The 451,689-nt window shown below is 69.5% G+C and carries 417 protein-coding genes, 2 tRNA genes and 9 pseudogenes (2 of these 428 cut by a window edge); 202 read left to right on the top strand and 226 right to left on the bottom strand.

Translation table 11 applies throughout. The annotated features are described in order from the left end of the window. A protein-coding gene (fxsT, locus tag OG219_RS26445; RefSeq protein ID WP_266830442.1) for an FxSxx-COOH system tetratricopeptide repeat protein crosses the window boundary here: on the bottom strand, nucleotides 1–1,862 show its 5' portion. Its footprint begins 1,015 nt before the window's first position; 1,862 of the gene's 2,877 nt are visible here — the first part of the coding sequence; the start codon lies at nucleotides 1,860–1,862; the stop codon falls past the left edge of the window. A gap of 132 nt (nucleotides 1,863–1,994) precedes the next feature. On the opposite strand from fxsT (OG219_RS26445), the gene OG219_RS26440 reads away from it, so the two are divergent. Next, complete coding sequence (locus tag OG219_RS26440; RefSeq protein WP_266830440.1) at nucleotides 1,995–2,402, top strand: hypothetical protein; 408 nt, start codon at nucleotides 1,995–1,997, stop codon at nucleotides 2,400–2,402. A 58-nt stretch (nucleotides 2,403–2,460) separates the two neighbouring features. Here the strand turns inward: OG219_RS26440 and OG219_RS26435 are convergent, their stop codons facing one another. Next, entirely contained in the window at nucleotides 2,461–2,976 is a 516-nt protein-coding gene (locus OG219_RS26435; RefSeq protein WP_266830438.1) for a hypothetical protein, read from the bottom strand. A 618-nt stretch (nucleotides 2,977–3,594) separates the two neighbouring features. On the opposite strand from OG219_RS26435, the gene OG219_RS26430 reads away from it, so the two are divergent. Continuing rightward, the gene (locus OG219_RS26430) at nucleotides 3,595–4,461 is read left to right on the top strand and encodes a TIGR02391 family protein (protein WP_266830436.1); all 867 of its coding nucleotides are present in this window, start codon (nucleotides 3,595–3,597) and stop codon (nucleotides 4,459–4,461) included. 120 nt (nucleotides 4,462–4,581) lie between these two features. Here the strand turns inward: OG219_RS26430 and OG219_RS26425 are convergent, their stop codons facing one another. From OG219_RS26425 to OG219_RS26410, 4 genes are read right to left on the bottom strand one after another with little or no spacing between them, the layout of a single operon-like run. Further along, nucleotides 4,582–5,775 (bottom strand): TniB family NTP-binding protein, encoded by a 1,194-nt coding sequence (locus OG219_RS26425; RefSeq protein WP_266830434.1) that lies wholly within the window; start codon nucleotides 5,773–5,775, stop codon nucleotides 4,582–4,584. A gap of 14 nt (nucleotides 5,776–5,789) precedes the next feature. Further along, a complete protein-coding gene (locus OG219_RS26420; RefSeq protein ID WP_266830432.1) occupies nucleotides 5,790–7,925 on the bottom strand; it encodes a transposase in 2,136 nt (711 codons plus the stop codon). After that, the gene (locus tag OG219_RS26415) at nucleotides 7,925–8,692 is read right to left on the bottom strand and encodes a TnsA-like heteromeric transposase endonuclease subunit (RefSeq protein WP_266830430.1); all 768 of its coding nucleotides are present in this window, start codon (nucleotides 8,690–8,692) and stop codon (nucleotides 7,925–7,927) included. Before OG219_RS26415 ends, OG219_RS26420 begins: the two co-directional genes overlap by 1 nt. After that, entirely contained in the window at nucleotides 8,689–10,473 is a 1,785-nt protein-coding gene (locus tag OG219_RS26410) for a TniQ family protein (protein ID WP_266830428.1), read from the bottom strand. The genes OG219_RS26415 and OG219_RS26410 overlap by 4 nt, the downstream gene beginning before the upstream one ends. Nucleotides 10,474–10,548: 75 nt before the next feature. On the opposite strand from OG219_RS26410, the gene OG219_RS26405 reads away from it, so the two are divergent. The 4 genes from OG219_RS26405 to OG219_RS26390 all read left to right on the top strand — a co-directional run bounded on the left by OG219_RS26405 (nucleotide 10,549) and on the right by OG219_RS26390 (nucleotide 13,505). After that, the gene (locus tag OG219_RS26405) at nucleotides 10,549–10,797 is read left to right on the top strand and encodes a helix-turn-helix domain-containing protein (RefSeq protein ID WP_266830426.1); all 249 of its coding nucleotides are present in this window, start codon (nucleotides 10,549–10,551) and stop codon (nucleotides 10,795–10,797) included. Nucleotides 10,798–10,850: 53 nt separating this feature from the next. Further along, on the top strand, nucleotides 10,851–11,780 hold the full coding sequence (locus OG219_RS26400) for a TniQ family protein (RefSeq protein ID WP_266830424.1): 930 nt from the start codon (nucleotides 10,851–10,853) through the stop codon (nucleotides 11,778–11,780). Continuing rightward, nucleotides 11,777–11,989, top strand: a complete 213-nt coding sequence (locus tag OG219_RS26395; RefSeq protein ID WP_266830422.1) for a hypothetical protein — start codon at nucleotides 11,777–11,779, stop codon at nucleotides 11,987–11,989. The genes OG219_RS26400 and OG219_RS26395 overlap by 4 nt, the downstream gene beginning before the upstream one ends. A 331-nt stretch (nucleotides 11,990–12,320) precedes the next feature. Further along, nucleotides 12,321–13,505: a TniQ family protein gene (locus tag OG219_RS26390; RefSeq protein WP_266830420.1), complete on the top strand. Its 1,185-nt coding sequence runs from the start codon at nucleotides 12,321–12,323 to the stop codon at nucleotides 13,503–13,505. Between the two features lie 221 nt (nucleotides 13,506–13,726). Here the strand turns inward: OG219_RS26390 and OG219_RS26385 are convergent, their stop codons facing one another. The 3 genes from OG219_RS26385 to OG219_RS26375 are packed head-to-tail and all read right to left on the bottom strand — an operon-like array spanning nucleotide 13,727 to nucleotide 17,041. Then, nucleotides 13,727–15,568, bottom strand: coding sequence for a hypothetical protein (locus OG219_RS26385; protein WP_266830418.1), 1,842 nt, complete (start codon nucleotides 15,566–15,568; stop codon nucleotides 13,727–13,729). Beyond that, nucleotides 15,561–16,022: an ABC-three component system middle component 2 gene (locus tag OG219_RS26380; RefSeq protein ID WP_266830416.1), complete on the bottom strand. Its 462-nt coding sequence runs from the start codon at nucleotides 16,020–16,022 to the stop codon at nucleotides 15,561–15,563. Before OG219_RS26380 ends, OG219_RS26385 begins: the two co-directional genes overlap by 8 nt. Next, nucleotides 16,019–17,041, bottom strand: coding sequence for an ABC-three component system protein (locus tag OG219_RS26375; protein ID WP_266830414.1), 1,023 nt, complete (start codon nucleotides 17,039–17,041; stop codon nucleotides 16,019–16,021). The genes OG219_RS26380 and OG219_RS26375 overlap by 4 nt, the downstream gene beginning before the upstream one ends. A gap of 703 nt (nucleotides 17,042–17,744) precedes the next feature. Here OG219_RS26375 and OG219_RS26370 point away from each other — a divergent pair. The 4 genes and pseudogenes from OG219_RS26370 to OG219_RS26355 all read left to right on the top strand — a co-directional run bounded on the left by OG219_RS26370 (nucleotide 17,745) and on the right by OG219_RS26355 (nucleotide 20,829). Next, the gene (locus OG219_RS26370; protein WP_266830412.1) at nucleotides 17,745–17,924 is read left to right on the top strand and encodes a hypothetical protein; all 180 of its coding nucleotides are present in this window, start codon (nucleotides 17,745–17,747) and stop codon (nucleotides 17,922–17,924) included. Between the two features lie 9 nt (nucleotides 17,925–17,933). Continuing rightward, nucleotides 17,934–19,988: an NACHT domain-containing protein gene (locus tag OG219_RS26365; protein ID WP_266830410.1), complete on the top strand. Its 2,055-nt coding sequence runs from the start codon at nucleotides 17,934–17,936 to the stop codon at nucleotides 19,986–19,988. 157 nt (nucleotides 19,989–20,145) lie between these two features. Continuing rightward, a pseudogene (locus OG219_RS26360) lies at nucleotides 20,146–20,312 on the top strand (DUF475 domain-containing protein); the annotation flags it as partial. A gap of 151 nt (nucleotides 20,313–20,463) precedes the next feature. Then, nucleotides 20,464–20,829 carry a hypothetical protein gene (locus OG219_RS26355; protein ID WP_266830408.1) on the top strand — a complete coding sequence of 122 codons (366 nt, stop codon included), beginning with the start codon at nucleotides 20,464–20,466 and terminating at the stop codon, nucleotides 20,827–20,829. 272 nt (nucleotides 20,830–21,101) lie between these two features. On the opposite strand, the gene OG219_RS26350 is transcribed toward OG219_RS26355, so the two are convergent. Then, the gene (locus tag OG219_RS26350) at nucleotides 21,102–22,115 is read right to left on the bottom strand and encodes a hypothetical protein (protein ID WP_266830406.1); all 1,014 of its coding nucleotides are present in this window, start codon (nucleotides 22,113–22,115) and stop codon (nucleotides 21,102–21,104) included. Between the two features lie 167 nt (nucleotides 22,116–22,282). Here OG219_RS26350 and OG219_RS26345 point away from each other — a divergent pair, with 167 nt between their 5' ends. From OG219_RS26345 to OG219_RS26330, 4 genes are all read left to right on the top strand, one after another. Then, a complete protein-coding gene (locus OG219_RS26345) occupies nucleotides 22,283–22,546 on the top strand; it encodes a helix-turn-helix transcriptional regulator (protein ID WP_266830404.1) in 264 nt (87 codons plus the stop codon). A 241-nt stretch (nucleotides 22,547–22,787) separates the two neighbouring features. After that, nucleotides 22,788–23,600, top strand: coding sequence for a DUF6083 domain-containing protein (locus tag OG219_RS26340; protein ID WP_323183300.1), 813 nt, complete (start codon nucleotides 22,788–22,790; stop codon nucleotides 23,598–23,600). Continuing rightward, complete coding sequence (locus OG219_RS26335) at nucleotides 23,597–24,070, top strand: hypothetical protein (protein ID WP_266830400.1); 474 nt, start codon at nucleotides 23,597–23,599, stop codon at nucleotides 24,068–24,070. Before OG219_RS26340 ends, OG219_RS26335 begins: the two co-directional genes overlap by 4 nt. Before the next feature lie 75 nt (nucleotides 24,071–24,145). Further along, the gene (locus OG219_RS26330) at nucleotides 24,146–25,612 is read left to right on the top strand and encodes a UvrD-helicase domain-containing protein (protein WP_266830398.1); all 1,467 of its coding nucleotides are present in this window, start codon (nucleotides 24,146–24,148) and stop codon (nucleotides 25,610–25,612) included. A gap of 113 nt (nucleotides 25,613–25,725) precedes the next feature. Here OG219_RS26330 and OG219_RS26325 read toward each other — a convergent pair whose 3' ends face one another. The 5 genes from OG219_RS26325 to OG219_RS26305 form a co-directional block, all read right to left on the bottom strand. Continuing rightward, nucleotides 25,726–25,956, bottom strand: a complete 231-nt coding sequence (locus OG219_RS26325) for a hypothetical protein (protein WP_266830396.1) — start codon at nucleotides 25,954–25,956, stop codon at nucleotides 25,726–25,728. A gap of 639 nt (nucleotides 25,957–26,595) precedes the next feature. Then, entirely contained in the window at nucleotides 26,596–26,985 is a 390-nt protein-coding gene (locus tag OG219_RS26320) for an XRE family transcriptional regulator (RefSeq protein ID WP_266830394.1), read from the bottom strand. Between the two features lie 490 nt (nucleotides 26,986–27,475). Further along, nucleotides 27,476–28,144, bottom strand: a complete 669-nt coding sequence (locus OG219_RS26315) for an RES domain-containing protein (protein WP_266830392.1) — start codon at nucleotides 28,142–28,144, stop codon at nucleotides 27,476–27,478. Nucleotides 28,145–28,434: 290 nt separating this feature from the next. Further along, entirely contained in the window at nucleotides 28,435–30,726 is a 2,292-nt protein-coding gene (locus OG219_RS26310; RefSeq protein WP_266830390.1) for a WD40 repeat domain-containing protein, read from the bottom strand. Next, entirely contained in the window at nucleotides 30,719–32,824 is a 2,106-nt protein-coding gene (locus OG219_RS26305) for an ATP-binding protein (protein WP_266830388.1), read from the bottom strand. Before OG219_RS26305 ends, OG219_RS26310 begins: the two co-directional genes overlap by 8 nt. Before the next feature lie 42 nt (nucleotides 32,825–32,866). Here OG219_RS26305 and OG219_RS26300 point away from each other — a divergent pair, with 42 nt between their 5' ends. After that, entirely contained in the window at nucleotides 32,867–34,330 is a 1,464-nt protein-coding gene (locus tag OG219_RS26300) for a hypothetical protein (RefSeq protein ID WP_323183299.1), read from the top strand. Nucleotides 34,331–34,356: 26 nt separating this feature from the next. On the opposite strand, the gene OG219_RS26295 is transcribed toward OG219_RS26300, so the two are convergent. The 7 genes from OG219_RS26295 to OG219_RS26265 all read right to left on the bottom strand — a co-directional run bounded on the left by OG219_RS26295 (nucleotide 34,357) and on the right by OG219_RS26265 (nucleotide 39,917). Then, on the bottom strand, nucleotides 34,357–34,548 hold the full coding sequence (locus tag OG219_RS26295; protein ID WP_266830386.1) for a hypothetical protein: 192 nt from the start codon (nucleotides 34,546–34,548) through the stop codon (nucleotides 34,357–34,359). 168 nt (nucleotides 34,549–34,716) lie between these two features. Continuing rightward, the gene (locus tag OG219_RS26290; protein WP_266830384.1) at nucleotides 34,717–34,917 is read right to left on the bottom strand and encodes a hypothetical protein; all 201 of its coding nucleotides are present in this window, start codon (nucleotides 34,915–34,917) and stop codon (nucleotides 34,717–34,719) included. Nucleotides 34,918–35,276: 359 nt separating this feature from the next. Next, nucleotides 35,277–35,942, bottom strand: a complete 666-nt coding sequence (locus OG219_RS26285; protein WP_266830382.1) for a hypothetical protein — start codon at nucleotides 35,940–35,942, stop codon at nucleotides 35,277–35,279. Continuing rightward, the gene (locus OG219_RS26280; protein ID WP_266830380.1) at nucleotides 35,939–36,541 is read right to left on the bottom strand and encodes a sigma-70 family RNA polymerase sigma factor; all 603 of its coding nucleotides are present in this window, start codon (nucleotides 36,539–36,541) and stop codon (nucleotides 35,939–35,941) included. Before OG219_RS26280 ends, OG219_RS26285 begins: the two co-directional genes overlap by 4 nt. Before the next feature lie 1,419 nt (nucleotides 36,542–37,960). Next, nucleotides 37,961–38,629, bottom strand: coding sequence for an HNH endonuclease family protein (locus tag OG219_RS26275; RefSeq protein ID WP_266830378.1), 669 nt, complete (start codon nucleotides 38,627–38,629; stop codon nucleotides 37,961–37,963). A gap of 134 nt (nucleotides 38,630–38,763) precedes the next feature. Then, entirely contained in the window at nucleotides 38,764–39,375 is a 612-nt protein-coding gene (locus OG219_RS26270; protein WP_266830376.1) for a DUF6417 family protein, read from the bottom strand. Between the two features lie 182 nt (nucleotides 39,376–39,557). Beyond that, nucleotides 39,558–39,917 carry a hypothetical protein gene (locus OG219_RS26265; protein ID WP_266830374.1) on the bottom strand — a complete coding sequence of 120 codons (360 nt, stop codon included), beginning with the start codon at nucleotides 39,915–39,917 and terminating at the stop codon, nucleotides 39,558–39,560. A gap of 537 nt (nucleotides 39,918–40,454) precedes the next feature. Here OG219_RS26265 and OG219_RS26260 point away from each other — a divergent pair. The 3 genes from OG219_RS26260 to OG219_RS26250 all read left to right on the top strand — a co-directional run bounded on the left by OG219_RS26260 (nucleotide 40,455) and on the right by OG219_RS26250 (nucleotide 41,797). Further along, nucleotides 40,455–40,601, top strand: coding sequence for a hypothetical protein (locus tag OG219_RS26260; protein WP_266830372.1), 147 nt, complete (start codon nucleotides 40,455–40,457; stop codon nucleotides 40,599–40,601). A gap of 67 nt (nucleotides 40,602–40,668) precedes the next feature. Further along, nucleotides 40,669–40,860, top strand: a complete 192-nt coding sequence (locus OG219_RS26255; protein ID WP_266830370.1) for a hypothetical protein — start codon at nucleotides 40,669–40,671, stop codon at nucleotides 40,858–40,860. Between the two features lie 175 nt (nucleotides 40,861–41,035). Then, complete coding sequence (locus OG219_RS26250; RefSeq protein ID WP_266830368.1) at nucleotides 41,036–41,797, top strand: serine protease; 762 nt, start codon at nucleotides 41,036–41,038, stop codon at nucleotides 41,795–41,797. A gap of 31 nt (nucleotides 41,798–41,828) precedes the next feature. Here the strand turns inward: OG219_RS26250 and OG219_RS26245 are convergent, their stop codons facing one another. Beyond that, nucleotides 41,829–42,665, bottom strand: coding sequence for a hypothetical protein (locus OG219_RS26245; RefSeq protein WP_266836435.1), 837 nt, complete (start codon nucleotides 42,663–42,665; stop codon nucleotides 41,829–41,831). On the opposite strand from OG219_RS26245, the gene OG219_RS26240 reads away from it, so the two are divergent. From OG219_RS26240 to OG219_RS26225, 4 genes are all read left to right on the top strand, one after another. Further along, nucleotides 42,615–43,217, top strand: coding sequence for a transposase (locus tag OG219_RS26240; protein ID WP_266830366.1), 603 nt, complete (start codon nucleotides 42,615–42,617; stop codon nucleotides 43,215–43,217). The genes OG219_RS26245 and OG219_RS26240 overlap by 51 nt on opposite strands. Before the next feature lie 173 nt (nucleotides 43,218–43,390). After that, on the top strand, nucleotides 43,391–44,701 hold the full coding sequence (locus OG219_RS26235; protein WP_266830364.1) for a pentapeptide repeat-containing protein: 1,311 nt from the start codon (nucleotides 43,391–43,393) through the stop codon (nucleotides 44,699–44,701). 158 nt (nucleotides 44,702–44,859) lie between these two features. Beyond that, nucleotides 44,860–45,582: a peptidase E gene (locus OG219_RS26230; protein ID WP_266830362.1), complete on the top strand. Its 723-nt coding sequence runs from the start codon at nucleotides 44,860–44,862 to the stop codon at nucleotides 45,580–45,582. A 253-nt stretch (nucleotides 45,583–45,835) separates the two neighbouring features. Beyond that, entirely contained in the window at nucleotides 45,836–46,576 is a 741-nt protein-coding gene (locus tag OG219_RS26225; protein WP_266830360.1) for a peptidase E, read from the top strand. Between the two features lie 52 nt (nucleotides 46,577–46,628). Here the strand turns inward: OG219_RS26225 and OG219_RS26220 are convergent. The 6 genes and pseudogenes from OG219_RS26220 to OG219_RS26195 form a co-directional block, all read right to left on the bottom strand. Next, nucleotides 46,629–46,778, bottom strand: a pseudogene (locus OG219_RS26220) (IS5/IS1182 family transposase); the annotation flags it as partial. 7 nt (nucleotides 46,779–46,785) lie between these two features. Further along, nucleotides 46,786–47,517 carry a TIGR02391 family protein gene (locus tag OG219_RS26215; RefSeq protein ID WP_266830358.1) on the bottom strand — a complete coding sequence of 244 codons (732 nt, stop codon included), beginning with the start codon at nucleotides 47,515–47,517 and terminating at the stop codon, nucleotides 46,786–46,788. A gap of 122 nt (nucleotides 47,518–47,639) precedes the next feature. Next, nucleotides 47,640–47,837 (bottom strand): GPR1/FUN34/YaaH family transporter, encoded by a 198-nt coding sequence (locus tag OG219_RS26210; protein WP_266830336.1) that lies wholly within the window; start codon nucleotides 47,835–47,837, stop codon nucleotides 47,640–47,642. Beyond that, a complete protein-coding gene (locus tag OG219_RS26205; RefSeq protein WP_266830333.1) occupies nucleotides 47,834–49,261 on the bottom strand; it encodes a hypothetical protein in 1,428 nt (475 codons plus the stop codon). Before OG219_RS26205 ends, OG219_RS26210 begins: the two co-directional genes overlap by 4 nt. 99 nt (nucleotides 49,262–49,360) lie before the next feature. Beyond that, on the bottom strand, nucleotides 49,361–49,516 hold the full coding sequence (locus OG219_RS26200) for a hypothetical protein (RefSeq protein ID WP_266830331.1): 156 nt from the start codon (nucleotides 49,514–49,516) through the stop codon (nucleotides 49,361–49,363). Nucleotides 49,517–49,681: 165 nt separating this feature from the next. Continuing rightward, nucleotides 49,682–49,831, bottom strand: a complete 150-nt coding sequence (locus OG219_RS26195; RefSeq protein ID WP_266830329.1) for a hypothetical protein — start codon at nucleotides 49,829–49,831, stop codon at nucleotides 49,682–49,684. A gap of 206 nt (nucleotides 49,832–50,037) precedes the next feature. Here OG219_RS26195 and OG219_RS26190 point away from each other — a divergent pair, with 206 nt between their 5' ends. The 3 genes from OG219_RS26190 to OG219_RS26180 all read left to right on the top strand — a co-directional run bounded on the left by OG219_RS26190 (nucleotide 50,038) and on the right by OG219_RS26180 (nucleotide 52,930). Continuing rightward, entirely contained in the window at nucleotides 50,038–50,643 is a 606-nt protein-coding gene (locus OG219_RS26190; protein WP_266830327.1) for an RNA polymerase sigma factor, read from the top strand. Then, nucleotides 50,640–51,224, top strand: coding sequence for a hypothetical protein (locus OG219_RS26185; RefSeq protein WP_266830325.1), 585 nt, complete (start codon nucleotides 50,640–50,642; stop codon nucleotides 51,222–51,224). Before OG219_RS26190 ends, OG219_RS26185 begins: the two co-directional genes overlap by 4 nt. Before the next feature lie 527 nt (nucleotides 51,225–51,751). Beyond that, nucleotides 51,752–52,930 (top strand): acyltransferase, encoded by a 1,179-nt coding sequence (locus tag OG219_RS26180; protein WP_266830323.1) that lies wholly within the window; start codon nucleotides 51,752–51,754, stop codon nucleotides 52,928–52,930. Nucleotides 52,931–53,106: 176 nt separating this feature from the next. Here OG219_RS26180 and OG219_RS26175 read toward each other — a convergent pair whose 3' ends face one another. Together OG219_RS26175 and OG219_RS26170 are read right to left on the bottom strand one after the other, a co-directional pair. After that, nucleotides 53,107–53,688, bottom strand: coding sequence for an RICIN domain-containing protein (locus OG219_RS26175; RefSeq protein ID WP_266830320.1), 582 nt, complete (start codon nucleotides 53,686–53,688; stop codon nucleotides 53,107–53,109). 413 nt (nucleotides 53,689–54,101) lie between these two features. Continuing rightward, complete coding sequence (locus OG219_RS26170) at nucleotides 54,102–54,926, bottom strand: IS5 family transposase (protein ID WP_266821668.1); 825 nt, start codon at nucleotides 54,924–54,926, stop codon at nucleotides 54,102–54,104. 310 nt (nucleotides 54,927–55,236) lie between these two features. Here OG219_RS26170 and OG219_RS26165 point away from each other — a divergent pair, with 310 nt between their 5' ends. Next, nucleotides 55,237–55,719, top strand: a complete 483-nt coding sequence (locus tag OG219_RS26165) for a hypothetical protein (RefSeq protein ID WP_266830318.1) — start codon at nucleotides 55,237–55,239, stop codon at nucleotides 55,717–55,719. Here OG219_RS26165 and OG219_RS26160 read toward each other — a convergent pair. The 3 genes and pseudogenes from OG219_RS26160 to ssd form a co-directional block, all read right to left on the bottom strand. After that, nucleotides 55,711–56,543 (bottom strand): IS5 family transposase gene (locus OG219_RS26160; RefSeq protein ID WP_266830316.1). Its coding sequence is split into 2 segments (ribosomal slippage): nucleotides 55,711–56,196 and nucleotides 56,199–56,543, totalling 831 coding nucleotides; the frame shifts between segments, so codons are not numbered across the junction. The two genes, OG219_RS26165 and OG219_RS26160, sit on opposite strands and share 9 nt — an antisense overlap. A 390-nt stretch (nucleotides 56,544–56,933) precedes the next feature. Beyond that, nucleotides 56,934–57,836 (bottom strand): annotated as a pseudogene (locus OG219_RS26155) (TadA family conjugal transfer-associated ATPase); the annotation flags it as partial. Further along, the gene (gene ssd, locus OG219_RS26150) at nucleotides 57,833–58,927 is read right to left on the bottom strand and encodes a septum site-determining protein Ssd (RefSeq protein ID WP_266830313.1); all 1,095 of its coding nucleotides are present in this window, start codon (nucleotides 58,925–58,927) and stop codon (nucleotides 57,833–57,835) included. The pseudogene OG219_RS26155 and the gene ssd, both read right to left, overlap by 4 nt. A 574-nt stretch (nucleotides 58,928–59,501) precedes the next feature. Between ssd and OG219_RS26145 the strand changes: the two genes are divergently transcribed. Beyond that, a complete protein-coding gene (locus OG219_RS26145; RefSeq protein WP_266830311.1) occupies nucleotides 59,502–60,335 on the top strand; it encodes an HAD family phosphatase in 834 nt (277 codons plus the stop codon). A 420-nt stretch (nucleotides 60,336–60,755) separates the two neighbouring features. Here the strand turns inward: OG219_RS26145 and OG219_RS26140 are convergent, their stop codons facing one another. Beyond that, nucleotides 60,756–61,580 (bottom strand): Fic family protein, encoded by an 825-nt coding sequence (locus tag OG219_RS26140; protein WP_266830308.1) that lies wholly within the window; start codon nucleotides 61,578–61,580, stop codon nucleotides 60,756–60,758. 101 nt (nucleotides 61,581–61,681) lie between these two features. Here OG219_RS26140 and OG219_RS26135 point away from each other — a divergent pair, with 101 nt between their 5' ends. Further along, the gene (locus OG219_RS26135; protein ID WP_266830306.1) at nucleotides 61,682–62,662 is read left to right on the top strand and encodes an ATP-binding protein; all 981 of its coding nucleotides are present in this window, start codon (nucleotides 61,682–61,684) and stop codon (nucleotides 62,660–62,662) included. Here the strand turns inward: OG219_RS26135 and OG219_RS26130 are convergent. Then, nucleotides 62,652–63,923 (bottom strand): hypothetical protein, encoded by a 1,272-nt coding sequence (locus OG219_RS26130; protein ID WP_266830304.1) that lies wholly within the window; start codon nucleotides 63,921–63,923, stop codon nucleotides 62,652–62,654. The genes OG219_RS26135 and OG219_RS26130 overlap by 11 nt on opposite strands. A gap of 338 nt (nucleotides 63,924–64,261) precedes the next feature. Between OG219_RS26130 and OG219_RS26125 the strand changes: the two genes are divergently transcribed. The 6 genes from OG219_RS26125 (at nucleotide 64,262) to OG219_RS26100 (ending at nucleotide 72,938) form a co-directional block, all read left to right on the top strand. Then, entirely contained in the window at nucleotides 64,262–66,667 is a 2,406-nt protein-coding gene (locus OG219_RS26125; protein ID WP_266836235.1) for a bifunctional SulP family inorganic anion transporter/carbonic anhydrase, read from the top strand. Between the two features lie 484 nt (nucleotides 66,668–67,151). After that, nucleotides 67,152–69,152 carry an acetate--CoA ligase gene (gene acs, locus OG219_RS26120; RefSeq protein WP_266830302.1) on the top strand — a complete coding sequence of 667 codons (2,001 nt, stop codon included), beginning with the start codon at nucleotides 67,152–67,154 and terminating at the stop codon, nucleotides 69,150–69,152. Between the two features lie 580 nt (nucleotides 69,153–69,732). Further along, nucleotides 69,733–71,136, top strand: a complete 1,404-nt coding sequence (gene nhaA, locus OG219_RS26115; RefSeq protein WP_266830300.1) for a Na+/H+ antiporter NhaA — start codon at nucleotides 69,733–69,735, stop codon at nucleotides 71,134–71,136. Between the two features lie 43 nt (nucleotides 71,137–71,179). Then, nucleotides 71,180–71,668: a phage holin family protein gene (locus OG219_RS26110; protein WP_266830298.1), complete on the top strand. Its 489-nt coding sequence runs from the start codon at nucleotides 71,180–71,182 to the stop codon at nucleotides 71,666–71,668. Then, nucleotides 71,665–72,615 (top strand): alpha/beta fold hydrolase, encoded by a 951-nt coding sequence (locus OG219_RS26105; RefSeq protein WP_266457293.1) that lies wholly within the window; start codon nucleotides 71,665–71,667, stop codon nucleotides 72,613–72,615. The genes OG219_RS26110 and OG219_RS26105 overlap by 4 nt, the downstream gene beginning before the upstream one ends. 140 nt (nucleotides 72,616–72,755) lie before the next feature. Next, nucleotides 72,756–72,938, top strand: coding sequence for a hypothetical protein (locus OG219_RS26100; RefSeq protein ID WP_266457296.1), 183 nt, complete (start codon nucleotides 72,756–72,758; stop codon nucleotides 72,936–72,938). Between the two features lie 38 nt (nucleotides 72,939–72,976). On the opposite strand, the gene OG219_RS26095 is transcribed toward OG219_RS26100, so the two are convergent. The 3 genes from OG219_RS26095 to nth all read right to left on the bottom strand — a co-directional run bounded on the left by OG219_RS26095 (nucleotide 72,977) and on the right by nth (nucleotide 76,078). Then, on the bottom strand, nucleotides 72,977–74,176 hold the full coding sequence (locus OG219_RS26095) for a MarP family serine protease (RefSeq protein WP_266830295.1): 1,200 nt from the start codon (nucleotides 74,174–74,176) through the stop codon (nucleotides 72,977–72,979). A 119-nt stretch (nucleotides 74,177–74,295) separates the two neighbouring features. Next, nucleotides 74,296–75,018, bottom strand: coding sequence for a CoA pyrophosphatase (locus tag OG219_RS26090; RefSeq protein ID WP_266830294.1), 723 nt, complete (start codon nucleotides 75,016–75,018; stop codon nucleotides 74,296–74,298). 97 nt (nucleotides 75,019–75,115) lie between these two features. Further along, complete coding sequence (nth, locus tag OG219_RS26085) at nucleotides 75,116–76,078, bottom strand: endonuclease III (RefSeq protein ID WP_266830293.1); 963 nt, start codon at nucleotides 76,076–76,078, stop codon at nucleotides 75,116–75,118. 336 nt (nucleotides 76,079–76,414) lie between these two features. Between nth and OG219_RS26080 the strand changes: the two genes are divergently transcribed. From OG219_RS26080 to OG219_RS26070, 3 genes are all read left to right on the top strand, one after another. Then, the gene (locus tag OG219_RS26080) at nucleotides 76,415–77,089 is read left to right on the top strand and encodes a Crp/Fnr family transcriptional regulator (protein ID WP_016642758.1); all 675 of its coding nucleotides are present in this window, start codon (nucleotides 76,415–76,417) and stop codon (nucleotides 77,087–77,089) included. A 95-nt stretch (nucleotides 77,090–77,184) separates the two neighbouring features. Next, nucleotides 77,185–78,327 carry a PQQ-binding-like beta-propeller repeat protein gene (locus OG219_RS26075; RefSeq protein ID WP_266830292.1) on the top strand — a complete coding sequence of 381 codons (1,143 nt, stop codon included), beginning with the start codon at nucleotides 77,185–77,187 and terminating at the stop codon, nucleotides 78,325–78,327. Between the two features lie 36 nt (nucleotides 78,328–78,363). Continuing rightward, complete coding sequence (locus OG219_RS26070; protein WP_266830291.1) at nucleotides 78,364–79,182, top strand: nucleotidyltransferase domain-containing protein; 819 nt, start codon at nucleotides 78,364–78,366, stop codon at nucleotides 79,180–79,182. Between the two features lie 22 nt (nucleotides 79,183–79,204). Here the strand turns inward: OG219_RS26070 and OG219_RS26065 are convergent, their stop codons facing one another. From OG219_RS26065 to OG219_RS26050, 4 genes are all read right to left on the bottom strand, one after another. Then, on the bottom strand, nucleotides 79,205–80,035 hold the full coding sequence (locus tag OG219_RS26065) for an MBL fold metallo-hydrolase (protein WP_266830290.1): 831 nt from the start codon (nucleotides 80,033–80,035) through the stop codon (nucleotides 79,205–79,207). Continuing rightward, nucleotides 80,032–80,898, bottom strand: a complete 867-nt coding sequence (locus OG219_RS26060) for an NUDIX hydrolase (protein WP_266830289.1) — start codon at nucleotides 80,896–80,898, stop codon at nucleotides 80,032–80,034. Before OG219_RS26060 ends, OG219_RS26065 begins: the two co-directional genes overlap by 4 nt. A gap of 211 nt (nucleotides 80,899–81,109) precedes the next feature. Beyond that, nucleotides 81,110–81,580, bottom strand: a complete 471-nt coding sequence (locus tag OG219_RS26055) for a RidA family protein (protein WP_266830288.1) — start codon at nucleotides 81,578–81,580, stop codon at nucleotides 81,110–81,112. Continuing rightward, nucleotides 81,577–81,735, bottom strand: coding sequence for a DUF4177 domain-containing protein (locus OG219_RS26050; RefSeq protein WP_003967454.1), 159 nt, complete (start codon nucleotides 81,733–81,735; stop codon nucleotides 81,577–81,579). Before OG219_RS26050 ends, OG219_RS26055 begins: the two co-directional genes overlap by 4 nt. 118 nt (nucleotides 81,736–81,853) lie before the next feature. Here OG219_RS26050 and OG219_RS26045 point away from each other — a divergent pair, with 118 nt between their 5' ends. Both OG219_RS26045 and OG219_RS26040 read left to right on the top strand, forming a co-directional pair. After that, a complete protein-coding gene (locus tag OG219_RS26045; protein WP_266830287.1) occupies nucleotides 81,854–82,831 on the top strand; it encodes an ArsA-related P-loop ATPase in 978 nt (325 codons plus the stop codon). Further along, the gene (locus OG219_RS26040) at nucleotides 82,828–84,294 is read left to right on the top strand and encodes an ArsA family ATPase (RefSeq protein ID WP_266830286.1); all 1,467 of its coding nucleotides are present in this window, start codon (nucleotides 82,828–82,830) and stop codon (nucleotides 84,292–84,294) included. The genes OG219_RS26045 and OG219_RS26040 overlap by 4 nt, the downstream gene beginning before the upstream one ends. Nucleotides 84,295–84,384: 90 nt before the next feature. Here OG219_RS26040 and OG219_RS26035 read toward each other — a convergent pair whose 3' ends face one another. Next, nucleotides 84,385–84,723, bottom strand: a complete 339-nt coding sequence (locus tag OG219_RS26035; RefSeq protein WP_266463939.1) for a WhiB family transcriptional regulator — start codon at nucleotides 84,721–84,723, stop codon at nucleotides 84,385–84,387. A 407-nt stretch (nucleotides 84,724–85,130) separates the two neighbouring features. On the opposite strand from OG219_RS26035, the gene OG219_RS26030 reads away from it, so the two are divergent. Next, on the top strand, nucleotides 85,131–87,404 hold the full coding sequence (locus OG219_RS26030) for a transglycosylase domain-containing protein (protein WP_266830285.1): 2,274 nt from the start codon (nucleotides 85,131–85,133) through the stop codon (nucleotides 87,402–87,404). 146 nt (nucleotides 87,405–87,550) lie between these two features. Here the strand turns inward: OG219_RS26030 and OG219_RS26025 are convergent, their stop codons facing one another. After that, nucleotides 87,551–88,018, bottom strand: a complete 468-nt coding sequence (locus OG219_RS26025) for a GatB/YqeY domain-containing protein (RefSeq protein WP_266830284.1) — start codon at nucleotides 88,016–88,018, stop codon at nucleotides 87,551–87,553. A gap of 122 nt (nucleotides 88,019–88,140) precedes the next feature. Here OG219_RS26025 and OG219_RS26020 point away from each other — a divergent pair, with 122 nt between their 5' ends. The 3 genes and pseudogenes from OG219_RS26020 (at nucleotide 88,141) to OG219_RS26010 (ending at nucleotide 90,053) form a co-directional block, all read left to right on the top strand. Beyond that, nucleotides 88,141–89,067 (top strand): metallophosphoesterase, encoded by a 927-nt coding sequence (locus OG219_RS26020; protein ID WP_266830283.1) that lies wholly within the window; start codon nucleotides 88,141–88,143, stop codon nucleotides 89,065–89,067. Nucleotides 89,068–89,150: 83 nt separating this feature from the next. Beyond that, a pseudogene (locus OG219_RS26015) lies at nucleotides 89,151–89,946 on the top strand (Pr6Pr family membrane protein). A 33-nt stretch (nucleotides 89,947–89,979) separates the two neighbouring features. Beyond that, nucleotides 89,980–90,053 (top strand) — tRNA-Pro (locus OG219_RS26010). 121 nt (nucleotides 90,054–90,174) lie between these two features. On the opposite strand, the pseudogene OG219_RS26005 reads toward OG219_RS26010, so the two are convergent. Further along, nucleotides 90,175–90,717 (bottom strand): annotated as a pseudogene (locus OG219_RS26005) (LacI family DNA-binding transcriptional regulator); the annotation flags it as partial. Nucleotides 90,718–91,568: 851 nt separating this feature from the next. On the opposite strand from OG219_RS26005, the gene OG219_RS26000 reads away from it, so the two are divergent. From OG219_RS26000 to OG219_RS25965, 8 genes are all read left to right on the top strand, one after another. Next, nucleotides 91,569–92,057, top strand: coding sequence for a hypothetical protein (locus OG219_RS26000; RefSeq protein ID WP_266830282.1), 489 nt, complete (start codon nucleotides 91,569–91,571; stop codon nucleotides 92,055–92,057). Next, entirely contained in the window at nucleotides 92,050–92,457 is a 408-nt protein-coding gene (locus tag OG219_RS25995; protein ID WP_266830281.1) for a hypothetical protein, read from the top strand. The genes OG219_RS26000 and OG219_RS25995 overlap by 8 nt, the downstream gene beginning before the upstream one ends. A 715-nt stretch (nucleotides 92,458–93,172) precedes the next feature. Beyond that, nucleotides 93,173–93,580, top strand: coding sequence for a hypothetical protein (locus tag OG219_RS25990; RefSeq protein WP_266830280.1), 408 nt, complete (start codon nucleotides 93,173–93,175; stop codon nucleotides 93,578–93,580). A gap of 440 nt (nucleotides 93,581–94,020) precedes the next feature. Next, nucleotides 94,021–94,791 (top strand): transposase family protein, encoded by a 771-nt coding sequence (locus tag OG219_RS25985; RefSeq protein ID WP_266830279.1) that lies wholly within the window; start codon nucleotides 94,021–94,023, stop codon nucleotides 94,789–94,791. Nucleotides 94,792–95,436: 645 nt separating this feature from the next. Next, complete coding sequence (locus tag OG219_RS25980; protein ID WP_266830278.1) at nucleotides 95,437–95,880, top strand: hypothetical protein; 444 nt, start codon at nucleotides 95,437–95,439, stop codon at nucleotides 95,878–95,880. Nucleotides 95,881–96,761: 881 nt separating this feature from the next. Then, complete coding sequence (locus tag OG219_RS25975) at nucleotides 96,762–100,802, top strand: AAA family ATPase (protein WP_266830277.1); 4,041 nt, start codon at nucleotides 96,762–96,764, stop codon at nucleotides 100,800–100,802. A 316-nt stretch (nucleotides 100,803–101,118) separates the two neighbouring features. Then, nucleotides 101,119–101,907, top strand: coding sequence for a GntR family transcriptional regulator (locus OG219_RS25970; protein ID WP_266830276.1), 789 nt, complete (start codon nucleotides 101,119–101,121; stop codon nucleotides 101,905–101,907). An 8-nt stretch (nucleotides 101,908–101,915) separates the two neighbouring features. Continuing rightward, the gene (locus OG219_RS25965) at nucleotides 101,916–102,674 is read left to right on the top strand and encodes a glycosyltransferase family 2 protein (RefSeq protein ID WP_266830275.1); all 759 of its coding nucleotides are present in this window, start codon (nucleotides 101,916–101,918) and stop codon (nucleotides 102,672–102,674) included. Between the two features lie 23 nt (nucleotides 102,675–102,697). Here OG219_RS25965 and OG219_RS25960 read toward each other — a convergent pair whose 3' ends face one another. The 3 genes from OG219_RS25960 to OG219_RS25950 form a co-directional block, all read right to left on the bottom strand. Then, complete coding sequence (locus tag OG219_RS25960; protein WP_266830274.1) at nucleotides 102,698–103,633, bottom strand: FkbM family methyltransferase; 936 nt, start codon at nucleotides 103,631–103,633, stop codon at nucleotides 102,698–102,700. 114 nt (nucleotides 103,634–103,747) lie between these two features. Next, entirely contained in the window at nucleotides 103,748–103,939 is a 192-nt protein-coding gene (locus OG219_RS25955) for a ferredoxin (protein WP_266830273.1), read from the bottom strand. A gap of 131 nt (nucleotides 103,940–104,070) precedes the next feature. Beyond that, entirely contained in the window at nucleotides 104,071–105,291 is a 1,221-nt protein-coding gene (locus OG219_RS25950; protein WP_266830272.1) for an amidohydrolase family protein, read from the bottom strand. A 205-nt stretch (nucleotides 105,292–105,496) separates the two neighbouring features. Between OG219_RS25950 and OG219_RS25945 the strand changes: the two genes are divergently transcribed. The 3 genes from OG219_RS25945 (at nucleotide 105,497) to OG219_RS25935 (ending at nucleotide 107,314) form a co-directional block, all read left to right on the top strand. Further along, nucleotides 105,497–105,946, top strand: coding sequence for a DoxX family membrane protein (locus OG219_RS25945; protein WP_266830271.1), 450 nt, complete (start codon nucleotides 105,497–105,499; stop codon nucleotides 105,944–105,946). A gap of 252 nt (nucleotides 105,947–106,198) precedes the next feature. Then, complete coding sequence (locus tag OG219_RS25940) at nucleotides 106,199–106,609, top strand: hypothetical protein (RefSeq protein ID WP_323183298.1); 411 nt, start codon at nucleotides 106,199–106,201, stop codon at nucleotides 106,607–106,609. A gap of 93 nt (nucleotides 106,610–106,702) precedes the next feature. Next, nucleotides 106,703–107,314, top strand: a complete 612-nt coding sequence (locus OG219_RS25935) for a hypothetical protein (protein ID WP_266830270.1) — start codon at nucleotides 106,703–106,705, stop codon at nucleotides 107,312–107,314. 35 nt (nucleotides 107,315–107,349) lie between these two features. Here the strand turns inward: OG219_RS25935 and OG219_RS25930 are convergent, their stop codons facing one another. Next, nucleotides 107,350–108,579, bottom strand: a complete 1,230-nt coding sequence (locus tag OG219_RS25930; protein WP_266830269.1) for a transposase — start codon at nucleotides 108,577–108,579, stop codon at nucleotides 107,350–107,352. 425 nt (nucleotides 108,580–109,004) lie between these two features. Between OG219_RS25930 and OG219_RS25925 the strand changes: the two genes are divergently transcribed. After that, nucleotides 109,005–110,417, top strand: a complete 1,413-nt coding sequence (locus OG219_RS25925) for a condensation domain-containing protein (protein ID WP_266830268.1) — start codon at nucleotides 109,005–109,007, stop codon at nucleotides 110,415–110,417. A gap of 55 nt (nucleotides 110,418–110,472) precedes the next feature. Here OG219_RS25925 and OG219_RS25920 read toward each other — a convergent pair whose 3' ends face one another. After that, nucleotides 110,473–111,789 carry a phytase gene (locus OG219_RS25920; protein WP_266830267.1) on the bottom strand — a complete coding sequence of 439 codons (1,317 nt, stop codon included), beginning with the start codon at nucleotides 111,787–111,789 and terminating at the stop codon, nucleotides 110,473–110,475. Between the two features lie 272 nt (nucleotides 111,790–112,061). Here OG219_RS25920 and OG219_RS25915 point away from each other — a divergent pair, with 272 nt between their 5' ends. The 3 genes from OG219_RS25915 (at nucleotide 112,062) to OG219_RS25905 (ending at nucleotide 115,383) form a co-directional block, all read left to right on the top strand. Beyond that, nucleotides 112,062–112,496 (top strand): (2Fe-2S) ferredoxin domain-containing protein, encoded by a 435-nt coding sequence (locus tag OG219_RS25915; protein ID WP_266830266.1) that lies wholly within the window; start codon nucleotides 112,062–112,064, stop codon nucleotides 112,494–112,496. Between the two features lie 82 nt (nucleotides 112,497–112,578). Next, entirely contained in the window at nucleotides 112,579–113,340 is a 762-nt protein-coding gene (locus tag OG219_RS25910; protein ID WP_266830265.1) for a GNAT family N-acetyltransferase, read from the top strand. 138 nt (nucleotides 113,341–113,478) lie between these two features. After that, nucleotides 113,479–115,383, top strand: a complete 1,905-nt coding sequence (locus OG219_RS25905; RefSeq protein ID WP_266830264.1) for an NAD(P)-binding protein — start codon at nucleotides 113,479–113,481, stop codon at nucleotides 115,381–115,383. 213 nt (nucleotides 115,384–115,596) lie between these two features. Here OG219_RS25905 and OG219_RS25900 read toward each other — a convergent pair whose 3' ends face one another. Beyond that, nucleotides 115,597–117,414: a prolyl oligopeptidase family serine peptidase gene (locus OG219_RS25900; protein WP_266830263.1), complete on the bottom strand. Its 1,818-nt coding sequence runs from the start codon at nucleotides 117,412–117,414 to the stop codon at nucleotides 115,597–115,599. Between the two features lie 120 nt (nucleotides 117,415–117,534). Here OG219_RS25900 and OG219_RS25895 point away from each other — a divergent pair, with 120 nt between their 5' ends. Beyond that, on the top strand, nucleotides 117,535–117,909 hold the full coding sequence (locus OG219_RS25895; RefSeq protein ID WP_266830262.1) for a nuclear transport factor 2 family protein: 375 nt from the start codon (nucleotides 117,535–117,537) through the stop codon (nucleotides 117,907–117,909). Between the two features lie 44 nt (nucleotides 117,910–117,953). Then, entirely contained in the window at nucleotides 117,954–118,769 is an 816-nt protein-coding gene (locus OG219_RS25890) for an SURF1 family protein (protein ID WP_266830261.1), read from the top strand. 40 nt (nucleotides 118,770–118,809) lie between these two features. Here OG219_RS25890 and OG219_RS25885 read toward each other — a convergent pair whose 3' ends face one another. The 4 genes from OG219_RS25885 to OG219_RS25870 form a co-directional block, all read right to left on the bottom strand. Further along, nucleotides 118,810–119,985: a hypothetical protein gene (locus tag OG219_RS25885; protein ID WP_266830260.1), complete on the bottom strand. Its 1,176-nt coding sequence runs from the start codon at nucleotides 119,983–119,985 to the stop codon at nucleotides 118,810–118,812. Beyond that, nucleotides 119,982–120,557 carry a SigE family RNA polymerase sigma factor gene (locus OG219_RS25880; protein WP_323183360.1) on the bottom strand — a complete coding sequence of 192 codons (576 nt, stop codon included), beginning with the start codon at nucleotides 120,555–120,557 and terminating at the stop codon, nucleotides 119,982–119,984. Before OG219_RS25880 ends, OG219_RS25885 begins: the two co-directional genes overlap by 4 nt. Before the next feature lie 533 nt (nucleotides 120,558–121,090). Further along, on the bottom strand, nucleotides 121,091–122,170 hold the full coding sequence (locus tag OG219_RS25875) for an aspartate-semialdehyde dehydrogenase (RefSeq protein ID WP_266830258.1): 1,080 nt from the start codon (nucleotides 122,168–122,170) through the stop codon (nucleotides 121,091–121,093). Between the two features lie 31 nt (nucleotides 122,171–122,201). Then, nucleotides 122,202–123,494 carry an aspartate kinase gene (locus tag OG219_RS25870; RefSeq protein ID WP_266830257.1) on the bottom strand — a complete coding sequence of 431 codons (1,293 nt, stop codon included), beginning with the start codon at nucleotides 123,492–123,494 and terminating at the stop codon, nucleotides 122,202–122,204. Nucleotides 123,495–123,751: 257 nt separating this feature from the next. Here OG219_RS25870 and OG219_RS25865 point away from each other — a divergent pair, with 257 nt between their 5' ends. Both OG219_RS25865 and OG219_RS25860 read left to right on the top strand, forming a co-directional pair. Then, nucleotides 123,752–124,438: a response regulator transcription factor gene (locus OG219_RS25865; RefSeq protein WP_266830256.1), complete on the top strand. Its 687-nt coding sequence runs from the start codon at nucleotides 123,752–123,754 to the stop codon at nucleotides 124,436–124,438. After that, the gene (locus tag OG219_RS25860) at nucleotides 124,435–125,736 is read left to right on the top strand and encodes a HAMP domain-containing sensor histidine kinase (protein ID WP_266830255.1); all 1,302 of its coding nucleotides are present in this window, start codon (nucleotides 124,435–124,437) and stop codon (nucleotides 125,734–125,736) included. The genes OG219_RS25865 and OG219_RS25860 overlap by 4 nt, the downstream gene beginning before the upstream one ends. Here the strand turns inward: OG219_RS25860 and OG219_RS25855 are convergent. The 4 genes from OG219_RS25855 to OG219_RS25840 form a co-directional block, all read right to left on the bottom strand. Next, the gene (locus OG219_RS25855) at nucleotides 125,699–126,202 is read right to left on the bottom strand and encodes an SgcJ/EcaC family oxidoreductase (protein WP_266830254.1); all 504 of its coding nucleotides are present in this window, start codon (nucleotides 126,200–126,202) and stop codon (nucleotides 125,699–125,701) included. The genes OG219_RS25860 and OG219_RS25855 overlap by 38 nt on opposite strands. A gap of 141 nt (nucleotides 126,203–126,343) precedes the next feature. Beyond that, entirely contained in the window at nucleotides 126,344–126,847 is a 504-nt protein-coding gene (locus OG219_RS25850) for an SgcJ/EcaC family oxidoreductase (protein WP_266830253.1), read from the bottom strand. 120 nt (nucleotides 126,848–126,967) lie between these two features. Next, nucleotides 126,968–129,064 (bottom strand): tetratricopeptide repeat protein, encoded by a 2,097-nt coding sequence (locus OG219_RS25845; RefSeq protein ID WP_266830252.1) that lies wholly within the window; start codon nucleotides 129,062–129,064, stop codon nucleotides 126,968–126,970. Then, complete coding sequence (locus OG219_RS25840; RefSeq protein ID WP_266830251.1) at nucleotides 129,061–129,528, bottom strand: hypothetical protein; 468 nt, start codon at nucleotides 129,526–129,528, stop codon at nucleotides 129,061–129,063. Before OG219_RS25840 ends, OG219_RS25845 begins: the two co-directional genes overlap by 4 nt. 98 nt (nucleotides 129,529–129,626) lie before the next feature. On the opposite strand from OG219_RS25840, the gene OG219_RS25835 reads away from it, so the two are divergent. Continuing rightward, nucleotides 129,627–130,361 carry a sulfite exporter TauE/SafE family protein gene (locus OG219_RS25835; RefSeq protein WP_266830250.1) on the top strand — a complete coding sequence of 245 codons (735 nt, stop codon included), beginning with the start codon at nucleotides 129,627–129,629 and terminating at the stop codon, nucleotides 130,359–130,361. Here the strand turns inward: OG219_RS25835 and OG219_RS25830 are convergent. After that, nucleotides 130,330–130,539 carry a DUF397 domain-containing protein gene (locus tag OG219_RS25830; protein WP_266830249.1) on the bottom strand — a complete coding sequence of 70 codons (210 nt, stop codon included), beginning with the start codon at nucleotides 130,537–130,539 and terminating at the stop codon, nucleotides 130,330–130,332. The genes OG219_RS25835 and OG219_RS25830 overlap by 32 nt on opposite strands. Continuing rightward, nucleotides 130,536–131,348, bottom strand: a complete 813-nt coding sequence (locus tag OG219_RS25825) for a helix-turn-helix transcriptional regulator (protein ID WP_266830248.1) — start codon at nucleotides 131,346–131,348, stop codon at nucleotides 130,536–130,538. Before OG219_RS25825 ends, OG219_RS25830 begins: the two co-directional genes overlap by 4 nt. Before the next feature lie 78 nt (nucleotides 131,349–131,426). On the opposite strand from OG219_RS25825, the gene OG219_RS25820 reads away from it, so the two are divergent. Next, on the top strand, nucleotides 131,427–131,843 hold the full coding sequence (locus OG219_RS25820) for a hypothetical protein (protein WP_266830247.1): 417 nt from the start codon (nucleotides 131,427–131,429) through the stop codon (nucleotides 131,841–131,843). A 46-nt stretch (nucleotides 131,844–131,889) separates the two neighbouring features. Here the strand turns inward: OG219_RS25820 and OG219_RS25815 are convergent, their stop codons facing one another. Continuing rightward, nucleotides 131,890–132,303, bottom strand: coding sequence for an SsgA family sporulation/cell division regulator (locus OG219_RS25815; protein ID WP_266830246.1), 414 nt, complete (start codon nucleotides 132,301–132,303; stop codon nucleotides 131,890–131,892). A gap of 130 nt (nucleotides 132,304–132,433) precedes the next feature. Between OG219_RS25815 and OG219_RS25810 the strand changes: the two genes are divergently transcribed. Continuing rightward, nucleotides 132,434–133,954 (top strand): sigma-70 family RNA polymerase sigma factor, encoded by a 1,521-nt coding sequence (locus tag OG219_RS25810; protein WP_266830245.1) that lies wholly within the window; start codon nucleotides 132,434–132,436, stop codon nucleotides 133,952–133,954. Between the two features lie 208 nt (nucleotides 133,955–134,162). On the opposite strand, the gene OG219_RS25805 is transcribed toward OG219_RS25810, so the two are convergent. The 5 genes and pseudogenes from OG219_RS25805 to OG219_RS25785 form a co-directional block, all read right to left on the bottom strand. After that, the gene (locus OG219_RS25805; RefSeq protein ID WP_266830244.1) at nucleotides 134,163–134,495 is read right to left on the bottom strand and encodes a helix-turn-helix domain-containing protein; all 333 of its coding nucleotides are present in this window, start codon (nucleotides 134,493–134,495) and stop codon (nucleotides 134,163–134,165) included. Continuing rightward, nucleotides 134,492–134,776 (bottom strand): annotated as a pseudogene (locus OG219_RS25800) (type II toxin-antitoxin system RelE/ParE family toxin); the annotation flags it as partial. The gene OG219_RS25805 and the pseudogene OG219_RS25800, both read right to left, overlap by 4 nt. A 35-nt stretch (nucleotides 134,777–134,811) precedes the next feature. After that, complete coding sequence (locus OG219_RS25795) at nucleotides 134,812–135,471, bottom strand: DUF5063 domain-containing protein (protein ID WP_266457438.1); 660 nt, start codon at nucleotides 135,469–135,471, stop codon at nucleotides 134,812–134,814. Next, on the bottom strand, nucleotides 135,464–136,063 hold the full coding sequence (gene recR / locus OG219_RS25790; protein ID WP_266830243.1) for a recombination mediator RecR: 600 nt from the start codon (nucleotides 136,061–136,063) through the stop codon (nucleotides 135,464–135,466). The genes OG219_RS25795 and recR overlap by 8 nt, the downstream gene beginning before the upstream one ends. A gap of 116 nt (nucleotides 136,064–136,179) precedes the next feature. After that, nucleotides 136,180–136,524: a YbaB/EbfC family nucleoid-associated protein gene (locus OG219_RS25785; protein ID WP_266830242.1), complete on the bottom strand. Its 345-nt coding sequence runs from the start codon at nucleotides 136,522–136,524 to the stop codon at nucleotides 136,180–136,182. A 301-nt stretch (nucleotides 136,525–136,825) separates the two neighbouring features. Here OG219_RS25785 and OG219_RS25780 point away from each other — a divergent pair, with 301 nt between their 5' ends. Continuing rightward, entirely contained in the window at nucleotides 136,826–137,584 is a 759-nt protein-coding gene (locus OG219_RS25780; protein ID WP_266830241.1) for an SLATT domain-containing protein, read from the top strand. Nucleotides 137,585–137,720: 136 nt separating this feature from the next. Here OG219_RS25780 and OG219_RS25775 read toward each other — a convergent pair whose 3' ends face one another. From OG219_RS25775 to OG219_RS25750, 6 genes are all read right to left on the bottom strand, one after another. After that, nucleotides 137,721–138,290 carry a suppressor of fused domain protein gene (locus OG219_RS25775; protein ID WP_266830240.1) on the bottom strand — a complete coding sequence of 190 codons (570 nt, stop codon included), beginning with the start codon at nucleotides 138,288–138,290 and terminating at the stop codon, nucleotides 137,721–137,723. Nucleotides 138,291–138,325: 35 nt separating this feature from the next. Further along, nucleotides 138,326–139,729 (bottom strand): M20/M25/M40 family metallo-hydrolase, encoded by a 1,404-nt coding sequence (locus OG219_RS25770; RefSeq protein ID WP_266830239.1) that lies wholly within the window; start codon nucleotides 139,727–139,729, stop codon nucleotides 138,326–138,328. Nucleotides 139,730–139,835: 106 nt separating this feature from the next. Further along, the gene (locus tag OG219_RS25765; RefSeq protein WP_266830238.1) at nucleotides 139,836–141,365 is read right to left on the bottom strand and encodes a substrate-binding domain-containing protein; all 1,530 of its coding nucleotides are present in this window, start codon (nucleotides 141,363–141,365) and stop codon (nucleotides 139,836–139,838) included. Between the two features lie 116 nt (nucleotides 141,366–141,481). Next, on the bottom strand, nucleotides 141,482–143,425 hold the full coding sequence (locus tag OG219_RS25760; RefSeq protein ID WP_266830237.1) for a serine/threonine-protein kinase: 1,944 nt from the start codon (nucleotides 143,423–143,425) through the stop codon (nucleotides 141,482–141,484). 79 nt (nucleotides 143,426–143,504) lie between these two features. Continuing rightward, nucleotides 143,505–144,038, bottom strand: a complete 534-nt coding sequence (locus OG219_RS25755) for a MarR family winged helix-turn-helix transcriptional regulator (RefSeq protein WP_266830236.1) — start codon at nucleotides 144,036–144,038, stop codon at nucleotides 143,505–143,507. Continuing rightward, a complete protein-coding gene (locus OG219_RS25750) occupies nucleotides 144,035–144,652 on the bottom strand; it encodes a type 1 glutamine amidotransferase family protein (RefSeq protein ID WP_266830235.1) in 618 nt (205 codons plus the stop codon). Before OG219_RS25750 ends, OG219_RS25755 begins: the two co-directional genes overlap by 4 nt. A 190-nt stretch (nucleotides 144,653–144,842) precedes the next feature. On the opposite strand from OG219_RS25750, the gene OG219_RS25745 reads away from it, so the two are divergent. The 3 genes from OG219_RS25745 (at nucleotide 144,843) to OG219_RS25735 (ending at nucleotide 148,075) form a co-directional block, all read left to right on the top strand. Next, on the top strand, nucleotides 144,843–146,198 hold the full coding sequence (locus tag OG219_RS25745) for an aspartate aminotransferase family protein (RefSeq protein ID WP_266830234.1): 1,356 nt from the start codon (nucleotides 144,843–144,845) through the stop codon (nucleotides 146,196–146,198). 372 nt (nucleotides 146,199–146,570) lie between these two features. Next, the gene (locus OG219_RS25740; protein ID WP_266830233.1) at nucleotides 146,571–147,284 is read left to right on the top strand and encodes a GntR family transcriptional regulator; all 714 of its coding nucleotides are present in this window, start codon (nucleotides 146,571–146,573) and stop codon (nucleotides 147,282–147,284) included. Nucleotides 147,285–147,424: 140 nt separating this feature from the next. Continuing rightward, the gene (locus OG219_RS25735) at nucleotides 147,425–148,075 is read left to right on the top strand and encodes a hypothetical protein (RefSeq protein WP_266830232.1); all 651 of its coding nucleotides are present in this window, start codon (nucleotides 147,425–147,427) and stop codon (nucleotides 148,073–148,075) included. Between the two features lie 57 nt (nucleotides 148,076–148,132). On the opposite strand, the gene OG219_RS25730 is transcribed toward OG219_RS25735, so the two are convergent. From OG219_RS25730 to OG219_RS25715, 4 genes are all read right to left on the bottom strand, one after another. Next, nucleotides 148,133–148,585, bottom strand: a complete 453-nt coding sequence (locus OG219_RS25730) for a hypothetical protein (protein ID WP_266830231.1) — start codon at nucleotides 148,583–148,585, stop codon at nucleotides 148,133–148,135. Continuing rightward, nucleotides 148,582–148,848, bottom strand: coding sequence for a hypothetical protein (locus tag OG219_RS25725; protein ID WP_266830230.1), 267 nt, complete (start codon nucleotides 148,846–148,848; stop codon nucleotides 148,582–148,584). The genes OG219_RS25730 and OG219_RS25725 overlap by 4 nt, the downstream gene beginning before the upstream one ends. 117 nt (nucleotides 148,849–148,965) lie before the next feature. After that, nucleotides 148,966–149,799, bottom strand: coding sequence for a hypothetical protein (locus OG219_RS25720; protein ID WP_266830229.1), 834 nt, complete (start codon nucleotides 149,797–149,799; stop codon nucleotides 148,966–148,968). Nucleotides 149,800–149,970: 171 nt separating this feature from the next. Next, the gene (locus tag OG219_RS25715; RefSeq protein WP_266830228.1) at nucleotides 149,971–150,261 is read right to left on the bottom strand and encodes a hypothetical protein; all 291 of its coding nucleotides are present in this window, start codon (nucleotides 150,259–150,261) and stop codon (nucleotides 149,971–149,973) included. A gap of 323 nt (nucleotides 150,262–150,584) precedes the next feature. On the opposite strand from OG219_RS25715, the gene OG219_RS25710 reads away from it, so the two are divergent. Beyond that, the gene (locus tag OG219_RS25710) at nucleotides 150,585–151,754 is read left to right on the top strand and encodes an acyltransferase family protein (RefSeq protein WP_323183359.1); all 1,170 of its coding nucleotides are present in this window, start codon (nucleotides 150,585–150,587) and stop codon (nucleotides 151,752–151,754) included. Between the two features lie 3 nt (nucleotides 151,755–151,757). Here OG219_RS25710 and OG219_RS25705 read toward each other — a convergent pair whose 3' ends face one another. The 5 genes from OG219_RS25705 to OG219_RS25685 all read right to left on the bottom strand — a co-directional run bounded on the left by OG219_RS25705 (nucleotide 151,758) and on the right by OG219_RS25685 (nucleotide 157,460). Beyond that, nucleotides 151,758–153,566 (bottom strand): bifunctional UDP-sugar hydrolase/5'-nucleotidase, encoded by a 1,809-nt coding sequence (locus OG219_RS25705; RefSeq protein ID WP_266830226.1) that lies wholly within the window; start codon nucleotides 153,564–153,566, stop codon nucleotides 151,758–151,760. Between the two features lie 151 nt (nucleotides 153,567–153,717). Then, nucleotides 153,718–154,716, bottom strand: a complete 999-nt coding sequence (locus tag OG219_RS25700; protein WP_266830225.1) for a peptidoglycan-binding protein — start codon at nucleotides 154,714–154,716, stop codon at nucleotides 153,718–153,720. 1 nt (nucleotide 154,717) lies between these two features. Further along, on the bottom strand, nucleotides 154,718–154,894 hold the full coding sequence (locus OG219_RS25695; RefSeq protein ID WP_266830224.1) for a hypothetical protein: 177 nt from the start codon (nucleotides 154,892–154,894) through the stop codon (nucleotides 154,718–154,720). 45 nt (nucleotides 154,895–154,939) lie between these two features. Next, nucleotides 154,940–155,998: a helix-turn-helix domain-containing protein gene (locus OG219_RS25690; protein WP_266830223.1), complete on the bottom strand. Its 1,059-nt coding sequence runs from the start codon at nucleotides 155,996–155,998 to the stop codon at nucleotides 154,940–154,942. A 178-nt stretch (nucleotides 155,999–156,176) separates the two neighbouring features. Then, nucleotides 156,177–157,460, bottom strand: coding sequence for an adenylosuccinate synthase (locus OG219_RS25685; RefSeq protein ID WP_266830222.1), 1,284 nt, complete (start codon nucleotides 157,458–157,460; stop codon nucleotides 156,177–156,179). 190 nt (nucleotides 157,461–157,650) lie between these two features. Here OG219_RS25685 and OG219_RS25680 point away from each other — a divergent pair, with 190 nt between their 5' ends. Next, on the top strand, nucleotides 157,651–158,511 hold the full coding sequence (locus tag OG219_RS25680; RefSeq protein ID WP_266830221.1) for a diacylglycerol kinase: 861 nt from the start codon (nucleotides 157,651–157,653) through the stop codon (nucleotides 158,509–158,511). 104 nt (nucleotides 158,512–158,615) lie between these two features. Here OG219_RS25680 and eutC read toward each other — a convergent pair whose 3' ends face one another. Both eutC and OG219_RS25670 read right to left on the bottom strand, forming a co-directional pair. Next, complete coding sequence (gene eutC, locus OG219_RS25675) at nucleotides 158,616–159,380, bottom strand: ethanolamine ammonia-lyase subunit EutC (RefSeq protein WP_266836234.1); 765 nt, start codon at nucleotides 159,378–159,380, stop codon at nucleotides 158,616–158,618. 59 nt (nucleotides 159,381–159,439) lie between these two features. Then, complete coding sequence (locus OG219_RS25670) at nucleotides 159,440–160,834, bottom strand: ethanolamine ammonia-lyase subunit EutB (protein WP_266830220.1); 1,395 nt, start codon at nucleotides 160,832–160,834, stop codon at nucleotides 159,440–159,442. Between the two features lie 206 nt (nucleotides 160,835–161,040). Between OG219_RS25670 and OG219_RS25665 the strand changes: the two genes are divergently transcribed. Further along, nucleotides 161,041–162,558, top strand: coding sequence for an APC family permease (locus OG219_RS25665; RefSeq protein ID WP_266830219.1), 1,518 nt, complete (start codon nucleotides 161,041–161,043; stop codon nucleotides 162,556–162,558). A gap of 89 nt (nucleotides 162,559–162,647) precedes the next feature. On the opposite strand, the gene OG219_RS25660 is transcribed toward OG219_RS25665, so the two are convergent. Next, nucleotides 162,648–163,193: a GbsR/MarR family transcriptional regulator gene (locus OG219_RS25660; RefSeq protein ID WP_266830218.1), complete on the bottom strand. Its 546-nt coding sequence runs from the start codon at nucleotides 163,191–163,193 to the stop codon at nucleotides 162,648–162,650. Nucleotides 163,194–163,296: 103 nt separating this feature from the next. On the opposite strand from OG219_RS25660, the gene OG219_RS25655 reads away from it, so the two are divergent. From OG219_RS25655 to OG219_RS25640, 4 genes are all read left to right on the top strand, one after another. After that, complete coding sequence (locus tag OG219_RS25655; RefSeq protein WP_266830217.1) at nucleotides 163,297–164,211, top strand: ABC transporter ATP-binding protein; 915 nt, start codon at nucleotides 163,297–163,299, stop codon at nucleotides 164,209–164,211. Next, nucleotides 164,208–165,824, top strand: a complete 1,617-nt coding sequence (locus tag OG219_RS25650; protein WP_266830216.1) for an ABC transporter permease — start codon at nucleotides 164,208–164,210, stop codon at nucleotides 165,822–165,824. Before OG219_RS25655 ends, OG219_RS25650 begins: the two co-directional genes overlap by 4 nt. A 4-nt stretch (nucleotides 165,825–165,828) precedes the next feature. Further along, entirely contained in the window at nucleotides 165,829–166,140 is a 312-nt protein-coding gene (locus OG219_RS25645) for an NIPSNAP family protein (RefSeq protein ID WP_266830215.1), read from the top strand. Between the two features lie 84 nt (nucleotides 166,141–166,224). Continuing rightward, entirely contained in the window at nucleotides 166,225–166,827 is a 603-nt protein-coding gene (locus OG219_RS25640; protein WP_266830214.1) for a gamma carbonic anhydrase family protein, read from the top strand. Nucleotides 166,828–166,877: 50 nt separating this feature from the next. On the opposite strand, the gene OG219_RS25635 is transcribed toward OG219_RS25640, so the two are convergent. From OG219_RS25635 to OG219_RS25600, 8 genes are all read right to left on the bottom strand, one after another. Beyond that, nucleotides 166,878–168,098 carry a cytochrome P450 gene (locus tag OG219_RS25635; RefSeq protein ID WP_266830213.1) on the bottom strand — a complete coding sequence of 407 codons (1,221 nt, stop codon included), beginning with the start codon at nucleotides 168,096–168,098 and terminating at the stop codon, nucleotides 166,878–166,880. A gap of 86 nt (nucleotides 168,099–168,184) precedes the next feature. Beyond that, nucleotides 168,185–168,886 carry a response regulator transcription factor gene (locus tag OG219_RS25630; RefSeq protein WP_266830212.1) on the bottom strand — a complete coding sequence of 234 codons (702 nt, stop codon included), beginning with the start codon at nucleotides 168,884–168,886 and terminating at the stop codon, nucleotides 168,185–168,187. Further along, nucleotides 168,883–170,229, bottom strand: coding sequence for a sensor histidine kinase (locus OG219_RS25625; protein WP_266830211.1), 1,347 nt, complete (start codon nucleotides 170,227–170,229; stop codon nucleotides 168,883–168,885). Before OG219_RS25625 ends, OG219_RS25630 begins: the two co-directional genes overlap by 4 nt. A gap of 156 nt (nucleotides 170,230–170,385) precedes the next feature. After that, entirely contained in the window at nucleotides 170,386–171,069 is a 684-nt protein-coding gene (locus OG219_RS25620) for a response regulator transcription factor (protein WP_266830210.1), read from the bottom strand. Then, the gene (locus OG219_RS25615; RefSeq protein ID WP_266836233.1) at nucleotides 171,066–172,463 is read right to left on the bottom strand and encodes a sensor histidine kinase; all 1,398 of its coding nucleotides are present in this window, start codon (nucleotides 172,461–172,463) and stop codon (nucleotides 171,066–171,068) included. The genes OG219_RS25620 and OG219_RS25615 overlap by 4 nt, the downstream gene beginning before the upstream one ends. A gap of 151 nt (nucleotides 172,464–172,614) precedes the next feature. After that, entirely contained in the window at nucleotides 172,615–173,814 is a 1,200-nt protein-coding gene (locus OG219_RS25610; protein ID WP_266836232.1) for an acyltransferase, read from the bottom strand. A 130-nt stretch (nucleotides 173,815–173,944) separates the two neighbouring features. Continuing rightward, the gene (locus OG219_RS25605; RefSeq protein ID WP_266836231.1) at nucleotides 173,945–174,925 is read right to left on the bottom strand and encodes an alpha/beta hydrolase; all 981 of its coding nucleotides are present in this window, start codon (nucleotides 174,923–174,925) and stop codon (nucleotides 173,945–173,947) included. 287 nt (nucleotides 174,926–175,212) lie between these two features. After that, nucleotides 175,213–176,094 (bottom strand): alpha/beta hydrolase, encoded by an 882-nt coding sequence (locus OG219_RS25600; protein WP_266836230.1) that lies wholly within the window; start codon nucleotides 176,092–176,094, stop codon nucleotides 175,213–175,215. A gap of 235 nt (nucleotides 176,095–176,329) precedes the next feature. On the opposite strand from OG219_RS25600, the gene OG219_RS25595 reads away from it, so the two are divergent. Further along, nucleotides 176,330–176,938: a TetR/AcrR family transcriptional regulator gene (locus OG219_RS25595; protein ID WP_266836229.1), complete on the top strand. Its 609-nt coding sequence runs from the start codon at nucleotides 176,330–176,332 to the stop codon at nucleotides 176,936–176,938. A gap of 257 nt (nucleotides 176,939–177,195) precedes the next feature. On the opposite strand, the gene kynU is transcribed toward OG219_RS25595, so the two are convergent. The 11 genes from kynU to OG219_RS25540 all read right to left on the bottom strand — a co-directional run bounded on the left by kynU (nucleotide 177,196) and on the right by OG219_RS25540 (nucleotide 188,443). Then, complete coding sequence (gene kynU / locus OG219_RS25590; RefSeq protein WP_266830209.1) at nucleotides 177,196–178,383, bottom strand: kynureninase; 1,188 nt, start codon at nucleotides 178,381–178,383, stop codon at nucleotides 177,196–177,198. Continuing rightward, on the bottom strand, nucleotides 178,376–179,239 hold the full coding sequence (locus OG219_RS25585; protein WP_266830208.1) for a tryptophan 2,3-dioxygenase family protein: 864 nt from the start codon (nucleotides 179,237–179,239) through the stop codon (nucleotides 178,376–178,378). Before OG219_RS25585 ends, kynU begins: the two co-directional genes overlap by 8 nt. A 153-nt stretch (nucleotides 179,240–179,392) precedes the next feature. Beyond that, nucleotides 179,393–179,806 carry a DUF3151 domain-containing protein gene (locus tag OG219_RS25580; protein WP_266830207.1) on the bottom strand — a complete coding sequence of 138 codons (414 nt, stop codon included), beginning with the start codon at nucleotides 179,804–179,806 and terminating at the stop codon, nucleotides 179,393–179,395. A gap of 198 nt (nucleotides 179,807–180,004) precedes the next feature. Beyond that, complete coding sequence (locus tag OG219_RS25575) at nucleotides 180,005–181,543, bottom strand: MFS transporter (protein ID WP_266830206.1); 1,539 nt, start codon at nucleotides 181,541–181,543, stop codon at nucleotides 180,005–180,007. 62 nt (nucleotides 181,544–181,605) lie between these two features. Then, nucleotides 181,606–182,628, bottom strand: coding sequence for a class II fructose-bisphosphate aldolase (fbaA, locus tag OG219_RS25570; protein ID WP_266830205.1), 1,023 nt, complete (start codon nucleotides 182,626–182,628; stop codon nucleotides 181,606–181,608). Between the two features lie 198 nt (nucleotides 182,629–182,826). Beyond that, nucleotides 182,827–183,375, bottom strand: a complete 549-nt coding sequence (pyrE, locus tag OG219_RS25565) for an orotate phosphoribosyltransferase (protein ID WP_266830204.1) — start codon at nucleotides 183,373–183,375, stop codon at nucleotides 182,827–182,829. Nucleotides 183,376–183,385: 10 nt separating this feature from the next. Next, nucleotides 183,386–184,174 carry an aldose 1-epimerase gene (locus tag OG219_RS25560; protein ID WP_266830203.1) on the bottom strand — a complete coding sequence of 263 codons (789 nt, stop codon included), beginning with the start codon at nucleotides 184,172–184,174 and terminating at the stop codon, nucleotides 183,386–183,388. Between the two features lie 387 nt (nucleotides 184,175–184,561). Continuing rightward, the gene (locus OG219_RS25555; protein ID WP_266830202.1) at nucleotides 184,562–185,389 is read right to left on the bottom strand and encodes an SRPBCC family protein; all 828 of its coding nucleotides are present in this window, start codon (nucleotides 185,387–185,389) and stop codon (nucleotides 184,562–184,564) included. 78 nt (nucleotides 185,390–185,467) lie between these two features. Continuing rightward, entirely contained in the window at nucleotides 185,468–187,114 is a 1,647-nt protein-coding gene (locus tag OG219_RS25550) for a polyamine aminopropyltransferase (protein WP_266830201.1), read from the bottom strand. Nucleotides 187,115–187,231: 117 nt separating this feature from the next. Beyond that, entirely contained in the window at nucleotides 187,232–187,762 is a 531-nt protein-coding gene (locus OG219_RS25545; protein WP_266830200.1) for a DUF2617 family protein, read from the bottom strand. Between the two features lie 405 nt (nucleotides 187,763–188,167). Further along, nucleotides 188,168–188,443 carry a hypothetical protein gene (locus OG219_RS25540; protein ID WP_266830199.1) on the bottom strand — a complete coding sequence of 92 codons (276 nt, stop codon included), beginning with the start codon at nucleotides 188,441–188,443 and terminating at the stop codon, nucleotides 188,168–188,170. Nucleotides 188,444–188,571: 128 nt separating this feature from the next. On the opposite strand from OG219_RS25540, the gene OG219_RS25535 reads away from it, so the two are divergent. Both OG219_RS25535 and OG219_RS25530 read left to right on the top strand, forming a co-directional pair. Beyond that, on the top strand, nucleotides 188,572–189,762 hold the full coding sequence (locus OG219_RS25535; RefSeq protein ID WP_266830198.1) for a pyridoxal phosphate-dependent aminotransferase: 1,191 nt from the start codon (nucleotides 188,572–188,574) through the stop codon (nucleotides 189,760–189,762). Nucleotides 189,763–189,999: 237 nt separating this feature from the next. Further along, nucleotides 190,000–191,106 (top strand): hypothetical protein, encoded by a 1,107-nt coding sequence (locus OG219_RS25530; RefSeq protein ID WP_266836228.1) that lies wholly within the window; start codon nucleotides 190,000–190,002, stop codon nucleotides 191,104–191,106. Between the two features lie 23 nt (nucleotides 191,107–191,129). On the opposite strand, the gene OG219_RS25525 is transcribed toward OG219_RS25530, so the two are convergent. Together OG219_RS25525 and clpB are read right to left on the bottom strand one after the other, a co-directional pair. Continuing rightward, complete coding sequence (locus OG219_RS25525; RefSeq protein WP_266830197.1) at nucleotides 191,130–191,660, bottom strand: YbjN domain-containing protein; 531 nt, start codon at nucleotides 191,658–191,660, stop codon at nucleotides 191,130–191,132. A gap of 203 nt (nucleotides 191,661–191,863) precedes the next feature. Next, the gene (gene clpB, locus OG219_RS25520; protein WP_266830196.1) at nucleotides 191,864–194,461 is read right to left on the bottom strand and encodes an ATP-dependent chaperone ClpB; all 2,598 of its coding nucleotides are present in this window, start codon (nucleotides 194,459–194,461) and stop codon (nucleotides 191,864–191,866) included. 173 nt (nucleotides 194,462–194,634) lie between these two features. Between clpB and OG219_RS25515 the strand changes: the two genes are divergently transcribed. Further along, the gene (locus OG219_RS25515) at nucleotides 194,635–195,051 is read left to right on the top strand and encodes a pyridoxamine 5'-phosphate oxidase family protein (protein ID WP_266830195.1); all 417 of its coding nucleotides are present in this window, start codon (nucleotides 194,635–194,637) and stop codon (nucleotides 195,049–195,051) included. Nucleotides 195,052–195,184: 133 nt separating this feature from the next. Here OG219_RS25515 and OG219_RS25510 read toward each other — a convergent pair whose 3' ends face one another. Beyond that, complete coding sequence (locus tag OG219_RS25510) at nucleotides 195,185–195,520, bottom strand: hypothetical protein (RefSeq protein ID WP_266457609.1); 336 nt, start codon at nucleotides 195,518–195,520, stop codon at nucleotides 195,185–195,187. A 348-nt stretch (nucleotides 195,521–195,868) separates the two neighbouring features. Between OG219_RS25510 and OG219_RS25505 the strand changes: the two genes are divergently transcribed. Genes OG219_RS25505 through OG219_RS25495 form a run of 3 tightly spaced genes read left to right on the top strand, consistent with a single transcriptional unit; the run spans nucleotide 195,869 to nucleotide 198,863 of the window. Next, nucleotides 195,869–196,852: a helix-turn-helix transcriptional regulator gene (locus tag OG219_RS25505; RefSeq protein ID WP_266830194.1), complete on the top strand. Its 984-nt coding sequence runs from the start codon at nucleotides 195,869–195,871 to the stop codon at nucleotides 196,850–196,852. A gap of 23 nt (nucleotides 196,853–196,875) precedes the next feature. Continuing rightward, nucleotides 196,876–197,859 (top strand): helix-turn-helix transcriptional regulator, encoded by a 984-nt coding sequence (locus OG219_RS25500; protein ID WP_266830193.1) that lies wholly within the window; start codon nucleotides 196,876–196,878, stop codon nucleotides 197,857–197,859. Beyond that, nucleotides 197,856–198,863, top strand: coding sequence for a helix-turn-helix transcriptional regulator (locus OG219_RS25495; protein WP_266830192.1), 1,008 nt, complete (start codon nucleotides 197,856–197,858; stop codon nucleotides 198,861–198,863). The genes OG219_RS25500 and OG219_RS25495 overlap by 4 nt, the downstream gene beginning before the upstream one ends. Here the strand turns inward: OG219_RS25495 and OG219_RS25490 are convergent. Beyond that, nucleotides 198,820–199,860 carry a helix-turn-helix transcriptional regulator gene (locus OG219_RS25490; protein ID WP_266830191.1) on the bottom strand — a complete coding sequence of 347 codons (1,041 nt, stop codon included), beginning with the start codon at nucleotides 199,858–199,860 and terminating at the stop codon, nucleotides 198,820–198,822. The genes OG219_RS25495 and OG219_RS25490 overlap by 44 nt on opposite strands. Nucleotides 199,861–200,556: 696 nt before the next feature. Between OG219_RS25490 and OG219_RS25485 the strand changes: the two genes are divergently transcribed. The 5 genes from OG219_RS25485 to OG219_RS25465 all read left to right on the top strand — a co-directional run bounded on the left by OG219_RS25485 (nucleotide 200,557) and on the right by OG219_RS25465 (nucleotide 206,850). After that, on the top strand, nucleotides 200,557–202,101 hold the full coding sequence (locus OG219_RS25485; protein ID WP_266830190.1) for a circularly permuted type 2 ATP-grasp protein: 1,545 nt from the start codon (nucleotides 200,557–200,559) through the stop codon (nucleotides 202,099–202,101). 37 nt (nucleotides 202,102–202,138) lie between these two features. After that, nucleotides 202,139–203,071 (top strand): alpha-E domain-containing protein, encoded by a 933-nt coding sequence (locus OG219_RS25480; protein ID WP_266830188.1) that lies wholly within the window; start codon nucleotides 202,139–202,141, stop codon nucleotides 203,069–203,071. A 2-nt stretch (nucleotides 203,072–203,073) separates the two neighbouring features. Continuing rightward, nucleotides 203,074–203,937: a transglutaminase family protein gene (locus OG219_RS25475; RefSeq protein WP_266830186.1), complete on the top strand. Its 864-nt coding sequence runs from the start codon at nucleotides 203,074–203,076 to the stop codon at nucleotides 203,935–203,937. A 255-nt stretch (nucleotides 203,938–204,192) separates the two neighbouring features. Beyond that, the gene (locus OG219_RS25470; RefSeq protein WP_266830184.1) at nucleotides 204,193–206,028 is read left to right on the top strand and encodes a DUF4157 domain-containing protein; all 1,836 of its coding nucleotides are present in this window, start codon (nucleotides 204,193–204,195) and stop codon (nucleotides 206,026–206,028) included. A gap of 111 nt (nucleotides 206,029–206,139) precedes the next feature. Next, entirely contained in the window at nucleotides 206,140–206,850 is a 711-nt protein-coding gene (locus OG219_RS25465; protein ID WP_266830182.1) for a hypothetical protein, read from the top strand. 7 nt (nucleotides 206,851–206,857) lie between these two features. Here OG219_RS25465 and OG219_RS25460 read toward each other — a convergent pair whose 3' ends face one another. Together OG219_RS25460 and OG219_RS25455 are read right to left on the bottom strand one after the other, a co-directional pair. Then, complete coding sequence (locus OG219_RS25460) at nucleotides 206,858–207,514, bottom strand: M15 family metallopeptidase (protein WP_266830180.1); 657 nt, start codon at nucleotides 207,512–207,514, stop codon at nucleotides 206,858–206,860. 149 nt (nucleotides 207,515–207,663) lie between these two features. Beyond that, a complete protein-coding gene (locus tag OG219_RS25455; RefSeq protein WP_266830178.1) occupies nucleotides 207,664–208,791 on the bottom strand; it encodes a sugar ABC transporter substrate-binding protein in 1,128 nt (375 codons plus the stop codon). Between the two features lie 299 nt (nucleotides 208,792–209,090). On the opposite strand from OG219_RS25455, the gene OG219_RS25450 reads away from it, so the two are divergent. The 3 genes from OG219_RS25450 to OG219_RS25440 all read left to right on the top strand — a co-directional run bounded on the left by OG219_RS25450 (nucleotide 209,091) and on the right by OG219_RS25440 (nucleotide 214,646). Then, on the top strand, nucleotides 209,091–210,761 hold the full coding sequence (locus OG219_RS25450) for a fibronectin type III domain-containing protein (RefSeq protein WP_266830176.1): 1,671 nt from the start codon (nucleotides 209,091–209,093) through the stop codon (nucleotides 210,759–210,761). 134 nt (nucleotides 210,762–210,895) lie between these two features. Further along, entirely contained in the window at nucleotides 210,896–212,938 is a 2,043-nt protein-coding gene (locus OG219_RS25445; protein ID WP_266830174.1) for a fibronectin type III domain-containing protein, read from the top strand. Between the two features lies 1 nt (nucleotide 212,939). Then, nucleotides 212,940–214,646, top strand: a complete 1,707-nt coding sequence (locus OG219_RS25440; RefSeq protein WP_266830172.1) for a PA14 domain-containing protein — start codon at nucleotides 212,940–212,942, stop codon at nucleotides 214,644–214,646. An 88-nt stretch (nucleotides 214,647–214,734) separates the two neighbouring features. Here OG219_RS25440 and OG219_RS25435 read toward each other — a convergent pair whose 3' ends face one another. Both OG219_RS25435 and OG219_RS25430 read right to left on the bottom strand, forming a co-directional pair. Further along, complete coding sequence (locus OG219_RS25435) at nucleotides 214,735–215,283, bottom strand: Uma2 family endonuclease (protein ID WP_266830170.1); 549 nt, start codon at nucleotides 215,281–215,283, stop codon at nucleotides 214,735–214,737. Between the two features lie 258 nt (nucleotides 215,284–215,541). Further along, entirely contained in the window at nucleotides 215,542–215,973 is a 432-nt protein-coding gene (locus tag OG219_RS25430; RefSeq protein ID WP_266830168.1) for an ATP-binding protein, read from the bottom strand. A gap of 244 nt (nucleotides 215,974–216,217) precedes the next feature. Between OG219_RS25430 and OG219_RS25425 the strand changes: the two genes are divergently transcribed. Both OG219_RS25425 and OG219_RS25420 read left to right on the top strand, forming a co-directional pair. After that, nucleotides 216,218–217,105 (top strand): helix-turn-helix transcriptional regulator, encoded by an 888-nt coding sequence (locus OG219_RS25425; protein ID WP_266830166.1) that lies wholly within the window; start codon nucleotides 216,218–216,220, stop codon nucleotides 217,103–217,105. Between the two features lie 10 nt (nucleotides 217,106–217,115). Further along, nucleotides 217,116–217,310 (top strand): DUF397 domain-containing protein, encoded by a 195-nt coding sequence (locus tag OG219_RS25420; protein ID WP_266830164.1) that lies wholly within the window; start codon nucleotides 217,116–217,118, stop codon nucleotides 217,308–217,310. A 58-nt stretch (nucleotides 217,311–217,368) separates the two neighbouring features. Here the strand turns inward: OG219_RS25420 and OG219_RS25415 are convergent, their stop codons facing one another. Continuing rightward, nucleotides 217,369–217,953 (bottom strand): hypothetical protein, encoded by a 585-nt coding sequence (locus OG219_RS25415; protein WP_266830162.1) that lies wholly within the window; start codon nucleotides 217,951–217,953, stop codon nucleotides 217,369–217,371. A 345-nt stretch (nucleotides 217,954–218,298) separates the two neighbouring features. On the opposite strand from OG219_RS25415, the gene OG219_RS25410 reads away from it, so the two are divergent. Then, nucleotides 218,299–220,797 (top strand): PA14 domain-containing protein, encoded by a 2,499-nt coding sequence (locus OG219_RS25410; protein ID WP_266830160.1) that lies wholly within the window; start codon nucleotides 218,299–218,301, stop codon nucleotides 220,795–220,797. A gap of 70 nt (nucleotides 220,798–220,867) precedes the next feature. Here OG219_RS25410 and OG219_RS25405 read toward each other — a convergent pair whose 3' ends face one another. The 5 genes from OG219_RS25405 to OG219_RS25385 all read right to left on the bottom strand — a co-directional run bounded on the left by OG219_RS25405 (nucleotide 220,868) and on the right by OG219_RS25385 (nucleotide 226,238). Beyond that, nucleotides 220,868–221,320 (bottom strand): heat shock protein transcriptional repressor HspR, encoded by a 453-nt coding sequence (locus OG219_RS25405; protein ID WP_266830158.1) that lies wholly within the window; start codon nucleotides 221,318–221,320, stop codon nucleotides 220,868–220,870. Between the two features lie 7 nt (nucleotides 221,321–221,327). Further along, complete coding sequence (gene dnaJ, locus OG219_RS25400) at nucleotides 221,328–222,512, bottom strand: molecular chaperone DnaJ (protein ID WP_266830156.1); 1,185 nt, start codon at nucleotides 222,510–222,512, stop codon at nucleotides 221,328–221,330. Nucleotides 222,513–222,545: 33 nt separating this feature from the next. Next, entirely contained in the window at nucleotides 222,546–223,208 is a 663-nt protein-coding gene (grpE, locus tag OG219_RS25395) for a nucleotide exchange factor GrpE (RefSeq protein WP_266830154.1), read from the bottom strand. After that, a complete protein-coding gene (gene dnaK, locus OG219_RS25390; RefSeq protein ID WP_266830152.1) occupies nucleotides 223,205–225,052 on the bottom strand; it encodes a molecular chaperone DnaK in 1,848 nt (615 codons plus the stop codon). Before dnaK ends, grpE begins: the two co-directional genes overlap by 4 nt. 106 nt (nucleotides 225,053–225,158) lie before the next feature. After that, a complete protein-coding gene (locus OG219_RS25385; RefSeq protein ID WP_266830150.1) occupies nucleotides 225,159–226,238 on the bottom strand; it encodes an undecaprenyl/decaprenyl-phosphate alpha-N-acetylglucosaminyl 1-phosphate transferase in 1,080 nt (359 codons plus the stop codon). A 156-nt stretch (nucleotides 226,239–226,394) separates the two neighbouring features. Here OG219_RS25385 and OG219_RS25380 point away from each other — a divergent pair, with 156 nt between their 5' ends. Then, complete coding sequence (locus OG219_RS25380; RefSeq protein ID WP_266830148.1) at nucleotides 226,395–229,388, top strand: NACHT domain-containing NTPase; 2,994 nt, start codon at nucleotides 226,395–226,397, stop codon at nucleotides 229,386–229,388. Between the two features lie 176 nt (nucleotides 229,389–229,564). After that, on the top strand, nucleotides 229,565–231,832 hold the full coding sequence (locus OG219_RS25375; RefSeq protein ID WP_266830146.1) for a (Fe-S)-binding protein: 2,268 nt from the start codon (nucleotides 229,565–229,567) through the stop codon (nucleotides 231,830–231,832). 166 nt (nucleotides 231,833–231,998) lie between these two features. On the opposite strand, the gene OG219_RS25370 is transcribed toward OG219_RS25375, so the two are convergent. Continuing rightward, nucleotides 231,999–232,835, bottom strand: a complete 837-nt coding sequence (locus OG219_RS25370) for a helix-turn-helix transcriptional regulator (RefSeq protein WP_266830144.1) — start codon at nucleotides 232,833–232,835, stop codon at nucleotides 231,999–232,001. 107 nt (nucleotides 232,836–232,942) lie between these two features. On the opposite strand from OG219_RS25370, the gene OG219_RS25365 reads away from it, so the two are divergent. From OG219_RS25365 to OG219_RS25350, 4 genes are all read left to right on the top strand, one after another. Next, entirely contained in the window at nucleotides 232,943–233,662 is a 720-nt protein-coding gene (locus tag OG219_RS25365; protein WP_266836227.1) for an SDR family NAD(P)-dependent oxidoreductase, read from the top strand. Between the two features lie 194 nt (nucleotides 233,663–233,856). After that, complete coding sequence (locus tag OG219_RS25360; RefSeq protein WP_266836226.1) at nucleotides 233,857–235,125, top strand: VCBS repeat-containing protein; 1,269 nt, start codon at nucleotides 233,857–233,859, stop codon at nucleotides 235,123–235,125. A 144-nt stretch (nucleotides 235,126–235,269) separates the two neighbouring features. Next, nucleotides 235,270–236,196 carry a Yip1 family protein gene (locus OG219_RS25355; protein ID WP_266830142.1) on the top strand — a complete coding sequence of 309 codons (927 nt, stop codon included), beginning with the start codon at nucleotides 235,270–235,272 and terminating at the stop codon, nucleotides 236,194–236,196. A 418-nt stretch (nucleotides 236,197–236,614) separates the two neighbouring features. Then, complete coding sequence (locus OG219_RS25350) at nucleotides 236,615–237,313, top strand: hypothetical protein (RefSeq protein WP_266830140.1); 699 nt, start codon at nucleotides 236,615–236,617, stop codon at nucleotides 237,311–237,313. Nucleotides 237,314–237,440: 127 nt separating this feature from the next. On the opposite strand, the gene OG219_RS25345 is transcribed toward OG219_RS25350, so the two are convergent. After that, entirely contained in the window at nucleotides 237,441–237,782 is a 342-nt protein-coding gene (locus tag OG219_RS25345) for a hypothetical protein (RefSeq protein WP_266836434.1), read from the bottom strand. A gap of 346 nt (nucleotides 237,783–238,128) precedes the next feature. Then, a complete protein-coding gene (gene fxsT / locus OG219_RS25340; protein WP_266830138.1) occupies nucleotides 238,129–240,897 on the bottom strand; it encodes an FxSxx-COOH system tetratricopeptide repeat protein in 2,769 nt (922 codons plus the stop codon). A gap of 113 nt (nucleotides 240,898–241,010) precedes the next feature. Between fxsT (OG219_RS25340) and OG219_RS25335 the strand changes: the two genes are divergently transcribed. Together OG219_RS25335 and OG219_RS25330 are read left to right on the top strand one after the other, a co-directional pair. Further along, nucleotides 241,011–241,169, top strand: coding sequence for a hypothetical protein (locus tag OG219_RS25335; protein ID WP_266830136.1), 159 nt, complete (start codon nucleotides 241,011–241,013; stop codon nucleotides 241,167–241,169). A 421-nt stretch (nucleotides 241,170–241,590) separates the two neighbouring features. Next, entirely contained in the window at nucleotides 241,591–241,731 is a 141-nt protein-coding gene (locus OG219_RS25330) for a hypothetical protein (RefSeq protein ID WP_266830134.1), read from the top strand. A 643-nt stretch (nucleotides 241,732–242,374) separates the two neighbouring features. Here OG219_RS25330 and OG219_RS25325 read toward each other — a convergent pair. The 5 genes from OG219_RS25325 to dcd form a co-directional block, all read right to left on the bottom strand. Continuing rightward, nucleotides 242,375–242,770 carry a DUF6188 family protein gene (locus tag OG219_RS25325; RefSeq protein ID WP_266830133.1) on the bottom strand — a complete coding sequence of 132 codons (396 nt, stop codon included), beginning with the start codon at nucleotides 242,768–242,770 and terminating at the stop codon, nucleotides 242,375–242,377. After that, on the bottom strand, nucleotides 242,767–243,057 hold the full coding sequence (locus OG219_RS25320) for a hypothetical protein (RefSeq protein WP_266830131.1): 291 nt from the start codon (nucleotides 243,055–243,057) through the stop codon (nucleotides 242,767–242,769). Before OG219_RS25320 ends, OG219_RS25325 begins: the two co-directional genes overlap by 4 nt. Before the next feature lie 548 nt (nucleotides 243,058–243,605). Beyond that, a complete protein-coding gene (locus tag OG219_RS25315; protein ID WP_266830129.1) occupies nucleotides 243,606–243,818 on the bottom strand; it encodes a hypothetical protein in 213 nt (70 codons plus the stop codon). 75 nt (nucleotides 243,819–243,893) lie between these two features. Then, nucleotides 243,894–244,403 (bottom strand): phosphoribosyltransferase, encoded by a 510-nt coding sequence (locus OG219_RS25310; protein WP_266836225.1) that lies wholly within the window; start codon nucleotides 244,401–244,403, stop codon nucleotides 243,894–243,896. Between the two features lie 26 nt (nucleotides 244,404–244,429). Beyond that, nucleotides 244,430–245,005 carry a dCTP deaminase gene (dcd, locus tag OG219_RS25305; protein WP_266830127.1) on the bottom strand — a complete coding sequence of 192 codons (576 nt, stop codon included), beginning with the start codon at nucleotides 245,003–245,005 and terminating at the stop codon, nucleotides 244,430–244,432. A 528-nt stretch (nucleotides 245,006–245,533) separates the two neighbouring features. On the opposite strand from dcd, the gene OG219_RS25300 reads away from it, so the two are divergent. From OG219_RS25300 to OG219_RS25290, 3 genes are all read left to right on the top strand, one after another. Continuing rightward, nucleotides 245,534–245,607, top strand: a tRNA-Gly gene (locus tag OG219_RS25300). A gap of 474 nt (nucleotides 245,608–246,081) precedes the next feature. After that, on the top strand, nucleotides 246,082–246,516 hold the full coding sequence (locus tag OG219_RS25295; protein WP_266830125.1) for a hypothetical protein: 435 nt from the start codon (nucleotides 246,082–246,084) through the stop codon (nucleotides 246,514–246,516). A gap of 135 nt (nucleotides 246,517–246,651) precedes the next feature. Beyond that, nucleotides 246,652–247,131 carry a hypothetical protein gene (locus OG219_RS25290; protein WP_266830123.1) on the top strand — a complete coding sequence of 160 codons (480 nt, stop codon included), beginning with the start codon at nucleotides 246,652–246,654 and terminating at the stop codon, nucleotides 247,129–247,131. A gap of 36 nt (nucleotides 247,132–247,167) precedes the next feature. Here OG219_RS25290 and OG219_RS25285 read toward each other — a convergent pair whose 3' ends face one another. The 3 genes from OG219_RS25285 to OG219_RS25275 all read right to left on the bottom strand — a co-directional run bounded on the left by OG219_RS25285 (nucleotide 247,168) and on the right by OG219_RS25275 (nucleotide 249,478). Next, nucleotides 247,168–247,896, bottom strand: coding sequence for a GntR family transcriptional regulator (locus tag OG219_RS25285; protein ID WP_266830121.1), 729 nt, complete (start codon nucleotides 247,894–247,896; stop codon nucleotides 247,168–247,170). A 90-nt stretch (nucleotides 247,897–247,986) separates the two neighbouring features. After that, on the bottom strand, nucleotides 247,987–248,448 hold the full coding sequence (locus OG219_RS25280; protein WP_266830119.1) for an ATP-binding protein: 462 nt from the start codon (nucleotides 248,446–248,448) through the stop codon (nucleotides 247,987–247,989). 289 nt (nucleotides 248,449–248,737) lie between these two features. Then, nucleotides 248,738–249,478: a GntR family transcriptional regulator gene (locus OG219_RS25275; RefSeq protein ID WP_266830117.1), complete on the bottom strand. Its 741-nt coding sequence runs from the start codon at nucleotides 249,476–249,478 to the stop codon at nucleotides 248,738–248,740. An 89-nt stretch (nucleotides 249,479–249,567) separates the two neighbouring features. Here OG219_RS25275 and OG219_RS25270 point away from each other — a divergent pair, with 89 nt between their 5' ends. Beyond that, complete coding sequence (locus OG219_RS25270) at nucleotides 249,568–250,659, top strand: DUF1152 domain-containing protein (protein WP_266836224.1); 1,092 nt, start codon at nucleotides 249,568–249,570, stop codon at nucleotides 250,657–250,659. Nucleotides 250,660–251,061: 402 nt separating this feature from the next. Here the strand turns inward: OG219_RS25270 and OG219_RS25265 are convergent, their stop codons facing one another. The 6 genes from OG219_RS25265 to OG219_RS25240 form a co-directional block, all read right to left on the bottom strand. Next, entirely contained in the window at nucleotides 251,062–251,658 is a 597-nt protein-coding gene (locus OG219_RS25265; protein WP_266830115.1) for an RNA polymerase sigma factor, read from the bottom strand. A gap of 1,117 nt (nucleotides 251,659–252,775) precedes the next feature. After that, complete coding sequence (locus tag OG219_RS25260; protein ID WP_266830113.1) at nucleotides 252,776–253,531, bottom strand: hypothetical protein; 756 nt, start codon at nucleotides 253,529–253,531, stop codon at nucleotides 252,776–252,778. 8 nt (nucleotides 253,532–253,539) lie between these two features. After that, entirely contained in the window at nucleotides 253,540–254,064 is a 525-nt protein-coding gene (locus OG219_RS25255; RefSeq protein WP_266830111.1) for a hypothetical protein, read from the bottom strand. A gap of 1,356 nt (nucleotides 254,065–255,420) precedes the next feature. Then, complete coding sequence (locus OG219_RS25250; protein WP_266830110.1) at nucleotides 255,421–256,197, bottom strand: hypothetical protein; 777 nt, start codon at nucleotides 256,195–256,197, stop codon at nucleotides 255,421–255,423. A gap of 945 nt (nucleotides 256,198–257,142) precedes the next feature. Further along, nucleotides 257,143–257,586: a PIN domain-containing protein gene (locus tag OG219_RS25245; protein WP_266830109.1), complete on the bottom strand. Its 444-nt coding sequence runs from the start codon at nucleotides 257,584–257,586 to the stop codon at nucleotides 257,143–257,145. Continuing rightward, nucleotides 257,583–257,843, bottom strand: a complete 261-nt coding sequence (locus tag OG219_RS25240; RefSeq protein WP_266830107.1) for a CopG family transcriptional regulator — start codon at nucleotides 257,841–257,843, stop codon at nucleotides 257,583–257,585. Before OG219_RS25240 ends, OG219_RS25245 begins: the two co-directional genes overlap by 4 nt. Nucleotides 257,844–258,595: 752 nt before the next feature. Here OG219_RS25240 and OG219_RS25235 point away from each other — a divergent pair. Then, nucleotides 258,596–259,606: pseudogene (locus OG219_RS25235) on the top strand (carboxylesterase/lipase family protein); the annotation flags it as partial. Between the two features lie 19 nt (nucleotides 259,607–259,625). After that, nucleotides 259,626–260,234 (top strand): carboxylesterase family protein, encoded by a 609-nt coding sequence (locus OG219_RS25230; RefSeq protein ID WP_266836223.1) that lies wholly within the window; start codon nucleotides 259,626–259,628, stop codon nucleotides 260,232–260,234. Nucleotides 260,235–260,762: 528 nt separating this feature from the next. Here the strand turns inward: OG219_RS25230 and OG219_RS25225 are convergent. Then, nucleotides 260,763–261,092, bottom strand: coding sequence for a hypothetical protein (locus OG219_RS25225; protein ID WP_266830105.1), 330 nt, complete (start codon nucleotides 261,090–261,092; stop codon nucleotides 260,763–260,765). An 82-nt stretch (nucleotides 261,093–261,174) separates the two neighbouring features. Between OG219_RS25225 and OG219_RS25220 the strand changes: the two genes are divergently transcribed. Then, entirely contained in the window at nucleotides 261,175–264,495 is a 3,321-nt protein-coding gene (locus OG219_RS25220; RefSeq protein WP_266830103.1) for a BTAD domain-containing putative transcriptional regulator, read from the top strand. Nucleotides 264,496–264,789: 294 nt separating this feature from the next. Here OG219_RS25220 and OG219_RS25215 read toward each other — a convergent pair whose 3' ends face one another. Continuing rightward, on the bottom strand, nucleotides 264,790–265,230 hold the full coding sequence (locus OG219_RS25215; protein ID WP_266830101.1) for a VOC family protein: 441 nt from the start codon (nucleotides 265,228–265,230) through the stop codon (nucleotides 264,790–264,792). A 437-nt stretch (nucleotides 265,231–265,667) separates the two neighbouring features. Between OG219_RS25215 and OG219_RS25210 the strand changes: the two genes are divergently transcribed. Beyond that, nucleotides 265,668–267,212 (top strand): fused MFS/spermidine synthase, encoded by a 1,545-nt coding sequence (locus tag OG219_RS25210; protein WP_266830099.1) that lies wholly within the window; start codon nucleotides 265,668–265,670, stop codon nucleotides 267,210–267,212. A 188-nt stretch (nucleotides 267,213–267,400) separates the two neighbouring features. On the opposite strand, the gene OG219_RS25205 is transcribed toward OG219_RS25210, so the two are convergent. After that, nucleotides 267,401–268,276 carry a DUF1989 domain-containing protein gene (locus OG219_RS25205; RefSeq protein WP_266830097.1) on the bottom strand — a complete coding sequence of 292 codons (876 nt, stop codon included), beginning with the start codon at nucleotides 268,274–268,276 and terminating at the stop codon, nucleotides 267,401–267,403. After that, nucleotides 268,273–268,977, bottom strand: coding sequence for a GntR family transcriptional regulator (locus OG219_RS25200; RefSeq protein ID WP_266830095.1), 705 nt, complete (start codon nucleotides 268,975–268,977; stop codon nucleotides 268,273–268,275). The genes OG219_RS25205 and OG219_RS25200 overlap by 4 nt, the downstream gene beginning before the upstream one ends. Before the next feature lie 162 nt (nucleotides 268,978–269,139). Between OG219_RS25200 and OG219_RS25195 the strand changes: the two genes are divergently transcribed. The 5 genes and pseudogenes from OG219_RS25195 to OG219_RS25175 all read left to right on the top strand — a co-directional run bounded on the left by OG219_RS25195 (nucleotide 269,140) and on the right by OG219_RS25175 (nucleotide 272,787). Further along, nucleotides 269,140–269,961, top strand: a complete 822-nt coding sequence (locus tag OG219_RS25195) for an ABC transporter substrate-binding protein (protein WP_266830093.1) — start codon at nucleotides 269,140–269,142, stop codon at nucleotides 269,959–269,961. Nucleotides 269,962–269,964: 3 nt separating this feature from the next. After that, a pseudogene (locus tag OG219_RS25190) lies at nucleotides 269,965–270,621 on the top strand (amino acid ABC transporter permease); the annotation flags it as partial. 135 nt (nucleotides 270,622–270,756) lie between these two features. Beyond that, nucleotides 270,757–271,497, top strand: coding sequence for an amino acid ABC transporter ATP-binding protein (locus OG219_RS25185; RefSeq protein WP_323183358.1), 741 nt, complete (start codon nucleotides 270,757–270,759; stop codon nucleotides 271,495–271,497). 30 nt (nucleotides 271,498–271,527) lie between these two features. After that, nucleotides 271,528–271,857, top strand: a pseudogene (locus tag OG219_RS25180) (histidine kinase); the annotation flags it as partial. Between the two features lie 156 nt (nucleotides 271,858–272,013). Then, nucleotides 272,014–272,787 carry a polysaccharide deacetylase family protein gene (locus OG219_RS25175; protein ID WP_266830091.1) on the top strand — a complete coding sequence of 258 codons (774 nt, stop codon included), beginning with the start codon at nucleotides 272,014–272,016 and terminating at the stop codon, nucleotides 272,785–272,787. Nucleotides 272,788–272,827: 40 nt separating this feature from the next. Here OG219_RS25175 and OG219_RS25170 read toward each other — a convergent pair whose 3' ends face one another. From OG219_RS25170 to OG219_RS25145, 6 genes are all read right to left on the bottom strand, one after another. After that, a complete protein-coding gene (locus tag OG219_RS25170) occupies nucleotides 272,828–275,902 on the bottom strand; it encodes an FG-GAP-like repeat-containing protein (RefSeq protein WP_266830089.1) in 3,075 nt (1,024 codons plus the stop codon). A 188-nt stretch (nucleotides 275,903–276,090) separates the two neighbouring features. Then, on the bottom strand, nucleotides 276,091–276,729 hold the full coding sequence (locus OG219_RS25165) for a hypothetical protein (RefSeq protein WP_266830087.1): 639 nt from the start codon (nucleotides 276,727–276,729) through the stop codon (nucleotides 276,091–276,093). After that, a complete protein-coding gene (locus OG219_RS25160) occupies nucleotides 276,726–278,210 on the bottom strand; it encodes a HAMP domain-containing sensor histidine kinase (RefSeq protein WP_266830085.1) in 1,485 nt (494 codons plus the stop codon). Before OG219_RS25160 ends, OG219_RS25165 begins: the two co-directional genes overlap by 4 nt. Beyond that, the gene (locus OG219_RS25155) at nucleotides 278,207–278,890 is read right to left on the bottom strand and encodes a response regulator transcription factor (protein WP_266830083.1); all 684 of its coding nucleotides are present in this window, start codon (nucleotides 278,888–278,890) and stop codon (nucleotides 278,207–278,209) included. The genes OG219_RS25160 and OG219_RS25155 overlap by 4 nt, the downstream gene beginning before the upstream one ends. Nucleotides 278,891–278,925: 35 nt before the next feature. Continuing rightward, nucleotides 278,926–280,563: a murein biosynthesis integral membrane protein MurJ gene (gene murJ, locus OG219_RS25150; protein ID WP_266836221.1), complete on the bottom strand. Its 1,638-nt coding sequence runs from the start codon at nucleotides 280,561–280,563 to the stop codon at nucleotides 278,926–278,928. Between the two features lie 38 nt (nucleotides 280,564–280,601). Next, on the bottom strand, nucleotides 280,602–281,744 hold the full coding sequence (locus OG219_RS25145) for a peptidoglycan bridge formation glycyltransferase FemA/FemB family protein (RefSeq protein ID WP_266830081.1): 1,143 nt from the start codon (nucleotides 281,742–281,744) through the stop codon (nucleotides 280,602–280,604). A 283-nt stretch (nucleotides 281,745–282,027) separates the two neighbouring features. Here OG219_RS25145 and OG219_RS25140 point away from each other — a divergent pair, with 283 nt between their 5' ends. After that, complete coding sequence (locus OG219_RS25140) at nucleotides 282,028–283,245, top strand: Ig-like domain-containing protein (RefSeq protein WP_266836220.1); 1,218 nt, start codon at nucleotides 282,028–282,030, stop codon at nucleotides 283,243–283,245. 65 nt (nucleotides 283,246–283,310) lie between these two features. Here the strand turns inward: OG219_RS25140 and OG219_RS25135 are convergent, their stop codons facing one another. Together OG219_RS25135 and OG219_RS25130 are read right to left on the bottom strand one after the other, a co-directional pair. Next, entirely contained in the window at nucleotides 283,311–283,733 is a 423-nt protein-coding gene (locus tag OG219_RS25135) for a peptidase inhibitor family I36 protein (RefSeq protein ID WP_266830079.1), read from the bottom strand. A gap of 50 nt (nucleotides 283,734–283,783) precedes the next feature. Then, entirely contained in the window at nucleotides 283,784–284,701 is a 918-nt protein-coding gene (locus OG219_RS25130; RefSeq protein WP_266830077.1) for a hypothetical protein, read from the bottom strand. Nucleotides 284,702–285,467: 766 nt separating this feature from the next. Between OG219_RS25130 and OG219_RS25125 the strand changes: the two genes are divergently transcribed. The 3 genes from OG219_RS25125 (at nucleotide 285,468) to OG219_RS25115 (ending at nucleotide 289,344) form a co-directional block, all read left to right on the top strand. Then, on the top strand, nucleotides 285,468–286,589 hold the full coding sequence (locus OG219_RS25125; protein ID WP_266836219.1) for a hypothetical protein: 1,122 nt from the start codon (nucleotides 285,468–285,470) through the stop codon (nucleotides 286,587–286,589). Between the two features lie 215 nt (nucleotides 286,590–286,804). Next, on the top strand, nucleotides 286,805–287,611 hold the full coding sequence (locus tag OG219_RS25120; protein WP_266830075.1) for a serine/threonine protein kinase: 807 nt from the start codon (nucleotides 286,805–286,807) through the stop codon (nucleotides 287,609–287,611). Continuing rightward, nucleotides 287,608–289,344 carry a serine/threonine-protein kinase gene (locus OG219_RS25115; protein WP_323183297.1) on the top strand — a complete coding sequence of 579 codons (1,737 nt, stop codon included), beginning with the start codon at nucleotides 287,608–287,610 and terminating at the stop codon, nucleotides 289,342–289,344. Before OG219_RS25120 ends, OG219_RS25115 begins: the two co-directional genes overlap by 4 nt. A gap of 26 nt (nucleotides 289,345–289,370) precedes the next feature. Here OG219_RS25115 and OG219_RS25110 read toward each other — a convergent pair whose 3' ends face one another. After that, entirely contained in the window at nucleotides 289,371–290,171 is an 801-nt protein-coding gene (locus tag OG219_RS25110; RefSeq protein ID WP_266830073.1) for a M23 family metallopeptidase, read from the bottom strand. 223 nt (nucleotides 290,172–290,394) lie between these two features. Between OG219_RS25110 and OG219_RS25105 the strand changes: the two genes are divergently transcribed. After that, nucleotides 290,395–291,708 carry an SH3 domain-containing protein gene (locus tag OG219_RS25105; protein WP_266830071.1) on the top strand — a complete coding sequence of 438 codons (1,314 nt, stop codon included), beginning with the start codon at nucleotides 290,395–290,397 and terminating at the stop codon, nucleotides 291,706–291,708. A 90-nt stretch (nucleotides 291,709–291,798) separates the two neighbouring features. On the opposite strand, the gene OG219_RS25100 is transcribed toward OG219_RS25105, so the two are convergent. Next, nucleotides 291,799–291,963, bottom strand: a complete 165-nt coding sequence (locus tag OG219_RS25100) for a hypothetical protein (protein WP_266830069.1) — start codon at nucleotides 291,961–291,963, stop codon at nucleotides 291,799–291,801. Nucleotides 291,964–292,031: 68 nt separating this feature from the next. Beyond that, a complete protein-coding gene (locus OG219_RS25095; RefSeq protein ID WP_266830068.1) occupies nucleotides 292,032–292,799 on the bottom strand; it encodes an MBL fold metallo-hydrolase in 768 nt (255 codons plus the stop codon). A 79-nt stretch (nucleotides 292,800–292,878) separates the two neighbouring features. Here OG219_RS25095 and OG219_RS25090 point away from each other — a divergent pair, with 79 nt between their 5' ends. Continuing rightward, nucleotides 292,879–293,532: a TetR/AcrR family transcriptional regulator gene (locus OG219_RS25090; protein WP_266830066.1), complete on the top strand. Its 654-nt coding sequence runs from the start codon at nucleotides 292,879–292,881 to the stop codon at nucleotides 293,530–293,532. 423 nt (nucleotides 293,533–293,955) lie between these two features. On the opposite strand, the gene OG219_RS25085 is transcribed toward OG219_RS25090, so the two are convergent. The 3 genes from OG219_RS25085 to OG219_RS25075 all read right to left on the bottom strand — a co-directional run bounded on the left by OG219_RS25085 (nucleotide 293,956) and on the right by OG219_RS25075 (nucleotide 297,434). Further along, entirely contained in the window at nucleotides 293,956–294,900 is a 945-nt protein-coding gene (locus OG219_RS25085; RefSeq protein ID WP_266830064.1) for a fumarylacetoacetate hydrolase family protein, read from the bottom strand. Further along, nucleotides 294,897–296,501 (bottom strand): MFS transporter, encoded by a 1,605-nt coding sequence (locus tag OG219_RS25080; protein ID WP_266830062.1) that lies wholly within the window; start codon nucleotides 296,499–296,501, stop codon nucleotides 294,897–294,899. Before OG219_RS25080 ends, OG219_RS25085 begins: the two co-directional genes overlap by 4 nt. An 81-nt stretch (nucleotides 296,502–296,582) precedes the next feature. Continuing rightward, nucleotides 296,583–297,434: an MBL fold metallo-hydrolase gene (locus OG219_RS25075; RefSeq protein WP_266830060.1), complete on the bottom strand. Its 852-nt coding sequence runs from the start codon at nucleotides 297,432–297,434 to the stop codon at nucleotides 296,583–296,585. Nucleotides 297,435–297,638: 204 nt separating this feature from the next. On the opposite strand from OG219_RS25075, the gene OG219_RS25070 reads away from it, so the two are divergent. Together OG219_RS25070 and OG219_RS25065 are read left to right on the top strand one after the other, a co-directional pair. After that, nucleotides 297,639–298,295 (top strand): TetR/AcrR family transcriptional regulator, encoded by a 657-nt coding sequence (locus OG219_RS25070; RefSeq protein ID WP_266830058.1) that lies wholly within the window; start codon nucleotides 297,639–297,641, stop codon nucleotides 298,293–298,295. Between the two features lie 197 nt (nucleotides 298,296–298,492). Beyond that, nucleotides 298,493–299,410, top strand: a complete 918-nt coding sequence (locus OG219_RS25065) for a peptidoglycan-binding protein (protein ID WP_266830056.1) — start codon at nucleotides 298,493–298,495, stop codon at nucleotides 299,408–299,410. 41 nt (nucleotides 299,411–299,451) lie between these two features. Here the strand turns inward: OG219_RS25065 and OG219_RS25060 are convergent, their stop codons facing one another. From OG219_RS25060 to OG219_RS25040, 5 genes are all read right to left on the bottom strand, one after another. Continuing rightward, complete coding sequence (locus OG219_RS25060; RefSeq protein ID WP_266830054.1) at nucleotides 299,452–299,826, bottom strand: hypothetical protein; 375 nt, start codon at nucleotides 299,824–299,826, stop codon at nucleotides 299,452–299,454. A gap of 32 nt (nucleotides 299,827–299,858) precedes the next feature. Beyond that, nucleotides 299,859–300,551, bottom strand: coding sequence for a hypothetical protein (locus tag OG219_RS25055; protein ID WP_266830052.1), 693 nt, complete (start codon nucleotides 300,549–300,551; stop codon nucleotides 299,859–299,861). A 65-nt stretch (nucleotides 300,552–300,616) separates the two neighbouring features. Next, the gene (locus OG219_RS25050) at nucleotides 300,617–301,810 is read right to left on the bottom strand and encodes an NAD(P)/FAD-dependent oxidoreductase (RefSeq protein WP_266830051.1); all 1,194 of its coding nucleotides are present in this window, start codon (nucleotides 301,808–301,810) and stop codon (nucleotides 300,617–300,619) included. A 93-nt stretch (nucleotides 301,811–301,903) separates the two neighbouring features. After that, a complete protein-coding gene (gene sigJ, locus OG219_RS25045) occupies nucleotides 301,904–302,851 on the bottom strand; it encodes an RNA polymerase sigma factor SigJ (protein ID WP_266830049.1) in 948 nt (315 codons plus the stop codon). 121 nt (nucleotides 302,852–302,972) lie between these two features. Continuing rightward, nucleotides 302,973–304,049 (bottom strand): trans-acting enoyl reductase family protein, encoded by a 1,077-nt coding sequence (locus OG219_RS25040; protein ID WP_266830047.1) that lies wholly within the window; start codon nucleotides 304,047–304,049, stop codon nucleotides 302,973–302,975. 119 nt (nucleotides 304,050–304,168) lie between these two features. On the opposite strand from OG219_RS25040, the gene OG219_RS25035 reads away from it, so the two are divergent. The 5 genes from OG219_RS25035 (at nucleotide 304,169) to OG219_RS25015 (ending at nucleotide 309,336) form a co-directional block, all read left to right on the top strand. After that, on the top strand, nucleotides 304,169–305,158 hold the full coding sequence (locus OG219_RS25035; protein WP_266830045.1) for a helix-turn-helix domain-containing protein: 990 nt from the start codon (nucleotides 304,169–304,171) through the stop codon (nucleotides 305,156–305,158). A 68-nt stretch (nucleotides 305,159–305,226) separates the two neighbouring features. Next, nucleotides 305,227–305,805, top strand: a complete 579-nt coding sequence (locus tag OG219_RS25030) for a hypothetical protein (protein WP_266830043.1) — start codon at nucleotides 305,227–305,229, stop codon at nucleotides 305,803–305,805. Nucleotides 305,806–305,970: 165 nt separating this feature from the next. Beyond that, on the top strand, nucleotides 305,971–307,365 hold the full coding sequence (locus OG219_RS25025; RefSeq protein ID WP_266830041.1) for a YncE family protein: 1,395 nt from the start codon (nucleotides 305,971–305,973) through the stop codon (nucleotides 307,363–307,365). A 178-nt stretch (nucleotides 307,366–307,543) separates the two neighbouring features. Further along, nucleotides 307,544–308,242, top strand: a complete 699-nt coding sequence (locus OG219_RS25020; RefSeq protein ID WP_266830039.1) for an RNA polymerase sigma factor — start codon at nucleotides 307,544–307,546, stop codon at nucleotides 308,240–308,242. After that, entirely contained in the window at nucleotides 308,239–309,336 is a 1,098-nt protein-coding gene (locus tag OG219_RS25015) for a CU044_5270 family protein (protein WP_266830037.1), read from the top strand. The genes OG219_RS25020 and OG219_RS25015 overlap by 4 nt, the downstream gene beginning before the upstream one ends. Before the next feature lie 64 nt (nucleotides 309,337–309,400). On the opposite strand, the gene OG219_RS25010 is transcribed toward OG219_RS25015, so the two are convergent. The 3 genes from OG219_RS25010 to OG219_RS25000 are packed head-to-tail and all read right to left on the bottom strand — an operon-like array spanning nucleotide 309,401 to nucleotide 312,877. Further along, nucleotides 309,401–309,718 (bottom strand): SCO4225 family membrane protein, encoded by a 318-nt coding sequence (locus OG219_RS25010; protein WP_266830035.1) that lies wholly within the window; start codon nucleotides 309,716–309,718, stop codon nucleotides 309,401–309,403. Between the two features lie 31 nt (nucleotides 309,719–309,749). Continuing rightward, a complete protein-coding gene (locus OG219_RS25005; protein ID WP_266830033.1) occupies nucleotides 309,750–310,433 on the bottom strand; it encodes a response regulator transcription factor in 684 nt (227 codons plus the stop codon). Further along, nucleotides 310,430–312,877: a sensor histidine kinase gene (locus OG219_RS25000; protein ID WP_266830031.1), complete on the bottom strand. Its 2,448-nt coding sequence runs from the start codon at nucleotides 312,875–312,877 to the stop codon at nucleotides 310,430–310,432. Before OG219_RS25000 ends, OG219_RS25005 begins: the two co-directional genes overlap by 4 nt. Nucleotides 312,878–313,234: 357 nt before the next feature. Here OG219_RS25000 and OG219_RS24995 point away from each other — a divergent pair, with 357 nt between their 5' ends. Then, nucleotides 313,235–313,690: a DUF5707 domain-containing protein gene (locus tag OG219_RS24995; RefSeq protein ID WP_266830029.1), complete on the top strand. Its 456-nt coding sequence runs from the start codon at nucleotides 313,235–313,237 to the stop codon at nucleotides 313,688–313,690. 65 nt (nucleotides 313,691–313,755) lie between these two features. Here the strand turns inward: OG219_RS24995 and OG219_RS24990 are convergent, their stop codons facing one another. Together OG219_RS24990 and OG219_RS24985 are read right to left on the bottom strand one after the other, a co-directional pair. After that, the gene (locus tag OG219_RS24990) at nucleotides 313,756–314,436 is read right to left on the bottom strand and encodes a polysaccharide deacetylase family protein (protein WP_266830027.1); all 681 of its coding nucleotides are present in this window, start codon (nucleotides 314,434–314,436) and stop codon (nucleotides 313,756–313,758) included. Nucleotides 314,437–314,513: 77 nt separating this feature from the next. After that, nucleotides 314,514–314,753 carry a hypothetical protein gene (locus OG219_RS24985; protein WP_266830025.1) on the bottom strand — a complete coding sequence of 80 codons (240 nt, stop codon included), beginning with the start codon at nucleotides 314,751–314,753 and terminating at the stop codon, nucleotides 314,514–314,516. Nucleotides 314,754–314,901: 148 nt separating this feature from the next. Here OG219_RS24985 and OG219_RS24980 point away from each other — a divergent pair, with 148 nt between their 5' ends. Together OG219_RS24980 and OG219_RS24975 are read left to right on the top strand one after the other, a co-directional pair. Further along, nucleotides 314,902–316,101, top strand: coding sequence for a sensor histidine kinase (locus OG219_RS24980; protein ID WP_266830023.1), 1,200 nt, complete (start codon nucleotides 314,902–314,904; stop codon nucleotides 316,099–316,101). Then, nucleotides 316,089–316,814, top strand: coding sequence for a response regulator transcription factor (locus OG219_RS24975; protein ID WP_266830021.1), 726 nt, complete (start codon nucleotides 316,089–316,091; stop codon nucleotides 316,812–316,814). The genes OG219_RS24980 and OG219_RS24975 overlap by 13 nt, the downstream gene beginning before the upstream one ends. Here the strand turns inward: OG219_RS24975 and OG219_RS24970 are convergent. Next, nucleotides 316,793–317,311, bottom strand: a complete 519-nt coding sequence (locus OG219_RS24970) for a helix-turn-helix domain-containing protein (RefSeq protein ID WP_266830019.1) — start codon at nucleotides 317,309–317,311, stop codon at nucleotides 316,793–316,795. The genes OG219_RS24975 and OG219_RS24970 overlap by 22 nt on opposite strands. Before the next feature lie 68 nt (nucleotides 317,312–317,379). Here OG219_RS24970 and OG219_RS24965 point away from each other — a divergent pair, with 68 nt between their 5' ends. Then, the gene (locus tag OG219_RS24965) at nucleotides 317,380–317,739 is read left to right on the top strand and encodes a nuclear transport factor 2 family protein (protein WP_266830017.1); all 360 of its coding nucleotides are present in this window, start codon (nucleotides 317,380–317,382) and stop codon (nucleotides 317,737–317,739) included. Nucleotides 317,740–317,786: 47 nt separating this feature from the next. Here OG219_RS24965 and OG219_RS24960 read toward each other — a convergent pair whose 3' ends face one another. Further along, nucleotides 317,787–318,644 carry an FHA domain-containing protein gene (locus OG219_RS24960; RefSeq protein ID WP_266830015.1) on the bottom strand — a complete coding sequence of 286 codons (858 nt, stop codon included), beginning with the start codon at nucleotides 318,642–318,644 and terminating at the stop codon, nucleotides 317,787–317,789. A gap of 70 nt (nucleotides 318,645–318,714) precedes the next feature. Further along, the gene (locus OG219_RS24955; RefSeq protein WP_266830013.1) at nucleotides 318,715–320,613 is read right to left on the bottom strand and encodes a serine/threonine-protein kinase; all 1,899 of its coding nucleotides are present in this window, start codon (nucleotides 320,611–320,613) and stop codon (nucleotides 318,715–318,717) included. Nucleotides 320,614–320,916: 303 nt separating this feature from the next. On the opposite strand from OG219_RS24955, the gene OG219_RS24950 reads away from it, so the two are divergent. Together OG219_RS24950 and OG219_RS24945 are read left to right on the top strand one after the other, a co-directional pair. Further along, entirely contained in the window at nucleotides 320,917–322,617 is a 1,701-nt protein-coding gene (locus tag OG219_RS24950) for a lysyl oxidase family protein (RefSeq protein ID WP_266830011.1), read from the top strand. Between the two features lie 127 nt (nucleotides 322,618–322,744). Then, the gene (locus OG219_RS24945; protein WP_266830009.1) at nucleotides 322,745–324,121 is read left to right on the top strand and encodes a DUF3500 domain-containing protein; all 1,377 of its coding nucleotides are present in this window, start codon (nucleotides 322,745–322,747) and stop codon (nucleotides 324,119–324,121) included. Nucleotides 324,122–324,137: 16 nt separating this feature from the next. Here the strand turns inward: OG219_RS24945 and OG219_RS24940 are convergent, their stop codons facing one another. Continuing rightward, entirely contained in the window at nucleotides 324,138–324,638 is a 501-nt protein-coding gene (locus OG219_RS24940) for a hypothetical protein (protein WP_266830007.1), read from the bottom strand. Between the two features lie 306 nt (nucleotides 324,639–324,944). Here OG219_RS24940 and OG219_RS24935 point away from each other — a divergent pair, with 306 nt between their 5' ends. From OG219_RS24935 to OG219_RS24920, 4 genes are all read left to right on the top strand, one after another. After that, complete coding sequence (locus OG219_RS24935; RefSeq protein ID WP_266830005.1) at nucleotides 324,945–326,891, top strand: YncE family protein; 1,947 nt, start codon at nucleotides 324,945–324,947, stop codon at nucleotides 326,889–326,891. 274 nt (nucleotides 326,892–327,165) lie between these two features. Next, nucleotides 327,166–327,369 carry a cold-shock protein gene (locus OG219_RS24930; protein ID WP_055611897.1) on the top strand — a complete coding sequence of 68 codons (204 nt, stop codon included), beginning with the start codon at nucleotides 327,166–327,168 and terminating at the stop codon, nucleotides 327,367–327,369. A 288-nt stretch (nucleotides 327,370–327,657) separates the two neighbouring features. Further along, nucleotides 327,658–329,190 (top strand): DEAD/DEAH box helicase, encoded by a 1,533-nt coding sequence (locus OG219_RS24925; RefSeq protein ID WP_266830003.1) that lies wholly within the window; start codon nucleotides 327,658–327,660, stop codon nucleotides 329,188–329,190. 70 nt (nucleotides 329,191–329,260) lie between these two features. Next, on the top strand, nucleotides 329,261–329,587 hold the full coding sequence (locus tag OG219_RS24920; protein WP_266830001.1) for an SCO5918 family protein: 327 nt from the start codon (nucleotides 329,261–329,263) through the stop codon (nucleotides 329,585–329,587). A 141-nt stretch (nucleotides 329,588–329,728) separates the two neighbouring features. On the opposite strand, the gene OG219_RS24915 is transcribed toward OG219_RS24920, so the two are convergent. Beyond that, nucleotides 329,729–330,106 (bottom strand): hypothetical protein, encoded by a 378-nt coding sequence (locus OG219_RS24915; protein ID WP_266829999.1) that lies wholly within the window; start codon nucleotides 330,104–330,106, stop codon nucleotides 329,729–329,731. Between the two features lie 416 nt (nucleotides 330,107–330,522). Here OG219_RS24915 and OG219_RS24910 point away from each other — a divergent pair, with 416 nt between their 5' ends. Continuing rightward, nucleotides 330,523–330,861, top strand: coding sequence for a MerR family transcriptional regulator (locus OG219_RS24910; protein WP_266829997.1), 339 nt, complete (start codon nucleotides 330,523–330,525; stop codon nucleotides 330,859–330,861). 145 nt (nucleotides 330,862–331,006) lie between these two features. Then, nucleotides 331,007–331,393, top strand: a complete 387-nt coding sequence (locus OG219_RS24905) for a DUF2255 family protein (protein WP_266829995.1) — start codon at nucleotides 331,007–331,009, stop codon at nucleotides 331,391–331,393. A 22-nt stretch (nucleotides 331,394–331,415) separates the two neighbouring features. On the opposite strand, the gene OG219_RS24900 is transcribed toward OG219_RS24905, so the two are convergent. After that, a complete protein-coding gene (locus OG219_RS24900) occupies nucleotides 331,416–332,081 on the bottom strand; it encodes an SDR family NAD(P)-dependent oxidoreductase (RefSeq protein WP_266829993.1) in 666 nt (221 codons plus the stop codon). Nucleotides 332,082–332,360: 279 nt separating this feature from the next. On the opposite strand from OG219_RS24900, the gene OG219_RS24895 reads away from it, so the two are divergent. Beyond that, nucleotides 332,361–333,344: a TauD/TfdA family dioxygenase gene (locus tag OG219_RS24895; protein ID WP_266829991.1), complete on the top strand. Its 984-nt coding sequence runs from the start codon at nucleotides 332,361–332,363 to the stop codon at nucleotides 333,342–333,344. 65 nt (nucleotides 333,345–333,409) lie between these two features. Next, complete coding sequence (locus OG219_RS24890) at nucleotides 333,410–333,982, top strand: GNAT family N-acetyltransferase (protein ID WP_266829989.1); 573 nt, start codon at nucleotides 333,410–333,412, stop codon at nucleotides 333,980–333,982. A gap of 61 nt (nucleotides 333,983–334,043) precedes the next feature. Here the strand turns inward: OG219_RS24890 and OG219_RS24885 are convergent, their stop codons facing one another. Continuing rightward, the gene (locus tag OG219_RS24885) at nucleotides 334,044–334,463 is read right to left on the bottom strand and encodes a DUF5994 family protein (RefSeq protein WP_266829987.1); all 420 of its coding nucleotides are present in this window, start codon (nucleotides 334,461–334,463) and stop codon (nucleotides 334,044–334,046) included. Between the two features lie 83 nt (nucleotides 334,464–334,546). Beyond that, on the bottom strand, nucleotides 334,547–334,747 hold the full coding sequence (locus OG219_RS24880; RefSeq protein WP_266829985.1) for a hypothetical protein: 201 nt from the start codon (nucleotides 334,745–334,747) through the stop codon (nucleotides 334,547–334,549). A 290-nt stretch (nucleotides 334,748–335,037) separates the two neighbouring features. On the opposite strand from OG219_RS24880, the gene OG219_RS24875 reads away from it, so the two are divergent. From OG219_RS24875 to OG219_RS24865, 3 genes are all read left to right on the top strand, one after another. Continuing rightward, a complete protein-coding gene (locus OG219_RS24875) occupies nucleotides 335,038–335,448 on the top strand; it encodes an STAS domain-containing protein (RefSeq protein WP_266829983.1) in 411 nt (136 codons plus the stop codon). Between the two features lie 83 nt (nucleotides 335,449–335,531). Then, on the top strand, nucleotides 335,532–336,266 hold the full coding sequence (locus tag OG219_RS24870; RefSeq protein ID WP_266829981.1) for an ANTAR domain-containing protein: 735 nt from the start codon (nucleotides 335,532–335,534) through the stop codon (nucleotides 336,264–336,266). Beyond that, nucleotides 336,263–337,015 carry a GAF and ANTAR domain-containing protein gene (locus OG219_RS24865; protein ID WP_266829979.1) on the top strand — a complete coding sequence of 251 codons (753 nt, stop codon included), beginning with the start codon at nucleotides 336,263–336,265 and terminating at the stop codon, nucleotides 337,013–337,015. Before OG219_RS24870 ends, OG219_RS24865 begins: the two co-directional genes overlap by 4 nt. 6 nt (nucleotides 337,016–337,021) lie before the next feature. On the opposite strand, the gene OG219_RS24860 is transcribed toward OG219_RS24865, so the two are convergent. Together OG219_RS24860 and OG219_RS24855 are read right to left on the bottom strand one after the other, a co-directional pair. Beyond that, nucleotides 337,022–337,831, bottom strand: a complete 810-nt coding sequence (locus tag OG219_RS24860) for a metallophosphoesterase (RefSeq protein ID WP_266829976.1) — start codon at nucleotides 337,829–337,831, stop codon at nucleotides 337,022–337,024. A 28-nt stretch (nucleotides 337,832–337,859) separates the two neighbouring features. Further along, on the bottom strand, nucleotides 337,860–339,392 hold the full coding sequence (locus OG219_RS24855; RefSeq protein WP_266829974.1) for a serine/threonine-protein kinase: 1,533 nt from the start codon (nucleotides 339,390–339,392) through the stop codon (nucleotides 337,860–337,862). A 166-nt stretch (nucleotides 339,393–339,558) separates the two neighbouring features. Between OG219_RS24855 and OG219_RS24850 the strand changes: the two genes are divergently transcribed. Next, nucleotides 339,559–340,113, top strand: a complete 555-nt coding sequence (locus OG219_RS24850; protein WP_266829972.1) for a DUF4231 domain-containing protein — start codon at nucleotides 339,559–339,561, stop codon at nucleotides 340,111–340,113. A gap of 39 nt (nucleotides 340,114–340,152) precedes the next feature. Continuing rightward, complete coding sequence (locus OG219_RS24845) at nucleotides 340,153–340,548, top strand: molybdopterin-binding protein (protein ID WP_266829970.1); 396 nt, start codon at nucleotides 340,153–340,155, stop codon at nucleotides 340,546–340,548. Between the two features lie 16 nt (nucleotides 340,549–340,564). On the opposite strand, the gene OG219_RS24840 is transcribed toward OG219_RS24845, so the two are convergent. The 3 genes from OG219_RS24840 to OG219_RS24830 all read right to left on the bottom strand — a co-directional run bounded on the left by OG219_RS24840 (nucleotide 340,565) and on the right by OG219_RS24830 (nucleotide 343,435). Continuing rightward, entirely contained in the window at nucleotides 340,565–341,725 is a 1,161-nt protein-coding gene (locus tag OG219_RS24840; protein ID WP_266829968.1) for an NAD-dependent formate dehydrogenase, read from the bottom strand. Nucleotides 341,726–341,832: 107 nt separating this feature from the next. Beyond that, nucleotides 341,833–342,774, bottom strand: a complete 942-nt coding sequence (locus OG219_RS24835; RefSeq protein WP_266829965.1) for a LysR family transcriptional regulator — start codon at nucleotides 342,772–342,774, stop codon at nucleotides 341,833–341,835. A 166-nt stretch (nucleotides 342,775–342,940) separates the two neighbouring features. Further along, nucleotides 342,941–343,435 carry a molybdopterin-dependent oxidoreductase gene (locus OG219_RS24830; protein ID WP_266829963.1) on the bottom strand — a complete coding sequence of 165 codons (495 nt, stop codon included), beginning with the start codon at nucleotides 343,433–343,435 and terminating at the stop codon, nucleotides 342,941–342,943. A 192-nt stretch (nucleotides 343,436–343,627) separates the two neighbouring features. Between OG219_RS24830 and modA the strand changes: the two genes are divergently transcribed. From modA to OG219_RS24810, 4 genes are read left to right on the top strand one after another with little or no spacing between them, the layout of a single operon-like run. Continuing rightward, nucleotides 343,628–344,455, top strand: coding sequence for a molybdate ABC transporter substrate-binding protein (gene modA, locus OG219_RS24825; RefSeq protein ID WP_266829961.1), 828 nt, complete (start codon nucleotides 343,628–343,630; stop codon nucleotides 344,453–344,455). Further along, nucleotides 344,452–345,351, top strand: a complete 900-nt coding sequence (locus tag OG219_RS24820; protein ID WP_266829959.1) for an ABC transporter permease — start codon at nucleotides 344,452–344,454, stop codon at nucleotides 345,349–345,351. The genes modA and OG219_RS24820 overlap by 4 nt, the downstream gene beginning before the upstream one ends. Then, nucleotides 345,348–346,502, top strand: coding sequence for an ABC transporter ATP-binding protein (locus OG219_RS24815; protein WP_266829957.1), 1,155 nt, complete (start codon nucleotides 345,348–345,350; stop codon nucleotides 346,500–346,502). The genes OG219_RS24820 and OG219_RS24815 overlap by 4 nt, the downstream gene beginning before the upstream one ends. Before the next feature lie 56 nt (nucleotides 346,503–346,558). Then, entirely contained in the window at nucleotides 346,559–347,023 is a 465-nt protein-coding gene (locus tag OG219_RS24810) for a cupin domain-containing protein (protein ID WP_266829954.1), read from the top strand. A gap of 13 nt (nucleotides 347,024–347,036) precedes the next feature. Here OG219_RS24810 and OG219_RS24805 read toward each other — a convergent pair whose 3' ends face one another. Continuing rightward, nucleotides 347,037–349,187 carry a BTAD domain-containing putative transcriptional regulator gene (locus OG219_RS24805; protein WP_266829952.1) on the bottom strand — a complete coding sequence of 717 codons (2,151 nt, stop codon included), beginning with the start codon at nucleotides 349,185–349,187 and terminating at the stop codon, nucleotides 347,037–347,039. Between the two features lie 91 nt (nucleotides 349,188–349,278). Here OG219_RS24805 and OG219_RS24800 point away from each other — a divergent pair, with 91 nt between their 5' ends. The 3 genes from OG219_RS24800 to OG219_RS24790 all read left to right on the top strand — a co-directional run bounded on the left by OG219_RS24800 (nucleotide 349,279) and on the right by OG219_RS24790 (nucleotide 351,757). Further along, complete coding sequence (locus OG219_RS24800; RefSeq protein WP_266829950.1) at nucleotides 349,279–350,241, top strand: alpha/beta fold hydrolase; 963 nt, start codon at nucleotides 349,279–349,281, stop codon at nucleotides 350,239–350,241. Between the two features lie 181 nt (nucleotides 350,242–350,422). Then, a complete protein-coding gene (locus OG219_RS24795) occupies nucleotides 350,423–350,836 on the top strand; it encodes an ATP-binding protein (RefSeq protein ID WP_266829948.1) in 414 nt (137 codons plus the stop codon). Nucleotides 350,837–350,941: 105 nt separating this feature from the next. Then, nucleotides 350,942–351,757: a hypothetical protein gene (locus tag OG219_RS24790; RefSeq protein WP_266829946.1), complete on the top strand. Its 816-nt coding sequence runs from the start codon at nucleotides 350,942–350,944 to the stop codon at nucleotides 351,755–351,757. 265 nt (nucleotides 351,758–352,022) lie between these two features. Here the strand turns inward: OG219_RS24790 and OG219_RS24785 are convergent, their stop codons facing one another. After that, nucleotides 352,023–352,307 carry an SCO5918 family protein gene (locus OG219_RS24785; protein WP_266829944.1) on the bottom strand — a complete coding sequence of 95 codons (285 nt, stop codon included), beginning with the start codon at nucleotides 352,305–352,307 and terminating at the stop codon, nucleotides 352,023–352,025. 185 nt (nucleotides 352,308–352,492) lie between these two features. Further along, nucleotides 352,493–352,696, bottom strand: coding sequence for a cold-shock protein (locus OG219_RS24780; RefSeq protein ID WP_010986199.1), 204 nt, complete (start codon nucleotides 352,694–352,696; stop codon nucleotides 352,493–352,495). Between the two features lie 370 nt (nucleotides 352,697–353,066). Between OG219_RS24780 and OG219_RS24775 the strand changes: the two genes are divergently transcribed. After that, nucleotides 353,067–353,297, top strand: coding sequence for a hypothetical protein (locus tag OG219_RS24775; protein WP_266457946.1), 231 nt, complete (start codon nucleotides 353,067–353,069; stop codon nucleotides 353,295–353,297). A 157-nt stretch (nucleotides 353,298–353,454) separates the two neighbouring features. Continuing rightward, complete coding sequence (locus OG219_RS24770; protein WP_266829941.1) at nucleotides 353,455–354,387, top strand: hypothetical protein; 933 nt, start codon at nucleotides 353,455–353,457, stop codon at nucleotides 354,385–354,387. A 24-nt stretch (nucleotides 354,388–354,411) separates the two neighbouring features. On the opposite strand, the gene OG219_RS24765 is transcribed toward OG219_RS24770, so the two are convergent. The 3 genes from OG219_RS24765 to OG219_RS24755 are packed head-to-tail and all read right to left on the bottom strand — an operon-like array spanning nucleotide 354,412 to nucleotide 355,911. After that, complete coding sequence (locus tag OG219_RS24765) at nucleotides 354,412–354,690, bottom strand: ribosomal protein L7/L12 (RefSeq protein ID WP_266829939.1); 279 nt, start codon at nucleotides 354,688–354,690, stop codon at nucleotides 354,412–354,414. An 11-nt stretch (nucleotides 354,691–354,701) separates the two neighbouring features. Continuing rightward, entirely contained in the window at nucleotides 354,702–355,391 is a 690-nt protein-coding gene (locus tag OG219_RS24760; RefSeq protein WP_266829937.1) for a L,D-transpeptidase, read from the bottom strand. Further along, a complete protein-coding gene (locus tag OG219_RS24755; RefSeq protein ID WP_266829935.1) occupies nucleotides 355,381–355,911 on the bottom strand; it encodes a SigE family RNA polymerase sigma factor in 531 nt (176 codons plus the stop codon). The genes OG219_RS24760 and OG219_RS24755 overlap by 11 nt, the downstream gene beginning before the upstream one ends. 241 nt (nucleotides 355,912–356,152) lie before the next feature. On the opposite strand from OG219_RS24755, the gene OG219_RS24750 reads away from it, so the two are divergent. The 5 genes from OG219_RS24750 to OG219_RS24730 all read left to right on the top strand — a co-directional run bounded on the left by OG219_RS24750 (nucleotide 356,153) and on the right by OG219_RS24730 (nucleotide 360,261). Continuing rightward, on the top strand, nucleotides 356,153–356,704 hold the full coding sequence (locus tag OG219_RS24750; RefSeq protein ID WP_266829933.1) for a hypothetical protein: 552 nt from the start codon (nucleotides 356,153–356,155) through the stop codon (nucleotides 356,702–356,704). Nucleotides 356,705–356,880: 176 nt separating this feature from the next. Next, complete coding sequence (locus OG219_RS24745) at nucleotides 356,881–357,417, top strand: SigE family RNA polymerase sigma factor (protein ID WP_266836217.1); 537 nt, start codon at nucleotides 356,881–356,883, stop codon at nucleotides 357,415–357,417. After that, nucleotides 357,414–358,178 (top strand): hypothetical protein, encoded by a 765-nt coding sequence (locus OG219_RS24740; protein ID WP_266829931.1) that lies wholly within the window; start codon nucleotides 357,414–357,416, stop codon nucleotides 358,176–358,178. The genes OG219_RS24745 and OG219_RS24740 overlap by 4 nt, the downstream gene beginning before the upstream one ends. Beyond that, a complete protein-coding gene (locus OG219_RS24735) occupies nucleotides 358,175–359,908 on the top strand; it encodes a transglycosylase domain-containing protein (RefSeq protein ID WP_266829929.1) in 1,734 nt (577 codons plus the stop codon). The genes OG219_RS24740 and OG219_RS24735 overlap by 4 nt, the downstream gene beginning before the upstream one ends. Before the next feature lie 131 nt (nucleotides 359,909–360,039). Further along, nucleotides 360,040–360,261: a hypothetical protein gene (locus OG219_RS24730; RefSeq protein ID WP_266457980.1), complete on the top strand. Its 222-nt coding sequence runs from the start codon at nucleotides 360,040–360,042 to the stop codon at nucleotides 360,259–360,261. A 51-nt stretch (nucleotides 360,262–360,312) separates the two neighbouring features. On the opposite strand, the gene OG219_RS24725 is transcribed toward OG219_RS24730, so the two are convergent. Then, on the bottom strand, nucleotides 360,313–362,379 hold the full coding sequence (locus OG219_RS24725; protein ID WP_266829927.1) for a TerD family protein: 2,067 nt from the start codon (nucleotides 362,377–362,379) through the stop codon (nucleotides 360,313–360,315). 199 nt (nucleotides 362,380–362,578) lie between these two features. Between OG219_RS24725 and OG219_RS24720 the strand changes: the two genes are divergently transcribed. Beyond that, nucleotides 362,579–364,420: an alkyl/aryl-sulfatase gene (locus OG219_RS24720; RefSeq protein ID WP_266829925.1), complete on the top strand. Its 1,842-nt coding sequence runs from the start codon at nucleotides 362,579–362,581 to the stop codon at nucleotides 364,418–364,420. A gap of 19 nt (nucleotides 364,421–364,439) precedes the next feature. Here the strand turns inward: OG219_RS24720 and OG219_RS24715 are convergent, their stop codons facing one another. The 3 genes from OG219_RS24715 to OG219_RS24705 form a co-directional block, all read right to left on the bottom strand. Further along, entirely contained in the window at nucleotides 364,440–365,189 is a 750-nt protein-coding gene (locus tag OG219_RS24715) for a TIGR03943 family protein (RefSeq protein WP_266829923.1), read from the bottom strand. Next, nucleotides 365,186–366,175: a permease gene (locus tag OG219_RS24710; protein ID WP_266836216.1), complete on the bottom strand. Its 990-nt coding sequence runs from the start codon at nucleotides 366,173–366,175 to the stop codon at nucleotides 365,186–365,188. The genes OG219_RS24715 and OG219_RS24710 overlap by 4 nt, the downstream gene beginning before the upstream one ends. A gap of 508 nt (nucleotides 366,176–366,683) precedes the next feature. Then, a complete protein-coding gene (locus OG219_RS24705) occupies nucleotides 366,684–368,027 on the bottom strand; it encodes a helix-turn-helix transcriptional regulator (RefSeq protein ID WP_266829921.1) in 1,344 nt (447 codons plus the stop codon). Between the two features lie 152 nt (nucleotides 368,028–368,179). Here OG219_RS24705 and OG219_RS24700 point away from each other — a divergent pair, with 152 nt between their 5' ends. Further along, nucleotides 368,180–368,341: a hypothetical protein gene (locus tag OG219_RS24700; RefSeq protein ID WP_266829919.1), complete on the top strand. Its 162-nt coding sequence runs from the start codon at nucleotides 368,180–368,182 to the stop codon at nucleotides 368,339–368,341. Here the strand turns inward: OG219_RS24700 and OG219_RS24695 are convergent. Both OG219_RS24695 and OG219_RS24690 read right to left on the bottom strand, forming a co-directional pair. Next, on the bottom strand, nucleotides 368,338–368,940 hold the full coding sequence (locus OG219_RS24695) for a DNA-binding response regulator (protein WP_266829917.1): 603 nt from the start codon (nucleotides 368,938–368,940) through the stop codon (nucleotides 368,338–368,340). The two genes, OG219_RS24700 and OG219_RS24695, sit on opposite strands and share 4 nt — an antisense overlap. Further along, nucleotides 368,937–370,220: a sensor histidine kinase gene (locus OG219_RS24690; protein ID WP_266829915.1), complete on the bottom strand. Its 1,284-nt coding sequence runs from the start codon at nucleotides 370,218–370,220 to the stop codon at nucleotides 368,937–368,939. The genes OG219_RS24695 and OG219_RS24690 overlap by 4 nt, the downstream gene beginning before the upstream one ends. 160 nt (nucleotides 370,221–370,380) lie before the next feature. Between OG219_RS24690 and OG219_RS24685 the strand changes: the two genes are divergently transcribed. Together OG219_RS24685 and OG219_RS24680 are read left to right on the top strand one after the other, a co-directional pair. Beyond that, nucleotides 370,381–370,785 carry a hypothetical protein gene (locus tag OG219_RS24685; RefSeq protein ID WP_266829913.1) on the top strand — a complete coding sequence of 135 codons (405 nt, stop codon included), beginning with the start codon at nucleotides 370,381–370,383 and terminating at the stop codon, nucleotides 370,783–370,785. Further along, a complete protein-coding gene (locus OG219_RS24680) occupies nucleotides 370,778–371,338 on the top strand; it encodes a hypothetical protein (protein WP_266829911.1) in 561 nt (186 codons plus the stop codon). Before OG219_RS24685 ends, OG219_RS24680 begins: the two co-directional genes overlap by 8 nt. 29 nt (nucleotides 371,339–371,367) lie before the next feature. Here the strand turns inward: OG219_RS24680 and OG219_RS24675 are convergent, their stop codons facing one another. Together OG219_RS24675 and OG219_RS24670 are read right to left on the bottom strand one after the other, a co-directional pair. Further along, complete coding sequence (locus OG219_RS24675; RefSeq protein ID WP_266829909.1) at nucleotides 371,368–372,324, bottom strand: serine protein kinase RIO; 957 nt, start codon at nucleotides 372,322–372,324, stop codon at nucleotides 371,368–371,370. A gap of 335 nt (nucleotides 372,325–372,659) precedes the next feature. Further along, on the bottom strand, nucleotides 372,660–373,307 hold the full coding sequence (locus OG219_RS24670) for a Uma2 family endonuclease (protein ID WP_266829907.1): 648 nt from the start codon (nucleotides 373,305–373,307) through the stop codon (nucleotides 372,660–372,662). Nucleotides 373,308–373,575: 268 nt separating this feature from the next. Here OG219_RS24670 and OG219_RS24665 point away from each other — a divergent pair, with 268 nt between their 5' ends. Further along, nucleotides 373,576–374,541 carry a hypothetical protein gene (locus tag OG219_RS24665; RefSeq protein ID WP_266829905.1) on the top strand — a complete coding sequence of 322 codons (966 nt, stop codon included), beginning with the start codon at nucleotides 373,576–373,578 and terminating at the stop codon, nucleotides 374,539–374,541. On the opposite strand, the gene OG219_RS24660 is transcribed toward OG219_RS24665, so the two are convergent. Then, a complete protein-coding gene (locus OG219_RS24660) occupies nucleotides 374,526–374,792 on the bottom strand; it encodes a DUF397 domain-containing protein (RefSeq protein WP_266829903.1) in 267 nt (88 codons plus the stop codon). The two genes, OG219_RS24665 and OG219_RS24660, sit on opposite strands and share 16 nt — an antisense overlap. Beyond that, a complete protein-coding gene (locus tag OG219_RS24655) occupies nucleotides 374,752–375,600 on the bottom strand; it encodes a helix-turn-helix transcriptional regulator (protein ID WP_266829901.1) in 849 nt (282 codons plus the stop codon). Before OG219_RS24655 ends, OG219_RS24660 begins: the two co-directional genes overlap by 41 nt. 86 nt (nucleotides 375,601–375,686) lie before the next feature. Here OG219_RS24655 and OG219_RS24650 point away from each other — a divergent pair, with 86 nt between their 5' ends. Both OG219_RS24650 and OG219_RS24645 read left to right on the top strand, forming a co-directional pair. Further along, the gene (locus OG219_RS24650) at nucleotides 375,687–376,115 is read left to right on the top strand and encodes an ATP-binding protein (protein WP_266829899.1); all 429 of its coding nucleotides are present in this window, start codon (nucleotides 375,687–375,689) and stop codon (nucleotides 376,113–376,115) included. Nucleotides 376,116–376,195: 80 nt separating this feature from the next. Beyond that, nucleotides 376,196–376,516, top strand: a complete 321-nt coding sequence (locus tag OG219_RS24645) for a DUF6401 family natural product biosynthesis protein (protein ID WP_266829897.1) — start codon at nucleotides 376,196–376,198, stop codon at nucleotides 376,514–376,516. A gap of 9 nt (nucleotides 376,517–376,525) precedes the next feature. On the opposite strand, the gene OG219_RS24640 is transcribed toward OG219_RS24645, so the two are convergent. Beyond that, nucleotides 376,526–377,299, bottom strand: coding sequence for a hypothetical protein (locus OG219_RS24640; protein ID WP_266829895.1), 774 nt, complete (start codon nucleotides 377,297–377,299; stop codon nucleotides 376,526–376,528). Nucleotides 377,300–377,417: 118 nt separating this feature from the next. Between OG219_RS24640 and OG219_RS24635 the strand changes: the two genes are divergently transcribed. Further along, nucleotides 377,418–378,662 carry an amidohydrolase gene (locus OG219_RS24635; RefSeq protein WP_266829893.1) on the top strand — a complete coding sequence of 415 codons (1,245 nt, stop codon included), beginning with the start codon at nucleotides 377,418–377,420 and terminating at the stop codon, nucleotides 378,660–378,662. Here the strand turns inward: OG219_RS24635 and OG219_RS24630 are convergent. The 3 genes from OG219_RS24630 to OG219_RS24620 form a co-directional block, all read right to left on the bottom strand. Beyond that, the gene (locus OG219_RS24630; protein WP_266829891.1) at nucleotides 378,659–379,846 is read right to left on the bottom strand and encodes a hypothetical protein; all 1,188 of its coding nucleotides are present in this window, start codon (nucleotides 379,844–379,846) and stop codon (nucleotides 378,659–378,661) included. The two genes, OG219_RS24635 and OG219_RS24630, sit on opposite strands and share 4 nt — an antisense overlap. A gap of 83 nt (nucleotides 379,847–379,929) precedes the next feature. After that, nucleotides 379,930–381,363 (bottom strand): PP2C family protein-serine/threonine phosphatase, encoded by a 1,434-nt coding sequence (locus OG219_RS24625; protein ID WP_266829889.1) that lies wholly within the window; start codon nucleotides 381,361–381,363, stop codon nucleotides 379,930–379,932. A gap of 29 nt (nucleotides 381,364–381,392) precedes the next feature. Beyond that, on the bottom strand, nucleotides 381,393–382,031 hold the full coding sequence (locus tag OG219_RS24620) for an NAD(P)-dependent oxidoreductase (protein WP_266829887.1): 639 nt from the start codon (nucleotides 382,029–382,031) through the stop codon (nucleotides 381,393–381,395). A 103-nt stretch (nucleotides 382,032–382,134) separates the two neighbouring features. Between OG219_RS24620 and OG219_RS24615 the strand changes: the two genes are divergently transcribed. Then, entirely contained in the window at nucleotides 382,135–382,614 is a 480-nt protein-coding gene (locus OG219_RS24615; RefSeq protein WP_266829885.1) for a hypothetical protein, read from the top strand. A gap of 69 nt (nucleotides 382,615–382,683) precedes the next feature. Here OG219_RS24615 and OG219_RS24610 read toward each other — a convergent pair whose 3' ends face one another. Next, nucleotides 382,684–383,280, bottom strand: coding sequence for an SH3 domain-containing protein (locus tag OG219_RS24610; RefSeq protein ID WP_266829883.1), 597 nt, complete (start codon nucleotides 383,278–383,280; stop codon nucleotides 382,684–382,686). A gap of 212 nt (nucleotides 383,281–383,492) precedes the next feature. On the opposite strand from OG219_RS24610, the gene OG219_RS24605 reads away from it, so the two are divergent. The 5 genes from OG219_RS24605 to OG219_RS24585 all read left to right on the top strand — a co-directional run bounded on the left by OG219_RS24605 (nucleotide 383,493) and on the right by OG219_RS24585 (nucleotide 388,934). Then, nucleotides 383,493–384,401: a hypothetical protein gene (locus OG219_RS24605; protein WP_266829881.1), complete on the top strand. Its 909-nt coding sequence runs from the start codon at nucleotides 383,493–383,495 to the stop codon at nucleotides 384,399–384,401. A gap of 91 nt (nucleotides 384,402–384,492) precedes the next feature. After that, on the top strand, nucleotides 384,493–385,278 hold the full coding sequence (locus OG219_RS24600) for an alpha/beta fold hydrolase (RefSeq protein WP_266829879.1): 786 nt from the start codon (nucleotides 384,493–384,495) through the stop codon (nucleotides 385,276–385,278). A gap of 112 nt (nucleotides 385,279–385,390) precedes the next feature. Further along, nucleotides 385,391–385,831 (top strand): hypothetical protein, encoded by a 441-nt coding sequence (locus tag OG219_RS24595; RefSeq protein ID WP_266829877.1) that lies wholly within the window; start codon nucleotides 385,391–385,393, stop codon nucleotides 385,829–385,831. Nucleotides 385,832–385,946: 115 nt separating this feature from the next. Continuing rightward, nucleotides 385,947–386,951 carry an endonuclease/exonuclease/phosphatase family protein gene (locus OG219_RS24590; RefSeq protein ID WP_266829875.1) on the top strand — a complete coding sequence of 335 codons (1,005 nt, stop codon included), beginning with the start codon at nucleotides 385,947–385,949 and terminating at the stop codon, nucleotides 386,949–386,951. 45 nt (nucleotides 386,952–386,996) lie between these two features. Continuing rightward, complete coding sequence (locus OG219_RS24585; protein ID WP_266829873.1) at nucleotides 386,997–388,934, top strand: FUSC family protein; 1,938 nt, start codon at nucleotides 386,997–386,999, stop codon at nucleotides 388,932–388,934. Nucleotides 388,935–389,003: 69 nt separating this feature from the next. On the opposite strand, the gene OG219_RS24580 is transcribed toward OG219_RS24585, so the two are convergent. Then, nucleotides 389,004–391,067 carry a PhoX family phosphatase gene (locus OG219_RS24580; RefSeq protein ID WP_266829871.1) on the bottom strand — a complete coding sequence of 688 codons (2,064 nt, stop codon included), beginning with the start codon at nucleotides 391,065–391,067 and terminating at the stop codon, nucleotides 389,004–389,006. 348 nt (nucleotides 391,068–391,415) lie between these two features. On the opposite strand from OG219_RS24580, the gene OG219_RS24575 reads away from it, so the two are divergent. The 3 genes from OG219_RS24575 (at nucleotide 391,416) to OG219_RS24565 (ending at nucleotide 395,246) form a co-directional block, all read left to right on the top strand. Then, complete coding sequence (locus OG219_RS24575) at nucleotides 391,416–392,753, top strand: VWA domain-containing protein (RefSeq protein ID WP_266829869.1); 1,338 nt, start codon at nucleotides 391,416–391,418, stop codon at nucleotides 392,751–392,753. 161 nt (nucleotides 392,754–392,914) lie between these two features. Continuing rightward, nucleotides 392,915–394,639 carry a methionine--tRNA ligase gene (gene metG, locus OG219_RS24570; protein ID WP_266829867.1) on the top strand — a complete coding sequence of 575 codons (1,725 nt, stop codon included), beginning with the start codon at nucleotides 392,915–392,917 and terminating at the stop codon, nucleotides 394,637–394,639. A gap of 130 nt (nucleotides 394,640–394,769) precedes the next feature. Further along, nucleotides 394,770–395,246, top strand: a complete 477-nt coding sequence (locus OG219_RS24565; protein WP_266829865.1) for a hypothetical protein — start codon at nucleotides 394,770–394,772, stop codon at nucleotides 395,244–395,246. Nucleotides 395,247–395,262: 16 nt separating this feature from the next. Here the strand turns inward: OG219_RS24565 and OG219_RS24560 are convergent, their stop codons facing one another. From OG219_RS24560 to OG219_RS24550, 3 genes are read right to left on the bottom strand one after another with little or no spacing between them, the layout of a single operon-like run. Then, nucleotides 395,263–397,122 carry a carbohydrate-binding domain-containing protein gene (locus OG219_RS24560; protein WP_266829863.1) on the bottom strand — a complete coding sequence of 620 codons (1,860 nt, stop codon included), beginning with the start codon at nucleotides 397,120–397,122 and terminating at the stop codon, nucleotides 395,263–395,265. Beyond that, the gene (locus OG219_RS24555) at nucleotides 397,119–397,907 is read right to left on the bottom strand and encodes a VTC domain-containing protein (RefSeq protein ID WP_266829861.1); all 789 of its coding nucleotides are present in this window, start codon (nucleotides 397,905–397,907) and stop codon (nucleotides 397,119–397,121) included. Before OG219_RS24555 ends, OG219_RS24560 begins: the two co-directional genes overlap by 4 nt. Beyond that, entirely contained in the window at nucleotides 397,904–398,515 is a 612-nt protein-coding gene (locus tag OG219_RS24550; protein ID WP_266829859.1) for a DUF4956 domain-containing protein, read from the bottom strand. Before OG219_RS24550 ends, OG219_RS24555 begins: the two co-directional genes overlap by 4 nt. A gap of 241 nt (nucleotides 398,516–398,756) precedes the next feature. Here OG219_RS24550 and OG219_RS24545 point away from each other — a divergent pair, with 241 nt between their 5' ends. Further along, entirely contained in the window at nucleotides 398,757–401,876 is a 3,120-nt protein-coding gene (locus OG219_RS24545) for a VCBS repeat-containing protein (protein WP_266829857.1), read from the top strand. Between the two features lie 56 nt (nucleotides 401,877–401,932). Here OG219_RS24545 and OG219_RS24540 read toward each other — a convergent pair whose 3' ends face one another. The 3 genes from OG219_RS24540 to OG219_RS24530 form a co-directional block, all read right to left on the bottom strand. Beyond that, nucleotides 401,933–403,282 carry a polysaccharide lyase family 1 protein gene (locus OG219_RS24540; protein WP_323183296.1) on the bottom strand — a complete coding sequence of 450 codons (1,350 nt, stop codon included), beginning with the start codon at nucleotides 403,280–403,282 and terminating at the stop codon, nucleotides 401,933–401,935. Between the two features lie 149 nt (nucleotides 403,283–403,431). Further along, nucleotides 403,432–404,412, bottom strand: coding sequence for a hypothetical protein (locus OG219_RS24535; protein ID WP_266829855.1), 981 nt, complete (start codon nucleotides 404,410–404,412; stop codon nucleotides 403,432–403,434). 353 nt (nucleotides 404,413–404,765) lie between these two features. Next, entirely contained in the window at nucleotides 404,766–405,854 is a 1,089-nt protein-coding gene (locus OG219_RS24530) for a glycosyltransferase (RefSeq protein WP_266829853.1), read from the bottom strand. Between the two features lie 177 nt (nucleotides 405,855–406,031). Here OG219_RS24530 and OG219_RS24525 point away from each other — a divergent pair, with 177 nt between their 5' ends. After that, nucleotides 406,032–406,745, top strand: coding sequence for a peptidylprolyl isomerase (locus OG219_RS24525; protein ID WP_266829851.1), 714 nt, complete (start codon nucleotides 406,032–406,034; stop codon nucleotides 406,743–406,745). A 36-nt stretch (nucleotides 406,746–406,781) separates the two neighbouring features. Here OG219_RS24525 and OG219_RS24520 read toward each other — a convergent pair whose 3' ends face one another. Then, the gene (locus OG219_RS24520; protein WP_266829849.1) at nucleotides 406,782–408,254 is read right to left on the bottom strand and encodes a DUF2079 domain-containing protein; all 1,473 of its coding nucleotides are present in this window, start codon (nucleotides 408,252–408,254) and stop codon (nucleotides 406,782–406,784) included. 264 nt (nucleotides 408,255–408,518) lie between these two features. Next, nucleotides 408,519–408,884, bottom strand: coding sequence for a hypothetical protein (locus tag OG219_RS24515; protein WP_266829847.1), 366 nt, complete (start codon nucleotides 408,882–408,884; stop codon nucleotides 408,519–408,521). Nucleotides 408,885–409,089: 205 nt separating this feature from the next. Here OG219_RS24515 and OG219_RS24510 point away from each other — a divergent pair, with 205 nt between their 5' ends. From OG219_RS24510 to OG219_RS24500, 3 genes are all read left to right on the top strand, one after another. Continuing rightward, nucleotides 409,090–410,478 (top strand): rhodanese-like domain-containing protein, encoded by a 1,389-nt coding sequence (locus OG219_RS24510; protein WP_266829845.1) that lies wholly within the window; start codon nucleotides 409,090–409,092, stop codon nucleotides 410,476–410,478. A gap of 535 nt (nucleotides 410,479–411,013) precedes the next feature. Beyond that, nucleotides 411,014–411,373 (top strand): rhodanese-like domain-containing protein, encoded by a 360-nt coding sequence (locus OG219_RS24505; RefSeq protein WP_266836214.1) that lies wholly within the window; start codon nucleotides 411,014–411,016, stop codon nucleotides 411,371–411,373. Next, a complete protein-coding gene (locus tag OG219_RS24500; RefSeq protein ID WP_266829843.1) occupies nucleotides 411,370–412,116 on the top strand; it encodes a sulfite exporter TauE/SafE family protein in 747 nt (248 codons plus the stop codon). The genes OG219_RS24505 and OG219_RS24500 overlap by 4 nt, the downstream gene beginning before the upstream one ends. Nucleotides 412,117–412,218: 102 nt before the next feature. On the opposite strand, the gene OG219_RS24495 is transcribed toward OG219_RS24500, so the two are convergent. Beyond that, a complete protein-coding gene (locus OG219_RS24495) occupies nucleotides 412,219–412,497 on the bottom strand; it encodes a metal-sensitive transcriptional regulator (protein WP_266458107.1) in 279 nt (92 codons plus the stop codon). Nucleotides 412,498–412,581: 84 nt separating this feature from the next. Here OG219_RS24495 and OG219_RS24490 point away from each other — a divergent pair, with 84 nt between their 5' ends. After that, nucleotides 412,582–413,148: a rhodanese-like domain-containing protein gene (locus tag OG219_RS24490; RefSeq protein ID WP_266829841.1), complete on the top strand. Its 567-nt coding sequence runs from the start codon at nucleotides 412,582–412,584 to the stop codon at nucleotides 413,146–413,148. Nucleotides 413,149–413,152: 4 nt separating this feature from the next. Here the strand turns inward: OG219_RS24490 and OG219_RS24485 are convergent, their stop codons facing one another. Together OG219_RS24485 and OG219_RS24480 are read right to left on the bottom strand one after the other, a co-directional pair. Next, the gene (locus OG219_RS24485; RefSeq protein ID WP_266829839.1) at nucleotides 413,153–413,332 is read right to left on the bottom strand and encodes a DUF397 domain-containing protein; all 180 of its coding nucleotides are present in this window, start codon (nucleotides 413,330–413,332) and stop codon (nucleotides 413,153–413,155) included. A 3-nt stretch (nucleotides 413,333–413,335) separates the two neighbouring features. Next, nucleotides 413,336–414,187, bottom strand: a complete 852-nt coding sequence (locus OG219_RS24480; protein WP_266829837.1) for a helix-turn-helix transcriptional regulator — start codon at nucleotides 414,185–414,187, stop codon at nucleotides 413,336–413,338. Between the two features lie 247 nt (nucleotides 414,188–414,434). Here OG219_RS24480 and OG219_RS24475 point away from each other — a divergent pair, with 247 nt between their 5' ends. Next, the gene (locus OG219_RS24475) at nucleotides 414,435–414,869 is read left to right on the top strand and encodes an ATP-binding protein (protein WP_266829835.1); all 435 of its coding nucleotides are present in this window, start codon (nucleotides 414,435–414,437) and stop codon (nucleotides 414,867–414,869) included. Nucleotides 414,870–414,934: 65 nt separating this feature from the next. On the opposite strand, the gene OG219_RS24470 is transcribed toward OG219_RS24475, so the two are convergent. From OG219_RS24470 to aspS, 3 genes are all read right to left on the bottom strand, one after another. Further along, a complete protein-coding gene (locus OG219_RS24470) occupies nucleotides 414,935–415,864 on the bottom strand; it encodes an intradiol ring-cleavage dioxygenase (protein ID WP_266829833.1) in 930 nt (309 codons plus the stop codon). A 197-nt stretch (nucleotides 415,865–416,061) separates the two neighbouring features. Beyond that, nucleotides 416,062–416,967 carry an intradiol ring-cleavage dioxygenase gene (locus tag OG219_RS24465; RefSeq protein ID WP_266829831.1) on the bottom strand — a complete coding sequence of 302 codons (906 nt, stop codon included), beginning with the start codon at nucleotides 416,965–416,967 and terminating at the stop codon, nucleotides 416,062–416,064. A gap of 157 nt (nucleotides 416,968–417,124) precedes the next feature. Continuing rightward, entirely contained in the window at nucleotides 417,125–418,888 is a 1,764-nt protein-coding gene (aspS, locus tag OG219_RS24460) for an aspartate--tRNA ligase (RefSeq protein WP_266829829.1), read from the bottom strand. A gap of 209 nt (nucleotides 418,889–419,097) precedes the next feature. Here aspS and OG219_RS24455 point away from each other — a divergent pair, with 209 nt between their 5' ends. Further along, nucleotides 419,098–421,299 (top strand): SpoIIE family protein phosphatase, encoded by a 2,202-nt coding sequence (locus OG219_RS24455; RefSeq protein ID WP_266829827.1) that lies wholly within the window; start codon nucleotides 419,098–419,100, stop codon nucleotides 421,297–421,299. Here OG219_RS24455 and OG219_RS24450 read toward each other — a convergent pair. Then, the gene (locus OG219_RS24450) at nucleotides 421,227–422,315 is read right to left on the bottom strand and encodes an AI-2E family transporter (protein ID WP_266829825.1); all 1,089 of its coding nucleotides are present in this window, start codon (nucleotides 422,313–422,315) and stop codon (nucleotides 421,227–421,229) included. The genes OG219_RS24455 and OG219_RS24450 overlap by 73 nt on opposite strands. Before the next feature lie 94 nt (nucleotides 422,316–422,409). Between OG219_RS24450 and OG219_RS24445 the strand changes: the two genes are divergently transcribed. Both OG219_RS24445 and OG219_RS24440 read left to right on the top strand, forming a co-directional pair. Next, nucleotides 422,410–423,765 (top strand): cytochrome P450, encoded by a 1,356-nt coding sequence (locus OG219_RS24445; RefSeq protein WP_266829823.1) that lies wholly within the window; start codon nucleotides 422,410–422,412, stop codon nucleotides 423,763–423,765. Nucleotides 423,766–423,897: 132 nt separating this feature from the next. Continuing rightward, nucleotides 423,898–424,881 (top strand): BRO family protein, encoded by a 984-nt coding sequence (locus OG219_RS24440; RefSeq protein WP_266829821.1) that lies wholly within the window; start codon nucleotides 423,898–423,900, stop codon nucleotides 424,879–424,881. A gap of 83 nt (nucleotides 424,882–424,964) precedes the next feature. Here OG219_RS24440 and OG219_RS24435 read toward each other — a convergent pair whose 3' ends face one another. Together OG219_RS24435 and OG219_RS24430 are read right to left on the bottom strand one after the other, a co-directional pair. Continuing rightward, the gene (locus tag OG219_RS24435) at nucleotides 424,965–425,936 is read right to left on the bottom strand and encodes a pirin family protein (RefSeq protein WP_266829819.1); all 972 of its coding nucleotides are present in this window, start codon (nucleotides 425,934–425,936) and stop codon (nucleotides 424,965–424,967) included. 120 nt (nucleotides 425,937–426,056) lie between these two features. Beyond that, complete coding sequence (locus OG219_RS24430) at nucleotides 426,057–426,548, bottom strand: SseB family protein (RefSeq protein WP_266829818.1); 492 nt, start codon at nucleotides 426,546–426,548, stop codon at nucleotides 426,057–426,059. 226 nt (nucleotides 426,549–426,774) lie between these two features. Here OG219_RS24430 and OG219_RS24425 point away from each other — a divergent pair, with 226 nt between their 5' ends. The 4 genes from OG219_RS24425 to OG219_RS24410 all read left to right on the top strand — a co-directional run bounded on the left by OG219_RS24425 (nucleotide 426,775) and on the right by OG219_RS24410 (nucleotide 431,448). Next, nucleotides 426,775–427,626 carry an intradiol ring-cleavage dioxygenase gene (locus tag OG219_RS24425; RefSeq protein ID WP_266829816.1) on the top strand — a complete coding sequence of 284 codons (852 nt, stop codon included), beginning with the start codon at nucleotides 426,775–426,777 and terminating at the stop codon, nucleotides 427,624–427,626. Between the two features lie 176 nt (nucleotides 427,627–427,802). Continuing rightward, complete coding sequence (locus OG219_RS24420; protein ID WP_266829814.1) at nucleotides 427,803–429,629, top strand: acyl-CoA dehydrogenase; 1,827 nt, start codon at nucleotides 427,803–427,805, stop codon at nucleotides 429,627–429,629. A 175-nt stretch (nucleotides 429,630–429,804) separates the two neighbouring features. Further along, nucleotides 429,805–431,112: a M18 family aminopeptidase gene (locus OG219_RS24415; RefSeq protein WP_266829812.1), complete on the top strand. Its 1,308-nt coding sequence runs from the start codon at nucleotides 429,805–429,807 to the stop codon at nucleotides 431,110–431,112. Between the two features lie 90 nt (nucleotides 431,113–431,202). Then, nucleotides 431,203–431,448, top strand: coding sequence for a hypothetical protein (locus OG219_RS24410; protein WP_266829810.1), 246 nt, complete (start codon nucleotides 431,203–431,205; stop codon nucleotides 431,446–431,448). A 7-nt stretch (nucleotides 431,449–431,455) separates the two neighbouring features. Here OG219_RS24410 and OG219_RS24405 read toward each other — a convergent pair whose 3' ends face one another. Next, the gene (locus OG219_RS24405) at nucleotides 431,456–431,848 is read right to left on the bottom strand and encodes a cupin domain-containing protein (RefSeq protein ID WP_266829808.1); all 393 of its coding nucleotides are present in this window, start codon (nucleotides 431,846–431,848) and stop codon (nucleotides 431,456–431,458) included. 52 nt (nucleotides 431,849–431,900) lie between these two features. On the opposite strand from OG219_RS24405, the gene OG219_RS24400 reads away from it, so the two are divergent. Together OG219_RS24400 and OG219_RS24395 are read left to right on the top strand one after the other, a co-directional pair. Then, entirely contained in the window at nucleotides 431,901–432,917 is a 1,017-nt protein-coding gene (locus tag OG219_RS24400; RefSeq protein WP_266829806.1) for a GlxA family transcriptional regulator, read from the top strand. After that, complete coding sequence (locus OG219_RS24395) at nucleotides 432,914–433,408, top strand: LURP-one-related/scramblase family protein (RefSeq protein ID WP_266829804.1); 495 nt, start codon at nucleotides 432,914–432,916, stop codon at nucleotides 433,406–433,408. Before OG219_RS24400 ends, OG219_RS24395 begins: the two co-directional genes overlap by 4 nt. A 216-nt stretch (nucleotides 433,409–433,624) precedes the next feature. Here OG219_RS24395 and OG219_RS24390 read toward each other — a convergent pair whose 3' ends face one another. Continuing rightward, entirely contained in the window at nucleotides 433,625–434,419 is a 795-nt protein-coding gene (locus tag OG219_RS24390; protein ID WP_266829802.1) for a carbon-nitrogen family hydrolase, read from the bottom strand. A gap of 154 nt (nucleotides 434,420–434,573) precedes the next feature. Between OG219_RS24390 and OG219_RS24385 the strand changes: the two genes are divergently transcribed. Then, nucleotides 434,574–435,398 (top strand): maleylpyruvate isomerase family mycothiol-dependent enzyme, encoded by an 825-nt coding sequence (locus OG219_RS24385; RefSeq protein WP_266829800.1) that lies wholly within the window; start codon nucleotides 434,574–434,576, stop codon nucleotides 435,396–435,398. Nucleotides 435,399–435,500: 102 nt separating this feature from the next. On the opposite strand, the gene OG219_RS24380 is transcribed toward OG219_RS24385, so the two are convergent. Continuing rightward, nucleotides 435,501–436,799, bottom strand: a complete 1,299-nt coding sequence (locus OG219_RS24380) for a nitrate/nitrite transporter (protein WP_266829798.1) — start codon at nucleotides 436,797–436,799, stop codon at nucleotides 435,501–435,503. Further along, entirely contained in the window at nucleotides 436,796–437,476 is a 681-nt protein-coding gene (locus OG219_RS24375) for a GntR family transcriptional regulator (RefSeq protein ID WP_266829796.1), read from the bottom strand. The genes OG219_RS24380 and OG219_RS24375 overlap by 4 nt, the downstream gene beginning before the upstream one ends. A 185-nt stretch (nucleotides 437,477–437,661) precedes the next feature. Between OG219_RS24375 and OG219_RS24370 the strand changes: the two genes are divergently transcribed. Next, nucleotides 437,662–438,558 (top strand): D-alanyl-D-alanine carboxypeptidase family protein, encoded by an 897-nt coding sequence (locus tag OG219_RS24370; protein WP_266829794.1) that lies wholly within the window; start codon nucleotides 437,662–437,664, stop codon nucleotides 438,556–438,558. A 100-nt stretch (nucleotides 438,559–438,658) separates the two neighbouring features. Here the strand turns inward: OG219_RS24370 and OG219_RS24365 are convergent, their stop codons facing one another. The 3 genes from OG219_RS24365 to pdhA are packed head-to-tail and all read right to left on the bottom strand — an operon-like array spanning nucleotide 438,659 to nucleotide 442,300. After that, nucleotides 438,659–440,086, bottom strand: a complete 1,428-nt coding sequence (locus OG219_RS24365; RefSeq protein WP_266829792.1) for a dihydrolipoamide acetyltransferase family protein — start codon at nucleotides 440,084–440,086, stop codon at nucleotides 438,659–438,661. A 10-nt stretch (nucleotides 440,087–440,096) separates the two neighbouring features. Beyond that, nucleotides 440,097–441,077, bottom strand: a complete 981-nt coding sequence (locus tag OG219_RS24360; protein WP_266829790.1) for an alpha-ketoacid dehydrogenase subunit beta — start codon at nucleotides 441,075–441,077, stop codon at nucleotides 440,097–440,099. A gap of 2 nt (nucleotides 441,078–441,079) precedes the next feature. Beyond that, nucleotides 441,080–442,300 carry a pyruvate dehydrogenase (acetyl-transferring) E1 component subunit alpha gene (gene pdhA, locus OG219_RS24355; protein ID WP_266829788.1) on the bottom strand — a complete coding sequence of 407 codons (1,221 nt, stop codon included), beginning with the start codon at nucleotides 442,298–442,300 and terminating at the stop codon, nucleotides 441,080–441,082. Nucleotides 442,301–442,680: 380 nt separating this feature from the next. Here pdhA and OG219_RS24350 point away from each other — a divergent pair, with 380 nt between their 5' ends. The 3 genes from OG219_RS24350 to OG219_RS24340 all read left to right on the top strand — a co-directional run bounded on the left by OG219_RS24350 (nucleotide 442,681) and on the right by OG219_RS24340 (nucleotide 445,038). Further along, nucleotides 442,681–443,349, top strand: a complete 669-nt coding sequence (locus OG219_RS24350) for a response regulator transcription factor (protein ID WP_323183295.1) — start codon at nucleotides 442,681–442,683, stop codon at nucleotides 443,347–443,349. Between the two features lie 146 nt (nucleotides 443,350–443,495). Further along, complete coding sequence (locus OG219_RS24345; RefSeq protein WP_266829784.1) at nucleotides 443,496–443,930, top strand: pyridoxamine 5'-phosphate oxidase family protein; 435 nt, start codon at nucleotides 443,496–443,498, stop codon at nucleotides 443,928–443,930. Between the two features lie 103 nt (nucleotides 443,931–444,033). Further along, nucleotides 444,034–445,038, top strand: coding sequence for a phosphotransferase (locus tag OG219_RS24340; RefSeq protein ID WP_266836213.1), 1,005 nt, complete (start codon nucleotides 444,034–444,036; stop codon nucleotides 445,036–445,038). Nucleotides 445,039–445,134: 96 nt separating this feature from the next. Here OG219_RS24340 and OG219_RS24335 read toward each other — a convergent pair whose 3' ends face one another. Then, nucleotides 445,135–446,706 carry a protein kinase gene (locus OG219_RS24335; protein ID WP_266829782.1) on the bottom strand — a complete coding sequence of 524 codons (1,572 nt, stop codon included), beginning with the start codon at nucleotides 446,704–446,706 and terminating at the stop codon, nucleotides 445,135–445,137. 398 nt (nucleotides 446,707–447,104) lie between these two features. Between OG219_RS24335 and OG219_RS24330 the strand changes: the two genes are divergently transcribed. Then, complete coding sequence (locus tag OG219_RS24330; protein WP_266829780.1) at nucleotides 447,105–448,757, top strand: protein kinase; 1,653 nt, start codon at nucleotides 447,105–447,107, stop codon at nucleotides 448,755–448,757. Nucleotides 448,758–448,870: 113 nt separating this feature from the next. Here the strand turns inward: OG219_RS24330 and OG219_RS24325 are convergent, their stop codons facing one another. Next, nucleotides 448,871–449,413, bottom strand: a complete 543-nt coding sequence (locus OG219_RS24325; protein ID WP_266829778.1) for a bacterial proteasome activator family protein — start codon at nucleotides 449,411–449,413, stop codon at nucleotides 448,871–448,873. A gap of 108 nt (nucleotides 449,414–449,521) precedes the next feature. On the opposite strand from OG219_RS24325, the gene OG219_RS24320 reads away from it, so the two are divergent. Next, nucleotides 449,522–450,010, top strand: coding sequence for a hypothetical protein (locus OG219_RS24320; protein WP_266829776.1), 489 nt, complete (start codon nucleotides 449,522–449,524; stop codon nucleotides 450,008–450,010). Nucleotides 450,011–450,032: 22 nt separating this feature from the next. Here OG219_RS24320 and OG219_RS24315 read toward each other — a convergent pair whose 3' ends face one another. After that, entirely contained in the window at nucleotides 450,033–451,013 is a 981-nt protein-coding gene (locus tag OG219_RS24315; RefSeq protein ID WP_266829775.1) for an NAD(P)H-quinone oxidoreductase, read from the bottom strand. A 196-nt stretch (nucleotides 451,014–451,209) separates the two neighbouring features. Here OG219_RS24315 and OG219_RS24310 point away from each other — a divergent pair, with 196 nt between their 5' ends. Beyond that, nucleotides 451,210–451,689, top strand: partial view of an ATP-binding cassette domain-containing protein gene (locus OG219_RS24310; RefSeq protein ID WP_266829773.1) — the 5' portion only. Its footprint extends 555 nt past the window's final position; 480 of the gene's 1,035 nt are visible here — the first part of the coding sequence; it begins with the start codon at nucleotides 451,210–451,212; the stop codon falls past the right edge of the window.

Raw genomic sequence — 451,689 nt, 5'->3', positions numbered from 1 at the left:
ACGGCCGGTTGCAGGAGCTCATCCTCCGCATAGCCGACCAGGGCGATGGCACTGTTGCGCAGAGCGTGGTCGAGGGCGGTGTCGCTCTCCGTTTCGGGCCAGGCGGCGGCGAGGGCATCTGCGGCAGCACAGGCAGCCTCGGCATAGTCAAGTACAGGCAACGAGTCGCGGACCGCGCGCTGGACCAACGGGTGAACCAGCACAGGCGAGTTGGGAAGCTCGGGATCATGGTCGACGAGGCTGAGCCGGAGCAACGCCCGCACAACCCCTTCGGCTTCCGCCTGCTCCACTCCGAGCGAAGAAGCCTTTCTGTCCCGCCTGTGTCCTGGTCGCGGCGAGAGGTCGCGAGCCTGGGCGAGGTAGCCGCGGGCGGGTTGCGAGGTGAGTACGGCTTCAGGAATGACAGGGCCGAGGAAGGCAGCAAGCTCGAGCAGCGGTGCGGCCAGACCGGACGGGCGCAACTCGTTCGCGCGCTCGATGGACAAGGCCAAGGCAGAGGCCACGGTGGAGTGCTGGTCGTCGGGCAGGAATTGGGGGGCGACGTCAGAGAGCGAGACGTGGCGGTTAGCGAGCAGCCGACGGTAGTCCGCGGCGCTATAGGCGGAGTCGATGAGATAGGCGGCGGCCTGCGACAGCGCCAGCGGCAGGTTCCCAAGGTCTTCGGCGAGGCCCGCGAGTTCCTCAGCGGGTCCGTAGCGATTCACGTCGATGAGCGCGGCGGTGAGATAGCCGACAGATTCGTTCTGCGTGAACGGACCGACCCCGATGAGACGACGTCCCTGGCCTGCGAGCGCGGCGTCCCGGCGGCGGGAAGTCACCAGCGTGCGGCCGTGGGGGCTGTATGGCGGCCACAAAGGGCTCAGATCGTCGGATGCTGAAACGTCATCAAGCACGATCAACCAGCGGCATGGACGCTGCTCCCGCTTAGGTTCCAGCCAGGCCAGGAACGCCTCCGCTGACGCCCCCAAATCCTCCAGATCGGCGCCCAGGAGGTACGCGGCCGCCTGGGCATATCCGTCGAGCACCGCAGTGCGGTTGTCAGCATTGAGCCATAGCAGCAGGTCAAGCTTGCCGGTGGCCCAGGCGTTGCGGGCGTAGTCGGCGGCGATCTGAGTCTTTCCCGAGCCGGCCATGCCCCAGAGCACCGCCGTCCGGGTTCCTGCTTCGTTACTGTCCGCGAGTACTGAGGCAAGCTCATAGGCTTCGGCGCGCGTCTGGAAGCCGGCAGAACGGCGGGGCATGACTCCGATCTGGAGAGGCCAGGAGGGAAGCGCCCGGCCGCCGCCAGTGGCCTGGAAGAGGGCGGCGCGGACCGGTCCCTGCTGTTCCGGTGGCAGCTCCTCTATGAGGACCTCGGCGGTATGGATGCTCAGTTGGGGAGACAGGCTGGGGTTGCGGAGGGCACGGTCGACGCTCGACTTGCCCACATCGATGCCCCGCGACGCCATACGGTCTGCGATCTGCCGGACGCTGAGGCCCGAGTCGTCCTTCAGCGTGCCCAAGAGCACGGAGAGGCGGTCATCCTGCATGGCCGCGAGGTTGGTGGGCTCACGGCTTGCAGGAGTTGTCGCATCGCGCTCCGCCACGGCCGATTCGTGGAAGGCAACGAGCTGCTGCTTGTCGCTTTCCGTCGCCCTGACTGCATCGAGGAGGGCGAGTAGCTGCCCTGTGCTCGGCAGACGCGATCCGTTAAGGATCTTGGAGAGCTGTCCTGCGCTCAGGTGAGCGCGTTCGGCGACGTGGCGTAGCGACAGCCCGCTTGCCTCGCGGCAACGTCTGAGCGCGGTTGCGAAATCCTTCCAGGCTGGTGGGAGATCGGGCGGTAGAGGTCGTACGGGGCGGCCGGCACTGTGCGCGCTCACACCTTCTCGCCTCCTCTCATGCAGCATTGTTTCCATTGTTGCCGAGATTCTGGGACAGTAATGCTGTGGGGCGCATCACGCCACCCCGCGTCGCCTCGCCGTGCCCGTACCGAGCAACAACCGGGAGCCGCCGTGTCCATCGTCGTCGCCGTCCTTCTAGGGTGCACCGCTCTGGCGGCCGCGGTCTGTGCTCGCATCACATTCCGTCTCGCCGTCACCGACGGTGCCAGCCGCGCCAAAGCCTGGTGCGCGGCCGGAGCCGCCACCATGGCCCTCATCACCGACGTGTCCACCGTCGCGGCGTCACTCGAACTCGGCAACGGACACCCCCGAGCCCCACGCATCGCGATCACGGTCGTCACCGTCACCTTCGCGTTCGTCCTCGCATACGTGGCGTACGACGTCACCGGCCCGCGCCTCGCGCCGACCCCCCAAGCGCTGGGCCAAGGCCTCAGCCGACCGAAGCGCCTTGCCTCCGCGGCAACCGCCTTCACCAGCACCTTCATCGTCCTCGCGTTAGTCCTGCCCCTGCTGAAGTAGCGCCCGTCACACACCCATACCCACCTAGTGGAGAGACCGGCACGGCCGTGGACGATGCTCACCGGCTCTCCCTCCACGCACGGATCTCCAGATAGACGATCTCAGCCTCGGGGTGCATTCGGCCGGTCTCGACCAGCCAGCCCTTCACCGCGGCCGTGACGTCGCCGCCGGCCGCGTCCACCATCTGCTTGAACTCCACCGCATCGAAGCCCTGTTCACCGGATCCGGCGCCGCCGACGTTCGCGCCGTAGGCCCGTTCCTCGGTTCCGTCGCGGCGCTGGACGACGTTGCGGCGCACACCGGGGGAGTCGGCGAGGCAGCCAGCGTCGTGGATGAACATGGTGCGCAGCGCCCGCACCGTGAAGCCGATCTTCCCGCCGTTGGCGGCCGCCTCCGCGATCACGGAGTAGAGGCGGGAGGCGCCGGACGCGATGTGCTGCTTGCCCATGGCCGTGGCGAACTGAGCGAAAGAGTGCGAGCGCGCGGCGGCGAAGATGCGGCCTGAGCGAGGCCATTGGTCTGCACCGTGCCCGGAGACCAACTCCACCCGGATGGACAGCCAGGTACGTGCCACGATCACAAAGCCCCTTCATAGGCCAGGTCCCCGAGCCAGCACCAAGGCTACTGAGTGTGACTGCCAGTTGGGGAATCGAGCTGACCGTACGTGGGGATTTCTCCTGGCCGCCGACACCTGTGCACATGTGCGGGGTCAGGAGAGCGTTTCCGGCTGCTGGCGGTTTTGACCAGATCAAATTTCACGACGGTCCCGAGGAACCGCATCCAGGTCATCGCATGTAGCTCATCACCCGGGTGACCCGTTGCCTGTTCCACGCGAATAACATCCTCGTCGCTCAGGCCATACACGAGCGACGTCGACCCGGAGCCGGCGATGCGCGCCACGCTGCTCCCCGGGCGCAGGAGCCTGCACGCCGTGGCCATCGATGTGCGAGGGACCTCGTTGACCGTGCACGGGTGTTCAAGCCAACTGAGGAGAGACTCACGCGGAAGCGCCAGCGGGACGGCCAGCAGTCGTTGGATCCGGCTTGCAGTGCAGGGATCGGGCACACGTCACGATACGACGGCCCGCCTCGCCCACCGGTGGAAACCGCTTCCGCCCATGCATAAGGGGCTACTGCGCGGTGCTCTCCTAGGCTCTCGGTACAAAGGCAGACACGTTCAACAAGGGGAGCGCGTGGCGACGTACAGCACAGATTACCTGAAGCGGCTGCTTGCCGCCGTGGAGAGGTTCGAGCTGGCCTTCGAGCGCTGGATGGAGACTCAGGTCGAGTCGGATCTCCTCAGTTCCCGTGGCCTGTTTCCCACCGTCCACGCCAAGGACGGGCAGGATCAGAGGACGGTGCGGGAACTGGAGCTCGACGTGGCGGAGACCGCGGGTGCTGCTGCGCGGGCTGTCACCGTCACCGGGGCGCGTATCGGCGTCGCCGGACTCGGCCCGGTTGACCCGATTGCGAACTGGTCGCTCATGTCGGCGCCGAAGGCGCTCTTCTCTCCGCAGGACGTCCGCAACACAGCGGCGACGGTCCGGGGCCGGCTGGGCATGATGATCGATGAGGCCGAGGCCGCCAGCGAGACAGCCGTGCCAGGGTTCGCCCCGTCTGAACTGCATCCGGTCATCTGGACTGCAGCGGCCGCGCACTGGACAACCCATCAGTACCGGGTCGCGGTGCGGGAGGCGTCAGAGGCCCTGACCGTGCACTGGAAGACTCGTCTGGGCCGCAACGACGTGGACGACACCCCGTTCTGGCAGCAGACCCTCTCACCGGGCGACCCCGAGCCTGGCAGGCCGAAACTCGCGTGGCCTGGCGAGCCTACGGACAAGACGACCAGGAGCATGCGCGGTGGACTGGAGCCACTAGGCAAGGCGTTGAACGGTCTGGCGACCGGGCTGAATCTCACGGTCAGAAACGTCACGACGCACACCCGCGACGAGCTGTCCGAGCAGGAAGGCATGGAACGGCTCGCGGCGTACAGCTACTTCGCCCGCCTTCTGGAGAAGTGCGAAGTCCTCCACGCCAGTGAAGCAGGCGAGAGCACCTGAGCTGCACACATCCGCCGACCGCGTCACCCGACGGATGGTGCCAACCGGCTGTCGTTCGGGGCATGTTAGGGCCCGCTGCGTCTGCTTCCCTGCCCGTCGCTTCATGGCGCGCCCGGAGTTCTAGCTGGCTGCGGCCTCGCCGTCCTCGTCTGCGTCTTCGGGGTTGTGGCGTTGGTCCGGCGAGGGAGGCAGCGGGTCTTCGTGCCACATCGCGTCGTACGTGCTCTGCGCGTGTTCGTTGATCACGATGGTGTCGAGGAGTGGCCGGTCGATCCGCTCCGCGCCGGTGAGCAGCGTGTCGGCGGCCGCTTCGCGGATGAGTTCCGCCAGAGAGCTGATGTTGCCTCCGGTGCGGCGGTACAGGTACTTCCACTCGCCGACGAGGGTGCCGGGTCGGTGCTTGTACAGGACGAGGGCCTCTTCCATCGCGGTGATGACGGAGACCCAGTCGGCTTTCTCTTCCCTGGTCCGGATGTTGTAGGGGGTCATGTGGAGGAGGGTGTTGCGGCCGGCGGTCTGGGTGGCGCGCGCGTCGCCGGTGCCTTCGAGGAAGAGACCGGAGTGCTTGAGGTCGACGCCGGTGTAGATGAAGGTGGCCGCGGTGTGGTTCGCGATGTGCTTCAGATGGTCGTTGACGACCTTGCCCTCCTTGAGGGAGAGGTCCATGAAGTGGGCGTCGTCGATGATCACGAGTTCGACGCCGACGCGGCGCATGTTTTCGAGGACGAGACGGGTGATGTCGCTTTTGGTGGCGCCGGAGCGGTGGGGCTGGGCGAGGTACTGGGCGAGCGCGATGGACAGGTCTTTCGGGGTGGCCTGGGAGGGGATGTTGATGTAGACGACGGGCGTGTAGTCGATCAGCCGCCCGTCGACGATGTAGCGCTTGCCGAAGCGTTCGGGGTGGTTGCGCCGCAGTTCGTGCTCGAAGTCGTAGGCGAACGTCTTGACCAGGGTGGATTTGCCGAGGGTGGCGGGGCCGTCGAGGACGATGCTGCGCCGGGCGCCGGCGGGCTGGAAGGCGTTGGTCATCATCCGGCGACGGATTTGGTGGTGGATGGTCTTCATCTGGCTGGTGCGGACGATGACCAGGGCGCTGTGGTGGGCGGCTCGGGCCGTGTTGTGCGGTTGGCGTTCCTCGGGGCTGAGCTGTTCGTAAACGTCGAGGGGCAGCAGGACCGGCTTGGGCGGGAGGACATAGTCGAGGTATTCGCGCCATTCCTCCTTGGTGCGCGGTTCGGACAGGCCAGGGTGTCTGAAGTCGCCTGGTCCGTAGGCCTCTTCGGGCTGGTCGTCGGAAGGTTCTGGGGTGGGCATGGCGGTCAGCCCTCCTAGCTGGTGTGGGGGTTCCAGACCTCGGCGGGCTGGATGGAGAACGGGTCGAAGTCGTCGTCTTCGCCGGGCAGGTCGGGGACGGCGTGCAGTGCGGAGACGGTCGGCCTCGCGGTCTCCGCCACCGGGCGCGGCGGCGGTGCCGTGGCGGGGACGGCCGGATTGGAGCGTGCTTCGTCCTGGGCCTGCGCTTGGGCGCGGTGCCGGTCGCGGGTGTGGCGTTTGCGGTCGGTTTTGGTCCACGTCTCGGGGGCGTCGGTGCGGTTCTGCAGGTCCCACAGGGCTTCGGCGATCTGCTCCTGGTAGTCCTTGTCCTTCGGGTCGCCGCCGCGGAGTTCGACCAGGCGTTTGGCCTCGCGCAGGGTGATGTCGGTGAAGGGCTGCAGGTCGCTGAGTGCTTTGGTCCACCGCAGCGTGTACCAGGTGACGTCGCGGGGGTTGTGGAAGTAGGCGTGCAGCAGGTTGCGCGGGTCGTAGCGGATGGGCCACTGCCCGTTGTCGTAGGGGGACTTGGCCCGGCGGAACTGGTAGAGCACATCCTCGTTGTAGATCAGGTAGTTGAGTTCGACGCCGTAGGAGTGGATGGCGCGGCCGTTGTCGGCGATAGGCAGCAGTTCGTAGTACAGGTTGGGGTCGCGGGGGCAGTCGACGTAGCCGGCCGAGCCGAGTGCCATGGCGTACGCCTCGTTGGGTGAGACGTGCAGGTCGGGGAAGCCGTGCAAGTGCAGCCCGGAGTGGTGCTGGTTCTGGTAGACCGCGACTACGTATTCGGCGAAGAACTCGGCGATCTCGTCCAGGGTCCAGCGGGCTTGCTGCTCGACGTTCTTACCGCGGTGGGCGGTGTTGAAGCCCTTGTACCCGGCGACATGCATGGAGAACTGTTCCCGGATCGTCCCGAACAAGCGTTCCACGTGGGGCTTGTCGGTGGGCTTCAGTTTGCGGGCGTCCTGCAGGTCGATCCTCCATTTGCGGCAGGCGCGCTTGACGACGTCGGACTTGTAGGGCTTGCCGTGGTCGTAGAGCAAGGTCTCGGGATAGACGACGGGCCGGGCGGCGGCTTCGGCAAGGCGTTCGTCGACGCTGAGGTGGCGCTCGAACGGAACACGGAGCATCTGGTAGCGGAGGGCGTCGGCCCACTCGGGACGCATCGGCTCGGGCGTCATGACGTCCGCGAGCAGCAGGCCGATGTCGATGGCCTTGGTGCCCAGCGGGGTGAGGCGCCAGGCGAGGATGGAACGGGTGGCGACGTCGATGGCAATGGTGAGTTCGACGTTGTAGGTGTCGTTCATCGCGGGGTCGTAGGCCAGGACATCGAGGGGGGTGGTGTCGAGCATGACGACCTGGCCGGGCCGGTGGGCGATGACATTGCCGAAGGTGCGGTCGGGCTGGTTGGCGTCCGAGATCCGCTGATAGGCGGGGTCGGAGGGGCTGCGGTGGAGGAGGAGTTTGACCGCGCGGCGGAAGGTGTCCGGCTTGGGCAGGGGGACGGTGCCGGAACCGTAGTCCTCGTCCAGGCGGTTCTGGCAGCGGCGTCTGAAGCGGGTGGAGACGCTGGAGGAGCTGTCGAGGCGTTCGGCGGCGGCCTGCTCGCGGATCGCGGTGATGACCCGCTCGTCGATATTGCGCAGCGGGTTCTTCAGCCGGGCTTTGCGGCCGTCGACCAGGCCCCACAGGCCCTTCTCCTCCCATTCCTCGATCAGCTGCCAGACGCGGCGCTCGGTCAGGTCCAGTTCCGCCGCCTTGGCCGCGACGCGGTCCGTGAGCAGGAGGTCGGGGTGATATTGCGGGCGAGGCTCGCCGGGTTCGGCCTCGAAGGAGGAACCCGAGCGGTAGCCGGTGGTGGCCTCATACAGGTGGGCCTCGAGTTCCATGGCGTCGTCCCGGGCCTGTTTGTTCTTCAGGGTCGCCAGGACGCCGCCGGGGTCGAGACCCGCGGTGGCGTTGTCGGCTCGCTCCGGTGGCGCGGCCAGGGCGCGGAAGGAGGAGTCGGTCAGCAGGACGCTGAGCATGATCGTCTGGTGGTGCCCGGAGATCGAGCGCAGCCGGACCAGGGCGCCGGTGAGGCCGGTGACCTGGTGCTGCTCTTCCTCGAATTCGATCCAGTCCTCGACTGCGATGCGGTAGCGCTGGTCCATCAGGCATGCTCCACAACGGGCGCGGCCCACACCTGGGTGCGGTCGCGCAGCGGGCGGGTGAGGTCGAACAGCAGGCGGTGGTGCCACATGAGGTGGTAGGTGACGGCCCGTTCGATGTCCGGTTCGGGCCACAGGGAGAGCAGCTCGGCGATGCTGACGGGGTGCTGGGCGCGGAAGAGGAGGGTGTCCGCGAGGGGGGCCGCGGCGTTCAGGGGTCTGCGGTAGCCGGCGAGCCATTCGACGGTGGCCCACAGTTGCGGGTCCGGCTCACCCACCATCCGGTAGTCCCAGCCGAGTTGCAGACAGGCGGCGGCTGTCCGGGCGGCCTGGAGGCGGACTTTGGGTTTGTCGATCTGTTCGGGGTTCTTGACGTCCAGCAGCAGGACGGAGCCGTCGGTACGGCGGACGAACAGGTCCGGGTAGTGGGTCCAGGTTCCGTCGGCGTCGACGCCCTCGAAGATGAACGGCTGGGCGGCAAAGGAGGCGATCTTCCCGTCGAAGTCGAGGAGTTTCATCCAGCGGGCTTCCAGAAAGCTCTCGTACTCCAGGACGGTGTCGCTGCTGGCCGCCCAGTAGGAGCCGGGGGTGTGCTCCTGCCCTACGTAGGTGGAGAAGTCGCGGGCTGGCTGGCAGTCCTCGAAGCGCACTTCGCGGGCCTGCTCGGCCGGAAGGAGCCGTTCGGTGCTGCCGGCGTCGTAGTAGTGGATGTACAGCTGGTGCGACGCGCGCCGTACCGGCCGCAGGATCTGGGTTCGTTTCGGGCTCATGCCCCTCCTGTTGCGTCGGTCGCGTCGAAGTCGAGAAGGTTCCGCCCGAAGGCGGTCAGTTGGCGGGCCACGGGGACGGGGATCCAGGCGGCAAAGCGGCGCCATCCCTCCCGGAGCGATTCGGTGGTGGCCTGCGGCCACAGGGCGGGGGCGTAGGCGGGGGCTTCGCGGACGTCGCCGCCGGTGAAGTGCTGCCAGACCCAGGCTGCGGCGTGACGCCGGCGCTGAAGGGTGACGTCGTGCTCCAGCGGACGGCACACCGGGTACAGGACGGCGTGCGGAACCGTGGTGAGGCCGGCCAGCATCGATCTCCGGGCGGCGTAGTCGACCCGGCCGCGTGCCTGGAGCCGTGTGCCGAGTTTTTCGATGTCCGTCCAGAAGGCGTAGGGGTCGCTGATGCGCTGGACCAGGGTGTTGGTGACGCGGGCCGCCAGATGCAGGTTCATGTCCAGGTCGGCGGCGGCCCGCTGCCAGCTCGCCGCGCCTCCGAGCCGGACCAGCGCCAGGGCGGCGAGGCGTCGGCCGCTGGCCGGTGCGGTGCCGGGCAGGTGGCAGGCGATCAGGTCGGTGTAGTCAGTGGTGTCGACCAGATGCGGCAGGTGATCGGCGGTGATCCGCAGGTCGGGGGCGGGTCGCACGGACAGGGCGCCGACGACGCGCGACGCGGGCGGCTGGGCCGCCCGCACCAGCGCCTGCAGGCACGCGGGAGGGGCCAAGGGCCGCAGAGGGTCGCTCTTGCCGGGGGTGCGGCGCCAGGTGACCGCGCGCCGCGTCCAGGCGGCCAGCACCTGACCGGCACTCTGCCGGTCACGGGTGAAGAGCACGTTCGCGCTCAGCGCTAGCACACTCGCGGCATGGGCCGCGCTGGGCGGGCTGGCCCGCAGCTGGGTGCCCGCGCCTCCCTGCCGGGCCTGCTCCCGCTCGTGCTGATCAGCCAGGAAGGCATCCGCGATGTCGCCGGGCAGAGCGGCGCAGGAGGCGAGATCGTCCTCGGAGGCGACCAGGCGGACCACCGCCGTGGTGAACCGCAGCGCGGCGAAGAACTCGGCCGACTCCACCACACTGCCCGCGACACGGCCGCTCGCGCCGTCGGCGACGGCGAGGATCCGCTGCTGCAGGGCCGCGAGCGCGGCGGGCACCGGCACCGCGGGCAGCGTCTGAAGTTTCTGGTCGCACAGCCCGGCCTTGCGCCGCCGGCCTGCCGGGCGCCGGTTGTGGCACCGGGTCGGTTCGGCCACCGGGAGGCGAGTGATCAGACCCCGGGGGTGTCCGGCGTATCCGCGGCCCACCCGCAGCCCGCACCGGCGGCACACGTCCACCAGCAGCACCCGGTGCACCGGGCAGACCGCCGCAATCCCCAGGCGCCACCACAGTGGCCACACCGGCCGCTCGGCCAGGCACTTCGGGCAGGCGCGGCTGGCAGTGAACAAGGCCCACTCACGGTTCACGACGGGAGTGAGCGAGCTCTCCGCCGCCGGATCCAGCCCGGCGAAGTCCAGTACCGTCCCGCGGTACCGGGCCAGCTGCATCGCGTGCAGGCTCGGCGCGTCCAGACCCGTAGCTGCCTCGGCTCCCAGCAGACTGCGCTGTGTCAGCACGACGCCGAAGAACCGGGGCCACACCACCGAGCCCGGCCGGCACTCCAGCCCGATGGCCTGCGCGGCCTGCCCAGGGGAGAGCTCACAGTCCGCCGCCGCCCTCGTCAGCCAGGAGGCGAACGACTCACCATCCTCGGGAGCCAGCACCGCAGGCAATCGCCGCGGCAGCCCGCTGTCCTGCACCCGCCCCTCCCGGCACCCAGCCCACGATTGTAGGAGATCTCCTACAATCGTGGGACTGTACTACGGTTACCGCCTGTGGCGAACAGCGATTCCGACGGCGGTGTCCCGGCCCAGCGGCTGGCCTTCGGGCGGCGGCTGCGGGCCCTGCGTCGGCGCGCGGGGCTGACCCAGACTGCGGCGGCAGCCGCTGCGGGTATGGACCGGTCCTTCTATGCGGAGGTCGAGGCCGCGGTCCACAGCGTGTCCGTCGACCGGATCCCCGCCCTGGCCAAGGCCCTGGGCGTCGAACCGTACGAGCTGTTCCAGAACCACGGCGGAGGGTAGGGGTCCGCCCGTTGCCCTGGTGGCCAGACCGTTCGCTGAGCGTCCCCCCTTCCTTGCCCAGACGGCTGCCGACGATCCCCCAGCCCCTGGCCGAGGAGTCCTTCTTCAGCTGGGTCGACCACCTCGCCTTCTGCTACGAGGTGGACCGCATTGTGATGATGCACGCGCTGGGACTGGGACAGCGCAGGATGCCGACCGCCGCTCGGGACCTGATCCGGTACACGATGCGACTGCGCCCGGAAGCAATCCGCGTGGTGAGGGCCGCGACCGGCCTGACGGTCATCGAGCTCGGCCAGACGACGCTCGAGAGGACGGACCCCCGCTACGTCACCGTCAACGACTCCCGGATGCCAAAGGAGACCTGGGCGTACTGCCCGCCCTGTCTGGCTCCGGGAGGCAGCTGGCCGCTGTGGTGGTACCAGCCGTGGGCGGTGGCCTGTCCGGTGCACCGCTGCTACTTGGTCTCCTTCTGCCCTCACTGCGGCACCGCGTTCACCCCGGAGCGAACGAGCTCACGGTGGGGCGCGTCAAGGCAGTGCAGAGGGTTTCGCAATGCCTTCGCGCGCAGGCACCCGCCTGGCGCCCCGCGCAAGCACTGCAACAGGCATCTGTGGGATATCAGCACCGCGCCGGTCAGCGATCCGGTCGTGCTTGACGCCGTCGAGCGTCTGCGGCACGGGCTCTCACGCCGCGCCCTGCCCGACGTGTGGCTGCGCACCTTCCACGTGCTGAATGCGCTTTTCAACTATCACACGTTCGAGGTCCGTTCCTTCGACAGCCCGGACCCGGTTCTGCGGCGCCGCTTCTCCCCACAGCGCCTCCCTGAGCGGAGTTACAGCGTCGACTCCACCGGGTTCCTCGAGCCCGTCCGCACACACGTCGATGGCACCCCGCACCCCGTACCCCGTACCCCGTCCGCGATCCGATCACCACGGCCTGCCGACTCAGCATCATCGGCCAGATCCTCGGCTCCCACGACATGAGCACCACCGCACGCGCCCTCCTCCACATCCCCAGCCGCGTGAAGATGCGCCACTACACCAGATGGGGCCCCCTGTCCCCCGATCTGGCATCAGCCAGCCCCGCCCTCGACGACTTCCTCCACACCGTCTTCCTCCCGGGCGAGCTCAGCTCGCTCCAGCACTCCCGCCGGATGCAGTCATCGCACGCACAGACCGGGCCCTTCACCTAACAGCTCATGAAGGAGCAACGCCCCCTCCCTGTCGAGATGGGGCACCACCCAGACGTTCGCCGCCCTCACCCCCAGATGGCCGGTCTGACCTCGCTCATGGTCATGGGCGACGTCAGGGCCCGGGCCGCAGATCACCTCAATTACCCGCCGCCAGCGACCCCTGGACGCCTGCCCTTGCCTGGCGGCCGGCGACCGGTACGTGCGCTCGCGCCATCCGGGTCGGTCAAGCAGCGAGTTCCTGACGCAAAGACCGCACTCCTCCCGGCTCCCAGTCCACATATTGTCGTGATCACGCCGTCTCATCGGGACAGCCATCGTGAGGAGGACCCCGATGCCGCCACCACCCGCCCCGGACAGACCCACGGCGGATTCGGCCCGGACGACATCGCGCCGACTACCCGTCGTCCCGCTCCCGCAGCACGGCGAGTCGCTGTTCAGCTGGATTGACCACCTAGCCACCCACTACGAGGTGGACCGCACCCAGATCATGGACCGGCTCGGGCTGAAGCCCGCGACCGCGCACGCCGCCCGCCTCGCGCGCCACACCGCCGAACTCCCCCTCGCGTCAGCCGTGCCGCTGCACACCGCAACGGGCGTCGACCCGAAGCAGTTGCGCGACATGACCCTGTTCGGCATCGTCAGGACGAGCACCGGCAGGCTGGACCGCCATCCCGAATTCCGCTGGGCTCCCGAAGAAACCTGGGCGTTCTGCCCGCACTGCCTGCGGCCGCCCGCGCGATGGCCGCTGTGGTGGTACCAGTCATGGGCGGTGATGTGCCCGAAGCACCGCTGCTATACAGCGTCCTTCTGCCCGGACTGCGGCTCGCCGTTCTCCCCGTCCGCCCTTCGCGGCGACGCGCCAGGACGGTGCCCCGGATTCATGCCGCGCGCCGACGACCCCGTCACGCGACCCCCGCATACCAAGCGCCGCACCAAACGCCAACGCTGCGGCCGCCCCCTGTGGGAGATCGACACGCCGCCCGCCACCGATCCCGCCGCGTACGCCGTCTTCCACAGCCTGCTCGAGTTCCACGACGAGGAGACACCGAGCCCGGACCTCCAGCAGTGGTACGACGACCTGCGGACTCTGAGGATCCTCCTCAAGGACCCTCACGCCTTACGCGTTCAGGCCTTCACCAGCACCGACCTCGCCCTCCAGGAACGCTTCACCGCCGACGAAGGCCCCTCCCGCTGGGGCGAACCCGCTCCCGTGATCAGCTGGCGGCGCTCCGACTCCGGCTTCCTCTTTCCCATGCGGCGCACATCACCGAACACCTGGACCGGGCAACGCGATCCCGTCTCCGCCGCTGCCAAACTCACGGTCATCGCCGCGGTCCTCGACAGCCAAGATCCCGCCGCCTCGGCCCGGGACGTCTTCACCGTCCGCCACCCCGCCGGGCTCCGCGACTTCGACGACCAACTGCCCTCGTACATGAACCGGGCCAGCCCCGCACTGCGCGAACTCCTCAGCCAGGCCCTCGACGCGCAGGCTCTCGCCCGACTCCCCGCACCCTGACCGAACAGCACACCGCCACACGCCACGCGCCCGCTCAACTCCCGGGGTACGTCGGGTGTTGCCACGTACGCGGTCGCCGACTCACCATGCGGACGATCGCCTCGCTACCGGCGGCGAACTGTCCGAACCTCTGGGCGGCAGGCCAGGCGACGCGGTGCTGCTTCCGGTGGACTCGGTGCCGATTCAAGGCAGTTGCCCCAGGAAGGGCGCCGTTCTCCGCCTCAGTCGTCTACAGCTGCGGCGGGGAAGAAGCCGTGTCTGCCCGGCCCTGTGCCGGTGAACCGGTAGATGGAGGCTTCGGAGATCACGTCTGCCGGCGGGTCTCCGTTCTCGAGGATGACGGCTTGTCCGGGGAAGTCCAGCATGTCCCGGTAAAAGTGGTCCACCACGTTGGAGGTCAGGTCGACGTCGTCGCCGATGGGTTCGCTGATGGGGTCCCGATAGGTCACAACGGGCGAGTCGAGGACGATGAAGCCCGGGTGCGGCCTGGAGTTACTCAGGCAGAACTGGGCGAGTGCGGTAGTGAATGCCGAGTGCAGGACGGAGCGGACTCCCTTACCCCGGCTGACTCGGGGGCGGCCGCCCGCGCGGATGTCCATGGCGTATTGGTCGTACTCCGCGAACTCCACGGCGGGGACCTTCCACGCTTCCAGAGTGCGGCGGAGCGTCTCATCGAAGGTGGACAGGATCCGGTTGGGAACATACTCGGCGGGCCGCTGCCCAGGCCCGACGGTTTCGCCGTCCAGCCGTGAGCGCCGTTCCTCCAGTTCGTCGATACGCTCGTGGAGCTCCAGGCTCCGCTCGATCTCCGACCGGGCGTGCAGGTGCTCGTCCATACGTTCCCGCAGGGGAGCCAACAGGTCCTGGGCCTGGGCGATCTCCTCATCGCGGCGGGCGGCGTCCTGCTGCAAGGACGCCCGCCGGGCGCTGAGGGTGTCGAACTGGGTGCACAGGTCCTCGATCGTGGGAAGCAGATCGGCCAGCAGGGCGCTGGTCTTCGCGGTTTCGTTCTGGACCGCGAGGTGAAGCTGGGTCGTCTCGTGTTCCCCGTGGCCGGCGTTTTGGTGTTCGGGCTCGGCACCGCAGAAGACGCACGTGCCCACGCGGAAGTAACCCAGAAGACTGCCGGCCTCGGTCACCATCACCAGGCGCTCGAGATCCGACCGGTACTGCTCCTCTAACAGCTGGAACCGGGAGACCAGGTCGCCCGCTTCCGCGAGGCGGGTCTCCACCGTGGACAGTTCTTCGGCTGCCCGCATGCGGGCGGTCACCGCATCCAGATGGCGGTCGGTAATCACACGTAAGGTCGTGGAGTGTTCGTCGATGGACGCCTGGAGGCGCACCTTACGGTCACGCAGTTCCCTGACGTTCTCGGTTGTGGTCAGTTTGCTCTGCAGATCGAGGATGATCTGGTCGAGCAAGGTGATCTTTCCCTTGTTGACGCGGCGCTGCCCGGCATTGAGGCCGGTGTCGACGTCCGGGTCGCCGTCGCCGGTCAGCATCAGCCGGATGACCGAGGCCGCCGCGGTCTTGCCGCTGGCGGCGGATGAATGAAGGACCGGGGACAGAGGGTCGACCATGCGCGTCTCGGGGATGACCGAGAGATGCACGAGGTCGCGCAGAGCCATGCTCCGGCTGCCGCCCGCCTCGTTCTTGCGGATCCTCAGATCCGCAAGACCCAGCTCGCCCAGGAGGAACAGGGAAAGGCTGTTCTTGCTGCGGGCCGTGTGCATCGCGGTGACCTGGGTGTCGGCGAAGGCGGTGACCAGGCCCCTCAGATCTTGCCGGTGGATGTGGATGGTGTTGCTGTGCGGTGCGCGCAGCAGAGTCAGCGGCGTGCCGTCCGGCAGCCGCAATCCCAGCAGGATCTGGCTGTAGCCCTCGGCTTCGCGCACCTCGGGCGCTCGGGTACCGCCGAGCATGTACTCGATGGACTCGGCGATGAACGACTTGCCGGTGTCGGAGGCCCCGTAGATCACCGTCAGTGCCGGGTCGAACTCGACCGTGGCGGTGGGCTTGCCGGAGCCCGCATAGGTGAGGTGGACCAGGCGCAGATCACCCATGGCCGGCCTCGCCCCGTGCGAGGTGGGCGGCTGCGCGGGAGACGATCTCCTGAGTCGCAGCTCGGGCGTCCGCCCTCGCCGCGAAGTCGTGGACAACCCACTCGGCCCGCTCGCGCAGCGACTCGGCGTAGGGCGCCTCCAGGACGTCGACGAAGACCGGGCCCCGGTCGGTGGCCGCGTACATCAGGCCCTCGCTGCGGTCCACCACACCTGCCAGGCCGGCCCTGATCAGGACGAGGAGCGCTTCCTCCAGGACGGCCCGTTTCCTCCCGAGCTCTCCTGCGCGTGCCGGCAGGTCCGGGTGAAGGCTGGGAGGCCCGTCGAATTCACCGCTGTGGAGCAGCACATGGTCGAGCGCGACCAGCTGCGCCAGGTCCATGGGTTCGGGGTGGCTCTCGGCCAGGAGGACCAGGGCGCGTACGCCGACCTCGAGCGGGCTGTTGAGCGGGGTCACTTTCCTCCCTCCCGGCACCATGTCAGACGGTCCTCGTTCACCAAGTGGTGGCATACCCCTTTACGAGCCCTCGGTTGCACAAAGGGAACCAGGGCCGTCTGGGTGAGCTGGACGGTCCCGGCAGCCTCCATCACGGCGCCGTGCCGTTCCCAGCCGTCCGGGTACGAGCGGGCCGCCGTTTCTACGACGATGTCGAATACGTCTTGCTTCACCTGCTCGAAGTAAGCTGGCGTGGTGGCGTCGCGGGCGAAAAGGCGCAGTGCCTCGGCTGCGTAGAAGGCCACACGCTGCCGTTTGAGGTGCTCGTCCGCTTCCTCGACGTCGGGTACTTCCTCCAGGCTGTTGATCGTGCCGGGGTAACGCTCGCGGTAGACGTCGACGAGGCGTTGGACGTAGCGGGTTTCGTCCTCGCTGTGCTGCGGAGGCGGAACCAACACCGGCGGTCCCTCTTCGTACGGGGCATGCGGAAAGCGTTCGACCCAGTGCGGGGTCGTTTTGTGCAGCTGAAGCATCTCGTCCAGGTCGATGCACTCGAATATGGCGAAGTCCGTGGCCTCAGCCAGGTCCTCGACCGCTTTTCGCTGGTCACCCGTGAGGTCCACCACGATCTTGTCCTTCGTCGTGGACAGTTCCTGCAGGAACTTGCTCCGGCACTCGGTCGGCTTCGCGAACTGGCGGGGCAGGCTGCGCGAGAACCTCGGCGCGACGAACACGTATCGCGTGGGGACGGTGAATTCTCCGGCCGCGGCAGCGACGAACATCTTGCGCATCTCCTGGGCCACGGTCGACCAGGTCAGGGCGGCGGCGTACCGCTTGCACTGGTAGTTGTGCCACTCTCCCTCCAGCCTCATCTGCGACAGGTAGCCGGCCACGTCAATGCCGTGGTCCCCCGAGCCGCCATGCCGTTCGACCAGGACGTACTGCGGTTCCAGAGCCGGCACCCACTCCTTCACAAACTCCTCGAACTCGTCCGGATCGGAGAAGGAGACGATTTTCTTCGGTGACGGCATCGACGCCATACGCAGCGTAGGAGGCAGCACTGTCAACGGTGCCTGTCCTGCAGCCCCCGGCCCTGCACCCTGCGGATCGGACACCCCACCATCCCCCTGATCTACCAGGCGACATCACGAATATCGCTCCTGAGCAGACGCCTTTCATACCCGTGCAAGGTCCCACCAAACGGCCGGGACAGACGCTGTCTCATTGCCAACTCCGCTGGCTGGCAGGAGATGCGGCGCGTCGAGAGCCTGGCTCCGTCGAGAGATGACTCTTCCTCACGCGCCGCTCCGTGCTCCCGTCTCTGAGAGAGGGCCTGCTCGCCTCGGTGGACGTACTGCGGTTCGTGATGCCCAAGCGCACCATCAACGCAGGCCCGTCGCCGCCGCGTCCGGTCTTGGAAGCAAAGTCTGAACCGGACGTCCGGGGCCGGAGCGGCCAAGATCATGCCCATAGCGCTTACGGCTGTTCCATTGTTCCGAGCGCCGCCATTTGCATCCAAGGCGAACTCGCGGTGGTTGGCGATTAGATGGCGGTGGAGCACCGGTTTCTCCCTCGCGACAGGGCCCGTTGGGCTTGGGAGGAGGCGGTGACCGTAGCGACTTGCGGCATGTGATCGCCAGCCGGTGTCACTCGTAGGGCTGGTTGGCCTGCGGATCGTCCGCTGACTCGCATCCAGTGCGGTTTTCTCGCAGCCAAGGCGCGTGACGGAGGGTGGTGGATCGGGTGAGGCTCAGCGGCTCAGCTCCGGGGGCGGGGGCGGGGGCGGGGGCGGGGGCGGGGGCGGGGGCGGCGAAGCTTGACCTGCTGGAGGCGGTGGCGCTGCTGCGGCCGGAAGAGCAGATCTTGGGCGCCATGCTGTGGGGGGCCGCCAACCGATGGCTGGCACGGAACTCGATCCGCTAGATATCTCACATGGGGGCAGCGCGCACACGCCGGGTCACTGTTGTCTATCTCGTTCTGCAGGCCACCGCCGCGGCGGTGGCACTGGGGCTGTCCAAGCAGTTCCACGTGGCCCGTCTGGCCGCCACCACGGTCGCCCTGGCGCTCACCCTGCCCGGTGCCTACCTAGCTTGGGCGGCCTATCGCGCCGACCGCACCGAGTCCGCAGAGGACACCGACACCAAGGCCAAGACCCTGGCCGCCGCCGTGGCCGCTACCGAGGCCCAGCAGCGCGCCCAGTTGATCGGCCCCGGCGCCCATCGCATCAACCTGACCTTCACCCACCGGCTCGAACCCGCCAACAACGCCGGTGGCGCCCACCCCCAGGGCCGCCTCACCGACATCGTCGCCTACTACCAGAAGCTGCAACCGGCCCGTCTGGTGATCACCGGCGAACCCGGGGCGGGCAAGACCCTGCTGGCCCTCGAACTCATCCTCGGTCTGCTCACTCACTCCGACCGTAACCCGGCCGATCCGGTCCCGGTCCGCCTCTCCCTTGCCGGCTGGGACACCAAACGCCCGCTGCCCGACTGGCTCGCCGACCAGGTCCATGAGCAGTTCCGCGACCGCGGCATCAGCTTCGCGGACGCCCGGCGGCTGGTTCAGGAGCACCGCATCCTGCCGGTCCTCGACGGCTTGGACGAGATGGACACCGCCACCACCCCGGCCGCCCGCCGACGCGCCCCCCGCGCCCTGCATCAGCTCAACGCCTACCAGGACCCCACCGGCAACGCCCCTATCGTCCTGACCTGCCGCACTGCCCAGTACGCCGAGCTAGCCACCCTGGATGTGCGGATGCGCGAGGCCGCCCGCATCGAGCTCGACCCCGTTACCCACGCTCAGGCCACCGCCTACCTCACCGCTCGCAGCACCAACCCGGCCCGCTGGATCACCGTCCTGGACACGCTGACTACCGCTCCGGCTGGCACCTTGGCCCGCGCCCTTGGCACCCCCTGGCGGCTTAACCTGGCCGCCACCGCCTACGAAGAACGCCACCCAGACACTCTCGTCTACCTCCGCGACCCCGACCACCTGCTCGCCCTCTCTTCTCCCAGCGCGGTCCGTGACCACCTCCTCGCTCTGTACCTGCCCGCCGCCACCAGCCAGCACCGCACCCGCCCTGGCCGCTACCGACCCGACCAGACCCACCGCTGGCTTGCCATGCTCGCCACCCACCTCGCGACCACCACACCCACATCCACCGCGGCAGGCATCGACATCGTCCTGCATCAGTTGTGGCCGATGGCCCACCCCCGCCGCGTCCGCCTCACCGACGCGTTCCTCGCCCTCATCTTCACCACCCTGCTCCTGCCTCTGGCTCCTGCCGACAGTGATCCGCTGGGCGCCACATTTTGGGCGCTGTCCTGGGTCGCGGCCGTCTGGGCAGCCAGCCGCGCCACCGTTCCGTCGCCTCGGACAGTCCAGCTCCACCGGCTCCGGCTCCTTGCTCACCCCCGCCGGCTGGTCAGGAATCTCGCGTTCGTGCTGATGGTCGGACTTGCCGGCGGGCTCGCAATCGGGCTCCCATTTGGCCTCCTGGTCGGGCTTGCAGAAGGGCTCCCGTTCGGCCTTGCTATCGGACTTGCGTACGGGGTTGCGATTGGACTCGCGATCATGCTTACAGAACCACTGACCAGCGATGTTGCACCCACAGACCCTCGCCGTCCGGTGCGGGACGATTGCGTAGTCGGGATCGCGGCCGGGCTCGTAGTCGGGATCGCGATTGGGCTCCCAGGCGGGCTCATGGCCGGGATCGCAGATGGGCTCGCGATCGGGCTCCTGTACTGGCTTTTGTACGGGCTCTTGGTCGGGCTCCCGATCGGGATCGCATTCGGAATGTATTTCCTAACCGGGGCCAGTCGCCGCTACATGACCTTCCTCTGCTGCTCCCGCGGCCAGCTGCCCTGGCGGCTTGGTGCCTTCCTCCACTGGGCCTATGGCGCGGGGCTGCTGCGGATTTCCGGTGTGGCCTATCAGTTCCGCCACCGGGAACTCCAGGATTGGCTCGCTGCGCACCCGCACGGGTAGCGCCATCGCTGGTTCAAAGACACCCCACCCCCCTCGCTGGAAGGGACGTGCGTTCGGAGAGGCACGCCAGGTGGTCGCAGAAAGTCACTATCACGCTCCGCAGCAGCGACAACTCGCGACAGTCGAATAGGCGCGCTCACCGGTACCGAGGCCGACCTACCTGGAGCACGGCGCGCACTACGCGGTCGGCACTCTGGCCATGATCCTCATGGGCACCATCCAGTACCAGATCAATGAGGTCATCACCAGCCTTGTGGGTGTCGTCCTCATCGGCTGGTCCTTCTGTCCTCCCTCCGCCGCAACGAGGCGATCGTGGCCGCGGAGGGAGAATCACCGGGCGCAGACGAGAGCGTCTGCTGCTTCGCTGCTCTCCTGCCGTGCAGGTCAGAGGCACGTTCCGGGTGGCCAGACCGGGGAGCGGCAGATCCGCCAAAAAGCTGCGTCGAGTCAGTGCGACCTGGCGGATACTGAACGCGTGGACACGGGCACTCCCGCCGATCCGGCGGCTCCGGGCGACATACTCCGGGCGCGCTACCGCCGCCGCCTGCCCAAAAGACTCGAAGACCTGGCAGGCCCCACCCACGGTGTTGTGGCGCTTCCGCTGCATGTGGCCTGGTCCGGGCTGACGAGCTTCACCATGGACCGGCCGAAGGCTCGAATGAGCTTGTACCGGACCGTGCTCGCTGAAGGCCAGCGCAACGACCTGATCGCATTCCTCGATCGTGGGCTGTTGATCGAGCAGTGGCCCGTCCTTCGCAGGCTGATCAGCCGTCACATCCGCGACGTATGGGAAGAGACCTTCCCCGAACTCGCGCAGACCACCACAACTGCCAGCCCCTAAGCCGTCCGTGAACACAGGCGGCCGAGACGCTGAGCATGGAGGCGGAAGGTCGTCCACCCGCCGGCCCGCCAGCTCCCTGCCGAGGCCACGTCCCAGTTCCCGGGGGCTGTCCACTGCGGCGAGGGGATCACAGTGAAGGCGACACGGAGCAGCGAGGACGCCGCCACCGCCACACTGCGCGGCCCCGAGCATCCGGTGGGGCGCTTCAGGTTGCGCGGCAAGTCGATGCCTCAGGCGCCGTTCGCGGCCTCGGTCCGTACAGGCGGGGGCGCTCACCGTTGTCCCGGGGCGAGAGTCCAGTGCACGTCCCCCGAGTCCGGGCAGATCCGCCATCCCTGCAGAACACCGCTGTCCGTCAGACGGTCCAGAACACCGGGGAGCCCTTGATCGAGCATGCCGCAGTCACGCATGACCCGGTCGCATTCGCGCAGTCCGTCTCCTGAGGACAGATCGCTGTGGGCCATGAGGTAGATGCCCAGCAGCTGCAACGGGGACTCCGCCGCGCCTGTCCGCGCGGGGCGCCCGCTGCGCAGTGCCCAGTCGGCCGCGCGCTGTCGATCGGGACGTGCGGGCGCCTGGGCAAGCAGCGCCGTGTCGCGAAGTTCTGCGGCGACCCCGGCTGCTCCGGGGCCGTCGACAACGTTCAGCCACTGCGCCCGCTCCAGCTCGTGGCAGGCTTCAGCTGCGTCGATGCGAAGACTGCGCAGCATGCCTGCGGGGAATGCGACCCGCATGCAGGCGTTCATGCGCAGCGCGCACTGAAGGGCGAGAAGTCTCGCCTCGGCAGACGTATCCGCAGGCAGGGCGGCAGCCAGGTAGCTGAGGATGTCGCTCACGCGCACGCGCTCGCTCGGCCCTCTGGGCCGCCGGGTGCGGCGCGACCGCGTAGAGGGCGGGCAGAGCTGCCCGGCCAGCACGGTGTCGGGCACGAAGGCGGCCTCGGCCGTTGCCGCGGCGCAGGCGCTGCAGGCGTCGGCGAGGCGCCATACCCGGCCGCCGCGTTCGCAGGCCAGGAGCAGGCGGATGGGCCCGGCGCATCCGCGGTGGCGGGGGTGCCAGCGGCAGCCGCGCTCATGGCACTGGCAGGTCCGCAGGTGAGGGGCCCGAAGATCGCCACGGGCGTGGCGGGCGAGGTGGGCGAGGGCCGCCGAGCGCGCGGCCGCCGCGGTGACCTGTAGGCCGGCCTGGGGGCACTGCTGGCAGACGAGGACAAGCTCACCGGTCTGACGTCTGAGTTCCACCGTCCAGGCCCGGGGCGCCGCAGGACACAGTGTGCGCAGCCTCATGGGCGCGTGTGCCTCCTTCCTGATACCGCGGCGGATTCACCTCGCCGGACGGCGGGACGGCCGACACCGTAGTGCAGACCTCTGCCCTCTCATTACCGCGATCACCTCGAAAAATAGGGCAGATGTCTGCACTGACAGTGCAAGGGTCTGCACCGTCGGATGGTCGGGTGACGATCTTGCCGCCCGATCCGGACCTCAACGCGCTGCGGCTGAAGCTGGCGCGTCTGCGGGCCGCCCGCGGGTGGAGCTACGACGAGCTCGCGGCCCGCAGCGGCCTGGCCAGACGCACCCTGATCGAGATCGAGCAGGGGCGCACCATCGGCACACTGAGGACATGGCACGCCCTCGCCCACGCCCTGGACACGCGGTTCGATGAGCTCTTCAGCACGCTTTGCCGCGAGCACGATCTGCCCGGGGGCTCCGAGGGCTGATCCCGGGCCTGCGACAGCTGTCGTGAATCACCCGAACCGGCAACGCCGCTCGAATGTGTGATCCGTTGTTCGCACTGCTGTCGCCCTGGTATGGGCTGGCTGGGGGAACGTGCGGCCCGGATACCGCCCGGACGGCGTGTTGGCTGGCACCTTCGCGTGCATGCGCCCCTCACCTCATCCTTCTGCACGGCGCTGGGACGGCAGCTATGTGCGTGCCCCTCAGCGCCTTCAGCGACAGTCCATGCGCATCGACCCCGATGGCGTCAGCCGTCTTCTGCGCTGCGCCCAGAGTGGCTCCTGCCGCGAGTGCGGCAATCCGGTCGAGTGGTACGCGCGCAGCAGCGAGCGCCTGGTCCGGCTTCATCCGCAGGAGCTGCCCGTGGCCCTGGTGCCGGAAGCCTGCCGCTGGCACGTCAGTTCCGGCGTCGCTCATCCGGCAGGCGACGGCAGCAGCTGGTGCCGACTGCCGCACGCCGTGCTGTGCCCGGCCCGCCCGGCTCTGGCCTCGGCTCCCCAGTTGTCGGGGCTGCGCCGGTCCCTTGCCGTTCGCACGCGCCGGCTGCTGGATGCCGGAGTTCTTGCCCCGTCTGCCGCGCCGCCGGACCATCCACCGGCAAGCAAGGAGGCCTGCCGCCCGGCCAGACCCATCGTGCAACTGCTGTACGTCCGCTACCTGGCATCCCGTCCCGTCGACGAGATCCGGTGTGTCGCCCAGACCCGGCGCCGTCACCGCTGCACCGCCACGCTGCTCAGCCCGGACGCTCCGGGCGGCACCTGGACTTTGGCACCTGCCAGCGCGGCACACGGCCAACTGGCCCTACTCTCCGACGTCATGGCGGTCTACAGCCTGTCCGCGCTGCCGTATCAGGAGCAGCTGCGCTGGCGCGCTCAGCGGTGTCGGCAGCACACCGCCACCCCGGCCGGTGATCTCGCGATCGCCGACTGGGAGCCCTTCGACCCGCTCCGTCACCACGAGCACATCCACACCCGCCTGCCCACGCACGGACGCCGTCCCAGCCACGGCGGTCACGCAACACGGCGGGCCGGGTCGTGACACGTCAGTACGCCGTCGAGATCTCCTTGGCCCGGCCCGCCTCTGACCGCGAGCTCCACCAGGCCCGCCACCGCGTGAGATTCGCCGTGAATGCGGACCGCACGCGGCTGATGACGGTGCAGAGCGGCAAGGGCCCGGGCAGTGCCCTGCACCGGCTGCGGCGCCAGCTGGATGCGGTCCTGCCAGTCGACGTGCTGACCACGCACTACCCCGACCGCCAGGGCCACATCCTGCTCAATGTCGCCCTCAGCCGCCGCGCCGGTACGGAGATCCGCCGGGCGGCGACCGCCAGCGGCCGACGCCCCCGAGACGTCCTGGGCGAGCGGATCTCGACGAGCCTCGCGCAAGAGCAACGCGAACGGCGTCACCGCCTCGATGCGCAGCTGCAACACCTGCTCACCCACCACACGCCGGAAGAAGTGCTGACCTGCATGGCCAGCCGCCTTCTCCGGGGGCGTCCGCCCGGCTGAACGGACGTCGTTCCCCCGACAGCCGCAGGAGACAGCTGCACCTCCTTACGCCGTCCTCGTTCCACGGAGCTCTTCTTGCACACGCCCACCCACGAACAGACCCACGCGGCAGACACCTTCCGCTCCGGCCGCCACCTTGCTCTGCAGGCCGGAGCCGGAACCGGGAAGACCAGCACACTGTGCCTGCTCGCCGCCGGCACGTCACGCCGTGGCCGCTACCTGGCCTTCAACAAGGACATCGCGCGCGACGCCGCGGCCCGCTTCCCGTCCACGGTGCAGTGCCGCACCGCCCACGCCACGGCCTTCGCCGCAATCGGCCACCGGTACACCGGCCGCCTCAACAGCCCCCGCCAGCCGGCCTGGAGGACCGGCCAGGCCCTCGGCATCCTCCGTCCCGTGCGGCTCGCAGACCACGAGATCAGCCAAAGGACCCTGTCCCACAACGTACTGCGCACCGTCACACGCTTCTGCTACTCCGCCGACGGCGCTCTATCCCGCCACCACGTGCCGCGCCTGCGCGGCCTGGACTCGCCCGCCGATCACCGGCAGTTCGCCGACCTCGTACTCCCCTTCGCGGCCAAGGCCTGGGCAGACCTGCAATGCCCCGATCACGGCGTCGTCCGTTTCGAGCACGACCACTACCTCAAGATGTGGGCGCTGAGCGGACCACACATCGAAGCCGACTTCCTTTTCCTCGACGAGGCCCAGGACACCAACCCGGTTCTGGAGCAGGTGTTCACCGCCCAGCGGGACCACGCACAACTCGTCATGGTCGGTGACTCGGCCCAGGCCATCTACGGATGGCGGGGTGCGACGGACGTGATGACCGGTTTCGACGCCGAGCAGCTGACCCTCACCCGCTCGTTCCGGTTCGGCCCGCAGATCGCCGACGAGGCCAACCGGTGGCTCGCGCTCGCCGACGCCCCCATCCGCCTGACAGGAACCACCAGCATTCCCACGGAGGTTGGCAGCGTCGACCGCCCCGACGCAGTGCTGTGCCGGACCAACATCGGTGCGATGACGGAGGTCATGCGCCTGCTCGGCGACGGGCACCGTGTCGCCCTCACCCGGGGCGGACAGCAGCTGGCCCAACTCGCCCTTGCCGCCCGTGACCTCAAGGAAGGCCGCCGCACTCACCACCCCGAACTCGTGCTCTTCCCGTCCTGGGGCGCCCTGCAGGACTATGCCGCCTACGACCCGGGAGGTCGCGACTTGCAGCCCTTCGTCGATCTCGTCGACACGCACGGCCCCGACGCCATCCTCGCTGCCGTGGCGGAGCTCACCGACGAGACACACGCCGACGTCACCGTCTCCACCGCCCACAAGGCCAAAGGCCGCGAATGGCCGACTGTCAGGATCGGCAACGATTTTCCCCAGCCGGAAAAGACCACTTCCGACGCAGGCGGCGCCGACCCGGCACCAGAGCAGGTCAGCGACGCGGACGCCCGGCTCGCCTATGTCGCCGTTACCCGTGCCCGCCACCGGCTCGACCTCGGCACGCTGGCATGGAGCGTCCCCGCCCAACAGACGGCAAGCGAATGACCACCCCCCGATGTCCGCGGCCGACAACCTCGTGCCGAGACCGCCCGTGAACGGCGCGGCTGGCCCCGACGGACTGCGTCCGGGCCGGCCGCCCCACGGATCACCAGCCGTCGTCAGCCCGCCCACCCCACATCGATCACCTCAATGCCGCCGAGAAATGCGGTGAACGACACCCACGAGCGCGGCCCGAAGACAACCGCCGCGTGCCACCCACCAGGCTCCGGCCACGCGCACGGCCGCACGAGAGCTGCGGCAATCGTCTCCAGCACCTCCGTTCGCCCCTCCGGCGGCAGTTCAACCAGCGCGTCCTCCACCCGGACCGCCAGGTCGACCTCGTACGGCATCGCGCACCCCCGTGCTCGTGATCAGCGAAGCCAACACCGTACGGATCAATAGCCAGCCGTGCGCAGGCCTGTGGATAAATCCCTGTGCAGCAAGTCCCAGTACGTGACTCCGTGCGAGCCTGATGTCCGGGCCGCCTCGTGAAGTAACGACACCGTGGGAGGGCGCGCCCGGGGGCGAACTCTCCCATCGGGGCTGCGATTCAGCTTCGTCGCAGAAATTTGATCTTCTGCTGCGCGGTGATGACGGGCCGTGTCAGTTCGGCGCGGGCGGCCTCCGCGCGGGTGATCCAGCAGCCGGCCTGCGGTCGCCCTTCGCCGCAGAACGCGCCTCACCTGACCATTGGCGCGTGGCTCTCTTCCCTCCCGACCTGCTGGCACACAACGCAGCCGCCTCAGCCTTACGGGGAACGCTAGGAAAGAGATGTGAGCCCTACCCGCCCATAATCACACGCCGTCGCGCGCGGACATGCAACCCCACTTCACGAGGCCAGTCACGCACGACGGCGCAAACTGTGCTGCTTCAAGCGGCACCAAACCGATGAACCTACGCAGAGCCGCCAACTGTGGCGGCATGAACACCTCGATCAACTGCCCCAGAGCCTGAGCTACGAGACGGACACGGTGACGTTCTGTGTGCCCCTACAGGTCGCCGCGGCGGAAGGAGCGGGCGGCAGCCATCACGTCCTTGAAGCGTTCGTCGGCGATGGCTTCGATGGGTGAGTCGTCCTCGAGTTGAGGGTTCATCCCCATCATCCAGGCCCGGGCGGTGTGCTGGTTCTCGCAGTTAGCGATGTAAGTGAAGACCTGGTAGGCGGTGCGCAGGCGGAACTCAGAGTCGAATCGTGGGGCGTTCTGTCCCCTCGTCCACCGACCGACCTGTCGCGGGTCGTCTACGCCTGCGATGAGTGCGGCGACTCGCTGGCTGAAAGTCTCTTGCAGGAAGCGGGCGATCTCGGCGATGGACTGTCCGGCCGTGTCGCGATGTGCGCGGGCCTCGGCTTCTGCGGTGGTCTCTTCCTGAGTGTGCATGAACTCCTCGTTTCCTCGCCAGCCAGTGAGGCGGCAAAGGATCGGCGCTCAGAGCGCGAAGGCTGCGGGGGTGGTCGGGCTCGGCTGAAAGCCGCAGCGGCTGTGGTGAGCAGTGCCGCGGTCGCCGGTGTCCGGTTGGCTGCTGGAGGCAGCACACCACCTCGGCCTGGAGGAGACCCTGACGATGGGGGACGCGCTCGCGGTGCCTTGTTCGCACCGCTGTGCGCTTCTTGGTAAGTGGCGCGCTTTGAAGGTGCTGTTGGTCAACATGCTTACTCCTCAGTGGCGTTGACGAAAGAGTACCCGTTTAGGGTGTACTTACTCTACGGTTTTCCACCCTAAAAACACTCTTAAATTCCACCAGTTGTTGCCTGTGTGACGCCGTGAGCTGCGCTTTTGTGACGGTGCATCAAGTTGCAGAAGTGTGACGCCGGGGGCGCGCGACAACCTGATCGGGCGACGGTACGTACGGCCAAGCGACGCAATTTGCTCACCTGACGGTGAGTCCGTACTCGCTGGCCACCTCTTGAAGGGCAACGTCCTCCACCCGGATGGCGCAACGTTCCACCTCCGTGAGTCCTGTGTCACCGAGGATGGCCCAGCAGCGTCGTCCTCCATAGCCGGAACGGAAGGTGATTCCCTGGACCAGGTGGTGGCCGTCTGCATTGCGCTGGGCGACGGCCCATGCGGCGATCTGGCGTGTGATACGCCGGTCCGGGCCGTGCAGGACGTTGTCGGCCAGTTGCCCGGTGACACCGAAGGCACTGAGCTCTTCCTTGAGGTCAGAGGCCAGTACGGCCCGGGTTTCCTCTGTCTCGATGTCGAGGAACTGCGTCCGGCCAGCGGGAATGAGACGCACCAGGATGCGCTCCTCCCGCCAGCTTGAGGGGATGTGGCCCATGGCCATCAGATGCGGCTTGTTGAGGCCAGCGTTACCCATCAACTCCCGGATCTTGGGGCCGATTCGGTAGGTGGCGAGAGCTTCTGCGTAGCATCCCGCCGGGGTCGAAGCGCAGTAGAGCGTGCTGTAGGAGTACAGGCTGTACAGGCCAGCTGCCGAGCCCTCGAAAGTGTCCGGTTCCACGCGGTTGTACTCGACAGGATTGTGGGCCCAGCCAAGACGCCACACGCCCTCAGGCGGGGCGGCCGTCAGAGTCACGGGTGGGATGGTCATCGCTGGCGCCCCTCCTGTTTGCTGACTTGTCTCCCTTCCTGCTGCACTGCGTCCGTCGAAGGGCGCGCTGCAGCATCAACTCCCGGGGGCGGGCCGACTAACGCAACAGTCATGGATCCTCACTCGTGCCGCACTGGCAGGGGTGGTCAGGGCATGGATGTCTGACCAACGTGGCTGAAGATTCTCTCGTTACGCGATCCGGTGTGTCCGCCGCCAGGAGGGACGTTGGGCGGCGCACAGGCGGAGCGTTGGTGCAATGGGGCGGCGCACGGACCTCACAGCTGATCATGGTGGAGGCGGAAGGCCATGGTCCCTGCTTCGCCAGAAGCCAGCAGTATCGAGGACGCCGCACCATCGGGATCCTGCACCGTCTTCAGGGTGCGCAGCGGCGCGCCGGTCACGATCTGCAGCAAGTGGCGGTCGGCTGTTGCGTCCCAGAGGTGGATGCTCGTCCTGCCCGCTACTGCGAGAACAGTTCTCTCCAGCGGTAGGCGCAGGGCTGTAACAGCTCCGAGCTCACCGTCGTTGAGGGTGAGCTCGCTGGCGGCGCGCCCTGTTTCCACGTCCCACAGTTTTAAGGTGCCGTCCTGCCCCGCGCTGGCGATGAGCAGTCTCCCGTCGCGCCAGTGGACGAATGCGAGATCATTGATGATGTCCTGATCACACCTGATCGTTCGCCCGTACTGGCTGAGGCCGTCCATGTCCCACACGCGTAGGGCGCCATCGCTTCCGCCAGATGCGAGAAGGGTCCTGCCCGCAGAGCGTTGGGTGGCCAGGCAGCGCACGCTGAGCTTGTGGTGGCCGAAGTCTTTGAGCATGTCTCCTGTCTGCAGATCCCACACGCAGACCCGGCCATCAGCGCTGCCGCTGGCCAGCAATTCGCCCCGGCCAGTCGACAATGCCACCAGTGCATTGATCGGCAGGAAGTGGCCCCGCAGCACAGGCCCGGTCTGCCGCTTGGTGTCGAGGTCGGCACAGACGATGCTGTTGTCACTCAAGGCTGCAGCCAGCAGGAGACGGCCTTGCTGGCGGGGCCAGGCCAGGGCGCTAACTTTGCGGCCCTTCAGGAGGGTTCGGTGTCTGTTGGCCGCAAGATCCCAGACGACGATTCGCGACGCCCGTGCTGCGGCAAGGAGGCGTGCCGGAGCAGGTGACAGGGCGCTGGCGGTGACGTGATTCCAGGCTTTCGGTGCCAGGCTGAAGGTCTGGCGGTCAACTGACCAGCTGCGCACGATGCGGTCTGCGCCCGCCGTGAAGAGACGGTCCCGGCCCCCGTGCTCTAAGCGGGTCATCGCGGTGACTGGCGCCGTGTGCGCAGGCAAGGCTCCTTCAATGGGTTTTAGATTCGGGATCTCCCAGAGGCGCAGTGTGCCGTCGCCTGCTGCCGAGACAAGGGCTGGCCGCTGGTCAAGGGAGGTGACGAGCAGGGCCGTGACGGGGGCGGCGTGGCACGCGGTGGCGATGGGCGCCGACTCGCCTGCGGTGGCCGTCAGGTCGTACAGGGACACGTTGCCGTCTTCGTCGGCCACGGCGTACTGGCCGGCTTGGGGCATAGGCAGCAGGGCACGGACGCGGGCTGGGTGGCGGGAGTGCAGGGAGGCTGTGTGGCCATCGAAGCAGTTCACGGTGCCGCGCTGCGTGAAAAGCACGCATGCATGCCCATCAGGCATCTGGACGCTGCACATGACTGCGGAGGAGTCCTGGAGCTCAGGGAGCGCGAGGGTGTGGGTCTGGAACCGTCCCGGGTCGAAGGCTCGGATATGACCGTCGCTGAACGCGGCAAGCAGGAGCGGCAGGTGTCCACTGGGCTGGTAGGCAGTGAGGGAGCTGACCCAAGTACGCTCCCGGCACATGACGACCTTGCGGATGAGCTGGCCGTGGACCGCGTCCACGGCGGCGACGCAGCCGTCCGTGCCCCCGGTGATGATCAGGCCGCCTCTGAGTGGCATCAGGTGGCTAATGGCACCCCAGTGTACCTCGATGGGGGCATGGGCCAGACTCCCATTGAGTCGCAGGATGCGGAGAGTTCCGGCCTTGTCGCCGGCAGCGATGGCGGTGGCCTTTCCGCTTGCGCTCTCCACTGTGGCGAGCGACGTCACATCGCTGGACGTGGTGGTCCATGCCGGCACCGGGCTGGCGTAATGGCTCCACAACGGAGTCACAGGCGACGCGTTGAACGTCCGCGGCGGCACCACCGGTTCTGCCCCGGCTCGTGGCGGTGAGGCCGCAGCATAGTGGGACAACTGCAGACTGGTCAGACGGGACACCGGATCCGCGTGACGTGCGAACTGCTCCACCATGGCCCAAGCCTGCAGCCACTGCCGCCTATCTGACCTCTTGCCATCCGTCGCCAGCAGCCGGCGTACCTCGGAGCTGGTCTCCCAAGCGAGCAAGGCCGGCGGCACGTGCTCGTCATCCAGCACATGACCGTCTGCGGCATGCTCGGCTAGATGCCGGCGCAGATACGGGTGGGGGGGAATAGTCGGATCAGCAGGAACCAGCCCGGCAAGCGCGGCAGCAATCTCACGGTGAATTGCTGTATGGCGGCTGTCGGCACTCTCAGACATTTCGTCCCCCGGATGCCAGCAGGCCTGCATCCGGGTCGAGCAGCACGTCGACCAGTTCCTCGTGCGCGGGCCGGTAGACACGCCGGTCGTCCTCCACGGCATGCGCGAGATAGCCGCTGAGCCTTCCGCTGAGAAGTTTCTCGATCATGGTGTCCCACTCCTCAGCCGCTAGCCGCTTCGGCACCAGGAAGACACCGGCGATGGTCGGCCACACTTCCCCCCAGGGCACCCCCTGCCCTTTGGCATACGCCGCGGCCTGCAGCAGCGCCAGGGCAACGTCTGGGGGCAGGCCTTGGACCTGCTGCAGATCGTGCTGCAGCAACCCCCGGATACCGCGCCTGAGTTTTGTGTGCCAGCCCTCGCTGAGCGCCAGCGTCATCGGGTCCGTGGTGCTGCGGAGCTGATCTCCTGCCAGTCTTGCGTCGATGAACGAGGGCCAGACAGCTTTGACGACCGCGGGCACGACGTCCTGAACGGTGGCGGCGTCCATGGCATCACCGATCAGCGCTGCGATGTACTCCGCGATATCGTCCTTGCTGCTGTCGCTGTCAGTGCGCTGCACGCAAGCGGTTGGAAACGTGTCTTTCAGCGTCCTCAGCAGACCCAGCTCGTCACTGACTGCGCCACCCGAGCTGCTTCCTTCTGGCCGGCTGGAGCGCACACCGATCAGCAGCCGCACTGCCGGCGCAGTTGCTGCGGCGTCTTCTTCCTGGCGCTGCCCCGGCACGAGCGGACGGCAGAACGGCGCCAGCGGGGCGAGTACATCCCCGATGATCCGGAGCTGCTCTTCTGCCTCATCAAGTCCGTCGAGCACGATAGTCACGGTCTGTCCGCAGGCCCGAACGTACTCCTGGATCTGCCGCGACCACACCTCCGCTGGATCGCTGGTTGCCCCCACCGCCACCGGTCTCTCGCCCAGGCCGTGCAGCAGGTCGGCAGCGACCTGCGCAGCATCCAGATGGCGGGCAAGTACCGCGGCAGTCACCGATCCCTCCGGTGGAAGTGTGTCCTGCGGCGTCGAGTCCTGGGCCATTTTGTACAGAGGCTCTTTACGGAACACCGGATCGCTCAAGGTCACCGCCCTGGCGAGCACCGCCGACTTCCCGCTGCCCGCGCACCCGGTGATCAGTAATACGCCCCGCAGGGACTCTGGGCCAAGGAACGACGCGACGGCCCGGTTCAGCTTCTTGCGTCCCCGGAAGTACCAGCCCTGATCACTTTCCTGGGTCCGGCCCGTGGCCCGGTCCAGCCAGTACTCTGCGGCCAGCGGTTCATGCCGCTGCGCCGCACCGAGTACCTCTGGCAGGTGCACATAGCCGGGATTGGGCAGGCATGGTGATGGCTGGTAGTCGCCGCCGTCGACGAGGCGTTGCAGCTTGAACGTCCGTTCCTCATCCTCCCGCAGCCCACGGGCGTACTCGGCCATGAAATCCGGGACGCTCAAGTGCGGAGTGGTGATACCGGCGTTGCGGCGCAAGCGCTCCAAAGCGGCCCGTAGCAGCGTAGGGAACCGCAAAACCTGGATCTTGCTGTCGTGACCGCAGGTGACCAGGACATCGAGGTTGCACTTGCGCCGGCGGCTGTGCCGGATGTCCTTGTGCAATGCCGCGAGTTCGGCGTGCATGCTGCCCGCAAAGCAGGTGTTGACGATGACCAGCACATTGTCGACATGTGAGTCTAGGGCCGCAGCGATGATGTCCGAGGTCCGCACCGCCGTGGCAAGCGGCCGCTGTTCTACCGATGCAGGTAGCCGCAGAAAATGCGTATCCGACCTGCCCGGGATGCCGTGTCCCGTCACGAACAGCAGCAGCGCGCGACCACTCAGCTCTCTGACATCCTGCTCCCGCAGGAAGTTCTCAATGTCGTCCCGCGTCTTCAGTTCTGGGGGCGGAACCTGCCGGAATGCCGGCAGTGGGCCCGGCGTCTGCCACCACTCACGCACGATATCCAGCTGCTGGTCGATGCCTTCGGCAAACGCGTCGGCATCGTCATCATCGCCGTAGTCGCGCACCGCCAAAGCGAGCAGGACGCGCTGGGTCGACAGGTCCTCGCCCGCTAACGCAGGGTCCTGCAGAACTTCATCCCCCGTGTGTTGCATGTCACTAGTGTGACAGCCATGAACTCACCCTTGGGGGGAACCTTGCCAAATCCAGCACCGCACGCGGCACCCGGTCTGACCCCGGCAGTCACGCACGACGCGGTCGTCGTCGTCCCCGGCATCATGGGCAGCGAGCTCTATGACACCTCCACCGACAAGGTGATCTGGGGCTTAGCCAACACCGGTTGGCTCGCCAAAGCCTGGCTCACCCGCAGAGGGATCACTCCGCTCCAGCTCACCCCCGCCGAACTGGCCGGCGACTACAGCCGCATCCAGGCCCCCCGTCTGCTGCAGACCCCGGCCTGGAGCCCATTCCTCCGCGGCATCGAGCCCTACCACAAACTCCTGCGCACCATCGAAGACACCGTCGCCCATCGCGACGCGATCATGACATTCCCCTACGACTGGCGCCTGCCCGTCGCCGTCAACGCCCGGAGGCTCGCCCAGAAAGCCCGCGACCATCTCCAGCGCTGGCTCGCCCATCCCGCCCACATCGCCGCCCGCCATCAAGCCGTCGACGAACGCCCAGCCCGCTTGGTCTTCATCGCCCACTCCATGGGCGGCCTGGTCACCTATGCCGCCCTCACCCTCGGCGAAGACAGCGACTTGCCGGCCGACACCCGCGGAGTCATGACACTCGGCACCCCCTTCCAGGGCTCGGTCGTCGCCGCAAACATCCTCAACGCCATCCAGGGCGGACCCCTGCCACTGCCCCACGGCCGCCTCGCCACCGCAGCCGCCACCATGCCCGCCGTCCACGAGCTCCTCCCTCGTTTCCTCTGCCTGGAAGACACCCTTGATGTCCGCCGCCTCACCCCCTCAGATGTCGCCGACCTCGGAGGCGACAAGGACCTGGCCAAGGCCGCTGAGGACTTCTTCACCACCCTCTACACCCAGCCTCTGCCTCACCACCGCCCCGTCGTCGGCATCCGCCAGAACACCGTCCAGTCGATGAAGATCATCAACGGCCTCGTCATCGCCTCCGAGTACTGCTTCCGCACCGACTCCGACGACACCGTCAAACGCGATGTCAATGGAGCACCACGCCGCTACCAGGTGTGGGGAGATGGCACCGTCCACCGCGAATCAGCCTCCCTCACCCGCCGCGCCATCCCCGTCTTCGCCCAGCACGGCGCTATCGCCAACGGCCGCGAAGCATGCCGCGTCATCGCCGACTTCCTCCTTGAGGACGACCACCTCGGCCCCGACCAGGCCGAGGACGGCATCGGCCTCAACGTGCCCGATTACGCCCCCGCCGGTACCCCCTGGGACTGCATCGTCACCGGCACCGACGACCCCGCCCAAGTCGAATGCACTGTCGCCGCAACGGACACCGACTGGGAGACAGCAGTGCTATTCGAAGCCACCGACGACGACAAGCTCGGTGCCAAAGTCACATTGCCGAGCCCGGGCCTCTACCGCGTCACTGCCAAAGCTGACTACGGGCCTATCGTCACGCAGCTCGTCTTCTCAGGTCCCGACGGCCAGGACGCGCTCGACGACTGACGAGCCCAGCCAACCGGCGCCATCTCTCATCCGAGCAGCGCTCTCGTATGACAGTAGTTACTGATCTCTTCGGGGTGTTGTCGGTCGGCGTGTGCGTCCTGGTCGCTCTGCGGGACGCGGTTCGCCGCCGCGAGATCTATGTGGAGATCGGACACCTCGCGCTTGAGCGCCCCCACCTGCTTGCGAAACCGGGCCACCTCCTCCTCAAGGGCGGTCATCTTCCGCCCCACCGCCTCCTCAATGGCCGATGTCTTGCCCCGGAGGTCCCATCGAAGAGTGCTCGTCGCTTCTTGTCGACGATCACGTATTTGATCGTCGACACGACAGGGCGAGAGATGCGGCCTTACGGCGGGCCCACCACCTCTGGTGGACCCGCCGATGGGCCGTCAGCGGCGGGTCTCCCACCAGAGGATGAGCAGGGTCACTGCGCCGCTACCGAGCCTGGACGCGGCGCCCTGCACGAATTGGCGTTGGGCATCCTGTCCATGCAGGTCAGCCCATTTCTGCAGGTGACAGGTGGTGTTCTTGCGCCACCTGTCCACGCGGGCCAGGTTCCTCGCCCAGCGTTTCGCGTTACTCTCCTCCATACGGAGTTCCTCTCGTTGTACGCGTGCTGGAACACCGCGCAGGGAGCCCTCCCAACATCGTGGCCTGAGAAACCAGTTGGGGATGCAGGGCTCCTTCTGCGTGTGCGGGGAAGCCTATCGATGGCCACTGATCGGCCAGGCCGTCTATACCTCCAGCTAGCAGTAGCTGAAGAAGACCGCAGGTAGACGGCACGCTGGCCGCGATTGCATGAGATGCGCCACAGGTGCACTCGCACGGCTCGAAACCCTCTCACCGGTCCGAGGCAGTGGTGTCGGCGCCGCCAGCAGGCGTTCACAAGCTGCGAACCAGGGACCTCAAGGCCGTCCGATCGCACCGAGGGTTGCCTGACCTGCGGTCGTCAGCGGCGGGTGAAGTCGTACAGCTGGTCGGCCAGTCGCCGGTCGGGGCGGCGGACGATGATGCACGAGCCCGTCGCGTAGGTGGCCAGGCGGTCGACTTCCATCTCGAGGCCTCCGGTGGGAGGACTGGCGAGGCTGGAGCCGGTCCTGCGGACGTACATGGCGACGGCCTCCAGGGTGGCCAGGAAGGCGCTGTCGGGGGCCTCGGAGTCCAGGACGTCGTCGGTGACCTCGTGGAGCCAGTGCCGCGCTTCTCGCGTCTCACCGAGCGCCAGGTGGTGCAGGTGCAGGCAGTACGCGGCGGCACGGTGCCCGGCCCCGGCTGCGAGCTGCCACCAGAACTGCGCGCTCTCTCGGTGGTCGGTCAGATAGAGCAGGCAGGCGAAGACGAGGGCGCCGTCGACGTCCAGGTGGTCCTCGGTCGCAGGAGTGTCCGGCTCCTGCGCGAGTCGGTCGACGTGGTCGGCCGCGCTGGGCTTGTTGAGGATCCAGCGGCACACCACAGACAGCCGCTGGGCGGCCTGGGTGGCGCGCAGCATGTCCGGGTTCGGGATGGCCGCGGCGGCGTCCGAGGCGAGACGGCGCAGGGCTGCGCCAACGTCGAACCCGTCGCGGCCGGAGGTGGGTACCCGGGCGCCTGCCAGGAGTTCGTCGACGGTGGTCACTGCGCCGCCCCTTTCTTGTTCTTGCTCGGTGCGGCCGGCAGCCGCAGGTGCACGCGGAGCCGCTCGCGGCCCTTGCGGCCGTGGTAGTCGACGGTGCGTGAGTCCAGGCCCATGTAGCGGGCGATCTGCTTGGTCCGGTAGCCCAGCAGATAGCGCAGGACGATGACGGTGAACTGGCGGGTGGGCAGTTCGAGGATCGCCTCGTACAGGCCGTTGGAGCTGGTGGTGATCTCCAGCTGGTTGCGGACCGCCTGGAGGTTGTGGGCGATCGGCCCGTTGATGACGAACGCTGGCGGGCGGCCGTCTTCCTGCAGCCGGCCGGTGACGCAGCGGTGCAGGACCGCGAGCGTCTGCTGTTCGAGATCACCCTGCTGCAGCAGTCCGTCCCAGCCTCCGAGTATCTCCAGGAACACCTCGTGCACGACGTGCTCAGCGGCCCGGCGAGTGCCGAGGTGGATCTCCGCGAAGTCGTGGAAGAACTCCTGATGCCCCAGGTAGAAGGCCTCGTAGTCCAGGGGAAGATCAGGGGGCTCCTGGACGGGCTGGCCGTGGCCGCCGTCCTGGGGCGATACATCGGTGTCGACGTCCCCGTTGCTCACGCATCCTCCATGCGGGCGAGCACCGGGCCTCCTCATTGAGGCCGGTGGTGTCCAGCGCGGGGCAACTGTCCCCGGCAAGAACCCAGTTGGGCTCTCAGCACCACCCTGTCGATTTTCCGGGCCCGAAACTCATGCACCCCTCGAAAAACATCACTCAACGATCACCGGGACGAACGCAACGTGAGTGCGATGTGGGGTCATGTGTTCGTCACACACACTGCGAGCTGCGGCAACCGGGCTCTGCCCAACGGTTCACCGTTCAAGAATTGTCTGTCTCGTGGCACACGTCACACTCTGCACGCTTCTGTACAGACGTCCAGCGACGCGCTTCTGTCACCGCCGACCGTCCGTGCGCAGAACCGATCCACCGTCACCCCTGCGGGTGACCCAGCAACGGCAGGCTGATCCGGGCCCGCTTATGAGACTGACCGCGCCGACTGGAAGGCCGCCGCGACGGCCCGATCCACTCTTCACGGGGCCGAGCAGAGGATGGACAGACCAACAGTTCGACAGCAGTCGACCGGGAGACAGCTGGGCGTACCGTTGAGGTAGGGCCCGCGCGAGCCATGGCGGTTTGGCGCCTGGTACCTGTCGCGCTCCTCTTCGCGGGCGATGCGGGGTCTCCCGATAGCTTCGCCCGCGTGCACTGAAGGGCTCAGCAGTGCCGAGTGCGTGAGTGGAGTCAAATCATGGCAACCAAGAAGACGACGCCTGGGCGTCAACGGCGGCTCTCGCCACAAGAGGCCGATCGCGAAGTCCGTGACGCGATCAAGAAAATACTCGCCGAGGGCGGAGTTCCAGAGCGAATGTCCTACGCCATGTCGCTGCCACAGCCAGCACCTCGCGGTCCTGTCGCGCCTCTGCCAACTGGGCCTGGACATCAGACCGCGCAGGACATGGGTAAGGTTTTTGGCGACCTGCCAGGGGGTGACGCGTACACGCCCCAGCAGGGCTTCCGTCCCCCTCCTGGGGTGCATGTCAGCATTTGAGGGGGTCAGCCGATGCCGCACCCGACCGCGGCGAACAGCTGAGCGGCGCGGTGACGGTCCGCCTTTTTGCTGGGCTCAAGCAGACCCCCTGCCCCGGGATGAGCCAGTCTTTATGCGGCCGCCTTCTACTTCGCGGGCGGCTTATTGGCCGTGACCTTCTTCGTCGGCTTGGACATCTTGTGGACGGCGGCATGCTGGCCGGTCCCCGGCGCCAACGGCGGAACAAGCAGGGGAATTTGACCGTTCACCTATATGTGGCTGCGGAGGGGACAGTGTGCCCGGGCCTCACCTATAGCCCATGGGGACGATCGTCCGGCTGAAGCCCCATGGAGCCTTCCGCCGCGAGGCGACCGCCCTCCGCAGACCACCACGCACCGCCCTGGCTGGTCTCCCCCGTCCAGCCGGGGCTCTTCGCTGTCTGCGCCGGGAGTTACACGGCGGGCTCGTACGTCACGGACTCGAGCGGGCAGCCGAGGGCCAGGCCCCGCAGGGCGGATAGTTCGGCGTCGTCCGCGGCCAGGCCCCAGCGCAGTTTCGTGCCGACCCACTCCGCGGCGTACCGGCAGCGCACCGAGTCGTCGGCGGCGGAGGGCGGCATCCACTGCGCCGGGTCCTTGTCCGCCTTCGCCCGGTTGGAACGCGCCGTGACAGCGACCAGCGAAGTCAACGCCCTCTGGTCGTTCGCATACGCCTCGCGGCGCTGCGGCGTCCAGGCGGAGGCACCGCTGTCCCAGGCCTCCGCGAGCGGCACCATGTGGTCGATATCGAGACCGGACGCCGACGTGACCGACGTCGCGTCGTAGTACGACCACCAGCGGCCGCCGGACAGCAGGCAGCTGGCGCCGATCTCCGGCGCCTCGACAGCCTCCGAAATCAGCACCTCCGCACGGGTATTACAGCCGTCGGAGGGATTCGCGCCGGTGTTCCAGTGCTTGAAGGACGTGCGCTCGTACCCCTCCCTCGACTCGATGCCCAGGGGCAGACGGTCGACTGCGGCAGCGAGAGGGACAATCTCCGCCGCATGAGCAGGCGGGGCGGCGGCGAGGGGAAGGACGACCAGGGCGGCGGCCGCGAGGCCCCGCAGAGCAGTCTTGATCATGTGCTGTTGATAGCTGCTGACGGGTGGTGAGATATGACGGCTTACGGGCCGGTCACCCGACCGAGCGGAACAGTCATACCGGAGAAACGAACCTCCTCTGCGTGCAGCCATACGGCGGTCTGACCTCACACGGCTCACGGGGGAGTCGGCGGCTCGGGGCGGACATTCTCAGGCCTGGGGTGGAACGACATGACGCCGTATTCGCGGCCGAAGCGGTTGGCCTCCGCGGCGGAGCCCGTCATCCGGTGCAGCCAGAACCCGTAAGCCACCGACTCGATCTGCTCCTGTGTCAGGTACAGCCGCCACCGCTTGATCCCGTGATCACACAAGGCGGTCCGGGCCTCCTCGGCCAGCCCGTCGGCGGGCGGTACCCGGAGCTGGCCCGTGAGCTGGACGAAATGGCGCAGCGCAGTCATCTGCGACGGAATGAGTTCGACCAGCCGCCGGTCCGAGTCCGTCCCGCCGGGCGACGGCGCGGGCTGGAGACGGGGCTGGGCGTAGGCGAGGGTGTCGTGGCCGTAGAGGGTCAGGCGGGCTGCCCATCGCACCGCCCGGCCCTCCCGCGCCGACAGTTCCGCGCGGTCCTCCCGTCCGGCCAGCTCCACCAGGCCGTGCTTCTCAAGTGCGGTGACGTTCTCCCGCTGCGTGGGGAGGACCTCCGTGTCCAGCACCCAGCCGTGCCCGGCCGCCTGCCCCCGCTCACCCAGCGCTTCCAGGACGGACAGCGTCTTCTCCCAGGTCCTCATCCACTCCCCCGCGGTATCCCCGTCGCCTGTACGCGTACGCGCTGCCGACCGTAGACGCCGACACCCGCTCGTACAGCGCGAAGACGGGGAAGGCCAGCCCACCAGGGGAACACCACCGACCAGACGATCGCGATGTATGTGGCCGTGAGGAGTTCGCAGATGAGGAGGAAGAACAGCCCAGTTCAGGAGACCGGGAGCTGTCCCAACAACCGGCCCCGGTCGGCTTGTGCCGCCGCCACGGCCGCCAGTTCACCAGGGTCGGTGAAGCAGGGGCCATTCCAGGTGGCCGGGGCGGCAATTGCTTGTACCCGCACTTCGGTCCCGAACCGCTTCGCGGCCTCGTACAGGTGCTGCAGAACCTCGAGCGCCCGGGCATCGAGCGCGCCGATGCGCGCCCACCAGGTCTGCGAGGCGGTGTCGAACTGGGCGACGGAGCGAAGCAGTTGCCGCTGCGCTTCGAAGGCGGCAGGGTCTGCGGGCGCCGCGGCGGCGGTGACCTCCAGCAGCCACCGCACGGTGTTGAGGCGAGGGTTCGACGTCATACAGCGGACCGTATCGCCGGGCACTGACAACGGGTCTCCGCCGCCGGAGCGGGGCATGCTGATGACGCGGGCCTGCTCCAAGCGGACCTTCGGCGCCCATGCGTACGTCACCAGCACGTTATGAACACCTTGGGGTAAGACGTACACCAAGCTCGCCGTCTGGGCCTGCGGTTCACGGTCGCGGTCGCCAGGCTCCGGGAGCGGTGGGCGGCCCTCCCCGAGCTGGCCGGGCACGTCACCGCCGTCGCCTTCGCCCCGGGCTCCGGGCAGCTCACCGTGTGCCCGGAGTCGGCGGTCGCCGTGCGGCCGGCTCAATCCCGCTGGGACCAGCTCTTGAATGGTGGTCGCAGGGCTGGTCCACTCCTCTCAGCAAGCCCCCGTCCGGGTGTCCGGGCGGGGGCGTTGTCGTGCTCCGGTCCTGTCCCCTTGTCTTCAACTCGCTTGCAGACAAGGGGACAGGCTCCGGAGCCAACCTGCTGATCCGCCAGCGTCGGCTTGTCCGTCCGGGTGGACGACCTTTTCTGACCAGGAGGACTCGTGCAGAACGACCGCAGCACCATTGCTCTCGCGCTGATCGGCGCTGTGCTCGCCGGGCTGATCGCCGTGGCGTACCCGTCGCTGATACCGGCGATGACGATCGTTCTCGCCGCGTTCGTCGTCCTGGTCGCCTTCCTGAAGCTATGAGGGCGGCGCGGGAGGCGGCAAGGCCATCCCGCAAGGCCCTCGCCGACATCGCGGCCTCGAGGACCCCGTGGCCCGGGACAAGGCCGCCCGCGCGCTGCAGACAGCGCTGGCAGAGGCGATCGCCGAACCCCTCACCCGGACCAAGGCGGTGCGGCAGCAGGCCGTGCTCGAACTCCGCCTGGCCCTCACCCTGGCCAAGGTCGCCGAGCGGCTCGGGCTGTCCGTCCCGCGCGTCGACCAGCTCGCCAAGGGCAAGTAGCGCAACGATCCCTGCCGCGCGCGAAGCCGCCTCAGCCCTTGGGAGGCACTCCAGGGCGGCGGGGATCACGGTGCTCACCGGCGGATGAGGCTGCCTTGACCTGCCGGTCGATTGACGCGCGATGATGGTGATGGACCAGAGGACGACTGCAGAGTCCGGACCGAGGAGCTGCGCGTTGACAGGGGAACGGCTCAGGCAAGTAGGTCGTGAAATCAAAGCGGCGGCAGCAGTAGTCATCCTCGTGGCCGCCAGTGTCGTCTCCGCCGCCGCCTCGCTCGCCGGGCTCACGACCTCGGTGTCCGTCGCTGCGACAGTGGCCGCCGTCCTCAGCGGCTACCAAGTCATCTGGTGTCAGCTGATCCCTCCGCTGCGAGCAAAATCGGCCGAGAACAGCGTGCAGCCGGTCGCCGCCGGCGGGGACGGTCCGTGGAAAGCCGGAACGGCGTTCCAGATCGGGCCCGGAAGGTGGATTACAGCAGCGCGCATCGTTGCTGATGCCGCTGAGGTCGTTGTCCGGATTCAGGCCGACCATGTTCCGGCACAGGTCATCTACCAGGACGGGAATGTCGCGGTCCTGTCGACAAGCGCGGCGTGGCCGTGGACGGCACGCACTTCGCTTTCTACTCCCGATTCCGGAACCCAAGTGAAGATCATCGGATGCGCCGTCAGAGGCGAGGATCCCTACCGGGGATATGCCGTTTCTCGCTACGATCCGCTTCGTATCCGTGTCAGCCTCTACCAGACCGTGCTCGGCACAAGCGAGACCGACTTCTTCGTAGATGGCGACGTACAACCGGGACTCTCGGGTGCGCCGGTGCTCGACGTCCAGAGCGGCAAGGTGATCGGTGTGGTCCATGCAAACTCAAGCGTGGGCGATGAGCCCCTGCTGATCACAGTCGTGAGGCCGATCTCGTCCATTCCTACCGAGTACCTCTAACGTGACGGTCGGCCGCCCACACCGACCTCGCTCACTTCGTCGGCGGAGGCTTGTGTTGTCGGCTGTACTCCTTGGCCAGCTCGACTCGTGTGCGGTGCGGACCGGCCGGGCTCTCGCAGGGCGAGTTGTAGCCCACTCCGCAGTCCGGGCAGGTGAGATCATACACGCGCCACGGCCGCGGAGTCGCCGTCTGCCGGGCTTTCCGCTCATCCACGATCGGCTGCAACCGCTCATCGTGGGGGAACTGGCGCACCTTGCCGGCGCGGGTCCCCTCGGCAAGGACACAGTCCTTGCCGAGGCCTGCGTGACAGTGCGGACACGTCCTCTGGATCCAGTGTCGGCGTGCCACCTGCTTGTGCAGCGGACTCGGCGGCAACGGCGCACCATCGTCGAAGCGCTTCTTCCAGAGGGCGACTTCTCGTGTCTGCCCGGCAGTCAGACGGTCCTCCGCCGCGGCCGCCGCGCGAAGGAGTTCCTCCACACGAGAGCGGGTTTCGTGTGAGTAGGCGTCGTAGCGGCGCAGGATTCTGAGCAGACCACGCACCCGGCCGACCGTCTCTGTCGCCGCTCGCTCGGCAGACGCGGCCTCCTCCATCGCCTTCCGCGTGGGGTGGTCAAGGCTGTTGAAGTAGCCGGTCGCTCTGGCGACGATGCCGTCCTCTGCCTCCGTGCGATCGTGTGAGGCGATCGCGTTGACACGGACCAGGAGTCTGCGCATCTGTCCGGCCCTCTGGTCGGTCACTGCCTGGTCCAGGCGGGCGAACAGCCTGCGGCGGACCTCGTTTACGAAGGTGAACCCCTCGGCCCGGACGAGTACGTGATCTCCAGCGACGAGAAGACCTCGGTCCAGGCCCGCTGCCGATGTCACCCGACCCTCGCTCCAGGCCGGGCCAGGGCGATGCGCGTCAACCACGAGTATGGCCGCGGCGGCGCCGTGGCCTACCTGGCCGCCTACGACGTCCACCGGGCGAAAGTCTTCGGCCGCTGCGAGGCCACCATCGGCATCACGCCGTTCATGGCCCTGGTCGAACAGGTCATGACCACCGAGCCCTACGCCAGCGCCAGACGTGTCTTCTGGATCGTCGACAACGGCTCATCTCACCGCGGGACGAAGGCAATTGACCGTCTGGCCAAGGCGTTTCCGAACGCGGTCATGGTCCACACCCCCGTCCACGCCTCATGGACAAACCAGATCGAGATCTTCTTCTCGATCGTGCAGCGCAAGGTCATATCGCCCAACGACTTCACAGACCTGACCCAGGTCCGGAACCGGCTCCGAGCATTCGAAGACCGCTACAACGCCACGGCACAGCCGTTCCAGTGGAGGTTTACCACCTCCGACCTGGACGATCTGCTGGCCAGACTCGATCGGCACACCACCGATCACCAGGAAGAATCCTCCGTCGCGCTCGCAGCTTGATCAACCCCCGAAGGACTTCCGGAGCCGACCACTAAGTCGAAGTCAGGTCGGCAGTGTTGGTAGTGCATAACGTCGCACAGCTTCCGCAGGCAGCCACGTGACCCCATGCTCAGAAGGTGGCACTGACATACCGGCGGAGGCGCAAGTCTCCGCGCGGCCGGTACACCCCCGACATGTGGCCCTTCTGGCGCGTCGCCCCGCTGCTTCTCGCCGTTGTCGGCGCGCTCAGCTTCGGGCTCTATCACGGCGTCTATGCCCTGCTCTCGGACGCGGCCGCCAGCCAGAGGCCAAGCAAGCCGGTCAACATCAATGACGTCATCAAGACCAGCGTCACCGTCCTGACCCTGACCGGTGCCGTCCTCGCCGGTCTCTACGCCTACCGGAAGCAGCTCCTTGCCGAGGGCGACGCGCACCGCGCCGACGCCAGCCAGTTGGCCGACCGCTACACCACAGCTGCAGGACAGGTCGGCCATGACGAAGCGGCCGTGCGCCTAGCCGGCGTCTATGCCCTTGCCCGCCTCGCAGATGACTGGGAAGAACAACGGCAGGTCTGCATCGACGTCCTCTGCGCCTACCTGCGCATGCCCTACGAGCTCGACCCTTCAGCCCCCGGCCACATGAAGGGCGAACGCGAAGTCCGGCAGACCATCATCCGCGTCATCCGCGACCACCTCCGACAGCCAGGCACCCCCACCGCCTGGTGCGAGTGCGACTTTGATTTCACCGGCGCGACCTTTGACGGTGGAGACTTCTCACGAAGCCACTTCCGAGGCACAACCGACTTCAGCGGCGCAACGTTCAGCAACGGCACAGTCAGCTTCCGCGAGGCAACGTTCAGGAGCGGCAGCACGTATGTATCCATTGACTTCCACGGCGCGACGTTCAGCGGCGCCAGGGTCAGCTTTTACCACGCGATGTTCAGCGGCCTGGTCGAATTCGGCGACGTGATGGTCAGCGGCGGCACGGTCAACTTCGACGACGCGCGGTTCGACGGCGGCACGGTCAGCTTCGAGGGCGCGACGCTCAGCGGCGGCACGGTCAGCTTCTCCGGCCTGCCCCCCTCCCGCATGACGTTCGAGGGCACCATGGTCGACTTCAGCGGCGCGACGTTCAACGGCGGCACGGTCGACTTCGACGGGGCAACGTTCTACGACCCGGCGGAAGGCGTGCTTCCCCTGGTTAGCTTCGACGGCGCGACGTTCAGCAGCGGCAACCTCCAATTCGGCCGCGCAACGTTCAACGCATCGTTCAACATCGCTTCCGTGACCTTCGCCCTCGCGAAGTTCAACGGCGCCGCGGTCACGTTCTACAGCACAACCTTCAACGGCGGCACGGTCAGCTTCGGGGCCGCTATGTTCAACGGCGGCATGGTCAGCTTCGACGGCGCGACGTTCAGCAGGACCACGTTCGACTTCGGCGGAGCAAGGTTCAACGGAACCGCATTTGAGTGGGGCACTCTTCCAATCCCGACGGGCGCTGGCTGAGTAGGTGTTGTTGAAGCCATTGGTGGCCCAGCTGACCGGCTCCGCGTGACAGCGTGTGAGTGGAAAAGGCAGCGGACGTAACGGGGTTCAAATCGATTGCGGAGGCAGTCGATGGCCCGGCATTGTTCGGGGCATCGTCCTGCTGAGGAGGCACTTCCGTGGCTGTCGTTCCCGTGCATCGTCTGGCTCTCCTCGGGGGTGGCTTCTCCATGGACGACGATGGCCTGTTGGACGACTGGGTGCTTGGTCACGCACGCGCTTCTCGGCCCAAGGTGTGCTTTGTCCCCACGGCCAGCGGTGATGCCCCCGCCTACCTCGACCATTTTCTCTCTGCGTTCCAGTCACGCGCCTGTGAGCCCAGTGTCTTGCCACTGTTCCGGAGGGAGCTCGATGACGCCGCGTTGCGCAGGTTTCTGCTCTCTCAAGACGTCGTGTATGTAGGGGGCGGTAACACCGCGAACTTGCTGGCAGTCTGGCGTGCGCATGGCGTGGACCGGCTGCTGTGCGAGGCCTACGATCGCGGCGCGTTGCTGTGCGGTATCAGCGCTGGCGCGAACTGCTGGGCCGAAGGTTCGCATACCGACTCCTTCGGGCCGCTGACGTTTCTGCCGGACGGGCTGGGCCTGCTGTCCGGCTCGGTCTGCCCGCATTACGACAGTGAACCGGGCCGCCGCTCCTCCTACCAAGCAGCCGTAGCCACCGGCGCGCTCCCCGCGGGGTGGGCGCTGGAGGACGGCGTCGGTGCCCTCTTCACGGACGGCCTCCTGACGGAAACGGTGACCCGCACGCCGCGGGCCCACCTGTATCAGGTCGAGCCCGATGGGGAGAACGGAGCCACGGAGCGAGCCCTGCCGTGCCGCTTGCTTCCTGATGCAAGGTGATCCTCCTCAGCGCCTTCCAGCAGGCTGCGGAAAGTCGAGGGGGCGGGTAACCGGGTCCGCCGAGTAAGGCCGCCGTCAGCGGGCAGTCGGTCGCTTTTTCGTCCACTGGCTGGTGCGGGGGCTTTTGCGGGTCAGGCACCGGGTCATCATGGTGATGAGCGCCCAGTTCAGGTGTGCCTCGGAGTGCTGAGTAGGTGTTTTTCAACCGCGGGCTGCCCAGGTCCGTCAGCATGCCGCCGATACGATCATGGCCATGACGGCTTTGGAACCGACGATCCTCGCGACCTCCGGCGGACATCGAGTCGGAGGACGAACCAGGGTGATGTTTGATGCTCTGGTGCATCATGCGGTCGACCTCTCCGGCGTGCATGGTCGGCGCCCGCGCATCATGTACGTCGGCACCGCCATCGGGGATGCCGAGCACTTCACGACCCGCATGACCGAGGCTGCGCGGATAGCGGGATTCGACCTGACGCCTCTGCACCTGTTCCCCATGCCCAACCTTGAAGACGTCGAGGGCTCGATCCTCGACCACGATGTGGCCTGGGTCATGGGAGGCTCGGTGGTCAACTTGCTCGCGGTGTGGAGAGCACATGGCCTGGACCGCATCATGCACCGTGCCTGGCAGGCCGGTGTCGTGCTCAGCGGAGTCAGTGCGGGCTCCCTCTGCTGGTTCCAGGGAGGTGCGACCGACTCGTTCGGGCCGGAACTGCGCCCAGTCACGGACGCACTCGGTTTCCTGCCGTATGGCAACGGCGTGCACTACGACTCGGATGAGGGTCGACGCCCGTTGACTCACCAGCTCGTGGCGGACGGCACCATACCTACTGCTCACTGCACAGACGATGGAGTCGGCCTGGTGTACCGCGGAACGGAATTGGTGGAAGCCGTGACGGAAACTCCCGGTAAGGGCGCCTACATCGTCAAAAGCGGCGGAGCCAGGGCGGTGGAGGAGCGCATCGAACCTCGCAGGCTGACCGCATCCTGGCGATGACCAAGTCTTTCACTTCGCGAGGCGAGACGATTCACGTTGAAATCGTCCCAGCTCAGCGGGTCGCCGACGGCTTCTTGGTCCACTGGCTGGTCCGCGGCCCTTTTCGGGTCAGACGTCGGGTCATCACGGTGATGAGTGCCCAGTTCAGGTGTGCTTCGGAGTGCTGGGGCAGCCGTTCGTAATCGCGTGCGTTGCGGCGGGCGCCGGACTTACGGGCCCTGGCGGCGCTTGGCACGCTCGACCTGCCGCAGCAGCAGATCGGCGAACTGAATGATCTCGGCTGCCTCGATCGGGTCGTCGAAGTCGACGGTGCGATGGCTGGACGGGTTCTTGAACGCGCCCATGGCGCCGGCGAACAGCGCGGACGCTGCCTCCTGCTCCCCGCCCTCGGCTCCCGCGTCGGCGAGCGGTCCGGGCTTGCCGCTCCTGTGCGGCTGGAACGCCGCACGCATCAGCGCCACGCCGACCAGGGAGTTCTCGAGTCCGGACGCGTCTCGCACCGCGACCTCGACCGCCTTCATCGCGGCGAAGCACGCCGTCTCGTAGTCGCCCAGGTGGAAATTGGTGCGCACCGTGCCTTCGAGCGCCGGGTGTAGCGGGCCGGACAACCGCTCGCGGGCCTCGAACCTCGTGATGCCCTGCGGGTCCTTCGCCAACTCCATGCCGTCGCGCGAGAGCTGGCGGAAGGCTTCGGTCTGGCTGGGCACCCGGGAGAGCAGTGCATGCGCCTCCAGCCAGCACCAGGCGTCGGACAGCCCGTTCACGAGTACGGCCGTGTCCGGCTCTTCCTGGAACGCCTGGCGTGCCGAACCCATCGTTCCGACGTACTGCAGATAGTCGGTCCCGCTGGCGAGGTGCTGCAGAAGAAGGAGCGCGACATCCCGGGTGGGCAACTGCCGGATCTGTTCCGCCGGAACCGGCGGTACGAACGTGTACCTCATGGGCGCACGCTACGGCGCGATACCGGCAACCGGCGCCTCCTTTTTCTTCTCTCGAAGTACGGCTCACGCCGTGGTCCGCAGCGGAGCAGGCTGCTGGGCGCGCTGTTCGCTGGGCGCCCGGTTCAGCCGATCACTGACCGGGCGAAGGCGACGGTGCCGGCGAAGGCACCCCCAGCAGCCAGTACCGCAACAGCCCATGTGTTTCCTGCCAGCACGGTCAGCACGCCGGCGACCACAGCGACCTGCGTACCCAGCATCAAGATGACCGCAGCACGCACGGTCATCAGCGGCTCCTGCGACCGGTCGGCCGGCGTGCTCACGGAAGCTCCCGGCGGTTGTTCTCGCGCCTGCGCCACTCGTTGCCGGAGCGGATCAGCTTGCGTCGGGCCCGCTCTCCTTGCGCCTTATCCTGCTGCACCAGATCTGATGCCTTGGGCCACGGCATGGGGTGGTTCTCCGACCAGGCACGGACCAGGGCCTGTTCCTGCTCGTTGAGCTGGCCGGCCACGTACCGCACGGGGGCGGTCTCGAACTGCTGGGCCCAGGGAACGAGGCGCGAGATCACCAGATCCTCCGGCCCGGGCACGGTGTCCCGCTGCTCCCAACCGTCCGGGATGTAGCCGATCGAGGCACCGCGGATCTGGTGATCGCGCTCGGAGTCGCGGCCCTGGCGGGCGTACCGGATCAGGACCCTGCGCACCGACTGGTCGTCGGCGAGGTCGGCTTCCTGCTCCCAGGCCCGCTCGAACATCGCCACAGCCAGGGCCTGGCAGTGGTCCTCCAGCACCGGCCACAGGCGCAGGCAGCGGCGCAGGAACTCCTTCATCGGCTCCTTGTCGCCCTCCATGTACGCGTCGAAGGCGTAGCGGGCCTCGGCAAGGACGGACGGCTTCAGCCGCTTCGCCCAGTCGGCGACAGACCGGACTCCGGCGAAGAGGTCGGCCACGTGGCCGCCGATGAGGTCGGCCAGCGGTGCCAGGGTCCCGGCCATCTTCGCCAGGCTGGGAAGCGACGGGATCAGATGCGGAAGGCCTTCCAGCACCGGGACCAGGCCGACGTGCGACTGACGAACGAATTCACCGACACTGACCAGCGGCTGGAAGGTGACCGCGATCGACGACAGGTAGGCGGCCGATCCCAGCACACCCGCACAGCTGACGATCTGCGGTTCGACCACCGACAAGAGCGCCCTGGCCGGGCTGAGTCTGTCCAACAGCCCCGGCGTGTTCAGCACGGACGTCTGCAGTACCGAGCCCCATGTCTGGGACAGCGAAGAGACCTGCGGCTTCACTCCGGCGAATGCCGACAGCGTGGCACGGTGGGTGCCCAGCCCGTGCAGCAGCGACTGGCCAACCATCTCTCCGATGTCGGGAAGTCTCGGGATCAGCAGATTGAGGCCGGCGATGGCCGGGGCCAAACCGACGTTCGCCCGCTCGGTGAACTCGCTGAGCACCGTGCTGAGACCAACCAGCGGCTGGAGGGAGTCGCTGAGGCCCGACCACACGGATGCCGCGTCCATCAGGTCCGCCAGGCTCCCGGAGTCCAGGACGTCATCGTCAAGTGGTGGGAAGACATCGTCGTCCAGGTCGAGTCCGTCGACCGGTTCATCGAGAGCCGCACACTCGCGCCCGCCCCGTCCTTCCGCTGAGGGGACGAGCGGTGACTCCGCTCCTTCGGACCGTTCTGCGGCAGGCCGCTGAGCGGCTTCCTCCGGTGCCGAGTCCGGCGTTGAAACCGCAGGCATCTCGGGCCTCCTCTTTTGCTCGGGTAAGTCTGTTCACCTACCTGCCGCGGGAGAGGGCTGATCCGGCACTAAATTTGCCGACAGTTGCCGTGATGCGCATCACACCTCGGCGCGCAGCCCCGAAGGCTGGGCGTCGGTCGCCCCCGACCGGCGGCCCGGCGGTGAACTGGTGCCGCCCGTCCAGGTCGCGGTGAACTTCGCCTTCACCCCGATCGAGCCGCAGAAGCTCGCCTGGCGCCGGAGGCTGGACCGCATCTGGAGCGCCGGCTGGGCTTTCAGCTGAAGGAACGTCGCGCCGACTTCCGTGCCGAGCAGCTCGCGGTGTACTGCCAGGATTGGTCGTGAGCGAGTCGGTCACCAGGCTGTTGAGCCTTGTCCTCCCCATGGCGACAATCGTGTCCGGGTCGCCCGTCACGCCGATCACCCGGTCGCTGGCTGGAGCCGGCCTCGTGTGCGCGGGGCGAGCAGTGTGTCGACGGCGAGCGCGGCCGCGGGGTCGGAGCCGGGCAGCCGGTTGACGGCGGCCCCCTCGTCCTCGTTCAGCGAGTCCAACAGGCCAGTGCGCGTCAAGGTCCGCAGCAGGACGTCGGGGGCGAGGGCGGCGCGGCGGGCGGCTTCGGCCGGGACAACTCAAAGTCACGTCGGCGGCGGCAGTCGGGTTCACTCTGTAACGCTTTTCGCGCCTCGAGCCAAGAACAGGTGAAGTGCCTTTGAAGGACTCCGGGGAACCTCAGACGAGGAGGACCGGGAAGCCTGCGATGAGAAGGAGACCGCCAGTGGATGGCGCGGAACGGTTACGGGGTGGGCCCGCCGCGGCGGTACGCGACCCGCAGCTTTTCGAGGAGTTCTATCGGCGCCATGTGGATGCGGTGATGCGTTTCGTGGCCCGGCGTGTCGACGATCCGCACACCGCGGCTGACCTGACGGCCGAGATCTTCCTCGCCGTTCTCGACTCGGCCCACTCCTACCAGCCGCGCCTCGGCAGCGAGACTGCCTGGCTGTACGGCATCGCGCGCAACGTCGTGTCGTCGGAGCGCCGCCGGGTCGCCCGGGAAGCCGAACGCGATCTGCGCATCTCCGGGCGGCGGTTGCTGGAGGCCGACGACATCGTCCGACTTGAGGACAAGCTCGACGCGGAGAGCCCGGGGCGGCGCGTCCTTGCCGCGCTGGCGAGGCTCCCTGAGGGCGAGCGCGCCGTCATGGAACTGATCGCGGTGGACCAACTCACCGTCACGGAGGCGGCCGCTGCGTTGGGCATCCGCCAGGTCACGGCCCGGGTCCGACTGCACCGGGCGCGCAAGGCGCTGCGGGCGGAGACGGATCCCACGGGAGTGGAGACGCCGGACGCATCACTGGTGTACGTCAAAAGGGGAGCGGCATGAGCACGAGGACGACGTTCGAAGACCGACTGCTGGATGGCCTGAAGAGCGAGATCGAGCTGCGCGGGACCGGTACGGCTGAGGTGGGAACGGGCAAGGCGAATGCCTCCGTGCGCCGTCTGTTCACTCCGCGCCGGCTCGCCGTCGCCGCGGCGGCCTGTGCGGTGGCCGGACTCGCCGTGGTGGTCGTGCCCGGATCGCCGACCGACTCGGTGGCGTACGCGGTGGAGCGCCACGACGACGGCAGTGTCACCCTCACCGTCAAGGACCAGAACATCGGCATCGACGCCCAGCGCGAACTTGCAAAGCAATTGCGTCCGAACGGCATCCAGGTGACCGTGAACGTCCTCGCTCCCGGCTACGTCTGCGAGGACGACCCAGTGGCCTGGGCGATCGACGAGCAGGGCGACCGCGTACCCATCCTCACCTTTCAGTGGAACCGGGAGATCATCCTGCACAGGGGCAACGTACTGGTCTTCGAGAACTTCGAGGGCAACGCCCAGCCGCACAAGGTCAACGCCTATGCGGTCAAGGGCGATATCAAGCCCTGCGTTCCGGTCAAGGCTGCCTTGCCGGACGATTAGCCGACGGATTCGCTGTAGCGAGTCGGCGCCTGATAGGCCGAAGCCCACGCGGCCGACAGCACGACCTGTGCCCGGATTAGGCACGTTCCCCTGTCCCTGTGCGTGAAGAGCAGCACCGCTTGTAGGCGAGTCTCGACACCGCTTGGCCGCGCCACTGGCCCGGGAGGTCGGTGAGCTCCAGCACTGCCCCGGTCGCCGTGGCCCAGCCGAGGCCGCTTTTTCCGCAGGCCGGTGAGTATTCGGTGCCTCGCCGCGTCGGTTTGGGCAAGTGGTGTCAGAACTCGTCCGACGCAGTTCCCGCCGCGGGCGGGGTGATGTCGGCCGTCGTCGACATCTGCTGGCGAGTTCCGTCGGCCAAGCCACTCCCTCGTTCAAGATCACCCCCCTGCCATTTTGATGTGGGCCCGTCATGTCCCGATGCAAGGATGAGTATGGAATCCCAGCTTCCCACCCCTCCGCCGCTGGAGCGGTTACCCTCCTCACCGCCACGACTACCCGCATCCGGTGCAGCAGCCGGTCCATCGCGATTGGGCTGGCTGGACGCGTTGCGCGGCATTGCGGCACTCGTCGTGGTCTTCGAGCACTCGTCGTACGCCTTCATGGCGGAGTTTCGGCGGGAGTTGATGCCGGAGTTCAACACGAGCCGGTACGGCATCATGGTGTTTTTCCTGGTGAGCGGTTACATCATCCCCGCATCGCTTGAGCGCCGGGGCTGCATCCGGACCTTCTGGATCGGACGGGTATTCCGTGTGTACCCACTGTGCGTGGCTGCGGTCACCGCACTCCTGGTCCTCAACCTGGTGGGCATCGCGGAGATTCGCGCTGACTTCGGTCGGCAGAGCGCTGCCGCGGTGGCCGTCGCCCATGTCACATTGCTCCAAGAGCTGCTGGGGACACCCAGTCTCCTTATCGTCCTGTGGACGCTCTCGTATGAGATGGCCTTCTATCTGCTGGTCGTTGCTCTTTTCACGGTTCGCCTGCACCAGCGGTCGGCGGCGGTCGCCGTCTCCCTGTCCGTGCTCGCCGTCGTGAGCGCGGCGGCAGGGGTCATGCTGCCGGCCTCCGCCCTCTCTGACACGGTCGGCACCGGCCCACTCATCGCGCTCGCCTCGATCGCGATGGTGGTTGCCATCTTCTGTGCGAGTGCCGGGTCACCCGCGCTGCGCGTCTTCGGGGGCGTGCTGGGCGGGGTGCTGGCGCTCGTGCTGGTCGCTTTCAATGGCACGGTTTCCATGTGGGAGGGGCTGGTGATCCTGGCCGTGATGTTTCTCGGCACCGCCGTCTACCGGGCCGAGAACGGTCAGAGCACCTGGTTGTGCGCGGCCTGCACAGCCGTCGTGGTGGTTGCCTGTGCCGTGGGGAGTGCGTACGGGCACGACGACGGGGGCTATTTCACACGGCGCGGCTGGATCGTGGCATTCCTCCTGGCCGTGCTCACTTTCGGTGTCGGACTGGCGTTTCGCCGCCGACGGATACCGCGCTGGCTGACCGGCCTGGGAACGATCAGCTACTCGGTCTACCTGCTGCATCCGGTGCTGCTGGCGGTGACCGACGGCACGATCGGCCGCTCACGGCGGGACAATCTCGCGCTCGAAGTGGCTTTCTTCGCCGTGCTGCTGCCGCTGTGCGTGCTGGCCTACCGTTACATCGAAGCGCCGAGCCAGACATACGGCCGGAAGCTGGCACGCCGCGTTCAGTCGCCGTGACGAGCATCGCCGCACACGAGCCAAATCCTGCCTGGAGCAAGCCGAAACGCCCCGGACCAATCAAGGTCCGGGGCGTCGTGACGGCAGATACTGCGGGTTGAAACCTGCTGGCTCGCCCTCGGATCCGGACCGTGCCCTACAGGGGGTGCGGGCCAGGACCCCCGATGACCGCTAGGTCACTGGTTGAACAATCCCCAGCCCTGGTTAGGCGCCCCGCCCTCGCAGGCGAATTGAGCAGCCACCGCGCCGTTCGCGGTACTCCCGCCCGAAATACCCAGGCACAGGCCGCTCTTGCGGTTCCTCAGTTTGAAGGTGTTGGCGGGATACGCAGAGTCGACAGCGAGCACCCAGTCCTGATTGGTGCCGGAGGATCCATCCGCCTGGATGGCCACCGCGCCAGCCTCGGTGCTGGCGCCGTCGATACCGAGGTTTCTGCCTGAGGCGTCGTTCTCGAAGCTGTAGTAGTCGCCGTCCGGGACAAGTATCCAGTGCTGCGCTAACACGGCCTGGTTCCCGGTCTGCTGGACGATCGTGGCGCCGTTGGCGGTGCTACCGCCAGCGGGCTGCAGGAACTTCCCGGACTTGTAGTTCCCAAGCCCGTAGCCGGCTGCGGCCGCGGTCCGAAGGGTCGACAACGGCACGGGCGCCCACTCACTGTCCTGTGATGACTGAGCGTGAGCGACCGCTGGACTGGCCACTGCCATCAATGCTCCGGCCAGAACGGCTGCGACGGCACTCCTGATTTGGGTTGTACGCATGTTGCCTCTCCTCACGTTTGGTGCGCTCGCTGTTACCAGGAGTACTCAACCAGGCGGACCGGAGGGTCCGCTAGATCACTTGAACACTTAGACCGGAAGGGCTCACTTGACGGGTGCATGCCCGGCATGTGGCGGACACCTAGAGATCTTTTCCGAGGGCATTCCAGCAGGTCAGCGAACTCTGTGGGTTCCCTGTGACATGCCTTCAAAATATGCCGCATACATAGTGGCTTGATCCATGTCCGAGGCACCCTGGCGCACACACGCTGTGAAGACGAGCCCGGAGCATGGGTGGCGCAGCCAGAAGCGTGCAAGCGTGGCTGGTCAAGGCGCGCGGTCGGCACGGACATGACGGTGCAGGCCGAGAAGGGCTTAAGTGAGCGTTTGGTTCTCCGATGTCTGTTTCATTTGGCTTAGCTGTCGCGCCAGTTGGGGGTGGTTTCGTGGGTGAGGCGGCGGGTCATGAGGTTGATGGCGGCTAGTTGGATCATGGCGGCTGAGCGGTGCGGGTGGGTTTCGTAGTCGCGGGCGAGGCGGCGGTGGTGCATGAGCCAGCCGAGGGTGCGTTCGATGACCCAGCGGCGGGGTTGGACGTGGAAGCCGCGGGTGGCGGGGTCGCGTTGGACGATTTCCAGGTCGATGCCGAGGTGGGCGGCGTGTTCGATGGCTTTGGTCTTGTAGCCGTTGTCGGCCCAGGCTTTGGTGATGGTGGGGTGGCGTGCGGCGACGCCTGTGAGGAGTTGGGTGCCGGCGGCGGAGTCGTGCACGCTGGCGGCGGTGACGGTGACGGCGAGCAGGAGTCCGAGCGTGTCGGTGACGATGTGCCGTTTGCGGCCGATGATCTTCTTGGCTGGGTCGATGCCTTGGCTGGTCATGGGGACGGTGGCGGAGGTTTTGATGCTCTGGCTGTCGATCAGGCAGGCGCTGGGCTCGCTGGTGCGGCCTTCGGCCTGGCGGACTTTGCCGCGGAGCAGTCCGGTCAGCTGGTCGAAGATGCCGTCGGCTTCCCAGTGAGCGAAGTAGCCGTAGACGCTCTGATGGGGCGGGAAGTCGTGGGGCAGGTAGCGCCAGGGGATGCCGGTGCGGTCGACGTAGAGGATGGCGTTCATCAGCGTGCGCAGATCGTGGGTGGGTTTGCGGATGCCGTTGCGGTGCTGACGCCAGGCTTCGAGGGTGGGGCGGATGAGATCCCAGCGGGCGTCGGACAGGTCGCTGGGGTAGGGCCGTGAGGGCTGCATGATGCCTGGGTATGTGGCGGCGGCCGGCCTGGGCAGGGCGTGTGCGGGGGTGTTCGGGGCGCCGGGGCATGAGTTCGCAATCCAGCGTGAACCGGTGGGTTTCCAAATGAGACGGGAGCTTCAATGAGGAACCCGGCGCATTGTCGGCTGCTTCATTGCTGCATAAGCCGTTTTCCTCGCGGATCGCCAAACCGGCGCCTCGGATCGGCGGCTCAAAATCGTGATGGACTACCGGATAAGCTAACCAAACGCTCACTAAGACGTCGTTTCTTTTGGTGGTTCTCGGGTCGAGCTGTGCAGGGATACTGCTGTGGTGCTGTTGACGTGGATCGCTGAGGTGGCGGACGAGCCTCTGGTGCTGGAGCCGACGGACCGGCGGGTGGAGTGGGAGACCAACACTTGGTCGCTGGGTGCGGTGGACGAGGACAGGAGTTCGTTGTCCGTCGCCGAGGTGGTGGCTGCCTTCGAGCGGACTGCCGCTGCCATCCGGCAACGCATTCGCGATCTGGGCTTCTCCGGGGTGGCGACGTTCTACGTGTGGCACGACGAACAGACAGGGCAACTCCGGTGCTCGACCGGTTCTGTGCCCCTGGATGCGTTGCCGTTCAGCAGTACCTATGTTGCTTCGGACGACCTCGGTCCGGTCGTCGAGGGATTTCTGGCCGACAGCGAGCCAGGCTTCATCGCCTGGTCGGACCTGGACAACGCGCAGAGCCTCTCGGAGCAGACGGAGACCGAGCCGGAGATCACGCCCTTCAGTGTCTGGGTCAGCAGCGTCGGAGCCTCACGCTGATTGGTCCTGTCCGTCCACCTGGACGAGTCTGCGGTGGCAGATGAGGGCTGCGGCTATGCCGGCGAAGGCAAGGAAATGTTCTGCCTTGCGTTCGTAGCGGCGGTGGAGTCGGCGGCACCCGGCGAGCCAGGACACGGTCCTCTCAACGACCCATCGGTGGCGGCCGAGCCGCTGTGAGGACGCGATTCCCTTGCGGGCGACGCGGTGGCAGATGCCGCGTCTGCGGAGCCATCGGCGCAGGTGATCATAGTCGTGGCCCTTGTCGGCGTGCAGCTTCGCCGGGCGGCGACGACGGGGTCCGCGGGGAGAACGAATGGGTGGGATGCCACGCACGAGCGGCTGAAGGCCCTGGCTATCGTGCATGTTGGCAGCCGAGATGCCCCGCGACAGCGGGAGTCCGTTCCGGTCCGTGATCAGGTGGATCTTCGATCCCAACTTGCCGCGATCGGTCGGATTCGGTCCGGTCAGTGGCCCCTTTTTGCAGCCCGGAGGCTGAGGGAGTCGATCGCGCACCGCGACCAGTCGAGCTCGCCGCACGCGCCGAGTTCGTCGAGGACGACGCGGTGGAGCCTTGCCCAGACACGCACCCGACTCCACTGAGCGAACCGTCGGTAGACCGTCTGCCAGCTCGGACCGAACACCGATGGGAGTTGCCGCCAGGTGCAGCCCGAGGTGGCCACGAAGACGATCGCGGCCAGGGTCTCGCGGTCACCGGCCCGCCGCCGACCCCCGCCCTGTGGACGTATCACCTCCGTTGGCGGCACCACCCGCCGAAACAGCGCCCACAACTCGTCCGGCACCAGCCGCTCAACCAGATCCGTCATGCACGGTTCAACGAACGATCACGCCATAAGAAACGATGCCTAAGTCGCGCTGGAAGGGAAGCTTCCTCGCCCCGAACAGCATGTGGCGGCACTGCCGCACCCTGAAACGGAAGGGCAGGAAACGGTTCGGCCGAACCGTTTCCTGCCATATGCCTTACATGCCTGTATCGCTGATCGGTCATCTAACCTGCGCAAAGTGCAAGGAACCCTAGATAACCCGGGAGGGTGGCGACACGGACCAAGCTGCGTCCTCACTGAGTGTTTGGTCCGGTGAGCTGAGACAGGAATACATCAGTCACGCTCGGTGATCGCACTGAAATCTTCCGTGCGCTACTGAAATCTCTACTGAAATGAATCTTGCGCTACTGAAATCTTCACAGCCACCCGACAGCAGCCGCCCTCATGGCCGGTGTTCAGCGCGGCCAGCAAGGACACGACCTCCGGCCCGCGCACCTCGCCGACGACCAGCCGGTCCGGTCTCATTCGCAGGGCCTGCCGGACCAGGTCCTGGAGCGCGACGAGCCCGACGCCCTCCTGGTTGGCGGGCCGCCCCTCCAGGCGCACCACATGGGGATGGTCGGGCCGCAGCTCCGCCGAGTCCTCGGCGAGAACGATCCGCTCACCGGGACCGACAAGCCCCAGCAGCGCACTCAGCAAGGTCGTCTTGCCCGTCCCGGTCCCACCGCTGACCAGGAACGACAACCGCGCGTCCATCAGTGCTCGCAACACCCGGTCCCCGCCGGGTGGCACCGTGCCCGCCGCCATCAACTCGTCGAGCGTGAAGGCGCGTGGCCGTACGACCCGGAGGGACAGGCAGGTCGAGCCGACGGCCACCGGTGGCAGTACCGCGTGGAGGCGGGTGCCGTCCGGAAGCCGGGCGTCGACCCACGGCCGGGCGTCATCCAGCCTTCGCCCGGCGACGGCCGCGAGGCGCTGTGCGAGACGTCGTACCGCCGCCGCGTCCGCGAAGGAGACGGCCGTCAGCTCCAGGCCTCCGCCCCGGTCCACCCACACGCGGTCCGGCGCCGATACCAGTACGTCGGTGACCGTCGGATCGGCGAGCAACGGTTCCAGTGGACCGCTGCCGACCAGTTCGGAGCGCAACTGCTCGGCCGCACCAAGGACTTCGGCATCCCCCAGCACGCGGCCCTGTTCGCGCAGGGCCTGTGCCACGCGCGCGGGGGTGGGCTCGGAGCCGCTCTCCGCGAGCCACTGCCGTACGTCGTCCAGCAGCCCCGTACGCCCGCCGAGACCCGCGCCGCAGTCCATCCCCGTGACGGCGTCCCAGCTCATACGCCCCCGCCTTCCACCGGAACCCGCGCCCAGAAGGCCGAGCAGAACCGGGCGAGTGGCCCTCGCGGCGATGCCCCAGGTGGCACGCCACCGTCCAACAGCGGGGGTTCGACCGGCACTTCACCCACCAGCGGCAGCCCGAGCAGCCGGGCCACCTCGCGGTCGTCGAGGCCAGGGGCGTACGGTCCGCGCACCGCCACCCGGAGATCGCGCAGGACCATGCCGACCGAGGAGGCCACACGTCCGGCCGCCGCGATGGCGCGCAGGTCGGCGGGGACCACCAGCACCCCGAGGTCGAGCTGGGCGAGGGCCTCGGCGACGCCTTCGTCGATGCGACGTGGCAGGTCGACGACCACCGCACCGCCACGCCTTCTGGCGGCGGCCAGGACCGCCCGTACAGCCTGCGGCGGAATGGCGACGGAGTCGCCGCGATCCCAGCTCAGGACCCGCAGCGCGTGCAGTTCGGGCAGGGACTCCTCCAGTGCGCCACCGCCGACCCGGCCGCGCGAGGCCGCGAACGCGGGCCAGCGCAGGCCTTCGACCCCCTCTCCGCCCAGGAGTACATCGAGTCCGCCACCCAGCGGATCCGCGTCCACGAGCAGAGTGCGGCGCCCCTCGCGCGCCGAGGTGACGGCGAGCGCGCAGGCCAGCGTGGAAGCTCCGGCCCCGCCACGCCCGCCGAGGACGCCGACGGTGAGCGCGGGCCGGCCGACTCCTTCAGCCACGTCGGCGATGCGGTCGACCAGCCATTGCTCGCCATCGGGCAGCATCAGTACGTGGTCGGCGCCGATCTCGACAGCCCGCCGCCAGACTTCGGAATCGTCCTGATCCCGGCCGACCAGAACCACTCCGCGCCTGCGCGCGGCACCCCGCACCCGCCGTGCGGCGTCGTCGCCGACCAGCACGAGAGGCGCGGCCTCCCACCTGCCTCTGTGCTCCGGCACCCCGTGGTGAACCTCCGGCCTGGCGCCCGCCGCCGCGCACAGGCGCAGCAGGTCGTCCAGTAGCTCGGCGTCCTCCGTGACGATCAACGGTCCGCCCTGCCGCCCCTCGGCGGCGGGCGGCCGGTCGTGTGTGATGACTCCCGCCACGATCTCCAGCCCCCTTCGCTGCTTCCTGCGCGGGGCCCTCTGCGGCCCCGCTGATTCACGCTCATGTGAAGAGCCGGCAACCGGCCTCCATATGAGCGGCCGATACGAACCGGCCAAACGCGCCCGACAAACGGAACCGGCCATGAACTTGCCGTGAGCGGAGCGCGCTGGAATCACGGTGCAGCGATCCCGGAAATCGTGTGGATCTTGGTCGATTTCTGTGGACAACTCAGGGCCTGTGAATATCGCCTTCACCCATACCGGTGACCGCTGGGCAACTCCCGCAGAGCAGCCCCACAGCTACACACAGTGACGGATCACGCACAGACAAAAGCGCGGCCTCAAGGGGGACAACAGGGTCCCGAGGCCGCGCAAGTGGGGGAAGAAAATGCATCCGGACATGCGACGACCCCCGCCGGGGGGGAGAGCGGGGGTCGTCCCCACGGTCCGACTCGGGGGGGAGGAGCCAGACCGGGTTAGCACGGTCGCGAACGATCCGTGACTTCCATGGTGTACCCGAGAGCCCTCTCAGGCAAACCCACGCGCCTCACCTTACGCCGAATGGTGGGCGCCTATGCTCGTGCTCGTGGAAAACCACTCCTTGCCTCGCACAGCAGCCTTCTTTGATCTGGACAAGACGGTCATTGCGAAGTCGAGCACGCTCACGTTCAGCAAGTCGTTCTACCAAGGCGGCCTGATCAACCGCAGGGCCGCCTTGCGGACCGCATATGCCCAGTTCGTATTCCTGGCGGGCGGCGCCGACCACGACCAGATGGAGCGGATGCGGAAGTACCTCTCCTCGATGTGCCGCGGCTGGAACGTCCAGCAGGTCAAGGAGATCGTCGCCGAGACGCTGCACGACCTGATCGACCCGATCATCTACGACGAGGCCGCATCCCTCATCGAGGAGCACCACATCGCCGGCCGCGACGTCGTGATCGTGTCCACGTCCGGTGCGGAGGTGGTCGAGCCGATCGGCGAACTCCTCGGCGCGGACCGCGTGGTGGCGACCCGCATGGTCGTGGGCGATGACGGCTGCTTCACCGGGGAGGTGGAGTACTACGCGTACGGGCCGACGAAGGCCGAGGCGGTCAGGGAACTGGCCGAGTCCGAGGGGTACGACCTCTCGCGCTGCTACGCCTACAGCGACTCGGCCACCGACCTGCCGATGCTGAAGTCCGTAGGCCATCCGCACGCGGTGAATCCGGACCGCGCGCTGCGGCGCGAGGCCCTGGCCCGCTCATGGCCGATTCTGGACTTCCACCGTCCGGTCCGGCTGAAGCAGCGACTGCCCACGCTGTCCGTACCGCCCCGTCCGGCGCTCGTCGCGGCGGCGGCGATAGGAGCGGCGGCGGCCACGGCGGGACTCGTCTGGTACGCGAGCCGGAGGCGCGCGACGGTGGCGTGATCGCGTCACGCATCACGTCACGCGTGCGCGGGCAGCACACTCACGCCCGTTTCAAACCCATTTGAACCTAAAAGTAAAGAACTGCAGCCAGGGGTTCCGCTTCCTCTGGACCAGGAGTACAAAGGGGTTAACGGCCCGCGAGACCAAGGACATCCGAGAGGATCACCTTTAAACGCAACCAAGGCCCCACGGACCGCGCATGAACATCGAGCACCCACGCGACGTCGACCCGTCGATTACGGGCCAGCCGCACCAGGAAACGGGCCACAGTTCCCGGCCTGATGGGCAATATTCGAGGACGCTTGGTAACCCGGTGAACATGCCAGCGGCGGTACGAGAACTCGTACCGCCGCAACCCTGTTCAGGGAGTTTTTCGCCCTCCTAGTAGGGGCGCTTTCAAGACCTACGAACGTACGAGCCTTACGCCGCCCCGCGCTGAAGCGCCTCACAGACGGCCGTCGACTCCCTGGCCCCCAGCTCAACCGCCTTGCCGCAATGGGCGATCCAGGCCGCCATCCCCTCCGGAGTACCGGAGGCGTAGCCGTCCAGGGCTGCCGCATAGGCCGCGCGGCCGAGTTCGCCATGGCCGACCTCCGCAGGGCACACGGACTTCGGGTCGAGGCCGCTGCCGATCAGGACGATGCGTTCCGCCGCGCGCGCGACCAGGCCGTTGTGGGAGCCGAAGGGGCGCAGGGCGAGGAGTTCGCCGTGCACCACGGCCGCCGTCACCAGGGCGGGGGCCGAGCCGCCCGCGATGATCAGCTGGGAGAGGCCTTCGAGACGGCCGGCGACCTCGTGGGCGTCCGGCAGCGGCAGCTCGACGAGCGGCTCGTCCACCGGTTCTCCGTCCTGGCGCGGACGACCGACCTCGTCGCCCTTGTCCGCGGCCGCCACCAGGTGCAGCCGGGCCAGCACACGAAGCGGCGACTGCCGCCAGATGGAGAGCAGTTGGCCCGCCTCGGCGGTCAGCCGGAGGGCCGCGCCGACCGTACGGCCCTCTTCGTCCGCGCTGAAGTCGGTGCGGCGGCGCACCTCTTCGAGGGCCCAGTCGGCGCCGGACAGCGCCGCGGATCCGCGCGCGCCGCGCAGCGCCGCCTCGGACGTGATCTCGTTGCTGCGACGCCGCATGACCCGGTGCCCGTAGACCCGGTCCACGGCCTTGCGGACGGACTCCACGGATTCGGCCACCCCGGGCAGCGAGCCCAGGGCCGCGAGCGGATCGGCGGCCGCGCCTGTCGTACTCATGAGTACGACATTACGCACCCGCGCACGCCGCCCCACGATGGAGTGGTCTTCTCCACGCGAGCGATGCACCCAGAGCCATCATCCGACTACGCTTTGTGAACATGAAAATTGCTTTCGTTGGGAAGGGCGGCAGCGGCAAGACCACCCTGTCCTCGCTCTTCATCCGCCACCTCGCTGCCTCAGGGGCGCCTGTCGTCGCGGTGGACGCCGACATCAACCAGCATCTGGGGGCCGCGCTGGGCCTCGAAGAGACGGTCGCCGCCGGGCTGCCCGCGATGGGCGAGCGGCTGCCGCTGATCAAGGATTACCTGCGCGGTACCAACGCCCGCATCACGTCCGCCGAGACGATGATCAAGACAACCCCGCCCGGCGAGGGGTCGCGACTGCTGCGGGTGCGCGAGGAGAATCCGGTCTACGAAGCCTGCGCGCGGCCGGTGGAACTCGACGGCGGCGCCGTCCGTTTGATGGTCACCGGCCCGTTCACCGAGGCCGATTTGGGAGTGGCTTGCTACCACTCCAAGACCGGTGCAGTGGAGCTCTGCCTGAACCATCTCGTCGACGGGCGGAGCGAGTACATCGTCGTCGACATGACGGCGGGCTCGGACTCCTTCGCGTCCGGCATGTTCACCCGGTTCGACATCACGTTCCTGGTCGCCGAGCCGACCCGGAAGGGAATCTCCGTCTATCGCCAGTACAAGGAGTACGCCCGCGACTTCGGCGTCACCCTGAAGGTCGTCGGGAACAAGGTGCAGGGCCAGGACGACATCGACTTCCTCCGCACCGAAGTCGGAGACGACCTCCTGGTCACGGTCGGGCACTCGGACTGGGTGCGCTCCATGGAGAAGGGCCGCTCACCCCGGTTCGAGTTCCTGGAAGAGGGCAACCGCCGTTCCCTGCACACCCTGCAGAGCGCCGCCGACGCCACGTACGAACGGCGCGACTGGGAGCGCTACACGCGCCAGATGGTCCACTTCCACCTGAAGAACGCCGACAGCTGGGGCAACGAGAGGACCGGGGCGGACCTGGCGGCGCAGGTCGACCCCGGCTTCGTACTCGGTGAGGGACTGGTGGCTACGGCTTGACCGCCGGCGCCCCGGGGACGCCCTTCGGGGCCGGGGCGGGGCGGCCCGAGAGAAGGGACGCCCAGCCCTGCTTCGGGGTCTCGCCGACCTTGAGGCCGCGGAGCTTGTCCAGGGTGGCCGGGTCCTGGACGTCGAGCCAGTCGGCGAGTTGCCGGAAGGAGACACAGCGCACGTCGGACTTGGTGCAGACGCGCTCGATGACCTCTTCGATGGCGCGCATGTAGGTGCCGCCGTTCCAGGACTCGAAGTGGTTGCCGATGATCAGCGGCGCGCGGTTGCCGTCGTAGGCGCGATCGAAGCCCTTGAGGAGGCCGTCACGCATCTGGTCGCCCCAGTACTCGTGCTTGTCGGGGTCGCCCTGGGTCTTGGTACCCGACTGGTTGACCATGAAGTTGTAGTCCATGGTGAGCTGCTCGTAGGAATGCCCGGGGAACGGCACGAGCTGCATCGACAGGTCCCACAGGCCCTCCTTCTTCTTGGGCCAGACCTGGTTGTTGACGCCTGAGGTGTCGTATCGGAAGCCCAGTTGGCGGGCCGCCTTCATGAAGTTCTTCTGCCCCTCCAGGCAGGGCGTGCGGGCGCCGACGAGCTCCTTGTCGTAGTCGAAGGGCAGCGGGGACGCCTTCTTCATGCCCGTGTTGGTCTTCCAGGACTTCACGAACGACTTCGCCTGGGCGATCTCGTCCTTCCAGTCGGCGACCGACCAGTCACCGACCCCGCCTTCGGTGCCGCAGAAGTGGCCGTTGAAGTGCGTACCGATCTCGTTGCCCTCCAGCCACGCCCCGCGCAGCTGCTTCACGGTCTCCTCGATGCCCGCTTCGTCGTTGAAGCCGATCTCCGAGCTGCCCGGTGAGTGCTGCGGCGGCTTGTAGAGGTCACGCTTGTCCTCCGGCAGCATGTACACGCCGCTCAGGAAGTACGTCATCGTCGCCTTGTTGGCCTTGGAGACCTTCCGGAAGTGCGAGAACAGCTTCTGGCTGTCCTCGCCTGCGCCGTCCCACGAGAAGATCACGAACTGCGGGGGCTTCTGACCGGGCTTCAGCCGTTCCGGCCGGGGCAGATGCGGCTGCGCGCCGGTGTACGCGGTGGAGCCGTCGCCGATCAGGCGGACCGCGCTCTTGGGCGCCGGGGCCCCCGCCGCCTTCTTCGCGCCATGCGCGCCTTCCTTGGAACCGGTGGTGTCCAGCGCGCAACCGGCGAGCGCCGTGGCGCAGGCCGCGGCGAGTGCTACGCCCGCGGCGATCCTCTGGGTGACGGCCATCTTCCGCCCGCCTTCTTCCTTCAGTCTGGGCAACAGTGATTTGCGCGTTACGCGGTGATCCACGGCTATATGCCGGTAGTGCCGCCAAGGTCGCACGAGGCCGAGATTGAATAAGTACGACAAGCCGATCAATTGCTTGCTTCACTCCGAGGGGTGAATTAATGCCCCATTTGCTATGGTTTTCCGCACGAAGCCTTTACTCTGCATTACGATCCGTTTACCGAGCGTTGAAAATCCCGCCGCTGCACGCCGTGACCCACGGCCGCGATCCGCCCTCCGCCTCCCCGGCGGGGGACCACCTGTTCCGCGACCGCGCCGCCCCGGAGGAGACGGGAACCATGTCTGCCTGCGTCCCCACCCGCGCCGCCGACTCGACTCGGCCGAAGCGCATCCACCAGCCCCACAGCCCCCCGCCGACTCCGCCCCGCCGATTCCGTATCGCGGGCGCCGATCTGTCGGCCTCGATCGCGGTCTTCCTGATCGCTCTGCCCCTGTCACTCGGCATCGCCCTCGCCACCGGCGCGCCGCTCCAAGCGGGCCTCGTGGCCGCCGCCGTCGGCGGACTCGTCGCCGGACGCCTGGGCGGCTCCCCCCTCCAGGTGAGCGGGCCCGCCGCCGGACTCACGGTCGTCACCGCCGATTTGATCCACCTCTACGGATGGCGCACCACCTGCGCCATCACGGTCCTCGCCGGAATCACCCAACTGGGGCTGGCCTGCCTGCGAGTGGCCCGTACGGCGCTCGCCGTCAGCCCCGCGATCGTGCACGGCATGCTCGCCGGCATCGGCGTGACCATCGCCGTCGCCCAGCTCCACATCGTGCTGGGCGGCACCCCGCAGAGCGCCGTCCTCGACAACATCCGTGCCTTGCCCGACCAGTTGGCGAACGTCGACCCCGCAGCGGTGTCGATGAGCGCGCTGACCCTGCTGCTTCTCCTTGCCTGGCCGCGGATTCCCGGGCGCGTGGGCGAGCTGCTGCGCAAGGTCCCGGCCGCGCTCGTCGCCGTCGCCGGGGCCACCGCGACCGCCTCGCTCGCCGGGCTGACCCTGCCCAAGGTCGACCTGCCGTCCTGGAGCAGTCACGCGCTGGCCGGGCTGCCCGAGGGGCCGGTGCTCGGAATCGTGGCCGCCGTTCTCACCGTCACGCTCGTGTGCAGCGTGCAGTCCCTGCTCGGCGCCGTGGCCGTGGACAAGCTGGTGGCAGGACGGCCCGAGTTGCAGGCACGGGTGGGCCGCTCGGACCTCGACCGGGAACTGCTCGGGCAGGGCGCCGCCAACATCGCCTCCGGCGCGCTCGGCGGGCTGCCGGTCGCCGGGGTCGCCGTACGAAGCTCCGCGAATGTGCAAGCCGGTGCCGTGAGCCGGAACTCCACGATGCTGCACGGCGTTTTCGTAGTAGTTGCCGCGCTGCTGATGGTCCCCATCCTGGAGCTGATCCCGCTCGCATCGCTCGCCGCCCTGGTGATGGCCGTCGGCATCCAGATGGTGTCCCTGCACCACATCCGCACGGTCACCCGTCACCGCGAGGTGCTGGTGTACGCCGTCACCACGCTCGGCGTCGTCGTCCTCGGCGTTCTCGAGGGAGTGGTGCTGGGGGTCTCCGTGGCCGTCGGCGTCGCCCTGCACCGCCTCGCCCGCACCCGCATCACGCACGAAGAGAAGGGAGGAGTCCATTACGTACGCGTACGAGGGCAGTTGACGTTCCTCGCGGTGCCGCGGCTCAGCCGCACACTGCACCAGATGCCCCAGGGAGCCAGCGCCGTCGTGGAGTTGGACGGCTCGTTCATGGACCACGCGGCGTACGAGGCGCTGCATGACTGGCAGAACGCGCACTCCGCGCAAGGCGGCACGGTCGAACTCACCGGGCGGGCCGGAGCGCGGATCGCCGAGCCCGCGGGCTCCGCCCACTGCCGGTGCCGGCCCTGGACGCCCTGGCGCAACCACCACTGCGAGCCCTCCGCGAGCCCGCAGTTCGTACCCTCGGGCAGCCCTGCGGGAGAGCCCGGTGAGCCGGGTGAAGTGACGGCTTCCTCGGGGCGGCGCGCGCGGGACGGGGAGCGTGGGCAGAGCGGGCACCAACTGGCGCGCGGCATCAGCGCGTTCCAGCGCAACACCGCGCCCCTGGTGCGGGGTGAGCTGGCGCGGCTGGCACGGGAGGGGCAGCGGCCGTCCCAGTTGTTCCTGACCTGTGCCGACTCGCGGCTCGTCACGTCGATGATCACGTCCAGTGGTCCGGGTGACCTCTTCGTCGTACGGAATGTGGGCAACCTCGTGCCGTTGCCCGGGGAGGAGAGCGGGGACGACTCGGTGGCCGCGGCGATCGAGTACGCGGTGGACGTGCTGAAGGTGCGGTCCATCACGGTGTGCGGGCACTCCGGGTGCGGGGCGATGCAGGCCCTGATGAACGCGGAGCCCGGAGGGGCGATGACGCCGCTCAAGCGGTGGTTGCGGCACGGGCTGCCGAGCCTGGAGCGGATGGCTGCCAAGGACCGGCCGTGGGCGCGGTTGGCCGGGCGGGCGCCCGCCGACGCGGTGGAGCAGCTCTGTCTGACCAACGTGGTGCAGCAGTTGGAGCATCTGCGGGCGTACGAGTCCGTGGCGCGGGCCCTGCGGGAGGGTGTGCTCGAGCTGCACGGGATGTACTTCCACGTGGGCGAGGCGCAGGCGTATCTGCTGGCCGACCGCGAGGGGGCCGAACTGTTCGATCACGTGTGCGCGTCGGAGGATCTGCGGCATCCCGCGTGATCTGCCCCACTGCCTCACTGTCACGCGTGACGGCGTGACGGCGTGACGGCGTGACGGCGTGACGGCGTGACGGCGTGACGGCGTGACGGCGATAACGCGTGGCCTCGTACGCCGTGACGCGTGATCTCGTACGCCCGGACCGCACATGACCCTGTACACCGTCATGTGTGGTCCGGGCGTGGTGGTCCGGGCGTGGTGCGTGGTTCCAGTCGGTGGGGCCGCGCACCATGTTGGTGTGGGTCGCGTGCCGCGGCGGCGGGCTCGTCCCGTATCCGTTTTCCTCGGGGTTCCCCTCGCTTCAGGGGGATTTCGGCTGTCCTTGGTCGAAGCCCTGGAAGAGTTACCGGGTGAACCCGAACGCCGCGTCGTACGTGCCCCGGAGTGCGTCCCTCTGACGAGCTCCCAGCCGCTAGCATGCAGCTCCGATAGGTCTAAACCAATTTCGGATCGGCCCTTGTCACCAGCCCCCCGGGTCTGATGAGCTGTGGCCCGGGACACAACGGACACCCTGGGAAAGGGAGATGTCGTGAGCAACGAAAGCCTGGCCAACCTGCTGAAGGAAGAGCGCAGGTTCGCGCCGCCCGCCGACCTGGCGGCGAACGCCAATGTCACCGCGGAGGCGTATGAGCAGGCCAAGGCTGACAGGCTCGGCTTCTGGGCCGAGCAGGCCCGCCGGCTGACCTGGGCCACCGAGCCGACCGAGACGCTGGACTGGACGAATCCGCCGTTCGCCAAGTGGTTCAAGGACGGCAAGCTGAATGTCGCGTACAACTGCGTGGACCGGCATGTGGAGGCGGGGAATGGCGACCGGGTCGCCATTCACTTCGAGGGCGAGCCGGGCGACAGCCGGGCCATCACCTACGCCGAGCTGAAGGACGAGGTCAGCAAGGCCGCGAACGCGCTGACCGAGCTGGGAGTCGAGAAGGGCGACCGGGTCGCCGTATACCTGCCGATGATCCCCGAGGCCGTCGTCGCGATGCTGGCCTGCGCCCGGATCGGTGCCGCGCACTCGGTCGTGTTCGGCGGTTTCTCGGCGGACGCGATCGCCACCCGGATCCAGGACGCCGACGCCAAGCTGGTCATCACCTCCGACGGTGGTTACCGGCGCGGCAAGCCGTCCGCGCTCAAGCCCGCGGTCGACGAAGCGGTCAGCCGGGTCGACGGGGTCGACAAGGTGCTGGTGGTGCGGCGTACCGGGCAGGAGGTCGCCTGGACCGACGGCCGTGACGTGTGGTGGCACGAGATCGTCGAGCGGCAGTCCGCCGAGCACACGCCGGAGGCGTTCGAGGCCGAGCACCCGCTGTTCATCCTCTACACCTCCGGGACGACCGGGAAGCCGAAGGGCATCCTGCACACCTCGGGCGGCTACCTCACGCAGGCCTCGTACACCCACCACGCCGTCTTCGACCTCAAGCCGGAGACCGACGTGTACTGGTGCACGGCCGACATTGGCTGGGTCACCGGGCACTCGTACATCACGTATGGGCCGCTCTCGAACGGCGCGACGCAGGTGATGTACGAGGGGACGCCGGACACCCCGCACCAGGGGCGGTTCTGGGAGATCGTGCAGAAGTACGGGGTGACGATCCTGTACACGGCGCCGACCGCCATTCGTACGTTCATGAAGTGGGGCGACGACATCCCCGCGAAGTTCGATCTGTCGTCGTTGCGGGTGCTCGGGTCGGTCGGTGAACCGATCAACCCCGAGGCGTGGATCTGGTACCGGAAGCACATCGGGGCCGACCGGACGCCGATCGTGGACACCTGGTGGCAGACCGAGACCGGCGCGATGATGATCTCGCCGTTGCCGGGGGTGACGGAGACCAAGCCCGGCTCCGCGCAGCGGGCTCTGCCGGGGATCTCGGCGACCGTCGTGGACGACGAGGCCCGGGAGGTTCCCAACGGGGGTGGCGGCTACCTCGTACTCACCGAGCCGTGGCCTTCGATGCTGCGGACCATCTGGGGGGACGATCAGAGGTTCCTCGACACGTACTGGTCGCGGTTCGAGGGCAAGTACTTCGCCGGGGACGGGGCGAAGAAGGACGAGGACGGGGACATCTGGCTCCTCGGGCGGGTCGACGACGTGATGCTCGTGTCCGGGCACAACATCTCGACGACCGAGGTCGAGTCGGCGCTCGTCTCGCATCCGTCGGTCGCCGAGGCGGCGGTCGTGGGCGCGGCGGACGAGACGACCGGGCAGGCGATCGTGGCCTTCGTGATCCTGCGTGGGACGGCTTCCGCCGAGGATGAGGGGCTGGTGGCGGACCTGCGCAATCACGTGGGCACCGTGCTCGGGCCGATCGCCAAGCCCAAGCGGGTCCTGCCGGTGGCGGAGCTGCCGAAGACGCGCTCCGGCAAGATCATGCGGCGGCTGCTGCGTGACGTGGCGGAGAACCGGGAGCTTGGTGACGTCACGACGCTGACGGACTCCACGGTGATGGACCTGATCCAGTCGAAGCTGCCGGCGGCATCGAGCGAGGACTGAGGATTTCTCCCCGCCCACCCGCCCCTGATTGGTGTGGGGGCCCTGTGCTCCCCCACACCCCGGGGGCGCGGGGCTCCGCACGACGGGCATCACGGGGGTTTTCTTCGCCCCCTCCGCCCCTTCCCTTCCCGTTCCTGGGGGCTCCGCCCCCAGACCCCCGTATCGCGCTGACGCGCTCGTCCTCAAACGCCGGACGGGCTGAAAGATCTCCCGGGACTGAAAAGCTCTGAGGCCAGCGCTGGAAGATCTGCCGGCCGGAGCTGAGTGGTTCTCTGGCCGGGGCGAAAGAATTCAGCGCTGGCCGGGGAAAGATTCAGCCCCTCCGGCGTTTGAGGAGCGGGGTCTGGGGCGGAGCCCCAGAAGGATGGGACGGGTAGGGGCGGCGGGGGCGAAAAACCCTCACGCCCCCGCCAAACGCGCCAAGCACCCCATTTGCACATAACGTGAAGATCACCGGATAGGTCCGGGTGAACCTTCGGTAGGATGATGAGCGCGTCAGCGACGCGACAAGATCCTCAAGGTGCGCCGGGAAGTCTGGTCGGCATGTGATTCGTCCTGCCCGCCCGACCGGAGGTCTCCCGTGTCCGCCCCCGCGCCCCGCACCACCAACCGCAAGTTCCTCGGCCGTCTGTCCCTGCCGGAACGGAACTTCGTGGCGGACGCGCTGCGTGCCGAGACCGTTGGTGGCGTGCTGTTGCTCGTGGCCGCGATCGCGGCGCTGATCTGGGCGAACACTCCGATCAAGGAGAGTTACCAGACCGTCCTCGACTTCCACATCGGTCCCAGCTCGCTGGGTCTGAACCTCTCCCTCCAACACTGGGCGGCCGACGGACTGCTCGCCGTGTTCTTCTTCGTCGCCGGTATCGAGCTCAAGCGCGAACTGGTGGCCGGAGAGCTGCGGGACCCGAAGGCGGCGCTCCTGCCGGTCGCCGCCGCGTTGTGCGGAATGGTGGTTCCGGCGCTCGTCTACACCCTCACGAACGTGCTGGGTGGCGGCTCTCTCGACGGCTGGGCGGTGCCCACCGCGACCGACATCGCGTTCGCGCTCGCCGTCCTCGCGGTCATCGGTACGTCCCTGCCGTCGGCGTTGCGCGCCTTCCTGCTGACGCTCGCCGTCGTCGACGACCTCTTCGCGATCCTGATCATCGCGGTCTTCTTCACCGCCGACCTGAACTTCGCCGCCCTCGCCGGCGCGGTCGTCGGCCTCGGCGTCTTCTGGCTGCTGCTACGGAAGGGCGTACGCGGCTGGTACGTGTACGTTCCGCTCGCCCTAGTCATCTGGGGGCTGATGTACAACAGCGGCATCCACGCCACCATCGCCGGTGTCGCGATGGGCCTGATGCTGCGCTGCACCCGGCGCGAGGGCGAGGCGCACTCCCCCGGCGAGCACGTCGAACATCTCGTACGTCCGCTGTCGGCGGGCCTCGCCGTGCCGCTGTTCGCGCTGTTCAGCGCCGGGGTCGCGGTCTCGGGAGGCGTACTGGGGGATGTGTTCCAGCGGCCCGAGACGCTCGGCGTCGTCCTCGGGCTCGTCGTCGGCAAGGCGGTCGGCATCTTCGGCGGGACCTGGCTGACGGCCCGGTTCACCAGGGCCTCGCTCAGTGACGACCTGGCCTGGCCGGACGTCTTCGCCGTCGCCTCCCTCGCGGGCATCGGCTTCACCGTCTCGCTGCTGATCGGCGAACTCGCCTTCGACGGCGACCCGGCGCTCACCGACGAGGTCAAGGCCGCCGTCCTCGTCGGCTCCCTCATCGCGGCCGTGTGCGCCGGAACTCTGCTGAAGATACGCAACGCCAAGTACCGCGGACTGGTCGAGGCCGAGGAGCGCGACGACGACCTCGACGGCATCCCCGACATCTACGAGCAGGACAAGCCGGAGTACCACCTGCGGATGGCCGAGATCTACGAGCGCAAGGCCGCCGAGCACCGAAGGCTTGCCGAAGTGACGGGCGGGGCAAGCGACGGGGACGACGGTCCGGCATGATCTGACACGACCGTACAAAAACATGCAGGAGAGGGAGAATGCGATGAGTGCACCCGACGGCAGTCCGGTCGGAGCCGAACGCAGCATCGGCCAGCTGTTCGCCTCGGCGACGACCGAGATGTCCTCGCTGGTGCACGACGAGATCGCGCTGGCGAAAGCGCAGCTCAAGCAGGACGTCAAGCGCGGGGCGATCAGCGGTGGCGCGTTCGCGGGGGCCGGCGCGGTGCTGATCTTCTCCCTGCCGATGCTGAGCTTCGCCCTGGCGTACGGCATCCGGACCTGGAGCGACTGGAACCTCGCGATCTGCTTCCTGCTCTCCTTCGCGGCGAACGTACTGGTCGCCGCCGTGCTCGCGCTGATCGGCGTGGTCTTCGCGAAGAAGGCCAAGAAGAGCAAGGGCCCGCAGAAGGTCGCGGCCTCGGTGAAGGAGACGGCGGGGGTCCTGCAGAACGCCAAGCCGCACCCCCGGGAGCTGCCCGCACAGGATCGTGTGCCCGAGGCCATCGAGGCTGTGGCACGCTCGTCCTCATGACGGACCCCGCCACACCTTCGGCGCAACCCACTTCGGTCGTGAAGCTCGACATCCCCGGCGGAAAAGGCCTGATCCACCGGGACGTGGCGGCCAACGGCGCGCGCTTCCACATCGCCGAGATGGGCGACGGGCCGCTCGTCCTGCTGCTGCACGGCTTCCCGCAGTTCTGGTGGACGTGGCGCCATCAGCTGGTGGCGCTCGCCGACGCCGGTTTCCGCGCCGTCGCCATGGACCTGCGGGGAGTCGGCGGCAGCGACCGCACACCCCGCGGCTACGACCCCGCCAACCTCGCGCTCGACATCACCGGAGTCGTACGGTCCCTCGGCGAGCCCGACGCCGCGCTGGTCGGGCACGACCTGGGCGGATATCTGGCGTGGACGGCGGCCGTGATGCGCCCCAAGCTCGTACGCCGGCTCGTGGTCTCCTCGATGCCGCATCCCCGGCGCTGGCGCTACGCCATGCTCTCCGACGTCAAGCAGACGGCCGCGGGTTCATACATCTGGGGGTTCCAGCGGCCGTGGATCCCGGAGCGCCAACTCGTCGCGGACGACGGCGCGCTGGTGGGCCGTCTCGTACGGGACTGGTCGGGGCCGCGCCTTCCGGACGACGAGGCCGTGGAGACGTACCGCCGCGCCATGTGCATCCCCTCCACGGCGCACTGCGCGATCGAGCCGTACCGCTGGATGGTGCGGTCCATGGCCCGCCCGGACGGGATCCAGTTCAACCGGCGGATGAAGCGGCCGGTCCGAGTGCCGACGTTGCATCTGCACGGCTCGCTCGACCCGGTGATGCGGACGCGGAGTGCCGCGGGCTCCGGCGAGTACGTCGAAGCGCCGTACCGCTGGCGGCTGTTCGACGGGCTCGGACACTTCCCGCACGAAGAGGATCCGGTGGCGTTTTCGACCGAATTGGTCAACTGGCTGAAGGATCCCGAGCCTGATCGGTGAGGCCGTTCCCTCAGTAGGCTCGGGCGTCCGGTATCCGGACAGGAACGCCTGTCCTACGAACAGCCAAATGCCTTACGCATAGGCCAATTGGGGGGCCAGGGGGCGGTTATCGACCTTGGGGCGGGGGCAGACGTCGGGGTATGGGCTGGACGCACGACTACAGTGACGCAGCACGCACACGCCGCTCGGCCGCGGGCCTGAGCTCCCATCAGAGGGGCACCCCGCAGTTGCCGGGCACGGATCATCCCCTGGTGGGGATCCCGCGCATCCTGCGCCGTCGGGCCCGCTGGGTCTCGGTGCGGCTGCGCCATCCTCGAGGCTGAGCCGTCCTCACGGTTGGCCACCGACACACTGATCGGCGTCAGAGCGCGCAGCTGTCGCTGTCCACCTGCTGGTTCGCGGTACGGCCCTTGGTGATGTCCTCCTGGACCTCGTCCACGGTGAGCGCGTACCCGGTGTTGGCGTCGTCGAGCGACTTCGCGAAGACCACGCCGTACACCTTGCCGTCGGTGGTGAGCAGCGGGCCGCCGGAGTTGCCCTGGCGGACGGTCGCGTAGAGCGAGTAGACGTCGCGGCGCACCGTGCCCCGGTGGTAGATGTCCGGGCCGTTGGCCGTGATGCGGCCGCGTACGCGCGCGGGCTGGATGTTGTACGCGCCGTTCTCCGGGAAGCCGGCGACGATCGCGCTGTTGCCGCTGGTGGCGTCCTCGGTCGTGAACTGGAGGGCGGGCGCGTCCAGGCTCGGCACGTCGAGTACGGCGATGTCGCGCTCCCAGTCGTAGAGGACGACCGTGGCGTCGTACTTCTTGCCCTCGCCGCCTATCTGGACGGTGGGTTCGTCGACTCCGCCGACCACGTGGGCGTTGGTCATCACACGGCGGTCGCCGAAGACGAAGCCGGTGCCTTCGAGGACCTTGCCGCAACTCGGGGCGGTGCCCATGACCTTGACGATGGACCTCTGGGCGCGGATGGCGACCGCGCTGTTGGCGAGGGCCGGGTCGGGGGGCTGGACGTCGGTGATGGGCTCGTTGGCGAACGGGCTGAAGACCTGCGGGAAGCCGTTCTGCGCGAGGACCGAGGAGAAGTCGGCGAACCAGGTGTCGGCCTGGTTGGGCAGAGCCCGTGACACGCCGGTCAGCACCTTGGAGCTGCGGACCTCCTTGCCGAGCGTCGGCAGCGTAGTGCCGGCCAGGGCCGAGCCGATCAGCCAGGCGACCAGGAGCATCGCCACGACGTTGACGAGGGCGCCGCCCGTCGCGTCCAGGGCGCGGGCCGGGGACCAGGTGATGTACCGGCGCAGCTTGTTGCCGAGGTGTGTGGTGAGGGCCTGGCCCACGGAGGCGCAGACGATGACGACGACGACAGCGACGACGGCGGCGGTCGTGTTCACCTCGGCGTCGTCGGTGACCGCGCCCCAGATGACCGGGAGCAGGTAGACGGCGACGAGGCCGCCCCCCAGGAAGCCGATCACGGACAGGATGCCGACGACGAAGCCCTGGCGATAGCCCACGATCGCGAACCACACGGCGGCGACCAGCAACAGGATGTCCAGCACGTTCACTGCTTCGAGCCTCGCCTCATCACTCTTCGGTCACTCCGTCTCGGCTGGGGGTGCGACCCGCGGCACAGCCGCTGACGGGTGCGGCGTCCCCCAGGAAGACACAGCACGGGGCCACCCTGTCATGCGCGCCAGTCGAGCGGGACCTGGTTGTCGCGGTCCCAGGGCAGCTCCCAGCCCGCATAGTGCAGGATCCGGTCGATGATGCCCGCCGTGAAGCCCCAGACGAGGGCCGATTCGACCAGGAATGCCGGACCCTGGTGACCTCTGGGATGCACGGCGGTAGCACGGTTGGCGGGGTCCGTGAGATCCGCCACGGGGACGGTGAAGACCCGCGCCGTCTCGTTCGGATCAACCACACCCACCGGTGTCGGGCGGCGCCACCAGCCCAGGACCGGCGTGACCACGAAGCTGCTCACCGGGATGTAGAGCTTGGGCAGCACGCCGAAGAGCTGGACGCCGCTCGGGTCGAGCCCGGTCTCCTCCTCGGCCTCGCGGAGAGCGGCCCGCAGCGGCCCGTCGGCCTTCGGGTCGCCGTCCTCGGGGTCGAGGGCTCCGCCGGGGAAGGAGGGCTGTCCGGCGTGCGATCTCAGGGAGGTGGCGCGCTCCATGAGCAGCAGCTCGGGGCCTCGCTCGCCCTCGCCGAACAGGATGAGCACGGCGGACTGGCGCCCCGCGCCGTCACTCGGGGGCAGGAAGCGGCTCAGCTGGAGCGGCTCCACCGACTCGGCGGCGTGCACCACCGGATCGAGCCAGTCGGGCAGACCGTCCTTGCTCACGGCCACCGGGCCGCCCTGCGTGTTGCCGGCCAATCGACCGCCCTGCGTGTTGCCGGCGTGCGTCATCGCCACCCCCGTTCTGCTCTTCCCAACGCCTGCACGTGCCGTGTTCGTTCCGTGGTCCGGAGCCATGAGGCGTCTTGGGTGTTCCCGGCGGGGGCCGTCATCCAGCGCCCTGAGGTGTGCCCAGCGGGGGCGCCGGGATGCCGCCCGCGTCCAGGTAGGACTGCGGGGGGTTGAGGCGCTGGCCCGGGAAGCCGCCCTTCTCGTACTTCAGGAGCTTCTTCGCCTTCTCCGGATCCGTCTCACCCTCTCCGTACGCCGGGCAGAGCGGGGCGATGGGGCAGGCGCCGCAGGCGGGTTTGCGGGCGTGGCAGATGCGGCGGCCGTGGAAGATCACGTGGTGGGAGAGCATGGTCCAGTCGCTCTTCGGGAAGAGCGCACCGACGGCCGCCTCGATCTTGTCGGGCTCCGTCTCCGCGGTCCACTGCCAGCGGCGGACCAGCCGCTGGAAATGGGTGTCCACGGTGATTCCGGGGCGCCCGAAGGCGTTGCCGAGCACCACGAAGGCGGTCTTGCGGCCCACGCCGGGGAGCTTGACGAGGTCTTCGAGACGGCCGGGGACCTCGCCCCCGCAATCGTCCCGCAGCGCCCTGGAGAGCCCTATCACCGACTTGGTCTTGGCCCGGAAGAACCCCGTCGGGCGCAGGATCTCCTCGACCTCCTCCGGGTTGGCCGCGGCCAGGTCCTCGGGGGTCGGGTACTTGGCGAAGAGCGCCGGGGTCGTCTGATTGACCCTCAGGTCGGTCGTCTGCGCCGACAGGACGGTGGCGACGACCAGTTGGAAGGGGTTCTCGAAGTCGAGCTCCGGGTGGGCGTACGGGTACACCTCGGCGAGTTCGCGGTTGATGCGGCGGGCTCGGCGGACCAAGGCGGTGTCTGGCGCGGGGGCCTTCTGCGGGGGCTTGGCAGGGGTCGCCTTCTTGGCGGACTGCGGGAGCTTGGCGGAGGACGCCTTCTTGGCGGACTGCGAGGGCTTGACGGAAGGCACCTTCTTGGCGGAGGCCGGCTTCCCGGTCGTAGCCGTCACCTTCTTGGGGGCAGCTTTCGCGGGCGTCGCCTTCACCGGGGCCCGCTTTGCTCCCTTTGTCGTTTTCTTGGTACCGTCCGTGGGCTGTTCGCCCACAGCAGAATTGCGACGTACAACCACCCGCCCAGCCCCCTTGGCCTGTGCTCTCACCGGCGTTTTGGACACTCGGCCAGCCTAAAGCCCGGCACTGACATCCGCCCCGGACCCAGGAGATCAGCCCCCAATTGGCCCCCTGCCGCACTGCCCGGGACACCAGTGCGGCAGACTTGTGACTGATCACACTGTTTGGACCGTCCGGCAAGATGGGGAACACGGTCCCCTGGTACCAAGGGGGAGCAAGATCCCCTGAGCAGGTCGACAAGGAGAGAACTCGTGGACGACGTTCTGCGGCGCGCCCCGCTCTTCGCGGCGCTCGATGACGAGCAGGCCGCGGAGCTCCGCGCCTCCATGAGTGAGGTGACCCTCGCTCGCGGCGACGCTCTTTTCCATGAGGGCGACCCCGGGGACCGCCTCTACGTGGTCACCGAGGGCAAGGTGAAGCTCCACCGCACCTCACCCGACGGCCGCGAGAACATGCTGGCGGTCCTGGGCCCCGGTGAGCTCATCGGCGAGCTGTCGCTGTTCGACCCGGGTCCGCGCACGGCCACGGCCTCCGCGCTGACCGAGGTCAAGCTGCTCGGCCTCGGCCACGGCGACCTCCAGCCCTGGCTGAACGCGCGGCCCGAGGTGGCCGCCGCCCTGCTGCGCGCCGTCGCCCGGCGCCTGCGCAAGACCAACGACCAGATGTCCGACCTGGTCTTCTCGGACGTCCCTGGCCGCGTCGCCCGCGCCCTCCTGGACCTCTCCCGCCGCTTCGGCGTGCAGTCCGAAGAGGGCATCCACGTCGTGCACGACCTCACGCAGGAGGAGCTGGCCCAGCTGGTCGGCGCGTCCCGCGAGACGGTCAACAAGGCCCTCGCCGACTTCGCGGGCCGCGGCTGGCTCCGCCTGGAGGCGCGTGCCGTGATCCTGCTGGACGTGGAGCGGCTCGCGAAGCGTTCGCGCTAGCACCAGCACTGCTCGTACGACTTCTTCTTACTGAAGGGCCCTGCCTCACGGTGGGGCCCTTCAGGTATCACCGGGTGGGGATCCAAGGGGTGGGGATGTACGAGGACAGAGTGCTGGAGTCGTTCTGGGGCGGGGAGACGAAGGGACCCTGGTGGCGGCGGGGCCCGGCCACCGCGCCGAGGCTGTGGAAGTACCCGCGGGAGAAGGGGAACCCGGGCGCACCGCTGGGCACCTGGGCGGCGGAAGGGACCCTCGCCCTGGCCCGCTTAGACCGGGTGGAGGCGTACGGCCTGACGACAGGTGCCCGGCTGTGGACCTGGCAGCCGCCCGACGGCCAGGTGATCGCCCACGTCTCGCCGGACGCGCCGGACGGCGTAGGCGTCGTACTGCACCACGCCGCCGGGGACGACGCCACGGAGCACCCCCACCACGCCGTCGCGGACAGAACCACGGAGCACGTCCACCTCACCGGGCTGGACCTCGGCACGGGCGCGGTGGTCTGGACGCGTGCGCAGCGCGCCGACGAGCTGGGATCCGTCGGCGCGGACGCGCCCGAGGTGGCGCTCGGCGGCGGCCGCATCGCAACCGTCCGGACCCGCGGCGGGAACACGCCGCCCATGGTCCGCGTGCTCGACGCGCGCACCGGTGCTCTCCAATGGGAGCGACCGCTCCCCGAGGGCTGGGGCGACGCCTCCGTCCTGACGGCCGAGCCGGTCGTCGTGTCCACCGTCGGACACGGCGGACCCGCAACCCGTCCCGCTCCCCGCCGGCTCTACGTGGTGAGCGAGAACGCTGAGCTGGCGATCAGCCTTCGCCGGCTGTACAAGGAGCCGCCGCCGAACGAAGTACCCCCCTCGTACGAGGAGTTCGGGGCGCACCCGGCGATCGTCGGCGACACGATCGCCGTCGAACTCGTCTCGCCCCAGCCGGACGACCAGGAGCACTCGGGAAGCCGGATCCGGGCGTTCTCCACGACCACGGGCGACCTCCGCTGGGTCTGGCACAGCACGTACGGCCGCACGGTCTTCCCGCTCGCGCACCGGGGCTACCTCGTGGTCCTGAACGGCTACGGCGACCACGCGACGGTGCTCGACCCCGCCGACGGCCGGGTCGTGGCCGAACGCGCCCTGCCCGGCTACAGCTTCCAGGCGCACCTCGCCGCCTCCGGGGACAGCCTCGCCGTGATCTGCACAGCGCCGCGCACCCTCCAGCGCCTGCGGGTCTTCCGCTGGAAATGACCTGACGGCGTCGCGTCGCCGTTGCACAGTGGTGCCATGCAGAACAAGGGGCTCGACGCCCAGGGCTACATCGCGCCCGAGGGCGCCCTCGGGCGCGTCCCGCGGGAGTTCCGGCCCGTGGTGGCCATGGCGCGGGACCGGGTCCTCGACGTCTTCGGGGCGCGGCTCGACAGCGCGTACCTCTACGGGTCGATTCCGCGCGGCAACGCGCGCGTGGGGCGCAGCGATCTCGATCTGCTGCTCGTGCTGCGCGAGGAGCCCACCGAGGAGGACCGTGCGGACGCCCGCTCCCTCGACGAGGCGCTGGACAAGGAGTTCGCGCAGATCGACGGGGCCGGAACGCTCCTGGTCGGCCGTACGCGGCTGCTGAGCGAACTGGAGACGTACGACCTCGGCTGGTTCGTCGCCTGCCTCTGTACGCGCCTCCTGGGCGAGGATCTGGCCGAGTACCTGCCGCGCTACCGCCCCGACTCCCTCCTCGCCCGCGAGACGAACGGCGACCTCGCGCTGTTCCTGCCGCGCTGGCGCTCGCGGATCGCCGATGCCGCCGACACGGAGGAGGCCCGGCGCCCGCTGGTGCGCTTCATGTCACGCCATCTCGTACGGACCGGGTTCACGCTCGTCATGCCGCGCTGGAACGGCTGGACCAGCGACCTGCGGGAGATGGCCGAGGCGTTCGCCGCGTACTACCCGGAGCGGGGCGACCGGATGCGGGAGGCGGCCGCCCTCGGCTACGAGCCCAGCGGCGACCTCACCGTCCTGAGGTCGTACGTCGACGACCTCGGGCCGTGGCTCGCCGAGGAGTACGCGCGCGTGCATGGCGTCAAGGCTCCGAGGCCGGGCGAGGGAGCGTAGGGCCTGATCGACCGGACGGGCCCTAGATGAGCCCGTGCTCCCGCAGGTAGTCCAGCTGGGCGCGCACCGACAGCTCGGCCGCGGGCCACAGGGAGCGGTCCACGTCCGCGTACACGTGGACGACGACCTCGGACGGGGTCCGGTGACCGCTCTCGACCGCCGTCTCGATCTGGGCGAGGCGGTGGGCGCGGTGGGCGAGGTAGAACTCGACCGCGCCCTGGGCGTCTTCGAGGACGGGTCCGTGGCCCGGCAGGACGGTGTGGACACCGTCGTCGACCGTGAGGGACCTCAGGCGCCTCAGGGAGTCCAGATAGTCGCCCAGGCGGCCGTCGGGGTGGGCCACCAGGGTCGTACCGCGGCCGAGGACGGTGTCCCCGGTCAGGACCGCCTGATCGGCCGGGAGATGGAAGCACAGCGAGTCGGAGGTGTGGCCGGGGGTGGACACCACGCGCAGCTCCAGGCCACCGGTGGTGATCACCTCCCCCGCACCCAGCCCCTCGTCCCCGAGCCGCAGCGCCGGATCCAGCGCCCGCACCTTGGTGCCCGTCAGCGCGGCGAACCACGCGGCGCCCTCGGCGTGATCGGGGTGTCCGTGCGTGAGCAGGGTCAGCGCGATCCGCTTGCCGGCCTTCTCGGCCGTGTCCACGACATTCCGCAGATGTACGTCGTCCAGGGGCCCCGGGTCGATCACCACCGCGAGCTCGGAATCCGGCTCGGCCAGGATCCAGGTGTTCGTGCCGTCCAGGGTCATCGCGGACGCGTTGGGGGCCAGGACGTTGACGGCTCGCAGGGTGGCGGGGCCCGAGAGCACCCCGCCCCTCGGCTGGCCGGGGAGGGCTGCTGCGTCGGTCATGCGGAGGCTCCACCGGTCGGGATGTGCTTGGTGAACTCGTCGTGGCCGGGCCAGGAGAGCACCACTTCGCCGTTCTCCAGGCGGGCCTTGGCCAGGACGGGGGTCAGGTCGCGGTCGGGCGCTGCGGCGAGGGCGTCGGCGGCGGTGTCGTACGCGGTGAGCTGGCGCAGGGTCGCGATGGTCGGCGGCATCATCAGCAGCTCACCCTTGTCGTACGAGGCTGCCGCGTCCGCCGGGTTGATCCACACCGTGCGGTCGGCCTCAGTGGAGGCGTTGCGGGTGCGCTGGCCCTGAGGGAGGGCGGCCACGAAGAACCACGTGTCGTAGCGGCGGGTCTCGAACTCCGGGGTGATCCAGCGGGCCCAGGCGCCCAGGAGGTCCGACCTGAGGACGAGTCCCCGGCGGTCCAGGAACTCCGCGAAGGAGAAGTCGCGGGCGACCAGGGCGGCGCGGTCCGCCTCCCACTCCTCGCCCGTGGTGTCGCCGACGACCGTGTCAGGGGTGGGGCCGGCGAGGAGGACGCCTGCCTCCTCGTACGTCTCGCGGACCGCGGCGCAGACGACGGCCTGGGCGGAGGTCTCGTCGCCGCCGAGCCTTTTCGCCCACCACGCGCGCGTGGGGCCCGCCCAGCGGATGTGGTGCTCGTCGTCGCGCGGGTCTACGCCGCCGCCCGGATACGCGTACGCGCCTCCGGCGAAGGCCATGGAGGCGCGTCTGCGCAGCATGTGCACGGTGGGGGCGGGCCCGTCCTTGAGCAGCATCACCGTGGCCGCCCGCTTCGGGGTGACCGGGGTGAGGGTGCCCTCCGCGAGCGCGCGGATGCGGTCGGGCCACTCCGGGGGGAACCACTGCCCATTCGCCATGGGCGGAGGCTATCCCGAGCCGGGCGGATGTTCGAGGGGCCCGGATGGTTACCGCACCCTGCCCCGGACCAGGCTGGGAACAGTTTTCGCCCCCTCCGCCCCTACCCGTCCCATCCTCCGGGGCTTCGCCCCGGACCCCGCCGGGTCGCCCTTTGACTGCGGGTCGGTGGGGGCTGGTCGCGCAGTTCCCCGCGCTCCTGACGGGGCGCGCCTACGCGGCCGTCAGTTCCACCATGATCTCGACCTCCACCGGCGCGTCCAGTGGGAGGACCGCCACGCCGACCGCGCTTCGGGCGTGGACGCCCTTGTCGCCGAGGACGGCGCCGAGGAGTTCGCTGGCTCCGTTGAGGACGGCGGGCTGGCCGGTGAAGTCGGAGGCGGAGGCGACGAAGCCGGTGACCTTCACGACACGCGCGATGCGGTCCAGGTCACCCGCGACGGACTTGACCGCGGCGAGCGCGTTCAGGGCGCAGGTGCGGGCCAGGTCCCTGGCTTCCTCGGGCGTGACCTCCGCGCCCACCTTGCCGGTGAGCGGAAGCTTGCCTTCCACGATCGGGAGCTGGCCCGCGGTGTAGACGTACACGCCGGACTGCACGGCAGGCTGGTACGCGGCCAGCGGCGGGACGACCTCGGGCAGTGTCAGCCCGAGTTCCGCCAGTTTGGCCTCGATGGCGCCACTCATGCCTTCTCCCGCTTCAGGTAGGCCACCAGCTGCTCGGGGTTGTTCGGCCCGGGCACGACCTGGACGAGCTCCCAGCCGTCCTCGCCCCAGGTGTCCAGAATCTGCTTCGTGGCGTGGACGAGCAGAGGCACGGTTGCGTATTCCCACTTGGTCATGTCGCCGACTGTAGCCGTTGCCGGGCACGGCCTTTCGCGGGTGTCGTCCGAGGCCTCGCGCACACGTTGTCCACAGCCTCCTGCGTAGTACGGCGGCCGACTGGTTAGGCTCGAATACGTGAGCAGGCTCCAGGTCGTCAGCGGCAAGGGCGGTACCGGCAAGACCACGGTAGCCGCCGCCCTCGCGCTCGCCCTCGCGACGGAGGGCAAGCGCGCCCTCCTCGTCGAGGTCGAGGGCAGACAGGGCATCGCGCAGCTCTTCGAGACAGAAGCGCTGCCCTACGGGGAGCGGAAAATCGCCGTCGCTCCCGGGGGCGGGGAGGTGTACGCCCTCGCCATCGACCCCGAACTGGCCCTTCTGGACTACCTCCAGATGTTCTACAAGCTGGGCAGCGCCGGCCGCGCCCTGAAGAAGCTCGGTGCCATCGACTTCGCGACGACCATCGCGCCGGGTCTGCGGGACGTGCTCCTGACCGGCAAGGCGTGCGAGGCCGTACGCCGCAAGGACAAGAGCGGGCGGTTCGCGTACGACTACGTGGTCATGGACGCGCCGCCGACGGGGCGGATCACCCGCTTCCTGAACGTCAACGACGAGGTGGCGGGCCTCGCGAAGATCGGCCCGATACACAATCAGGCACAGGCCGTCATGCGCGTCCTCAAGTCCAAGGAGACGGCCGTTCACCTGGTGACGCTCCTGGAGGAGATGCCCGTACAGGAGACCGCGGACGGCATCGCCGAACTGCGGGCCGCGAAGCTGCCGGTGGGGCGGATCATCATGAACATGGTGCGGCCCGCGCTGCTCGACGACGCCGATCTGGAGCTCACGGCCGCCGCTCCCCGTACCGCCATCGCCAAGTCGCTCTCCGCGGCCGGACTGGGCGGCGCCCGCCGTGGCGGGCTCGCCGAGCGGCTGGTGGACCCGCTGCTCGAGCAGGCCGCCGAGTACGCCGAGCGGCACACCCTGGAGCGCGAGCAGCGGGCCGTGCTCACGGAGCAGGGCCTGCCGCTGCACGAACTCCCGTTGCTCGCCGAGGGAATGGATCTGGCGGGCCTGTACCAACTCGCCAAGGAACTGCGTCAGCAAGGGATCTCATGAGTTCGGACCCGGCCCGCGCACACGACTCCGCCCGCGCACAGGAATCCGCCCACGCGCAGGATTCCGCTCGCGGGCTGGACGCGGCGCGCCCCCTGGACGTCGATCCGCTGATCGACGACCCGAAGACCCGCATCGTGGTGTGCTGCGGCTCGGGCGGCGTCGGCAAGACGACCACGGCGGCGGCGCTGGGGCTGCGCGCCGCCGAACGCGGCCGCAAGGTCGTCGTGCTCACCATCGACCCGGCGCGCCGCCTCGCCCAGTCCATGGGCATCGACTCCCTGGACAACACCCCACGCCGGGTGAAGGGCGTCGAGGGGGACGGCGAACTGCACGCCATGATGCTCGACATGAAGCGCACCTTCGACGAGATCGTCGAGGCGCACGCGGACCGCGAGCGGGCGGCGGCGATCCTGAACAACCCCTTCTACCAGTCGCTTTCGGCGGGCTTCGCGGGCACGCAGGAGTACATGGCGATGGAGAAGCTCGGGCAGCTGCGGGCACGGGAGGAATGGGACCTGATCGTCGTCGACACGCCGCCGTCCCGCTCGGCCCTGGACTTCCTCGACGCGCCCAAGCGGCTCGGGTCCTTCCTGGACGGACGGCTGATCCGGCTGCTGACGGCGCCGGCGAAGCTGGGCGGCCGGGCGGGAATGAAGTTCCTGAACGTCGGGATGTCGCTGATGACCGGCACCCTGGGGAAGCTCCTCGGCGGGCAACTCCTCAAGGACGTACAGACCTTCGTCTCCGCGATGGACACGACCTTCGGCGGGTTCCGTACGCGCGCGGACGCCACGTACAAGCTGCTCCAGGCACCCGGCACGGCCTTCCTGGTGGTGGCGGCCCCGGAGCGGGACGCGCTGCGCGAGGCCGCGTACTTCGTGGAGCGGTTGGCAGCCGAGGACATGCCGTTCGCCGGTCTGGTGCTCAACCGGGTGCACGGCAGCGGCGCCGCTCAGCTGTCGGCCGAGCGGGCACTCGCCGCCGCGGAAAACCTCGGACTCGACGCCGCGGAGGACCGTGATCTGGAAGCCGCGGAAAATCTTGCCGAGGGTCGCATTGTGGATCAGGGGGACGGGAAGGCTGGACTTCGTAACTCTCCCGACACGTACGACAGTTCAGAATCTCCCGCTTCCGAGGCACCAGCTCCCGACACCTCCGACGATCCCGCCGAAGGCTCCCCCGCCGCCACGGACAGGACCGTTGCCACGAACGGGAACCGGACCACAGACACCGGCCGTACCGTCGAGCAACTCACCGCAGGCCTGCTGAGGTTGCACGCCGAGCGCATGCAGCTGCTCTCCCGCGAGCAGCGCACGCGTGACCGCTTCGCCGCCCTCCACCCCGAGGTGGCGGTGGCCGAAGTGGCGGCGCTGCCCGGCGACGTACACGACCTGGCAGGGCTGCGGGACATCGGGAACCGGCTCGCGGCCGGTCGACCGGAGCTGCCCGAAGCCGGCGCCTGACGCGGCGCCTTCGATCGCCTGCGGGGCCATGACCTGCACAGCCGTGGCCATGACCAACAGGGACTGCTGCGGGGACTGAGGGAAACGCCCTCAGCCCACCGCCAAGTAGCGCTCGTACACCTCTTCCTCATCAAGAGGCAGCAGGCCCGCACCGCGTTCGTACTCCGTACGCGCGGTCTCGAGCAGATGACGCCAAGAGGTGACGGTGGGCCGCCGGCGCAACAGTGCGCGGCGCTCCCGCTCGGTCATGCCACCCCACACGCCGAATTCGACGCGGTTGTCGAGCGCATCGGCGAGGCACTCCGTGCGCACCGGACATCCGGTGCACACTGCCTTCGCCCGGTTCTGCGCTGCTCCTTGAACGAACAGTTCATCCGGATCGGTAGTGCGGCAGGCCGCCTGCGCACTCCAGTCGGTTACCCAGCCCATACCGGCGCCGTCCTCTCCCGAATCGAGGCTCCCCCACGGCGGCAGCGGCATATTCACCGCCGCCAGTTGAGGACGTTACGGAAGGTGGGCACAGCGCAACACCCCCTTCGGGCCCAATCTTGAATGGCCCGAACGGACTATGCGTAAGCGGCAGATCACCCGGGGGAGTGACCTGAGGACATACGTGAGTATCCCGGCAAACCGGGACAGTTCAGTTGAGTCACAACGGACGCCGGGTGACACACAAGGCGGATTCGGACACGCCCCCAACAAAAATTTAGGGAACCTCCGGAACGATTCGGGGTCGCCGGACGTATTGATACGTAGCCGCACTGCTGTGACAGTTGAGAGCAGCTTAGGCCAAGGCCTATACGCGTGTCCGGCGATTGAGAACGTAGGCTGCCCTCATGCCAAAGAAGCGCTCGGGCGGTGGTCTGTCGCCATTCCAGCAGGCCGCCAAGTTCCTCGGTGTCAGCGTGCTCGCGGGAGCGGTCATGGCCGGAATCGCGCTGCCCGCGGCAGGCGCGCTCGGTCTCGCGGCCAAGGGTTCGGTCCAGAGTTTCGACGAGATTCCGGACAACCTGAAGAGCCCGCAGCTGAGTCAGCGGACCACGATCCTGGACAGCGAAGGCGGTCAGATCGCCACCGTCTACTCGCGTGACCGCACCGTGGTCGACCTCAAGGACATCTCGCCGTACATGCAGAAGGCGATCGTCGCGATCGAGGACTCACGCTTCTACGAGCACGGCGCGGTCGACCTGAAGGGCGTCCTGCGCGCCCTCAACCAGAACGCGCAGAGCGGCGGAGTGTCCCAGGGCGCCTCCACCCTCACCCAGCAGCTGGTGAAGAACTACTTCGTCGAAGAGGCCGGCGACGACCCGACGAAGGTCGCCCAGGCCACCCAGCAGACCCTCGGCCGCAAGATCCGCGAGCTCAAGTACGCGATCCAGCTCGAGGAGAAGCTCGGCAAGAAGAAGATCCTCGAGAACTACCTGAACATCACGTTCTTCGGCGAGCAGGCGTACGGCATCGAGGCCGCGGCCCAGCGCTACTTCTCCAAGCCCGCCAAGGAGCTGAACCTCCAGGAGTCGGCGCTGCTCGCGGGCATCGTCCAGTCGCCCAGCCGGTACGACCCGGTCAACGACGAGGCGGAGGCCACCAAGCGCCGCAACACCGTCCTGCAGCGCATGGCCGAGACGAACGACATCTCGCAGGCGGAAGCCAACAAGGCCATGAAGACGCCGCTCGGCCTGAAGGTCAGCAAGCCGAACAACGGCTGCATCACGGCGGTCGAGGGCGCGGCCTTCTTCTGCAAGTACGTGGAGAAGGTCTTCCTCAGCGACCCGGTCTTCGGCGAGACCAAGGAGGAGCGGGCGAAGATCTGGAACCAGGGCGGCCTGACGATCCGTACGACGCTCGACCCGCAGGCACAGGAATCGGTGCAGGCCTCGCTCAAGGACCACGTCAACCAGACGGACAAGGTCACCGCGGCGGCCACCCTGGTCGAACCGGGCACGGGCAAGATCGTCGGCATGGGCCAGGCGACGCCGTACGGCTACGGCAAGAACGAGACCGAGTACAACTACTCGGTCAACTACGCCATGGGCGGCTCGAACTTCGGCTTCCCGACCGGTTCCACCTTCAAGCCGTTCGTGGCCGCGGCCGCCCTGGAGGAGGGCAAGCCCGCGACCCAGGAGTACGCGTCGCCGTACGAGATGGACTACCCGAGCCCCGTTCAGCGGTGCGGCACCGATCCGTACGTCAACACGCAGGGCGACACGGTGGAGAACGAGGCCGAGTCCGAGGTCGGGCCGTACCAGCTGAAGGAGGCGATGGCCAAGTCGGTCAACACCTACTTCGTGCAGATGATCTCCGACATCGGCCTGTGCCCCGTGGTCGACATGACCGACAAGCTGCACGTCACACAGGGCAACGGCGAGAAGCTGCCGGAGAGCCCGTCCATCGCGCTGGGCGCCGTGGGCCTCTCGCCGCTGACGATGGCCACCGCGTACGCCTCCTTCGCCGCCCGGGGCATGTACTGCACCCCGGTCGCCATCGAGTCGATCACGCAGAAGGTCGGCAACGAGCAGAAGTCCCTCGACGTGCCGAAGTCCACGTGCTCGCGGGCGATGTCCGAGAAGACCGCGGACACCGTCAACACCCTCCTGAGCGGCGTGATCGACTCCGGTACGGGTCAGGCCGCCGGCCTCACCGACCGCGCCAACGCCGGTAAGACGGGTACGACCGACTCCCGCAAGAACGCCTGGTTCGTCGGCTACACGCCGAACCTCGCCGGCGCGGTCTGGGTCGGCAGCGCCACGCAGAAGGTCGAGATGGAGAACATCACGATCGGCGGCGTCTGGCACGAGAAGGTCTACGGCGGTCAGGTGCCGGGTCCCATCTGGAAGGACGCGATGACCGGCGCCCTCGACGGCAAGGACTCCCCGTCCTTCAACCTCGTCAACATCCCCGACCCCGAGAAGGACAAGGGCAAGGGCAACGACGACGGGGACAACGGGGACGACGGGAACGGCAACGGGAACAACGGCGGTCTGATCGACGGCGGCCTCACGACCGGCGGCACCACGACCGGCGGCACGCCGACGCCCACCATCTCCCTCCCGGAGGGCTTCATCCAGGGGCAGAGCGACGGTGGCAACGGGAACGGTGGGCGGGACTAGGGTCTGTCCGGCTCGTTCCTGCGGGAACCGGGTCCTGCTCGATGCTCGAAGTCCGATACGGCGGTGGGGGCGCCCCTTGTGACAAGGGGCGCCCCCACCGGCGTACGTGGTGGACGGGCCGTTCAGGCGTCCGTCCAGCTGCCCGTTCAGCCGCCCGCGAGCAGTTGCTTGACCACGGCGGCAACGCGGCCGCCCTCCGCCAGGCCGGCCACCTTCGGGTTCACGATCTTCATGACCTGGCCCATCGCACGCGGCCCCTCGGCGCCCGCCGACTTCGCCTCCTCGACGGCCTGGGCGACGATCTGCCGGAGCTCGTCGTCGGACAGCTGCTTGGGCAGGTACGTGGCGAGGATCTCGCCCTCCGCCTTCTCTCGCTCGGCCGACTCGGGCCGCCCGCCCTTCGCGAAGGCGTCCGCGGCCTCGCGGCGCTTCTTCGCCTCGCGGGTGATCACCTTCTGCACTTCGTCGTCGGAGAGTTCGCGCTTCGTCTTGCCCGCGACCTCCTCGTTGGTGATCGCGGAGAGGGTCAGCCGGAGCGTCGAGGAGCGGAGCTCGTCGCGCTCCTTGATGGCGGCGTTGAGGTCTTCCTTGAGCTTCGACTTAAGGGTGGTCATGCCGTCGATTGTCGCAGGTGTGGGGAGACCGCCGCCCGTTGATTTCAGGGGGCGTTCGTCGTGCGCCCGAGGTTGTCCACAGGCGGGCACGGCGGGTTGCCGGGGTCTGACACGATGGGCGTATGCGCGCGCGATACGGAGTACCCCTGGGAATCACGGCGGTCGGCGCCGCCGGTCTGTTGTACGCGGCGGGTTTCGAGACCCGTTCCTTCCGGCTGCGACGGGTGACGGTGCCGGTGCTGCCGCCCGGCATGCGGCCGTTGCGCGTTCTCCAGGTCTCCGACATCCACATGGTGAGCGGCCAGCGCAAGAAGCAGCGCTGGCTGCGCTCGCTGGCCGGCCTGCGCCCCGACTTCGTCATCAACACCGGGGACAATCTCTCCGACCCGGAGGGCGTGCCCGAGGTACTGGACGCGCTGGGTCCGCTGATGGAGTTCCCGGGGGCGTACGTCTTCGGGTCGAACGACTACTACGGCCCCACACTCCGCAACCCCGCCCGGTACCTGTTCGAGAAGGCCCAGGGCAAGCACGGTCTGAACGGCAACAAGCCAGTCGTCGGCGCCGTCCACAACCCGTGGGAGGAGCTGCGCGACGGCTTCGACACGGCGGGCTGGCTGAACCTGACGAACACCCGCGGTGAGCTGAAGATCGAGGGCGCCTCCGTGGAGCTGACCGGCCTCGACGATCCGCACATCAAGCGGGACCGGTACGCCCGTGTGGCCGGCGGTCCCTCGGAGTCGGCCGACTTCTCGATGGGCGTGGTCCACGCCCCGTACCTGCGCGCGCTCGACGCGTTCACCGCGGACGGCTACCCGCTGATACTGGCCGGCCACACCCACGGCGGGCAGCTCTGCCTCCCCTTCTACGGCGCCTTCGTCACCAACTGCGACCTGGACACGGACCGCGTGAAGGGCCTGTCCACGCATACGGCGGAGGGGCGGACGTCGTACATGCACGTGTCGGCGGGGTGTGGGGCCAGCCGGTACACACCGGTGCGGTTCGCTTGCCCGCCGGAGGCTTCGTTGCTGACGTTGGTGGGGCGGGGGTAGCGGGGCGGGACGGGTCAATTCCGGCGTAACCCGCCCGGGTGACCCGTATCGCCCGGTTTGTCGATCCGTCTTAGCGTGGGGCCATGATCGCCCCGATACCCAAGGACATACCCGACCTCCCCGCGATACCGGGTATCCCCCCGCCGCCTCCCTCCGTCGTCCCCGCGACGGCCGTGGTGGCCCGCGCACGCCGCCCGGTGGCGGCGGCCTTCCGCGTCCTCGTGGCCCTCGCGGCAGCGGCGGGCGTGGCCATCGACCTGATGCTGGGCAACCCGGCCCGCGTGCTCAGCTACTTCACGATCCAGAGCAGCCTGCTCGTGGCGTTGGTCTTCGCCGCCTCGGCCTGGCGGGCGTGGGCGGCTCGTCGGCCACTGCCCGGCGCGGTGACGGGCGGCACCCTGCTCTACATCTCGATCACGGGCCTCGTCTACCACCTGATCCTGGCGAAACAAGCCGGCGTCTTCTCCATGACGGGGGACGTCGCGCCGCCCACCGGCTGGCAGGCGGTGGCCAACAACCTCCTCCACACGGTGGTACCGATCGCGGTCGCGGCCGACTGGCTCCTGCTCACCCGCCCCGCCCCGCTGGCCCTCCGCCACGCGGCCCCCTGGCTCCTGTATCCCCTCGCCTACCTGGCCTTCTCCCTGGCCCGCGGTGCGATGCTGTCGCCGGGCACCCCGGCGCGCTACCTCTACCCCTTCATGGACGTCGACCAGCACGGCTACCCCGGCGTCCTCGCCAACGCACTGCTCCTCGGCCTCGCCTTCTACGCCCTCGCCCTCCTCCTCGTCGCCCTCGACCACATCCGCCCCGACCCGGTCCGCCGCCGCGTCAGACGCCCCGAAAACCGGATTTCGTCTCCGGCCACCGGTGGGCTAAAGTAAACGACGTCGCCGCCAAGGCAGCGACAATCGGGGTGTAGCGCAGCTTGGCAGCGCGCTTCGTTCGGGACGAAGAGGTCGTGGGTTCAAATCCCGCCACCCCGACAGCTAAATTGCAGGTCAGGCCCGGTGCTGATACTTCAGCGCCGGGCCTGCCTCGTTCTCCAGGGGCTCTCTGGAGAAATCCTGGAGAAGATCTTGGAATCTGTCTCCAGATTGGCGCCCGCTAGCGGGCTTTCAGCAACGCGTCCAGAGCGGTCACGGGCGAGCTGAGACTCACGGTCCGGCGCGCGTCCAACGCTTCCTCCCACATCCCGGTGAGCGCAGTCATCAGCGCCTGCCGCATCCCTGGCGTGATGTGGTCATAGCGCGACTGGACGGAGCCGTCCTCATGGCCCATGCGTTCGTCCATGAGCTTTGGCGGGGTCCCCACTTCCCTCATCAGGGTCTTGTGCGTGTGGCGCAAGCCGTGCGGAGTAAGCCCCGGGGCGATCGGCACCCAGCACGCCTCAGCCCGCTTCGAGGCCCCTCGCCCGGGATACCGCCCTGTCGCGGCAGGTCGAAGGAGCCACGTGGCGAAACCGGAGCGCCGCCAGTGAGCAGCCAACTCCCCCGATGCAGCGTTGCGGATGTACCCGAGATCGGTGACGGCTTCCAGCACCTTCAGGCGAGTCGGCTCTGCCACGGCATCCGGGCGGTTGAGGACGTTGGAGACGGTGCCGGTCGATACGCCGGAGCGGCGCGCCACGTCGACTAGCTTCGCCCCGGGGTTCTTGAGCACCTAGTGCTGGCCGATTCGCCGATCGTCTTCGACGGCCCCGAGGGCTACAACGTGATCAGTGACCTACGAGTGGAAGATGTATTGCCTGACCTGCGGGCCGAGGTCGAGAATCACCAGACTCACACCCCAGGGCACAGGGAGGCGCTACAGCGCTTCGTACTTGCTCAGCGGCAGCTCCGAAACACGCCAGGGGGCTACTGGGTGGCCGCTGCCCACCCAGACGCGGCACAACACGCCCTGACCGGCACTACACCGATGAAAGGCGTCCGGTCGGCTGCTGTGATGTCGGACGGTGTGTCGAGGCTGGTCACGGAATACGGCATGGCGACCTGGTCCGATGTCTTCGCCACGCTTCAGACCGGAGGGCCACGCAAGCTGATTGAGACCGTGCGGAAGGTCGAGGCCACAGATCCCACGGGTCTCCGATGGCCCCGCTACAAGTCTGGAGACGATGCAGCTGTGGCTTACTGCCAGTGGTGAACGTGAGGGGACCGCGTTGCGGCAAAACGGTTCCGGGCTGCGCTCACCACGCGTAGCCTCATTGTGAGAGTCTCAGAAGCTGATGCTTGAGGGGGGATGGCTGAGGCATGCTTGATTTTAATGCCCGCCGTCGCAACAGACTACGAATTCACTTACTGCTACGTAGGGAATTAGTAGGTAGGGCTATTCGGTTTACTCCCCTCCTGGTGGCCTTCTGTTTAGTTGTCGCCGCTGCGCCCTCCAGTATTTCGCTATCGGCACTCTTGGTTTTCATCCTATCTGAGGTGCTATTTAGCGTTAATAGATGGGACCTGAGTTTTCGGATATGGTATCGACCTCGCCATCCGTCAGGTCGGCACGTGACCCTTGCCTCTTTCCTGGATGAAGCCTTCCCGGAAGTGGATTATTCGAGCGGTTACACCATGCGGGACGTGGCTGTGGCCGAACTTTCATTGCGCCTGGAGCTTGATAAAAAGCTAGACCACCGATATCGCTTTCTCTCTTTGCGTGAAGTTCCCCAGGAGGGGCGAGTGGCGTACGCCCGCTTCGTGGCAGAGGACCCCGACGGCTATCGCCGGGCTTTCGCTGAGGCGGAGTTGCAGCTACAGGAGGAGGCGGTCATCGATGGGCTTGCCAGGTTTGCCGAGATCGTCAGAGCGGGTACTGCTGCCGATGGCATTCAGCCAACTGATGCCGTGCAGGCGGCGCGTTATGCCGCCGAAAGTGTGTACGAGGTCTTTCGTCTAATCGGTCCACCTCCTCCTGGAATTGGTAATCTGCCGGTGGGTGGAGGTGGGGGCGTACCCGATTCTGGAGCTGGCGTACCTTCGGGTGGGCGCCGTGGCTGAGCAGAGTGGTGATGGTCTTCTGGGTGACCGTGGGGGTGATGTCGCAGCCACGATGACTGCCTGGGCTGATTTGCCTGCGGCGCATCTAAAAGTTGCTCTCGACTTCTGGAGCGACCAGCTGAAACTTGATGACGGGCATCGGGCCGTTAGGGAGAAAAATCAAAATCGCCTCAACGTGATGGGGATGATTTCAGGGATCGTGCTGTCAGTTGCTTCTATCGGTAGCGCCATCGGTTTCGGGATAGTCCATGACTATTGGATGGCCGGAATTATGGTAAGTCCGAGCGTGTTCGCAACCCTAAAGCTTTTCGTGACGCGCAAGAGTGATAGGGCGGACGTGAGAGCGGCGGGGGCCGCGTTGGGGGCGATTACTCAACCGGGCGGCCCGCAACCTTTGTGATTAGGGCGCCCGCATCCAACAGGTGAGTCTGACGCTCCTCGGTATGTTGCAGGTCGCAATGGCAAGAGTGCATTCGCATGAGGCGCCCTCTATCCAAAAGGAGGGTATGGGTACGTCAGGTTGCCCGTTCTGTGGTGACTGCAAATCTGCTGCCTGCTCTTCTGGTCGGAGAGGAGCCGTACGCTGAGGACAGTCTCAGTTTTAGTCTCGATTGCTGCCCAATCCGTACAGCACACGCTCTTCCATGGACGTCCGGCACGTCGTCTGACCTGCAACGCGAGCTCATTGGCGGACGTCCATGCACTGCGGAACAAGATCGGACAGCTCGTAAAGCGTAGGAATCTGGCTAAGGGACTTGTGAATGGGCCCCGTTTATCTCTCGGTTCTGGCCCCACCTCCCGAGGGTGTGATGACGTATCGAGGTGGGTGATCCGCGGTCCGGTGGAAGGTTCGGTCCGTGTCTCGCTGGGACTGCCGGGCCCGTGCCTGGGTGAAGCGGTAGGAATCGGTGCCGGTCTCGCCACCATCGCCGCAGCGGTCGGCACGATGGCTGGCGCAGGCGTCGGAGTCCACACGCGTGACGCCAACGCCGAGTCAAAGGACTGAGCCGTAACATCAGCAAGCCTCCGGCGTCTGAATCGCCGGGGGTTCTGCCGTGCCCGTACCGTGCATGGGGACGGGACTATTCCTCCCTGGACACGGGCACACCTCCCGCATGTCGACCCCGGGCAACGACGAGCAGCGGCGAGACGAAGACGCCCGTCTGGTGCAGATCGCTATCCACGAAGAGAACATGCTCAATCAGCGGGGCAACCTGTGCCTGGTGGCCCAGTCCCTTCTTGTCGTGGCCTACAGCACCACCGCGACGACTAACAGCACGCATGCGGCGGCTCGCGTGATGGCTGTGTTCGGTATCGCCCTCGCAGTGATCTGGGCTTACTCCGGCTCTCGGCACTACTGGCACAACCGGGTCATTCAGCGGAGGCTCGTTGAACGGTTCCCAGACGTCGCGGAGATCCTGGCCGAGTTCCGTCGCCCCGGGCCCAGCTCAACACTGTTCATCGTCTACGGCATGCCGGCGCTGACCACGGTCATGTGGATCGTGATGCTCGTCATCACGTAGCCGAACTACCCGCGCACGACCGGGACTCGTCCGCCATCTCCGGTGTCCGGGGCCTTCGTTGCGGGTACGGCGCGTGCAACCCAGCCGCGGCCGACACCGGCATTGGGCAGCATCGTCGGCCGGGCGCCCAGGAGTTGGCACAGGCGGTCTAACTGAGCTTGGCAGGCCGCCCGGAACGCAGCCCGCACCATGAACACGACGTCGTCCATGAACGCAGTGTGGCGCGGCAGACGGGAGAGCAGGGCGGGAACCGGCGGATTAGGCGGCTGATCGTCGCTGACGTCGGCGCTCGGCAACGTTCCCCGCGTGGCGCGCGTGGAGCACCCGAACGAACCAGGTGTCAGCCATGTACTCGCGGACCGTCCGCCGGTGCACCTCCTACTTCCGGGACAAGGCCTAAAGCGTGTTGCAGAAGGCCGTGATTAGGGCATCTCCCGTGTATGCGTGGGGTGTTGAGGGCTGATCCGTTGTGGGTGGAGACGTTCACTGGACTGCGGATGAAGCAGTTCGAGCGGCTGCTGAAGGTGGTGCGGGAGCGGGGTGGCGACGGTCCGCGGATCGGGCGACCGTGGTGTCTGCCGCTGGCCGACCGGGTGCTGGTGGTAGCGGTCTACTACCGGACGAACCTGACCATGCGGCAGCTCGCGTCGCTGTTCGGGGTCTCGCCTGCCACGGTGTGCAGGGTCATCCAGCGGCTGCGGCCCCTCCTCGCGCTCGAGCCGGCCTCCCGTCCCGTCGATGCCGCGGACCGGCTGTGGATCGTGGACGGCACGCTCGTCCCGGTCCGCGACCGCAAGGTCGGTGCTTCGAGCCGCAACTACCGGTTCTCCGCAAACGTGCAGGTCATCATCGATGCCGACACCCGCCTGGTCGTGGCCGCCGCCCGCCCGGCCCCGGGCAACAAGGCCGACGCCCACGTGTGGCGCAACTCCGGCCTGCCGGACCGGTGCCAGGGCGTCACCGTGCTCGGCGACGGCGCCTATATCAACACCGGCCTGGTCGTCCCGCACCGCAAACGACCCGGCCGACCACTGCTGGCCGGAGAAGAAGCCGACAATGCGGAGCACCGCCGGGTCCGTGCGCGGGTCGAGCATGCGATCGGCCGGCTGAAGAACTACAAGATCCTCCGCGACTGTCGGCAGCACGGCGAAGGTCTTCACCACGCGGTCCAAGCCGTCGCGCACATGCACAACCTTGCCCTGGCCACGTGATCAGAACAGCCGCGATCGGGCCCTGACCTGCAAAATTACGGCCTTCTGCAACACACTTTAGCGGCGCCTGGCCGTGGCGCTCGATACCGCGCGTGCAGCGGGATCGGCGTGGGCACCATGGACGCCATGGCGAATGAAGAGGACCGGCAAGCAGCACTGCGCCTCAGCGGGCAACCTAGCGAGTTGGGGCGCTCCTACGGACTTGAGCCGCTACGTCCGTGTCTGTACCGCATCACCCGCGGGCGCCTGGGCCACCCCAAGGGCTGGCCCGACCCACCTCAGCTGAGCACTCCATGGCAGGACACGATTTCGCCTACTCGTTCCGGCTGGCGACAGCGAGCGGCCAACCTGCACGGCGAGACTGTGTTTGGGGTCGACTACAAGGTGTGCCGCCGCTGCAAGCTAGCTTGGGTCGAGGAGCCTCACACCGAGCCGGAGTACCAGCGTTGTGGACTCGCCACAGCGGGCCTGGCCGCGCTTCGGACCGACTTTCCGCAGATGGCCTGGCACACCCTCGGTGGGCATTTCAGCGACGCACATGGCTTCTGGAGCTCAGTGAGCGCCGGCGTTCGCGGCGGCTACGAACAGCGTGATCTGTGCCCGCACGTTGTGCGGTACTGAAACAGGTTGGCGGGGCTGGCTGCGATGGCCAGTGTTCGCCTGATTGGCGGCGTGAGCGCCTGCGACGATGTGAACATGCCGACGCCTGGAACGCCTCTCTCCGCTGCGCTCATCCCCGACTGCACCAAACCGGATGCTCACCGCACGGCCTACAGAAGCGCCAAGGCCAACGACGCGATCTTTGTCTGCATCGCTCGTCAGGGATCGCGCTGGAAGGTGGAGCTCGACGCTTTTGCCAGCAGCGGGCCCACCATCCCGGAACAGGCGGTGGCTGTCCTACAGTCCGCGATTGAAGTACTGGTCTCTGACGGCACCGTGACGCAGGCCAACATTGCACCTGACTACATCTCCATATGGGCGATCAAGAGCGAGCAGAGGGCACGCGAAATCGCGGCCGCGTTCCATGCCGCCATGCACGGACTCCGGCAGCTATACATCGCCGTTCCAGTCCCGCGCAGTAGGGCCTAGTCTCCGAGGCTCGCGCCGCGGTGGTCAGTGCCAGACAGCGGGCCACGGAACTGCGGACCACACGCCGACTCCTGCATCGCGCGCGGTGAGCCCGAGTGCTGTCCTGCGAGAAGTTCTGGAGATGATCTTGCGTCAGGGGACCTGAGGCGCCGACGGAGACCAATGCTCCCCAACGCCCTGACCTGCAAATTTGACCTAGCGCACAGGCAGACGATCTTCCAGGGCCTAATTCGGGACGAAGAGGTCGTGGGTTCAAATCCCGCCACCCCGACAGCTTTAGCACCAGGTCAGGCCTGGTTTCCGGAAACGGGAACCAGGCCTGATGTGTTTTCCGGGGGGCGGCTCGGGAGCGGGATGCGGTCTCTGCTCGGGGGCGGGAGCAGGCGGGCGTACGCCGGTCCGCGCGGCCTGAGCATGCCGCACCGTTCGGTACCGGTCCCTCCCCACGTGGGGACCGGTACCGAACGGTGCGGGCGGAGTCGGTCCGTGCCGTATGCCGTACCGGCACGGATCGAGTGGATCAGGGGCGGGTCGGGCGGATCGAGGAGAAGCCGGACCCTTGTCGGTGCGAGTCAGTGCGATGGCGGTCCCGGTCGGGGGCGGCTCCGCGGAGGTCTCAGGGCCTCGCGACGGGGGCTTCGCCGCCGTCTTGTCACTCCAGTGGAAGTTGACCGAAAACGTGCAGCGTCATGAGTTGGTCTCCGAGCGCTGAGCTGGTGGTTTGGCCGGGCGCCGCGCGGTTGGTTCGCTACTGGGGCGTGATCCTGCCAGTTGTGGGTCGCGCGGAGGAGGTTCCGGAGCCGGACGAGCGGCTTAGCCGCAGGTCAGCCGTATAAGGTGAGTTTTCCGGTCCGGATGTCCAGGTGCGGCGGAAGTAAGGGGTGGAGGCCTTGAGTTCCGACTCAGGGGCACGCATTGCCTTCGCGGAGCGTCTCGCGCTGCTCTACAAGGAGGCCGGCAATCCTCCCCTCAGTCGCGTGGCCGAGGCGGTCGTACGGCTGCATCGGGTCGATGAGCGCGGGCGGCCCGTGCGGGTGTCCGCTCAGCGGATCAGCGACTGGCGACGGGCCAAGAACGTGCCTGCCCAGTTCGCCGCGCTCGCGGCGGTGCTGCAGATCCTGATACCCGATGCGCGGCGCTCGCGGCCCGTGCCGGTGTCCCCGGGACTGTACGACCCGGTCCAGTGGCAGCGTCTGTGGGAGCGGGCGGTGGCCGTTCCCGTCGGGGACCGCGCCCCGGCATCCGCGGAAGTGGAGGAGCACGCCGCGGTCGAGGCCCCGGCCGTGTGCCCGTACCGGGGGCTGGCTTCCTACCGTCAGCAGGACGCCCGGTGGTTCTTCGGCCGTGAGCGGAGCACGGATGCTCTCATCGCTCAGCTCGACGCGGCGGAGAAGACCGGCGGCCTTGTCATGCTCGTGGGTGCCTCGGGGGCGGGCAAGTCGTCCCTGTTTAACGCCGGTCTGGTGCCCGCGCTGCGCGACGGGGCCCGGGGGGACGACGACAGCCGGGCACGGGTGGTTCTGCAGCTCGTGCCGGGAGGCGATCCGCTCGCCGAACTGACCCGGCGGATCCCTGAGCTCGCGCAGGTCCTCTCCGCCGCGAGGGATGGGGAGGAAGAGGGGGATCCTGCGGCCGAGGATCCCTGTACTCCCCGATTCGCGCACGACGTGCGGCTGGCCATCACCGCGTGGGCCCGGCGCGAGGCGTCCTCCGCCGACCCTCCGGTCATCATCGTGGACCAGTTCGAGGAGGCGTTCACCCTCTGCTCCGACGAGGCGCAGCGGCGCACCTTCGTCCAGCTCCTGCACGCCGCGTGCTCGCCCGCCGCCCCCGCGGGCGCCGCTGACCCCGTCGACCCGGCCCCCGTGCTCGTGGTCCTGGGCATACGCGCCGACTTCTACGAGCAGTGCCTCGGGTATCCCGAACTGGCCGACGCGCTCCAGCACCGGCACATGGTGCTCGGGCCGCTGGCCACCGCGGAGCTGCGCGAAGCGGTGACCGGCCCGGCCAAGGCCGTGGGCCTGGAACTGGAACCGGGCCTTGCGGAGCTGATCGTCCGGGAGCTGAGCGCCGACGGCCCGCGTGGGGCGCACGACGCGGGGGTGCTGCCGCTCCTGTCGCATGCTCTGCTCGCCACCTGGCAGCGACGGAAGGCGGGCAGGCTCACGCTGGCCGGCTACCGCGCGGCGGGCGGAATCCAGGGGGCGGTGGCGGCGACCGCCGAGCAGGCCTGGTCCGGCCTCGATCCGGCGGCGCGTACGGCGGCGCGACTGCTCCTCCTCCGGCTGGTCCGGCTGGGCGAGGACACGCAGGCCACCCGGAGGCGGGGGACGCGGCGCCAACTGGCGGAGGAGTCGACGGACCCAGGCAAGACGGAGGAATCGCTCGAGGCGCTGGTTCAGGCCCGGTTGGTGACGCTCGACGCGGAGACCGTGGAGATCACCCATGAAGCGCTGCTGCACGCCTGGCCGCGCCTGCGCGACTGGATCGGCGAGGACAAGAACAGCAACCTGCTGCGCCAGCAGTTGGAGGAGGACGGCAGGGCCTGGGAGGGCTCGAACCGCGACACCTCGCTGCTCTACCGGGGTTCCCGTCTGGAGCAGGCCCGTGGCTGGGCGAAATCCGCCGGGAACACCTTCCTGACCCGGAGCGCGGTGGAGTTCCTGGCCGCTTCGGTCAGGCTGCGCAAACGCACGGTCTGGATCGGCCGTGGCGCGGTGTCGGCCCTGGTCGTCCTGGCGATGCTGGCCGTCGGTTCGGCGGTGGTCGCGTGGCAGCAGCGGAACGACGCGGTGTTCGAGCAGGTGATCGCCGAAGCCGATCGCGTCCAGTACACGGACCCGTCGCTGTCGGCTCAACTCGACCTGGTGGCCCACCGCTTGCGGCCGGACGACGAGGGCGCGAACAACCGGCTGATCTCGATCGTGAACGCGCCGCTGGCCACACCGCTCCTCGGGCACACCGGCGCCGTGTACCTCACCTCGTTCAGCCCGAGCGGACTGATCCTGGCCACCGCGAGCTACGACCGGACCGTCCGGCTGTGGGACGTATCGGACCGGACTCGTCCCAAACCGCTGGGCAAACCCCTCACCGGCCACACGAGTTGGGTGAGCAGCGCGGTCTTCAGCCCCGACGGCAGCACGCTCGCCACCGCTGCCGACGACGGCACGATCCGGCTGTGGGACGTGCGGGAGCCCGACCACCCGCGCCCGCTCGGCGCGCCCCTGACCGGCCATGACGGCACGATCTACCTGATCACCTTCAGCCCGGACGGACACACTCTGGCGTCCGCGAGCGAAGATCACACCGTTGGTCTGTGGGACGTGCGCGACCCGGGCCGGCCGAAGAAGCTCGGTGCTCTGACCGGCCACACCGACGCCGTACGCTCCGTGGCGTTCAGCCCGGACGGACGGACGGTGGCGGCCGGTGGCGACGACAACACGGTCAGGTTGTGGAACACCGCAGATCCGCGTCATCCCGTGCGGATCGGCACGGTGCTGACCGGGCACACGAGCCTGGTGCACTCCGTGGCCTTCAGCCCCGACGGACGTACCCTCGCCAGCGGCAGCGCGGACAACACCGTCCGGCTGTGGAACGTCGCCGACCCCCGCCACGCGGAACCGCTCGGCGCACCGCTCACCGGCCACACCGGCCCGATCTGGTCGGTGGCCTTCAGCCCCGACGGAACCATGCTCGCCGCCGCCAGCCAGGACAGTACGGCGAGTCTGTGGAACGTCAGCGATCCGTCGTACCCCTCGCAGGTCGGCGAGCCGCTCGCGGGGAGCAGCGGCGAGATGTACGCCCTGGGCTTCAGCCCCGACGGACGGACCCTGGCCACCGGGAGCGGCGACAACACGGTCCGGCTGTGGTCGATACCGACCTCGGACATGATCGGCCGCATCGGAGCGTTCCGCCCGGACGGGAAGGTGCTCGCCACGGCCGCGCGCGACGAGAAGGTCCGGCTGTGGAACGTGGAGGATCCCGACCGGCCCGTGTCGCTGGGTGATCCGTTCATGCCCGGCGAGGGTGAGCTGCGTGAGCCGGTCTTCTCCCCCGACGGCCGCACACTCGCGGTGCTGACCGGAAACCGCGCGGTACAGCTGTGGAACGTCAGCGACCCGTCCCGGCCCGTCGCCTACGGAGAGCCCGTCGCCCTGCGGACCCGGTTCGCGGCCGCGCTGGCCTTCAGCCCGGACGGGCGCACGCTGGCGACCGCCTACGAGGACCGCACCATCCAGTTGTGGAACGTCAGCGACCTGTCCCACCCCGTCCGGCTCGGTGCGCCGCTCACCGGCCACAAGGGGTACGTCAACTCCCTCGTCTTCAGTCCGGACGGGCGTACGTTGGCCAGCGGCAGCGCGGACGTCACCATCCGGCTCTGGAACGTGGCCGACCCGCGCCACGCGACACCGCTCGGCGCGCCCCTCACGGGACATCTGGGGCCCATCAACGCGCTCGTCTACAGCCCGGACGGCCGTACGTTGGCCAGCGGCAGCGACGACAACACGGTCCGCCTCTGGGACGTCACCGACTCCTCCAAGGACAGGGCGCCCCGGCTGGAGTCCACGCTCACGGGCCACACCGAATCGGTGGTGTCGCTGACGTTCAGCCCGGACGGCACCAAGCTGGCGAGCGGCGGCAACGACAACACGGTCCGCCTCTGGGACGTCACCGTCCCGTCCAGGGCCACCCCGATCGGCCAGTCGATGAGCCCCAACGCCAAAACGGGCAATTTCCTTTCGTTCAGCTCCAAGAGCCACACGCTCGGTGTATCCAGCGGGGCCGATACCGTCCGGCTCTGGAACCTCGACGTCGACGAGGCCATTCGCCGTATCTGCTCGACCACCCGGGGTGTTCTGACACCGGAGAAATGGCACGAGTATCTTCCTCGCCTCTCGTACGAGTCTCCGTGCGACCAGTAGCGGAGCCGCGCAGCCAGTAGCGGAGCCCCGCGACCGGCGGCGGACCTGGGCGCCGACCACCGGTCCGGGAAGCTCACGACCGTGCGTGATCCCGATCACAACGCCTCGTCGCAGCTGAGCAGTCGGCTCCCGCTGCCCCGGCAGCCTTGTTACGCTTGGGACAGGCCCGATCGCTGGTGCATCCCCCGTCTCCAGCGGTCGGGTTCTTGCGTGCCCTGCGGCAGTCGCCGGTTCCGGAACCCGCGAGCCTCCCGACTCGTCAAGACCTCTTTAGGAGTCGTAGGCTGAGATCCCCGTGACGGATCGGTGAGCGGCTGTGCCGAAGGCGTACGAAGTGATCGCGGACGACCTGCGCCGGTCCATCCGTGAGGGCAGGCGCAAGCCCGGTGACAAGCTGCCGTCGGAGACGGATCTGGCGGGCCACTACCGGAGGAGCGTGCCGACCGTTCAGAACGCTCTCCGGGTTCTGAACGAGGAAGGCCTGATCGACAAGCGGCACGGCCGGGGCAACTTCGTCCGGTGCCCCCGGACGATGGCGCGGCGCGCGAACTCCCGCCACCAGTGGGAGAAGGGCCGGGTGCGCGAGCCGGTGGCGGAGCGGGCGCAGACCGGGGCGACCGAGCACGACACCGGGCTCGTACTGGACGACCTCGTCTTCCACGCGTCCTACCGCGAGATCGAGGCGCCCCAGGACATCGCCGAGGCCATGGGAGTCCCCGAGGGGACCGCGCTGCTCGAACGCACCTACCGGACGCGCTACGCCGCCGAGACCGCACCCTTCAACCTGGTGACCTCCTACCTGGTCCGCGACATGATCGCGGGGAATCCCGATCTCCTGGACGAGACCAAGGAGCCGTGGCCCGGGGGCTCGCAGAACCAGCTCTACACCGTCGGCATCGAGCTGGACCGCGTCGAGGAACGCGTCACGGCCCGGCCGCCGACACCGGAGGAGGCGGACGAACTGGAGCTGCCGCGCGGCACGTCCGTACTCGTCCTGCGCAAGACCTCGCACGACCTCGACAACCGCGTCGTGGACCTCTCCGACATCGTCCTGCCCGGCGATCGCACCGAGCTGCTCTTCACCACTCCACTGGAAAGGTGGTGAGTGCTGCCGTGAGCCGGCGCATCATCATCGTCACCGCCGTCCACGGGCCCTCGGCCCACTTCCTGACGGAGGCCTACAAGTCGCTGTGCGAGCAGGTACTTCCGGACGGCTGGGAGTGGCACTGGGTGATCCAGGAGGACGGGAGGACCGACACCGTCGCCCCGCACGTGCCTGAGGACGAGCGCGTGACCTTCCGCCAGGGCCGGCCCGGGGGTCCAGGGGTCGCCCGGACCATCGCGCTCGCCCGGGCCGACGGCGAGTACGTCAAGGTGCTGGACGCCGACGACCAGCTCGCTCCGGGTGCGCTCGCCCGCGACCTGGCCGCCCTCGAAGGAGACCGCACCATCGGCTGGGCGACCTCCCGGGTGCTGGACTTTCTGCCCGACGGCTCCACCGCCGGCTTTCCCGGCGACCCCGACAACGGGCCCGTCGAGCGCGGTGCCGTGCTCGACTTCTGGAAGGCGAACGGATTCCGCGCGCAGGTGCACCCCGCGACGCTCTTCGTACGGCGTGACCTGCTGCTCGCCCTCGGCGGTTGGATGGCGCTGCCCGCATCCGAGGACACCGGTCTCCTCCTCGCGCTGAACGCCGTCAGCCGGGGGTGGTTCTCGGCGGAGGTCGGGCTTCTCTACCGGAAGTGGGAAGGGCAGGCGACGGGGCAGACCTCGCACGTCGATCCGGCCGAACGGGAAGCCCGTATGGCCGTGGTGGAGGCCAGGGCAAGGGCGTTGGCCTCCTTCGGCTGGCGTTTCCCGGTCTCCGGCTGACCCGGATCCCGACGAAGGCTCCTTCAGACCAGCGCCTCGACATCCAGCCTGGAGAAGATCAAGTCGCTCTCGCCGAGCAGCGGGCCGCGCCAGCGCACCGGCGCGCGGGGCGCTCCCCTGAGTGCGGGCGGGTAGCTCCCGGGGGCGTAGCTGTTCTCCATCCGGTAGACGTGAAAGCCCGCGCCCGTCATCGTCTTCATCAACTCATCGGCGGAATCGCCGAGTTGGGCCATCCGGTCGGGCGTGACCTCGACGGAGATCTCGGCGTCCGGCCGGAGCTTGTCCAGCATGGGTGCCAGGCCGCGGACGACCTTTCCCTCCGCGCCTTCCACATCGATCTTGATCACCCGGGCGTTGGCGATCTCCGAGGGATCGAGCAGTTCGGGCAGCGGGAGCGCCTCGATCTCGAACGTGGACTCCGCCGGGCCGTCGTAGGGAACGATGCTGTTCGCGCCCATGTTGCGCGAGCTCGCCAGCACGAATGTCAGTGTCTGACGGCTGTCCGACACCGCGGAGTTGACCGCGCGAAGGTTGCCGCAGTCGTTGAGCCGGGCCTCCTGCAACAGCCGCTGATGGAACACCGGCGAGGCCTCGATCGCGACCACCTGGCCCGTATCGCCCACGAGTTGCGAGGCCAGCACGCTGAACACACCGATGTTGGCTCCGACGTCGACGAAACCGTCCCCCGGCCGCAACCGGCTCTGGAGGAAGTTCGTCATGTGCGGCTCCCACACTCCGAACAGGTACAGGTACCGCTGGATCAGGTCCTGGGTGTCGACGGCGAACCGGGCGCCGGATCGCGTCTCGACGACCCGCCGGCGCGGGTGCTCCCTCAGGTGGGCGTTCAGAAAGCGCGTGGCCAGCAGCGCCTTTCCGAAGGAGCCCGGGGCCCCACGGACGTACCGGCGCCCGAGGGTGACCAAAGCCTCCGAAACAGCCCCTGAAATGGGATCACGCATCCGCTCGCCTCTCCGCCGGGTCCGGTCCAGCGGAAACCGTAGCGCGCTGATCCCTCCGGGCCGCACTGGAGCCCGGAGCCTCCGGTACCACCCAGCGCCACCCGGCGATGGGCACTACCCGTCGATGACGATGGCCTGGGACGGACACCAGTCGGCCGCCTCCCGCACCTGTGGATCGTCTCCGCTGTCCTCCTGGCCCGGCAGGACGGTGCCGTATCCGGAGTCCGCCAGGGCGAAGACGGAGGGGACCCGGTGGGCGCAGTCACCGGAGCCGTAGCAGACGTCGCGGTCGACGGAGACCTTCATATCCACTCCAGTTGCAAGCGGGCGCCGTCCCTCGGAGCGGGCCGACGGGCCGGCCGGAATCCAGGAGACTTCCGACTTTCCCACTTGACTGCCCGCCGGGCGGCCAACTGAATCGATGGTCGCCCTGACGTCTACTTGCCCTGGTCGAAGGGGAGTTGCAGCATCCGGATGGCGTTGCCCCGCAACAGCTTGTACGTCACCTCCGGGGAGAGGCCGGCCACGTGGTCCGCCGCCACCTCCTTCGTGTGCGGCCAGGTCGAGTCGACGTGCGGGTAGTCCGTCTCGAAGGTCGCGTTGTCCACGCCGACGGTCTCGATCGCCGAGATCCCGTGCTTGTCCCGGAAGAAGCAGCAGAAGATCTGCCGGTAGTAGTACGTCGAGGGAGGCTCCGGGATCAGATCCTTCACTCCGCCCCACGCCCGGTGCTCCTCCCAGACGTCGTCGGCGCGCTCCAGGGCGTACGGGATCCAGCCCATCTGCCCTTCGCTGTACGCCAGTTTGAGGCGCGGGAACTTCACGAGGACCCCGGAGAAGAGGAAGTCCATCATCGACGCCATGGCGTTGTTGAAGCTCAGCGAGGCCTGTACGGCCGGTGGTGCGTCCGGCGAGGCCGCCGGCATCTGCGACGAGGAGCCGATGTGCATGTTGACCACGGTCCCGGTCTCCTCGCACACCGCGAAGAACGGGTCCCAGTAGCCGGAGTGGATGGACGGCAGCCCCAGGTACGTCGGGATCTCACTGAAGGTCACCGCACGCACGCCACGGGCCGCGTTGCGCCTGATCTCCGCGACGGCGAGGTCGATGTCCCACAGGGGGATCAGGCACAGCGGGATGAGCCGCCCTCGGCTGTCGCCGCACCACTCCTCGACCATCCAGTCGTTGTAGGCGCGGACGCACGCGAGCGCGACCTCCTTGTCCTTGGCCTCCGCGAAGGTCTGCCCGCAGAACCGCGGGAAGGTCGGGAAGCAGAGCGAGGCCTCCACATGGTTGAGATCCATGTCCTCCAGGCGCGCCTTCGGGTCCCAGCAGCCGCGCCGCATCTGCTCGCGTGTGATGCCGTCGAGGGTCATCTCGTCGCGCGAGAAGCCGACGGCCGCGATGATGCGTTTGTACGGGAAGACCTCGCCCTCGTACCTCCACCAGTCGGTGATCTGGCCCTTCGGGTCCGTGGTGAACCGGTACTTCCCGCCGATGTACTGGAGGTCACCGATACCGGCGGTGAAGGGCTGCGGCCCCTTGTCGCGGTACTTGCTCGGGAGCCATGTCTCGAAGAGGTGCGCGGGCTCGATCACGTGATCGTCCACGCTGATGACCCTGGGAAGATCCCCGGTGCCGCTCTCGGTACTGACCACGCCCAACCCCCTGCTGCCTGCCGGTTCTCCGGCTCACACCTGACGCCGAACCCGACGCCATATCTGACGATCCATCAGATTCAGGCTAGGGGACCACTCCCCCGACAGCAAGAGCAAGCACCCCTTCCACCCCTTGCGATCTCGAACCGAGTCCGCTCAACTGACGGTCCATCAGATAGAGAAATCCCAGGGAGGGACGTCGGAGATGCAGACGACATGGCTCAGCGGTGCCGAGTGGTTCGCGGTCCTCCGCATAGGCGTCGGCCTGTGGTGGCTGGAGAGCTGGCGCCACAAGGACAAGAAGGACTGGTTCACGGGCGGCGGCATCAGGTGGGCGGGGGGAATCGCCGCCAAGCACCGATGGCCCTTCGTGCGGCTCGGCTTCGACCGCGTGGTCGCGCCAAGGCCTCGCCTGATGGCGTACGTGGTCGCCTACGCGGAACTGGCCCTCGGCCTCGGCCTGATCGCCGGCTTCCTGACGCCGATCGCCCTCGTCGGCGGGCTCCTGCTCAACCTGATCTACCTCGTGCTAATGATCCACGACTGGGCCGAGCAGGGGCAGAACCTCATGATGGCCCTGATCTCCGCCGTCGCGCTCTTCGCCATGAGCTGGCAGGTGTGGTCCCTGGACAACGCGCTGGGGCTCTTCAACTAGGGCCTGCCAAGGGGCACTTCGGCGAACTCGCGAACCACCGGCTGCCCACCCTCGTAAGATCATCCAGTCGTTTTCGGAAGTGATGGCTGGGGGACGAGTTGGGCACCGGCGAGCAGTTCGTGACCATCGCCGCAGTACTGCTCGGTGCGTTGATGACACACGTCACCAACTACCTGATGGAGAGGGGCCGGAACCGCTACCAGCTCCTGACGCGGTGGGACGACAAGAAGATCGACGCGTACGGGGGACTACGTGGACGCCGTGAAGGCGAGGATCGCCACGTCCGTCCGGCTGTACGAGGTCCGGGAGGGCCTGGCCGAGAGCGAGAGGTCCGAGCACGATCTGCGTGAAGATCTCTCGGAGGCCAGCCGCGTATGGGGTGGCTCCTTCGAGCGCGTCATGCTTCTCGGCGGCGACGACGCCATCGAGGAGGGGCACGAACTCAACGCGCTGGTCGCGGAGATCGTCTGGCAGGCGACGGGGAAGGTCGACGGAACCCTCGACGACTGGCGCCGGCGGAACCGGGCCGCGTTCCGCGCCGTCAACGCCTTCCACGAGGCCGCTCGGCAGGACCTCGGGATCCGGGGAAGCGTCACCGGCGAGAAGCATCCCGAGCGGGACCTCCTGCTGCCGCCCTCACGTCAGGCGCCCGCGGACGACTGACGGCACGAGGGCACGACGCCCGCACGGCTCTGGTCACTTCGCGCCGTACCTGCCATCCTGCCGGGCACTGTCGTCCCGACGGAGGAGGCGGAGATGAGCGACCCGAACGGCAACGAGCCCGAGCAGAGGCTCAGGACGAGTCACGCCGCACGCACGCGAAGTGCGGCGACCCGGGCCGCCGCGATCTGCCACTACATCGAGCAGCACCGTTCTGAGAAGGTGGAGGAGTCTGAAGAGACTGAAGAGACGGGCGAAGACGGAACACCAGAGGACGGAACGCCAGAAGACGGAAAGACGGCGGCAAAAGAGATCACCTGGAAGTCCGCCCACGCCGCCCGCGTCGCCGCTCAGGCCTTCGCCGTCCTCTCCGAGAGCGCCCCCGCGCCCGCGGCGGACTCGCGCTGTGCCAGGAACGCCGCCGCATCCGCCGCTCAGGCCGCCCAGATGGGCCAACTCCACGACTGCTCCGGCGAGTTGTCCGTCGCCGCCTGCCGCGCCGCTGTCCAGGCATCCCGGGCCGCCGCGGAAGCCGCGGGAGCCGAAGGCCTGGGCGTGAACGAGACGTTGAACGCCAGGGCAGACGCGGCAGAGGCAGCCGCGGTCGCCGCCGCCGAGGAGGCGGGCTGGATGCGGCCGGGCCAGGAACTTCCCCAGGTGTCCACGGGTGTGCGCAGCCCCGAGATCATGTCGATGCTGCACCTTTGAATCCTCCCCTCCCTGAAGGGAAGGGGATTCCTGGCTCAGGCTGCCATCCGGGGCGGCGCCCCGGGTGGTCTTATGCCCTCGACACCAGCCGGGTTGAGACCAGCCCGGACGAGCATCACGCGTGCGGAGTTCTTGTCCCTGGGGGACACGGTTCCGCATGCGGTGCAGGTGTAAGTGTGCATCCCCAGCGGCAGTGTGTGCTTGGCTCTCGCTCCGCACTGCGCGCAGTCCATCGTGGTGTGCGCGGGGTGTACCAGGTGCACGATCCTGCCGTGCTTGCGGCCCATCTCGATCAGGGCCTGCTGGGTGGCGCCGATGGCGGCGTCGGCGGCCTTCCGGGCCATGGTGGTCCTGGCAAGGAACTTCGGCCTGAAGTCCTCTACGGCCAGGGCGTCGTGGTTGCGGACGACGGACTTGGCCCACTTGCGGGCCGTGTCCTGGCGCTGCCGGGCGACCTTCTGGTGCGCCTTGGCCCGGAGGTGCTTTGCCGTGCGGTAGCTCTTCGAGGCGGCCTGCCCCTTCTTCGGTCTGCGGCGGGCCATCATCCGGTCGTACCGGGTCAGCTTCTCCTTGGCCTTCCGCCCGTGCTGGGCGTGTGGGAGGTCATGGGCGTCGCTGGTGGTGGTCGCGGTCTCCCGCACACCCCAGTCGATGCCGATCACTCGGCCGGTGGCGGGGAGCGGCTGCACCTCGGTGCGGACGACGAAGCTGGCGTACCAGTGCCCCAGGCTGTCCTGATAGACGCGCACGCTGGAGGGGGCGGCAGGGAGAGCACGCGACCACGCCACGGTCAGGGCGATGCCGCCCGCCAGGTGCAGCCTGCCGTCCTTGAGACGGAAGCCGCGCCGGGTGTAGTTCAGCGTCGGCGCCGCCTCGCGCTTCTTCTTCCACCGCGGCATCCCGGCCCGGCGGTGCTGCGGAACCCGCTCGCGGATGTCCTTGTGCGCCTTGGACTTGGACTTGCCGAAGTCACGGATGAGCTGCTGCTGCGGGACCGAGCTGCCTTCCCGCAGCCAGGGCGTCACCTTGCGGGCGTCGGTCAGCATCTTGTCGAGCTGCGCTGGGCCGCACGTTTGCTTGTCGGTGCCCTCGGGCCGGTTCTTGTTCCAGGCGTGGACCTGCTTCGACTTGGCCACGCACTCGTTCCACACCCACCGGCACCGGTCCCACTCCGCCAGCAGCAGCGGGTGGGCGGTGGACGGTACGCGAAGCCGGAACGTGTACCGGGCATGACCCACTCCGTCGGCCCCCGCTGATTCCGCCACGCCCTCACCCCCGTCTGCGTTCCGGCTACCCCAGCCCTGTCGGACGACCGTACGTGCGAGATCCGCACACCCGCACCCCTGTCCCACCACGATCACCCTCATCGGCGAACGCGGGCACACGTGTTCGCCTGTACCCGGCTCCGCCGGGCAAGCCTCAGCGGCGCTCCGCGCCCGGGAAGCAGGATGCGGCGACGCTCCGCGCCGCCGTCACGGGATGCGATTCCTCCCCGGCGTGAACGCCGGGGCCTCCTCGTAAGAGGTGAGGTGACCAGTACCTCACCGGTGCGTGACGGGTACACCTGACCGGTGCCGCCTTCCCGCCACCGCGTTTCTTTCCGATCATCCGAATCGTTGGTCCGGTCGAATCCGCCCCTCAACTGCCCTACCCGCATCCCAGGGGCATGCGATCGGAGAGCTTCGTGCGAATGACCGACATCCAGCGTTGCGAGATCCGGCCCGGATGTCTCGTGGAGTGGACGCTGCATCCGAGGACCGTCGAGGCCGCGGCGGGCCTGCCGGAGGACTCCCGGCCACCGGCGTACGTGCAGGAGTCCCATTTGCGCACGGCCCGATCGGTGCGGGACGACGGGCTGTTCGTGCCCACCTGGCTGGGCACCGCGTTCGACATCCCGGGGCAGGTCGATCTCGACGTGCTGCAACACGCCTTGCGGGACTGGACACTTCGGCACGAGACGCTGCGCAGCGGTTTCCGGTGGAGCGGTGACGAGATGCGGCGGTTCACCCTGGACGCCGACGCGGTCGTACTGCACCGCGAGGACGTCGGCGACTTCGCCGAGGCGGCCACCCTGACCCGGTATCTGCAGGACCGTTTCGACGTCGCGGCGGACGCACTCAGCTGGCCGAACTTCATCTACACCGCGGTCGTCAGGGAGGACGGCGCAAGTGTCTACATGGCGTTCGACCACAGCAACGTCGACGCGTACTCGCTCCACCGCATCGCCGCCGAGATCCACGAACTCTACGAAGCGGGCCTCGAAGGCCGTTCCGTCGCCACCGCACCGGTCGCCAGCTACGTCGACTTCTGCGCGATCGAGCGCGCACAGGCCGACGAGATCGACGACACGCACGCGATCGTCGCCCGCTGGCGGGAGTTCATCGCCCAGTGCGACGGGAAACTGCCGGGCTTCCCGGTCGACCTCGGTCTCGAACCCGAAGGTCCGCTGCCCGCCCAGAGGTTGATGCACGAGATGCTCGTGGACGACGCGGACGCGGCGGCCTTCGAGGCGTACTGCCGGCCGTACGGCGGAAGCCTGGTCGGCATCCTCGCGGCCACCGCCCTCATCGTCCGCGAGATCGGCGGGCAGGAGGTGTACCGCACCGTCGTGCCCTTCCACACCAGGGCGAAGTCCAAGTGGTCGGACTCGATGGGCTGGTACGTGGGCGGCGCGCCGATCGAGATTCCGGTGGCCCGGGCGACGGATTTCGACAGCGCGCTGGGGATGGTCCGCTCCGCGCTGCGCGAGGGCCGGCCGCTGTCGCGGATGCCCATCGCCCGCGTACTGCGGCTGCTGGGCTCCGACTTCCGGCCCACCTCCCCCGACCTGTACTCGATCGTCTCGCTCGTCGACACGCGCGACACCCCGGGGTCGGAACGGTGGCAGGACCTGAAGGCGTACGGGCTGATCCGGATCTCGTACGGCGACCAGGTGTGCGCCTGGGTCACCAGGCTCCACGAGGGCCTGCAGTTCGCCAGCCGCTATCCGGACACGGACATCGCGTACAAGAACATGCGGTTGTACGCCCAGGGGCTGCGGGAGCGGATCCTGTCGGTCGCGCGAAGCCGGGAAGAGGCGCCGGCTGTGCCCGCCCGGGCCTGAGAGGCGGGGACGGGCAGCAGCCGCTCAGGCCCGAGGTGGCCGGCAGGTACCTACGTCACAGGCCCGCCGCGTCCACCACGGCCCCCAGGTCGACGAACTTGAAGCCCGTCGCCGTACGCGTGCCGCCCTCCCCGTCCGGCACCTCCGGGGTCTCCTGGCCGTCCTGCACGACGAGCAGGCCGCGCGGATAACGCTTGCCCAGCGGGGCGTTCAGGATGGCGGCGCCGTCGCACTCCTCGACGCTGTCGAGCGTCTCCGAGGCGGCACCGACGCGGAAGCCGCCTTCATAGGCGTTGCCCTTGCGGACGTCACGGTCGTACAGCGCGAAGGTGTTGTCGCCCTGGCTTGAGGCGAGCAAGTAACCCTCGCCGCCCCGCTGCTGAAGCAGGGTCAGGCCCTCGACGTCGGCCGACAGGCGCTTGCCGCCGTAGCCGGGGTCCGCGCCCGGCACGCACTCCTCGGTCGCTTCGTCGTAGGTGCCGGGGACGCCGTACTCCTTGGTTCTGTCGACCAGGACCGGCTTGCCGGTGAGGTCGGCGCGCAGCCGCCAGATGCCGATGTCCTCCTGGCCTGCGTAGAGGGTGCCTGTGGCCGGGTCGACGACCATGCCTTCGACCTGCGGGAGTTCGCCGGGCTCGGCGCACGCACTCCACGACGTGCCGTCGGGCAGCCGGAAGGAGGAGGGCAGGTCGAGGGTGCGCACCTTGCGGTAGCCGACCTTGCCGCCCGCCACCGGAACCAGTTCGAGCAGCGCGAGCCGGGTCCGCTCGCGCTGGCTGACCAGGGCGTACGTCCGTCCCGTGGCCTTGTTCGTCCAGGTGGCCAGGCCGTACGCGGTCCTCTGGTCGTTGATCTCGCTCTGGTCGGCGGAGAACACGGGCGCGGCCGCCGGGTCGGTGACGTCGGTCAGGGGGCCGCCGGGGTGGGACGGGTCGATGCGGTAGATCCGGAGGCGGTCGTTGCCCCGGTCGGTCACCACCGCCACGTCGGCCCGGCCGGCGGAGGTGCGCAGGCCGGAGACGAGGTCGACGTTGTTGAAGCGGCCCGGGGCGTCGTCCTCGGCGGGCGGCTTCGGGGCGGACAGCGACTGCACCAGGCGGGCGTCCAGGTCGTAGACCTTCAGTCCGCCTTCCTTGGCGGTGGCCACGACGAGGCTGCGCCCGGGGGCGGCGGCGTTCCGCCAGATCGCCGGGTCGTCCGCGTCGGAGTTGCCGCCCGCCTCGTCGTCGTACAGCGCGGCGGCCTCGCTGGTGGCGGTCACCACCGGCAGACCGGACGTGCCCGCCCCCGCGGGGGGCGTCGCGAGGAGGCTGACGAGTGCGGTGCCCAGGGCGAGGGCGGCGGCTCTCCGTGGGGTGCGGTGCGCTCTCACAAGCGTTTCCTTACTGTCGGGACGCATCCTGTCGGGACGCATCGACCACATGTCGAGGTCATGCCGATGGTGCGGGGAGAAGCTTGCGCCCAGAGGTCCGTCAACTGTCCATGCGGTCACGGGGAGTTCGGCAGTACGTCGGCGGAAGTTCGCCTGGACTTGTCGCGCCGGGTCGCCCGAGCCTGCGCCAACGGCCCCGCGGGGGCGGCCTGTCGGGTGGGCGAGCGGTCTCGTACGGTGATGATCGGCTCCCCTGCGAAAGGTCTCCCCCGGTGACAGTCAACGCCCCGCGCCAGCGGTCCCGTACGGTCGCCGTCGGGGCCGCCGCGTCCCGCCCCTGCACCCTGGTCGTCTGCCGGGGCTGCTGCTGCGGCAACCCGCGGAAGTACCCGGCCGACGACCACGTCTGGCAGCTGGAGCGGCTGCGCGCCGGGGCCGAGGCGTCCGGGGGGCGGTTCGCCGTGCGGACCTCGGACTGTCTCGGGCCGTGCGACCAGGCCAATGTCGTCGTCGTACAGCCCTCGGGGGCCGGGCGGCGCGGCGGTGGGCAGGTGACCTGGATCGGGTTCGCGATGGGGGACGACTGCACCGAGGAGCTCATCGAATGGGCGGCCGCCGGTGGACCGGGGATCGCGCAACCGCCGGCCACGCTGGAGTTGCAGTTCGTCCGGCCGCCGCGCGAGGCACGGGCGCGGGCGCGCCGGTGAAGTATGCGGACGGCCACCGGAGTCGGGCGGCGGTGTACGAAGATGCGTACCCCGCGCACCCCTCAGGCGACAGGAGACCGGCATGACCGCGAACCCCGACCGTCCCCTCCCCGCGGCGGACCGGCTGCCCGCGCCCGCCGCCAATCACCTCGCCTTCATGGCGGCACACCGCGGATCGGTGGCGATCACCGCCGATTCCCTTGCCCTGGAGGGCGATGAGGAGTTCTTCTCGTGGTGGGCCCCGCTCGGCGAGGACGTGTCGATTCCGGCGTGGGCGAAGACTGTCCGGGTGTTCCCCTTCAGCGGAAACGGATGGCAGGACCGCCTTGAGCCGGCCGGTTTCAAGCGGGCCGGGGAGCTCTCCTACCTGCGCGCTCCCGCCGCGCCCGGCGGACCGGAGCTGCCCGACGGTGTCACGCTGACCGTCGTCGAGGACGACGGACAGGCGCGGGAGTTCGCCCGGACCCAGGCGGCCGGATTCGCCGAGCCCGGCGACACCCCCGAGCAGACCGCCTGGTGGGAGAACGACTTCACCCGGAACGCCCTGCGCCACTACGCCCGTGCCGACCAGACCTTCTACCTCCTGCGGTCCGAGGGCGAGGGGGCCGCCGTCGCGCTGGCCCTGCACTCCCACGGCCTTGCGGGCATCTACGCCGTCGCCACGCGCCCCAGCCACCGGGGCCGCCGTTACGCCGGTCTGCTCCTCGCCGCCATCAGCGCCGAGGCCCACGAGCGCGGCGAACAGCTCGCCCTGCAGACCGAGGTCGGCTCCACCGCCGAACGCCTCTACCTCAAGTCGGGGTTCACCGAGGACTTCCGCACACCCCTCTACGTACGACACTGATCACGGTCGTACGGCGGCCGCCTCCTCGTGCCTGGTGGAACCACCGGTGCCGGTGAGGCAGTCTCCTCCCTCGTGGGCAACCTTCCGTCTCAGAGCGCGTCAGGCGCGCCGACCGCTTCAACTGACGCCGCCGCACACATGGTTGTCGCCGGGGACGACGCCCTTGCGCACCGGCTGGCCGCCGAACTGCGCGGGGTGTACGGGGAGCAGGTGACCCTGGTCGTGCCGCCCGCCCATCGGAGTGTGCGGCCGCCGGTGGTGGGACGGACGCGGGCCACCGCCCTGTTCGACCGGGTGTCCGCCGCGGTGAACCGGGCCGCCGGGAACGGTGATCCGGCGAGCGCCCGGACGTCCGAACCCCCCGGCACCGAACGGGTGTTGGAGGCCGCCGAACTCACCGAGGCCGTGCTCGCCGAGGCCAGTGTGGAGCGGGCCGCCGCGCTGGCGCTGGTGTACGACGACGACGAGACGAACATCCGGGCCGCGCTCACCGCCCGGCGGCTCAACCCGCGGATCCGGCTGGTCCTGCGCCTCTACAACCGGCGCCTCGGCCACCATATCGAGGCGCTCCTCGACCAGGCCTCGGCGCTGGCCGCCGCGGGAGCCGACGGCGATGGCGGCGAAGGGTTCGACGCGTCCACCACCGTCCTGTCCGACGCCGACACCGCCGCGCCCGCGCTCGCCGCGACCGCCGTGGCCGGCACCAGCAAGGTCGTCCAGACCGACGGGCTGATGCTGCGCGCGGTGGAACGGCCGCCGCCCGCTCCCGGAGAGGTCGCCGATCCCGGACTGTGCACGCTGGCACTGCTGTCCACCACGGCCAGCGACCCCGCGGGCGCCGACGGGTCCGAGAGCAGCGGTACGCAGGGGCCCCGGCTGCTGCCCGACGAAGAGGCGGTGGCCGCCGCCACCGGGCGCGGCACCGTCGTACTGGAGACCGTCTCCTACTCCGGCCCCTCCTCGCCCCCGGGGCGCAGCGTCGTGCCGTTCGGCTCGCTGATGTCGCGGCGGCTGCGGTGGTCGTTCGCGGGGCTCGTGGCGTGCGTGATCGGGCTCGCCGTCGCGTCGATGCTCGTCACCGGGGACCATCCGCTGCGTGCGACCTACCTGACGCTGCTCGACCTCTTCGGCATCAACGACCCCGCGATCGGGCGGCCGATGGGGGAACAGGTCCTTCAACTCTTCTCCGGGCTCATCGGGTTGCTGCTGCTTCCGGTGCTGCTTGCCGCCGTCCTTGAAGCACTCGGTACGTTCCGGAGCGGGTCCGCGCTGCGGCGGCCGCCCCGCGGGCTGTCCGGGCACGTGGTGCTGCTCGGTGTCGGCAAGATCGGTACGCGCGTGCTGGCGCGCCTGCGTGAGCTGCACATTCCCGTGGTCTGCGTCGAAGCCGATCCCGAGGCTCGGGGGCTGGCGCTGGCCCGGCGGCTGCGGGTGCCCGTCGTGCTCGGCGACGTGACGCAGGAAGGCGTGCTGGAAGCCGCGAAGATTCATCGGGCGCACGCGCTGCTCGCGCTGACCAGCGCGGACACGACGAATCTGGAGGCCGCGTTGTACGCGCGTACCGTGCGGCCCGATCTGCGGGTCGTGCTGCGGCTGTACGACGACGACTTCGCGACCGCCGTGTACCGGACCCTGCGGGCCGCGCACCCGGGTGCCCTCACCCGGAGCCGGAGTGTGTCCCATCTGGCCGCGCCCGCGTTCGCCGGGGCGATGATGGGGCGGCAGATTCTCGGGGCGATTCCTGTGGAGCGGCGGGTGTTGCTGTTCGCGGCGGTGGAAGTCGGCGGGCATGCGCAGTTGGAGGGGCGGACTGTGGGGGAGGCGTTTCGGGCGGGGGCGTGGCGGGTGCTCGCCCTGGACACCGACCCGAGGTCGGGGGCGTCCCCCAGGGCACCCAGGGCCCCCCGGTCCTCTTCGGGGCTGGTGTGGGACCTGCCCTCCACGTACGTGCTGCGGAGCGAGGATCGGGTGGTGCTGGCGGCGACTCGGCGGGGGCTGGCGGAGTTGCTGGGGCGGCGGGCTCGGGAGCGGGCGGGGGCGTAGGGGGGTGGGTGAGTTTTTTCGCCCCCTCCGCCCCTACCCGTCCCTTGTTTCTGGGGGCTGCCGCCCCCAGACCCCCGCTTCGGCCTGAACGGCCTCGTCCTCAAACGCCGGACGGGCTGGAGATAGCCCCTCCGGCGTTTGAGGAGCGGGGTCTGGGGCGGAGCCCCAGGGGCAAGGGACGGGTAGGGGCGGAGGGGGCGAAGAAACCACCCGCTATCCCCCGAGGTGTCGCTCCGCGAAGTCCAGTTCCAAGCGGACCTGCTTGATGCGTTCGTCGACCACCAGGGAGCCGTGGCCCGCGTCGTAGCGGTACACCTCGTGGACGGCGTCGCGGGCGGTGAGGCGGTCGACGTAGTTCTCGACCTGGCGGATCGGGCAGCGCGGGTCGTTGACGCCCGCCGAGATGTAGACCGGCGCCTTCACGGCGTCGACGTACGTCAGGGGCGACGACGCTTCGAACCGCTCCGGAACCTCCTCCGGAGTGCCCCCGAGCAACGTGCGGTCCATGGCCTTCAGCGCTTCCATCTCGTCGTGGTACGCCGTGACGTAGTCGGCGACCGGCACGGCGGCGATGCCGAGCGTCCAGGCGTCCGGCTGGGTGCCCAGGCCGAGAAGCGTGAGGTAACCGCCCCAGGAACCGCCGGTGAGGATCAGGCGGTCGGGGTCGGCGAGCCCGGACGTCACCGCCCATTCGCGGACCGCCGCGATGTCCTCCAGCTCGATGAGACCGACTCGGTGCTTGAGCGCGTCCGTCCACTCACGCCCGTACCCGGTGGAGCCCCGGTAGTTGACCCGCACCACCGCGTACCCGTGGTCCACCCACGCCGCCGGGCCCGCCGCGAACGAGTCGCTGTCGTGCCAGGTCGGACCGCCGTGGATGTCGAAGACCGTGGGAAGCGGGCCGGTCACGCCCGCCGGCTTCTGGACCAGGGCGTGGACGCGGCCGCCGGGGCCCTCCACCCAGACGTCCTCCACCGGGACGGATCCCGGGGACTTCATGCCCGGCGGGTCCAGGACCACCTCACCCGTGGTGGAGCGGACCACGGACGGCTCGGCCGCCGACGACCACAGGTACTCCACGTTCCCGTCGGGCCGCGCCGTTGCCCCGGACACCGAACCCGCGGGGGTCGGCACGGGGGTCAGCTCACGGGACACCAGGTCGTAGCGCCACAGGTCGCTGCGGGCCTCGAAGCTGTGCGCGACGAGCAGCGCGGAGCCGTCCGGATACCACTCGGCGCCCACATCACCGGGGAGGTCGAGGGCGAGGTCCGTCTCCTCGCCGGTGGCGACGTCCCACACCATCGGCTCCCAACGACCGCGCCGCTGGTGCCCGATGAGCAGCCGCGTGTCCCCGTCGACCGGGGCGAAGCCCAGCACCTCGAGGCCCAGCTCGACCGTGCCGCCCTTGGTGTCGTCGAGCTCCGTGACCGCCGAACCGTCCGGGCGCAGCACCCGCAGCGCCGAGTGCATCGCGTCGCCGTGCTCGGTGTGCTCGACGACGATCAGCGAGCCGTCGTGCGAGAGGTCACCGACGCCGGCGGACTCCCGGTGCCGGTAGATCTCCACGGGCTCCTCGCCGCTCCGCACCACATGGATCGTCGAACCGTCCTCGTCCGTGGACCGCCCCACGACGGCCGTACGTCCGTCCCGGCCGATCGCGAGTCCACTGGGGTACGAGGGCTCAAGACCCGGGGCCGCGGGCTCGTCGGAGCCGTCGGAGCCGTCAGAAGTGCCGGAACCCCCGAAGCTCTGCCGGCGCCAGATGCCGAACTCGTCCCCGTCCTTGTCGTCGAACCACCAGATCCACTCGCCGTCGGGCGAGAGCACCCCGTCCGTCGTACCGTTCGCCCGGTCCGTGACCTGGCGCTGCTCCCCCGTCTCCCGGTCCCACGCGTACAACTCGTACGTCCCCGTCGCGTTCGAGACGAACAGCGAGCGGTGCGGTGCGTCCTCCGCCCAGTCCGGCAGCGACACCCGCGGCGCCCGGAAGCGCTTCTCCCAGTCCGGCATGGACCCCTTGCTCTCAGTCATGGCCCCATAGTGCCTGGCCCGCCCGACAATCCGCTGCCGAGATCCCCAGCCTGTGGATAACTTCGCGGCGGGCGCGCAGGCCAAGGCCGGTTGTCAGTGGTCGGGTGCAGACTTCTTCGCATGACCGATCTGCGCAAAACAGTCGAGAGCTACTGGGCCACCGCCGACGCCCGGGATTGGACCGCGTTCGCGGACATGCTGGCCGAGGACGTCGTGTACACGCTGCCGCAGACGCGGGAGGTGATCCGCGGCAGGGAGCGGTACGTCCAGTTCAACCGCGAGTATCCGGGCGACTGGCACGTCCGGATCGAACGCGTCGTCGCCGAGCCGGGCCAGGCCGTCACCTGGACCCTCGTCACCGTGGGCCTGGAGGAGATGCACGCGATCACGTTCTTCACGGCGGACGACTCCGGTCGAATAGCCTCCGTCACCGACTTCTGGCCGGAGCCGTACGAGCCCCCGCCCGGGCGCGAGCACTTGGTCGAGCGCTACTGACCCCAAGGCCCGGCGCCGTCCATCGGCCCCGTACCTTTGAAGTCGTGTACCGGTTCCTGCTGACGCCCCGCTGGTGGGGGATCAACGTCTTCGTGCTGTTGGCCATCCCCTTCTGCGTCTTCATGGGGTCATGGCAGTTGGGACGGTTCGAGGACCGGGTGCAGACCAGCCGGGACGCCGGTGAGCAGGCCGAGGCGGCGAAGACCGAGGCGGCCCGGCCGCTCGCCGAGCTGCTGCCCGTGGACAAGAACACGTCCGGCAAGCAGGCCACCGCGACCGGCCGGTACGCCGAGCAGCTGCTCGTACCGGACCGCGAGGTCGACGACAAGCAGGGCTTCTACGTACTGACGCTGCTGCGGACCGACGACGGCAGGGCGCTGCCCGTCGTCCGGGGCTGGCTGCCCGGCGACGCGGACCCGGCGAAGGCCCCGGCCCCGCCCACCGGCGAGGTCACGGTGACGGGCGCGCTCCAGGCGTCCGAGAGCCCGGGGTCGAACGGGGTGAGTGCCGTCGGCGGGCTGCCCAAGGGCCAGACCGGCGCCATCAGCTCGGCGTCGCTGGTGAACCTGGTGCCGTACAAGGTGTACGACGCCTGGATCACCCTCGCCAAGGCCGACAGCGGGATGACGGCGGTTCCCGCGACCGCGGCGCAGGACACCGGCCTCGACCTGAAGGCGTTCCAGAACCTCGGCTACACCGGTGAGTGGTTCGTCTTCGCGGGCTTCGTGGTCTTCATGTGGTTCCGGCTGCTGCGCCGCGAGGTGGAGTTCGCCCGGGACGCGGAACTGGGCCTGATCCCGGACGAGGAGCCTGCGGACGAGGAGCCCGCACCGGACACCGCCGGTACGCCAGTCTCGTAGACCGTCAGGCGGCCTTCCAGGATCTACGGGATTACGGGATCTACGAGGCGTCGGCCGCCAGCATCCCGGTCCGGTACACCGTCCCCGCGCACGCGTTGGAGACCGTCGTCGACGCCGTGGCCGTACCCGTCTGGTCCGTGTGCGAGACGGTGATGCTGCCCTCGGCCACCCCGTCCTCCGTGACGAGCTGCGTCGAGGTGCCGCCGCTGTCGGAGGTGCCGCCCGAGACGGTGGCGTCGTCCGTGGTGGTCGGGTCGGGCGAGGGCTCGTTGGTGGTCGGACAGGTCTCCGAGGGCACCCAGGCGAACTTCACGACGTACGAGGCGCCCGGCTGAAGTACCAGGGAGGTGACCTCCGTGGAGGGGTCGGGCAGCCCGGTGGCCGCGTCGCCCGCCACATGGTTCACCACGCTGACCTTGGTGGCGTCCGCCGCGCCCTGCGTGACCGTGCTCACGGTGCCCGCGCCGGTGACCGCGCACACGGTGGTGGAGACGTTCGAGACGGCGAAGGAGCCGTAGACCGTGCCGGTGGAGTCCGGGTCGCCGAGGGCGCTGGTCGCCCCGCCGAGCTGGTCCGCGGTGCAGGTGGGCGCGGTCACCGATGAGGCCGTCGGAGCGACGCCGCCGGTGGCGGTCCCGTTGTCCGCTCCCGTGCTCGCCGAAGGCGTGGCCTTCTGGCCTTCCTTGCCCGGGTCCTTGGCCGTGCCGGAGGAGCCGCCCACCGCGTGCTCCCCGCCGTCCGTGGTCTTGCCCTGCCCCGAGCCGCCCTGTGTCTGCGAGGTGTTGCCCGCGATGGACGGATTGGCGTTCGGTCCCGAGGAGTTCGAGACGTGCAGCAGGGCCGGGACGGCCGTGCCGACGAAGAGCGCGGCGGCCGCCATCCCCACCGCGGCATGGCGCTTGCGGGCCCGTCTGGCCGGCACCGCGCGGCGCAGGTGCTCCAGGGTGCCGTCGGTGGGTTCGATCTCCTGGACGGCCTGGTGCAGCAGAAGCCGCAGCGCCCGCTCGTCCGAGCCGAGACCTTCGGAGCCCGGTCCGTCCGAGCCGGGATCTCCCGGGCCCGGCCCTGCCGAGCCGGTCCCGCCGGAGCCCTGTCCGTCAGGACCGTGTCCTTCGGGGCCGTGATTCACAATTCCGTTCCCAGCGTGCGATTGCTTGTGCTCGTGTTCGGGGCGCCCGGGTTTCTCGGGGCGCCACCGCTCGTCGTACTCGCTCATGCCGGAGCCTCCATGGCGACACGGAGCGCTGCTATGCCGCGCGAGCCGTACGCCTTGACCGACCCCAGCGACACCCCGAGTGTCTCAGCGACCTGCGCCTCGGTCATGTCCGCGAAGTAACGCAGCACCAGGACCTCGCGCTGGCGGCGCTGGAGTCCCTTCATCGCCTTGATCAGCGCGTCACGCTCCAACTGGTCGTAGGCGCCTTCCTCGGCGCTCGCCATGTCGGGCATCGGCTTCGACAGGAGCTTGAGGCCGAGGATGCGCCGGCGCAGGGCGGAGCGCGAGAGGTTCACGACGGTCTGGCGCAGATACGCGAGCGTCTTCTCCGGGTCGCGGACGCGCTTGCGCGCCGAGTGCACCCGGATGAAGGCCTCCTGGACGACGTCCTCGCAGGACGCGGTGTCGTCGAGCAGAAGCGCCGCGAGGCCCAGGAGCGACCGGTAGTGGGCGCGGTAGGTCTCGGTGAGATGGTCGACGGTCGTTCCGGCGGCCGCGCTGTCATCGGCGCCGTCGCGCTGGTTCGGTAGGCGGGCGGGCCGCGCTGCGGGCATGGGCGCGATCACCGGCATGCCGCCGGGCACGCCGGGGCTGCGGAGTCGGCGGGGTGGACGCAGGGCGCTACCCATTGTCTGTACCGCGGTGAATTCGAGTACCTCTGCCACGCCAGTTGGACACGCGTCCCCCCACCAGGGTTGTACGCATCAGGCATCGCGTTTGCGTCAGGCACCCCTTTTGACAGTGCGTCAAATGCCCTCATGCGTACCAGCTCATCCCCTATGTCCCGTTTTACCGCGACGCCCGGCCACCCCTGAATGGCGACCGCAAAGACGCTCCCCGCCCTCCGCACGGTTGCGGAGGACGGGGAGGAAAATCTTCGAACGACTGGTGACTCGTTTCAAGTGGTCCGGACCATTATTCGCACCACACACCGGACCGACCGCTCCGGCCACCTGAAGACCGGGACGCCCAACAGGACACACCGGTCACCTGAAGACCGGGACGCCCATCCAGATGCTCGCACCACACATCCAACACAGATCCTACAAACGAATCCCCTGAAAGCCACCAGGATTCCGGCCCCTGGTCACGCCGGACGCGAAACTTAAAGCCTCGTGATCTCCGCCGCCACGAGCTCCGCGATCTGCGCCGTGTTCAATGCAGCACCTTTGCGCAGGTTGTCCCCGCAGACAAACAGTTCGAGTGCCGTCGAATCGTCCAGCGAGCGGCGTACCCGTCCGACCCAGGTCGGATCGGTGCCCACCACATCGGCGGGGGTGGGAAATTCACCGGCGGCCGGGTTGTCGAACAGCACGACCCCGGGCGCTGTGGCGAGGATCTCCCGCGCCTTGGCCACGGTCACCTCGGCCTGGAAGCGTGCGTGCACGGTCAGGGAGTGCGTGGTGACGACGGGGACGCGTACGCACGTCACGGCCACCGGCAGCGTGGGGAGCCCGAGGATCTTGCGGGACTCGTTCCGTACCTTCATCTCCTCGGAGGAGAAACCGTCCTCGGCGAGGGTCCCGGACCACGGCACCACGTTCAGCGCGACCGGCTCCGGGAACGGCCCGGTGTTGTCGCCCACCGCCCGCCGTACGTCACCGGGCTTGGTCCCCAGTTCCGTACCGGCGACCAGCGACAGCTGCTGCCGCAGGGTGTCGATGCCCGCGCGGCCCGCCCCGCTCACCGCCTGATAGCTGGACACCACCAGCTCGCGGAGCCCGAACTCGGCGTGCAGCGCGCCGAGGGCCACGATCATGGAGAGGGTCGTGCAGTTCGGGTTGGAGATGATCCCGCGCGGGCGCACACGCGCCGCGTGGGGATTCACCTCCGGCACCACGAGGGGCACGTCCGGGTCCATCCGGAAGGCGCCGGAGTTGTCGACGACGACCACGCCCTTGGCGGCGGCGATCGGCGCCCACTGGGCGGCGACCTCGTCGGGTACGTCGAACATGGCGACGTCGACGCCGTCGAAGGCCTCCTCCGCCAGGGCCACGACCTCGACCTCCTCGCCACGCACGGTCAGCTTGCGGCCGGCCGAGCGCGGAGAGGCGATGAGACGGATCTCGCCCCAGATGTCCGCGTGCTGGGACAGGATCTGGAGCATGACCGTGCCGACGGCTCCGGTCGCACCCACGACGGCGAGCGTCGGTCCTGCGGGCGTTCGTCCCGCGGCCTTGGCCATCAGCGGCCCGTGCCCCCGTACGGGAGGACGGTCATCGGCCGGTGCCCCCGTAGACGACGGCCTCGTCGCTGTCGGAGTCGAGCCCGAAGGCGGAGTGCACGGCGCGCACCGCCTCGTTGACGTCATCGGCGCGGGTGACGACCGAGATGCGGATCTCGGAGGTCGAGATCAGCTCGATGTTCACGTTGGCGTCGGTCAGGGCCTCGAAGAAGCCGGCCGTGACACCCGGGTTCGTCTTCATGCCGGCGCCGACGAGCGAGATCTTGCCGATCTGGTCGTCGTAGCGCAGCGAGTCGAAGCCGATGACGCCCTTCGCCTTCTCCAGGGCGTCGATGGCCTTGCGGCCCTCGGTCTTGGGGAGGGTGAAGGAGATGTCGGTGAGGCCCGTGGTGGCCGCCGACACGTTCTGCACGATCATGTCGATGTTGATCTCGGCGTCGGCGATGGCGCGGAAGATCGAGGCGGCCTCACCGGGCTTGTCCGGGACGCCGACGACCGTGATCTTGGCCTCGGAGGTGTCGTGAGCGACACCCGAGATGATGGCCTGCTCCACCTTCTGGTCCCCTTGCTGCTGTGTCTTTCGAACGGGTGGTTCGCTGCTGACCCAGGTGCCCTGCAGTCCGCTGAAGGACGAGCGCACATGGATCGGGATGTTGTAGCGGCGCGCGTATTCCACACAGCGGTGGAGCAGCACCTTGGAGCCGGAGGCCGCCAGCTCCAGCATGTCCTCGAAGGCGATCCAGTCGATCTTCTGCGCCTTCTTGACCACCCGCGGATCGGCGGTGAACACGCCGTCCACGTCGGTGTAGATCTCGCAGACCTCGGCGTCGAGAGCCGCCGCCAGCGCGACGGCGGTCGTGTCCGAGCCGCCGCGGCCGAGCGTGGTGATGTCCTTCTTGTCCTGCGAGACGCCCTGGAACCCGGCGACGATGGCGATGTTGCCCTCGTCGAGGGCCGTACGGATACGGCCCGGCGTGACATCGATGATCCGCGCTTTGTTGTGGACCGAGTCGGTGATGACACCGGCCTGACTGCCCGTGAACGACTGGGCGCTGTGGCCCAGGTTTTTGATCGCCATGGCCAGCAGCGCCATGGAGATCCGCTCTCCGGCGGTCAGCAGCATGTCGAACTCTCGCCCGCTGGGCATCGGAGATACCTGCTCGGCGAGATCGATCAGCTCGTCCGTCGTGTCGCCCATCGCGGAAACGACCACGACCACCTGGTGGCCGTTCTTCTTCGCTTCCACGATCCGCTTGGCGACACGCTTGATGCCCTCGGCATCGGCTACGGAGGAACCTCCGTACTTCTGCACGACAAGGCCCACGTGCGCTCCTCGATCAATCCGTATCTGCACCGCACAACTGCGGTCGGCTCAGTCTAACGAGCGGCCGGAATTCCCCTCCGGGGTATCGCATCGTGAGATGTCCCGCCCACAAGGTGATCACCCGGTCCGTCAGGACAGCGAAGTCCTCCGGCCGCTCCGGAACGGCATCTGCCCGCCCCCGGGACCCACCACGCGGGAAAGTGCGCCGTGTCACACGAGAGAGTCGTGGCTCAACTTTCAAGTACTAGGGTTCGGACGTGCGCGTACTCCTGGTGGAAGACGACGAGCCCGTCGCCGAATCGCTCCGGCGCGGCCTGCTGCGCTACGGCTTCGAGGTCGAGTGGGTGACCACGGGCGGGGCGGCCCTGACGTACGAGGACCCCTACGACGTCGTCCTCCTCGACCTCGGACTGCCCGACACCGACGGCCTCGACGTCTGCAAGGCGCTGCGGGCGCGCGGCGACGTCCCGATCATCGTGATCAGCGCGCGCAGCGACGAGACGGACCGCGTGGTCGGGCTCGAACTCGGCGCGGACGACTACGTCACCAAGCCCTTCGGCGTACGTGAGGTCATCGCGCGGATAAGAGCGGTGATGCGGCGCGCACAGCCGCGCAACGACGCGTCTTCGCCGACGGGCCCCGATCAGTACGGCGAGCGCCTGACCATCGACCGCAAGGCCGCCCGCGTACGCCTGGACGGTGAGGAGGTCGCCCTCGCACCCAAGGAGTACGACCTGCTCGCGTTCCTCACCGAGGAGCCCGGCGCGCTGATGTCGCGCGAGCAGATCATGGAAGCGGTCTGGGACGCGAACTGGTTCGGCCCGACGAAGACCCTCGACGTCCATGTGGCGGCGCTGCGCCGCAAGCTCGCGGGCGCACTGACCATCGAAGCCGTACGAGGGGTCGGCTTCCGCCTGGAGATCGCCGGCGAGTCGCCCTCATGATCCGGCAACTGATCGTCAGTTACGTCCTGTTGGTCGCCGTCGCGCTGGCGGCCTTCACCGTGCCGGTGGCGTTCACGCTGACCGCGCAGCTGCGCGGGGACACCGAGGAGTCCGTACGGCGGGAGGCGCGGACCATGGCGCTGCTCCTCGCGGACGGGGACGCGGCGTCGCGGGCGGCGCTGACGCGGATGTCCGAGGCCTACGCTGCCGAGACGCCCGGCACGGTGGCTGTGCTCCCCGCCTCGGCCACCGAGGGGAAGACCACGGCGCGCTGGGGCGACGGCGCGCTGAAGGTGACGGTTCCGGCGGTCGCGGACGGCGGCCGGACGGTGGGGGCCATCCAAGTCAGCTATCCCACCTCGGACTTGACCTCCCGCCTGTGGCGGATCTGGGGCTTCCGGGCGGTCCTCGCGGTGGGCGTACTGGCGGTCGCCGCCGGCCTCGGTGCCCTCGTGGCCCGCCGACTCACCCGCCCGCTGCGCCAGTTGAACGAGATGGCGAGCCGTTTCGGCGACGGCGACCTGACCGCGCGCTCGCCGGTGACCGGCCCGCCGGAGACACAGCAGCTGGCCCGCACCCTCAACTCGGGCGCGGAGCGGCTCGACGTCCTGATCGACTCCCAGCGGATGTTCGTGGCGGACGCCTCGCACCAACTCCGTACACCTCTCACGGCGTTGCGCCTGTCGCTGGACAACATCGCGGACGGAGCCGACGACTTCTTCGTACGCGAGGACGTGGAGCAGGCCACGGCCGAAGTGGTGCGGATGAGCCGCCTGGTGAACGGTCTGCTGGTGCTCGCCCGGGCCGAGGCGAAGGTGTCCGCGGCGGAGGCGCTGCCGTTGCGGGAGCTGGTCGAGGAGCGGCTGAGCGTGTGGAGGCCGGCCGCCGAGGAGCGCGGGGTCACCATCGCGCTCGAAGGGGAGGCCGGCGGCCGGCCGGCTGTGCTCGCCAGTCCGGGGCACCTGGAGCAGGTCCTCGACAACGTGCTGTCCAACGCCCTGGAGGTGTCCCCCGACGGCACGACGATCACCGTACGGATGTCGGTGGGCGCCGACTCGGTGGAACTGTCGGTCCTCGACCAGGGTCCCGGCATGTCGGACGCCGAGAAGTCCCGCGCCTTCGACCGCTTCTGGCGCGGTCAGGGCCTGACCGGGCGCTCCGGCTCCGGGCTCGGCCTCGCCATCGTCAAGCAGCTGGTGACGGACGACGGCGGGACCGTGGCCCTGCGGGACGCACCCGGAGGCGGGCTGTGCGTATCGGTCAGTCTGCGTCCGGCAGCAGCGAGGAGTGGTGGTTGACGATCAGCCACTCACCGTCGCGCTTCTCGTACTCGTACGTGTAGCGGGCCTCGGCGGTGCTCTTCACGCCGGTCACCGGGTCGGTGAGCTGGAACTCGTACAGGCCAGTGTCGATGGCGGAGTTGCTGTCGAGAACGTTGATCACGGTCCGGACCTTCGAGGCCTCGGGCTTCTTCGCGAGGAAGCCCTCCATGTAGTCGACGATCCCGGCGTGGTCCGTACGGATCTCGTTCGAGAGGGTGGGCAGCAGCACCGCGTCGTCGGCGTATCTGTCGGCGACGACCTCCGGGTCACCCGTCCGCAACGCGGCGCTCCAGCCGTCGAAGAGGGCGGCGATCTCGGCCTTGGTGGGCTTGCCGCTCTGGTGCTCCGGGGTGGCCGCGCTGACGCCGGCGGTGATGGTGCCGGCGGCGATCAGGGCCGCGGCGGTGGCTATCGCGGCGCGGGTGCGTATGTGACGTTGCATCACAACTCCTGTGCATGGGGGGTTCGTTGCTCCGTCTTGGTGCCTTCCGGGAGCGGTTCCACCTTCCTCTCGCGCAGGTAAAGAGCCGCCCTGGAAACGATCAGCGCCTGGCCAAGGTTTGCCGAGGAATCGGGGGGAGGTTCAGCCCGCGGCCGGCAGCACGGAGGAGTGGTGGTTGACGATCAGCCACTTGCCGCCGCGCTTCTCGTACTCGTACGTGTAGCGGGCCTCGACCTCGCGCTTCTCACCGGTCTCCGGGTCGGTCAGCGTGAACTCGTACAGGCCCGCGTCGATGGCGGAGTTGCTGTCGAGAACGTTGACGACGGTGCGGATCTTCTTGCCCTGGGGCTTGTTCTGCAGGAAGTGCTCGAAGTAGTCGACGATCCCGGCGCGCGTGGTGCGGATCTCCGGGGAGACGGTGGGGAGGAGCACGGCGTCACTCGCGTACCGGTCGGCCACCGTCTCGGCGTCGCCGGTGGCGAGGGCCGCGTTCCACCCGTTGAAGAGGGCGGCGATCTGCGCCTTGGCGGGCTTGCCGCTCTTCGACTCCGGACCGGCCGCACTGACGCCGGCGGTGACGGTGCCCGCCGCGACGAGGACGGCTGCGGTGGCTATCGCGGCGCGGGTACGGGTCTGGCGCTTCATGACAACTCCAGTGCGGGTGAGGTGGGTTGCTCCTCTGCGGCGGGAGCAGTTCCACTTTCTCTTCGCACTGGTTAAGGGCCGTGCAGCGGACGTGCAGGGGACGGCCAGGGTCTTTCCAAATCAGTCGGAGTCCGCGACGGCGTCCAGGGCGAGACCATGCAGCAGTCGCAGGGCTTGCGGAGAGTCACCGTATGACTGCTCGATGTCCGCGGTGACCTGGGCTGCCAGGGCATCGGCGCGGGCCGGGTCACCTGCCCGCCGAAGAAGCACGGAGTGCATAACGCGGGTGTACAGAGTGACCATGTGAGTGTCGCCGAAGATCCTCCGGTGCACGGCGTCCGCCTCCTCGATCGCGCGGACGGCCTCGACGAAGTCACCGGCCTGCCACCACGCGTTGGCGAGCTCCACCCTGAGGGAGCCGACTGTCAGGTCCTCCTCCCCCAAGTCGGCGATCGCACGGGCGAGTCGGCCCTCGACGGCGCGAACGCGCTCTTCCCCGCCCCCTTCCGCGCCCGGCATCAGCTGGACGCTCTCCACCACCAGACGGGCATTATGTGTTTCGGGGTGCCCCTCGCCCAACACCCGCGCCGCGGCCTCGGCGTTCTCACGGGCGAGCGTCAGCCCGCGCTCCCGGTCGCCGCTCTCTGCCAGCATCCCGGCCGCGGTACCACGGACGTTGAATGTCTGCGGGTGATCCGGCCCCAGTACCCGCTCGGAGTCGGCCAGCACCTGGGTGATCAAGGTGAGAGCCCGAGCCGGCTCCCCCACGGTCTGGTAACAGTCGGCCAGCCAGGCCCGGAACGTGAGCGTCATCTCGTGGTCCGGGCCGTGGACGCGCAGGGCGGCGTTCACGGCCCGCTCGAGCAGCGACACCGCGCGTGCGCCGTAACCGGCCATCGCGCACTTCATCCCGGCCACGCTGAAGAGTTCCGCGGCGTCCTCCGTGTCCGCCTCCGGTGCGGACCGGGAGGCCAGCGCCTCGATGTGCGTCACACCGTCGAGGCTGGTGGCCTCCGCTATGCCGACGTCCACGGCCGCCTCCTGCACGCCCGCGAGTATTGATACGGCGATCCTGTGCCCCGTCTCGACGAGTTTCCGGCTCCTCACCAGACCATCCCGGTCGGGTGTGCGGGCGACGGCCTGTACGAGGCGGTGCACCGAGATCGTGTCCTCGTGCAGCGTGATCATGCTGTGCGCCGCCAGCCGCCGGATCGCCTCGGTGACCTTTGGCGGACTACCGAACGAGTCGAGGTACGCCCGGGGAATCCCGTCCGACGCCCACCAGGCCGTGACCAGAAGGACGGACATGGCGGCAGGGGTGTCGGCGAGCCGCTTCAGCGTCACACTCCAGACCCGGGCCACCGTCCGCTCCGCGTCGCCGCCTTCCGCCGTGGCCGCGTGCATGTCCGCCGGATAACTGGCCAGCAGGGTCAGGTACTTGCGCGGGCTGATCCCCGCTTCCCGGCAGTACGCGGCGGCCTGGTCGACCGCCAGCGGCAGGTACCCCAACTCGCGGCACAACTCCTCGACGCCGCCGCTCTGCCCCGGACAGACCTTCGTGAACAGCTCGACGGCCTCCGCCGGTTCGAGCACATCAAGGTCCAGCGGCTCCGCGATCCCCCGCCAACTCGTCGCGCCCCGGCGGGTGGTGATCAGGAAGCGGCCACCCGGCGCTCGCGCGAGGAGGTGCCGGATGTCGGCGGGGTCGGAGACGTTGTCGAGGACGAGCAGCCAGCCGTCGTTGGCGGCCAGCCACTGGAGCGTACGTTCGCGGAAGGCGTCCTCGGACAGGACGTCGACCAGGGCGGGCTGAAGCGCGCGGCCGAGGGCGGCGAGGCCCGCGTCCACGCCGGTCCGGGACTCGGCGGTGATCCACCAGACCGGGTTGAAGTCCGCCGCCCGGCCGATCGCCCAGTGCGCGGCCAGCGTCGACTTCCCGATCCCGCCCAGCCCGTGCACGGCGTGCACGACCACACCGCCCGGTTCGCCGAACGCCCCGTCCAGCAGCGCGAGTTCGCGCCCACGTCCGACGAACTGCGCGCTGCGGTCGGGGACGTTGCGCACCGGAAAGGTGCAGGGCCCCACCGCGAACGCCTCCGGCGGCAGCATCGTCGCGTGCTCGGCCAGCGTGGCGAAGTCCCCGGTCGCCACCTGCCGGATGTTCCCGCCTGCGGCGACCGAGCGGTTCCCGGAGGCCTCCACCGGGCCGCCGGTCATGAGTTGCCTGTCGATGGGTCGCCGGGCGACGCGTTGCCGGGCGACGCGTTGCCGGTCGACGCGTTGCCGGTCGACGCGTTGCCGGTCGACGCGTTGCCGGTCGACGCGTTGCCGATGTCACCGCCGGCGGCGATGGAGCGCTCGCCGGAGGCGGTGACGGTGCGGCTGGGGGGCGGCGGGGTCGAGGCGGGCATCGTCGGCGGAGCCGTGGCCGTGCTGCCGACGCCTGTCGCCACCGATCCGATGTGCCCGCCCGCGGCGACCGACCGTTCACCGCTCGCGGTCACCGAGGACGCGGCGGACACGGGTTCCGCAGGGGCCGACGACTGGGTGACCAGCACGTACAGCGTGAGCGCGAGCCCGATCAGCGCCGCGGCGCCTCCCGCCACGCTCGCCCACGGATCCGCCGCGTCGACGTCGAGCAGGCCGCCTACGACCAGCCCGACGGCCCCCGCCGCACACAACCCAATTCCTGTCCACAGAACCGCCTTTGACCCCATACGAACATCATGGCGTGCCAGGGTGTCGATCGCGTGGACCCAATGCGAGGAGGTTGTCGGCTGTGGCAGGTGCCGAGTGGGCGGACAGTCTGCTGCTGGGCGGAATCGTGCTGCTGGGCTCCTCCGTCCAGTGGCTCACGGGGATGGGCTTCGCCCTGGTCGCCGTACCGGCGCTGGTGTTGCTGCTCGGTCCCGCCCAGGGCGTCGTACTCGCCAACTGCGCGGCCGGGGCGATCAGCGTGGTCGGCCTCGCGGGCGGCTGGCGCCAGGTGCGCCTGCGCGCCATGGTGCCGCTGTGCGTGGCAGCGGCGTGCACCGTACCCGCCGGGACCTGGCTGGCCCGACGGCTCCCGGAACCCGCGCTGCTCGCCGCCATGGGAGCGCTGGTGACGGCCGCCGTGACGCTGGTGATGCGGGGCGCCCGGGTGCCTGCCCTGCGCGGGGGCGGGGGTGCGGTGGCCGCGGGAGCCGTCGGCGGGTTCATGAACTCGGCGGCGGGGGTCGGGGGTCCGCCGGTGTCGTTGTACGCGGTCAACGCGGGCTGGACGGTACGGGAGTTCGTGCCGAACGCGATGTTCTACGGGGTGGTGGTGAACGCGTTCTCGGTCGCCGCGAACGGGGTGCCCCGGCTCAGCGCGCCGGTGTGGGGGCTGGCGGTTACGGGGATGGTGGCGGGCGGCGTGATCGGCAGGGCGCTTGCCCAGCGGGTGCCGGAGGAACGGGCGCGGATGCTGGTGCTGGGGCTGGCGCTGGTCGGGGGGCTTACTACTTTGGGGAAGGGGTTGTGGGGGATGTAGGGACTGCGGAGGTGAAGGCGGACCAGGCGCCCACCGCTATGTGCAGTTCAGGGTTCCCGGGGGCCTTTGAGTCGCGTACGTGGACCGTCATCTTCGGTGCAGCGACGGCGACTTCGACGCAGGCACCGCCCTCGCCGTCGCTGTAGCTGGACTTGAACCACTTCAGCTCGTCGTTCATAGCTCATCCACCATCCGCTCGATGAAGCGGGCCGACTCGTCGGGGTCGAGGGCCATCATGCGGATCATGCTAAGCCGCTCGGTCTGCGCGCTGACGACTGCCGGGTCAGAGGTCAGCTGACTTGTCGACGGGGCCTCCGTATAGGCGAAGCGTTCGTGATCCCTGGTCTCCAAGAGCACCATCGGGCCGTGGAGCGCAGCGGTCATCGCCCTGCCGTAGGGCAACACCTGGATCGAGACGTTGCGCACCTTCGCCATCTCCAAGAGGTGCAGCAGTTGCTCCTTGTCCACGTACGGGCCGCGCAGTGCCGCCTCGTACAACGCATAGCTGCAGGCGGCCAACGGCTTGCGCGTGTGGATGCCCTGGCGCTCCAGCCTCGCCATGACCCGCTCCTCGACGGTCTCCTCGTCGAGGGGTGGAGTGTGGTTGCCGATCAGAGCCCGCGCGTAGGACTCGGTCTGCAACAGCCCTGGGATCAAGGCGACTTCGTACCACCAGAGGTTGATCGCCTCGCGCTCGTACTCCATGTAGTCCTGCGCTCGCGCCGGAAACTTCTCCCGCTTCAGGTACTCCTTCGCCGCACTGAGCAACCCCTCGGCATGGCACAACTCATCGGCCGCATCCAGCACGCGCGGCGTCGGCATGCGCACGCCCTGCTCCATGGACTTGATGGTGTCCGGCGAGTAATTGGAGGCGGCGGCCAGCTCTTCGCGGGTCACGTTCGCCTTCGTGCGCCAGCGTTTCAACTGGTTGCCGCTGTAGCGCCAGTTGATCGGCGCCGGTGAAGCGGAGTTGTACTGGACTGACACAGCGGCCACCTCCGACTGATACACCCCGGCGTGTATCTCCTCGGTCGCTACCGAGCGTAGCCTCGCGACCGCCACCGTGTGACCATGACGAACGCAATCCCCCACTACCGGCCGAACTGGGTCCCCCTCGCCGGTCACCAACTCCGCGTGTCCGGCGTCTGCTTCGACGCGGTCCGTATCCAGGGCGTACGCGGGGAACAGGTCGCCGCCAAGCTCATCGAGGCCGCCGACGGCGACGCGGGACCCGTCGTCTGCGAGGCGGTCGGCTTCCGGTGGATGTACTTTCTGCTGGCGCCGGGGACGGCGAGGACCCACGAATGGCCCCTGGGGGTGCAGCGGTTCGGCGGGGCCGGGAGTCGTACGGTCACGTACATCGGGATCCCGGCGCTGGACGGGAACACGTGGCCGTTGCGGTGGTACAGCGAGCCCACGGTTACGGCGCCGTTCGTGGAGGCGGGGCGGTTGCGGGCGGTGTTGGGGGTGTCGGGGCTGTAGGTCAGTGCTCTTGCGTTCCCCGGACTCGTCGTGGATACGCACAGGCTCAGACTCCACCGAACAGAGACGTGAGGCCCTGGTCGAGGACCGCCCCCACGGCTTCGCCGCCCGGCTCGACCACGGTGAACGAGCGCAGCAGGAAGCGGCGCAGGACGGGCGTGTCGAACCAGATCATCGCCACGCCCTGCGGCACGCGGAACTCCACGAACGTGCGGCGTGGTCCACAGGGCCAGATGTGCACGCTGCCGATCCCGGCGGGGGTGTCGAGGCCCTCCGCCAGGAGCGCGCGGGCGAAGGTCCAGGTCACTTCGGTGCCGTCGAGGGAGACATGGGCCGGGAAGTCGATGTGCACGGCGAGTGGGTCGACGGAGGTGTAGCGGAGGGTGGCGGGTACCGCGCGCTCCCGGTCGCCGGAAGTGACCAGGTGGGCGCCGATGGGCTGTTCCACAGTGATGTTCATGCTACTGAGAGCACACAGACGCCCATTGATTACGCGGTTTCGGGAGGCAATTGGGGTCGACTGGCGTGACGTACGGCACGTTTTGGCCATTAGTTGAGACATTGAGCATCTCGGATTGCAAACTCCTCGCATGAACGACGGTCCCACCGCCACGTACGCCCGGCTCTACGAGGAACAGCAACCGCGCCTCGTCGCGTACGCGCGCTCGCTCACCAGGAACTCCTGGACCGCCGAGGATCTTGTCGCCGAGGCGCACTTCCGTGTGTGGCGGCGGCTTTCCGCCGGGCACGAGATCGACAACGTACCGGCGTATCTGATGACGACGGTGCGGCACCTCGCGACCGCCGCCGGGGGCGCCGTACGCGAGACCCCTCGGGATCCGCAGGTGCCCGAACAGGCCGGGATCGGCGCGCAGCGGGAGAACGACTCGTCGGCCGACCCGGCCGAGCAGGTGTCCTCCGTCGATCTACTGGTGCGCGTGCTGGGGCAGTTGCCCGAGCGGTGGGTGAAGGCGCTGTGGCTGGCGGAGGCGGAGGGGCAGCCACTGGCGGCGGTCGGATCGCAGATCGGGTCCAACCAGGGCGCGACGGCGGTATTGCTGCACCGGGCCCGTGAGGGCATGCGGCAGGCCTTCCTGCAGGTGCAGACCGGCGCTCCCGACGACCCCGCGTGCCAGGTCCACTGGGCGCGCATGCCCGCCTACGTGCGCGGTACCGCGACCTCGCGGCAGTCCGAGCGGCTGCTCGGCCACGTGGACGCCTGCGACGACTGCCGCGAGCGGCTCTCGGTCCTGGTCCACGCCAACAACCGACTGCCCGCGCTCGTCGGTCCGGCCCTGCTCGTCTTCGTGCTGGGCGGCGCGGGCAAGTTCCTCCTGCCGTTCGCCGCCGGGACCGCCGGGACGGTGGTCGCGGCGGGCGCGCAGGGCGGCGGGAGCGGTCTTCTGCACGGCGTACGCGATGCCGTGACCGGCGGCTCGAAGGTCCCGGCCGTGATCGGGGCCGGGGCGACGGCGGCCGGTATCGCCGCCGCGCTCTTCCTCTCTCTCGGCCCGATCGACTCCTCTCCGGTCCCGCCGGAGCGGCTGCCGGTGGCCGAGGCGCCTGTGCAGCAAGTTCCGGTGGAGGAAGCGCCGGTGGTGCAGCCGCCGCCGCAGGGGCCGACCGAGGAGGCCGACAGCACTTCCGCCGGTGAGGCCGGCGTCGACGTCTCCGCGAGCCGTGCCGTCTCGGTCCTCGTGCGGGCCGCCGATGCGCCCACGGGGAGCGCCGATTCAGTTCCTGCCACGGCCGGACAGGAGGAAGAGCCGGGGGAAGTACGGGGGGATGAGGAGCCGCAGGAGACGCCCGAGGTCGAGACCCCGGTTACTGAAACTCCGGCCGCTGAAACCCCGGTTACTGAAGTCCCGCCCACCGACCCGCCGAAGACGGAAACCCCCGGGGCAGATCCCCCTGCCGCCGAACCCCCGACGCCCGAGCCCACCCCGGATCCGGAGCCGTACCCGGATCCCGTCACTCCAACTCCCGCAGATCCCATACCCGTTGAGGAGCCCCCCGCCCCTCCGGCGACGGACGAGCCAACCGAACCGACTCCGGCCGATCCCGACCCACAGCCGACACCCTCGGACCCCGGAGACGACTGCGGGCACTGACCGACGGTGACGTGATGGCGGGCCGGTCAAGGCTGTTGGGCACGCGCGTTGGACAGATTCACACGGACCGCCTTTGTCGTCGGGTGGTCCTCGCCCAGTACCCGGAGAAAGCCGGCCAACGCCTGTTCGCACGACCGGAGTACCCGCTCCACACCCCCGCTGTACGCCCAACTCATGGACGTACGAAGGAAGATGACATCCGCGACAGTCAGGCCGCCCCGACCGCCCGGTCCCCGTACTCGATCGTCACGGTGATCCTGGCTCCGAGCGCCTCCGCATACGTGCGCATCGTCTCCAGGTTGTGGATCTCCCCGCGCTCAATCTGCGAGACCCGGGCCTGGGAGATCCCCACCGACCCAGCCACCTGAGCCTGCGTCAGCCCCTGTTCCTCGCGGATCTCGCGGAGATGGTGACCCACCACGCGCGCCTCGGTCGCCGTACGCGCCGCCTGCTTACGGGACTCCCATTCGGCGTCGGGCACCTCGGGCTGGTTCTCCCGCATCCGGCGTTTGACCTCTGCCCAGCTGCTGTACTGGCTCATCGGGTCTTCCCGTCCTCTCCCGCCTCGTCCGCGGCGGCCAAGTACTCGTCGTAGCGGGCCTCGGCAAGGGGGACCGACTCGCGATACCAGTCCCTCCAGCGGCCGGACTTGTCTCCGGCCACCAGCAGAATCGCTTCCCGCTTGGGGTCGAAGACGAACAGAATCCGGACCTCGGTGCTCCCCGAGCTGCCTGGTCGCAGGTCTTTGAGGTTGTGGGTACGGCAGCCGGAAAGCCGGTCGACGAGCGGGCGCCCCAGGGCGGGGCCGCTCTCCGAAAGCATTCGGTGCACGGACGTGCGCCCCCGCCGACCTGCCGTTACTTGACCGTCCGCAACCCCAACGGCCCCGCGATCTCCTCCGCCATGACCTTGCCCGCTTCCTCCGCGAGGGCGTCCTCGCCGAGGTCCTGGTCGGTGTCGAGGCCGTCGAGTTCTTCCAGGGGCTGGTTGAGGCGGACGTGGGCCACCACGGACTGGAGGGCGCGGAGGGTTGCGGAGGCGGTGGAGCCCCAGTTGGAGAAGTAGGAGAACTGCCACCACCAGAGGGCTTCGGTGGTGCGGCCGGCGCGGTAGTGGGCCATGCCGTGGCGGAGGTCGGCGATGACGTCGGCGAGGTCGTCGGAGATGCGGGCGGGGACCGGGGCCTTGCGCGGCTCGTAGGGGTCGAAGACCTCGGAGTAGACGTCGATCGGCTCCAGCATCACCGCGAGGCGCTCGCGGATGTCGTCCACGTCGGGCTCCGGGCCCAGGTCGGGCTCGTAGCGCTCGTCGGGGAGGATGTCCTCGTGCGCGCCGAGGCGGCCGCCGGCCAGCAGCAGCTGGGAGACCTCCAGGAGGAGGAAGGGGACCGCCGAGTCCGGCTCGTCGCCCTTCGCCACCTCGGAGACGGCGACCAGGAAGCTCTCCACCTGGTCCGCGATCTGGACCACGAAGTCGTCCGGGTCCTGGCTGGTCGCGTGAAGCGTGGCGTCAGACATCTAGGAGTCGTCTCCCCTCGAAGGCGCGACCGAGCGTGACCTCGTCCGCGTATTCCAGGTCGCCGCCCACCGGGAGGCCGCTGGCCAGGCGGGTGACCTTGAGGCCCATGGGCTTGAGCATGCGGGCGAGGTACGTGGCCGTGGCCTCGCCCTCCAGGTTCGGGTCCGTGGCGATGATCAGCTCCGTGACCACACCGTCGGCGAGACGGGCCAGGAGTTCTCTTATGCGCAGGTCGTCCGGGCCGACGCCCTCGATCGGGCTGATCGCGCCGCCCAGGACGTGGTACTTGCCCCGGAACTCGCGGGTGCGCTCGACCGCCACGACGTCCTTCGGTTCCTCGACCACGCAGATGACCGACAGGTCGCGGCGCGGGTCTCGGCAGATGTTGCACAGCTCTTCCTGCGCGACGTTCCCGCAGGTCGCACAGAAGCGGACCTTCGCCTTGACCTCCATCAGGCACTGCGCGAGACGGCGGACGTCCGTCGGCTCGGCCTGGAGGATGTGGAAGGCGATCCGCTGCGCGCTCTTGGGACCGACGCCGGGCAACCGCCCCAACTCGTCGATGAGGTCCTGGACCACGCCTTCGTACAACGGACTGCCTTTCCTGGGTCCTCATGTCTCAGTGCTTCGGCGGTACGTACGTACCGTAGTTGGCCGTTGCCCCTCTTAGAAAGGCAGGCCACGTCTCAGAACGGCACGCCCGTGTCTCAGAACGGCAGGCCGGGGATACCGCTGCCGCCGCCGAGACCCTGGGCGAGCGGGCCGAGCTTCTGCTGCTGGAGTGCCTGCGCGTTCTCGTTCGCCGCCTGGACCGCCGCGACGACCAGGTCGGCGAGGGTCTCGGTGTCCTCCGGGTCCACCGCCTTCGGGTCGATGACCAGGGCACGCAGCTCACCCGAGCCCGTCACCGTCGCCTTCACCAGGCCGCCGCCTGCCTGGCCGTCGACCTCGGTGCGCGCGAGTTCCTCCTGCGCGTTCGCGAGGTCCTGCTGCATCTTCTGGGCCTGCTGGAGCAGCTGCTGCATGTTGGGCTGGCCACCACCGGGAATCACGATCAGCTCCTGGTTCGTACGGCTGTGAGTGCGGTTGTCAGTACCGCTTCGAGTACGGCTGTGAGAGCGGGATTTCCCCTCTCGGCACGAGCCTACGTGGTCGGCCGGTCCATCGCTCAAGCACTCTTTCGAGTGAGGCGGTCCGGAAGCCTATACCTGATCAAGCCCCACTTCCGGGCGTAAAAGCGTTGAAATCCGGGCCATCGCCACCCATTGGGCGGTAGGAAGGGCTTGGCGCTCCTGCATCATGCGTCACGGGACGTCACGCAACGTCATCACCGTCGTCAGTAGGGAGTGCCGGGTGAGCCAGCCGGAGATGCAGCCCGAAGGGCCGCCCCAGGACGGGCGGGGCGGGCCGGGCGGGCGCGACGACGGCGCCGCGGGGACCCGGCAGGGCGACCTGACCGGGCGGCCGTTTCCGCTCGGGGACTGGGGGGAGCCCGCGGAGCGGCTCGACGAGCTGTACCGGTGGGTGGAGCGTGGGGCGCTCGACACGGCTTCCTGGTATCTCGCGGACCGGGTACGGAAGCGGTGGGCGGCGCGGGTGCTGCGGGGCGGGGCGGCGCTGGGGGCCGTCGCCGGGGCCGCGCTTCCTCTCCTCGACCTCACGGGCGTGGTCGGCGGGGTTGCCCCCTGGGGGTATCTGGCGCTGCTGCTCGGGGGTGCGTGCGTCGCCTGTGACCGGTTCTTCGGGGTTACGTCCGGGTGGATAAGGGACGTGGCCACGGCTCAGGCGGTGCAGCGGCGGCTGCAGGTGCTCCAGTTCGACTGGGCGTCCGAGAGTGTGCGGGAGGTTCTGGGGCCTACTGAGGGGACGGCCAGTGAGGCCGCCGAGCGGTGTCTCGGGGTGCTGCGGCGGTTCTCGGACGATGTGACGGAGTTGGTGCGGGCGGAGACCGCGGACTGGATGGTGGAGTTCCGTACGGGGTCGGCGCCGATGGGGATCCAGTCGGCGGTGGGCGGTTCGCCTCGTTCCGAGGGGGGCTCGCCCGGGCGGTTGCCGTTGCCGCCGGGGACTCGGCCGAACATGCCTCGGCAGCGGCCGCCGGAGCCTCGATAACGGGGCTGGGGTGGAGTTTTTCGCCCCCTCCGCCCCTGCCCGTCCCTTGCTCCTGGGGGCTCCGCCCCCAGACCCCCGATCGCCCGAAGGGCTCGTCCTCAAACGCCGGACGGGCTGAAACTCCGCGGCCACCACGTCAGATCGCGGGGCGGCGCAACACGTCAGTGGGATCCCAATCACTCTTCCAGAAAGCCTCAAGTCCACGCTCGTCGATGAACTGCCGCTCCACTTCGTGGATGGGGTACATCCCCTGGATGTTGATCACGTCGTGACCTTCGTGTCCCGGAACGCCAACGTCGATGCCCAGGTAGTCGTCTCTGTCGAGAACGATCGGCGCGAACACGCAGAACGCCGTCATGTCCGACTCCGGCACGACACGCTCGCCGAAGTTGATGGTGCTGCTGTAGGTGAAGGGGCACGTGCCTCGGAGTTGCTCCGCCAGGAAGCCGACCGCGTGGGCCCAGATGACGTTGGTCGAGTTCACGCTGAGGCAGAGTTCCGGCGAGCCGTGCTGCCAGTCCGGGTGCTCCGCCAGCGACAAGCCGTACGTGAACGTCGTGAGAAGTCCGTCCGGCAGGTCGTCGTACACGATCTCCGTAACGCCACGCAGGCCCTGTTTGGTCGACTCGACAGGGAAGAACCGCGGCTCTCTTCCTCCGGAAAGCCGGTCAAGATGGGCAAGAAACTTCTCCACGCGACTGATCATGCGACCAGCCTGCACGATGCCCCTGGAACAGACCCTCACGCCCCCGGTGCCGGGAACGCCACCGGACTCCGCTCCCCCTCCCGGTTCACCGCCCGTACCCCGAAGAACACGTTGTCCTTGGACATGTCGACCTCGTACGTCGTCACGTCGCCCGCGGGGATTACGTGGGTCCACTCGGGGGCCGTCGTCTCGCGCCAGACCACCTCGTAGCCGGCGAGGTCCGGCTCGGTGCCGCGGGTCCAGGTCAGCTGGGTGGAGTTGGTCAGGTTGGACGTGATGATCTTTGTGTCGCGCGGGGTGCCGGGGGCCTGGGCCAGGGTCCACAGGGCTGCCGCGTTGACCTTCGCGACCCGGGCGACGTAGGGGAAGTCGCAGAACTCCGGCAGGTCTCCGTACTGCTTGCCGGTGTCGTCGACGCGTACGTCCTGGTGCTGGTGGGCGAAGTCCTCCGCCGGTTCCGTGAACCGGGCCGCCGGGTAGGCGCGTTCGAGGAAGGGGATCTGGTCGCCGCCCCGGAGATAACGGTCCCGGCGGTACACCACGCGTACGTGCATGCCCGTCGCCGCGTTGTCCGCCGTGTCGCGGACGAAGCGGGCCAGCTGGCGGGCCGGGGAGTCGTTCTCCCCGCCCACCGAGCGGCGGGTGGCCGCCTGCTGCGGGGTCTCCGACGTCGGCACGCCCTCCGCGAAGAGGCGGATCGCGTACGGGTCCACGGTGCCGTCGTCCGCCGTCGGACTGCCCACGATGTCGTTGGTGAACATGCCCTGCACATCCGCCCCGGCCGTCTTGAACTGCTGGGCCATGTAGGCCGATCCGTACAGCCCCTGCTCCTCCCCCGCGACCGCCGCGAAGACGATCGTGGCGGCGGGGCGGCGCCGGGCCATCACCCGCGCCAGTTCGAGGGCCACCGCCACGCCGGACGCGTCGTCGTCCGCGCCCGGAGCGTCGGACACGGCGTCCATCACGTCGGTCACCCGCGAGTCGTAGTGGCCCGACACCACGTACACCCGCTCCGGAGTCACCGATCCGCGCAGGGTCGCCACGACGTTCGTGATGCGCGTCGCGGTCGGAATGCGGCTCGCCGGCTCCTGGATGTACGACTGCGCCTCGACCGTCATTCGGCCGCCCGACTCGGCGGCGTACGAACGGAGTTCGGCGAGCAGCCAGTCGCGGGCCGCGCCTATCCCCCGTACCGGGTCGTCCTGCACGGAGAGCGTGTGGCGGGTCCCGAAGGAGACCAGTTTGCGGACGGTCGCCTCGATGCGGTCGGGGTCGATCTCCTTGAGGAGAGCGCGGAGTTCGCGGGTGGGGGGCTGGGCGGTCGCGGGCGGGCGGGAGCCGGATCCGGAGGAAGCCGCCTGCGCCGGAGGCGCCGTCACCCCCAGGGCCACCGCACTCGCCGCCGTCGCGGTCAGGACCGATCTCCTGCTGTGGCGCATGCGTCCTCCGGGGGCCGGGTCAACCACTGAGCTGCCACCGCAATGGTTGTGTACGCGACAACCTCGGGCAAGGGGGCATCCAGGCCGCCCTGAGGGAACCCCGGGGTCAGCCCGCGCCGCAGATCCTCATCCCCACCGGTGTCCCGCACGGCAGATGTCCGTGCGTACGGATCACGTCCTGGCCGCCGCCCCTGATGTAGGTGAGGAAACTGGAGACGAGGGAGTCGGCGGGCGGGGCGCCGTAGGTGTAGGCGTACTCGATCTCGCGGTACGGGTAGTCGCTGGTGCCGTGTTCGAGGTCCTCGACGGAGGCCTCGTGGCCGTCGAGGCCGAGGCCGTGCAGGCCGTCGTACCCGGTGGCGTTGTTGAGCTCGCTGTAGCCGACCGCGCCGGGGAGCTTGGCGACCGTGCTCAGCACCTGGTCGGTGGAGTCGAGTTCGCAGCGCACGACGGGGGCGGTCGGGTCGTCCTTGTGGACGCAGTCGAGGGAGGAGTTCGCGATCTCGCCGCGGCCCAGCACGCGCCGCTGGAAGACCTGCCGGGTACCGGAGTTGGCGTCCCGGCTGACCAGCAGGACGGGCAGGTCGGGGCCGTCGAGCTCCTTCCAGTTCTTGATCTCGCCGCGGTAGAGGCGGCGTACGTCCTCGGTGGAGAGGTTCGTGAGGGAGATCCTGTCGTTGACGACCAGCGTGAACACCGAGACGGCGACCCGGTTCTCCCGGAGTCTGTCGAGTCCGTTCGACTTGGGCCCGTCGGAGAGGGCGATGACGGGCGGGGCACCGCTCTTGGACTGCGCTCCCGCGGTGTCCAGTTCGCGCAGTCCCGCCTGGCTGCCGTGCGCGTCCACCGTGATGTCGGCGCCCTCGCAGTCGCCCTCGTACTTCTCGGCCAGCTCGCGCATCACGGGCGCGAAGGCGGTCGATCCTGTGACGGTCAGGCTGCCCGTCTCGCAGCCGATCGGGGGCCTGGCGTCGTCGCGCAGCACGACGATCAGGGCGAGCGTCACGACGCACACCGTCAGCAACGCGGTGATCAGCTGGGCCGCACGGCTGAACAGCGGCGGCCGGTCGTCCGGTGTCATGGCGCGGTTGGGCCGGACCTCGCCGTCCCTGATCCCGCCGCTGATCTGTATCGGACACCCCACGTCGCCGCCCGACAGCAGCACGAGGAGCTTGTAGTGCTCGCCCCGGTTGAGCGGCACGCGCGGGATGCGCAGGACGCCGTCCTCGTAGCCGAGGCCCGCGGACGGGGTGAAGTTGCCCATGAGGTTGTTGGCGCCGGGCGGCTGGGTGACGGACACGCCCCGGATGGTGCGGTCGGTGAACACCGCGGTCAGACCGTGCCGTGCGCCGCTCGTGTAGTCCTCGCGGGCGATGCTCTGCGACCCGTCGTTCTCCACCCGCAGCAGGACGAGCGTGGCGTCGGTCATGTCGGGCGTCTCGTCGAACAGCCCGAGCCGGACGTTCGCGATCCCCGAACGCACGTCGTCGCCTATCGGGTTGTCCATCTGCACCCGGTAGCCGATCCGCTTCCGCCGCGGCACCCTGCGCTCGTACCAGACCATCACGGCGGCGGCGACGATACCGATCAGTGCGGTACCGACGGCCACCACGTTCTCTGCGCTGAGCCACTCCACTTGAGCACTCCCCCGAGCCCGATGGTGCGGACACGGTACGGCGCGGAACGGGAACCTCCAGGAGACGCCAGGTGAATTTCCTGAGGTGTCGTCAGCAGCTGTTCAGGGCAGGTACGTCAGCCGCTCTTCGTGTACGTCAGCGACTCGCCCGACTGGGTGTTCACGCGGCGCAGGGTGCCGTCCGGGAGGAGGGTGACCTCGGAGGCGGCGCCCGGGGAGCAGGAAGAGGCCGGTTCACCGACGGTGACCTCGGAGGGGCCGATCTCCAGCGGCCCGTCCGCCGCCGGGGTCCCGGTCAGGGTGGCCTGGAAGACACAGTGGTACGTGCCGCTGCCGGCCGGGCCGTCCGCGGTGAGCGCGAGGACCGTGTCGCCCAACTCGCCCTGCTGGATGACCAGTTGGCGGGTGTTGTGGCCCGTGTCGTTGTCGATGGCGGCACTCCAGACGCCGAGGTACGCCTCCGGGATCACGCCGCCCTCGGGTGCCTGCGTCGTGGGCGACTCGGTCGCGGTGGGGTCGGAAGGCTCGGGTGTGGTCGGGCCGGGTGTCGCGGGCGCGCTGGAGGCCGAGGACGACTTCGCGTCGTCGTTCCCGTCACCGTCGTGGTCGCCGCTCATCAGCGCGTAGACCGAGCCGCCCGCGCCGAGCGCGACGACCAGGGCCACGGCGATGAGGACGGCGGTGGAGCGGCTGCTGCTGCGCGGGAGTTCCGGCTGCGGGAGATAGGGGCCGACTCCGGGGCCGTACGGGGGTGTTGGCCCGTACGGGGGTGTCGAACCGTAGGGAGAGGACTGCTGGCCGTCCCAGCCGGGCGGCGGCTGCGGATAGCCGTACGCGGGGTGCGGGGCGGCCGGCGGCGGAGGCGTCTGGCCCGAGCCCGCGATCATCGTGGGGAGGTGGTTCACCGGAGCCGGCTGTCCCGGCGGAGGCGGGGTGGCGCCTTCCTCGGCGGGGGCGGACGCGTGTTCCGGGGACGTCCGGGGAGGAGCAGCGGGCTCCGGCGGGGGCGCGTACGGCGGCTTGGACGGGTCCGGGGCGGACGGCGGCTTGGAGAGGTCCGGGGCCGGAACCGGAGTCGGGTCCGGGGCGGCCGGGACGCGTGCCAGCCGTGTCGTCGGGGCCCCCGACCCCGGCCCCTCGTCCGGGTTCTCCGTGTCCAGCAACTGCACGGCATGCCGCCCGAGTTGGGCCACCAGCGCACTCGGCAGCCAGGGGTCACGGGTCCGCCCGTCCGAGACGGTGTCCTCCGCGCCGGTCCGCTCCAGGATCTGGTCGAGGGTGAGCCGGGCGGCGGGATCCTTGCGCAGGCAGGCCCGCACGAGGTCGGCGAGGCCCTCCGGCATCCCGTCCAGGTCGGGTTCCTCCTGCGCGATGCGGAACATCATCGCGTGCACACCGGAGTTGGCCGCGCCGAACGGAAGGGCACCCGTTGCGGCGTACGCGAGAACCGAGCCCAGGCAGAACACGTCGCACGCGGGCGTGATGCGGTCACCGCGGACCTGCTCGGGGGCCATGAATCCGGGCGAGCCGACCAGCGCGCCGGTGCGCGTGAGGCCGCCGTCGGTCACGGTCTCCAGGGCGCGCGCGATCCCGAAGTCGATGACGCGGGGCCCGTCGATGGTGACGAGGACGTTCGAGGGCTTGAGGTCCCGGTGGATCAGCCCCGCGGCGTGGATGTCCCGCAGGGCGTACGCGAGCCCGGCGGCGAGGATGCGCACCGACCGCTCCGGGAGCGCCCCGTGCTCGCGGCCCACGACGGCCTGCAGGCTCGGCCCCGCGACATAGCCGGTGGCCAGCCAGGGGATCTCGGCCTCGGTGTCCGCGTCGAGCACGGGCGCCGTCCAGTACCCGCCGACCCGGCGCGCGGCCAGCACCTCCTGCCGGAACCGCGCCCGGAACTCCTCCTGCTCGGCGAGCTCCTGGCGCACCAGCTTGACCGCGACCGTGCGCCCCCGGTCGGACCGGGCGAGATACACATGCCCCATCCCGCCGGCACCGAGCCGCGCCAGCAGTCGGTACGCCCCGATCCGCTGCGGATCCCCCGGTCCCAGCTTCTCCATGGCTGCGCCCACCCTCCCCGTACGTGTGCAACAGCCCGAGGATAGTGCGGCCTTACGGGGAGGCGGGGCGGGGCGGTGTCTACGGTTCCGTAACAGGGTGTGCCGATTCCGTGACGCCCTCCGCACTCTCTGCCGCGATCGCCGGGCTTTCTGCCGCGCCCGCCGTGCTTTCTGCCGTGATCTCGTCGAGCACCGCGGACAGGCGTTCCAACACCCGTACGGTCTCGGCGAATTCGTCCGCCCCGAGGGACTGCGCCAGCCGGTCGGCCAGATCCGCGTGGCCGGGGTCGATCCTGGTGATGGCGGCGCGGCCGTCCTCGGTCGGGGTGAGGAGTTTGGCCCGGCGGTGGGCGGGGTTGGGGAGGTACTCGGCCAGCCCCTTCTCCACCAGCAGGTCGGCGATGCGCTGCACGCTCTGGCGCGTGATGCCCATCGCGCGGGCGATCCCGGAGACGGGCAACGGCTCAGGCAGCACCGCGCCGAGCACCTGCCACCAGGCCGCGGTGAGTCCGGAGGGGCGGGCCAACTCCTCGGCCACGGACAGGAACTGGCCGTTGAGCCGGAAGACGCCGAGGGCGCTGCGGCTCAGCAGGTCCTGGTGCGCACGGCTCACTGTCCGGCCTTTTCCAGTACGGCATAGGCCTCGGGGTCGGAGTCGTGGAACAGCCGGTACCAGGCGTCCAGTACCTCACCCTCGTACACACCGAGGAGCCCGAAGACCTCGCGGGCGAAGGCGACGGGTTCGGTGGGGCCCGCGGTGACCAGATTGCCGTCGGTGACGGCGTCCGTGTCGACGTACCGTTCGCCGCCCTTGTACCCGGTCGCGGCGAGGTAGAACGACACGGCGCTGGTGTGCGCGCGGTCGTCGAGCAGGCCTTCGCGGGCGAGACCGGCGGTGCCGCCGCAGATCGCCGCGACGGGGACGCCCGCGTCGAGGAACGCGCGGGCCTTGCGGGCGAAGGGGGCCAGATCGTCGCCCGTGTCCCACAGGTCCGCGCCGGTGAGGATCAGCAGCGAGCTGTCCTCGGGGCGGAGCTCGTCGAGGGCGAGGTCGGGCTGGATGCGGACGCCGCCGATCGTGGTCACCGGCTCCCGGGTGGGGCCGACGGTGCGGATCTCGCGGCCGGCGCGGGCGAGGTAGGCGGTGGTGTGACCCGTCTCCCAGTCGGCGAAGGTGTCGTAGACGGCGAGGTGTACGGGCTTGAACTCAGGCGTGCTGTGGTTCATCGCTCCTCCTTGACTGGACATGTAAGCATGCTGTCACTTCGACAGCATGCTGTCAATGTCACTACCTACCGCCGAGGGACGCCGCGAGAGCCTCCTCCCTGTGAAGCCCGACAGACTGTCGCGGAAAGCCTCCGACCACAGACAAGACGCCGATATCGCGTCCACCTCGTGGACATTTACGCTTCGGCGCATGACCCCTCAGCCCAATCCCCAGGTCGGCGCCGCCGTGAAGGCAGCGGACCGTGCGCACGTGTTCCACTCCTGGTCCGCGCAGGAGCTCATCGACCCGCTCGCCGTCGCCGGCGCGGAGGGGTCGTACTTCTGGGACTACGAAGGCAAGCGGTATCTGGACTTCACCAGTGGGCTCGTCTTCACCAACATCGGGTACCAGCACCCGAAGGTCGTCGCCGCGATCCAGGAGCAGGCCGCAACCCTGTCCACGTTCGCGCCCGCCTTCGCCGTCGAGGCGCGTTCGGAGGCCGCGCGGCTGATCGCCGAGCGGACGCCGGGCGACCTGGACAAGATCTTCTTCACCAACGGTGGCGCGGAGGCCGTGGAGAACGCGACCCGGATGGCCAAGCTGCACACCGGCCGTCCGAAGGTCCTCTCCGCGTACCGCTCGTACCACGGTGCCACCTCCGCCGCGATCAACCTCACCGGTGACCCGCGGCGCTGGCCGAACGACAGCGGTGCGGCGGGTGTCGTCCACTTCTGGGCGCCCTTCCTCTACCGCTCGCCCTTCCACTCCGAGAGCGAGCAGCAGGAGTCGGAGCGGGCGCTCCAGCACCTCGAGGACACGATCGCCTTCGAGGGTCCTGGCACCATCGCGGCCCTGATCCTGGAGACGATTCCGGGTACGGCGGGGATCATGACGCCGCCGCCGGGTTACCTCGCCGGGGTGCGTGCGCTCTGCGACCGGTACGGGATCGTCTTCATCCTGGACGAGGTCATGGCCGGGTTCGGGCGTACGGGGAAGTGGTTCGCCGCCGATCACTACGGCGTGACGCCGGACCTGATGACCTTCGCGAAGGGCGTGAACTCCGGGTACGTGCCGCTGGGCGGTGTCGCGATCTCCGGGGCCATCGCGGAGACCTTCGCGCGGCGGCCGTATCCCGGGGGGCTGACGTACTCCGGGCATCCGCTGGCCTGTGCCGCCGCCGTCGCGACGATCAACGTGATGGAGGAGGAGGGGATCGTCGACCAGGCCGCGCTGATCGGGTCGACAGTCATCGGGCCCGGGCTGCACGAGCTTGCCTCGCGGCATCCGAGTATCGGTGAGGTGCGGGGTACGGGGGTGTTCTGGGCCCTTGAGCTGGTGAAGAACCGGGAGACGCGGGAGCCGCTGGTGCCGTACAACGCCACCGGGGTGGACAACGCTCCCATGGCCGCGTTCGGCGCCGCCGCCAAGGCGGGTGGGCTGTGGCCCTTCATCAACATGAACCGCACCCATGTCGTGCCGCCGTGCAACATCACCGAGGGTGAGGCCAAGGAGGGGCTCGCGGTGCTGGACGAGGCGCTGGCTGTGGCGGACGAGTACGTGGCTTGAGGTGTGAGGTTTTTCGCCCCCTCCGCCCCTGCCCGTCCCTTGCTCCTGGGGGCTGCCGCCCCCAGACCCCCGCTATCGGCCTGAACGGCCTCGTCCTCAAACGCCGGACGGGCTGAAAGATCTCTCCCTGGCCGGGGCTGAAAAGATCCGCCCCCACGGGTGGGTGGGGGATCGGGACGGCGCCACATCGCCCTCGAACGCCGGACGGGCGGTAGAAGTTCAGCCCCTCCGGCGTTTGAGGAGCGGGGTCTGGGGCGGAGCCCCAGGAAGCAAGGGACGGGTAGGGGCGGAGGGGGCGAAAAACCCTCCCCCCGCCCCCACGGCGTATGGTGACTGGCTCCTAGACATACGCGACAAGGGGAGCCCGACCACATGCCCGGCACCGGCGGCAATGGCGCCGTAACCCGCAGCACCTTGCGCCAGCAGATCGCGGACGCGCTCCGCGACGAGGTGCTGGCCGGCCGCCTCCAGCCGGGCCAGGAGTTCACGGTGAAGGAGATCGCCGAGCAGTACGGCGTCTCCGCGACCCCGGTCCGCGAGGCCCTGGTCGACCTCTCGGCGCAGGGCCTCCTGGAGGCGGACCAGCACCGCGGCTTCCGCGTACGGGAGTACTCCGCCGCCGACTACCGAGGCATGATCGAGGCGCGGAGCCTCGTCACCGACGGCATCTTCCGCTCGATCACCGAAGGCGTCCTGAAGAAGCCCCAGGACCCCCGCACCACCGCCGCCCTCGCGGGCGTACGCCGCCGCGGCGAGGAGGCCCAGCGCGCCGCCGCCGCCGGCGAGCTGAACATCCTCATCGGCTACGACCTCCGCTTCTGGCGCGAGCTGAGCGGCCTCTTCGGCAACCCCTACCTCGCCGACTTCCTGAACCGCCTGCGCATCCAGTCCTGGGCCTGCGCGGTCCAGCACCTGCGCCAGGTGGCCGACCTCAAGGGCGATTTGTGGTCGGCCCACACGGAACTGGTGGACGCCCTCGTCCGCCGCGACGCGGTCGAGGCGCACGCGATCGTGACGGCGTACAACGCGCACTCGCTCGCGCTGATCGAGCGCCTGGCCTCGGGTTCGGGCACGTCCGGCGTTTGAGGGCGCCCGAACGTTTGAGGGCGGGCCCTTCTGGCGATCGGTGGAGAACCGGAGTTGTGCACCGGGACCTGACCAGGACCGCCGCTCGCACTACGCTTCCCTGACCATCGTGCACACCAAGGAGCTAGAGGAGCCGTCTGTTGGCCTGTGACCTGTGGCTGGTCCCGCTCGTCGACGTGTTGTGCCACACCCCCGACAATCCCTTCGCCGAGGAACTCGCGCTCTACGACAAGACGCTGGCCGAAGCGGGCCTCCCGCCGGTCCCCGTGTACGCGTACATGCCGGGCCTGTCCGGCGACGTGGCCCCTGTCGCGGGGTTCGACTACGACGCGCTGCACTTCCTGCGCCGCGCGTACCTCCTTCAGATGTGCGGCCTCGCGGTGACGCCGGTGGACGAACTCGGCGGTGACTACGAGCAGTTGCTGGAGATGTTCGAGACGAACGCCCAGCAGTCGCACCTGGTCTGGCACTACGACCACGCGGGCGCCTACGTCCCCGTCGACTTCCCGCACCCACTCGCCAACGACGAACTCCTCGCGGGCGGCGGCCCCCTGGGCTCCTCCCAGACCCTCCTGCGCGAACTCGAATTCGTCGCCCAGTCGATCGGCATCGACCCGGCCAACCCGCCGGCCACGCCACAACCCCCCATGGCCCCCACGGACCTGGAGGAACCGGCCGCCCCCGCCCCCTACGACGCCAGCCCCTTCGCCCGCGAACGCCACGTCTGGCTGGGCCTGCACGCGGCCGCGACGCGCAGCCTGGCACAGGGTTCGATGATCGTCTTCAGCTGAGGCGAGCCGCGACGGTGCGGGCCGGGATACACCCGGCCCGGCCCGCACCGTCCGTCGTCAGCGCTGTTCGACGATACGGATCGTCCGGATCCCTGTGCCCCGGTACCGGGTGGGCGTCCTGGTCAGGACGGGACGTCCGCGAGGCCATTCGACGGTGGGCAGAGCGAGGTGCAGTACATGCGCGCCGCTCCAGTCCGGCTCGTCCTTGCCGCCCGGCTCTTCGTCCGCAGAGGCCGCTGTCCTGAGGCGCTTGCCCACAGCGGTGGCCGCCGCGAAGTCGAGCCCTTCGATGTTCACGGACGGCAGGGCGCCGACGTGCTCGGCGACCCCTGCCCGTTCACGCTCGGCGGCGGCCAGGCTGAGCGCCGGGATGTAGACCCGCAGGGCCGGGTCCTTCTCGGCCTCGACGACGAGCCGGGAGGCCATGCTGTTCCCCGCGCCCAGCGCGAGCGCGGCGGTGTCGTCGAAGATGACGGCACGCGGCAGCGGGTACCTGTCCTCGTCCCTCACTGGACCTCCCCGATGCGCCCCGCCTCGAGGTCGGCCCACAGCTTCTCGCCGGCTCTCTCGTCCTCTTCCGTGTAAGGCCTGCCGAGGAAGTGCTCCTCGACGTACGCCTTGGTCTCCTCGTACCGCTTGCGCAGCTCTTCCTTGGTGGGCGTGGCCCCGGCCAGCTCCGCGACAAGGTCCCTCATGCTGATCCCGCGCTCCCGGGCCAGCTCCTGAAGGCGGTCTCGCACGGTCGGGTCGACCTTGATCGTGGTATCAGCCATGAGAAAAGTATACTCGCGGTATACCACCTCTGGGCGTACGAGTGTGACGGTCATGGACACTCCGTTCTTCTTGGGGGACCCGGCCGCACGAACGCACGGCCAGGAGTCGTCGTGGCCCTACGCAGGCGCCGCCCGCCCGCTCAGCAGCGCACGGGCCAGCGCTCCACCCCGGCGCGCGGCGTCCCGGTAGCCGGGCGCACCGGGTTTGCGGATCTCGGCGGTGCTGCGAATCTCAACGGTCGTGACGGGACCTGCTGTTGGCGCCGCCGGACGCTTGCGGCGCAGCCGGTCCTCGACGAGGGCCCGAGGCGAGTACACCCGCGACGGAAGCCCCTGTGTCAGCGCGGCGCGCACCGCCGCGCTGCTCGCCCCCCGCTCCCACCACTCCTCCACCAGCGGCGCGAGCCGCAACGCCTCCGCCGCGCCGAGCGCGAGCCGGGGTTCCGCGCGGCCGAGCGAGCCGAGCAGCTTCGCGGCGAGCGCCGTGCGCTCGCTCTGCGGCACCGACACCGACCCCGGCTCCGCCGTCGGCGGGGAGGGAGGTTCTTGTTCCCTGGTCTTTTCTCCCGAAGGGGGCGGGCCCGAGGCGGCGGATTCCAACTCGCCGGAGGCCAGGTTCTGGATTTTTTCGGGTTCACCCGCCGGTGGCTCCTCGTCGTACGGGGTGTCGAAAACCTCGTACACAGTGAAGAGTTGACCGCTCTCCCGGTCCTTGCGGACGACCCGCCGCAGGTACCTGGATTCCTCCAGCTCACGCAGGGCGGCGGCGATCCGCGCCCGCCCTTCCTTGCGCTGCTCGGCGAGCGTGCGGATGGTGGCGCGGGCGCCGTTCGGGAGGCTCAGGAGGTACGTCAGTACGCCGACCGCGCACCAGGAGATGCTCCGGTCACGGAGAAGGGCGTTGGCGAAGACTGAAAAGGCGCGCGTGGGCGTCGTACGATGAATACGCATCGGGAGGTCTTGCTCCTGGTGTCGAGCCCCCGGGTGTTGGCGCACCGCGGGGGCGTTTCCGTTGGCGTGACTCTATGGGCACGCACAGCGACAGAAGCAAGCCACAACTACCCTTTCCCAGGTGGAAGTTCGCATTCTTCATCCCTGGGAGTGAATCGGACGCCCCCGCCGTCAGCGCAGCTGGGACAGGCCCTTCTGGAGGTCCTCGGCGTTCATGATCGGGCATACCTCGACCTCGGCGTTGAACTGGGTGAGGAACGGCTCACCGACGGGAGGCAGCTCGGAGCTGTCCTTCATGTCGAAGAACAGCAGGCAGGTTCGGCGGCCGTCCAAGGGCGCGAAGTACGCCGCCTCCGGCTTGAGGTGGTCCAAGATCTCTTTGATCAGCTCCGGCATCTTGCCGCTGCGGATCGCTTCGTTCGACTTCTCCGTGTCCAGTGTCGCCCTGAGCATGACGCGCATCGCACTCACCTTCTTCTGGTAGACGCACGTGCGCTTGCGCTCGCGGTTACGCTCGCGATTGCAATTTCAGCGTATGCCCGTTATGCGAGGTACGCCCACTTCGGCGGCTGGGGCGGGGGGCGCGACAGCAGGGCCCGTACGAGGCGGCCGCCGGGCAGCGGCGGGCGAGGCCGGCCGGGATCACCGGGGGCCAGGGGCCCTGCGGCCCCGGCCCTCGACAACTGATGTCATTCGCGGCGGCGTTCACAGTATGCTCACAGCCACCCGGTCCGATCATCAGCACGGCGAGTTCCTGACCGGCGAGCCGCTGTCAGGAGCATGCCATCACGACGTCCAAGCCACCACTCCCAAGACCCGCCAGCGAGGCCGGCGCCGAGCGGACAGCGCGCGCCCGGGATCCGTGGTGGGACAACGCCCGGTTCACCTCCGCCGCGCTGATCGTGATCCTGCACTCCGTGGGCAGCATCATGAGCCGGGTGGAGGTGCTGCACGCCTTCAACATCGCCAGTTGGGCCTTCCGGGTGCCGGCCTTCGTCATGCTGGCCGGCGTGTTCAGCAGCGCGGGTCCGCTCGGATCCCGCACCCTGCGCTCCCTGTTGCAGAGCATCGTGGTGCCCGCGATGGTGTGCAGCCTGCTGTTCTCGCTGGAGAACTACTGGCTGGGCTCCAAGTTCGTCCTGCATGTCGCCCAACTGCCGTGGACCCTCTGGTTCCTGATGTCCCTCTTCTGCTGGCGGCTGCTGCTGCCGCTGGTGGTGCAGCTGCGTCACCCGCTGCTCATCACCACGGGAATCGCCCTGGCCGTGGGCTACATCGACGAGTTCGGGCTGCCCTTCTCCGCGAGCCGGACCCTCGTCTACATGCCGCTGTTCTACCTCGGCTGGCGAATCGGCCAGGGCCATCTGAACGCCTGGTTCGACAGCCGCTTGAGCCTGCCCGTGGCGGTCGCCGGAATCCTCGCCTCCTTCGTCGTGGCGTGGAGGTGGCACGGGGACATCAAGGGCAACTGGCTGTCGATGCGCCACCATTACACCGCCGCCGATCCGATGAGCCTGGAATGGGCGTGGGTCATCCGGCTGGTGGTGCTGGCCACGGCCGCGGCCCTTGTCCTCTGCCTGCTGCGGCTGATGCCCCGGCGGCGGCTGCCGCTGATATCAACGCTGGGCGCAGGCGGCTTCACCATCTATCTGCTGCATCCGCTGATCATTCTGCCGGTCCGGGAGCAGGACTGGATCTCCCGGGTGAACACCCGGGTCGAGATCGTCGGCCTGGTGCTGTGCGCGATCCTGCTGGCGATGGTGCTCGGCTCTCCGCCGGTCCGCCGACTGGTCCAGCCACTGACCCGGCCGCCCATCGGCTGGCTGTTCGCCCCCGACCCGCCACGCCAGCAGCCGACGCGCTCGGCGACGTCCGCGACCCCGGACACCACGACGGCGCTGGTCGCGGTTCCGGCTCCACGCGGCGCCGCCGAGCAGCAGGTCACGAGGACATAGGGGTTAGAAGACCGCCGTCCCGTCCTGCGTCAGCTTCCAGTTCGTGGCCGCGAAGTCGGCCGGGTCAAGCGAGCCCTTCGCCGTCACGTAGTCGATCATCAGCTGGCGGATCTCGTTGGTGGAGCTGTACGCGATGTCGGCGGCGGCGATGTGCGGGTAGCCGCTGCCGCCGTTGGCCCGGTAGTTGTTGACGGCGACGACGAAGACCTGGTCGTCGGTGACCGAAGTGCCCTTGTAGGCAAGGTTCTTGATACGGGAGCCCTCGGCCTGGGCGATGTCGATGTCGTACGAGACGCCCGCCGCCGTGTCGTACATGTAGTCCCAGAAGCTGTTGGCGTTGGTGAGGGTGGAGGTGTCCACCGTCGTGCCGGACGGCACCTTGGCGTAGTACTTCGCCGCGTACTCCAGGTAGTCCTTGAGCTGGGCGCCGGTGAGCTTTTTGCCGTAGAGGGTGTTGTCGTAGATGTAGAGCCCGGCGACGTCGCGGATGGTGACGTCGCCCTTGGGGATGTCGGCGGTGCGGCTGAAGGGGGCGGCGACGGAGATGAGCGGGAGGGCCGCGTCGGCGGTGGAGAGGCCGGTCGCGACGGCCGCCATCTGGACCTCGTGGATGAAGTCCATGACGGGGACGTCCTTCCAGCAGGCCTCGGCGGCGGAGAGGTCCTCCGTACACGTGCCCACCGGGGTGTTGACGTACTTCACGACCAAGTCGTGGTCAGCCTTGAGGAGTTCGGTGATCTCCTCGTCCTCCTCGACCGTGTTGCTGTTGAGCGTCTGCGCCTTGGTGCCGGTGACCTTCCACTGGCCGTGGGCGAGTTCGAGCTCGAAGTCGAAGACGGTCAGACGCATGCCGTAGCAGTACGGCTCGGAGAGGATCACGTCCTTGCCGGTCTCCGTGTTGGTGACCGTGTAGGACGAGACCTCGGTGTGGGTGTGGCCGACGAGGATCGCGTCGATGCCGGGGACCTGCTCGGCGACGAGGTTCGACGCGTTCTCGACGTACGGGAGTTCGCTGCCGTACGACGAACTGCCGTCCAGGCCCGAGTGGTCGGTGAGGAAGACGACGTCGCAGCCGAGGGCGCGGAGCCGGGGCACGTACTTCTTCGCCTGCTCGACCAGGCCCGTGAACTCCATCTTCCCGGAGACGTTGTCCTTGTCCCACAGGGCGATGCCGGGGTTGGTGAGGCCGAGGATGCCCACCTTGATGTCGGGGGCGCCCGGCACCCGGATGCGCTTCACCGTGTACGGGGCGAAGGCCGGCCGGAGTGTCTTCGCGTCCAGCGCGTTGGCGCCGAGCAGCGGGAAACGGCACTGCTTCTCGAACCTGCGCAGGACGTCGATGCCGTAGTTGAACTCGTGGTTGCCGAGGGCGGCGGCGTCGTAGCGCATGGCGTTCATGGCGATCGCCATCGGGTGCTTCGGGGCGTCCGGACCCGTGATGGGGTCCACGCGTGCGTAGTAGTACGCCAGCGAGGTGCCCTGGATGATGTCGCCCGCGTCGACGAGCAGCACATGGTCCTCGCCCTTCGCGGCGCGCTGCTGCTTGACGAGCGTGGCCACGCGGGCGACGCCCACGGAGTTGCCCTTGCTGTCCGTGTACGCCGCGTCCGTGTAGTAGTCCCAGTCGAAGACGTGGCTGTGCAGGTCGGTGGTGCCGAGGATGGAAAACGACCAGGTGCGCGGCTTCTTCCCGGGGTGCCGGTCCGCGGCCTGCGCGGGGGGCGCGGCGACCGTCCCCGCGACGGCCACGGCCGCTCCGGTGACGGCCGACTTCTGCATGAACTCCCGGCGGTTCAGGGGGTTGACGGGCATTCGGAGCTCCAGGGGGAGAATAGGGGAGAGGCACTACCCGCGTAGATAGTTGCCTCACCCCACTTCCCACCGGAACCAGGAACTGGCCATGAGCGGGTCAAGGATGGGCATGACACGGAGGGGCGCCCGACGGACGGACGCCCCTCACAGGTCAGAACTTGCCCGCGTTGAGGGCCAGTTGGAGATGGCGGGTGGTGTCGGAGCCCCACTTGCCGTCGACGCCCGAGCCCACCTTCTTCTGCAGGGCCTTGACCGTGTTCGGGCCGATCACGCCGTCCGCGGTCACCTTCAGATAGCTCTGCAGGGCCTTCTTGGTCAGCGTCCCGAAGGAGCCGTCGACGGACAGCTTCGCGCCGTGCTTGTTGAGCGAGCGCTGGAGCGCGGCGCAGGTCGCGGGGCCGAACTGGCCGTCGACCGTGAGCTTTCCGGCGGCGGGCGGCCGCGGGGTGGGCTTCTGCGGCTTGGTGCCGCCCTTGAGCGCGGACTTCATCATGGCCGCCGAGGCCGGCCCGTACACACCGTCGGGCGAGAGGCCGTACTTCTTCTGGAACGACTTCACCGCCGACTCGGTGGCGGCGCCGAAGTCCCCGTCGACCACCAGCTTCGACGCCATGACCGTGTTGAGGTTCTGCTGGAGGGTCTTGACGGCGGCGCCCTTCGAGCCGCGGCGCAGCATTCCGTCGGTGGAGGGCAGCGGCTGGGCGTTGCCGTAGGAGGGGCGGCCGTAGCCCACGATCTCGGAGGCGTAGCGGTCCCGGCGCATGCACTTGTCGCTGGTGTTGCCCTCGATGGTGGTGATCTTGCCGTTGGAGTGCACGGCCTCGACCACGCCGACGTGGTCGATGTTGTTGATGGACCGGGTGCCGCTCCAGTCGAAGAATATGATGTCGCCCGCGCGGATGCCGCCGACCCCGTAGTGCCAGCGGCCCTTGGACTGGAAGGCCTTCGCGTGCGCGACCGTCCACGCGAACTTGCCCATGACCGCGCTCAGGTTGTCCGAGTGCGCGGCGGCGTAGCTGACGGTCATGTCGCACCACGCGTCGTTGAAGCCGTACCACTTGGTGATGAGGTTGGTGTTCGAGCCGGGCGGGTTCTCACCGGTGCCGATCAGCTTGCGCATCTGCGCGAGCATGCCTTCGACGGATCCCATGTCACAGTCCCCCGTTCTCGGGGAAGACGGCGATGTCGCCCTTGACGACGACCTTCGGGTCCTGGCTCACCCCGGTCTGGTCGGGGTCGACGTCGAACAGTCCGGCGCCGCCGCGCGGCTCCACCGGCTTCTGCTCGCTCACCGCCACCGCCGTTGCCTTCGCTTCGCTCTCGGCCATGCTGTCCCCCATGTCTGGTGAAGGCGGCGACTTCCGCGCCTCCTCTTACCGGTGAGTCTGCTGAGGCGTCGCATGTCTGTCGTTGGCGCTGCGCGCACTGTTCCTTGGCAGTGAGCGCACCCGCACGGCGGGCACGCCCCGGCCCTCGCCCCCGCCCCCGCCCTCGCCTTCGCGGAAGCACGTGGGCGTGATGCCGTACGCGGTGCGGAACGCCCGGCTGAAGTCGGCCGCGTTGGCGAAGCCCCAGCGCGCTCCGATGGCGTAGACGGGCAGCCGGCGCAGGTGCGGGTCGGCCAGGTCGCGTCGGCACCGCTCCAGCCGCTGTGCCTTGATCCAGGCGGCGACCGTGAGCCCCTGCCGCTGGAAGAGGCGGTGCAGATAGCGGGTGGAGATGTGGTGCGCGGCGGCGACCCGGTCCGGCGTCAGCCCGCCGTCCCCGAGATGGCGCAGGACGTACGCCTGGATGCGCGGCAGCAGCACCGGCGGTTCCGGGTCCTCCTCGCCGAGCCATTGGTCGCGCAGGGCTCCGACCAGGTCGGTCACCACCGTGCCCAGCCGCAGTTCCTCGCACGGCCGGTACGGGGTCGCATCACGCGCCAGACCCGCCAGGAACCCGGCGACCAGCGCGGCCAGTCCTTCGCGGCCCGGTAACTCCCGCGCCGTCAGCCGCCCCGGGCCACCCGGCGACTGGGGCGGTAATGACAACGGGGCCGATGGGGTCGGCGGGGTCGGTGCCAGATGCGCGGTGACCACCGCGTTCCACGGCGCCGTCGGCCGCAGCCGGAACGGGCAGCCGGTGTCGAACAGCACCAGGTCACCCCGCCCGACCCTGGTCGTACGCCCCGCTTGGTCGAGTACGAGCTCACCGTCCAGCACCAGTGCGAGGTGGTGGCGGGCGCCACGTTCGTCGCACGGCACGGCGTCCGCCACCACCTCCACGGGCGGGCAGCGCACCGCGGACACCCGCACGGCACCCAGCTCCCTCACCCGCACTGCAGCGCGGAACCCCTCCCCCGGGTCGACGCGGGTGCTGACCGGTCCGTACAACCCGGTCAGCACCCGCGCCCACGCTTCCACGTCCAGAACCAGCCCGTCTGCGCCCACTGATCTCCCCCTGGATGAATGAGTACGCGTGGGGTCAGGGATAACAAGCGCGCATAAACGTCCGATGGACGTGGGGCCCCCGTGAACGCAGAGGTCCCGGTGGCCGGAAGGCCACCGGGACACTCATCGACGCACTGCACCAACACTGTCCGGGCTGACGGACTGCCGGACTGCCGGACTAGATGAACGAGTTGATCTCGATCGTCTCGTCGCGGCCCGGGCCGACGCCGATCGCGGAGATCGGGGCGCCGGACATGTCCTCGAGCGCCTTGACGTACGCCTGGGCGTTCTTGGGGAGGTCGGAGAAGGACTTCGCCTTGGTGATGTCCTCTGACCAGCCCGGGAGGGTCTCGTAGACCGGCTTCGCGTGGTGGAAGTCGGTCTGGGAGTACGGGAGTTCCTCGACGCGCTTGCCGTCGATCTCGTACGCCACGCAGACCGGGATCTCCTCCCAGCCGGTCAGCACGTCCAGCTTGGTGAGGAAGAAGTCGGTCAGGCCGTTGACGCGCGTCGCGTAGCGGGCGATGACGGCGTCGAACCAGCCGCAGCGGCGGTCGCGGCCCGTCGTGACGCCCCGCTCCCCGCCGATGCGGCGCAGCGCGTCGCCGTCCGCGTCGAAGAGCTCGGTCGGGAACGGGCCCGCGCCGACTCGGGTCGTGTACGCCTTGAGGATGCCGATGACCCGGCTGATCTTCGTCGGGCCGACGCCCGAGCCCGTGCACGCCCCGCCCGCGGTGGGGTTCGAGGACGTGACGAAGGGATACGTTCCGTGGTCGATGTCCAGGAGCGTGCCCTGACCGCCCTCGAAGAGCACGACCTTGTTGTCGTCGAGCGCCTTGTTGAGGAGCAGCACGGTATCCGCGACGTACGGCTTGAGCCGGTCCGCGTAGGTCAGCAGTTCCTCGACGACCTGCTCCGCCTCGATGGCGCGGCGGTTGAAGACCTTGGTGAGGAGCTGGTTCTTGCCGTCGAGGGCCGCTTCGACCTTCTGCGTCAGGATCGACTCGTCGTACAGGTCCTGGACGCGGATGCCCACGCGGTTGATCTTGTCCGCGTACGTCGGGCCGATACCGCGCCCGGTGGTGCCGATCTTCCGCTTCCCGAGGAAGCGTTCCGTCACCTTGTCCACCGTCACGTTGTAAGGCGTGATGATGTGCGCGTTTCCGCTGATGAGGAGCTTGGACGTGTCGACGCCTCGCTCGTTCAGTCCGTTCAGCTCGGAGAACAGGACCGACGGGTCGATGACGACTCCGTTTCCGATGACCGGAGTGCACTCCGGTGTGAGGATCCCGGAAGGGAGCAGGTGGAGGGCGTACTTCTGATCGCCCACGACTACCGTGTGGCCGGCGTTGTTGCCGCCCTGGTAGCGCACCACATAATCCACAGAACCGCCGAGCAGGTCCGTGGCCTTTCCCTTGCCTTCGTCACCCCACTGAGCACCGAGCAGCACAAGTGCGGGCACGCGCGTACACCCCTTCCGGGCGGGGCATGTCCAAGGTCGGGGACGTACGCGGCTGATTTGTGCACGGCTGCGTACGCCGGCGACCACCTTTGGCCGCGACCGTCGGACCGGATGCCCCGGAATAGACGAAGCCCCTGGCGCAATAGCGCAAGGGGCTCTTGCACAAAGATGCTACCCGAGGAAGCGAGGCATGACCGAGGTGGCGCCTTCCGACCAGCTCCTGGTGGTCATCGACCCGGTCGCCCGTCACAGTGACGGTGAGTCGGTACGGATCGCAAAAGACGTGCTCAGCGCGGGTGCGGCCACGAAAGTGTGCCTCCCCGACGGGCCTGAGGAATTTGCTCGCGCACTTGCCCGACGGGGGTCCCGGCGACCCGTTGTCGTCGGGGACGACCGGGCGCTGCTGCGCGCTGTGTCCCTTTTGCACCGGCAGCGGGCGCTGGGGGCGTGTGCGGTGTCCCTCGTGCCGGTGGGGGGTGTGCTGTCGCTCGCCCGGTCGCTCGGGGTGCCCATGGGGGCGGTGGCGGCGGCGCGGGCCGTCCTCGACGGGGTGGAGCGGCGGATGGATCTCCTGGTGGACGACAGTGACGGGGTGGTGGTGGGGGCGCTGCGGATTCCGTCCCTGCCGTCGCCCTCTCCGGCGCCGGTCCCGTTCTCCGGGGAGGGGTCCGACGGTCGGCTGCCGTGGCTGCGGACCTGCCAGTCGCTGGTCCGCACGCTGGCCTCGCGGCCGGGGCGTGTCGGGGCCTCCGTGGCCGCGCCCGGGCCGTTCCGGCTTCGGGTCGAGGTGGACGGGGTGCTCCTCGTCGACCTTGATCAGCCCGTGGAGGCGGTTTCCGTGACGCCGGGGGTGCTCGGGGGTGCGGAGGTGGAGGTGCGGCCGGTTTCCGTGGGGGCTGCGGTTGCTCCGCTGCGGGTTGTGGGGCGGCGGGTGACCGTGTCCGGGGCGGATTTCCGGTATCGGGCGGATGCGGTGGTCGGGGGGCCCGTGCGGACTCGGACGTGGGTGGTTCGGGAGGGGGCTTGGGGGCTTACGTTGCCGGTGGGGTGACGGGGGGGTTGGGGGTGGTTTTTTCGCCCCCTCCGCCCCTACCCGTCCCGCACTTCCGGGCTACGCCCGGTTTCAGCCCGTCCGGCGTTTGAGGACGAGGCCGTTCAGGCCGAACGGGGGTCTGGGGGCGGAGCCCCCAGGGACGGGACGGGAAGGGGCGGAGGGGGCGAAAACTCGTCCTTCAGCGCCACCCCCGTACCCCCCAGCTCCCGCGCCCTCCCCATCAACGCCGCCAGCTTGGCCGCAGCCGCCCCGTGGGACAGCCCCAGCGGCGGCCGGATGTTGGAGAGACAGTTGCGGTCGGCGTCCGTCGTGGTGCCCGGGACGGGCGCGTACGTCAGGTACGCGCCCAGGGAGTCCGCCGCGGACATGCCGGGGCGTTCGCCGATGAGGACGACGACCATCGTGGCGCCGAGCGCGTGGGCGATGTCGTCACCGAGGGCCACCCGCGCCTGCTCGGCGAGGACGACCGGAGCGACGCGCAAGTCACCCGGCAGCAGCGAGGTCGTCGCACGGATCACCGCCGCCGCATGCTCGTGCACGGCCCGGCTCGACAACCCGTCGGCGACGACGAACACCACGTCCCAGTCGCCGCGGGGCAGGTGCGCCCGGTCGAGGTCGTCGAGCCGACGCCCCAGATCCGGTCGCTGGAGATACGTGAGCCGGTCGGGCGCGGCACTCCGGACCCGTACCGTCGGAACTCCCGTCAGCGCGGCCGCCACCCGCTCCGGTTCGAACGGCGAGTGCACCGCGTCCCGCGCGGCGGCATGCGCGGCCTGGAGCTCAAGCCGGTGCCGCGTCGGCAGGGCCGAGCCCGCCCGCCCGAGCCCGATACGGGCCTGGGTGTGCGTGCGCAGGCTCGCCCACATCGCGGCATCCGACTCGGGCACCACCAAGGCCCGTACCAGGTCGGCCAATTGACGATCCGTCATGCGGCCAGCTCCTTGCCGATCGTCATCAGGGGATGCGCCGTACCGGCGACATCCCGTATCCCGCCCCCGTCGTCAAGGAGCCCGATCCGCTCAAGCCATGCCTCGAACTCCGGTGCCGGGCGCAGCCCGAGCACCTCGCGCAGGTACAACGCGTCGTGGTACGAGGCGGATTGGTAGTTGAGCATGATGTCGTCGCCGCCCGGGGTGCAGATCACGAAGGAGGCGCCCGCGACACCGAGCATGGTCAGCATCGTGGCGATGTCGTCGTCATCGGCGTCGGCGTGGTTCGTGTAGCAGATGTCCAGGCCCATGGGCAGGCCGAGGAGCTTGCCGCAGAAGTGGTCCTCCAGAGCCGCCCGCAGGATCTGGCGGCCGTCGTACAGGTACTCCGGGCCGATGAAGCCGACGACGGTGTTCACGAGGAGCGGGTCGTAGCGGCGGGCCACGGCGTAGGCGCGGGCCTCCACCGTCTGCTGGTCCACGCCGTGGTGCGCGTCGGCGGACAGCGCGCTGCCCTGGCCGGTCTCGAAGTAGAGGGCGTTGTGCCCGACGGTGCCGCGGCCCAGCGCCTTCGCCCCCTCGTGTGCCTCGTCGAGCAGGCCGAGGGTGACGCCGAAGGAGGCGTTCGCGGCCTGCGTACCGGCGATGGACTGGAAGACGAGGTCGACGGGGGCGCCGCGTTCCATCAGGTCGATGCTGGTGGTGACGTGGCACAGGACGCAGGACTGGGTGGGGATGTCGTAGCGGGCGATCACGCCGTCCAGGAGTTCCAGGAGATCCCGTACGGCCTTGGGGCTGTCGGTCGCCGGGTTGATGCCGATGACGGCGTCGCCGGAGCCGAGGAGGAGTCCGTCGAGGAGGGCCGCGGCCACGCCCGCCGGGTCGTCCGTGGGGTGGTTGGGCTGCAGGCGGGTGGCCAGCCGGCCGGGCAGGCCGATGGTGGAGCGGAAGGCGGTGACCACGCGCACCTTGCGGGCGACGGCGACCAGGTCCGCGTTGCCCATGAGTTTGGAGACGGCGGCGACCATTTCCGGTGTCAGACCGGGGGCCAGGGCGGCGAGGGCCTCCGCGTCCGCCGTCGGGGACAGCAGCCACTCCCGGAACTCGCCGACCGTGAGCCCGGCCACCGGCGCGAACGCCGCCGCGTCGTGCGTGTCCACGATCAGCCGGGTCACGTCGTCGTCCTCGTACGGGATCACCGGCTCGGCGAGAAACCGTGCGAGCGGCACCTCCGCCAGCGCCCACCGCGCCGCGACCCGCGCCTGCGCGGACTCGGCGGCGAGCCCGGCGAGACGGTCGCCGGACCGCTCGGGGCTCGCGGCGGCGAGCAGCGGGGCCAGTCCGTCGAACCGGTAGCTCCGGCCGCCGAGGGTCGCGGTGTAGGTGGTCATGTCGGCGACCGTACGAAGGGCCGGGACCCGGGGTCCATGGCCGGACGGAGAGTTAACGCAGACGTTCGATCCCCAGGCCTTCCAAAGGTCTAGTTGACACACATTTAACGCCCCGACCTGCGGGGCGAATTATTCGGCCAGCAGGATTCCGGCCCATCGAGCACAGACAGTGATCAACAGATGTGACTGAGGAGAGGGGCCACCCGATGGCGGTTCAAGAGGGCGTAGCCCCTGCTGAAGGGGCTGACACGGGGGCGGGCGAGGGCACCGTCCACCGGCTGAAGCCGAACGCGATCGGTCTGCTCGGCGTGGTCTTCATGGCCGTCGCCACGGCGGCCCCGATCACCGCGATGACGGGCAACGTCCCCTTCATGGTGTCGGCGGGCAACGGCATCGGAGCGCCGGCGAGCTACCTCGTCGCAATGGTCGTCCTGGCGATCTTTTCAGTCGGCTTCACCTCGATGGCCAAGCACATCACCTCCACGGGCGCCTTCTACGGCTTCATCTCCTACGGCCTCGGCCGCACCGTCGGCCTCGCCTCGGGACTCCTTGCGACCTTCGCGTACGCCGTCTTCGAGCCCGCGCTCATCGGCATCTTCTCGGTCTTCGCGACGACAACCCTTGAGGACCAGACGGGACTTGCCGTCCCGTGGTGGGCGTTCGCGATGCTGATGCTCGCCATCAACGCGACCGGCACCTGGTTCGGCGTCAGCGTCGCCGAGAAGCTGCTCATCGTGCTCCTGGCGACCGAGGTGACGATCCTCGCTGCGATGGCGATCTCGGTCGCTCTGCACGGTGGCGGCCCGGAGGGCTTCAGCCTCGACCCGGTCAACCCGGTCAACGCGTTCTCGGGGACCAGCGCCGGCCTCGGGCTGTTCTTCGCCTTCTGGTCGTGGGTCGGCTTCGAGTCGACGGCGATGTACGGCGAGGAGTCCCGCAACCCGAAGAAGATCATCCCCAAGGCGACGATGATCTCGGTACTGGGCGTCGGTATCTTCTACGTCTTCGTCTCCTGGATGGCCATCTCGGGCACGGGCACGTCGAAGGCCGTGGAGGTCGCCACCGCCAACCCGCTCGCCCTCTTCTTCACCCCCACCGAGCAGTACGTGGGCGCCTGGGCCGTCGACGTCATGCAGTGGCTGATGATCACCGGCTCGCTCGCCTGCGGCATGGCCTTCCACAACTGCGCCGCCCGCTACATGTACGCCCTGGGCCGCGAAGGCGCCATCCCCGGACTGAAGAACACCGTCGGCCGCACCCACGCCAAGCACGGCTCCCCGCACATCGCGGGCCTGGTGCAGACGATCGTGAGCGCCGTACTGATCGCCGCGTTCTGGATCGCGGGCAAGGACCCGTACAACGCCCTCTACGTCCTGCTGGCCATCCTCGGCACCATGGCGATCCTCGTCGTCCAGGCCGTGTGCTCCTTCGCGGTCCTCGCCTACTTCCGCAAGAACCACCCCGAGAGCCGCCACTGGTTCAAGACCTTCACCGCCCCGCTCGTCGGCGGCGTCGCGATGCTCGCGGTGGTCGTGCTCCTGGTGTCCAACATGGGCGTGGCGGCGGGTGCGGAGTCCGGTTCGCTGCTGCTGAAGGCGACGCCGTGGATCGTCACCCTGATCGCACTGGGCGGCGTCGGGTACGCGCAGTACCTCAAGCGCCGGTCGCCGGAACGGTACGCGCTGCTGGGCCGGACGGTCCTGGAGGAGACGAAGGAACGGTGACGAGCTGTCACCGGTGACGGGAGCGCCCCTTCAGGGGCGCGGGGAACTGCGCGACCAGCCACGGCCGGCCCGCAGTTCCCCACCCGCGATCAGCCCCCTGAACCGCGCCCCTCACCGAAAACCTGGTCCCGATGGGCGCGCCAACGCCCCATCATCAGGGCGATCTCCCCGTCGAAGAACTCGAAGAAGGCCTGAGTCTCAGCAAGCCGCCGCCCAGCAGGGGTATCGGCGCCGAGACTCTCGACGCCTTCACGCAGCGCGTACGCCCACCGCTTGAGAATCGCCTCGCGATTGGTCAGCGCCTCGTACCACTGGTCGCTGTGCACCCGGTACCGCTCGCGCCGCGAGCCGGGTTCACGCTCGCGCGAGACCATGTGCACCTGCGCGAGGTACCGCACCGCGCCGGAGACCGCGGCCGGGCTGATCTGCAGATTCTCGCCGAGTTCGGCGGAGGTCATGGTGCCGGTGTCGGAGGCGAGCAGGGCCGCGAAGACCCGGGCCGGCATACGCGTCATCCCGGCCTCGACGAGCTGCGCCGCGAAGCCCTCGACGAACTTCGAGACCGCTTCCGGGTCGCGTCCGGCTCCGTTCGGGACCGGCTCCGGTTCGCGTCCGGCCTCGCTGGATCTGGTCATCCGTGGATCATCTCCCCTGCTCACGCACCGCCACTAAGTGTATCCGTCGTTCATATGCTTCCTTAACTTCACAAATTTCTGAAAGAAGCGTACGTTCGGAAGCATGACGAAGGCAATCACCGTCTCCGGACTGCACAAGTCGTTCGGCAAGACGCACGCCCTTGACGGCCTCGACCTGGACGTCGAGACCGGTGAAGTGCACGGCTTCCTCGGCCCGAACGGCGCCGGGAAGTCCACCACCATCCGGGTCCTCCTCGGCCTGCTGCGCGCCGACTCGGGTGCGGCACAGCTCCTCGGCCGGGACCCCTGGGCGGACGCGGTCGAACTGCACCGGCGGATCGCGTACGTCCCCGGTGACGTGACCCTGTGGCGCAACCTCTCCGGCGGCGAGGTCATCGACCTGTACGGACGGCTGCGGGGAGGGCTCGACAAGACGCGACGGGCCGATCTCGTCGAGCGGTTCGAGCTCGACCCGACCAAGAAGGGCCGCACCTACTCCAAGGGCAACCGGCAGAAGGTGGCCCTCGTCGCCGCCTTCGCCTCGGACGTCGACCTGCTGATCCTCGACGAGCCGACCTCCGGCCTCGACCCGCTGATGGAGGAGGTCTTCCAGGGGTGCGTCGAGGAGGAGCGCGACCGCGGCCGGACGATCCTCCTCTCCTCGCACATCCTCAGCGAGGTCGAGGAACTCTGCGACCGGGTCAGCATCATCCGCAAGGGCCAGACCGTCGAGACCGGATCGCTCGCCGACCTGCGCCACCTCACCCGTACGAGCGTCACCGCCGAACTCGCGGGCCCGCCCAACGGGTTGGCGGCCCTGCCCGGCGTCCACGACCTGGACGTGGCGGGCAAGCGGGTCAAGCTCCAGGTCGACACCGACAAGCTGGACGCCGTACTGCGCTCCCTCACCGACTCGGGCGTGCGGTCGCTGACCTCGACCCCGCCGACCCTGGAGGAGCTGTTCCTGCGGCACTACCAGGAGGACGTGCGCGCTTCGGAAGGGGCGATGGCACGATGACCGCCACCACGACCGCCCCGGCCTTCGCGGTACGGGCCGGAGGCACCCGCCAACTGGCGGGCACAGGAACCCTGTTGAGGTTCGCACTGCGCCGCGACCGGGTGATGATCCCGCTCTGGGCCGGCGTGATCGGCCTGCTGGTGCTCTCCATGCCGAACTCGCTGGAGACCGTCTACAGCACCCCGGCCGAACGCGCCGACCTGGCACGGCAGATGCTCACCAACAGCTCCCTGCGCGCCATGTACGGACCGGTGTTCAGCGACTCGCTCGGCGGGCTCACCGCCTGGCGCATCGGCGGCTTCGCCGGGGTGTTCGCCGCGATCATGAGCCTGCTCATCGTCGTACGGCACACCCGCGACGAGGAGGAGAGCGGGCGGCAGGAGATGCTCTCGGCGGGAATGGTGGGGCGGCGTGCCCCGCTGACCGCGGCGCTCCTTGCGGCGTTCGTCGCCAACGGGGCGCTCGCGCTGCTCATCGCGGGCGGGCTGGCGGGCCAAGGCGGCGCCGGGGCACTGGCGTTGGGACTCGCGGTCGCGGGTGTCGGCATGGTCTTCGCGACCATGGCGGCGATCGTCGCGCAGTTCACCGAGAGCGCGCGGCTCGCCAAGGGACTGACGGGCGGGCTGCTCGGCGCGGCCTTCGTCCTCAAGGCCGCGGGTGACTCGGCCACGACCGACGGCTCCTCCGCCCTGACCTGGATCTCGCCGGTGGGGTGGCTGGAGGAGATCCGGGCCTTCGCGGACGAACGCTGGTGGGTGCTGCTCCTGTTCGTCGCGGCATGCGCCGTGCAGGGCGCGGTCGCCTACCAACTCGCCGGGCGGCGCGATGTCGGCATGAGCTTCCTGCCCACCCGGCCCGGACCCGCGTCGGGGCGCCTCCGTACGGCCGGGTCCCTTGCCTGGCGGCTCCAGCGGGGCGGTGTGCTGGGCTGGAGCCTCGGGTTCCTCGCGGCCGGGGCTGCCTTCGGCGGGATGACGAAGGGGGCGGCGGATCTGGTCGGGGACAACGACAAGACCCGCGAGATCATCGAGCGGATGGGCGGGCAGTCCGGGATCACGGACGCGTTCCTGGCGGCGATGGTGGGGCTGCTCGGTATGGTCGCCGCGCTGTACATCGTCTCCTCCGTGCTGCGGCTGCACGGCGAGGAGACCTCTCAGCGGGCGGAGCCCGTGCTCGCCGGGGCGGTCGGCCGACTGCGCTGGGCCTGTGGCCACTTGGCCATCGCGTTCGGCGGCACGGTCCTGATCATGCTCCTCGGCGGGCTGGGCCTCGGCCTCGGCTACGGCGCCGATCTCGGCCCCGTCCTCGGCGCCTGCCTCGTCCAGGTCCCGGCCATCTGGACCCTGGGCGGCCTCGCGGTCCTCCTCCACGGCCTCTCACCCCAACTGGCCCCCGGCGCCTGGGGCGCGGCCGGCCTCGCCCTCCTCCTCGGCTGGATCGGGCCCGCACTGAACGTGCCGCAGGCGGTCATGAACTTCTCGCCCTTCGGGCATCTTCCGAAGCTGCCGGGGGGCGAGATGGCGTGGACGCCGGTGGTTGTTCTGACGGGGGTCGCGGTGGGGTTGGTGGGAGTGGGGTTGGGGGCGTTGCGGCGGCGGGACTTGGCATCATGAAGGCGTGATCACCATTCATCTGAAGTACGAGGTCGACGCCGACAAGCTCGAGGATTTCGAGGAGTACGGTCGCCGCTGGGTCCGGCTCGTCAACCGTTTCGGCGGGACGCACCACGGCTACTTCCTGCCGAGCGAGGGCGACAGCGACATCGCCTACGCCCTCTTCTCCTTTCCCAGCCTGGCCGCGTACGAGCAGTACCGCACGGACAGCATGTCCGACGCGGAGTGCCAGGAGGCGATGGCACTGGCTCGTGACACCCGCTGCATCAAGCGGTACGAACGCCGCTTCCTGCGGCCGCTCGACGCCCTGTCCTAGACCGCCGCCGTCCTAGACCGCCGGGAGGCGCGTGGTGCGACCATTGCGCGCGTCGGCGCCGCAGGGTGCGGCATGATCGCGGCCATGCTGATCGCTCATGAGGGCTGTTCGCCGACGGTCCACCCCACGGCCTATGTCGCTCCGACCGCCACGCTGTGCGGGGACGTGCGAGTGGGGGCCGGGTGCCGGGTGCTGTTCGGTGCGGTGCTCACCGCCGAGGGCGGGCCGGTAGAGCTGGGCGAGGGCGGCATCGTGATGGAGAACGCGGTCCTGCGTGGCACCCGACGGGATCCGCTGGTCCTGGGACGGCAGGTCCTGGTGGGCCCCACCTCCTACCTGGCCGGCTGCCGGGTCGAGGACGAGGTCTTCCTGGCCACCGGCAGCCGCGTCTTCAACGGAGCACGGATCGGGACCCGCTCCGAGGTGCGGATCAACGGCATCGTGCATCTGCGCACCGTGCTGCCCGCCGACTCGGTGGTGCCGATCGGCTGGGTAGCCGTCGGCGACCCGGTGCGCATCCTTCCGCCGGAGGACCACGACGGGATCTGGGCGGTGCAGAAGAATCTGGACTTCCCCGGCTACGTCTTCGGCCTGGACCGCCCGGCCGACGGCGAGAGCCTGATGCCGGCCATCTCCGAACGCTTCGGCCGCAGCCTCGGCCGCCACAGCGACGACCGACAGATCTGAGAGCCCCACCGCAGGAGCGAACAAGGCCGGCAGGGTCCTCGGCGGGCTGATCAGAGCTCGACGCGCAGCCCCTCCAGCCCCCGGATCACAAAGGCCGGCTTGCGTACCGGCTCGGCGGCGAGGGTGAGTGTCGGCGCCTGGGAGAGCAACGCACGCAGGGACGCGGTGAGTTCGAGGCGGGCGAGTGGCGCGCCGATGCAGTAGTGGATGCCCGCGCTGAAGGAGATGTGCGGGTTGTCCGGGCGGGAGAGGTCCAGCTCCTCGGGGGCGGTGAAGACGGCCGGGTCATGGTTCGCGGAGCCGAAAAGCATGGCGATCTCGGAGCCGCGGGGGATGGTCGTACCGTCGATCTCGATGTCATCGAGTACCCAGCGCTCGAACAGCTGCAGCGGGGTGTCGTACCGCATCAGCTCCTCCACGGCGGTGGGCACCAGCGAGTGGTCGGCGCGGAGGGCGGCCAGCTGACCGGGGTTTCGGAAGAGCGCCCACCAGCCGTTCACCGTCGCGTTGACGGTCGCCTCGTGCCCGGCGTTGAGGAGCAGCACACAGGTCGAGATCATCTCCTGTTCCGTGAGCCGCTCCCCGTCGTCGTACGCGGCGATGAGGCCGGAGATCAGATCCTCGCCCGGCTCCTTGCGACGGGCCTCGATCAGCCCCAGCAGATAGGCGGTGAACTCCTCCGACGCCCGGACCGCCTTCGCCGCCGTCTCCTGGGACGGATTCATCTCGTACATCCCGCAGATGTCCGCGGACCACGGTCGCAGCGGCGCCCGGTCGGACTCCGGGATCCCCAGCATCTCGGCGATCACCGAGACCGGCAGCGGCTCGGCGACATCGGTGAGCAGATCACCGCCGCCCGCCGCGACAAGCCGGCCCACCAACTCACCGGCCAACTGGTCCACGTACGGCTTGAGCTGCTCCACCGTGCGCGGTGTGAACGCCTTCGACACCAGCCGCCGGATCCGCGTGTGGTCCGGCGGCTCCAGGTCGAGCATCCCGTGGTCGTTGAGGACGTGGAACGGCTCGTGCTCGGGCGAGGGCGCCGTACGTCCGAAGTCCTCGTGCGTGAACCTGTGCTGGTACGTCCGGCCGAGGCGGCGGTCCCGCAGCAGCGCCGACACGTCCGCGTGATGCGGGACCAGCCACTGCTTGGTGGGCTCGAAGTAGTGCACCCGGCCCCGGGCACGCAGCTCCTCGTACGCCGGGTAGGGGTCCGCCAAGAACGCCGGGTCCCACGGGTCGAAGGCCTGCGGAGTCTCCAAAGCTGCCATGGACGGACGCTAGCCCGACCCACCCCCCGCTGACCAGGGGCGTCTCGACGGACGGCCCCTATCGGACCACCGCGCCCATCCCTTGATCACCTGGGCGTGACCAACCGTGCCTCGTACGCGAACACCGCCGCCTGCGTACGGTCCCGCAGGCCCAGCTTCACCAGGATCCGGCTCACATGGGTCTTGATCGTCGACTCGGCGACGAACAGCCGGGTCGCGATCTCCGCGTTCGACAGGCCCTGCGCGATGAGGACCAGCACCTCCGTCTCCCGGTCGGTGAGGTCGCCGTACGCCGCCTGTGCCGTGGCCGAGAGCCGGGGCTCGTCCGCGAGCTTGGAGAACTCGGTGATCAACCGCCTGGTGACTGAGGGGGCGAGCAGCGCCTCCCCGGCCGCCACAATCCTCACCCCGTCGGCGAGCTGGCGCGCCGAGGCGTCCTTGAGGAGGAAGCCGGAGGCTCCCGCCCGCAGCGCCTGGTACACGTACTCGTCGAGGTCGAACGTCGTCAGGACCAGCACCTTCGCGGCGCCGTCCGCGGCGACGATCTCCCGGGTCGCCTCGATCCCGTTCATCTCCGGCATCCGGATGTCCATCAGTACGACGTCCGGGGCCAGCTCACGGACCCGCTCGACCGCCTCCCGGCCGTTGACCGCCTCCCCGACCACCTCGATGTCCGGCATCGCGCCGAGCAGCACGGAGAAGCCCTCGCGGACCATCACCTGGTCATCGGCTATCAGCACCCGGATGGTGTTGCTGCTGCCACCAGTACCGCTGGTGCCGCCCGTCATCCCGTCTCCTCCGCCGCCGCGGGCACCGGCAGGAACACCGCCACCTCGTATCCCCCGTCGTCCGTCCCGCCCGCCGTCATCTCGCCGTCCAGCATCGTGACGCGCTCGCGCATGCCGGTGATGCCGTGCCCCGCGCCGTGCGTGGACTTCGTCATGCTCGTCGTCGGCGCGGGGCCGTTGACTATGCGCAGGCCGAGCCCGCCGAGGACGTAGCCGATCTCGACGCGGGCCGACGCACCGGGCGCGTGCCGCAGAGCGTTGCTGAGTGCCTCCTGGACTATGCGGTACGCCGACAGTTCGACGCCCTGCGGGAGCTCGCGCACCGCGCCGGTGACCGCCTTGTCGACGGTCAGGCCCGCGTCGCGCACATTGGCGAGGAGCCCGTCGAGGTCGGCGAGGGTGGGCTGCGGGGCGTCCGGCGCCTCGTAGTCCTCCGCCCGTACGACGCCGAGCACGCGGCGCAGCTCGGTCAGGGCCGCCACCGCGTTCTCCCGGATCGTGATGAAGGCCTGCTCCAGCTCCGGCGGCGGGTTCTCCACCCGGTACGGGGCGGCCTCGGCCTGGATGGCGACCACCGACATGTGGTGGGCGACCACGTCGTGCAGCTCGCGGGCGATCGTGGTCCGTTCTTCGAGAAGGGTGCGCCTGGAACGCTCGTGCGCGGTCTCCGACTGGTGGGCGGTGACCTCCTGCTCCGCCTCGCGGCGCACCTGGAGGACGGTGACGACCAGGAGAGCCACGGCGGAGACGAAGAGCAGCGGCACGGTGTTGCTGCTGTAGTACCCCCCGTGGAAGAAGGTCTCGGCGCCGATCCCGTACACCGCGGTCAGCACCCACATCCAGGCGGCGGTGCGCGGCCTCGTCCGGAGCGCCACGACCGTCAGCACCACCAGGTGGGTGGCGAAGGCGCCCGGCGCCCACGGCCAGTCGGTCCAGCTGTCGCCGACGATGCCGACCACCGGAGTCGCCATGAAGGAGAACCAGAAGGCACCGACCGGCCGGACGAGCGTCAGCAGGACCGGGAGCAGGGCGAGGAGGGCGAACACCAGCGTGCTGACGCTGTTGGTGCCGCTGCTGTCCGCGTTCGCGATGGCCATCGCGAAGAGTCCGGCCACCGTCACCACGGCGTGCGGTGTCCAGACCGCGTACTTCCGTATGCCCTCGGACAGCCGCCGCGTCAGTGGGCCGTCCACCCGCATCCGCGGCAGCGGACGGTAGGCGAAAGCGTCATGGAACAGGTCCTGCCGCAGCCCGCGCAGGGCGTCCGCGGCCAGCCGGAACTCCGGGCTGCGCGGCTTTGCCCCGCCCGGCGGCGTCATCTGCGTCTGGGTCGTCTCGGTCACACTCAAAAAGGTAGGCCGCCGCCGGGGTCGCCGTCGTCACCAGGGAGGAGGGTCCTCCGGGATCCATCTCAGGTACTACGGGTATCGCTGTGGTCCTCCGATGGAGGGGTGGAGGAGGGAGGGGGTGGAGGGCAGAGCGGGCCGGATCGTCACCGCTCAATAGCCGGACGGGCGGACCAGTCCTGACTCGTAGGCGAAGACTGCCGCCTGGGTGCGGTCGCGCAGGCCGAGTTTCACCAGGATGCGGCCCACGTGGGTCTTCACGGTCTGTTCGGCGACGACGAGGCGCTCGGCGATCTCCGAGTTCGACAGGCCCTGGGCGATGTGGGCGAGGACCTCCGTCTCGCGCTCGGTCAGCTCCCCCACCCGCTGTTTGAGGGGGGAGCGTGGTGTGGAGTCGAGCCGGGAGAACTCGGCGATGAGACGGCGCGTGATCCCGGGCGCGAGCAGGGCATCGCCCGCCGCGACCACCCGTACCGCCTCGGCGAGCTGGTCCGCGGACGCGTCCTTGAGCAGGAACCCGGAGGCGCCGGCGCGCAGGGCGTCGTACACGTACTCGTCGAGGTCGAAGGTGGTGAGCACCAGCACCTTGATCTCGGGGGTGGCCTCGGTGATGCGTCTGGTGGCCTCGATACCGCTGAGTTCGGGCATGCGGATGTCCATCAGGACGACGTCCGGGGCGAGTTCGGCGACCTGGACGATCGCGTCCATGCCGTCGACCGCCTGGCCGACCACCTCGATGTCGGGCTGGGTGTTGAGCAGCACGGTGAAGCCCTGCCGGACCATCTGCTGGTCGTCGGCGATCAGTACGCGGATGGTGCCGATGGTGCCGCTCGTCATGGGTTCTCTTCTCCTGCGAAGCCAGTGGAGCTTGTGGAGCCAGTGGAGTTTGTGGAGTTCGCGATGGCCTTGGTGCCCGCGGGCTTCTCGATGGCCGTGGCGCCTGTGGAGTTGTCATCCGTTGAGCCGTCAAGGTCCGAGCCGTCGGCGTCAGAGGCGTCACCGCGGGGCAGGAAGGCCGCCACCACGAAGCCGCCGTGCGAGGTCTCCGAGGTCACGAGGGTGCCGCCGAGCATCGCGGCGCGCTCCCGCATGCCGAGCAGGCCGTGGCCCGCGCCCGGTGACGGCGGGGCCGGGCGCTCGGGTCTGGAGTTGATGACCCGTATCTGGAGGCCACGGGGGAAGTGACAGAGCTCGACGCGGACGATCGAACCGGGCGCGTGTCGCAGGGCGTTGCTGAGTGCCTCCTGGATGATCCGGTACGCGGACAGCTCCACACCGGGCGAGAGAGGGAGCTGTTCGCCGGTGATCTCGGTGGTCACATCCAGTCCGGCGGTGCGGGTGTTCTCGACGAGGGCGTCGAGGCGGTCGAGCGTGGGCTGCGGGGAGTCGGGGGTGGCGCCGGTGCCGGCCCCGAGGCCGTACGGGTCCTCCGGGTTCTCCGAGCGCAGGACGCCAAGAACGCGGCGCAGCTCGGTCAGTGCCTCCAGGGCGTTCTGTCTGATGCCCTCCAGGTTCTCCCGCAGCTCCTTCGGCGGGTTCTCGACGAGGTGCGGCGCGACCTGGGCCTGGATGGAGATCACCGACATGTGGTGGGCGACCACGTCGTGCAGCTCGCGCGCGATACGGCTGCGCTCCTCCAACAGCGTGCGGCGGGCCCGCTCCTCCGCCGTCAGCGAAGCCTGCTCGACGAGCTGACTGCGGGCCTCGCGGCGGCCCCGCAGGGCGGTACCGAGGAGGACGACGGCGGCGAAGACGATGACCGCCACCACACCCGTCGAGGAGTACGACACGGCGCCGAGGAGCCCCTGGAAGACGTACGTCAGCAACGCGGTGAGGGCCAGTGCCTCTATGGCCACCCGGGTGGGGACCCGCAGAGCCAGCAGGAACAGCACGATCGCATGCGCGACGATGCCCGGCGCGCCCCACGGCCAGGAGATTGCGCCGTCGACACGGCCGATCGCTGAGTCCGAGGTCAGGCCGGGGCGTGCGGCCTCGGCGGCCACGAACGTGGCGACCAGCGAGAGCCACCAGGCCGGTACGGGCCGCCACAGCACGAGCACCACGCCGATGCCCTGGGCCAGCGCGGTCAGCAGACCCAACTCCGCGCTCACGCCGGAGACCATGGTCATCTGCTCCGTGTTGGCAAGCGTCGCGACGACCGCGATCACGATGACCACGACATGCGGGAACCTCCGCAGCCACCGGGGCCGCGACAACGGCGGCAACGGCATGCGGGTGAAGTTCGCCCCGTCCTCCCACAAGGTCCGCAGCACTCGGCGGAGTCCCTGCCCGGCCGACTGCGCGACCGAGGGAAGCGACGGTGTGGCGGAGGCATCGCCACGCGTGATGCCGTTGTTGCTCGGGCCGCTCACGGGGCCAACCCTAGGCACGGGGCGCCGCCTTCACTCCGGCGGGGTCAGGACGGCGGTGGACGCGGACGACTCGGGAGGGCCGGCCGGTGCGGCGGCGGGGGCTCTGTTCATGGGTGCGAAAGGCGGACCAGCAGACGGCGAGGGCGAGGGCGAAGACGGGCAGCCAGGCGAGCCGGGCCGCCACCCAGCCGAGGCCGTCGGGGACGGTGTGCAGGCCGGGGAGCCGGCCCGCCAGGAGGCCCAGGGCGGTGACCGCCATCAGGGACGTCTGGTGCCACAGGAATATCGTCATCGCGGAGAGATTGGCGAGTGCTACCGCCGCCCAGACCGCGGGGCGCCTCGTCCGGCGGCGGAGCGGCCCGCGCAGCAGCAGGGCGAGACCGCACTGGGCCAGCCCGAAGGTGACGACGGCCAGCGATGGCGGGTTCAGGTTGGAGACCGTCGCCCCCGGGACGCCGACCATCGACGCCGGATAGCCCGCCCACGCCACCAGCACCGCGGTAGCCGCCGCCCCGCAGCCGAACAGCACCCAGCCCGCGCGACGACTGTCCAGCTCACCGCGCGTCCAGGCCGCGCCCAGCGTGTATGGCACCAACCAGCCCGCCGCGACGTTCACCCAGCCGAGCCAGGCCGGGCCGCCGAATCCGAAGCGAATGAGATCCACATGGAGAACGACGGCCAGCGGCCACATCGGGTTCATCCGCGTCAACAGGGGTGTCGCCGCGGTCAGTCCCGCGAAGACCAGGAGAAACCAGAGCGGGGACAGCGCCAGCTTCACCAGCGCGTGGACCGTCTCGAAGCCCGTGCCCGACGCAAGGAGACAGGCCGCGGCCACCGTCCAGAGGGCCAGCACCGCCGCCACCGGTTTGAAGAGCCGGGCCAGGCGGGTGCGCAGCCACTGCCCGTACGTCGTGCCGCGTGCCCGCGCCGACGCGTAGCCCTTGGTGGCCACATGGCCGCCCACCAGGAAGAACACGGCGAGCGTCTGGAAGACCCAGGAGATGGGAGCCAGCCAGGGCAGATGCCCCAACGGGCTCGCCACGCGCAGCGCTCCACCGTCCGCGACCAGGGCCGTCACCAGCCAGTGGCCGAGTACGACACCGAGGATCGCGAGGGCGCGCAGGGCGTCGACGGCGCGGTCCCGCGCCGCGGGGGTCGCCTCGTCGATACGACGGACGCCGCCCCTTATGCCTTGTGCCGCCGCCCGTATGCCACTGCCGGGCTTGACTGTTCCGGGCTTGGCCGTTCGCACGAAGCACGAGTGAGTCGGGTGAGACGTATGAGACGTATGAGACGTATGAGACGTATGAGATGGGTGAGATGGGCGAGACGGGTGGAACTCACGCACGGGTTACCTCCGAGGTGTCGCCGAGGACGATGCGGGCGAGGTTGTCCAGAGACACCGAGCCGGGTGTGAGGTAGTCGCTGTGGCCGACACCGCCCGCCGCGAAGACATGGGCGCCGAAGTCCGGGGAGACCGGGTCGGTGCCGAAGCCGACGGTCGTGCCGAAGAGGTCGGCGCGCGTGTGCGGGACGCCCGCTATCCAGTCGTCGGCGCCGCGGGCCGCCCAGACACGGGCGGACGTGTGCAGTGCCGCGACCGAGTCCGCGCCGGTGCCCGGGCTGCCGACGAGCACGATGTCGTGCACGTCCAGGTCCTGCGCCGCACGTCCGCAGACCACCGTGCCGTAGGAGTGGCAGAGCAGGGAGACGGGCGCCTTCTCGCCGACGACGCCCCGCAGTTCGCGTATGAACCCCTTCAGGCGCGGGGCCGCGGCGTCGGCCCGGTCCGTGGTCAGCACTGTGGTGCTCACCGTGCGGGGTGCCTCATAGCCGAGCCAGGCGACGACGGCCGTACGCGGGCCGAGGCGCTCGTGCAGGGAGAGGGCGCCGGCGCGGAACCGGTCGTACGTCTCCAGGTTGGTGTCGGAGCCGGGGACCAGGATCGCGACGCGGCCGGCCTCGGCGAGGTCGCCGAACACCTCGACGGCCTGGCCCGGTCCTCGGCCGTCGAAGGAGAGGAAGCGGCGGGAGGGGTCGGCCATGGCCCGGTCGGCGGCGGCGCGGGTGCTGTCGCCGCGGTCCGCGGCCATACGGGCCGCCTCCGCTGCGTTCGCACCGTTGGCGGCATACGCCTCGTCCAGCGTCGATACCGTCAAGGGGGCGAGCGTCGCGGGCGCCGGGGCGGGGATCCGGGGCCGAGCGGCTGCGGCGGCCACGGGGACGACGACGGCGCCCATGACCAGTACGGCGAGCAGGGTGCGGCGCAGCCGCCGGACCACGCGTCCGGCACGCCCACCCGACGTCGGCCCCGCAGCCATCGGCACCGACTCCGGTCCCAGCCCCAGCCCCAGCCCCGGCTCCGACTCCGACTCCGACTCCGCAGGCGATCTCCCGCTGCCCGCCGCGCTCGCCCTCGCCCCGAACCCCATGCCGACCTTCCCTCCCCGTGCTCCCGCTCATCGGGCGCCAATGGAAGGGAAGTTACGGATCGTCACGTGTCGTCGGCGTCCCGCCAGGGAGCTCACCTGGGAGGTAGCTCTCAGGTATTACGGGTATGACCGGGCGGCCGAACAAGGGCCACACGCCGGTCGCTCTCCGGCCGCCTTCACCAGGCCAGCTGGGCGATCTCCTCGGCCACCACCGCGCACGCGTCCGCCGCCGGGTCGATCAGCGGGAAGTGGCCGACGTCCTCCAGGAGCGTCAGGCCGACCACCTCGCCCGCCTTCGCCGCCGCGTCGGCATACGCCTCGGCGACCGCCTGCGGGACGACGATGTCGGTACGGCCCTGTACGAGGGTCGTGGCGATGCCGCTGGGGAGCAGGTGCGCCGGGTCGGCGTACGGCAGACGTTCCGCGAACTTGCCCTCCCCGCCGAGTAGTTGGCGCGCGGCCCCGCCGCACACGTCCAGTTTCTCGGCGACCCGGAAGTCCGCGATCGGGGCGAGGGCGACGACTCCGCGCAGGGGCGCCGGACGGGCCGTGTGCCAGGGCGCGTCGGTGGGCAGGAGGTGGCGTGCGGAGGCCCACAGGGCGAGATGGCCGCCCGCCGAATGGCCCGTGACCACGATGCGGCGGGGGTCGGCCGACGGAAGTTTCTCCCGTACGAGCGCGGGCAGCGCGTCGAGCGCGGCCGCGACGTCGTCGAAGGTGTCCGGCCAGCGGCCGGCGACCGGGGCGTCGCCGCCCTGCGCGGGGATCGCGGGGCCCCGGCGGTACTCGACGTTGGCCACGGCGAAACCGCGGCGCGCCAGGAAGTCCGCGAACGGCGTGATGTGACGGCGGTCGTACGGGGCGCGCCAGGCGCCGCCGTGCAGGACGACCACGAGGGGGGCGAGGACGACGGGGTCGGGCTCGCGCGGGGCGTAGAAGTCGATCACCTGGTCGGGGTGATCGCCGTACGCGACGGTGACGTCGGGGTCGACGGGCGGGTGCGAGAAGGCGGACGCCTCCTCGGCGTTGTCCCGTGCCTCGGCGGCGTCCCGTGCCATGGCGTCGTCCCTGGCTGCGGCGTCGTCCTGCATGCTCCAACCTCTCAGCTGTGAAACGGATTTGGCGGACCAGGAGAGAATTCGGCCGTTGGCGGGGACGCTACCAGGCCCGTGACGTGCGTCGACACCGGCATATCACTCTCGGTTAGGGTCAAACGGTTCTGCTGTTTCGTTACGCTGGCGGGGGACGTCCACGCCCGTGGTCCGGTTCTCGAAGGAGTGCGCCATGTCCGCCATGTCCGCCGAGCCCGGCACCGTACGACCCGGGGGACGCACCGCCCGCGTCCGTGCGGCCGTGCTCCGCGCCGCCGGGGACGTACTCGCCGAGCAGGGGTTCGCTCATCTCGATCTCGCCGACGTGGCGCGGCGGGCCGAGGTGGGGAAGACCACTGTGTACCGGCGGTGGGGGTCGGTGACCGGGCTGGTCGCCGACCTGCTGAGCGATATGGCGGAGCAGTCGCTGCCGCGGGTGGAGACCGGGTCGGTGCTGGGGGATCTGCGGGCCAATGCCGCGCTGGTGCGGCGGACGCTTGCGGATCCCCGGCAGGGGGCGCTGTTCCGGGCGGTCATCGCTGCGGCGGCGTGTGATGTGCGTACGGCTGAGGCGGTTCGGCGGTTCTACGACGTGCGGGTCGCGGAGTGGGTGCCTTGTGTCGAACAAGGGGTTGTCCGGGGGGAGTTGCCGGTGGGGACCGACGCCGCGCTGGTCGTTCGTGCGGTGTCGGCTCCGCTCTACTACTCGTTGCTCACCGTCGGGGTGGTGCCGGGGGACGACGACGCTGAGCGGGCCGCGTCAGCCGCGTTCGCTGCGGCGGCGGCCGGGGTGTACGTCGTCCCCCGGTGATCCGGGGGGAGGGGACAAGCGTTTTTCGCCCCCTCCGCCCCTACCCGTCCCTTGTTCCTGGGGGCTCCGCCCCCAGACCCCCGTTCGCCCGAAGGGCTCGTCCTCAAACGCCGGACGGGCTGATGGTGCCCACCTGGGCTGAAAAGTGGAGCCCCCACGGGTGGGTGGGGGATCGGGACGGCACCACCTCGCCCTCAAACGCCGGACAGGCTGAAAGATCTCCCCCGGCCGGGCTGACGAGTGCAGCCCCGGCCGGGCTACAAACCGATCTCCTCGCCCAACAGCCTCGCCGCCCGTTCCACGTCCGCGAAGCCGACGTACAAGGGAGTGAAGCCGAAGCGCAGGACGTCCGGGTGGCGGAAGTCGCCGACCACGCCCCGCTCGATCAGCCTCTTCATGACCTCGCCGGCGTCGGCGCACCGCAATGCGACCTGGCTCCCCCGCTCCGCGTGGGCGGACGGCGTCACCGGCTCGACCCTGCCCTCGGGGACGTACGCCGAGACGCATTCCAGGAAGAAGTCCGTGAGGGCGAGGGACTTGGTGCGGACGGACTCGATGGAGACGCCGTCCCACACCTCGAGGGCCGCCTCCAGGGCGAGCATCGACAGGATGTCCGGCGTGCCGACCCGGCCGCGCAGCGCGCCCGGCGCGGGTTCGTAGGCGGGGCTCATGCCGAAGGGGTCCGTGTGGGAGTTCCAGCCGGGGAGCGGGGAGTCGAAGCGGTCCTGGAGTTCGCGGCGCACGTAGAGGTACGCCGGTGAACCCGGGCCGCCGTTCAGGTACTTGTAGGTGCAGCCGACCGCCAGGTCGACACCGTGGGCGTCCAGGTCCACCGGCAGGGCGCCCGCGCTGTGGCACAGGTCCCAGACCGCGAGAGCACCCGCGGCGTGGATCGCGGAGGTCAGGGACGGGAGGTCGTGCAGGCGGCCGGTGCGGTAGTCGACGTGGTTCAGCAGGACCGCCGCCGTGCGGGGGCCGAGGGCGGCGGGCACGTCCGCGGGGTCCAGCGGCCGCAGCTCGCAGCCGGTCAGGCGGGCGGCCGACTGTGCGATGTAGCCGTCCGTGGGGAACGTCGTCGCGTCGACCAGGATCTCGTCCCGGCCCTCCCCGGCCAGCCGCACGGCACCCACAACCGCCTTGAAGACGTTGACACTTGTAGAGTCGCCCACCACTATCTGGCCGGGCGCCGCGCCGACCAGCGGCGCGATCCGGTCGCCGATCCGCTCCGGCGCCGTCCACCAGCCGCTCTCGTCCCAGGACCGGATCCGCAGCTCGCCCCACTGACGGCGTACGACATCCTCGACCCGGCCGGGTACGTTCGCGGGCAGCGCGCCGAGCGAGTTCCCGTCCAGATACACCACGTCGTCGAGAACGAACCGCTCGCGCAGTCCGGCCAGTTCGTCGGCCGAGTCCAGTTCCTCGGCCCTGCCGCGCAGCTCAGACATGGGACCTCGCCGTCCACAGCTCGGGGAACACGTTCTTCTGCGCCCGCTTCTCCAGCCAGGCCACCCCGGAGGAGCCGCCCGTGCCCGACTTCGCGCCCATCGCACGGCGCGTGGCGACGAGATGGTCGTTGCGCCATCGCCACACCAGTTCGGCGACGTCCGTCAACGCCTCGCCGAGACGGGCGAGTTCGGCGTTCTCGTCGCCCGCGTACAACGACGTCCACACCGCCTCCACCTCCGGCGAGGACTCGTAGCGCAACGACACGTCGCGCGAAAGGACCGCCGACGGGACCGCGTGCCCGCGCCGCGCCAGCAGCCTCAACACCTCGTCGTACAGGCTCGGTTCGTGCAGTGCCTTCTCCAGCTCCGCGTGGACGCGCGGGGCGCCCCGGTGCGGGACCAGCATGGACGCGGACTTCTCGCCGAGCAGGAACTCCATCCGGCGGTACATCGCGGACTGGAAGCCGGAGCCCTCGCCAAGGGCGCCGCGGTAGGAGTTGAACTGGGCCGGCGTGAGCCCCGCGAGGGGCCGCCAGGAGGCGTTCAGCGCCTCCAGCTCCCGTACGGACCGCTTCAGCGCGGCCACCGCGACCGGCACACTGTCCTCGCGGAGCGCGTTCGCCGCGGTCTCCCACTCGTGGACGATGACCGTGAACCACAGCTCCATGACCTGCGTGGTCACGAGGAAGACCATCTCGCCGGGGTCGTCGGAGCGGGTGTGCTGGAGGTGGGTGAGGACGTCCGCCTGTACGTAGTCCTCGTACGGCGTCGTGCCTTGGCTCCAGTCGATTTTGGGGGCGAGATCCGGTGTCTCGGGCTCCTGAGCCGCTACGGGCTGAGCCTGCTGGGACGACATCGCTGTCTCCTGATGCGTACTCCGGGTAGCGGTCCGCCCCTGCCGATTCCGACACGGGGGCCCCGGTCCCCACCGGGCATCCTCCACAATCGTCACCCGAAACCGCAAGGTCCGCCTGGTCACACCAGGCGGACCTGCATCAATACCCCGGAACTAGCCCAGCGTCTGTGCCGCCGCCGGCGAGGAGTCCTTCAGGAACTGGCTGCAGCGCTGGTACTCCTCCTGCTCGCCGATCGCCTGGGCGGCGCGGGCGAGGCCGTGCAGGGCGCGCAGGAAGCCGCGGTTCGGCTCGTGCTCCCAGGGGACCGGGCCGTGGCCCTTCCAGCCGTTGCGGCGCAGGGAGTCCAGGCCGCGGTGGTAGCCGGTACGGGCGTAGGCGTACGACTCGACGACACTGCCGCGCTCGTACGCCTCGTCGGCGAGCTGCGCCCAGGCGAGGGAGGAGGTCGGGTACTTGGCGGCGACGTCGGCGGGGGCCGTGCCGTTCGCGAGGAGCTCGCGGGGCTCCGGGTCATCGGGGAGGTGGGTCGGGGGCGGTCCCCCGAGGAGGTTCTCGTGAATCGTCATGGGTTCCAGTCTGCGGCATCCCGAGGAGGGAGGGTTCCCTGCGCCGGGGCTGGGGTCGGGGGTTTTTCGCCCCCTACGCCCAGGTTCAGCCCGTCCGGCGTTTGAGGACGAGCGCGTTCAGCGCGACACGGGGGTCTGGGGGCGGAGCCCCCAGGAACAAGGGACGGGTAGGGGCGGAGGGGGCGAAAAAACCCACCCTCACCCCCGCTTCCCCGCCTCCAACGGCGGAGCCGTAACCCACCCGTGCGTGCAGCACTCCGGCCGACGGCAATCCGGCGCCGGCCGGCGCACCGTAGTGAAGGCCACGACCGCCCCGAGGACGAGCACCCCCGCACACAACGGCATCGCCCGCCGGAACGCGGCGTCGAAGGCGTCGGCGGACCGGTACGCCTCCGACCCCATCCCCGCGAGCAGCGGCAACGCGGCAACCGCGATGAGCCCCGCCGCACGGGCCGCCGCGTTGTTGATCCCGCTGGCGAGCCCCGCCCGCCCGACGTCCACGGAGGCAAGGACGGTAGCGGTCAGCGGCGCGACCAGCGTCACCATGCCAAGGCCCATGACCAGCAGCGCCGGAAGGACGTCGGCGACGTACGAGGCGCCCTCCCCCACCCGAAGCATCAGCAGCATCCCCGCCGCACACAGCAGCGGCCCCACCGTGAGCGGAATCCGCGGCCCGATGCGCTGGGCGAGCTCACCCGAGCGGGCGGAGAACAGCAGCATGAGAACGGTCGTGGGCAGCAGCGCCGTACCGGCACCGAGGGCGGAGTAACCCGCCACGACCTGCAGCTGGAGCGCGGCCAGGAAGAAGAAGCCGCTGAAGGCCGCGTACACGCACAGCGTGACGGCGTTGACCGCCGTGAACTGGCGCGACGCGAAGATGTCGAGCGGCATCATCGGATCGCTGCGGCCCCGCTCGACGTACACGAAGGCCACCCCCGCGGCCACGCCCGCGACCGCCGTCACCCACACGAGCACGGAACCGGTACGGGCCTCGATCAGCGCATACGTCACGAACGCCAGCGACAGTGCGCCGAGGGCCGCGCCCAGCACGTCGAAGCCGCGGTGTGTACGGCTGTCCATGGACTCGGGGACATGCCGCAAGGCGATCGGCGCACACAGCAGCGCCACCGGGATGTTCAGCAGGAACACCCAGCGCCAGCCGGGGCCGTCCACCAGCCAGCCGCCCACGAACGGCCCGACCGCCGCGCCGACACCCCCGAACCCCGACCACAGCCCGACGGCCCTGGCCCGGTCGTCCGGATGGAAGGAGGCCTGGATGAGCGCGAGTGAACCGGGAGTGAGGAGCGCCCCGCCGACGCCCTGCAGCGCACGGGCCGCGATCAGCACTCCCCCACTGGGCGCCAGCCCGCACAGCAGCGAGGCGGCCGCGAACCACACCACCCCGATGACGAAGACCTTCCGCCGCCCGTAGCGGTCCCCGAGCGACCCGCCCAGCAGGATGAGCCCGGCCAGCGTCAGCGTGTACGCGTTCACGGTCCACTGGAGGGCCGCGAGGTCCGCGTCCAGGTCACGGCCGATGCGCGGCAGCGCGACGTTGACGACCGTCGAGTCCAGCATGGCCATGCTGGAACCGAGGACGGTGGTCAGCAGGACCCACTTGCCCGTGGCGCTGGAGATCCTGACGCCCGGTTCTGCCGGTTTCTCCTGCGGAGTCTGCGGAGACGGTGGCGACTGCGGATCCTGTGGAGACTGCGGATCCTGCGGAGTGGCAGCCATACATCGGAGCATACGGAAGGGCCCGGCACCGCGCGGGTGCCGAGCCCAAATCCGTACGCCGGTTACTTCAGCTTGGTGCCCGTGGAACGCAGCGCGGCGCACGCCTCGGTCACGCGCGCGGCCATGCCGGCCTCGGCGGCCTTGCCCCAGGTGCGCGGGTCGTACTTCGACTTGGTGCCGACCTCGCCGTCGACCTTCAGGACCGCGTCGTAGTTGCGGAACATGTGGTCCACGACGGGACGCGTGAAGGCGTACTGGGTGTCGGTGTCGAGGTTCATCTTCACGACGCCGTTCTCCAGCGCGGTGGCGATCTCCTCGGCCGTGGAGCCGGAGCCGCCGTGGAAGACGAAGTCGAAGGGGTTCGCCTTGCCGTACTTGGCGGAGACGCCCTCCTGGAGGTCCTTGAGGAGCTCGGGGCGCAGGACGACGTTGCCCGGCTTGTAGACACCGTGCACGTTGCCGAAGGACGCGGCGAGCAGGTAGCGGCCCTTCTCACCCAGGCCGAGGGCCTCGGCGGTGCGGAGCGCGTCGTCGACCGTGGTGTAGAGGGAGTCGTTGATCTCGTGGCTGACGCCGTCCTCCTCGCCACCGGTCGGGGTGATCTCGACCTCAAGGATGATCTTCGCGGCGGCGGCCTTCGCGAGCAGCTCCTGGCCGATGGCCAGGTTGTCGGCGAGGGTCTCGGCGGAGCCGTCCCACATGTGCGACTGGAACAGCGGGTTGAGGCCCTTGGCAACGCGCTCGGCGGAGACGTCGAGCAGCGGACGTACGTAGCCGTCCAGCTTGTCCTTGGGGCAGTGGTCCGTGTGCAGCGCGACCGTGATGTCGTACTTCGCGGCGACGATGTGCGCGAACTCGGCGAGCGCGACGGCGCCGGTCACCATGTCCTTGTTGTGCTGGCCGCCCAGGAACTCGGCGCCACCGGTGGACATCTGGATGATGCCGTCGCTCTCCGCCTCCGCGAAGCCGCGCAGCGCAGCGTGCAGGGTCTGCGACGAGGTCACGTTGATGGCCGGGTAGGCGAACTTGCCTGCCTTCGCCCGGTCGAGCATCTCGGCGTAGACCTCGGGGGTTGCGATCGGCATCTGTCCGCTCCTTGTGTATATGCGGGTGGCGTTCTGCTGCTTACGGCCCTGACCTAGGGGGTGACGTCATCGTCGGCCCCATCTTTCCAGACTTGCCCGGATGCTTCGCCCATGGTGTCCAGCCTGTGGATAACTCCGGATCCGGGCCGTCTGCGACGCCGTACGCAACGCCATACGCAAGGCCGTACGCAACAGGGCTCAGTCCAGGCCCAGCTCGTCCTTCGAGAACGCGAAGAAGTACGGCACCCCGGCGCCGGCCTCGATCTTCTCGGCGGCGCCCGTCGCGCGGTCCACGATCGTCGCGACGCCCACCACCTCGGCGCCGGCCTCGCGCACCGCCTCCACGGCGGTGAGCGGGGAGCCGCCCGTGGTGGAGGTGTCCTCGACGACGAGCACGCGCCGGCCCGCGATCTCCGGACCCTCGACGCGGCGCTGCATCCCGTGCTCCTTGGCGGCCTTGCGGACGACGAAGGCGTCCAGGCGCTTTCCGCGCGCGGCGGCGGCATGCAGCATGGCCGTGGCCACCGGGTCGGCGCCCATGGTGAGGCCGCCGACCGCGTCGAAGTCGAGCCCGTCGGTGAGGTCGAGCAGCACCTGGCCGACCAGCGGCGCGGCCTCGCCGTCCAGCGTGACGCGGCGCAGGTCCACGTAGTAGTCCGCCTCGAGACCCGAGGAGAGGGTCACCTTGCCGTGCACCACGGCCTTGTCCTTGATCTGCTGCAACAGCGCGTCGCGTACGTCAGTCATGTCCGCCAGCTTAGAGGCGCCGCCAGGTCCAGGTGGTGGCCGCCTCCAGGGGCTCGATGGGCGTGACCAGGCGGGGAAGGGTGTTCAGCCCGTTGGGCGGCCCCGTCTGCGGTTCGACGCACACGGCCGCCTCCTGCTCGTCGTACACGACGACCCATTCCTCACGGCTGGCGATCTTCAGCTCCAGCTGACCCGGCCAGGTGAGCGTGACGTCGACTCCGTCGGGCATGCCGAAGCAGTCGTCCCAGGGGCTGGGGCGCGGCTCGATCCTGCGCCCGGTGGGGAGGTGGTCCTCGCCGCGCTCCTCCTGCCAGGTGGGGGTGAAGTCGATGCTCACGTCGTCCTCGCCGAGGTTCCGGTTGAACCACGGGTGCCAGCCGATCTGGGCGGGGAAGGAGGAGTCGTACGTCTCCACGGACATGGTGAGCGTGAGGGCGTCCTCCGTCAGGGCGAACGCCTGGGTGACGCGGCCCGGGTGGGGCCAGGGAGCGACGAGGTCGTACGTGATCACGGCCTCGTTCTTGGTGGTGTGGGCGGTGTGCCAGGCGCCGTCGCGGGCGGTGCCGTGGATGGCGTGCGGTGGGGAGTTGAGCGGCATCTGCTGGACGTTGACGCCGTCCAGGAAACGGCCGTCGCGGATCCTTCCGCACCACGGCACCATCGGGAAGCACCCGAATTTCGCGCCCTGCCGCAGCAGTTCCACACCGCCGACCCGCACACTCCCGACCCGTCCGCCGTTCCCCGGCAGCACGGTCACCTCCGCGTCACCCGCGGTCAGCGTGATGTCTCCGTTACTCACGGAGTTGACCCTACTGGGACGGGGGCCGGGAATGGTTTTTCGCCCCCTCCGCCCCTACCCGACCCTTGCCCCTGGGGGCTGCCGCCCCCAGACCCCCGCATCGGCCTGAACGGCCTCGTCCTCAAACGCCGGACGGGCTGAAAGATCTCTCCCCGGCCGGGACCCAAAGATCTGCCACCCGGGGCTGAACGATTTCAGCGTCGGCCGGGCTGAAAGATCTCAGGCCGGGGCGAAAGATCTGCCGCCCGGGGCGAAAGACTCCAGCGCCGCCCGAGGAAAGATCCAGCCCCTCCGGCGTTTGAGGAGCGGGGGTTTGGGGGCGGAGCCCCCAAGGGACGGGAATGGGTAGGGGCGGAGGGGGCGAAAAACCACCCCCCAACCCACCCCTCACCGCCGCTTACGCAACACCCTCGTCAGCGCAATGGCCGACGCGAGGGCCAGAGCCGCCGCAGGTGCCGCCCAGCGCAGGGTGGCGCGGGCGGCGGTCGCCTCCGGCGCGGGGACGGGGGCGTAACGCCCGCGAGGCGGCGCGTGGTCGACCTCCTCCGCGCTGCGGCCGATCATCGTCCGCCGAGCGTGCGCCGCCTCGGCGATGGCGTCCTCCTCGTCGGGCACGAGCCCCGCGACGAGCTCCTCCTCGTCCACGAACTCCTCGCCGAACCCCTCCGCCACGAGTTCATCCTCGACAGACGGCTCAAGCGACGGCGCCGGCACATCGGCGTCGAAGACGGAGGGGGCGGGCTCGGGGTCGGGGTCGGGCTCGGCCCCCGCAGCCGCAGCCGAGGACGAAGCCTCATCCACAGCCCCCAGATTCCCCGCGAACCGCTCCAAGAGCCGCCCCACCGCGGCAGCCACCGCATCCGGCGCCAACTCCGCCACCCGCCCGTCGGCGGAAGCCGTACCGCCCACGACGACGGTCGTACCACCGTCGGCGGGCACCAGCCGCAGAGCCAGCGCGAGCTTCACGGAACCACTGCCGCGCGCCTCGGTCGCATCGCCCTCGACGGCGTAGGAACCGTCGTCCTGGGCGGTGACACTCAGCGTGCCGCGATAGGTGATCGTGTGGCCGCCGAAGCGGACTTTCAGGCGCCCGGAGACGGGCGGCGTCCCGGCGTCCTGCTGGAGTCCGGGGACCGCCCGGGCCACCCGCACGGGATCGCCCAGCGCCTCCCTGAGCCGCTCGGCCGGAACCGGAACGTACACCTCATGCTCCATGCCAGCCGAGCCTACCCAGCACGACCCGAACCGCACCCGCGTATGAAGGGATTCCGACGGGATTCCCACGGCACCGACTCAGTCGGCGTACCGCGGATGCACCAGCGTGGAGGGCGGGAGGCCGGGAATCCGGGTGCGGGAGGCGGCACGGGCGTCCGCGGTCAGAGCGGCGGGCGTGAGGGTGCGCGGGCTCGGCCCGTCCGGATCCAGGCTCAGGGCCGGAGCCGTACGGGAGGCCAGGAGGAAACCCCAGTCGTGCGGGGCGTGTGACGCACCGGCCGTGCGGTCGGGACCGGCCGCGAAGCCGGAGTCGCGCCCGCCCACGCGGTAGGGCGCGGTGCGCAGTCCGGCCGTCTGGATCGTCGTGTCGATCGTCCAGAAGACCCGGGGGCGGGTCTCCACGGGACCCGCGTGGACCGCGAGGCGGCCGTCGGGAGCCAGCACACGGCGTACCAGGCCGTAGAACTCCTGCGAGTACAGCTTCGTGCTCGCCGTGATGCCCGCGTCGGGGAGGTCGGAGATCACCACGTCGTACGTCGAGGGAGCGCCGCGCAGCCAGTCGAAGGCGTCCGCCGTCACCACACGCAGGCGTGAGTCGTCGTACGCGTGACCGTTGAGCCGGGACAGCGCCGGGTCCTGGCGTGCCAACCGCACGACCCCCGCGTCGAGTTCGACCTCGTCGACCTGGTGTACGCCCGGATACCGCAGCACCTCGCGGGCGGCGAGTCCGTCGCCACCGCCGAGGATGAGCACGCGCGCGTGGGGGCCGTTCATCGCGGGGTGGACGAGTGCCTCGTGGTAGCGGCGTTCCTCGCCGCCGCTGACCCGGAGGCGGCCGTCGAGGTAGAGGGCGAGCGGGCGGCCGTCCGTGCCGCCGGTGAGGACGACCTCCTGGACCCCGGTCCGGAGCGCGACCCGCACCTCGGCCCCGTACACCGCCTGCCGCGCCGCCCGTTCGAAGTCGTCGACCAGCACCGCCGCCGAGGCGAGGAGCCCGAGGACCAGGAGGTTGGCGACGGCCAGCGTCCAGCGTGCGCGCCGGGTCAAGTCCCCGCGGAACAGGCCGAGTACGAGTGCGCCGCCGGCCAGTGCGTTCACCCCTCCGGTGAGCAGTGCGCCGGTCAGCTGTCCGAGCCACGGCAGGAGGAGGAAGGGGAAGGCCAGGCCGCCGACCAGTGCGCCCACATAGTCCGCCGCGAAGAGGTCGGCCACCGCGCCGCCCGGGTCCTGGCGGCGGACGCGCTGTATCAGCTCCATGAGGAGGGGGACTTCGGCGCCGATCAGCAGGCCGATGGTGAGGGAGAAGGCGACCAGCAGATAGCGGGAGCCGTCCGCCCAGACGCCGCCCAGGTCGCCGGTCCACGCGAACACCGCGTACAGCGCCATCGCACTGCAGCCGCCGACCAGGGCGAGCGCCGCCTCGACCGCGCCGAAGCCGGCCGCGGCGCGGGGGCGCAGCCGCTTGGCGGCGAGGGAGCCGATGCCCATGGCGAAGACCATGACGGAGAGGACCACGGAAGCCTGGGTGACCGAGTCGCCGATCAAGTACGAGGCGAGGGCGACCAGTTCGAGTTCGTACACGAGTCCGCATGCCGCGCAGACGAACACACCCGCGAGGACGAAGAACCGGCCGGTGTCCGGGCGGACCGGCAGCCGCGCCTGGCCCTGGACGCCGCCCCACTGCGGGGGCGCGCCGGGAGGTGCGGGCGCGTGCGGTTCGATCACGTTGCGAACGGTACGTCACACCGGCGCTACGCCTCGTCACCCACACGTGTGGAAGTGACCCCGCGGTTTATGGCACTCGGCGTCGAGGTGACCGCCCAAAAGATCGCCGGCCGACACTCAACCGGCAAACCCCGCCCCCGCGGGGACCCTCACCCCCACCCGCGTCCGCGTCGCCACCAACTGCCCGTCCTGCGGATACGCGTGCCACGTACGCCAGTGCACCTGCCCCTCGTATCGCTGGGCCAGCATCGCGGTGAAGGCGTGGGGGCTGCCCGGGAAGACGCCGGCGAGGCCGTTGGGGTGGTCGGAGACGAGGGCCAGCAACTCCTGGGCGCGGCCTGCGAAGGAGCCGCGGGAGAGGGTCTCGACGCGTGCCGCGAACTCGTACTCCCAGTCGCCGACCCGCTTGGCCACGCCGAGCGGAAGGGGCGTACTGCTGCCGGGGATGCACGCGACGGTCTCCGAACAACTGCCCTGTTCCTCCTCCAGGAGTACCTGGTGGGACGCGCCGAGCAGTCTCAACTGCAGTTTCGCCCCGCCGAGTTCGAGGTCCAGGGTGGCGAGCGCGGGCAGCGGCTCGCGCCCCAGAGTCCAGGCGAGGTCGGCCGCGCACGTGTCGGTGTACGAGGTTTCGAGAGTCGTGAGCATGGGTCGGCTCCGCTAGCACGCAAAGGGAGGTGGGGGTCCGGCGCACCCGGTGGGTACCGGGGGATCGGCCCGATCAGCCCGGCCAGTAAGGACGATCCGAGGCCCTGAGGTCACCTTGGCGTCGTCCGCCGGAAGAGCGGTGCCAGGCGTCGCCCGGCAGACGTCATGGAGACGACAGGGCCTTGGGGCTGCGTTGGTGATTTAGAGGGAATCATGAACTGTGGCGCCACCACAGGCTTTTTACCCAACTTCGTGGGGTTTCCATCCCCCCGAGGGCTCCAACGCTCAACTGTTCAACCACGGCGTACGCCCCGCGCACGGAAGTGCCCGTCGGCAGCCGTTGCCCGACGGGCACTTCTTCGTGCTCCGGATGCGTCTCCCCCTGAGGAGCTCAGCTGCCCCGTGTCAGCTGCCTCCGCCGCATCCGCCCCCGCCGCCGCAGGACGACCCGCCCCCGCAGGAGGACCCGCCTCCGCAGGACGACGATCCCCCGCAGGACGTTCCACCGCCGCCGCCGGCTCCGCCGGCCCACCAGGAACCGCGGCGTGAGCGGCGCTTCCCCTTCGAGGCCTTGGCCGCCTTCGACGCCTTCGTCAGCGCGACCTTCTTGTCCTTGCGGCCGAATCCGAAGATTGCGACCAGCGAGCTGCCGACGACCGCCAGGATGATGCCGATGATCATGGCGCCACCCTCCTTTCGTTCCCCCGAAGCGACCCCCCGTGGGCGCTTCGCTTCTTGCGTGAGAGGGGGATGCCCCCGCGTCTCACGTGCCAAAGCAGAGTTGAGGAACTCCAGAGCTTGGGCGCAGGATGACCGGCATGACCTCCAACGCCCGCCGCCCCCTGCTCAACCGCCGACTCGCCGAGTTCGGCACGACGATCTTCGCCGAGATGTCGGCCCTGGCCCTCAGTACGGACTCGATCAACCTCGGCCAGGGCTTCCCCGACACCGACGGGCCCGAGGAGATCCGCGAGGCGGCGGTGCGGGCGCTGCGCGACGGGCGCGGCAACCAGTACCCGCCGGGTCCGGGCGTACCCGAGCTGCGTACGGCGATCGCGGCGCACCAGAAGCACCGGTACGGGCTGTCGTACGACCCCGACCGCGAGGTCCTCGTCACGGCGGGCGCCACGGAGGCCATCGCCGCGACCCTGCTAGCGCTGCTCGAACCGGGCGACGAGGTGATCGCCTTCGAGCCGTACTACGACTCGTACGCGGCCTGCATCGCGATGGCGGGCGGCACCCGCGTCCCGGTCACCCTGCGCCCGCACGAGGGCAGCTTCCGCCTGGACCTCGACGAGCTGCGCGACGCCGTCACCGACAACACCCGGCTGCTGCTGATCAACACCCCGCACAACCCCACCGGCACCGTCCTCACCCGCGAGGAGCTCACCGAGATCGCGCGGCTCGCCGTCGAGCGGGACCTCCTCGTGGTGACGGACGAGGTGTACGAGCACCTCGTCTTCGACGACGCCGAGCATCTGCCGCTGGCCTCCTTCCCGGGGATGCGGGAGCGGACGGTCACGATCGGCTCGGCGGGCAAGACCTTCTCCTTCACGGGCTGGAAGGTCGGCTGGATCACCTCGACCCCCGATCTCGTCACCGCCGTACGGTCGGCGAAGCAGTTCCTGACGTACGTGTCGTCGGGGCCGTTCCAGTACGCCGTCGCCGAGGCGCTCGCGCTGCCGGACTCGTACTTCGCGGACTTCCGGGCGGACATGCTCGCCAAGCGGGACCTGCTGGCGGCCGGGCTGACGGACGCGGGCTTCGAGGTCTACCGGCCCGCGGGCACGTACTTCATCACCACCGACATCCGGCCGCTCGGCGAGTCCGACGGCTTCGCCTTCTGCCGCGCCCTGCCGGAGCGCGCCGGTGTCGTCGCCATCCCGAACGCCGTCTTCTACGACCACCGGGAGGCGGGCGCGCCCTTCGTGCGGTTCGCGTTCTGCAAGAGGACCGAGGTGTTGGAGGAGGCGGTCAAGCGGCTCAAGGCGGCCTGGTAACGCGCCTGGTAGCACCGGGGCGGCCGCGGGCCCGGACGGCGCGCCGGGGCGGGAAGAACCGTACCGACACGGACGCGCAAAACTCCTAAATGCATCGAAAATCCCGCATAAGGGACGCAGAGTGCGAGGGTGACCCACCCGAGTACCCTCCTCCGCCCCGGCCGTCCCGCCCGAACGAACCCCGGGGATCGCGTCGGCTCCCGGCCGTCCCGCGCCGCGCGCGGGCTGCCGGCCGCCATGGTGACCGCGGTGGGGCTGTTCGCCGCCGCCCGGCTGACCGGTGTCCTCGTGCTCGCCGCGACCGCCTGGGCCACCGGCAGGAACCCGCTCCGCCTGCTCGGGCGGTCCTGGGACTCGGCCTGGTACCTGTGGATCGCCTCGCACGGCTACGGGCGGACGTTCCACTTCAGCCCCACCGTCGTCCACAGCGACCTCGCGTTCTTCCCGCTCTACCCGGCGCTCGTCCGCGCCGTCACCACGCTGACCCCGCTGAGCAGCGGCGCGGCCGGCCTGCTGGTCTCCTGGCTCGCGGCCGGCGCCGCCGCCTGCGGGATCTACGCCATCGGCGCCCGGCTGCACGGCCGTGCGGTCGGCACCACGCTCGTACTCCTGTGGGCCCTGCTGCCCCACTCGGTCGTACTGTCCATGGCGTACACCGAGCCCGTCCTCACCGCCTTCGCCGCCTGGTCGCTGTACGCGGTGCTCACCGAGCGCTGGCTGTGGGCGGGCACGCTGGCGGCCCTGGCGGGTCTGGCCCGGCCGAACGGGTTCGCGGTGGCGGCAGCAGTGGTGGCCGCGGCGGCCTGCGAGATCTGGCGGCTCCGTGCGCGAAAAGTTCCCCACAGGCTGTGGACGGGCGCCGCGCTCGCGCCGCTCGGCTGGGGCGGTTACGTGCTGTGGGTGGGCGTACGCAAGGGCGATCCGCTCGGCGGGTACTTCGAGGTGCAGCGGCTGTGGGGCTCCAGCTTCGACTTCGGCGCCGGCTCGCTGCGCTTCGCCAAGCACCTGCTGCTGGACGGGGACCGTTTCGTGTTCCCCATGACGATGGTGATCGTCGCGGCGGGCGTGCTGCTGTACGCGCTGCTGCTCGCGGACCGCGCCCCGCTCCCCCTGCTCGTCCACAGCGGCGTACTGCTGTTGATCACGCTCGGCGGCTCCGGCTTCTTCGAGTCGAAGCCGCGTTTCCTGCTGCCGGCCTTTCCCCTGCTGCTGCCGCTGGCGCGGGCCCTGGTACGGACGGCGAGAGCCCGGCCCTGGCACGCGACCGTGGTGGTCGGCGCCCTGGCCGGGCTCTCGTTCGCGTACGGCGCGTATCTGGTCGTGATCGCGCACACGCCGCTGTAAGTCGTCCCGCGAATACTCTTCGTCTACTCTTCGTCGCCCTCGGGCTTCTCCGCCTCGTTGACTTCCTGCTCCAGGCCGAGCTGCTCCACGAGCCACTTGTCGAACTCGATGGCGGCCCGCACCCAGCTGACCGTCGACGACACGAAGTGCTCCAGGCTGACGCCGGTGCCGATCAGCATCTGCGCCTCGCCGATCAGGCGGACGGTCCCGTCGTCGTGCGTGTGGCTGTACACCTTCGGCCACAGCGTGCGGCGGTTCCAGTCGTCGATGGACTCGAGCAGCGCGGGCTTCTCGTCGATCTGGTGCGGCCGGTCGTAGAAGGTCCGCACCGAGAAGACCTGCTGGTCACCCTCGCCGCGGAACATGAAGTACGTGCGGAACTGCTCCCACGGCGCCGCGAGGTCGCCCTCGTCGTCGACGACATACTTCAGCTCCATCTGTTCCAGGAGCTGCTTCACAAGGTCCTGATCCGGAACGACAGGGCCCGCCGGTCCGCCGCTCTGCGGCTCGGGCTGGCCCCCGAAGTTCGGAATCGAAGACGGGTCGATGGACATCTGTGACACTCCTGCAGTCGTCTGACTCGTCCGGCCGGATCTGAGACCAGACGTACGCACCCCACCCTCTCTCGCCTCGCACCCAACCTGCAACAGCCTCGCCCTCCGGCTGCCTCCAGGGGCGTACGGGCTGCAGCCCCAGAGGGGTACGGGCCAGGGCGTACGGGCTGCAGCCCAGAGGGGTACGGGCCAGGAGGTACGGGTTACAGCGTCTTGCCCGTCGCCGGGCCCACGATCAGCCCGTCGCCGAAGGCATCCACCCTGACCGTGTCGCCGTCCTTGACCTCGCCCGCGAGGATCTCCTTGGCGAGGCTGTCGCCGATGGCGGTCTGGATGAGGCGGCGCAGGGGGCGGGCGCCGTAGGCGGGGTCGTTGCCCTCCTCGGCGAGCCAGGCCAGGGCCGCGTCGGTGACCTGCAGGGTGAGGCGCCGCTGGGCGAGGCGCCCGGCGAGCCGGTCGATCTGGAGCCTTGCGATGCGCTCCAGCTCCTCCTTGTTCAGGGCGGAGAAGACCACCAGGTCGTCGAGCCGGTTCAGGAACTCCGGCTTGAAAGAGGCCCGTACGACCTCGAGGACCTGCTGCTTCTTCACCTCGTCGGAGGTCATCGGCTCGACCAGGTACTGGCTGCCCAGGTTCGACGTGAGGATCAGGATGGTGTTGCGGAAGTCGACCGTCCGACCCTGACCGTCCGTCAGGCGGCCGTCGTCCAGCACCTGGAGGAGGATGTCGAAGACCTCGGGGTGCGCCTTCTCGACCTCGTCCAACAGCACGACGCTGTACGGCCGCCTGCGCACTGCCTCCGTGAGCTGACCGCCCTCCTCGTACCCGATGTAGCCGGGCGGGGCGCCGACCAGGCGGGCGACGCTGTGCTTCTCGCCGTACTCGCTCATGTCGATACGGACCATGGCGCGTTCGTCGTCGAAGAGGAAGTCGGCGAGGGCCTTGGCGAGTTCGGTCTTGCCGACGCCGGTGGGGCCGAGGAAGAGGAAGGATCCGGTGGGCCGGTCGGGGTCGGCGATTCCGGCGCGTGTGCGTCGTACGGCGTCGGACACCGCCTGCACGGCCTCCGTCTGCCCGATGAGCCGGCGCCCCAACTCCTCCTCCATGCGCAGGAGTTTCTGCGTCTCGCCTTCGAGGAGACGTCCGGCCGGGATCCCGGTCCAGGCGCCGACCACGTCGGCGATCTCGTCGGGTCCGACCTCGTCCTTCACCATGGTGCCCTTGGAGACCTCCACCTCGGCCTCGGAGGCTTCCTCCAAGTCCCTTTCCAGGGAGGGGATCTCGCCGTACAGCAGCTTGGAGGCGGTGTCGAAGTCGCCGTCGCGCTGGGCGCGTTCGGCCTGGCCGCGGAGTTCGTCGAGCTTCTCCTTCAGCTCACCGACGCGGTTGAGGGACTGCTTCTCCTTCTCCCAGCGGGCGGTGAGGCCGCGCAGCTCCTCCTCCTTGTCGGCGAGGTCGCGGCGCAGCTTGTCGAGGCGCTCGCGCGAGGCCGGGTCGGTCTCCTTGTCGAGCGCCAGCTCCTCCATGCGGAGCCGGTCCACCTGGCGCTGCAGCTCGTCGATCTCCAGCGGGGACGAGTCGATCTCCATGCGCAGCCGGGACGCGGCCTCGTCGACCAGGTCGATGGCCTTGTCGGGGAGGAAGCGGGAGGTGATGTACCGGTCGGAGAGCGTGGCGGCGGCGACGAGCGCGCTGTCCGCGATCACGACCTTGTGGTGGGCCTCGTACCGCCCCTTGAGCCCGCGCAGGATCGCGATGGTGTCCTCGACGGACGGCTCCGCGACCAGCACCTGCTGGAAGCGGCGCTCCAGGGCGGGGTCCTTCTCGATCCGCTCCCGGTACTCGTCAAGAGTCGTGGCGCCGACCATGCGCAGCTCACCGCGCGCGAGCATGGGCTTGAGCATGTTGCCCGCGTCCATGGAGGAATCCCCGCCGGCACCGGCGCCCACGACCGTGTGCAGCTCGTCGATGAAGGTGATGATCTGCCCGTCGGAGTCCTTGATCTCGGCGAGCACGGTCTTGAGCCGCTCCTCGAACTCACCGCGGTACTTCGCCCCGGCGACCATCGCGCCCAGGTCGAGCGAGACGAGCCGCTTGTTCTTGAGCGACTCCGGGACGTCACCCTTCACGATCCGCTGGGCGAGCCCCTCCACGACGGCGGTCTTGCCGACGCCGGGCTCTCCGATGAGGACGGGGTTGTTCTTGGTGCGCCGGGACAGGACCTGCACCACCCGGCGGATTTCCTGGTCCCTGCCGATGACCGGGTCGAGCTTGCCCTCCCGCGCCGCGGCGGTGAAGTCGGTACCGAACTTTTCGAGCGCCTTGTACTGGCCCTCGGGATCCGGGGTGGTCACCCGGCGCCCTCCCCTGCTCTTCTGGAACGCGTCGAGGAGCTTCTTGGCGTTCGCCCCCTGCTGGGAGAGTACGTCGCCGGTCTGGCCGCCCTTCGCGGCGATTCCGATGAGCAGGTGCTCGGTGGAGATGAACTCGTCCCCGAGCTCCTTCGCCCGCTCGGCCGCGTCCGCGATGACGGCGAGCAGCTCACGGTTGGGCTGCGGGGGCGCAACGGTGGATCCGGTCACGCTGGGCAGACCGGCGAGCACGCGCTCGGCGCCGGCCCGCACGGAGGCCTGGTCGGCCTCGACGGCGGCCAGCAGGTCGATGATGTTCTCGTTGTCCTGCCCCTCGAGCAGCGCGAGCAGCAGGTGGGCGGGGGTGAGGTCCGGGTGACTCCCGGACACGGCCCGGGTACTGGCCGCGTTGATCGCGTCCCGGCTCCTGTTGGTCAGCTCGGCGTCCACGGTCGCGTTCTCCTCCTGGGTACTAGTTGCCTGAGTCCTGGATGTCTGAGCTCTAGATGCCTGCGTCCTACATCCTGAGTGATTCAACTTGCACAAAGTTGAGTCTATTCCACTCAAGGGTGGTCCGGGAGCGGATCCGGACCGGGAGGACGCCCGGAGTAGATTCAGGCCCCATGGCCTCCTCTTACCCGGTGGATCCGCGACAGCCGGACACCGCCTACCTCAGCTTCTGGCGGGAGCGGCACCTGTGCACGCTGACGACCCTGCGGCCCGACGGCAGCCCGCACGTGGTGCCCGTCGGGGTTACATACGATCCCGAGGCGGGTCTGGCTCGGGTGATCGCGAACAAGTCCAGCGCGAAGGTCGGCCATGTGCTGGCCGCGGGCCCCGGCGGGGTGCGGGTGGCCGCCTGTCAGGTCGACGGACGCCGCTGGGCGACGCTTGAGGGGCTCGCGACGGTGTCCGTCGACCCAGGGCGCATCGCGGAGGCGGAACGGCGGTACGCGGAGCGGTACGGGCGCACGCCCTCCCCCAACCCCTCCCGGGTGGTGATCGAGATCGAGCTGACCTCGGCGCTGGGCCGTGGCTGATTTCAGCCAGTCTCGCCATGGCCGATACCAGGAGGTTTCACGTAAAACTGCAGCGGCGTCACCGTGTTCAGGTCACGGTGACGCCGCTGCGGGGGGAAGTACCTGCGCGATTTACTACGACGGGGGAATCGCGTCAGGCACTGCGGGGGGTGGCTGAGATGGTCTGCACGTCCGGGGCTTCCGGCTCGACCAGCTGGTGATCACGCTGATCAAGGTTCACAAAGATCATTCCGTAACGAATGGCACACCGCACTGGCTGCGGCGCCCCCCGAGGCCGCCGCAGACACCGGTACGCCCGCAGATCCTCGTCGTCGTCCCGCGTGACGACGACCGGCTCTCCGAATACCGTCACCATCAACGAGTCACCACTGTGGGGGATGGCGGTGACCAGGTCGATGAAGTGCCAGCCGGAGCGGTAGGCGGTGGCCATTTCTCGGCGGAAGGAGCGGTCGTCGGGAGGGGTGGTCATACGCCTTCGCCCGCCGGGGTAAAGGTCCAACCAACGTCGCCCTGCTGAACGGCGACAACGTCAACAGGAGCGGAGGTCCAACCAACGTCCCCTTGCTGAGCGCCAACCTCAGCGGGAGCAGAAGTCCAGGCGACGTCGAGAGGACTTGCCGCACCAAGTGCCAGTGCGGCGGCCACGACGGCCGCGGCCAACACTGATCGAAGCATTCTCTTTCGCATAGTCGGCTTCGCCCTCACTCGATGACATCCTCTCCCCCGCAGAACAAGACGATGGCTCATTCAGGCACATTGATGCCACACACTCGATGCATCATGTTCCTGCACGTTCAGGACCCTGGGGGGTGGAGATTTGATCACAAAAGGCACAAACCCGACACATCCTCATTCCATCACCGATCTGTGCGACGAGGGTGCTCGCCTCTATGCCAGCGCACTGAGCGCCGGACGCATCGCCCGAGTCGAGGTGGAGCCTGCCCCCTGCCTGGTCGAATTCGCGCTGCTGCATCCCGACCCGGACGACGCGAACTGGCTCCGCCCGGTGCCGCCGTCGATCGCACTCTCCCAGCAGCTCCAGCCGATCGAACGGGAGATCCAGGACCGGCGGAGGCTTTCCGTCGACCTCGCCGACACCTTCGAGCCGTTTCTGACCATCAGTGCGCAGAAGCCCGCCATGACCCACGCCATCACCGTGCTGGAGGGATTCAGCAGGATCAACGCGGCCCTGGATGTGGCCATAGCGGAGAGCCGCGTCGAAGTCCTGACCGTGCAGCCCGGTGGCGGCCGGCCGGAGAACGCACTGAGTCAGGCCCTCGAACGGAGCAAGCCTCTCATCGAGCGCGGCATCTCGGTACGCACCCTCTACCAGCACACGGTCCGGCACAGCCAGAGCACCTTCGCCTACGTGGACCAGATGGCCGGCGCCAAGGTCGAGATCCGCACCCTTGAGGAACTCATCGAGCGACTCATCATCTGCGACGAGACAGTGGCCTTCATCCCCGCGCGCGACGACCGGCAGGTCGCGCTGGAACTCCGCCATCCCGGCCTGGTGAAGTACCTCATCAAGGTCTTCGAGCAACTGTGGCAGCGCGCGACGCCCCTCCTGGAGGAGGTGCCGTACGAGTCCACTCCGGACGGCATCAGCGGAGTCCAGCGCTCCATAGCCAAGCTCCTCGTCGAGGGCCATGTCGACGAGGCCATAGCCCGGCGTCTCGGCATGAACGTCCGCACCTGCCGCGCCCACATCGCGAAACTCGCCGTGTCGCTGGGCAGCGGGAGCCGGGCGCAACTCGGCTTTCTGATAGCGCAGTCGGGAATCCTGGACCAGGATCACTGAATGCCGAGGGAAGCGAGCCAAAGGTGACCGCGGGGGCGCATGGGCACAGCGCCGACGAGCTGTGCGAGGCGGGCCTGGACCTGTACGCCCGCGCGCTGCGCGAGCGCCGCGTCGCCCTGCAGGACGCGGAGCCCGTCCCCTGCCTGATCAACTCCGGCCTGCTCCAGCCGGACCTTGAGGACATGGACTGGCTGCGTCCCGTAGCCCCCGCCATTGCCCTGCCCCGGCTACTGCACGCCACCGCCGAGGACATCGCCCGTCAGCGACAGCGCGAAGCCCGCCTGGCGGAGGTCTTCGAGCCGCTCATGGCCCTGAACGCGGCGCAGGCATCGCCCACGGACGCACCCGCGAACACCGTCCTGACCGACATCGAGCGGATCAACGCCGCGATCGCCAGAGCCATGGCCAGTTCGTCGCGCGAGGTACTCACGATCCAGCCCGGCGGCAAACGTCCCGCTTCCCTCCTGGCAGGCGCGTTCCTGCTGGAGCAGGAGATGCTTTCGCGGGGCTGCCGGATGCGCACCCTCTACCAGCACACCTCCCGCCACGACCCGGTGGCTCTCGCCCACTACGAGCACCTGAGCGGCGATGTCGAGGTCCGCACCCTCGACGAGGTCACCGACCGCCTCATCGTCGTCGACCGCACCGTGGCCTTCATCCCCGTGAACACCGACCGCACGATGGCCGTCGAGGTCCGCAATCCCGCCATGGTCGCCTACCTGGCCACCGCCTTCGAGCGCTTCTGGCGCCTGGCCACGCCCATGTACCCCCAGGCCGTCCAGCAGCCCTCCCTGAACGGCATCACGGCCCGCCAACACGCCATCGCAAGCCTCCTCGTCGAGGGCCTCACCGACGCCGCGATAGCCGAACGCCTCGGCATGAACATCCGCACCGCCCGAGTCCACATAGCCAAACTCGCCACCACCCTCGGCAGCGAAAGCCGAGCCCAACTCGGCTACCTCATCGCCGAGTCGGGAATCCTCAAGCAGGAGGGAGCAGCAGAGTGACCACGGCACACCCGGATCACGGGGTGGAGGATCTCTGTGCGGCGGGGACGGAGGTGTACACCCGCGCCCTCCGCGAGGGCCGCGTGCACCGCAAGGAAGCCGTCGATGCCCCCTGTCTGGTCGACCTCGGGCTGCTGAACCCCGACGTCGAGGACATGCGCTGGCTGGAGCCCGTGGCCCCCGCAGTGGCCCTCCACCGGCTCCTGCGGAACGCGGCGGAACGTATCGCGGACGAGCGACGGCACGAGGCCCGGCTGGCCGAAGCGTTCGAGCCGCTCATGCGCATCGACGGGCGGCGCACAGCGGCGGACACCCCGACGATCAGCGTCATCAGTGGTATGGAGCGCATCAACAGGGCCATCACGCGCTCCATGGCCGATGCCTCCCACGAACTCTTCGCCATCCAGCCGCACAGCAGTCACATCGGTCCGCACCCCGGAGTCCACGTCGAAGCCATGCGCCGCGACCAGGACCTGCTCGACCGCGGTGGCCGGATCCGCACGCTGTACCAGCACACGCTCCGCCACGCGCCCACCGTCCAAGCCCGCTACGAACAACTGAAGGGCGACGTCGAGGCCCGCACCCTCGACGAAGTCACCGACCGGCTGATCGTCGTCGACCGGTCCGTCGCCTTCATCCCTGCGAGCAAGGACCGCACCCTCGCCCTGGAAGTCCGCCACCCAGCCCTGATCGAACACTTCGCCACCACCTTCGACCGCCTCTGGCACCTGGCCACCCCCATGTATCCCGAAGCAGCCCAGCGGCCGTCCCACAACGGCATAACCCCCCGCCAACAAGCCATCGCCGCCCTCCTCATCGAAGGCCACACCGACGCAACCATCGCGGAACGCCTAGGCCTGAACATCCGCACCGCCCGAGTCCACATAGCCAAACTCGCCGCCACCCTCAGCAGCGACAGCCGAGCCCAACTCGGCTACCTCATCGCCGAGTCGGGGATCCTCAAGCAGGCGGACCGGCAGGACCAGGGACAGCGGGAGCCGTGACGGCCTCCAGTTCCGGGGAGCGTGGTGGGTCGTCCAGGCCCGCCTGGGCGATGCGGACGCCCAACTGGGTGCGGCTCGCGGCGCCCAGGGTTTCCGAGAGGCGGGCGATGTGGGCCCGGCAGGTGCGGACGCTGATGCCCAGGCGTTCCGCGACCACCGCGTCCTGGTGGCCCTCGGCCAGGAGTGCCGCGATGGACCGCTCGCGGTGGGTGATGCCCTCGATGCCCGTCGAGGGGAGCGGGGAGGCGAGGGGGATCGCCAGGCGCCACAAGCGCTCGAAGACCGTCACCAGGTAGTCCACGAGGGCCGGGTGGCGCAGCTCCAGCGCTATCGTGCGGTCCGAGTTCGCGGGGATGAAGGCGACGGTGCGGTCGAAGAGGATGAGGCGTTCCACGACCTCGTCGAGCGTGCGGGCCTCCGCCGAATCCCCCATCAGCTCCATGTAGTTCAGCAGGCCCTGGCCGTGCCTCGCCACGTGGGTGTACAGGTCGCGCATGCGCACGCCGCGGCGGCGCAGGCCCAGGGCGCGGTGCAGCCCCTCGGAGAGTTCGTCCTCGCGGCGGATACCGCCCGGCTGCACGGTGAGCACCTCGGACGTACACGCCTCGGTCGCCGCGTCCATGGCGGCCCGGATGCGGGGCAGTCCGTCGAGGACGCGGATCGCCACACCCTCCGCCGGCGCCTGGACGCGCCCGCCGAGCCCGGCGTACCACTCGAACGCGGACACCGCGTCGCCCACCCGCGCCTGGCTCGCGCTGACTTCCTCGTACACCCCGCGCAGCAGCCGCGTCATGACCTCCTGCGGCGAGGTCGGCACCAGCCACCCCATGTCGTCGGGGTCGGGATGCAGCAGCGCCAACTCCAGCAGGCAGGGCACCGACTCCGCGTCCTCGCGGGGCACGCGGCCGCGCCGCACGGCCCGGGAGTACACCCGGTCGCCTGCCGCGCACAGCTGGTCAGCGCCGTGCGGATGTCTGTCCGTGCCTTGCCCGGCCATCTCCCCACTCCTGCCCGGCCATCTCCCCGCCGCCGACTCCAGCGTCTTGCACGCTTCCGCGCCTTCTACGCTTCCGCTCTTCCACGCTCCGCGTCGTCCCCGTGTTCCGCGACTCCCGCGCTTCCGGGACTCCCCTGCTCTTCCGAGGACCCCGCAGTTCCGGGACTCCCCTGCTTAGGGGACTCCCGCGTTTCCGGCCCGCGCGCTTCCACCTCTTCCACGTCCGCGACCGCCGCACACCACGACCGCCACGTCCACGACCGCCACGTCTGCAACCGCCGCACACCGCGACTTCCACAATCCGCGACTTCCGCGTTCCGCAGCGCAACTATGCGCGGCCCCGTCCGCCATCGCAACACGCCTGTGCCGCCCCGCCGCCCCCTATCGCCCGTATACGCCCATATATATCCCCGCCTCCGCCCGCGCACTTGCAACAAGCTGACGGTGGCGGCGCCCATCCGTCCGGTGCATCGTGGAATCGCTTCCCATGAGCGCCACGGAATCCACGGAGCCCACATGGGCTTCACAGGCTGCACGGATTCCACGGCGCTCCGAGCGGCCCTGGCCGGATTCCCCCTTCGGCCAGGGCCCCGGGAGCGGCGACCCGGCGACGACACGTCGACGGCGGCACGCCACGTGAGCTGCTGGAAATCGTCGAGTGATCAGCGTGTTACGTACCGCACTTAACGTCAGTCCATGGCGGACATATTTGACGCATACGCGTTGGCCGATGCGTGGGACGAGATGTTTGAGCGGCCGGGTGAGGTCAGGACCGCCTATGAGCCGGTGCTGGCGGCACTGCAGCCGATCGAACCGGTCGAACTGCGGTTCAGGGCCGACCAGATGGCGCGGTCGTTCACCGACCGCGGGGTCACCTACGCCTTCGCGGGCGAGGAACGGCCCTGGCCGCTCGACCTCGTGCCGCGCATCCTCGACGCGCTCGAATGGGATCTCATCCAGCGCGGGGTCTCCCAGCGGGTCAGGGCCCTGGAGGCCTATCTCAGCGATGCCTACGGGCCCTGCCGTGCCTTCGAGGACGGGGTCGTACCGTGGCGGCTGCTGCTCAATTCGCCGCATTTCCACAGAGCCGCGCACGGGATCGAGCCACCGGGCGGGGTACGGATCCACGTCGCCGGAATCGATCTCGTGCGGGACGAGGCGGGAGAGTTCCGGGTCCTCGAAGACAACGTTCGCGTGCCGTCCGGTGTTTCGTACGTCATCGAGAACCGGCGGGCGATGACCCGGATCTTCCCCTCCCTCTTCGCGGAGCAGCATGTGGTGCCCGTGGACGGGTATGCGCAGAAGCTGCTGGCCGCACTCCGGGCCGCGGCCCCCCACGGCGTCACCGACCCCCGCGTCGTCGTCCTCACCCCCGGCCCCAGCAACGCCGCCTACTTCGAACACGCCCTGCTGGCACGGCTGATGGGCGTGCAGCTGGTCGAGGGGCACGACCTCGTCTGCCGCAACAACCGGGTGTGGATGCGGACCACGCGCGGCGAGATGCCCGTCCATGTCGTATACCGGCGGCTCGACGACGACTTCCTCGATCCGCTGCAGTTCCGGCCCGACTCGGTGATCGGCTGCCCGGGGATCATGAACGCCGCGCAGGCGGGCACGGTGACCCTGGCGAACGCCGTCGGCAACGGCATCGCCGACGACAAGCTGCTCTACACGTACGTCCCCGACCTGATCCGCTACTACCTCTCAGAGGAACCGATTCTCCCCAACGTCGAGTCCTTCCGGCCCGACGAGCCCGGCCAGTTGGACGCCGTCCTCGACCAGATCGACCAGCTGGTCATCAAGCCCGTGGACGGCGCCGGCGGCCAGGGCATCGTCATCGGACCGAAGGCCGACCGGGAGACCCTGGAGCGTACGCGCGAGGCCGTCGCCGCCGATCCGCGTGGCTGGATCGCGCAGCGGCCGGTCGCCCTGTCCACCTCGCCCACCCTCGCGGGTGACCGTATGGCGCCGCGCCACATCGACCTGCGTCCGTTCGCCGTCAACGACGGCAGCGATGTGTGGGTGCTGCCCGGCGGGCTCACCCGGGTCGCGCTCCAGGAGGGCAACCTGATCGTCAACTCCAGCCAGGGCGGCGGCTCCAAGGACACCTGGGTACTGGCCGAAGGGCCCGCCGATCAGCCCACGCCCGAGATCAACAGCTCCGTGCCGGACGTCGTCCCGCGCCAGCTCGGACCCGACGGCGACCGCACCGTCGTACAGGAAGGGGCGCAGCAGCAGTGACCGCTTCACCGGTTCCTGAGGCCCAGGAGGTACGACCGTGAACGACGTGATCCTCTCCCGGATAGCCGAAGCCCTGATCTGGACCGGACGGTACGTCGAGCGGGCGGACGCCACCGGCCGTATCCTCGACGCCTATCTGCACCGGCTCCTCGAAGACCCCTGGCGCGACGAGGACGTGGCCTGCCGCTCGCTGTACGCGATCCTCGGCGTCGACGCGGGCGGCGAACGCGTCGACATGCAGCAGGTGTTGGACCAGCTCGCTTTCGACGCCCGTTCCACCTGCGCCATAGAGGGCGCGATCGGCGCCGCCCGCCTGAACGCCCGCAGCGCCCGCGAGGCGGTCTCCTCCGAGATGTGGGAGTGCCTCAACTCCACCTGGCACGCCCTGGCCGACCAGCGGCTGGCATCGCGACGGACGGGCCCGTACGCCTATCTGGAGCTCGTACGCCGCCGGGCCGCCCTCTTCTTCGGGCTCGCCGACTCGACGATGAGCCGGGACGACAGCTGGCGGTTCGTGGTCCTGGGGCGGAGCCTTGAGCGGGTGGACATGACCGTACGGCTGCTGTCCGTACGGGTGTTGGACGCCGCCCATGCTCCCGACTGGCCGACACTGCTCAGTGCGAGTGGCGCCGATGAGGCGTATGCCCGTGTCTACGGTGGTTTCGGCGACAGCCCGCGAGTGGCCGAATTCCTCCTCATGGACCGGGACTTCCCGCGCTCCGCGCTGCACGCGCTGACCACGGCGGAGGAGTGCCTCGCGGCGCTCGGGCGGCCGAGACAGGACCCGGCGCGCCGCCCGATAGGCCGCATGCGGACCCGCCTCGAATACCTGGACCTGTCCGCACTGGAGGAACAACTCCCGCTGCTGCTGAAGGACTTGCAGCAGGCCTGCATGGCGTCCGCCGAGGCGGTGGCGGAGAAGTTCTTCCCGAACCAGGGGCCCGTCGAGTGGGCCCAGGAAGGAGCGTGAGCATGAACGGGAACATCCCCACGGCGACCCGTCGGCTCCGGATCCGGCACACCACCCGCGTCTCCTACGCGCAGGCCGCGGTCTCCTCGCACAACGAGGTCCGTATGACCCCGCTGACGCTCCCCGGCCAGACCACCCTGGACGCGCGGGTGACGGTGAACCCCGCCACCGCCACCTGGTCCTACTGGGACTACTGGGGCACCCAGGTCACCGGCTTCGACCTCATGGACCCGCACGCGGACCTCACCATCACGGCGTCGAGCCTGGTGGAGACGGCACCGCCGGGTCCGCCGACCACCGCACCGACCTGGTCGGAGATCACCGAACTCACCGCCCACTCCCGCCTGTTGGAGTACGCGGCGCCGACCGGGCGTACGACCGTGTCGCCCGAGCTGATGGAGCGGGCGCGCGCGATCGCCACCGGCCTCGACCCGCACGAGACCGTCGTCGCCGTGTCGTCCCTGGTCACCGGTCAGGTCTCGTACATCCCCGGCGCCACGGGCGTGAACACCAGCGCCATGGAGGCCTGGGAACAGGGCGCGGGCGTCTGCCAGGACATCACCCACCTCACCACGGCCCTCCTCCGCGGCCTCGGCCTGCCCACCCGCTATGTCTCCGGCTATCTCCACCCCGAGCGCGAGGCCGAACTCCACCGCCCCGTCGAGGGCCAGAGCCACGCCTGGGTCGAGTACTGGGCGGGCGACTGGAACGGCTACGACCCCACCAACAGCACGCGCGCCAACGAGTCCCACGTGGTGGTGGGACGGGGACGCGACTACGACGACGTGACCCCTCACAAGGGGGTGTACCGGGGGGTGGCCGGGGGGCCGCCCGAGGTGACGGTGGAGTTCACTCGGGTGGCTTGAAATCACGCACGGGTGCGGCGGGTGGATTGAATTTCACGGACGGGCGTGACGGCGACGGCGGTGTCGCCGTCCGCTGCCACCCAGGCCGGACGCGTCGACGTTGACGTGACCGTGACGCGGCTTCGGCAGGATGAGGGCGTGAGCTTGCGCCGGCGGCAGAGCCGGTCTGCCGACACGGGCACGTGCGACGTGCGACGTGCGACGTGCGAATAGCCGAACGCCCGTGATCCGCCCCCTCGACCGGAGAGGACCGACATGCGATCGCATCCGTCCGCTCAGCCGAGCTCCGCCCGCGAGAGGGTGCCGCGACCGCAGCCGCCGAGGAGATCCGCGCTCCAGGACTCCGCCGGCCTGAACGAAGCCGCCCAGCAGCCCGCGTGGAGTCAGCACTCGCCGGCTCAGGTGAAGGTTCATTCCCCGGCCGCGTCACCCGGCCCCGCGACGGTGCCCGTCACATCCGCCGGGTCTCCGCTTGACGGAGCCGTGCGCAGAAACCTGGAAGCGGGGTTCGGTGCGGACCTCTCGTCGGTTCGGATCCACACCGACGATCAGGCGCAGGCTGAGACACGGGACCTGGATGCGCGAGCGTTCGCCAACGGCGAGCATCTGAACTTCGCCGCCGGTCGGTACGCACCCGGGCGCCCCGACGGCATCCGCCTGCTGGCCCACGAACTCGCGCATGTCCTGCAGGCCCGGGCGTCGCATGAATGGCCGACCGGACCACTGGCGAACCCGATTCCCCAAGTTTCCCGCACGGCGGCCGAAGCACAGGCCGACCGCATGGCGGACAGCGTGCTGGCAGGGGCTGTGATCAGTGAGGCACCCCTGCCGGTGACCGGGATCCGGCTGAACGACGCGCAGCCCGGCGAGTTCACCGTCGAGGACGAGATGCTCGCCGTGCTCGGGACTCCGGTCGGAGCGGAGGACCGTGACGCCCAGCAGCGGCGGATCCTCCGGCTCACGGAGATCATCGTGAAACTCCCGTTCTGGAAAGCCGGCCGGCTGGCCGATCGTCTGGAGAAGCCCGCCCCGTCCGACCGGCTTGCCCGGACGTTCCATCAGCGCCTGTCCAGAGCGACCCGTAACGCCCTGCTCGGCCGGCTCCGTGGGCAGGCGAATTCGTCCGTGGGGCTGACCCAGGTCGCTGATCCGCGCCGGGATCCGAAGTACATCGAGAACGTCCTCGCCCGAGTCGAGTGCATGCTCGTCCTTGCCGACCGCTACACGCTTGTCTGGGAGGGCGGCCGAGAGGTGGTCTTCAACGCCCAGATCGACTGGACGGGGGCCACGAAAGCTGTGCCGCTCATTGATGTCCACGACACCAAGTCCGAGGCGATGGCCGCCTCGGTGACGTGGAACGACGTGGCGCCGATGACCGGCTATGACCGCGCGGTGGCCTTCTATCGCAGCGCGGCCGACATCATCCTGCCTACCTGGATCTCCCCGGAGACGGCCCCGGACAGCTACGAACTGATCATGGGAGTCAACCGCAAGGTACGGGAGGAAGCCGCCGCCGTCGCGGACCTTTTCCGAGGCATACGGAACGGGCTGGTCGTCGGCATGGTCATCGGCGGCGTACTGCGCGTCGCGATCCGCGCGCCCGGCGGCAGTACCGGTGGTACTGCCGAACCAGGAGGCGGTGGCCGTCCAGGACCGCCGGGTCGGGGCGGCACCGGCGGCGGAAAGCCCCGCGGCGTCGATCCCGGACCACCGAAGTCGCCCACGCGCGACATGCCCGAGGGCGGTGCGACGAGAGGGACGGAACCGTCCGCTCCCGCGCCCCGGATGCAGGAGCCGATTCGTGAAATGGAATCAGGAGTACCGATCACCTTCGGGCCCCGCCATGCCGAGGCCCTCCGGCAGAACGCGGAGGCGGCAACCACGAAGTGGCTGAAGCTCCTGACAGAGCGGAACCAAGTGCCCTGGGCATCGATCCGCAAGCAGATGAATCTCCGACGCTGGCGCTTCCTGCCGCAGGCACCCGAGGCCGCGGCCGTCCTTCGCAACGCGCTGTCCCGCCTTCCCGCAGGCCCTGAACGCACAGAACTGCTGGCCCTGCTCGAACGCCGGCTCAGCGGTCGGTTCCCTTGACAGACCCAGGCGGCGGCGTGCCGTCGCAACGGGCTCTGTTCGGTCACCGGGACTCACGGAAGGGCGTGTGCCATGCGGAAGCCGTGGCCGACCAAACCCGAACGACAGGCAGTGGCTCTCGTTCTCGTCGTCGCGACGCTCGCGCTCGCGGGGCTGTTGGTCGTCACGCTGGCCGTACGGGGAACTCACGGCAAGACATTTCCGTACGAAGTCATGCGTGCCTGTGTGCAGGTGCTCGCCATCTCGGTCGTGGGATTCGCCGTCGGATGGGCGACCTTCGTGCTGCAGCAGGCCCACCTCGAACGGCAGCGTCTGGACGACCGGGTCAGGTCCGTCCTCACCGAGACGCTGAACAGCTACAACGCCGTCAAGCAGATTCGCCGACTCCTCAGGGCCGAGACGGCCCCCAGGACGGCACCGAGCATCACTGCCGAGGCGTACTCCCGATTGCTGCCCGAACTGTGCAAGCAGCAGCTCGTTTTCGAGAGCTTGAAGCGCACGGCCCCGCTAATCCAGAAGCACCTGCCGGGCGGCGACGCGATCAAAGTTCCGAAGTGCGGGCTCAGGGGCGAGACCGTGGTGGAGACACTCGAAAAGCACTACGCGCACATCGAGAGCTACCTCAACGAGGTCGTCAAGGAGTACGAGAACAACCGCCGTCTCCTGCCGCCAGAGGGCCGCGAGCCTTTCGCCGCCCTCGGCCTCACGAACACTCGGCGATTCATCTACGAGACAGCGGACTTCAGGGCCAACGCCTCGCGCCGCATCGACGAGATGGTCACGTTCCTGGAGGAGACCTTGTTGCGGACAAGGGGTCGCTGAGCGGGTGTCAGACGTCGAGCTCCCGGGGCCCGTAGATCGCGTGGTCGGCGCCGGTGGTGAGTGCCCAGTAGCGGTCGCCGTAGGACCAATGCCACCACTCGGTGGGGTAGTTGACCAGGCCGGCCGCCTTGAGCGCGTCGCCGAACAGCCGCCGGTTGGCGCGTGCCCGCAGGCTGATGCCGGGCGCGGCCGTGTAGCAGGCGCCGTCGCTCTCCTCCGGGCTCGCGTTCACCCGCGTCCCCATGTCGAGCTCGTGGCCGTCGGCGTCGACGAGTGTGAGGTCGACGGCGGCGCCCGCGCTGTGCGGGGCGATCTCCGGAGGGGACACGTACCGGCTCGCCGCGTTCCGGATGCGCTCGGCGTCCCAGCCGGGATTGCTCGCGCGCAGTTCACCGGCGTACCGCTCGAAGTACTCGCGCTGCAGGGCGGGCGGCCGGTACCCCTCGACGAACAACAGCCGTACGCCACCGGGGAGCAGGGCCCTGGCCTTCACGAGCCTGGTCAGCACGCCCGCCCGCAGATGCGCGAAGGCGCCCGAGTCGTCCCGCCTGCGGGCATCGACAGGGAACAGCTCCCTCTCCCGTACGTCGACAAGGAGTTCCCCGCAGTCCACAACGGGTATCGCGGCGATCTTCGGATCTGACATCAGCACGATCTCGGTCATGAGCGGATCAGATCATGCCGCGGCGGTCCCTGGTACGGGAAAGCGAGGGTCCCCGGTACGCGAAAGCGGCGAGCCCCGCGGTGATCACCACCGCCCCGGAGGGACTCGCCGCCTTGCTCAGTCACATGATGCGACGCCCGGCCGACCGACTACTTGAGGTCGATCGCGTCGCACGCCGACTCGTAGTCGGCGGTGCAGATGTCCTTGATCTTGTAGATGCCGTCCTGGATGACCGTGTCCTCGATGTTGTTCTGGGTGAGCGCGACGACCGGGACGAGCTGGGCCGGGACGTCCTTGGTCGTGGGGCTGTCGACCTTGTCGCTGGCCAGCGCGTCGAACTCGATCGAGCGGCCCTGGACCCTCGCCACGGCCATCTCGGCGGCGGCGCTGGCCTCCTGGGGGTACGACTTGTAGACGCTCATGAACTGGTCGCCCTTGACGATGCGCTGCACCGCGTTGAGCTCGGCGTCCTGCCCGGTGACCGGCGGAACCGTGCTGACGCCCATGGTCTTCATGACGTCGATGACCGCGCCCGCGATGCCGTCGTTGGCCGAGTACACACCGGCGATGTTGTCGAGGCCGACGGCCTCGATGGCCTTCTCCATGTTCTTCTTGGCCTCGGACGGGAGCCAGTCCTTGGTGTCGTACGTCTTGGCGATGACGACCTTGTCCTTCAGCTCGGTCATGGCACCCGCCTTGAACTGAGCCGCGTTCGGGTCGGTCACCGAACCGTTCATCATGATGATCTTCTTGCTGGCGGCACCGCTGCCCAGCTCGGAGACGAGCGCCTTGCCCTGCACCTCACCGACGAGTTCGTTGTCGAAGGAGACGTACGCGTCGATCGGCCCCTGGGCCAGCCTGTCGTACGCGATGACGGGGATGCCCGCGTCCTTGGCCTTCTGCACGCCACTCGCGATCGACTTGGAGTCCACGGCGTCCACGAGGAGCACGTCGACCTTGGCGTCCACCATCTCCTGGAGCTGGGCGGACTGCTTCTTCGCGTCCGCCCCCGCGTTGGCGTAGACCACCGAACCCTTGTTGTTGGTGAGCTTCGCCACCTCCGACTTGATGATGGGGTAGTCGAACTTCTCGTAACGCGTGTTCTCCGTCTCCGGGAGGAGCAGACCCACCTTGATGTCGTCGCCCTTCGTAGGGCTTGCCTTGGTTTCGCTGCCACCGATCCCGTCCACAACGCCGCAGCCGGCGAGGGAGACTGCCATCGCGGACGAGGTCAGGGCTATGACGGTCCGACGGCGACGGGTGTTACGAGTGTTCACATCAGGTGCCTTCCGGGCGAGGTTGCAGCATTGCGACCCAGGTGGCTGAAAGCCAACGCGGCGATTACCTCAGCGTCAAGGAGTAACCACTTAACGAGATGGCAACAGCATGCTGTGTTCCTCAAGTGAACACGATGGGAAGAGGGTGCGCCTCCACTTCCACGGAACCCCGCTGATTCACACGCGTCCCTCGTTTCACATACTTCTCGGCACATGCCTACAACCCATGCCCCTGTCCAGGTGTCTTGGTGGTGGCCCCCACACCGGCCGACTACACCACCAAGCGCAACAGGGGAAGCATGAGACCAGTCAGACGCAGCGGAGCGGCAATCGCCATCACGCTGGCGACAGCCACCACCGGCGGCCTGCTCACCGCGGCCACCACCCCGGCCTCCGCCGCGACAACCTGCGCCTCACCCGTCTATAAACGCCAGTTCTTCGCAAACACCACCTTCTCCGGCACACCGAAGAAAACGGACTGCGACGCGGCAATCGACCAGAACTGGGGCACGGGTGCGCCCACCTCCGGTCTCCCCGCGAACAACTTCGGCGTCCGCTGGACCGTGACCCGCGACTTCGGCTCCGGCGGCCCCTTCGCCCTCCCCGTCTCCACCCAGGACGGCATCCGCGTCTACCTCGACGGCACCCGCAAGGTCGACATCTGGAAAAACGTCTCGACCACGGTGAAGAAGACCGTCAACATCACCATCCCCGCCGGGAAACACACGCTGCGGGTGGACTACGTCAACTGGACGGGCACCGCGAACGTCAAGTTCACGTACGCCCCCCGCACCACGGCCACCGTCGACAAGGTCAAGCCGCTCGCGCCGACGGGCAGCGCGGTCACGTACGACACAACCACCGGCAAAGCGAAGCTCACCTGGTCCAAGAACAAAGAGATGGACCTCGCCGGCTACCGCGTCTACCGCCGCCTCAAGGGCAGCACCGCCTGGACCAAGCTGACAACCACGACCGCCACCTCGTACACCAACACCCCGCCCACGACCGGGGACACGTACTACTACGAGGTCCGCGCCTACGACAAGGCCGGCAACGAGTCGGGGGGCACGGCGGACAAGGCCGTCACCACCGTGGACAAGACAGCCCCTGAGCGAGTCACCGGCGTTTCGGCGCTGGGGACCACCGCGGGCAACGCGATCACGTGGCAGGCCTCTTCGAAGGACGTCGACCACTACTTGGTGTGGGCGGCCCCCGTAGGGCAGCAGGACTCGGACGGACCCGAGCCGGTCTTCGAGACGTCCTACACGGACCGCATCGCGGACGTGGGGACGGCCTACACGTACACCATCGAGGCCCTCGACGCGTCCGGGAACTTCTCCCGAGGCTCCGAGCCCGTGACGGTCACGCGCCCCGTGGCGTCCACCGCGCCCGTGCCGTCCGCTGTCAAGGGCACACCCACCGACGCCTTCACGCAGGTCACGTGGACTGCGGCGGAAGATCCCGACGCGGTAGTCACCGGGTTCCACGTCTACCGTCGCACTTCCCCCAACGGCGCCTGGGCCCTCATGGGCAGTGCGGCGGCATCGGCCACCTCCTACGAGGACCGTTCCGCGCCGAAGGGGAACGCGTACTACTACGTCGTCAGCGTCGACAGCAACGGCGCCGACTCGGAGCCTTCCGAGGTGGCCGTCGTCGACCGGCTCACGCCGGCCACCGCGACCGGGCCGCTCGCGCCGCAGCTGACGCTGGTCTCGTCGGGATCCACCCGTTCCCCGATCCAGGTCGGGATCAAGCCCGGTGCGGGTGACGAAGGCCGGCTGCTGAGCCACTATTCCTGGAACATCTCCGGCGCCTGCGGTGACAGCGGCCTCGGCGGGAAGACAACGACCTCCGCCATCGCATGGACCCCTCCGTACACCGGCCCCTGCATGGTCACCGTGTTCGCCGTCGACGCCTACGGGCGCACCGGCGAGAAGGGTTCCTGGCTGGAGTTCATGGTGGGCCGCTGACCCCAGAGGTCCCGGCGACGCCCGCGGCCCGCGAGCCAACCGCGCGTGAAGATCCGTACAACCAAGTCGCGTCCTCGTCGGTCCTGATCGTCAACGGCTTTGCCTGCCGTTGACGATCAGGACCGAAGGAACGCATGAACCCAGCCAGACGCACGAAGACCGCGGTCGCCACCGCCCTCGTGCTCACCACCGCGGGCGGCCTGCTCACCGCAGCAGCCGGCTCCGCCTCCGCCGCGACGACCTGCACATCACCGGTCTACAAGCGGCAGTTCTTCGCCAACACCACCTTCTCCGGTACGGCGAAGAAGACCGACTGCGACTCGGTGATCGACCAGAACTGGGGCACGAAGGCGCCCGCTTCAGGCCTCCCGACGAATAACTTCGGCGTCCGCTGGACCGTGACCCGGGACTTCGGCTCCGGCGGCCCGTTCGCCCTTCCGGTCGCCGCGCAGGACGGGATACGCGTCTACCTGGACGGCACCCGCAAGGTCGACATCTGGAAAAACGTCTCGACCACGGTGAAGAAGACCGTCAACATCACCATCCCCAAGGGCAAACACACCCTGCGCATCGACTACGTCAACTGGACGGGCACCGCGAACGTCAAGTTCGCCTACACCCCCCGCACCACGGCCACCGTCGACAAGGTCAAGCCGCTCGCGCCCACCGGTGCCCAGGTGGTGTTCGACGCCGAGGACAACACTGTGCGCGGGATCCTCAGCTGGTCCGCGAACAAGGAGATGGACCTCGCCGGCTACCGCGTCTACCGGCGGGTGAAGGGCACCAGCAGCTGGACGAAGGTGACCACGACCACCAGCCGCGGCTACACGGACTTCCCTCCGGCCACGGGACAGTCGTACCTGTACGAGGTCCGCGCGTACGACAAGGCGGGCAACGAGTCGGTGGGCAGCGCCGACCAGGGCCCGATCACCACGGACGACAACACCCCGCCCGCCGCGCCGGTTCTCACCGCCGTGGGCGTGGAAGCGTCCAACAATCTCACCTGGACCGCCTCCGCGGAGGCGGTCACCTACCGGGTCTCCCGCAAGCGGGACATCGAGACCTCGTACACCCAGCTCGCCGAGACCACGTCCACCGGCTACACGGACACCACAGCGGCGTACACCCGGACGTACGACTACAAGGTCAGCGCCATCGACGCGGCCGGAAACGCCGCGGCCTCCGCCGTCGTCCGCAGCAAGCGGAGCATCACCCCGCCCGCGAACGTCGTGGCGACCGTACCCAGTTGGGGTGTCGTCTTCACCTGGACCGAGCCCGCCGGCGGCGACACCGCCGAATACCGCGTGTACCGCTCGGAGACCTCGCCGGTAGACCTCGAGACCGCCACGCTCGTCGACTGCCTCGGCCGCCATACGAGTGTGGACTCGTCCGGCAGTACGACCCGCACCTGCACCGACGGCGACGGCGACCAGGGCGTCACTTATCACTACGTGATGACCCGGAAGAACACCGCCGGCCTCTGGTCCGTCGGCTCCCGGGAGATGACCCTCACCCGGCCGGGCGACGAGATCCCGCCGCCCGCCCTGGCCGGCCTGACCGCCGAGCCCCTGGAGTACGGCGTCAAGCTGGACTGGGACGACAGTACGGCCGTGGACCTGGACGAGTACTGGATCTACGAGCGGCCCACGAAGTGGGACGTCCCCGAAATCCTCGCCGTCGTGGACGCGGGCACCTCTGAGTATCTCGTCGGACCGGAGCGGGCGGACGGCGAGAGCACGCAGTACGTCGTCGTAGCCGTCGACGTCTACGGCAACTCCCTCACCTACGAGGACGAACCGGATATCGAGGACTGGCTACTCCCCGTCGCCACGGCCGCCGTCACCGAGCTCGACCTCACCCCGACGGTGACCCTCGATGACTCAGCGCCCTGCCACCTGTCCAACTGGACCGGCAGCGCGGGCAGCATCCTGGCCGTCGAGTGCGACGAGTCGGTGGCCGCGACCGCCGCCGGCATCAACGTGTACCGCTGGGACCCGGCGGCAGTCGCCTACGTCCGCCTGACCGACCTCCCCTTGGCGGCGAGCACCACCCGCTACACCGACACCACCACACCCACCGGCACGACCAACCACTACGTGATCTCGGTCGTCGCGGCGGACGGTTCGGAAACCTTCTCCAACGTCGATTACAACGTCTACCTGCCGAGCGGAGCGTGACATGAAGTCCTCCAGCGCGTCCCTGCTCGCCCCCGCACTCGTCCTCGCGACGGCGGGCGGACTGCTCACCACGGCCGCCGCCCCCGCCTCCGCCGCGACGACCTGCGCATCGCCGGTCTACAAGCGGCAGTTCTTCGCGAACACCACGTTCTCCGGCACGCCGAAGAAGACCGACTGCGACAGCGCGATCAACGAGAACTGGAGCGGCGCCCCCGCCTCCGGGCTGCCGAAGGACAACTTCGGCGTCCGCTGGAGCGTGACCCGGGACTTCGGCTCCGGCGGGCCCTTCGCCCTGGTCGTGTCCGGGCTCGACGGGATACGGGTGTACGTCGACGGCGTCCGCAAGGTCGACCTGTGGAAGAACGTCTCCAAGACGGTGAGCAAGACCGTCAACGTGACGGTCCCGAAGGGCAGCCACACCCTCCGCGTCGACTACGTCAACTGGACTGGGACGGCGAACGTCAAGTTCAGCTACACCCCCCGCACCACAGCCACCGTCGACAAGGTCAAGCCCCTCACCCCGACGGGCACCGCGGTCACGTACGACACAGCCACCGGCAAGGCGAAGCTCACCTGGTCCAAGAACAAGGAGATAGACCTCGCGGGCTACCGGGTCTACCGCCGGCTCAAGGGAGCGGCGTTCCCCACCAAGCCGCTCGCGACGACGACGTCCACCTCGTACACGGACAGCACGCTGCCCAAGACGGGGGACGTGTACAACTACGAGGTCCGCGCCTACGACAAGGCCGGAAACGAGTCCACGGGCACCGCCGACAAGGCCGTCACCACCGTCGACAAGACGGCGCCAGGCGCGGCCACCGGACTGGAGGCCTACTCCGCGCAGGACGGGATCAAGCTCAACTGGACCGCGGTCACCGGTGCGGCGTCGTACCACGTGTACCGGGCACCGAGCGGGAGCACCGCGTACGTCAGGATCGGGAACGCGACCACGGCCTCGTACCTGGACACCTCGGCGGTGGAGGGAAGCACCTACAACTATCAGGTGACCGCCCTGGACGCGGCCGGCAACGAGTCCGCCCACTCAGCCGCCGTTGACGCCACCCACCGGGACAACAACCCGCCGCCCGCGGTGACCGGGCTGACGGCCACACCGACCGAGTACGGCTTCTCACTGGCCTGGGACCCGAACCCGGCGCCCGACCTAGGGCGGTACGTCGTCTACCGGGGTGAACTCCTGGGCGACGACGAGGAGAAGGTCTGCTCCGTGCACGAGGTGGAGTGGCTGTTCGCCGACACCACGTCGTACGAGTACGCGACCCTGCCCGACGGCGAGGAGGCCTGCTTCTTCATCGACGCGTACGACGACAACTGGCTCTCCAGCTGGAAGTGGACCGGCGAGGCCAACATCGTGGTGGCCACGGAACTCGACGTGACGCCGAGCGTCGCGACTCCGGAGGGCTCCCCGCTGGAACTGGACGCGGACGGAACGGTGGGCGACGACGGGATCAACCTCGACTGGGAATGGAGCTCCGCTTCCCAGGAGACGACCGGCTACCGCGTCTACCGGTGGAGCCCCGCCACCGAGACGTACGAGAAGATCGCCGACCTCGCCGGCGACGACACCGCGTACTACGACACCGGCGCCCGGCGCGGCACCACGTCCTTCTACTGGGTGACCACCCTGGCCGCGGACGGCACCGAGTCCATACCGGCAGGCGACTGGGCGGCCACGGCGCCCGCGGAGTGACCTGAGCGACACCGAAGGGGTCGGGGGTGATCAACCTTCCGACCCCTTGCCGCAGTTGGGCCGCCGTTCGGACAGCGACGGCCCCTCGCTACTTCCCCGGCCTCGCAGGCCCCGTGATCGCCTCCGTGATGGCGAAGCCCTTGGCGGGCCCTTCGGGGATGGTGACCTCGGTGCCGTACGGCACTCGGTGCACGCCCACCCAGTCGGCCTTTTCGGGGCGGGGTTCGGTGAGGACGGTGACGGTGCCCCGGTCGTCGTAGTCATCGATGATGACGTAGACGGGGATGCTCGCACGGGCGTACTCCCGGCGCTTCTTCACGCGGTCTCGGTCCTGGTTGCGCTTGCCTGGGGAGACGACCTCAACGACGAGTCGAACTGCAGCAGCAGTGAGCCCGAGGCCATCATCCGTCACGTAGCGCTCCGTATCCCTGACCGTGACGAACAGGTCGGGCACCCACGCGCCGCCGTGGTAAAAGATGTTCGTGTCGTTCCGGGTGGCGAAATCCCCACCCCTCAGGAACTCCCCCAGCGCCTCCTTTAGCTGGTAGATGATCTCGCTGTGCGAATAGCGGCCGGTGGGTGACACCTCGATGGCTCCCTCGATGATCTCAGCGCGGTAGCCCTCGGGGAGTTCCATTGCCTTCCATGCCTGCCACAAGACCTCGTCCAACTCTGAAACGGACGGGGTGGGCGACGGGGTGGGCTCGGACTCGGTCCTGGTCTCAGGCATGGTCTCGGGCCTCTCGTGCGCAAGAGCGGTCATGGTGCGGCACCTCCTCCTCAAGTGTGGGCTTGGCGTCGTTGAGGCACAAGCAACGCCGTCACGGTAGGCAGCCATATGGGCTCACCTGCGAAAACGTCCTCGGTTCACTCGAACAGGCGAGGCAGAAACGACTCAGCCCGCCAACCCCAGTTCGAACCACACCCCCTTCGCGTACCGCCCCGCCCGCTCAGCCGCGACGCCCCACATGTCGGCCACCTCCTCGACCAGGGCGAGTCCGCGCCCCCAACAGGCGACGGCACCCGCCACGGGGTGGGCGACAACCGGTGGATCGGGGCTCTCGTCGAAGACGCTCACGTGGAGGCGGGCGGGGGTCAGGCGGATACGGACCATGGCGGTGCCCTTGGTGTGCAGGTGGACGTTCGTGACGAGTTCCGAGGTGCACAGTGCGGCGGGCATGACGAGGGGTTCGCGGTCGTGGGTGAATAGGACGGCGCGTACGAAGTCCCGGCACACGCGGGGTGCGGTGGCGTCCGCCGGGGCGAACAGGCTGTATTCGTAGGTGAGTTGGGCGGGGCGGTGGGCGGCACGGCGGTCAGGGTCCATGGGGGTCGACTCCCGTCGCAGGGGGTGTCCCCCGCCTTGCGATTTACTCTGCCCGCGCGCTCCTGGCGGGAGGGGCGGGTGCTCTGTCGGCTTGCGGGCAGGGGGAGTTGGTCGATTCCGGTGAGTTACCGGCTTCACACTCACGGTAGAGGTATAGGTTTACATTGTTCAAGCTATTCACTCGGATCGGTGGACGAAGTCTCTCGTTCCAGGGAGACTTCGAGCGACCAACAAGGAGTGAATCGTGGGACTGCGCACCACCATCAGCGAACGCCAGAGGCGGCTCGGCTACGAACTCAAACAACTGCGCGAACAGGCGGGGTTCAGCGCAGGAGAGGCCGCCGAGCGGATCGGCATGGGCAGGGCCCAGCTGAGTCAGATCGAGACGGCGAAGACGACCATCCTGACGGAGCGGCTACATGAGCTGTGCCGCCTCTATGGATGCACGGATGAGACCTACGTCGAGGCCCTGGTCACAATGTCCGAGGCAACGGGCAAGGGATGGTGGACCGCCTACAAGAAGCCCATGGAACAAGGGCCCTTGAACATGGCGGAGCTGGAAGCGGATGCCGTTGCCCTGCGGATGCACCAGTCACTCTTCATTCCGGGCCTCTTCCAGACGGCCGACTACGCCCGGGCCATCTTTTCCACACCACAGCTGGACTTCGAGGACGAGGACATCGAGGACGCACTGACGTTCCGCCTTGAACGGCAGCGCATCCTGACCCGCGAGAACCCCCCGTCCGTACACGCCGTGATCCACGAGTCCGCCCTGCACATGCGGTTCGGCGGCACAGAAGTGGTACGCCAACAGCTTCTCCACCTCATCGAACTGGCCCGCCTCCCCCAGGTGACCGTCCAGATCTATCCGTTCAGCTCCCAGGCGCACGCCGCCATCAGCGGGAACTTCGTGCACGTCGTCCCCCACGTGCCCCAACTGGGCACTGCGGTACTCGAATACCCCACTGGTATCCGGTACTTGGGCGAGCCTGACGCCCTGCACCAGTACGGGATGCTCTTCGAGCGTCTCGCCGATTACGCCCTGCCCCCGATCGACGTATCGTTGGCCCCGGAAGCACACTCCGTGAAGGACTCACTGGCCCTCATCCAGCACGTCCTCTACACCCTTTGAGGAGGCCCGGATGGCTGAACTGGCCTGGCAGAAATCGACGTTCAGCGGCGGCCCGCAAGGCGAGTGTCTCAACATAGCCACCGCCCCCGACGGAACCCTCCGCCTCCGCGAGAGCGACACCCCGGACGACATCCTCCACACCGCCCCGCGAAGCCTCGATGCGCTGCTGCGGCACATCAAGCGGACAGACCCGCCTCAGCCATGAGCGCCCCGCCGGACGAATCCGGCGAGGCGCAGCAGCGGAAACCCTCATTCACCAATCGTCAGCAGTAAGCCTTGGCCGCCTTCTTGGCGGTGCCCCTGGCCGGCGCCTCGGTGCACTTCACGCCGCCCTCGGTCTGGACGCTCCAGCTGCGGGCCTTGCCGTACGCCGTCTTCCCGTAGCCGGTCCCGCTGCCGTTGCAGGTCTTGGCCTCCCAGTAGCCGGAGGCCTTCTTCACGCCGCTGAAGACGACATACGTGCCGGACTTGTTGAAGTTGAACTCGACCGACTCACTGGTCTCCTTCGTCTTCTCCCCGGCCTTGGTCAGAGTGCCGGAGACGTGGGCGTCCATGCTGGAGATGACCCACTGCGCCGAGTAGCTGGCACCCGCGGTGATCTCGCGGCCGGAGCTCACCGTCGAGCGGTAGGTGGCCGACTTGGTGTACTTGCCGGTGCCGTCCTGAGGGATGTTGATCTGCTTGGCGTGGGTGATGACCCAGGCCGACGACAGCGAGGTCCAGGTGGCGTGCTTGTAGCCGGGCTCGCAGATGATCGGTGCGGCGCTGGCCACACCGGCCGGCAAGCCCACCAGCAGCAGGGCTGCGATACCGGTCGTGGCCATGGTCGCCGTCAGTCGCTTGTTCAATGCAAACTCCCCGTTTGGTGATTCATGCCCCGAACAACTTGTCGAGGCACGGCCAAATAGAAGCAGTCGCATTAGCGACGCGCAAGAAGTTTTCCGGGCCCGGACAAAATGTGGCGTAGCGTCAAATCACCTTACCGATCAGGCATGTTGGCAATTCAACACGCTGCCGTAATCGATCAATGACAATTGTGACCGTTCACGAACACAAACACGGAGAGGTCGTGACGACCGACGTCCCCCACGCACGCAAAGATCCGTACAACCAAGCCGCGTCCTCGTGAGTCCTGATCGTCAACGGCTTTGCCCGCCGTTGACGATCAGGCTTGCTCAGGACCGAAGGAACGCATGAACCCAGCGAGACCCACGACGGCCGCGCTCGCCGGCGCCGTCGTGCTCATCACCGCGGCCGGCCTGCTCGTGGCCGCCAACTCCGCCAGTGCGGCGACGAGTTGCGCATCACCGGTCTACAAGCGGCAGTTCTTCGCCAACACCACCTTCTCCGGTACGCCGAAGAAGACGGACTGCGACTCGGCCATCGACCAGAACTGGGGCACCGGCGCCCCAGCTTCCGGCCTCCCGGCCAACAACTTCGGCGTCCGCTGGACGGTGACACGGGACTTCGGCTCCGGCGGCCCGTTCAGCCTCCCCGTCTCCACCCAGGACGGCATCCGCGTCTACCTCGACGGCACCCGCAAGGTCGACATCTGGAAAAACGTCTCGACCACGGTGAAGAAGACCGTCAACATCACCATCCCCGCCGGAAAACACACCGTCCGCGTCGACTACGTCAACTGGACCGGCACCGCGAACGTCAAGTTCGCCTACACGCCCAGGACTTCGGCCACCGTCGACAAGGTCAAGCCCCTCACCCCGACGGGCAGCGCAGTCACGTACGACACAGCCACCGGCAAGGCCAAGCTCACCTGGTCCAAGAACAAGGAGATGGACCTCGCCGGCTACCGCGTCTACCGCCGCCTGGCGGGCACCGCGTTCCCCACCAAGCCGCTCGCCACGACCACCTCCACCTCGTACACCGACACGACCCTGCCGAAGACGGGCAAGACGTACTACTACGAGGTCCGCGCCTACGACAAGGCCGGCAACTCCTCGGCCGGCACCGCCGACCAGCCCGTCGCCACCGTGGACAAGACCCCGCCGGCCGCACCGTTCGTCGAGATGGACGCGTGCGCGTCCCTCCAGCCCTACGCGGCCCCGCAGCTCGTCACCACCGTGGAGAACAAGGCCGACATCGCCTGGTACGAGATGCAGCGGCTGGACGCCGCCACCGGTACCTGGAGCACCATCCACTCCGGCGCCAGGGGTGCGATCTGCGACACCGGGTACCGCTTGGACGGCAGCAAGGTCACCTACCGCGGCCGGGCCCGTGACGCCGCCGGGAACTGGTCCGTGTACTCGGCCGCCACGACGTTCACCACCTCCGACCTGACGCCGCCGGCGCCCGTCACCGACGCCCGCGTCGAGTACGAGGCGGGCGTTCCCCACCTGGTGTGGTCGCCCACCGACGAGGCCGCCTCGTACCAGGTACTGCAGTACGTCCCGTCCACCGGCGGGTACATCGACGCCCTGGCCGCGAGCACGGGTACGACGGTCACCACGACGACCGCGACGGACGTCGTCCCGATGCAGCGGCTGGCCGTCTCCGACTCCTACCGGTACGTGGTCCGGTCGGTGGACACGGCCGGTAACGCCGCCGCGCCGGCAGAGGTCGAACTCGCCCTGGCGGAACGGCCGGAGCCCGTCACCGCCCATCGGGTGACCGCGGCCGCGTACGGCAAGTGGGGCGTGCAGTTGGACTGGCGCACCTCCGACCCCTGGGGGATCGACGACGGCACGCAATCCTCCTTCCGGATCCTGCGGACGGACACCACGACCGGGAGCAGCACCGTCGTGGACCAGTGCGTCTCCCACATGTCGCCCGACAGCGGGACGCTCGAAGCCCCGTACACGTACACCCTCTCGTGGGCGTCCGCCACCGACCCCGCCTACGCGAAGGGCAGCCGCACCGCCATCTCCTCCTGCCTGGACGCCTCCGGCGAGTCCGAGACCGCCTACGAGTACCGCGTCGTCGCGGTCGACTCATACGGGCACGCCTCGGAGCCCAGTACGGCCTCGGCGACCGCCACCACTCCGGACACCCTGCGGCCGGGGCCTGTCACCGACCTGACGGCGGAGCGGATCCCGATGGGTGTACGGCTCACCTGGACGGCCCCGACCGACGACCCCGACCCTGTCCAGGGATACCTGGTGTGGCAGGGCAGCACCGATCCGGACACCGGCGAGACGGTCTGGAAGCGCAACTGCTGGGGCGGGGACTCCCTGGGCGTGACCGAGATCCTGTGCGCGACCGTCCCCGACGGGAAGGAGCACGTGTACCGGGTCGTCGGGTACGACTACCAGCCGGGCACGGACGCCGGCGTGGAGGACTACGACGAGTCGGAGTACACCCCGATGAGCTACCACCCGGTGGACGTGCGGGTCACCCTGCCCGACACCCGGCCACCGGGATGGACGGGCACCGGGGTCGGCGAGGCCCCGTACCCGAACCTCTACCGGAGCTGCAACGACAGCCTGTTCTCGACCGTTCCCTGCACGGTGTACCTGGGTTACGACTACCGGGTGGAGCGGTGGGACCCGGCTGGCGGGGCATGGTCCACGCTCGACGCGGGGGTGGTGAGCGACTCGTGGCCCGTGTCCTCCACGGACACGACCGTGTACGCGGACCGTCTGGGCCTCTACTACTACCGCGTGGTGTACATCAGCCCCGAGGGGGTCGAGGAGACCGTGCGGAGCGAGGCGTACGGGATCTGGGCCAGCTGGTTCTGACCCGAGCGGAGTGCCGCGTACGACGAAGGGGCCCGGAGGTTCAACCTCCGGGCCCCTTCACGCAGTTCGGTTACTCGGGCGACCGCTTCGGCCGCCACACCACCAGCGCACTCGTCTGCTGAACCTCCTGGTACGGAACCAGGTCACGTCGGTACGAGGCGTGGACCGCCGCCTCGCGCTGCTGCATCGCGGCTGCCGCGCCGTCCACCGCCGACTGGAGTTCGGCGACGCGCTGCTGGAGCGCGGCGACCTGGTTCTCCAGCTCGATGATGCGTTTGATGCCGGCGAGGTTGATGCCCTCGTCCTGCGACAACTGCTGGACGGCGCGCAGCAGTTCGATGTCGCGGGCCGAGTAGCGCCGACCGCGCCCGGCGGTGCGGTCGGGGGAGACCAGGCCGAGACGGTCGTACTGACGCAGGGTCTGCGGGTGCAGGCCGGAGAGCTGGGCCGCCACCGAGATGACGTAGACCGGCGTCTCCTCGGTCAGTTCGTACGGGTTGCGTCGACGGCCGGTTCCATCCATGGCGTCCTCATGCTCCCTTCGCGGCCTGGAACAGCTCCGCCCGCGGGTCCTCTCCCACGGTCGCCTCGCGATACGCCTCCAGGGCGTCACGAGCCTTGCCCGACACGTCCGTGGGGACCGTCACCTCGACGGTGACCAGGAGGTCTCCGCGGGTGCCGTCCTTGCGGACCGCGCCCTTGCCGCGGGCGCGCATGGTGCGGCCGTTCGGTGTGCCCGGCGGCAGCTTCAGGGTCACCGCGGGTCCGCCCAGGGTGGGCACCTTGACCTCGCCGCCGAGGGCCGCCTCCGCGAAGGTGACGGGGACGGTGACGGTGAGGTTGTCGCCCTTGCGGCCGAAGACCGGGTGGGCGTCGACGTGCACGGTGACGTACAAGTCGCCCGCGGGGCCGCCCCGTTCGCCGGGGGCGCCCTTGCCACGGAGGCGGATGCGCTGGTTGTCGCTGACGCCGGCCGGGATACGGACCTGCATCGTGCGCGAGGACTTGGCGCGGCCGCTGCCGCTGCAGACCTCGCAGGGGGTCTCCGCGATCAGACCGCGGCCCTTGCAGTCGGGGCAGGGGTCGGTGAGGGAGAACCCGCCGCCGGAGCCCCGGGCGACCTGGCCGGTGCCGACGCACGTCGGGCACACACGAGGCGTGCCGTTCGCGTCGCCGGTGCCCGAACAGGCCTTGCAGGGCGCCTGGGAGGTCATCCGCAGCGGAACCGTCGCGCCGTCCACCGCCTCGGTGAAGCTGAGCGTCACCTCGGTGTCGATGTCCTGGCCGCGCCGGGGCTGCGTACGGGTGCCGGTGGTCGCGCCGCCGCGGTTGAACAGCCCGCCGAACACGTCGCCGATCCCGCCGCCGAAGCCGCCGCCCTGCGGACCGCCGCCCTGGGTGCCGCCTCCGAAGAGGTCACCCAGGTCGAAGTTGAAGTTGCCGCCGCCGGCACCGGGGCCCGGACGGAAGCCACCGTTGCCGAAGAGGGCGCGCGCCTCGTCGTACTCCTTGCGCTTCTTGGGGTCCCCGAGGATGTCGTTCGCCTCGGAGATCTCCTTGAAGCGCTCCTCCGCCTTGGCGTTGCCCTTGTTGGCGTCCGGGTGGAACTCGCGGGCGAGCTTCCGGTACGCCTTCTTGATCTCGGCCTCGGTGGCGTCCTTGGGGACGCCGAGGACCTTGTAGTAGTCCTTCTCGATGAAGTCCTTGGTGCTCATCCTCGACGTCCCTCCTCTCTCATACGTTCAACGTCAGCCCTCGTCCGGGCCACCGGTCTCCTTGTCGTCCGCCGCGTCGGCCGCCGTGTCCTCGGACTTGACGGCCTGCGCACCGGGCTGGGGCTCGGCGACGGCCACCCGCGCGGGGCGGATGGTGCGCTCGCCGAAGCGATACCCCGGCTGCAGAATCGCCACGCACGTCGTCTCGGTGACGTCGGGCGCGTACGAGTGCATCAGGGCCTCGTGGATCATCGGGTCGAAGGGCTCGCCCTCCTTGCCGAACTGCTGGAGTCCCATCTTCGCCGCGACGGACTCCAGCGACTCGGCCACCGACTTGAAGCCGCCGACCAGTTCACCGTGGTCCCGCGCGCGGTTGATGTTGTCGAGCACCGGCAGGAGCTCGGTCAAGAGGTTCGCGATGGCGACCTCCTTGACCGCGATCCGGTCGCGCTCGACCCGGCGGCGGTAGTTCTGGTACTCGGCCTGGAGCCGCTGGAGGTCCGCCGTACGCTCACCGAGCGCCGTACGCACCTGGTCCAGCTGGGCCGTCAGACCGGCCAGTTGTGCCTGTGCTGCTGCTGATTCGTCCCCGGCCGGGGCCGCCCCCGAAGGGGCGGCCGCCGACTCGGCGTCGTCAGGGGTGGCGCCGGAAGGGACGTCAGGCTTCTCTTCGAAGCCCGGGGTCTCCTCCGTCACGCGGCACCGTCCTTGCGGTCACGGTCCTCGTCGACGATCTCCGCGTCGACCACGTCGTCGTCGGCCCTCGGAGCCTCGGCACCGGGGGCGTCACCCGCGGCCTGTGCGGCGTTGGCGTCGGCGTACATCGCCTGGCCGAGCTTCTGCGAGACCGCGGCGACCTTCTCGGTCGCGGTGCGGATCTCGGCGGTGTCCTCGCCCTTGAGCGCGGCCTTCAGCTCCTCGACGGAAGCCTCGACCTCGGTCTTGACCTCGCCGGGGACCTTGTCCTCGTTGTCCTTGAGGAACTTCTCCGTCTGGTAGACGAGCTGCTCGCCCTGGTTGCGGGACTCGGCGGCCTCGCGGCGGGCGTGGTCCTCCTCGGCGTACTTCTCGGCCTCTTCGCGCATCCGGTTGACCTCGTCCTTCGGCAGCGAGGAGCCACCGGTGACGGTCATCTTCTGCTCCTTGCCCGTACCAAGGTCCTTGGCCGTGACGTGCATGATGCCGTTGGCGTCGATGTCGAAGGCGACCTCGATCTGCGGGACACCACGCGGGGCCGGCGGCAGGCCGGTCAGCTCGAACATCCCGAGCTTCTTGTTGTACGCCGCGATCTCGCGCTCGCCCTGGTAGACCTGGATCTGCACGGAGGGCTGGTTGTCCTCGGCGGTGGTGAAGATCTCGGACCGCTTGGTCGGGATCGTCGTGTTCCGCTCGATGAGCTTCGTCATGATGCCGCCCTTGGTCTCGATACCAAGCGACAGCGGCGTGACGTCGAGGAGCAGGACGTCCTTGACCTCACCCTTGAGGACACCGGCCTGGAGCGCGGCGCCGATGGCGACGACCTCGTCCGGGTTCACACCCTTGTTGGCGTCCTGACCGCCGGTCAGCTCCTTGACGAGCTCGGCGACGGCGGGCATACGGGTGGAGCCACCGACGAGAACGACGTGGTCGATCTCGGACAGCTGGATGCCGGCGTCCTTGATGACGTTGTGGAACGGCGTCTTGCAGCGCTCCAGAAGGTCGGCCGTCAGCTGCTGGAACTGGGCGCGCGTGAGCTTCTCGTCCAGGTGCAGCGGGCCCTCGGCGGAAGCCGTGATGTAGGGCAGGTTGATCGAGGTCTCGGTGGACGAGGACAGCTCGATCTTGGCCTTCTCGGCGGCCTCACGGAGGCGCTGGAGGGCCATCTTGTCCTTGGCCAGGTCCACGCCGTGACCGGAGCGGAACTGCTGGACCAGGTAGTCCATGACCCGCTGGTCCCAGTCGTCACCACCGAGGTGGTTGTCGCCGTTCGTCGCCTTCACCTCGACGACGCCGTCGCCGATCTCGAGCAGCGAGACGTCGAAGGTGCCGCCACCGAGGTCGAAGACGAGGATCGTCTGGTCGTCCTTGTCGAGGCCGTACGCCAGGGCGGCGGCCGTCGGCTCGTTGACGATACGCAGGACGTTCAGGCCCGCGATCTCGCCGGCCTCCTTCGTCGCCTGACGCTCGGAGTCGTTGAAGTACGCCGGAACGGTGATGACCGCGTCCGTGACCTTCTCGCCCAGGTACGCCTCGGCGTCGCGCTTCAGCTTCTGCAGGATGAAGGCGCTCATCTGCTGCGGGTTGAAGTGCTTCCCGTCGAGCTCGATCTTCCAGTCCGTACCCATGTGACGCTTCACGGACCTGATCGTCCGGTCCACGTTCGTGACCGCCTGGCGCTTGGCGACCTCGCCGACGAGCACCTCACCGTTCTTCGCGAAGGCGACGACGGACGGCGTGGTCCTGGCACCCTCGGCGTTGGTGATGACGGTGGGCTCGCCGCCCTCCAGAACGCTGACGACGGAGTTAGTCGTGCCCAGGTCGATGCCGACCGCACGTGCCATTTCAATTCCTCCAGCAATGACTTGAGTGGAACGGACTCAAGTGTGCACGACGCTCGCCGCGTGGTCAACAGAGCTGAGTCGAGGGGGCTCAACTCTTATCTGTTTCTTACGCGCACCTTGCGTCTGACCTGGGCATCTTAAGCCCGTCGGGTGGATGGATTTTCAGCCCGTCCGGCGTTTGAGGACGAGCCCTTCGGGCGACCGGGGGTCTGGGGGCGGAGCCCCCAGGTGACGGGAATGGGTAGGGGCGGAGGGGGCGAGAACCAGGCCCCACACCCCCCACGAGCACCACCACGGCGACAACCCCCGCCACCCACCACGCAGCGCTCGGATCCACCCACTCCAGGTCGATGAGCAAACCGACGAGCGCCCCGCCGAAAGCCGCCGCCCCGATCACCACCATCACCCCCCGCGAAGTCAGCCCGCCCCGCCGAAGCCGGTGAGCGAGGTGCCCGCCCGGCCGCCGAGCGGCAAGGGCCAGATCCGCGAGCCCCACAGCCGTCAGCGAGAACAACGCCGCGACCCCGGACCCCGTCTCCCGCCCCCCATGGACGACCACCGCCGCCCCGGCCAGTACGAACCCGGCGAACAGCGCCCCACACCGCCCCGGCACGATCCGCGCCGGAGGCCGCCCCTGCATCAGGAACCCGGTGAGCGCCGCCGCCAGCACACTCAGCAGCGCCGCCATCCCGTCCATGACCTCGGCCGCCGCACACCCGCTCAACGCGAAGGCGGTGACGACCCCGACGGTCCCCATCACCCCGTCGGCATGATCGAGCGAGACGAAGGCGAACGTGACGAAGACGATCCAGGCGACACCCAACACCCCACCCAGCACCCCGAGTTCGCCGTACGGCACGGTCAGCGCGGCGGCGACACCCACACCGCCCACCTGAACCACGAGCGGCACGGCCCGCAGATCGGCGACAAGGCCGAGCAGCGCGACCCCGGCCCCCGCCACCAGCAGCCGCCCGGCGTCGACCCCCAGCGGAGCGACCTCCATCCACTCCCCCGCACCGGCCACGAGCGCCGTCCCCCCGACCACCGCCACCCCACCCAGCAACGGAACCACCCGCAACCGCCGCCGCTCGACCACCCCGAAGCGCAGGGCGAACATCCGCAGCAGGGCGGCGAGCGCGGCGGTGAGGAGCAGGGCGGCGGTGGAGGCGACGATTCCGTACAACACCTCGCCAATTTAGACTTAAATGTCACAATATTGCGCGAATAACACGATTGGGTTTACCGCACCTCGCCGGTCAAGGCGACGCGTCCTCGTGAACCGGCGACCCCTGCACCCCCATTGTGGAAACCTGAGAGGCTCGGAATCCGGGAGGGGGGCTCGGTGCAGGACGTCTTGCGGAGCTGGCCAATCGGGCTCGGGGGGTTTCTGCTTGGACTCCTCGCGCTCGCCTCGAAGGACTGGCTGGTCTCCAAGGTCAAGCTGCTCCTCGATTTCCTGTACGGCCGCTTCGCCGGGAGCCGACTGCTGCGTCGTGCCGCCCTCGCCAAGTACACGCGCGAGCTCTACCGCCGCCACAAGGAGTTCCCCGTCTCCTTCCAGGCCGACGAGGCACTGAAGCTGCCGATGGAGTCGGTGTACGTGCCGCTGTACGGCGCCGGGACCACAGGCGGCGAGGCCCTCGCTGCACTGTCCACGACGCTGCGGCGGGCCCGGCGCAGCGTCGTGCTCGGGGTGCCGGGCGCAGGCAAGACCCTCCTGCTGCGGCACGAGTCGCTGATGTGGGCGCAAGAGCGGGTGCAGGACGACAGCTCGCGGGTCGAGCTCGGAGACGTCACAGACATCCCCGTGCTCCTTGAACTGCACCGCCTCAACACGGACCCCGAGCTGAGCCTGGAGCAGCACGTCGTCCGGCACTTCGCCCGCCATGGCTTCCCGCGCGCGAACACCTGGGTGGCCGGGGCTCTGGACCGGGGCGACCTGGCCCTCTACTTCGACGGTCTGGACGAGGTCGCCATGGACCTGCGCGGCAAGGTAGTAGAACTGATCAAGGAGTTCGCGGACACCTACGCGGACTGCCGGATCGTGGTGACCTGCCGGGTCGCGGTGTACGAGGGCCAGTTCGCGGAGTTCGACCAAACACTCCGGGTGCGGCACTTCGACGAGCACCTGATCCGGCGGTTCCTGAACGGCTGGCCGTGGCGCGCGGGCACAGCCACGGACACGGTGGACCAGGTCCTGGGCGCCCTCCGGGACACCCCGCAGATCATGTCGCTGGCCCGCAATCCGCTGCTCCTGACGATGATCGCGTACCTCTACGACTTCGTGTACGCGGGCACGGACCAGGTCCTCCCGCACACCCGCGCCGACTTCTACAAGCAGGTCATCGGCAGCCTGCTCGCCGACCGCCGTCAGTCGTCGTTCGCGCTCCCCCTGAAGAAGTCGGTCCTCCAGCAACTCGCCCTCGCCGCCCAGGACATCCCGTCGGGCACCCACGACCGGCTGGCCCTCCCGGAGGCCGAGGTCCTGAAGACGGCCCGGACGGTCCTGGAACAGCAGGGCCGGGATCCGGCTCTCGCCGAGAACGTGGTCAAGGAGATCGTGGATCGGAGCGGTCTGCTGCTCGCCGTGGACAACGGGGAGCGGTATCAGTTCGCGCATCTGACCTTGCAGGAGTATCTGGCGGCAGCCGTGCTTGCCGCGAACCCTGCCGGGCTGCTGCGGCGGTACGAGGCGGATCCGGTGGCGTGGCGTGAGGCTGTGCGGCTGTGGTGCGGTGTGGAGCCTCGGGACTGCACGGAGGTGGTGCGGGCGGTTTACGAACGGGATCCGGTGCTGGCGTTCCAGTGCCTGGCGGATGCACACGCTGTTGATGACGGACTGGCGGAGGAGGTGTTGGAGCACTTCAAGGCACGACTCCGCGCGGGAGAGGCCGACGAGCAGGTGATCTCAGCTTTCGGGCTGGTGGCGGGGGACCGGCGGCAGCGGGGGCTGCGGCTGTTCGAGTTCCTGAAGGACACTGTCGGCAGAGCCACCACGACCAGCGCGCGCAGGTACGCGGCGGCCCGCGCTCCGGCTGCTCGTGCCCTGGCTGCCACCAACCTGCCGAAGGCCGCCGAAGTGCTGGCGTCGAGGGCACACCCGGAAAACTCGGCCTGGCGGGCGCTGGCGTCAATGGGAGACCTGGCGGTGCCCGCCTTCCGCGCCGCGGCGGAGGCATATCCCAACGCGGTCCACGTGCTGTGGTCCATTCGTACACCCAAGGCCGCGCGGGCCCTGGCGGGGCTGCTATGGCACCGGAACCCGGAGACAGAGCTTCTCTGCGCCTTTCACCTCGGCGAGCTGCTCACGGTGCCGGAGATCGAGGCCGACCTGCGCACCGTTCCGGTGCCGGAGAACTACAGCTACCTGGGCTGGGTGTGGCGACCGTTCGCCCAGGGATCCGACGACATGCTGATCAAGGTCGCCGGCCGGATCGCCTGGATCATCAACGAGTCACTGCCGGTCGAGCCCGGCGGACGCGACAACCTGCCCACTCCCGACCGGCGCATCATCGCCGCGCTGGCCGTGGTCGGCCACCTCGCTCCGGAGGGACACGAGCGCTTGAATAGCGCGGTGCACGTCCCCGACGAGTTGGCTGACTGGATCGAGCGTCGCGGGCCGTCAGCCTTGCTCACGAGGAATCGTGTGGGCGATGAGCCTGTCCATCTCTCCAGGCAGAACCTCTCTTACTACCTGCAGTGCGATCTTGACTCCTTCAGCTCGTTCGTAGTCCAGCAGTCCGATGCCGCACTTGTCTCGGCGGGCCTCTCTCCGCACCGGCTGACCCTGGTGAGGATGCTTCCCGACTGGCTCCAACTCCGGGTCGCAGTGGCGCTTCTGCGACAGACCGATTTCGCCAGTCCGCAGAGTTGGGACGCACTGCCGCCGGGCGCCCGGACCAGCACCTCGGACTACGCCTTCGGTAGACACTGGCACCTCTGGTTCACGCTGCTGATGTCTCTGGCCGGGTCGGCTATCGCAGCGTGGGGAGCCCTGCAAGCCTCTACGGGCGCCCACCCCTGGGGCCCCGCCTGGCTGGGCGCGGTGGCCGTCGCCCAGATCGTGGTGGGCTGGTTGGTTCTGGCCCTGTACCCGGTACGGGGAGGGCATCCGTTCAAGCACTGGTGGTATGCCATGGCCGGCTGGATACCCGCCATCCTCGTCTACTTCTACGCAGCGCTGACGCAGACCTGGGGCACGCCGGCGGCGATCATCGTGACCGCCTTGGCCATCGCTGCGTTTCTCACCGTCACGATGCGCATGTTCGTTCTGGCGGACCGCGAGGACACCGCAACCCACCCCGTCCGCGAATACGTCCTCATGCCTCTGATCTGACCCGCCCGAAGAGCGACGCGGATCACTCAGGCAACCCTCAGCGACGCAGATCACGGCATGCCTGGCTACAGTGCGGCGGGATAAGTAGGTAGTCTCAGGCGAACTGGGTAAGTTACCGCTTAGTAATCTCCGTAACCGCTCATACAGAATCACCTCGCAGGCCCGAGGAGCCCCCAATGCAACTCGCCGCGATCATTGTGTCGCTGGTACTCGCCGTGGTCGGCGTGGCGCTGTTCAGCAGAGCCATCGCGCAGATCTACCGGTTCGTACGGCTCGGTCAGGACGTCCCCGCGGGAACCCGCACCGACGACTGGACCGCGCGCACCGTCACGGTGGTCAGGGAGTTCCTCGGCCACACCCGGATGAACCGCTGGGGCATCGTCGGTGTGGCCCACTGGTTCGTCGCCATCGGCTTCTTCTCGCTGATCGCGACCCTGGTGAACGCCTTCGGGCAGCTCTTCCAGGCCGACTGGGTGCTGCCGATCGTCGGGCACTGGCTGCCGTACGAGGTCTTCGTCGAGTTCATCGGTCTGATGACGGTCCTCGGCATCCTCACGCTCATCGTGATCCGCCAGCTGTCCCGCCCCGGCCGCGCGGGCCGGAAGTCGCGGTTCGCCGGGTCCAACACCGGCCAGGCCTACTTCGTCGAGTCCATCATCCTCATCATCGGCCTCGCGATCATGACCCTGCGCGGCATGGAGGGCGCCCTCGTCGGCGTGCACCACTACGAGGCCGCGTACTTCGCCTCGTACCCGATCGTCGCGACCTTCAGGGGCACGGACGTCGGCACGCTCCAGAACCTGATCTACCTCACCGCGATGATCAAGATCGGGACCTCCTTCATCTGGATGATCACGGTCGCGCTCAAGACGGACATGGGTGTCGCCTGGCACCGCTTCCTCGCCTTCCCGAACATCTGGTTCAAGCGCAACGCCAAGGGCGCCACCGCGCTCGGCGCACTGCTGCCGATGACCTCCGGCGGCAAGGACATCGACTTCACCGACCCCGGCGAGGACGACGTCTTCGGTGTCAGCCAGGTCGAGCAGTTCTCCTGGAAGGGCATCCTCGACTTCTCCACCTGCACCGAGTGCGGGCGTTGCCAGTCGCAGTGCCCCGCCTGGAACACCGGCAAGCCGCTCTCCCCCAAGCTGCTGATCATGTCGCTGCGGGACCACGCGCACGCCAAGGCGCCCTACCTCCTGGCCGGCGGCGGCAAGGACGCCGAGGGCAACGAGAAGGCCACCAAGGAGCAGCTCGCCGACGTGCCCGCGGCCGCCCTCGCGGAGGCCGAGCGCCCGCTGATCGGCACCTTCGAAGAGAACGGCGTCATCGACCCGGACGTCCTGTGGTCCTGCACCACCTGCGGCGCCTGTGTCGAGCAGTGCCCGGTCGACATCGAGCACATCGACCACATCGTCGACATGCGCCGCTACCAGGTGATGATCGAGTCCGCCTTCCCGTCCGAGGCCGGCACGATGCTCAAGAACCTGGAGAAGAAGGGCAACCCCTGGGGCCTGGCCAAGAAGCAGCGCCTGGAGTGGACGAAGGAAGTCGACTTCGAGATCCCGGTCGTCGGCAGGGACATCGAGGACCTCAGCGAGGTCGAGTACCTGTACTGGGTCGGCTGCGCGGGTGCGCTCGAGGACCGCGCCAAGAAGACCACGAAGGCCTTCGCGGAGCTCCTCCACATGGCGGGCGTCAAGTTCGCGATCATGGGCGGCGACGAGAAGTGCACCGGTGACTCCGCCCGCCGCCTCGGCAACGAGCCCCTGTTCCAGGAGCTCGGGATGGAGAACGTCGCCGCGCTGAACATGGCGTTCGGCGAGGACGACGAGGACGAGTCGACCAAGAAGCCGAAGTCCGCGAAGAAGATCGTCGCCACCTGCCCGCACTGCCTGAACACGCTCGGCAACGAGTACCCGCAGCTCGGCGGCGACTACGAGGTCATCCACCACACCCAGCTGCTCCAGCACCTCATCGACGAGGGCAAGCTGATCCCGGTGACCCCGGTGGAAGGCCTGATCACCTACCACGACCCGTGCTACCTCGGCCGCCACAACAAGATCTACACGCCGCCGCGCGAGATCATGTCCGCCGTCCCGGGCCTGCGCCAGCAGGAAATGCACCGCCACAAGGAGCGCGGCTTCTGCTGCGGCGCCGGTGGCGCGCGCATGTGGATGGAGGAGCGCATCGGCAAGCGCATCAACAACGAGCGCGTCGACGAGGCCCTCTCCCTCAACCCCGACATCGTCTCCACCGCCTGCCCGTTCTGTCTCGTCATGCTGACCGACTCGGTCAACGGCAAGAAGAACGACGGCCAGGCCAAGGAGTCCATCCAGGTCGTGGATGTGGCTCAGCTGCTCCTCGACTCCGTCAGGACGCCGGTCGACCCGGCGGGCACGGCGGAGGCGGAGAGCACGCCGGAGCCGGAACCGGTGAAGTGACCCGGGGAGTACGTTGGTAGTACGCCCGCGAACGCCGTAGGGGCTGAGGAGACTCGGTCCCTACGGCGTTTCTCATGAGGCCATGAGGCCGGGGCGTCAGGACGTAGCCATGCGCCACGACGTACGCCACGGCACGAGGACGTACGCCATGGCACCAGGACGTACGTCATGGCGTACTGAGTTCCTGCGTACCCAACACCCCCAGAAGCGCCATCCGTTCGACGTCCTGCGTACCGGGCTCAGCCGTGTAGATCATGATCCGCAGATCGCTGCCCGCGACGCTCAGCACGTCGCAGTCCAGCGTCAGAGGACCCACCTGCGGGTGATCGATGGTCTTGCGCGAGGCCTCGGGCCGGCCCACGGCACCCGATTCCCACAGCTCGGCGAACCGGGCACTGTTCGCGCGCAGTTCCGCGATCAGCCTCCGCAGCCGCTGGTCCGCCGGATAACGGTTCGCCGTCGCCCGCAGCTCGGCGACCTGCACGGCCTCCAGCGTGCGCAGCCCCTCGGGTGTGTGGCGGACGCGGCTGTTGCCCGAGCCGAGGAAGTTGCGCCACACCGCGTTGCGTTCGTTGCCGTGCCGCTCACCCATCAACGCCACGTACAGCGGGTTGGCCAGCAGCAGCGTCCACGCCGCGTCACTGACCGCGACCGGCGTCCCCGTCAGCCTGTCCAGCAACCGCTGAACACTGGGCGTGATGAACGCGGGCACGGTGCCCTGCCCCGGCGGTACGAGCCCGGCGACATGGAACAGATGCGCGCGCTCCGCCCCGGACAGCCGCAGCGCCCGGCCCAGCGCCTCGACGACCTGCTCCGACGGATTGGCCGCCCGGCCCTGTTCGAGACGGGTGACGTAGTCGACGGAGATCCCGGCCAGCATCGCCACCTCCTCGCGGCGCAGCCCGGCCGCGCGCCGATGGCCGCCGGCGGGCAGCCCGGCCGCCTCCGGGGAGACCCGGTCGCGCCAGCGCCGTACCGCATGCCCGAACTCCGTGGTCGCCATGGATCCACTGTGCACCGCCCCGCCGGGATCGTCCTGGTACTGCCAGTCCCAGGAAGACGGGACGCCTGGCTGACCTCCCGGCCCCGTCGCACCGTGGATTCATGACAATGACAACGACAACGACAACGACACTGATCACCGGAGCGAACAAGGGTCTCGGCTTCGAGACCGCCCGCCGTCTCATCGCCGCGGGCCACACCGTCTACGTCGGAAGCCGGGACGCCGAACGCGGGCGCCGGGCCGCCGAGCGACTGGGCGCGCGGGCGGTCCGGCTCGACGTCACCGACGACGCCTCCGTGGCGGCCGCGGTGAAGACCGTCGAGGCCGACGGAGTACTGGACGTACTGATCAACAACGCGGGCATCGAAGAGCGGGCGGGCGACAACGCCGTGATCGGCGCCGCCGACGTGACCGCCGACCTGATGCGGTCGACGTTCGAGACGAACGTCTTCGGCGTCGTGCGCGTCACCCACGCCTTCCTGCCGCTGCTGCGCCGGTCCGCCGCCCCGGTCGTGGTGAACGTGAGCAGCGGCCTGGCCTCTATGGCCCGCGTCACCGCCCCGGACACGCCGGCGTACGCCTACCCGGGCGTCGCCTACCCGGCCTCGAAGACCGCGGTCAACCTGATCACCGTCCAGTACGCGAAGGCCTTCCCGGAGATGCGGATCAACTGCGTCGAACCCGGCTACACCGCGACCGACCTGAACGGCCGCACCGGCACGCAGACCGTCGAGGAGGGCGCCGAGATCATCGTCCGCATGGCCCAGGTCGGCCAGGACGGCCCCACCGGGGGTTACTTCGACACCGACGGCCGGATCCCGTGGTGAATCCCAGCCCTTTCGAAACCCAAGTCCCCCCATAAACCCCAAGTGACCCACCGCGCATGCCACGCCCCTTAACTCCCCGCCGCAACAAAGCCATCATGTGCAGGTTGTTGTCGACGGTGTGGTCGAGATGGATGGTGCGTGTGCGAATAAACGGGAGCGGGATACGTACGGCGGCGGCCGGGCTCGGATGCGTCCTGCTGCTCGCTGGACTGGCGGGATGCGCCGGGACCGGCACGGACGAAACCAAGGCCGCCTCCACACACGACCCCATCGCCGTCGCCAAGGCCCCCGCCCAGCTCCCGGTCCCGCGCGGCAAGGGCAGCGAGACACCGGACGACTTCAACGGCGACGGCCGCCCCGATCTCGTACTGAACGACCTCGTCAAGGGCCCCGACGGCACCCACGGCGACGACGCGGGCATCGGCATCGTGTACGGATCGCTCCGCGGCCTCACCCCCGGCGCGCGCCAACTCCTCAGCCCCGCCCGCCAGGCGGCCCCCACCGACGGCCAACTCCCCGCGCTCTTCGAGGCGGAGGCGAGCGCCGACCTGGACGGGGACGGCTTCACCGACCTCGTCGTCTCCACGGACCCGCCGTACGACGGACAGGGCATGCCCCCCGTACCCCTCCAGATCCTCTTCGGCTCCCCCTCGGGCCTGACCGGCAAGGCGGTCAAGCTGACCATCCCCGCGCAGGCACGTTTCGGCAACGAGTGGCCGGACCAGCCGGTCCCCGGCGACTTCGACGGAGACGGCGCGACGGACCTCGTCGTACACGCCTCGAACGGCCAACTCAGCTATCTGCGCGGCCCGTTCACCCGCAAGGGCGCCCCGCGGGCGGCGGGCGGTCCCCTCGCCTCCCCGGGCAACGTGCCCACGGGTCCCGCGGCCGACGTGAACGACGACGGCTACGACGACCTCCTCATCCGTACGGCGGAATCCGCCGCCGCCTCCGCGATCGTCCTCGGCGGCCCGGCCGGCCCCACCCGCACGGGCGCCGCCCTGCCCACCGGCATCGACGTCGCCCTCGGCGACTTCGGCAAGGGCAAGGCCCTGGACGCGGCGGTCGGCGCCATGGGCGGAACGTCCCTGCGCTACGACCTCCCCGGCACCGCACGCGGCAGCATCACCACCGCGGGCTCGGTGCTCGACTCCGGCGACTTCGACGGAGACGGCCTGAGCGAACTCGTCTCCAGCGGTTCCCAGCTGCGGATACTCCCAGGCCGTACGACCGGTCTCTCCACGGCGGGCATGGTGACCGTGCAGCCACCCGCCCAGGGCACCACCCGCGTCCTCACCGTCGCCGACTTCACCGGAGACGGACGGGCGGACCTGGTGGTCCGGACGTACCCGGGAGAGACGAAGGACACGGTCGCGCTGTACCCGGGGACGAAGGAGGGCTTGGTGGCGAAGAAGCCGACGGTCACCTTCTCCACCTCGGAGTTCCTGGGGATGGACTCCTGACACCGGCCCCTACGAGGGGTCCCGCGCACTCCCCGTAGGGGGCGCCTGTGAATCCCCCTAGGTGATGTCACAGATAGGCCCCAAAGCCCGGTCCGCGCCCCGGCTCCCGCACGTCACTCTCCGGGACCAGGTACGTTCGATAACGTGGCTGGATTCAGGATCGGACGCGGCCGGGACAACCGCGCCCCGCAAGGGCGACCGCAACAGCAGCAACCGTCGTACGGGCAGCAGGCCCCGCAGCCTCCTCCAGGAGGCCGGCCGCCGTACGGCTACCCACCCGCGCCGCAGCAGCAGTACGGCGGCGGACAGCAGCCGTACGGCGGGCAGCAGGGCGGCTGGCCCCAGGCCGGGCCCGGCGGTGGTGGCGGCTACGACGAGCCGGAGTACTTCGGTGACGGGCACCCGCAGCAGGGCCCGGACCCGTACGCGGCGAACCAGCCCGGGCACACCCAGGCGTTCTCGGTCGGCGAGGACCCGTACAACCAGGGCGGGACATACCGCGCCGGTCAGGCCGCGGCCCCGCCGGTGGGCCCCCGCCTGCACTGGAAGGACCTGCTGAAGGGCATCATCACCCGCCCCAACCAGACCTTCCTCCAGATGCGCGACTACGCGATGTGGGCCCCGGCCCTGATCGTGACGTTCCTCTACGGCCTGATCGCCGTCTTCGGCTTCGACGGAGCCCGCGAGGACGCGATAAACGCCACCCTCTCGAACGCGATCCCGATCGTCCTGACGACGGCCGTCGCGATCGTGCTCAGCACCTTCATCCTCGGCGTGGTCACCCACACCCTGGCCCGCCAGCTCGGCGGCGACGGCGCCTGGCAGCCCACGGTCGGCCTCTCCATGCTGATCATGTCCCTCACGGACACCCCGCGCCTGGTCGTCGCCATGTTCTTCGGCGGCGACGCGTCCTTCGTCCAGCTCCTCGGCTGGGCGACCTGGGTAGCCGCCGGCGCCCTGCTGACCCTCATGGTCAGCAAGTCCCACGACCTTCCGTGGCCGAAGGCACTGGGCGCGTCGGCGATCCAGCTGATCGCGATTCTGTCGATCATCAAGCTGGGTACGTTCTAGTACGTCCAGTACATCTCTTACGTACGTGAAGGCCCCCGGCGTCTGTGCGCTGCCGGGGGCCTTCACGGTGTGTACGTGGGTGGGGGTCAGGCGTCGAGAACCTGGCCGACCCTCTTCACGACGGGCGGTTCGACACTCCAGGGTCGTTGACCCTATGAGGGACGTTCGAGACGTGGTCTCCGCAGGTCAAGGATCTGCGGTCCACCAGCGCATCCGCCAAAGAGCCCTCTACGCCAGCAGCCGATCGTGATAATCAGACGGGTTCACGTCTCAGCTAGGCGGAAAGCTCCAAAGGCTTGCTGTCCATCGGGTCGGCACCTTGGATCAGGGGGAGAACTTGCTGGCGAATGTGCTGCCGGGCCTTCGTGATGTCCGAGCGCCGCTCTCGACGGGATGCATCTGGTTCCTGACACTCTGGATGATCCTGGAGGACCGTGTTCCGACGCCGCAGCAGGCTCACGGTGTCTGGGCTTCCCTGTATCGCCTTGGTGGCTTGATAGGTCCCGCCGGCGTGCTCGCGTCCGTCGCCTTCCTTGCCTATCTCATCGGAGCCATGCTCGCCGTCCGAGTAGTCACCGTGAACGCGAGGGAAGCACCGAAGGCCGCGAAGTTCTGGGGCACTAGGACGGACCTCACGCCTCGCGTGTCACAGCTTGCGTACGACGACCTGGTCAGCTTCCTGCAGGACCACGAGCGGGTGCCCGCACCAGAACCGGAGGTCCCCGCGGCGGGGAGGTCGGAGCGCGAGGAGGGCCGACGCCTCGTGGTGAACTTGGCAGTACGAGACATCCTTGGTGAGACACGCCAGCTGCGCACCAAACTACTGATCGCCAACTACGACTTGTTCAACGAGTACGACCGAGCAGTGGGTGAGGCAGAGTTCCGCAAGAACGTCGCCTACGCCCTCCTGGGTCTGACGGCTGCACTCAGTTGGATGCAATCACCTTGGTGGGCCTTCCTCCTGATAGTTCCCACCCGGCTTTACGTTGCCGGCATGGGAAGCGAGCGAGCAGCCAACGACGTCATCGTCCAGGCTGTAGTGGCGGGCCTCATCACCCCCCTCTCGATGACCGGAGCCGCAGGTGTGCCCGCTATTCCTACGGGACGGAGCCAGTAGGCGGGGAGGCACTCGAAACCTGGCTGGGGCCACCGCACCGCAGCGACCGCGCGGAACGCAACAGCGGTGCCTCAGAAAACTGAGACACCGCTCTGCTACGCCATCACCCGCCGAAGTTTGCCGCGGGTCAGCGCCACACCGGTTCGACGAGAGTGGGATCGAACTTGCGTCTCCCGCGTCCGGCGGGATGGATGAGTACGGCTGACAAACTATGCAAGATCAGTGCTTGTTGCCGCTCGATGGGGAGCGACCGGAAGTCCTCGCCGATGTCGGCGTTCAGGGACTCGGCCTGCTGCCGTTCTTTGTTGAAACGCGCTCGCTCCAACTTCAGCTCATCGCGGCTCCGCTCAAGCTCCGGCAGGAGCTGAAGCAGAGTCGAGACGGTGATCTTCTTGCCCTTCGCGGCCTGCGTCAGCTCGGCGATGTCGGCTTCGACAGCAGCCACTGAGCCTTGCACGGTCGCGGTCACCCACGGCACCACCCGCATCACATGGACAATCCGACCGGCGATCTTCCTGCCGCTCGCACATCGCCGAGGCATTGAACTCCAAGCCTGCGTAGACGACTTCAAGCCCCACACGTCCGACTGAGTTATAACTTTCTCTGGTTCAAGCCCGGCTGCACTGCGGGCGCCGCTCCTGCCTCCGGCCCGCTCCGCCCGCGCTGCGCCGACGCGCGCCCACTAGTGGATAGGTTCGGAGTCCATGAGTCGACCACCGCGGCATACGGCCACGGTTAGAGCAGTGCCTCCGGCGGGGGATCGGCCGGCACCGGTAGCTGTAGGGCGGTGGAGGAGGTTACCCGCCTCATGGTCGTTACCGGCGCTTGCGGCGGAAGCGCGACTTCTTCTGTTTCTGGGGGACCAGCAGTTGCTGGGCTTCGAATCGCCTTCCCAGCGCGGTTAGTGCCTCAGCGAGGTTGTGGGTGGCTTCTGCGGTGTCGGGGTGGTCGTCGCCGAGGGTGCGGCGATGGCGATTGCGCACGTCTTCAAAGAGCTGAGCAGCGGCCGCGTATTGGCGCAGGTTATACAGGGTGATGGCGAAGTGGTGGGCGGATTGGATGGTGTCGGGGTGGTCGTCGCCGAGGATGCGGCGTCGGCGCGTGAGCGTGTCTTCGATGATCCGGCGGGCTTCGGCGTGCTCACCGAGGCTGTGCAGGGCGTTGGCGAGGTGGTGGGCGGATTGGATGGTGTCGGGGTGGTCGTCGCCGAGGATGCGGCGTCGGCGCGTGAGCGTGTCTTCGATGATCCGGCGGGCTTCGGCGTGCTCACCGAGGTCGTGCAGGGCGTTGGCGAGGTGGTGGGCGGATCGGATGGTGTCGGGGTGGTCGTCGCCGAGGATGCGGCGTCGGCGCGTGAGCGTGTCTTCGATGATCCGGCGGGCTTCGGCGTGCTCACCGAGCCTGTGCAGGGTGATGGCGAGGCTTTGGGCGGATCGGAGGGTGTGGGGGTGGTCGTCGCCGTTGGTGCGGCGTCGGCGGGCGAGGGTGTCCTCGTCCATGCGGCGGGCTTCGGCGTATTCGCCGAGGTCGTGCAGGACGATGGCGAGGTTGTGGGCGGATTGGAGGGTGTCGGGGTGGTCGTCGCCGAGGATGCGGCGTCGGCGGGCGAGGGTGTCCTCGTCCATGCGGCGGGCTTCGGCGTGCTCACCGAGATTGTGCAGGGCGACGGTGAGGTCGTTCGCGGATTGGAGGGTGTCGGGGTGGTCGTCGCCGAGGGTGCGGTGTCGGCGGGCGAGGGTTTCCTCGATGATGCGGCGGGCTTCGGCGTGCTCACCGAGGTCAGCGGTGGCGTGCCCGAGAAACTGCGCCGCCGTAAGGGCATCGGGGTGGTCCTGTCCCAGATCGGTGACCCACATGGTGTAAGCCACGGCCGTGAGGTCGCGGGCGGTGCGGGGCTGACCGCTTCTGATCAGGTAATGGGCGGCGTTGAGGAGTGCTGGCCGCAGTTCAGGGAGCTTGGTGGTGGCGAGGTGCTGCGCTGTGAGGTGGGGGGTGAGAGCTGCCCAGCCAGGCCAGAAGTCCGGGCTTTGGGGGTCGCCGGGGTTGACGGCTGCAAGGAGGGTGACGGCGTCGTTGCGGATGGCCACGGCTTGGTCTGGGGACGTTTGGTCACGAAGGACGGCTTGAGTGAGGCGGTGGATTTGGAAGCTTCCGGATTCGGTGCGAGCTAGGCCGTAACGGCTGAGGGGGCTTAGCGCTTCATGGAGCCACATCGGGTCATCGGGGTTGCCGGGGATCGTAGCCAGTCGGGGTCGAACGGTCTCCAGCCAGGTGTTTCGAATGGGTTCGGGGCCGAGGAGGGCAACCAGGTGGAGGAGCGCAACCGCGTCGGGGTGGTGCTCGGTGAGGCGGTTGACGGCGATGGTGACGGTGGCCGCCACCGGTGCGGGGTAGCCGGGAGCGCCGCCCTTTTCCAGGATCTGGGTCGTGTTGGTGGCAAGGAGTTGCTGATAGAGGTCCAAGCTCATGCCGCCGTGGGCGATGACGCCGGCGGCCTGGGCGAGGGCAAGGGGGAGGTCGCCGAGGTCCGCCGCGAGGGTGTCGGCCTGATCGTCGTTCATGCCGTCGACTCGACCCTGCAGATAGGTGAGGGAGTCGGTGCGGGTGAAGACGTTCAGTGGGGTTGTGCGGGCGGTGCCGGCCCAGTTCGGGTTGCGTGAGGTGATTAACGTGTGGCCGGGGCCTTGGGCGAGCCAGGGCTCGATCTGGGCGGGGTCTTCGGCGTTGTCCAGGATGAGTAGCCAGCGCTCGCGGCCGTCGAGGTGGGAGAGCAGGGCGCGGGCATTGGTTTCGGCGCCGGCGTCGGGCTTGGCTATTCCCAGGCGATCGGCGAGTTCGGTGTAGCGGACGGGGATCTCGTCGGGCTGTTCGGCGTCGATCCACCACACCAGGTCGTACTGGCCGGCGAAGCGGTGTGCGTATTCCAGGGCGAGCTGAGATTTGCCGACCCCGCCCATGCCGTGCAGGACCTGGGGAACGGCCTTGCTTTCCCTGACGAGGCTCTCACGCAAGCGGGCGATCTCGGTTTCGCGGCCGGCGAAGTCGGGGTTGCGCCGTCGCACGCTCCACACCTCGGGCTGGCCGGAACTTCCGGGCAGGCGTGGCTTGCTCTGGCCCGCCATTGGGATGGGGGCTGTGACCGGGATGGTGCCAGGGAAGGGCGGGGGAGCGGTGGGGCGGCTGCCGCTGTTGACGGCCTCGTGCAGTGCGGTCTGGGCGGCGGTCTCATCCAGGCCGTGGAGGTTCTTGCGGAGCTTGGCTGCCAGAATCCGAGGAAGGTCATTGGTGGTGAGGGGTTCTAGGGCAAGGGGGATGAGACGGTCGCGGTGGGCAACCGCGGCAGTCCACTCCTCGGTGGTCCAGCGTTCGTCCTCGAAGTAAGAGGTGGAGAACAGGGCGATCACCGCGTCGGCGCGCTTGAGCGCCTCATCCATGCGCTGGACCAGATTGTCCCCGGTGCGCCAATCCCAGACGTCCAGGATGACCTGGTGGCCGGCCTGCTCCAGGTGCCAGCCGACCCATTCGGCCCAGGCCCGGTCGGTGCCCGCGTAGCTGATGAAGAACTGCTGGGCCTGATCGGTCACCCTTGCCCTCCGTCCCTAGGTGTCATACAGGGGCCATGATCCCGCGTATAGCCTGAGCCAGGTAGGGAATAGGCGAAATCGGAAGGGTGGGGTCGGTGCGGGGTCCGAAGAGTGTGGACGTAAAACTGAAGCTGCCTGGGGTAGAAGTCTCCGGTTACTGGGAGCCGAACAACGAGGAGCGGCGTGCGGCATGGGAGCTGTACGTGGAGCTGGTCACCCGGGTGCCGGTCGTACCGCTCCGGGAAGACGAGGGCTGCTCCGGGAGGCACTGAGCAGCCTGTATTCGCTGTTCGAAACCACGCGGGAGATCCTGCGCCAGCATGGGCCTGACATTGCTGAACCGAAGCGAGACGGGCAGTACAACTTCGGCTACTTGGCGGTGGCGATGCTCAACTACGGAGTGCGTCCACTGCTGGCCCACTGGCACCCAGCTCTGGAGGACTGGGAGCACCGCAGGCCCGTCGACCGCTCCCGACGCGAGCACGAGCTGGCCTGGCCTGGCCTCAATCTGAGCAGCTCCGAACCGCCCTGCGCGACACCCGCCAGCTTCTCACCGCATACGCAGACCTCCTCGCCAGCGCCTGCGGCGTCCCCAACCTCCTCGCAGCCATCCCCACCCGCGAATGAAGAATGCAGAAGCTTTCTGGCTTGCACGCCGCTGGCTGACCGTCCCTCCTAGGAAGGCGGGATGGTGTGCCAGACGCCATAGCGCTGGCGGAGATCCCGCGCACGCCGCTGGGGACGGAGCTTCCGGAGCTCGGGGCCTTCGTCCGCGGTGAGGTCTACTGGCATAACGACCGCAACCGGCAGGTCAGGGGTCGGCTCGACGAGTGACAGTCGGGCGGCGCGTGATCGAACCGTGGCCGTACCGGGGCGTCCAACGTCGCTCAGTGACGACCGGTGACGACCACTAACGACAGTAGTAGCGGGCCACAGTCGCAGGTCACCCCAGTCGGTCTACGACACTGGTACCACCATGCCCAAGCCCGGAGAACAAAGCTGACGTGCGCCAATCCCCCGCCGGGATCCGTGCCAGGTGAGTGTCTATCTGCGTGACAACGCCGACGAACAACGGCGGACGCCCACGAACGCCAGCGGACCATCAGCACAGGTGAGAAGCACACCAGCCCAAGGCAGCGCCCCCACCCAAGTTGCTTCGGGACGAAGCGGTCAACGTGGAAACGCCTTGGAGTCCGAGTCGTGGTAGCCGTAGGGTCGCGTCGTCCCGACAACAGGTGCCCCCGGGGCGCCCGAGGCGAAAGCCGAACCAGCGGGAGTAAGAGGCAGCTCGCGGGGTGGCTGTACGAGCGTGGCGCACGATCGGCGTCCTGAGTAGTCCCCACCGGACCCGGGCTGTACAGCAACCGACCATGGGCAGCAGGACCTATCAGCCCCTCCGGACAATCTGTCTGACCGTCAAGTGCCCGATCTTGATGGAGCTACGGATCAGAAGTCCTCATCCCGTAAACAGCTGTCGTCAGTGCTCCCAACCCCCTTCACCACCAGGCCCGACCAGGATCGGTTCAACTCCCCACCCAGTCAGCTGCCAAGACTCGAACTGTGGATCCGGACCGACCCACAGTCCTGAACCATCATCAAACTCAATGGTCAGCGCACCACGACCCTGCACGTCAACGGCAGTGGCAGACCGCCCGAACAGCGCAAGGACCGGTGCGAGGCTTGCGCCTGTCCCCGGGGCCATTTCGTGCCACTCGCCAGCCGCATCACGGAGCAGGAACGGTGCCTCAAGTACCAGTTCGGCATCAAGGCGGTAGCCCTCCTCCGGGTCGAGGGCGCAGAGATTCAGGCGGACCTGGAAGTCGAATGAAGTGCGCTCCACCTGGGCCCCGATCAGGGCCGTGGGAACCTTCATCCTCGCGTCATCCTGTCTATCGCGCTTAGCTCAGTCTTGCGCCGGCGGGCATAGCCCTCCAGGTCACTCTTGATCGTCATGACGTCCGCGACTGGGATACGGATGGGGGCGCAGTACCGGCCATCGCACGACCGCGGGAAGCTCCCGTCGATGAGCGAAACACCGCTGAGCACCACTGCGCCATCCACATCGATCTCCGTGCAGAGCACCGGATGGAAGGAACAGTCTTCGTAGATGTCCCCCACCCGGATTCCTGCCGGGTTGCGCGGGTCAATCGCCTCGTTCATGGCGCCCAACATGCCATGGCAGCCACACGAGCGCTGCTGAGATTTCGGCGTGGCCGGCGCACAGCCCGCTCCCAGTCGCCGCACAGATGGGGGAATGTATGGGGCGTGATCAGCCCGAGGACGAGACAGACCTCCGGCACGTGGTGGAGCAGGCGATGAGAATCCGGATGATCTGGGAGGAGGTGTGTGTAACTCACTGGGGCCTCCCCTTTGATGAGGTGAGGGATGCGTTGACGGCGGCCGCTCGCCGCTGGGACATGCCAATCGACAGCACTTTCGCCGTAAGGGCCGCCCTCGGAATCCACGCGGGGTCTTGGGAGTGAAGCTGCCGGTCAGCAAGGACCATTCCCATGCCCGAACGTCTCTGTGGGGCTAGCGGGGTCAGCGGGGAGGACGCGATCGCCTGTTGACGCCCGGCAGGATCGGACACACCCCAAGCGCACCAGATCGAGCGGGGAACAGCATGAACGCCCACGATCCATCAGCAGCCCGGATCTGGCTCAGGCGGACCGGTCCGCTGTATCGGTCGAGACATGGCACGGCTCGTATTAGGAGTAGAAGTTCTTCCAGTACTCCTCATGGGACGTAGAGAAGTCGGCTGGCCGATCCTGTCGCAGCACCTCGTAGCGTGCCGAGTAGGCATCAAGGGCTTCATGTAGCGAGCAGCCAAGGTGATCACGCAGCACCTTGATGCCTAAGATGATCCGCCCAGCGACGATCTCGCCGTCCGCGACATCTATGCCGTCTCGCTCAACGTCCATACAGCGATCAAAGCGGACCACGTGGCTAGCATCAAGGCGGACCTTGCAGATTGGCCACACGCGAGACGGCCCAGGTCAGAGCGCTTCCTTAGACGGTGTGATCGGCTCACCGAACCTACGTACTGGAGGCAAGACACTCCACGGGAAGTTGATCCACTCATCGGTCCGCTTCCACACGTACTCGCACTTCACCAGCGAGTGGGACTTCTCGTAGATCACGGCGCTGCGGACCTCGGCGACGGCGTCGACGCAGAAGTCGTGCACCAGCTTGAGCGTCTTGCCGGTGTCGGCGACGTCGTCGGTGATCAGGACCTTCTTGTCGGAGAAGTCGATGGCGTTGGGGACGGGGGCGAGCATGACGGGCATTTCCAAGGTGGTGCCCACCCCGGTATAGAACTCGACGTTTACCAGGTGGATGTTCTTGCAGTCGAGGGCGTAGGCGAGCCCGCCGGCGACGAAGACGCCCCCGCGGGCGATGGAGAGCACGATGTCGGGCTCGTACCCGTCGTCGGCGATCGTCTGGGCGAGCTCGCGGACGGCGGTGCCGAACCGCTCGTAGGTGAGGTTCTCGCGCACGGCGCTCATGCTGTCGTCACTCACGCTGTCGTCACTCACACCTGGGTCCGATGGAAGTTGAGGAAGGACCGGGAGGCGGTCGGCCCGCGCTGTCCCTGGTAGCGGGACCCGTACCGGTCGCTGCCGTACGGGAACTCGGCCGACGAGCTCAGCTGGAACATGCACAGCTGCCCGATCTTCATGCCCGGCCAGAGCTTGATGGGGAGGGTCGCGAGATTCGACAGTTCAAGGGTGACGTGCCCGGAGAACCCTGGGTCGATGAACCCGGCGGTGGAGTGCGTGACGAGGCCGAGCCGCCCGAGCGAACTCTTGCCCTCGAGCCGCGATGCGAGATCGTCAGGGAGCGAGATGACCTCGTACGTACTGGCGAGGACGAACTCCCCGGGATGCAGGATGAACGGCTCATCGCCCTCGGGCTCGACGAGCCGCGTCAGATCCGCCTGTTCGACGGACGGATCGATGTGGGGATATCGGTGATTCTCGAACACCCGGAAGTAGCGGTCGAGCCGCACGTCGACGCTCGACGGCTGCACCATGGATTCGTCGTACGGATCGATCCGGACCCGTCCGGCATCGATCTCGGCCCGGATGTCCTTGTCTGAGAGAAGCACGCCCCGAGGATACGCGGGGACTGTCAGCAATTGCGCACAGTCCCCCGCGCCTCACCTACGGCCTACTGCTTCCGACCGCTACTGCCAGCACTTCTGCTACTGCTTTCTACCGCTTCTCCAACGTGACCGGTACGACGTTCCGGAGCCGCGCACACCGCGGACACCGGATGAGCCGACCAGGGCCGAGCCGCTCGGCTTGCTGCATCGGGAACGAAGCGGTGCTGAACACGTGCCCCTCGGCACAACGGACGACGGTGCGCTCCATCAAGTCCTCAGAGTCCCTTCCCCAGAGCCGCGTCTGACTGACGACGAAAGCCCACATTACGGGACGTAAGGGATGCCCCTCCAGGCGGCACTCCGGTCACACACAGACCCTCTTCCGCGCCCCCACCGTACGCCCCAACTCCGGCCCCCCGCAGCCGCATCCCCCTCCCCGCAACGCACCCTGGCCCCACGGCTTCAGCGTCGGGGGCCAGGCATGAGGTAGAGTGAGCGGGCATTCGACACCGGCTCAAACCGGCGTCTTACGCGGGTGTAGTTTAGTGGTAGAACATCAGCTTCCCAAGCTGAGAGTGCGAGTTCGATTCTCGTCACCCGCTCCATATGAAACCCCCAGGTCCGTGACCCGGGGGTTCTTTGTTGCCTAGACCGGTGGGCGGCGTGCGCCCCACAACCGCACCATAAGGTCGCCGCTAGCTCCCAGTGGACCTCTCCTTGCGGTGCGCATGGCCGTCGTTGTGGTGATTCGCACGCTCGGCGCGAACCATGTCGTCGAGGCCCGCCACTGAGAGCGTCCTTGGCGATCTCGCCCGTCTGACGGTCCTTGACCTTCAGCTCAGGAGCCTCGGTCAGCAGGATCGTCGCGGACGAGGTCTCAACTCGGATCACACGCACAGAACTTCTCCCTCGTAGACACCGGCCAGACGACCTGTCAGGTTGACTTAGCAAGTTCGAAACTAGAGATGCCAGGTTGACTTGTCAAGTGAGTCAGGTGATCCGTCCGTCGAATCTCCAGCGAGCACCGACGCATTCACAAGCGCACGATGAGAGACAACGCCTCATGGAAGGACGGGGCCATGAGCAAGATTCGGCATTCTCGGCAGCCACAAGGCCAACCGCCACAGACTTGGGGTGCCCGGCCACCCAGTTCGCCGCCATCGCAACCGAGCCGATGGCCCGAACCTCAGCAGGCTTCCCCTCCAGGCCAGCCGCCTTATCAGTGGCAGCCTGCACCTCCCCCAAGGAAGCGCCGTCGCATCTTCTTCTGGATCTTCCTGGCGGTCCAGATCCTGTTCCTGATCTGGGTGATAGCAGGCGCCGCCAGTGGCAGCGGGACGCCGGAATCGTGCTCCGGCCTAACGGGCGACAGCCTCCAACTGTGCAAGGACGCCAGCGACATCGGCACCACGATCGGGGTCGGCCTGGTAATCGCATTCTGGGTGGCCACAGACTTCATCCTGGCCCTCACCTACGTGATCTACCGGATGGCCAGCAGGCAGCCTCGAACGTAGGGCCCTCCCTCACGAGGTGAAGCATCTGCCGTCCACTCGCTGAACCGGTCGGAGACTGATCGTTGTCGCCGAGGACTGACGATCAGTATGTTCGTTTCACCGAAGGGTCGGGACGGCGGAGCCTCAGGGGGTTTGATGCTGGACACGCTGGTGACAACGGCCGCTGGTGCGCTTTTCGCCACAGCGGGTGTGCTGGTCGGCGGTATCGTCACGCACCGTGCTCAAGATCGACAGTGGACGCGCGATCAGCAGCTTGCCGCCTACCAGGAACTGTTCAGTCACTACGCCAAGTTCACGATGGAACTCAGGCGAGCACATGGCGACCGACGCGGCTGGGACTACGACTGGGGCGAGTGGAGCGCGGCCTTGATGCGTGTAAGCCTGGTCGCTCCCACGGAAGTTGCAGCGGAGATCGACAACTTCGGCCGCGCCATCAACTCCTTCCTGGACCAGGTGGAGCGAGGAGAACGCACCCCGCTGCATGACCCTCTAAGTTCGGAAGAGTTCGAACAGGCCAGGCAGGCACCCGCCCAAGCGCAGGTGAAACTGGTCAACGTCATACGACGTTCACTGAGCAATGATCACAAGGGACTGCCCTTCGGAATTGGCGGATAAGGCAACGATCCCAGCATGCCGGCCATGCGGGATCAGTCAGCCAAGTCGGTAGGTGCCTTCCAGTTCCTGCCGATCAGCAGGCAGCAGAACATCCGTGACCTGCAAGGCCTGTCCGGACACGTCGCACGCGACGACGAGCACGCTTAGCACGGGTTCCCCCTTGGGCAGAGCCAAAAGATCTGCCTCCTCGTCGCTCGGCATACGAGCCGAAACCCGTTCCGTGACGTGGTCGAAGCGGACCCTCGTTCGCGCTTCCAAGTGCGCTCGCAGCCCCTCCGCGAGCGGGGTCGAATCAACGAGGTCAGTGCCCTCCGCGAGGCCGACAGGGAAGTAGGAGGAGGAGAGCTCAACCGGCTCCCCGTCTTCTTCGACCAGCAGCCGCCGGACGAGCACCTTGGTCCGCTTCGGGACACCGAGAAACGAAGCGACCCGCGGAGGCACGGGCACCTGCCCGACCTCAATGAGACGCCCGGGGGTGGCCGACTCATCACGTTCCAGCGCCTCGCGCCCCCGCTGATCCTTCCGCTCGATCACTTCGGGGCGTCCGCGGACGATCGTTCCGTACCCCTGCCGGGACTCCAGCCAGCCATCCCGCTTCAGCAGCTCCAGAGCACGGACGACAGTGGGGCGGGACATACCGAAGGCCTGCACAAGCTGATTCTCACTCGGGACGCGGCTTCCCGGCAGGTACGTACCGTCCTCGATGCGCCCCTGAAGCGTCTGCGCCAGCCGCACATACTTGGGTGCAGCCACCTCGTACGCCATAGCTCCGCCTAGTGAGAATCCGCCAAGTCAACCTGTCAACCAGCCTACTCAAATGAGTAGGCTGCTGAACATCCTCGACCTCGTATGTGCCTACTTGGCGGGTCGATCCCACGGCTTCCAGGCCTGGTCGACCTGGAACGAGACGACGGTTCCGCCTGAGCGGCTCGGGCCGGCACTCCAGGAATCGGCCAGCGCGTCGACCAGGAGCAGCCCTCTCCCGTGCGCGTCATTGGCATCGGGACTGCGCAGCCGGACGTCCGCCGGGAACCCGGGATTGTGGACGGCGACCCGCAGGGCCTCCCCCACCCGGGTCCACTCGACCCGTACCCGCCAAGCCTCCTCGGCCTCCCCGTAGAGAATCGCGTTCGTCACCAGCTCGGAGAGCATCAGCACACAGTCATCGATCGAACAGGTCAGGTTGTACGGAGCGGTGAACTTGCGAAACCAGCGCCGCGCCCGGGCAACAGACTCGGGCACCGGATAGAGGGTCATGCCCCCGATCGGCGGCGGCTCAGCAGCCGCCTCACCGGACTCGTCGCGTGCATCCGCCATGAGCACCACTACTCCCTACCGGTGCCGTCACAGTCGAGACAGCGCCGCTTGGATGTCGCACGGACGCGAGCATCAGTGGCAGGAAGCGCCAGGGCGGAGCGGGAGCCGACGCGCTTCCACCCTCGCCCCCGGCATCCACGACGGTCCGCTTCCCGCGACACGTGCCGTAACTCCGCGCGCCCCTGGCTCACGCCCATGCCCCTTCCGGTCAAGTGGCCTTAGCCACTTACTGGATAGTGGCATTAGCCACTCGCGGCCACAAGCGGTTCGCCGAGAGAGGCGCGACTTTCTAGCTGATCGGGTAGCCCTGCTCGAACGCCCAACGGCCGGGCGGGTATGTCGCTTCGGCGAACTCCAGGGGGTGATCCTGCATGTCATAGACCACGTGATGGACAATCAGGACGGCTGAACCCGCGTCGAGTTCGAGATCAGCGGCCTCGTCATCGGTCGCCAATCTGGCGCACATCCGATCCTCGGCGTAGCTGCCTTGACGGCCCGTCATGCCCTCTACGTACATGAGTGTCCCCTCCTGAATCCGTTCAGGATCAAGGAGCTTGGGGGCACGCTCGCCGACATCGGGGCTGAACCACGAGGTGGAGATCGTGATGGGCCCGGACTCGTTCTTTGTCACGCGACGGCGGTGAGCAGCTCGGCTTCCAGGCGTCAGACTCAGCGCCTCGGCAACGTGGTCCGGAGCCTCAAGCCATCCGGCCGACGTGATCACCGCGTACTCGCCAGCCGTGTAGATCTTGCCGGTCTGCTTGGCCCGGCCGTAGAGCTCCCGAGCCCTCCGGTTCACGGCAAGCCCGCGCACGTAGGTGCCCGACCCCTGCCGCTTCTCGACCAGCCCCTGATGACTCAGGGCTTCCAGCGACCGAGCTGCGGTGGGCCGCGAAACGTTCCAGGAAGCCGCGAGTTGCCGCTCCGACGGAACCTCGTCGCCAGGCCTCAAGTCGCCTCGCAAGATCTGATCGCGGATGTGGTGGGCGATCTGGAGGTACTTGGGCTGGGTCTCTTCGATCTGCGGCATCGGAGCCCCTTCCCTAAGTGGCTATGACCAGTAGCCACTATAGGGTGAGTGGTCAGCACGGGAACCCGTACGCTGACGCGGTGACCCGCTTGATCGTGGCAGCAGGAGGAGGGGGCGACGCAGTCGCCGCCGCAATGCTCGACCTAGCCCTCCACGGAGGTGGCGGAAGTCCGACGGTGATCCTCACCTACGCGTGGGACCGGCTGCTGATCGATCCGGTGCCAGGGCCACGAGGGCCGGCCAACTTCACGGGACTACGTCCCCTCACGCCAAGCGTCTGGACCGTCTCCGCCGAAGCGAAGCCGATCGCTCCCGCAGGCTCGACGCTTCCACGGCTGGCAGGCGAACTGCCGCACACCTTCGCGCTGATCGATCCAGCGCAGGGCGCCGAGGGCATCACGCGGCAACTCGAAGAACTCATCCAGCACCTGGCCCCTGAGTCCATCGACCTCCTGGACGTCGGCGGCGACATCCTCGCCAGGGGCGACGAACCCACGCTCCGTAGTCCGCTCGCCGACGCCCTCACCCTGGCGGCGTGCTGCCAAGTCAACGCGCCCGTCAGGCTTTTGGTCGCCGGTCCCGGGCTGGACGGAGAGATCCCGGCCGAGGACTTGCACGACCGCATGGGCCCGGTGCTTCTGACGTTCACGGCCGAGCATGTCGAACCGGTGAGCTCGGTTCTGGAGTGGCACCCTTCTGAGGCAACGGCCATGTTGGCGGCAACGGCCCGGGGAGTCCGCGGCCTCTGCGAGGTCAGGGACGCCGGCCTGCCGGTCCCGCTCAGCGACGAAGGCCCCACCGTCCACGAAGCGGACCTGGACGACGCGCTCACTCGCAACGAACTTGCCCGCGCCATCCTCACGACGGAGAGCCTTGAGGAGGCCGAGCAGTACAGCCGCGAAATCTGCGGCTACTCGGAGATCGACTACGAGCGGAACAAGGCCAGTTGGCTCGGCAGCCGGCCGGAACAGAAGCTGGACCCGGAGCACACGCTCCGCCAACTCGATCAGTTCGAGGCTGACGCCCGCAGTCGAGGCATCACCCACACGACGTTCCGCAGGATGACCGAGGCACTCGGCCTAAATGGCAAACAGCGCCAGGACCTCAGGTCCCTACTGCTCAGCAGCCGGCCGGAGCAATACCAAGCCCCGCTCTGGCAAGTCCCAGCTGAAGCTGTCTGAGATAGGTGAAGGCTCTGCGCTACCTCGGTTGAGGCCGCGTTGTGCTCTCGTCGTCGATGGGGGCTCGGTCGTGCCGGGGCGCGCGGCCAGGCGAAGCAGGAGAAGTAGGACCAGTTTCATTCGTGCGCGGGCTGGAACCCGGTCCATGCGCAGGCGGTTGGGAGGAGGCAGGAACAAGCGGTGGCGGCTCGGTGTGGGACGGGCTCGCAGGGGTGCGCAGAAAGTACGGGATCGGGTCCTGGTCGGGTGTGATCGATGCCGCGAAAATCTTCGCGCAACCCCAGTCGAGATCCACGGCCGCATCCAGTTGGTTAAGGACCACAGCCTCCGCCGTGGAAAGTAGGGCATCAAGGGCAGCGTCGTCGGCCGAACCGTCCGGGTCGTGGCCGTAGGGAGGGCGTGTCATCGTGCACCGCCTTTCGAAATGCCGAGCGCGCGTTTCAAGTTCTGCCGGGCCCTGGCCAGGCTCTGGCGTACGGCATCGGGTGTGATGGCCAACTCGTGGGCGATCTCGGTGGGGGTGAAACCGTCGACCGTCCAGGCCATGACCTCCCTCTGACGAGGAGGTAGCCACCCCAGGGCCTCGAAGACTCGGGCTTCCTGCTCACCGAGTTCCACCGCGGACATGGGGCATCTGCCGCCCGGCAGATCCGGGACCGTAGCGCATGGGTGTTCCTTGGCTTGGCGCAGCTTGAGCAGCTGGCGGAAGGCGACTCGGCGTAACCACGCGGGCGGATGATCGATGGCGTGCCAGGCTTCGTATGCCAGGACGAATGTGGACTGCGCGATGTCGGCGGCTTCGTGGGGGCTGGCACCGTTGCGCATGGTGAAACGAATCACCGGCGTCAACTGCTGCTGGTAGCAGTGCGCGAAGGCTGCCCGCGATGTGGCGTTCGATGGCTGACTTACACGAGCGGACTCGGTCGTTGCCACAGCCTGCCTCGCAGCAACGAGGGCGATGGGTGAACTCTCCGCAGGCGGCTGGGTGACGTTATCCACGGATGTCCTCCTGCCGGCTGGAATGACCACCGATCTCAACAACGGTCTCGCTCTGCCCGATGCGGCGCTTGGAGATCCGGCTCCCGGGCGGCAGAGCCCGCAGCTGAGTGCTGAGAGCCTCTTCATCGATCTCGGCAAGGCGTGCGGCCGCCCGGACGCGTATCCACAAGTAGCTCACGCGCGCCCCGCAACCGCACAGCCCTGCGGCTGCAGACGCAATCACCGCTATATCCACCGGCCATCTCCCTGGGAACCTCGTGCGCGGACAACTCCGGTGTCCTCCGCCTCTCAGTAGTGCACGAACCCCAGCCGAGCGTGACTCCGCACGGCCAGCGACAACAGAAAGGCCAGCGCTACGGTCGTCGCCGGAGGCCGCACTCTCCATGGCGCGCGCAGTGGCTCGCCGTCGCGCAAGCTGCGGCCGGGACGTTTGCTACGCACTGGGGCACGCGCCGCCACGTTGCCAGACACATGCGGCAATCACCCTCCGGAAGAGTCAAGTTGGGCTCCGCGGGGCGAGCGAGTACAGCAACGGCAGCGGCAGCCTCCTGGTGCTCCGGCTGGTTCTCACCTCCCAGCTACCGAAAGTTCCGTCTGCTCGACCACGCTCAACTCCACCAGCACGGCCCCGGCCCTCCCCATGCGCCACATCGAGGCGCACAGCCAAACCGAGGCAAGCGGTGTCAAGCATCAAGTGAGGCCACTGCGTCAAGCATCAACCGAGACACGACAAGCCCCAACAGGCCGACTGAGTAACAACTTTCTCTACGGATTTCAAGGCGGCTCGCTCCGCTCCCCGCGCGCGGCCCGGCCCTCGGCCGGGCCTGCGCTCCTGTCTCCGCCCCGCTCCAGCCCGGCCGACGCCCGGGCCGCACGAACAGCATGCAGCCGCCTGACGTCAGAGAAGGGGTACATCGTGGCTGGGGCGGTCGGCTCCACGGCTTTACGGAGCCACTTTGGCACGAGCCTCGAAGATCATGGCCCCAACGTCGTGCTTTACCGGGCAGGTCCACAGACTGCCCGACGCGCCGGAAGCTTACGGGGCCATGATTACTCGCGCCAAAGCAGCGCCACCCCAAAGCCGCTCCACCGACCTTGTTCGACACATATCCTGCCGCTATACGAGCCTAACCAGGTCCTCTGCTTGGAGTACACCCGGAGGAAGTAGACGAATTGTAAGAGCCGACTCTTCGTAGTCAATCAGGCTTTCTTTATGGGCTGGACGGAGAATGTCCCTCCTGAAACGCGCCACATTGGGGTGCTCTAGCCATTCGACGAGATCACTTTCCCGTACAGGACCGTTTTCACTTAGGAGCAGGAGAAGTGCCTTCTGCTTCCAAGTCAACCCAGGACTTAGGACCCTTTTCCTGTTTCCTTCGGCCCAAACTTGAGGAACTTCGCGCTCTACCAGGCTCTCAACCAGTGACGTCGCCTCTTCGATAGTGAGGTCATGAAAAACCCTCACAAGTTCAGCCATGAGCCACTTACTCATATACAGGACTGCTGTCGCATCCATCAGGTTCGGGTCAATGTCTCCACCAGCGTGACCAACACCCCGATTATTTCGGATCTCATACAGCGCCAGTAGCATGCGGGGGATCTGGACCTTGATCGCCCGTGGCACAGATGAAGGTTTCTGCTCAAGCTCACGACAGGCCCGAACTATGTCTCGGGGTTTGGATGAACGATCTGCATACTGACCGTCAACGTACCCAGTAATGGCGGTATAGATTCCTTCGCAGAGCTTTCCGCCATTCAATTCCGCAGGCTCCCACCGATGTTCTCGATAGTTGCTTACAATCCGATTGAAGGCGTTAACGATGTCGTCCCGCAGTCCGTCAGGTAGAGCCGCAAGGGCTTCGCCAGGTGTCATGTTAAGACTCAGCTCGCAATCAATCCCTGGACGTATACCAGTCCTTCATGCGTCAGCTTGAACAGCTTGCGCGCCTGACGGGAGCTCCCCGCCTTTCGCAGCTGAATAACTCGCGCAGGCTTCTTCTCCTGATTTCCCTTGAGGGACTCCGTGACGTTCTTTAGGGCATGCCCGAGATTCTTCAGCTCTTTGTTCAAGTCGGCCGACTGGAAGGTGGGCTCCCCTTGAATTGCCTGGAACCAGTATCCCGCTACGAGGGCCCTGTCGACATCGGTCTTGGGGGCTGCGGCATTGAACAGCTCGGCGAAGTGTTCGAACTTGGGGGCTTCGGCAGAAATCTCCTCGTCGCTAACCTCATCGACTTCCCCTTCCACTTCAATCGCGTCCTTGAGTCCGTTTCTAGCAGCTGGGCTGCTGAGCACTACGCCGTAGCGCTCAGCAGCCCAGCGCAGCACTCTCCCCTGGGCGTCCTCTTCAAGATCGTGAAGGGCGTCAGCAATCGCGGACATCGCCCCGATCTCTGGATCGCTCATTTGTTCCCCTGTTCCCCTTCTGGTATGTGCATCGGCAGCGCCCACCCTCACCATGCAGACGCTGGCAGTCGCGATCGGAATGCTAACGGCAGACACTCGACCAGATCCTCAGCGATTACCAATTCGCCTGTTGATCAAGTGTTTTTAATGAGCCGCACCTTCGCTATCCGACGCACAACAAAACCTCTCAGGATGCACCCAGATCTCATGTGACGCAATGGGAACATACTTGCGATTTCTTGCCGAAGGCGGACTTCGCCACGGCGATCTTTGGGAGACCACAATGAGTTGCCACCCGATCCGCCAGCGCTGGCTGCCCCCTGGTCGACGACATGGCAGCACGGCTAACGGATCAAGTCGTGCCAGCGCCGTGCCGGATCGTGCGGGGAACCACGGGAAACAGCGGTACCTGAGTCGGCAAGCAGGCAAACGCCTCCCCCCATTTCGCCGCAGGTCAGCCCAGCGAGCACGGCTGGGTCACCTGAGCTTCCCAAGCTGAGAGCTTTGAGGGTGGCTCCCGAGTCGCCTTCGCGGGCCGACCGTTGCGGCATGCTCTGGTCGACGGCACCAATAGCGTGGCTGAGGCCGGTGGGGGTGCAGCGAGGCACACGCGCGCCTGGTCGGTCGACTGACGCACCGTCGTGGCGGGCTTTCGTCGGCTGAGGCTGAGACAGGCCGCGACGAAGGTGCCGGCCGTAAGTCGAACGAGGCCCCGCACCGGGCAAAGCTGGGCCGTCCAAGGCCGCTCGACGTTAGTCAAGGACGACCAACGACGACCACCAGGCACACGAGCCCGCCACCCCTGACCAGCAAAAACCCAGCTCACCAAGATCTCCGACAAGACCCAGGGCAAGAAGACACATGGTTGCGTTGCCCCAAGTTGTCGTAGCTGGTCTCTACCCTCAGGCTCACCCTGCCAGACTCCGAACATGAGGCGCTGTGCTGGAGTGACACGACGAGGGCAAGCGTGCAGGAACGCCGCCGGATGGAACGGCTTCTGCCATCAGCATGGTGGCGGAGCGCGAGTTCGGGCGCCAAGACTCCGCGCCTCGCGCGTACAGGCGACTCCAGTTCCCCACCGTCGTCGGAGAGGCTGGCTGTGGCGACTCTGGTGGCTGATCATGAGCTGGTTCGAGCAACTACGCGGCAGAAGAACCGGCGGCTGAAGGCACGCGACGACCTGTGCCAGACGTGTGCCAGTTCGTGCGGGGAACCACGGGGAAAACCAGGCACCGGCTGGACGGTGAATAGAGTGCCAACACCGCTCCACCGCAGGTCGGTACAGCAACTACCTTTGGATCACCTAAGCATTCCAAGCTGAGATCTCTCGCTGGGTCTCTCTGCAAAGCTGTGTTCTCAAGGGTTCGCTGGCTGTCCGTCGGCCACTTCGGTACAGGAGCGTTGATCGGTCCCTCGGCTGACGTTGACTGCGTCGCGAGGTCGGGCTCCCGTGGGGTAGCTGTGGGCCGAGAACCTCCACAAGTCGTCGCCGGCGGCGAGCGTTTCGGCCTTGCTGCCATACATGTCGATGACTGTCGTGGCGAGCATCTCGTGGGTCAGCCCGTCGACATCGACGACTGTCAGCGTGTAGGTCTTCCCGATGTGGCCCTCGCCGCCGACGTTGATCCTGTCGGCGTGCCAGCGTCCGCTGCGCAGGGTGGCCTCCGCGGCGAACACAATGCGGTTGCCTCCTGCCTTGTCCGGGAACTCAACTGCGATCCAGAGGTGGTGTCCTTCGGGGAGGCTGCCACTGCCTCGGAGGCTCTGCACGCAGCGAGGGATCACTACATCCTTGCTGTCGTCAAGCGAAGTAATGCGGAGGTCAACACTGGAAGGCCAGAGGAGCAGTCCGCCTCCTGCCGGAAGTGCCAGCACTGCCGCAACTGTTGCAATCAGTCCACCGCGGCGGTTGCGGTACGCGCTGCGGATCGAGCGGGCGAGGCATTGCCACGCCTGCCTCTGATGCGCCCAGAATCCCACGGAACTCGACGCACTACCGTTCGAGGCACTCATCGTTCCCCCGAGATCACCGCACAGACGGAAAGAAGCCTGACGGACGCTAGCGGCCCGCCGGGCGACCGTGACGTGATGTTGCCTATTGGCGAAGGTCAGGCCTGCAGTGATCGAGTCCATCCGTTTGCTTCCGCTGGAAGTCGCGGTGGCAAGCAAGCTTCGGGTAGGCACACGAGGCCAACGAGGACCGTCCGTCTCACTTTCCGTCTCATTCAGCTGCGTTCACGGCCGTTCAGACGAGACCAGGAGTCGGGTGCAGCCCATGAGGGAGCCGCCCATGAACCCAGGTGAACGCCCGGGCACGCACCCGAAGACCCCACCACCACAGTTGGAAAGCGTGCACACGCGGTCGACGTGCAGCACTGATTGGTGCGCGGCCGGCGCTGACAGGTCTCACTCTTGGCCATCAACGAAGCCCGACCGTCGGTTAGGTCCCGGGTTCACCCCAGGCCGCCCCCAGACAGAACCGGGGATGCAGCTGCTCTACAGAGCTGGACACCTCGGAAGCCGACCGCGCGTCCAAGACCCTAGTCGTGGCCACTGACACCCCCTGCGAACCTGACACCCCTCGACCGCGTTCCGCTCATCCCCGCACCACAAGCGCACCAGATCGAGCGGGGAACAGCGGGGAATCACGGTGAAAGCCGCCGCCTCCGACAAGGCTGCACCTAACCCGTTCGCCCAGGTCAGCGCCCGAACCACCCGCAAACGCCCGCAGCTTCCCAAGCTGAGAGTGCGAGTTCGATTCTCGTCACCCGCTCTTCTTGAAGCCCCAGGTCAACGGCTTGGGGCTTTTACGCGAGCGGGGCTCTCCCGCATTTTCCGGCACGTGTCGCGCTCGAAGATGGGGCATGCGGAGGGCACGAGTGCCTTGCGGGTGCAGTCCGCTCACGTTGCAGCTGGCGCTGACCTGCGACTTCACGTCACCCACGAGCAGGTTCGCGTGGTCGGAGCACTCAGCCTTCCCGTGCCGAACGACGCCGGACACTTACCGATCGCGCATCTCGACAAGACGGGCCACAACTTCCTTACGGAAGCAGGCGCTTGGCTGCCGAGGATCTCGCGTCAGAGCGGAAGGTCGTCCGGGAGTACCCGGAACGCCTTGTGGCGGCCCAACGGGCGTACGGCCCGGAAGTCCCTTCGGTCGAGGGTGAGGATCGCGTCGGTGTCGTAGTCGGCCGCGAGCGCCACGTTCACCGCGTCGGCGAGGTCCAGGTCGAGCGCGCCGTAGCGAACGCGGACGGACTGTGCGGCGCCCAAGTGGTCTTCCGTGATCTCGGGCATGACGACCCGACCCCGGCTCATCCAGCGCCGCAGGTCGTCGACCGCGCTGACGGCGGCTGCGCGCCTCAACTCGCGCGTGGCCACGTGATCGAGTTCCGCCAGCAGGAGGGGGGACATGACCAGTAGACCGGCCGCCATGATCGCCTCATTCGCCGCTCCGTGTTCCGGGTGCGTCGAGTCGAGAGCGGCCAGGAGGCCGGACGTGTCGGCGATGACGACGATCACGCGGTGGTTCCGGAGTCCGTCTCGCGGCGGACCGCGTCAGCGACCGCGTCACGGACCTCAGCCTTGGATGACGTACGACCCGACCCCTCGAACGTCCGCGAGAAAAGCGGCTCGTCCCAGACCCGGTTCGCCATGGCCGCGAGATGGATGCCCTGACGGATGATCTCGGCCTCGCTTATGCCCCGCCGCCTGGCCGCCTCCTTGATGATCGCCAGATCCTCGGGGTCGGCGTAGACGTTCGTGCGCTTCATGGACATGTACCAAGCGTAGTCCATGTACTGGATTGATGTACACAGCTCCTTCGTCGCGTTGCCCGGGCCGCCGAGCTGCCCTCACAGACCCTGCCCAGGCGAGGGCTTCGCCGGAGGTCTGTGCGCTGGCAAAGCGCTCGCCGAGCTGGACAGCCGCACCGGCCGAGCCAGCGCAGCGCCCCTTCACTCAGGCACTCTGCCCACTGCACTTCGAAGCCGTGCCCACAGCGTGCCCAAGAGATCGGACAACCACGGTCTACAGCGGTGCCACTGCGCCCGGGCGGCGACACCAACACGATGAATCCCCGCAGGTCACCTAGCACGTCGCCGTTGGAGTGCCGTCGCTTCCCAAGCTGAGAGTGCGAGTTCGATTCTCGTCACCCGCTCCATGACTCAAGGCCCAGGTCAGAGACCCGGGCCTTTTAGCGGTCCGCTGTGATCACTCGTCGCGTACCGGATTCGTGCCAGAACGTTGATCGTCTGGATCATCGGTGGCTTCATCCGGCACGGCCACAGCTTCCCGCGCTTGCTTCGCTTGCCTCTGTGCTTCCTGGCGGGCCTTGCGTACGGTCGCGTCGAGCCCGGCGGCGACTTCCTGCTGTCGCTCGTCGTCGGAGTGCTGGTAGATGACCTCATCTCCCGATGTTTGAGGCGCCTGGAGGTACGGGGTCCGTTGAGCGGACTCGCGGCGTTGCACGCCCGTTGCCCGAGACGGAGCATGTGGCCTTCCCGCTCGTTCCTGCCTCTCGGGAGGTTCAGTGCGCTCCATCGTTCGACGACAACTTGCGGCTCTAGTGAGTCTGCTCGCCCTGCTGACCGTCGTATCGGCCGTACCTTCGTCGGCGGCCCCCCGCCCCTTGACGATCTCCACCGACAAAGGCTCGGTCGCGGGAGCCACGGCGGAGGGGGTCGATCGGTTCCTCGGCATCCCGTACGCCGCGCCGCCGGTCGGTACCAGGCGCTGGCAGCCTCCCGCGCCCGCTGCCGCCTGGTCGGGCACGCGGTCGGCCACCGCGTACGGCTCGCGCTGCCTGCAGTCGGCCGACGGCACCGGTCCGGGCATGAGCGAGGACTGCCTGTCTCTCAACGTCTACACCCCCGAACGGCGAACGAACCGCCCGCTGCCGGTGATGTTCTGGATCCACGGCGGGGGCTTCTCCGGCGGTGCGGGGGATCTCTACGACGGCTCGCAGTTCGCGAAGGCCAACAATGTGGTGGTCGTCACGATCAACTACCGGCTGGGCGTGTTCGGTTTCCTCGACGTGCCCGGGCTGAGCAAGCGGGGTGCGGGCAACTACGGCCTGCTCGACCAGGAGGCCGCGCTTCGCTGGACGCAGCGCAACATAGGCGCCTTCGGCGGCGACGCGGGCCGCGTGACCATCGCGGGTGAGTCGGCCGGCGGTCACTCAGTCTGCGCGCTGCTGGCCTCGCCGCCGGCGAGCGGACTGTTCGTCGGCGCGATCATCCAGAGCGGCGGGTGCCCGAGCCTCACGGTCGCACAGGCCACCGCCAAGGGTGAGGACTACGCCACGGACGCCGGCTGTCCCGTTGCGGCGACCAGCGTGTCCTGTCTGCGGGCCAAGCCGGCGAGCGAACTGCTGGGCGCCGGCGGCGGGTTCACCGGCGGCATCCTGAGCGGCCCCCTTCCCGTGTCCGGGGTGCCCGAACTGCCCCTCGCGCCGAGCGTCGCCGTACGATCCGGCCGGATCCACAACGTGCCCCTCCTCATCGGCAGCACCCGCGACGAGGTGCGCCAATGGGCACTTCCGTTCGCGAACGCGACGAAGGATCAGTACGAGCGGGCGGTCAGGCTGGAGTTCGGCGCACGGACGGCGGACGCCGTACTCGCGCACTACCCCTACAGCGCCTACGACAGCCCGTACACCGCGACGTACGCCATCAGCACGTTGTGGGACGACAGCAGCGTCTTCTACGGGCTGGGCGGCTGCCAGTACCAGAACCCTCACGGCTCAGTTCGCCACGCTGCAACCGAGGACGTACTTCTACGAGTTCGACGACCCGCACCCGCCAACCCTCGCGAAGACTCCGGCCGGCTTCGATTCCGGCGCCCCCCATGCCAGCGAGCTCGGCTACCTGTGGCCCATGGAGACCTCGAAGTCGCTGACTCCGGAGCAACAGCAGCTGTCCATGGCGATGGTGCGCTACTGGGGCGCGTTCGTGAAGCACGCGAACCCCACGACCGCAGGACTGGCACCCTGGCCGTCGTACCGCAGCGGCAAGTACATGTCCCTGCTCCCCGGTGATGACAGCCAGGCCCTGAAGTCCGAGGTGTACGCGGACCGACACCAGTGTTCGTTCTGGAACAGCATCAGGTACGACGGGCTCACCACCAACCCGGACCGCCTCGCCGCACAGGCAGGCGTTCCCACGTCCTGATGCCCGGCTGTCCACGTCTTGGGCTGTGGCGGTCGTGTTCCGACAACCTCGCCATCGGCGTCGTCGTCGGCTCCATCACCGCCATGCCCATCTTCATGAACATCTGACGCCCCGGCCGCCCCACGACGACGATGCGGCGGCCGGGAGTGAACCGGCACCGGTACGCCCACCGGTGCACAGGATGCGGTTCATCGTGACGGGCCTCAGCAGGCCCGAGTGACGGAAGCCCCTCCGACGCACCTCCGCCCCGAACTGTTCGGCCGCCGAGTCCTCCTCCGTCTGCTCCTGCAATGCCGCCCTTCCAGCCGGCGCTCGGGATCGGCAGTCCGTCGGCTCCCTTGCCCGCGTAGGGCTCCATTCGGAGTCGCAACCGCGGTCGGGTCCTGTGCCGCCCGCACGTGATGTCGTATGTGTGCCTGCGGGCCTCCCGCCCCAGCTCACGGTGGTCCCTGCGGGCTTCCACCAGTAGCGAGATCGCCATGGCGATACCCGCGCCCATCATCATGGCCAGAAAGGTCGGCCGCTCCGTCATCGACCGACGACCGCAGTGATGTGCCCTTTCCTCCTTTCCGCGCGGAGGACTGCGCGGGCCGCCCCGAGGATCTCCTCGTCCAACTCCAGCCCGGAGGCCAGCACCTGGAGCAGCCGGGTCCGCCACACATCGGGGTCCGTCTCGTATGCGTCCAGCACCCGTACGCCGTATCCGCCCCGCACGCCGTCGCCACCACCGGACAACCGTCGGCGGACCGCCTCCCTCAGCTCGGCGTGGAGGTCGTGGACGACTCCTCGTGAGGTGTCGGTGAGTCCGGCCGCCGCCCCCGTGGCCAATGCGGTGGCCACCAACTCCACTTCGGTCACGCGGACCCCCTCGGTTGTGCGGGTTGTGCGATGTCGTGTCCATCACCTTGGCTGGGGGTGCTGCAATTCTGATGAAATTCCGATGACACAGGGGAGCGGAGGCTTCGGGGTGGACGGCGGATCTCCTCAGCTGCTGCGGTTCGAAGTGCTTGGACCGTTACGGGCATGGCGGGGCGGGGCGCCGCTGAAGCTGGGGCCGGTCAAGCGGCAGGCCGTGCTGGCCACTCTGCTGCTGCACCAAGGGGCCGTGGTGAGTCATGAGCGGCTGCTCGACTCGGTGTGGGGCGAGGAGCCGCCCGCAGGCAGCCACAAGGTGCTGCCCACTCACGTCAACTCGCTGCGCAGAGTGCTCGATCCGGAAGGCACCCCGCCTTCGGAGTCGGTGATCCGCAGCGGCAAGGGCTGGTACCGCTTCGTCGTCGAGGAGGTCAGGATCGACACGACGGATCTGGACGAACGGGGCGACGAGGCTTTGAGCACCGTCGCGTCGGGCGACCTGGTCACCGCCGCGGGCCAACTCTCCTTAGCCATCGGGCTGTTCCGGGGCGAGCCCCTGGCCGGGGTTCCGGGACCATTCGCGCGGGAGGAACGGCAGCGGTTGGAGGAACGCCGACGGACGTTCCGGCTGGAGCGGCTCAAGTGCCTGGTCCTGCTCGGCCGGTTCGGCGATGCACTCGACGACCTGAGCCGACTGTCCGCGTCCGACCGTTACGACGAGTCGCTGACGGCCTTGCGCATGCGGGCCCTGTACGGCCGCGGACGTCAGGCGGAAGCGCTCAGAACCTACGAAGACCTGCGCGTACGACTGCGTGACGAACTCGGAACCGATCCCTGTGAGGAACTGCGCCGGGTGCACGAAGCGGTCCTGCACCAGGACGACGTCTTTCTCCTGCGTCCGCCCCCGTCGGTGTTCTCCGCACCGCGTGAGAGGGCCGTGCCCGCCGAACTCCCGCACGACACCCCGGGTTTCGCCGGCCGCACCGGCGAACTCGACCGACTCCACTCGCTGCTGGCGCCCGCGCGGGCACAAAAGACTGCGAACACCGTGGTCATCTCTGCCATCGGCGGCGCCGCCGGCATCGGCAAGACCGCGCTGGCCGTGCACTGGGCACACCACGTCCGCGACCGCTTCCCGGACGGCCAGCTCTACGTCAACCTGCATGGCTTCGACCACGACCGGCAGCCACTCGAACCCGGTGAGGCCCTTGAACTGCTGCTGCGCAGCCTGGGGTTCGCGGCGTCCGAAATCCCCCCGCACCACGAGGCCCAGAGCCGCGTGTTCCGGACCCTGCTGGCCGACCGGCGCATGCTCGTCCTGCTGGACAACGCGGCCTCGGCCGAGCAGGTGCGTCCACTGCTGCCGTCCGGCCCGACCTGCTGCGTCCTCGTCACCAGCCGCAACCGGCTCGGCGACCTCGTCGCCCACGACGGCGCCCACGCCATGCCACTGGACCTCCTCCAGCCGGACGAAGCCCGCGCACTGCTGAGCCGGACCCTCGGCACGGACCGGGTCGACGACGACAAACACGCGGTCGATGAACTGATCCGGCTCTGCGGCAGCCTCCCCCTGGCCCTGCGCGTGGCCGCCGCCCGGCTGGCGGGCGATCCGGGCCTGCGGACGGCCGACCTCGTCACCGAGATGACCGAGGGCAACAAGCTGGAGGCACTGGAGCCGGACGGTGACGCCAACTCTCCTTTGCGTACGGCCTTTTCAGTGTCCTACCGGGTCCTGGCACCCGCCGCGCGCCGGCTGTTCCGCCTGCTCGGCCAGTTCCCGGGAGCGGAGTTCACCACCGAGGCCGCAGCGGCGCTTCTGGATGCGCCACTGCCACAGGCCCGGCGGCTGATCGGTGCGCTGGTCTCGGCCCACCTGATCGAGCCCGCGACGGTGGGGCGTTACCGGTTCCACGATCTCCTCCGCGAGTACGCATGGGAGTGTGCGCTGGTGGAGGAGGCGGCGCCGGACCGTGAAGCCGCCCTCGAACGGCTCCTGATCTGGTACCTGAACGCCACCCGAACCGCCGCGGGGGCCGGGCTCTTTCCGGAGCTGCCGAGCAGCCTCCATCCCGGCACGCACCCGGGCATGCCGTCGGGCACCGCGCCCGGACCGTGGCTGGACGCGGAACGGGCGAATCTGCTCGCCGTCATCAACCATGCCACCCGCCACGGCCCCCGACCCGTCGCGTGGCACCTGACCTCCGCACTGTTCAGCGACTTCTGGATCCATCTGCCGCGGAAGACCTGGCAGACCACCGCGCAGACGGCGCTGGACGCGGCCGAGACCGAGAGTGATCTGTTCGGCCAGGCAGCGATGCACTCCAGCCTTGCAGCGGCGCGGTGGGACCGGGGGCATGTCCGACAGGCGATGGAACACGCCACACGCGCAGTGGACATCAGCCGGGAGATCGGTTGGGCGACGGGCGAGGCATCGGGTCTGGGCCTCAGAGGCTTCGCGCGTTGGAGCATGGCGCGCCTCGACAGCGCGCACGACGATTTCACCGTCGGCCTGCGCCTCTTCCGTGAGACGGGGCACCGCTACTTCGAAGGATTCGGGGTGGTCGGCCTCGGTATGGCCTGCCGGGATCTGGGCCGGCTGCACGAGGCCGCCGATCACCTCGAACGGGCCGTCGGGCTCGCGGCAGAGGTCAGCTGGTGGGACGCCCGCTCGGCCCTGCATATCCTGGGCGGGGTGTACTGGGAACTCGGCCGTCTCACGGACGGACTAGACCTCCTCGGCCCGGAGGTGGCCTCGGACAAGCGGGCCGGTTACCGCGACGGCCAGGCGATGATGCTCGGCGCCATCGCGAAGATCAATGTCGAACTCGGCCGCCACAGCGAAGGGTTGGAGCAGGCTGAGCGAGCCTTCGCCCAGGTCGAGGACACGAAACGACACTGGGTTCAGTCCGGCATCCTCAACACGGTCGCCGCCGCCCACCGACGACTGGCACAAGCGGACCGGGCTCTTCAGGCCGGCGAGCAGGCTCTCGCGATGGCTCGCGAGGCGCGATTCAGACGGGGCGAGGCAGACAGCCTCCTGTGCCTCTCCCTCACCTACAAGGAAACGGGCCGGTACGACGAGGCTCGCGCCCACGCCGAACTGGCGCTGGCCCTGGCCCGTGACCACTCGTTCCGCGTGGTGGAGGGCCAGGCTCTGACGGCCCTGTGCGAGACGGCGGAGGCCGAGGAGGCACACGGCACAGCTGTCGAGCTCGGCCAGACGGCCCTCGCCCTGCACCGCGAGACCGGCCACCGGCTCGGCGAGGCCCGCACCCTCATGGCACTCGCCCGCGCCCACCGGAAGACCGGCGACGGCGCCGCCGCTGAACTGATGAGGCAGCAGGCATGGGACATCTTCTCGGACATCGGTGTACCCGAGTCGGAGTACGAGGGTCTCGACCGGTGACGCCTCCGCAGCCGTGCCCAATCCGTGCCCGTAAGAGCGGGCAACCACGGTCAACAGGGGTGCGATCCTGCACCCTCGATTGCCACACCCGAGAGCTTACGTCCAGGTCAGAAGCTACCTGGCTCCCCAAGCGTCGTCGCTTCCCAATCTGAGAGTGCGAGGTCGATTCTCGTCACCCGCTCAATGGCTGAGGCCCAGGTCATTGACCCCAAGAGGCGACTTCAGAGGCGAGCCGCCTCTCTCCGAGGTCCGTCTCATGGATTCCGTTCGGCTGCATGGTTCGGTTCCTCCTTCTCACTGCAGTTGCTCGGCCAGTCCGACGATGATGCCCTCCGGGCCGCGGACGTAGCAGAGCAGATAGCTGTCCTCGAACCGGGCGATCTCGCCGAGGAGTTCGGCGCCGTGAGGGCGCAGGCGGGTAACGGTGTCCTTGATGTCGTCGACGGCGAACATGACGCGGTGTGTGCCCAGAATGTTGTGCGGGCGGTTGCGCGGGCCGGCGCTGGTCGCCGCGGGGCTGCGGTACTTCGCCAGCTCGAGGCGGCTGTGGCCGTCCGGTGTCCGGACCATGGCGATGTCACAGTGGACGCCGTCGAGTCCGGTGCACTGGTCGGCGACGAGGCCCTCGACCTCCGCCCTGCCCTCCAGCTCCATACCGAGTTCCACGAAGAACGCGATGGCGGCGTCCAAGTCCTCGACGACGATGCCGACGTTGTCCATCCGCTGAATCGCCATGCGGGCTTCTCCTTCTTCCTGGTGCGGCCGGTGGTGGCCGCTGATGTCCCTGGGACGGAGCCGGTGGAACGTTCTCGACATCCGCAGACCGCCGAACTCCGAGAAAACTGGATCGCGCCAGGCGTCTTCTGGCGCTGGGCCGCAGGTTCGGACTTCTCGGTGCTAATCATCGGGGTGGGTCCAGGCGACATGGTGGCCGGCTGGGCAAGCGACGGGTTCGAGTCCTGGGTGCCGGGCGGACCAGCCGACCGCGTGCCCGCCGCGCGGGTGGTCGCACGCGTGGCGGACGATCGGCGACCTGAGTAGTCCCCACCGGGCCCTGGCAGTTGCCCGTGACAGACCCGTGCCTTACGTGGTGAACCTTCCCGGTCACAGCACCAGATGGCTGGAGGAGGAGGATTTCGCCGTGCTGTTCGGTCGATGAGTCGCATGCGAGGATGTCGCCCGTGACCGGATCGTCGTCATCGCCTGTCGCCGAGGGCCCGCCTCGCGACCACGGCCTGGGCCCCGGTGCCGCTGCCGCGCTTGTGTTCGGGTCCTCTGCCGCAGTCCTCGTGGTCGAGATCGTCGCTTTGCGGCTACTGGCTCCCTACCTCGGTCTCACACTCGAGACCAGCACCATGGTGATCGGCATCGCCCTCACCGCGATCGCCCTCGGTTCGTGGCTGGGTGGGCTCATCGCCGACCAGGTCAATCCACGGCGGCTCATAGGTCCCTCGCTCGGGGTGTCGGGGGCGGTCGTGGCGGTCACCCCTGCCGTGCTGCGTACCACTGCGGAGTGGGCGCCGGCGTTGCTCTTGTTGATCGCGTCGCTGACCATCCTCGTGCCGGGCGCGCTGCTCTCCGCGGTGACGCCGATCGTGACCAAGTTACGGCTCACCAGCCTCGCCGAAACCGGAACGGTGGTCGGCCGGCTGTCCGGCGTCGGCACCGTCGGCGCCATCTTCGGCACCGTCCTCACCGGCTTCGTCCTCGTATCGCGGCTGTCGGTCAGCGGCATCCTGATCGGACTCGGAACACTGCTGGTGGTCGGCGCGGCGCTGGTCGAGTGGCGAACGCGCGGGTGGAGCGGCACCCCTGCCCTCACACTCGTGGTCGTTGCCGGCGGCCTGGCCACCACGGTCGCGCCCGGTGCCTGCGAGACGGAGACCAAGTACCACTGCGCACGGGTCGTCGCGGACCCCGACCGGGACAGCGGCCGCACACTCGTTCTGGACGGCTTGCGCCACTCCTACGTCGACGTCGACGACCCGGCCTTCCTGGAGTTCGCGTACGTGCGCGCCATCGCGTCGGTGGTCGATGCCGCCTTTCCCGAACGTGAGCCACTTGCTGCCCACCACCTGGGCGGCGGCGGGCTCACCTTTCCCCGTTACCTCGCGGCAACGCGACCCGGGACGCGCAGCCTTGTGTCCGAGATCGACAGCGGGGTCGTGCGCATCAACCGCGACCAACTCGGTCTGGGATCAGAAGCCGGTATAGACGTACGCGCCGAGGACGGCAGGCTCGGTCTGCGGCGACTGGACGCCGGCAGTCGTGACCTCGTCGTCGGCGACGCCTTCGGGGGTGTCAGCGTGCCGTGGCACCTCACCACGGTGGAAGCGATGACCGACATACGGCGGGTGCTCGACGAGGACGGCCTGTACGTCGCCAACCTCATCGATCACGGCAGTATGGCTTTCGCACGTGCCGAAGTGGCCACCCTCCGCGAGACCTTCGAGCACGTGGCACTCGTCGGCGAACCCGTCGATATCGGCCTCGACCCGACCGCCACCGCCGAGGGCGGCAATCTGGTGGTGTTCGCCTCCGACCGACCGGTCGACCTGCGCGCGACCCAGGAAGCGCTGGACGCCCGGCAAACCGGCTGGAAGATCGCCACCGGCGACGAGCTCACCTCCTGGATCGGCGATGCCCAACTGCTCACCGACGACTACGCACCCGTCGACCAGCTCCTCCAGCCCTCCAGCACACGAAGCAGCCGGTGACAGGAGTTCGTCGAGGCTGGAGTACTCCCCGGTGCAGGTCATGGGCGCGTGGCGGCGCGATCGGCCGCGTCAGCACCCGGCCCCCTTGATCTCGCCCGTACCGCGACGTCGTCGGTACCTCGGCCGGCCCCGGTCAGGGCGGTGATCACTCCCGCCGCCGGCTGAGTGGCGTCAGGCTTGGTTCTGGTTCAGCCGGTGGTCTCGAGGAAGTCGGGCCGCCGCAGGCCGTGGACGTTGCGGTAGGCGGCCCTGCGGGGTGGGGTCCAGCCGTCCAGTAGGGCGGGGGCGGGGCGGTAGACCTCGATGCCCAGGGGGCGGCAGACGTCCAGGGGGTCGCGGGCGTCCGGGCCCCAGAGGGGGACGGAGAGGTCGCCGCCGGGGCAGGTGGACAGGGCGCAGAGGAGGTCGGTCTCGGCGAAGAACTCGAAGTGGTCGCCCTTGCGGGCCGGGCAGTCCTTCATGAAGTACTGGTCGGACTCGTTCAGGCCGGTGCACTGGAAGACGTTCAGGACGTCGTGCACGTCGAACTCCGTGAGGCCGTACGGGAGTACGGCGCGGACCAGGTTCGAGTGGCAGTGGAAGTCGAAGTCCTCGCCGGTGAGCATGCGGTTGACGTACGGGTCGCAGCGGGTGCCCAGCAGGTCGTGGACGCGTCCGCCGTCGGCGTCGACGCCGTAGTCCGCGAGCGTGTCGGCGGTGACGGTGAGCAAGGGGCGCAGGAAGGGGAGAGTGGACCAGATGCGGTCGTACGTGGAGATGTGCGCGCGCTGCAGCTGGCGGGTGCGGGCGGCCCACATGCGCTCGCGCGGGTCGTGGAGGTTCCATATGTTCAGGTCGCCGACCTGGGGGCCCTCGACCGTCACGATCCTGCACAGGTGTCCCTGAGGGACGGTCCAGGCGCGGCCCGAGCGGATCGGGATCTCGAAGGAGTCCACGAGCTCGTGGCGCGTCCCGGCGAAACGGTCGTAGAAGGCGCGGTCGACGTCGAGAGCGCCGCCCTGGGTGGCCTGGTAGGCGGCTGCCGCCTTGGACGCGGCCGATGCGGATGCCGGGCGGGGGGTCATCGCTTGCCTTTCGCTGCCGATGTCGTGCTGGTCGTACGGGAGTTGGCGCGTACGGCGTCCAGCACCGTCCGCTCCGAGTCGTCCAGGTAGAGCCGCAGCGCGGCGGTGGCGTCCTTGCGCCGGCCGCCGCGGATCAGGTCGCAGATCTCGCGGTCTCGGGCGACCCACGGCGCTTGGAAGGCGCCCTGATCCGCCATCACGGCGAAGGCCAGGCGGAGTTGGGCGATCGTCACCCGGAAGAAGCCGTCGAGCCGGGCGCTGCCCAGCAGGGCAACCAGCGACTGGTGGAACCGCAGTGACGCGGTGCCGACCTTGTCCCACGCCTCGACGTCGACGGCGAGTTCGGCGGCCGAGACCTTGGCCTCCATGGCGTCGAGCAGTGGTTCCGGGGCGAGCGGGCTCGCGTCGACGGCGCTGAGTTCGAGCGTGCGGCGGGCGAGGTAGATGTCCGTCACGTCCTCGGCGGACAGGGTCTTCACCGCGGTGCCCTTGTGCAGTTGCTGCACCACCAGGCCCTCGTCGTGCAGGGTGCGCAGGGCTTCTCGCAGGGTGTTGCGGGACACCCCGAGTTCGGCGGAGAGCGCGACGTCCCGCAGCGGGGTGCCGGGCGGCAGTTCGCCCTCGACGATGCGTTCGCGCAGCACATCGGTCACCAGGACGGGGCGCCCGGCGGAGGCCGCCGCGCCGTTCAGAGTCGACATGCCCCCACCCTAGCGCACGATCTGTTGAACAAAATAGAAGCCTGCTCCATGTACTACATCCAGGAAGTTTCGACCTTTTACTTGACTGAAACACCAACCCGTCACCATCATCAGCAGCCAGATTGTTCAACAGTTTCAGTCTCCCGGTCGAGAGGCCCCCTCATGCGCGTGACCCTCCTCCGCTCCATCACCGCCGGCTTGCTCCTCGCCCTGTCCGGCTGTTCCAGCGGTTCCTCCCCGGCCGGCGAGGCGGGCGGTTCGGGCACCATGACCGCCGGCACCCTGACCGTGGGATCGGACCTGACGTATCCCCCGTACGCCTATCTCGACGGCAAGACCCCGGCGGGCTTCGACCCGGACATCTCCCGGGCTCTGGCCAAGGCGTCCGGACTGAAGTCCACCTTCGTCGACACACGGTTCGAGCAGCTCATCGCCGGGCTCGGGACCGGCCACTTCGATGTGATCGCGTCCGACCTCTACATCACCGACGCGCGCAAGAAGCAGGTCGACTTCATCCCGTACTTCACGACCGGCAACTCGATCGTGGTGCAGAGCTCGGGCGACTACCGGCCGGCCGTGGTCACCGACCTGTGCGGGAAGTCGGTCGCGGTGATCAAGGGCGGCCAGATCGTCGAGAAGCTGCGCGGCGAGGCGAGCACGCAGTGCGAGGGGAAGGGTGAAAAGGCCGTCGATGTACGGGAGTTCGGCACCGACCCCGAGGGCACGCAGGCGCTGCTGTCCGGTCAGGTCGACGCCCAGGTCACCGACGGGGCCGTCGCCAAGGCCGCCGCCGACAAGACCGGTGGCCGGCTCACCATCTCCAGCAAGACCCTGATCTATCCGGTCCAGTCCGGGCTTGCCGTGAAACGGGGCGCCACCGAACTCAAGAAGACCCTCACCACCGCACTCGACGAGCTCAAGAAGAACGGCACCTACGCCGAGCTGCTGAAGAAGTACAACCTCGGTCAGGCCGAGGGGAGTTGACGGATGATGGGCAGCTTCGACTGGCATTACACGATCGGCCTGTTCGCCGATGCCGACCTGTGGCGGGCGGCACTGCTCGTCGTGGAACTGGCCGTGTCCGCCTGGGTGATCTCCACCGCGCTCGGCCTGCTCGTCGCCCTCGCCCAGCAGTCCCGGCTGCGTCCGCTGCGGCTCCTCGCCTCCGCGTACGTCTGGTTCTTCCGCAGTCTGCCGCTGCTGGTACTGCTGATCTTCGTCTACAACTCACCGCAGCTCTTCCCCGACCTCAGGCCCCTGTTGTCGAGCCCTTTCGCCGCGGGCCTGGTCGCGCTCGTGCTCAGTGAGACCGCGTACATCGCCGAGATCCACCGAGGCGGTCTGCTGGCCGTGGGCAAGGAACAGGGCGAGGCCGCGCAGGCGTTGGGCATCCCGTACGCGGGCGTGCAGCGGCATGTGGTGGTGCCGCAGGCGTTCCGGGTCGCGCTTCCCGCGCTGGGCAACGAGTTCATCAGCATCCTCAAACTGACCTCACTGGTCAGCTCCATCTCCCTGGCCGAACTGCTGCTGGTCGGCCAGCGCCTCTACACCCAGAACTTCCTGGTCCTGGAGACCCTGCTGGCCGTGGCGGTCTACTACGTCATGCTGGTCACCCTCTTCGACCGGCTCCGCGCCCTGCTCGAACGGCGCCTGGACGTGCGCAGACGCCGTACGAAGGCCACGGCCGGCCACGTCCCGGAGGCCGACGTCCCCGTCGCACCGGCGCGGACCCGACCCCGCACCCCGCACGACGGCGAGGCGGTCGTACGCGCCCGGGGCCTGCGGAAGTCGTTCGGCGCGGTGTCCGTCCTGAACGGGGTGGACCTCGATGTGCACCGCGGCGAGGTGGTGGCCGTCATCGGCCCCTCCGGCTCGGGCAAGACCACCCTCGTACGCACCCTCAACCACCTGGAACAGCCCGACCACGGCACTGTGGAGATCGACGGCCGGCCCATGGGCGGCCGGGACCGTGAACTCGCCGCCCAGCGCCGTCACGTCGGCATGGTCTTCCAGCGGTTCAACCTCTTCCCGCACCGGACAGCTCTGCAGAACATCACCCTCGCCCCGCTCCAACAGCGGCTCCACGGCAGCCGGTCGGCCGCCGAGGGGCTGGCGCGGGAACTGCTCCGCAAGGTGGGCATGGACGCCCACGCCCACAAGTACCCGCACCAGCTGTCCGGGGGCCAGCAGCAGCGCGTGGCCATCGCCCGCGCGCTGGCGATGGACCCCAGCGTGCTCCTCTTCGACGAACCGACCTCCGCCCTCGACCCCGAACTCGTCGGCGAGGTCCTGTCGGTGATGAGCGAACTCGCCTCGGACGGCACGACCATGGTCGTCGTCACCCACGAGATGCGCTTCGCGCGCGAGGTCGCGGACTGGGTGGTCTTCATGGACCAGGGCCGCATCCTTGTCCAAGGGCCGCCCGAGGCGGTCTTCGACAACTCCGGGGAACCGCGCCTGGAACGGTTCTTCGCCGCGGTCACGGGCACCCCGCAGCCGCCCTCGAAGGCGGTGCGGTAGAGGCGCGGTTGTCGGCCGGGGTCCGCCAGGACGGCGGTCGTCGTGCTGTCGGGCGTGGCGGCGGTGGGTGTGGTGGCCGTGAGCGCGGTCCCGTCATGGATCTCGCTCGGCGACCGGTTCGTGCTGGTGCTGGTGGGTGCGGCCGTACTGCCGTGGTTCGCAGGCCGGTTCTGGCGTCAGTACCGGGCTCTGGTGCGGGCCGGATGGGAGCGGGCCGAGCACCTGGAACGCGAGCAGTGGTTGATCGCCGAGCAGGCCCGCCTGCGTGAACGTGCCCGCATCGCCCAGGACATGCACGATCTGCTCGGGCACGACCTCAGTCTGATCGCCCTGTCGGCGGGCGCCATGAAGCTCGCGCCCCGATCCCGCCCGCTGCTCGCTCGGTTGTCCGGGAACCACTCCGGGATTGTCCTTGATCGGTAACGGGCGCATCCTGTGGCCGCTGTTTCTCGTCCTGCCAGTTGGTCGCGAGTTGACCAAGGTATCGGTGAGTAACTGCGGGAAAGCGGGGCGGACATGGCGCGGCACGGTGGCGGGCGGGGCTGGTACGGCAAGGTGTTCGGCGCGGCGCTCGGGGTGGCCATGCTCGCCGCCGGTGCATCGGCGTGGTCCGCGCAGGCCGGTGTCGTGGGCGGCCCGTCGCCGAAGGCGACCGCCCCGGTCTCGGCGGGCAGTGACGGCAAGCCGGTCGCGGTGACCATCGCGCACGCCTCGGACAAGGGGGCGCGCGGCGTCAACATCACCATCGACGACGGCCCCGACCCCGTGTGGACCCCCCAAGTGCTCGACGTGCTGCGGGAGTACGGGGTGAAGGCCACGTTCTGCATGGTGGGGACGCAGGCGCAGGCCCACCCGGAGCTCGTGAAGCAGGTGGTCGCGGCCGGGCACCGGCTGTGCGACCACTCGGTGTCGCACGACACCACGATGGACAAGCAGTCCCAGGCCTACCAGTCGCAGCAGATCCTCGACGCCGAACGCATGATCACCGAGGCGTCCGGGGGCGTACGGCCGATGTACTACCGGGCGCCCGGCGGGGCCTTCACCCCGTACAGCCGCAAGCTCGCCGCCTCCCGCGGCATGCGCCCGCTGGGCTGGAACGTGGACACCAAGGACTTCGAGCGGCCGGGCACGGACGCCATCGTCGCCACCGTGGAGCGGGAGTTGCCCAATGGGCCGACGCTCCTCTTCCACGACGCCGGAGGCGACCGCGCCCAGACCGTCGAGGCCCTGCGCCGGATCCTTCCCCAGCTCAAGGAGCAGGGCTACTCCTTCGGCTTCCCGGTGCGTTGAGCCCCGGCTCTACCGGGGCTCAACGCACGCCCACGCGCCGTCAGAACACGCCCTTGTACACCTGCCATCCCGAGGCGATCTTCGCGCGGGGCCCGAACGACCCCTTGCCGTTCCCGCTGTTGCGCCACACGTTGCCGGCGGTGTCGCGGGAGATGAAGTCCGCCTTGCCGTCGCCGGTGATGTCTCCGACGCCGACGATGGCGTTGTAGGAACCGCCCCAGGCCGAGTACAGCTTCACGCGCGGTGCGAACGTCCCGTTGCCCTTGCCGTAGTACCGGTACAGGTTGTTCGCCTTGTCCTGGGCCAGCAGATCCCCGACGCCGTCGCCGTTGAGATCGCCGACGCCCACGACCTTCTTGTACGTCTTCCAGTTGTCGTAGAGCTTCACGCGGGCCGACAGCTTCCCCGCCGAAGTCCCCTTGTAGAGGTAGACGGCTCCCGTGGAGGAGTTGCGGGCGATGAGGTCGGGGCGGCCGTCGCCGCTGACGTCCCCGGGCGAGGTCAGCACGTCGTACTGGTTCCAGCCCTTGCCGAGCGAGGTGTGCGGGGTGTTCGTGAGGAAGGCCTGCCCGCTCATGGTCCGGTACACCCGCAGTTCGCCGCTGCTGAACCGGACGAGGACGTCGTTGCGGCGGTCGCCGTTGAGGTCGCCGAACGGGACGGCCGTCACGGTGGTGGGCCAGCCCGAGCCCGGCATGGCCCCGCCGAAGGCTCCCGTCCCGTTGCCCGGGCGGTAGCTGATGGTGCCGGACGAGTTGAGGGTCAGGACGTCGCCGATTCCGTCGGGCGCCCAGGTGCCGCCGTTGGTGAAGTCGCGTCGTACGGCGGCTCCTTGGGACACCCTCACCGTCTGGGACACCGTGAGCGCCGGTCCCGAACCGTCGGCGGGCGGGGCCGTCAGCTTGAAGGTGTACGTGCCGTTGGGGACGTACGCGCCCTTGCTGTCGCGCTCGTCCCAGCGCGTGGTCAGGGTGCCGGACACCTCCCCGCCGGAGAGCGTACGGACCACCGCGCCGGTGGCCTTGCTGGTGACCGTGGCCGTCCAGGACGCGGCGGGCTTGGAGAGCAGCCCGCGCCACTGCCACCACGGGCTGCTGCCGCTCGTGTTGGCGGTCGCCTCGGACTCGGCCACCGCGAGCCGCTGGGTGGCGACCCCGCTGGGCACCAGGTGGACCTGCTTGTCCGCGTCCACGTAGGCCGCGGGCCCGCCGAACTTGTCCACCGTCCAGGTCACCCCGCGCAGACTGGACGTGCCCGCCGCCAGGTCGCCGATCTTCCGGGTGGTCGCGGTGCCGTCGGCGAACGCGGTGAGGAGGAGCGCCCCGGCCGAGGTGTCGTGCCGGACGAGGTAGCCGTCGCCGAGCAGCACCTCGCCGGACGGGACGGCGATGTTCTTCTTCGCCGTACGGTCCCATACACCCGACGTCGCGGTCGTGCCGCAGGACCAGTAGATCCAACGGCCCACCGCCTGCAGCTCCTTGGGAACGCACGGGGCGCCGGTGCTGACGGTGTCGGTGGTCTTGCCGGTCTTCAGGTCCTTGGCGGTGACGACACCGGTGCCGGAACCCGGCGTCCACAGGCTGGTTCCCCAGACGGAGGCGGCGGTGACGGAGCGGGTGAGGATGGGCTGGAGGTCGGAGTAGACGCCGAGGTCGCCGACGTACTGCTTGGTGGGGGACGTGCCGTTGACGATCGCGTAGCGGCCGGTGATGTCGAGGACGGTTCCGGCGGTCGAGGACAGATAGAAGAAGCCCGCGTCGTCTTTCTCGTCGAGGGACCGGACGTACGAGTCGGCGGTGGGGTCGGAGTCGGCGGTGAACGTCACCGCACGGCCGTCCCCGGTGGCGTACGGGCCCACGTCGAAACCGTCCCAGCCCCGCCAGGTCGGCGCGCTCGGCGTTCCGTCGGCGGCGATCCGCCGGGTGACGAAGGCGCCCAGGAAGAGGCTGTCGGCCTCGTCGGTGGCCAGGGTGCCGTTCTGCAGCGACAGCCGGTCGATCTTCGCGGCCACCGACGGTACGGCGGTCAGCTCCGTCAGCGTCGGGGTGGCCGCGCCCGTGTCGGTGACCCGGCGTACCGCCCAGTGCCCGGCGTCGACACCGCCCACGGCCAGCAGACTGCCGTCCGGTGCCGCGACGAGGGAAGTGTTCGCGTGCCGGAGCAGGGTGATCGGGTCACCGCCCGCGAGGGGGACGGCCATGAGCTGCTCGCCGGAGTCGTTGGCCAGGTTGTGCGAGGACGACGGCACCGAACGGGCCACCACCAGCCAGCGCCCGGCGATGCCCACGGACGGGCTGCCCTCCGTGCCGGGCAGCGTCACCGTCGTCTCGGCGGCGGAGAGGTCGGCGCGGTCGAGGACGTGTGCCTGCGTGCTTCCGGACCACCAGACCAGCCGGTCCGCGCTCAGCGCGACGCCGGTCGGGGCGGCGGGGACGACCACATCGCCGGTGACCGTCGCGGTGGCCAGGTCCACCAGCGCGAGGTGCCGCTCGCCGTCCGCCAGCGCGTAGCCGATGACGGCGGTGTCGCTGTCGCCGCCCAGCACGCTGAAGCTGAACTTGATGCCGGTCGGCCATCCCTGGACGAGAGTGCCCTCCGCGGGGGCGCCGTCGCCGTACAGCCACAGCACGCGGTCGCCGGCGGCGTCCCGGGCCTGGGTCAGCACATGGGTGCCGAAGGTCGCCACGTACGAGCCGTGGGTGAGGGCGACGTCCGTGGTGGTACCCGCGGGGACGTCCCTGAGGACCACCTTCTGGTTGGCCGAGACGACTTCGGTCACGACGTCGGACGACGACCCCAGGTATGCGGGGAGTTCGAGAGGGGACAGGTCGCCCAGCTCGGTCGTCGTACCGGTGTCGTACGAGGTCCACAGGTAGCCGGAACGGCCCTCCTGGACATGCAGATATCCACTGGGGCCGGCTGTGTGGATCCGGTCCCGCCGCGGTATGTAGCGGTCCGCCTGGAAGACCTTCTCCGTCGCGAGGGCGGTGCCCCCGACGCCTTCGTCCGCTTCGGCCGTGCCGGCGAGCGGGCCGGGACCGACGGTCACGGCGAGGACCGCCAGCGCGGCGACGACGCCCCGGGCGGTCGTACGGGCGGTGGTACGACGGACCATCATCGTCTCCTGCACCTCTCAACAGAGAAAGGCGTGACGGGACGGCGGCGGCCGATCAGGCGCGCGTTGACGGTGCTGCGAAAACGTCCAGCCCCCGAGCTGCCCCCCACGCACAGCGGCCACGAGAGTAACAGCATGTCCATGCCCATCAGGAGTACCGGGGAAGGAGATCGCGGAGGCTCGTGTTCTCAGCCGGTCGTGGCGGACGGCGTGGTCCCGGCCCCGGTGCCGCTGCTGCCGAGGGCGAGTCCGCAGGTGCCGGACCTCGACGCGCCGTCCAGTCCCGTCAGTTCCACGACGACCTGGCCGTCGGGGTCCTGGCTGTAGGCGATCGTGCAGGTGAGCTGACGTAGGGCGATGCTGTCCAGTCCCGCAAGGGCAAGGGGCAGGCGGGTCTTGACCCTGCCGCCCGAGGCGGGCTCGACCTCGACGGCACCGCCGGGGCGGGCGGCGGGAAGGGAGGTGTCCAGGCCGGCGGCCCGGTCTTCCTCGCGCGGGCCGGCGAGCAACGCCGTGACGATCTTCTCCGTCGGTATCGGTCCCGGCGTGTCGTCGGGTGTCTGGTCCGCGGAGCCCGACTCGTAGCTGTACCCGAAATCGGCAGGGGGTCTGGTCACGGTCCGGATCACGGGGCTCAGTCCTCCGTCGGGGGAACGGAAGAAGAGCAGCATGTCGTACTCGCGGTTGAGGAAGGCCTGGAAGCTGGCGGGACCTCCCGCCGCGATGACGTCGGTCTCCTGGATGCCGCAGCCACCGAGCAGCGGTACGGCGGCCGCGACAGCGAAGGCGGCGGCCGACACACGTCGGCGCCTTCGCGCACGCCTCATCCGCCGGCCCCCTCCACGTGAAGCGGTATCTCGACGGCGAAGACGGCACCGCCCCCGGGGCGGTTCCCCGCATAGATCGTTCCGCCGTGCAGTTTCACGTTCTCCCGGGTGATGGCAAGTCCCAGGCCGCTGCCCGCCGAGCGGGTGCGGGCCGCGTCCGCCTTGTAGAAGCGGTCGAAGATGTGCGGGAGCGCTTCGGGGCGGATGCCGGGTCCGCTGTCCAGGACGTCGGCGATCAGTACGGGCGGGCCCGGGGAGCGCGGCTCGGTGCGCAGGCGTACGGTGACGGGCGCGCCGCCGTGCCGCAGGGCGTTGCCGACGAGGTTGGCGATCACGACGTCGAAGCGGCGCGGGTCGAGCCGGGCCCGGATGCCGTCGGGGAGTTCGGTGCGGATCCGGTCGTCGGTCCAGTGCCGGTTGTGGAGGGTCTTGCGGATGGCCTCACCGACGTCGACCTCGTCGGCGTTCAACTCGGCCGCGCGGGCGTCGAAGCGGGAGATCTCCATCAGGTCCTCGACGAGCACGGCGAGCTTCCCGGTCTCCGCGCTGACCAGCCGGACCGCCCGCGCGGTGTCGGCGTCCAGACCGTCCGCGTCCTCGTCGAGGACCTCGGTGACGGCGAGCATCCCGGCGAGGGGGGTGCGCAGTTCGTGCGAGACGTCGGAGGCGAAGCGGCGGGCGCGTTCCTCGGCCTCGCGCAACTCGCGTACGGAACGCTCCAGTTGGCCCGCCGACTCGTTGAAGGTGCGTGCCAGGTCGGCCAGTTCGTCGCTGCCGCGCACCGGAATCCTGGTGTCGAGTCTGCCGCTGCCCATGTTCAGGGCCGCCTCGCGCAGTTTGCGCACCGGGCGCAGCACGCTGCGGGCGGCGATGAGACCGGGTATCAGCGCGACGGCGAGGCCGGGCAGGGCGCCGTCCCGGCCGGCCATCAGGAGGGCGTCGACGTTGACCTGTTCATCGGTCATCCGCATGACGGCGTACAGGATGAGCCCGCTGGGCAGCACGCTGTCCGGGCTCGCCCTGAAGACCATGGGCATGGCGATGGTCAGATAGGGGACGCCGTCCTTGACGACCCGCTCGAAGCTGCCGTGGGGGTTGGCCCGCGCGGCGCGGCGCAGTTCGGGTGTGATGACGGTGGAGACGGGGTTCTCGCCCGAGGAGGCGCGGACCGAACCGTACTCGGCGAACACCACCCAGGGGTGGGGCTTGCCCTTGCGGGCGATGTCCCGCAGGACTTCCGCCAGGTCGTCCCCGCCCTGCACCGGCAGGGCGAAGCCCGTCTGCTGGACGTGGTCGCGGAACGACGTGACCGCCGTGTCCTGGGCGGTCTCAAGGAGCGCGTTGCGGGCCTCGCGGTAGGTCAGCGCGGCCGTCGTGCCGGCGCTGACGGCGGCGACCAGCAGGAAGGCGAGCAACAGCCGCGTACGCAGCCCGAACGCCTTGGCCCGCGCCCGCTCGCCGCTGCTGCCATTGCCGCTCACAGTGGTCCGAAGCGGTAGCCGAAGCCCCGCAGTGTCTGGACGTAGCGGGGGCTGCCGACCTCGTCCTCGATCTTGCCGCGCAGCCGGGCCACGCATGCGTCGACCAGTCGGGCGTCGGCGTGGAAGTTGTGCTCCCAGACGTGTTCAAGGAGTTGCTGCCTGCTGAACACCTGCTCGGGGGCGCCGGAGAGATGCAGCAGGAGCTTGAGCTCCGAGGGGGCGAGCGCGAGTGGCCGGCCGGCTTTGGTGACGGTCAGTCCGACCCGGTCGACGGTGAGTTCGCCGTAGACCTCGATGGCCGGTCGGCCCGATCCGCTGTCGTCGATGCGGCGCAGTACGGCACGGATCCGGGCCTCGATCACCTCGGGGCGGGCGGGCTTGACGATGTAGTCGTCGGCGCCGGCCTCCAGGCCGATGACCACGTCGAAGTCGTCGCCGCGCGCGGTGAGCATGATGATCGGCAGCTGGCTGTGGTCGCGGACCTGCCGGCAGACCTGTACGCCGTTCATGCCGGGCAGCATCAGGTCCAACAGCAGCAGATCGGGGCGGAATTCGGCCATGGCGGCGAGTCCGGCCTCACCGGTCGCGGCCGCCCGTACCTCGTGGCCGCGGCGGCGCAGACCGAGTTCGACCCCCTCGCGTACGGAGGGGTCGTCCTCGATGAGGAGCACGCGGGGCATCGGCGGTTCTCCCTAGGTGATGTCAGGGGTGGGGGTCAGGTCCCGGTTCGTCTGCGGCGTACGCCGGAGAGCAGCGCGTCGAGTTCGGCGAGTCGTAGAGGACGGGCGAGCACAGCGAAGGTGAGGACGACGACAACCGCCCCCGCAGTTGCGGCGACCAGGGCCCCCGCCCGTACCGCGTTCAGGGCCGCGAGGTGGCCGAGGGCGGTGGCGGGGACGGCGGCGAGCAGCAACCGCGCGTGGGCGCCGACGGAGGACGAGCGCAGGAGGCGTACGACGGCGGACGAGCGCGGGAGGTGGGCGACGGCGGACGAGCGCAGAGAGCGGGCGACGGCGAGCCGGCGGCTCAGCACCAGGCCCGTCACCGCCCAGCCCACGCACAGCGCCAGGGAGTACGCCGCCGCCATGCCCGTCACGGCCCAGCGGGCCGGCAGCAGGTGTGCGGCGGCCAGGGAGAGTCCCGCGTTGAGGGCGACGATCACGAGGTTGAGCAGGAACGGCGTACGGGTGTCGGAGAGCGCGTAGAAGGCGCGGGACAGGACGTACTGGCCGGACAGGGCGACGAGTCCGGGCGCGAAGGCCATCAGGATCCCGGCCATGGCGGCCGTGTCGTCGGCGCCGGTCCTGCCGTATCCGAAGACGAGGGCCATCACCGGCTGGGCGAGGGCGAACAGCGCGCAGGCGGCGGGGACGACGGCGGACGCGCAGACGCGCAGGGCGTGGGAGACGTCGCGGCGTACGGCGTCGGTGTCCCCGTCGGCGGCGGCCGCGCTCATCCGGGGCATCAGCGCGGTCACCACGGAGACCGTGATGATGCCGTGCGGTACGACCCACAGGGCATAGGCGTTGTTGTACGCGCCGTATCCGGGGCCGCCGTCGAGGCCCGCGGTGGTGGCGAGGCGGGTGGTGACCCAGTACGCGGCCTGGTTGGCCAGGACGAGGAGCACCAGCCAGCCGGCCGCTCGCATGGGGCGGGTCAGTCCGCTGCCGCGCCAGTCGAAGCGGGGGCGCCAGCGGAAGCGGGCCGCGCGCAGCGCGGGGACGAGGGCGAGTGCCTGGACGGCGATACCGGCGGTCGTGCCCCAGCCGAGCACGGCGGTCTCGGTCGCGGTGAGCGTGTCCCCGCCGCCCATGGCCAGGGCGAGATACAGCCCGAACACGGTCATGACGACGAGGTTGTTGAGGACGGGCGCCCACATCATCGCGCCGAACTTGCCGCGTGCGTTGAGTACTTGACCGAGCAGCGTGAACAGTCCGAGGAAGAAGATCTGGGGCAGGCAGTAGCGGGCGAGCGCGGTGGTCATGGCCGCCTGCGGGCCGGTGTAGTCGGTGTACGCGTCGACGATCGCGGGGGCCGCCCACACGGCGGTCGCAGTGATCGCCAGCAGGGCGAGGACGCAGACGGTGACGAGCCGGTCGGTGTACGCGGTGCCCCCGTCGTCGTGCTCCTTGGCGGCCTTGACCAGCTCGGGCACGAAGACGGCGTTCAGCGCGCCGCCGAGGAGCAGCATGTAGACGATGGTGGGCAGGGCGTTGCCGACCGCGTAGCCGTCGGCGACCGGCCCGATGGTGCCGAGCGCCGCCGCGACCACGGCGGAGCGGGCGAAGCCGGTGGCCCGGGAGACGATGGATCCGGCGGCCATCACGGCGCTGCCGCGGGCCGCCGTCTTCATCGGCGCGGTGGTATCCGGGCTCGTCGGGGTCGTCTGGGTCATCGGCGGTTCAGGTACGCCTGGAAGGCGCGGTGAAGCGCGTGGTTGGCGCTGCCGGCCAATGGTCTCTCCCACTCCCCCAAGGTCTCGACGACCTGTCCCCCGGTGCCGAGCTTCCACCGCAGCAGTCCGTACGTACGTTCCTGCGGATCGAGAGTGGAGGGTACCCCGCGCATGTCGTAGACGTCGGCGCCATGGGCGTGGGCGTCCAGCAGCATCCGCCACTGCAGGGCGTTGGAGGGCCGGACCTCGCGACGGTGGTCGGCCGAGGCGCCGGTCTGGTACCAGGATCGGCGGCCCACCGTGATCATCGTGTGGGCGGCCAGGATCTCTCCCCGGTGACGGGCGAGGTACAGCTTCATCCGGCCCGGTTCCTCGGCGTTGAGCGCCGCGTACTGACGCTCGTAGTAGGCGAGCGAGCGGCCGAGCCGGAACCCGTCACGTCGCTCGGTGATGCCCAACAGCCGGTGGAACTCGGGGAGTTCGGCCGCACTGCCCACCACCACCTCCACGCCCTCCTTCCGGGCTCGCCGCACGTTGCGGCGCCACTCCTGGTTGAGCCCGGACCACAGGTCCTCCGTGGTGCGTCCGGCGAGCGGCACCTGGAAGACGTGCCGCGGCTGGGCGTCCCCGTCCGTTCCGGTCCCGTCACCGCCGCAGCGGCGCCAGCCCCGGGCCCGCAGCCGCTCGGCGACGGCGGTGCCGAGCGGGTCGACCTCACTGGCGAGTACGTCGCCCAGGCGTCGGCCCGGTCCGGCGAGCGGCTTGAGCAGGGCGGCGTCCCAGCGCCGGTAGGCGGGCGACGGGCCGATGCGCACGGCGAAGGCGCCCGCGCGGCGCAGGTGTTCGAGCAGCGGACCGAGCCAGCCGTCGACGTCGGGATCGGTCCAGTCGGCGACGGGCCCTTCGGGAAGGTAGGCGAAGTACTTGCGGGTGCCGGGGAACTGCCGCAGCAACACCAGGGCCACACCGGTCAGTTCGCCCGCCTCCGGATCCGGCCCCCAGCCGAGCAGTCGGGCGCGCCAGCCCTCCTTGACGTCGGCCCAGGACGGGCACTGCAGGAAACCGGCGCCGAGGGCGGCGCCGCCGGGGGACGCGAGGAAGGCGCGGTAGGTCTCCGCGGTGATGGTTCGCAGGGCCACGCCCGGGTTCCGTGGCTGGGGCACGCGGCTGGGCGGCACGAGCAGCGCTGACACAGTCTGAACCTCTCCTTCTCCCCGGGCCTGTCGCGGGGACACACAGAAGGCTCACAGCGGCCCATGACCGCTCCGCGCGGCGAGTGTGACCGGACCATGACGGTTCCTCACCAGTCGCCGTCACATTGCTCCATAGCGGCTGACCTCGGGTTTTCCGGCTCTACAGTCACGACATCGCCGACTCTGGCCCACCCCGTTCCCACCCTTCCCGGAGGTCCCGTTGTCCCGGTTGTCCCGCACCCGCGTACTCGCCCAGGCCCGCGTCAGGGCCACCGTCGCCGCCGCCGCCACGGCCGCCCTGCTGGCGCCGCTCGCCGCCTGCTCGTCGAACACCGATGCCCCAGGCACCAGGGCGGACGCCAAGCCGGGCGCCGACGACCGCCCCGTCAAGGTCACCGTCACGCCCACGGGAGAACGGGTCCCGGCGGGCGAGCCCGTGCGGGTGACGGCCGCGGGCGGCAGGCTCACCTCGGTGACCGTCGCCGACGCCGGGGGCCACAAGCTCGCCGGCGAAGTCGCCGCCGACGGCCGGTCATGGGTCTCCGACCGCAAGGCCGTACCCGGCGCGGCGTACACGGTGACGGCGGCGACCCGGACCGAGGGCGGCACCGCCAAGAGCACCAAGGCCGCCTTCACCACGGCTCCGGCGGACAAGGTCAACAAGGTCGACTGGCGACCGGGCGCCGGCGCCACCGTCGGCATCGCCCAGCCGATCTCCCTGGTCTTCGACAACCCGGTGAAGAACCGGGCCGAGGTCGAGAAGCAGCTCAAGATCACCACCTCGAACGACACCGAGGGTTCCTGGGGCTGGATAACCGACTGGTCGGGCAGGGACCGGGTGGACTGGCGGCCCAAGACGTACTGGAAGCCCGGAACCGAGGTCACGCTGAACGGCGAGTTGAACGGCACCGACTCGGGCGCGGCCGGCGGCTGGTTCGTACGCGACTACACGACCACCTTCACCATCGGCGCCCAGCAGATCGTCAAGGTCGACCTCGACAGTCACCAACTCACCCTCGTACGCGACGGCGAGACGGTCCGGCGCATACCGGTCTCCGGCGGCACCCCCGGCGGCGACAAGCGCTCCTGGCGCGGAACCGCCGTGCTCATGGCCAAGGAGGGCACGATCAACATGAACTCCGAGACGGTGGGCCTGGGCGACGCCTACGACAAGATGGTCAACTCCTCGATGCGGCTGACCTGGTCGGGCATGTACGCGCACGCCGCCCCGTGGAACGCCCGCTACTTCGGCAACTCCAACCACAGTTCCGGCTGCATAGGGATGAGCGACGCGAACGCGGCCTGGTTCTACGGGCAGGTGCGGCCGGGCGACCCGTTCGAGATCACCGGCAAGGACACCAAGGGTGTGGTCGCGCCCGGGAACGGCTTCGGCGCGTGGAATCTCTCGTGGAGCGAGTGGCAGCAGACGAGCGCGCTGCGCAAGTGACGCCGCCGCTCGCGCCGGTGGTGGGCCGGCGCGAGCGGCGGAGACGGGTCAGTGGAGAAGGTGGGTCAGCAGGGGCCGTTCACCCAGCGGTTGGCCTCGCCCTGGTCGTTCGCGACCTCGTCCCACTTGTTGCCCCAGCCCTTGTCCAGGCAGAAGGAGTTCCCGCCGTAGCCGTTGTCCGCGTAGACCTCCACGGAGCTGTACGAGCTGCCGGTGCCGTTGTTGAACCACGACGAGTCCTCGTGGGCGATGTACCGGTTGTCGGTGTCCGACCAGATGGGGTTGTCGTACTGGAACTTGGCGATACCGGCGTCGGCGAGGTCGTAGTTGATCCCCTTGTAGACGCACAGGAACCCCTCCGGGCAGTTACCGGGATTCTCCCGGCTCCAGGTGGGCTTCGTGCCGCCGGCCTGGGCGGTGGTGGCGGCGATCGGAATCAGGGTGGCGGCCAGGGCCAGCCCCAGCAGGGCGCGCTTGGTGATGCGCATGGCGTTCTCCTTCTGGTGGGTTACTTGACGGGTTACTCGGTGGTGCGGTCTCAGTCGGAGCCGGCTACGGAGCGGGCCCGGTCCAGCGCGGTCGTGACCGCCTGGGTGTAGTAGCGGGTCTGGCGGGCGAACTCGTGACGCGCGGCGTCCTGCACGTGCTCCCGTTGCAGGCGGGTGCCGGTCCTGGCCAGTCCGGCAGCGCGGTTGCACTCGGCGTCGGCGACCGCGACGGTCACCTCGCGCTTCCACGCCTCCTCGGCGGTGCGGGACCGGTTCTCCTCCGCCACGGCGCCGATGGCCTCCGAAGAGCTCGGGTAGGCCAGCCCCCGTGCCTTCATGCAGGTGCGCCAGCCGGCCAGCGCCTTGGTGTACCGCGGTTCCGCCACCACGTCGTCGAAGGTCAGGTACTCCAGGTTCACGACGGCCGCCTTGGCCTCGGTCCACTTGCGCAGATCGCCGTAGAGCCGTCCGCGGGCGTCGGCCTGGCAGCCGTCGGCGCTGGTGAAGATCTGGCCGCGGCCCGGCGCCGGGACGACGATCGCGGCGCGGTCGGTGCCGTTCAGGGCGCGGTCGAACTCGGCCTGGCGCCGCGGCGGGAGGGAGGCGACGTAGCGTGCCTGGGGACTGTTCTCGGCCGCGGCCTTCCCGCCCCGGTCGCCGGAGCGGGCCGCCTCGGCCAGGCCGTAGCCGTGCCCGCGGGCCCAGGCGACGTCGTCCAGGCCGAAGCGGCGTTCGGGTGCCTCGGCGCGCGGCTCGGCCGGGTCGAGCCGGTACTGGAAACCCTTGTCCCGCATACAGCTGCCGATCAGCCGCTGTTCGGCTTCGCCGAGGGTCTTGCGCTCCGCGTCGGTCAGCCCGGTGCGCAGAGTGCCGCCGGTGTCCTGGGACGGCCGGTCGGCGGCGGAGCAGGCCGTGACGAGCAGCAGGCCCGTGACGGCGAGCGTCCGGAGCAGATCCTTTCCGCTCATCGGAACTCCTCGTGTCTTCGATTCGTGTCGTCTCGTGTCGTCGATCACGCGTGGCGCCGACCGTTGCTGTGCGGCGTGGCCGGACGCTGCGGAACGTATCCGGGGCGCGGTCGGGTGCGTCATCCGGAAGTTCACGGAATGACGCGCTGCGGGCCGGTGCGGTAGGTCGCGTCCGTCGTGTCCGCGAAGTCCCGTCGTGCGGCTGGAGGGTGGGCCCCGTGGCGTGCCGGGCGTGGACCCTCGTACGGGACGTACTCGGGCTGCGCCCGGTGCGGCGAGTGGGGCTCCTCCCACGCCGGCACCTCCCATGCCCTGAGGCAGTGGGGGAGCGTGCCGGGCGTCGCGGGGCAGGCGGGACTTCGCGGACACGGCCTGGGCCGGAGCGGCTTGGTCGCGGGCGGCTCCGGCGCGGCGGTGCGGCGGCACGGCGGGTGCGGCGAGTGCGGCAGCGCGGCGGTGCGGTCACCCCGTCAACTTCCGGATATCGCAGGGCCGGTGAGCGACTTAGCGTGCTCCCGCCGCCTGCGACCCGTACGCGGACCACGGCCCCGGCGGACAGGTGTCACCGCACGTGTGAAGGGACGCCGGTGCCCGAACCGCGACGCCGCGGTGGCCCGACCGAAAAGGGGAACCCACTGTGAACAGTCCGACCACCCGCCGCCACGGCGGACCGGCCGCCGACCGACCGCCGAACCGGCGCGGGACACGTCTGCGGCGGCTCGGTGCCGTCGCCGCCGTCCTCGCCCTGGCCACGACGGTGCTCGGCCTGACCGGGACGCAACAGGCCACCGCCGCACCGGCCCGTGGCACGCAGGCCGAGGTACCGGCGGGCGTGACCGCCGGCGTGGCGGTCTTCGACCGTACGACCGGGACCTTCACCGAGCGGCTCAACGAGACCCTGCGGTTCCGCTCGGCCTCGGTGGTGAAGCTGCTCATCGCCCTCGACTACCTGCGCACCCACGACCCCCGCACCCTGTCCGCCGCCGACCGCACCCGGCTCGACTCGATGCTGCGCAGCAGCGACGACACCGCGGCCAGTTACTACTGGGACCTCGGCGGGCGGACGGCGATCATCGACCGTACGGTGGCGCAGCTCGGCCTGACCGACACCGCCAACCCGCCTGCGGGGTACGAGGAGACCTGGGGGTACGTGGCCCTGTCGGCCGCCGACACGGTGCGGATCTACCGGTACATCCTGGACACCGCCTCGGCGCCGGTGCGCGACTACGTGATGGGCAACCTGCGGCAGTCGACGCGCTGCGGCACCGACGGGTTCGACCAGCACTTCGGCATCGCGGGCTCCTTCGAGCGGCCGTGGGCGGTCAAGCAGGGCTGGTCCGGCTTCGGCAGCGCCGGCGGCTGCACCCCCAAGCCCTCGACGACCGTCCCCGCCGCGGCGGCGGTGCAAGGGTCGGCGCAGTCATCCGCAAAGCCGTCCGCCCAACGGTCCGCCGCCGCGGTCGACTTGACGCGGGAGGCGCTGCACACCACCGGCACGGTCGGGGCCGGCGACCGCACCATCGTGGCCGTGTTCACCCTGCACGCCGACGGCACCCCGTACGGCGCGGCCTACACGGCCGTCAACCGGCTCACCCGCTCCCTCGAAGTGCCGGGCGCCGTCCGGCCGTCGGGAACCTGGTTCGACACCTGGAGCTCGGGCGTGAACGTACGCCCGCGGCCGACCACCGTCGACTCCGCTCCGCTGACGACCCTGCCGGCCGGCGTGGAGGTCCTGGTGAGCTGCCAGAAACTGGGCCAGGAGGTCACCATTCCGCCATACACGAACGCCTGGTGGGCCTATCTCCCCCAGTACGGCGGCTACGTGACCAACATCTACATCAGCTCGCCGGGGAACCAGCTCCCAGGTGTGCCCGTCTGTTCCTCGTAAGAAGCGCTGGACGAGCGGCGAAGGGCCTCACGTGGAACGGAATCCACGGGGGCCCTCCGTCTCCTTCCCCGTGCGCCGACGGGCGGACGGCCGCCCCCGGCCTCCGGCGGAATCCAGCCAACGCACGCGCAGCGAAGCCCGTACGGGGTACCCCCCGGGGGCTACGATGCCCGGCGGCTTGACCAGCCGAAAAGCGGGGGAAGGAAAATCTGCCGATGAGCGGCATACTGATCCATTTGCCGTCAGCGCACCGAACGGAGCCGACGACGACCCGGCGCCTGGGACCGGGGGAAGCGGCGCGCTTCGGCCGGGGCACGAAGGCGCATCCGGTCGAACTGCTGCTGCCCGACCCGGCCGTCTCCCGGCTCGCCGGGGAGATCCGGGTGACGGAGGACCACTGGCAGCTCACCAACTACTCCACCACGCACAGCTACTTGGTCGAGAACCCGGAAGGCGCCGGGGAGTATCTGCGGGTGCCGCCGCGCCGGTCGGGGGCGCCGATCCCGTTCGAGTTCGCCCGGGTCGTACTGCCCACCCGCGGCTCCACGGTGAGCTTCCAGGTGTTCGCGCCCGACCACGTCTACCTCGACGCGGACGATCCCGGCGGCGCCTGGGGCACCCGTACCCTCAACGCCTACTCCCTGGACGAGACCGCCACGTACTTCCTCGTCCTGGTGGCGCTCTGCGAACCGCGGCTGCGCGACGAGTCGGCCGTCTCCGTGCCGACCACCCCGCAGGTCGTGGAGCGCGTCCGCGCCCACCCGGCGCTGACGCGGCTGACGGCACGGGCGGTCAGCGCCCACATCGACTACCTGGCGGAGCAGAAGCTGCGGGTGCGCGGGCCGCAGGACGGCGCACCCGCGGGCAGCGGCACGCGGCGTACCGGCAAGCGCGAGGCCGTGGTCGGCGTCGCACTCCGCTTCGGCCTGGTCCGCGAGGAACACCTGGCGCTGCTGCCGTCCCGCGCCCCTGGCCTCCCGCTCCAGGAAGCGGCACCGGCACCGTCCGGGGGTAACCGGTGAGCGGTACGGGCGAGATGTACGAGGAGACGGTCGACGGGGGGACGGGCGAACCGGGGCGCGGCGGGATCGGTGAGGCGGGCCCCGACGGGACCGGCGAAACGGACCGCCTACGGGCCAACGAACCGAGTCACGACGGGACCAGTGATACGGGCTCAGGCCGGACCGGCGAAACGAGTCCCGGCGGAACCGGCAAGACGGGCCACGGCCCGACCGGCGAACCGCATCCCGGCATGACCGGCGAGACGGGCTCCGACGGGACCGGCGAATCGAGTCACGGCGAGACGGACCACAGCCGGACCGGCGGAACCGGTGAGGCGGGCTCCGGCGGGACCGGCGGAACGACCGGGCGGATACCCCGAGGCTTCCGCGTAGGCCGCTGGGAGGTCACCGAGTCGATCGCCGACGGTGGTTGGGGGCGTGTCTACGAGGGGTGCGACACCTCTGTGGACGCGGAGGGAGGCGCCGAAGCGGGGCATCGGGTCGCGCTGAAGTTTCTGCCGACCTCGGGGCTGGCGCCCCGGCAGGCTGAGCGGCTGGCGGAGACGGCGCGGCGTGAGATCGAGTTCGGCAGCCGTGCCCACCATCCCCGGCTGATGACGCTGCTGGACTCCGTGGTGCTCGGCGACTGCGAGGTGCCCGGCCTCGACGGTGCCGTCGTGCTGGTCATGGAGCGGGCCGCGAGCAGCCTGCAGGATCTGCTGGACGCGGCGGACGGCAGCCCCCTGCCGGAGGCGGACCGGCTGGTGACCGAGATCTGCGAGGGGCTGGCCCACCTGCACCGGATCGGCTGGGTGCACGGCGACCTGAAGCCGGACAACGTGCTGATCATGGCGGACGGTTCGGTACGGCTCTCCGACTTCGGTCTCACCGTCGAGCTGGAGGGGACGCGCGGCACCCACGGCTACATCCCGCCCCTCGGATCGCCCGACTACCTGCCGCCGGAGCGCTGGCGGGCCCCGCTGGACGAACGCGGGGTGCAGGTGCGGCCCACCGCCGACGTGTGGGCTCTGGGCGTGATGATCCACCAGGTGTTCAGCGGGGGTGCCTCGCCCTTCCCCGGGGCCACCTTCACCTCCCGGGCCTCGGCCGTCCAGGAGTACGCCGAGGGCAGGGCGCCGCTCAGACTGCACGTCGTGGTGCCGGAGTTCTGGCGCGCCCTGGCAGCCGACTGCCTCCTGCCCGCCCACGTCGAGCGTGCGGCGCACACGGCGGACAGCCTGCTGGAACGCATCCGGGCCACCGGAGACGGGGACGGGGACGACACCCCCGCCGCCCGGCCGCGGACAGGCAAGCGGACCGCGGCCCTGGCCACCGGTGCCGCGCTGGCCCTGCTCGGCGCGGGCGGCGCCGCCTGGTGGCAGTGGGGCGGCTCCGACGACGCCTCCGGGCGGGCGCCTCAGGCACGGCTGACCGTGTACAACGCCGACGACAAGTGCCGCGCCCGCACCGACCGGCACCCGCTGTGCAGCATGGGCCTGGCCATCGACCCCACCATGGCGTACGTCCTGGACAACGTCGTACAGACCCGGGTGTGGCACGGCGACGTCCTCACCGTCGAATGCGGTCTGGAGCGGGGCATCCCCATCACCGACGAGGCGGGCGTCCGGTCCTCACGGTGGTACCGGGTGCGGCTGCCCGCGGCGGAGAAGGGCCCGGAGACCGTGCGGACCACCGCCTGGCTGCCCGAGGTGCGGACCAGGAGCAACCCCTCCGTCCCGGCCTGCGCCGGCTGATCGGCAGGCCGGGACGGAGGCCTGTCTCAGGGGCAGCGTGTGGTGACGCCGCCGGTCTCGTCGCCCTTGAGGTAGATACCGCTGACGTAGCCGACACCGCCCGCGTTGAGGGGGAGACGGACCCACTTGTCGTTGGTGACACCCTCCGCGGTCACGCTCTGGCCGACCACCCAGCACTCCGCCGGGTAGGACTCACCCGGGTACACCTTGCTCTTGGCCTCACACGAAGTCGACGCACAGGAACGGACGTTGGCCTCCGCCCACGCCGTCACCGTCGCCGAACCACCCCCACCACCGCCCCCGCCGGGCGTGCACGGCAGCCCGACTCCGCGGTCGCTCAGGTACGGGACCGGGTCGATGCCGCGGATCGAGGTGGAGGTGCCGACCCGCACCCGCAGATGCAGGTGTACGCCGGTGGAGTCGCCCTCGGAGCCCATCAGGGCGATGCGCTGACCGGCCGACACCTGCTGGCCGACGGAGACGTCCCGCTGGTACATGTGGCCGTACTCGGTCACGGTGCCGTCGGAGTGCAGGATGCGGATCCACTGGCCGTAGCCCTGGGCCGGGCCTGAGGCGATGACCTCGCCGGCGCCGACCGCGTATATAGGGGTGCCGAGCGAGTTCGCGATGTCGACACCGTCGTGGGCGCTGCTGTAGCCCTGGGTGACCACGCCGGCGGCCGGGCAGGAGCCGGCGAAGGCGGTGGCGGCGGTGGAGCCGTTCGTCGCCGCGTGGCCGGGGGCGGCCGCCGCGAGGGGCAGCAGCAGGGCCGCCGCGGCGGCCAGCAGGCCGACTCTCAGGTTCATGCCGTTCAGACCAAGACGCACTTGGGTTCCTCCCATGAGGTAGCGGTTTCTGACGAGCCGTGGGGTGCGGTGGTCCGGCCCCCGCCCGCGGCGGTCCGGCCCCGCCCGGGTTGGGACGACCGGCCGGAGCACGGACCCTAGGCGCGCGGCGGCTTCGCGGGGCATCCGGAAGTTTGCGGAGAGACGGCGTCCGGTGCGGGCGGTAGTCCTGGACCGTCGTCCGCATCCACCAAGGGGGGAACCCGTGCGTGTCGTATCCGTACGTGCCATATCCGTACGTGCCGTATCCGTGCGTGCCAAGTGGCGTACGCCGCTGTGGGGAACGCAGGTCCTGTGTCTGCTGCTCGTCCTGATGGGCCTGGCGGTGCCGTCCGCCGCCGCGCAGGACCAGGAACGTAAGGACAGTTGGCGCATCGACCTGGCGGGGCCGGAGGCCGAGCGGGGCAACGTCGCCCGCCGTCCGGACGGGCTCACCGTCGAGGACAGCAGAGCCCGGACACCTTCGGTACGCGGCGCCTCTCACGCCGTATACACATCGCCCGGCAGAAGCCTCGGCCGCCAGCTGACGGCGTTCACCGTGCGGACCGAGGCCGAGATCCCCACCGGCACCAAGGTGCAGACCGAGGTCCGGGGCAGCAACCACCCGGGCACCTGGACGCAGTGGCGGGCCACGGACGGCGCCGACGCGGTCCGGCTGCCGCAGGCGGTCTCCCTCCTCCAGGTCCGGCTCACCCTGCTCGGCGTCCCCGGCGGGCCGTCACCCACCGTCCGCGCCGTCACCGTCACCGCCGCGGCCGAGCAGCCCGCGCCGCAGCAGACCCCGCAGAACGGCGCGTCGGCGGCCGCGTCCGGTCCCACCTACCGGCTGTTCGCCACCCGGGAGGGCCTCACCGGGCAGACCACCGCCAACGGCCACGTCATCCAGCCCCGCGACCACTTCGTGGCCCTGCCCTCGCGGCGGATGCTGGCGGTCAACGGCGGCCACGAGTACCAGGTGCGTCTGTGCTACCAGGGGCGTTGCGAGACCGCGCCCGTGTGGGACGTAGGCCCGTGGAACACCCGCGACGACTACTGGAACCCGCCCGCGCAGCGGGAGATGTGGCGGGACCTGCCGCAGGGCACCCCCGAGGCTCAGGCGGCGTACCTCAACGGCTACAACGGCGGGCTCGACGAGTTCGGCCGGCGGGCCGCCAACCCAGCCGGCATCGACGTGGCGGACGGCACCTTCTGGGACGGCCTCGGCATGACCGACAACGACTGGGTGGACGTCACCTTCATGCCGGACAGCGGTGGTGGGGGTGGTTCGGCGACGGTGACGGCGTGGGCGGAGGCCAACGTCCGTTCCTGTGCGTCGACTTCGTGTGAGGCCAAGAGCAAGGTGTACCCGGGTGAGTCCTACCCGGCGGAGTGCTGGGTGGTCGGCCAGAGCGTGACCGCGGAGGGTGTCACCAACGACAAGTGGGTCCGTCTCCCCCTCAACGCGGGCGGTGTCGGCTACGTCAGCGGTATCTACCTCAAGGGCGACGAGACCGGCGGCGTCAGCACACGCTGCCCCTGAACCCCACCGCCGTCCAACACCCCGTCCTCAGATGGTGCTCGGGCCGAGGCACGACCTCCGGCCCGAGCACCATCGCCGTACCGTCCCCGCTCAGGCCGCGTCGGCCGGCCCGTTGAAGTCGGCCTCCTCGGGGAGGATCTCCATGTCGATGTCCCCGCGTCCGAGCAGCGGGGCCAGCGTCATGCCGCGCTCCGGCGGCCAGAACTCGGGCTTCCCGGCGGGGACGTGCACGACGCGCGGAGTGTAGTAACTCATGCCATTTCCTTGCGAGTTGGAAGAAGGAGTTCGCAGCAGGAGGCGGAAGCAAGGGACGGAACGTGCGGTCAGTGGACGCCGAACCGGCGTGCCTGCCGGGTGGCGGCGCGGATGCCGTCGGTGAAGGGCTCGCCGTGGCCGGGGAGCAGCAGATCCGCCGGCAGTTCGTCGAGGCGGTCCAGGGCGGCGAGCGCGGCCCCGCTGTCGTGGGTGAAGCAGCGGCTCACGATCGTGGGGCCGGTACGGCCGACGAGCCCGTCCGCGGTGACCAGCGCGTCGCCGGTGAAGACCAGCCCGCGGTCGGCGAAGAGGTAGGCGGCGCTGCCGAGCGTGTGGCCGGGCAGCCCGACGGCCTGCGGGGCGCCGGGTACGTCCTTCAGCTCCTGGTCGGCGTAGAAGACCCGCGCGCCCTGGACGGCGGGCGCGGTGAAGGCGCCCGCGCGGGCCATCTGCAGGGGGATCGCGAGCGCCGAGGGCCTGCGCAGCAGGTAGGGGAACATCGAACGCTCGGGCTTGGCATGGCGCATCGCGCTGCGCGGGCCGTCACGCAGGATGGCGGCGTCCTGGTCATGGATCCAGATGTCGGCGCCGGCCTCCTTGAGGGGGTGGGCCAGGCCGGTGTGGTCGAGGTGGCCGTGGGTCAGGAGGACGGCACGGACGTCGGCCAGGGAGTGACCGTGGTCGGTCAGCAGCGTGCGCAGCTGCTCCAGATGGGCGGGCAGCCCCGCGTCGACCAGGACGAGACCGTCAGGGTGTTCGATCAGGTAGAAGTTGACGGCGTGATCGCCTAGGCGGTGGACGCCGGGTGCCACCAGCGTGGGCGCGGGACGGGACATGCGGGCCTCCTGCAACCGAGCAGATTCGGTACAACAGAATTCGATACAGTCGACTGTAGCAAATTAGGAGGATGCGCCGATGTCAGACGAGACGCCACGCCGGTCCTACAACTCCGAGCGCCGGCGCGAGGCCGCGAGCCGCAACCGCGCGGCCGTCCTGGAGGCCTGCCGTGAGCTGCTCTTCCAGGACGGCTACCACGCCACGACCGTGCGTGCCGTGGCCGAGCGGGCGGGCGTCTCCGCCGAAACGGTGTACAAGACGTTCGGCGGCAAGCCGGGCATGGTCAAAGCCCTGTGGGACATCACGCTGGCCGGCGACGACGACCCGGTACCCATGGCGGACCGCCCCCAGACACGGGAGATCCTGCGGACCGGGGAGTTGGGCGCCAAGCTCCGGCTCTACGCCGCGTTCGTACGCGGAATCCATGAACGGATCGCCGCGCTGTTCGCACTGCTGACGCAGGCCGGGCCGGAGGTCGTTGAGGTCCTGGAGACGGCCGAGCGGGAGCGGCTCACCGGCGTCACCGCGTTCGTCACCCACCTCGACGAGACCGGAGCGCTGGGTCCGGACGCCGATCCGGCCCACCTCGCGGACGCCCTGTGGGCCCTGGCAGGACCGCAGTTGTACACCCAGCTCACAGCGGGACGGGGCTGGTCGACCGACGTGTACGAGGAATGGCTGGCCGCCACGCTCACCGCCACGCTCCTGCCCCCTTCACGGCGGCAGCCGTAGGCCGTTGGCACCACTCACCGGCCCGTTTCGAACGATGTCATCGCGCACCGCCCGGGTGCCCTGCGCGCACTCCAGGAGACCTGGACGGCGCCGCGACCCTGGACGTCAGGCGCGTACATCGCCGGAGCCGGGACGGACGGCACCGGGCGGCCTGCGGGCCGAGGTGTCGTAGGGCCGAGGTGTCGTAGGGCCGAGGTGTCGTAGGGCCGAGGTGTCGTAGGGCCGAGGTGTCGTAGGGCAGCGAGTGTGGTGTCCGTGTTGCCGGTGACCAAGGCGGTTGCCGGGTCCGGGCTGTGCCGTGTCCAGTGCCGCGGCCACGCGCTCGGGCGGCTATCGCGGCTACGTCGACGACCTGATCATCGGCTGACACCGGGAATCCCCTTGGTGGGCCGACACCTTCCGTCGGCCCACCTCTGGGCGCGTTCAGCGTCTGTGACGAGCGCGGGGTACGGGTATCGGCGGCATCCCTTCGACGACGGTGTTGCTGATGCTTCCGATGCCCTGCACGGTCATGGTGACCGTGTCTCCGGGGGCCAGCGGTGGTGGTTCCCGGACGAGGTGGCGGCCCCAGAGTTCGGCCAGGCAGCCGCCGTTGCCGCAGGTGCCGGAGCCCAGGACGTCGCCGGGGCGGACCTGGGTGCCGCGGGAGGCGTAGGACGTCATCTCCTCGAAGGTCCATGCCATGTTGGCGAGGCGGTCCCGGCCGACGGTCTCGCCGTTGACCTCGACGGTGAGGCCGAGGTCGAGGAAGCCGTCGGCGGTGCGGTGGGGTTCGAGCTCGTCCGCGGTGACCAGCCAGGGGCCGAGGGTGGTGGCGGAGTCCTTGCCCTTGGCCGGGCCCAGTCCGACTCTCATCTCGCGGCTTTGCAGGTCGCGGGCCGACCAGTCGTTGAAGATCGTGTAGCCGAGGATGTGCTCGCGGGCCTGCTCCGGGCTTAGGTCACGGCCCGCCTTGCCGATGACGGCGGCTACTTCGAGCTCGAAGTCGAAGCGCTCGCAGCCAGGTGGGACGGGCACGTCGTCGTGGGCGCCGATCACCGCGTAGGGGTTGGTGAAGTAGAACGTGGGGGCCTCGTACCACTCCTCGGGGACGGTGCCGCCGTGTCCCCGCGCCATGCCCTCCATATGGCGCTCGAAGGTCACGAAGTCCCGCACCGTGGGCGGTTGCAGAGGAGGGAGCAGCCGTACGTCGGCCAGCGGCAGGGGTGCTGTCCCGGACAGGGCGTCCTCGGCCGCCATGCGCAGGGTGTCCTCTCCCGCCTTGATGAACTCCAGGAGTTCCGCGGGGACTTCGAAGGGGTGGACCTTATCGTCGACCACGACTCCCGACTGCCGTCGCCCGCCGTGCAGGAAGGTCGCGAACCTCATGACGGGCTTCCTTCCTTCTCGGCGGGGGCGGCGGCTCGCGGCCTGACGCCCAGGAACACGGCGGCGATCACCGCGGCGGTCGCACAGGCGCCGGCGGTGAGCAGGAGGACATCTCCGTACCCGTCCGCCAGGGCCCGTTCGGTGAGCGGGGCGAGCTTGGCGCTGAGCGGGCCCAGGTCGGCGGTGTGCAGCGCGAGCGGGCCGCCTGCGTCGAGGACGGCCGTGGCCGTGCCGTGTTCGGCCGGGGTGAGGGCCGCCGAACCGAGGCTGCCGGTCAGCTGGTTGGCGGCCGCGGCGAGGGCGACGGCGCCGACGATCGCGGGGCCGAGGGTCTGGCCGAGGTCGCGGACCAGGCTGGTGGTCGCGGCTGCCATGCCGGTGAGGTGGGGCGGTACGACGTTGACGGCGGCGGCGGTGATGGCGGCGACGACGAGTCCGAAGCCGACACCGTTGAGGACAAGTGGCCCCAGCAGGGCGGGGATTCCGGTCTCGTGCACCGGAACGGCACGCAGCCACAGCTGGGCAACGGCCAGCGAGACGAAGCCGGTGACCAGCATCGGGCCCGGCCCCACCCGCTGGAGCAGGCGGACCAGCAGCGGCCAGATGAGCGGGGTGACGGCCTGGATGATCAGGAACGGCACCGCGGCCCGCAACGGGCTCTGGTGCTGGATGACGCCGAGCCGGATGCTCAGGTCGTACGCGCCGCCCAGGAAACCGAACATGCCGATCACCGCCATGGCGGCCGAGGCCGAGAACGCCGGGCTGCGGAACAGCTCCAGGCGCAGCATCGGTGACTTGCCGCGCGACTCGGCCGAGATGAACGCCCCCAGCATCACCGCGGCGAGGACGAAGGAGCCGACGACCGTCACCGACCCCCAGCCGTCGGTGGGGCCCTGGATGATGCCGTAGAGCAGGGCCAGCAGGGCGATGGCGATGGTGATCTGCCCCGGCCAGTCCAGTGAGCGGCCCTCGGGTGCGCTCGATTCGGCGGTCAGCCGCCAGGCCGCGGCCGCGGTCGCGAGCGCCAGGACGCCGGTGGCCGCGAACGCCCAGTGGAATGAGGTGTGTTCGACGACCGCTCCGGACAGCAGCGGAGCTATGAGGGCGCCCAGGGACAGTGCGGTGGTCCAGGAGGCCAGGCCCCGGGCGCGGGCCGCCGGTGTCGGGGTCCCGGCGATGATCACGGCGAGGGAGGCGGGGAAGAGGGCCGCGGCGCCGATGCCGGACAGCGCCTGCCCGGTGATCAGCTGCGCCGCCGAGTCGGCGGTGGCGGAGACCAGATAGCCGACCGCCGCCAGGAGGGCACCGCCCACCAGGAGCTTCTTACGGCCGTACAGGTCACCTACGACACCGAAGGTCAGCGCCAGGACCGCGGCGGGCACCAGGAACGCGTCGCTGATCCAGGTGAGTTCGGCGCCGGAGGTCTCCAGGGAGCGCTGGATGACACCGTTGATCGCGGCGGGCAGGACGAGGCCGATCTGGGCGAGGCAGACCGCCAGACATCCTGCGATGAGGGTGCCCCGGTGCCGGACGGCCTGGGTGCCGGACGGGGCGGCGGGTGGATCGTAGGCGGATCTGTCGTAGGCGGGGCTGGAGACCATGTCTCCTCCTTGGTGGGTGTGCGGCACGGGAGGCGGGCGGGGCGGTCCGCGAGACGGACGCGGCTCAGGGGTCGCCGAGGCTCAGGGATGGGCGAGGCAGGCCATGCGGCCGAAGAGTTCGGGGCCGTCGAGCGGGGGCAGGCCGGGGTCGAGTTCGCGGTAGACCGTGTACACGTTGACCGCGAGGCGTTCGCTCTCATCGAGGCCGGCGAAGGGGCCGAGGCGGATGTCCCGTGCCGCGTCCGCGGCCGGCATCCCGGCGGTGAAGCGGGCGGTGGCCTCTTCATGGACGTACGACAGATAGTCGCGGACGGTCCGGACGGCCTCCTTGGTGGTGACCGGGCCGTGTCCGGGCACGACGGTGTCCACGTCGAGACCCAGCAGCAGGTCGCAGGCGGCGAGCCCGTCGGCGAACGGGCCGTGCCACACGAGCGGGGTGGAGCCGACGAAGACGATGTCGCCGGTGTAGACGGTCCGCGCGCCCGGGACGTGGACGATCGTGTCTCCGGCGCTGTGTGCGGCCCCCGCGTCGATGAGCCGCACCTCCGTTCCGCCGATGTCCAGGACCGTCTCGCCGTCGAACACCCGGCTCGGGAGGACGGGCCGGACCTCGCGGTGGTCGAAGCGGCCGAAGATCCGGCGGGCGAACCGCCCGGCGTCGCTGTCCTGGGCGAGCAGCGCCCGCACCTCGGCCGGGCCCGCCTGCCGCATGTCGGTCAGCGATCCGCGGGCCGCGATGATCTCGGCGTGGGCCACGAGCTGGTTGCCGAACCAGTGATCGCCGTTGCCGTGGGTGTTGACCACGGTCGAGATGGGCGCGGTGTCGGTCAGCGGTGCCAGTCCGGCCAGCATGGCCCGGGTCAGGCGCAGGTCGAAGAGGGTGTCGACGAGCAAGGACTCGCCGCGGCCGGTGACCAGGCCGGCGTTGCTCATCCCCCAGCCACCGGCGCTCGGGATCCACGCATGACAGCCACGGCCGAGATCGACCGGGCGGACGGGAGAAACCAGGGAAGCCACGCTGCCTCCATTGCAAGACTTGAGTACATTGATGGACTCAAGTCCACCAATGGATCGCAATCTAAAGAGAAGGGCCCGGGCGGGTCAAGACCCGTGCACGCCCGTGCTGTACTGGGGGCCATGCAGATCCCGGAGGCAGGAGCCACAGCCGCAGCGGACACCCGGCCCACCGGACGTCGCGAGCGCAAGCGCCGGCAGGTGCGCGACCAGCTCTACGCCGCCGCGCTGGACCTGTTCGTCTCCCAGGGCTACGAGACGACGACCATGGAGCAGATCGCGGAGACCGCCGACGTCGCCCGGGCCACCGTCTTCAACCACTACTCCCAGAAGGTCGGCTTCCTGGAGGAGTGGGGCGCCCGCCGCCGGGCGCGCGTCGCGGAGATACTCGGCTCGTCCCAGCTGGAGGACCTGTCGACGGGCGACCAACTGCGCCGCTACCTACGGGAGATGGCCGAGCTCAACATCGCCTCCCGGGCGGAGACCACCATCCTGATGGACGCCGGCGCCCGGGTCGGCAGCCTCCTGCACGACCGGTCCCTCGAAATCGAACTGGCGAAGATCGTCGAGCAGGGGCGGCAGCGCGGAGAGCTCCGGACGGGCGTCGCCGCCGACCAGGTCGGCGCCATGCTCGCAGCCTCCTACTTCTCCACGGTCCTGCGCTGGATCCGGGTGGAGCCCGCCCCGTTCGACCTGCGCGACCGCCTCGACGGCACCCTCGACGTCATCCTGCTCGGCATCCTCGCCGGGGCAGGGGAGGGCGCACCTCCCGGCCACTGAACCGGGCCGACAGGTACTGCGCGGGATGCGACCGAGGTCGTAGAGGGCCCTCTATCTCCGGTTACAGACGGCGGTGCGGAGATCAGGTTCTGAGCCGATGTTCCGTGACGGCCGTTCTTCGAGAATTTGGGCGTGCTGATCGACAACCGTCGACAGCGGCTTCCGAAGAACTTCCTCCGTCACCTCAGGAGTCTGTGATGAGCACCAAGACAGGACCCCAGCGATACCCCGTCGCAAGCCGGTCGAACTGGTACCAGGACGACTTCGGCGGTGACCCGATGCAGGTGAATGTCGTCGTCCTGCACACCACGGAGGGCTCCACCCTGCCCGGATACGGCGGCGGCTCCTCCGCACCGAACCTGACGGCGGTCCCCGACCTCGCCGCCAAGAAGCTGAAGTGGTACCAGCACTTCGACATAGAGACCTCCTCCCGAGCGCTGGTCAATCTGCGGGGCGGCGTCGAGACGAACACCATGAACGTGTGCCAGGTCGAGCTGGTCGGCACCTGCGACCCGACGACGCACGCGAAGTGGAAGGCCGCGGGCCGGGCGCACGTCCACTGGCCGGACGCGCCCGACTGGGCACTGCGGGGCGTCGCCCGCTTCCTGGCCTGGATGCACGAGGAGCACGGCGTACCGCTGTCCGGCCCGAAGGCGTGGCCCGCGTACCCCAGCTCGTACGCGAACCGCGCCGGCCAGCGGCTGAAGGCGGCGCAGTGGGCGGACTTCAAGGGAGTCTGCGGGCACATGCACGTGCCCGAGAACGTCCACGGCGACCCCGGCGCGATCGACTTCGCCAGGCTCGTCAAGCACGCGAGGGCCGACCTGGACCTCGGCGACGACACCCCGGAGCCGACCACACCCGCCAAGCCGAAGGTCCCCGCGTTCCCGGGACGCAAGCACTTCGCGGCCGGGGCGTCGAACGCGTACGTCCTGCAGCTCGGCAAGCAGCTGGTGAAGCGCGGCTTCGGCGACCACTACGAGGTCGGCCCGAGCAGGTCCTGGGGCGAGGCGGACCGGCTGAACGTACGGGACTTCCAGAAGTCACGGAAGGAACTGCGCGGCGACGCCGACGGCACCCCCGGACCGCTGACCTGGCGGCTGCTGTTCTCCTGAAGGAGAGTCGGTCGGCGGGCGCGCCGCCGACCGACCGAGACCTATTCCGTTCCGCCGGTTTCGGCCTTGTACAGCGCCTGGGCCAGCAGCAGGGCGCCTCCGGTTACCGCTCCCACCGCTCCCACGGCCAGGAAACCGCGCGAGGAACGCCAGGACAGCACCGACCACCGCGACTGCGCGGAGAACACCGATCCCGTACTCAGCCACGACCCGGTCGAGATCAGCGACAGGGCGGAACCGATCGAGCCCACCGACAGGGCGCTTCCGATCGAGCCGACCGACAGGGCCGAACCGACGGACCCCACGGACAGCACCGATCCCACTGAACCGATCGACAGCACAGAGTCCTGTGACCACAACGACAGCACCGAACCGGAGGAGGGACGACGGACCGACCGTGCGGGCAGTTTTGTCATGAGGCCATCCTGCCGCTGCGCGCCGTGAATCGTCAGGTGAGCGTGCCGGCGAGCCACGTGCGCCAGACGTGCCGGGTGTTCGGGATCTCGGGACGGTCGAGGAGCCAGAGCACGTAGCCCGCGTGAAGCTGCGCCGTGGGGTCATCCGAGCGATGAGCCCCGCGAAGCCTGTCGCGGAGCTCGTCCCCGTCCACGGCTCGGGCGATCCGGACGTACTCACGGTCCTTGCACCGGTAGGACCGCTGGACGACGAGGCCTACCAGGTCGATGAGTTTCGCTCTCACCCGGTGGTCGTGGTCGGCAGCGGCCAGTTCCTTTATCAGGGCTTGCTTCGTGCCCCATGCCTTGGCGTGCTGTGTCCACTCCTGGGGGTACCGGACCTCCCACTCCAGGAACAGCAGGGCGAAGGGCAGCCCCGGCCACGTGCTGATTTCTCCTGCAACCCGCCTGCCCACCAGCGCTTCCGGCAGGCTGCGACCTGCCGCCTCGACGTAGGCCTTGTCCGCGGCCGCCCAGTCCCGTGCCTTGCGCCGCAACCAACGTGTCGGCTGCGAGGCCCGGTGGACACGGCGAAGAGCGGCATCGGCCTCTCTGCGGGCACCGGCCAGCCGGACAAGGGCGGCGGCACGTTCGGCGGGGTCCGGGGCTGTCAGGCCGTAAGCCCACGCCAAACGCCCGGACCACCCGTGGTCGTCGTCGATGCCCGCGCCCACCACCTCTGTCATGCGGCAGATCATCGCCTGACCGGTACGCCGACGCGATCCGAATACGTATGGCCGCGTACGGCGGGTCAGGCCGGTGCCTTGGCCGTCGAGCCCGCCGGGGCGAGCTCCCGGACAACGCCGCGGCGCCTGGTCGGGATGACTTTCGGGTTGGCGACGCCCCAGGCCGCGCCCTTGCAGATCAGTTCCTTGTAGACGGCGGCGGCCCGTCCGGTCAGGGCCGCGCTGACGGCGCGGTCGTCGGCGGTGACGTACTGGATCAGGCCTTCCTTGCGGCCCAGCGAGATGCACTGGTTGAAGTAGCGGATCGGCACGTTCGGGAGCTTGCCGCCGGTCAGGCGCCCCGAGAGGGCGTCGGCGGCCTGCCATGCGGTGGGCACGCCCGAGGCGCACGACATGCGCAGCGGCTTGTCGCCGGGGCCCATGACCATGGCCGCGTCGCCGATGGCGTACACATCCGGGTGCGAGACCGAGCGCATGGTCCGGTCGACCACGATCTGGCCGGTGCCGGTGACCTCCAGGGTGGTGGCCTTCGCGATCGGGTGGACGGCGAAGCCGGCGGTCCACACGGTGACCACGGCCGGGATGGACGTGCCGTCGGCGGTGGCGATCCGGTCTGCCTGGACGGCGGCGACCGCGGCGTGTTCGTGCACGGTGATGCCGAGCTGGTCGAAGACCTTTCGCAGGTGGCGGCTGCCCTTGGGCGAGAGCCAGTCTCCGAGGCCGCCGCGGGCGGCGAGGGCGACGTCGAGGTCCGGGCGGGCCTCGGCGATCTCGGTCGCGGCCTCCACGCCGGTGAGGCCGCCGCCGACGACGGTCACGGTCTCCCCGGCGTCCAGGCCGGCCAGGCGCTCGCGCAGCCGGAGCGCCCCGGGGCGGCTCGCGATCTGGTGGGCGTGCTCGGTGGTGCCGGGGACGCCCTGGTCGTTCCAGCCGCTGCCGAGGGCGTACACGAGGCTGTCGTACTCCAGCTCCTCGGCGCCGTTCGCGTCGAGGACGGCGACGGTCTTGCGGTCGGCGTCGATGCCGGTGACCTTCGCGAGCTTCAGTTCGACGCCGGTGCCCGCGAACATCTCGCTGAAGGGCCGGGGCGTGAGATTCCGGCCGACCGCCAGCTGGTGCATCCGGACACGCTCGACGAAGTCGGGCTCGGCGTTGACGAGAGTGATGGCGACGTCCTCGCGGCGCAGCCGCTTGGCAAGGCGTCCGGCGGCGGTGGCTCCGGTGTAGCCGGCCCCGAGGACGATGATGCGGTGCTGCATGTCCCTGCTCCTGTCTCAAGCGGATTCGCCACTTGAACCGGACGGCCCGCCGTTTCCTGACAGCACTCCGATGTGATGCACCCCACATAGGGGTCAGAAGGCGGCGTGGAGCAGGGGTTCCCCGTGGTCGGCGGCGGCCCAGCGCCGGGTCGCGCGTTCGAGCTTGTCGGGGTTGACCTGATTGTGGAACCCGGCGATGCCCTCGGCGGTGACCTCCAGGCACATGACGCCGACGACCCGGCCGTCGAGAACCGCCACCGCGGCGGGGACTCCGTTGGCGGTCGTGGCGTAGACCTCGGGCGAGCCGCCGATCAGGGCGCGCTTGCTCACGCCGGGTTTGAACAGGCCCCGCATGAACTTCGCGACCGCGACGGCACCCTCGAACGCCTTGGCGCGGGCCGGGACCTTCCCACCGCCGTCGCCGATCGCGATGGCGTCATCGGTGAGCAGCCGCACCAGCGGCTCGGTCCGGCCGCTGGTGGCGGCCGCGAGGAACTCCTCGACGATCCGCAGGGCGGCGGCTTCGTCGACCTCGGCGCGGACCTTGCCCTCCGCGACGTGCTTCTTCGCGCGGTGGAAGATCTGCTGTCCGGCGGCCTCGGTGATGTCGAGGATCTCGGCGATCTCCCGGTGCGGATAGCCGAAGGCCTCCCGCAGCACGTACACCGCCCGCTCGTTGGGGGAGAGTCGCTCCAGCAGGGCGAGAACCGCGTACGAGACCGATTCGCGCTGCTCGACGGTGTCGGCGGGGCCGAGCATCGAGTCCCCGGCGAGCAGCGGCTCCGGCAGCCACTCGCCCACATAGGTCTCGCGCCGCACACGGGCCGAAGTGAGCTGGTTGAGACACAGGTTGGTGAGAACCTTCGTCAGCCAGGCCTCGGGGACCTCGATGCGGCCGACGTCGGCGGCCTGCCAGCGCAGGAACGTCTCCTGCACGGCGTCCTCGGCCTCGCTCGCCGAGCCGAGGAGGCGGTAGGCGATGGCCTCCATGCGGGGCCTGGAGGCCTCGAACCGGTCCACATCGTTCACGGTCAGGGCCATGCCCCGGATCCTAACTCGCGCGGCGCGCGAGGGCCGCGGCATTGACGGCCGTGCACTGCGACCGCGGCCGCTGGTGATGTCACGCCGCCGATCGACCCGACGCAAGGTATGGCCGCGACGGTCAGGACACCGTCTGCTGCTGGAACAGGTCGACGGAGACGTGCGGGGACAGCGCGTGGAGGAAGGCGGGTGCGTCGAAGATCTCGCCGGCGGAGGCTACTCCTAGCGTCCTGGTCTGTCCCGTGAGGATGCGGTGGACCGCTTCCACCACGAGCGGCGCGGTGACCGCGTAGATGTCCTGGCCCCTGGCCACGGCGCGCCGTTCGGTGCCACCGGAGCGTACGACGACGTCGACGAGGAAGGTCTGCGCGGACCGCCCGTGCTCGTCGACCGCGGCCGGCGACGGTGTGTCCGGGGCCGACAGGTCCCTGGCCGCCTCGGTCGTCATGTAGGTGCGCACCTCGGGGATGGACAGGTGGCTGGGGATGGTGACGACGTCGGCCATCGTGAACTCCCCGAGGACGGACCTGGTGCCCAGCGGGTCGGGGAAGGGCCAGTCCAGGGTGGGCAGGGCGTCGTCGTGGTGCTCAAGGCGCCCGCTCGTGTAGCGCAGGCGCCGGCCGCCTCGCCGGGCCCCGGAGACCTCGCCCGCGGCGCGCGTACCGGCGGTGGGGTGCCAACTGCTCAGCCCGTACGCGATGTGGGCCTCGTCGGCCTCCGTCCAGTCTCCCATCGCCGCGGTGGCCAGCAGGTCGCCGAGGCCGCCGTAGAAGGCCATCGCGGGGACGATCACCGTTCCCGCGGCGCGGGCGCGGTCCGTGAAGTGCGCGAAGGTGTCGATGTTGGCCTCGACCTCGGCCGCCACGTCCACGTACGGGATTCCGGCACGCAGTGCCGCCTCGATCAAGGGGGCGGCGGTCGTGGCGAAGGGCCCGGCCGTGTTGATCACGGCCGCGGCGCCGGCCAGTGCGCGGTCGAGCGAGGCCGGATCGTCGACGGACGCCGGCCGGGCGTCAAGTCCCGGACGGGACACCGTCATCGCCCGCAGCTTGTCGGCGTCGCGGCCGGTGAGAACCGGGACGAACCCGCGTTCCAGCAGCTCTGCCACCACGAAGCGCCCGGTGTGCCCGTACGCGCCGAACACCGCCACCGTCTGTCCGGACTGTTCCGGCTGTCCCGATCCCGATCCCGATCCCATGAGTTCTCCCCCGTACTCGGCTGAACCGCCGTACTCGACTGATCCGTTACGGACATCCTGACGAATGCCGGTGTCCCGCCGTGAGTGTCCGGAACGCCATGCCCCGTACAATTACGGACATGGGATCTGTCGCGCTGGCCGTCACCGACGGGATGCTTCACTTCGAACTGTCCGTGGCGTACGAGGTGTTCGGACCCGCCCCGGCCGCCGTGACCGTTCCCTGGTACGACCTCGCCGTCTGCGGACCGGACGCCGTGCGGGTCGGCCGTTTCCGGCTGGAGCCCGACCACGGACTCGACCGGCTCCGGTACGCCGACACCGTGATCGTCCCCGGCTGGGCGGACGTCGACCAGGACCCGCCCGCCGATCTGGTCGGCGCGGTGCGTGCGGCCCACGAGGCGGGTGCGCGGGTGGCGTCCCTGTGCACGGGCGCCTTCGTGCTGGCCGCCGCCGGCCTGCTGGACGGCAGGCGCGCGACCACGCACTGGGCGCACACCGAGATCCTGGCCGCCCGTTACCCCGAGGTGGCGGTCGACCCGGACGTCCTCTACGTGGACAACGGCAGCGTGCTCACCTCCGCCGGCAAGGCCGCCGCGCTGGACCTGTGCCTGCACCTCGTACGCCTGGACCACGGCTCGGCGGTCGCCAACACCGTCGCCCGCCGCCTGGTCGTGCCGCCGCACCGGGCAGGCGGCCAGGCCCAGTTCGTCGCCACCCCGGTGCCCACCCGGGACGACCACCCGCTCGCCGCGCTGTTCCCCTGGGTGATCGAACGCCTCGACCAGCCCCTCACCGTGGAGGACCTGGCCCGCCGGGCGCGGATGAGCTCACGCAATCTGGGCCGCCACTTCAGGGCCGTGACCGGCACCACTCCGCTGCAGTGGCTGCTGACCCAACGGATCCGCCGCGCCCAGGAGTTGCTGGAAACCACGGACGACGTCGTCGACACCATCGCGGCGGCCACCGGCATGGGCACCGCCACGACGCTGCGCCGCCATTTCAACCGCACGGTCGGCGTACCCCCGGACACCTACCGCCGGACTTTTCGCTCACGCTATGAACCAACTGTGCTGCCTGGTCAGCCACTTGACCTGGATCATGTGCAGTAGCGAAGGCGTTGTATGGTGATCGTTCCGCTCCGGCGGAGCAGAACCAACACCAAACAACGAGGGAACACATGAAGTTGAATCTGCGCCGAATACCGTCCGCACGGCGCTCGTCCGCGGGCAGGAAGGCCATGTCGGTCGCGCTGGTCGGCGTCACCGTCGCGGGCGTTTCGGTACTGGCCGTCTCCCCGGCGTCGGCCCTGAGCTGGACGTGCAAGAGCAGCTCCAAGACCATCGACGACGCGGGGTACTCCGGTCCCTGGGGCGACAACTGGGACTTCACCGTCAAGAACTGCGTGGCCCGGTCCGGCAGTTACGTCTACGCCAAGGCCACGGTGACCTGGGACGCCCCTCCGTGGTACTCCGGATCCACCGACAACCTGGCTGAAGTCTTCGACAGCGCCGGATTCCGGCTCTATCTCAAGCACGCCGACGCCGGCGCGGACACCGTCCTGGTCAAGAAGGACTTCGACATCCAGGGCAAGCTGGCCGCCATGAACGGCGCGGGCAACGGTTCGTGGACCTCGTCCACGATCAAGAAGAAGGTCGGGAGCAAGACCGCGTACGCCGACGGCGCTCTGCGGCTCAACTGGGACGAGGACGGCACGGGCGTCCGCACCTACGACTTCACGGCCACCAGCTCCAAGTGACGTGTGACGTTTGACGTGTGACGTCCGGCCGGGGCTGTGCGCTGGATGAGTGCCGCCTGTCGATCAAGACAGTGGCAGTACGAGCAGAGCACCCAACCGCTCTGCTCGTACTGCCTTTTGCGGCGCTCACCCGCAGACGTCCTACTGAAGGAAGCGGCCGAACACGTGCGCATAAGACAGTTCGCAGAAAGAGCAGCACTCTCCGCTGCCCTGAGCCTCTCGCTCCTCGGCCTCGGAACGACCACGGGCTTCGGGACGACCCCGGCAGCCGCGGACACCAGCACCGCACTGCCGATCAGTTCGTACCGGGACATGGCTGTCGACGCAGCCCATCAACAGGTCTTCCTCAGCGACCCGTTCGGCGACAACGTCCTGGTGACGGACTACAACGGTCAGGTCGTGAAGCTGATCAGCGGTGCGGACGGTGCCTGGGGGACCGCGCTTTCCAGCGACTCCAGCACGCTGTACGTGGCACTCCGCGACGCCGGCGCGATCGCCGCGATCGACACCGCCACTCTGCAGGAGACCGCCCGGTACGACACCGGAACCGGCGCGGGCGCCTACGCCGGCCCGACCTCCCTCGTGTCGGCCGGCGGAAAGCTCTGGTTCGGCTACAGCACCGACATCTGGCACGGTGCCCTCGGCTCCCTGGACCTGAGCGGCCCGCAGCCGGTCGTCACCCTGGGCCAGGGCCCCGACCTGTTCCGCGGCTCGCCCCACCTGGCCGCCACGCCGGAGCATCCGGACACCCTCGTCGCCGCCGAGTCCGACGGCAACAACGCCGCCCTGGCCGTGTACGACGTGAGTACGGGCCAGGCCAACACTCAGGCGATGCGCATCGCTCCGGGTCCTGACGGGTGCGCGAGCCTCCAGGACCTCGCCCTGACGCCGGACGCCGCGCGGGTCGTCGTCGCCTGCGCCGCGCCCTACTACCACCAGGCGTTCCGCACCGCCGACCTGGCGGACGACGGCCGGTACACCACCAGCCACTACCCCGACGCGGTGGCCATCGCCCCCGACGGCACGATCGCCGCGGGCGTCGACGGCGCCTCCGAGCCCGACGTCCACCTGTTCGCACCGGGCGACTCCACGGCGTACAAGACCTGGGACTTCCCGGCGCCGTCCCCCTACGCCACCACCACCCTCCAGTCCGGTGGTCTGGCCTGGACTCCGGACGCCGGCCGGATCTTCGCGGTCACCAAGGACAGCGGCTCCTCGTCCTTGACGCTGCAGGTCCTGAACCACCCGCAGGTCGCCACCACCGTCACCGTGCAGGCGCCCGCCTCGTCCCCCCGGAACCAGGACCTCACCCTCACCGGAAAGCTCGAAGCACCCGTGGGGTTCGGCACCGGAAGCACCGTCGACATCTGGCGGATCGACGACCCCCTGTCAGGTGAGGGCACGCTGATCGGGTCCGCGACCGTCGCCGCCGACGGCTCGTTCAGCTACACCGACCGTCCCAGGGCCAAGGGCAATGTCCAGTACACCGTCCAGTACTACGGCGACGCGCGGCACGCCTACGCCTACGGCTCGGTCACGGTCGACATCACCTCCGACTGAGTCCCTTCCAGCCGCGAGCAGTTCGAAAAGGCGCCCGGCCGGGGTTTCCCGGCCGGGCGCTCTGCGTGGGAGCATCTCGCCTGCTGCCGCTTCGGATGACGCATCGGGCGTCGCGTGTGACGCAGGTCACGGGAAGTCGGTGTGGGGTGCCGGACAGCTCATTGAGGTGAGCACTCATATGCGTACCCGGGTACGGGCCGGGGATCCGAGCGCGTTCGCGGAGCTTTTCGACAGCTACGCCCGCGCCGTCTACAACCATGCCTTCCGGCTGACCGCCGACTGGTCGACGGCCGAGGACGTGATGGCCGCGACCTTCATGGAGGCGTGGCGGCTGCGCGACAGGGTCGACCCCGAAGGCGGCTCCCTGCGGCCCTGGCTGCTGGGGATCGCCACCAACACCGCGCGCAACCAGCACCGGAGCAACCGCCGCTACCGGGCCGCCGCCAACGCCGCCGCCGCGGCCGAGATGTCGATGCCCGACCACGCCGACGAGGTGGCCGACCGGGTCGACGACCGCCGGCGTCTCGCCACCGCCCTCACCGCCCTCGCCAAGCTGCGCAGACCGGAACGCGAGGTCATCGCGCTCTGCCTGGGCGAGGGCCTGGACTACGAGGCCGCGGCGGAAGCGCTCGGCATCCCGGTCGGCACGGTCGCCTCCCGGCTGTCCAGGGCCCGCAGGAAACTCCGCGCACTGGCCGAGGTCGAACTGGCCCGCCCACCGGCCCAGTCGCTCCGTCCGGCCACCGAACTGCCGGGCCCCGCAACGGAGACAGCGCGCAAGAAAGTTCGTGAGAAACGGGAAGTCGGTCTCCCCGTCCGACAGATAAGAGGCGATCACGCAAACGCGATCCGGCCCGCACAGGAAGGAAACCGATGAACGCGAACACGTCCCGGCAGAACCCGGCCGAGTGGGACGAGAGCGATGAGCTCCTGTCCCGGACAGCGCGAGACCTGCCTACGGGCCGTCACCAGTTCCACAAGGAGCGTCTGATGGCCCAGATCCACGACACGCAGCAGCAGGACTCCCGCACCGCGACCCCTGCCAAGGCACGAGGGTTCCGGCTGCCGCGTCCGGCGTTCGCCCTGCCCGCGATGGTCGCGGCCGCCGCGGGGGCGGTCGTCCTCGCCACCGTGTTCGGCCCCGGCGGCGGCGGGGTCAGGGACGGCGGCGTCGCCACCGGACCGGCCCTGACCACGGAGATCGGAGCCGCGAGCACCAGCGGCCTGCCCCAGCTGCTCGACCAGATCTCGCTGGCGGCCTCCGACACCTCCCACCCGGACGTCAAGCCCGGCCAGTTCGTCTACATCGAGTCCAAGACGGCCGACACCTTCATCAAGACCGTCAACGACAAGTCCTTCCTGGCCAGCCATGAACTGCACACGCGTCAGATCTGGGAGTCCGCGGACGGCGTCGAGGGCTGGCTGATCGACCCCGCGGTCAACGACGGCCCCGAGGGCGAGACCCTGACCCTGCCCGACGAGCAGGGCAACACCCCGAAGGCGCACCTGGGCGCTCCGTCGTACGACTACCTCACCAAGCTGCCCACCGACCCCGACGCACTCCTCGCCAAGATCTACAAGGAGACCGAGGGCCAGGGAAACACCCCTGACCAGCAGGCCTTCACCACCATCGGCGACCTGCTCGTCGAGAGCTACCCGCCCGCGGAGCTCTACTCGGCCCTCTTCGAGGCCGCCGCGAAGATCCCGGGCGTCGTCGTCGTCGACGACGCGGTGGACGCGGCAGGGCGGCACGGGGTGGCGGTGGCCCGGCTCGACGAGACCAGCGGCCAGCGCGAGGAATGGATCTTCGACAAGAAGAGCCATGTCTTCCTCGGCGAGCGCACCGTCCAGGTGCGCAAGAACGGCGGCACGGACGGACTGCTCACGCCCGGCACGGTCGTCTACACCAGCGCCATCATGAACCGGGCCATCGTCGACGACATGAAGCAGACCCCGTCGCAGGCCGGCTGACGCGCCCGTAACCCCACCAGCCGGGTGACGAAGAAACCCCCTGGGTCCCCTGACCTGGGGGTTTCTACTCCGCGCTGTTACCTCGGCGCAGTGCGCGGGCGCACCAGCCGATGACCGTGGCGTTGACCAGCGCGCCGATGACCACGGCGAGGATGCCCATCGCGGCGCCGTCCGGCAGCACGAACAGTACGAAGCTGCCGGGGGCGGTGGCGAGGAGTGGGACGATCCCGGCCATGGACTCGTCCGAGCTGTCGCGGGCGTTCACCACGAGCGCCCACACGAGCAGGGCGGCGCAGGCCGCGAGGTAGACGAGGGCGGCGACCTCGCCGAGCGCGTGGCGCAGTCGGCGCGGGATGGTTCGGCCGGAATCGGTACCGGTCACGGGGTGGGCTCCTCGAAGGTGAGTGGAGACGTCAGAGGTGGGTGCCGGGCGGGTTCGGGCGGGCCAGGCCGAGGTCGTACGCGAGGATCGTCGCCTGTACGCGGTCGCGCAGGCCCAACTTGCGCAGCAGCGCGTTCACATGGGACTTCACGGTGCCGACGGTGATACCGAGCTCCTCGGCGATCTCCGTGTTGTTGAGGCCCGACGCGAGCAGGGAGAGGACGTTGCGCTGGCTGCCGGTCAGGGTGTCCAGCTCACGGGGGCCGCTCCCGGCACCCGTCCCGGTGACCGCCCGGGACGCGTAGTGGCCGATGAGGCGGCGGGTCGCGGACGGGGCGAGCACGCTCTCTCCGGTGGCCACCACCCGGATGCCGTGCAGCAGTTCGGAGGCGTGCACGTCCTTGAGCAGGAAGCCGGAGGCACCGGCGCGCAGCGCGTCGAAGACGTACGCGTCGAGGTCGAAGGTGGTCAGGACCAGGACCCGGGGTGCGCTCTCCCTGCCCGTGATGATGCGGGTGGCGGCGATGCCGTCTAGTTCGGGCATCCGTACGTCCATGACGATCACGTCCGGGGCCAGCTCCGCGGCGAGACGTACGGCGGCAACTCCGTCGGCGGCCTCACCGACGACCGTCATGTCCTCCTCGGCGTCGATCACCGCGGCGAACCCCGCCCGTACGATGCCCTGGTCGTCGACGACCAGCACCTTGAGGCTCATCGTGCGCTCTCCTCGCTCTCCGGCGCTGCCGCGAGAGGCAGCCGGAGGCAGACCGTACCCGGCCGATCGGTGGTCAGGGTGCCGCCGAGCGCCGCGACCCGGGCCGCAAGACGCTCCCGTACAGCGGGGCGGGCGGCCCCCGGAACGCCGGTGGCCGTGAGCGTCAACGTACCGTCGTGCACGTCGAGTTCGAGCACCGCGGGCTCCTCGCCACCGGCCGCGAGGACCGTCTCGGCGGCGTGATAGGCAGCCAGGTCCACGGCGGTGGGCAGCTGTTCCGGTACCCGGTCGGTCAGCCGTATCTCCACCTCGCGGCCGGTGGCCCGGGACTGGTGGGCGAGCAGGTCGAGGGCCTGGAGGGTGGGCTGCGGGCGCAGTTCGGGCCCCGCCTCGCCCTCACCCTCCCGGACCGTGTCGAGGAGCGCGCGCATGGCGGCCAGGGCCTCGCGGGCGCGTTCGGCGGTCGCGTCGAGCCGGCCGGCCTCCGCCTGCGCGACCATGTCGGCGGTGCGGGCCAGCACGGTGGTCTCGAGGCCCGCGGCGATCCGGCGCCGCTCGGCCCACGCGTCGCGTACGGCTTCCTCGGTGAGGGTGGCGAGCTGTTCCTCCCGTACACCCCGGGAGGCCTGGTCGCGCTGTCCGCGCAGAGTGCCGGCCCACCAGGCCGCCCCGACCGCCAGGGAGGCCCCGGCCGTGGCCGACGCGGCGACGGCCCAAGCGGGGACCGTCGTACCGCGGTCGAGAACGGCGACGGTCAGGGCGGCCGTGTGCACGACCACGGCCGCGACCGGGAAGGCCGACAGGAACAGACGCGGGCGAACTTCGGCGGGAGGTGGAGCGGCGGCGGAGCGACCAGCGGCGGTGCGGGCCGCATTCGCCGCCAAGCCGTTCGACAGCGCCCCGAAGGGGCGCGGGGAACTGCGCGACCAGCCACGACGGCGCTGCAGACGATGGATGTCGTATCGCAGCACTTCCAGCGGAGCGCTCAGCGCCGCACACGTGGCCAACATGCTGAGCGCGGGTGGCAGAACGACCGGCCCGGTGTAGTCGCCCACCGCCATCGCCACAGGCCACAGCAGGGCCAGGCCCAGCAGGACGCCATAGGCGGTGCGGGGTGCGCGGTGCAGCCACAGCAGCGTGACCGCCTGTGCCGCCGCCAGCAGGGCGAACAGCACGCCCGCCGACACGTGCGAACCGCTCGACGCCGTCTCCGCCCGGATGACCAGCACCGGGAGCAGCGGCTGCAGGACGAGACCTACCGCGGCCGTCAGCTGCGCCACGCGGTAGCTCCGCGGGACGGACCGCTCCGCCGGGGCGGCGGTCCGGCCGGGCAGGACCGCGCGCACCTCCCAACCGCCCTCCTCCGTCGGGCCGCTGTGCAGGGTGCCGCCCGCCTCCCGTGCCCGGGACCGCAGGAAGCCCTGGCCGCGTCCCCCGCCCAGGCCTGCGCCGTGCGCCGTCGAACCCTCCGGCGGCGCCGCGCTGGTGACGACGACATCCGTGCGGGTGTCGCCGTACCGGCACCGCACCGTCGTGTGCGCACCGGGGGCGTGCCGGGCCACATTGGTCAGCGCCTCGCGCACGATGCCGTACGCCGCGTCCGCGACGGCACCGTCCGGCAGGGGGTCGATCTCGCAGTCGACCGGCTGGTCCAGGCGGCGGAACCCCGCGACCAGGTCGAGCAGCCGGTCCTCGGGTGACGGCAGGTCCTCCCGCGAGGGCGCCGGGGCCCGTACGGCGCCCAGTGCGCGGGTCACCTCGTGGCCGGTGCCGACCGCGAACTCCAGTGCCTCGGCGGCCAGTTCGGGACGGCGGTCGCGCAGTCCGAGTGCCGCGCCCGCCGTGACGACCACGGCCGTCAGATGGTGGGCGCTGACATCGTGCAACTCTCTTTCCATCCGGCGCCGTTCGACCTCCGGGAGCCGGTGGCGCTCGGTCTCGGCCCGCTTCAGCAGGTGTTCGGCCGCTTGTCGCGCGCGACGGGTCCGCCGTACCAGCAGGCCGGCCCCGCACGCGGCTGCGTACAGCAGAGCGGTCAGGACGAGGTCGAGTCCGTTCCGGTCACTGAGGCCGTGCAGGCTGAGGCCCTGCAGAAGCTGCCAGGCGACGAGCGCCGTCACGCACAACACGGCGGTGAAGGTGTCGCGTTCGGTCGCCACCGTGAACAGGGCCAGCGCGACACCGGCGGTGCCGAGTACCGCCATCGCCCCGGTGGGCAGCGGTCCTGCGCCCAGCGCACACGCGGCGGCGACGAGTACGAGGGCGGTCACCGGGCGGGTACGGCGCAGCGCGAGCGCGGCGGTCACCGGTCCGGCGACCAGGGCCGCCACGAGCAGTGCGGACGCGGACGGGACGGACCCGCGCAGCAGCGCCGCCCCGGGCCACACCACGGCCTGGGCGCAGATCAGCAGGACCGGGAGTAGCCGGTCATCGGTTCGATTCATGACGGAACCAGGCTATGGGCGCGGGTGGGCGGGCGGTCTCCGGCTGAAGGGGGATTCCGCTCTCTTACCTGGGTTATAGATGCGGCGATGCCCGCCCGGAGGACGGTCGGGCAGCGTTCTCCACCCCTGGTTCAACGCGGTAATCGTCCCACAGCCCGAGGACCACGCAATGCCCCGGGCCCTAGTCTCGAACACATCGAGAAAGCGATCGACCACCGGCTCCACCAGCGGTTTCTTTCAGCCTTTCCGGAACGGCTTTCCCTTACAGCTTTCCCTTACGGCCTTTCCGGCATCGCTTTCCCGTTCCATTCCGCAGGTGAACCGCACCTGCTCCCAACGAATTCAGGGGGATCTCCCATGTCCAAGCGCATTCTCGTGTCGTCGCTCGTCGGTGTCGCAGTCATCGGCGGAATAGCCGCCGGCGGCCTCGCGATGGCGTCGGCCTCCGACACCACGGAGCCGACCTTGCAGAACAGCTCGGCCCGCTACGTCGCTCCGTCCGGCAGCAAGGCGGGCTCGCTCACCTTCACCACGGACGTGAGTGACGACTCGGGCGTCAAGGGTCTCAAGGTCATCCCGTGGCCCGCGAGTTCGGCGCTCGGCCTGACCGAGGCGGACCTTCAGCACGGGGAAAGCGCCGAGTGCAAGAGCACTTCGGACGAGACGTCCCGCTGCACCTACACGCTGAAGGTGACGAAGAAGGAGGCGGCCGAGCTGGACCAGGGCACCTGGTACGTCTCGGCACTCGCGACGGCCAAGGACGGCGACACGACGTTCGAGTCCATGGCCGCCCGCTTCAACGTCACACGCTGACCCGCCCGTTTCGGCCGGGCGCCTCAAAGGCGCCCGGCCGAGGCCCTGGTCAGGTGCGGCTTTGGTCAGGGGCGGTACACACCCCCGGGTTCCGGTGCGGCGGGGGCCAGCAGCTGCGAGACCGTCACGATGGTGTAGCCGCGCCGGCGCAGCGAGTCGATGATGCCCGGGACGGCCGGGATCGTTCCCTTGTAGCGGTCGTGCAGCAGGATGATTCCGTCGCGGCGGGTCTGTTCCAGCACACGGCGGGTGATCAGGGAGCTGTCCGTGGTGGCATAGTCCTTGGCCGTGACGCTCCAAAGGATCTGCGCCAGGCCCAGTCTTTTCATGACGGCAGAAACGTCGTCGCTGGTCCGGCCCTGCGGAGGCCGCATCAGGACCGGTGCACGGCCGGTGATGTCCCGTACAGCCTCCTGTACGGGTTTCATTTCGGCCTCCACCTCCTTGGCGCTCAATTCCGTGAGCACCTTGTGGGACCACGTGTGGTTGCCTATTTCGTGCTCCTCCTTCGCCATGCGCAGTACTGTGCCGGGGTAGGTGTCGACATGCCCCTTTCCCTGGAGGAAGAAAGTCGCGTGCACCTTCTTTTCCTTGAGGGTGTCGAGAAGTTTCGGGGTGGGTTCACTCGGACCGCCGTCGAAGGTGAGGGCGACGCATTTCGCGACACTGCAGTCGGGTCCGGTGCTGCTCTTCTCCGCCCCGGGCGACGCGAGAGCGGCCTCCCGGGCGTCGCGCGGAGCCGTCACGCCGTGCAGCGTGGCGCAGCCGGCGGTCAGGAAAAGGCAGAGGAAGAGGACGGGAGAGACGAACGATCGGGGCGGTGTCACCTCGCATCGGCAGTCCGCTCGGCCCGCCGTGTACGTCGGTGGGTGACCACGGCGACGGACACGAGCACAGCCCCGACCACCAACGAGAGCACTTCACGTGCACCGGGTACTGCCCCGCCGAAGGCCGCCAGGTGGGCCCATGCCCGGTCCAGCAACGGCAGCCCGCCGAGCGCCAGGAACAATAGACCTGGAATGCCGAACAGCAATGTATTCCGGTTCGAGTTCTTGATTTCCATGCCGTCAAACTTAGAAATCGACGGAGTGACAGACATCGGCAAAAAGGCGGCACTCGTAATAACCCAAAGAACAGGGTGCGCCTATACTTTGGTATAGGAAATTGCCGTCGGCTTCCGTGTGCGGCGACCGGTAGGTACGGTTTCTCCCGTGATCGACGTGCGACAGGCCTGGCGTGGCCATCCCGTGCTCGCGGACCTGGCCGTGGCCGCCGCGGCTGCCGCGCTGACCCTGATCCTGTCCAGGGCGCGACGATCGGGCCTGTCCGTCTATCCGCAGCTCGCCGGCAGCACTCCGGAAAGCATCGTCGGCGGGATGCTGCCCATCAGCTGGGGGTACGCCTCCCTCGGCAGCCTCGTGCCGCTACTCGCCTGTGCCGCGCTCTGTCTACGACGGCGCCACCCCGCGGGGGTCGCGGTGACCCTGATCGTCCTCAGCGTCGGCTGGCCCCTGGTCGTGCCGGTGCTGATGGCCCTGTTCACCGTCGCCACGGCGTGCCCGGCGCGTACGACCTGGTGGATCACCGCGGTCGCGCTCGTTCCGGTGCCGGTGTATCTCCTGATCGCCCCGTCTCCCGGTCCTCTCACCCTGGCGACCGCGGTATCGGCCGTCACGCTGGTCGCGGGTGCCGTGGGATGGGGGCTGGCCGTCGGCGGCCTGCGGGAACGGGCGGTGCGGGCGGAGGCGGAGGCGGCCATGCGCGCCGAGCGGGCACAGCAGCACGCCCGTGAGGAGGTCGCCAGGGAGATGCACGACGTGCTCGCGCACCGCCTCTCGCTGCTGTCCATGCACGCGGGGGCGCTGGAATACCATCCGGGCGCTCCACCGGAACAGCTCGCCCAGGCCGTGGGCGTGATCAGACACAGCGCCACCCAGGCCCTGGAAGACCTGCAGGACGTACTGAAGGTCCTGCGCGCTCCCGTCGTGAGCGATCACACCGAACCGCCCCAGCCGACACAGCTCGACGTGACCCGGCTGATCGAGGAGTCACGCGCGGCGGGCGCGGAGCTACAACTGCGGCAGCGGCTCGACGACCCGGCCACCATGTCGCCGGCCACCGCGCGCACCGCCTACCGGCTGCTGCAGGAAGCGCTCACCAATCACCGTAAGCACGCCCCCGGCGCCCCGGTGTCGCTCAACCTCGCGGGCGGCCCCCGGGACGGGCTGAGCATCCAGGTCACAAACCCCCTGCAAACCGCTCCCGCCCATCCCGTACGAGGTTCCGTGCCGGGCTCCGGTCAGGGGCTGATCGGCATGAAGGAACGTGTCGATCTCGCAGGCGGGCGCCTGCACCACCACACCACGCACACCGACTTCCACCTCGACGTCTGGCTCCCATGGACCGCCTGATCCACCAAGACCGGCCGAAGCAGCCTGAGCCGGACCGAGTGATCCGTCTCCTCGTCGTCGACGACGATCCCCTGGTGCGTGCCGGACTGCGGCTGATGCTGTCGGCGGCCGACGACATCGACGTCGTGGCGGAGGCTTCCGACGGGGCCGACGTGCAGTCACTCGTGGACCAGTTCCGTCCGGATCTCGTGCTCATGGACATCCGTATGCCGAGGATGGACGGTCTCGCGGCCACCGCGGCGCTCCGGCAGCGGCCGGAGCCTCCGGAGGTGCTGATCCTGACCACCTTCACCACCGACAACTACGTCCTCCAGGCGCTGCGGGCCGGAGCGGCGGGCTACGTCCTCAAGCACACGCCCCCAGCCCAGATCGTGGCGGCCGTGCACAACGTGATGGCGGGCGAACCCGTACTTTCCCCGGCCGCCATCAGGCAGCTGATCGACACGGTCACCGGCACCGACAGCGCCGCCGGCGCAGGTTCGTCCCGCATCGAGGAACGGGAGCGGGCCGAGGCGGCACTGAACCAACTGGGCGCCCGGGAACGGGAAGTGGCTCTCGCCGTCGCCGAGGGCAGGACCAACGCCGAGATCGCCGCGGCCTGTTACATGAGCCTGCCCACGGTGAAGGCGCACGTCTCCCACATCCTGACCAAGCTCGGCCTCAACAACCGTGTGCAGATCGCGCTGTTGGTCTACCGGGCGGGCCGCGTCTGAACCCGGGGCGCGGCGTAGCGGTCCCGCATCGCCGGGCTCGCGGCCGGGCCGGCCGTGAAGACGTACGCGTCGCTGTCGTCGAGGCGACGGCCGGTCCTGGGGTCGACGACCGCGGGGTCGACCTCTTCGCCGGTGTGCGCATCGACGAGGATCATGCTGCGTTCCTCGGGTGCGAGGCGGGAGTTGCCCCAAGCGGCCAGGGCCACGATGACCGGGCGCAGGGAGCGTCCCAGGCCGGTCAGCACGTACTCGTGACGGACGGGGTTCGTCTGGTACGGCCGGCGCTCCAACAGGCCGTCCGCCACTAGGGACTTCAGGCGGGTGGTGAGCATGCTGGAGGAGATGCCCAGGCTCTCCTGGAACTGGTCGAAGCGGGTGTAGCCGTCGAAGGCGTCATGGAGGATCAGCAGCGTCCACCACTCACCGACGTGCTGCACGGTGGTGGACAGCGGGCATTCCCGGTCCTCCAGCCTGATGCGACTCGCCACCGCGACCATCTCCTCAGTTGCTGCTAAAGTCGAAGTTACTAGCTTCTATTTTAGCAGTAACTGAGGTGAGGATCGTCATGCACCAGAACCAGCCCCTGACCATCGCCCCGGAGGCACTGCCCGAGGTGATCACCCGTTATCTCAAGGCGCACCGCGCCCACGACACCGCCGCCGCGGTCACCTCGTTCACCGGTGACGCCACGGTGATCGACGACGGCCGTACGTATCAGGGCGTCGCGGCGATCGAGGGGTGGCTGAACCACTCCGCGACCGAGTTCACGTACACCATCGAACTCACCGACGCCCAGCAGACCGACGCGACCCACTATGTCGCCGTGCACCACCTCGAAGGCGACTTCCCCGGCGGCACCATCGACCTGCGCTATCAGTTCTCCCTGCGGGGCGACCTCATCGAACGCCTCGTCATCGAGCCCTGAGCCCGACATCGGCCGCGCGTCCGCCCCGCCGGCTCCCGCCCGCCGGTTCAGGCCGCGTCGATCAGCGCCAGGTCCATCGGTACGAGCGTGGTCGACGCGAGCAGTGCGCGGATCAGGTGGTCGTTGAGTGCGTTGCCGACCGGTTCGCCGACCTCCTCGCGGGTCAGCCAGGGGACCCCGTCGCGGGACAGTCGTACGCGTACGGCGGTGACCAGGTGCTCGACGCGCTTGTCGGTCCAGCCTGCCGGTGGCTGCAGGCCGGCGAGTTCGGCTGCCGTCTGCCGCCATGTCAGCGGCTGCGGCCGGAGTTCGTGCAGGAGGTACCGCCGGCCGAGTACGACGAGGGCGAGCTTCTCCGGCTCGGTGAGCACCCAGACCCGGGGTGGGCGGGTGACGTCCCCGTGCCGGGGCACCGGGCGTTCGTCCTCGGGGCCGGTGACGAAGACCTCGAGGAGGTGCTCGCGGCCCCTTGCGCCGCCGACGAACAGCGGGGTGTAGCCGGTGTCGAGGGGCAGCGGCTCCTCGTCCCGGAACAGCAGCCGTGCCCCGGCACAACGGATCGGCAGCCGCCCGGCGTTGCTCACCCACCAGCGGCCGTCCCGGTGGGTCAGCGTGCCCTGGTGGCGGCTGACCTGGGTGTCGTCCTCACCGAGGCACACATGTACGTCGGGCCGGTTGCGGCCGAACAGGACCTCGCGTCCGTCCCCGGGTCCCAGCGTCATGCCGCCGGTCAGCGCGAGCGCGAAGACGGTGCCCGGCAGTGGCGCGGACGCGCCCCGGGCGAGGCTGCCGTGCGTGGCGGGCAGCAGGCGACCGCCCTGGACGGGCCGCCGGCCGCCGCCGTCGGTCGTTCCCCGGTCTCCCGGCCCGCGCCTCGGCGCTCCCGGCATTCCCGGCCCGCGCATGGCCGTTCCTGGTGTTTCCGGCCCGCGCTTCGGCGTGCCCGGTGTTCCCGGTGTCCCCTGCACGGTCATGTCACTTCTCCGGCAGTTGCTTCGCGAGGTTCCGTTTGACGGTGACCGCGAACTCCGTTGCGCTGTCGCACAGTTGCTTGGTCGGCTGCGGGGCGTACACGGTCAGCTGGAACAGCTCGATGGTGTGGTCGCCGACGGAGTTCGTGTAGGTCCGGTGCGGGGTCCGTACGGTGCAGCTGTCGTCCTCGGCCTCGTCCGCGACGAAATAGCCGGTCGTCCCGTCGACGTCCACCGGCTGGCCGTCGTCCTCCAGCTCGTTGTCGCGGCTGAACTGGATCTGCACCTCGCGTTCGCCGTCGTCGCTCGACCAGTCGCAGTCCCAGGAGCCGAAGCCGCGGTCCTGGTTTCCCACTTCGACGCCGGGCAGGCGCTTGAGCGCGGTGGCGTCGAGCAGCTTGCAGGCGTCGGCGCGGGCCAGGGAGTTCGCGGCGGGGGTGGACGAACGCCGGGGTACCGGGCCGTCGTCCAGCACGCCGACCACGTGATCGGTCGCGGCGTCGGCCAGTTCGCACGGGTCGGGCGACTGTTCGCCGAGCTGCTTGCCGATGATCCGGATCTGCTTGCGGTCGGCGGTCATGACGGCACGCTCGCAGACGTTCCCGTCGCGCTGGAGTGTCACGACCGTGATGTTGCCGACCAGTCGGGTGGACAGGTCGCCGTCGAACGTGTCCTGGTCCGAGTCCAGGTTGACCTGGACGTCGGCGTTGTCGTCACCGCTGCTGTTGTGCACCAGGACGTCGCATCGGTCGATCTCCCCGTAGTCCGGGTCCAGTTCGGTGTCGCCGAAGCGGCTCAGCGAGGCGGCGTCGAGCAGTTTGCAGGGGTCGGCCGTACGGTCGGCCCCGATCGCGCCGGCCCCCGCCGCGGCCGGGGGTTTCGCGTCTGCCACGTCGTCCCCGTCGTCCTCGCCCTTCGAGGCCCACGGGCCGTAGAGGACGAGGCCGGCCGTGAGCACACCCGCCAGCGCAAGCGCCACCGCCGTGATCATCAGGGGGCGGCGTCGACGGCGTACGGCACGCGGCAGTTGGAGCGTGAAGGCCGCGAGGTCCAGCGTGCGGCGTTCGTGCAGCTGCTCCTGTACGTGCTGGGGAGGCGGGGCGGCGCGCGTCAGCAGCTTCCGGGCCCTGGCGGCGTCGGGCCGGCGCCGGGGCTCCACCTCCAGGAGCGCGGTGAGCGGCTCGGTCAGAGGGCCTGCCCGGTGCGCGGGCTCGATGTGCCCCTCGACGGCCCGGGCCAGATACGCCATGAGGTGCTCGGCCTCCCCGTACGGTGACTGGCCCTCGACCGCCGCGAACAGGGAGGCGCCCAGCGAGAACACGTCGGCCTTCTCGCCCGCGGGCTGCCCCTTGGCCACCTCGGGGGCCAGAAACCGGGGTTTGCCGCGCACACTGCCCGTCGCGGTCTGTGTCACGTCGCTCCACAGGGCCCGGGAGATCCCGAAGTCGGTCAGTCTCGCGACGCCTTCGTCGGTGACGAGGATGTTCTCCGGTGTGACATCGCCGTGCACCACACCCTCGCCGTGGGACTTCGCCAACGCGTCCGCGATCTGGCAGCCGATCGACCCGGCCTCCTCGGGTGCGATCGGGCCGCGCTCGTCGAGGATCTGCCCGAGGCTCCGCGAGGGCACGTACTCCATGACGATCCAGCAGGTGGCGCCCTCGTCGACGAAGTCGAAGACACCCACGATGTTCGGGTGGTGCAGCCGCCCGGCGTTGCGCGCCTCGCCCATCAGCCGCTGCGTGGCCCGATCGTCCTCAAGGCGCGCGCACTTGACCGCGACCCGCCGCTCCAGCCGCTCGTCCCAGGCCCGCCAGACGACACCCATCCCGCCGCTGCCGATGGGCTCCTGCAAGAGATACCGGCCCGCGATCCTGTCCCCGGCCTCTGGCGTCACCAGCACCCCGCCACTCCTCGCCCACTCGCACGTGGTCCTGCCGCACGGTGACGGAGTGTACTCAGCGGGCACTCAACGTTGATCTGCTTCACAGGACTTGGGGCGGACCCGCCCAGAACCCCCACGGGTGACAGGTCGCGGGATCGGGCCAGTTCCCTCCCAACAGGCAACCCCGGCACAGGCTTCACTCGTCTCACAGATTGCTCACAGATTCGGCCCTCGGGCGCGTGGGGTGCGCCCATTCCGTCGGCCGGTCGTGGGCTGTCCAGTCCGATGCCGTCGACCACGGCACTCGCAGACGAGGAACCGATGACCAGTCAGCAACACCGCAGTCGCTTAAAGCGTTCGGCGCTCGCCACAGGAGCCGCACTCACCGTCGTCGTCGCAGGAGCCGGAGCCGCCCCCGGGGCGGGAACGGCCGCGGACGGCACGGCGGGCAAGCCGAAGCTCAAACTGATCGCAGCGTCCAACTCCGTGACGCTGGACCGCTGGGAGGGGGAGCCGGGGGTCTATCTGGACCTCGGTACGTACGTCACGGTGGACGACGTGCCGCTGGAGTTCAAGGTGACCCGGAAGTCGTACAAGGACCCGGTCGTCACCCAGCAGATCATCCGCAACGGAAGCAGTACGCAGACCAAGACGCTGCCCGCCGGCCTGGTGAAGGACTTCTCCGGCCTGCCCGGCTTCCTCGAAGTGTCGATCAAGAACGCGGCCGGCGAGGAGGTGTCGACGAGCAAGGGCACCTTCTGCCCGAACAACGCCTCCGGGCGGATCCGTCCGGACGCACCGGCGACCTCGAAGTATCCGGAGAGCTGCCCCACCAACCCCTTCACGCTGGGCTCGGTGTGGGGAGTCGAGAAGGGCTGGGCGTCCAACTCCAGCACGGTCGACTACGACACACCCGTGGACCTGCCCGCGGGCGAGTACACCGCCAAGGTCGCGGTCGCGAAGAAGTACCGCGACCTGTTCGGCATCCCCGACGACCAGCCGACCATCAAGGTGACGGTACGTCAGGTCGGTAACGGGGGTGGCGAAGGAGCCGCCCCCTCCGCGCTGTCCTCCGCCCAGCACAGTGGCGGGCACGACGCGCACTCCGCCCACGACGCCTCCGGGCTCGCCTCGGCCTCGGGTCACCACTACGGCCCCCGTGGCGCCGACGCACCCACACCGTCCGCCCTGTCGCACGCCCTTGAGGACCGCGGCCTGGCACACCACCTGGGAGACGGGACCGGGCACACCGACGGCTCGCGCATCGCACCCGCGCTGACGGCGAGCACCGCCCGGCCCACCGGCCGTGCGGGCGTCCCGGCCAACGTGCCCAAGCCGGACCTGCGTTCGCTGCCCGCCTGGGACATCGCCATCACCGACGGCGAGGACGGGGACGTCGCGGGCAAGGACTATCTCGCCTTCAGCGCCAACGTCTGGAACGCCGGTCCCGCCCCGCTCGTCGTGGACGGCTTCCGCAGTCCCGGCAAGGACCTGATGGACTCCTACCAGTACTTCTACGACGCCGCGGGCAAGCAGGTCGGCTACACGCCCAGCGGCACCATGGAGTGGGACCCGCGGGAGGGCCACGAGCACTGGCACTTCACGGACTTCGCGAGCTACCGGCTGCTGAGCGAGGACCAGACCAAGGAGGTGCGCAGCGGCAAGGAGGCGTTCTGCCTGGCCAACACCGACGCGGTCGACTACACGGTGAAGAACGCCAACTGGCACCCGTACAACACCGATCTGTCGACCGCCTGCGGTCAGCAGAACTCGATCTCCGTCCGCGAGGTCCTCGACGTCGGCTCCGGTGACACGTACACCCAGTACCGTCCCGGCCAGTCCTTCGACGTCACCGGCCTGCCGAACGGCACGTACTACATCCAGGTGATCGCCAACCCCGAGAACCGGCTCCAGGAGACCAGCCTCAGCAACAACGTCTCGCTGCGCAAGGTCGTCCTGGGCGGTGAGACGGGCGCCCGCACGGTGACCGTACCGCCGCACGACCTGATCAACACCCCGTAGGGGACGGCCGTACCCCTGGGCCCCCGGCATGTCCGCCGCGCGGGCTCCAGGGGTACGGCTCCCGGGCACGACACCCGCCCACCGGCGACTTCAGCCGGGCTTCAGGTTTCTCCTGGAGCTTGGGCGCATGTATGGACACGGACACACCCCCCGCACCCCCGAGGCCGAGCGCAGCCGGCGCTGGTTCATGAACAAGGCGCTGTTGGCCGGCGGAGTCGCCGCCGTGGCGACCATGACCGGCTGCTCCTCGGGCTCCTCCGACACGGCGAGCTCCGCCTCGTCCTCCGGCGCCCCGGGCGGTGCCCCGAGCGGCATGCCTTCCGGCGGGCCCGGCGGGGGCGGTGGCGGCGGCATGGGCCCCGGCGCCGAGCAGGTCAAATACGCGGATGTCGTGGGCGTCACCACCGACGGCAAGGTCGTCGAGGACCTGTACACGATCCACTCCACGGATGTCTCCACGGACGCGCTGGTCAAGGCCGCGCAGGCGTTCCTGGACGGGCTCTCCTCGACGGAGCGCAAGTCCTGCGTGTTCGACATCGACGCCGACGAGTGGACGGCCTGGAGCAACGTCGACGGCTACGACCGCAAGGGCGTCCGCATGGGCGACATGACCGAGAAGAAGCAGAACCTCGGCTACGCGCTCCTCGGCGAGGCGCTCTCCGCCGACGGTCTCACCCAGACCCGCGGCATCATGAAGCTCAACGCGTTCCTCGGCGACTCCAACGGCGGCAACCAGAAGACGCTCACCGAGGGCCACTACTTCTTCACCTTCATGGGCACCCCGTCCACCACGAAGCCGTGGGGGTTCCAGTACGAGGGCCACCACGTCGCCATCAACTACTTCGTGCTGGGCGACCAGGTCGTGATGACGCCGACCTTCATGGGCTCGGAGCCCACCACGGGCACGTACAAGGGCGAGAAGATCACCCTGTTCCGGCAGGAGACCACGGCCGGCCTGGCCATGATCCGCTCCCTCACCGCGGCACAGCTCAAGAAGGCCGTCTCCTCGCAGTCGAACGGCAACGAGGACATGAAGGCCGGCGCCGGCCAGGACAACCTGAAGCTCGCCTACGAGGGCCTTCAGTGTTCCGGGCTCACCTCCGCGCAGAAGCAGAAGCTGCTCGACCTGGCCGGGGTGTACATCGGCTACATGAACGAGGGGCACGCCAAGGTCAAGCTGGCCGAGGTGGAGAAGCACCTGGACGACACGTACTTCTTCTGGATGGGCGAGACGGAGGACGACTCCGCCTTCTACTACCGGATCCACAGCCCGGTCGTCCTCATCGAGTACGACGCGCAGGCCCCCCTCTTCTACAAGGGGGACTCCACCGCGAGCGCCAGCGCCAGCGCAAGCGCGGACTCCAACGGCGGAGGCCCGGGCGGCGGTATGGGCATGGGCGGCGGCACGCCGTCCCAGGAGCACATCCACACCATCATCCGCACGCCCAACGGCGGCGACTACGGCGTGGACCTGCTCAAGCTCCACCTGGAGAACGACCACTGAGGCAGCGGACGGGGATCTACTCCCCTGCCCACTTCCGCAGCAGCGCCTCGCGTTCCTCGCGGCGCGGGGTGCTGTCGTCGGGCTGCTCGCGGCGCCACGCCAGGAGGTCGGCGACGGCCGCGCCGCCGTCGGCGAGGCGCTCCAGGAGCGTGCCGGACAGCTCGCGCTCGGCCTGCGGGTAGATCCCGCCGGCGACAGCGGGGAGAGCGCTCACGTCGACGGTGTCGTCGGCCGTTTCCAGGTGCACGGTGAAGGCGGGCGGGAGCTCGCCGTCGCCGGTCACCAGCACGACCAGCGAGTCGATGGCCATGGAGGCGAGCCGCCGGCCCGCGGACCGTACGACCAGGTCGCGGGCCTCGATCCGGCGTACCTGGTCCCAGCTCCAGGACGCGCCGTTGCCGAGCCCCAGGGTCTCGACCCCGTCCTCCGTCAGCCGCACGCCGGACGCCGTTCCGATGGGCTCGGCCCCCACGTACACGGCGTCCTCGGTGATCCAGAACAGGCCGACCATGGCCATGGGTTGCCTCCAGCTGCGGTGCCTTTCGGGCGAACAGCCTTGCGCCGCCCGGGTGTCGGCGTGTGAGACGGCTGAGGCGGCCACACGGTTTCGCCCCGCCGGGAACGCTTCCAGAACGCGCCGTACAGCCACTTCCAGGACGCCGACTGGCAGGAAACTCCCTCCACTTCTGTCACAGGCATGCCATACGCTCTCCACAGCAGCCGCGCCCCGCGCGTCACCGCACGTCAGCGGTCACGTCCGGGCGTTGCGCGGCGCTTTCAATCCCCGGCGACCACCGGGGTTTCTTGTGGGGGGTACATCACTGTGCGCAGGCGCAGCATCTCTACCGCGACGGCACTCGCGGTCCTCTTCAGCTCGGCGGCGCTGAGCGTCGTCACGGCCGGGCCCGCGTCGGCGGCCTCCGCGATCGTCGGCTCGCCCGCGGGCATCGTCGTCGACGGCGCCGCCAAGCGGGTCTTCGTCGGCGACGACACGAACGACCGGATCATCGCCGCCGACTACAACGGCAACCGCGTCGACTCGGTGAGCGGCATCGACGGGATCTTCGACCTGGCCCTGTCCGACGACGGCACCACCCTGTACGCGGCGGCGCGGGTCAGCCACGAGATCGTGGCCCTCGACGCGGCCACCCTCGACATCAAGGCCCGCTATCCCGTGGCCGCCTCCATCGGCCCGCTGTACGTCGAATTCACCGGCGGCAAGGCCTGGTTCTCCTACGAGGGACTGGCGGACGGCAACGGCGACCTGGGCTCGGTCGACCCGTCGGTGGACCCGGCCTCCGGGACCGACGCGGTGGCACTCGGGCAGCTCCCGGAGGGTGCCGGAGCCGGGATCACGCCGTTCCTCGACACCGACCCGTCCGCGCCCGGACTGCTCGCCGTCGGCGGGACCGACTTCTTCGACGCGTCCAAGACCGTGATGGCCGTCGTCGACGTCTCCGGCGCCGCACCCCAGGTGACCGCCAGGCACAACGGCGACTACCCGTTGGGTCACATCGACGACGTCGACCTCGTGCCGGGCACCCCGCAGGTACTCCTCGACGGCACGGCCCGGCACGACTACGCGGACGGGAAGTTCACCGCCACCGGCACCTACCCGGCCGGCCAGAAGGCGGACATCGCCCCGAACGGTCTGATCGCCCAGATCAGCGACTCGAACGTGGCGGTCTACCGGCCCGGCGCGACCAAGCCGATCCGCACGTACGCCGCCGACTCGTCCACCCTGGCCTGGGCCCCGGACGCCTCCCGGATCTTCGCGCTGGTGTCCTCGCCCGGCGGCTACACGCTGAAGGCGCTCACCGACCCGGCGCGCAGCGTCCCGGTCCTCACGGCGAACGCCCCCGCGACGGCCACCCGCGCCAAGAAGCTCACCGTCACCGGCAAGCTCACGGCGACCGTGCCGTTCCCGGCCGGCACCAAGCTGGCCGTCACCCGCACCGACCTGGACAGCCCGAACGGCAAGGCGCTGCCCGCCGTCACGGTGAAGGCGGACGGCACGTACAGCTTCACCGACACCCCGCCGGCCGGCGGCACGGTGACGTACAAGGTCTCCTACGCGGGCGACGCCGAACACACCGCGGCCACGGCGTCCGACAAGGTCACCGTCTCCCGTGCGAAGCCGACGCTGACCCTGAACAAGAACGGCAAGGTCTACAACTACGGCACCGACGTCGCCTTCACCGCGCACCTCGGCTCGACGTACAAGAACCGCTCGGTCGAGATCTGGGCGAACCCGTTCGGCAGCGACAAGCCCAACAAGCTGCTGAAGACCGGGAAGGTCAACTCCAGCGGCAACATCGGCGCCTGGGTCGACATGACGCGCGACACGGAGATCACCGCGGTCTTCAAGGGCGACGCCCGGTACGCGCCCAGGACGGTGAAGGTGACGGCCTTCGCCCGGGTCAAGATCTCCACCGCCGTCTCCAAGCACTACAAGACGGCCAAGATCGGCTCGCAGTCGTACTACTGGTTCCACAAGAACACCGACCCGGTGCTCACCACGACCATGACGTACTACCCGGGCCGCATGCAGCGCTTCGACCTCCAGGTCTATTTCGAGGGCACCTGGTACTCGATGGACTCGGAGTACTTCGCGCTCGGCACGAACGGCAAGTCGGCGGTCAGCCTCGGGGCGCCCGGCGAGTCCGGCATCCGGGCGCGGATGCGGTCGACGTACGTCAACAGCTCGTCCGGCGACACGGTGAACTCGACGACGTACGGGGCCTGGAAGTACCTGTACTTCTCCAACTAGCCCACCTGGCCCCGGGAAGCCCTGGGTAGAAACGTTGGGACCCGAGGAAGGCAATATCTGTGTCCGCGAAGTGAGAAATTGACGCGACGTGCGATGAGGGTTATTCGGTCGACAGGCGGAGCAGAGTTATCGAGAGCACATGGCCGATCGCAGCGTGCTACTGTCGATCTCAGTTGCAGTTGTGGTCCCCAGAAAAATCCTGCGGGGTAATCATCACGGCGACACGGAGTGCGCACAGTGTGAACTCCGAGCACCGCCCCGAAGGAGATTCAACATGGCTGCCGGTACCGTCAAGTGGTTCAACGCGGAAAAGGGCTTCGGCTTCATCGAGCAGGACGGCGGCGGCGCCGACGTCTTCGCGCACTACTCGAACATTGCCGCCCAGGGCTTCCGCGAGCTCCAGGAGGGCCAGAAGGTGACCTTCGACATCGCGCAGGGCCAGAAGGGCCCGACGGCCGAGAACATCGTTCCCGCCTGACGCTGACGCTTACTTCGCAGCTGGGGCCCGCACCTTGGGGTGCGGGCCCCAGCTTGCTGCATTCCAGGACGCGGACGCGGTGAATCACCAGAACCGTCCGCATGGAATTCCCGAGATCACTGCCGGGATCCCGCCGATTTTCTCGGCGCCGTATCCCGTGAGTATTTATCGCCGACCGAGTCCGACCGATTCGGTTCCGCATTGTCTTCGGCCCGTTCTTGCGATTCTCTGCGCTGCTCATTTGCTGCGGGAATTCCTTGATACGCGCCATATCAAGGAAGGTTCCGCATGAACCGCGACCGCACAAGCAGCCGCTCGAACGATCGTTTCTCCCGCACCCGCACCGGAGGTTCCGGCAGTTCCGGCCGCTCCGGCTCCGGCGGATACGGCTCCGGAGGCTCCGGCTCGGGCAGGAGCGGCGGCCGCTCCGGCGCTCCGGGCCGCAGCGCCGGTTACGGACGCCGACCGGCCGCGCCGCAGGGCGAGTTCGCTCCGCCGAAGACGATCACCCCGGCGCTTCCCGCCGTCGAGGCGTTCGCCGATCTCGACATGGCGGCGCCGTTGCTGGCCGCGCTCGGTCAGCAAGGTGTGACCGAGCCGTTCCCGATCCAGGCGGCGACCCTGCCGAACTCCCTCGCGGGCCGTGACGTACTCGGCCGCGGCCGTACCGGCTCGGGCAAGACCCTCGCCTTCGGCCTCGCGCTGCTGGCCCGTACGGCCGGTCAGCGCGCCGAGCCGAGGCAGCCGCTGGCGCTCGTCCTCGTCCCCACCCGCGAGCTCGCCCAGCAGGTCACCGACGCGCTCACCCCGTACGCCCGCGCCGTGCGGCTGCGGCTGGCCACCGTCGTCGGCGGGATGTCGATCGGCAGGCAGGCCGGTGCGCTGCGGGCCGGGGCCGAGGTCGTCGTCGCGACGCCGGGCCGGCTCAAGGACCTCATCGACCGTGGCGAGTGCCGGCTGAACCAGGTCGCCATCACCGTCCTCGACGAGGCCGACCAGATGGCCGACATGGGCTTCATGCCCCAGGTCACCGCGCTGCTCGACCAGGTGCGCCCCGAGGGGCAGCGGATGCTGTTCTCCGCCACCCTGGACCGCAACGTCGACCTGCTGGTCCGGCGCTACCTGACCGACCCGGTGGTCCACTCGGTCGACCCGTCCAAGGGCGCGGTCACCACCATGGAGCACCACGTCCTGCACGTGCACGGCGCGGACAAGCACCGGACGACCACCGAGATCGCGGCGCGCGAGGGCCGGGTGCTCATGTTCCTGGACACCAAGCACGCGGTGGACCGGCTGACCGAGCACCTGCTGAGCAGCGGTGTCCGCGCCGCCGCCCTGCACGGCGGCAAGTCGCAGCCGCAGCGCACGCGGACGCTGGCCCAGTTCAAGACCGGGCATGTGACGGTGCTGGTCGCGACCAACGTCGCGGCGCGCGGGATCCATGTCGACAACCTCGACCTGGTCGTCAACGTGGATCCGCCCACCGACCCCAAGGACTACCTGCACCGCGGCGGACGTACGGCCCGCGCCGGCGAGTCGGGCAGCGTCGTCACCCTGGTGACGCCCAACCAGCGCCGCGAGATGAGCCGGCTCATGGTCGCCGCCGGAATCACCCCGCAGAACACCCAAGTACGTTCGGGCGAGGCGGAGCTGAGCCGCATCACGGGCGCTCAGGCCCCCTCGGGCATCCCGGTCGTCATCAAGGCGCCGGTCGTGGAGCGGCCCCGGCGCTCCGCCTCGTCGTCGTCCTCGTCGTCCTCGTCCCGCGGACGTCGCGGTCGCACCGGGTCCCGGCGTCCCGCCGTCAACCCGGCGGCATAGCGGTGCCGGTGAAATCCCGGTGGGCGGAAGCCCGTTGTCCCCTCCCCTCCTCCCTCCCCTGTGAGGCATCATGCGCTGTGTCATCGCCCGCTTCCCGTTCGACCTCACCAAGAGCGGGGTGCTCGACTCGATGAAGGGCATCAAGCCCGAGCCGATCACAGGTGATTCCGTGATCATCGGCCGCTGCCACTACCCCGTGAAGCAGGTCGGCGAGGTCATCACCCGGCAGGACCGCCGCGACTTCACCGGCGGAGAGGTCACCCGCGCCATGGCCCGCCTCGGCTTCACCTGCCGCACCGACAGCGCGCTCGCGCCCGCCGCACCGCCCGCGCCCGCCCTCACGCCGCTCCAGAACGCGTCGGCGATGCTCGGCAGCCCCGCGCCCCTGGAAGTCTGAGGAACGGTCGGCGAAAGCCGCCACACCAGTACGCCGCTCCACCAGTACAGCGATGAGGGCCCTGCCGACGCGCGTCGGCAGGGCCCTCATCGCGTTTATCGCGTTTCAACGGGTTGTCGGTTGTCGATCGCCTCGATCGCCTCAGCCGTCGGAGTAGCTGAAGTCGCCCACGGTCCAGGCGCTGACGTCCTGGATCGCGACGCGGTACATCCCGCCCGTCTCGGGGATCCCCACGTTGCCCTGCAGGATCCGGGCGAGGTGGAAGTGCAGGTGGGTGGGTGCCGCAGCGGGGTCGGGGCGTCCTTCCGCCGGCCGGTCCGCGGTGAAGATGTCGGAGAACGGGCCGAGGAGGTCCGAGTCCTTGAGGACCTCCGACACGCGCTCCCTCCACACGGCTTCGGGAGCCAGCCGGCCGGTGATGACGGCGCCGCCGGCCACCACGGTGAGCGACATCTGATTGCTTTGCCCGGACTCCACCATGGCGGAGATGTCAACGAGCAGCTCGTCAGGGTTCGACATGGGAGCCGATTCTATTCAGCGGCCCGTCCGGCCACACCTCCCACTCCCGGGGAGCGCAGAATATTTACGCCTCTAGGGCTCTGAAATCTATGTTCGCCAGAGTAGACATTGCTTGGTGTCGTGGCTAAGGTTTCTTTCATAGCCAATGATCGACTCAGTGGAAGGACGGAGGAGCAGACGCCATCAGGATCGCCCGGACCGAGATGTATCCGGTCCGGGTACCGCCAGACCCCGGAATGGAAGGTGGTCCCCGGTCAAGCATCCGCGATCCTCGCAGTCCCGTCCTTCTCTCAGGCCGGGCAGCGGAAACAGAAGGTCGGCGCAGCAGTAGAGCCGACCGATGGTGTTGAATTTCCTTCGGGGCCCTGGTGCCGTACGGCACCAGGGCCCCTCGACGCGTTGCACATCGAGGTGAAATGACAGCAGATACTCCGCTCAGTGGCCGTCTGGACGACGACGACTACCCCGCGTACACGATGGGCCGGGCCGCCGAGATGCTCGGCACCACGCCCGGTTTCCTCCGGGCCATCGGCGACGCCAGGCTGATCACTCCGCTCCGCTCCGAGGGCGGGCACCGGCGGTACTCCCGCTACCAGCTGCGGATCGCCGCGCGCGCCCGCGAGCTGGTCGACAAGGGAACCCCGGTCGAGGCCGCCTGCCGCATCGTCATCCTCGAGGACCAGCTCGAGGAAGCACAGCGCATCAACGCCGAGTACCGCCGCGCCGCGAAGGAAGCCTCCAACGGTTCCAGCTGAGCGCTTGAGCGCACTTCCGCCGGCGACGACCGGCACCTCCCGCTCGACACGGGGTGGCACACCCCGCCGACCGCCGTGCGGTTGCCGCCCGCGATCACGGCGGTCAGCCTGAGTCCGGAACCCGTACCCCGAGGGAGACATCCGGATGACGACGTGGACGAGTGACGAGCTCGACGGCATCGAGGCGGCGGAGGAGCTGCGGATCGCGTCCCTGCGGCGCGACGGCTCGCTCAGCAGTTGGCGCACCATCTGGGTGGTCCGCCTGGGCGACGACATCTTCGTACGGTCCGTGAACGGGTCCACCTCCGCGTGGTTCCGCGGCACCCGCGTCCGCCAGGAGGGCCGTATCCAGGCCGGCGGGGTCGAGAAGGACGTCACCTTCGTGGACGCCGAAGCCGAGGTCGACGACCGGGTCGACGCCGCGTACCGCGCCAAGTACGGCCACTACGCCGCGAACATCATCGCGTCCATCACCAGCCCCGAGGCCTCCGCCACGACGATGCGGCTCGTGCCCCGCGCGCAGCGGTCCTGATCCCCCTCCGTGACGGTCGGGATCAGCTGTCGAGGTCGTCCGCGTAGTGCCGGAACCCGTGCCGCTCCCGGTGGAGGCCCCACAAGGTGTCCGCGAGCTTGGCGGGGTCCTTTCTGTCGTGGCCCGAGATGATCGCGCCCGGGATGATGAGCTGCGCCACGTGGATGCCGTCGCCGGCGAGCGTGTCGTGCAGCAGGTGGCCGTAGGCGCTCTCGGCGGCGAAGGCGATCGAGGTGCCCGCCCGGTCGGGGTGCGGGACCACGGCGGTGCCGCCGTTGACGAAGAGGATGGTGCCGCGGCCCAGCGACCGCATGGAGGGCAGCACCTGGCGGACGGCGGTGGCGGGTCCGTACAGGGAGAACTCGATCGGGCCCACCAGGTCGGCGGGGGCCGTCTCGAGGACCGGCCGCATGAAGTCCCGGTGCGGGATGGGGCTGTACTGCAGGATCTCGATCGGGCCCAGCGTCGCTGCCGCGGCGTCCAGGGCGGCTTCCAGGGCTTTCGGGTCGCGTACGTCGGCGGCGAAACCGCGCGCCGTGATGCTGGCGCCGGTCAGGTCGGCGGCGAGGGCCTCGACGCGTTCACGGTTGCGCGAGACGAGGGCGACGTCGTGGCCCTCCCGGCCGAACCGCCGCGCTACGGCGGCTCCGAGGCCGGGGCCCGCTCCGATGATGGCGATGGTGGTCATGGGCTTCCTTCGGTGGCCGGGGCTGACGTACTCGTTCCGAGTCTGGCCGCTCAGCGGGTGCCGCCGCGCGGGGCGCCCTCCAGAACCCGCCTTCGTCTCCTCGTCGAAACTCTCACCCTCACGCTACGGCCGCCCCCTGAGACACTGGTCGGATGACCCGCGAGACGCGCCCCGAGGAGCCGGGGCAATTCCTCAGGACCCGCCCTTCCGCCCACTGAAGGCCGCGCGGCGGTCCATGATTCTTTCGACGGGGTCGAACTCACGGTCAACGGAGCGCAGATGACGGCAGACGACGGTGTCGAAGGCGCGGACGGCGTGGAGGGCGTAGCGGGCGTCGAGGTGAAGCCGGTCGCGGGGCTGATCGGCGCGGAGATCACGGGGGTCGACCTGGCGGCCGGGCCGCTGGACGACGCGGTGGTCGCGGTGATCCGGGCGGCGGTGCTGCGCTGGAAGGTGGTGTTCTTCCGGGGGCAGCGGCTGGATCACGCGGCCCATGTCGCGTTCGCGCGGCGGTTCGGTGAGCCGGTGACGCTGGGAAAGCGCGGCAGCGCGTCGCCGGAGGGGTTCCCGCAGGTCGAGACGACGGCCGACCGGCTGGAGCTGGGCGGACGGTACGGCATGGAGCACGCCGAGTGGCTGGAGCGGCGCCGCCACACCCTGCTGAGGGGCTGGCACTGCGACCACGGCGCCAGGATCGACCCGCCGGCCGCGACCATCCTGCGCGCCGAGACCGTACCCCCGTACGGCGGCGACACCACGTGGTCCAACCTGGCGGCGGCGTACGCGGGACTGTCGGAGCCCGTGCGGCGGTTCGTCGACGGGCTGCGCGCCGAGCACCGGCTCGGGGTCGGGTACCAGCCGCGGCCGGGCGAGGACGCGTACATGCGGCATCTGCTGGACCGGCAGGTCGCCTCCAGCCACCCGCTGGTGCGGGTGCACCCGGAGACGGGTGAGCGTGTGCTGTTCGTCAACGGCTACTACGTCGAGCAGATCCAGGACGTGTCCCGCGCGGAGAGCCGCCTCCTGCTGGAGATGCTGCTCGAACAGGCGGTCCGGCCCGAATACACCGTGCGGTTCCGGTGGGAGCCGGGCAGCGTGGCGTTCTGGGACAACCGCGCCACCATCCACCTGGCCCCGAACGACCTGGCCCACCTGGACTTCCCGCGCGTCATGCACCGCGTCATGCTCACCGGTGACGTCCCGGTCGGCGTGGACGGCAAGCCCTCCGAACCGATGGTCGGCACGGAGCCGGGGCGCTGGTGACGAGTGACCGTCCCGCGGCCGGGGGAGATCCCTTTGGCAGAGGCCCGTATGACAGAGAGGCCCGAATGACCGAGGTGTACTTGCGCGGGCTGTCACGGTGGCAGGCCGAGCAGCAGCGGGACGCCGTCGCGGACGTCCATGTCACGGCGTACGACGGTGTGGCGGGTGCCGAGTACCGCGACCGCCAGGGCTTTCTGCGCCGGTTCGAACAGCATGTGCAGCAGCCCGGCTTCGACATGACGGTCGCCGACGCGGGAGGTCTCGTCGGCTGCGCCTACGGGTTCCGGCTCGCCCGTACCGGCGAGTGGTGGTCGGGTTTCCGGGGCGACCTGCCGAAGGAGATCGAGGAACTCGCAGTCTCGGGGCGCACGTTCCGGCTGGCCGGCCTGATGGTGCTGCCCGCCCACCGCCGCCAGGGCATCGCGACGCGGCTGAGCGAGCGGCTGCTGTTCCGTCTCGGCGCGGACCTCGTCGTCGCCGCCGTGGAGCGCCCCGAGGGCTACACCCGTGAGAACGCGGCGGCGAGCACCCTGCGCGCCTGGGGCTGGTCGAAACTCGGCGAACTCGGCCCCGGTGCCTCGACTCCCGGGCGGGAAACGGCTGTTCGGGATGTGTGGATACGCAGACCGCTGCGGTGATCCCGCCCTGGCGGGAGTGGTTTCAGCGGGGCTCGCTGAAGCGCTGGGCAAGCACGGCGTTTCAGCGGGGCGAGGGGACGCCGCCGGCCTCGGCGGCCGCCACGGCCGCCATCAGCGGCTCCGCGTCCGCCGCGACGAGCTCGGGCGGTACGACCAGCAGGTCCCGGCGCTCCCGGCCCGCGCCGCTGAGCAGCCTCAGGACATGGCGGCCGTGCGGCCCGGAGGTCCGGTGCAGCCGTACGACATGGTTGGCGACGAGCATTCGGCCGGGCGAGGCGTGCCACATCTCCGAGTTCACGGATATGCCGGTGATCTGCCCCCACGCCCGGGGCAACTCACCTATCAGCAGCGGGAGTTCGACGAGCAGGTCGCGTGAGCGGGGCCACCATGCCCCGTCGACGCGCCGGGGCACGGTGCTGTGCGGCGGCAGGCTCAGACGGACGAGGGGCTGGGAGGGCAGCGGCTGGACGGCGGTGGCCATGGAAGCGCTCCTGTCTGGGGGCACGACTTCGGCGTGCCGGTGGCTCGTGCGCGGCGGACCGCAGCACGCGGGACGGAACAGGCTCACTGGCAGAAGGCGTCGAACACCTCGAAGCCGTCAAGGACATCGAAGCCGTCGAACGCATCAGAGACATCAAGCGCAGCAGAGGCATCGAGGACGAGGAACCGGCGGAGGGACCGAACTGCGGTCATAGGGCGGAACCTGCCCCGGGCGACGATCGGCCCGGCGTCGTCCTGCGCCGAGAACGAGACCGGCTCGAGCACCGGCGTACGACATGCCCTCGGTTCGCCCACCGTACCCCGCCCACAGGCAAAGGGGACTTCGGAGACCGGACGCCTTTCGACCCTGAACCGCCGGTAACCGGACGGGAAAAGGCCCTTCGATCACCCACTCGACAGATACCGAAGCGAGGAGCTCCCCTCATCCCCACAGCAGTACGCTGAGTGTGCGGCAGCCCCTGCCCCCGGCCCTCTCCGTGCAGTCCCGTTCCGCGCAACAGAGGCCCTGCGCAAGGCGAAAGCCATCCGGCAGGCAGACAAAGGAGATGGGGCACATGAGCCCGCATCCCGACCGGCACGACCCGCACGCCCTGCACGACCCGCACGACGAGTGCCGTACGGTCCGCGCCGACGGCGAGCTGGATCTGACGACCGCGCCGGACTTCACCCGCGGCCTCGAAGACGTCCGCCACGGCAGCGGGCGGCTCTTCCTCGTCGTGGACCTGAGCCGCGTCACGTTCATGGACGGCAGCGTCCTGGACCCGCTGTGCGCGGCGTGGGACGACTGCCACGAGCGGCTCGGGTGGGCGCGCGTCGTCTACACGCGGCCGGGCATAGGTCTGGTGTTCCGGGCCGCCGCCGTCCAGGAGCGGTTCCCCAGGTACGCGACCGCCCAGGACGCCCGGCGCGGAGTGGCCGCCGATCCCCGGAAGCAGTACAGCGTGGCGGGAGACCTGTCCGCGTAAGGTACGCACGGCGAAGGCCGCCGGGCGCCTCTCCCCGAGGAGCCCCGGCCGCGGCGGAACGGGATCCGGTGATCAGCGACGGCATGGCCGACGTTCTGCGGTCGTTGCGCCTCGGCGGGCGCGGGAATCCCGCCGAGGCGTGCGCGCGGGCGCTGCGTGCCGAGGGCGTCGCGCTGTCGCTCCTCGTGGGCGACGGCCGGACACCCGAACCGCTCTGGTGCCACCCCGGGGTGAGCGCCCGTTTCGAGGAGCTCCAGTTCACGCTGGGCGAGGGGCCGGGCCCGGACGCGGTCCGCACGGGCGCCCCCGTCTCGGAGCCGGACCTGGACCGGGTGCGCCCCGACCGCTGGCCCGCGCTGCTGCCGTCGGCACGGGAGCTGGGCGTACACGGTGTGAGCTGCTTCCCGCTGAGCATCGGGGCCATCCGGATCGGCGTACTGACCATGCTGAGCGACGGGGACCGGCGGATCAGCGAGCAGCAGTGGACGGATGCCACGGCCCTGGCCGGCGCGCTGACCGGCGCGTTCCTCAACGGGGACCGGCGGCGGAGCGGGGGCGGATCCGCACTGGCTCCGGGCGCTTTCCTGGCGTGGCCGACGGGACTCCACAGGGCGAAGGTGCACCAGGCCACGGGCATGATCAGCGTCCAGGCCGGGGTGTCGATGGCGGACGCCCTGCTGCGCCTGCGGGCCTTCGCCTACAGCAGTGAGCGTCCCCTCGGGGAGGTGGCCGACGACGTGGTCGCCCGCAGGCTCCGTTTCGACGACGATATGGACGACACGAGCGGGCCTTTTTCGCCCGACGGTGGAGAGGGATGATCGGCATGGCCCGCGAACGACGCCTGGTGGAGATCTTCGTGGAGGTGGCGGACTCCCTCGTCGAGGACTTCGACGTCCTCGATCTGCTGCAACGGCTGTCCACCCGCTGCGTAGAACTGCTGAACGTGTCGGCGGCCGGGATCCTGCTCGTCGACGCGCACGGCGAACTGCAGTTGATCGCCGCGTCGGACGAACACACGCGTCTGCTGGAGCTGTTCGCGCTCCAGCACGACCAGGGTCCGTGCGTCGAGTGCTACCGCACCGGTGCGGCCCGGACGAACATAGACCTGTCGCGCCAGGACGTGACGGCGGACTGGCCGCGCTTCGCCGCACGCGCGCGGGAGACGGGTTACGTGATGACCCACGCGCTACCGCTGCGCCTGCGCCACCGTGTCGTCGGCGCCCTCAACCTCTTCCAGACCGCGCCCCACCGCCTCGGCGACGACGACATCGCGCTCGCCCAGGCACTGGCCGACGTGGCCACCATCGCGATCCTCCAGCAGCGCACGCTGGAACAGTCGCACATCGAGAAGAGCCAGCTGGAGAACGCGCTCACCAGCCGCATCCTGGTCGAACAGGTCAAGGGCGTACTGGCCGAACGCTGGAACACCTCGGTGGACGACGCCTTCACCGCGTTCCGCTCGTACGCGCGCGCCCGTCACCTGCGTCTGTCGGACCTCGCCGCGCGGATCATCGCCGGCGACTTCGACACCGCGGACATTCCCGCGCCATCCCTTCCCGGCCCATGAAGCCCCTCAGTTGACGAAGACCAGGCTCTCCGCCTCCTCGACGATCTCCTCGGGAGCCGGCGGAGTCAGCAGGGTCGCGGCATAGCGTTCCGCGTCCGGGTAGGCCGCCCGGTGGGCGCGGGTGACGGCGTCCGAGACGTCGTAACGGGTGGTCCTGAGCCGGACGTCGGGGCCGAGGAGCGCCCAGTGCGCGGTGCCCGGCTCGCCCGAGTGGTACGGGTGCCCGACGCTTCCCGGGTTGACGCTGCGCAGGCCGGCCACCGCGCGGTCGAACTGGAGGTGCGAGTGGCCGGTGACGAGGACGCGTGCGTCGATCGCCGCGGACAGTCGCGCGAACCGCTCGGACGGCGTTGCCGGCGTGACCAGTTCGTGGTCGCTGCGCGGGGAGCCGTGACAGAAGTGCACCGGACCCAGCCCGTCGATCCCGACGACGACTCCGAAGGACAGGTGAGTGAGGAACTCGATTGCTTCGGGCGGGTGTCGGGCGGCGATCCACTCCTGCCGCGGATTGTCGGCCACCCGCACGCCGGTGCCGATCTCGGCGGCGTAGCGGTCGCAGTTGCCCCGTACGCACAGGGCGCGGTCGCCGAGCGCGGCGATCAGTTCGTACGTCTCCTGCGGCTGCGGTCCCCAGGTCAGATCGCCGTTGAGTACGACGAAGTCGGCTGCGACGACGTCCGGTTCGGCGAGCACGGCTTCGAGGGCGGGGATGTTGGCGTGGACGTCGGAGAGTACGGCGACCCGCTCGACCGGGCCGTAACGGTGCGGGTTTCCCTCCCAGCTCGCCGGGCCGTGCAGCGTGACGTCGTCGTCCATCGGGACCGGCCCCTTCGGCGGAAAACCCTCAACGGAGCGTGCGGAAGCCCGCCTTGACCTTGTCGAAGACAGGCCGGTAAGTGTCCCACTGCTTCTCGGGCGCCGACAGATAGATGTCGTACTCCCGGCCGCCCTCCTGCCCGAAGCCGAAGTCGATGGCCCGGAACCCCCGGACCCGTCCCTCGAAGGTGAACTCCCATACGGCCGCGGGCAGTCCCTGGAACGTGGTGGGCTGCATGCGCAGTTTCCGGTACGACGTGGGGTAGTTGACCTTGGTGTTCGCCTCGATGGTCAGGAAGTGCGACATGGGGTTCGCGCCCGCGGGTTCCACCATGCCGATCGTGAGGCCGGCCAGGCCCGACTTGTCGGCGTAGTCGACCTGTTCGCTCGACGCGTTGCCGCGCTTCCAGCCGTCCGGGACGGGGAAGGCGACGCCCAGCGTCTTGTCCGTGACGAGGTGGAAACCCTTGGGGACGGGGGGAGGGGTGGACGCGGCGGCTGTCGCGGGGGTGGTGCCGGTACCCTGCGCGGTGCTGCCCGCACCGTCGCTCTCGGCGCGCGACATGACGTAGACGCAGCCCGCCACGACGGCGGCGGTCAGCGTCACGGCGGCCGCACTCCAGGCGAACGCGCGCCGCTTCTTCCTGGCCGGCGCCAGAGCCGGCGCGGGCTCCCGCCGAGTGGACCCGGGCGGCACCTGCACCTGGGTATGCGTCTGGGCCCGCGTCGGCGCCTCCCCGGCCCCGACCGGCGGCACCGCCCGCAGCGCCCGTTCCGTCTCCTCCGCCGACGGCCGCTCGTCCGGGTCCTTGGCCAGCAGCGCTTCGATGAGGGGTTCCAGGGGCCCGGCCTGCTTCATCGGTGCGAGCGGATCGGCGACGACCGAGTACGCCGTCTCCACCGCCGTGTCCTTGCGGAACGGGGGCCGCCCCTCGACGGCCTGATACAGGGTCGCGCCCAGTGCCCAGAGGTCGGCGGCGGGTCCGGGCCTGCGGCCCCGCATCCGCTCGGGTGCGATGTAGTCGATCGACCCGACGATCTCGCCGGTCTTCGTCAGCGTCGAGGTGCCGCTCGCCATGGCGATGCCGAAGTCGGTGAGGACGACTCGGCCGTCGGCGCCGAGGAGTACGTTGCCTGGCTTGACGTCGCGGTGCAGCACCCCGGCAGCGTGCGCGGCCCGCAGAGCGGCGACCATTCCGAGCCCGACCCTGGCGGCCTCGCCGGGCGGGACGGCACCGCCGCCCTTGAGCAGCGCATCGAGGGTGGTCGAGGGCACGTACTCCATGACGATGCAGGGCAGCCCCTCGTCGTCCACGACGTCATGGACGACAACCACGTTGGGGTGAGCGATCCGGGCGGCGCTGCGCGCCTCGCGGCGGGTGCGTTCGTAGAGCGTGGCGAGCTCGTCGTCGGAGAGGTGCCGCTGGACATGCAGCCGCTTCAGCGCGACGTGCCGGCTGAGCACCTCGTCCTCGGCCCGCCACACGGTGCCCATGCCACCGCGCCCGATCTGCTCCGCCAACCGGTACCGCCCGGCGATCAGCCGCCCCTCGTCCGACACAACGCGCCCTCGCCGACTCTCCTGGTGCCACTTGCCCTGTGCTGCTCTGCAGCTCCGTAGCTCTGTGTTCGATTCGCGTCGACACCATAACCGGCGCAGGTTGCGGGACCGGCTCCGCGCGCTGCCGGGGCTTGACTGTGCCCAAGGTCACCGATGTACTCCCCGCATGCCAGGGACGGATGACCAGCACGACGACGCGTTACTCGAAGCGCACCCCGCCACCCCCGGGCCGGAGGCGGCCACCGCGCAGGGCTATGTGGAGAGCAGGCTCGACCAGTACCGGGGCTGGTACGACAGGAAAGCCGTCAAGATGAAGGCCATGCACCTCAGGATGCGGACGCTGTCCGTCGTCGGGGGCGCGTTGGTGCCGGTCCTGGTCAATCTCGACCTGTCGTTCGCCAAGCTCGGCGCGACCGTGCTGAGCCTGGTCGTGGTCGGCTCGGTGTCCCTGGAGAGCGTGTACCGCTACCGCGAGCAGTGGAAGAACTACCGCTCGACCGAACAGCTCCTCGTGCACGAGCGCATCTACTTCGAGACCAAGATCGGCCCCTACACCGGCCTCTCGCAGAAGGAAGCGTTCCGGACGCTGGTCGCCCGTGTGGAGACGGCGATCGCCAACGAGAACTCCGCGACCCTCAACGTCATGACCCTGGGCGGCCAGGTCACCACCGACGTCCAGCTCCCGCCCGCCGTTCCGGAGGCCAGGCGCGGGGTCCAGTAGAGGTCGGAGGCCGGTGCGGCCCGACGTATCGTGACGCGTATGCAGTCCTACACAATCGGCCAGGCCGCCCGGCTGCTCGGCGTGAGCCCGGACACCGCCCGGCGGTGGGCGGACGCCGGGCGGGTGGCCACCCACCGGGACGACGGTGGGCGGCGGCTCATCGACGGCCGGGATCTGGCCGCGTTCTCCGTCGAGCTGGCGAAGACCGGCGGCGAGGAGGAGGCCCCCTCCTACACCTCCGTCCGCAACGCCTTCGCCGGCATCGTCACCGCCGTCAAGCTCGGCGACGTCGCCGCCCAGGTGGAGATCCAGGCCGGTCCGCACCGGCTGGTCTCCCTCCTCACCCGGGAGGCGGTCGAGGAACTGGGCCTGGAGGTCGGCATGGAGGCCACGGCGAGGGTGAAGTCGACCAACGTGCACATCGACCGCACCTAAGGCCCGCTTACGTCCGTCAGCCGGCCGTCGAGTACGAGTGCGCCCCCGTCCCCGCAAGGGCGCCCCCGTCGACGATCAGGTACTCGTCCCGTATCGCGGTGCCGTCGAAGAACGACTCCAGGATCTCCCGGGTGCCCGCCGCGTAGCGGGCCTGCGCGGAGAGCGAGGAGCCCGAGATGTGCGGGGTCATCCCGTGGTGCGGCATGGTGCGCCAGGGGTGGTCCGCCGGGGCGGGCTGCGGATACCAGACGTCTCCCGCGTACCCGGCCAACTGCCCGCTCACCAGCGCCCGTTCGACCGCGTCCCGGTCCACGATCTTCGCCCGCGCCGTGTTGATCAGATACGCGCCGCGCTTCATCGCGCCGAGCAGCTCGTCCCCGAACAGGCCCTCCGTCTCCGGGTGCAGCGGTGCGTTGATGGTGACGACGTCGCAGTGCGGGGCCATCTCCTGGGAGCTCTCGTGCCAGGTCAGCCCCAGCTCCTCCTCGACCTCGCGCGGCAGCCGGTACCGGTCCGTGTAGTGCAGCTTCACGTCGAAGGGCGCGAGGCGGCGCAGCACCGCGAGCCCGATCCGCCCGGCGGCGACCGTGCCGACGTGCATGCCCTCCAGGTCGTACGAACGGGCCACGCAGTCCGCGATGTTCCAGCCGCCGTCCAGGACCACCTGGTGGGAGGGGAGGTAGTTCCGTACGAGCGACAGCGTCATCATCACCACGTGTTCGGCGACGCTGATGCTGTTGCAGTACGTCACCTCGGCGACCGTCACGCCGTGCGCGATGGCCGCGTCGAGGTCGACGTGGTCGGAGCCGATGCCCGCCGTGACCGCCAGTTTCAGGTTCTTGGCGGCGGCGATGCGTTCGGGGGTCAGATACGCCGGCCAGAACGGCTGCGAGATCACGACGTCCGCGTCGGGCAGCTCCCGGTCGAAGACCGAGCCGTCGCCGTCCTTGTCGGAGGTGACGACGAGGGTGTGGCCGCGGTCCTCCAGGAAGCGGCGCAGGCCCAGTTCGCCGGTCACGCTGCCGAGCAGGTGGCCGGGGGTGAAGTCGGTCGCCTTGGGGGTGGGTGTCGTCTGGCCGCCCGGGTAGTGGTCGATGACGGGGAGGTCGTCACGGGCGTACGTCGTGGGGTATCCGTCGGTCGGGTCGTCGTACAGCACGCAGAGCACCTTGGCCATGTCGCGGCTCTCCTCAACTCCGTTGTCGGAAGGTCCCTTCACCATCCTCGGGGTCGATTCCGCAGGTCAAAGCGTTCCTTGCTATGCCGGGATAGACGGCGGCTATCTCACTCCTCCACGCCAGGTGCCTCCAGGTAGGTGTGGAGCAGCGCGTCCAGCGAGTCCCGTACGCCCGCGCCCCGCGCCACCTTGAGCAGCGCCTCCGCGAGCACGGACTGCGGATCGCCCTCGGCCACCACGAGCCCCACCCGCGGCCCGTGCGCCGGACCCTTCAGCGGCACCACCCGCATCCCCTCCGGTACGCCGAACATGTGCAGCCACGCGTGCGAGATCACGCTCGACCAGCGGCCGCCCGGCAGATGCGCGTACAGCCCGGCGACGCTGTCCGACTCGATCGCGGGCTCGGCACTCGCGCCGTCGGCGGCGAAGCACTCGTCGATGATCCGGCGGTTGCGCATCCGGGAGTTCAGCAGACACAGGGGCAGGGCCGCCGCGTCCGCCCAGCGCGCCGTCGACGCGGTGGCCAGCGGGCCGTCGTCCGGGGTGAGGAGCACGTACCGCTCCTCGTACAGCGGAAACCGTCGTACGTGACGGAGCTCGTCGTCGTCCAGATACGTCATCGCCGCGTCCAGCTCGAACTCGGCGAAACCGTGGGTGATCTCCGCGGAGGACAGCGACTCCAGGCTGACCCGGGCCTGCGGGTGGCGCTCGCAGAACGGGTTGGTGAGGAGGGAGGCGGCGGGCAGCGCGGTGGGGACGATGCCCAGGCGCAGGGTGCCGGTCAGGCCGCCGCGCAGCGCCGACAGCTCCTGCCGCAGGGCGTCCCGCTCGGCGAGGATGCGGTGCGCCCAGGCGAGCACGACCTCGCCCTCCGGGGTCAGCCCCTCGTACCGCCTGGCCCGCCGCACGATCGGCACGTCCAGCTCGTGCTCCAGACGCCGGATGGCGGCGGACAGCGACGGCTGCGACACGAAACAGGCGGCCGCCGCCCGCGCGAAGTGCCGCTCACGGGCGAGCGCGACCAGGTACTCCAGCTGACGCAACAGCATGCGTCACCTCCTGTTTCCGGGTCCCGCAGGCGGATCCCCGCCGACCGGTCAGGGTCGCAGACGCCGGGCGCTCCTGTCACGGCCGGCACTCTCCCAACGGCACAGCAGGACGGCCCGCAGGTCAAGGCGGTCGTACGGGCTGGAAGGTCACGCCCGGTGCGCAGGATCAGGCGAGGTCGTCGCCGGAAAGCCAGGACGAGTAGCCGCCGTCCACCCGTATCGCGTTGATGCCGCTGATGTGCCGGGCGCCGCAGCGGTCCTGGGGCAGGACGAGTTGGGGGCCCGCCAGGTCGAGCGGGGTTTCGTCGATGGAGACCGCGAGCAGGACCGGGGCGTGGGCGAAGTCGGGGTCGATCTCGGCCCAGGTCAGGAGGGCGTGGTGGCCGTCCGTTCCCGTCACGGCGATGAGGAAGCGCAGCCGGTCCTTGCGGCGGACGGGGTCGAACCCGGGTCCGGCGTCGGTGAGGACGTCGTGCAGCAGCGGGCCCCCGAAGCGGTGGTGTTGTACGCCGCTGGTGGCGCACTCGAAACTGGCCCGCACCCGGTGCTGGGGCCAGGCCATCAGGTCGGCCACCGTCAGCCGGGCCGGGTGGGCGACGTCGCCGGTCAGGGCGAGCTTCGCCGGGGCGTGGGCGGGCGTTTCCGTCAGGGGCCGGCTCACTGGGCACCACCTCCCGGAAGACGGTACCCACCCAGCGGTCCCGTACAAACGCACATGCGTGCACCCTGCGGCAATCATGCAGCTCATGCGATGCGACAGGAGACTTATGCCTTGCATATGCGGCAGTATGATCGGCGCATGCCCGCCTCAAGTGCCAGCATGCTCATCTGAAGCGTCAGAGGGAGTAGCCCCGTGAAGACCCGTTACGCACGTCGGACCCGCCGGACCCTGCGAGTGGCCGGTGCCGGTGCCGCCGCGCTGCTGGCCCTGAGCGCCTGCTCCTCCTCCGACTCCGACGACTCCTCGGTGAAGTCCGACACCTCGTCCTCCGCCTCCCCGGAGCTCACCGGCACGGTGACCGTCTTCGCCGCCGCCTCGCTCCAGGAGAGCTTCACGACGCTGGGCAAGGAGTTCGAGGAGGCCCACCCCGGTACGAAGGTGACGTTCAGCTTCGGCGGCAGCGACACCCTCGCCGCGAGCATCACCGGGGGCGCCCCGGCCGACGTGTTCGCCTCCGCGAGCCCCAAGACGATGGCGATCGTGACGGACGCGAAGGACGCGTCCGGCACCCCGGCCACCTTCGCGCGCAACCAGCTGGAGATCGCGACCCTGCCCGGCAACCCCGACAAGATCGCCTCCCTGAAGGACCTCACCAAGTCCGGCCTCAAGGTCGTGCTCTGCGACGAGACCGTCCCGTGCGGCGCCGCCGCACAGAAGGCGCTGGACGCGAGCGGCCTCAAGCTCACCCCGGTCTCCTACGAGCAGGACGTCAAGAGCGCCCTGACGAAGGTGGAGCTGAAGGAGGCCGACGCCGCCGTCGTCTACAAGACCGATGTGAACGCGGCGGGTGACAAGGTGGAGGGCGTGGACTTCCCCGAGTCGGCCGACGCCGTCAACGACTACCCGATCGCCCTCCTCAAGGACGCGCCCAACGCCGCTGCGGCGAAGGCGTTCATCGCGCTGGTGCAGTCCGCCGAGGGCCAGAAGGTGCTGACGGCGGCGGGGTTCCTCAAGCCGTGACCGAGCCCGCCCTCGACAAGTCCGCCGCCGGAGCCGACCGTTTGACCGGTGGGCCCCGGCGGCGGCGTGTCCGAGGCGGGGGGCCGGGTGTCCGGCGTGGAGTTCCGGGTCTCCGGCGCGGAGTGCCGCTTCCCCTCCTGCTGCCGGCCCTCGTCGGACTTGCCTTCCTGCTCCTCCCCCTGATCGCCCTCCTCCTACGAGCGCCCTGGCGCAGCCTCCCGGAGCAGCTGACCAGCCCCGAGGTCTGGCAGGCCCTGCAGTTGTCGCTGTTCACGGCGACGGCGGCCACCGCGGTGAGCCTGGTCCTCGGCGTGCCCCTCGCATGGCTGCTGGCCCGCACCGAGTTCCCGGGACGCGGTTTCGTACGAGCCCTGGTCACCCTGCCCCTCGTACTGCCCCCGGTGGTCGGCGGTGTCGCGCTGCTGCTGGCCCTCGGCCGCAACGGCGTCGTCGGGCAGTGGCTGGACTCGGCCTTCGGGATCACGCTGCCGTTCACCACGGCGGGCGTGGTGGTCGCGGAGACGTTCGTGGCGATGCCGTTCCTGGTCATCAGCGTGGAGGGCACGCTGCGCGCCGCCGATCCGCGCTACGAGGAGGCCGCGACGACCCTCGGCGCCTCCCGCTTCACCGCGTTCCGCCGGGTCACCCTGCCGTTGATCGCGCCCGGCATCGCGGCGGGTTCCGTACTGGCCTGGGCGCGCGCACTCGGCGAGTTCGGCGCGACGATCACCTTCGCGGGCAACTTCCCCGGCCGTACGCAGACCATGCCGCTGGCCGTGTACCTCGCCCTCCAGAGCGACCCGGCCGCCGCGATCGCGCTGAGCCTGGTACTCCTTGCGGTGTCGATCGCGGTGCTCGCGGGGCTGCGGGACCGCTGGATGACGGGGGTGTCATGACCGACGTACCCCTGACGTCGGCGTCCGAGCCGTTCGAGGCGTCGGAGCCGCCGGAGCCGTCCGAGGCGTCCGAGGCGTCCGACAAGGGGCTCGACACCCGCCTGGTCGTCGACCGCGGCTCCTTCCACCTCGACGTCCCGCTCACCGCCGCCCCCGGCGACGTCGTCGCGCTCCTCGGCCCGAACGGCGCCGGAAAGACCACCGCGCTGCGCGCCCTCGCCGGGCTCACCCCGCTCTCCGCCGGCGGGCATCTGCGCCTGGACGGCGCCGACTTGGACCGTACGCCGCCCGAGTCCCGCCCGGTCGGCGTGGTCTTCCAGGACTACCTGCTCTTCCCGCACCTCACCGCACTCGACAACGTCGCCTTCGGGCCGCGCTGCCAGGGCGTACCGAAGGCGGAAGCCCGCGCCCAGGCCGCCGCATGGCTGGACCGCATGGGCCTGGCCGACCACGCGGGCGCCAAACCCCGCCGGCTGTCCGGCGGCCAGGCCCAGCGCGTCGCCGTCGCCCGCGCGCTGGCCACCCACCCCCGGCTGCTCCTGCTCGACGAACCGCTCGCCGCCCTCGACGCCCGCACCCGCCTCGACGTACGGGCCCAACTCCGGCGCCATCTGGCCGACTTCGAGGCGGTGGCCGTACTGGTGACGCACGACCCGCTGGACGCGATGGTGCTGGCTGACCGGCTGGTCGTCATCGAGGACGGCCGGGTAGTCCAGGACGGAACCCCGTCGGACATCGCCCGCCATCCGCGTACCGACTACATCGCGCAGCTGGTCGGCCTCAACCTCTACAAGGGCAGGGCGGAAGGCCACACGGTCCACCTCGAAGACCTCGACGACCTCCAAGCTGGCTCGGCGATCACGACGATCACGACCACCGAGGACCTCACCGGCCCCGTCTTCGTGGCCTTCCCCCCGAGCGCCGTCACCCTCTACCGCGACCGCCCCACCGGCTCCAGCGCCCGTAACCTCTGGCGGTGCGAGGTCAGCGGCCTGGAAACCCACGGCGACCAGATCCGCGCCGACCTCACCGGCGAACTTCCCCTCGCCGCCGACCTCACCACCGTCGCCGCCGCCGAACTCGACCTGCACCAGGGCGCGCCGGTCTGGGCGACGGTGAAGGCGGCACAGACGCACGCGTATCCGGCGTGACCCGAACACGCCCGCCGTACGTTGATCCGCTCCCCTCAGCGTGGTAGACGCATGCAATGACCACACCCGAACCCCGTTCCAAGACACCGGCGTTGGCCGCCGCACTCGGCATGCAGCCCCACCCGGAGGGCGGCTGGTTCATCGAGACGTGGAAGGCGACCCACACCTTCCTCCCCGACGGCTACCCCGGCCCCCGCGCCGCCGCGACCGCGATCTACTTCCTCCTCGCCCCCGGAGACACCTCCGCCTGGCACAAGGTCCGCTCCGACGAAATCTGGCTGTGGCACCGCGGCGGCCCCCTGGAACTCCTCCTCGGAGGAGCCGCCGACACCCCCGACCCGAACCCCACGGTCGTCCGCGTCGGCCCCGGCATCGAAACCGGCGAGCACCCCCAGGCGCTCGTACCCGGCGGCATCTGGCAGTCCGCCCGCCCGGCGACGGACCAGGAAGTCCTGGTCAGCTGCATCGTGGCCCCCGGCTTCGACTACGAGGACTTCCACCTCATCGACTCGGGGGCCTGAGCCGCGCCGGGGCTCAGTCGTCGTCAGCCGCCGCGCCCGGAGAACGCAGTGCCGTCGCGATCTCCGCGAGCCACTGCTTCACCGGGCCGAGGCTGATCAACCCGCTGCCCGCGCCCGCGAGTTCGGCGGCGGCCGGGAGGAGTCGGGCGTGGGTCCGCCTCAGTACGAGAGGGTCGCCGAGCCGGAGCGCGGCGGCGGCCTCCAGGCAGGACAGCGCCTCGTACAGCAGGTCCCGGGGTGGCTCAGGCAGGGCGCGCAGTGCCGTGCCCGCCTCGGTGCGGCGGCCGGTCTCCAGGAGGGCGAGCGGCTCGGCCCAGGGGCGGTACGGGCCCCAGTCCGCGCGCAGGTCCACCTCCGTCGCCGGCGCCCGGTGCGCCACGCGCAGGCACAGCGACGCGAGGGGGAGGAGCCCGCGCTCCAGGCCCGGCATGCCGGCGCCGTCCAGCCGTGCGGCGGCGGCCCGATAGGCGGCCTCGGCGTCCGCCCGCCGTCTCCCGGTCGCGGCCGTCCGCAGCGCCCCGTACCACTCGGTGAACACACCCACCAGCGGCAGTTCGTGACGCTCCGCCAGCCGGTCCGCGGCGGCGGCGTGTTCGTCCGCCGTCGGGAAGTCGGCGAGCGCGCTGCGGGCCTGGAGGCGGATGAGGTGGCCCAGGACTTCGAAGGTGGTCAGGCCGTGACGGGCGGAGAGGGCGACCAGTTCCGCGCCGATCTCGTCACGGCGCGGGGCGAGTCCCGCGCAGTCGAAGGACTGCATGAACGTGCCGTTGAGGGCGAACGCCAGCAGCGCCGGGTCGTCGAGGCGGCGAGCGGTCTCCTCCGCCTCGCGGGCGGCCTCCGGTCCGCGAGGGGAACGGGTGCCGCGCATCTCCAGCGCGATCGTGGCCAGCAGGCGGCAGCGCGCCGCGTCGTACGCCGGGGCGTGCGGCAGGGCCGCGAGGGTGCGCTCGGCGGCCGCGACGAGCCGCTCGGCCAGTTCCGGATCGTCGACGCGCGTCCAGATCGCGGGGACGTCGTACGCGCCGATCACGCGGGCGGTCAGTTCCGCGTCGCCGGACTCCTCCGCCGCGTCGACGGCCGCCATACGATGCTCACGCGCGGCCTCCAGACCACCGCCGCCGGTCACCGCGAGGCTCCGCATCAGCCCGACGGCCGACTCCAGCCGCGCACGTGGCCCCGCACCGGCGGCGCGGTCGTAGGCGGCGGTGGCCCGTGTCCAGAGCTCCGCGGCGACATCGCCCGGGTGCGGGCCGTGGGTTTTTTCGCCCCCTCCGCCCCTACCCGTCCCGTACTTCCGGGCTCCGCCCGGTTTCAGCCCCTCCGGCGTTTGAGGAGCGGGGGTTTGGGGGCGGAGCCCCCAAGTGACGGGAATGGGAAGGGGCGGCGGGGGCGAAAAAACACCCACCTCCAACCCCGGATCCTGCGCCAGGATGTCCGCCTCCAGGCGCCGCAGCCCGGGCCCGGGATCCAGCCCCAGCCGGTCCGCCAGCGCAACCCGCGCCCGCCGCAGCACCGCAAGCGCATCCGCCTGCCGCCCCGCCCGATAGAGCGCCAGGCCGAGCAGACACCACGCGTCCTCACGCCAGGGATGCCCGGCGGCATGCGCATCAAGGTCGGGCACCGCCTCCGCCGCCCGCCCGAGCGCAAGCTGAACCGCAGCACGACGCTCAACGGCCTGAAGCCGAAGCTCGGAAAGCCGGGCCCGCTCCCCGCGAGCCCAGCGCTCGTGCGCGAACTCGGCGTACGCGGGCCCCCGCCACCACCCGAGCGCCTCCTCCAGCCCCCCGAGCGCCTCCTCGGCGGACAACTTCACGGCATCCCCGACGACCGCCTCGAAACGCCACGCGTCCACCGCGTCCGGCGGGACACGCAACGCGTACCCGGGCCCCTCGGTGACCAGCAACCGAGCCGGTGCACGCGGCGGCCGCTCCGGTTCCAGCGCCCGGCGGAGCGCACCGACGAAGGTCTGTACGGCCCCCACGGCACCCGGGGGCGGGTCCTCCCACAGGTCTTCGACCAGCCGGGCGACGGACACGACGCGCCGCCGGGCCACGATCAGCCGGGCGAGCACGGCCCGGTGCCGCGGCCCCTTCAACACGAGCGATCCCCCGCCTCGCTCGGCCACGACGGCCCCGAGCACCCCGAAGTCGATCCGCTGCTCCACGCCACCACCGTACGCGCGCTGATTCGCCGCTGATTCACGCCCGGCAAGCTCAAGTCGTCCCTGCCCCGCCCCCTCCGAAAGGCAGAAACCCATGCCCCCGGCCACGCCCGCGACCAAGCCTCCGACCATCCCCGGCTTCGCCTACCACCGCATCCCCGTCGCCACCGACGTGTCCCTCAACGTCGCCGTCGGCGGCTCCGACGGCACCCCCGTCGTCCTCCTGCACGGCTTCCCGCAGACCCATCTGATGTGGCGACACGTGGCCACCGACCTCGCCGCCGATCACACCGTCATCTGCCCCGACCTGCGCGGCTACGGCGCCAGCGACAAGCCGGCCGAACCCGCCGAACCCACCGAACTCGCGGGAACCAACGCCGGGTCGACGTACTCCAAGCGCACCATGGCCGCCGACATCGTCGCCCTCGCCCGCGCCCTGGGCCACGAGCGCTTCGCCCTGGCCGGCCACGACCGAGGCGCGCTCGTCGCCGTCCGCGCCGGACTCGACCACCCCGACGCGGTCACCCACCTCGCCTCGCTCGACGTCCTGCCCACGCTGGACATGTGGGACGTCCTGCACGGCACGACCGCGGCGGTCGCCTTCCACCTGTACCTCATGGCCCAGCCGCCCGGCCTGCCGGAACAGCTCATCGGCGCGGCCCCGGACGCGTTCTTCGGCCACTTCCTGGACCAGTGGACCCAGAACCCGCAGACACGGAACGGCGAGACACTGGCCATCCCGGACGACATCCGCGCCGCGTACCTGAAAGCGTCCCGCGAGGCGGTGCCGTCCATCGTCGCCGACTACCGTGCCTCCGCCGGCATCGACGTCGTACACGATCTGGCCGACCGCGAGTCCGGAAACCGCCTGCGGATGCCGGTCACCGTCCTCCAGCAGGACTGGGGCGCCGCCCTCGGTTTCGACGCCGCCGCGCGGTGGGCCGCCTGGGCGACCGACCTGCGCCACTCCACCGTCTCCTGCGGTCACTTCATGGCCGAGGAGGCGCCCGCGGAGGTCACGAAGGCCGTACGGGATCTGCTCACGCGCACGGGTTGACGGGTGCCGCCACTCCCGTAACTTCCTTAGCGCCTTTGTGCCGTTCGACGCCGGTTGTGGATCACTCGGCGTGGGCATCACCCGTAGGCAGGACCGGCCGCGCACCGTATCGCGCGGGTCCCGGCCGGTGGGGGGTCCGACCGCCGGGAGTACCGACCGTCCTGGAGGGGAGTGAGGTGTCATGCGTGCGCATGAGCGCGCCGTCCGGCCGACCGCCCGCGTCGAGTACACACTGCCGCGCACGGCGGTGTCGGCGGGAAGGGCCCGCAGGCTCACGTCGGCGTTCCTCACCCGGCCGCGGATGAACGCACCGACGGCCGACCAGGTCGACGACGCCACGCTGATCGCCTCCGAACTGGTCGCCAACGCCGTCCTGCACGGCCGCACCGGCTGCCGGCTCCGCCTCCAGGTGGGTCACGGCGAAGTGACCGTCGAGGTGCACGACGACAGCCCCGGGCGACCCAGGCTCGGTCCGATGGACACCGACTCGGAGAGCGGCCGCGGTCTCGCGATGGTCCAGTTGCTCGCCAACCGCCTGGAGGTCGTCAGCACCGGTTTCGGCGGCAAGACGGTCCGCGCGGTCCTGGCGGTCTGAGACTCCGCCGGCCGAGACGCCGGTGTGCGCCCGGGAGGGTGACGCGGAACGGCCCGCCGACCGGCGTCGGCCGACGGTCGTCCCACCCGCATGTAGAGACGACCCATGCGCTTCTCTCGTATCTCCCGAGTCTCCCGCGTGTCCCTTGCCGGGAAGGTCTGGGTGTCGGCCGTGGCGGCGACGGCGGTCGCGGGCGGGCTGGTCGCCTTGCTCGTCACCGGAGGCGGAGACGGAGGTGGCGGTAACGGCGACAGCGCTTCCGCGGACGGGGCTCAGCGCACGGCCATCGCGCTGACCCGGTTCCGGACGGCGTCCAAGGCCGGTCCCTCGGAGGTCACTGTGCGGCTTCCCTCGGCGGGGGGCGGGGCGGTGACGGTGCGCGCCGTGGCCGACTACCGGGTTCATCGGGCGGTCGGCGTGTACGAGGTGATGGACGGGGATCACATCATGCGGGGGCTGCTCGCGTGGGACCTTGAGGGCGTCGCCGTGGCCGGATCCCCGGTGACCGCCCCCGATGACGCCTCCGGGCACACCGCGAGGCCGGCCGCACCCGGGCCTGTCACCACCGCCGTCCAGGCGGCGCGGCGGGCGAGCGCCCTGACGCCGGGCCAGTGGAAGCGTCGCCCCTACGGCAACGCTCCGCTGGACCAGGCCCTGCAACTGGCACTGTCCGTGGCCGCGGACCGCCCTGCCGACCAGCACTCATGGTCACGCGCCGACGGCCCGGCCATCCACCCCACCGCCTCCGCGCGCCCCCGCCCCACGACTCCGCCGACCTACTCGCTCGACACCGCCGGGGACCTGCGCCGCATCACGGCCCGCGTCGCCCTTGGCCGGGAGGCGACGGTCGACTTCACGTCGAAACGGGTCCGAACGGGGGTTCCGGGCGCGCCGTGGGAGGGGAGGCTGGGGCGCCCGTGAGGGGGGTGGGGGTTTTCGCCCCCTCCGCCCCTACCCGTCCCGTACCTGGGGCTCCGCCCCAGACCCCGCTCCTCAAACGCCGGAGGGGCTGAATCTTTCCCCGACCGGCGCTGAAATCTTTGGCCCCGGCCGGGGAGAGATCTTTCAGCCCGTCCGGCGTTTGAGGACGAGCGCGTCAGCGCGACAGCGGGGGTCTGGGGGCGGCAGCCCCCAGGAACGGGACGGGAAGGGGCGGAGGGGGCGAAAAACTCAACCCCGCACCCCACTACGCCGGTTCAGCCGACCAGTCGCTGAGCGCAGCCCGCGCGGGCGCCGGCGCCGCCGCGTGGCACACGAACCCAAGACGGGTAAGCGCACGGGCCACCTCGAACTCGGTGAAGTCGCGACGGTCCTGCCGGGTGATGACTTCCCCGACCTGCTTGACGGGGTACGTACGGGAACCGATGACCACGGACTGACCGGTGACGGGTTCCGGCTGGACGGCCGCCATCGAGTGCTCGACCTCGCTCTTGATGAGGTCGAAGGGGAAACGGGCGATCACACAACGCATGGTGCCTCCGCGGGGGAAGTTTCCCAGCACCGGAAAGCGGGCACGGCGTCACGGGAAATTCGCCGGAAATTTAATGCGTGAATAAACAAAAAGCAGGTGGCCGGGAACCGCACCTCAGGGTGCAGGTCCCGGCCACCTGTAAGCGTCGGCCGACTCAAGAGTCAGGCGTCAGCGGGGGTCCCGGACTAGGCGGGGACGATGTTCTCCGCCTGGGGGCCCTTCTGGCCCTGGGTGACGTCGAAGGTCACCTTCTGGCCTTCCTGGAGCTCACGGAAGCCCTGGGTGGCGATGTTCGAGTAGTGGGCGAAGACGTCGGCGCCGCCGCCGTCCTGCTCGATGAAGCCGAAGCCCTTTTCCGCGTTGAACCACTTCACGGTGCCAGTAGCCATGTCAAATCTCCTTCGGGGCAAAGCTCGAGGACCCACACTGTGTGGGTCCGCGTCTGCGCGATGTTGCCCCCTCCGGAAAAAGCACCGGATATTCAGAAGCCAACTCCCCGGTACGGACCGGAAAGTCGGCTCCAAGACTTTGGGAACCACAACTGCAACTGATATCGACACTAGCACGGGACGGGCGGCGAGGGGGGCGCACTATCTCACCCCACTCAGGGGAATAAAGAAACTCCCCGCACTGCGAACCAATTTCTCTGTCTGCCACGACAGATATTCACCCCCGCCGGAGGCAGTGATCACCTGCCGCCCGCTGCCGACGGGCCCGTCCCGACTTGCCGGACCCCGCCGCCCGGGGTGCGCTGGAGGCATGACGACCGACCCCGGCGCGGTCTCCGAGACCTTCGCGTTCGCCTGCGGGAACTGCGGACACACCTGGCGGGCGACCTTCAAGGTCATGTTCTTCACCGACCCGCTCGACCCGACCGGGCAGGGCACTCAGGAGTACGTCGACGAGGACGGCGCCGCCATCAGGTCGCCGCTGACCGACGCGGTGTGCGCGGTGTGCGGGAGCCGACGGGTCCGCGTGTCGGCCGGCTGACGCGGCGACCCGGGATCTCCCGCGATCTCCCCCGATCGTGCGGACTCACCCGACGCACCCGACGCACCCACTCACCCGGACGGACCGGTGCGCTGGTGGGGTCCGGGGTCCGGTGGTGGCGTGGGGGTAACTGTCGCGCCCCCAGGAGGCCCCCGCCATGACCCGTCGCCCGCCCCGCGTGCCCGCCTCCCGCGTCCCCGCCACTCGCGTTCTCACCTCGCGAGCCCACGCCTCCCGCGCCCTCGCCTCCGCGCTGACCGCGGGCGTACTGATGTCGGCATCCGCCTGCTCGCTCCTCGAGCGGCCCGAGAGCGCGAAGTTCGACGTATCGCCCGCGTCCCCCACCGCCACGGCGTCCCCCAGCGCCTCCGCCACCGCGTCACTCACGGCCGCGCAGGCCCGCGACGCCCTCCTCGGCCCCGCCGAGCTGGGTGAGCGGTGGTCCCCGACGCAGGGCGGGGCGACCTGGCGGGACGGTCTCCTCAAGGGGAGGACGGATGTCGCGGACTGTCAGCGGCTCCTGGACGGGCTGTACGCGGAGGATCTGCTGGGCAAGCCGAAGGGGGCCGGCGCGGTCGTCGGCCTCGACGAGAGCGACACCGAGGCACAGTTGCGCTACCAGGTCGCCGCGTACGGGGGACCGGCGGAAGTGGACGCGAAGATGGCCTGGCTGCGGACGCTGCCGGAGAAGTGCGCGGAGTTCACGGCCACCGATGTCAGGGGCGAGCGGCAGACGGTACGGGTGGTCCCTGCGGCGCTGCCCGGCGTGGGCGACGCCCGCGAGGGTCTGCGGATGACCATGAGCGGTGAGGGCGACCTGTACGGCGAGACCCCGACGCTGACACTGGACTTCGCCGCCGTGCGGGTCGGCGACAGGGCCGTCTCCCTCACCAACGGCGGACTCGGCGGCGCCGAGGAGGACTTCACGAACCAGGCCGTCCAACTGGGCACCCAGCGCCTCCAGAACATCCTCGCCGGAGGAACGCCCCCGAACCAGCCCGCAGACCGGCCCGCAAACCAGCCAGCAGACCAACCCGAAGACGAGTCAACCGACCTGCCCGCCGATCAGCCAGACACTCAACAGGGCTGACAGGTAGGGCAGTTCACGGACGGTTCACTCCATGCGCTCGACCGCGTCCTTGGCCTCCTGGAGACCGGCACCCGTGGCCGCCCGGTAGGCCTTGATCGCCTGGATCTTCTTGCCGTCCCGCAGGAACGCGGCGACCTCCGGCAGCTCGGGATCGTCCGCGTGGATGCCGAGGTGGCCGATTATCAGGTCGATCTTCTTCTCGACGCGGGCGATTCTGCGGTCGGCCCGGGTCAGCTTGGCTTCGAGTCCGGCGAAACTCGCGATCATGATCGCGGCGATGACCAGGAGTCCTGTCATTTCCATGGTGAGGAATCCTAGGGGCCGACGGTGGCCGTGTCCGTGGGCGATGTGACGGTCGGTGTCGACACGGGAGTCGGCGTCGGCGCGGTCCCCTCGATGTCGACCACCGACCCCTCCTTCAACTGCCCGTACAGCCACTCCGCGTCGCTCTCGCGCAGGCCGATCCAGCCGGACGTGAGGTCGTAGTTGCCGGGAGCCTTCTCGTCGTACGCGAGGCCTGCGATGTAGTTCGTCTTGCCGTCGGCGGCGCGGAGTTCGATGAACCAGGGGACCTTGAGGTCGTAGCCCTTGTAGCCGAGTTCCTCGGCGGGGATCAGTTTCATGGTCACCCTGGCGGTGACCGTCATGCGGTCCGCCGGCGTGGGGGTCTGCGCGGAGCCGGAGGAGAGCGGCAGTTCGCGGCCCGCGACCGTGACCACCCGTCGGGACAGGTCGACCACGGCGTCGGCCGTCGCGGGGGTGGTGGGCCTGCCGGTGGGGCTCGCCGCCGGGGAGGGGTGCTGGTTCGTGTCGCCGCCACCGAGGTTCAGGGCCACGACCAGGGCGAGCGCCGCCGCGGCGGAGGCGCCGACGACGACGGCGGCCGTACGGCGGTGGCGTCTGCGGCGTACCGCCCTGCCGCGGATCTCCGCGCCGGACAGCGGCGGAGGCGTCTCGCCGGTGACAGCCAACTCACGGAGTTCGGAGGTGAGTTCATCGGACACGATTGTCCTCCCTCTCCCCTGTGCCGGCCGGGTCGGCCGAGTCCGCGTCGCCCGCCGAAAGGTCCCGTGCCAGCGCCGCCCGGCCACGGGACAGCCGGGCCTTGACCGTCCCCACGGGGGCGCCGGTTTCGGAGGCTACCTGCTCGACACTGAGGTCGCACAGATGGTGCAGGACGATGGCCATCCGCTGCGGCTCGGGCAGTGTGCGCAACGCGGCGACGAGGGTGGCGTGTTCGGGGCCGGGCCCGGGGACGTGCTCCGGCGGCGGATTCCGGCGCACCAGTTCCAGCCAGCGGCGCGCCCGGCGCCAGCGGCTCACCGCGAGCCGCATCGCCACGGTGCGTATCCATGCTTCCGGTGCACCGTCGGCGAGGAACTCGCGCCGCCGGTCCCAGGCGCGTACGAACGCCTCCTGGACGACGTCCTGCGCCTCGCCGTGGTCCCCGGTGAAGGCGTAGAGCTGGCCGGTCAGCCGGGGGAACGCGGTCGCGTAGAACGCGTCGAACTCTTCCTCGGTCATGCCCCTCGCCGGAGTTCGCGGAAATTTCCGAAGTCCCGTGCAACCCGGCGGTCCGTGCCGTGCGTACAGGTCCCGTACGTCGCACATCGAAACACACCACAGGAAGAAATCCTGTGCCGGTGTCATCCCGGCTGTGTCCCCCGGGAGTTTGAAGGAGTGGAGAGGCGCCCTCCGTCCCGTATCGCTCATCTCACTCATGCGGATCCCCAACGGGCCGCGCAACACGAGGAGTTGTCCGTTCATGACACGGATGCAGAAGTACCTGGCCGCCGCGGTGGTCGCCGCCGCGCTGGTGGGGGCGCCCACGGTGTCGTACGCCGCCGCGCCGGGGAGGGCGGCGTACGGCACCAACACGCATGCTCCTTCGGCCCAGATCGTCGCCCCCGGCGAACATGTCGCGGGCGGCGTCCCCGGCTTCGAGCTCTGGCTCACCGAGGAGGGCAAGTACTGGACGACGCCCGGGGATTCGGACCCGCAGTTCCGCAGTGTGATCGACGGGAACATCGACCGGAGTCAGCCGGGCGTGTCGATGCAGGCGGAGAGCGACAACGGGCACGTCGTCCTCTCCGGCCTCTACTACGGCGGCAAGGGCACCGCCTCGCGGGTCACCGTGGAGACCTCCGCCGGGACCGTGCGCGGCAAGCTCCTCGAGCTGGCGGGCAAGCCCGGCTGGGGCGTCTGGTACGCCACCGCCGATGTGCCGGTGGGTGACGACGGGGGCCTCGACGCCCTCGGCACCATCACCGTGTACGACACCAGAGGCAAGGTCTACGCGCAGCTGCCGCAGAACTGATTCCGCGGGCGGGGGAGTCGGGTCGTTCAGGTCCCGACTCCCCCGCACCGCCCCATCCCCATCCCCCTCCTCCCCCCACGTACCCGATCCGAGGGACCCCGCCGGCCGTGCAGCAGACCTCATCCGACGCCCCCCAAGTCCCTTCCGCTTCCATGGATGGTTCCGTGGACGGTTCCATGGACGGTTCCGTCGAAGGTTCCGTGGAAGGCGACTTCGCCGAGTACGCCACCGCGGCCTGGCCCCGCCTCGTCCGCACCGCGCACATGCTCACCGGTGACTTCCACGAGGCCGAGGATCTCGTGCAGACCACGCTGGCCAAGGTGTACGCCCGCTGGCGGCGCATACCGCGCGACGACGTCGACTTCTACGTACGCCGCTCGCTGGTCAATAACAACCTCAGCCGGGTGCGCAGGAGACGGGTCGTCCATCTGCTGACCCCGTTCCTGCCCGAGCGGGTGCATCAGCGCGTACCGGGGCACGCCGAGGCCGTCGAGCAGCGGGCTGCCCTGAGTCAGGCGCTGAACTCCCTTTCGGCACGGCAGCGTGCCGTGCTGGTGCTGCGCTACTGGGACGACCTGGGCGAGGCCGAGATCGCGCAGCTGCTCGGCTGTTCGGTCGGCACGGTCAAGACCCATGCCCGGCGCGGCCTGGAGGCCCTGCGCGTCCACCCCTTGTTCGCCGGCCGCCACCCCGTTTCCGGAGCCCGCCCATGAACCACCCCTCCCGTTCCCAGCAGCCCCAACAGCTCCAGAGTCCTGCGGCCGAGGCGGAGCGGCTGCGCGAGGTGTTCGCCGAGGTCGCCTACGACGTCACGCCCTCCGTCGTCCCGATCGCGGCCATCGCGCGCGAAGGCCGCCGGCGCAGGCGGCGTCGTACGGCGGCCGTGCTCGGTGCCGCCTGCGGGGTGCTGCTCGTACCGCTGGCCGTGGTCGTGCTCCGCCAGGGTGTGCCCGCCGGGCCGGGCGAGCGCGAGCAGGTCACGCCCCCGGCCGCGAGCGTCTCTCCGACGCCTTCCGTTTCCATGCCGCACGCCGGGAAGGTGCGGGTCGTCACCCCCGGCGAGCGGGTGGAGGTCTCGCCGGGCACCAAGATCTGGCTGACGGAGGACGGCAAGCACTGGACCGAGCCCGACCAGCCCACCCAGTTCCGCAGCGTGACCGACGGCAACCTCGACCTGAGCAGTCCCGGTGTCAGCCTCCAGGAGTCGGGGCGCGAGGACGGCGTGTCCTTCCTCTCCGGCATCTTCTACGGCGAGGGCGAACCGGCCCTCGTCAGGATCGAGACCGTCGCGGGTGACATCGACGGTACGGCTCTCACGCTGGCGGGCGAGCCGGGCTGGGGCGTCTGGTACGCGGAGGTGAAGGTGTCGGCGGCCCTGAGGTCGTCATCGGATGGGCTGGGCGGCGTCACCGAGAGAGTCACGGTGTACGACTCGGCGGGCGGTGTGATCGCGAGCCAGGACTTCTCCTCGTGAGGCGCGGGATGAAGGCCGCCGTGCACGCGGCTGTACGGGCCGGTGCGACTGCCGCTCGCGCACATCGCGCCGGCCTCGTACGCCGTGTCCGTGCCCGCCGTACGCGGGTCCGACGCACCCGTGGCCGCCGGCTGCGCCGCGCCCTCGCCGTACTCCTCGTCCTCCTCCTCTCCCTCGTCGGCGCGGCCGTGGTGGCGTACCGGATGACGGACATTCCCGAGCCGCACCCCGAGACGGCGATGCAGAGCACGGTCTTCGTCGACTCGCACGGCGAGTACCTGGGCCGGCGCGGTCCGGTGGACCGGCAGGAGGTGCCGTTGTCCCAAGTCCCGCGCCACGTACAGGAAGCGGTGATCGCCGCCGAGAACCGGTCCTTCCGTACGGACACGGGGATCGCCCCGACCGCGATCGCGCGGGCGGCGCTCGCCGCGGTGACCGGGGGTGCCCCCCAGGGCGGTTCGACGATCACGCAGCAGTACGTGAAGAACGCGCTGCTGAGCCCCGAGCAGACGTTGTCCCGCAAGGCGCGGGAAGCCCTGATCGCGGTCAAGCTGGACCGGACCCGGTCGAAGGACGAGATCCTTCAGGGGTACCTCAACACGGTCTACTTCGGGCGGGGAGCGGCGGGCATCCAGGCCGCCGCCCGGAACTACTTCGGCGTGGACGCAAAGGAATTGACGGTCAGTCAGGGAGCGGCGCTCGCGAGCATCGTCAACATCCCCTCGTACTACGAGAAGGCGGGCTCCGATCCGGAGGTGACGGCGAAACTGGTGAGCCGGTGGGAGTGGGTGCTCGACGCGATGTCCGACAGCGGTGCCATCACGGCCGCCCAGCGGGGCTCGGCGCGCTTCCCCGCCTTCCGCTTCTATCCGCCGGGTGACACGGACGGGCAGCGCCAGTACCTGATCGACGCTGCCGCGGCGGAGGCGGCCGACCGGCTCGGCATCACCCAGGACGAGCTGGCCCGCGGCGGCTACACCGTCCACACCACCTTCGACCTGGCGGCCCAGAACGCGGCGGCGGAACTGGTGGCCGACGCCAAGCCTTCAGGCAAACCTTCAGGCAAGGACGGCAAGGATCTCCAACTCCACACCTCCGTCGTCGCGTTGGTGCCCGGCGACGGCGCGGTCCGCGTGCTGTACGGCGGCGCGGACTACGCCAGGCAGCCCTTCAACGAGGCGCTGGACGGCGCGGTGGAGGCGGGCACGGCCCTCGAGCCGTTCGCCTGGACGAAACTCGGCGATCCGCTGTCCGGCCTGCCGCGCGAGACCGCGCCCACGCCGCTGCGGCTGGCGTCGGCATGGGCCACGGCGGCGGCCCACGGCACGTACGCCACGCCCTACACGGTCGGGAAGATCACCCGGGCCGGACACACCGTGTACACGGCCCGCCCCCGCACCCGCAGCGCGATGGAGCCGTACGCCGGAGAGGTGATCGCCAAATACGCGTACAGCGACTCCGGCCCCCCGGCCACGCACACCGGCGGCGCCGGAACCCGCACCCTCTGGCAGACCACGTACGACGAACAGCTCACCGTCACCGTCGCCCTCTTCGCCCAGCACCCCGCCGAGGGCAAACTCCCGGCCCGCACGGCCCAGCTCCCCTCCGGCACCTCCGACCTGGGCCTCCGCATCGGCGCGGACGTCCGCAACCGCCTGGTTCCGTCCCCCTGGGGCGCGGCGATTCCGGCCCCGAAACCGACATCCGAGCCCGAGCGCAACCCAGAGTGACCGGCCGTGAGACCCCCGCACCCCCGCCAAGATCAGGCAGCCATCCCCTGACCCGCGAACTCCATCCAGAGCCGGGATCGAGACCTTCAAGCTCTACCGCGCGAAAAAATAGGGCCCATACTGGTTCTACGATGACGAAGCCATCCGCGCCCCGGCGCCACCTGCCCACCAGCCCCTTCGCCGCCCCGGTCGTCCCCGTGGCCAAGGAGTTCGCCCTCGGAGACCGTGTCTCCCACGACCAGTACGGCCTGGGCACGATCGTCGGCGTCGAAGAGGGCATCGCGATGCTCGTCGACTTCGGCGCCCGCCAGGTCCGCGTCCTCAGCCCCTACACCCGGATGGACCGTCTCTGACCCACCCGCAGTGACTGGTCCGTCACCCGTCCACCTCGACCCTTGTCCACCTCACCCCGCGCCACCCGCCTCCACACCTTGCGGAGCCCGCGGTGCGCGGCGGTCGAGGTGGACGACTACGTTCGTGTGAAAACGGTCGACGGATTCATCGACGCTGCGGATGAAGCCGGACTCCGCATTGCCGCGGGTGTTGCCCATACCCCGGAACAGGGAGAGCCGGAACCCTGAGATCCGGGCGCCGTTCTTGGGCAGCACGTCCGCCGGTTCGGGGCGGAGCCGCTCCAGTGTGCCTCGCGGTCCACCCATCTCACCTGCGACGAGGGTCTCGACGTGCAGGTCGGCCGGGGCCTCGTCGAGCCGGCGGACGAGCCGCTTGGCCCAGGTGAGCGGGTAACCCTGTTCGGGCACCGCGATCTCGATGGACGTACGCAGCTTGCCCGTGCGCAGGTCCGCGCAGAGGGCGAGGATGCCGGGCGTTCCCTCGATACGCAGTTCGGCGTCCAGCTTCCCGTCCAGGCAGAGCTGATCCGCCAGGGCCACGCGGCGGGCCCGGGGATCCGTGCCGCGCTTGGCCCGCTGGACGGGCAGCACCTTCTGCCCCAGTTCGCCGCCGAGCCGCAGGCACACCTGCCGGACGAGCCGCTCCCAGCTCTCGACGACGTGCACCGCCCGCGGGTCGCCCTGGCACAGCGTCTCGTCGTCGATCCCCTTGCGCACGGGCACCCAGGCCGGGCCCATGTTCTGGAAACCGTGGCAGCCGGAGTTCTCGTGCTGGAGGTAGTGCAGGAGCTCCTGGAGCAGCCAGGCGTGGGCGGCGTTGGCGACACCCTCGTGGCGGATCAGCATCTGCGCCTGATGGGTCACCTCGGCCCACGACAGATGCCAGAGCGCCACCTTGTTCTTGCGCCGTCCGTCCATCTTGACGTCGACGAGTGGAGTGCCGTCCAGCTGCACGTCGTTGGACAGGGTGATCACGGCCTCGTAGCCCCGCCGCGCGGCGATGTCGGCGTACGCCTGAACCTGGTCCGGCTTGAGGGCGTTCCCGTTCGTCTTCGTCTCCACGAGCGCGGTCCACAGCTTGCCCGCCCGCTCGACCCGGATCACGCCGTCCGGCCGCCGTGGAGAATCCCCGTTCGGCAGGGAGACCTCCGTGAACGTCTCCATCCGCCCGGCCGGCGCTCCGAAGGCCGCCGTCAGCCGACGGCCGAACTCCGGCACCTGCGCCATCACCGAGAGCAGCACGGACGTCGCCCGGGTCTCCCTCTCCCGGTCGCTCTTCAGAGCGGAGGCGGGGAAGAGCCGGGCAGTCCGCCAGGATTCGTTCTCGGCGAGGGACTTCTTGGCCACCCTGGGCAGGGTGATCTTCTTCTTGGCGGTACGAGGGCGTGGCGCCGCCTTGGCGACCGGGGCCTCAACGGGCGCGCTCACCGTCTCTGCCTGCGCCTGCGCCGGGATGGGAATGGCGACGGCCGAGGCATTCGTGGCCGAGGTCAGCGCATGAGTGGCCGAGGCAACGGCCTCCGCCACTGCCTCCCCGTCCTCCGGTTCCACCTCCGCGTCCTCCGGCTCCGCCTCGTCGTCGATGTCGACGCCGAAGTCGGTGGCCAGACCGGCGAGCCCCGACTCGTACCCCTGTCCGATCGCCCGGAATTTCCAGTCGCCGCCCCGCCGGTAGAGCTCACCGAACAGCAGTGCGCTGACCGCTCCGGCGTCCTCGATGGAGAACCGCAGCAGGTTCTCCCCGGCGCCGTCGGCGAGCGACAGACGAAGGTCGTGCAGATCCCCGAATCTGGCCCCTTCGTAGCGGCTCGCGGCGACGACGATCTGCTCGACCTCCGGTGGAATCGCGGTCAGGTCGAAGGTCATGCGGTCTTCGTTGCCGTCCTCCGTGGGGGACTTGCCCAGGAGTTGCACGCACCCGTCGGGCGCGACGGGGTTGTTGTAGAAGTAGAAGTCCGTGTCGGCGCGTACTTTGCCGTCAGCGGTCAGCAGGAGTACCGAGACATCCGCGTCGCCCTCCCCTGTCGGGCTGCTCCAGCTCAGGCTCACCATCACGGAGCCGGTGTCCTCGCTCAAGGACGCCAGACCCACGTTGCCGCCTTTGACCATCTCGTGCATGAGGCCCCCCAGATGCACAGCCGTCAGGAACCCCCGGCGGCCTGTTTCGTAGCAGTGTGTGACGCGCCCCACACCCAGCGCATCATGGTCACACTACGCCGCACTTGGAGCATTGGCGGCGGTTCGTCACTGCCGGTGCCCCCAGCCCGAACGGCCCACCCCGCTAGCTCCGCGCCCGTGTGCCGCACAGGCTGGCCCCATGGATGCCGCGTCGCGCGATGAGTTGCCCTTCGAGGACCTGACCGACTTCGAGAACGCTGATCGGGGGTTCATCGCGGCGTTGGTGCCCGGGGTGGTGAGGGACGGGGAGGGGCGGGTCGTCTATGACGGGGACGCGTACGGGTTTCTGGAGGACGACTGTCCTGGGAGTGCTCATCCCAGTCTGTGGCGGCAGGCGCGGTTGTGTGCGCGGCAGGGGTTGTACGAGGTCACCGAGGGTGTTTATCAGGTGCGGGGGCTCGACCTGTCGAACATGACGGTCGTCGAGGGCGAGCGGGGTGTGATCGTCGTCGACCCGTTGATTTCCGTGGAGTGCGCGGCGGCGGCGCTCGCGCTGTACCGCGAGCACCGTGGGCAGCGGGCCGTCACCGGTCTCGTCTACACGCACTCGCACGGCGATCATTTCGGCGGCGCCCGGGGTGTGCTGCCGCACGGTGCCGAGGAGGGCGTGCCGATTCTGGCTCCGGCGGGCTTTCTGGAGCACGCCGTCAGCGAGAACGTGTACGCGGGCAACGCGATGACCCGACGCGCGAGCTTCATGTACGGCGACCGGCTGCCCAAGGCTCCCGACGGCCAGATCGGCGCGGGCCTCGGCACGACCACCTCCACCGGGACCATCAGCCTGATCCCGCCGACCGTGGACATCACGCACACCGGGCAGGAGGAGACAGTCGACGGCGTCCGGATCGTCTTCCAGCTCACCCCCGGCACCGAGGCGCCGGCCGAGATGAACTTCCTTTTCCCCGAGCGGCGCGCGCTGTGCCTGGCCGAGAACGCGACCCACAACATGCACAACATCCTGACCCTGCGCGGCGCCGTCGTCCGCGACGCGCGCGTCTGGGCCCGCTACCTCGACGAGGCCATCGACTTCTTCGGCGACACGTACGACGTCGCCTTCGCCTCCCACCACTGGCCGACCTGGGGACGCGAGAACGTCATCCGCTTCCTCGCCGAGCAGCGCGACCTGTACGCGTACATGCACGACCAGACGCTGCGCCTGCTCAACAACGGCCTGACGGGAACCGAGATCGCCGAGGAGATGCGGCTGCCGCCCGCACTGGAGCAGTCCTGGCACGCGCGCGGCTACTACGGGTCACTGAGTCACAACGTCAAGGCGGTCTACCAGCGGTACATGGGCTGGTACGACGGCAACCCCGCCCACCTCTGGGAGCATCCGCCGGTCGAACTCGCGCGGCGCTACGTGGACCTGGCGGGCGGCGCGGAGTGGGCGCTCGCGAAGGCCCGTGCGTACGCCGACGAAGGCGATCTCCGTTTCGCCGCCACGCTCCTCAACCACGTGGTCTTCGCCGAACCCGGGAACACGGAGGCCAAGGAGACCCTCGCGGGCGTCTACGACAGGCTCGGGCAGGGTTCGGAGAACGGGCCCTGGCGCAACTTCTACCTGACCGCCGCCATGGAGCTGCGCAAGGGGGCGGGCCGCGTCACCCTCGACACCGCCAACGCCGAGCTGGCCTCCGCCCTCACCGTGAGCATGCTCCTGGACTCCCTCGCCGTGCGGATCGACGGCCCGCGCGCCTGGGACGACCGCCTCACCCTCGACCTCGTCGTCATCGACGAGCAGCGCCGCCACCGCGTGAACCTCCACAACGGCGCCCTCACCCACCGCGCGATGCCCGTCCACCACACCCCGAAACCGCACGCCGGCCTCACCCTCATCCTCACCAGGGCCGAACTTCTCGGCGTCCTCGCAGGCCAGGGCCTCACCGGCATCGAGACGGACGGCGACCCGGAACTCCTGGCCCGCCTCCTCTCGTACGCGTCGGAGCCGCCGGACAAGGCCTTCCCCGTCGTGACGCCTTAGGGCCTGTCGCGGGCGGGGATCAGCGGCGCTCGTACGGGTTCGCCGGCTCCTTCACCGTCTTCACCGACGTCGAGTCCAGTACGGGTGGCCACGCCTCGTCCGAGCCGAGCTTGCCCTTGGGGTGCCAGGTGCCGGTGACGGTGACCCAGGTGTCGTTCACGGGGGCGTCGGCGCCCTTGATCTCGATCTTGTACGTGCTCGCGTCCGCCGCGCAGCACGTGATGAGGAGCCGGGCCAGGTACCAGGTGCCGTTGTCTCCCCGGGTGACGAAGCCCGTCATCCGGACGGCGCGGCCCGTCAGCGACTTGCCGCTGTCGTAGATCGCCCGGGAGGTGTACTCGCCCAGGGTCAGGGCGACGGGGTCCCCGGAGGGGAGTGCCGGGAAGGTTCCCACGCCCTGGGCCGCGCGCTGTTCGGCCTCGCGGTCGGCGCTGTACGAGCCGAGGGCGGGGGGCGGGAAGAGGAGGAGGGCTGCGGCGGGGACGGTGAGGAGCCAGGCGATTCGGGGGGTGCGGTGGTGGTTGTGGCCGTGGTCCTCGTCCCCGGCTTGGGCGTCGGCTTCGTCTTCGTCTTCGGCCTCGTGGTCGTGCGTTCGCGTTGCTCGTACGGCGCTCAGGGCGCCCAGCGCCAGCAGCAGTACGCCGGACGCGATCAGGTACACCTTCAGCCCCGACTGCACGTACCGCAGGTACAGGTCGCTGAAGACGGTGATCCTCAGTACCGCCGCCCCGCTGAGCAGCAACAGCAACGCGGGCCCGTAGCGCCTCACAGCAGCCACCACCCGACCAGGACACTGCTCACCAGAGCCACCACCCATGTCACGGAGGAGAAGCGCACCGCGAAGGACTTGCCGAAGGTTCCCGCCTGGAGGGCGATCAGTTTCAGGTCGACCATCGGGCCGACCACCATGAAGGCAAGGCGTGCGGTCGGCGAGAAGCCCGTCAGGGACGCGGCCACAAAGGCGTCGGCCTCGCTGCACACGCACAGCACTACGGCCAGTACGGCGAGCAGCAGTACCGACAGCCACGGGGAGCCGGTGAAGAGGTCGAGGATCGACCTCGGGACCGCGATGTTGAAGGTCGCGGCGGCCGCCGCGCCGAGGACGAGGAAGCCGCCCGCGTGCAGGAAGTCGTGCTGGAGGCCGGCGCGGAAGCCGTCCCAGCGGGAGCCGGTGTTCTTCCTGCGGGCCGGCTTCGGCAGCCGGATCCACTCGTCCCGTCCGAAGCGGACCCACAGCCAGCCCATCACGACGGCCGTCGCGAGGGACGCGAGCAGCCGGGCGAGGACCATCATCGGGTTGGCCGGGAACGCGATCGACGTGGCGACCAGCACGACTGGGTTGATCGCTGGCGCGGACAGCAGGAACGCCAGGGCGGCGGCCGGGGTGACCCCGCGGCGCATCAGGCTTCCCGCGACCGGGACCGAGGCGCACTCGCAGCCCGGCAGTACGACGCCGGCTGCTCCGGCCACGGGGACCGCCAGTGCCGGGTTGCTGGGGAGCAGTTTGTTGAAGACTCGCTCGGGGACGAACGCGCCTATCGCCGCCGATACGAGGGTGCCGAGCAGGAGGAAGGGGACGCCTTGCACTGTGACCGCCGTGAAGACCGTCCACCATGCCGACATCGCCGGGGTGGCCAGGTCCAGGGCGACCATCGGGCCCAGCACCGAGACGACGGTGCCTATCGCGAGCAGCGCGAGGCCGCCGACGATCAGGTAGAAGAGGGTGCGGGCGGCGAGGCGGGCACCGTCGGCCAGCCCGCGCCGGGGCGCCGGGTAGTGCTGGTTCTCCACGCGCCTGGTTCCCGCCTGCCCTTGGATGTACCGGTTGTACGCCGTCCGCAGGCTAACCGGGGGCGCTGTGCGGGGGCACGTAATCCTCAAAGAGGGGGCTGTGCGGGGGGGCTGGGGGTGGGGTGGTTTTTTCGCCCCCTCCGCCCCTACCCGTCCCTTGCTTCTGGGGGCTGCCGCCCCCAGACCCCCGCATCGCGCTGACGCGCTCGTCCTCAAACGCCGGACGGGCTGAAAGATCTCCCCGGCCGGGGCTGGTAGATCTGCCGACCGGGGTTGAAGGTTTGCCAGCCGGGGCTGAAGGTCTGCTGCCCGGGCTGAGAGATCCGCCAGCCGGGCTGAAAGGTCTGCCGGCCGGGGCTAAAGATTTCAGCGCCTGGCCGGGGAAAAATTCAGCCCCTCCGGCGTTTGAGGAGCGGGGTCTGGGGCGGAGCCCCAGGTACGGGACGGGTAGGGGCGGAGGGGGCGAAAGAACTCACAGCGGGGGCTGGGCCGGGGCCGGGCCCAGGGTGGTGGTGCCGGGGGCCGTGCGGTGGCCGAGGCCCGTGCGGTAGGCGTCGAGGGCGGCCTCGACGCGGCCCGTGCGGCGCAGGAGGTCGCCGAGGAGCCGACAGAGATCGGCGAGGTCGCCCGCCGCACCGGCCCGCTCCAGGAGGCTCAGCGCACGGACGTAGTGCTCCTCCGCCGACTCCGTGTCCCGGGCATCCTCCGCGATGATCCCGAGGAGTCGATGCGCACCGGCGGAGTGGACGGCCCCACGCTCGGGACTGAGGTCACCGAGCACCTCGTGGAGGAGCCCCGCGGCCTCCTCGGACTTGCCGCGCCGATGGAGCACGTCGGCCAGTTCGACGGCGACCTGGCTGGTGTAGAGCGCGGCACGCTTGGCGGAGAGCATGGCCTGCGCCTCCCGCAACTCACCCTCGGCCCGCGCCAGTTCACCGTTCTGGGCGTACAAATAGCCGCGCATCCAGTGACAGTTGGCGAGCTCCGTACGGATCTGAAGCTGGCGATAGAGCTCGGCAGCCTTGGCGAGAGACGCGTCGGCCTCCGCCATCCGCCCCTCGGCGATCATCGTCCGGGCGACCGACCGATGCATCCGGGCCACCAGCGCGGGATCGCCCACCTGCGGCGCCAGCGCGAGGGCGAGCTCGGCGGCCTGGGCGGCACGGGCCTGCGCACCCATGTCCATGTAGGGCGCGATGATGCCGGTGTAGAGGAGCAGGAGGGCATCCGGGTCGTGCATTCCGGTGCGGTTCAGTTCGTCGAGGGTGGACTCGAACAGGTAGCAGGAGTAGCGGAGTTCACCGGCGAGGTAGTGGGACACGGCACGGCCACGGATGGCCGGCACGCGGTTCGGCAACGGAGCGTCGCCCAACCGCTCCTCGGACTCCTCGAACCGCTTGCGCGCAGTTTCCAGATCCCCGGTCTCCAGGGCGCATTCGCCGAGCCCAAGGAGCGCGGCGGCCTGCTCGGCGACAAGCCCGTGCGCCTCCGCCTCCGCGAGGAGTCCGTCGTACTGCTCCGCCGCGACCTCGGCCTCACCCGTGGCGAGAGTGCGCTGCGCGTCGGTGAGCCGCAGCCGCAGGTCGGTGGCGAGGTGGGCGGGTCGGCCGGTGGCCAGTTCCTCGTACGCCACCCCGAGCCGCTCGGCGATGTGCCTGAGCGCCGGCTCGGAGGCCCGCACCCGCCCGGCCTCCAAGGTGGAAATGTAGGCGGGCGTATACACGGGCTCCGCCAATTGCTTCTGCGTCAACCCGCGTGCCGTACGCAGCTGCTGCACCCTGCGCCCGATGATCTCCGGTCCGTCACGCTCCGCCATGACTTAAGCATGCCAGTAAGCCGAGTTACATTCGGTCAAGTCCTGACTAATATCCAACTCCCCTTGTTCCCCTTGCCCTTTGACACTCCCAACCCCTACGTTAAGCGCGAGATTAAGCCCGCTTAATACGCCGCTGTCGTTGCGAGGTCGCCATGCTCCGACGTATTACCGTCCGCTACTCAAGGGGTTTCGGCGCCGCCGTCATCGCCATCGCGGCTCTGCTGCTCGCGGCGAACACGGGGCCCGCGCGAGCGGCCGAGCCCGCACCGGTTCCGGTTTCGGTCCCGGTCCCGGTCCCGGCCGTGACTCGCTAGATCCAGCCTTCCTCCCAGGCCCGATGGGCCGCCGCGTGCCGTGAGTTGGCGTTGAGCTTGGACATGGCCGCCGACAGGTAGTTGCGGACGGTGCCCGGGGCGAGGCCGACCCGGGTGGCGATCTCCTTGACCGAGGCGCCGGTGCGAGCCGCTCGCAGTACGTCCAGTTCCCGGTCGCTGAGCGGGCAGTCGTCCTCGGTCAGCGCGGACGCGGCGATGTCGGAATCGACGTACCGGCGGCCCGCGGCGACGTCACGGATGATCTCCGCCAGCCTGACCGCGGGCGTCGTCTTGGGCACGAACCCGCTGACCCCGGCGGCCAGGGCACGGCGCAGCACTCCCGGCCGCGCGTGCCGGGTGACCATGACGATCCGGGTGGGCAGTTCCGCGCGGATCTGTTCGGCGGCGGTCAGGCCGTCGGCCGGCGGCATCTCCAGGTCCAGTACGGCGATGTCGGGACAGTGCTCGCGCGCCAGCCGTACGGCGTCGGTGGAGGTGGCCGCCTGGGCGACCACGCTGAGGTCGTCCTCCAGGTCCAGCAGGGCGGCCAGGGCGCTCCTGAGGAGCTCCTCGTCGTCGGCCAGCAACAGCCGGATCATCCCGCCGCCCCCTCGGAGTCCACGTGCGCGCCTGCTTCCACCGGCAGCGACGCCGCCACCATGAAGCTGTCCTCCTTGTGCTCCCAGGTCAGTTCGCCTCCGGCGGCCTCCAGGCGCTCGGCCAGGGTGCGCAGCCCGGTGCCTGTGTCCATGCCCGAGCGGGGCGGGCCGGCCGCGCCGTCGTTGCTCACCCGCAGGCGGGCGAAGCCGTTGGTGAGGCGGTAGTCGACCTCGGCCCGGCGCGCCTGGCTGTGGCGCAGCACGTTGGTGGTGGCCTCCCGCATCACCAGGCCGAGGAGATGCCGTCCGGCGGGCGGAAGGCTGTCGGCGTCGAAGCCAGCCTCGGCGTCGGCGGGTTCGATGTGCAGCCGGGCGTCTATGTCGGCCGCGGCGAGGACCCTCGCCGCGTTGGTGATCTCCGCGTCCAGGGAGGTGCGGCGATAGCCCTGCACCACGGCGCGGGTGTCGGTGAGCGCGTCGGTGGCCAGCCGCTGCACGTCCTTCATCTCGGCGGCGGCCCGCGCCGGGTCTGCCTCGACGAGCCGTGCGGCCAACTCGCCCTTGAGTGCGATCACTTGCAGGTGGTGGCCCTGGATGTCGTGCAGGTCGGCGGCGAACCGCAAACGCTCGTCCTTGACCGCCAGTTCGGCGGCGAGCCCGCGGGCCCGGTTGAGGCGACCGGCGACGTCCCAGCCCCACAGCATGCCCAGCGTGATCCAGGCGACGGAGGCGACCATGACGGCCGGGAACGCCGCCGCTTGGACCGGCCCGTCGCCGCAGGCCAGGGCGACGGCCCCGCCGAGCACCGCCGCGACGGCCACCGCTCCGGCGATCAACTCCCGCCTGCGCCGGGGCGACAGGAACGTCGCCGCGACCGTGACCATCGTGGCGGGCGCGTACGACCAGAGCTCGTAGTTCCGGACGGCGAGCGCGACCCCGCCGAGCAGGGCGGCACCCGCGCTCCCTGCGGTCAGCCATGCCACGGGCGGCCGCTCGCGCACGCTGTCGGGAGCGCCGGCCGGGGCGATCGCCACCCGGCGACTGAGCAGCACCGCACTCGCCACCGCCGTGGCCGCCAGGCCGACCGCACCGGGAATCCGCGCCCAGGCCGCGACGTCCGGGTCGAGGACCCACTCCCCGACGAAGAAGACGAGGAAGAACTCGGTGGTGCCGATGAGACTCCACCAGGTGTATCGGTGGAAGCCCGTCAGCCCTGTCTGGCCCGTCAGCCCTGCCGGTCCTGCCGGTCCTGCCCCCTGGTCGTTCGGCGCGTCACGCACGCGGTCATTGTCGCAACGGGACCGACGGAGATGACAGTTGTCACGCGGCGATGTGACAACTCCACGTCCACTCATGCGGGTTCGGCACTACTGGCGGTAGTCCGCCTTCGCCAGTCTGGGCAGCACGAGATACCCCGCCCCGGTATTCAGGAGCTGCCCCGTGAAAACCCTGACGACGAACAAACGCTTCCTCCGGCACTACCTGGAGATGGTCGCCGCGATGGCCGTCGGAATGGTGGTCCTCGGTCCGGTGCTGCGCGGCGTCCTGTGGCTCGCCAGCCTTGAATTCCCGTCCCAGTACGCGGAGTTGGTCTGCCTGGAGATGGCGTTCGACATGTCGGCCGGGATGGTCGTCTGGATGCGCCACCGAGGTCACGCCTGGGCCGGAACCCTCGAAATGGCGGGCGCCATGTTCGCCCCGTTCCTCGTGCTGTTCCCGCTGCTGTGGCTGGGCGCCCTCTCGGGCGAGTCCCTGCTCCTCCTGGAGCACGTACTGATGCTCCCGCTCATGTTCCTGCTGATGCTGCGCCGTCGCGGCGAGTACGGAGGTTCGTCCCATGGCTGACACCACATCCACCCGCGGCAACCGGACCCACTGGCTGCTCCGGCGCTGGCCCACCGCCCTGGCCGTCGCGGTGGCGGCCCTCACCCTGAACGGTCCCGACGCCGACAGCGAACTCGCGCACATACTCCCGCTGCTGCCCCTGGAGTACCTGATCGTCGCCAAGTTGAGCAGCCGCCGGGCCACTTGGCCGGTGATCAGCGTGGCGTTCGCGGTCACGCTGATCCTGGGCGCGGTGGACGTGGTCCCGCCGTCCACCGTCTTCGCCGCCGTGGCACTGGTCGTCCTGGTCTGGGGCGCGCTCGACGGGCAGTTGTCGCGGCCCGGCCCGTTCCGGGTCCAGACCCTGGGCATGCTCGGCTTCGGTGCGGTGGCCCTGGCCGGGCTGGTCGTGGACCCCGATCTCGGCCGTTGGCTGGTGGCGGCCGGCTGGTTCCTGCACGGGATCTGGGACTTCGCCTACATCAAGCTCGACAAGGTGGTGTCCCGTACGTACGCGGAGTGGTGCGGGGTCCTCGACATCCTCGTCGCGGCCGGACTGATCTTCCTGTTCTAGCCGACCGCCCGGCCGCCCGACCGCCTGGTTCAGAAGGCGTGCGCCATCAGTTCCGCGAACAGCGCGTGCTCGTCGACGTCGAGGCCCCGCGAGCGGAACCAGCCGCAGATGTTGGCGCAGTCGCGCTGGAGGAAGGTCATCCCGTTGAGGTTGCCGACCAGGTCGACGATCTGTGGCAGGTCGATGATGACCAGCCGTTCGTCCGCCGCCAGGATGTTGTACGCCGAGAGGTCGCCGTGTACGAGGCCGTTCTGCACCATCGTCGCGAGCGCGTCGGTGAGTTGCTCGAAGTACGCCGCGAGCAGCTCGGGGGAGGGTCGGGTCTGGGCGAGCCGGGGCGCGGTCTGGACGGCGCCGTCCTCGTCGACGACGGTGATCCACTCCATCAGGATCTCGGTGCCGTCGATCTGGACCGGGTAGGGAACCGGCAGCCCGAGGTCCCAGAGCCGCACCAGCGCACCCCACTCGGACACCGCCCACTCGCCGGCCGCGACCTGCCGGCCGAAGGTGCTCTTCCGCTTGAGGGCCCGCTCGTCACGTGAGCGCCTCATCGAGCGGCCCTCGGTGTAGGACGCGGAGCGGTGGAAGGTCCGGTGCTCGGGAGAGCGGTACCGCTTGGCCGCCATGACCACACCGGCGGCGGGGTCGAGCGGGTCGGCACGCTCGACGAGGTGGACCTCGGCCTCCTTGCCGGTCTTGAGGACGCCGAGCTCGGTGTCGATGGCGCCCTGCGAGGTCACCACCCAGTCCGGGCGCGGCTCGGGGCCGCGGCAGAGGGGTTCGACGCTGAGCCAGGTCGACCAGCGTCGGCCGTCCTCAAGGTCGTCGTAGGCATGGAAGTCGAAGACGAACCGGTCGTCGACGTCGCCCAGGTCGTCCCGCGGCGGGACGCGGCGGTAGGGGTCGGCGCTGAAGTCGTCAGGAAATGCGGGGTGTTGAGGCCGCTGAGGGTTCTGAGGGTGCTGCGAGAGATCGTCGTGAGACATCGCTGGAGGTGCTCCATGAGGTGAGAGGGAGGCGGTCGGCGGGCAGGCCGAGGACAGTCGTGTTCACGGTCGTGCCTCCTCTCGTGGAGCACCGGGCAGCTCCCGGTGTGCCGCCCATGGTGAGGGGCGGACACGGGGAGCGGCAACCGAATAAAACCGGCCCGCGTCGAGCGGCCCGGCGGTGTCGTACGTTGCCGGCGTGATCCTCCGTACCGGGCTCGTCGCGGCCCTCCGTGCGCTGACGCGTCGGCCGGGTCGTTGTCGGCCGGACCCCGACGCCCGGTGCGAGCGGGATCGGAGACCCGTACTTCTCGTTCGGCCGACATCCGGCTCGTTCAGAACTCCGCGGTGTCCAGCTCGAACCCGAGGGGGGCGGGCAGCGGCACCGCCAGGCCCAGCTTGTGCTTGGGCCCCTTGGTGTAGTCATCGCCCGACGGCTCCGAGTACACCACCACCTCGCCCTCCTCCCGGTCGATCAGGAGGTAGATCGGGATGCCCGCACGGGCGTAGCCGCGGATCTTCTTCTCACGGTCGCGGGCGGCCGTCGAGTCCGAGGTGACCTCTGCGACCAGAAGCACCCCGGAGGGGGCGTGCCACTCCTCCTCGTCGTGGAAGCTGCCCTTCGGCGCGACAACCAGGTCGGGGATGACATGACCGGTCTCGGAAGCACCGGGGACGTTCAGGCCGATGCCCGTGTAATTGCGCAAGGTGCGGTCGGTCCGTCGGGCGATGACCTGCTCCACGACTTCCGACACGATCCCCTCGTGCTCCCCATTCGCCGGTGGCACCACGTAGATCTCCCCTTCGACCAGCTCCACGCGCCAGCCCTCGGGGGCAGCCGCACTGAACAGCTCGAAGGCCTGCTCGACGCTTACGCCGCCCGTGTAGTGGGGCAGCTCGTATTCGCCGTCAGGATCGTCGTAGGGACCGTGGATGGCCTCACCCTGGTACCCCGGCATGATGATCGGCTCCGCCGTCCCCATGACAGACCTCCTTCGCTCAGCGCGACAGTCCCAGGGTAGACCGACAGCCCACATACGGAATCCGGAACGATTCACTCGAACGAGCGTGCTGTTACGTTTCCGCGCCGGGGATTGGCAGATGCGTCCCAGCGGTGTGTGCGTTTGGCCAGGTGGAGTGGGTGGGGTGGTGGGACAGATCTGCCAATTGCTGCCTGTCAGCCGGCCGGCCGGCGGAGGTGTCATGGGGCGCCCGTCGTGGAATGACACCGGAATCAACGGGGGAGGGCGCATGGGGCATGAGGCACTGATGACCGCGGCGGTCAAGGAACGGGTGGTCGGCGAGTGTGAGGGGTGGTTGCGGGCGGGGTTGTCCATCGAGCCTTGTGACCGGGCGGGTGCCGAGGCCGCCGTCGTCGCGCGGTATCGGGCCCATGGGCTGAGCGCGCCGGAGACCGTCGTCTGGATGGACTCCCCGCTGGGCGGCGCGTTGGCCTCCTGGGTGTTGCGCCACGGTTTTGAACACCGGGTCGACGGGCGGCTGTTCACGGATGCCGATGCGGGGCCGCCGAGACAACTGGCGCCCGAGTTCGCCGAGCAGGTCGAGCGGCAGCTCCGCGAGCAACTCGCCCCGGGGGCGGGCGGGCACGCGCGGCCCATGCTTGCCGGGCCGTTCGGCGACGCCCTCGTCGATGCGCAGAAAGCGCTGGTCGAGGCTCTCGGCGCACCTCTGCGGGACATGCTCAGCGTGGCGTGGGACAAGGGGGAGTCCGGCGCCTACGAACTGAACGAGGAGATGGAGAACGCCCTCAGATGGCAGGCCAAGCCGAACGATGTGCTCTCGGAATTCGGGCTGCTCGTCTACAAGGACCTGCTGGCGAACCTCCGCGGTCCCATCCCGGCCCGCATCGTGCGGCCCGAGGTGGACAGAGGTGACGTCATCACCCCGCCGCCCCCGCCGAGCCGCGAAGAGCTCCACCTCTGGGAGCAGTTCGGCGGAGCGCTCGACTCCTGGTCGTACGCCGAGGACCTGATCCACTGGCGCTGCATGCTGTACGCCGCCGGGCTGCCCGCGTCCCCGGCCCTCGACGCCGAGCAGGACGTCCTGTTCCGGGTCGGCCGGTGGTGGCCCCTGGAGGGCGCGGCCGTCCTCACGGAACGGCCGGTCGTCCTGCGGTACGAGGAGCCGGACCCCGGCGAGGTCGATCCGACCGACGTTCTGATCCGGTACGCGGACGGTTATCAGCTGGAGGCGTAGGCGACGAACGCCGAGAAGGCGTCGGGGCTCACCGTGAAGACTCCGGCTTCGGGGTTCTTGGAGTCGCGGAGGGCGATGTGGGGGGTGAGGTCGGCGACTTCGAGGCAGTCGCCGCCGCTGCTGCCGCTGTACGACGACTTGTGCCACTTGGCGGTGCCGAGAGGGGCACACTCGACGCATTCGCCGCCACTGGATCCGCTGTACGACGACTTACGCCACTGAGCGCGCGTCGCGTCCCGGCTGCTGCCCATAGCGTTCCTCCATCACGCGAGCGATCAGTGCCGCCGACTCCCTCGGAGAGAGGGCCTCGGCCTGCAAGCGAGCGTAACCGACCGAACGCTCCCTGATCACTTGCGGGTTGGCGGTCATGTGACCCGAGTCGTAGCTCTCGTTGTAGTGCAGCGCCGGGTCGTCGTCGAAGCGCAGGAGTGTGAACGAGCCCATCATCCCGGCGTGCTCACCCGCCGAGAACGGCAGCACCTGGAGCTCCATCCACGGCTGGCCGAAGAGACCCAACAAGTGGGTTAGTTGGTCCCGCATCACAGCCTTGCCACCGATCTCCCGGTACAGGACGGCCTCGTCCAGCACCGTCCACACCACCGGCGGACTGTCCCGCTTCAGGATGCGCTGGCGCTCCATCCGAGCGGCCACCATCTCGTCGAGCTTGTCTGCCTGCTCGACGCCGAGCACGGCTCGCGCGTACGCCTCCGTCTGGAGGAGCCCGTAGACAAGCTGGCACTGGTACGTCGAGATGTACTCGGCCCTCGCCTCCATCTCCGCATACTGCTGAAACCACGTCGGCAGTTGGCTCCGCAAAACCAGCCCCACCAACCGCGAAAACGCCCCGTCCGTCATCAGCGCCGCGTCGACCCGCTCGGCGAAATCCCTGGTCGGGACCTTGTGGGCCGTCTCGACCTGCCCGATCAGGGACCCCGTACAGAAAATGCAGGAGCCCAACTCACCCTGCCTCAGGCCCGCCGCTTCTCTCTGGCGCCGCAGCTCCGAGCCGAAGTAGTCCAACGGAGAAGCGCTGGGATCGAGTTCGCGGATGTTGGGCATGGAGCGGTCACCCCCAGGTCCGAACGCCCGGCGGCGTTCATTTCATTCTGTAGCCGAGCGTAATCACTCCACTCCACGCTGGTGACATGAATCACGCAACTGACCCCCCACACACGGCGATTGCCGCGAGGTACGGCATCAGCTTCACCGTCGGTGAGCACTCGGCGCGGCACCTGCGGCGCATCCTGCGGGCGTATCTGATCGCCTGGGAGATGACGGAGCTGAACGACGCCGCCGGGCTCGCGCTGACCGAGCTGGTCGCGAACGTCGTACGGCATGTGCCGGGGCGGCGGGCCGCGCTGCTGATGCTGTGGTCGGCCGAAGGCGTACGGGTGGAGGTGACCGACACGTGCCCGCGGCCGCCGTTGTCCACAGCTGTGGACGAGCTCGGGGAGGGCGGGCGGGGACTGGTGATCGTGGAGGGGGTCACCGACCGGTGGGGGTGGACTCCGCTGCCGGGACGGGCGGGGAAGACGGTCTGGTTCGAGTGTCACGTCAAGCCGGGCCCGATGTGACGAGGACCAAGACCCGATGTGACGGAAACCATGACAAAAGGCCCTCCCCTGCGAGGGGACGACGCGCCTACCTTGGGGGCATGTCACCCCTGGCCGAGATCAGCCGCGCGTACGCGCCCCGCTTCGCGGAGTTCGCGTTCGAGCCCGGTTTCACGGCCGCCGTGGACCAGCACGTGGCCGAGCTGCGCGAGCGGCTCGCGGCGGGAGGGCCGGAGCTGGTACCCCGGCCCCCGACACACGAGGACCTCGCGGACTACGCCCTCGGCTTTCTCGACGCGCTCGCGGAGCTGGACTGGCGCGAGCCCGTCGGCCACGACTACGCGGTGTGCCGCCTCACCGCCATCAGCTGGCTGGTGAGGCAGCACGGCCTCCTGCCGGAGCAGCGCACCGACGGGGACTAGGGCCGCCGCTCACATGTCCGTCGTACGCGGCATGTCCGTCCGTTCCTGCACCGGCTGGTTCGACATCGCGTCCTGGCGGCCCGCCTGGTAGGCGGACATGCTGCCCTTGGCGTTCGCCGTCTCGCGCTCGGCGGTCGTCAGCCAGCGCTCCCAGCGCTGGCGCATCGGGCCGATCATGCCGCCGCCGACACCGACGATCATGATGCCCGCGCCGGTGGCGAGGGCCGCGTACAGGACCGGCTGGGTGACCGTGGTGGCGATGCCCGCCTGGCCGAGGGCGGCGATGACGCCGAGGGCGAGGATGCAGGCCCACATGATGGTCGCGACCGTCTTGCCGTACGAGACAGAGGACAGGGCGCTGCCGACGATGCCGCGGACCGCGTTCGCGATGGCCATGGCGATGACGATCAGGACGACGGCGACGATGCCGCGCGGCAGCCAGGCCACGATGCCGTTGATCATCGTGCTGACGGGGTTGGCGCCGAAGACGCCCAGCGCGAGCTGGAGGGTGATCAGCATCAGCGCGTAGTAGACGATCTTGCAGACGATGCCTGTCATGTCGTACTTGGAGTCCTGGAGCAGGCGGGCCGTGCCCGCGCGTTCCGAGAGCCGCTCGGAGCCGACCTTGCGCAGGACACGGTCCAGGACCCTCGCGATCAGCTTCGAGACGAACCAGCCGATGGCCAGGATGACCAGGAAGCCGATCAGCTGGGGGATGAACTGCGCCACCTTCGACCAGGCGTCGTTCAGACCCTGGGTGAAGTCTATGGAGAGGTTGACCATGAGCGGCTCTTCCTTCGGTGGACTGCGTCCCCCTCCCTCGTGAATAGCAGCGGACGGCCGCGACGACCTTGGCGAGCGCCGCCATCCAGGTGACAGGGAGCCGGTCTACGCTGCGTTCATGACCTCTGCCGCCGCACGCGCCGCGTTGGACATCACCGCCGACCTCCCGGTCTCCGCTCTGGAGGACTTCTACCGGGACCTGCACCGCCACCCGGAACTCGCCTTCCAGGAGCACCGCACGGCGGCCGCCCTGACCGAGCGCCTCACCCAGGCGGGGTTCGAGACGGCCGAGGGCATCGGCGGCACCGGAGTCGCCGGGGTACTGCGCAACGGCGAAGGACCGACCGTGCTGCTGCGCGCCGACATGGACGCACTGCCCGTGACCGAGGAGACCGGGCTGGCGTACGCCTCACAGACGCCCGGCGTGATGCACGCCTGCGGGCACGACATGCACGTGACCTGGCTGGCCGGCGCGGCGGCGGCGCTGGCCGCCGGACGTGACGCCTGGTCCGGGACGCTGCTCGTGGTCGGCCAGCCCGCCGAGGAGTCCGGCAAGGGCGCGGCCGCGATGCTCGCGGACGGGCTCTACGACCGCTTTCCGCGCCCCGACGTCCTGCTCGGCCAGCATGTGACGCCCGGGCCCGCGGGCCTGTACGCGCATGTGCCGGGGCTGATCATGTCGGCCACGACGGACGTCGACATCGTGGTGCACGGGCGGGGCGGACACGGATCGCGGCCGGAGACGACCGTCGACCCGGTGGTGACCGCCGCGTACATCGTGACCCGGCTGCAGACCGTCGTCAGCCGCGAGATCGCCCCGCGCGAGTCGGCCGTGCTGACCGTCGGACGCATCGAGGCGGGCACGGCCTCCAACATCATCCCCGCCACCGCCCGTATCTCCCTCAACCTCCGTACGCAGTCGGAGGCGGTCCGGGACCGGATGCTCGCCGCCATCCGCCGGATCGCGGAGGGCGAGTGCCTCGCCGCGGGCTGCCCGCGCGGGCCCGAGGTGACGCTCGGCAACGGCTTCCCCGCGACGGTGAACGACGCGGACACCGACCACCGGGTCGCCGGCGTCCACCGCGAGGTGTTCGGCGAGGCCACCGTCTTCGACCCCGGCCCGGCGATGGGCAGCGAGGACTTCTCCCAACTCGCGGACGGCAAACTGCCGTACGCCTACTGGTTCGTGACGAGCACCCCGGCCGCGGTGTGGGACGAGGCACCGGGCGAGGACCTGATGGAGAGGTTCGACGCGGTGCCGAGCAACCACAGCCCGCTCTTCGCGCCCGACCTGTCCGTGGTCGCACCGGGCGTACGGACGCTGGTGTCCGGGGCGCTCGCGTATCTCGCCCCCGCCGACTAGCCGGCGAGCTGTTCCGTCGCCTGCAGCTCGTTCAGGTGTTTCTGTACGTGACTCAGCGCGCCCTCGCGGCGGCCGGGGACCCGGCCACGCAACTCGGCCAGGGCGGGCCCGAGTTCACGGGCCCGTGCCGCGTCGCGGATGCTGCCCCACTGGTGGTGGGCACGGTCGGCGGCCGTCTCGACGGCGACCGCGTCCGGGGCCTGGCCCGCACCGAGCCGGGCGTTCGCGACCGCGAGCCAGGTCCGGCAACTGCGGACCGGATCCCCGGCGAACATCGCCAGATCCGCACGGACTTCCATCCAGTGCAGCACCTGCTCGGAGGCGGGACCGTACATCCGGAGAGCCTCCTGCTCCTGCCGCGCGGCGAGCGAATCGGCTTCACCATGCTGCTCGGACTGCACGGCCGCTGCAATGAGGGCATGCGGGTCGACAACTTCCAGCCCGTCCGGCGTTTGAGGACGAGGCCGTTCAGGCCGATAAGGGGGTCTGGGGGCAGAGCCCCCAGGTACGGGTTGGGTAGGGGCGGAGGGGGCGAAAAACCCCACCCCGGCACCAACTCCGGGCTCCAGCACCATGTCCCCGTACGCGCCCTCCCCCACGATCCGCCCCAGCGCCTGCTGATGAAGCTGCGGAAGCGGCGGCCGGTAGCCACTGCGGAGAAGCGTGGCGACCGCCTTCATGTACGCCGGCGAAGCCACCGTACGGCGGGGCGGAGGCGGAGCAACGCGCCCGTACAGCGCGGTGGTCGGCCCCGCGGTGAGCGGGCGGGCGGTGAGGTGCTGCCAGGCCTCCGGATCGGCATGCAGGTCGACCACCAGCGTGCTGGTACCCGGCGGCCGCAGCCGCAGTTCCTCGGCGATCCAGTGCCAGGGAAAGGCGGTGTAGCGGACCGTCGCAGGGGTGGTGCGGGCAAGGGCGAGGTGGGGGAGCCGCTGGCGCCGGTCCAGCTGAAGCTGGCCGGTCACGAACACCGTCAGCGGCCCGGGGGCCGCCGCAGCCGCACGCAGCCGCGTGAGGACGGCCTGCGGCTCCAGCGGATCGGCGAGTTCCACCACGTTCGCGGTGTCCGCGCCGGACAGCACCGCGGGGGACACCGCCGCGAGTACGGGGAGCACGGACGCCGCGTCCACCAGACGCCCCTTGCCCACCGGCGAGGCCGCGAGAAGCAGCACGGTTCCGGGCATAGGTTCCCTCCCCATCGATCACGTACGCCAGCACCGTAACCGCTGCGCCTGCAAAGGTGGGCGGCCGGAGTGCAAACGCCCGGCTATGACGGGGCTTGTACCTCACCCGGGGGCTGCTGCCGGCGTCGTACGGCGAAGATCGTCGTGTCGTCGGCCAGGCGTCCGCGGCAGTGGCGCAGGGTGGCGTCGCGGACGAACTCCACGAGGCGCTGCGGGTCGGCGATGCCCGGATCCTCGGCCGCGGCGCGGGCCACGCTGTCGCGGAGCGGGTAGAAGACCCCGGCGGAGTCGCGGGCCTCGGTCACGCCGTCCGTGACGAGGAGCAGGGTCTCGCCGGGGGCGAGCGGGACGGTGATCAGCGGCGGCGGATGGTACGTCAACTCGCTGAGCCCGAGCGGGAGTCCGTCGCCGGGCGGCAGGGAGCGCACCCCGCCGTGGGAGATCACGAGCGGCGGTTCGTGGCCGAAGTTGATGACCTCGACGGTGTCGAGAGAGACCGGCGAAACCGGGTCCTCGGGCGAGACCGGGACTTCGGGCGGAACCGAGCCCTCGGGCGAAACCGGGACGTCCGGCGAGACCGGGACTCCAGGCCGAACCGCGACCTCCGGCGCAACCGAGCCCTCGGGCGAAACCGGGACGTCCGGCGAGACCGGGACGTCGGGCCGAACCGGGACTTCCGGCGAAACCGCGACTTCGGTCAGACTCGCGCTGTCCCGCCGGGTCGGGCCGTTCCAGGCGGCCCTGGGAAAGCCGACCAGGATCGCCGTCGCGAAGCGGTCGTCGTCGTCGTAGCCGAGCGAGGCGCAGTAGTGGACGTGCCGGAGCATGCGGATCTCCAGGCGGTCGGAGACGGTGCGCAGGAGCGGCGCGTGGTACGCGGACTCGCGGAACGTGCCGAGGAGCGCGGCCGCCGCCTCCACCGCTCCGAGCCCCTTGCCCTGGACGTCGCCGAGGAGGACGCGGGTGCCGTACAGGCCCGGCTGGATGTCGTAGAAGTCGCCGCCGACGCGGGCCTCGCTGTCGGCGGCGAGGTAGACGGCCGCGTGGTCGAGGCCGCCCCAGCCCGGCGCCAGCGGGCGCAGCAGGGTGCGCCGGGTGGTCTCGGCGACGTCCATCATGTGCAGCATCCGCCGCTCTCCGCGGACCCGGACCGCGCAGGCCAGCGTCGCGAGGATGCCGCCCACCCCGACGAGGATGAAGTCGGGCAGGCCGGTCTGGTACTGGTGCGGCCAGGAGGTGTCCACGGCGAAGTAGGTGAGCAGCGAGAGCACCGCGAAGGCGGCCGTGCCCCACACCCCGCAGATCGCCGCCGCGATACCGGGCACGAGCACGATCCAGGAGATGATCCGGAACTCGCCGGAGGTGTTCGCGTCGGCCAGCGTGATGCCGATGAGGAGGAGCAGCGGCGGCACCCAGGCGACGCTGTGGCCGCGCAGCCGCAGGACCCGCTGCCGCTGGAGCGCGTCCGGCCGTCCGGCGGGGGGCAGTTGCTCGATGACGGACCGCCGGCCGCGCACCTCGCCGTACCGCCTCTCCCTCGTGCCCGTCAGTACGCGACCGACATCCGGGCGCGCGGATGGGCGTCCTTCTCCAGCTCGTCGACGAAGGCGACCGCGTAGTCCTCGGCGCTGATCCGGCTGTTGCCGTGCTCGTCGGTGAGGAGCTGGTCGCCGCCGATGCGGAAGCGGCCCGTGCGTTCGCCGGGGGCGATCTCGGCGGCGGGCGAGACGTAGGTCCAGTCGAGGCCGTTGTCGAGGCCCCGGTAGAAGGTGAGGGCGTCGCGCTGGGCGAGGGCTTCGGGGAGGTAGGCCTCGGGGAAGCCGGGCTGGTCCGCCGCCGCCTGACCGGGCGCGACCTCCAGGCTGCCCGCGCCGCCGGCGACCACGAGCCGCCGTACACCGGCCGCCCGGACCCCCTCCACCAGCGACTGGGTCAGCGCGAGGTAGGGGCCCCGGGGATCCGTGCCGTCCCTGGGCGGCGCACACGCGGAGGCCACCGCGTCCGCGCCCGCCGCCAGCTCCGTCACCTTCGCCGGGTCCGAGACGTCCGCCGCCGCCGTGATGACGCCGGGGACCGGGGACTGCCCTGACCGGCTCACGGCGATGACCTGGTGTCCGCGTGCCGACGCCTCCGTGGCGATACGGCTGCCGACCATGCCGGTGGCGCCGAAGAGTACGAGCTTCATGAAGCCCAGCGAAACACGGTGCCCCGACCCCCGCATCCCGACTTGCCAGGGGCCCGGGCGAGGTGTGCCCTGGAGGCAGGGGCGAGGAGAGAGGAGTGCTCCCATGGCTCAGGCAGCACCCGCATCACCGGCGTCAGGGACACCGCGCACATCCCGGCCGCGTACATCCGGAGCGGATCAGCCCGGCTTCCTGTACGACCTCATGGGCCCGCGGGCCGCGAGCATCGTGAAGTGGACGATGCCCGTGGTCGGCGGGCTCATCTACGGCTTCTGGGCGGCGGCCATCAACCGCGACACCGGCGCGATCACGGGCTGGAACGTGCTGTTCGGGTTCGTGTGCGCGATCGCGTTCGCCGCGGCCTGGATGGGCGTGCGCATGTTGGCTCCGCTGATGAAGCGTGAACTGCACGCGCTGCTGTGGATGTCGTTCGCGGGTATCGCGTTCGGTTTCATCTACAGCCAGACCGGCGCGACCATCCTGCGGTCCGTGATCATGTCCCTCGCGGTCGCGGCGAGCGTGTACGTGGTGCTCTTCTACCGCTACTACACGCACGAGGACGCGGAGGGCCACCGGGTCGGCTGACCCTGCGAACCCGACATACGGCACACGAGGCCCCGGCGCAGCAGCCGGGGCCTCGTGTGTCTCCCTCACTCACCTGCCCCCTGGGATCCAGTCCCAGGAGCTCGACGTGGAGCCGGAGGCGCTGAAGCTCCACGAGCCGGAGACGCTGAAGCTCCAGGAACCCGAGCCGGCCGAACTGGAACTCCAGTCGGAGTCACCGTTGTTCCAGCCGCTGTCGCGGTTGCTGTTGTTCCAGCTGTTGTCGCCGTTCTTCCAGTTGTCGTCGTCCCAGGCCCCGTCCTTCCAGTCGGGGCACGGGTCCTGACAGCTGGGCACCCACTGCCTGCCGGTGTCCACGAAGGCGGCGCTGGCCCATCCCTGCGCCCCGACGAGCCAGAACCAGTCCGTGTTGCCGAAGACGCTCTGCCCCTGCACCGCGCACAGGACGCGGTCCTGACTGCCCGGCGAGAGCCTGTCGACCAGGGACGAGTTCGCGGTGGGCTGCTGTCGTACGTTCAGATCGCCACGGGAGACGACGGTGCCCCATATGGGACTGTCCGAGCCGCCGCCACCGGAGGTGTGAGCCGACGGGACCGCCGCCGCCGAGGTGCCCGCCATCGCGACGGTGAGAAAACCGCCGGTCAACAGGGCCGCGGCGAAAGTCCGCTGGGCCGGGGTGGATCGCATATCGGCCTCCTTTTCCCCAGAACCAGGTAACACCCGTTCGGGTGAGGCCTCCACCGGAGAGCGTGCGGGCCGTGCGGTTACTGGGCTGTGGGCGGGTGCGCGGTGAGCCCCGCACGCGGGACGGGGTCTCTGGTCCCCGTACGGCTTGTCATATGCGCCCATTTGCAGCCAAACCGCTCGCGCGAGGAGCCCCGGAGGCCTTGCCTGGTGGGGTGTCCCACCGTGTCCGCAGCGCCGTTTCGGCCGCGCTGATCGTCCTCGCCTGCCTGCTCACGCCGCTGGGCGCGCTCTCGGCCTGGGCGCTGTACGGGATCGGCGACACGGCCCGCTACGAGGCCACGATGGCGCCGCTCGCCGCCGACGCGGACGTACGGGACGCGATCACGGCCGGTGTCACCGACGGGATCATGCGGGAGGTCCACGTACGGCCGCGGATGCAGGGCCCGGTGAACTCCTTCGTGCGGGACGCGGTGCGCTCGTTCACGCAGACCGAGGCGTACCGCACGGCCTGGGAGACCGCGAACACGGCCGCGCACGACGCCGTGATGCGGGCGCTGCGCGACGACAGCGAGGGGGCGGTGACCGTCGACGTCGCGACCGTCACCGAGCGCGTGAAACGCCAACTCGCCGACGACCACATGCCGTTGGCGAACCGTATCCCCGTCGAGCACACCCGGATCACGGTGCTCGCGGCCGAGGATCTGACCCGGCTCCGGAAGGGTTTCCACGTGCTCGAAGTCGCCGCGTTCTGGCTGCCCGCCGCCTCGGTCGTCCTGACCCTCGCCGGGATCCTGGTCGCGGTGTGCCGCCGCCGCGCGGTGCTCTCGACGGGGCTCGGCACCGCACTGGGCGCCGCGCTGCTCGGCGTGGCGATCGCCGTCGGCCGCCGGCTCACCCTCGCCGACCTGCCGCCCGGCGTCTCCCCCACGGCGGCGGGCGCGGTGTACGACGCCCTCACCTCCACGCTCCGCCTGGCCTGCTGGCTGCTCCTCGCACTCGGCGTCACCGTGGCCGCCGCCGCGCTGCTCAGCGGCGTGTACGCGCGGCACCGGCGGACGGGCACGGGGGAGGAGCCCGCGCAGGCTCCGGCGGAGGAGGCGACACCGCAGGTCCGGGCCTGACGGGGTGCGCGGCCTGCCACCCTCTCCACACATTGCACTAGATCAAAGCCCTTATTGCACTGAGGAGTTGAGCGGGCCTAGGGTCGTGACCATGGCACCCGACCTTCTCGCGTACGAAGACACAGGCAGCGCCGGCTCTTCGGCGCTCCCCCTCGTCCTGATCCACGGCCACCCCTTCGACCGCACGATGTGGACCCCGCAGATCACCGCGTTCGCCCCCTCCCGGCGGGTCGTCGCCCCCGACCTGCGCGGCTACGGCGCCTCCCCGGTGGTGCCCGGCGTCACCCCGCTCTCCACGTTCGCCGAGGACATCGCGGCGCTCCTCGACGACTTGGGGGTCGAGGAGTTCGTCCTCGCCGGGCTGTCGATGGGCGGGCAGATCGTCATGGAGTGCTACCGGCAGTTCCCGGAGCGCATCCGGGGGCTGGTCCTCGCGGACACCTTCCCGGCCGCCGAGACGCCGGAGGGGAAGAAGACGCGGAACGCGATGGCGGACCGGCTGCTGCACGAGGGGATGCGCGGCTACGCCGACGAGGTGCTGCACAAGATGGTCGCGCCGTACGCGGACCCGGAGGTCGCCGCGCATGTGCACCGCATGATGACCGCGACCTCCCCCGAGGGCGCGGCGGCGGCCCTGCGCGGCCGCGCGGAACGCCCCGACTACCGCTCGCTCCTGACCGGGGTCACGGTCCCGGCCCTCGTGGTCGTGGGCGCCGACGACGAGTTCACCCCGGTCTCCGACGCGCAGGCAATGCACGCGGCGCTCCCCGACTCCACGCTCCAGGTGATCGACTCGGCGGCGCACATGCCGAACCTGGAGCGCCCGGAGGAGTTCAACGAGGCACTGGCCGCCTTCCTGGCACGGGTGGACGGCTGACCCGGAGAGGCCCGCGCCGCGGGGATTCACCCGTTCGGCCCACCCCTGATGCGAGCGCCCACCCCCGGGGCGAACCTGCGAGTGAATTCCAGGCACGCCCCGAGGAGACCCCATGACCCAGCACGCCGCGCCGCCCGTCGACCCCAAGCACCGCACGGCCACGACCGAAGGCTCCGCGTGGGCCTCCGGCGGTACCACCTTCGCCGGTGTCCTGATGATGGTCAGCGGCATCCTGAGTGTGCTCAACGGCATCGCGGGCATAGCCGCCGACGACGTCTACACACGCCTCGGCAGCTATGTGTACGAGTTCAACCTCACCACCTGGGGCTGGATCCACCTCGTCATCGGCGTCCTCGTCGCCGTCACCGGCTGGGGCATCCTCCAGGGCATGGACTGGGCCCGCGGCGTCGGCATCGGCCTCGCCGCCCTGTCCATGATCGAGTACTTCATGTTCCTGCCCTACTCGCCCTTCTGGTCGATGATCTCCATCGCCATCGCGGTCTTCGTGATCTGGGCGCTGGCCACGGCAGGACGTCCGTCGACGACGAAGTAGCTCCGTCGACCCGCGCGTTCGCAGCGCAACCCTCCACCGCCTCACCCCGTCCTTAGGGTCCTCAGGGGAGAATTCCGACACCCCACGCGGACGAACGGAAGGCCGGGACCGGGACTTGGATACTGCGGCGGCCGAGTGGACCGGGCCGGGGGAGAAGGTCGGGCGGCGGCGGAGTGTGAAGGCCTGGTTCGCGGGAGTCCTGCTGACCGGGGTGAGCGTGGTGCTCGGATTCCGGGCGGGGGACAGCGACGGGATCACGCCCGTGCCGCAGTTGCTGGCTTTCCTGCCGTGGCTGCTGGCGCCGACCGGGCTGGCACTCGCGCTCGCCCTGCTCGCCCGCTGGCGGATCGGCATGGTGTGGGGCGTGGCCGTGCTCGGCGGCCTCGCCTGGTACATCGAGCCGTACGGGAAGATCAGCGAGCCGACCGGGGCGCCCGTCGCGGAACTCCGCGTGATGACCGCCAACGTGCAGTTCGGGTGGGCGACCGACGCGCTCGTCGCCGCCGTCGATCGGGAGAGGCCCGCCATCGTGTTCGTCGCGGAGTGCGAGTACGAGTGCTCCCGCACGCTCGATGACGCCTTCGGGGGAAGCGGCGGGGCGTTCCCGTACCGGGAGTCCGTCGAGGGCCCCGAATCCGAAGGGTCCGTGATCCTCAGCCGGTTCCCGCTCAAGGGCGCCGACGGTGTGCCCGGGACCACCATGGGCATGCCCGGCGCGGTGGCCGACGTACAGGGGCACGACGTGCGGCTGCAGCTCGCGCACCCCATGCCCCCGCTCCCCGGCCAGGTCGGCGTCTGGCGGCGCGAGCTCGGCGAGCTGCGCGACTACGCGGCGGCGGGCGACGACCAACCCACCATCCTGGCCGGGGACTTCAACGCCTCCCAGGACCACGCCGCGTTCCGCCGCATCCTCGACACCGGCCTGCGCGACAGCTCCCGCCTCGCCGGAGAGGCCCGCACCCCGAGCTGGCCCTCCCGGACCGCCCCGGCCCTCGGCACCCAGATCGACCACGTCCTGGTCTCCGCGGACTTCTCGGCGAACAAGGCCGGCTTCCTCGAACTCACCGACTCCGACCACCGCGCGCTCGTCGTCGATCTCACCCTCCACCAGCGCGGCTGAGACGGCCGAGACAGCTGGGACAGGCGTGCCCGCCATACTGTGGGCATGTCCCGCCAGTCCCCCATCAGCCGCCTCACCCCTCCCGACTGGCTGGTCAGGAACCTCCAACCGCAGCACGCCCCCATCCCCTGGGCCGCCGTCGCCCGCGCCTCGATCGCGATGGCCCTGCCGCTCGCCATCGGCCTCGCGGCCGGACAGCCGGAGTACGGCGCGCTCGCCTCCATGGGCGCCCTGTCGGGAGTCATCGGCGACACCGCCGACGCCTACCGCATGCGGATCCTCAACATCGCGGTCCCCCAGCTCTTCGGCGCCATCGGCGTCACCATCGGCTCACTCGCCTTCGGGCACGGCTGGGTCACCGTCGCCACCGTCACCGTCATCGCGCTGCTCTCCGGGATGATCTCGTCGATCGGCGCCGTGGCCTCCGTGTCCGGCCTGCTGCTGCTCCTCAACTGCGTGATCGGCGCCGGGCTTCCGCTGCCGGGCGAGTGGTGGCTCACGCCGCTGCTGATGTCCGGCGGCGGGCTCCTCGTGCTCGTCCTGGCGCTGCTCGCCTGGCCGCTGCGGGCGCGGGTGCCCGAGCGGGCCGCGGTGGCCGCCAGCTACCGGACGGTGGCGGATCTGCTCGCCGCGAGCGGCACCGGGAAGTACGACGAACTCCGCCTGGCCGTCACCGAGTCCCTCAACAAGTCGTACGACCTGGTCCTCGCCCGGCGCGCCTTCCAGCACGGCCGCAACTCCGAACTCGTGCGCCTGCTCGCCCAGTTGAACGCCGTGACGCCCGTCGTGGAGGCGGCTCCGGCGGCCCACCAGTACGGCAGGCCGCTGCCGGCCGAAGTCCCCGCCGCCGTACGCCATCTCGCCGAAGCCGTCGAAACCGGCTACAGCGGCCCGATAGGGCTGCGGCTCCCCACCCCGGAGAGCGAGACCGCGCGCGCCGTCGACCACGCCCTGCGGCACGCCGCCGCCGTGGTCACGGACCAGACCCCGAACGCGGGCAATGTCGACGACCGGCTCGGCAAGCCCGCCGCCCTGCGCGTCCGCGCCGCACGCGCCGCCCGCAACGTCGTCCTGTCCGCCGCCTCCTGGCGCTACGGCCTGCGCCTCGCCCTGTGCATCGGCCTCGCACAGGCCCTCGTCTCGATCGTCCCGGTGCCGCGCTCGTACTGGGTCGCCCTCACCATCACCTTCGTGATGAAGCCCGACTTCGGGTCCGTGTTCTCACGGGCGCTTCTGCGCGCCCTCGGCACGGTCGTGGGGCTCGTCGTCGCGGCCGGGGTTCTCGCCGTCGTACCGCTCGGCTGGTGGGACGTACCCGTGATGTTCGTCCTCGCCCCGCTCATCCCGGCGCTCACCCCGCGCGGGTACGGCTACCAGACCGCCGCCGTCACCCCGGTGATCCTCCTCCTCTCCGACGTCCTCAACCACCAGGGCACGGCACTACTCGTCCCGCGCCTGGTCGACTCCCTCATGGGGTGCGCGATCGCCATCGTCGCCGGGTACCTGCTGTGGCCGGAGAGCTGGCACACCCGGGTCGGAGACCGGCTCGCGGACGCGGTCGCGGAAACCGCCGGGTACGTGGAGTACGCGTTCGGCGACGGCACCGACCCCGCCGCCCGCTCCCGGATGCGCCGCCGCCTCTACCGCGACCTCTCCGCCATCCGCACGGAGTTCCAGCGCGCCCTGACCGAACCGCCACCGGGCGGTAGGCGCGCCGCCGCCTGGCTCCCGCTCGTCGTCGCCGTCGAGCGGATCGTCGACGCGACGACGGCCGCCGGGGTACGGATCCGGCACGGGGCCGCTCGGCCTTCGACCGCCGAGGTCGGCCAAGTCACCCTGCAATTGCGGGAGTTGTCCGAGGGGCTGCGGAAGACGGACGTGCTCTTCGAGGTCCGTACGGATCTCACCGGGCCCTCGGGGAGCGTCCTCGAACCGCTCCGGCAGGAGGTCGCGGCGGCACGGGCGATCACGTCGCCGCACTGACATCTCCCGGTACGGGAATGGGGGCGCCCCCTGAGCCAGGGGGCGCCCCCATCCTCGTGACTGCTGCCGTCAGACGCCGATGTCGCAGCCGTCCTTGCGCCACACCGAGACGACCGCCGGGCGGACGATCTTGCCGGCGCCGTCGGGCCAGATGCTCGCCGGCTTCTCGACGCTCGCGCCGCTGATCTCGCCCGGGTGCTGGACGGCGACGAGCACGCGCCGGTCCTGGACGAGCGGGCCGCAGGTCTCGGCGCCGGTCGGGACGGTCAGGAACTGCTTGAGCTCACCGCGCCGCTCGCCCTTGGTCGCGACACCGAACAGGCCGTCGTGCGAGCCGAGCTGGTTGCCGTCGGTGGAGATCCACAGGTTGCCGTGCGAGTCGAAGGCCACGTTGTCCGGGCAGGAGATCGGGCTGACCTTCTCCTTCGGGAAGCCCGCGAAGTAGGTGGCCGGGTCGGTCGGGTCGCCCGCGACGAGGAACAGCGACCAGCCGAAGGTCAGGCTCTCGGGGCGGTTGCGGCCCTCGGTGAGTTCGAGGATGTGCCCGTGCTTGTTGGCGTTGCGCGGGTTGGCCTCGTCGGCCTTGGCGTTGCTGCCTACACCGCGGTTGGTGTTGTTCGTCAGAGCGACGTACACCTTGCCTGTGGTCGGGGAGGGCTGGATGTCCTCGGGGCGGTCCATCTTCGTGGCACCGACCTTGTCACCGGCGAGACGCGTGAAGACGTACACCTCCTCGGCGGTCATGCCCTCGACGTGCGAGACGGCGCCCTTCGCGGTGGCAGTCGCGATCGGGATCCACACGCCGCCGCCGTCGAACTCGCCGTCGGCCGGCAGCTTGCCCGTGCCGTCGATCTCGGCCGCCGGGGAGTCGCCGGTGAGCTTGGCGACGTACAGCGTGCCCTCGTCGAGGAGGGTCAGGTTGTGCTCGCGGGCAGAGCGTGAGCTGCCCTTCTTCATCTTCTTGCTGCCGACGAACTTGTAGAAGTAGTCGAAGCGCTCGTCGTCACCGGTGTAGACGACCGGGCGGCCGTCGTCCGTGAGGCGGACGGTCGCGCCCTCGTGCTTGATACGGCCCAGCGCCGTGCGCTTGCGGGGCGCGGAGCTCGGGTCGTACGGGTCCAGCTCGACGACGTAGCCGAAGCGGTGGACCTCGTTCGGCTCCTGGGCGACGTCGAAACGCTTGTCGAAACGCTCCCACTTGCGCTCGGTGGCGGTGGTGCCGATGCCGTAGCGGGCGTCGGTGGGGCGGCTGCTGTTGGCGAAGTACTGGTTGAAGTTCTCCTCGCCGTGCAGCGTCGTGCCCCAGGGGGTCTCGCCGCCGGCGCAGTTGTTGAGCGTGCCGAGGACCTTCTTGCCGGTCGGATCGGCGGAGGTCTTGAGGAGGTCCGAGCCGGCGGCCGGTCCCGTCACCTTGAACTCGGTGGTCGCCGTGACACGGCGGTTGAGGTGGTGGCGGGGGACCGCGGTCAGCTTGCCGCTCCGCTTGTCCTCCTCCACGACGACGACGGACAGGCCGTGCGCCGCCCAGGCGATCTCGGCCTGCTCACGGGTCGGGTTCGCGGCGTCGTACGCCTTGAACATCAGGACCTCGTCGGTGTACTCGTGGTTCGCCACGAGGATCTGGCGGCCTCGCTCACCGGGGAGCGGCAGCAGCGCCAGGAAGTCGTTGTTGTAGCCGAACTGGCCCGCCTGTGCCGCGGCGGTCTGCTTGTCCGGGTCGAAGGCGGGGGCGCCGCGGAGGATGGGCTCGCCCCAGCGGATCACGACGTTCTGGGCGTACCCGTCGGGGATCACCACGGCGTCGGCGAGGTTGGGGGCGACGGCGGTGAAGCGGAGGCCGCGGGCCGCCTTGTCGGTCTTTGAGGCGGTTTCCGCGGTGGCCGCCTGCGCCTGCTGGGCGCCGGTGCCGATGACGGCGGTGCCCGCCGCGGTGGCGACGGTCACGACGGCCGCGGCCCGCATCATCGAACGACGGCTCAGCGCGGTGGCGATCACGTCACCGACGTACTCGTTGTCGCTGGTGTTCGGTATCTCGTGGAAACAGGCGTTGCCACAGCGGTAGAGACAGGTCATCGCAGACCTGCCGCCGGGATGCGTACTGGACGTTCCGATCAACGGCAGAAGTCTGCGCACTTTGCTCTCCCCATGCGGTCCCTTGGTTTCAGCGTGACGCTAGGTGGTGCGTATGTGCGGAAACAGGCCAGCGGGATGAACGGGTGGTGAACCCGTGGAATCCGCAGGGGTGTTGGTGTGACGCGGGTAGCGCCGACGAGGGACTGGTTAGGCGGGTCCGGGTCGCTTCCGTGAAGGTGTCGACCCGCGTCCGTAGGGTGTGGTTTCGGTCGCTTCCGGGACGCGGTCTTGACGGGTGGCGTCCGCGTACTCCGCCCCTGCCGAAGATCACCAGCTGTGACCGCTAACCTTACGTGTCCGTCCTGGCCAGGGATTGACGGGCACCAACTCACGCGAAGGGTTGCGCACATGGGCATTCTCACCGTCTTGCGGAATGCGTTCGGCCGCTCACGCAAGGGTCGTGACGCCGACGGGGAGACCTCGCGGGAGGTTTCGACTCCGACGGCTCCTGCACGGGTTCCTGTGCAGGAAGCTGAACCGAAGATTCCGGCACCGTCCACCGAACTCCAGCCGGAACCGACACCGGCCGCGGAGGTCCCCGCACCTGCCACCGAGCCCAAGTCGTCCGTGGTGGACGAACTGGTATCGGCGGCGTTCGACAACGTGACGGTTCCACCGGCGCGGACGCCGGAACCGGAGGTTGCGGCCGAGGTGAAGACGCCGGAGCCGGCGGAGACGCCCGCGCCGGTGATCGAGGCGGAGTCGGTTGTCGAGGCCGAGGCCGTGGCGGAGGCTGTGGTCGAGGCCGAGCCCGTAGCGGAGGCTGTGGTCGAGGCCGAGCCCGTAGCGGAGCCCGAGCCGGAAGCTGCGGCCGACCCCGAGCCGATCGCCGCCGAGGAGCCCGCTCCCGCCGCCGCGCAGGCGGACGAGCCGACGGCCGCCGACGGCGATGAGGCCCCACCGGGGCCACCCGCAGCCGACGACGAGACCGTCACGGGTGGTGCGGGCGGGAAAACCGACCCGGCCGAAGGCCGGGTGCCCACCCCCCGGCCCGAGGCCGAAGAAACCCCCGAGCGGGAGGCGGAGAAGCTCACCCCGGCCGCCGCCCGGGCAGACGTACCCGCAAGCCTCCTCACCGCCTACTCCGAGGCAGCCACAGCCCTGGAAACGCAGAAGCTGACCGGCACCCGCGCCAGCGTCTACCTCGTCCTCGACCGCTCCGCGAGCATGCGCGCGTACTACAAGGACGGCTCCGCCCAGGCCCTCGGCGAGCAGACCCTCGCCCTCGCCGCCCACCTCGACCCCGAGGCCACGGTCCACGTCGTCTTCTTCTCCACGGAGCTGGACGGCACCGGCGAACTCACCCTCACCGACCACGAGAACAAGATCGACGAACTCCACGCGGGCCTCGGCCGCATGGGACGTACGAGCTACCACGCAGCCGTGGAGGAAGTCCTCACGCACTACCAGAAGTCGGACACCACGGACCCCGCCCTCGTCGTCTTCCAGACGGACGGCGCCCCCGACGCCAAGACCCCCGCCACCCAGTCCCTCACGGACGCGGCGAAGACCCACCCCTCCGTCTTCTTCTCCTTCGTCGCCTTCGGAGAGACGGACAACAAGGCCTTCGACTACCTCCGCAAGCTGAAGACCGAGAACACGGCCTTCTTCCACGCGGGCCCGACCCCGCGCGAACTGACGGACGCCGAGATCTACGAGGGCGTACTGGCGAACTGGCGCCCGTAAGCCCCGCGAAATCCGCAAGAGGCCGCCCGCTTCCCACCCCGTAAAACGGGAGGCGGGCGGCCCACCCATGTCGGATACGATTTCAAGGTTCGTAAGACGACCGACGTCACCATCTGAACCGACGATCGTCACCCCACGTACCGACTTGGGAGCAGCCCGCAATGGCTCGACACCTCATCACCAGCGCCCTTCCGTACATCAACGGGATCAAGCACCTGGGCAACATGGTGGGGTCCATGCTCCCGGCGGACGTGTACTCCCGGTACCTCCGCCAGCGCGGCCACGACGTGCTGTACATCTGCGCGACGGACGAGCACGGCACCCCGGCCGAGCTGGCCGCGAAGGAGCAGGGCCTCCCGGTCGACGAGTTCTGCGCGCAGGCACACGACGCGCAGAAGGCGGTGTACGACGGCTTCGCGCTGGCCTTCGACTACTTCGGCCGCAGCTCCAGCCCGCAGAACCGCGAGATCACCCAGCACTTCGCCCGCCGCCTGAACGAGAACGGCTTCATCGAGGAGCGCGAGATCCGTCAGGTGTACTCGCCGACGGACGGCCGTTTCCTCCCGGACCGCTACGTCGAGGGCACCTGCCCGCACTGCGGCTACGACAAGGCCCGCGGCGACCAGTGCGAGAACTGCACCCGCGTCCTGGACCCGACCGACCTGATCAACCCGCGCAGCGCCATCTCCGGCTCCACCGACCTTGAGGTCCGGGAGACCAAGCACCTCTTCCTCCTCCAGTCGAAGCTGCAGCACGAGGTCGAGGCGTGGATCGACGAGGTCAGCGACGAGTGGCCACAGCTCGCCTCCTCCATCGCCCGCAAGTGGCTGACCGAGGGCCTGCACGACCGGGCGATCACCCGTGACCTGGACTGGGGCGTCCCGGTCCCGGCCGACACCTGGCCGGAGCTGGCCGCCGAGGGCAAGGTCTTCTACGTCTGGTTCGACGCCCCGATCGAGTACATCGGCGCGACGAAGGAGTGGTCGGATCTCGACCCGGAGAACCGGGACTGGAAGTCCTGGTGGTACGACGCCGACTCCGGCGAGAACCCGGTCCGCTACACGGAGTTCATGGCCAAGGACAACGTGCCCTTCCACTCGGTGATGTTCCCGGCGACCGAGCTGGGCGTCCGCGAGCCGTGGAAGAAGGTCGACTACCTGAAGTCCTTCAACTGGCTGACGTACTACGGCGGAAAGTTCTCCACGTCCCAGAAGCGCGGCGTCTTCACCGACGCCGCCCTGGACATCCTCCCCGCCGACTACTGGCGCTACTTCCTGATCGCCAACGCCCCCGAGTCGGACGACTCGTCCTTCACCTGGGAGCACTTCACGACGACGGTGAACAAGGACCTGGCGGACACGCTGGGCAACTTCGTCAACCGCGTCCTGTCCTTCTCGCGCAAGCGCTTCGGCGACGAAGTACCGGCGGGCACCGCCGCCGGTGAGGCGGAGACGCGGCTCGGCGAGGAGATCGCCGGCCTGCTCGCCGAGTACGAGACCCAGATGGAAGCCCTCCAGTTCCGCAAGGCGGCCGCCGCGCTGCGCGCCCTGTGGTCGGCCGGCAACTCCTACCTGGAGGAGAAGGCCCCCTGGCTGGAGATCAAGACCGACCCGGAAGGCGCGGCCCTGACCCTCCGTACGGCGATGAACCTGATCCACCTCTACTCGGTGGTGTCGGAGCCCTTCATCCCGGCGTCGGCCAAGGCCATGCGCTCGGCCTTCGCGCTCGCGGACGACACAGCGACGTGGGTCTCGGCGGAGGAGGCGAAGGCGCTGACCTCGGTCCCCGCCGGTACGGCCTTCACCGTCCCTCCGGTCCTCTTCGCGAAGATCACGGACGAGGACCTGGAGTCGTACAAGGAGCGCTTCGGCGGAGCGCCGGAGTAGTTGCGGGGTAGTTACGGGGTAGTCGTGAAGGGCCCGGCACCAGGTGGTGCCGGGCCCTCTTCACAAAATCCGCCAGGCTGGAAACCGCCCCCGGCGCCAGCATGTTCGAAGCCACCCGTATGGTTTCGCCATGGCAGTCCCCGCAGTCATCCCGATCGCCTATGAACCGCACCACCGCACCGAGGCCATCGGCCGGTACGCGGATGGTCAGTTCCTGGCGTCGGTCACGTATGCCTTCCCCGAAGGGTTCCGTCCCGACGACGGCTGGGAAGAGCACAAGCGCCTCTACACGGTGCTGCACACTTTCGACGCCGAGGGCCGGTACCGCGACTCGGAGATCTGGTGCGCGGGCACCTGGGCCGAGCAGCACCGCGCCCCGCACGCCGAGGGCTCGGTCCTCGCCCGGGCCGAGGCCCACCTGGGGAAACTGCTGAGAAGTCTCCCCCGGCGCCGCTACATGGACATAGCGATCCGCCCCTTCCAAATCACCGTCGACGGCGTCCTGTTCGGCCTGGTGATCAGGGAGGACGAGGGCGAGAGCTGGGCCGAGCTCTACCCGGACCACCTCGGCTTCGGCGAGCCCTGGGACGGCTCGTACGACACCTGAGGGCCACCCGCGGGACTTACCCCCGGCCGCCCGGTCCGCCTCCGCCGAATCCGCCCTCCGGAGCCTCGCCCGCCGTCACCGTGGCGATCTCCTCGGCCGAGCCGAGTTCGCCCGTCGCGGTCAGACCGCCGGTACTCGTGCCCGAGGCGGAGCCGCCGGAGTAGATGCGGTACTCCTCGCCGCTCTTGACGGCGGAGGAGGAGAGGACGACGTTCTGGACGGACCTCGAAGTGACGAAGGTGGCCAGGACCTTGCCGTCGGAGTCGACGACGTGCAGGGTCGTGCCCGCGTCGACCGCCGAGTCGAGGGTCGCGGAGAGCCAGCCCTGCTCGGACTCGGTACCGGGTGCGACGGCCATGCCCGCGCTGCCCGCGGCGAAGAGGGTGCCGCCGCTGACGGTGAAGCTGCCGTTGACGTCGAGGGCGCCGTTCCCGGCCTGCTCCGGTCCGTTGACGACGACCGTGCCGCCGGTGATCTCGGCGGTGCCGTTCGAGTCGAGGCCGTCGCCGTCGGCGTACACCACGAGGGTGCCGCCGGTGACGGTCAGCTTGAAGTCGCCCACCTCACTGCCGCCGCCTCCGCCGCCCCCGCCGAAGCCACCGCCGGCGTCCTCCGAAGTGCTCGTACCGCCCGCCGCGTTGATCCCGTCGTCGCTGGAGTGGATCTCCACCGTGCCGCCGTTCACCGCGATGTCGGCCCCCTCCACGCCCTCGACCGCCGACGTGATCTTCAACGACCCCTTGTCGACGATCAGGTCGCCCTCGGCGTGCACCCCGTCGTCGCCGCTCGCGGCCGTCACCTTCGCCCCGGTGATGTGGACCGCGCCGTCGCTGTGCACGGCGTCGTCGGAGGAGTCGACGTACACGGTGCCGCCTTCGAGCACGTTGATCACGCCCGCCTTCAGCCCCTTCGTGGACGTGTCGTCGGACGGCTGGGTGCCGCTCCCGTCACCGCTGTCGACGGTCAGCGTGCCGCCGGTGACCACCAGGTCGGTGGCGGCGTCGACACCGTCCCCCTTGGCCGTCACCTTCACCGTCCCGGCGCCGATCGCGACGTAACCGGAGTCCGTGTCCTCGCCGTTGTCGGCCTTGAGGCCGTCACCACCGGCGGTGACGGTGACCTTGCCGCCCTCGACGATCAGGTAGTCCTTGCCGCGGATGCCGTCGTCGGCGGCGTCGACCACGATCGTGCCGGAGGCGATCACCAGGCCGTCCGTGCTCGCGATGCCGTCGTTGCCGTTGCCGTGCACGGTGAGGCTCCCGCCGCCCGTGACGGTCAGGTCGGCGGCGCTGTAGAGCGCGGCGTTGGCCTCGGCGTCGTCGGCGTAGGAGTCGGCGTCGCTCAGGGTGTTCTCGCTGCCGTCGGCGAGGACGACGATGGCCTCGTCGGCCTCGGTGACCTCGATCGCGGCGCCGGAGGAGTGCGAGACCGAGGCGCCGTCGAGCACCAACTGCACCTTCTCGTCAGGCGCGTTGACGACGATCTGCCCGTCGGTGAGGGTGCCGCTGACCCGGTAGGTACCGCCCGCGGTGATGGTCACCGTGGACCCGTCCACCTTCACCCCGTCGCCGTCGGAGGTCGCCGAGTCGCCGTCCAGCTCGATCCCGACGGCGTCGGCCTCGTCCCAGTCGCCGTCGGAGGCCTCCGCGTGCGACTCCTTGTTGTCGGCGAGCACGGCGGCGGCGCCCTGGCCACCGTCCACTGCGGCGGCCGACGACCCGCTGCTCGCACTCGGCGTGGCGGAGTCTCCCGCGGTGTCGCTCCCCGAGGAACACCCGGCCAGCGCCGCCGCGGCGAGCACCGCCGAGGCGAGGGCGCCCACCGCCTTCGTACGAAACCCTCGTGCCGTTGTTCTGATACGTGTACGTGTGCTCATGCCGGACTCCCGTCCAGTGCCGTCGGAAAATGGCGCCGCAGTACGGGCAGCCAGCGGTTCGAGGGAAGCTCGGGGCGCAGGGCGGCGAGCCCGGTGCCGTACTTGGACACCGGGCAGGGCCGGTGCTTCAGCGACCAGAGCAGCCGGTCCGCCCCCGAGCCCGCCCGGCCCGCCTTCGTCTCGACGATGGTCCGGTCGGGGGTGCGCAGGGCCCTGCCGTCGGGCAGCGTCCAGGTCAGGTCGGTGTCGGCGGTCAGCCGGCTTCCGGTGGCCGGGAGGAAGAGGGTCGTGCGCCGGTAGTACGTGGTGAGGGTGGGCACGAACCGGAAGCGGCCGGAGTCGATCCCGGACTCGGCGAGCACGGTGTCGGCGTAATCCCGCGCCTCGGCGCCGAGCCGCCCCAACTCGCCCTCGTACGGGATGCGTTGCTTGACCGTGGTGCCGCGCGGGCCCCGCGTCTTGACCTCGAAGAAGTGCTGTCCTGAGTCGAGATACGTACGGATCCGCAGCTTGAACCGGCGCCGCCGGCTGCGTGCGGCGCCCAGGTAGCCGTCCATCTCCGGGGTGTCGAAGTAGACGGACCGGTAGGCGAACTGCCGTGCCCCGTCCATCTCCAGGACCTGCGAGTCCTCGTCGAGACCGCCGAGGACGAAGGGCAGATCGGCGACCGGCAGCATGTACTTGCGGTCGAGGCGGGTCAACAGCGAGGCCTGCGTGAGGAGTTCGTCGAGCCCGATCGGACGGAGCGTGCCGACGACCGTGTCGACGGAGTCGAGGGCGGTCACGCCCCCACCCTCCGCTCGGTACGGGAGCCGGGCGCCTTGGCCGCCTTCGCAGCCTTGGGAGCCCGCGAGGCGGCCGGGACGACGTACCGCACCTCGACCTGGGTCGTGTCGTTGACGAGGTCGATGCTCCGCACCGACAGGTTCACCACCCGTCCGCCAAGCAGCACTTCGAGGTCCGCGCGCAGGGCGTCCTCGTCGGTGTAGGCGGAGTCCAGGCGCAGGTTCTGCTGCCGGTAGCGCGGGAAGAGCCGGGGGTGGTCGCCGACGAAGAGCGTGCCCACGACCAGCAGCATCAGCCCGACGTGCAGCAGGTCGAGGGACTCGGAGAGACCGGCCAGCAGGCCGATCGCCAGTGCCGAGAAGTAGTAGGCGATGTCGTGGTGCGCGATCTCGTACGACCGGAGCCGGATGATCGACAGCACCCCGAACAGGCCCATCCCCATGCCGATGCCGACCGAGGTGGAGCCGAGCACCATCGCCACGGCGAGCACGCCGACGTTCACGCCCAGGAACGCGGCCACCAGGTCCCGGCGGTGGTGGCGGGGGAAGTAGATCCCGAAGGCCAGCACGGAGACGGCGACCAGGTCAGCGGCGACAAGAAGCAACATGTCACCGACAATCGTGGGTAACCCTTTGAGTTGCCTTTGCCTCCGCTTAACGAAACTTGAGAAGTACGGAACGGAAAACGCAGGTGAACTGAGCATGCCGCGGCAGATGTTCGGGCCGCGTCGACCGCCCCTGGCGGAGGTCCCGGCCCCGTCGATCACCTCGTACGGCTCACAACTGACCCACTGGTAGCATCCGTTCACTTGTGCGAGGGCGGGGACCCTCGCGGGGAGGGACATTCAAGTGGGCAGACACGCCCTGAGACGGGGCGGTCTGGCCGCAGCTGTCTCCGCACTCGCGGTCGCCGTCGCGGCCGTCACCATCTACTCCGAGAGCGGCGGTGCCGCCGAGGCGGCCATCACCGAAGCCGCGGCCACCACGGAGATCACGCTCCTCGACCCGAGCTCGGCCACCCCTCGCCCCGACCGGCCGCTCACGGCCGGCACGACCGGCTTCCTGCACCGGCAGGGCGGGGACGCCGGACTGCTGTGGACGGACTACGACACCGGCAACACCGTCACCGTGGAGAACGCGAGCGGCGTCTACACGCCCGTGGCGCCCTGCGCGTCCCTCGGCTCGCTCTGCCGGACCGCCTGGTACGGCTCGGACGGCGACCTGGTCGCCCTGCCGACGGCCACCTCCGTCAAATCCGTCACCCTCTGGGACCCGGCGACGCGCGAGACGTCGACCGTCACGTCGAGCTACTACTACCGGGCGCTCGCCGGCGACACCGTCGTCACCGGCCGCACCCTCATCGACTCCGTGGACGGCGAGCAGCGCGAACGCTTCGTGACCGGCGACTGGTTCACCATCGCGGACCAGGAGGTCGTGGCCGCGGACTCCTCCGGTGTGCAGGTCGCGGACGGCTCCAGCCTGTACTACATCGACGTCGACACGGCGGTGAGCACCCTCGCCTTCTCCGACGTCACCTACAACTCGCTCTACGTGCAGAACGAGGACCGGTTCGGCTGGTACGAGCCCGGCACCGGTGACCTCCACCTCAAGTTCCGCACCGACCCGGCCGGGGCGGAACAGGTCGTCGACCTGCCGAACCTCGGTGAGCTCGACGGCGACCCGGTCCTGACCGGCGACTGGCTGCTGGTGCCCACGGACAAGCCCACCGCCAGCGCGATCACGGCGGTGTCTCTCACCGACGGCTCCACGCGGACACTGCTCGGCACGGCCGGCGAGTACGCGGTCCACGCCCCCGGCGACGACGCCTTCGTCACGGGCGGCACGAGCGCCACCGACTGGTGGGTGCGGCGCGTCAGCCAGGCCGCGGACGGCTCCCTCGAACTGACCAAGGTGCGCGAGATCCCGGCGGCGGAGAACGCCAAGACGGGCCTCGCGCTCAGCCGTGGCAGCCTGCGCGTGGCCGAGGACGACCCCTACTCCACCACCAGTGACACCACCTCGGTCAGAACCCTGACCACGGACACCGCCAGCACTCTGACCGCCTCCGGCGCCACGGCGGGCTCCTCGGTCGCCGCCGCGTGCCCGTACGCCGGTGCCGACTGCTCGATGGTGTGGGGCAACAACGGCTACTACGCCGAGGACGTCTACCTCAGGACGCCCGACGACAGCGGCAACTCGGCCGGGGACACGCTGGTCAGGGTCAGTGACGGCGGCGGAGTCGTCGAGCTGGAATTCACGACTCAGGGCGGCTCCGTCGTCGACGTCTCCGACGACTACGCGATCTACAACTCCGGCGGCACCACACCCGCGCAGTACATCGGCAACTTCAACCAGGGGCAGCTGCTGAAGCGTTCGGTCCGCGCCGCCGCCCTCAACGGCCCCACCCTCTGGAGCGCCACCACCACCGCCGGCAAGATCACCTCGTACAGCCTGTCCGAGGCGAAGACCCTCTCCACGGTCACGATCCCGGGCGCGGGCTGCGTCCCGACCGAGCTGCAGGCGGCGGGCCGCTGGGTGTACTGGGCCTGCGGTCCCACCTCGGCGGGCGTGTACGACACCAAGGCGGGTACGTCGGTCGCCACCACCCCCGGTGACGTCCTGCTCGGCGACGGATTCGCCGTACGCCACGACCACACCACGGACGAGCTCGTCCTGACCGACGCGACCACCGGCGCCGCCCGCGCGATCGCCTCCGGGCTCCCGGACTCCGGTCTGGCCGTCGACCGCCGCTACCGGTGGACGGTGGACGAGTACACGGGTCTGGTCGCCTGGTTCGACTCGTACGAGCGGACGCACGTCGCGACGACCGGGGTGACTCCGTCCGCGCCGACCATGTTCGAAGGCTCGGGCGACTACTACCTCTCGCTGAAGGCCTCGGACACCGGTTCCAGGACCTGGCACGGAAGTTGGCTGCTTTCCCGCCCCATCACCTCGTGGTCCCTGACCTTCACCTCGGTCCAGAGCGGCGCGACCGGCAAGGCCACCCGCACGGTCACCGGCGGCGCCGCCACGGCCTGGCTGGAGGCCGCCTGGAACGGCAAGACAGCGAACGGGACATACTTCCCCAACGGCGAGTTCAAGTGGACCCTCAGGGCGACCGGCCTCGGCAGCACCACGGCGGCCACGGTGGCCACCGGCATGACCTACGTCGACGGCGGCGCGGCGGTACGCCACGACTTCGACAGCATCGAGGGCTACCCGGACGGCGACGGCGACGTCCTCACCCTCAGCTCCTCGGGTGCCCTGACCTACCAACTCGGCACCGGAGGCGGCAAGTTCTCCGAGAAGACGACCGGCACGGGCTGGGCCACCAGCATCAAGGCGGTGCCGTTCGGGGACCTGAGCGGGGACCGCTGCAATGACGTCCTGGTGCGGCTGTCCAGTGGGGCGCTGCGCCTCTACAAGCCGGGTTGCGGTGCGGCGTTGAAGCCGTCGACGTCGTACACGACGCTTTCCGCCAGCGGCTGGAACCAGTACGACGTGCTGACCTCGCCCGGTGACGTCAGCGGTGACGGTCGCCCCGACCTGATCGCCCGCAACACCTCCACCGGCGCGGTCTATCTGTACAAGGGCACCAGCACAGGCAAGCTCTCCGCCCGCGTGAAGCTCTACGACAACTGGAAGACGTACAAGAAGATCGTCGGCACCGGCGACCTCAACGGCGACGGCATCGGTGACCTCATCGCGCAGGACAAGGCCAACAACCTCTACCGGTACTACGGCAAGGGCAACGGCACCTTCGCGGCCCGCGTGAAGGTCTTCGCCAACTGGGGCGGCTCCTACAACGTCATCGTCGGAGCCGGTGACCTCAACCGCGACGGCAAGGCCGACCTGGTCTCCCGCGACACCAGCGGCAACCTCTGGCGCAACTACGGCAACGGCGCCGGGTCGTTCGGAGCCCGCACGAAGATCGCCACCGGCTGGGGCGGCTACAAGTCCCTGTCGTGAGCGTGTAGTTGAGGGGCGCCCGGAGTCTTCCGACTCCGGGCGCCCTTTGCGTTGCCCTAGTCGGTGAGGATCCCGGCGCCGGTCGTGCTCGCCAGTTCCGTCGGGAGGTTCTTCGCGGAGGTCTGGAGGCCGGCGGTGAGGGCCGGGGTCCAGTTCACCGTCGTCTTGAGCTTCTTGGAGTTGGCGGCGTTGTACGCGGCTACGAGGTCGGTCGTCGTGCCGTTGACGAGGTTGCCGCCGCCCGCGACCGAGCCGGTGCCGTCGCCGCTGAGCAGCTTCGCCGCCTTGCCGCCGGACGGCAGCTTCCAGTAGTTGTTCTCGGCGACGACCTGGGCCTTGGCGCGGGAGTTGATGCTGTAGAGGGGCGCGTAGCCGTTGAGGGTCGTCGTGTCGAAGTAGTTGTTGTAGATGTGGATCTGGCCGATGCGGGCCAGCGGGGCGCGCTGGACGATGCCCTTCCACACGTTGTGGTGGATCGAGACGCGCAGCTTGCCGGTGCTGTCCGTGTCGCTGCTGCCGATCAGCATGGTCTTGTCGTGGCTGGTGAACTGGTTGCGCTCGACGGTCACCAGGTCGGAGCCGTTGGTGATGTCGAGGGCGCCGTCGTGGATCTGGTACTCGCGGCCGTAGTACTTCGGGTTGGCGCTGTCGAGGTGCGGCGCGTCGGTGAACGTGTTGTGGTCGGCCCACACATGGGTCGCGCCGCGCAGGGTGACGGAGTCGTAGGCGGAGTTCCAGTTGCCGGTGGAACCGTCCGTCGGGTCCCACTGCGGGAAGCAGTCCTCGGTGGCGGAGAAGGCGAGGTTGCGGATGATGACGTTGTCCACGCTCTTCACCTGCAGACTGCCGCCGGTGATCCCGGCCTTGGTCCCCGGCACGCCCACGATGGTGGTGTTGGCCGGAACCTTGAGGACGACGCTCTTCGCCTGCTTGGCCTGGGCGGCGGCGCGGGCGGTCTCCTGGGTGCCCGACGGCAGCTTGGAGGTGCCGTAGGTGGCCGGGTCGTAGGCCTTGAGGTAGGCGGCCAGTGAATAGCCGGTACCGGAGGCGTAGTCGGCGCAGGTCAGCTTCTTGCCCGTGTCGTCCGTGTTGGCGTCGATCGTGCCCTTGACCTGGATGATCTTCGCCGTGGAGTTGGTGCTCGACCCCAGCGCCTTCACCAGCTGCGCCCGGGTACTGACGGTGAACACGTGCGCGGAGTCGGCCTGCGAGCCACCGATCGTGCCCGAACCGGAGGCCGCCCAGCCGTCCTTGGCGGGCAGTGACTGGTGGGCCAGGTCGACGGCTCCGGCGTTCGCGTTCATCACGAAGGCGACGGCGCCGAGGCCTGTCGCCGCGACGGCGGCGGAGGCGACGACGATCGTGCGCCGCTTGCGGAGGGACCGGCGGTGGGAGGGGGATGCCACGGATGAGTCCTTACGTGGTGGTGGGACACGTGCGGTGTGAAGCTCCGGTGAGGGGCTTCGACTCATCAGTGGGCGCCGGGAGTTGAAAGGTTGCCGTGGGCCGCCGCGCGCACGGATGCGCGCGGCGAGCCGCGGCTGTCAGGAGGGGGTCAGTGGCCCTTCCTGTTCGTCGGGAGTCCGTTCAGGGTGCCGATCAGGTTCAGGTCGCCCTTGGACTTGATGATGGCGCGGTTCATCGTCGTCGGGTCTGCCAGCTCGTCCCATGCATCGGTCCAGGTGAAGTTGTCGCCGTTGGTGATGCCCAGCGTCTCCCAGACCTCGCCCTCCGTGGTCACCACCTTCACCGCGGAGTCGTTCCCCTGGGCCCCGATGGAGATGCCGCAGGCGTCCTCGGGGTACCCATCGAGGCCGCTGAGGGGCGCCCACACATAGGTGCCCGGCGTCGGGGTGTTGTCCCTGACCCCGACGTATGCCAGGCCGTCGATGAGCACGGCGGTGAACTCCTCCGAGCCGGAGGGCGTGTAGGCGTCGATGTCGGTGCACGGGCCCGTTGCGCCGGTGGCGCCGGTCGCACCCGTGGCGCCGGTCGCACCCGTGCCACCCGTAGCGCCGGTGGCACCCGTCGGACCCGTCGGGCCGGTCGCACCCGTGGCGCCGGTCGCACCAGTGGCACCCGTCGCGCCCGTGGCACCGTCCGAGGGCCCCGTCGGCCCCGTGGGCCCGGTCGGACCCGTCGCACCCGCACCGGTCGCACCAGTCGCACCCGTGGCGCCGGTCGCACCCGTGGCACCCGTGGCACCCGTGGCACCCGTGGCACCCGTCGGACCCGTAGGCCCCGTAGGCCCGACCTTGCACTTGTCGTAATCCCCGCCCGCCGCAGGCTCGACGGACTTCTGGTGCGGCCGATGCGGCTTCGGCTTCGGCCGCGGCTTCTTGCAGGGGTCCCCGGTCGACGGGCTCGACACCGCGGTCTCGGTGGCCGGATCGGCGTTGCGCGCCACGGCGCCGGCGGGGCTCGCGATGCTCGTCGAGAGCACGAGTGCGAGCGAGGCGATGGTGCCGCCGGTCAGCCAGGCGTTCCGCAGGGGAAGCGGACCGAGTCGGGATCGGTTCCGGTGTTCAGGACTCATGCACTGCTCCTCATGATTCGGATCGAGTGATGTCCCGGAAGCACGTTCGAGATTCCATAACGGAAGCGCGTTCGAGCCTCCCTGGGCAACATCGGACCCTGGAAGCAACGCCTTGAGAGCTCAGCGGGGTTATCAACATATCGGCGTACCGGCCACCCACCGATGGATGCGTGCACGACAGCGAATTCGGAGCCGCTTACCGGCGAGCCGCCGCAAGGCCCGTGACTCCTGGGCTTATGGTCCGCCGCGCCGAATCGCCGGGAGTGGTGTTGCCGTGCGCCCGTCGATCTGCCTGCGCGTGACCGTCAGGAGCGAACCCGAACACCATCTCGAATTCGGACGGGATCGGCGGGTCAGGCGTCCACCAGTTCGTTCGAGCCCGGCTTGCTCCGAGCGAATTCGAGGTTGCGGGTCACACGTTCGCGCTGCGCCTCGGGGAGCTTGCCGCCAGCGAGAAGTTCCTCGCAGCAGGCGCCGGCCTCCTCGTACTCACCGGTCCAGTACGCCGCCACCGCCAGTTCGTCGAGAGCGCGCCAGTTGTACCAGTCGAACTCGACGAACAGGATGTCGCTCGGATACGGGATCCGCGCCGCGGTCTTCGCGAAGAGGTGGGCCAGCGGCCAGCGCGGGCCGTTGTCGCGGCAGAAGCGCGCCAGATCGCCGAGTGCCTCGGCGCGTGAGGGGCGGCTCTCGTGGGCGCGGAGATAGCGGTCCATCACTTCGGCGGCCGGCCTTTCGAGACGGGCCGCGAGCCGTGCGGCGTAGAGGTGGGCGCAGAAGACCTCCTCGCCCCACCCACCCATGGCCGCCCGCCGGTCGTAGGCGGCGAGTGCCTTCTCCGGCTCGCCCGCGTCGCGCCAGCTCTGCGCGAGATAGAAGACGTAGCGGGCGTTGTCGGGCTCCTTGAGCAGGCCTTCCTCAAGGATCTCCGCGTCGCGCAGGTACTTCTTCCGCTGGCCGTCGCGCAGGCGTGCCCCGCCTCCCACGGAGAGGATGTTGGCGCCCTTGAACGTCCCGCGGCTGTACGGCTCTCCGCAGTCGAGGTACTCGTGCAGGACACCGACATAGCGCCAGGGCAGCCGGGTCGAGACCAGCGCGGGGCGCCAGTGGACGATGGGCCCGTCGTGGAGGGCGACCCGGTAGGCGTCGTGCGTCAGCTCCGGCATGCGGAACCCCTGCTCCACCTCCATCAGGTCGTCGGCGTCGATGAACAGCAGATAGTCCGCACGGTCGCGGGCGAGGTCGATCGCTTCGCTGCGGCTCCCGTCGAAGCCCTTCCAGGGGCTCTCGTGCAGAGCGCCGGGCAGATCCTTGAAGACCTCGCGGATGACGTCCTGAGTGCCGTCGCTGGAGCCGGTGTCCAGGATGACCCAGGTGTCGATCAGGGGGCGAACGGATTCGAGACAGCGGCGAATCACCGGCGCTTCGTCTTTGACGATCATGTTCAGGCATACCGTTGGATTCACGATCCTCATCCAATTCCAGCTCCCCGCCATGAATGGCTGAGGCGCGCCGAGCCGAAACGGGAATGGTGTGTGTCGCTCGCACTGATCGAAATACGCCTGGATACGCTCTCGGCGTCGTTTCGGCCAGTGCAACCCACCACGATCGGGGAATGAATGCCCATCAGGAAATGGTCAGGAAAGCTGAGGGCCAATGTACGGCCCAAGAACCGTGTGGCGGCGGCCGCGACGATGGCTCTCGCGGTCACGGGGATCGGCTCGGCGCTCACGTGGATGTCGGTCTCCCTGACCACCGCGGATTCCGATGCGAAGCCGCAGGCATCTTGTTCCTACACGCCCACCGAGCGCGGAAAGACCTCCGGCATCCCCGCCTTCGATGCCGAGAAGGCCGCCCGTCCGCTGACGGCCACCTTGGTCACCAACCGAGGAGACGTCACGCTCAAGGCCCTGACCGGCGACGCGCCCTGCGCAAGCAACTCGTTCTCCTTCCTGGCCCGCAAGGGGTACTTCGACGGCAGTGAATGCCACCGCGTCACCACCCAGGGGATCTACGTTCTGGAATGCGGTGACGCCAAAGGGGACGGCAAAGCCGACCCCGGGTACTACTTCGCCGACGAGAATCTGGACGGAGCCGACTATCCGGCGGGCACCGTGGCGATGGCCAAGGTGGAACCGGGAAGGAACGGCAGCCAGTTCTTCATCAGTTACGCCGACCCGGACGTCGCCATGTCGCCGCTGTGGACTCCGTTCGCGAAGGTCGTCGGCGGAATGGACGTACTGCAAAAGATCGGCGAGGCCGGGACGTCGGACGGATCCACCGACGGCAGGCCCCAGAAGCCCGTCGTCATCGAGTCGGTGGTCCTGCGTTAGGCCTGGGGCTCTCGTCGGCCGTGGGGGGGGTGTCCGTCAGCCCGAGCGGGTGAGCAGTACGAAACCGTCCTCTTCCGCCGCAGTGCGGTACCCCTCCGTGAGGGCACGGTCCAGGGAGATCCGCTCCTCCCCGACACTCAGCGGCCATATCCGATGCTGCGGCACCTCGGTGTCCACCATGATCCACTCAGGGTTGGGGCGACTGTCGCCCCAGCCGTAGAGGCTGACACTCGTACGGTCGGTGAGCTGGGGCACGAGCTGGTTGGACGCCTGGACCGTCGCGCCGTCGGGGATGCGGTCCATGAGCTTGTGGGCGACGGCGACGCGCGGATCGGTCCGCCAGTTCTCCGGCTTGACCAGCTGCCACAGCGGGTACTGCGGAAGGATCAGGGCCGTGATCGCGGCCGAGCCCACGAGGTAGCGCCGCAGGCTCACTCCACTCGTCCGCCTGCGGACCAGGGCATCGATGAAAGCGGCGAAGACGATCGGCATCAGGACGATCGAATAGTGGTAGCTGGTGCCCCAGTGGGTCCAGAGCCCGGAGGCGAAGCGCCAGACCAGGGTCGGCAGCGCGACCAGCAACAGCGGGGACCGCAGGGCCAGGAACAGCGTGGGGGCCAGCAGGAACAGCAGGGTCGTGACCTTGGGCTCGGGGGTGATGAGACCGATCGTGACCTTGTACAGCAGGTCCGGCAGCCCGCTTTCGCCACCCTCTGAACCTGTCGTCAGCCAGTGCGTATACGCGTAGGACCCCTGCGGGTTGAAGGCCGGCAGGATCACCAGCATCGCCAGAGCCGTCCCGCCCAGACCGGCCACGGCGGTGGCGATCCCCAGCTTGCGGTCCCCCCGTAGGGCGATGAGGAAGCCGATCACGGCCACGGTGAGGCCGAGGTCCTCCTTCACCAGCAGCAGGGGCAGGGCCCAGAGCGCCGCGGCACGCGGCCGGTCGTTCCCCAGAGCCACCAGTGAGCAGGCGAGCAGCGGAACGGCGAAGGCCACTTCGTGGAAGTCGAAGCCGGCGGCATTCGCCAAGCCCCAGGACAGGCCGTAGCAGATGCCGATGACCGCGGCGGCGCCGGATCCCAGCGCTCGACGGGCCCAGAGGGCCAGCGGCAGAACACTCGCGGCGATCAGCGCCGCCTGCACCACGAGCAGGACCTGCGGCGAGGGCCAGAGCCGGTAGAACGGCGCGACAAGGGCCAGAGCGGGGTGGAAATGGTCCCCCAGGACGGGATAGTCCGGCCCCTTCACCTCGGACACGGGAAGGTGCCCGTCCGCGTAGGACCGGATGACCTGTTCGAAGATTCCCAGGTCGAAGGCGTTGGAGAGCATCCGTTGATGGAGGCGCAGGGACAGCGTCATGTACGCGAAGAACAGCGCTCCCGCGAGGGCCCACATCCACCACGGAATCCCGGAGTGACCGGTGGGGGAATCCCCTGCTCGCGCCTGTTCGTCGGACTGTGACTGCTGTGGTGGGAGCGTGGCGCTGTCGGCGGGGGATGCCTGCATGACGGTGCCTTTCCAGAATCGCTACAGCGTCCGAAGGCCCCTCAAGATGCCAGCATTTTCCTGCGCCCGACTACGACTCATCTCCCGTGTGGGCAGAATCCTCCGAATAGCCGAACTTCTGCCCGGACCGGCATCAACCGGCGCGGATCACGAATTCGGCTTTCGGTCCCGTGATTGCGAGTCGGCCGAACTCGACGATGAATGGGCGCCCTTACGCCCGTTTATGCCGGCCAACGGTTCACCGAGCAGCGTCTCGCCGCGGAGTCACCCCAGCTGCGCCTTGACGTGGTCGATCACCTCGTTGAACTCCTTCGTCGGCGAGAAGTCCACGTACTCGCAGTCCTCCAGCGCTACGGGGACGTGTCCCGGCGCCCAGTAGAAGGCCTGCCCCGCCTCGTAGACCTCGTCCCCCTGCTCGGTCCGCATCTTCAGCCGCCCCTTGAGCAGATAGCCCCAGTGCGGGCACTGGCAGGCGTCACCGGGGAGGCCCTTGACCCCCGGCGTCATGTCCGTACCCCCGGGAAGCCGCGCGAAGGCGACGCTCATGTCTCCCCCGATCTCCTGCGCGCGCAGCTCCACACCGCCGCCTTCGATCGCGACGGGAGTCCCGTTCCTCGTGGTCGCCGTCATGACTCCTCCATGGCCGGTTCGCGGCGGGGTCTCGGCGATCTCCGCCTCTCTCCAGTCTGGCCCCGGCCTCTGCGGCGTGCGAGGGCTGGCGAGGAGATCCACCGTCCCAAAAATACCCCCAGGGGTATCGGTGCTACAGTGAAATCAAGATACCCCCCGGGGTACATCGATCGGGGGTACGTCGATCCAAGGAAGGAGCCCATCAGTGTTCTTCGTGGACATCCTGGAGACCGAGGGTCTGGGCAACCGCAGTTACCTGGCGGGCGGTCGCGAGGCGGCCGTCGTCGTCGATCCGCCGCGGGACGTGGAGCGCGTGCTGGCCGCCGCGGCCGCGCGCGGGGTGCGGATCGCGTACGTGGCGGAGACCCACGTGCACAACGACTACGTGTCCGGCGGGCTGGAACTCGCCCGGCTGACCGGTGCCACCTACCTGGTGCCGGCCGCCGCCCGCGTGTCCTTCGCCCGCACGCCCATCGCCGACGGCGAGACCGTCACCGTCGGAACCGGACTTGCCCTGCGGGCGCTGGCCACCCCCGGGCACACCCCGCACCACACCTCCTACGTGCTCGTCGAGGACGGGCAGGAGGTCGCGGCATTCACCGGCGGGTCCCTGCTGATCGGCAGCGTGGGCCGTCCCGACCTGGTCGACCCGCGGCTGACCGAAGAGCTGGCCCGCGCCCAGCACGCGTCCGCGCACCGGCTGGCCGCGGAGCTGGACGACGCCGTACGGGTGCTGCCCACCCACGGGTTCGGCAGCTTCTGCTCCTCCTCGCAGACCGAGGGCTCCTCCTCGCAGGCTGAGGGCGAACCCGGCACCATCGGCCGGGAGCGCAGGACCAATGACGCGCTGACCAGGGACGTGGACACGTTCGTGGCACAGCTGCTGGCCGGTCTCGACGACGTACCCGCCTACTACGCCCACATGGGCCCGGTCAACGCCGCCGGGCCCGCGCCGGTGGACCTGACCCCGCCGAGGACCGCCGACGGCCGGGAGATCGCCGAGCGCCTCGCCGCCGGCGAATGGATCGTCGACCTGCGCAGCCGCACCGCCTTCTCCGAAGGGCACGTGGCGGGCACCTTCAACTTCGAGGCCGAGGGCAAGCTCGCCACGTATCTGGCCTGGCTCGTCCCGTGGGGCAAACCCGTCACCCTCCTCGCCGAGGACGCCGCCCAACTCGCCCACGCACAGCGGGAGCTGGCCCGGGTCGGCATCGACCGGCCCGCGGCCGCCGCCACCGGCGACCCCGGCGCCTGGTCGCGCGGGGGCGACACCCTGCGGTCCTTCCCGCGCGCCGACTTCGCCGCCCTCGAGAAGGCCCGGCAGCGCGGCGAGGAGATGGTCGTGCTGGATGTGCGCCGCGACTCCGAACGGGCCGGCGGCCATGTGAAGGGGTCGGTGCACATCCCCGTCCACGAGCTGTACGACCGCGCCGGCGAGGTTCCGGCGGGGACGGTGTGGGTCCACTGCGCCGGCGGGATGCGCGCGGCGATCGCCGCGTCGCTGCTCGACGCGGCGGGGCGGGATGTTGTCGCCGTCGACGACGGATTCGCCGCCGCGGAACAAGCCGGTCTGACTGTCACCGGCGGCGGCTGAACCGGGCGTACGGCCTGCGGTACGCCTGCCTGGGGTGCGATACGGGGCCCGCCGTACACCTCGCTCCACTCCCGCCTACGGCCGTGGAACAGCCCGCCGCACGCCCGCCCACGGCCGCGGTGCAGCCCGGCGCACGCCCACCCGTCTACGCCCGTGGTACCGCCCGCCGTACACCTCGCTCTACGCCCGCCTGCGGCAAGTGGAACAGCCCGCTGCACGCCCCGCCCACAGCCGCGGTGCAGCCCGCCCAACGCCCGCCAACGCCCGTGGTACGGCCTGCCCTACACCCGCCAACGCCCGTGGTACAGCCCGCCCTACACCCGCCCACGGCCGCGGTACAGAGCCCGCCGCACGCCCGCCCTGCCCCCCTACGACCGCGGCACTGCCCGCCATGCGCCCGCGGTACAGCCCGCTGCATGCCCGCCTGCGGCGCGATCCAGCCCGCCATACACCTCGCCCTGCGCCCGCCTACCTCCGTGGCACAGCCCGCCCAACGCCCGCCGTATGCCCCCCCGTACAGAAGGAGATGACCACGATGTTCCCCTTGCGCCCCGCCCGGCGCCGCCTCACCCCCGGCCAGGCTCGCGAGCGCACCGGCAGCGGAGGCGTGGTGCTGCTGGACGTCCGCGAGATATCGGAGTGGCGGGCCGGGCACGCGCCCGGTGCCTGCCATCTGCCGTTGTCCCGCCTGGTCACCGGTGCCGCGCTGCCGCCCGAGGCGGTCGGCAGACGCGTGGTGGCGATCTGCCGTTCCGGTCAGCGATCCCAGCGGGCGGCGAAACTCCTCGTCGCACGAGGCATCGACGCACGAGACGTCAAGGGCGGCATGACCGCCTGGGCGAAAGCGGGCCTGCCGGTCGTCGGCGAACGGGGCGAAGGCGGCTCGACGGCGTGAGCGCACTGATCCTGGCCCTCGTGGCGGGGGCCGTGGTCGGTCTGGCACTCGGCGCGCTGGGCGGCGGCGGCAGCGTCCTCGCGGTCCCCGCCCTGATCTACCTGCTCGGCTTCACCCCGGCCGCGGCCACCACCGCGAGCCTCATCATCGTCACCGCCACTTCCGCCACCGCCCTCTACGCCCACGCCACCGCCGGACACGTCCGCTGGAAGGCCGGGACCGCGTTCGCCGCGGCCGGGATCGTCCCCGCGGCCCTCGCCGGGGCCGCCGCGGCCCGGCTGCCGCAGCCCGTCCTGACCGCCGCGTTCGCCGGTATCGCGGCCCTCGCCGCGATGAAGATGCTGAGCCCCGCGCCATCGGCGGGAGCCGCGCGGCAGGTACGGCCGGTGAAGGCCGCGGGCACGGGGGCGGGGCTGGGTGCGCTGACCGGTCTGCTGGGCGTCGGTGGAGGGTTCCTCGCCGTGCCCGCCCTGGTCACCGTCCTGGCCTTCGAGATGCAGGCCGCGATCGGCACCAGTCTGCTGGTCATCACCACCAACTCGCTGGCTTCCCTGGTGACTCGCTCCGGCGGCGCGGCCGGTGTCGACTGGGTGGTCATGGCGCCGTTCACCGGCGCGGCGATCCTGGGTGCCTGGGACGGCAAACGCCTCGCGGCCAAGGTCTCCGGACCGCTGCTGCAACGGCTGTTCGCCGGCGTGCTGCTGGCCGTGGCGGCGTTCATGCTCGTGGACGTGTTCGTATGACGGGCGTAGCGCGGGCCGGTTCGTACAACCGGCGCTGTTCAGATCAGATCGGGGGCTCGCGCAACCGATGTCGTTCAGACCGGCTCGTACGACCCGTGCCGCTCAGGCCAGCGACAGGAACAGCTTCTCCAGCCGAGCCCGCATCTGGTCCCGGTCACCGGCCTCCTGCCCGCCGTCGGCCATGCAGTGCTGGAGTCCGGTCGCGATGATCGCGAACCCCGCACGGTCCAGGGCGCGGGAGACCGCGGCGAGCTGCGTGATCACGTCTTCGCAGTCGCGGCCGTCCTCGATCATCTTGATGATCCCGGCGATCTGCCCCTGGGCCCGCCGCAGCCGGTTCAACACCGACTTCAGCTCATCGGCCGCCATCTGAAGCTCCACGCTTCCACCTCCACAGATACCCCTATGGGTATTCTACCGGGTTCGGGCATCCGTCCCCGGAAGCCTTGAAAGGACACCCCCGGCATGACCACTCCCACCGCCCTGCTCCCCACCCAGGCCGCCGCCCGCCTGGACCAGTACACCGTCATCGACGTGCGCACCCCCGGCGAATACGCCGGAGGCCACGTCCCCGGCGCCCACAACATCCCCCTCGATCACCTGCCCACCGCGCTGCCCGCCCTCAAGGACGCAGCCGCCCGCGGCGACCTCCTCATCGTCTGCGCCTCCGGCAACCGCTCGGCCACCGCCTGCCGGGAACTCGCCGAAGCGGGCATCTCCGCCGCCACCCTCACCGGCGGCACGACCGCCTGGACGCAGCAGGGCCACACCCTCCACCACCCCGAGGGTGCGCGCGCCGTCTGGCCCATGGAGCGCCAGGTCCGCCTGACCGCCGGCTCCCTCGTGGTCCTCGGCCTCGCCGCCGGCACCCGCTACCGGCCCGCCCGCTGGCTCTCCGCCGCCATCGGGGCCGGCCTGGTCTTCTCCGCCACCACCAACACCTGCGGCATGGGCGCCGCGCTCGCCAAACTCCCCCACAACCAGCCCCGTCGGGCCGATCTCGCCACCACCCTGAAGGCGCTGCGGAACTAGGGAACTAGCAGGGGTCGGCGTCGAGATGCCGGAGGAGGGCGGTCAGGCCGGTGCGGGTGAGGGGGAGTATTCGGTCGGGGTCGTCGCTTTCGCGGAGGAGCAACTCGTCCTCACTGTGGGCGAGTTCCACACATTCGTTGCCGTCCGCGCCACCGGAGAACGAGGACTTCTGCCACTGAGTCACGTCTTACAACTCCTTCGCCAGGCGGTGGATGAAGTCCCGCGATCGGGCGGGCTCCAGGGACGCCGATTCCACCTTACGGAAGAGTGTTCGCATGGACTGGAGCTGGGCAGCGGCATCGAGGAAAGCCGAGCCGTACGGGGTGTCCCGCTGAACGGTGTCCAGCGCGGATACCCGCCCGCCCGCGTACACCAGAGCTGAACTCGCCCCGGCGAAGCCGTCCACATCGAACGGGACAACGCGCACCGTGACGTGGGGGTGCTCCGACTCCTTGAGGATTTCGTCGAGTTGGGCACGCGCAACACGCCGGTCCGCGACACGCGTGCGCAGCACGGACTCGTGCAGCACCGCCGAGTACGGGGGTGCTCCGTCCCTGCCAAGGGCTGACTTGCGACGCATCCGGTGTTCCACCCTCGGCTCCAGCTCACTCGCCGGAAGCTCCGGGCGCCAGTACGCGAATACCGCGCGCGCGTAGCCCTCGGTTTGAAGGAGTCCGGGTACGTGCGCGGTGCCGATCACCTGAATGTAGGTCGCGTGGTGTTCCAACTCCGCCAGGTCCAAGAACGAAGGAGGCAGCACACCTCGATATTCCTCCCACCACCCGCGCGTACGATCCGTCACCATCTCCACCAGCGCGTCGATCAAGTCCGTGTCCGCACAGGCGTAGTGGGACGCGAGCCTGCGGACACGCTCCCCGCTGATCCCGACGTTGCCGGCTTCCATCTGGCTCATCTGGGCCCGAGCCACCCCCAACAGCCCTGCCGCGTCACCGGAGGACAGGGCTGCCGCCTCACGCAGTTTCCGCAGCTCGACGCCAAGGCGCACCTGGCGCGCAGTGGGTTGCGTTCTCGCCGGCATACGGCTCCTGTCCCTCAACATCACGGCTGCGGAGCGGAGTTGAACCACCCCGTTCGGGTGTCAGATTACGCGAGCAGCTTGCACAGAGTAAATTTTTACACGTACCGTCAGTGATGCGACGCACACGCTGCGGAACCCGGGACCCCGGAAGCGCACCGCCCCGTCACGCCATGACGAGGGCGACATTGCCACTGCCCGAACGACCGCCGCGTACTCCACCTCCCTGACCACGAACCGGAGTTGACGCATGCCCGAAACCTCAGCCCCCACCCCGGACTCCGCCCCCTGGGAGTACACCCTCTACATCCCCAACGACCCCCGAGCCGTCACCATCTGCCGCCGCACCCTCCGCCTGATCCTCGCCGCCCACGGCCTCCCCCACCTCACGGAAGCCGCCGAACTCCTGGCGACCGAGCTGATCACCAACGCCGTACAGCACACGAAGGGCCCCGCCGCCATACGGCTCCGCGCAGAGGGCGGCACCCTGCGGATCGGTGTCTGGGACGCGGACCCCGCCCCGCCGCGCCGCTCCCGGCACACCTCCCCGGACTCCGAATCGGGCCGCGGCCTCGCCCTCGTCCACAACTGCGCGGACACCTGGGGATGGGTCCAGCAGCGGGACACCTGGAACATCGCCGGCACCGGCAAGTACATCTGGTGCGAACTGACTTCGGCGGCGTGAACGACGCGACAGTCCGAAGGGCCCGGAACCAGTGGAGTTCCGGACCCTTCAGGTACCTACACGAGTCAGCTGGCCGACGCCGAAGCCGACGCGCCCGGCACCGTGTCCGTGCTGTCGTGGGTCTCGTCGGGGGCGACGCCCATGGTCAGGGAGGCGACGACGCCCTTGGCGATGTCGTTCTTCTTGTACTTGAGCTTCAGCAGCCCGCCCTCGGTGCCGTTGTCCGGGTAGATCGTGTCCTCGTCGAGGGTGGTGCGGGTGGTGGTGTTGGTGGAGTACGGGGACACCTCCGCCGAGGCCAGGACGGACTCCTCGGAGAAGAAGAGCTGGCCGGTGTGGCAGGCGTGGCCGCCCTCGTAGCCGGCGTCGGTCCAGGTGCCGTCGACGTGGACCTTCACGTGGATGTGGACGCAGCGGCCCTGGTACCAGCCCGGGAAGACCGTCTTGAAGGTGACGAACCCGTGCTTGTCGGTCTTCCAGGTGCCGCGCAGGTAGCGCTCGTCGTCGGTGGGCTCGGAGTGGCCGCCGCCCGTACCGCCGGAGGGCGCGCCGGACGGGGGCTCACCGGTCGGAGTGCCGGAGGCCCCGTCCGTCGGGGTACCGGAAGGCGCGTCCGTGGGGGCGCCGCCACCGCCGCCACCGTTGCTCATCGCCTCGTAGCCGGAGTACACGCCCATCGCCGTGCAGTGCCAGATGTCGACCGCCGCGTTCTTCACGGGCTTACACGTGTCCGCGTCGATCACCTTGAGCTTGAGGGTCATCGGAATGCCCTCCTGGTCCTCGGTGATGTCCTGCCGGATCTTGTCCGCGTCGATGTAGTACGGGCCCTCGGTGGTCTCCGAGGTGAGCGTGTAACACGCCTCCGCGGAGCTGGAGGAGGCACTCGGAGTCGCACTCTTCACCTGGCCCGCATTCGCGGTCGCGGCGATACCGCCACCCACGCCCACCGCGGCCACGGCCGCGCCACCCGCCACGACGACCTTGCGTCGCGTCATATTCCGTTTGTGTGCCGGTCCTTGGGTCTCAGTCATGGCCCGGACGCTAGGTAAGACGCCTGTCAACACCGTGGGAAATGACTGTGGCTTTCTATGAGAGAGCAAAAAGGGGCCCGAAATGTACGGCACTTTCGAGCCCCTTCTGATAATGGAATTAGGTAAGGCTTTCCTTACTTAACTCGCTCCGCTTCCTGCTCTTACTCCGTGCTGTCGTGCGACTCCTCCGGCGCCACGCCCATCGTCAACTGGGCACGGACACCCCGCGCGATGCGCCGCCTGTCGTACTTGAGGTGGAGCAGCCCGCCCTCGGCGCCGTTGTCCGGGTAGATGGTGTCCTCGTCGAGGGTCGTGCGGGTGGCGGTGTTCGTGGAGTACGGCTCCACCTCGGCGGAGGCCAGCACCGACTCCTCGTCGAAGAACAGCTGGCCCGTGTGGCAGGTGTGGCCGCCCTCGTAGCCCGCGTCGGTCCAGGTGCCGTCGACGTGGACCTTCACATGGATGTGCACGCAGCGGCCCCGGTACCAGCCCGGGAAGACGGTCCTGAAGGTGACGTAGCCGCGCTTGTCCGTCCGCCACGTACCGCGCAGATAGCGTTCGTCGTCGGTCGGCTCCTGGTGGCCGCCCGGACCGCCGGGACCGCCCGTCGGGGGCGGGCCGGTGGGAGCGTCGGTGGGCGGGGTGCCGCCGCCACCGCCGTTGCCCATGTCCTCGTAGCCCGAGTAGATGCCCAGCGCCGAGCAGTGCCAGATGTCGACGGCGGCGTTCCGGACCGGTCTGCAGGTCTCGGCGTCGATCACCTTGAGCCTGAGGACCAGGGGGATGCCCTCCTCGTCCTCGGTGACGTCCTGGCGGAGCTTGTCCGCGTCGATGTAGTACGGGCCCTCGGTGGTCTCCGTGGTCAGGACGTAGCAGGCCTCCGGGGTGCCGGACGGGTCGGCGGAGTCCTTGGGCAGGGGCCGGGCGGCGGTCGCGTCGCCCGCGAAGGCGTTCGCGCCCAGGCCGGCCGCCAGACCCGCGGCCGCGACCGTCGCACCACCGGCGACGACGACCCGACGGCGCGTCAATTCCCGTTCTGCTGCTGTCTGTTGGGGGGTCTCAGTCATGGGCGTGGAGATTATGAAGTGAACCTGTCAAAGCGCTGTGATTCACGGGGTTTCCTGAGGACCACATAAGAATGGCTCGGAATCGGTGCCGATTCCGAGCCATTCGAACGTGCCGGGACGCAGACGAAGGTCTGCTTCGCGGGACGCGGCCGAGCTTCTACTTGGGCTGCGGCTTCCGCACGGAAATGTGCAGCTCGCGCAGGCGGGTCTCGTCCAACTCCGTCGGCGCGCCCATCATCAGGTCCTGCGCGTTGCCGTTGAGCGGGAACGCGATCGTCTCGCGGATGTTCGGCTCGTCCGCGAGAAGCATGACGATGCGGTCGACGCCGGGCGCGATACCGCCGTGCGGCGGGGCGCCGAAGCGGAACGCGCGCAGCATGCCGGCGAACTGCTCCTCGACGGTCTCACGGTCGTAGCCCGCGATCTCGAAGGCCTTGAGCATGATCTCGGGCTCGTGGTTCCGGATCGCGCCGGAGGACAGCTCGACGCCGTTGCAGACGATGTCGTACTGCCAGCCCAGGATGTCCAGCGGGTCCTGGGTCTCCAGGGCCTCCAGACCGCCCTGCGGCATCGAGAAGGGGTTGTGCGAGAAGTCGAGCTTGCCGGTCTCCTCGTCCTTCTCGTACATCGGGAAGTCGACGATCCAGCAGAACCGGAAGACGCCCTCCTCGAAGTGCCCCGCACGCTTGGCGGCCTCGACCCGCACCGCGCCCATGATCTTCGAGACCTCGTCGAACTCACCCGCGCCGAAGAACACCGCGTGACCGGCGGCCAGCGACAGGCGCTTGGTCAGCTCGGCGACGTTCTCCTCCGTCAGGAACTTCGCGATCGGGCCGGTCAGCGAGCCGTCCTCGGTCACCCGCACCCAGGCCAGGCCCTTCGCACCCTGCTCGACCGCGTAGTCACCGAGGCCGTCGAAGAACTTCCTCGACTGGCCCGCGACGTCCGGCACCGGCAGGGCGCGCACGTGCTTGCCCGCGAAGGCCTTGAACTCCGAGCCCGCGAACACATCGGTGATGTCCACGAGTTCCAGCTGGGCCCGCAGGTCCGGCTTGTCGGAGCCGTACTTCAGCATCGACTCGCGGAACGGGATGCGCGGGAAGGGGGAGGTGACATGGCGGCCGCCGCCGAACTCCTCGAAGAGCTCCGTCATGAGCTTCTCGATCGGCTGGAAGACGTCCTCCTGCTCGACGAAGCTCATCTCCACGTCGAGCTGGTAGAACTCGCCCGGCGAACGGTCCGCGCGCGCGTCCTCGTCGCGGAAGCAGGGCGCGATCTGGAAGTAGCGGTCGAAGCCGGAGATCATCAGCAGCTGCTTGAACTGCTGCGGCGCCTGCGGGAGCGCGTAGAACTTGCCCGGGTTCAAGCGGGACGGGACGACGAAGTCACGCGCACCCTCGGGAGAGGTCGCGGACAGGATCGGCGTCGCCATCTCGTTGAAGCCCAGCGCCGTCATCTTGTGACGGATCGCGGAGATCACGGCCGTACGCAGCAGGATGTTGCGGTGCATGCGCTCGCGGCGCAGGTCCAGGAAGCGGTACTCCAGGCGCCGCTCCTCGTTGACCCCGTCCTCCGCGTTGATCGTGAACGGGAGCGGGGCGGCGGCGCCGAGCAGCTCGACCTCGCTGACCTCGACCTCGATCTCGCCGGTCGGCAGATCCGGGTTCACGTTCTCCGTGCCGCGCGAGACGGCCTTGCCGTCGACGCGGACCGTCGACTCCTTGGAGATCTTGTCGAGGGCCTCGTAGGCGGGCGTGCCGGGGCGGGCGACGAGCTGCGTGATGCCGTAGTGATCGCGCAGATCGATGAAGAGGATGCCGCCCAGGTCGCGCCGATTGTGCAGCCAGCCACTCAGCCGGACGTCGCTGCCGACGTCAGAGGAGCGGAGCTCGCCGCAGGTGTGGGACCTGTACCGATGCATCGTCGTGTCATCCAGTCTTCGCGGATCAGGGTCTGTTTCACGTGAAACAGCCGGGCCGGGGCCCGGACCCCACAAGGGTACCGGCCACGCCAAGATCACTCCCCCCGATAACCCGGCCGTGCCCCGCGTCCCCACCCCGCGTCTCCGCCGTGATCGGCCGGACAGGTCCTGGGTGGCAGGCACGGATCACCTCTCCCTACAGTGGGTCAATGCGCACTGGTGAGCCCCTGCCCGCCATGGGGGACGTCCTGGCCGCCCTCGCGACCGGCCTGTGGCGCTGGGACAACGCCGAGGGGCAGGTCACGTTCGACGCCGAGGCCGCCCGGCTCATCGGGCTGCCCGCGGAGCGGGTGACGCTCACGGAGGCCGGTGCGCGCTCCCGTTTCCACCCCGTCGACTGGAACGAGGTCTACGGAGTCGTCCAGCTCGCCCTCGTCGAGGACACCCTCGCCGAGGTCCGGATGCGGGTCATGGACGTGCACGGCCGGGTGATCCGTACCGTACGCAGCCGCTCCAAGCCGGTCGTCGACCCGAAGACCGGGGAGTACGAGCTCATCGGCACCCTCCAGGAAGTCACCGAACCCACGCCGGCCACCGTCGCGCGCACGCCGATCACGGGTGACTGGCGGCGCTCGCGCGAGGCGTTCCTGCTGGACGCGGGGCGCGCCCTGGCCGAGGCACGGTCCACCGCGGAGGTGCTGCGGGTCGCGGCGGGCCTGTCGATGCCGGGGTTCTCGCCGGACGGGCTCGCCGTCTTCGGCGCCGAGGGCGACCGGCTGACGGTCATCGGGCACCACGGGCACCAGCCGGGGGACGAGGGACCGTTCTCCCACATGTCGCTGGCCACGGACTATCCGGCCGCGGAAGTCGTACGAACCGGCCGCGCCGTCTACCTCTCCTCCCCGGAGGACTACAAAGAGCGCTATCCCGTCTCCTGGCCGCTGGCCCAGCACTTCGGCCGGCAGTCGTGGGCGTTCCTGCCGCTCACCGTCGCGGGCAGCACGATGGGCGCGTGGATGGCGGCCTTCGCCTACCCCGTCACCTTCACGCCCGACGAACGCGCCGTCCTGACGACCGTGGCCCGCATGCTCGCCCAGGCGCTCTCCCGCGCCGGCGCCGCCGAGACCCAGCGGGAGCTGACCGACGGCCTCCAGCGCTCGATGATGCCCACCCTCGGCCCCCAGATGCCGGGCATGACCGTCGCCGCGCGCTACGTCCCCACCGGCGGTGGCCTCCAGGTCGGCGGCGACTGGTACGACATGATCCCGCTCCCGACCGGCCGCTTCGCCCTCGTCATCGGCGACGTCCAGGGCCATGACGTCCGCGCGGCCGGCCTGATGGGCCAGCTCCGGATCGCCCTGCGCGCGTACGCCGCCGAGGGGCACCGCCCGGACGCCGTGCTCTCCCGGGCCTCGCGCTTCCTGTACGGGGTCACGGACTCGGTGACGTACGGCTCCAGTGGCGGCAGCGACAGCGAGGGCGATGCCGGGGACATGCGCTTCGCGACCTGCCTGTACGTCGAGGTCGACCCGGCGACCGGGACGCTGGACATCGCCCGCGCCGGGCACCCGGACCCCGCGATACGCATGGCGGACGGGACCGTACTGACGCGGCCGGTCGCCGGCGGGCTGCCGCTCGGCATCGACCCGGACGCCGACTATCCGACGACCCGGCTCGTCCTGGAGCCCGGCGAGACCATGCTGATCTGCACCGACGGGCTGATCGAGACCGGCGGCCACGACCTCGACACCGGCTGGAGACGTATCCGCCGGACCCTCGAATCCCACAACGGCGACATGGAGTCCCTCGCGGACGCCCTGGTCCAGGCCGTGCACGGGCCCTCCTCGCACCACACTCCCGGCCCGCTGGCGGACCGGCGCGAGGACGACATAGCGGTGCTGCTGCTGTGCCGGCTGGGGCCGGGGTGCGGCTGCGGCGACACGACCACTGACGTACGGCCCCTCGCACGCCGCACCGTGCTGACCGTGGCGCAGGCCGAGCCCGAGGGCGTCGCGGCCGCCCGCCAGCAGGTACGGGAACTCCTCCACGACTGGGCCTCCGAGGACCAGCTCGACTCCGCCGTCCTCCTCGTCTCCGAGATGATGACGAACGTCCTCGTGCACACGGACGCCGACGCCCTCCTCGTCGCCGAGGTGTCCGGCGAAGGCGGCAAGCGCCGGATGCGGGTGGAGGTCACCGACGCCAGCGACGACCTGCCGCACAAGAGACACCCCGGCGAACTGGCGTCCTCCGGACGGGGACTGGTGCTCGTGGAACTCCTCGCGGACCTGTGGGGGGTGGACCCACGGGGGGAGGGGAAGAGCATCTGGTTCGAGTTCTACGAGCCGTCGGCGGAGGATCCGGCAGCGGCTTCCGGGGAGGCCGGGAAGTCCGGGGCTTCCGGGGAGTAGCGCGTACGAATTTCGGAGAGCACCCCGAACACGGCCGCCGTCAGCGGTACGGCGAGCAGCATGCCGAGAATCCCCGCGACGGACGCCCCCGCGGTGATCGCCAGCATCACCACCGCCGGATGCATCTGCACGGTCCTGCTCTGGACCATCGGCTGCAGCACATGCCCGTCGAGCACCTGCACCGCGACGACGACCCCGAGCGCCCACAGCGCGATGACGACCCCTCGGTCCGCAAGAGCGACAAGCACGGCCACCGCTCCGGAGAGGAACGCGCCGAGATACGGGATGTACGCCCCCACGAAGACCAGCGCGCCCAGGCCCACCGCACCCGGGACGTCGAGGATCAGCAGTCCGACGGTGATGAGCAGGGCGTCGATGAGCGCGATGATCGTCGTCCCGCGCATGAAGCCCTCGACGGCCTGGAAGGCGCGGCGGGCCATGGCCTCGACCGTGTCGGCGGTGCCACGCGGGGCGAGCGACCGGAGGGCTCCCGTGGCCCGGTGGGAGTCCCGCAGGAAGAAGAAGACGAGCAGCAGGGCGAGCACCGCCATAGCGATCACCTCGCCGACGACGCTGATCCCGCTGATCACCCCGGATGCCGCCGTACCGCCGAACTTGGTGAGCAGGTCCTTCGCGTTGGTCGCGATGTCGTCGAGCGACGTGCCCGCCGCGCCGAAGTGCTCGGCGACCGACTTGGAGGCCTGCTTGAGCGAGGCCACGATCTCGTCGCCGGTGTCGACGAGCGCGGCGACGACGATGTAGACGGTCCCGCCGACCACCGCCACCACCGCGACACACGTCAGCCCGGCCGCGACCGACCGGTGCACACCGGCCTTCACCAGCCGCTGGAACAACGGCCCCAGCAACGCCGTCCCGAGCAGCGCGAGCAGCACCGGCACGACCGCCGTCCTGACCTGGGAGCACAGCTCGATCCCGACCCAGCCGACAGCGGCGGCCAGCAGGATGACTCCACACCAGCCGGCCAGCCGCCGGGCACCTTCGGGAAGTAGCTGCACGCGCCCCAGCTGATCATGCGTCAGACGGGGCGTCATATCGGGAGGGCCGAAAGGGGGAGCGGCGAAGTCACCTCGGCTGCGGGAAGATACGGCCATGGCGGTCATCACCGAGATACCTGGCCCCAAGGGCCTTCCCGTACTGGGCTCCATGCTCGATCTGCGGCGCGACACCCTGGGAGCCTTCCTCCGCATACGGCAGGAGTACGGCGACGTCGTCCGCGTCTCCGCCGGCCCGCCCGGACTCCGTACCGTGCTGCACTGCGTCTTCTCCGCGGAGGGCGCACAGCAGATCCTGGCCTCGCAGGCGGCCAACTTCCGCAAGGACAACCAGTTCTACGAGGAGCTGCGGCTCTCCGCCGGCAACGGCCTGCTCACCAGCCAGGACGCCGACTACCTGCGCCAACGCCGCCTGATCCAGCCGATGTTCACCAAGCGCCGAGTGGACGGCTACGCCACTGCGGTCACCCTGGAGGCCGCCGCCACCGCGGAGAGCTGGCGCGACACCCCCGAGGTGGACGTCGTACGGGAGATGAACCACCTCGCGCTGCGCACCGTCTCGCGCATCCTCTTCGGCGCCGACGTCGAGGCCGCCGTCGACGTCATCGACCGCAACTTCCCCGTCATCAACAACTACGTGACACAGCGCGGCTATTCACCCGTCAACCCGCCACGCAACTGGCCCACCCCGGCCAACCGGCGGGCCGGGGCCGCGACGGGCGAGGTGTACGCGGTCTGCGACCGGATCATCGCCGAGCGCCGCGCCAAGGGCGAGGACGACGGCGACGACCTCCTCTCCCTCCTCTCCAGGGCGGGCAGCGAGCAGGACGGCACCCTCGACCCCGCCGAGATCCGGGACCAGGTCCTGGTCTTCCTGCTGGCAGGCCACGAGACGACCGCCACCTCCATGGCCTTCGCCCTCCACCTCCTCGCCCTGCGCCCCGAGGAACAGGCACAAGCCCGCCAGGAGGCCGACGCCCTGCCGCCCGACCGCCCCCTCACGGCCACCGACCTCGACCGACTCCCGTACCTGACAACGGTGTTGAAGGAGGCCATGCGCCTGTTCCCGGCCGCCCCGGTAATCGGCCGCCGCTCCGTAGAGCCCGCCGAGATCGACGGCCACCTCATCCCCGCCGGCGCCGACGTCCTGATCGCCCCCTGGGTCACCCACCGCCACCCCGACCTCTGGCCCGACCCGAACCACTTCGACCCCACCCGCTTCACCCCCGAACAGGAAGCCGCCCGCCACCGCTACTCCTGGTTCCCCTTCGGCGGCGGCCCCCGCGCCTGCATCGGCCAGCACTTCTCGATGCTGGAATCCGTCCTGGCGCTCGCGGTACTTCTCCGCTCGTACGAACTGGAGGCCGTGGACACCGAGGTCCCGCTGTCCGCGGGGATCACGCTCCAGGCCATGGGTCCGGCGCGGGTGCGGCTTCGGGGGCGTACGACCTGATCGCCCGGCGTTTCCGCAGGTGGGATGGGCGGGAAGAATCGATACCTCGTTCCCCCTATCGGATGAACATCCTTGCGATCAACGCGAGTTGTGCCTCCTCATCCCTAGTTTCCGGAGCGGAGGTGATGCTCGATGTACGAGCAGAACGACGCGCCGACGGACGAGTCGGCGGTACAGCAGCAGGACGCGATCGACATCAATGACTTCGTGTTCGCGGCCACGGGGGCGCGGGTGCGGAGGCTGACGATGCAGAGCGGGGAACACTGGTTCCCAGCGATGGATGTGGCGAAGCAACTCGGCTACGCGAACACACGGGACGCCGTGCAGACCGCGGTGTCGGAACAGCACGCAACGACGTTCGGTGACATTGCACGAAGGGTCGGCCTCAGCGACGCAAGGCGCAATACCGCAGGTCACAGGTTCCGCACAACGATGAAGTTGGTGAACCTAGAAGGTCTCATCCAGCTCGTCCACAGGTGCACGAAGCCGGAGTCGCAGCCGTTCAGGAACTGGGTTTCCGAAGTCATCGCCACGATCCAGCGCGACGGCTCCTACTCCCTGGAACCGTCTCCCGCACAATCCCCCGCCACTGGCGCCCCCAGCTACGTCATGCCCAAACAGGTCGCTGACGCGATCGTCCGGCTCGAAGTGAGGAACATCCAGGCCGACGAGATCATGGCGGCCTTCCAGAGGGAGCAAACCGAACTTCTACGAGAGATCAGACGCAGCCAGGGCACGATCGCCCGCGATCAGAGCAACATCGCCGACAGCCACCGCATGATCGCCCACAGCCAACGCACGATCGCCGAGGCGCTCCAGGACATCGCCGAGTCTCTCAGGTTCCGCCACCCGGCACCGAAGTTGACGCCCCAGCAGCTCCTGGCCGCCTGGAAGGCGAAGAACCTCGTCTTCACCGAGGACATCCATGCGGTGGCGGCCTACCTGGCGCCCGCGCTCGTTCGGGGCGAGGCCAGCTACCGCATGGAAGACATCGCCACTCGTACGGGGCTCTCCCACGCCCGCGTCCACGACTGCCTGCGCACGCTGCTCAAGCGGGGCTGCATGCGGCAGACGGGATGCGCTGCGGACGGAGCGCCCATCTACGTGCTGCCGTAGCGACGCTCTGACAAGACAGGCCCGAAGTCGCAAATCCAAGTTGCGGCTTCGGGCCTCGTCGTACCGTAGCGGACCGGGAGGGGTTACAGCCCGCCCTCGGTCATACCGTGCACCGCCGGGACCGTGCCCAGGCGGCCCTTCTGGAAGTCCTCGAACGCCTGCTGGAGTTCCTCGCGGGTGTTCATGACGAAGGGGCCGTAGTGGGCCATGGGCTCGCGGATGGGCTGGCCGCCGAGGATGACGACCTCCATGTCCGGGGTGTTGGCGTCCTGCTGCTCGTCCGCGCGGACGGTCAGCGAGGAACCCGCGCCGAAGACCGCCGTCTGTCCGAGGCGCACCGGGCGGCGGTCCGCACCGACCGACCCGCGGCCGGCCAGAACGTACGCGAGACCGTTGAAGTCCTCGCGCCACGGAAGCGTGACCTCGGCGCCGGGCGCGACGGTCGCGTGGACCATCGTGATCGGCGTGTGCGTGATGCCCGGGCCCTGGTGACCGTCGAGCTCACCGGCGATGACGCGAAGGAGCGCGCCGCCGTCGGGGGTGGTGAGCAGCTGGACGCTGCCACCGCGGATGTCCTGATAGCGCGGGGCCATCATCTTGTCCTTGGCGGGCAGGTTCACCCACAGCTGGAGACCGTGGAAGAGTCCGCCCGACATGACGAGCGACTCCGGCGGAGCCTCGATGTGCAGGAGACCCGAGCCCGCGGTCATCCACTGGGTGTCACCGTTGGTGATGGTGCCGCCGCCACCGTTGGAGTCCTGGTGGTCGAAGACGCCGTCGAGGATGTAGGTCACGGTCTCGAAGCCGCGGTGCGGGTGCCAGGGGGTGCCCTTCGGCTCCCCGGGCGCGTACTCCACCTCGCCCATCTGGTCCATCATGATGAACGGGTCGAGGTGGCGGTAGTTGATCCCGGCGAACGCACGGCGGACCGGGAAGCCCTCGCCCTCGAAGCCGCTGGGCGCGGTCGTCACGGTGAGCACCGGGCGGGCCACGGCGTCGGCGGACGCGGCTACGCGGGGCAGGGTCAGCGGGTTCTCGACGGTCACTGCAGGCATGTCGGTACCTCCTTGTGCGTTCAGTTTAGTTGATTGTTGAACTTTCTGCCACCCGTAACGCCGGACGCCCGGAGGGCATTCCCTCCGGGCGTCCGGGATGAGTACAGGCGCAGGTGAGCGTCAGCCGTACATACGGCGCATCGCGAAGTCCACCATCTGCTCCACCGCCTTGGCGTCGAAGACCATGCGGTGCTCACCCTCCATGTCGACCACGAAGCCGTATCCGGTGGGAAGCAGGTCGATCACCTCGGAGCCGGTGATCACGAAGTACTTGGACTCCTTACCGGCGTACCGACGGAGCTCCTTGAGCGAGGTGAACATGGGGATGACCGGCTGCTGGGTGTTGTGCAGCGCCAGGAATCCGGGGTTGTCGCCGCGCGGGCAGTAGACCTTCGACGTGGCGAAGACCTGCTGGAAGTCCTCGGCGGCCATCGACCCCGTGGTGAACGCACGGACCGCATCCGCGAGGGACGGCGGGGACGGCTCGGGGTAGAGCGGCGGCTGCTGCCCGTACCCGCCGGGCATCTGGCCGCCCGGCATCTGTCCGGGCATCTGCTGCTGGGGCGCGGCGTACCCCTGCTGTGCACCCGCGTTCTGGTCATAGCCGTACATGCGCGCAAGCGTACCGAGACGGCCGCCCCGGCGGGCCGGTACGGGGTGACCGACCGGGCGGGCCGGCAGCGGTCGCCCATGGGCGCGCCCGGGAACCCGGCACACCCATGGGGAGTTCACAGAGACCGCCCTGGTTTCGCACAGCGGACGCTCATAGCTTCTGCCTTGTCAAAGAACGCACCACGCACCGGCAAAGATCGAGTAACCACCAACAGGGGGCAGGGCCATGCACGGACACCACGACGACGAAGTCCACGAGCACGACAGGGGCCTCTCCTACGACCTCCCCGTCCTCGCCCGCCGCCGGATGATCCGGCTGATGGCGGGGGCGAGCCTGATACCGCTGGTGGGCTGCTCGGCCGACGACGAGACCTCCGCCTCCTCATCCACCGCATCCTCCCCGTCTTCCTCTTCCTCCTCCAGCAGCTCGTCCTCGTCGTCCGCCGAGTGCGCGACGATCCCGAACGAGACGGCCGGTCCGTACCCCGGTGACGGCTCGAACGGCGTGAACGTCCTGAAGGAGAGCGGTGTCGTACGGAGCGACATCAGGTCGAGCTTCGGCGACTCGGCGGGCGGCACCGCCGAGGGCGTGCCCCTGACGATCACGCTCACGGTCGTCGACGCCGCCTCCGGCTGCGGCACCGCCAAGGAGGGTGCCGCCGTCTACCTGTGGCATTGCGACCGGGAGGGCAACTACTCCCTGTACTCGGAGGGCGTCACCGAGGAGAACTACCTGCGCGGGGTCCAGGAGACCGACGACAAGGGCCAGGTCACCTTCACCAGCATCTTCCCCGCCTGCTACACGGGCCGCTGGCCGCACATCCACTTCGAGGTCTACGGCAGCCTGGACGACGCCACGGCGGCGACGTCCATCACGAACACCTCGCAGCTCGCGTTCCCGAAGGACGTCTGCGACACGGTGTACGCGACGGACGGCTACAGCCAGAGCGTGTCCAACCTGAGCCAGCTCTCGCTGGAGACGGACGGCATCTTCAGCGACGGATACGACCAGCAGCTGGCGACCATGACGGGTAGCGTCGGCAAGGGCTACACAGCGACGCTCACGGTTCCGGTGTAGGGCTCAGGGCCCTGCGCGCCGTGCGGCTTCCGGTCTAACTCGTCACAGATGCCCGTTCGGGGTTGCGTCTTATTACCGACGGGTAGCATCATCGTAGCTACTTGCTGGTACGTGAAACGAGGCTGCGAGTTCTCCGAAGTGCTTCGGCCTCCCCGATCCCTTACGGAGCCGTCGCCATGGGGCACTACAAGTCGAATCTCCGCGACATCGAGTTCAACCTCTTCGAGGTGCTCGGGCGCGACAAGCTGTACGGCACCGGCCCGTTCGCGGAGATGGACGTCGAGACCGCCAAGAGCATCCTCGAGGAGCTGACCAGGCTCTCGGAGAACGAGCTCGCCGAGTCCTTCGCGGACGCCGACCGCAACCCGCCGGTCTTCGACCCGGAGACCAACACCGCGCCCGTACCGGCATCCTTCAAAAAATCGTACAAAGCCTTCATGGACTCCGAGTACTGGCGTCTGGGCCTGCCCGAGGAGATCGGCGGCACGACCGCCCCCGCGTCCCTGATCTGGGCGTTCGCGGAGCTGATCCTCGGCGCGAACCCGGCTGTCTGGATGTACTCGTCCGGCCCGGCCTTCGCGGGGATCCTCTACGACGAGGGCAACGACGTACAGAAGAAGATCGCCCAGATCGCGGTGGACCGCACCTGGGGTTCGACCATGGTCCTCACCGAGCCCGACGCGGGCTCCGACGTGGGCGCCGGCCGCACCAAGGCGATCGAGCAGGAGGACGGCTCCTGGCACATCGAGGGCGTGAAGCGGTTCATCACGTCCGGTGAGCACGACATGGAGGAGAACATCCTTCACTACGTGCTGGCCCGTCCGAAAGGTGCCGGTCCGGGCACCAAGGGGCTCTCCCTCTTCCTCGTACCGAAGTACCTCTTCGACTTCGAGACCGGCGAGCTGGGCGAGCGCAACGGCGCCTACGCCACGAACGTCGAGCACAAGATGGGCCTCAAGGCTTCCAACACCTGCGAGATGACCTTCGGCGACCGCCACCCCGCCAAGGGCTGGCTGATCGGCGACAAGCACGACGGCATCCGCCAGATGTTCCGGATCATCGAGTTCGCCCGCATGATGGTCGGCACGAAGGCCATCTCGACGCTGTCGACCGGCTACCTCAACGCGCTCGAGTACGCCAAGGAGCGCGTCCAGGGCCCTGACCTGGCCGGCTTCATGGACAAGGCCGCGCCCAAGGTCACCATCACGCACCACCCGGACGTGCGTCGTTCGCTGATGACGCAGAAGGCGTACGCCGAGGGCATGCGCGCCCTTGTGCTGCACACCGCCTCCGTCCAGGACGAGATCGCGGTCCTGACCGCGGCGGGCGAGGACACCACGCAGCTGCACGCCCTCAACGACCTGCTCCTGCCGATCGTGAAGGGCTACGGCTCCGAGAAGGGCTACGAGCAGCTCGCGCAGTCCCTGCAGACCTTCGGCGGCTCCGGGTTCCTCCAGGAGTACCCGATCGAGCAGTACATCCGCGACGCCAAGATCGACACCCTGTACGAGGGCACCACCGCGATCCAGGGCCAGGACTTCTTCTTCCGGAAGATCGTCCGCAACCAGGGCGCGGCGCTGAACTCCCTCGCCGAGGACATCAAGAAGTTCCTCGCGCTCGGCACGGGCGGCGAGGAGCTCTCCGGGGCCCGCGAGCACCTCGCCAAGGCGGCCGTCGAGCTGGAGGCCATCGTCGGCCTGATGCTGACCGACCTCGCGGCGACCGAGCAGGACGTCAAGAACATCTACAAGGTGGGCCTCAACACGACCCGGCTGCTGATGGCCTCCGGTGACGTGGTCGTCGGTTACCTGCTGCTGCGCGGTGCCGCGGTCGCCGCCGAGAAGCTCGAGACGGCCTCGGCGAAGGACAAGCCCTTCTACTCCGGCAAGATCGCGGCCGCGAAGTTCTTCGCCGCCAACGTCCTGCCGGGCGTCACGGGTGCGCGCAAGCTCGCCGAGGGCGTGGACCTCGACCTGATGGACCTTGACGAGGCGGCGTTCTAACCGTTCGAAAGCCTGGCGGCCTCGCACCAAAGCCTCGCCGCGTCGCACTCCAGGACAGGGCGGACACTGACTGGAACCTGTCCTTCCAGTCAGGTGTCCGCCCTTCACAACCCCGTTACGAGGGCCCGTTCCCATCCCCGGGAGCGGGCCCTCGGGCGTCGTTAAGGTGAACCCCATGAGCACTCCCTCAAGCTTCGACCGCGGCCACACCGACGACCTCATGCCCTTCCTGGCGGCGAGCCCGACGCCGTACCACGCCGTGGCGAACGCCGCCGAGCGGCTGGAGAAGGCCGGATTCCGTCAGGTCGCCGAGACCGACGCGTGGGAGGGGACGAGCGGCGGGAAGTACGTGCTGCGCGGGGGTGCTCTCGTCGCCTGGTACGTCCCTGAGGGTGCCGAGCCGCACACGCCGTTCCGGATCGTGGGCGCGCACACCGACTCCCCCAACCTGCGGGTGAAGCCGCGCCCGGACAGCGGGGCGCACGGCTGGCGGCAGGTGGCCGTGGAGATCTACGGCGGGCCGCTGCTGAACTCCTGGCTGGACCGGGACCTCGGCCTGGCGGGACGCCTTTCGCTGCGGGACGGCTCGACGCGCCTGGTGAACATCGACCGCGCCCTGCTGCGGGTGCCCCAACTCGCCGTCCACCTGGACCGTTCCGTGTCCACGGAGGGCCTGAAGCTGGACAAGCAGCGCCATCTGCAGCCCATTTGGGGCCTGGGCGAGGAGGTGCGCGACGGCGACCTGATCGCGTTCCTGGAGGAGGAGTCGGGCCTGGCCGCCGGCGAGGTGACCGGCTGGGACCTGATGACCCACTCCGTCGAGCCGCCCTCCTACCTGGGCCGCGACAGGGAGCTCCTTGCCGGCCCGCGCATGGACAACCTGCTGTCCGTGCACGCCGGTACGGCGGCCCTCGCGGCGGTCGCGACGGCCGACGCCGGTCAGCAGTACCTCCCGTACATCCCCGTGCTCGCCGCCTTCGACCACGAGGAGAACGGCTCGCAGAGCGACACGGGTGCGGACGGGCCGCTCCTCGGCAGCGTCCTGGAGCGCTCGGTGTTCGCGCGCGGGGGCTCGTACGAGGACCGGGCGCGCGCCTTCGCAGGCACCGTCTGTCTGTCCTCGGACACCGGCCACGCCGTCCACCCCAACTACGCGGAGCGGCACGACCCGACGCACCACCCGCGCGCGGGCGGCGGCCCCATCCTCAAGGTGAACGTCAACAACCGCTACGCCACGGACGGTTCGGGCCGCGCGGTCTTCGCCGCCGCCTGCGAGAAGGCCGGCGTGCCCTTCCAGTCCTTCGTCTCCAACAACTCGATGCCCTGCGGCACCACCATCGGCCCGATCACCGCGGCCCGCCACGGCATCAAGACCGTCGACATCGGGGTCGCCATCCTGTCCATGCACAGCGCCCGTGAACTGTGCGGCGCGGACGACCCGTTCCTGCTGGCGAACGCGATGGTGGCGTTCCTGGAGGGCTAGCCTCCGGATGCTTCCGCATGCCCTGGGGCGAGCCGGGTACCCGGAGTGGGCCAGGAACGACGCCGAGTTGGCTACAAGGAGGCGACATCCATGGGCTTGGGCGGATGCATCATTCTGATCGCCGCAGGAGCGATCCTCACGTTCGCGACCGACTGGGACATGCAGGGGGTCAACCTCGACCTGGTCGGCCTCATCTTCATGATCGTCGGACTGATCGGCGTGGCGACGTTCAGCAGCGTCGCCAGGCGGAGGCGCGTGGTCATGGGGGCCGGCACCCCGGTGATCGACGAGGAACGTCCGCACCGGGGCGGCTACCGCGACGGACACGGCGCGTAAGTGGACGCTAGGCGAGAGCGTGCCCTGTCGTCGCGTCCACGTGGTCCGGTACCTCGTCGTGGCGGTCGCCGACGGTGAGGGTGCCGGTGGGCTCGAACATCAGGATCGAGGTGGGCTGTGGGGCGTACGGCCTGTGTTCGGTGCCGCGCGGGACGGTGAAGACCGAGCCCTTGGGGAGTACGACGGTCCGCTCGCCGGCCGCCTCCCGGAGCGCGATGTGCAGTTCGCCCTCGACCACCAGGAAGAACTCGTCCGTGTGGTCGTGCACGTGCCAGACGTGCTCCCCTTCGACCTTCGCGACGCGTACGTCGTAGTCGTTGACGGAGGTGACGATGCGGGGGCTCCACAGGTCGGTGAAGGAGGCGAGGGCGGTGGGGAGGGAGACGGGTTCGTTGGCCATGCCGTCATCCTCGGCGGTGGCCCGGCATCCCGGTGAGTGCTAGAAATCGCATATGCCGCAAGGATCCTCGCAGCACGTACCGCCGGGACGGCCGCCGCACCGGATCGCCGTGATCGTCGACGAGAGCACCAACCCCTTCGAGGTCGGTGTCTCGACAGAGCTGTTCGGGCTGCCGCGCCCCGAACTCGGGCTGCCCCAGCCGCTGTACGACCTGACCCTGTGCACACCCACGCCCGGGGTCCGGATGAATCACGGGTTCTTCACCCTGACCGGAGTGCCGGGGCTGGAAGCGGTGGACGACGCGGACACCCTGATCGTCCCGGGCCGCCCCGACAACGTCGTCCCGCGTGACGCCACCGTGCGCGAGGCCATCCGGCGCACCCATGCGCGCGGCGCCCGTGTCGTGAGCTTCTGCACCGGCGCCTTCGCGCTCGCCGAGGCGGGGCTGCTCGACGGGCGCCGGGCGACCACGCACTGGCGCTGGGCGGACTCCTTCCGCGAGCTCCATCCGCAGGTCCTGCTGGAGCCCGACGTGCTCTTCGTGGACGAGGGCGACGTGCTGACGGCAGCCGGCAGCGCGGCCGCACTGGATCTCGGGCTCCACCTCATCCGGCGCGACCACGGCGCCGAGATCGCCAACGCGGTGTCCCGGCGGCTGGTGTTCGCCGCTCACCGCGACGGCGGGCAGCGGCAGTTCGTCGAGCGTCCCGTGCCCGACGTACCGGACGAGTCGCTCGCCCCGCTGCTGGCGTGGGCGCAGGAGCGGATCGACGAACCGCTCACGATCGCGGACCTGGCGTCCCGGGCGGCGGTCAGCCCGGCGACCCTGCACCGGCGCTTCCGGGCGCAGCTCGGCACGACCCCGCTGGCGTGGCTCACCGGTGAGCGGGTCGCGCTGGCCTGCCGGCTCATCGAGCGCGGGGAGGAACGGCTCGACGTCGTCGCCGAACGCAGTGGTCTGGGGACCGCCGCGAACCTGCGGGAGCGGGTGCGGCGGGCGACAGGACTCAGCCCGTCGGCCTATCGGCGGCGTTTCGGACCGCCCGCCGGGGAAGCGGTGATGGCATGAGATACCTCGTACGCGACCGGCTCCTCGGCTTCGGAGACGACTACTGGATCGAGGACGACCACGGCAACAAGGTCTTCCTCGTCGACGGCAAGGCCATGCGGCTGCGGGACACCTTCGAGCTGAAGGACACGCGGGGGCGCGTCCTCATCGACATCCACCAGAAGATGCTCGCCCTGCGCGACACGATGATCATCGAGCGGGACGGAGACCCGCTGGCGACGATCAAGCGCAAACGGCTGTCGCTGCTGCGCAACCACTACCGGGTGTCCCTGGTGGACGGCACCGAACTCGACGTCAGCGGCAAGATCCTCGACCGCGAGTTCGCCGTCGACTACGACAACGAACTCCTGGCCCAGATCTCCCGCCGCTGGCTCCACATCCGCGAGACGTACGGCGTCGACGTCGTACGAGACGACGCGGACCCGGCACTGATGATCGCGGTAGCGGTATGCGTGATCCACCTGGCGGAGAAGGAACGGGGGGAGGACTGACACCGCAGCCGTCATAGCTGTGGGCATGCGTGCCGCTGCAACCGTCCCCGCTGTGGGCATGCGCGCCGCAAGGGGCGGCAGCCCACCCACCCGCGTCCGTCATAGCTGTGGGCATGCGTGCCGCTAGGGGCGGCACGGGTGGGCACAGCGGCACCCTGCAAGCGCAGGCAAGCGCACCCACCCCGACCCCAGCCCCCACCCTGGGCAACCGGCAAATCAGCGCCGCGGGACCTCAAGCCCCAGCACCCGATCCTTCAGCGCCGGGAACTGCGACCGGGTAACCCCGACCCTCCCCGGGTCGAACTCCACCGTGAGGACCTCCTCGCCGGCCCCCGCCTCCGCGAGAACCTCACCCCACGGATCGACCACGATGGAGTACCCGGCCTGGGGAACTCCCGCATGCGCACCAGCCGTTCCACAGGCAAGGACATACGCCTGGTTCTCAACAGCACGCGCCTGCGCAAGCAGCGTCCAGTGCGACCGCCGCCGCTCGGGCCAGCCGGCCGCCAGCACAAGCGTCTCGGCACCCGCATCGACAAGCCCACGGAAGAGCTCGGGAAAACGAAGGTCGTAGCAGGTGGCAAGACCGAGGGTGGTCTCCGGCAGCCGGACGGTCACCAGCTCGCCCCCCGCCCCCATCAGCACGGCCTCACCCTTGTCGAAGCCGAACCGGTGAATCTTCCGGTAGGAGGCGGCCAGCTCTCCGGAGGGAGAGAAGACGAGGGAGGTGTTGTAGAGAGGTCCTTCGGGGGACCGCTCGGGAATCGACCCCGCGTGCAGCCAGACGCCCGCGTCACTCGCCGCCTTGGCCATCACCTCGTACGTGGGCCCCTCCAGCGGCTCGGCCTCCGCGCCGAACCCCTCGTACGCGAACGCCCCCGTGGTCCACAGCTCGGGCAGCACCACAAGATCGGCACCGGCCTGCTCCCGTACCAGAGCCGCCACACGCACACGCCGCGAATCGACGGATTCGGTCTCGTTTACGTCGATCTGGAGGAGAGAGGCGCGCACACTACCACCGTCCTGGCATTCGAGCCGTTGATACGGGCCTACGATCGTCACACCAAAGCACTGCCGGGGTGCCTCACAGCAGCGTAACTTAGCGTCCCAAGACACCCGCTGCCTCTGCACTGCCCGCGTCCAACCGCCCGAGGGGTCCCGTTCCGTGAGTCTGCATCCCAGCCTTCAGTCCTACGCCGACGCCTGGACCCACTCCGTGGAAGCGATATCCGAACTGGTGTCGCCGCTTGTGGAAGGCGAGTGGAACAGGCGGACGCCATGCCCGGGCTGGTCGGTGCGGGACCTCGTCTCGCACGTCATCGGCCTCGACTGCGAGATGCTCGGCGACCCGCGCCCGATCCACACGCTCCCGCGCGACCTGTACCACGTGACGAACGAACACCAGCGGTACATGGAGATGCAGGTCGACGTACGCCGTCACCACACCGCTCCGGAGATGACCTCCGAGCTGGAGTACACGATCATCCGCCGCAACCGTCAGCTGCGGAACGAGACCCGGCAGCCCGACACCAAGGTGCGCGGCCCCCTCGGCACCGAGGTCACCCTCGAACACGCCATGCGGAACCGGGCGTTCGACGTCTGGGTGCACGAGCAGGACCTGCGCGCCGCCCTCGGCCGGCCCGGGAACCTCGACTCCCCGGGCGCGTACATCGTCCGCGACGGGCTGCTCGCCGCGCTCCCGAGAGTCGTCGCCAAGGAAGCGGGGGCGCCCGCGAATTCGGCGGTGGTCTTCGACATCCACGGGCCCGTCGAGTTCCTCCGGACGGTCCGGGTGGACGCCGAAGGCAACGGCAAGGTGGACGGCGCACCCTCCCTGGGCCCGGCCGCCACCCTCACCCTCGACTGGGAGACGTTCTACCGCCTGGCCTGCGGCCGCGTGACCACCGAGGCGGTAGCCGACCGCATCAAGACGGAGGGCGACCCGGAACTGACGGCGGCGATCCTGAGGAACTTCACGGTCACCAAGTAGTTTCAGCCCCTCCGGCGTTTGAGGAGCGAGGTCTGGGGCGGAGCCCCAGGAACGGGACGGGTAGGGGCGGAGGGGGCGAAAACAGCCCCCCACCCCCACCACCTACGCCGGAACGTGCACCGTCTCCACCCGACTAGCAACCAACCGCTCCCGCTCCCTCCGAGCCGCCTGCTTCCGCAACCGGAAGACCTGGCTCAGCCCGACCGCCTGAAGCACGAACACGGCGGAGAAGGCGACCCGGTAGTTGTCCCCGGTGGCATCCAGCAGCACACCGATCGCCAGCAGCGTGGTCATGGAGGCGACGAAGCCCCCCATGTTGGTGATCCCGGACGCGGTCCCCTGCCGCTCGGGCGGATTCGCGGGCCGCGCGAAGTCGAACCCCAGCATGGACGCCGGCCCACAGGCACCCAGCACCACGCACAGCACGATGAGCACCCACATCGGCGCGTACTCACCGGGGTACACCAGCACCCCCGCCCAGACGACCGAGGTCGCGGCAACCGTGCCGAGCGCGAGCGGCAGCCGAGCCGCATGATGCCGGGCGACGACCTGCCCGTACACAAGTCCGACGACCATGTTGGACAGCACGACGAGCGTCAGCAGTTCACCGGCGGTGGCCCGCGACAGCCCCTCCGCCTCGACGAGGAACGGCAGGCCCCACAGCAGCAGGAACACCATCGCCGGGAACTGCGTGGTGAAGTGCACCCACATCCCGAGCCGGGTCCCGGGCTCCCGCCAGGACGCCGCGATCTGGCGCCGGACGTACGCGGCCCCCTGGTGCGGGAACGGCTCCGGCTCGTGACCCTCGGGATGGTCCTTCAGGAACAGCAGCATGAGGACGAGGACGACGACACCGGCACCCGCACTGCCCGCGAACGCCGCCGTCCACCCCACTCCGTGCAGCAGCCGGGCGATCACCAGCGTCGAGACGAGGTTGCCCGCCATCCCCGCAAGTCCCGCGAGCTGCGCGACGAGCGGCCCGCGCCGGGCGGGGAACCAGCGTGTACCGAGCCGCAGGATGCTGATGAAGGTCATCGCGTCGCCGCAGCCCAGCAGCGCGCGCGAGGCGAGCGCCATCCCGTACGAGGGAGAGAACGCGAAGCCCAACTGCCCTGCCGTGAACAGCACTGCGCCGATGGTCAGCACCTTCTTGGTGCCGAGCCTGTCGACCAGCAGGCCCACCGGTATCTGCATGCCCGCGTAGACGAGGAGCTGGAGGATCGAGAAGGTGGAGAGGGCGGAGGCGTTGACGTGGAAGCGGTCCGCGGCGTCCAGGCCGGCCACGCCCAGGGACGTACGGAAGATGACGGCGACGAAATAGACGGAGACGCCTACGCCCCAGACGGCGAGGGCGCGCCGCCCGCCGGGCGGATCCCCGGGCAGCGTGGCCGAGGAACTCATCGGACCTCGCCCCGCGCCAGGTTGGAGAACCAGCTGACGTGCCCGTGGATGAGGCCGACGACCGCTTCCGCGTCACCGGCGCGCAGCGCCTCAAGGATCTGCTCGTGCTCGGAGAGCGTCTTGGTGATCCGGTCGGGGTGGGCGTGCATCACGGCCACGCCCATCCTCAACTGCCGGTCGCGGAGCTGGTCGTAGAGGCGGGAGAGGATCTCGTTGCCGCCGCTGCGGACGATCTCGGCGTGGAAGCAGCGGTCGGTGACGGCAGCGGCGGCCAGGTCCCCGGCGGCGGCCTGCTCCTTCTGCTCGGCGAGGAGTTCTTCCAGGCGGGCGAGGAGCCGCGGTGATGCCGGTACGGCCTTGCGCGCCGCGTGTCCCTCGACGAGCTGCCGGGTCTCGACGACGTCCGCGATCTCCTGGGCGGAGACGGGCAGGACCAGTGCGCCCTTCTTCGGGTAGAGCTTGATCAGCCCTTCGACCTCGAGCCGGAGCAGCGCCTCGCGGACCGGCGTGCGCGAGACTCCCACGGCCTCGGCGAGCTCGCCCTCGGTGAGCAACGTCCCGCCCTCGTAACGGCGTTCCAGGACACCCTGCTTGACGTGCGCGTAGACGCGCTCGGCGGCGGGGGGTTGTTTCGCGGGCGCGGGCCGGGTTGCTGCGGGGGACGGGGCGGAGGACATGAGCACAGCATAGATACAACACGTACGCATGGTCGCGTCGTTCCAGAATGCGGACGCCCCGATTCGTGATCGAACGTCTCTCCAATAAAGCGCACAACCTTTCGTGCTACTTACGTGTCACACGAGAGGCGGCTCTCCCATGTGGCCGCGCTCCTTGGGCATTTAACGTAATCGGGGTAGGAAACTTGATAACCGGCATTAAGGGCACGCGCGTCCGCAGAGCTGCCGCCGTCGTCGTCACGACCGGCGCCATGATCGCGACCGGAGCCCTCGGCGCGGCTCCCGCACAAGCCCTCACCACGCCCACGATCGCCGCCAAGGGCGGCTACGTGATGAACAACGCAACGGGCACGGCCCTCTACTCGAAGGCCGGGAACACCAAGCTCCCCACCGGCTCCACCACCAAGATCATGACCGCCAAGGTCGTGCTCACGCAGGCGAACCTCAACCTGGACGCCAAGGTCACCATCCAGAAGGCGTACAGCGACTACATCGTCGCCAACAACGCCTCCTCGGCCCGTCTGATCGTCGGCGACAAGGTCACCGTCCGCCAGCTCCTGTACGGGCTGATGCTGCCGTCCGGCTGCGACGCCGCGTACGCGCTCGCCGACAAGTTCGGCACGGGCACGACGCGCTCCGCCCGCGTGAAGTCGTTCATCGCCAAGATGAACGCCAAGGCCAGCCAGCTCGGCCTGACGAACACGCACTTCGACTCGTTCGACGGCATCAGCAACGGCTCCAACTACTCGACGCCGAAGGACCTGACGAAGCTCGCCAGCAGCACGATGCTGAGCTCCACGTTCAAGACGATCGTGAAGACGAAGTCGTACACGGCGAAGACCGTCACGAAGACCGGCTCCACCCGCACCATGGCGGCCTGGACCAACACGAACGGTCTGCTCGGCACCTACAGCGGCACGATCGGCGTGAAGACCGGCTCCGGCGCCCAGGCCAAGTACTGCCTCGTCTTCGCCGCCACGCGCAACGGCAAGACCGTCATCGGCACGGTTCTCGCGTCCACGTCCATCACGGCCCGTGAGTCGGACGCGAAGAAGCTGATGAACTACGCCTTCGCCAAGTAGGTCCCGGGCACAGAAGTAGCTTTCGGGCGTACGGGCAGCAGCCCGTCGCACACGAGAAGGGGGCCCGCCGCGGAAGTGCGGCGGGCCCCCTTCTCGTTCCCTACGCCCAGGTGATCAGCCGCTTGGGCTGCTCCAGGATCGCCGCCACATCGGCGAGCACCTTGGAGCCCAGCTCGCCGTCCACCAGGCGGTGGTCGAAGCTCAGCGCGAGCGTGGTGACCTGGCGGGGCTTGACCTTGCCCTTGTGGACCCACGGCTGGAGCTTGATCGCGCCGACGGCGAGGATCGCGGACTCGCCGGGGTTGAGGATCGGCGTGCCGGTGTCGACGCCGAAGACGCCGACGTTGGTGATGGTGACCGTGCCGCCCTGCATCGCGGCCGGGGAGGTCTTGCCCTCACGGGCCGTGGAGACCAGCTCGCCGAGAGACTGAGCCAGTTGCGGCAGGGTCTTGGCGTGCGCGTCCTTGATGTTCGGGACAAGCAGGCCGCGCGGGGTCGCCGCTGCGATGCCCAGGTTCACATAGTGCTTGAGGACGATCTCCTGGGCGGCCTCGTCCCAGGACGCGTTGACGTCCGGGTTGCGCTTGATGGCGACCAGCAGGGCCTTGGCGATGAGGAGTAGCGGATTCACCCGCAGACCCTGCATCTCCTTGTCCTGCTTGAGCTCCTCGACCAGCTTCATCGTGCGCGTCACGTCGACCGTCACGAACTCGGTGACGTGCGGCGCGGTGAACGCCGAGCCGACCATCGCGGCCGCCGTGGCCTTGCGGACACCCTTGACCGGGATACGGGTCTCGCGTGCCGTGTCGTACGAGGCGACCGGGGCGAGGGCCTGGACGGGCGCGGCCGGGGTCTGCTGGACGACCGGCTCCGGAGCGGTCGGCGCCGGAGCCACCGCCGCGTGCACGTCCTCGCGCGTGATGACGCCGTCCGGGCCGGACGGGGTGATCGTCGCCAGGTCGACGCCGAGGTCCTTGGCGAGCTTGCGGACCGGGGGCTTGGCCAGCGGACGGGCCGCCACGGGCGCGGAGGGCCCGTGTCCGTTCAGCTCGCCTTGGACGGCCTGGATCGCCGAAGCCGCGTAGACCGGCTCGGGTGCCTGGGCGGGAACCTCGGCCCCCTTGCGGGCACGGCGCTTGGTGGAGGACTCGGCGACGCCGTAGCCGACGAGGACCGGGGTGCGGCCCTCGGACTTCGGCTTCCCTGCGGCAGGCGCTTCGACAGGCGCCGCGGCGGCCTCCGCCGCAGGCGGGCCCGCCTCTCCGGCCACCTGCACCGCGATGATCACCTGGCCCACGTCCACCGTCGTCCCCTCGGGGAAGCGGAGTTCGCGCACCACACCGTCGTACGGGATGGGCAGCTCCACGGCGGCCTTGGCGGTCTCGACCTCGCAGACCACCTGGCCGTCGGTGACCTGGTCACCGGGCTGTACGTACCACTTGAGGATCTCCGCCTCGGTGAGCCCCTCGCCCACATCGGGCATCTTGAACTCGCGGAGTCCCGACGCGTTCTCGGTCATCGTCGTCACGACCCTCTCCTCAGTACGCAAGCGAGCGGTCGACGGCGTCGAGCACCCGGTCCAGGCCCGGAAGGTACTCGTCCTCCAGGCGTGCCGGCGGGTAGGGGGCGTGGTAGCCGCCGACCCGCAGGACGGGTGCCTCCAGGTGGTAGAAGCACCGCTCCGTGATGCGGGCGGCGATCTCCGCGCCCGTGCCGAGGAACACCGGTGCCTCGTGCACCACGACCAGACGGCGGGTCTTCTCCACCGAGGTCTGGACGGAGTCGAAGTCGAGCGGGGACATCGAGCGCAGGTCCAGGACCTCGATCGACTTGCCCTCCTCCTGGGCGGCCGCCGCGGCCTCCAGGCACACCTTCACCATCGGGCCGTACGCGACGAGGGTCAGGTCGGTGCCCTCGCGCACCACGCGCGCCTTGTGCAGGGGTCCGGGGATCGCCTCCGTGTTGACCTCGGACTTGTCCCAGTAGCGCCGCTTCGGCTCGAAGAAGATCACCGGGTCGTCGCTCTGGATCGCCTGCTGCATCATCCAGTAGGCGTCGGACGCGTTCGACGGGGAGACCACCTTGAGGCCCGACACGTGCGCGAACAGCGCCTCAGGCGACTCCGAGTGGTGCTCGACCGCGCCGATGCCACCGCCGTACGGAATGCGGATGACGACGGGGAGCTTGATCTTGCCGAGCGCCCGCGCGTGCATCTTCGCGAGCTGCGTGACGATCTGGTCGTAGGCGGGGAAGACGAAACCGTCGAACTGGATCTCCACCACCGGGCGGTAGCCGCGCAGCGCGAGGCCGATCGCCGTGCCGACGATGCCCGACTCGGCGAGCGGGGTGTCGATGACCCGGTCCTCGCCGAAGTCCTTCTGGAGTCCGTCGGTGACCCGGAAGACTCCGCCGAGCTTGCCGACGTCCTCGCCCATGATCAGGACCTTGGGGTCGGTCTCCAGGGCCGTGCGCAGCGACTCGTTGATCGCCTTGGCCAGCGCCATCTTTTCAGCGGTCATCGCTACTTGTCCTCCCCTTCGTCCGCGAACGACGCCTGGTAGGCGGCGAACTGGGCCCGCTCCTCGTCGACGAGCGCGTGCCCGTCCGCGTACACGTTCTCGAAGATGGCGAAGTGGTCCGGGTCCGGCATGGCCCGTACGACGTCGCGTACTCGTTTGCCCAACGTCTCGCTCTCGGCTTCGAGTTCCGCGAAAAATCCCTCGTCCGCGTGGTTTGAGGCCTCGAGATACGCGCGCATGCGCAGGATCGGGTCCTTCGCCTCCCAGGACTCGGTCTCCTCGTCGGCCCGGTACTTGGTCGGGTCGTCGGAGGTGGTGTGCGCGCCCATGCGGTAGGTGTACGCCTCGACGAGGGTGGGGCCCTCGCCCCGGCGGGCCCGCTCAAGCGCCCACTTCGTGACGGCCAGGCAGGCGAGGACGTCGTTGCCGTCGACGCGGACGCCCGGGAAGCCGTAGCCCTGCGCGCGCTGGTAGAGCGGGACACGGGTCTGCTTCTCGGTCGGCTCGGAGATGGCCCACTGGTTGTTCTGGCAGAAGAACACGACGGGGGCGTTGTAGACCGCGGAGAAGGTGAACGATTCGGCGACGTCGCCCTGGCTGGAGGCGCCGTCCCCGAAGTACGCGATCACGGCCGAGTCGGCGCCGTCCTTGGTGATGCCCATGGCGTAGCCGGTGGCGTGCAGGGTCTGCGAGCCGATGACGATCGTGTACAGGTGGAAGTTGTTGGTGTTCGGGTCCCAGCCGCCGTTGTTCACGCCGCGGAACATGCCGAGCAGGTTGGTCGGGTCGACCCCGCGGCACCAGGCCACGCCGTGCTCGCGGTAGGTCGGGAAGACGTAGTCGTCCTCGCGGGTGGCCCGCCCTGAGCCGATCTGGGCGGCCTCCTGGCCGAGCAGAGAGGCCCACAGGCCCAGCTCGCCCTGGCGCTGCAGGGAGGTGGCCTCGGCGTCGAAACGGCGGGTCAGCACCATGTCCCGGTACAGGCCGCGCAGCTCTTCGGGGGTGATGTCGGCGACGTACGGGTCGTACGTGGCGTCCTTGACCCGCTTGCCCTCGGGGGTCAGCAGCTGAATGAGTTGAGTGTCTGCGCCCGGTGACTTGTTTGCGCCGGTGCGCTTGGCACCGGTCGCGGCGCGCTTCGTTCCGGTCGTGCCGGTGCTTGCGGCGCTCTTCGTACCGGCGCTGCGTCGCGGCTTCTGCGCGGCAGTGCTCTCCACGGTCACGTGTGCTCCTCCGTCGGTCCGGCCCCCGGGGTTGCCGGTCGGCCAGTGCGGCTCGCCTGTTCCAGTACCCGTGCACGGGGTGGGTGCACTCGGCCGGGAACAGGCGTGACAGGTGCCCCGGCGAGCGCCCTGCAACAGCCACGTTACCCAGTGCTTCACAATTCTGTGAAACCCCTCCTGACCTGCGATTTTGCTCGGATTTCCAACTACTTTTTAGTCGGATTTCCAAGTACTTCGCCTCGGTCGGGAACAGCCGCTGGTCACAGCGTTGGTAACAGCCTTGCAGGGGGCCGGAACACCGGCACGTTATCCCGGCCACCCCGGGCTCGGGAAGAGTTCACCCCGGGGCAGGGCCAATGATCGTGTGTGACACTGACACCGTGCCTGAAAACGGGAAAATCACCGTATTTCTACTCGATGATCACGAGGTGGTCCGGCGCGGCGTCCATGAGCTGCTCTCGGTGGAGGACGACATCGAGGTGGTCGGCGAGGCGGGCACGGCGGCCGACGCCCTGGTACGGATTCCGGCCACCCGCCCGGACGTCGCCGTCCTGGACGTACGGCTCCCGGACGGCAGCGGCGTGGAGGTCTGCCGCGAGATCCGGTCCCAGGACGAGGACATCAAGTGCCTGATGCTGACCTCGTACGCCGACGACGAGGCCCTTTTCGACGCGATCATGGCGGGCGCCTCGGGCTATGTGCTCAAGGCCATCCGCGGCAACGAACTGCTCTCGGCCGTACGTGATGTCGCCGCCGGGAAGTCCCTGCTCGACCCGGTGGCCACCGCCCGCGTCCTGGAGCGGCTGCGCGACGGGGGCGGCGCCAAGAGCGACGACAAGCTCGCGCACCTCACCGAGCAGGAGCGCAAGATCCTCGACCTGATCGGCGAGGGCCTCACCAATCGCGTGATCGGCGAACGGCTGCACCTCGCCGAGAAGACGATCAAGAACTATGTGTCGAGCCTGCTGGCCAAACTGGGGATGGAGCGGCGGTCCCAGGCGGCCGCCTATGTCGCACGTCTGCAGGCGGAGCAGCAGCAGCGGCACTAGTCACGCAGCCCGCAGTCACAGCCGCAGCGTCACTGGTCATTCGGCAGCAGTTCGGAAATCATTCGGAACCTTCGGGACTTATGGCCCCCCCTACAAGAGACGGGTGGCCCTTTGTTCCGGTCTCCCGGGTGCCGGAAATTGGTCCTATGCCCGACGAACAGCCGGCCGACGCCCAGCTCGCCGTGGAACTGATCGGCCGCACCGACTACGGCCGGGTGGCCACCAGCATGCGTGCGCTGCCCTTCCTCGCGTTCGCCCGGCACATCGTGGCCGACGGGCGCGTCCTGCTGCGGATGCCCCGGAACTGCGACTATCACCGGGCCTGCGCCGGCAGCGTCGTCGCGTACGGCACCGACAACCTGAGCTCCGCGCGGCCGGGGGAGAGTCTGTGGTCCGTGCAGATCGTCGGCCGGTGCGAGACGGTCGAGCCGACCGCGGCCCAGCTGGAGCGCTTCGGTCCCGCGCCGCGCCTGGTGGACGGCGAGCCCTACACACCGGTCTACCTGGGCATCGAGCCGCAGTTCTCCACCATGCATTCGACGGACGGTGGCCTTGAACGGCGGTTCCAGCACGTTCTGTGACCGATGTTGCCTATAGGGCGACTGTCTGTGACAAACGCAAGGTCAGGGGCCAGTTCAGTGCCCTAGCATCTGCCGCGTGCCGCGCTCTTCCGTACCACCCCCTGTGTCTTGCGCGCCCCCTCTGGGCGCCCTCCTCCGCCAGTACGCCGCCGGATCCGCACTGACCTGCGAACCCGTCGATGAGGGGCTGCTCAACCGCGGCTACCGGCTGTGCACCACCCGCGGCAGGTACTTCCTCAAGCACCATTTCGACCCCGAGACCGCCGACCCCGCCGCGATCGCCCGCCAGCACCGGGCGACCCAGCGCCTCGCCGACCTGGGCGTCCCGGTCGCCCCGCCGCTGACCGGCACCGACGGGCGCACGGTCGCCGTCGTCGGGGGTCACGCGTACGCGCTGCACCCGTGGGTCGACGGACGGCACCGGCACGGCGGCCAGCTCACCACGGAGCAGTGCGCGCGGCTGGGCGCGCTCCTGGGCGTCGTCCACGCGAGCCTGGAGCAGGTGATGCCGACCGAGGGACGCGGGCCCGCGAAGCCGGCCGACGGCGCCGACCCGGCCGACACCTTCACCCTCATCGACCACCTGCTCGCCCGGGTACGCCGACACCGACCGCCCGACGCCTTCGACGAACTGGCCCGGCACCGGCTCCTGGAACGGCGCGTCCTCCTGGAGCGGCATGCCGACCGGCGGCCTCCGCGGGGCGGCTCGGTGGGCTGGGTGCACGGCGACTTCCACCCGTTCAACCTGCTCTACCGCGACGGCGAACCGGCCGCGATCGTCGACTGGGACCGGCTGGGCGTCCAGCCCCGCGCCGAGGAGGCGGTACGCGCCGCGGTGATCTTCTTCGTGCAGCCGGTCGGTGCGCTCGACCTGGCCAAAGTGCGGGCCTACGCGCGCGCGTACTGGCGTACCGCGGGCGCGACCCCCTCCGAACTCGCCGCCGCCGTGCACCGGGTGTGGTGGGAGCGCCTCAACGACTTCTGGATACTGCGCTGGCACTACGAGCGCGGGGACACCCGCGCCGATCCGCAGTTCCCGGCGGCGTCGGCGCTGGCGGTGTGGTGGACGCGGGAGTACGAGACGGTGTGCGAGGCGTTCGCGGGGTGACCCGCGGATGCCACGCTGTGGGTCGCCGCAAACAGCACGCGCGCGTGGAGCCCGTTTCGGGCCACGCGCGCGTGAGGGTGTGTTCGGCTCGCCGGGTCAGCCGCCGGTCGAGCCGGCGGAGGTGTCACCGGTGACGCCGCCGGGGTCGGTCGGCTCCTCAGTGACCGGGTCCGTCGGCTCCGTGGTGGTCGGCTCGTCCGTCGGCTCCGTGGTGGTCGGCTCCGTGGTGGTCGGCTCGTCCGTGGGCTCGTCCGTCGGCTCGCTGCTGTAGCTCGGAGACGGCGTGTACGACGGCGTGTACTCCGAGCCGGAGCCATTACTGGTGTTGTCCGTCGACTCGTCGGTGGCGGTGTCCGTGGCCTCGTCGCTGGGGGTCGCGCTGGAGTCGCTGTCCTCGGTGGACGACGACGTCGCCGTGGGCGACTGCGTCGTGCCGGTCCCGCCGCCGTCGTCGCCGGTCTGGTTGAGCGCGAGCGCGACACCCGCCGCGATGGCGATCACCGCGAGGACCGCGAGGATCCACAGCTTGCCGCGGCCGCCGCCCTTGTTGCCGTGCCCCTCGAAGCCGCCGTCGTCCCCGCCGCCGTACCCGCTCGGCAGGATCGGCTGCGGAATCTGCGAGGTGCCGGAGTCGCTGGGATGCGGCAGCGCGGCCGTACCGGCGAAGCCCGCCGCCGGGGTGCGCGGCCCCCCGTGCATGTCGACAGGGCCGGTGTTCCAGGTGCCGGTGTGGCTGCCCTGGTCGTACAGCATCTGCAGCCCGTACTGGACGAGCCCGCGCATCTCCTCGGCGGTCTGGAACCGGTCGTCCGGCTCCTTCGCGAGCGAGCGCATGACGAGCCCGTCGAGCTCCGGCGGCGCCGCGTCCGAGACCTCGGACGGGGGCACCGGAATGTCCTGGACGTGCTGGTAGACCACAGACAGCGGCGTCTCGCCGGTGAACGGGGGCCGCAGCGCGAGGAGTTCGTAGAGGAGGCAGCCCGTCGCGTACAGGTCGGAGCGGTGGTCGACGGCCTTGCCGAGCGCCTGCTCCGGGGAGAGGTACTGCGGCGTGCCCATGACCATGCCGGTCTGGGTCATCGTCGACTGCGCGCCGTGCAGGGCGCGCGCGATGCCGAAGTCCATCACCTTCACCGCACCGGTGTCCGTGATGATCACGTTCGCCGGCTTGATGTCGCGGTGCACGATGCCGTGCTGGTGCGAGTAGGCGAGCGCCTCCAGGACACCGGAGACGATGATCAGCGCCTGCTCGGGCCCGGGGGCCTCGGCGTTGATCAGCAGATCGCGGATCGTGTGGCCCTCGACGATCTCCATCACGATGTACGGGACGACGCGGGAGCCGACCACGTCCTCGCCGGAGTCGTACACGGCGACGACAGCGTGGTGGTTGAGGCCGGCGACCGACTGGGCCTCGCGCGTGAAGCGGGCCTTGGAGACCGGGTCCTCGGCCAGGTCGGAGCGGAGCAGTTTGACCGCGACCGTGCGCCCCAGGCGTACGTCCTCGGCCGCGAACACCTCGGCCATGCCGCCCCGGCCCAGTCTGTGGGTCAGCCGATACCGGCCGTCGCCGACCAGCCCGCCGTTACCCCACAGCTCCGGCGCATCTGACATACCGCCGCCAGTCGCCTCGGGGTCGGACGGGCCCTGAGCGCGCTGCTGCTGTGCCATCAGTCCTCGCCGTCGTTTCTGCCCGCGGTCTGCGCGGTGGTTGTTACGGTCTCCGTCGGGCCACGCTACAGGCTCCGCGCAAGGCGCCGGTCCGAGACGGAAGCGGGATGGATCGGCCATCCAACCCGTCACGGGTGCCCGCGTGCAAATCCTGTGTACCGCCCGTACGGCACCTGTAACGCTTCCGCGACGCTTCTTTCGCAGACGGTCACGGAACGGGCACCGAGCTTGACGTGTCAGTGCCCTCGGGCAGACTTGGCCGGGAATGAGCCAATCGATCACCGAACACCGGCCGATCAACGGGCAGATCACACATTCGATCACGACAATCGAGTCATCGAGTAACGGACCGCGGGGGCGACCAGCCGCTTCCGCCGCGCCGATGGGGGACGCAGAAGATGAGCCAGGACGGCGCACAGGGCCGGTACGCGGGGCGTGCGGTAGCCGGCGGCCGCTACCAGCTGCGTGATCTGCTCGGCGAGGGCGGCATGGCCTCGGTCCACCTCGCGTACGACTCGGTGCTCGACCGCCAGGTCGCGATCAAGACCCTGCACACCGAACTCGGCCGCGAGCAGGCCTTCCGCGAGCGGTTCCGCCGCGAGGCCCAGTCGGTGGCGAAGCTCACGCACACGAACATCGTCTCGGTCTTCGACACCGGCGAGGACGTCCTGGACGGCATGACGACGCCGTACATCGTCATGGAGTACGTCGAGGGCCGCCCGCTCGGCTCCGTGCTCGACCAGGACATCGCGCAGTACGGCGCCATGCCCGCCGACAAGGCGCTCAAGATCACCGCGGATGTGCTGGCCGCCCTGGAGATCAGCCACGAGATGGGCCTGGTCCACCGGGACATCAAGCCGGGCAACGTGATGATGACGAAGCGCAACGTCGTCAAGGTGATGGACTTCGGCATCGCCCGCGCCATGCAGTCCGGCGTCACCTCGATGACCCAGACCGGCATGGTCGTCGGCACCCCGCAGTACCTCTCCCCGGAGCAGGCCCTCGGCAGAGGCGTGGACGCCAGGTCCGACCTGTACTCCGTCGGCATCATGCTGTTCCAACTCACCACCGGGCGGCTTCCGTTCGAGGCGGACTCGCCGCTGGCCATCGCGTACGCGCATGTGCAGGAGCAGCCGGTCGCGCCCTCCTCGGTGAACCGCTCACTGCCCCCGGCCGTGGACGCGCTGGTCGCCCGCGCACTGAAGAAGAACCCGAACGAGCGGTTTCCCAGCGCCGAGGCGATGCGCGACGAGTGCCTGCGCGTGGCCCAGTCGCTGCACTCCGCCGCGCCGAGCATCGTGCCGGGCGCCCAGACATCGAGCGGCGCGGGTGTCGCGTCCGCGGTCTTCCCGCCCGTCGACCAGGCTGCTCCGGCACCGGGTCCGCTCCAGACGCCGTACCAGCCGGGTGCCTACGGTCCGCCGACCCCGGCGCCCACTCCGCCGTCCACACCGCAGCCGGCTCCGTCGTACGGCTATCCGCAACAGGGCGGCTACCTGACGCCGCCGCAGACCTCGGCGTACTCCCCGCAGCCGGGCATCTCGACCCCGCCGCCGTACAACCTGGCGCCCCAGCACCCGACTCCTCACCTGGGCAGTTCCGGGGGCGGCCGCAAGAACAACAAGGGAGTCGTCGTCGGCTCGATCGTGGTCGCGCTCGTCGCGATCGGCGGCCTGCTCACCGCACTCGCCCTGAACAACAAGGGTGACGACACCGGGGGCGGTACCGATCCCAGCCAGTCGGCGTCCGTGGTGGCGGGGCACAAGGGTCCGGACACGACGAAGACGATCGAGACGGAGAAGTGCACGGAGCCGGAGGAGTCGTACAACGACGAGAAGAAAATCCGGATCCCGGACTTCTCCTACAAGTACATCCAGTCGGTGAAGTCCTGCTTCCAGGCCGCGGGTTGGCAGATGACGATCAAGTACGTCAATGAGAACACCTACGGCGAGGGCACGGTCATGGACCAGTTCCCCTCCGACGGCACCGATGTCGACCCGCAGGACATGCCCGAGATCGAGCTCAGCGTGTCGACCGGCGACCCGTCCTGATCCGCGTCCGGATCGGCTCGGCGATCCGCCTCTGACAAGCGAGGGGCCCGGCACTTTCGTGCCGGGCCCGTTTCGTTGTCCAGGTACCGCCGGGGCTGCAACTACCGCCGGGACTACAGGTACGGCCCGCCCGAGCGGCCGCCCGTGCGGGGGTCCTCGTCCTCCTCGGCACCGCCGACTCCCGGCGGGAGGGCGCGGCGCATCGACTCCAGTTGGGCCCTGGCCGCCATCTGCTGGGCGAACAGGGTCGTCTGGATCCCGTGGAAGAGACCCTCGAGCCAGCCCACCAACTGTGCCTGTGCGATGCGCAGTTCGGCGTCGGAGGGGATCCCCTCGTCGGTGAACGGAAGGGAGAGGCGCTCCAGTTCGTCGACGAGGTCGGGGGCGAGGCCGTCCTCCAGCTCCTTCACGGAGCTCGCGTGGATCTCCTTGAGCCTGACCCGGCTGGCTTCATCGAGAGGTGCGGCGCGCACTTCCTCAAGGAGCTGCTTGATCATGCTGCCGATCCGCATCACCTTGGCGGGCTGTTCCACCATCTCCGTCACCGGGACCTCACGGGAGTCCTCGTCTCCGGTGCCACCGAGAGCCATACCGTCCTGGCCTACGACCAGGATCTGAGGGTTCTCCGGCGACCTTTCGTTCCTCGGCATCTCCATGTCGTCCATTGTCTACCACCCGTGCTCCGCCGAGATGCCGGGGCAATGGGAGCGTGTGAGGCTTGACCCATTGATCATGGGACTCCTCACCGGGAGGGGGTCACCGGCGTGACTCCATGGCTCCGTGCGGTGCGTGTGGTGCGTACGCCGCGTGCGCCGTGCGTGGTGGGACTGCTGCTGGTCCTGGCGACCGGGGGCGCGCACTCTTCGTACGCCGCCCCCAGGTCCGCGTCGTACGTCACCTCGTGCGCCGTCTCGTATGCCGCCTCCTACGCCGACGAGCCCAGCGCCGATGCCTCCCGTGCGGGGAGCCGTCCGGGAGAGGGCCGTGAGCGACCCGGGCGTGAGGAGCCGACGGGGCGGTCGGAGGGCGAGGCCGCGGAGCCGGACCACGACCCCGCCGCCCCCGACAGCGCGGCGGCGAGCGCCGCCTCCGAGCCGTCGCCGGACGCCGCGGTCCCCGTACGGCAGAGCGTCGTCCGCCCCGGGACCGACCCGGAACCCGTACTCCGGATCGTGCCCCTGGGCAGCGGCCTGATCCTGATCGGCCTGGGCCTGGGTCTGGCGTTCCTGGCCCTGCGGGTACGGCGCGGCTGAAACCGCTCGGGCTACGCGCTCCCTAGGGAGCGACAAGCAGCACCTTTCCGATGTGCCCGCTCTCCTCCAGTACCCGGTGTCCCTCCGCCGCGTCGTTCATCGGCAGCTCGCGGTCGACGATCGGGCGTACGTGGCCGGAGGCGATCAGCGGCCAGACGTGCTCGCGTACGGCCGCGACGATCGCCGCCTTCTCCTCGACCGGGCGGATGCGCAGCGAGGTCGCGGTGACGGCGGCGCGCTTGCCGAGGAGGGTGGCGATGTTCAGCTCGCCCTTGATGCCGCCCTGCATTCCGATGATCGCGAGCCGTCCGTTGACGGCGAGTGCGCGGACGTTCCGGTCCAGGTACTTGGCGCCCATGTTGTCGAGGATGACGTCGGCGCCGGCGCCGTCCGTGGCGCGCTCGATCTCCTCGACGAAGTCCTGCTCGCGGTAGTTGATGAGGATGTCCGCGCCCAGCTCGGCGCAGAAGTCGAGCTTCTCCTTGGTGCCGGCCGTGACCGCGACCTTCGCGCCGACGGCCTTCGCCAGCTGGATCGCCATGGTGCCGATGCCGCTGGAGCCGCCGTGCACGAGCAGGGTCTCGCCGGGGCGCAGGTGCGACACCATGAAGACGTTCGACCAGACGGTGCAGGTCACCTCGGGCAGCGCGGCCGCCCGCCGGAGGTCCAGGCCCTCGGGCACGGGCAGCAGCTGACCGGCCGGAACGGCGACCTTCTCGGCGTATCCGCCGCCCGCGAGCAGCGCGCACACCTCGTCGCCGACCGTCCACCCCGAGACTCCGGGGCCGATCGCGGCGATGCGTCCCGCGCACTCGAGACCGGGGTACGGGGACGCGCCGGGCGGCGGGTTGTAGAAGCCCTGCCGTTGCAGCAGGTCGGCGCGGTTGACGGCGCTGGCCACCACCTCGACCAGCACTTCGCCCTCGCCGGGCACCGGATCCGGGACCTCGTCCCACACCAGCGCCTCGGGCCCACCAGGTTCAGGAATCGTGATCGCGTACATGAGGGGGACGCTACTCCTCGCGGTAATTGGGATGCGCGGGTCCTCCGGGAGAGGCACGGTGGAGGCAAAGGAACCGTAAAGGCTCAGAGGGCGTGAAGACGGACGGCTGCGCGAATTGGTCCCGCCGGGGGCGATGAGTTCGCGTCACGGCGGCGGTCTTCCTTGCGTAACCCCGTACGCGGAAGGACACCGAGACATGAGCGCACAGAGCGCACCGTCGTCCGGCCTGGCGATCGAGACCGCCGGTCTGGTGAAGACGTTCGGCGACACCCGGGCCGTGGACGGCGTAGACCTCGCCGTGCCCACCGGCACGGTCTACGGCGTCCTCGGGCCGAACGGCGCCGGCAAGACGACCACCGTGAAGATGCTGGCCACCCTGCTGCGCCCCGACGGCGGCCAGGCGCACGTCTTCGGCCATGACGTCGTACGGGAGGCGGACCGGGTACGCAGCAGGGTCAGCCTCACCGGCCAGTACGCGTCCGTGGACGAGGACCTGACCGGCACCGAGAACCTGGTGCTGCTCGGCCGCCTCCTCGGGCACCACAAGCGCGCCGCGGGGATCCGCTCGGAGCAGCTTCTGGAGGCCTTCGGGCTTACCGAAGCGGCCGGCAAGCAGGTCAAGCACTACTCGGGCGGCATGCGGCGGCGTATCGACATCGCCGCGTCCATCCTCAAC

This window comes from Streptomyces sp. NBC_00038 (assembly GCF_026343635.1).
In the GTDB taxonomy this organism is placed as follows: Bacteria; Actinomycetota; Actinomycetes; order Streptomycetales; family Streptomycetaceae; genus Streptomyces.
Note: the sequence above shows the minus strand (reverse complement) of the source record. Positions and strands in the feature narration are given on the sequence as shown.

What these genes read in the sequence shown, in the direction of transcription:
- OG219_RS26055 (WP_266830288.1), bottom strand. Translation starts at nt 81,580, where the DNA reads ATGAGTGGCGCCATCGAGGCCAAACTGGCGGAACTCGGGCTGACACTG.
- OG219_RS25535 (WP_266830198.1), top strand. Translation starts at nt 188,572, where the DNA reads ATGACCGGCATGACCTCCAACGCCCGCCGCCCCCTGCTCAACCGCCGA.
- OG219_RS24895 (WP_266829991.1), top strand. Translation starts at nt 332,361, where the DNA reads ATGACGGCAGACGACGGTGTCGAAGGCGCGGACGGCGTGGAGGGCGTA.
- OG219_RS24600 (WP_266829879.1), top strand. Translation starts at nt 384,493, where the DNA reads ATGGCACCCGACCTTCTCGCGTACGAAGACACAGGCAGCGCCGGCTCT.
- OG219_RS24985 (WP_266830025.1), bottom strand. Translation starts at nt 314,753, where the DNA reads ATGGAAATCAAGAACTCGAACCGGAATACATTGCTGTTCGGCATTCCA.
- OG219_RS25750 (WP_266830235.1), bottom strand. Translation starts at nt 144,652, where the DNA reads ATGAACCACAGCACGCCTGAGTTCAAGCCCGTACACCTCGCCGTCTAC.
- eutC (WP_266836234.1), bottom strand. Translation starts at nt 159,380, where the DNA reads ATGTGGGCGAGCCTGCGCACGCACACCCAGGCCCGTATCGGGCTCGGG.
- OG219_RS24360 (WP_266829790.1), bottom strand. Translation starts at nt 441,077, where the DNA reads ATGACCGCTGAAAAGATGGCGCTGGCCAAGGCGATCAACGAGTCGCTG.
- OG219_RS24620 (WP_266829887.1), bottom strand. Translation starts at nt 382,031, where the DNA reads ATGAAGCTCGTACTCTTCGGCGCCACCGGCATGGTCGGCAGCCGTATC.
- OG219_RS26275 (WP_266830378.1), bottom strand. Translation starts at nt 38,629, where the DNA reads ATGATCAAGACTGCTCTGCGGGGCCTCGCGGCCGCCGCCCTGGTCGTC.
- OG219_RS24565 (WP_266829865.1), top strand. Translation starts at nt 394,770, where the DNA reads ATGGCAGTCCCCGCAGTCATCCCGATCGCCTATGAACCGCACCACCGC.
- OG219_RS24970 (WP_266830019.1), bottom strand. Translation starts at nt 317,311, where the DNA reads ATGGTCGCGGTGGCGAGTCGCATCAGGCTGGAGGACCGGGAATGCCCG.
- OG219_RS25640 (WP_266830214.1), top strand. Translation starts at nt 166,225, where the DNA reads ATGCTGATCGCTCATGAGGGCTGTTCGCCGACGGTCCACCCCACGGCC.
- OG219_RS25855 (WP_266830254.1), bottom strand. Translation starts at nt 126,202, where the DNA reads ATGCAACGTCACATACGCACCCGCGCCGCGATAGCCACCGCCGCGGCC.
- OG219_RS26350 (WP_266830406.1), bottom strand. Translation starts at nt 22,115, where the DNA reads ATGAGGCTGCGCACACTGTGTCCTGCGGCGCCCCGGGCCTGGACGGTG.
- OG219_RS26390 (WP_266830420.1), top strand. Translation starts at nt 12,321, where the DNA reads ATGCCGCCACCACCCGCCCCGGACAGACCCACGGCGGATTCGGCCCGG.
- OG219_RS26305 (WP_266830388.1), bottom strand. Translation starts at nt 32,824, where the DNA reads ATGCAACACACGGGGGATGAAGTTCTGCAGGACCCTGCGTTAGCGGGC.
- OG219_RS24630 (WP_266829891.1), bottom strand. Translation starts at nt 379,846, where the DNA reads ATGCCCGGAACCGTGCTGCTTCTCGCGGCCTCGCCGGTGGGCAAGGGG.
- OG219_RS24810 (WP_266829954.1), top strand. Translation starts at nt 346,559, where the DNA reads ATGACCACACCCGAACCCCGTTCCAAGACACCGGCGTTGGCCGCCGCA.
- OG219_RS25095 (WP_266830068.1), bottom strand. Translation starts at nt 292,799, where the DNA reads ATGTCCCGTCCCGCGCCCACGCTGGTGGCACCCGGCGTCCACCGCCTA.
- OG219_RS25100 (WP_266830069.1), bottom strand. Translation starts at nt 291,963, where the DNA reads ATGAGTTACTACACTCCGCGCGTCGTGCACGTCCCCGCCGGGAAGCCC.
- OG219_RS26425 (WP_266830434.1), bottom strand. Translation starts at nt 5,775, where the DNA reads ATGCCCACCCCAGAACCTTCCGACGACCAGCCCGAAGAGGCCTACGGA.
- OG219_RS26145 (WP_266830311.1), top strand. Translation starts at nt 59,502, where the DNA reads ATGCTCGTGCTCGTGGAAAACCACTCCTTGCCTCGCACAGCAGCCTTC.
- OG219_RS24400 (WP_266829806.1), top strand. Translation starts at nt 431,901, where the DNA reads ATGCCGCAAGGATCCTCGCAGCACGTACCGCCGGGACGGCCGCCGCAC.
- OG219_RS24665 (WP_266829905.1), top strand. Translation starts at nt 373,576, where the DNA reads ATGGGGCATGAGGCACTGATGACCGCGGCGGTCAAGGAACGGGTGGTC.
- OG219_RS25530 (WP_266836228.1), top strand. Translation starts at nt 190,000, where the DNA reads ATGGTGACCGCGGTGGGGCTGTTCGCCGCCGCCCGGCTGACCGGTGTC.
- OG219_RS25040 (WP_266830047.1), bottom strand. Translation starts at nt 304,049, where the DNA reads ATGGGATCGGGATCGGGATCGGGACAGCCGGAACAGTCCGGACAGACG.
- OG219_RS25655 (WP_266830217.1), top strand. Translation starts at nt 163,297, where the DNA reads ATGACGAAGGCAATCACCGTCTCCGGACTGCACAAGTCGTTCGGCAAG.
- OG219_RS25955 (WP_266830273.1), bottom strand. Translation starts at nt 103,939, where the DNA reads ATGAAGGTCTCCGTCGACCGCGACGTCTGCTACGGCTCCGGTGACTGC.
- OG219_RS25595 (WP_266836229.1), top strand. Translation starts at nt 176,330, where the DNA reads ATGTCCGCCGAGCCCGGCACCGTACGACCCGGGGGACGCACCGCCCGC.
- OG219_RS25990 (WP_266830280.1), top strand. Translation starts at nt 93,173, where the DNA reads ATGTCGACCCCGGGCAACGACGAGCAGCGGCGAGACGAAGACGCCCGT.
- OG219_RS25695 (WP_266830224.1), bottom strand. Translation starts at nt 154,894, where the DNA reads ATGGCCGAGAGCGAAGCGAAGGCAACGGCGGTGGCGGTGAGCGAGCAG.
- OG219_RS25725 (WP_266830230.1), bottom strand. Translation starts at nt 148,848, where the DNA reads ATGGCTGATACCACGATCAAGGTCGACCCGACCGTGCGAGACCGCCTT.
- OG219_RS25200 (WP_266830095.1), bottom strand. Translation starts at nt 268,977, where the DNA reads ATGTCGACTCTGAACGGCGCGGCGGCCTCCGCCGGGCGCCCCGTCCTG.
- pyrE (WP_266830204.1), bottom strand. Translation starts at nt 183,375, where the DNA reads ATGACTGACGTACGCGACGCGCTGTTGCAGCAGATCAAGGACAAGGCC.
- OG219_RS26105 (WP_266457293.1), top strand. Translation starts at nt 71,665, where the DNA reads ATGACGGACCCCGCCACACCTTCGGCGCAACCCACTTCGGTCGTGAAG.
- OG219_RS25260 (WP_266830113.1), bottom strand. Translation starts at nt 253,531, where the DNA reads ATGACACCTGGCGAAGCCCTTGCGGCTCTACCTGACGGACTGCGGGAC.
- OG219_RS24655 (WP_266829901.1), bottom strand. Translation starts at nt 375,600, where the DNA reads ATGCCCAACATCCGCGAACTCGATCCCAGCGCTTCTCCGTTGGACTAC.
- OG219_RS26125 (WP_266836235.1), top strand. Translation starts at nt 64,262, where the DNA reads ATGTCTGCCTGCGTCCCCACCCGCGCCGCCGACTCGACTCGGCCGAAG.
- OG219_RS24440 (WP_266829821.1), top strand. Translation starts at nt 423,898, where the DNA reads ATGTACGAGCAGAACGACGCGCCGACGGACGAGTCGGCGGTACAGCAG.
- OG219_RS24525 (WP_266829851.1), top strand. Translation starts at nt 406,032, where the DNA reads ATGCCCATCAGGAAATGGTCAGGAAAGCTGAGGGCCAATGTACGGCCC.
- OG219_RS26175 (WP_266830320.1), bottom strand. Translation starts at nt 53,688, where the DNA reads ATGCGTACAACCCAAATCAGGAGTGCCGTCGCAGCCGTTCTGGCCGGA.
- OG219_RS24995 (WP_266830029.1), top strand. Translation starts at nt 313,235, where the DNA reads ATGTCCAAGCGCATTCTCGTGTCGTCGCTCGTCGGTGTCGCAGTCATC.
- OG219_RS25660 (WP_266830218.1), bottom strand. Translation starts at nt 163,193, where the DNA reads ATGACCAGATCCAGCGAGGCCGGACGCGAACCGGAGCCGGTCCCGAAC.
- OG219_RS25410 (WP_266830160.1), top strand. Translation starts at nt 218,299, where the DNA reads ATGAACCCAGCGAGACCCACGACGGCCGCGCTCGCCGGCGCCGTCGTG.
- OG219_RS25275 (WP_266830117.1), bottom strand. Translation starts at nt 249,478, where the DNA reads ATGCCGCAGATCGAAGAGACCCAGCCCAAGTACCTCCAGATCGCCCAC.
- OG219_RS24325 (WP_266829778.1), bottom strand. Translation starts at nt 449,413, where the DNA reads ATGGAGATGCCGAGGAACGAAAGGTCGCCGGAGAACCCTCAGATCCTG.
- OG219_RS24750 (WP_266829933.1), top strand. Translation starts at nt 356,153, where the DNA reads ATGACACGGATGCAGAAGTACCTGGCCGCCGCGGTGGTCGCCGCCGCG.
- OG219_RS24755 (WP_266829935.1), bottom strand. Translation starts at nt 355,911, where the DNA reads ATGACCGAGGAAGAGTTCGACGCGTTCTACGCGACCGCGTTCCCCCGG.
- OG219_RS24945 (WP_266830009.1), top strand. Translation starts at nt 322,745, where the DNA reads ATGTATGGACACGGACACACCCCCCGCACCCCCGAGGCCGAGCGCAGC.
- OG219_RS24900 (WP_266829993.1), bottom strand. Translation starts at nt 332,081, where the DNA reads ATGACCACCATCGCCATCATCGGAGCGGGCCCCGGCCTCGGAGCCGCC.
- OG219_RS25875 (WP_266830258.1), bottom strand. Translation starts at nt 122,170, where the DNA reads ATGGCCAAGGCCGCGGGACGAACGCCCGCAGGACCGACGCTCGCCGTC.
- OG219_RS25210 (WP_266830099.1), top strand. Translation starts at nt 265,668, where the DNA reads ATGTCGCCCGTGACCGGATCGTCGTCATCGCCTGTCGCCGAGGGCCCG.
- OG219_RS26205 (WP_266830333.1), bottom strand. Translation starts at nt 49,261, where the DNA reads ATGCCTGCGGTTTCAACGCCGGACTCGGCACCGGAGGAAGCCGCTCAG.
- OG219_RS25370 (WP_266830144.1), bottom strand. Translation starts at nt 232,835, where the DNA reads ATGGCGACCACGGAGTTCGGGCATGCGGTACGGCGCTGGCGCGACCGG.
- OG219_RS25420 (WP_266830164.1), top strand. Translation starts at nt 217,116, where the DNA reads ATGGCTGAACTGGCCTGGCAGAAATCGACGTTCAGCGGCGGCCCGCAA.
- OG219_RS26075 (WP_266830292.1), top strand. Translation starts at nt 77,185, where the DNA reads ATGTACGAGGACAGAGTGCTGGAGTCGTTCTGGGGCGGGGAGACGAAG.
- OG219_RS24645 (WP_266829897.1), top strand. Translation starts at nt 376,196, where the DNA reads ATGTCACCCCTGGCCGAGATCAGCCGCGCGTACGCGCCCCGCTTCGCG.
- OG219_RS24775 (WP_266457946.1), top strand. Translation starts at nt 353,067, where the DNA reads ATGACGACCGACCCCGGCGCGGTCTCCGAGACCTTCGCGTTCGCCTGC.
- OG219_RS24520 (WP_266829849.1), bottom strand. Translation starts at nt 408,254, where the DNA reads ATGCAGGCATCCCCCGCCGACAGCGCCACGCTCCCACCACAGCAGTCA.
- OG219_RS24745 (WP_266836217.1), top strand. Translation starts at nt 356,881, where the DNA reads ATGGACGGTTCCGTCGAAGGTTCCGTGGAAGGCGACTTCGCCGAGTAC.
- OG219_RS26140 (WP_266830308.1), bottom strand. Translation starts at nt 61,580, where the DNA reads ATGAGTACGACAGGCGCGGCCGCCGATCCGCTCGCGGCCCTGGGCTCG.
- OG219_RS26060 (WP_266830289.1), bottom strand. Translation starts at nt 80,898, where the DNA reads ATGGCGAATGGGCAGTGGTTCCCCCCGGAGTGGCCCGACCGCATCCGC.
- OG219_RS24335 (WP_266829782.1), bottom strand. Translation starts at nt 446,706, where the DNA reads ATGGCACAGCAGCAGCGCGCTCAGGGCCCGTCCGACCCCGAGGCGACT.
- OG219_RS26320 (WP_266830394.1), bottom strand. Translation starts at nt 26,985, where the DNA reads ATGCACACTCAGGAAGAGACCACCGCAGAAGCCGAGGCCCGCGCACAT.
- aspS (WP_266829829.1), bottom strand. Translation starts at nt 418,888, where the DNA reads ATGCATCGGTACAGGTCCCACACCTGCGGCGAGCTCCGCTCCTCTGAC.
- OG219_RS26110 (WP_266830298.1), top strand. Translation starts at nt 71,180, where the DNA reads ATGAGTGCACCCGACGGCAGTCCGGTCGGAGCCGAACGCAGCATCGGC.
- OG219_RS25935 (WP_266830270.1), top strand. Translation starts at nt 106,703, where the DNA reads ATGAGCGACCCGAACGGCAACGAGCCCGAGCAGAGGCTCAGGACGAGT.
- OG219_RS24795 (WP_266829948.1), top strand. Translation starts at nt 350,423, where the DNA reads ATGCGTGCGCATGAGCGCGCCGTCCGGCCGACCGCCCGCGTCGAGTAC.
- OG219_RS24870 (WP_266829981.1), top strand. Translation starts at nt 335,532, where the DNA reads ATGGCCGACGTTCTGCGGTCGTTGCGCCTCGGCGGGCGCGGGAATCCC.
- OG219_RS26070 (WP_266830291.1), top strand. Translation starts at nt 78,364, where the DNA reads ATGCAGAACAAGGGGCTCGACGCCCAGGGCTACATCGCGCCCGAGGGC.
- OG219_RS25895 (WP_266830262.1), top strand. Translation starts at nt 117,535, where the DNA reads ATGACCGATCTGCGCAAAACAGTCGAGAGCTACTGGGCCACCGCCGAC.
- OG219_RS25350 (WP_266830140.1), top strand. Translation starts at nt 236,615, where the DNA reads ATGATCCTGGAGGACCGTGTTCCGACGCCGCAGCAGGCTCACGGTGTC.
- OG219_RS24800 (WP_266829950.1), top strand. Translation starts at nt 349,279, where the DNA reads ATGCCCCCGGCCACGCCCGCGACCAAGCCTCCGACCATCCCCGGCTTC.
- OG219_RS24865 (WP_266829979.1), top strand. Translation starts at nt 336,263, where the DNA reads ATGATCGGCATGGCCCGCGAACGACGCCTGGTGGAGATCTTCGTGGAG.
- OG219_RS25295 (WP_266830125.1), top strand. Translation starts at nt 246,082, where the DNA reads ATGAGCAAGATTCGGCATTCTCGGCAGCCACAAGGCCAACCGCCACAG.
- OG219_RS25620 (WP_266830210.1), bottom strand. Translation starts at nt 171,069, where the DNA reads ATGACGAGCGGCACCATCGGCACCATCCGCGTACTGATCGCCGACGAC.
- OG219_RS24790 (WP_266829946.1), top strand. Translation starts at nt 350,942, where the DNA reads ATGCGCTTCTCTCGTATCTCCCGAGTCTCCCGCGTGTCCCTTGCCGGG.
- OG219_RS26130 (WP_266830304.1), bottom strand. Translation starts at nt 63,923, where the DNA reads ATGGCCGTCACCCAGAGGATCGCCGCGGGCGTAGCACTCGCCGCGGCC.
- OG219_RS24950 (WP_266830011.1), top strand. Translation starts at nt 320,917, where the DNA reads ATGACCAGTCAGCAACACCGCAGTCGCTTAAAGCGTTCGGCGCTCGCC.
- OG219_RS24595 (WP_266829877.1), top strand. Translation starts at nt 385,391, where the DNA reads ATGACCCAGCACGCCGCGCCGCCCGTCGACCCCAAGCACCGCACGGCC.
- OG219_RS25175 (WP_266830091.1), top strand. Translation starts at nt 272,014, where the DNA reads ATGGCGCGGCACGGTGGCGGGCGGGGCTGGTACGGCAAGGTGTTCGGC.
- OG219_RS25165 (WP_266830087.1), bottom strand. Translation starts at nt 276,729, where the DNA reads ATGAGGCGTGCGCGAAGGCGCCGACGTGTGTCGGCCGCCGCCTTCGCT.
- OG219_RS26310 (WP_266830390.1), bottom strand. Translation starts at nt 30,726, where the DNA reads ATGTCTGAGAGTGCCGACAGCCGCCATACAGCAATTCACCGTGAGATT.
- OG219_RS25775 (WP_266830240.1), bottom strand. Translation starts at nt 138,290, where the DNA reads ATGATCAGTCGCGTGGAGAAGTTTCTTGCCCATCTTGACCGGCTTTCC.
- OG219_RS24885 (WP_266829987.1), bottom strand. Translation starts at nt 334,463, where the DNA reads ATGGCCACCGCCGTCCAGCCGCTGCCCTCCCAGCCCCTCGTCCGTCTG.
- OG219_RS26030 (WP_266830285.1), top strand. Translation starts at nt 85,131, where the DNA reads ATGCCAAAGAAGCGCTCGGGCGGTGGTCTGTCGCCATTCCAGCAGGCC.
- OG219_RS24480 (WP_266829837.1), bottom strand. Translation starts at nt 414,187, where the DNA reads ATGCCGGCGAGAACGCAACCCACTGCGCGCCAGGTGCGCCTTGGCGTC.
- OG219_RS25215 (WP_266830101.1), bottom strand. Translation starts at nt 265,230, where the DNA reads ATGGCGATTCAGCGGATGGACAACGTCGGCATCGTCGTCGAGGACTTG.
- OG219_RS24780 (WP_010986199.1), bottom strand. Translation starts at nt 352,696, where the DNA reads ATGGCTACTGGCACCGTGAAGTGGTTCAACGCGGAAAAGGGCTTCGGC.
- OG219_RS24845 (WP_266829970.1), top strand. Translation starts at nt 340,153, where the DNA reads ATGCAGTCCTACACAATCGGCCAGGCCGCCCGGCTGCTCGGCGTGAGC.
- OG219_RS25585 (WP_266830208.1), bottom strand. Translation starts at nt 179,239, where the DNA reads ATGTCGTCCCAGCAGGCTCAGCCCGTAGCGGCTCAGGAGCCCGAGACA.
- OG219_RS24410 (WP_266829810.1), top strand. Translation starts at nt 431,203, where the DNA reads ATGGGCTTGGGCGGATGCATCATTCTGATCGCCGCAGGAGCGATCCTC.
- OG219_RS25490 (WP_266830191.1), bottom strand. Translation starts at nt 199,860, where the DNA reads ATGGCCGGGCAAGGCACGGACAGACATCCGCACGGCGCTGACCAGCTG.
- OG219_RS25760 (WP_266830237.1), bottom strand. Translation starts at nt 143,425, where the DNA reads ATGGAGAAGCTGGGACCGGGGGATCCGCAGCGGATCGGGGCGTACCGA.
- OG219_RS25075 (WP_266830060.1), bottom strand. Translation starts at nt 297,434, where the DNA reads ATGAGCAACGCCGGCCTGGTCACCGGCCGCGGCGAGTCCTTGCTCGTC.
- OG219_RS26265 (WP_266830374.1), bottom strand. Translation starts at nt 39,917, where the DNA reads ATGACGTCGAACCCTCGCCTCAACACCGTGCGGTGGCTGCTGGAGGTC.
- OG219_RS24700 (WP_266829919.1), top strand. Translation starts at nt 368,180, where the DNA reads ATGCTCCGACGTATTACCGTCCGCTACTCAAGGGGTTTCGGCGCCGCC.
- OG219_RS26035 (WP_266463939.1), bottom strand. Translation starts at nt 84,723, where the DNA reads ATGGGCTGGGTAACCGACTGGAGTGCGCAGGCGGCCTGCCGCACTACC.
- OG219_RS25485 (WP_266830190.1), top strand. Translation starts at nt 200,557, where the DNA reads ATGGCGGACATATTTGACGCATACGCGTTGGCCGATGCGTGGGACGAG.
- OG219_RS24490 (WP_266829841.1), top strand. Translation starts at nt 412,582, where the DNA reads ATGACCACTCCCACCGCCCTGCTCCCCACCCAGGCCGCCGCCCGCCTG.
- OG219_RS25255 (WP_266830111.1), bottom strand. Translation starts at nt 254,064, where the DNA reads ATGAGCGATCCAGAGATCGGGGCGATGTCCGCGATTGCTGACGCCCTT.
- OG219_RS26100 (WP_266457296.1), top strand. Translation starts at nt 72,756, where the DNA reads ATGGGCTGGACGCACGACTACAGTGACGCAGCACGCACACGCCGCTCG.
- OG219_RS25700 (WP_266830225.1), bottom strand. Translation starts at nt 154,716, where the DNA reads ATGGGATCCGTCGAAGGCATGCTCGCGCAGATGCGCAAGCTGATCGGC.
- OG219_RS24785 (WP_266829944.1), bottom strand. Translation starts at nt 352,307, where the DNA reads ATGCGTTGTGTGATCGCCCGTTTCCCCTTCGACCTCATCAAGAGCGAG.
- OG219_RS24765 (WP_266829939.1), bottom strand. Translation starts at nt 354,690, where the DNA reads ATGGAAATGACAGGACTCCTGGTCATCGCCGCGATCATGATCGCGAGT.
- OG219_RS25805 (WP_266830244.1), bottom strand. Translation starts at nt 134,495, where the DNA reads ATGAGCCAGTACAGCAGCTGGGCAGAGGTCAAACGCCGGATGCGGGAG.
- OG219_RS24875 (WP_266829983.1), top strand. Translation starts at nt 335,038, where the DNA reads ATGAGCCCGCATCCCGACCGGCACGACCCGCACGCCCTGCACGACCCG.
- OG219_RS25130 (WP_266830077.1), bottom strand. Translation starts at nt 284,701, where the DNA reads ATGAGCGGAAAGGATCTGCTCCGGACGCTCGCCGTCACGGGCCTGCTG.
- OG219_RS25830 (WP_266830249.1), bottom strand. Translation starts at nt 130,539, where the DNA reads ATGAACGACGAGCTGAAGTGGTTCAAGTCCAGCTACAGCGACGGCGAG.
- OG219_RS25665 (WP_266830219.1), top strand. Translation starts at nt 161,041, where the DNA reads ATGGCGGTTCAAGAGGGCGTAGCCCCTGCTGAAGGGGCTGACACGGGG.
- OG219_RS26375 (WP_266830414.1), bottom strand. Translation starts at nt 17,041, where the DNA reads ATGGCGTCGATGCCGTCACCGAAGAAAATCGTCTCCTTCTCCGATCCG.
- OG219_RS25910 (WP_266830265.1), top strand. Translation starts at nt 112,579, where the DNA reads ATGACCGCGAACCCCGACCGTCCCCTCCCCGCGGCGGACCGGCTGCCC.
- OG219_RS26090 (WP_266830294.1), bottom strand. Translation starts at nt 75,018, where the DNA reads ATGACGCACGCCGGCAACACGCAGGGCGGTCGATTGGCCGGCAACACG.
- OG219_RS24965 (WP_266830017.1), top strand. Translation starts at nt 317,380, where the DNA reads ATGCACCAGAACCAGCCCCTGACCATCGCCCCGGAGGCACTGCCCGAG.
- OG219_RS25430 (WP_266830168.1), bottom strand. Translation starts at nt 215,973, where the DNA reads ATGGACCCTGACCGCCGTGCCGCCCACCGCCCCGCCCAACTCACCTAC.
- OG219_RS24470 (WP_266829833.1), bottom strand. Translation starts at nt 415,864, where the DNA reads ATGACGCGACGCAAGGTCGTCGTGGCGGGTGGCGCGGCCGTGGCCGCG.
- OG219_RS24720 (WP_266829925.1), top strand. Translation starts at nt 362,579, where the DNA reads ATGGATGCCGCGTCGCGCGATGAGTTGCCCTTCGAGGACCTGACCGAC.
- OG219_RS25580 (WP_266830207.1), bottom strand. Translation starts at nt 179,806, where the DNA reads ATGACGATTCACGAGAACCTCCTCGGGGGACCGCCCCCGACCCACCTC.
- OG219_RS25080 (WP_266830062.1), bottom strand. Translation starts at nt 296,501, where the DNA reads ATGGTCTCCAGCCCCGCCTACGACAGATCCGCCTACGATCCACCCGCC.
- OG219_RS25670 (WP_266830220.1), bottom strand. Translation starts at nt 160,834, where the DNA reads ATGACCACCTACACCGCGACCCTCGGCGGCCGGAGCTACCGGTTCGAC.
- OG219_RS25715 (WP_266830228.1), bottom strand. Translation starts at nt 150,261, where the DNA reads ATGCGCGTCATGCTCAGGGCGACACTGGACACGGAGAAGTCGAACGAA.
- kynU (WP_266830209.1), bottom strand. Translation starts at nt 178,383, where the DNA reads ATGTCTGAGCTGCGCGGCAGGGCCGAGGAACTGGACTCGGCCGACGAA.
- OG219_RS25740 (WP_266830233.1), top strand. Translation starts at nt 146,571, where the DNA reads ATGCCCGGCACCGGCGGCAATGGCGCCGTAACCCGCAGCACCTTGCGC.
- OG219_RS25250 (WP_266830110.1), bottom strand. Translation starts at nt 256,197, where the DNA reads ATGGACTCGATCACTGCAGGCCTGACCTTCGCCAATAGGCAACATCAC.
- dnaJ (WP_266830156.1), bottom strand. Translation starts at nt 222,512, where the DNA reads ATGAGCACCAAGGACTTCATCGAGAAGGACTACTACAAGGTCCTCGGC.
- OG219_RS26050 (WP_003967454.1), bottom strand. Translation starts at nt 81,735, where the DNA reads ATGACCAAGTGGGAATACGCAACCGTGCCTCTGCTCGTCCACGCCACG.
- OG219_RS24930 (WP_055611897.1), top strand. Translation starts at nt 327,166, where the DNA reads ATGGCTGCCGGTACCGTCAAGTGGTTCAACGCGGAAAAGGGCTTCGGC.
- OG219_RS25090 (WP_266830066.1), top strand. Translation starts at nt 292,879, where the DNA reads ATGTCAGACGAGACGCCACGCCGGTCCTACAACTCCGAGCGCCGGCGC.
- OG219_RS25635 (WP_266830213.1), bottom strand. Translation starts at nt 168,098, where the DNA reads ATGGCAGCTTTGGAGACTCCGCAGGCCTTCGACCCGTGGGACCCGGCG.
- OG219_RS25310 (WP_266836225.1), bottom strand. Translation starts at nt 244,403, where the DNA reads ATGAGCGCCGTGCGCGAGAACCTCACCTACGAGCGGTTCGGCACCGCC.
- OG219_RS25525 (WP_266830197.1), bottom strand. Translation starts at nt 191,660, where the DNA reads ATGTCCATCGACCCGTCTTCGATTCCGAACTTCGGGGGCCAGCCCGAG.
- OG219_RS25445 (WP_266830174.1), top strand. Translation starts at nt 210,896, where the DNA reads ATGAACCCAGCCAGACGCACGAAGACCGCGGTCGCCACCGCCCTCGTG.
- OG219_RS24330 (WP_266829780.1), top strand. Translation starts at nt 447,105, where the DNA reads ATGAGCCAGGACGGCGCACAGGGCCGGTACGCGGGGCGTGCGGTAGCC.
- OG219_RS24455 (WP_266829827.1), top strand. Translation starts at nt 419,098, where the DNA reads ATGCGCACTGGTGAGCCCCTGCCCGCCATGGGGGACGTCCTGGCCGCC.
- OG219_RS25720 (WP_266830229.1), bottom strand. Translation starts at nt 149,799, where the DNA reads ATGCGTATTCATCGTACGACGCCCACGCGCGCCTTTTCAGTCTTCGCC.
- OG219_RS24375 (WP_266829796.1), bottom strand. Translation starts at nt 437,476, where the DNA reads ATGTCCTCCGCCCCGTCCCCCGCAGCAACCCGGCCCGCGCCCGCGAAA.
- OG219_RS26170 (WP_266821668.1), bottom strand. Translation starts at nt 54,926, where the DNA reads ATGCAGCCCTCACGGCCCTACCCCAGCGACCTGTCCGACGCCCGCTGG.
- dnaK (WP_266830152.1), bottom strand. Translation starts at nt 225,052, where the DNA reads ATGGCACGTGCGGTCGGCATCGACCTGGGCACGACTAACTCCGTCGTC.
- OG219_RS25470 (WP_266830184.1), top strand. Translation starts at nt 204,193, where the DNA reads ATGCGATCGCATCCGTCCGCTCAGCCGAGCTCCGCCCGCGAGAGGGTG.
- OG219_RS25195 (WP_266830093.1), top strand. Translation starts at nt 269,140, where the DNA reads ATGCGCGTGACCCTCCTCCGCTCCATCACCGCCGGCTTGCTCCTCGCC.
- OG219_RS26185 (WP_266830325.1), top strand. Translation starts at nt 50,640, where the DNA reads ATGAGCACGAGGACGACGTTCGAAGACCGACTGCTGGATGGCCTGAAG.
- OG219_RS24730 (WP_266457980.1), top strand. Translation starts at nt 360,040, where the DNA reads ATGACGAAGCCATCCGCGCCCCGGCGCCACCTGCCCACCAGCCCCTTC.
- OG219_RS25205 (WP_266830097.1), bottom strand. Translation starts at nt 268,276, where the DNA reads ATGACCCCCCGCCCGGCATCCGCATCGGCCGCGTCCAAGGCGGCAGCC.
- OG219_RS26270 (WP_266830376.1), bottom strand. Translation starts at nt 39,375, where the DNA reads ATGAGGACCTGGGAGAAGACGCTGTCCGTCCTGGAAGCGCTGGGTGAG.
- sigJ (WP_266830049.1), bottom strand. Translation starts at nt 302,851, where the DNA reads ATGGCCCTGACCGTGAACGATGTGGACCGGTTCGAGGCCTCCAGGCCC.
- OG219_RS25545 (WP_266830200.1), bottom strand. Translation starts at nt 187,762, where the DNA reads ATGCTCACGACTCTCGAAACCTCGTACACCGACACGTGCGCGGCCGAC.
- OG219_RS25900 (WP_266830263.1), bottom strand. Translation starts at nt 117,414, where the DNA reads ATGACTGAGAGCAAGGGGTCCATGCCGGACTGGGAGAAGCGCTTCCGG.
- OG219_RS25155 (WP_266830083.1), bottom strand. Translation starts at nt 278,890, where the DNA reads ATGCCCCGCGTGCTCCTCATCGAGGACGACCCCTCCGTACGCGAGGGG.
- OG219_RS25615 (WP_266836233.1), bottom strand. Translation starts at nt 172,463, where the DNA reads ATGCCGTTGCCGCCGTTGTCGCGGCCCCGGTGGCTGCGGAGGTTCCCG.
- OG219_RS26365 (WP_266830410.1), top strand. Translation starts at nt 17,934, where the DNA reads ATGGGGGCAGCGCGCACACGCCGGGTCACTGTTGTCTATCTCGTTCTG.
- OG219_RS26340 (WP_323183300.1), top strand. Translation starts at nt 22,788, where the DNA reads ATGCGCATCGACCCCGATGGCGTCAGCCGTCTTCTGCGCTGCGCCCAG.
- OG219_RS24675 (WP_266829909.1), bottom strand. Translation starts at nt 372,324, where the DNA reads ATGTCTCACGACGATCTCTCGCAGCACCCTCAGAACCCTCAGCGGCCT.
- OG219_RS24610 (WP_266829883.1), bottom strand. Translation starts at nt 383,280, where the DNA reads ATGCGATCCACCCCGGCCCAGCGGACTTTCGCCGCGGCCCTGTTGACC.
- OG219_RS26420 (WP_266830432.1), bottom strand. Translation starts at nt 7,925, where the DNA reads ATGGACCAGCGCTACCGCATCGCAGTCGAGGACTGGATCGAATTCGAG.
- OG219_RS25850 (WP_266830253.1), bottom strand. Translation starts at nt 126,847, where the DNA reads ATGAAGCGCCAGACCCGTACCCGCGCCGCGATAGCCACCGCAGCCGTC.
- OG219_RS26135 (WP_266830306.1), top strand. Translation starts at nt 61,682, where the DNA reads ATGAAAATTGCTTTCGTTGGGAAGGGCGGCAGCGGCAAGACCACCCTG.
- OG219_RS26025 (WP_266830284.1), bottom strand. Translation starts at nt 88,018, where the DNA reads ATGACCACCCTTAAGTCGAAGCTCAAGGAAGACCTCAACGCCGCCATC.
- OG219_RS25135 (WP_266830079.1), bottom strand. Translation starts at nt 283,733, where the DNA reads ATGCGCATCACCAAGCGCGCCCTGCTGGGGCTGGCCCTGGCCGCCACC.
- OG219_RS25070 (WP_266830058.1), top strand. Translation starts at nt 297,639, where the DNA reads ATGCAGATCCCGGAGGCAGGAGCCACAGCCGCAGCGGACACCCGGCCC.
- OG219_RS24640 (WP_266829895.1), bottom strand. Translation starts at nt 377,299, where the DNA reads ATGGTCAACCTCTCCATAGACTTCACCCAGGGTCTGAACGACGCCTGG.
- OG219_RS25005 (WP_266830033.1), bottom strand. Translation starts at nt 310,433, where the DNA reads ATGAGCCTCAAGGTGCTGGTCGTCGACGACCAGGGCATCGTACGGGCG.
- murJ (WP_266836221.1), bottom strand. Translation starts at nt 280,563, where the DNA reads ATGAAGACGGCGGCCCGCGGCAGCGCCGTGATGGCCGCCGGATCCATC.
- OG219_RS25085 (WP_266830064.1), bottom strand. Translation starts at nt 294,900, where the DNA reads ATGAGGTTCGCGACCTTCCTGCACGGCGGGCGACGGCAGTCGGGAGTC.
- OG219_RS24395 (WP_266829804.1), top strand. Translation starts at nt 432,914, where the DNA reads ATGAGATACCTCGTACGCGACCGGCTCCTCGGCTTCGGAGACGACTAC.
- OG219_RS25680 (WP_266830221.1), top strand. Translation starts at nt 157,651, where the DNA reads ATGACCGAGGTGGCGCCTTCCGACCAGCTCCTGGTGGTCATCGACCCG.
- OG219_RS25860 (WP_266830255.1), top strand. Translation starts at nt 124,435, where the DNA reads ATGATCCGGCAACTGATCGTCAGTTACGTCCTGTTGGTCGCCGTCGCG.
- OG219_RS24635 (WP_266829893.1), top strand. Translation starts at nt 377,418, where the DNA reads ATGACCTCTGCCGCCGCACGCGCCGCGTTGGACATCACCGCCGACCTC.
- OG219_RS25795 (WP_266457438.1), bottom strand. Translation starts at nt 135,471, where the DNA reads ATGTCTGACGCCACGCTTCACGCGACCAGCCAGGACCCGGACGACTTC.
- OG219_RS24345 (WP_266829784.1), top strand. Translation starts at nt 443,496, where the DNA reads ATGCCCGACGAACAGCCGGCCGACGCCCAGCTCGCCGTGGAACTGATC.
- OG219_RS25060 (WP_266830054.1), bottom strand. Translation starts at nt 299,826, where the DNA reads ATGACAAAACTGCCCGCACGGTCGGTCCGTCGTCCCTCCTCCGGTTCG.
- OG219_RS24925 (WP_266830003.1), top strand. Translation starts at nt 327,658, where the DNA reads ATGAACCGCGACCGCACAAGCAGCCGCTCGAACGATCGTTTCTCCCGC.
- OG219_RS24435 (WP_266829819.1), bottom strand. Translation starts at nt 425,936, where the DNA reads ATGCCTGCAGTGACCGTCGAGAACCCGCTGACCCTGCCCCGCGTAGCC.
- OG219_RS25960 (WP_266830274.1), bottom strand. Translation starts at nt 103,633, where the DNA reads ATGCGTGATCCCATTTCAGGGGCTGTTTCGGAGGCTTTGGTCACCCTC.
- OG219_RS25770 (WP_266830239.1), bottom strand. Translation starts at nt 139,729, where the DNA reads ATGCGCCACAGCAGGAGATCGGTCCTGACCGCGACGGCGGCGAGTGCG.
- OG219_RS25605 (WP_266836231.1), bottom strand. Translation starts at nt 174,925, where the DNA reads ATGGCTGCGGGGCCGACGTCGGGTGGGCGTGCCGGACGCGTGGTCCGG.
- OG219_RS25815 (WP_266830246.1), bottom strand. Translation starts at nt 132,303, where the DNA reads ATGAACATCACTGTGGAACAGCCCATCGGCGCCCACCTGGTCACTTCC.
- OG219_RS25985 (WP_266830279.1), top strand. Translation starts at nt 94,021, where the DNA reads ATGCGTGGGGTGTTGAGGGCTGATCCGTTGTGGGTGGAGACGTTCACT.
- OG219_RS24650 (WP_266829899.1), top strand. Translation starts at nt 375,687, where the DNA reads ATGAATCACGCAACTGACCCCCCACACACGGCGATTGCCGCGAGGTAC.
- OG219_RS24425 (WP_266829816.1), top strand. Translation starts at nt 426,775, where the DNA reads ATGCACGGACACCACGACGACGAAGTCCACGAGCACGACAGGGGCCTC.
- OG219_RS24910 (WP_266829997.1), top strand. Translation starts at nt 330,523, where the DNA reads ATGACAGCAGATACTCCGCTCAGTGGCCGTCTGGACGACGACGACTAC.
- OG219_RS25925 (WP_266830268.1), top strand. Translation starts at nt 109,005, where the DNA reads ATGACCGACATCCAGCGTTGCGAGATCCGGCCCGGATGTCTCGTGGAG.
- OG219_RS25575 (WP_266830206.1), bottom strand. Translation starts at nt 181,543, where the DNA reads ATGGCTGCCACTCCGCAGGATCCGCAGTCTCCACAGGATCCGCAGTCG.
- OG219_RS25475 (WP_266830186.1), top strand. Translation starts at nt 203,074, where the DNA reads ATGAACGGGAACATCCCCACGGCGACCCGTCGGCTCCGGATCCGGCAC.
- OG219_RS25435 (WP_266830170.1), bottom strand. Translation starts at nt 215,283, where the DNA reads ATGGAACTCCCCGAGGGCTACCGCGCTGAGATCATCGAGGGAGCCATC.
- OG219_RS25065 (WP_266830056.1), top strand. Translation starts at nt 298,493, where the DNA reads ATGAGCACCAAGACAGGACCCCAGCGATACCCCGTCGCAAGCCGGTCG.
- OG219_RS25540 (WP_266830199.1), bottom strand. Translation starts at nt 188,443, where the DNA reads ATGATCATCGGCATCATCCTGGCGGTCGTCGGCAGCTCGCTGGTCGCA.
- OG219_RS25905 (WP_266830264.1), top strand. Translation starts at nt 113,479, where the DNA reads ATGGTTGTCGCCGGGGACGACGCCCTTGCGCACCGGCTGGCCGCCGAA.
- OG219_RS25290 (WP_266830123.1), top strand. Translation starts at nt 246,652, where the DNA reads ATGCTGGACACGCTGGTGACAACGGCCGCTGGTGCGCTTTTCGCCACA.
- OG219_RS25630 (WP_266830212.1), bottom strand. Translation starts at nt 168,886, where the DNA reads ATGACGGGCGGCACCAGCGGTACTGGTGGCAGCAGCAACACCATCCGG.
- OG219_RS24315 (WP_266829775.1), bottom strand. Translation starts at nt 451,013, where the DNA reads ATGTACGCGATCACGATTCCTGAACCTGGTGGGCCCGAGGCGCTGGTG.
- OG219_RS25320 (WP_266830131.1), bottom strand. Translation starts at nt 243,057, where the DNA reads ATGAACGAGGCGATTGACCCGCGCAACCCGGCAGGAATCCGGGTGGGG.
- OG219_RS24815 (WP_266829957.1), top strand. Translation starts at nt 345,348, where the DNA reads ATGACCGACGTACCCCTGACGTCGGCGTCCGAGCCGTTCGAGGCGTCG.
- fbaA (WP_266830205.1), bottom strand. Translation starts at nt 182,628, where the DNA reads ATGCCGATCGCAACCCCCGAGGTCTACGCCGAGATGCTCGACCGGGCG.
- OG219_RS25315 (WP_266830129.1), bottom strand. Translation starts at nt 243,818, where the DNA reads ATGGACGTTGAGCGAGACGGCATAGATGTCGCGGACGGCGAGATCGTC.
- OG219_RS26235 (WP_266830364.1), top strand. Translation starts at nt 43,391, where the DNA reads ATGTGGCCCTTCTGGCGCGTCGCCCCGCTGCTTCTCGCCGTTGTCGGC.
- OG219_RS25170 (WP_266830089.1), bottom strand. Translation starts at nt 275,902, where the DNA reads ATGGTCCGTCGTACCACCGCCCGTACGACCGCCCGGGGCGTCGTCGCC.
- OG219_RS25555 (WP_266830202.1), bottom strand. Translation starts at nt 185,389, where the DNA reads ATGGAGCATGAGGTGTACGTTCCGGTTCCGGCCGAGCGGCTCAGGGAG.
- OG219_RS24660 (WP_266829903.1), bottom strand. Translation starts at nt 374,792, where the DNA reads ATGGGCAGCAGCCGGGACGCGACGCGCGCTCAGTGGCGTAAGTCGTCG.
- OG219_RS25705 (WP_266830226.1), bottom strand. Translation starts at nt 153,566, where the DNA reads ATGCCCGTCAACCCCCTGAACCGCCGGGAGTTCATGCAGAAGTCGGCC.
- OG219_RS24550 (WP_266829859.1), bottom strand. Translation starts at nt 398,515, where the DNA reads ATGTTGCTTCTTGTCGCCGCTGACCTGGTCGCCGTCTCCGTGCTGGCC.
- OG219_RS24445 (WP_266829823.1), top strand. Translation starts at nt 422,410, where the DNA reads ATGGCGGTCATCACCGAGATACCTGGCCCCAAGGGCCTTCCCGTACTG.
- OG219_RS26290 (WP_266830384.1), bottom strand. Translation starts at nt 34,917, where the DNA reads ATGGAGGAGAGTAACGCGAAACGCTGGGCGAGGAACCTGGCCCGCGTG.
- OG219_RS25000 (WP_266830031.1), bottom strand. Translation starts at nt 312,877, where the DNA reads ATGAATCGAACCGATGACCGGCTACTCCCGGTCCTGCTGATCTGCGCC.
- OG219_RS25220 (WP_266830103.1), top strand. Translation starts at nt 261,175, where the DNA reads ATGACACAGGGGAGCGGAGGCTTCGGGGTGGACGGCGGATCTCCTCAG.
- OG219_RS24770 (WP_266829941.1), top strand. Translation starts at nt 353,455, where the DNA reads ATGACCCGTCGCCCGCCCCGCGTGCCCGCCTCCCGCGTCCCCGCCACT.
- OG219_RS26020 (WP_266830283.1), top strand. Translation starts at nt 88,141, where the DNA reads ATGCGCGCGCGATACGGAGTACCCCTGGGAATCACGGCGGTCGGCGCC.
- OG219_RS24585 (WP_266829873.1), top strand. Translation starts at nt 386,997, where the DNA reads ATGTCCCGCCAGTCCCCCATCAGCCGCCTCACCCCTCCCGACTGGCTG.
- OG219_RS25030 (WP_266830043.1), top strand. Translation starts at nt 305,227, where the DNA reads ATGAAGTTGAATCTGCGCCGAATACCGTCCGCACGGCGCTCGTCCGCG.
- OG219_RS25945 (WP_266830271.1), top strand. Translation starts at nt 105,497, where the DNA reads ATGCAGACGACATGGCTCAGCGGTGCCGAGTGGTTCGCGGTCCTCCGC.
- OG219_RS24405 (WP_266829808.1), bottom strand. Translation starts at nt 431,848, where the DNA reads ATGGCCAACGAACCCGTCTCCCTCCCCACCGCCCTCGCCTCCTTCACC.
- OG219_RS25460 (WP_266830180.1), bottom strand. Translation starts at nt 207,514, where the DNA reads ATGACCGAGATCGTGCTGATGTCAGATCCGAAGATCGCCGCGATACCC.
- OG219_RS25405 (WP_266830158.1), bottom strand. Translation starts at nt 221,320, where the DNA reads ATGGATGGAACCGGCCGTCGACGCAACCCGTACGAACTGACCGAGGAG.
- OG219_RS24670 (WP_266829907.1), bottom strand. Translation starts at nt 373,307, where the DNA reads ATGGGGACGGCGGAGCCGATCATCATGCCGGGGTACCAGGGTGAGGCC.
- OG219_RS24940 (WP_266830007.1), bottom strand. Translation starts at nt 324,638, where the DNA reads ATGGCCATGGTCGGCCTGTTCTGGATCACCGAGGACGCCGTGTACGTG.
- OG219_RS26295 (WP_266830386.1), bottom strand. Translation starts at nt 34,548, where the DNA reads ATGACCGCCCTTGAGGAGGAGGTGGCCCGGTTTCGCAAGCAGGTGGGG.
- OG219_RS25600 (WP_266836230.1), bottom strand. Translation starts at nt 176,094, where the DNA reads ATGGCACGGGACGCCGCCGAGGCACGGGACAACGCCGAGGAGGCGTCC.
- OG219_RS25650 (WP_266830216.1), top strand. Translation starts at nt 164,208, where the DNA reads ATGACCGCCACCACGACCGCCCCGGCCTTCGCGGTACGGGCCGGAGGC.
- OG219_RS24475 (WP_266829835.1), top strand. Translation starts at nt 414,435, where the DNA reads ATGCCCGAAACCTCAGCCCCCACCCCGGACTCCGCCCCCTGGGAGTAC.
- OG219_RS26395 (WP_266830422.1), top strand. Translation starts at nt 11,777, where the DNA reads ATGAGCACCACCGCACGCGCCCTCCTCCACATCCCCAGCCGCGTGAAG.
- OG219_RS25120 (WP_266830075.1), top strand. Translation starts at nt 286,805, where the DNA reads ATGAGCGGCATACTGATCCATTTGCCGTCAGCGCACCGAACGGAGCCG.
- OG219_RS24740 (WP_266829931.1), top strand. Translation starts at nt 357,414, where the DNA reads ATGAACCACCCCTCCCGTTCCCAGCAGCCCCAACAGCTCCAGAGTCCT.
- OG219_RS25880 (WP_323183360.1), bottom strand. Translation starts at nt 120,557, where the DNA reads ATGCCGGTGATCGCGCCCATGCCCGCAGCGCGGCCCGCCCGCCTACCG.
- OG219_RS25240 (WP_266830107.1), bottom strand. Translation starts at nt 257,843, where the DNA reads ATGTCCATGAAGCGCACGAACGTCTACGCCGACCCCGAGGATCTGGCG.
- OG219_RS24840 (WP_266829968.1), bottom strand. Translation starts at nt 341,725, where the DNA reads ATGGCCAAGGTGCTCTGCGTGCTGTACGACGACCCGACCGACGGATAC.
- OG219_RS25510 (WP_266457609.1), bottom strand. Translation starts at nt 195,520, where the DNA reads ATGACCACCCCTCCCGACGACCGCTCCTTCCGCCGAGAAATGGCCACC.
- OG219_RS24835 (WP_266829965.1), bottom strand. Translation starts at nt 342,774, where the DNA reads ATGCTGTTGCGTCAGCTGGAGTACCTGGTCGCGCTCGCCCGTGAGCGG.
- OG219_RS26325 (WP_266830396.1), bottom strand. Translation starts at nt 25,956, where the DNA reads ATGCCGTACGAGGTCGACCTGGCGGTCCGGGTGGAGGACGCGCTGGTT.
- OG219_RS24705 (WP_266829921.1), bottom strand. Translation starts at nt 368,027, where the DNA reads ATGGCGGAGCGTGACGGACCGGAGATCATCGGGCGCAGGGTGCAGCAG.
- OG219_RS25050 (WP_266830051.1), bottom strand. Translation starts at nt 301,810, where the DNA reads ATGCAGCACCGCATCATCGTCCTCGGGGCCGGCTACACCGGAGCCACC.
- OG219_RS25375 (WP_266830146.1), top strand. Translation starts at nt 229,565, where the DNA reads ATGCAACTCGCCGCGATCATTGTGTCGCTGGTACTCGCCGTGGTCGGC.
- OG219_RS25440 (WP_266830172.1), top strand. Translation starts at nt 212,940, where the DNA reads ATGAAGTCCTCCAGCGCGTCCCTGCTCGCCCCCGCACTCGTCCTCGCG.
- OG219_RS24960 (WP_266830015.1), bottom strand. Translation starts at nt 318,644, where the DNA reads ATGCGCGGGCCGGGAATGCCGGGAGCGCCGAGGCGCGGGCCGGGAGAC.
- OG219_RS24420 (WP_266829814.1), top strand. Translation starts at nt 427,803, where the DNA reads ATGGGGCACTACAAGTCGAATCTCCGCGACATCGAGTTCAACCTCTTC.
- OG219_RS24850 (WP_266829972.1), top strand. Translation starts at nt 339,559, where the DNA reads ATGCCAGGGACGGATGACCAGCACGACGACGCGTTACTCGAAGCGCAC.
- OG219_RS25365 (WP_266836227.1), top strand. Translation starts at nt 232,943, where the DNA reads ATGACAACGACAACGACAACGACACTGATCACCGGAGCGAACAAGGGT.
- OG219_RS24380 (WP_266829798.1), bottom strand. Translation starts at nt 436,799, where the DNA reads ATGAGTTCCTCGGCCACGCTGCCCGGGGATCCGCCCGGCGGGCGGCGC.
- OG219_RS24975 (WP_266830021.1), top strand. Translation starts at nt 316,089, where the DNA reads ATGGACCGCCTGATCCACCAAGACCGGCCGAAGCAGCCTGAGCCGGAC.
- OG219_RS25885 (WP_266830260.1), bottom strand. Translation starts at nt 119,985, where the DNA reads ATGAGCGAGTACGACGAGCGGTGGCGCCCCGAGAAACCCGGGCGCCCC.
- OG219_RS25450 (WP_266830176.1), top strand. Translation starts at nt 209,091, where the DNA reads ATGAGACCAGTCAGACGCAGCGGAGCGGCAATCGCCATCACGCTGGCG.
- OG219_RS24535 (WP_266829855.1), bottom strand. Translation starts at nt 404,412, where the DNA reads ATGAGTCCTGAACACCGGAACCGATCCCGACTCGGTCCGCTTCCCCTG.
- OG219_RS25035 (WP_266830045.1), top strand. Translation starts at nt 304,169, where the DNA reads ATGGGATCTGTCGCGCTGGCCGTCACCGACGGGATGCTTCACTTCGAA.
- metG (WP_266829867.1), top strand. Translation starts at nt 392,915, where the DNA reads ATGGCTCGACACCTCATCACCAGCGCCCTTCCGTACATCAACGGGATC.
- OG219_RS24575 (WP_266829869.1), top strand. Translation starts at nt 391,416, where the DNA reads ATGGGCATTCTCACCGTCTTGCGGAATGCGTTCGGCCGCTCACGCAAG.
- OG219_RS25745 (WP_266830234.1), top strand. Translation starts at nt 144,843, where the DNA reads ATGACCCCTCAGCCCAATCCCCAGGTCGGCGCCGCCGTGAAGGCAGCG.
- OG219_RS26215 (WP_266830358.1), bottom strand. Translation starts at nt 47,517, where the DNA reads ATGAGGTACACGTTCGTACCGCCGGTTCCGGCGGAACAGATCCGGCAG.
- OG219_RS24615 (WP_266829885.1), top strand. Translation starts at nt 382,135, where the DNA reads ATGGCTCAGGCAGCACCCGCATCACCGGCGTCAGGGACACCGCGCACA.
- OG219_RS24415 (WP_266829812.1), top strand. Translation starts at nt 429,805, where the DNA reads ATGAGCACTCCCTCAAGCTTCGACCGCGGCCACACCGACGACCTCATG.
- OG219_RS26225 (WP_266830360.1), top strand. Translation starts at nt 45,836, where the DNA reads ATGACGGCTTTGGAACCGACGATCCTCGCGACCTCCGGCGGACATCGA.
- OG219_RS24530 (WP_266829853.1), bottom strand. Translation starts at nt 405,854, where the DNA reads ATGATCGTCAAAGACGAAGCGCCGGTGATTCGCCGCTGTCTCGAATCC.
- OG219_RS25325 (WP_266830133.1), bottom strand. Translation starts at nt 242,770, where the DNA reads ATGAAGGTTCCCACGGCCCTGATCGGGGCCCAGGTGGAGCGCACTTCA.
- OG219_RS24560 (WP_266829863.1), bottom strand. Translation starts at nt 397,122, where the DNA reads ATGAGCACACGTACACGTATCAGAACAACGGCACGAGGGTTTCGTACG.
- OG219_RS24725 (WP_266829927.1), bottom strand. Translation starts at nt 362,379, where the DNA reads ATGCACGAGATGGTCAAAGGCGGCAACGTGGGTCTGGCGTCCTTGAGC.
- OG219_RS24430 (WP_266829818.1), bottom strand. Translation starts at nt 426,548, where the DNA reads ATGTACGGCTATGACCAGAACGCGGGTGCACAGCAGGGGTACGCCGCG.
- OG219_RS25285 (WP_266830121.1), bottom strand. Translation starts at nt 247,896, where the DNA reads ATGGCGTACGAGGTGGCTGCACCCAAGTATGTGCGGCTGGCGCAGACG.
- OG219_RS26385 (WP_266830418.1), bottom strand. Translation starts at nt 15,568, where the DNA reads ATGGGTGATCTGCGCCTGGTCCACCTCACCTATGCGGGCTCCGGCAAG.
- OG219_RS26415 (WP_266830430.1), bottom strand. Translation starts at nt 8,692, where the DNA reads ATGAGCCCGAAACGAACCCAGATCCTGCGGCCGGTACGGCGCGCGTCG.
- OG219_RS25810 (WP_266830245.1), top strand. Translation starts at nt 132,434, where the DNA reads ATGAACGACGGTCCCACCGCCACGTACGCCCGGCTCTACGAGGAACAG.
- OG219_RS25515 (WP_266830195.1), top strand. Translation starts at nt 194,635, where the DNA reads ATGGCCTCCTCTTACCCGGTGGATCCGCGACAGCCGGACACCGCCTAC.
- OG219_RS25980 (WP_266830278.1), top strand. Translation starts at nt 95,437, where the DNA reads ATGGCCAGTGTTCGCCTGATTGGCGGCGTGAGCGCCTGCGACGATGTG.
- OG219_RS24905 (WP_266829995.1), top strand. Translation starts at nt 331,007, where the DNA reads ATGACGACGTGGACGAGTGACGAGCTCGACGGCATCGAGGCGGCGGAG.
- OG219_RS24680 (WP_266829911.1), top strand. Translation starts at nt 370,778, where the DNA reads ATGGCTGACACCACATCCACCCGCGGCAACCGGACCCACTGGCTGCTC.
- OG219_RS24695 (WP_266829917.1), bottom strand. Translation starts at nt 368,940, where the DNA reads ATGATCCGGCTGTTGCTGGCCGACGACGAGGAGCTCCTCAGGAGCGCC.
- OG219_RS24920 (WP_266830001.1), top strand. Translation starts at nt 329,261, where the DNA reads ATGCGCTGTGTCATCGCCCGCTTCCCGTTCGACCTCACCAAGAGCGGG.
- OG219_RS24915 (WP_266829999.1), bottom strand. Translation starts at nt 330,106, where the DNA reads ATGTCGAACCCTGACGAGCTGCTCGTTGACATCTCCGCCATGGTGGAG.
- OG219_RS25015 (WP_266830037.1), top strand. Translation starts at nt 308,239, where the DNA reads ATGAACGCGAACACGTCCCGGCAGAACCCGGCCGAGTGGGACGAGAGC.
- OG219_RS25055 (WP_266830052.1), bottom strand. Translation starts at nt 300,551, where the DNA reads ATGACAGAGGTGGTGGGCGCGGGCATCGACGACGACCACGGGTGGTCC.
- OG219_RS24860 (WP_266829976.1), bottom strand. Translation starts at nt 337,831, where the DNA reads ATGGACGACGACGTCACGCTGCACGGCCCGGCGAGCTGGGAGGGAAAC.
- OG219_RS25020 (WP_266830039.1), top strand. Translation starts at nt 307,544, where the DNA reads ATGCGTACCCGGGTACGGGCCGGGGATCCGAGCGCGTTCGCGGAGCTT.
- OG219_RS25845 (WP_266830252.1), bottom strand. Translation starts at nt 129,064, where the DNA reads ATGACCGGCGGCCCGGTGGAGGCCTCCGGGAACCGCTCGGTCGCCGCA.
- OG219_RS26065 (WP_266830290.1), bottom strand. Translation starts at nt 80,035, where the DNA reads ATGACCGACGCAGCAGCCCTCCCCGGCCAGCCGAGGGGCGGGGTGCTC.
- OG219_RS26040 (WP_266830286.1), top strand. Translation starts at nt 82,828, where the DNA reads ATGAGTTCGGACCCGGCCCGCGCACACGACTCCGCCCGCGCACAGGAA.
- OG219_RS24465 (WP_266829831.1), bottom strand. Translation starts at nt 416,967, where the DNA reads ATGACTGAGACCCCCCAACAGACAGCAGCAGAACGGGAATTGACGCGC.
- OG219_RS26200 (WP_266830331.1), bottom strand. Translation starts at nt 49,516, where the DNA reads ATGCGGTCCAGCCTCCGGCGCCAGGCGAGCTTCTGCGGCTCGATCGGG.
- OG219_RS24505 (WP_266836214.1), top strand. Translation starts at nt 411,014, where the DNA reads ATGTTCCCCTTGCGCCCCGCCCGGCGCCGCCTCACCCCCGGCCAGGCT.
- OG219_RS24890 (WP_266829989.1), top strand. Translation starts at nt 333,410, where the DNA reads ATGACCGAGGTGTACTTGCGCGGGCTGTCACGGTGGCAGGCCGAGCAG.
- OG219_RS25280 (WP_266830119.1), bottom strand. Translation starts at nt 248,448, where the DNA reads ATGGCGGATGCACGCGACGAGTCCGGTGAGGCGGCTGCTGAGCCGCCG.
- OG219_RS24515 (WP_266829847.1), bottom strand. Translation starts at nt 408,884, where the DNA reads ATGACGGCGACCACGAGGAACGGGACTCCCGTCGCGATCGAAGGCGGC.